Here is a 450,824-nt window from a genome sequence, read left to right as displayed (position 1 = left end):
GGAGCGGGACATTGTGAATTTGATCCTGACGCCGCGGGCGGCTCAGGATGAGCAGCCGCGGATTGAACGGAGAGCCGGCCATGGGAGCGAATGGCCGGGACGGACGGTTCAGGTCAGGGAGAGAGGCGGGCCGCGCGAATGAAAGGCAGCGGCGCGCGCGCGCGGGGTGTCTTTCAGTGCGAACGGCGCGAAGGCGACGGTCGCGAACGAGGCGGGAAGCGGCAGCACGGGCGCCGCCGCATGCAGACCGCTCGCCGCCATCGCGGTGGTGACGCAAATCGCGCAGATCGCGTCGGCGGCATCGTTATGGTCCGAGGTGCCGCCGGTGGATGAACTGCTGGCGACCTGCGTGCGGTCCGCCGACCAGGCGGCGACATGGGTATGGCCGAACGACAGCCCGATCTGCATCGCCAGCGCGAACAGCGCCAGCAACGACAGCCTTTTGGCTTTCGACCGGACCCAGGTCATGACAGACGGATTCCCCACGCCGGGGCTTCAGGCCACCGGATGTTACAATGTAACATTGGAAGCTCCGGGGATGTCAATCCACCCCGGAATACTGTCCTCAGAGCGTGGCGGAGTGTGGTTTTGCCGTCACCGTCCCTCGCGCAGCCAGGTGGCGGCGAAAGCGCCGAGCAACAGCAGGAGCCCGATCAGGCCCGCGAACACCGGGAAGGCGCCGATGCCGCGCACCACGCTGGCGTCCCGCATCTTCAGGCCGAGCCAGCCCGAACCTTCGAACACGGTCGAACCGTGGATCGGCAGGATGCGCGGCAGCTCGACGGTGCCGGACTCCGAAATTCGCCGCGTGTCGCCGCCGGTTGCTTTCGTCAGCGGCGCGAGCGCTTGCGTCGTCGATGTGACTTCGGAGAATTCCTTCGGGTTGGCGGGGCCGACGCTGATGAGCGCCTTCAGGTCGCCATCGGTCGCCTGCCACAGGCCGAGTTCGTCGGCGCCCAGAGCCGCACGCCACAGGCCGGGCTCGCTCTGCGCAAGCGTGACCTCGCGGGTCTTGCCCGAAGGCGAGGTGACGGTCACGGGCTTCACCGTGTCCGCCATGGTCTGGCGCGTGACGACGAGATCGCGGCCTTGCGTCTTCAGCCGCAGCGCCTCCTCGTCGAGTTCGGGTTGCTTCATCAGCCAGTGCGACAGCCGCCGCAGCAAATCGAGATGCGGGCCGCCGCCTTCATAGCCACGCGCCCACAGCCAGATCTGGTCCGAGAGCAGCAACGCGACCCGGCCTTCACCCTGTCGCGACAGCAGCAGGAGCGGTTCGCCGTTCGCGCCTTCCATCACCGGCGGCACGGTCGGATTGCGGGTATCGACGATGCGGAAGAACCGGCCCCAATGCGGCGGCTCGCTGTTTGAGCCTTCCAGTCCGCGCGTGACCGGATGGCGCTTGCCGGTGTCGGTCAGGCGCGCGTGAAACGCCTTCTCCGTGACATCGACAGGCTCGGCCGGCAGCACCGCATCGAGCGGGGTCCGCCAGATCGAGGTGGGGCTCGCATAGTCCGGCCCGGCGGCCACGAGAACCGCGCCGCCGTTCTTCACGTAACGCGTGATGTTATCGAAATATGCAGTCGGCAGAACACCTTGGCGGGCGTAGCGATCGAAAATGATGAGCTGAAACTCGTTAATCTTCTGCTGGAAGAGTTCGCGCGTGGGGAATGCGATCAGCGACAATTCGTTGATCGGGGTGCCGTCCTGTTTCTCCGGCGGCCGCAGAATGGTGAAGTGCACCAGATCGACGCTGGCGTCGGACTTCAGGAGATTGCGCCAGGTGCGCTCGCCCGCATGCGGTTCGCCCGAGACCAAAAGCACGCGGAGCTTGTCGCGCACGCCGTCGATCGACACCACGGCGCGGTTGTTGACCGGCGTCAGTTCGCCCTCGAGCGGGGAAGCCTCGATCTCGACGATGTTCTGTCCGGCGTGCGGAATCTCGAGCCGGATGCGGCCGGTCTCGCCGCTCGTCAGCATGCGGCGGCTCAGGACCTCGCCGTCGCGCCGGATGGTGACTTCGGCGCGCTGGTTGGCCACGCCCTGATCGTCGAGCTTGAATGTGATGGTCTGCGTCTGTCCGACGATGCCGAAGCGCGGGGCCGAGACGATGGCGATGCGGCGGTCGCGTTCGCCGGAGTGTCCGGTGATGAGCGCATGGACCGGCGCTTGAAACCCGAGCGTCGCGTTGCTGGCCGGGATGTCGTGCACGCGCCCGTCGGTAATGAAGAACGCTCCCGCAATGCGGTCGGTCGGAACGTCGGAGAGCGTGGCCGAGAGCGCGGAGAACAGTTTGGTGCCGTCGGTCTCGCCATCCGCCTGTCCGGCGTCAGCCACCCGGACGTCGAGGCCCTTGATGGCGCGCAGCCTCTCAAGCAGCGCGTCGCGCGCCTCGTCGGTCTGTTTCGCGCGGTCGCCAAAACTCTGGCTCGGGCTCTTGTCGATGATGACGGCGGCGACCGAGGGCAGCGGTTCGCGGGATTCACGGGTGAAAGAGGGGTTGGCGAGCGCCAGCAGGACCATGGCCAGGGCAGCCGCCCGCCACAACGCGCCGCGTGCGCGCCGCAACAGCGAGATGGCCGCGATCAGGAGCGTGGCCGCAAGCCCGAGCCATAGCACGAGCGAGGGGACCAGCGGCGCGAAGGCGATGCCGTATTGGGTCATGAGGCGTGCCCCTTCTTACACCTTTCCCCATGCGGCAAGGCGTCATCCTGAGGTGCGAGCCGCATTCGCGGCGAGCCTCGAAGGACGACGCCGATCATCGGGCCGTGCATCCTTCGAGGCGCGGCGTCGCCGCGCACCTCAGGATGACGGATCGTCTTTGGCGTCCTTCGCATCCTCATTGCCCGAGCCTTTCGATCAACGCCGGGGCATGGACCTGATCGGCCTTGTAGTTGCCGGTCAGCGTGTACATCACGATGTTGGCGCCGGCGCGGAAGGCGAATTCACGCTGGCGCGGCTCGCCCGGCGTCAGCGGCAGCATCGGCTGGCCGTCGGGCCGCAGCGCCCAGGCACCGGCGAGATCGTTCGAGGTGATGATGATGGGCGAGACGCCGTCGCCGCCCCGCGCCGGGCGCTCCACGCCATCCTCGTCGCCCTCGCGCGGCAGCGCCTCGACCCATGTCCGGCCCGAGGTGAAGCGGCCCGGGAAGTCGCGCAGCAGATAGAACGTCTTCGTCAGCACATGCTCGCGCGGCACCGGCTCCAGTTCGGGAATGTCGAGCGAGGACAGGATCTGCCGCAGCGCCAGCATGCCGGGGGTCTGCGATTCTCCGTTCGAGGTCGGCGGCGCGTCGATGGCGTCGCGGGTGTCGAACAGCACCGTGCCGCCATTCTTCATATAGGCGTCGATCTTGTTGATCGCCTCCTGCGAGGGCTTCGGCGCATCCGCGATCACCGGCCAGTAGATCAGCGGGAAGAAGGCGAGTTCGTCTTTCGCCGGATCGACTCCGATCGGATCGCCTGCCTCCAGCGCGGTGCGTTGCGCGAGAAACAGCGACAGTCCGCTGAGACCCGCTTTCACGACATTGTCCACTTCCGCGTTGCCGGTGACGACATAGGCAAGATGCGTCTGCGACACCGCCTTGATGGCGAAATCGTCTTTGGCGGCGTTTGCCGTGACTGCCGGTTTGGCGGTCCGGGTTTGCGCGTCCAGAGCGTGCGGGGCGAGCGCGCTCGATATGACAGCCAGCGCCAGCGCCGTGGCGACGGAGCGCCGCCGCAGCAACCCGGCCAACGCGCCGCCGAGAATGGCGATGATGATGGCGTCAACCACGAACAGCAGCAGCGCGAGCGAGAGCAGGGTGCCGCGCAGGTCGCGCGGCTCGGCGTTGGTGTAGCTCGCGCGGGTCGCGTTGAGCGACGAGGTGTCGAGCGCGGTCAGGCGATCGGTCGCGGCCAGCGTGTTGACGGCGACAGGGCCATCGACCGGACCGTAGAATCCCGGCGGATGATCGAGGCTGGCGGCACCGCGATAATCGGCCTTCACCGGCTTGGCGGTGGAAGGCGGCGCCGTGAAGGCGCCGAAGCCGTCGAGCACGCGGGTCGGCGCGACCGTCTCGATCTTGGTCTCGGGCGTCAGGTTGCTTCCGGCGGCATCGGCATAGCCCGCCATGTCGACGATCCGGCGCAGCATCTCGACGAACGTGCCGGACAGCGGCAAATCCGACCAGCGGGTGTCGCCGCTGACATGGAACAGCGCGAGCACGCCCTTGCCGCGCCGCTCTCCTGTGACGAGCGGCGTGCCGTCGGCGAGCGAGGCCCATGTTTTCGAGGCGAGCGCGGGATCTGGATCGGCGAGTACCTGCCGCGTCACGGTCACGTCGTCGGGCACCGGCAGACCGGCGAACGGGCTATCGGCGGCGAAGGCGGCGAGGTGCTGCGGCTTTTCCCATGTCAGCGTGCCGCCGAGGCTGCGGTTGCCGCGCCGCAGCTTCACCGGCACCAGATCGTCGTCGCCTGCCGCGAGGCGCGGCCCCGCGAAACGCACCAGCACGCCGCCCTGCGCGATCCAGTCGTCCAGCCGCTCGCGCAATTCCGGCGACAGTGTGCCGACATCGGCGAGGATCAGCATCGGCAATTTCTGGTCCAGCAGTTGCCTGATGGCATCGTCAGGCGCGCTGCGCTCGGCATTGCGCACGTCGGCGAACGGCGCGAGCGCCTTCGTCAGATAGAACGTGGTGGCGAGAAGCGGCTGCGAAATATCGGAGCTTGCGCCGGAGACGATGCCGATGGCGCGCCGCCGCCAGCGCTTGTCGAGCAACTGCACCGCGCCCGCGGAACGCTCGCCCGCGATCTCCAGCCGCGCGATGTCGTTGCGCAGTTCGACCGGCAGATCGAAAGCAGCTTCCGTCTCGCGCGCGGTGGCGTCGAACGCAAAGTGCGTCTCGCCGATTGGCGCGCCTTTCTGGTCGAGCGCGCGCACGATGCCGGACTCGATGCCGCCGGTGGCGCGCAGCACTTTCACGGTCATCTTCGCGGCGGCGTTCTCGGCGGCGGCGAGCGCATGCGCCGGCGGCGTGCCGCCTTCATAGACCGTCAGCGCGCGGTCGCCGATGGCGTCGTGCAGGCCGCTCACGAAGTCCGCGCCGCGCCCGCTATCAATTCCGTCATTAAGCCAGACGATGCTGGCGTCGCCGATCTCGCCGAGAAAGCGTTTGATCAGCGGCAGCGTGGCGCTGCGGTCGATGCCGTAAGGCTTCGGCGCAAATTGGCGAAGGGCCACGCGCGCCGTGCCGGGGGGCATCAGGCTGATGTCGCGCGCGGGCTCGGACAGAGGCACCAGCGCCACCGCGCGGCGCGCAGCATCGGCCTGCGAAATCAGTTCGTCGGCGGAGCGAATGCGCACGTCCCAGTTCGCTGCGGCGCTCCAGCCGTCATCGAGCAGGATCACCAGCGGCCCGGACGATGCGCTCGCGCCGCCTTTCGGATTCCACACCGGGCCCGCGGCGGCGAAGATCACGAGCGCGGCGGCGAGCAGTCGTAACAGTGTGAGCCACCACGGCGTGCGCGACGGCGTCTCCTCGCGCGGCTTGATGTCGAACAGCAGCCGCGTCGGCGGAAATTCCACCTTCACCGGGCGCGGCGGGATCACGCGCAGCAGCCACCACAGCGCGGGCAGAGCGATCAGCCCCGCGAGCAGCCACGGTTCGGTGAAGGAGAGCGGCAATCCGTTCATGCCGGCCATCCCGATCTGGCGCTGCCCTCGCGAGATGCGGCGAGCGCCTGATGCAGGTACAACAGCAGTTCGGCGGCGGAGCGGTCGGTCCGATGCGTGGAAAACAGCCAGCCGCGCCGCGTCGTTTCCGCGCGGATGCCGTCGCGGTGCTGTTTGAGCTTCGCGGTGTAATCGTCCTTCCAGTTCTGCGCGCGCCCGGCGACGATGGCGCCCGCGCCTTCGGGCTCGTTGAATTCAACGCGGCCGGAATAGGGGAAGGTTTCCTCGGCGGGATCGACGATTTGCAGCAGCACGCCGCGCGCGCCGGAGGCCGAGAGGCCAGCAATCATCGCCGCGATGTCACCGAGCGGCGACCAGAAATCGGACAGCACGACGACCTCGGCGAGCGAGGCAGGCACGAAACCCGGCGGCAGGCTGTCGCGCGTGGCGACGTCGTGCAGCAGCACCTGCGCCATCCGGTCGATGATGCCGCGGCTGGCGCTCGGGCGCATCAGGCCGGGGATGCCGACGCGCTCGCCCCCCGCGACTAACAGGTCGGCCAGCGCGAAGCTCAACACGATGGCGCGCTCCAGCTTGCTGTCGCGCGCATCTTTCGAGGCGAAGGCCATCGAGGCGGAGCGGTCCGGCCACAGCCATACGGTATGCGCGGCTTCCCACTCCTGTTCGCGGACGTACAGATGATCGTCGCGTGCCGAGCGCCGCCAGTCGACGCGCTGCGCGGCTTCGCCGGAAACGAAACGGCGGTACTGCCAGAAATTCTCGCCGGTGCCGGCGCGCCGCCGCCCATGCAGGCCGTGGATCACGGTCGCGGAGATGCGCCGCGCTTCCAGCACGAGGCGGGGCATCGACGCGGCGAGCGAGCGGCTTTCGCCATCGGCACGCCGTATCGCTTCGATTTCGGTGAGCGCGGGTTTGGGGACCGCGGCCATCAACCGACCCGCGCTTTCAGCCGCCCGATCACGCCTGTGACGGTTTCGCCTTCGGCGCGGGCGGAGAAGGTCAGCGCCATGCGATGCTTCAGCACCGGTTCGGCCAGTTCGAGCACGTCGTCGATGGAGGGCGCGAGGCGGCCGTCGAGCAGCGCGCGGGCGCGCACCGCGAGCATCAGCGCCTGGCTCGCGCGCGGGCCCGGTCCCCATGCGATGGATTTGGCATCGTCGCCGCCCTCGCCGGGGCGCGCGGAGCGTACCAGCGTGAGGATCGCTTCCACCACGGAATCGCCGACCGGCAAACGGCGCACCAGCCGCTGCGCGGTGATGAGCGTGTCGGCGGTCATCGCCGCCTTCGCCGTGGTCTGCTCCGCGCCGGTAGTGTCGAACAAAATTTTACGTTCGGCATCGCGGTCGGGATAGCCGACATCGATTTCCATCAGGAAACGGTCGAGCTGCGCCTCGGGCAGCGGATAGGTGCCTTCCTGCTCCAGCGGATTCTGCGTGGCGAGCACATGGAACGGCACCGGCAGATCGTGCCGTGCGCCCGCGACGGTGATGTGCTGCTCCTGCATCGCCTGCAACAGCGCGGACTGCGTGCGCGGCGAGGCGCGGTTGATCTCGTCGGCCATCAGCAGTTGTGCGAACACCGGACCGGCGATGAAACGGAACGAGCGCTTGCCCGCCGCGCTCTCATCGAGCACTTCCGCGCCGAGAATGTCGGACGGCATCAGGTCGGGCGTGAACTGCACGCGCTTGGCGTCGAGCCCGAGCGTGACGCCGAGCGTCTCGACGAGTCTGGTCTTGGCGAGGCCCGGCACGCCGATCAAGAGCGCATGACCGCCCGCCAGAATCGTCACCAGCGCGTTGTCCACCACGCGCTCCTGCCCGAAGATCACGGTGGACACGGCCTGACGCGCGGCGCGGATGCTGCCCGCGAGTTGCTCGGCGGAGCGGACGATCACGTCTTCCAGTTTTTCGACATCTGCGCTGTTCATTCCTGCTCCTTGCCGCGTCAGTGGCGGATTGGATGATGTTAGCCCGGACCTGCGGGAAATAGTCTGTCCGCACGGCGCGATCCCCCATTTTAACGGCCCAATGGGGCGACATCCATCACGTTGCGTCGATTGGGCGTGAACGCCGCTTGGATATGGAAAATCGTGCCTAAATCGTGCCAGACTGCTCACGGTCGAGGAAAACCATGGCGAAGCAAGGGCAGCCGATAGCAGCGGGGGACGTTGGCCAGCGCCTCGATGCGCTGGCCTCGGCGGCGCAGCGCGTCAATACGTCCGGCCTGCCGCCGGTCGAGCGGTGGAATCCGCCGTTTTGCGGCGATCTCGACATCCGTATCGCCTCCGACGGCACCTGGTTCTACCTCGGCAGCCCGATCGGGCGTCCCGAACTGGTGCGACTTTTTTCCAGCGTGCTGAAACGCGAGGGCGAGCGCTATTTTTTGGTCACGCCGGTGGAAAAAATCGGCATCGTCGTGGACGACGCGCCGTTTATCGCCGTCGAGATGAGGGCAAGGGAACAGGGCGGGGCGCGGCTTTTGTCGTTTCGCACCAATGTCGGTGAATGGATCGATTGCGACGCTGCCCACGGGCTGCGGTTCGAGGACGCGCCGAGGGGCGGCCTTGCGCCCTATCTGCATGTCCGCGCGGGGCTGTGGGCAAAGCTGTCGCGGCCGTTATATTATGAACTGGTCGATCTCGGCGAGATTCGCCAGATCGGCGGCGAGGAGATTTTTGGCGTGGCGTCGAATGGTGTGTTTTTCGCAATCGCCGATGCCGCGCAGTTGAAGGGCTCAGCTTGAACGACAGCTTTCTGAAAGACAAGGCGGGTGCCCACGCGCTTCCGGTTCCGCACCGCGCTTCGATCGACATGGGATCGGCGGAATTCTTCAAGCGCGCCCGCGCGCAATTGAATTTCGATGTGCCTCCCGCATTGTCCGATCCGAGCATCGTCGCCAGGACCGGCGACCGCGGCACCGACTGGATGCTGGAGATCGTCGCGCGCGAGAAACCGATCCGGCAGGCGGCGGTGCTGATCGGGATCGTCGAACACGAACAGCCGTCCGTCCTGCTCACCACGCGCGCGGGGCATCTCGCCGATCATCCCGGACAGATTTCGTTTCCCGGCGGCAAGATCGACCCGCAGGATGCCTCGCCGATGGACGCGGCGCTGCGCGAGGCGAAGGAGGAAGTCGGGCTGACGCGCGATTTCATCGAGCCGGTCGGCTATCTCGATGTCTACTCCACGAGCTTCGGCTTCCGCATCCTGCCGACGCTGGCGCGGATTCGCCCCGGCTTCGATCTCACCATCAACACCGAGGAAGTGGATGATGCGTTCGAGGTGCCGCTCGCATTCCTGATGGACCCCGCGAACCACAAGCAGGGCACCAAGGAATATCGCGGAAAGCTTCGGTATTTTTACGAGATGCCGTATGAGCAGCGCTATATCTGGGGCGCGACGGCCGGCATGCTGCGTGTGCTGTATGAGCGGATCTACACGTCATGATCCGACCGCTGCTGACCGAAATCGGGATTTTCCTGATTCCGTTCGCTGCCTATGCGCTGTTCGTATTCGCAAGCCGCCGCGAGGTGCTGAATCGTTCATCCTGGCCGGCGCGCATCGTTTTGGGATTGAGCATGGGCGCGTGCCTGCTGGTGATCCTGAGCCTCGTACTGCTGGCAAATTTCTCCGGCGCGTCGCCGGACACGACCTATACGCCGGCGCGCGTCGAGAACGGCAAGTTCATTCCGGGGTCCGATAAATGACCGGGCGCGCCACCCCGACCGCGACGATCATCGCAGCCTGGCTGACATCCGGCCCCGCGGCGCGGGCGCTCGCGCTTCTGAACGCCAATGGAGAAGAAGCACGCATCGTCGGCGGCGCGGTGCGCAACGCGCTCCTCAACCTGCCGGTCGGCGAGATCGATGTCGCGACCACGGCGTTGCCGGATGAAGTGGTGCGCCGCGCGCGCGCCGCGCGGATCAAATGCGTTCCGACCGGGATCGAGCACGGCACCGTGACGCTGGTGATCGAGGGCACGCCCATCGAAGTCACGACGCTGCGCGAGGACATCGAGACCTTCGGCCGTAAAGCGAAGGTCGCGTTCGGCCGCGACTGGGTGCGGGATGCGCAGCGCCGCGATTTCACCATCAACGGCCTGTCGCTGTCCGCCGACGGTGTGGTGCACGACCATGTCGGGGGTCTCGCCGACATCGAGGCGCGCCGCGTGCGCTTCATCGGCGATCCGGCGCGGCGCATCTCGGAAGACTTTCTGCGCATCCTGCGTTTCTTCCGCATCCACGCCGCTTACGGGCAGGGCGAGCCGGATCGCGCCGCTGTCGATGCCTGCATCGCCGCGCGCGAGGGGCTCGCCGCGCTGTCGGCGGAGCGGCTCCGGATGGAAATTCTCAAGCTTGTGGTGGCGAAGGGCGCTGCGGACGCGCTGATCGCAATGGAGGATGGCGGCCTGCTTGGCCGCATCACCGCGGGCGTCAGTTATCATGGTTCGTTCGCCAACATGGTCGAGGCGGAGCGGATGCTCGGCTTCGCCGCCGATGCGATCCGCCGCCTCGGCGCGCTGACGGTGGCGACGCCGGAGGATGCCAAGCGGTTGTCGGTGCGGCTGCGTCTGTCGAATGCGGAAACGAAGCGGCTGGACTCCATGGGGCATCGCTGGTGGCGGATGCGGCAGATGGACGATGAAGTGGCGCGCCGCCGCGTCTATCGCCTCGGTCCGGACCGTTACACCGAGCGCGTCATGCTGGCATGGGCGCGGGCGGGCCGGGATTTCGTGGCGCCGCGCTGGCGCGAACTCGCCACGCTGACGCGGCGCTGGAGCGCGCCAACTTTCCCGCTGAAAGCGGCGGATTTCATCGCGCGCGGGTTGAAGGAAGGCCCGGCGCTCGGCCACGTCCTGACGCTCGCGGAAGATGCGTGGCTGGCGGCGAATTTTCCGCTCGACGCCGCAAGCGTTGCCGCGATCGCCGAGCAGACGCTGGAACGCTTCCGGCACGATCACCGGCTTTGAGGGATTCCCCCGCGTGAAGCGGATTCGCGCTGGTCAGGCCGCATCGTCCTCATCTTCATCTTCATCTTCATCTTCATCCTCGTCGTCATCCGGCCGGTCGATTTCGACGATTTCGAGCGCGATGGCCGGAAGCGTTTCCCGGAACAGATCGCCTTCGGCACCCATCCAGAGACACTCGGCCTTTTCGCCCTCGACCGCGACCACCGTCAGAGGCTGTCCGCCCGATTTGAGAATGGCGATATCGCCCGCTTTCAGTGTCATGGCCTGTCTCCCGTTTGAGTACAGCCATGCCTAGCAGGATGGTGTGACGGCGCGACAAATCACGGGTGGCGGAATGATGGAATGCAAAACAAAAAAGCCCCGGAGCATCGCTCCGGGGCTTTTTGTTTCAGCTCGTGTGAGCCGGATCAGTACTTCGCGACGACCGGGCTACCCCAGTTGAAGCGATAGACCAGCGAGGTCGAGACCGTCTGCACGTAAGGCTTGAAGGCGACGCCACCGGTCGTCGCAACACCTGCGGCATCGAAGACCTGGCTGGTCTTGTGGTCGTATTCGGCCACGCGGTATTCGGTCTTCATGAACCAGCCCGGCGCATGGATGCCCAGAAGGTTGAGGTCGTTCTCGACGCCGCCGCCGATGAACCAGCCATCGCGATGCGACTTGCCGATAGACGTGCCATCGCTGAACGCGACGCTCTTGAAGTCGGCGTGGCTGTAGCCAACGTTGACGTAGGACAGGGCGTTCGGCGAGATCAGATAGCCGAGGCGCGCACCGGCGGCATAGTTGGTGTCGTTCTTCAGACGGCCGGTCACGCCAGCCGCCGCATCCGCCAGCGAGCCGCGGATATCGCCGAACTGGGCGTCGCCGAACACGCCGACCACCCAGGTCGGGTTGATCTGCCAGTCGTAACCGCCGCCGATCGTGCCGAAGTAACCACGGCCGCCCGCGCGGGTGTCGAGGCCGTTGGCGCCGGTCGTGAGATCGACGGTGTGCTGATCGGACGACATCTGGCCGTAGCCGCCGCCGCCAGCGAGATAGAAGCCGGTCCAGTTGTAGGCGGGGGAACGGGCCGCCTTGGTGTAGAACGGCGTACCGGCGCTGGCACCCGGCGTCACATGAGAGTTGAAGCGATAGACCAGCGAGGTCGATACCGTCTGCACGTAGGGCTTGAAGGAGATGCCGTTGCCGCTGCCGTCGTTATACAGGCTGTTCTTCCGGTCATATTCGGTGACGCGGTATTCGGTCTTCATGAACCAGCCCGGCGCCTTGATGCCGAAGAAGTTCAGGTCGTTCTCGACGCCGCCGCCGATGAACCAGCCGTCACGATGCGACTTGCCGATGGCGGTGACGCCGTCAGAGAAAGTTGAGCCCTTGAACTGGCCGTAGCTGTAACCGGCGTTGACGTAGGACAGCACGTTCGGCGCGACCAGATAGCCGAGGCGTGCGCCGGCGGCGTAGTTCGCGTCGTTCTTCAGGCGGCCCGAGATGGCGGGTGCAGCAATATCGACCAGGCTGCCGCGAATGTCGCCGAACTGCGCATCGCCGAACACGCCGACCACCCAGGCCGGGGTGAGCTGGTAGTCGTAGCCGAGACCGACGGTGCCGAAATAACCGCGTCCGCCCATGCGGCTGTCGAGCGAGGTGGCAACACCGGCTGTCGTGGAGTGCTGGTCGGATGACATCAGGCCGTAGCCGAAACCGCCGCTGACGTAGAAGCCGGTCCAGTTCGACACCGGCGCCACGACCGGCGCCTTGGTGTAGCGGGCCGCGAGATCGGCCGCGTTGGCGGCGCTGCCCAGAGCGATCAGGGCCACGGTGCCCAGCAGAAACTTTTTCATGAAAATCCCCAAACCCGATGACGGCATGAATTCGATCAAAAGCTACCGGATTCCGGGCGGGCCGGATGTAGCCTGCGGGCCACAGTGGACAGCAAAGCCCGCAGGAACCGTGGTTTACGGCCACTTAACCTCGGGCGGCATGGAAGACAGAATCGACTCCACATTGCCCCCGGTCTTCAGCCCGAAAATGGTGCCACGGTCGTAGAGCAGATTGAATTCGACGTAGCGCCCGCGCCGGATCAACTGCTCCTCGCGGTCGGCGGCCTGCCAGGAGGCCTCGAAGTTGCGCCGCACCAGTTCGGGATAGATCGCCGCAAAGGCGCGGCCGACATCCTGGGTGAAGGCGAAATCGGCATTCCAGTCGCCGGACTCCAGCCAGTCGTAGAAGATGCCGCCGATGCCGCGCGGCTCCTTGCGGTGGGCGAGAAAGAAATAGTCGTCGCACCACTTCTTGAACTTGTCGTAGGGCGCGACCGCCGTATGGGCATGGCAAGCCTTGCGGAAGGCTTCATGGAAGGAGACGGTATCGAGGTCTTCCTGAGTCCGCCGCCGGTCGAGCACCGGGGTCAGGTCCGCGCCGCCGCCGAACCAGCGCCTGGTGGTGACGACGAAGCGGGTGTTCATGTGCACGGCGGGCACGTTCGGATTCCATGGGTGTGCGATCAGCGAAATGCCCGAGGCCCAGAACCGTGGATCGTCTGAAGCGCCGGGAATCTGCGCGCGAAATTCGGGGGCGAATTCGCCGAACACGGTCGAGCAGTGCACGCCGACTTTCTCGAACAGCCGCCCGCGCATCATCGACATCACGCCGCCGCCGCCCGGCGCGCCGGTGTGGTCGGTGCGCTCCCACGGCTTGCGCGTGAAGCGTCCCGCCTGATCGCCATAGAGCGAGGCGGGGGCCTCGTCCTCCAACTGCTCGAACGAGACGCAGATGTCGTCGCGCAGCTTTTCGAACCATGCGCGGGCGGAGGTCTTGCGGCTGTCGAGCAGGGAAGCGTCCATGTTCAATCCGTCATTTTGATTGGGGCCCGAAATAGGTGCAGCTCTCGCCGCAACTGTCGCGATGGATGCTGACGCGCGTGACGTCGCCCGCGCCCTGCACATTGTCCCAGATGTAGCGCGACAGGTTCTCCAGCGTCGGCAGGCCGATCGCCTCGATCTTGTTGAGAAATTTGTGGTCGAGCGCCTTGCGCACGTCGGCGATCTTCCGCTCCAGCAGACCGAGGTCCATCACCATGCCGGTCGCGGGGTCGGGCACGCCGCGAATCGTCACCTCGGCGCGAAACGAATGGCCGTGAATCTCCTCGCTATTCTCGCCGAGCGTCGTGCCCTTGAGCGAGTGCGCGGCCTCGAAGTGAAAGGATTTGGTCAGTTCCCACATGGCTAACAATTACCTCAACTCGTTCGGCCTCGTCATCCTGAGGCGCGAGGCGCTTTTTGCGCCGAGCCTCGAAGGATGGCGCCGTCGCCCTTCGAGGCTCGCAAGAGCTCGCACCTCAGGGTGACGGTTTATCTTCTCGACCATCTCGCTAATTACCTGATCCCGAGGGTCTTGTGGGTCTGCACGCTGAGCCGCCATTGCGGATGGCGCAGACAATAGTCGATTGCGCGCGCGGTATTTTGTGCCAGATCAGGCCCGTCCATCGGTTGCAGCAGAAAATGCTGGAAGGCCAGCGCGGTGTAATCCTCCGGCGCGTTCTGTACCTGCGGATAGACCAGCTTCAACTCGTGGCCCTGCCGGATCGCAAGCTCGGTGTCGGCCTTCGGGCTGACGCAGATCCAGTCGAGGCCGGGCGGGGCGGGCAGGGTGCCGTTGGTCTCCACAGCGATCATGAAGCCGCGCGCATGAAGTGCTGCGATCAGCGCATCATCGATCTGGAGCATCGGCTCGCCGCCAGTCAGCACCACGAATCGATGACGGCTGTCAGCGCCCCATGTCGCGGCGATTCGCTCCGCGAGATCGCCGGCGGTGGCATAGCGTCCGCCGAGCGTGCCGTCGGTGCCGACGAAATCGGTATCGCAGAACTGGCACACGGCCTCCGCGCGGTCCTGCTCGCGGCCGCTCCACAGATTGCAGCCCGCGAAACGGCAGAACACGGCCGGGCGTCCGGCCTGCATGCCTTCGCCTTGCAAAGTCAGGAAAATTTCCTTCACCGCGTAACTCACGGCGCATTGTCTCCATTTGTGACAGCATGTCGCGTCTGCCGCAGCGCCTCGCCGAGCGCCATCGCGGCGGCGACGGCGACATTGAGCGAGCGCATGCCTTCCGCGATCGGGATCACCAGTCTCTGATCCGCGCTCGCGGCAACCTCGTCCGGCACGCCCGCGCTTTCCCGGCCCAGCAGAAGAATATCAGTATCTTCATAGCGATGCGCCAGATAGGAGGTGGCGCCCTTGGTGGTCAACAGCATCAGCCGCCCGCCATCCGCCTGCTGCCATGCACGAAACGCGGTCCACGACACATGACGCGATATGGCAACCTGATCGAGATAATCCATCCCGGCGCGGCGGAAATGGCGGTCGCTCACCGGGAAGCCTGCGGGCTCTATAATATGCGCCTCGACCGCAAGACACGCGCAGAGTCGCAGAATCGTCCCGGTATTCTGGGGAATGTCCGGTTGATACAGGGCGATCCGCATGGGGTGATCGGGCTCGGAAAAAAGGGGGTAAAAACCGCTGCGATGCGCCGAATTTGCGCATCGCACGAGCGGGAGCCGATACCGGGCTTGCGCTCAATCATCAAGGGTGCCAATAGATCGATTCTAGATCATCTGTTCTGCCCGGCTGAGCAGGACAAGTGGGTTCTGCCCCCGCGAGGGCCGCGGGCACCGACTGACGTTTCCGGCGCGTTCGTCCGCGCAATCCATGGGTTCGTCGGACGGTTGCAGTTCGGAAAGGGTTTGCAAACGTGACTGCTTCTTCTTCGGCACATCCGGCGACGCGCCGTGATTTCCTTTACGTCGCCACCGGTTCGGTCGCGGTCGTCGGCGCGGCCGCCGTGGCCTGGCCGCTGATCTCCCAGATGAATCCCGATGCCTCGACCATCGCGGCCGGCGCTCCGATCGAGGTCGATCTGTCGCCGATCGCCGAAGGGCAGGACATCAAGGTGTTCTGGCGCGGCAAGCCGATCTACATCATGAACCGCACCAAGAAGCAGATCGAGGAGGCGCGCTCGGTGAACGTGTCGAGCCTGCCCGATCCGCAGACCGACCAGTCCCGCGTCAAGGAAGGCCACGACAACTGGCTGGTCGTGATCGGCATCTGCACCCATCTCGGCTGCATCCCGATCGCGCATGAGGGCAATTACGACGGCTTCTTCTGCCCGTGCCACGGTTCGCAGTACGATTCCTCGGGCCGCATCCGTCAGGGGCCGGCGCCGCTCAATCTGTACGTCCCGCCGTACAATTTCGTTTCCGACACCAAGATCAAAATCGGCTGACGTCAGTCGCCTCCACCTTCCAGGATCGCAACTCATGAGCGGACCCTCTACCTATAACCCGCAAAATCCAGCCTTGAAGTGGATTGAGCAACGCCTGCCGATCGGCGGCCTCATTCATTCGTCGTTCATTGCCTATCCGACGCCGCGCAACCTGAACTACTGGTGGACGTTCGGCGCCATCCTTTCGATGATGCTCGCTGTGCAGATCATCACCGGCGTCATCCTCGCGATGCACTACACCCCGCATGTCGATTACGCCTTCAAGTCCGTCGAACTGATCGTCCGCGACGTCAATTACGGCTGGCTGTTGCGCTACATCCACTCCAACGGCGCGTCGATGTTCTTCATCGCCGTCTACATCCACATGTTCCGCGGCCTGTATTACGGGTCGTACAAGGCGCCGCGCGAAATCCTCTGGATTCTCGGCGTCATCATCTACCTGTTGATGATGGCCACGGGCTTCATGGGCTACGTGCTGCCGTGGGGCCAGATGAGCTTCTGGGGCGCCACCGTCATCACCAACCTGTTCTCGGCGATCCCTTACGTCGGCGACAGCATCGTGACGCTGCTGTGGGGCGGCTATTCGGTCGGCAATCCGACGCTGAACCGCTTCTTCTCGCTGCACTATTTGCTGCCGTTCGTGATCGCGGGCGTCGTCGTCCTGCACGTCTGGGCGCTGCATGTCGCTGGCCAGAACAATCCGGCCGGCGTCGAAGCCAAGACCGAAAAGGACACCGTGCCGTTCACGCCGTACGCGACCGTCAAGGACTCGTTCGGCATGGCGTGCTTCCTGCTGTTCTTCGCCTGGTTCATCTTCTACATCCCGAACTACCTCGGCGATCCCGACAACTACATTCAGGCCAACCCGGCCGTGACGCCCGCGCACATCGTGCCGGAATGGTACTACCTGCCGTTCTACGCGATCCTGCGTTCGATCCCGAGCAAGCTCGGCGGCGTCATCGCGATGTTCGGCGCGATCATCGTGCTGGCGTTCCTGCCGTGGCTCGATAGCTGCAAGGTGCGCTCGTCGAAGTATCGTCCGCTCGCCAAGCAGTTCTTCTGGATCTTCGTCGCGACCTGCATCGGCCTCGGCTATCTCGGCGCGCAGCCGCCGGAAGGCATCTATGTCATCGCCGGCCGCGTGCTGACGGTGATCTATTTCGCCTACTTCCTGATCGTGCTGCCGGTGCTGTCGCGGATCGAGACCACGCGGCCGTTGCCGAACTCGATCGCCGACGATGTGCTGGCCAAGTCCGGCAAGGTTGCCGCGGCGCTCGCGCTGGTGGTTGCCGGTTCGCTGACGATGGGCGGCCTCGACAGCGCCAGGGCCGCCGATCATGGCGCCACGCCGCATTCGGAGAGCTGGTCGTTCGCAGGTCCGTTCGGCAAGTTCGATCAGGCCCAGTTGCAGCGCGGCCTCAAGGTCTACAAGGAAGTCTGCTCGAACTGCCACTCGCTGAATCTCGTAGCGTTCCGCAACCTCGCCGATCCGGGTGGTCCGGGTTATTCGGCGGCGCAGGCGGCGGCTTTCGCCTCGGACTACAAGATCAAGGACGGCCCGAACGATGCGGGCGACATGTTCGAGCGTCCGGGCCGCCCGGCGGATTATTTCCCCGCGCCGTTCCCGAACGAGCAGGCGGCCCGCGCCTCCAACGGCGGCGCTGCTCCGCCGGACCTGTCGCTGATCGCGAAGGCCCGTGGCTACGAGCGCGGCTTTCCGCAGTTCGTGTTCGACGCCTTCACCCAGTTTCAGGAGAAGGGGCCGAACTACATCCACGCCATCCTGACCGGCTACAAGGAAAAGCCGGCGGACTTCGCGCTGCCCGAGGGCTCGTACTACAATACGTACTTCCCCGGTCACTCGATCAAGATGCCGCCGCCGCTGTCCGATGGCCAGATCACTTATGACGATGGCTCGCCGGCGACCGTCGAGCAGTACTCCAGGGACGTCGCGGCCTTCCTGATGTGGACGGCGGAGCCGCACCTCGAGGACCGCAAGCGCCTCGGCATGCAGGTGATGCTGTTCCTGATCGTGCTGTCGGGTCTCTTGTACTTCACCAAGCGCAAGATCTGGGCGGACGCGCACTGAGCGCGGGCCACCAGCGCCACAAATTAAAAAGGGCTCCCTCGGGAGCCCTTTTTCGTTGAGGCGTTGCTAGTGCTTGTACAGGCCCATGATGGTCGCCCTGGCGAGCGCCTTGAAGTGCAACTGGAAACCGATCACCGCCGCCGAGGTGTCGGCCGTGGCATCGAGCTTTTCGACGCCGACCGCGTGGACGGTGAAAATATAGCGATGCGGGTGATCGCCCTTGGGCGGGCAGGGGCCGCCATAGGCCGCCGTGCCATAGTCCGTGCGGGTCAGAAGCGCGCCGGAGGGCAGCTTGCCGCCTTTGGGATTTCCCGCATCGAGCGCAAGCTCGCCAACGGAAGGCGGAATGTTGACCATGACCCAGTGCCAGAAACCGCTGCCCGTGGGCGCGTCGGGATCGTAGCAGGTCACGGCGAAACTCTTGGTGCCCTCCGGCGCGCCGGACCAGCGCAAATGAGGGGAGCGGTTGCCGCCAGCGCATCCGAAATTGAAATCGGCTGACAGGACATGGTCCTGATGCAAATAATCGCCATCCTTGAAGCTGTCGCTGGTCACGGTAAACGTCATTTCGGCCTTCTCCTGGACTGGAAAGGGACTTTAGCCGGGAGGGCTGCCTTTCCGCGAGTCTTGACATTCGCCCGCCCGGGTGATGTTTTGCGGCTCATGATCGCAGCAACCCGCATGACCCGTATCTGGTGGCGCACCTTGTAAAAGGTGGCCGGTGCGATTTTGCTTGAAATCACGTTGAGGCCGCCACGCATGGGCGGTCTTTTTGTTTGTCCTGTGTGGCGTTCCTTATGGAAGTCTCTTAAGAGGAACCCATGAACAGGACGGTTTTTTCCCTTCCCGCCACGGCGGACTACACCACGGCGCGGGGCCTTGAAGTCTCGCGGCGGGTCACGTCGTTTTCCGGCGGACAGAAGCTCGATGCGCTGATCGACCTGCTGGATCGCCGCCGTGGCGTCGTGCTGTCGTCGGGCACAACGGTGCCGGGGCGCTATGAGAGCTTCGATCTCGGCTTCGCCAATCCGCCGCTGCGGCTGGAATCGGTGGGCGAAAAGTTCTTCATCGAAGCGCTGAACGCGCGCGGCAAGGTGCTGATCGCCTTTCTTGCGGCGACGCTGGGCAATCCCGCCGTCACCTTCACGTCGAAAAACGCCGATCGCATCGAGGGCCATATTTTGCGCGGCGATGCACCGGTCGAGGAGGAGCAGCGCACGCGGCGAGCCTCGATCATGTCGCTGGTGCGAGAGATCATCGCCGCGATGAGCTACGCGGGCGATCCGATGCTCGGCCTGTTCGGCGCGTTCGCCTACGATCTCGTGTTCCAGATCGAGGATTTGAAGCAGAAGCGCAAGCGCGACGCCGACCAGCGCGACATCGTTCTCTACATTCCGGACGAGTTACTCGCCTACGACCGCGCCACCGGGCGCGGCGTCGTGATCGATTACGAATTCAGCTATGGCGGCGCGAGCACGCGCGGGCAGGGTCGCGAGACGCCCGACAGCGTTTACGCGATGAGCAAGCGCGAGGGCTTCGCCGATCATGCACCCGGCGTCTATCAGGCGACGGTGGAGCGCGCCCGCGAGGCGTTCGCGCGCGGCGACCTGTTCGAGGCAGTGCCGGGGCAACTGTTCGCCGAGCCGTGCGTGCGCACGCCTGCGGACGTGTTCAAGCGGCTGTGCATCATCAACCCGTCGCCTTACGGCGCGCTGCTCAATCTCGGTGACGGCGAATTCCTCGTTTCGGCATCGCCCGAGATGTTCGTGCGCTCCGATGGCAAGCGCGTCGAGACCTGTCCGATCTCGGGCACCATCGCGCGCGGCGCGGACGCCATCGGCGACGCCAGGCAGATTCAGGAATTGCTGAACTCGCAGAAGGACGAGTTCGAACTCAACATGTGCACGGACGTTGATCGCAACGACAAGGCGCGCGTCTGCGTGCCGGGCTCGATCAAGGTTCTGGCGCGGCGGCAGATCGAGACCTACTCGAAGTTGTTTCATACCGTCGATCATGTCGAGGGCATGCTGCGCCCCGGTTTCGATGCCATCGACGGCTTTCTCACCCATTGCTGGGCGGTGACGGTGACCGGCGCGCCGAAGCTGTGGGCGATGCAATTCGTCGAGGACAACGAGCGATCCTCGCGCCGCTGGTATGCGGGCGCGCTGGGTTTCCTCGGCTTCGACGGCGGCATCAACACGGGCCTCACCATCCGCACCATCCGCATGAAGGATGGCCTCGCCGAAGTGCGCGTCGGCGCGACGCTGCTGTTCGATTCCGATCCCGTCGCGGAAGAGAAGGAATGCCAGACCAAGGCTGCGGCGCTGTTTCAGGCGCTGCGCGGCGACGCGCCGAAGGCGCTCTCGGCCTTCGCGCCGGATGCCACAGGCTCGGGCAAGCGCGTGCTGCTGGTCGATTGCGATGATTCCTTCGTCCACATGCTGGCGGATTACTTCCGTCAGGTCGGCGCCAATGTCAGCGTCACGCGGCACCTGCATGCGATGCAGCGGCTCAAGAACGAAAAGTTCGATCTGCTGGTGCTGTCGCCGGGACCGGGGCGGCCGGAGGATTTCGGCGTGTCGAAATTCATCGACGAGGCGCTGGCCAGGAAGATGCCGATCTTCGGCGTTTGTCTCGGCGTGCAGGCGATCGGTGAATATTTCGGCGGCACGCTCGGGCAACTCCAGCAGCCCGCGCACGGGCGGCCCTCGCGGATTCAAAACCGTGGCGGCACGTTGATGCGCAACCTGCCGAACGAGTTGACCATCGGTCGCTATCATTCGCTGTTCGTCGATCCCGACACCATGCCCGATGTGCTCGTCGTCACCGCGAGCACCGAGGACGGCATTCCGATGGCGATCGAACACAAGGATCTGCCGGTAGGCGGCGTGCAATTCCATCCTGAATCGCTGATGTCGCTGGAAGGCGATGTCGGGCTGAAGATCGTGGAAAACGCCTTCCGGCTGGGGCAGAAGTGAAATGGCGGAAGCATCCATGAGCATTGCTGACGATTTGAAAGCCTCGGTTCGCGCGATCCCGGATTACCCGAAGCCCGGCATCATCTTCCGCGACATCACCACGCTGCTCGGCAATGCGTGGGCGTTCCGCCGCGCGGTGGACGAACTGGTGCAGCCATGGGCGGGCTCGAAGATCGACAAGGTCGCGGGCATGGAGGCGCGCGGCTTCATTCTCGGCGGCGCGGTGGCGCATCAGGTCTCGGCGGGATTCGTGCCGATCCGCAAGAAGGGCAAGCTGCCGCACACTACCGTGCGCATCGCTTACTCGCTCGAATACGGCATCGACGAGATGGAGATGCATATTGACGCCGTGAAGCCCGGCGAGCGCGTCATCCTGATCGACGATCTGATCGCCACCGGCGGCACGGCGGAAGGCGCGGTGAAGCTGTTGCGCCAGATCGGCGCCGAGGTGGTGGCGGCCTGTTTCGTGGTCGATCTTCCGGAGTTGGGCGGTGCCGCGAAGCTGCGCGCGATGAACGTGCCGGTGCGCACGCTGATGGAGTTCGACGGGCATTGAGAATCGGGCGGTCAGGCGTGCAGTTTCAGCCGCTTTTCCAGATTCCTGAACTTGGTGTAGTTCGCGCGCGTCCATTGATGCAGTTCGGACGATGAATCCTGCGCCGTGCGTAAGTAGTGCGTGAACGAGAAGTTCGGCCGCTGCACGATGGAGCGCAGGAAAGGGGGCAGCGCCGCGATGTGAAGCGGCTTCACGCCCTCGAAATTCTTCGGCGTCTCGCCGTGCAGCACATGCTCGTTGTCGATCGCGATCAGGTTGATGCCGGGGAAGGTCTTGCGCAGCATCGCCCAGGCGTTCGCGGAGGCGCGGGTGGCGTCCGGAATGAACAGCACCACCGGTTCGACGCCGCGCCGGATCGCTTCCTTCATGAAACCGATCTCGTCGGCCAGCCTGAAGAAATCGTCGAACGCGTGCAGTCCGAGGTCGATCACCTTGGCGATGCCGTCATTGACGATGAGGCGGTCCATCAGCGCCATTTGCGCGTGGGTGTCGCTGATGGAGGCGGTCTCGGTGCTGCGCGGCAGGAAGTCCAGTAGCGAGGGCTCGCGCAAATTGATGTCGAAGGCGAGCACGCCGTCGTTTTGCAGGATCAGGAATTCGCTCAGCACGCGCGAGAGCAGCGTCTTGCCGACATCGGGACGCGGCGAGCAGACGATGTAGACGGGCGTGCGCGGCATTGTTGAAACCAGCCGAAAGCCGTGGGTCTGGCGCGGCTGTCGTTCTTACTCGTCGGCGGAGGGGCGGGTAAAGCCCTTGTCCTTGCTGCCGACGATATCGGTGAGCTTGATGCGGTCGAACTCGCCCCAGACGTTGCCGAGCCAGTGCCGCACATAGCCGCGCAGCACGAAGGAATAGTTCGCGGTTTCATCGCCGGGGCCCTTGTTGGCCACGAATTTCAGGAACGGCACCGAGGAGACTTCGACCTGCTCATAAGCCATTTCATTGAGCTTCGGAATCGTGATCTCGGTCGCGTTCTTGATGCGCTTGAAGTAGGAGTTGTAGGTAGCCTGATCCCACTCGAAGAAGCTCGTGTTGTTGATGAAGTTCTTCACGAGGAAGTACTTCGCGCCGTCCATGAAGCTCGCGGTTTCCGCGATCTCGTCCAGCGAGGCGATCGACGGGCCGAGGATGTGGAACACGGCGAAGGTGATCTGGCCGGAACGGGCGGCGTCGAGGAAGCCGATATCGCGCAAGGCGGCGAGGGTGGGCGACATCAGACCTGCGCGAACGTCGATCACGGTGACGTTCGCGGTCGCCGTGTTCAGCGTATCGAAGATCTTCATCTGGTCGGCGGTCGTCGTGACGTCGACGATCTCGGTGACCTCGGGGTGAAAACGCTTCAGCGTGCCGCGCGGCGATTCGGTGTCGAACGCCCGCGTCGGAATGTTGTTGGCGGTGAAATAGTCCAGAACGGTGCGCGATACCGTGGTCTTGCCGACCCCGCCCTTGTCCGCGCCCACCACGATAACTGCCGGCTTCGCCATCACGTCCCTTTACCGCGCAAGGTACACCGCCGATGTGACAGCTACCCAGCCATTTTTTGGACCATGGCAGAAAATGCGGAGAATTCAATTCTTTACAGGTGTTCTTAACCGTATTCACACGGTTTCCTTAATGGCCGGGCCGTTGCGGCGGCCCGTTGGCTGGCTGCCGCAACGCCTTCTGGCGCTTGATAAAAAAAGCTCCCACCCCCTGGGGAAGAGAGTGGGAGGCCGCGCTGTGCTCGCGGAGTAGAGGCTGAAATCGCTTTCGGCCTCGATCAGGGCTTGGCGACGTGCCAGGCGCCGTTGAGGAAGCCGTCGCCCTTCACGTCGCCGGCGGCCATGTCCTGCTTGAAGGTGTAGAGCGGGTTGCCTTTGTAGGCCCACATCTTGCTGCCGTCATCGCGGGTCACGACGGTCCAGTCGCCGGAGGACTTGGCGTCGGCGGAGGCGGCGAGGATCGGCCAGTTGGCGGCACAGGGGCCGTTGCAGGCGGATTTGCCGGGAGAATCCTTGGCGAAGGTATAGAGGGTCATGCCCTTGGCATCGACCAGGATCTTGCCCTTCGCGCTTTCGGCGGTCTTGGCCGGGGCGGGGGCCATGGCCTGCGCAAAGGCCAGCGAGCCGAAGGCGGTGGTCATGACAATGGCGGCGGCGAACTTGAGTGAGGTCTTCGACATACGTGTACTCCCTGTGAAATCTGAAACGCAGGCGCTTCACAGGGATGAACTCCGGCCCTTCAGGTTTATTCCGCCGGTTTATTCCGCCGCCTTGTCCGGCACCGCGTCGCCCCAGTCCCACCGCCGGGCGGCGGCATAGGCCGGTTTGTCGCGGCGCGGCACGGACATGAACGAAAGCCCCGTTTGAGTGCAGAGCTTGGCGTTGACCGCAACCTTGTTGAGGGTGGGCTGCGCCAGCACGCGCGCGGCGTTTACCCTGTGCGGTGAACGCGACAGCGCCACATAGATGAACCGCTCGTCCTCGAACGGCACCTCCGCACCCTTGAGCTGCTTGTGCGCGCGGGAGCGCGACAGCCGCTGCGAGAAGTGGCACCAGTCGGGTGAAGTGAGCGGACAGGCGCGGTCGTGCGGGCAGGGCGCGATGACATGCGCGCCTTGCGCGATGAGCCGCGCGCGCAGCGCGAGGATACGCTCATAGCCGGATGGCGTGCCGGGCTCGACCACCAGCAGCGTGTCGCGCGTCTTCTGCCACATCAGATCCGCGAGCGTGGCGCGGTCCGCCTCAGTGAGCTCATTGATGACGTAGCTCGCGATCACGAGGTCGGCGGGGTCCATCGCCGCGAGTCCGGTGAGGACATCGCTCTCGGCATAATGTAGCGAGGCAAGACGGCTGTTCTCCACGCTGTCGCAGGCCAGCGCGCGTAACGCGGCGTTGGCATCAATGGCGGCGAAGTTCGTGAGGGAATCGAAAGCCTGCGCCGCTGCCCAGCTTGCGGTCGCGGGACCCGCGCCGACATCGAGCAATGTCGCGGGTGTGAAGTCCGGATGCTGTTCGCGCAGCGCATGGATACTCGCGGAAATCGCGGCGTAGGTCGCGGGCATCCGCGCCAGCGCGTAGGCGAGTGCATCGCGCTCGGTGCGAATCGGCGCGGAAGTGCCGCCGCCGCGATAGGATTCCGAAATCGCGCTGGCGCGCTTGGCGGCATCATTGCGCGACAGGCCCTCGGATTTCGCGGCGAGAGCGGCTTTCAGGTCGGGAGGAAGATCGAAGGCGGGCATTGCATACTGGCTTCCCGCGCAGGCGCGCTACGCCACGTTCTGGTCGAGCACCTTCATCGCGCCGTCGAGATCGACGGAGACGAGCTGCGAGACGCCGCGCTCGGCCATGGTGACGCCGAACAGCCGGTTCATCCGCGCCATGGTGATCGGATTGTGCGTGATGATGATGAAGCGCGTTTCGGTCGAGCCGGTCATCTCGTGCAGCAGGTTGCAGAATCGCTCGACATTGTGGTCGTCGAGCGGCGCGTCGACTTCGTCCAGCACGCAGATCGGCGAGGGGTTCGTGAGGAACACCGCGAAGATCAGCGCCAGCGCCGTCAGCGCCTGCTCGCCGCCCGAGAGCAGCGACAGCGACTGCGGCTTCTTGCCGGGCGGCTTGGCGATGATCTCGAGGCCCGCTTCCAGCGGGTCGTCGCTCTCGATCAGTTGCAGTTGAGCCTCGCCACCGCCGAACAGTTCGGTGAACAGCCGCTTGAAGTGGTTGTTCACGGTCTCGAACGAGGTCAGCAGGCGCTCGCGCGCTTCCTTGTTGAGGCTCTGGATGCCGGTGCGCAGCTTCTTGATGGCTTCGACGAGATCGTCGCGCTCGGTGGTGAGGCCGGTGTGCTGCGTTTCGATCTCACGCAGTTCTTCCTCGGCGAGCAGGTTGACGTTGCCGAGCCGGTCGCGGTCGCGGCGCAGCTTTTCGACATCGGCCTCGGCGGACATAACGTCCGGCAGTTCGGTCTCGGGCGTCACTTCGGCCATCGCGGCGACGGCGTGCGGCTCGACCTCAAGAGTCTCGTGGATTTCGCGCTCGATGTCTTCAAGGCGGCGGCGGGTCGCCTCCATCCGCTCCTCGGCGCGGGCGGTGGCTTCGCGCGCGGCGGACAGGGCTTCGAGCGTTGCGCGCGCGGCCTTGTCGGTTTCCGCCATCAGGTTTTCGGCGGCGGCGAGCGCGTCGGCGGCCTCGCGGCGGGCAGCTTCCGCCGTCTCGATCTCGCTGATGATGCCGCGGCGCTTCTCGGCGAACTGCGCGGGCGCGTCCTCAAGCTGCGCGCGCTCGGTCTTTACCTCGGCCGTGCGTTCCTCGATGGTGGCGATCTGCGCGGTGGCGTTGGTCTTGCGGCTCTGCCACTCGTTGCGCTCGGAGGCGATGGCCTGCACGCGGCGGTCGGCCAGTTCGGCCTCGCGGGCGAGCGCCTGCGCCTCGGCGCGCACCTGCGCGGCGCTCTGGCGCTTCTCGTCCATCCCGGCGCGCGCGGTCGCCAACTGCGCCTCGGTCTCGTCGCTCGCTGGCAACTCGGCCACGGCCTGCGTCGCTGCGCCGTGGGCGCTGTCCGCCTCGGAGCGGTCGGCGGTCAAGCGTGTCTGTGCTTCCGCGAGCGCGGAGCGGCGCGCGGCATGGCGGTTGATCTCGCGCTCGGCGGCCGCGTGACGTTCGCGCGCGGCATCGGCGTCGCGTTGCGCGGCGCGGGCGGATTCGCGCGCGGCGGATTCGGCGGCGGCGGCGAATTTCAATTCGGACTCGGCGGCTTCCAGTGCCTGCCGCTTGGCGCTCGCGTCGGCGCGCGCCTGCTCCAGTTCGTGTTCGATGTCGGCGAGGCGTGCGCGTTCGGCGAGACGCCGCGCCGCGCCGGTCGGTGCATGCGCGCCCGCGACGAAACCGTCCCAGCGCCACAGGTCGCCTTCGGTGGACACAAGGCGCTGGCCGGTCTTGAGGCGGCTCACCAGTTCAGCGCCGCGCTCGCGGCTGACGACGCCGATCTGCGCAAGGCTGCGTGCCAGCTCCGGCGGCGCGTTGACGTGGCTGGCGAGCGCCTCGACGCCATCCGGCAATGCCGGATCGTCTGCCATCACGCCGAGGTTCGACCAGCGCAGCGGCGCGGAGGCATCGGTCGGCGCGTCGAGATCGTCACCGAGTGCGGCGCCCAGCGCTTTCTCGTAGCCCTTGGCGACACTGACGCCGTCGATGATCGGCGGCCACAGGTTCTTGGTCTCGCTGGTGACGAGCTTGGCGATGGTCTTGGCTTCGGTCTCAAGGCGCTGCACGCGCTTGTCGGCTTCCACCACCGGCGCGCGCGAGCCATCGAGCTTGGCGCGCGCCGCGACATGCGCGGCCTCGCTGGTCTGCACCGTGCCGGCGGATTGCGCGAGCGTCTCCTGCGCGGCGGTTGTCGCCTGCGCGAGCGTTTCGAGATCGGCAAGGCTGCCGGTCTCGGCGTCGAGCTTCTCGACGTCGCGGTTGACGCTGGCGATTTCCTGATCAATGCGCGCGAGGCGTTCCGCATGAGTGCGCACATTCGCCTCGAACTGGCGGCGGCGTGCGGTGAGATCGGCCAGCGCGGTGGTGAGTTCGGAGAAAGTGCGCTCGGCGGCGGCCAGCGCTTCATCGGCTTCCGACACCTTGGCGTCCGCGCCGCTGCGCTTCTCGACGCGCGACTTGATCTCGTCCTTGAGGATCGCTTCCTCGGAATCGAGCCGCTGCACGGCGACATCGGCATCGGAGAGCTGGCGCTGCTCGCGTTCGACGTCGGCGGCGAACTGCGTCAGACGGCGGTCGAGTTCGGCGGCGCGCTCCTTGGCGCGCTCCTCCTCGCGGTCGAGCATGTCGCGCGCGTTGGTGAGGCGTTGCAGGCCGGCGGCGGCGCGGGCTTCGTTCTCGCGCAGCGCGGGCAACTCAGAAGCGCGGATCGCCTGAATGCGCGCGGCTTCGGCCTGATGCTGGACGCGCTCGGCCTGCTCGCGCACGGCGAGATCGTGGGTGCGGCCGGATTCCGCGACATCCTCGTTGGCCTGCAACCAGCGCAGATGAAACAGCAGCGCCTCGGCCTTGCGGACCTTGGCCTGCACTTCGCGATAGCGGATCGCCTGCCGTGCCTGCCGCTTCAGGCCATCGATCTGGCTCGCAAGCTGGCCGATCACGTCCTCGACGCGGGTGAGGTTGGTTTCGGCGGCCTTCAGGCGCAACTCAGCTTCATGACGGCGGGCGTGAAGTCCGGCGACACCGGCGGCGTCTTCCAGCACGCGGCGGCGCTGGTCGGGGCGCGCCTGAATGATTTCACCGATCTTGCCCTGGTGGACGAGGGCGGGCGAACGCGCGCCCGTCGCGGCGTCAGCGAACAGGATTTGCACGTCGCGCGCGCGAACGTCCTTGCCGTTGATGCGATAGACCGAGCCTGCCTCGCGCTCGATGCGGCGCGACACTTCCAGCGTCTCGGAATCGTTCATCGAGGAAGGGGCGGAGCGATCGGTGTTGTCGATCGTCATCACCACTTCGGCGTGGTTGCGCGCGGGGCGATTGCCGGAGCCGGAGAAGATCACCGCGTCCATGTCGGCGGCGCGCAGCGACTTGTAGGACGTCTCGCCCATCGCCCAGCGTAGCGCTTCGACCAGATTGGATTTGCCGCAGCCGTTCGGGCCGACCACGCCGGTGAGGCCGGGTTCGATCAGGAAATCGGTCGCCTCGACGAACGATTTGAATCCATGCAGGCGAAGGCGCGTCAGTTTCATGCGAGACTTACTCTGTTGGCGGCCGCGCAAACGGTCCGCCGTACCAATCCATTGCGGATGTCATTCCCATCCGGCGACCGGGAGCAGGAGCGAATCGCCCAAACCCGCCGTTCACGCCGGACAATGGCCAGCGGGCGAGGGCAGGGCAACGCCCGCCCGCCCGTTTCCGGGGGATTCCGGCCGATTTTCCAACGGTTTTACGGCGCTTTTCCCTGTTCCATGAGAAGGAAAAGCGAACAAAAGGTCTCGATACCGCCCGTCCGGAGACGCCGGTTCCAAAGCCGGGTGGAGAGACCTCAGCTCTTGAGCAGCGGGTCGATGATTTTCTTGAAGCCGTCGAACGAGGTCTCGCCCTTCACCAGCGTGCCGTTGATGAAGAAGCTCGGGGTGGAGTCGATCTTCAGCGTCTTGTTGGCGTATTCACGGTCGGCGAGGATGCCCTTCTGCACCGTGAGGTCGTCCTGCACGCAGGACTTGATCATCGCCTCGCTGAAACCAGCCTGCTTGCCGACGCGGTTGATGGTCTGGAACGCCTGGGTCTGCAAATCCGCCTGCTGGTTGAACAGGATGCCGATGATGGCGAAGTACTTGTTCGAATCATCCTTGGCGACGCAGCGCGCCAGCGCGGAGGCCGCGAGCGCGACCTGATCGAGCGGAAATTCGCGGAAGATGAACTTCACCTTGCCGGAGTCGATGTAGGCCGACTTGATCTGCGGGAAGACTTCCTTCTCGAACGCCGCGCAATGCGGGCAGGTCATCGAGGCGTATTCGATGATCGTCACCGGCGCGTCCTTGGAGCCCAGCGTCATGTCGCCAAGCGTGCTCGGCTTGGCGATCTGGGCCGGCTCCTGCGCGACAGCCTGCGAAATCAGTTTCCATGGCGAGACGCCGATCGCGGCAACGGTGCCTGCGAAAGCCAGGGCGGTATTGAAGGTACGGCGCGTGATCATCGCAGGAAACTCCGGAATAGTGTGCGGATGTTGAGTTCGGACCACTAGCTTGAAACCGCAATTGTGGCAATGCCGGGGGCCAGGGTCCCGAATCCGAAGTTCGCCTTATCGTGCAGCAGCTTCCGTAGCGAACTTCGGATTCGAAAGGACACTGGCAAATCTATGATTCTAGTGTGGTTTAGGTTCAGAATTTCGCTTGAAGGACTCGCGGAGAAAATGAAGCGAACTTCTGAACCACCACACTAGGGGCCGCCTGGAAGGCGTCAATTTCGCTTGATCGACGCGCCCAGCCGCGCGATCGCGGTCCGCAGATTGTCGTCGTCCACGGCGTCCAGTTCGCGGGCCTCCTCGGCCACGGCGGCCTCGCTCGGGGGCTTTCTGGTCTTGCGCTTCTGCCGGTGCGCGAGCGGCGCCTGCCGCAGCGCGATCTTGCCGACCGCGTTCCAGCCGAAGAAGCGGTTGACCCGCTCCAGAATGACGGTCGAGGAATGCTGGATTTCCAGCGCGCGCGGCCCTTCCACGCGCAGGATCAGTGTGGCCGGGATTTCGGGCTGGCCTTCGACGGGCCGCTGCCACTGGATTTTCAGGGGCTCCGCATAGGCGGCGATGTCGCGGCCGACGATCTCGCTCCAGCGCGTCACCAGTTCGCGCGAGGCAAAGCCCTGCTTCTTGAAGGCGTCGTTGAATACGCCCGCGAGAAGCGCGGATAACGGCTTGGATGTGAGCGGGCCGGGCTTGCTCATCGGATTTCCGTCATTCCGGGGCGCGCTTTGCGAACCCGGAATCTCGCTGTGGTTTATCTCGACAGATTCCGGGTCCGGACCTTCGGTCCGTCCCGGAATGACGTTATGAGTAGGCTATGACCTTATCAGGCGCGACGGCACGGCGAAACAAAGTCACGGAGAAATCCGCGTCGCGCGCGGAACTGCTGCTCGCGTGGTACGACCGCCACCGCCGGGTGCTGCCATGGCGCGCGCTGCCGGGCGAGACAGCCGATCCCTACCGGGTCTGGCTCTCCGAGATCATGTTGCAGCAGACCACCGTGAAGGCGGTCGGGCCGTACTTCCTGAAATTCATCGCGCGCTGGCCGAATGTCACCGACATGGCGGCGGCGTCGCTCGACGATGTTTTGAGAATGTGGGCGGGGCTCGGCTACTATTCGCGCGCGCGCAATCTCTACGCCTGCGCGGTGACGGTGACGCGCGAACATGGCGGCGCGTTTCCCGAGACCGAGGAAGGACTGCGCGAACTGCCCGGCATCGGTCCCTATACGGCGGCGGCGATCGCCGCGATCGCGTTCGCCCGCCAGACCATGCCGGTCGATGGCAATATCGAGCGCGTGGTGTCGCGGCTGTTCGCGGTGGAAGACGAACTGCCGAAAGCCAAGCCTGAAATTCAGCGTCTCGCCGCGACTTTGCTCGGCCCCTCGCGCGCGGGCGATTCCGCGCAGGCGCTGATGGATCTCGGCGCGACGATCTGCACGCCGAAGAAGCCGGCTTGCGCGCTGTGCCCGCTAAACGACAATTGTCTCGCGCGCACTCGTGGCGAGCAGGAGACATTTCCGCGCAAGGCTCCGAAGAAAACCGGGGCGTTACGGCGCGGTGCCGCGTTCGTGGTGACGCGCGGCGACGAGTTGCTGGTGCGCGCCCGGCCCGAGAAAGGATTGCTCGGCGGCATGACCGAGGTGCCGGGATCGGACTGGCTTGTCGCGCATGATGAGACGAAGGCGCGCGCGCAAGCCCCGGTTCTGAAAAACCTGTCGCGCTGGCGTCGCAAGACCGGGACCGTGACGCACGTGTTCACGCACTTTCCATTGGCGTTGTCCGTCTATGTCGGCAAAGTAGCGCCGCGAACCAAAGCGCCACACGGAATGCGCTGGGTGAAGATCGCGACGCTCACAGACGAGGCGTTGCCGAACGTGATGCGCAAGGTCATCGCGCACGGATTGGGAGAGAAATGAAGATGCTTAAACTTTACTACGGGGTCGGGACGTGCGCGCTGGCGTCGCATATCGCGCTGGAGGAAGCCGGTGCGGATTATAAGGCCGAGCGTATCGACATGAAGGCGAACCAGCAAAATTCTCCGGACTTTCTCTCGATCAACCCCAAGGGCCGGGTGCCCGCGCTGGCGACGGATCAGGGCGTGCTGACCGAGACGCCCGCCATTCTCGCCTTCATCGCGCAGAGCTTCCCCAAGGCGAACCTCGCTCCTTTAAGCGATGCGTTCGCCTTCGCGCAGGTACAGGCCTTCAACAGCTATCTCTGCTCAGGTGTGCACATTTCCCATTCGCACAAGATGCGCGGCGCGCGCTGGGCGAGCGAGGAGACGTCGTTCGAGGACATGAGGCGCAAGGTGCCGGAAAACATGCGCGCGGGCATGGCCATGATCGAGGACAAGATGCTGCGCGGGCCGTGGGTGATGGGCGAGGCGTACACTGTCTGCGATCCTTACCTGTTCACGGTCTCGAACTGGGCCAAGAGCGACGGCGTCGATCTCGCGGAGTTTCCGAAGGTTGCGGCGCATCGCGAGCGGATGAAACAGCGTCCGGCGGTGCAGAAGGCGCTGGATGAGGAGAAGGCCTGAGACCGGCAGCCCGTCGCCTGCCAAATTGTCGCAGTCATCTTTCGACCGGAAAACTTGCTTCCCGGCATCGGCGCATGCTTAGGACGCGCTTTGTTGTTCAGGGCTGGGGAGCCATTTTCATGCGTACGATATTATTGGTTGGGATGGGATTGCTGGTCGCGGGCTGCAACCAGACGACACAGGGGCCGGGTCCGGTGGCATCCGCCTCCGGGACCGCCGCGACCGGATCGGAAGCGTTGCCGCCGATCTACGAACCGCTGGTCGATATGCACCGCGTCAATCCGGAGAAGTATCGCCGCGATCTCGCCGAATGCCGCCAGCAGGCCGCGCCGCAGGAAGCCGCCGCCCGGAAGGCGCGCGATCAGCAGACGGCGGGCACCGCGCTGGCGGTGGCGGGCGCCGCCGCGTCCTTCATCCCGGTCTCGACATTCCGTCAGGCGCACACGCTCGCGAACGCAACCAGCGCGGCCCAGTCGGCCGGCGGCACCATCGCCGAAGGCGGGGCGATCACAGCCGAGCAGGCCACCGCGGACTACGCGCTGGTGGTCAACACCTGCCTCACGCACAAGCGATACCGCCTGCTGCGCGGCTAAATTCGCGAAAGCTAAATAAAAACGGACGCCGCGAGGCGTCCGTTTTTATTTTCAGGAATGTCTTGCGTTTCAGCCCGCCGCCATCTCGCGGCGGATTTCGGCGCGCAGCTCGTCGATCAGCTTGAGGCCTTTCTTGGTCTCGACGTGCCAGAACGACCAGCCGTTGCAGGCTTCCGAACCCTGCGCCACCGCGCCCATGCGATGGATCGAGCCGACCTTGTCGCCGAGCATAATGGCGCCGTCGGCGCGCACCAGAGCGGCATGCTTCTTCTTCGAATCCACGAGTTTCGCGCCGGGCGAGATCATGCCGCGCTCGATCAGTTCGGAGAAGGCCACGCGCGGGGCATCGCGCGCGGTCAGGAACGGAGCAAGCGTCGCTTCCGGGAGCGGCTCGACGGCGGCGATGCGCTTTTCGGCGGCGGCGGCGTAGGTCTTGTCGCGCTCGAAGCCGATGTAGCTGCGGCCAAGGCGTTTCGCGACCGCGCCGGTGGTGCCGGTGCCGTTGAACGGATCGATCACGAGATCGCCGGGCTTCGATGACGACAGCAGCACGCGCGCCAGCAAGCCTTCCGGCTTCTGCGTTGGATGGACTTTCTTGCCGTCCTTGCCCTTGAGGCGTTCATCGCCGGTGCACAGCGGGATCAGCCAGTCGGAACGCGCCTGCACGTCCTCGTTGGCGGCCTTCAGCGCATCGTAGTTGAAGGTGTATTTGGTCGATTCATCGCGCGCGGCCCAGATCATGGTTTCGTGCGCGTTGGTGAAGCGGCGGCCGCGGAAGTTCGGCATCGGATTGGTCTTGCGCCACACGATGTCGTTGAGCACCCAGAATCCGAGATCCTGCATGATCGCGCCGACGCGGAAGATGTTGTGATAGGAGCCGATCACCCAGATCGTCGCGGTCGGCTTCATGATGCGGCGGCAGGCCAGCAGCCATGCGCGCGTGAAATCGTCATAGGCGGCGAACGACGAGAACTTGTCCCAGTCGTTATTCACCGCATCGACATGCGACTCGTCCGGGCGCTTCAATTCGCCCTTGAGCTGCAAATTGTACGGGGGGTCGGCGAACACCAGATCGACGGAGTTCGCGGGCAGTTTCGTCATCTCCGCGACGCAATCGCCGATGACGATGCGCGAGGATGGCGAGGTTTCAAAATTAGTGCGGGGCGCCTTTGCAGACGCCCCGCGACGCGACACAACCATGACTCAAAACCTGACTCAGGCGACGCAGTCGGCGACGCGGGACCAACAAATCCGACTTGTCATCACCATGAATGTCCAAGGTAAAAATCGACTTAACCGCGATGCTTTTTCGGTGCATCGAAAATTTATTCGATCGTCGCGCGATCGGAATCGATTCCATCGTGTGCCGCGCGCGGAGCAGAATGAATGACGCGCGGCGTCGCGGATGGCCATGGCTGAACGCCGCATGCCGGTCGGTCAGTGCACGACAGGGTGCTTTCGATCGACTAGGCAAAAATTGCCGGGGGCGCTAAAATCCCCACCCGAGCGCGGTTGTTGTTGCATCATGCATCAAACGATTCCCGCCATCGGCCGTTATGAGATGCGTGGCCTTAAGGAGAGATGCGATGCGTTATGACGACTTCCGCCGCAGCGACGACATTGACGACCGGCGCGACGACAGTGGCGGCGGTTTCGGCGGCGGAGGCGGGGGCTTCGGCTTTCCGATGGGCGGCGGCGGCCGCCTCGGCATCGGCACGGTGGTGGTGCTCGGCCTGATCGGCTGGGCCGTCGGCATCGACCCGCGCATCCTGATCGGCGGCGCGGAAATCCTCACTGGCGGCGGCGGGCAGGCCCCGAGCTATCAGAGCGACCGGCCGTCCTCGCAGGCCAAGCGTGGTGCACCGACCGACGAGATGGGCAGCATGATTGCCGGCGTGCTCGGCGAGATCGACGACCGCTGGGACGAGATCTTCTCGGCCAGTGGCCGAACCTACAAGGGTCCGCGCATCGTCCTGTTCCGCAACGCCACAAATGGCGGCCGCTGCGGCATGGCGCAATCGGCGATGGGGCCGTTCTATTGCCCGCCCGACCGGCAGATTTTCCTCGACACCGGCTTCTTCCGCGAGATCGAGACCAAGTTCGGCGGGTGTCAGGGCAGCGCCTGCAAGTTCACCGCCGCCTACATCATCGCGCACGAGGCGGGCCATCACATCCAGAACCTGCTCGGCATTCTCGACAAGGCCCACGCGATGCAACAGCAGGCGGGCAGCAAGGCGGAGGCCAACGCGATCCAGGTCAAGGTCGAGTTGCAGGCGGACTGCCTCTCCGGCGTCTGGGTCAATCGCGAGGAGAAGAAGCGGCCGGGCTTCATCGAGTCGGGCGACATCGACGGCGCGCTGCGCACGGCGGCGGCGATCGGCGACGATACGCTGCAACGGAAGATGCAGGGCCGCGTGGTGCCGGATTCGTTCACGCATGGCTCGGCCGAACAGCGCAAGCGCTGGTTCATGACCGGCTACCAGCAGGGCAGCGTGGCGGCGTGCAACACCTTCGGCGCGGGGAACTTGTAAGTGTCATTCCGGAGCGCGAGCATTCGCGAGCGAATCCGGAATCTCACGCCTCATATCGGGATTCCGGATCGGTCCGCGTCGCGAACCGTCCGGAATGACGGATAAAACATCATGACCTCCCTCGATTCATCCAAACCCTTCATCGCGCTGAACATCGCGGTGCTGACGATCTCGGATTCGCGTTCGCTCGCCGACGACAAGTCGGGCGCGACTCTGGCCGACCGCATCACGGCGGCGGGGCATCGTCTCGCCGCGCGCGAGATCGTCACCGATGACGTCGAAAAGATTCAGGCACAGTTGAAGCGCTGGATCGCCGACGATGGCGTCGATGTGGTGGTGACGACGGGCGGCACCGGCTTCACCGGGCGCGACGTGACGCCGGAAGCGGTCGAGCCGCTGTTGGACAAGCGGATGGATGGATTCTCCATCGCCTTCCACATGCTCAGCCATGCCAAGATCGGCACGTCCACGATCCAGAGCCGTGCGACCGCCGGGGTGGCGGGTACGACATTTATCTTCTCGCTGCCGGGATCGCCGGGCGCCTGCCGCGACGGCTGGGACGGCATCCTCGCGCATCAGCTCGATTATCGCACGCAGCCGTGCAACTTTGTGGAGATCATGCCGCGTCTCGACGAGCACTTAAAACGCGGCAAGGCGCAGGCGAAGTAACTCAAGCCGGCACGAATATCCGCGTGCGCAGGATCGCGCGGCCGGAGCGGCCGAGTTTCGACAGCAACTTCGATTCCGCGTGGCGCGCGCCATGCGCGTAACCGCCGAGCCGGTCGTAATGATCGCGCGCGATCAAAAGTCCCTGATTGGAGGACGGCCCCGCGACCGCGCGGGCGATCTGCCGCAGGCCATGTGTGACACCGCCTTCGGCATAGGGCGAACGCGCGTAGCGGAAGACAGCGGCGCGGCGGTGGCCGCTGACGCCGACGCTTTCGATGAACTGCGCGGTCTCGTCGATCCAGCCGGATTCGAGCACCGCGCCGGCATGCAGGAACATCAGCCAGGAGCCTCGCGCGAGCTTGACGCCCGCCGCGATGGCGTCGGCGCGCGAGCCCTCGAACTTCAGAAAGCGGCAGCCCGCGACATCGGCGACGCGCGCGATGTCGCCAGCGCCTCCGCGATCGACCAGCACGACGTCGCGCACCATGCCCGCCGCCGAGCCCGGCACCAGCGCCGAGAGCGTGGCGACCGTCTCGGATTCATTGCCCTGTGTCGGAATCACGATGCTGATCATCGGGGCGCGGCTCCACCGTCAAAAGGAACGGCGATGCCTTAGCACTCCATGCGCGGACAAAGAACCCTGCATCATGCAGGGCACATACGCCATGACGCATGAAAACGGGACGAAGCGATATATCGCTCCGTCCCGTCCGAAAGAGGTGCCTAAAAACTCACCAGCGATAGCCGGGCCCGCCATAGCCGCGATGATAGATCGGGCCGTCATAGCGATTATAGGCCGAACCGAATTCGACCGATGGGCCTTCGATGTAACCATACTCGCCGTCATCGCCGCGCGGGTTGCGCACGCACGAACCGCCCACGCCTTGCGACGACGCCCGGCAGGCGCGGAAACTGTAATACTCGCAGGAACGATAGGTGTTGGGGCTGTCGTTGTCGGTCAGGCAGACCGTGCCGGCCTTCGCGGGCGTCACGCTTGTCGAGGTGAAACCCGCCGCCAGACCGATTGCCGCCGCCGCCAGAAGATATGCCTTCATCGAATCCTCCTCATGAAATGTTCCGCCGGACCGTCAACGCCGGGCAGCGGTGCGAGGTCCGCTGGGGATGTCATAAAAATGTTCTTGTTTTGTTCTGAAGGACGATTATCCTTGAAGCATGAGCAGGGCCATTCAATCCGCGCAGACATCGCCGCCTTCCGCCGCTCCGGCGGCGGGTCTCTCCGATTTCGACCAGATCGGCGTCGCCATCGACGCCGCGCGCCGCCGCGGCCGGGGCGCTCAGACCAACGCCAGCGGACGATATGAGCGCGAAGCCCGCGCCGCCTTCGACGATGGCTGGCAGAGCCTCGACGAACTGCCGCCATTCAAGACCAGCGTCGGGATCGACACCGCCCGCAAGGTGATCTCGCGTAACGACTCCCCCGACATCGGCTTCGATCGTTCGATCAATCCCTATCGCGGCTGCGAGCACGGCTGCGTGTATTGCTTCGCGCGGCCGACCCACGCCTATCTCGGCCTGTCACCGGGGCTCGATTTCGAGAGCAAACTGTTCATGAAGCCGGATGCCCCGGCACTTCTCGAAAAGGAACTGACGGTCTCGGGCTATGAGCCGCGCACCATGGCGATCGGCACCAACACTGATCCGTATCAGCCGATCGAGCGCGAGCACAAGATCATGCGCGGGATTCTCGAGGTGCTGGAGAAGACCGGCCATCCGGTCGGCATCGTCACCAAATCGGCGCTGGTCGTGCGCGATATAGATATCCTTTCGCGGATGGCGGAAAGGAATCTCGCCAAGGTAGCGATCTCGGTGACCTCGCTCGATCCGAAACTCGCGCGCAGCATGGAGCCACGCGCCTCGACGCCGCCCAAACGGCTGGAGGCGCTGCGGCAACTCTCGGCGGCGGGCATTCCGACCGTGGTGATGACCGCGCCGCTCATTCCGGCACTCAACGATTCGGAGATGGAGCGCATTCTCGATGCCGCCGCCCATGCCGGCGTGAAGGAGGCGAACTACACGCTGCTGCGGCTGCCGCTCGAGGTGCGCGACCTGTTCCGCGAATGGCTGATCGCGAATTACCCGGACCGTTACCGCCACGTCTTCACGCTGATCCGCGACATGCGCGGCGGCAAGGATTACGACTCGCAATGGGGCACGCGGATGAAGGGCACCGGCCCGATGGCGTGGATGATCGGCCGCCGCTTCGAGATCGCGTGCGAACGGCTGGGGCTGAACCGCAAGCGGGTGAAGCTCTCCACCTCGCATTTCGTGCAGCCGGAAAAAAGCGGTGAACAGTTGGATTTGTTTTGAATTGAAGGCCCGTGCTGAATAGCGGGCACATCTGCCAGGTTCCGGCTTGCCGTACCCGGCGGTTCGTTTCAGTGTCCGGTCATGAGTCGGATCAAATCCTCCGCAACCACGAAAGTCCCCGCGAAACCTGCGAAGGCCAAGACCAAGGCTAACGCCGCGATGCGTCCGAGTTTCGAGCGCGAACATGCGCTGATGAAGCAGGGCGTCTGGCCGGTGGCGGGATGCGACGAAGTGGGGCGCGGGCCGCTCGCGGGGCCGGTGGTCGCCGCCGCCGTGATTCTCGATCCCGATCGAATCCCCAAAGGCATCGACGATTCCAAGCGCCTCACCATGGAGGCGCGCGAGGCGCTGTTCGATGAAATCTGCGCCACTGCATTGGTGTCGGTCGCCGCCGCGCCGCCGTGGCGGATCGACCGTGACAACATCCTGCGCGCCTCGCTGTGGGCGCTGGCGCGCGCGGTGCGGGGTTTGCCGCAAGCGCCGCGCCATGTGTTCGTGGACGGCCGCGACAGGATCGATGTGCCATGCGGCTGCGAGCCTGTGATCGGCGGCGACGGTCTGCTGCTGTCGATCGGCGCGGCCTCGATCGTGGCGAAGGTGACGCGCGACCGCCTGATGTGCAGGTTGGCGCAAGCGCATCCCGAATACGGTTTCGATTCGCATATGGGCTACGGCGTGCCCCGGCATCTCGAAGCCTTGCGGCAGCATGGCCCGACGCCGCACCACCGGCGGCATTTCGCGCCCGTGGCTGCGGCCCATGCCAGGCTGAACGGCGTGGCAGTTCCGGCCGATCTGTCCCTGCCTGAAGTGACGGAAACCGTGATCGCGGCGGAGGAGGCGGCCGTTCAGGTTGCCTGATCCGGCGCGGGCCTTTATCAAGAGCTGAACGGTCTTTTTGCCCTCCCGCCCCGGTTCGTCCGCGCGATGCGCTTCACCTCCCTGATCGTCGAACTCGTCCGCGCCAAGCCGCGCTGGATTCTCTGGAGCGCCGTGCTCGCGCTGGCGCTGCTGTGGCTGTTGGTGCCGGCGGCGCTCTATCTCAGCCCGCCCGGCGACGCGCCGACCGTGCTGGCGTTCGGCCGCGAGTATCAGGTCGGCACCGCGCTCGGGCCGCCGCTGTCGTTCTGGCTCGCCGACATCGCGTTCCGTGCCGTCGGCGGTTACGCCTTCGGCGTGTATCTGCTGGCGCAGATCTGCTTCGCGGTGATGATGGGCGCGGTGTTCATGCTCGCGCGCGCGCTGGTCGGCGCGCAGCAGGGCGTGCTTGCGGCGCTGCTGACGCTGGCCATCGCGGCCTTCAGTTTTCCGGGACTGGAATTCGGCCCCGACGTGCTGGCGCGGCCGCTCTGGGCGCTGACGCTTCTGCATGCATGGCGGGTGATCGGCGAGCGGCAGCGCGGCGCGTGGTTCGCGCTGTCGATCGAGATCGGGCTGTTGTTCCTCACCACAGCGATGGCGCCGGTGCTGCTGGCTCTGCTCGCGATCTTCGCGCTGGCGACCTCGCGCGGGCGCGCGGCGTTGCGCTCGATCGATCCGTTATATGGCGCGCTGGTGATCGCGGTCATCGCGTTGCCCTATATGATCTGGCTGGCGCGCAACGGCGCGGCATTGCCTCGCCCCGCGCTCCTTTCGCTCGAGGCCTATGCGTGGCAGTCGGGCGGGCTGTTCGGCGCGCTCATGTTGTCGGCGCTCGGCGTCGTGGCGCTCGTTGCGGCGAACGCGCGCATCTTCGATCGCAAAAGCGAGGACGCACCCGCGATCTTCCGCCCGCCGGTCGATCCGCTGGCGCGGCTATTCGTGGTGTTCTTCGGAGCCTTGCCGCCGTTGTTGTTCACGCTGGCGTCGCCAGTCTTCGGGTTCGATCATGTCGCCGGGGGCGAGGGCGTCGCGCTGATGCTGATCGGCCTTCTCGCCGTCATCCTGGGAGGTGACCTGATTTACCTGCGCCGCCAGCAGGTGCTGCGCACGATCTGGCTGCTGGCGCTGGCCGCGCCCGTGATCGTGGTCCTGACGACGGTGTTCGTGCAGCCATGGACCGACGCCACGGAGGCGCAGACCTCGCTGCCCGCGCGCGCGATGGGAAAATTCTTCGCCGACAATTACAGGCTGCGGACCAACCGTCCGCTGCCAGCCGTCGCCGGCGATCCGCAGATCGCATCGCTGATCGGTCTCGGCGCGCCGACGCGGCCGCAGGTGCTGTTCTCGAATCTTGGCAAGACGCCGTGGGTGGACGCAGCCACCATCAACACCGGCGGCGGTCTTGTCGTCTGGCGCGCGCACGATACGGTCGGCGCGCCGCCGGAGGCGATTGCGAAAATGTTTCCCGGTCTTGCCGCCGAAGTGCCGCGCACCTTCGATCGCCTGATCGAGGGGCGGCTGGAGCCGTTGCGGATCGGCTGGGGCGTGGTGCGTCCGGTCGCTCCGAAATAGAACTTTTTCATTCGCGGGCGAAGCAACCCGGATGGGGTAGGTCCAGCCGGATTGCTTCGCCGCACGCATCCGCAACAGTGCAGCCGCGCGCTGCGCCGTTGCGGATGAACTTCAGAAGCCCGCGACGCCGCCGTTGCTGCGCGGATCGCTGCCGCCTTCGAGCACGCCGTTGGCGAAGCGCGCGATGCCGCCGGCATGGCCGACGATCTCGTCGAAGTCCTCGACCATCTCGACCTCGTGTCCCAGCGCCTCGAGCTTGCGGCGGGTTTCTGCCGGAAAGCGTCCCTCCAGCTTCAGGCTGTCGGTGTCGTCGCCCCATGTGCGCCCCAAGAGCCAGCGCGGCGCGGTGATCGCGGCCTGCATGGTCTGATTGTAGACGGCGTAGCGCGTGAACACGGCGGCCTGCGTCTGCGGCTGGCCGTCGCCGCCCATCGTGCCGTAGACCATGACGCGCCCGTCGTTCAGCCGCGCGAGCGCGGGATTGAGCGTGTGGAACGGTTTCTTGTTCGGCGCCAGCGCGTTGATGTGTTTGGAGTCGAGCGAGAACGAGCAGCCGCGATTCTGCCAGTTGAGGCCGGTCTCCGACAGCACGAGGCCGCTGCCGTATTCGTGATAGATGCTCTGGATGAAGGAGACCGCGCGGCCTTCGCCGTCGATCACGCCCATCCACACGGTGTCGGCGGGGCCCTTGCCCTGACCCCACGGCAGCGCCTTCTCCATGCTGATGGCGGCGCGCAGCTTGTCCAGATGTTCGGGCGCGAGGAACGATTGCGGATCGTCGCGCATGAAAGCGGGATCGGTGATGTGGCTGTCGCGGATCAGGAAGGCCTGCTTGGTCGCCTCCACCACGCAGTGGATGTATTCCGCGCTGTCCGGGCCGAAGCGGTTGATGTCGAGGCGATCGAGCAGGCCGAGGATGATGAGCGAGACGAGGCCCTGCGTCGGCGGCGTCATGTTGTAGATCTTGCCGAGGCTGTGCGCGAGTTCGAGCGGCTTGCAAACCGTCGCGCGATATCTCGCGAGGTCGTCGGCCGACACCGGACTGCCGAGCGCTTTCAGCTCCTTTGCGATGCTGGCGGCAAGGCGGCCGCGATAGAAACTGTCGAGGCCGTCATCGGCCAGCGCCTTCAGCGTTTTGCCAAGCTGCGGGAGCCGCAGCCGCTCGCCGGGCTGGGGCACCTCGCCGCCCACGAGGAAAGTTTCCGCGAAGCCGGGCAGCGATTTCAGTTCGCCGAGCTTCTTGGCGGTGGTGACGGTCTGCGAGCGCGTCACTGGAATGCCGTCGTGAGCATAAAAAATCGCGTTTTCCAGCAACCGTCCGAGCGGCAGGCGGCCGCCCCATTCCCTGCTGATGTCGAGCGCGGCCTGCCAGCCGCCGATGGTGCCCGCGACCGTGTTGGCGGCGTCCGGTCCACGCGATGGAATCTTCGCGCAGCCTTTCGCGGTGTAATAGTCGATGGAAATGCCGCCTGCCGCCGCGCCGCAGGCCTCGATGGCGACCACGGGCTGGCCGGGGCACGAAATCGTCCAGAAGCCGTCGCCGCCGATGCTGTTCATGTGAGGATAGACCACCGCGATGGTGGAGGCTGCCGCGACCATGGCTTCGATGGCGTTGCCGCCCGAGCGCAGAATATCGACCGCGGCCTGCGCGGCCAGTGCGTGAGGAGCCACGGCCATGCCGCGGGTGGAGCGAACAGTCTGGAGCATCTTTCAACCTGATCCTTTTAGCGTGAAGAGGCCGGGGCAGGTGAGCGCCCCGGCCGATTGTCGTCAAGCAGTGGCGAGCGCGGCCGCCTGCGCATTACGTGCAAGATGGGTGGCCCGCATCCGTTTCAGCACGAAGATCGCAAGCAGGGCCGTCGTGATATCCATCGTGATCGCGACGCCGAACACAACATGCCACGAAAGCGTCGCCTGATAGAGCAGGGCCGCGATCGGGCCGCCGAGCACGGAGCCCACGCCCTGCGCCATGTAAAGGAAGCCGTAATTGGTGGTGGCATCCCTGGTACCGAAGGTATCCGTCAGCGTCGACGGGAACAGCGAGAAGATCTCGCCCCAGCCGAAGAACACCACGCCCGAGAGCAAAACGAAAGCCAGCGGGTTGTGCGCATAGGCGAGCCAGATGGTCATCGCGATACCTTCAAGACCGAAGGCGATCGCCATGGTGTTTTCGCGGCCGATCCGGTCCGACACCCAGCCGAAGAAGGGGCGGGTGACGCCGTTGGTGATGCGATCGACGGTGAGCGCAAGCGGCAACGCGGCGAGGCCGAAGACGAGGGCATCCTTGACGCCGAAATCCTTGGCGAACGCGCCCATCTGCGAAATCACCATCAGGCCCGAGGTGGACATCATGGTCATCATCACGAACAGAAGCCAGAAGATCGGATTGCGCAGCATTTCCCGCGGGGCGTAGTTGCGGGTGCTCTGCATCAGTCCGCGTTCCTCGGCGTCCGGTGCGGTGAAGGCAATGGATTTCTCGGGGCGGCGCATGAAGATCGCCGCGAGAATGCCCACGATGCCGAAGACGATGCCGAAGGTCACAAGCGTGCTCGACAGACCGTTGCTCTTGAGGCTCGTGGAGATCGGCAAGGTGGTCAGGATCGCGCCGAAGCCGTAGCCCGCCGCGACAAGGCCGGTGGCGAGACCACGCTTGTCAGGAAACCACTGCACCATCATGCCGACGACGCCGATATAGATGATGCCGGTGCCGAGGCCGCCGAACAGACCATAGGTCATATAGAGACCCGTCAGCGTCGTGACATTCGCGGCCAGCACCCAGCTCAGGCCGGTGAGAATTGCGCCGACCGACAGCAGCAGACGGGGACCGAAGCGGTCGATGAGGTATCCCTGCGCCGGCGAGAAAAAGGTCTGTAGAACGATCAACAGTGAGAAAGTGACCTGGATTTCAGCGAGCGAAACCCGCAGCTTTTCCGTCAACGGTCCGGTGAACAGCGCCCAGACATATTGCGGGCTGGAGATCGCCATCATCGCGATCATGCCGAGTAGCAATTGAAACCATCTCGAAGGGGATGGCGCCGATGAGGCCTGCGTATTCGTCGTCGTCATTTTTACCGCTCCCTTTGTTGTGAATAGGTCGTTTCCGCCGGTGCCTTGCTTGTTGTTATGTTTCTGGTATGTCAGAGACATACGATTATGGCAGAAAGGAAACAACAAACAAGAGCCCCTTTGGCTGGGCACTGGATCGCCCGCCCGGCGTCCACAGGGCTTCAAGCAGGAAGCAGGCCAGCGTGGGCGTGGGGCGTATTGAACGTTGGTCGGAGAAGCCCTAAGCGTGCATTCCGGCAGGTGGCTGAAAGCGCCGGCTGCGATTCCCGCGGGGGCGGGATATGATTCGTCCGGCGGGATTTGCGGCCGCAATGTCCCGGCGATCTTTTCTTCAGCCGCAATGAGCGCGCGCACTTATGATGCAGCCCATGAATCGCCCCAGCAGTCTTCCCGACGTTTCCGACAACGACGACGAGCCGCAGTCGCGTATCGCCTATCGCCTGATCGAGGCGATGATCGTCACGCACGAACTGCCGCCCGGTTCACGCATTTCCGAGGCGTCGCTGAGCGCCAAGCTCGGCATCGGCCGCACGCCGATCCGCGAGGCGCTCCAGCGTCTGTCGTTCGAGGGCACGGTGAAGATCGTGCCGCGCTCCGGGGCGTTCGTGTCGGAGATCGATCTCGTCGATCAGCTCGCGATGATCGAGGTCCGCAAGGGTATCGAGAACGTGCTGGCGGGCCGCGCGGCGCGGTTCGCGGGCGAGGTCGAGCGCAAGCGGTTTCGCGAACTGGCCTTGATGTTCGAGAAGTCCGCCGCAAGGAATGACGGTCATATTTTTGTCGAGGCCGACCGCGAATTCAATTCGCTGATCGTGGCGACCGCGCGCAATAAATATGCAGCCCAGGCGATCACCCCGATCGAGGCGCAGACGCGGCGGTTCTGGTACGTGCATTTCAAGCAGTTCGGCGATTTGCAGCGCGTCTGCACGCTGCATGCCTTCGTGGCGCGCCGGATCGCGGAGAATGATGAAGCGCGCGCGCGCGAAGGCTCCGACAAGATCGTGGACTACGCCGAGGAGTACACCCGCAAGACCTTGATGTTCTTCGGGATGGGGTAGACGGCCCCCGGTCCCGTTGCAGCCGCGACATGCGCGGGGCAAGGGAAAAGTGAGTTTTCCGATTGTGGCGGGAACCAAACCGGATAAGGTTCGGGCGGATTTTGATTGCGCCCGAAATCAAATCCGCCACCCGATCCACGCTTGCCCCAAATCGATCATGCTTCTGGCCCTCGGCCAGGGGTCGATTGATCCGGAAATCGTCCAACAATGATCATGCGGAAAATTTGGCGGGAGGTATTTCGGCCCGTCAGGAGGATGCTTGCGGCGGAGGCCGACCTCGCGGTGTCGCGGGCTGTCGGGACATCCAACACGCAGGCACTGCGCGATTTGCAGGCAGATGAGCGATTCAATCGTCAGGCGCTGCACGATATTGCGTCGATCCTGTTCGGGGGCCCGGGGGTATCGGAGCATGCGGGGCAGGACGCCGTGGGATTGGTCATTCCCACTTGCGACCGGCCGCAAAGTCTCAGGCGGGCGCTGGCCTCGGTGGCGGCGCAGAGCCGCCGGCCGGACAAAGTGATTGTGGTCAATGACGGTCAGGAGCGGATCGAGAATATCGTCCTTGAATTTTCCGGACGTCTTGCGATTTCCGTTCTCCACACCGGACATCCCTACAGCGGTCCGTCCGCCGCCCGGAATCTCGCGCTCGATATGCTCGATACGCCGCTGGTGGCGTTTCTGGACGACGACAATCTGATGTGGCCGCGATGGGTAGAACGGGCGGCTGCATTTCTGGAATCCGATCCGAAGATCGACATTATCTACGGTGTGCAGCTTCGCGACGCTGAATTCTCGAGGACCACGAAGAACTGGTTTCTCGTACCCTTCGATTTCGAGGAATTGAAGAAGGGCAATTACATCGATCTCAATCAGCTCATGCACCGTAAGAGCGTCACCCGATTCGATCCGCTTTTGAAGCGCCTGGTCGATTGGGACTATGTCCTGCGGCTTATTGATTCCCGGCCGGACAGGATCGTTCCGGTCGATGCCATTTCGTCTCTCTATCTGGCTTCGGGTTTCGACCGGATCTCCGTCGCTCTCTGGCCGCCGGATAATGGCCGCAGCATCGCTGAGCGGGAAGGCGCGGCTGGCGCTGCGCTTCCGGCCGGTGCTCGCGTTTGCAGTTGTTGCAATTTCACCGGAAATTTTCTCCCCGGTCCCGACGGCCGTCCGAACGCGGGCTGTCCGCAATGCGGGTCGCTCGAAAGGCATCGCTTCCTTCAACTCATGGGACCCTTGCTGCGCAGCAGATGGGTTCCTGAAACGCGGCCGTTCGAACGCGCCGCTTTGGTCGAGGTGGCCCCGTCCTCTGCAACCCTTCCGTTTCGCCGCCTGTTCGGAAACTCAAAAACGGTCGATGCCGATCCGCAGGCGGATGGCCGCGTGGTCGATATCGTCGCGTCGCTGACCGAGCTGCCTTTTCCCGGCGAATACGCGGATGTTCTGCTTGCGCTGCATGTGCTCGAACACATTCCGGACGACAGGAAGGCGATGGCCGAGATCGCGCGGGTTCTGGCGCCGACGGGAGTCGCGGTTTTGCAGGTCCCCTTGTCGGATCGCGATGCGACCGATGAAGCTGTTCTGGATACGCCCGAGGAGCGGGTCGCCCGTTACGGGCAGGCGGATCACGTGCGTCTCTATGGAAAGGATTTCCTTGCGAGGCTGAACGAAGCCGGTCTGACCTGTGCCGCTGTAAGCCCCCGCGATTCCATGTCTTCCGTAAGCATAGAGAGTTACGGTCTTCTTCCGGATCAGGCGCTTGTCTTCGCGGTGCGCCTCGATGCCCCGCGCGCCAGGGAATGCCTCGAGTATTTCGTCTCCTCGCTCACGCGGCAGACATGGACCGGCCAGCCGGGCAAGGCATGAGGCTATCGGTTCTGGCGGCTCGCCCCGGAGCCTAAAGCGAAGGCGCGCGGCGGCGCATGACGTGGGCAACGCCGAGGCAGATCAGCGCCACCGCGACCGGCGGAAACACCACGGCATTGACGATGGTCCAGCCGAAATCGGCCAGCAATTGCCCCGAGGCGAACGAGCCGATCGCCATCATCCCGAACACCAGAAAGTCGTTGAACGCCTGCACCTTGTTGCGTTCCTCGGGCCGGTGAGTCTGCACCACCAGCGCGGATGCGCCGATGAAGCCGAAATTCCACCCCATCCCGAGCACGATCAGCATCACCCAGAAATGCATCGGCGTGATGCCCGACATGCCGATGGCGGCCGCTGTCGCTTCAAGCGCGAGTCCGATCGCCACGATCACCGGCGCGCCAAACCGCGCGATCAGGGAGCCTGTGAAGAAGCTCGGCCCGTACATCGCCACGATGTGCCACTGAATGCCGAAATTGGAATCGCTGATCGGCAATCCGCACAAGCGCATCGCCAGCGGGGCGGAGGTCATCACCAGATTCATCATGGTATAGGCCACGGTGCCGCACAAAGCAGCGGCGATGAAATCGCGCTGGCCGATGATCGCGGTGAGCGGACGGCCGCGATGAAGATCGGTTTTGGCGGGGCGCGGCGCATGCACGGTGGACAAAACCGCCATCGCCACCAGTGCGACGGCAGCCTGGATGACGAAACTCGCCGCGAACAGATGCGGCGCCCAGAAGTCCATCGTCCATTGCACGAGCTGCGGGCCGAGCACGCCCGCGAAGATGCCGCCCGCGAGCACCCATGAGATCGCCTTCGGGCGGAAGGCTTCGCTCGCCCCGTCGGCGGCCGCGAAGCGATAGGAAAGCGCCACGGAGGCGTAAAGACCGCCGCAGAAAGTGGCGATGCAGAACAGCGGAAATGATTTCAGAATGATGGCGATCGCCGCCAGCGCGCCGCAGATCGCACCGAAACCCGCCCCGATCAGGAAGGCGATGCGGCGGCCATAGGTGCGCGACACCCATCCGGTCGGCAGCGTGCCCACCGCCATGCCGACCACGTAGATCGACAGCGGCAATGTCGCCAGCGACATGTTGGGCGCGATCGCGGCCCCGACGATCGAGCCGGTGGCGAAGATCACGGCGGTGTTCGCGCCGGTCAGTGCCTGGGCGACCGCCAGACGGGCCACATTTGAATGGACCTTGTGGTCGTCACGAACTTCGCTGGTGATCGCTGTCATGGCTGTTCCGGCGGCATGGAGAATGATTTTCTCGCATGTTCGGCCGGAACAGAACAGACGTGTCGCCGCGAAGACCCCCTATGCATTTTCGCAGGGCGTTCGCGGTTTGCGATCAGACGAAGATACCGCCCGAGACTTCGATACGCTGGCCATTGATCCAGCGATTGTCCTCGGACAGCAGCGAGGCGATCATCGGCCCGATGTCGTCGGGCACGCCGACGCGGCCGAGCGCGGTGAGGTTCGCCACCTCGCGGTTGATGCCGGCATTGTCGCGGATGTAACCGCCGCCGAAATCGGTCTCGATGGCGCCGGGCGCAACCGTGTTGACCGCGATTTGCCGTGGCCCGAGTTCCTTGGCGAGAAAGTGCGTCAGCACTTCGATCGCGCCCTTGGTCGCGCCATAGGCGGAGTAACCCGGCATGCTGAAGCGGGCGAGGCCGCTCGACAGGTTGACGATGCGTCCGCCGTCCGCGATCAGCGGCAGCAGCGTCTGCGTCAGGAAGTACACGCCCTTCAGGTTGATGTTCATCATGAGGTCGAAATCGGCCTCCGTGGTTTCCGCGAACGGTTTGCTGATGCCGATGCCCGCATTGTTGACGAGATAATCGAACCGCGATGCGCCCCGATTGTCCTTGAGGGCGGCTTTCAGGCGTGCGGCGAAGTCGGGGAAGGTCTTGATCGCGCCGGTGTCGAGTTGCAACGCGGCGGCGTTGCGGCCCAGCTTTCCGATGGCCGCGACGGTGGTATCCGCCTCTGCCTGATTCGCGTGATAGGTGATGATGACATCCACGCCCTTCCGGGCAAGGCTCAACGCGGTGTTGTGGCCGAGCCCACGGCTGCCACCAGTGATGAGGGCGATCTTAGTATTTGTATTATCGATGTTTTCTTTAGTCATCGGTCTCTCCTGACGAAGCATTGGATGGCCGCCATCTAGCCGCCCATGCCTCACCGGCGAAATATCCGGGCCTCCGGGTTTATTGCCTGATCCTCCAAATCCACTTTGCGCGGCAATCAAGGCCGCCTATCTTGCGCGGCATACAGGGAAGGCATTCATGACCCCGCTCCAGCAGAGCATCGCCCGCCACATCGATGCGGTCAGTCACGAGGACGGTTTCTTCGAGACCGCCATCAATGAACTGATCCTCACACGGTCCACCACGGAAACGCTGCCGCATCCGGTTCTCTACAAACCGGCTTTGTGCGTCGTCGCGCAGGGGGCCAAGCGGACGCTGCTCGACGGAGACGCCATCGCTTATCAGGACATGCAGGCGCTGGTGGTGACGGCGGAGATGCCGATCCGCAGCGGCATCACCCGCGCGAGCAAGGCCGTGCCTTATCTCGGACTGATCCTCGAATTCGATCTGCGGCTGCTCGGCGAGGTGCTTGAGGAATTCAACGATCCGCCGAAGCCTGCGAGGCGTGGTCCGGCATTGCTGGTGCATGATATTCAAGGTGCGCTGGCCGACAGCGTGCTGCGGCTCGTCAATCTGCTCGATATGCCTGGAGCGATTCCGGTGCTGGCGAAATCCGCGATGCGCGAGATTTATTTCTGGCTGCTGAGCGGGCCTCATGGAGCGAGCATCAGCCGTCTTGCGACGCCCGACAGTCACACGGAACGGTTGAGCAGGGCGATCCATCTGTTACGCGAGAATCTCGCGCGTTCGATCTCTGTCGACGAACTGGCCGCCGCCGCGAAGATGAGTCCGTCCTCGTTCCACCAGCACTTCAAGGTGCTGACCTTGCTGACGCCGCTGCAATACCAGAAGCAATTGCGGTTGCTGGAAGCGCGGCGGCTGATGCTCGCCGATGCGGTGACCGCGACGACAGCGGCCTATCGCGTCGGTTATGAAAGTCCCTCGCAGTTCAGCCGCGAATATGCCCGCATGTTCGGCGCGCCGCCGCGCCGCGACGTGGCGGTGATGCGGACGATCGCCTGAGGCGGGGTTTAAGTTTTCGTGGCTGCCGCCAGCGCGGCCTGGATCGTGCGCAGGTCCTGCCACGTCATCCGCTTGTAGATCGGCTGGCGCAGCAGATAGGCCGGATGGAAAGTCGCCATCGCGCGGATGGTGCGGGAGCCTGTGTCGTAGTCGAACCAGCGGCCGCGCGTCCTCATGATGCCGTCCTTGAGGTCGAGCACCGCCTGCGACGACGGCTTGCCGAGACACACCACGATGTCCGGATCGACCAGTTCGATCTGCCGCTTGATGAAGGGCAGGCACATCTGCGTCTCGTGCGGGGAGGGATCGCGGTTGCCCGGTGGCCGCCATGGAATGACGTTGGCGATATAGGCTTTGGTGCGGTCGAGCCCGATGGCCGCCAGCATCAGATCGAGCAGCTTGCCAGAACGGCCGATGAAGGGAATGCCTTGCAAGTCTTCGTCACGGCCGGGCGCTTCGCCGACGAACATGATGCGGGCCTGCGGATTGCCGTCGCCGAATACCAGTTTCGTCGCGGTGGCCTTCAGCGCGCAGCCGTCGAACTGTTCGAGCAGGCCGCGCAGTTCGTCCAGCGTCTTCGCCTTCGGGGCAAGCTCGCGGGCTGATTCGATGGCGGCATCGGGCGCGGGCGCGAGGTCCGGCTGCGGCGTTGCGGGAAAGGCGGCGGGCACCGTCGTCAAGGGTGCGATACGTTGTGGCGCGGGTACAAATTCCGCCTCGACCTCGGACAGGCGGTCGGATGGCTCCTCGGCCAGCGCGCAATCGACCCCGGCTTCCAGATAGAAAGCCAGCAATTCATGCGGGGTCGGGGGGCGCTCTGAGATCATGGGGCCAGTGTAAAACGTCTGTCGCGGGAAGAAGAGTCCCTATTTGCCGTTTCACCTGGCGGTCCATGACGTGCGCACAGGTCCCATGATTTTCAGCGGGGTTGTCCTGTTTGCGAAAATCGTCCAAGGCTTTTTAGACCTATTCCATCCCAGCTTGCCCGCAGGATCAGCCGAGCCCCACATGAACGATGAGCCGCAGCCCCGCGACTCCATGGAGTTTGATGTCGTCATCGTCGGCGCGGGCCCCGCAGGGCTCAGCGCCGCGATCCGTCTCAAGCAGATCGAGCCCGCGCTCAGCGTGGTGGTGATTGAAAAAGGCTCCGAGGTCGGCGCGCACATCCTGTCCGGCGCGGTGATCGATCCGGCGGGACTCGACGACCTCATTCCCGAATGGCGCGACGAAGACGACTGCCCGCTGAAAACCCGCGTCAGCGAAGACCGCTTCGCCTGGATGACGGCCGGTGGCGAAATCAGGCTGCCGAATATCCTGATGCCGCCGCTGATGAACAATCATCATTGTTACATCGGCTCGCTCGGCGATTTGTGCCGCTGGCTCGGCACGCGCGCCGAAGCGCTCGGCGTGGAAATCTATCCGGGGTTTGCCGCGACCGAGATCGTCTATGGCGAGCATAACGAAGTGCGCGGCGTCGCCACCGGCGACATGGGCGTGGCGCGCGACGGCTCGCACAAGGCTTCATTCACGCGCGGCATGGAATTGCTCGGCAAGTACACCCTGTTCGCGGAAGGCGCGCGCGGCAGCCTGACCAGGCAACTGATCGCCCGCTACGCGCTGGACAGCAGCAGCGAGCCGCCGAAATTCGGCATCGGGCTCAAGGAAGTCTGGCAGATCGACAAGGCGAAGCATCGCCCCGGCCTTGTGCGCCATTCGTTCGGCTGGCCGCTCGGCAACAAGACCGGCGGCGGATCGTTTCTCTATCACTATGGCGAGAATCTCGCCGCCATCGGCTTCGTCGTTCATCTCAATTACGACGATCCGTATCTGTCGCCGTTCGAGGAATTCCAGCGCTTCAAGACCCATCCGTCGATCCGTCCCACGCTCGAAGGCGGCAAGCGGCTGTCTTACGGCGCGCGCGCGATCACCGAGGGCGGGTTTCAGTCCGTGCCGCGGCTGACCTTCGCCGGTGGCGCGCTGATCGGCTGCGCCGCGGGATTCGTCAACGTGCCGCGCATCAAGGGCGTCCATAACGCGATGCGCAGCGGCATGATTGCCGCGGAGCATGTCACGGACGCGCTGGCGGAAGGCCGGGCGAACGACGAGCTTGTGCAATATGAGAGCGGCTGGCGGCTGTCATCGGTCGGGCGCGATCTCAACCGCGTGCGCAACGTCAAGCCGCTGTGGTCGAAATTCGGCACCGTGCTCGGCGTCATGCTGGGCGGCCTCGATATGTGGATGCAGACGCTGCTCGGCCTTTCGCTGTTCGGCACGCTGAGCCACGGCAAGACCGATGCCGCGAGCCTGCATCCGGCAGGCGACTACAAGCCGCGCGCGGCATGCAAGCCCGACGGGCAGGTGACGTTCGACAGGTTGTCCTCGGTGTTTCTGTCCAACACCAATCACGAGGAGGATCAGCCGGTCCATCTCAAGGTGCTGAACATGGCGTTGCAGAAATCGTCCGAGCACGATGTGTTCGCCGGGCCCTCGAATCGCTATTGCCCCGCGGGCGTCTACGAATGGCTCGATGAGACGGACGGCCCGCGCTTTCAGATCAACGCGCAGAACTGCGTCCACTGCAAGACCTGCGACATCAAGGATCCGAACGCCAATATCGTCTGGGTGCCGCCGGAAGGCGGCGGCGGACCGAACTACCAAGGCATGTGAACGGCTGGCGATTGTACAGGGCGGTATGAGCTGAAATGCACGATTTGGTTTCCTTCGGGCTCACCGCCTTCATCCTGTTCGGCGCCTATACGCTGTTCGGCATCACCGGATTCGGCCAGAGCATGATCGCGATGCCGTTCCTGGCCATGGTCGCCTCGCTGAAATTCTTCGTTCCCCTGGTGGCGCTGCTCGATACCGTGTTCGTGGTCTGGAACATGACCAAGTTTCGCAAACAGGCGAACTACAAGGAACTGATCGCGCTGTTGCCGACCACGATCATCGGCATGATCGGCGGCGCGACCATGCTGGTGCTGCTTCCCGAGCGAATTCTGCTGCTCACGCTTGGCGTGCTCATCACCGCTTACGGCCTTTATCGCTTGGCGACGAAGCAGCACGCAGGGAAGCTGAACAAGTTTGTCGCCGTGCCGCTCGGCCTGCTCGCGGGCGCGCTGTCCGCAACCTTCGGAACCGGCGGCCCGATCTATGTCGCCTATCTCTCGGGCCGCATCTTCGACAAGAGCGAGTTGCGTGCGACAATTCTGGGATTGATTCTGCTCACCGCGATTTTCCGAATTGGCGCTTTCGGAATCGGTGGCCTCTATGACAACACCCATATCTGGCTATGGTGGTTGATGGCGTTGCCGTTCTGCTTCGCGGGGGTGAAACTCGGCCATTATCTTCACGACAGATTGAAGAGCGAGAGTCTGCTGACCCTTGTCTACCTGACCCTGGTGATTTCCGGGGTGACGCTCCTGATCAAGAACTTCTGACGGCGGGCGATCCTGCTTATTCGCAGGCAAGGCAGGGGTTCGTCATTTGGCCACGATGCGGCCATGTTTGCCGGAACGCTTGAAAGAAACGGTCGGAATCCTTGCGGATGGGAGGCAAACGGGCCATTGTGCGCTGCCCTGAGCCGCCCGGGCGGTCTGGCGTTTTCAATCCATCTGATGGAGACGGTGCGCGTGAATTTCCCAACTCGTTCTTCTCGCGTGGCGCTTGCTGCCGCGATGGCGGCTGCGATGATCGTCGCGCCGGTTGCATCCGCCTTTGCCGAAACCACACCCACGATCGATAACGGATTGTCCGCTTATCCGACCGCGCGCGATTTGCAGGGATTGAGTCCGGCGGGCAGCTATCTCGCCGCCCGCCATGCCAGCGCGGATCGCGACGCGGGCGTCGCCGCGTCATTCTACCGTGCGGCGCTTCGTTCCGATCCGAAGAATGCCGACCTGCTGGATCGCGCCTTCATCTCCTCCGTCGCCGATGGCGAGATGGATGAGGCCGTCAAGCTCGCAGGCAAGATTCTCGCGGCCGACAAGACCAATCGCGTGGCGCGGCTGGTTGAGGGCGTTCACGCCCTCAAGCTGAAACGGTACTCGGCGGCGCAGCAGAATTTCAATCAGTCGGTGCGCGGTCCGATCACCGATCTCGTCGCGACGCTGCTGTCGAGCTATGCGATGCAGGGCGCAGGCAACACCTCCGCCGCGCTTGCCAATATCGACAAGCTCACCGGGCCGGAATGGTATCCGATCTTCAAGAATCTCCACGCCGGTCTGATCGACGAGCTCGCCAACCGGCAAAAGGATGCGGGCGCCCGTTTCGAGGCGGCCTACAAGCTTGATGACACCGCGTTGCGGATCGTCGATGCCTATGGCCGCTGGATGTCGCGCAACAAGAAGGAAGCCGAGGCGGCGCAATTGTTCGAGACCTTCGACAAGAAGGTGCCGCGCCATCCCCTGATTGTCGATGCGCTGAAGGAGCTGAAGGCCGGCAAGAAGCTGCCCGCGCAGATCGACACGCCGCAGTCCGGCGCGGCCGAGGCGCTGTACGGCATCGGCTCGTCGCTGACGCGACGCGGCGGCGAAGACCTCGCGCTGGTGTATTTGCAGCTTGCGCTGTACCTGCACCCGAACCATCCGCTCGCGCTGCTGTCGCTCGCCGATCTTTATGAATCGGTGAAGAAGCCGCAACTCGCGATCAGGATCTACGAGCGCATGCCCGAGAATTCGCCGCTGAAGCGCAATGCGCAGATTCAGATGGCGACGGACCTCGATTCCGTGGATCGCACCGATGAGGCGCTGAAAATCCTCAAGTCGGTCACCGCCGAGGATTCGAAGGACACCGAGGCATTGATGGCGCTCGGCAACATCGAGCGCGCGCGCAAGAAGTTTGCCGATTGCAGCGGCACCTATACCAAGGCGATCGATGCGTCGGATGCGGCCAAGCCCAACTGGGTGCTGTATTATTTCCGTGGCATCTGCGAGGAGCGCTCCAAACAGTGGCCGAAGGCGGAAGCCGATCTGAAGAAGGCGCTGGAATTGCAGCCCGAGCAGGCGCACGTGCTGAACTATCTCGGCTATTCCTGGATCGATCAGGGCATCAACCTGCCTGAGGGCATGGCGATGATCCGTCATGCCGTCGATCAGCGTCCCGACGATGGTTACATCGTGGACTCGCTCGGCTGGGCGTATTTCCGCATCGGCGACTACGCCAATGCCGTGAAGACGCTGGAGCGCGCCATCGATCTGAAGCCGGAAGATCCCACCATCAATGATCATCTCGGTGATGCGTACTGGCGCGTCGGCCGGACGCTGGAGGCGAAGTATCAGTGGGCGCATGCGCGTGACCTCAAGCCCGAGGCCGAGGAACTGCCGAAGATCGAGGCCAAGATCGAAAACGGCCTTCCGGATTTGCCGGCGGGACCTGCGGCGGCCTCTAACGCCAACGACTCTGAGAAGAAGAAAGACGACAAGGGCGGCTAGTATTTGGCCGGATCAGTTTTGAACTGTCAGTGGCCGGGGTTGTCCCGGCCATTGTCGTCTTGGTATGGGTTTTACGTATAAAGCCTGCGGCGGGCGCGGGCGTAACCAGAGGCGGGCATGGCTGTACTCACCGAAATCGCGCGCGCCAAGGTCAACCTGACGCTGCGTGTTCTGGGCCGCCGCCCGGACGGCTACCATGATCTCGACAGCATCGCCGCGTTCGCGGATTGCGCCGACAGCCTGACGCTGGAGCCGGGCGATCTCGGCCTCACCATCACCGGGCCGGGAAGTGCCGCGTGCGGCGACGCCAGCGACAATCTGGTGATCCGCGCGGCGCGACTGCTCGCCGAGCGCGTGGAGGGATTGCAGCTTGGCCATTTCACCCTCGACAAGCATTTGCCCGTGGCGGCCGGAATCGGCGGCGGTTCGGCGGATGCGGCGGCGGCGCTGCGGCTGCTGGCGAAAGCGAACGGAATCGCCCTCGACGATGCGCGCCTGTTCGAGGCGGCGCGTCTCGCGGGGGCGGACGTGCCGGTTTGCATCGCCTCGCATGCCTGCGTCATGGGCGGCGTCGGTGAAAACCTGACCATGCTCGATCTGCCGCCGCTGTCCTGCGTGATGGTCAACCCGCGCGTCGCGGTCGCGACCAAGGATGTCTTCACCGCGCTCGGCCTGCGCGCGGGCCAGTTGCGCGTCGGCGTCGGTGAGATTCTCGAAGCGGTGACGCTGCCGAGGCCGGGCGCCTCGGCGGCGGACTGGATCATTCAGCTCTCGGGCGGCGTCAACGATCTCGAAGCGCCCGCGCTGCGGGTTCAACCGGTGATCGGCGACGTGCTGGAGGCGTTGCGCGAGACCGAAGGCGTGCAACTGGCGCGAATGTCCGGGTCGGGCGCGACCTGTTTTGCGCTGTACGGCGATGCGGCTGCCGCCGACAGGGCCGCGCAAACGATCGCGCAGGCCCATCCGCAATGGTGGGTCCACGCGGGAACGCTCAGCTGATCGGCTAAATCAGTTCGAGCGCGCGAGGCAGAACGCCACGACCTGTTCGAGCGCGCTCTTCATCGGGGATGACGGAAACAGCGCCAGCGCATCGACGGCCATCGCGCCGTAGTGCTGCGCGCGCTGCATGGTGTCGTCCAGCGCGCGATGCTTGGTCATCAGGCCGATGGCATGATCGAGATCGGAATCGGCGACCTCGCCGCGCTCCAGAGTCCTGATCCAGAAATCGCGTTCGACATCGTTGCCGCGCCGGAACGCCAGCACCACGGGCAGGGTGATCTTGCCTTCGCGGAAATCGTCGCCGACATTCTTGCCGAGTTTCGCGGCCTTGCCGCCGTAGTCGAGCACATCGTCGATCAACTGAAACGCGATGCCGAGATTCATGCCGAACGAACGCGACGCGGTCTGCTCCGCTTTCGGCCGGTTGGCGATCACGGGTCCGACTTCGCTCGCCGCCGCAAACAGTTCGGCGGTCTTGCCACGGATCACGGCGAGATATTCGTCCTCGGTGGTGGCGGTGTTCTTGGCGGCCGCAAGCTGCATCACCTCGCCCTCGGCGATGGTGGCGGCGGCGGACGACAGGATGTCGAGCGCGCGGAGCGAGCCGACCTCGACCATCATGCGGAACGCCTGGCCGAGCAGGAAGTCGCCGACCAGAACGCTGGCCTCGTTGCCCCACAGCATCCGCGCGGACAGTTTGCCGCGCCGCAGTTCGCTCTCGTCCACGACGTCGTCGTGCAGGAGCGTCGCGGTGTGCATGAATTCGACGGCGGCCGCGAGCTTGATGTGACCGTCGCCGGTGTAGCCGGCGAGCTGCGCCATGGCGAGCGTCAGCATCGGGCGCAGCCGCTTGCCGCCCGAGGAGATCAGGTGGTTGGCGACCTCCGGGATCATCGTGACTTCGGAGCCGGTTCGCGACAGAATGGTGGTGTTGACCCCCGCCATGTCGTCGGCCACAAGCGCGACAAGGCGATCGATCGACGGGGTGGAATGGCCCTCAAAAGGTACGATAACTGCCACGCAGGGTCTCCAGGTTCTGGCTGGCCGGACAATAGAAACTGCCGCGTCCCACGGCAAGAGCATCCCCGGCCGGCGACAAGGAGGAAGCAGGATTGCGCGAGCTGATGAGAACGAACGATATGGTCATGGTGTCGGCGGTAGGGGCGTTGCTCGACGGGGCTAACATCAGGCACCTCCTGCTGGATGCCAATATGAGCGTGCTGGAAGGCTCGGCGGGCGCCATTCCCCGCCGCATTCTGGTACATGAAAGCGACGATGCCGCAGCGCGCCTGCTGTTGACCGAAGCGGGATTGGGACGCGAATTGCGCGATGGGAACTGACCCGGCTCATTCTGACGACCTGACAGAAGATGCCTTCCTCGCGGGGAGGCTCACGCTGCGCCAGTTCCGGCGGGGTCATCGCGCGGGCCACGATGCGATCCTGCTGGCCGCAGCCGTCCCGGCGCACGCGGGCGAACGAATCGTGGAGTTCGGTTCGGGTGTAGGCGCGGCGGGTCTCGCGCTGGCGCGGCGGGTCGAAGGCATGGATCTCACTCTGGTGGAAATCGATTCCACGCTCGTTGATCTCGCGCAAACCAATGCGGCGGCGAACGATATCGTGGCGCGAGCCATCGTGCTCGACATTGGCGCAAGCGCCGCCGCGTTCGCGGATGCCGGGTTGCCGCCGGACCATGCCGATCATGTGATGATGAATCCGCCGTTTCACGCGGCGGATCGCCATCGCGCATCGCCCGATGAAGGCAGGCGCACGGCACATCTCGATATGGGCGAGACGCTCGATGTCTGGAGCAAGGCCGCGCGCCGTATCCTCAAGCCGGGCGGCTGTCTGACATTGATCTGGCGGGCGGATGAACTGGATCGTGTGCTGGGCGCGCTGGAGCGTGGCTTCGGTGCGGTCGAGGTGATCGCTGTCCATCCGAAGCCGGATGCGGCGGCGATCCGCGTTCTGGTGCGGGCGATCAAAGGCAGCCACGCTCCATTGCGGATTTTGCCGGGGCTTGTGCTGAATGACCGGCAGGGGCGCCCGACGCCGGCTGCGGAGCATGTGCTGCATGGAAACGCGCTGGGTTCCACGCCTTGCGGCAAAACGGCAAGCGGCTTGCCAGAAAAATAGGCGATCCTGCTTACTGCGGAAGCGAGTTCGGACGCTTATCTTGCACGGAGGTGAAACGGATAGCCGTGAAAAGTGCGCTTATCATCAATATCATCAGATAGATTTTCATCGAAGCACCTTTCGGCTGGCCTTGCCGGAAGCTCGGGCAGAGGCGCGATCGCGGTATGCAATGCAAGAGGCGTACCGGACGGCGTCTAAGTGCCATTTGACGGATAATAAGGCGTTAATGCGAAGGACGTTGCATGACGAATGAGGATCGCGATCACAATGCGCTGAATGATGGCTGGATGTGGTTCCTGCCGGAGCGTTTCCGTGCGGCCGTCGTTCCCGTGGTCCGTCTGAGCGGCACTATCGGGGCGGTCACGCCGCTGAGGCCGGGGCTGACGCTGTCCGGCGTCAGCAGGCTGCTCGAGAAAGCATTCGAGACGAAGCGGGCGAGGGCGGTCGCGCTGGTGATCAATTCGCCGGGCGGATCGCCGGTCCAGTCGCATCAGATTTATGAGCGCATCCGTCAGCTTGCGGAGACGAAGAAAATTCCGGTGCTGGTGTTCGTCGAGGATGTCGCGGCATCCGGCGGCTATATGATCGCCTGCGCGGGCGACGAGATTTTCTGCGATCCGTCCTCGATCCTCGGATCGATCGGTGTGATCGGCGGCACCTTCGGCTTTCAGGACCTCATCAAGAAGGTCGGCATCGAGCGCAGAATCTACACTTCGGGCGAGCACAAGAGCAGCCTCGATCCGTTCCTGCCGGAAAACCCGGAGGATGTCGCGCGGCTGAAAGCGATTCAGCGCGAGATCCACGACAGCTTCATCGCTCTGGTGAAGCGCAGCCGTGGCGCGCGACTCCAGGGCGAGGCGGGCTATCTGTTCTCGGGTGAGTACTGGGCGGGCGAGCGTTCGGTGAAGCTCGGGCTCGCGGATGGCATCGGCGACGTGCGCAGCGTGCTTCGCGCGCGTTATGGCGCGCGTGTCCGCATGCCGGTGATTGCGCCCAAGAGCGGATTGCTCTCGACTCTCGCGGGCAGGAAGCCGGGAACGGGCGCGATGATCGGCGCGGGCTTCGCGGACGACCTGATTTCCGCCCTGGAAACGCGCGCATTATGGGCGCGCTACGGATTGTGAGTGTGAGGGACATATGCCGCCGCTGGTTCTGATTGCCTTGGGTGTATTGGGCGGGGCCGCCCTGCTGCGGCTCGCGACGAAGGAAGGCCGCCGGGTCAATCGCGAACTCGACGAGATTCGCGAGCGGGAGGCCTCCGATCCCGAAGGCGCGGTCCGGCTGCGGCGCGACCCGCAGACGGGCACATATCGCCCGCATCAGGGGTAATGGGCTCAAGCGGCCTGCGATGGCGTGATAAGGGCCGTTTTCGGCGGCCTCTCCTTGATTCCTGACCCTCGCGCCGATACGGTCCGCCGCGCCAGCCCGGCTTTGCCGCCCTTGAACTGATTGCAGAATATCCGATGGACACGCTTCCGCCGCACATGCGCCCCGAAAAATCGTTTCAGGGCCTGATCCTGACATTGCAGCGCTATTGGGCCGACCATGGCTGCGTGATCCTGCAACCCTACGACATGGAAGTGGGTGCGGGCACGTTCCATCCGGCGACCACGCTGCGCGCGCTCGGGCCGAAGACCTGGAACGCCGCCTACGTGCAGCCCTCGCGCCGCCCGAAGGACGGCCGCTATGGCGAGAACCCGAACCGCTTGCAGCATTACTACCAGTTTCAGGTGATCCTGAAGCCGTCGCCGTCCGACATTCAGGATTTGTACCTGAAGTCGCTCAAGGCCATCGGCGTCGATGCCGCGCTTCACGACATCCGCTTCGTCGAGGACGACTGGGAAAGCCCGACGCTCGGCGCGTGGGGCCTCGGCTGGGAGTGCTGGTGCGACGGCATGGAAGTGTCGCAGTTCACGTATTTCCAGCAGGTCGCGGGCGTCGAATGCGCACCGGTCGCGGGCGAACTGACTTACGGTCTTGAGCGCCTTGCGATGTACGTGCAGGGCGTCGATCGCGTCTACGATCTCAACTTCAACGGCCGCGATGGCGCCGAGAAGGTGACCTACGGCGATGTGTTCTTGCAAGCCGAGCAGGAATATTCGCGGCATAACTTCGAACACTCCGACACCGCGATGCTGTTCGAGCAATTCAAGATGGCCGAGGGCGCGTGCAGGAAATATCTCGAAGCCGGATGGGCGGACAGCAAGAAGGAGCGCCATCTTATGGCGCTGCCGGCCTATGACCAGTGCATCAAGGCCAGCCACGTGTTCAACCTGCTCGACGCGCGCGGCGTGATTTCCGTCACCGAGCGGCAGAGCTACATCCTGCGTGTGCGCGAACTGGCGAAAGCCTGCGGCGAGGCATGGATCGCCACCGAAGCGGGTGGGGCGGGGTAGGTCCGAACATCCGGATCAGGAAAGCGATTTTGACGTGCATGTTTCGATGAGCGAAGAATTGCTCCCCTCCCCCCGCCTTCGGCGGGGAGGGGTCGGGGGTGGGGGGACGATGTCGCGTCGTGCTATCGACCATCGCGTTCCGCGTGCGCGCCGGCTGCGTCGCGACATGACCGATGCTGAGCGGAAGTTGTGGCTCTATCTCCGGCAATCGCCCTTGAGTGATTTCCACTTTCGACGGCAAGCGACGATCGGGCCATACTTTGCCGACTTCGCCTGTCATGCATTGCGCATCGTGATCGAGGTGGACGGCGGCCAGCATTGCGAAGCTGGTTCCGATGCTGTCCGAACAGCCTATCTGGAAGCGCGCGGCTATCGCGTTCTTCGATTCTGGAATAATGACGTTCTCAATAACGCGGAAGGTATTGCTGAGGTTATTTCCTCGGTTATAGCCGAACGTATTCCCCCCACCCCCGACCCCTCCCCGCCGCAGGCGGGGGGAGGGGAGTAGGTTTTATGCCCGATCTTCTCTTTGAATTGTTCTCCGAAGAAATTCCCGCGCGCATGCAGGCAAAGGCGGCGGACGATCTGCGTCGCATGGTGACGGACAAGCTCGTCGCCGAAGGTCTCGTCTATGAAGGCGCGAAGGCGTTCGCGACGCCGCGTCGCCTCGCGCTCACCGTGCACGGTCTGCCCGCGCGACAGCCTGATCTCAAGGAAGAGCGCAAGGGGCCGAAGGTCGGCGCGCCGGATGCCGCCGTACAGGGCTTCCTCAAGGCGACGGGCCTGAAGTCGCTCGACGAAGCAAAAATCCAGAAGGACCCGAAGAAGGGCGACTTCTACATCGCGCTGATCGAAAAGACGGGCCGTCCCGCCATCGAGGTGATCGCGGAAATTTTGCCCGTCATCGTGCGCACTTTCCCGTGGCCGAAGCAGATGCGCTGGGGCGCGGGCTCGGCCACGCGCGGCGCGCTGACATGGGTACGGCCGCTGCATTCGATCGTCGCGACGTTCGGTCTCGAGACCGAGGACCCGGATGTGGTGCAATTCGATGTCGGCGGCATCAAAGCGGGGCAGGTGACGCGCGGCCACAGATTCATGGCGCCCGCCGAATTTTCGGTACGCCGCTTCGAGGATTACGTCGCGAAGCTGGAAGCGGCCAAGGTTGTGCTCGATCCGCAGCGCCGCAAGGACATCATTCTGGCCGACGCCAAGCAACTGGCGTTCGCGCAAGGTCTTGAGCTTGTCGAGGACGAGGCGCTGCTGGACGAAGTGGCGGGTCTGGTCGAGTGGCCGGTCGCGCTGATGGGCTCGTTCGATCAGGAATTCCTGTCGATCCCCGGCGAGGTGATCCGCGCCACCATTCGCAACAATCAAAAGTGCTTCGTGGTGCGCGATCCGAAAACCGGCAAGCTCGCGCCGAAATTCATTCTCGTGTCCAACATCGAGGCCACCGACGGCGGCAAGGCCATCGTCGCGGGCAACGAGCGCGTGATCCGCGCGCGGTTGTCTGACGCGAAGTTCTTCTACGAGACCGATCTCAAGACCAAACTCGAAGCGCGGTTGCCGAAGTTCGACAATATCGTGTTCCACGAAAAGCTCGGCACGCAGGCGGAGCGCATCGCGCGCATCGAGAGTTTGGCTGCGGAGCTTGCCCCTTTGGTTGGCGCCGATGTCGAGAAGACCAAGCGCGCTGCAAAGCTCGCCAAGGCGGATTTGCTCACCGAAGTTGTCGGCGAATTCCCCGAGGTGCAGGGCCTGATGGGCAAGTACTATGCGCTGGCGCAGGGCGAGGATGCCTCTGTCGCGGCCGCTATCGAGGATCACTACAAGCCGCAGGGTCCGAACGACCGCGTGCCCACCGATCCGGTCGCGATTGCGGTGGCGCTTGCCGACAAGATCGACATCCTCACCGGCTTTTGGGCGATCGATGAGAAGCCGACGGGTTCGAAGGACCCATTCGCGCTGCGTCGTGCGGCGTTGGGTGTGATTCGGTTGATAGTAGAAAATATGGTCCGCATGAAAATTGGACCCTCTATTGGTCGAGCGTGCAGAATTCAAGCAGAGCAACTGCTTGATAGCGGTCGCGCTTATTATCTTTTTGAGGATGAGATAGAAGGGGAGTTAGTAAAAGGGTACGTCAGTTATAAAAATGAGCTGGATGATCGAAATGATGAACGGAAGACTTTCTTGGCGATCATATCTGATGAAGGGTGTGATTTAAGTATCGATGGAATCAAATTTTCTAATCGGCAGGGTCTAGATACATTTGGTCTTGACCTCCTCTCCTTCTTCGCCGACCGCCTCAAAGTGCAGTTGCGCGAGCAGGGTGCGCGGCATGATCTGGTTGACGCCGTGTTCGCGCTTGAGGGTCAGGACGATCTCCTGATGGTCGTGCGACGCGTCGAGGCGCTCGGCAAATTCCTTGACACCGATGACGGCAAGAACCTGCTCGCAGGCACGAAGCGCGCGTCGAATATCCTTGCCATCGAAGAGAAGAAGGACAAGCGCAGCTTCACCGGCGCGCCGGAGGCTTCGCTCTACAGGCTTGATGAAGAAAAGAATCTCGCACGCGCCATTGAACAGGTGAAGGCCGAGGCGAGTGCCGCCGTGGCGAAGGAGGATTTCGCGGCCGCGATGGGCGCGCTCGCAAAACTGCGACCCGTCGTCGATGCGTTCTTTGATAAAGTGAAGGTCAACGACGACGACAAGGCGGTGCGCGAGAATCGTCTCAAGCTGCTGGCCGAAATTCGCGAGGCGACGCGCGCGGTCGCGGACTTCTCGAAGATTCAGGATTGAGACTTTCGTCATTGCGAGCGAAGCGAAGCAATCCAGCATCTGAACGAAAACTGGATTGCTTCGTCGCTACGCTCCTCGCAATGACGGTTGAACGACTCCAGGGGCCGCTCAACCATTCCCGTTACTCGATCACCTGAATGACCCGGCGAGTCTGCGGATCGACAAGCACATAGTTGTCGTTGACGCGGCTGTAGCGGTAACGATGCGCGCCGTACCGCTGCGGCACGTCGTAATAGGTCACGCCCATCTCCGGCAGCGTCACGCCGACCATCACCTGACCCGGCACCGTGTAGTTCGGCACATTCTCCTGCACGACATATTCGCGGAAGCGCGGTTGCAGATCGGGGGCGATACCACCGTCATCCACGACCATGCCGGTGGTCGCGCCGTCACGCACGATGATGCCCTGTGCCTGCGCGGCGGCCGGTACCGCGATGGCGGCGGCCAGAGCCGCAAGAACGAGTGCTGACTTTCGCATGATCCGTCTCCTGTCAAAACGAAGGCCGCACGAAGCGGCCGATGCCAGACAATCCCCGGCGGAGACGGGTGTTCCTGCACCAGTCGTGGTTTCATTGGGGCCTTTTTGTGCGGGCAGGGAACCGATCCGCTTTCAGAATCGTCTTTGATCGTCTATCGCGCTCATGCAGTGCGGTTCGTGACGATTCCCGCTCACTCTCAGGAGACGATGCAATGACGATTTCAGGAATTGCCCACCTTCAGCCGATTGTCGCGCTTATCGCCGGCATTCTGATTCTCATCATGCCGCGCCTTTTGAATTTCATCGTGGCGATCTACCTGATTTTCGTCGGGATCGTGGGGCTGGGCATCATTCACTGAGTTCGCGGTTCGGGTTCTAAAGTCCGCTTGAAGGGCTCGCGGGGCATCCGAACCGTCCCTAGCCGAAAGTCGGTATTCCGGCACCCAGCTATGCGTCAGGCGCGCCTTGCATCACGCCTTGAAACCGTGGTGTAACGCGCCTGCTTTCCAATTCCATCCAGCGACTGGCGGTCATGGCAAAAGCTCTCTCTAGGGTCAAAAAATCATCTGCAAAAGCAAAGTCCTCAGTAAAGCGCGCGACATCCTCTCCGGCGCGTAAGAAAGTCGGAAAGGCGCCGCCGCGACCGGCCCCCAAAAAGGCGGCTGCCAAAGCCAAGGCCGCGAAGGGCTCGGCCAAGACTCTGAAGACCCTGAAATCCTCTTCTGCCAAGCGTCCGGCGGCCACAACGGCAAGAGCCGGAAAATGGGTCTACCTGTTCGGCGACGGCAAGGCCGAGGGCAAGGCCGGGATGCGCGACCTGCTCGGCGGCAAGGGCGCGAACCTCGCCGAGATGTCCAATCTCGGTCTCCCGGTACCTCCGGGCTTCACCATCCCGACCGCGGTCTGCACCTACTTCTACGCCAACAACAAGAGCTATCCGAAGGAGCTGAAGGCGCAGGTCGAAAAGGCGCTGGAAACCGTCGGCAAGATCGTCGGGAAGAAGTTCGGCGACGCCAGGAACCCGCTTCTGGTCTCGGTGCGCTCGGGCGCGCGGGCCTCGATGCCGGGCATGATGGACACCGTCCTCAACCTCGGCCTCAACGACACCACGGTCGAGGCGCTGGCGAAGAACTCGAACGATCGCCGCTTTGCCTATGACAGCTATCGCCGCTTCATCACCATGTACTCGAACGTGGTGCTCGGCTTCGAGCATCATCATTTCGAGGACGTGCTCGACAGCTACAAGGACGGCAAGGGTTATTCCCTCGACACCGACCTGAATGCCGACGACTGGCAGGTCATCGTCGGGCGCTACAAGGAGACCATCGCGCGCGAGACCGGGAAGGACTTCCCGCAGGATCCGCACGAGCAGCTCTGGGGCGCGATCGGCGCGGTGTTCGGCTCGTGGATGACGGCGCGCGCTGTCACCTATCGCCGCCTGCACGACATTCCGGAATCGTGGGGCACCGCCGTCAACGTGCAGTCGATGGTGTTCGGCAACATGGGCGACACCTCGGCGACGGGCGTGGCGTTCACGCGCAATCCCTCGACCGGCGAGCGCAAGCTCTACGGCGAATTCCTCATCAACGCGCAGGGCGAGGACGTCGTCGCGGGCATCCGCACGCCGCAGGAAATCACCGAGTCCGCACGCAAGGAATCGGGCTCCGACAAGCCGTCGATGGAGTCCGAAATGCCGGATGCCTTCGCGGAGCTGACGCGCATCTACCAGAAGCTCGAGAAGCACTACCGCGACATGCAGGACATGGAGTTCACGGTTGAGCAGGGCAAGCTGTGGATGTTGCAGACTCGCAACGGCAAGCGCACCACCAAGGCGGCGCTGCGCATCGCGGTCGAACTCGCCAATGAAGGCCTGATCTCGAAGAAGGACGCGGTGGCCCGTATCGAGCCTGCCTCGCTCGACCAATTGCTGCATCCGACCATCGATCCCGCCGCCAAGCGCGATGTGGTGGCGACCGGCCTTCCGGCGTCGCCCGGTGCCGCGTCCGGCGAGATCGTGTTCTCCTCGGACGAGGCCGCCAAGCTGCACGCCGACGGCCGCAAGGTCGTGCTGGTGCGCGTCGAGACCTCGCCGGAGGACATTCACGGCATGCACGCCTCCGAGGGCATCCTCACCACGCGCGGCGGCATGACGTCGCACGCCGCCGTTGTCGCGCGCGGCATGGGCAAGCCCTGCGTCTCCGGCGCGGGCAGCATTCGCGTCGATTACGGCCGCGGCACGATGTCGATCGGCGACCGCACCTTCAAGGCGGGCGACATCATCACCATCGATGGTTCGCTCGGTCAGGTGCTCGCCGGCCGGATGCCGATGATCGAGCCGGAACTGTCCGGCGAGTTCGGCACGCTGATGGGCTGGGCCGATCAGTTCCGCAAGCTCAAGATCCGCGCCAACGCCGACACCCCGGCGGACGCGCGCACCGCGCTCAAGTTCGGCACCGAAGGCATCGGCCTGTGCCGCACCGAGCACATGTTCTTCGAGGAAACGCGCATCCGCGCGGTTCGCGAGATGATCGTGGCCGAGGACGAGCAGGCCCGCCGCGCGGCGCTTGCCAAACTTCTGCCGATGCAGCGCGCCGACTTCGTCGAACTGTTCGAGATCATGAAGGGCCTGCCCGTCACGATCCGGCTGCTCGATCCGCCGCTGCACGAATTCCTGCCGCACACGCAGGCCGAGATCGAGGAAGTGGCGCGCGTTCTCAACACCGATCCGCGCAAGATCGCGGATCGCGTGCGGGAGCTTGCCGAATTCAACCCGATGCTCGGCTTCCGTGGCTGCCGTTTGGCGATCGCCTATCCGGAGATCGCTGAGATGCAGGCCCGCGCCATCTTCGAAGCTGCGGTCGAGGCCGCCAAGCGCACCGGCAAGCCGCCGGTGATCGAGGTGATGGTGCCGCTGATCGCGACCCGCGCGGAATTCGACATCGTGCGTGAGCGCATCGACGCGATGGCGGAAGCGGTGAAGAAGGAAACAGGCGGCAAGCTGACCTATCAGGTCGGCACCATGATCGAACTGCCGCGCGCCTGTCTCAAGGCGGACGACATCGCCAAAACGGCGGAGTTCTTCTCCTTCGGCACCAATGACCTCACGCAGACGAGCTTCGGCATCAGCCGCGACGACGCCGCCTCGTTCCTCGGGCCGTATGTCGCCAAGGGCATCCTTGAGACCGACCCCTTCATCTCGCTCGACAGCGATGGCGTCGGCGAACTGGTGCGGATCGGCGCGCAGCGCGGCCGCAAGGTGCGCGCGAACCTGAAGATGGGCATTTGCGGCGAGCATGGCGGCGATCCGGCATCGGTCGCGTTCTGCCATGAGGTCGGGCTGGATTACGTGTCCTGCTCGCCTTACCGCGTGCCGATTGCGCGGCTGGCGGCGGCGCAGGCCGCCCTCGGCAAGACCGCAGCGGGACAGGCCTGATCGCAGATCTGGCCTGAGTGAGCCGTTCCACGATTTTCAGGCCGTGCCTTCGTCATGAAGGTGCGGCCTGAAGTTTTTCGTGCGTTGACTGATTTTTTACCACACTGTGAAAACCGCCATTTACCAAGCATTGCGGCGTGATCGCTGAAATCGCGCGATATTATTGCGTGTGGCGCGCCTGCACGGCGATTAACCCAGCGGCAACTTTAATTCGATAACACCAAAAACGATCAAATTGCACTGAATGTGCGAGGAGATCGCGTGTGTGTAGTGTTGTTGCGTGAGCGTAATGATGGTTATGTTGCGTGACAGGCTGAAGGGCGCAAATTTTGCGCCCTTCAGTTTTGTTCTCTGCCTTCTTGCGATGACGCCGACCGAAATCGGCTATCAGGACATCGCCTCGCAGCTCGCTCATCAGGCGGGCGTCGCGCAGCGTTGGCAGCAGCATCTGTTCGCGACCCCGCGCAATGCGCTCCGCATCGCTTCCTTCAATTTCGTCCGCCCGATCGGCACCGATGTGCCCGATGCAGCGTCGGTGACGCTGGTGAGCCTTGGCGGACGCAATTCGGATATCACCGGCTCGCTCGGTGGCGGCAATCCGTTCGCTCCGGCGGTTCGCCCGTTGCAGGCTTCCGATTATCCGGTGGTGATGCGTGCCGCGAAGGGCGATCGCCTGCCGATGGCGGTGCCGCCCGCGCATTCCGTCTCGCCCGCGTCGCAGAATGTTCCGGCTGAAGATGCGAAAGCCGCTGTCGGGAACACGGCCGCAAGCGAGCCGCTCGATCAGGAATTGCAGGAAGCGCTGAATTCGCCGCGCCTGCCGCAATACGATGCGCCCAAAACCGATGACGGCGTGCTTGACGACAGCGCGTTGGCCGCGCTCCACGCGACGTCCAGCCATGCGGTCGCGCCGCGCGATCCCTTCACGGTCAAGACCGCGAGCCTGTTTTTCGGCAGCACCGCTCTCGGCGACACTGGCGAAACGCTGGAGCGCTGGCAGCCCGGCGAGGAGCCTGTCGTGATCCTGCCGAGCGGCGATCCGGACCTGAAGCAGCATGTTTCGCTGTCGCCGAATGCCGATCCGTCGGCGGGCGGCGAATCGATCGCGCCCAAGGGCGAGGTCAACACGGAATCTCCCGCGCAGCGCCTTCATCTCGATGCGCATGCGCGCGCCAAGGGCGAGAAGTGCCTTGCGGAAGCGGTGTATTTCGAGGCGCGGGGCGAAGCCGTGCGCGGCCAGATCGCGGTGGCGCAGGTGGTGATGAACCGCGTGTTCTCAGGCTTCTATCCGACAACGATCTGCGGCGTGGTCTATCAGAACAAGGGGCGGCATCTGGCCTGCCAGTTCACCTTCGCCTGCGACAATGTCCGCGATGTCATCAACGAGCCGGACATGTGGGAGCGGGCGAAGCGGATCGCCAAGGCGACGCTGGACGGCAAGCTGTGGCTGCCGGAAGTGGGCAAGTCCACGCATTATCACGCCTACTGGGTGCGCCCGTCATGGGTGCATGAGATGAAGAAGATGTATCGCTTCGGCGTCCATACCTTCTACAGGCCGAAGGCGTGGGGCGACGGCAAGGATGCGCCGAGCTGGGGCAATGCCGCGCAGACCGCGGAGATTTCCAAGGAACTGGTCGCGGAAGCAAAAAGCTCGGCTGAACTGGAAGCGAAGCGATAAGACGCCGCGCTTACACTTCAATATCCAGCGCGACGTCGAAATTCGGAGCCGAGTGGGTCAGCGCGCCGGATGAGACGTAGTCCACACCCGTTTTTGCGATCTCCGCGATGCGGTCCACGGTGACGCCGCCCGAGACTTCCAGCACCACGCGGCCGGATGCGATCTTGACCGCCTCGCGCAGCGTCGGGATGTCCATGTTGTCGAGCAACACGACATCGGCCAATCCGGTGTCGAGCACTTCGCGCAACTGATCGAGCGTGTCGACCTCGATCTCCACCTTGACGAGATGTCCCGCGACTGTCCGCGCCCGTTTCAGAACAGCCGCAACACCGCCCGCCACCGCGATGTGGTTGTCCTTGATGAGGATGGCATCGTCCAGCCCGAAGCGGTGGTTGAAGCCGCCGCCGCAGCGCACGGCGTATTTCTCCAGCGCGCGCAGGCCCGGCGTGGTCTTGCGGGTGCAGCAGATGCGCAGTTTGGTGCCTGCGGTCTGTTTCACATAGCTCGCCGTCAGCGTGGCGATGCCGGACAGACGCCCGGCGAAATTGAGCGCGACGCGCTCCGCCGCGAGCACGGCGCGGGCAGGGCCGGTGATCGTCAGCAGCGATTTGCCCTTCGCGACGGTCTCGCCGTCGCGGGCGTGGGCTTCGATCCTGATCTCCGGCGCAAGCTGCCGGAATGCCTCGATCGCGAGCGGCAGGCCCGCGATCACGCCGGGCTGCCGCGCGACCATGACCGCGCGGGCAGGGGTTGCTTCCGGAATGGTGGCGATGGAGGTGATGTCGCCGGCGCGGCCGAGGTCTTCCGCGAGCGCGTGCCGCACGGCGTCCGCGATGGTCGGCAGCGCCAGAAAGCCATCCGGGTAAAGCAGCGAGGCGGGGGACGTTGTTGCCGTCATGCCAGGCTCCCGATCACCTCGGCGAGCAAAGGCGCGCGCACCAAATCTGCCGCGACGTGCCGCGCGGCGGAGAGAGTCGTCATGGTGCGGCGGGCAAAATCGGAATTGGCCTTCGGAAAATCGGAGCGGAAATGCGCGCCACGGCTTTCCTCGCGGACATAGGCGCTGGTCGCGACGAGGAATGCCGTCGTCGCCATGTTGCGCAGCGCAATGCTTTCCGAGGCAGCTTTGATTTCGTCAAAGATGCGGATGGCCTTCGCGAGGCCATCGGCGTCGCGGATGACGCCGACATGGGCGCTCATGGTCTCGCGCAGTCTGGCCTCAAGGCTTTTTTCCGGCGCGGCCGAGTGTTCATTCGCGGCGGATGCGATGGGGTCCGGCGCCTGCCAGTGCAGGCGGCGGATATCGTCGGCGATGCGCGCGGCATAGACCACGGCTTCGAGCAGCGAGTTGGAGGCGAGGCGATTGGCGCCGTGCGCGCCGGTGGACGACACTTCGCCCGCGGCCCACAGGCCGACGATGGAGGAACGTCCGCGCCCGTCCACCGCGATGCCGCCCATGTGGTAATGCGCGGCGGGCGCGATCGGGATCGGCTGAGTGGCCGGATCGATGCCGCCCGCGAGGCAGCTTTCATAGACAGTCGGGAATTTTTGCGCGAACGCCGCGCCGACAGCCTTGGTGGCGTCGAGGAACGCTCCGCGCCCGGCGGCGATCTCCGCGAACACGCCGCGCGCGACGATGTCGCGCGGCGCAAGCTCGGCGAGAGGATCGATCTTGAGCATGAAACGCTCGCCGTCGCCGTTGATGAGCGTGGCGCCTTCGCCGCGCAGCGCTTCGGTCGCGAGAGGGGCGGGATCCTTGCCGATCATCACGGCGGTTGGATGAAACTGCACGAACTCCGGATCGGCGATCACGGCTCCCGCGCGGGCGGCGATGGCAAGGCCGCCGCCATAGGATTCGGCGGGGTTGGTGGTGACGGCATAGAGATGGCCGATGCCGCCGGTCGCGAGCACCACGGCGCGCGCGGGCAGCGCGAGCGTCTCTCCATTGGCGGTGCTGCGCAGCCGCAGTCCCGTCACCGCGCCACTCGCGACCAGCAGTTCCTCAGCGCTGTAGCCTTCGATCACCTTGATCGAGGGTGTCTTGCGCACGGCGTCGATCAACGCGGTGACGATGGCCTTGCCTGCGCGGTCGCCCTGAACGTGGACGATGCGGCGCGCGGAGTGCGCGGCCTCGCGGCCGACCGCGAGCCTGCCTTCAAGATCGCGGTCGAACGGCACGCCGTAGCGCAGAAGATCGTCGATGCGTTCGGCTGCTTCACCGGCGAGCCGATACGCCACGGTTTCATCGACGATGCCGCCGCCCACCGCGATGGTGTCGCGCGCGTGCGCTTCAGGCGTGTCGCCTTCGCCCACGGCCGCGGCGATGCCGCCCTGCGCCCAGACGCTGGACGCGCCTTCGCCGAGCGAGGCTGCGGAGATGACGGTGACGGGGCGCGGCGCGAGTTTCAGTGCGCAGAACAGGCCCGCAAGCCCCGCGCCGACGATGACGACATGGTCGGGCGACTGCACCCGAGCGGCTTCCTTGTGGCTCATGCCGTTTGCCTTTGATGCGCCGGCCGGCGGTCCATAAGGCCGCCGGCTGTCCGGCTTTTGGTCAGTTCTTCAGATTCACCATCCGCTCCACCGAGCGGCGGGCCTTGTCCGCGATCATCGGGTCGATCACGATTTCCTCGCGCATGTACAACAGGCTGTCGAGGATCTTCGGCAGCGTGATGCGCTTCATGTGCGGGCACAGATTGCACGGCTTGACGAAGTTGATCTCCGGCAATTCGGCCTGCACGTTGTCGGCCATCGAGCATTCGGTGACCATGACGACGCGCTTGGGCTTGTTGTTGCGAACCCAGTCGATCATGTGCGCGGTCGAGCCGGTGAAGTCCGCTTCATTGATGACGTCAGGCGGGCACTCCGGATGCGCGATGATCTGCACGTCCGGGTCGGCCGCGCGATAGCTGCGCAGTTCGTCGCCGGTGAAGCGCTCGTGCACCTCGCACGCGCCCTTCCAGGCGATGATCTTCACCTTGGTCTTGGTGGCGACGTACTTCGCCAGATACTGGTCCGGAAGCATGATGACGGTGTCGCTGCCGAGGCTCTCGACAACCTGAACGGCGTTCGAGGAGGTGCAGCAGATATCGACCTCCGCCTTCACATCGGCGGAGGTGTTGACGTAGGCGACCACCGGCACGCCGGGGAAGCGTTCGCGCAACAGCCGCACGTCCTCGCCGGTGATCGAGGAGGCAAGCGAGCAGCCCGCGCGCGAATCCGGGATCAGTACGGTCTTCGACGGATTCAGGATCTTCGAGGTCTCGGCCATGAAGTGCACGCCGCACTGGACGATGACATCGGCTTTCACCTTGGTCGCCTCGATGGCGAGCTTGAGCGAATCGCCGCCGACGTCGCCGACGCAATGGAAGATTTCCGGCGTCTGGTAGTTGTGCGCGAGGATCACGGCATTGCGCTCGCGCTTGAGGTCGTTGATCGCCTTGATGTAGGGCGCCATGAACGGCCACTCGACCGGCGGGATGACTTCCTTGACGCGCTCATAGAGATGCGCGGTCGCGCGCTCGATCTCGGGCGTCCATTCCAGCGAAGGGGACGGCAGCGAGGAAAACCTTTCGCGCGACGGGCAGCGAGCCGCCACGGGGGTGTGGGGGGCGGCGGGAGCGCCGAAATCTTCGGGGCCGAACAGTCCAGTCAGCGGCATTTTTCCCTCCAATATGCTCTATGTGAGCATATATGGTGTCTGAGAAAACCGGCGACAGCCGGTGCGTTGCTCCACCTGAACTTTCGCCGGTATGGCGATCAGTTATTCTCAACTGGAGCAAAACAAATATAACAGGTCTTTGACGCTCTCGCCAGAGCTTCCATTAAATTTATTGGGAGCGGAATAGGAGGGCTGCTGCATAACACCATCGTCGATTTGACGGCTTCTCCCTCGCCACTACTGTTCGCCTGCACGAACAAGGGAGTGAGTTGTGGGAACGTTCAAAGCCATCCGCATCGACAAGGCCGAAAAGGGCACCGTCGCGGCGCTGACGCAGTTCGACGAAAGCGAGTGGATGGAGGGCGATGTCGTCGTCGCCGTCGAATGGTCGACCCTCAATTACAAGGACGGCCTTGCGCTCACCGGCAAGGGACCGGTGGTGCGGCGCTTTCCGATGATCGCAGGCATCGACTTCGCGGGCACCGTGATCTCGTCGGAGCATCCGAAGTGGAAGGCGGGCGACAAGGTGATCGGCACCGGCTGGGGCATGGGCGAAACCCACCTCGGGGCCTATGCCGAGAAAACCCGCGTCAAGGGCGACTGGCTGGTGCGTTTGCCCGAGGGCATGAGCGCGCGCGAGGCGATGGCCATCGGCACGGCTGGCTTCACCGCCATGCTGTCGGTGCTGGCGCTGGAAAAGCACGGCATCACCCCGAAGGACGGCGCGGCGATCGTCACCGGCGCTGTCGGCGGCGTCGGCTCGGTCGCGGTGAGCCTGCTGGCGAAGGCCGGCTATCACGTCATCGCCTCCACCGGCCGCGCCAGCGAAAGCGGCTACCTCAAGGATCTCGGTGCGGCCGAGATTATCGGCCGCGACGAACTCTCCGGACCCGCCAAGCCGCTCGCCAAGGAGCGCTGGGCGGCGGGCGTGGACAGCGTCGGCTCGACGACTCTCGCCAACGTGCTGTCGATGACCAGGGCCCATGGCGCCATCGCCGCCTGCGGGCTCGCGGCGGGCATGGACCTGCCTGCCACGGTTGCGCCCTTCATTTTGCGCGGGGTGTGCCTTTTGGGTATCGACTCGGTGATGTGCCCGCTGCCGCTGCGGGAGACTGCCTGGGCGCGGCTGGCGAAGGATCTGGATAAGGCAAAACTTGCTGAAATAACTCGCGAAATTACGCTCGACGAGGTGATTGCCGCCGGTTCCGACATCCTCGCGGGCAAGGTTCGCGGCCGGGTGGTGGTGAAAATAGCCTGAGGATGTTCAGGCTTTGCAAACCATAGTGCTCCATTGTTGCCATGGTTGATATGGTAATCAGGGACTTAAGATCGGCGTCTGTCGCGGTCTCATCCCGAATGTCACGAGTTGGAGTGGTTCGCATGTTCGCGCGATTGGCTTTTGGTGTTGCGCTTGCCGGGTGCGCCGTCGCGCCGGCTTTCGCCGAGCAGATGGACGCCAGTCAGGCGCGCAAGTTCGTCGCCAACAAGCTGTTCTCCTTCACCTGCTTCGACGGCACCAAGGGCGCCGGGCGGATCTATGAAGACGGCTCCGCGGCGGGATCGGTCCAGTTCGGCGGTTCGGGTCCGCTGCGCCATATGCGGTTGCCGAGCAACACGCTTCAGGTTCGCTCAAATGCGGTCTGCGCCTCGATCAAGGGCATGCCGTTCGAGCCGTGCTTCAACCTGAATAAGTACGACGAAGTCAGCTTCCGTGGTTCGGTGTCCGGACTCGGATTCGCTTATTGCGATTTCCATCGTCAGGGCAACGTCCGTACCTTCCTGACGCGGATGATCCGCAAGCCGCGCGCGCTGCATCCGCCGCACAAGACGGAAGCAAGCGCCGAGGTGCGTTCCGAGCCGGTGGCGGAATTGCGCCGGACCAAGGCCGACTAGGTTTCAGCATCTGAATCGAACCGGGACTTCTTATCCCGTCCCTCCCGCGCAGGCGGGAATCCCCGCTTGCGCGGGGACGCATAGGGTCGTCATCCCTCAATCGTGCGAGATGTGGTGCTTGCGAATGCGCCGTACGATCGCCCAGATGGTCAGTGCCGCGACCGGGATGAAGCCTGCGATCATGTAGGCCGGCTCGATGTGGATGTAGCCGGTTTCGTGGGCCGCTTTGGCGACGTAACCGAACAGACTGACCACATAATAGGTAATCGCCGCGACCGACAGTCCTTCGACCGTGGTCTGCAACCGAAGCTGCATCCGCGTGCGCTCGTTCATCGATTTCAGCAGTTCCTGATTCTGCTTTTCCAGTTCGACATTGACGCGGGTGCGCAACAGGTCGGCGGCGCGTGACAGCTTCAGCGACAGTTCGCTCTGCCGCGCCTCGGTGGTGATGCAGGTGCGGATCGCGGGGGCCATTCGCCGCGCGAGGAACGAGGTCCATGTCGGCAGGCCGCCCATCTTGCGCTCGCCGATGGTTTCCAGCCGCTGATGGACGATCTCGTCATAGGCGCGGGTCGCGCCGAAACGGAACACGCTGGCGGCGGCGCCGGCCTCGAGGTCGGCGGCGAGGGCAGCGAGTTCGTCGAGGAGCTGGCGGTTGCTGCCGAGGTCGTTGGCCTCGCGCATCTTCTGCGTCACTTCGGCGAGCTTGTGTTCGATCCGGCTGATCGAGGGCGACAGCCGCTGGGCTTCGGGCAGGCCGAGCAGCGCCAGAGTCCGGTAGGTCTCGATCTCAAGCACGCGCTGTACGAGGGCACCGGCCCGGTCGCTCGCAAGGCCGTTGTCGGTGATGAGGATGCGGACGAAGCCCGAAGGATCGAGCCGGAAGTCGGTCGCATAGGACGCGCTGCCGTCGGAATTCTCGGCGCTCGCAAGGCTCGCGCGATCGAAAATCTCCTCAATGGACAGATGGTTCGGGTCCTTCCGCAGGATGTGCAGATCAATCGCGACCAGCAGCGGGCCGGGCTGGGGAATGGCGCGGGTCTGCGGTTCCAGCACCGCGACGCCCGGCGTGAACGGCGCGTCGCTCGCTGCGGCGGGCATTTCCCAGGTGTAGGTGGTGAATTCGGAATGCTGCTCCCAGCGCAGTACCGTTGAGCCGAGAGCGACACGGTAATGCTTTTCCGAAGGCAGGGGCCCGGCGATGCCGCGCGTGGTGCAGAACGCGAAAAGGTTGACCCGGTCGGTCTGCGCCGCGGCTTCGTTGGTGTGGAAGGCGAAGTGCAGAATGCGCCGGGGTACCGCGAGGGCGGTGAAGGGGCGCGCGTGCAGCTCGTTAAGGATCGCCGCGCGCAGCCGGTGCGGCATCAGTGGGGGAAGCGTGGCCGGTTCGTTTGACGGTTCGGCAGTCGTATCATTGTGATTCAAAGGCTTAAATCCTGAAAATCCATCCGGGACGGCAATACCTGAAACGGGTGGCTTTTTCAGGCGGCTTTGGCGCTGTGTAAAGTCTTTTCGTGAAACTGGTTAGCGCCGGGCGGATGCGAGAATAAAATTATCTCCGCGCGCGCACCCGCAGGCCCGGAGCGGGGCGCTCCTGCAAGACCTCGCGGCGAAAACGAAACAGGGCGGCGGGCCGTCCGCCCGTCCGCGTGGACATTTCCCCCGTCGGCTCGGTCAGCGCGCCCGCTTCGACGAGGCGCCGGAAATTCTGTTTGTGCAGATGGCGGCCGGAGATCGCTTCCACGGTGTGCTGCAATTCCGTCAGGGTGAATTCCGGCGGCAGCAGCTCGAACACCACGGGGCGGTATTTCAGCTTGGAGCGCAGCCGCGCGATGGCGGTCGCCAGAATGCGGCGGTGGTCGAAGCGCATCGCGACGCCGAGCGCGGGCAGCGACTTGCGCGCGAGTGCCGCCGAACGCCCATCGCGTTTGGCTTCCTCGACGAGACCCGCCTCATAGAGAAGTTCGTAGCGGTCGAGGACATGCTCCTCGTCCCAATGGGTGCCTTCGGCGCCAAAGTAAAGCCGCACGCGATCGGCGCGGCCAAGCGCCCGGCTGGCGTTACGCGCATTCGATGCTTCCGCCCACGCTTGCAGGGCGGGAAGAATGTCCCGGTCGATCATCGCGGGCTTGGCCACGCGCCAGTCTTCCCAGGGGAAGTAGCGGTACCACGGCTCGAATGCCGCGCCCTCGACCTTGGGAGAGGATTCCCCATCGGCGCTGCGCGTCAGCGCAAGATAGCCGATGGAGGCGACGTGAACGCCGGTGTGGTCGAGTGTTGCGTGGCGGCCCCGGTCGCCGAAGGTGTAGAGCTGCTCGACATAGCCGAGTTGCAGGCCGGTCTGTTCGGCGACCCATGCACGCAGGCCGATTTCAAAAGTGCGATGGCTCACCGCGTCGAACGGGCCGAACGGCAGTCCTGCGAGTTCATCCTGCCCGCTGCCCGGTGCGGTGAGGATCAGTGGCTCGTTGTCGTTGATCGACACGATGGCGGCGGTGAGGCCGATCTCGATAGGGGTCAGCGACTTCTCTGCCATCGCCTCACTCGAGATGGATCTGGAACGGACGGCCTTCGAGCACGGCGGCCCCCGGACCCATGTGTTCGACCGCACGGATCATGCGGCCGTCGCGGCCGAGTGCGCGATCGGCCAGTTGTACGATCAGCCTGTTCGGGCTGGCGCTCGGAGAGGCCGCGCGCATGGCGCTCGCGATGTCGTTTTCGTCGCGATCGGGATTGAGCGCGCAGACCGCCATGAACGCCGTCGCCGTGGAGCGGCTGATTCCGGCGAAGCAATGGACCACGAGCGGCGCGCGGCGGTCCCAGCGCCGGATGAAATCGAGCGTGGTGTCGATATGCGCGGCGGCGGGAGCCGTGAAGCCGTTGGCGATTTCGGTGATGTCGTCCATCGAGACGCGCAGATGGTTGGCATCGAGAACGGAAGCAGGTGTTTGCGCCTTCTCCACCTTGCCCATCACCGTGATGATGTGGCTCGCGCCGATGGCGGCGACGGTCGGATGAAGTTCGGCAAGCGAGCAGACGTGGATCATCATGGCCTCTGACTATGCCCTCTATACGTCAGGGCGCAGCGCCGTGAAAGCGCGTAAAAACTGGAATAGTCACGCTATCAGCGACTGGCAGCGGGCGAGGAACTGCCGTTCTGCCTTGGTGGCGGACCACGGTGTGAGATAAGTCTCGACGGTCGCCGGATTGAGCTTGGGATCGCGGCCGAACAGGCGCCTCGCCTCCGCCTGGCTGAAACCGGCAAGATGTGTCGCCTCCAGGTAAGCCGCGCCCATGTCGGCGGCCTTGATCAGGGCTTCGATATCGGCGGGCAGCGCGGCGGGCAGGCCGAAATGCAGATGGATCGCCGCGAGCAGCCGTTTCTCCACCGCCTTGTAGGACCCGCCGATCACCGCCTTGAACGGCGAGATCATGTCGCCGATCACGTATTCGGGCGCGTCGTGCAACATTGCCGCGAGCCGCACGCGGCGGTCGATGCGCGGCGCGCGCGTGCGCAGCACTTCCTCGACCAGCAGCGTGTGCTGCGCGACGGAGAAAATATGTGCGCCGTGGGTCTGCCCGTTCCAGCGCGCGACGCGGGCAAGCCCGTGCGCGATGTCGGCGACTTCGACATCCAGGGGCGACGGATCGAGCAGGTCGAGCCGCCGTCCCGACAGCATGCGCTGCCACGCGCGGGCGGCCTTCTTCGGAGGCGTGTGTTTCGCGGTCATCTGGTCTTGCGCGCGCGTTTGGGTTTGCCGCAGGTGGCGTGGCAATGGCAGGTGACCATGTGATCGTTGACCATGCCGGTTGCCTGCATGAAGGCATAGACGATGGTGGGGCCGACGAACTTGAAGCCGCGCTTCACAAGCTCCTTCGACATCGCGATCGATTCCGGCGTCGATACCGGCACCTGACTCTTGCTGCGGAAGCGGTTCACCTTCGGCGCGCCGCCGACAAAGCTCCACAACAGTTTCGAAAAGCCGGGGCCTTCCTTCATGATGACGAGGTAGGCCTGCGCGCTTTTCACCGCGCCCTCGATCTTGGCACGGTTGCGCACGATACCGGCATCGCTCATCAGCGCGGCGATTTTTTTCGCGTCATAGCGCGCGATCTTCGCCGGGTCGAAATCGTCGAAGGCTTTGCGGAAATTGTCGCGCTTGCGCAGGATGGTGATCCACGACAGCCCCGCCTGAAAGCCATCGAGGATCAGTTTCTCGAACAGCGCGCGGTCGTCATATTCCGGCACGCCCCATTCCTCGTCGTGATAGGCGACGTAGAGCGGGTCCTCGCCCGGCCACGCGCAACGCAAAACCTTTGCTGCCTTTGCTGGCGCGGCGCTCATGCGGATGCCTTCTTCGGCGGCACGATGTCCTGCGGAACGATGAAGGACAATGCGTGCCCGTCCGCGACAACCGGCGTGCCTGCCTCCACGGCATCCGCGACGCGGTCGATCCGCAACAAGGCCAGTCCGCGATCGCCCGCCGACGAGCCGAGCGTGCCGAGCGTCTTGTCGCCCGCCGTCACCGGCGTTCCCGCCGCGATGGCATCGCCAAGGCCGATGCGAACGATGCGGGTGCGCGCGGTGCCGCGATGCTGCATGCGGGAGACGACTTCCTGGCCGATGTAGCAGCCCTTGTCGAAATCGACGCCGTGCAGTCGGTCCATGTTGGTATCGTGCGGGAAGGCGTCGTTGTAGCTGAAGTCGATGCCGCCGCGCGGCGCGCCGCAGCGGATGCGATGCGCGTCGTAGTCGCTTTCATCGACCATTTCCGCGCCGATGGCGGCGGCGGCTTTGTTCGCCAGTTCAGCAGGCACCAGCACGCGCCAGCCGAGAGACTCATCGCGCGGATCGGCGAAAGCGAGATCGGGCGTCATCTGCGGCGTTCCGTCCCAGACGGCGAGCACGCCGAAAGCGTCCGAGAGATTTTCGATCGCGACCTTGGCGCGCAGCTTGTAGATCGACAGGCGCGCGGTGAGCGGTTGCGCCAGCGATTTCGGGCAATCGAGCAGGAAGCCGCCGCCATGGCCTGCCGGTATTTCGGTGACGAGAAAATCGGCGATGATCTTGCCCTGCGGCGTCAGCAGCGCGCCGAAGCGTCCGAGACCGGGCCGGACCAGATCGATATTGGTGGTGACGAGGCCGTTGAGAAAGTGGCGGGCGTCCTCGCCGCCGACTTTGACCACGCCCCGATCGGTGAGAAATGCGGATTTCATGGGATTCTTGAGTGGCGGATTCGTGATCGAGAGGTTGACCGGCAGAAGTTTTGCGAAGAATCGCGCAACGCCGATATCGCTATGAAACGTAAGGCTGTAAGGTGCGCGCAACAAGCCCCGCGCAGGTTCGCGCGGACCAAATTATGGCACCTCGCAAACCTCATTCGGCATTCAGAATAATGGCTCAGACCTTCGATCTCATCCTCAAATCCGGAACCGTGGTCAATCAGGACGGGGAGGGCGTGCGCAATATCGGCGTCACCGCGGGCAGGATCGCCGCGCTCGACGTGCCGGATAACGCCAGCGCGGGCGAGGTGATCGATTGCAAGGGCCTGCACATCCTGCCCGGCGTGATGGACACGCAGGTGCATTTCCGCGAACCGGGCCTCACGCACAAGGAAGATCTGGAAACCGGCTCGCGCAGCGCGGTGCTGGGCGGCGTCACGGCGGTGTTCGAGATGCCGAACACTAATCCGCTGACCATTACGGAAGAAACCTTCACCGCCAAGATCAAGGCCGCGCATCACCGCATGCATTGCGACTTCGCCTTCTTCATCGGCGGCACGCGCGAGAACTATCGCGAATTGCCCGAACTGGAGCGCGCGCCGGGCTGCTCGGGCGTCAAGGTGTTCATCGGATCATCGACTGGCAGCCTGCTGGTGGAGGATGACGACGGCCTGCGGAAAATTCTCGGCGTGATCCGCCGCCGCGCCGCGTTTCATGCCGAGGACGAGTATCGGCTGAACGAGCGCAAGAATCTGCGCATCGAAGGCGACCCGCGCTCGCATCCGGTGTGGCGCGACGAAACGGCGGCGCTGATCGCGACGCAACGCCTTGTCGGCATCGCGCGCGAATACGGCAAGCGGATTCACGTCCTGCATATTTCGACCAAACAGGAGATCGACTATCTGCGCGACCACAAGGATGTCGCGACCTGCGAGGCGACGCCGCATCACCTCACGCTGGCGGCCCCGGAATGCTACGAGCGGTTAGGGACCCGCGTGCAGATGAATCCGCCGGTGCGCGATGCCAGCCATCGCGAGGCGATCTGGCGCGGCATCTCGCAGGGCATCGTCGATGTGCTCGGCTCCGATCACGCGCCGCATACGCTGGAGGAGAAGTCGAAGACCTATCCGGCGTCGCCCTCGGGCATGACCGGCGTGCAGACGCTGGTGCCGATCATGCTCGATCATGTGAATGCAGGGCGGCTGTCGCTGGCGCGGTTCGTCGATCTGTCGAGCGCGGGACCCGCGCGCATCTTCAACATGGCCTGCAAGGGCCGCATCGCCGCCGGGTACGATGCCGACTTCACTGTGGTCGACATGAAGCGCAGCGAGACGATCCGCAACGCGGACAACGCCTCGCGCGCGGGCTGGACGCCTTATGACGGCGTGAAGGTGAAGGGCTGGCCGGTCGGCACCATCGTGCGCGGGCAGCGGGTGATGTGGCAGGGCGAGGTGGCGACGCCGTCGCAGGGCGAGCCGGTGCGCTTTGTGGAAACGCTGAAGCCGTAGTTATCGTTGTTCCCGCGCAGGCGGAAAACCAGAGCATGATGAGACGAGGTTTGTCCGACGGCGTCATCCTGAGGTGCGAGGGCGTCAGCCCGAGCCTCGAAGGATAAGGCCGTCGCCCTTCGAGGCCATTGCTTCGCAATAGCACCTCAGGGTGACGGTGCTACTGCTTGAACATCACCACCGAGAACTCGCCGCTGCGAATGCGCGCGGGCAGGCCCTCGACGAATTTCGCGACCGCATCTTCGCCATAGGTATTCACGAGTTCGGCGAAGGCCGCGAACAGGCTCGCTTGCGCGAGGCAGTCGCCGTCGATGCCGTCGTGAAGCGCTTCGGCCCACGCCTCGTTCAGATACGTCAGCGCGGCCTGCTTCTGCTCTTGGTCGGGGAGCGGAGCGCGGGAAGGGGCAAGAGGCGAATACGACATGAACGAAGACAATCCGGAATCGGGCGCGAAAGCGCCGTGGCAATGTCCCCGAGCTTTAACATGCAGCGCGGGCCATCCCAGCCAGTTCTTGCGAAAAGGTTAATTTAAAGGGGACGGCTGTCGATAACTTCAGTTCGCGTAGCGCGAGGTCAGGTTCCGGGAAATGTCGGCCCCCTCGATCAGGTACCGGCGGACCACCAGATGGGCGGCCGGGGTGCAGGTCCGGTAGGTCTGCTGGAAACCGTTATAGCCGCGGTTGAAACTCGCGATCATCCGGGTGCGGCGGTCGCCGGATGGCGTCTCGGCTTCGAGCAAGGCCTGCATTTCGGTTCGCCATTTCTGGCCGTCACTGGTTCCGCAGATGCCGCGCAGGTAATGCAGCGCGCCCATGATTTCAGCCAGACGCTGAAGGTCGGCGTCGAACGGCGCGGCCTCGTCCTCCGCGCGGACGGTGGCCGGCAGCAGGATCGAGCAGGTCAGGAGCACGGCGAGGAAATGGCGCAGCATGGCGGCGGTCTTAGCCTTCCCGGCCCAAAGAACGCAACAAGGGAAGCAGGCTGGTTCAGGAAGGAGAGCCTGTGATGGCCTAGACGCCCACGATCCGGCAGGCGTCGGCGATCACCTCGTGCAGCCCCTCCGTGACCGTGAGGCCGCCGGTCTCGCCGGGGTCGAACCAGCGGGCTTCCGCAAGCTCGTCGTTGAGCGCGACCTCGCCGGACACCCAGCGCGCCGCGAACGGCAGGATGATGAAATGCCCGTGCCCGGACTGGGCGTGCAGCATTTCGCGGACCCCGGCCGATCCGGCGATCTCGATCGTCAGCCCGGTTTCCTCGAGGATTTCACGCTTGAGCGCCTCGGCCATGGTTTCGCCGGACTCGATGCGGCCGCCGGGAAAGGTCCAGCGCACGCCCTTGGGGTCGTTGGCCCGGCGTGTCAGGAGGATCTTGCTGTCGCGGAAAATGCCTGCGCTGACCGCGACCTGCGGCCGTGCGGTGATGGGGTCGGTCACGTCTTCAGGATTCCATGATGCTGTCGATGTCGGTTCCGTCCGAGACACCGTGGATCAAAGCGCCGGCCATCGCAAGCAAAGGCTGTATCCAGCCGATGGCCTCGGTTGCGAGTCTGGCGCGGGTCGCATCCTGCGTGGTGCTGCGCATGCCCTGGCTCACGGCCACCAGAATATCCCGCATCGAGCCGATCACCCGGTCGAACTCGGCTTTCAGCGCGACCTCGGACCGTTCGTAGGCCTGGATCGTGAGTTCCCTGGCCTTGAGGTTGGAGCCCTCGAAATGCTCGCGATAGGTCAGGGGCCGCCAGTTCAGGAAATCCTCGGCGCATTCCGGCATGTCCGGGATCATTTCCAGAAGCATGATCGCTTCGTTGAAATGGTTCAGATAGTCGGTCGCGAGTCCTGTGCGCGGATTGATGTTGTTATCCTTCAACAACTGTCGGCGTGCCGCCTGGGCGGCCGCATCCGGCAGGTTCGTCGAGGCTGTGGCTTGGGATAACGCCATCGGGTGCTTTGAGGGGTCACAGGAACGGCTTAGACATTACAGGACGGCAATTAATGATCGGTATCCGGTTATAGGGGCGCGGGATGTGCGGACGATTTACGCTGACCTCGGCTCCGGCGATCCTGTTGCATGCATTCGGCTATGCCGAGCAGCCGAATTTTCCGCCCCGCTACAATATCGCGCCGACGCAGCCGGTGGCGGTGGTGGCCGGTGAGGCGAGCGGCCGGCATTTCCGGCTGATGCGCTGGGGCTTCATCCCGGCATGGGTCAAGGACCCGAAAACATTCTCGCTGGTCATCAATGCCCGTTCCGAAACCGTGCTGGAGAAGCCTGCCTTCCGCAACGCGATCCGGCGGCGGCGCTGCCTGATCCCGGCTGACGGCTATTACGAGTGGCAGGTCAGGGGCAAGCACAAGCAGCCTTTCTTCATTCATCCGCGCGACGGTGCGCCGATGGGACTGGCGGCGGTCGCGGAAACATGGGCCGGTCCCAACGGGGAGGAACTCGACACCGTGGCGATCGTCACGGCAGCGGCGCGGGAGGAGATGGCGCATCTGCATGCGCGGGTGCCGGTGGTGATCGCGCCGCGCGACTATGCCTGCTGGCTGGAGGGCGGTGAGATTGCGACGGCAGAGGCCGTTACTCTTTTGCAGCCGCCGCCTTCGGGCAGCCTCGCGTGGCATCCGGTATCGACTGACGTCAATCGTGTCGCCAACGATCACGCGGGATTGCTATCGCGCATCGAACTCTTTGGTGAGGTCGTGAAGCCGGAGGCATCGCTGCGTCCCTCTCGTCGCGTGTTGGACGAGAGACAGGGCTCGTTGTTCTAGCAGTCCTCACACCACCTTGCCCGGATTGAGGATGTCGAGCGGATCGAGCGTGCGCTTGAGCGCGCGCATCAGGTCGAGCGCCACCGGGTCCTTCACGCGCGGCAGTTCTTCCCGTTTCATCAGGCCGATGCCGTGTTCGGCGGAAATCGAGCCGCCGTGCTGGCGCACGATGGCGTGGACCACATCGTTGACTTCATGCCAGCGCGCGACGAACGCGGCCTTGTCCGCGCCGACCGGCTGGCTGATGTTGTAATGGATGTTGCCGTCGCCGAGATGGCCGAACGCCACCGGCCGCGTGCCGGGAATTAGTTTCGTGACGGCCGCGTCCGCATCGATGAGAAACTGCGGCACGGCGGCCACAGGCACCGAGACATCGTGCTTGATCGAGCCGCCTTCCGGCTTCTGCGCGTGGGAGATCACTTCGCGCAAGGTCCAGAACGCCTGCCGCTGATCGAGATTCGCGGCGATCACGGCGTCATCGACGAGGCCCGCTTCCATCGCGGCTTCGAGCGCGCCTTCGATCAGCGTGCGTCCATCGTCGCGCGGCGACGAGATTTCCATCAGCACGTACCACGGATGCGGTTCCGACAGCGGCGCGCGCAGTCCCGGGCCGTGCTTGAGCGCGAACTGTACCGCGATGTCGGCGATCAGTTCGAAACTGGTAAGCGCGCTGCCCGCATGCGATTGCGACAGCGCCAGAAGTTCGAGCGCGGCCTCGGGCGATGCGAGGCCGACGAACGCGGTTTCAATCGTGCGGGGTTTCGGCATCAGTTTCAGCACGGCGGCGGTGATGATGCCGAGCGTGCCTTCCGCGCCGATGAACAGATTGCGCAGGTCGTAGCCGGTGTTGTCCTTCTTCAGCTTCGACAGGCCGTTGAGAACGCGCCCGTCAGCCAGCACGACTTCAAGCCCGAGCACGAGATCGCGCGCCACCCCATAGGACAGTGCGGCGATGCCGCCCGCGTTGGTGGAGAGATTGCCGCCGATGGTGCAGCTTCCCTCCGAGCCGAGCCACAGCGGGAAGATGCGGTCCGCTTTCTCCGCCGCGACATGCGCGTTGGCGAGGATGACGCCGGATTCGCAGATCATGGTGTTGGAGGACGTGTCGATCTCGCGCACCTTGTCCATCCGGCGTAGCGAAAGAAGAATTTCGCCGTGATGGGGGATCTGCCCGCCCACGAGGCCGGTGTTGCCGCCCTGCGGCACCAGCGGGGTTTTCGTCTCCGTCGCCAGCTTGCAGATCGCGGCGACTTCGTCCGTGGAGCCCGGGCGCAGGATCAGCGGAGAGTGGCCCTGATAAAGACCTCGCTCCTCGACGAGATAGGGCGTTTTCTCGTCGCCATCCATGATGGCGTGCTTGTCGCCGACGATGGCGCGGAAACGCGCCAGCAAATCTGCCGGAAGAGGGGAGGTGCTTGTCATCATGAGGGCCGGTCGGCTGCGGCGCGGCGCAGGCGATCGTTGATCGCTTCACCGAGGCCGTGGGAGGGAATGGGCATGACCGCGATGGTCCGTGTGGCTGTATCGTCCAGCGTTCGCAGATGGCCGAACAGATTGGCCGCCGCCTCGATCAGGTCGCCGCGCGGCGAGAGATTGAGCGTGCGCTCAGGCCGTGCGCCGGGCAGCGCCTCGCCGAAGGCGAGCAGCGCCTCGTCGTTTTTCACGTCCGTCGCGTTCAGCCGGACGGCGGCCTTGGGCGCGTAATGGGATTCCAGCATGCCGGGCGCGAGCGGATTGTCATGCCCCGGCGCGGTTTCGATTCGTCCAAGCGAGATACCCAGCACACCCTCGATCTCATCGCGAGGGGTGCCGCCCGGCCGCAGCAGCACGGGCGCGCCGGTGCATCCGATGATGGTGGATTCCACGCCGACATTGACCGGCCCGCCATCGACGATCAGGTCGATGCGGCCGTCGAGGTCATGGAGCACATGCGCGGCGGTGGTGGGCGAGACGTGGCCCGAACGATTGGCGGACGGAGCAACGATCGGCCGGCCGAGCGCTTTCAGAATGGCGAGAGCCACCGGATGGGCCGGAATCCGCACCGCGACGGTATCGAGGCCCGCCGTGGCGAGTTCGCTCACAGGGCATCCGGGCGCCTTGGGCAGCACCAGCGTCAGCGGTCCCGGCCAGAAGGCTTGGGCGAGTTTCAGGGCGGTTTCGCTAAAGACGGCGACGCGCTGTGCGGCTTCCAGCGTCGGCAGATGAGCGATAAGCGGGTTGAAGGAGGGGCGCCCCTTGGCCGCGTAAAGCCGGGCCACAGCCTCGCCGTTGGTCCCGTCCGCGCCGAGGCCGTAGACGGTCTCGGTGGGGAAGGCGACCAAACCGCCAGCCGCAAGGCATTCGGCGGCGGGGCGCGCCGCGTCGGCTCCGGGAACGGTTTTTGTGGTCAAAATCAGGCTCATGGCCCCTTTTATGGGCGCTGGAAAGGGCGGCGTCAAAGTGCTTCTCACGCGCCTTGCAGGGCGAGGGGTGCACGGTTATAAGACCGGCCTCACGTCGGAGTATAGCGCAGCCCGGTAGCGCACCTGCTTCGGGAGCAGGGGGTCGCAGGTTCGAATCCTGCTACTCCGACCATTCCGCCCGTCCCGGCCTCACCACACTCTATATTTACAGCCGCGTCCGCACACGATCGCCGGGCGTGCCGCCGATTCCGGGCGGATATCCGGAATGACGTGCCATCGTCCCGTTTGTAATTTTTTTCCGAGATTCTTTCAGGATGGCGCGATGAGGAGCGGTGGTGCCTTTTCAGGCTCGCCTGCTGATGCCCATGGGGCGATATCGCGGCACGGCAATTCGCAGCACATATTTTGATGGACGGTGTTCGACACCGTCGCTTGAAGAATATTCCCCGTCCGTGAAAATTCTTGTGGCCGGAATCTGCCCGCGGGCCCTGACTCAATTATATCGGGTGTTCATGGTCGGTTTTTTGCACTGCGTTCTTCTTATCGCAGTGCGATATGAAAAAGAAAAAGACATCGGGACAATTCAACCGGAGTGAGACGAAAGTTTTCCATCACGTTCTCGACAAGAGGCGATATCTGGATTTTAATTTTGCATTCTTTGAGCCAGCATTGGCATCACAAAAAAATTCAAAATCAAAAATGGCCGCGGCCTGAAGCAAAAACAAATCACATCTGGGAGGACGTTTATGAGTTCGAAATTTGAATTACCGAAATTGAGCCGCCGTTCGTTGTTGAAAGCGACCGCGCTTGCAGGTGTTTCGCAGGTTGCGTCTCCCTTTATCGTCCCGTCCTGGGCCGCCGACACCGTCAAGATCGGCATGGACAACTGTCTGACGGGCACCTACGCCGCGACCGGCAAGAATGAAATCATTGGCGCTCAGCTCGCCGTGGATCAAATGAACGCCAAGGGCGGAATTCTTGGCCGCAAAGTTGAGATGCTGGTGGAAGATTCGACCAGTGGCGATGCCGGCACCGCCGTGCAGAAGGCACGCAAGCTGATCGACCGCGATCAGGTCAATTTTATCCTCGGCAATGTGAACTCGGCGCTGGCGCAGGCGATCGCAAACGTCGCCTATGAAAAGAAGATTCTTCACATCGTTCCGGGCGGCCATACCGACACGATCACCGGCACGAATTGCCACTGGAACGTCTTCCGCGTCTGCAACACCACGCGGATGCAGACCAACTCGATCTCGAAGGTGCTGTTCGAGAAGTACGGCAAGAAGTGGTACTTCATCACGCCGGACTATGCCTTCGGCCATACGCTGCAACAGGGCTTCGAGGCCAGCCTGAAGGAGTTCGGTGGAACGAAGGTGGGCGGCGATCTCGTGCCGCTACAGACCACCGACTTCTCGTCCTATCTGATCAAGGCGCAGGCGGCCAATCCCGAGGTCATCATCGTGCTGACGTCGGGCGAGGACATGGTGAACACGCTGAAGCAGGCCGTGCAGTTCGGCCTCGACAAGCGCTTCCATATCGCCGGTGCCCAGCAGGAGCTCGAAGCGCTGAATGGTCTGCCGCCGGAAGCGCGGATCGGAAGCTGGGTGTTCGAATGGTACTGGAAGCAGCCGAACGTGCCGCACGTCGCGGAATTCGTGTCCGAGATTCGCAAGCGGACCGGCGGCCATGTGCCGACCGCGCGCACGTGGTTCGGCTTCGCGTCGGCCTGGACCTGCGCTCTGGCTGCCCAAAACGCCAAGTCGCTCGACTCGGTGAAGATGGCCAGGGCGTTGCAGGGCTTCAAGCTGCCGCCGGAAATCGCGCTGATGCCGAAGGACACGGTCTATCGCGAAGGCGACAACCAGCTCATGCCGACACTTTACGTCGGACACGCGCAGGCGAAGGGCAAGGACGACCCCGAGGATCTGTTCGTCGTCGATATGGAAGTGGATGGCAGCAAAGCTGCTCCGTCAGTCGCCGACACCGGCTGCAAGCTGACATGGCCTGCCTGATGCGGCCTGCCTGATCGGAAATGGTCCCGGGCCGCGCGTTCGCGGTCCGGGTCATTCCAATGGCGTGTGGATAATCGAACTCACGGGTTTGCATGCTGCCGCTTTGACGAGCGGAGTGGCGAACGGGCCAACGGCATTTTCCAGACATGACGCAACTTATTCTCTTCAACATCTTCAACGGGCTGATCGTCGGCGCGTTCTACGCACTGATGGCGCTCGGTCTGTCATTGATCCTCAACCTCTCGGGGACGATCAATTTCGCGCATGGCGGGTTTCTCGCGCTTGGCGGTTACATCGCCTATGCGCTGATCCCTTATATCGGGTTCTGGGGCGGCCTCGTGGTTGCGCCCATCCTCACCGCGTTGCTGGGATTGATCGTCGAGCGGGTTCTGATCCGCAGGGTCTATGGGCGCGATCCGCTCTACAGCCTGCTGCTGACCTTCGGCCTTGCCTTCATCCTGGAGGACGGTGCGCGCTTCGTCTGGGGCGCGCAGAGCTTGCCATTTCAGGTGCCGGGCTGGCTCGTCACGCCACTCAGCCAGGATTATTTCTTCCTGACCGGCTATCGGCTGTTCATGGTGCTGATCGTCGCGGTCGCGGTCGCCGGACTCTTCCTGATCCTGCGCTACACGCGGCTCGGCATCCGCATCCGCGCCGGCACGCATGACCTCGAAACGGTCTCGGTTCTCGGCGTCAATGTGCGCATCCTGCGCAACCTCAATTTCGGTCTCGGCATTTATCTCGCGGGCCTCGCGGGTGTGCTGGCGGTCGGTCAGCTCGGCTTGCAGCCGACCATCGGCAGTTCGCTCATCATGCCGAGTTTCGTGGCCATCATCATCGGCGGCTTGGGCAGCCTGCCGGGAACGCTGCTCGGCGGCCTGCTGATCGGCGTCGCATCCGGTCTCGCCACGGTTTTCTTTCCTTCTGCAACGGAAGCAATCATGTACGTGATGATGGCAGCGGTGCTGCTGGTCCGGCCTCGCGGCCTTCTCGGTGAAGAGGGACGTTTCTGATGGACGCCCTCGACCGTAACAAGCTGCTGGCGAACATCATTGTCTGGGTTGCGCTGGCGGCGATGCCGTACTGGCTTCCGGCCATCGGCGGCTACACCGAACTCGGAACGCGCGTCGTCATCCTCGGCCTCGCCGCGATGTCGCTGAATTTCCTGCTCGGCTACACCGGTGTGCTGTCGTTCGGTCACGCGGCGTATTTCGGCCTCGGTGCGTATGGCGCGGGCCTGATGCTGCGCTATCTCTATCCGAGCACCGGGCTTGCGATCATCTTCGGCGTTCTGATCGGCACGTTCGCGGCCGCGATCATCGGCCCGATGATCATCCGGCTGCGCGGTGTCTATTTCGCGATGGTGACCATCGCGTTCGGCCAGGTGTTCTACTTCATCGCGTTCCGCTGGCATTCGGTGACGGGCGGTGACGATGGCCTGACCGGATGGGGACGCCTCCCGATCGATCTCGGCTTCACCACGCTCGACATTCAGGGCAATTCGCGGCTGTTCTATTTCTTCGTGCTGGCGATCTTCGCCGTCGCGGTCGCGGTGATGGCATGGGTGCTGCGTTCGCCCTTCGGACATACGCTGATCGCCATTCGCGAGAACGAGCGGCGCGCGCGCTTTCTCGGCATTCCGATCGACCGGCATATCTGGATATCGTGGACGATTTCCTGCGCCTTCGTCAGCCTTGCGGGCGCGCTGTATGCGCTCCTGAACAATTTCGTCGATCCGCGCGCGCTGTACTGGACGCAATCCGGCGACTTCGTGATCATGGCGGTGCTGGGCGGCATGCGTTCGTTCTGGGGGCCGCTGATCGGCGCCGCGATCTTCGTCGTGCTGCAAGATTATCTGTCAAGCCAGACCGAGAACTGGATGTCGTTCGTCGGCCTGTTCTTCGTGCTGATCGTGCTGTTCTTCCCGCGCGGTGTGCTGGGCGCGCTGAAACGGAAGGCCACGTCATGAGCATCCTGCGGATCGAAAACGTCACCAAGCGGTTCGGCAGCCTTGTCGCCGTGGACAGCGTCTCGCTGACCGTGCAGCCGGGCGAGTTGCGGGCGGTGATCGGCCCAAACGGCGCCGGCAAGACCACGTTCTTCAACATGATCAGCGGCTTTCTGAGCCCGAGCGCCGGCAAGATCACATTCAACGAGACCGATGTGACGGACATGCCGCCGGTCGAGCGGGTCTGGAGCGGCATGGCGCGCACGTTCCAGATCACGGAGATATTTCCCGAACTGTCGGTCTACGAGAATATCCGGGTCGCGGTCGAGGTTGCGGAAGGCCATCGCCTCAGCTTCCGGATGTCGCCCGAGGCGGCCGGGAAGGTCGCGGCGCGGGTTGCCGACCTGATCAGGATGGGCGGACTGACGGACAAGGCCGATCGTATCGCGGGCGAGCTGTCGCATGGCGACCAGCGCGCGACCGAGATCATGATGGCGATCGCGCTCAACCCGAAATTGCTGCTGCTCGACGAGCCGACCGCTGGCATGGGCGATCAGGAAACCTATGACGTGACGCAACTGATCCGGAAACTGCATCGCGACGAGAAGCTCACCATCGTGCTGATCGAGCACGACATGCGCGTCGTCTTTCATCTGGCCGACCGCATCACGGTGCTGGCCGAAGGCAAGATGCTGGCGGAAGGCACGCCGCCGGAGATCGCCGCCAATGAGATCGTGCAGGCGGCCTATCTCGGAAAGGGTGCGGCATGACAAGCGTGGTGCTCGAGGCCGAGGGCCTTCACACTTATTACGGCAAGAGCCACATCCTGCGCGGCGTCGGTCTTGAGGTCCGGGAAGGGGAGATCGTCTCGCTGCTCGGCCGCAACGGGGCGGGGAAAAGCACGACCATGCGCAGCCTGATGGGACTGACCAAGGCGCGCGAGGGAACGGTGCGGATTTTCGGCCAGACCACGACGCAGCTCAATCCCTATCGCATTGCCGCGCTCGGCGTCGGCTTCGTGCCGGAGGGACGGAAGATATTCCCGAACCTGACGGTGGAGGAAAACCTGAAAGTGCCGGCCGAGCGGCCGGGACCGTGGTCGATCGAACGGGTGTACGAACTGTTTCCGCGGCTGGCGGAACGCAAGGCCAACAAGGGCGGACAGTTGTCCGGCGGCGAACAGGAAATGCTGGCGATCGCGCGCGCGCTGTTGCTCAATCCGAAACTGATCCTGCTCGATGAGCCGTCGCAGGGTCTTGCGCCGCTGATCGTGCAGGAGGTCTTTCGGGTAATCCAGCGCGCGCGGGAGCAGGGCATCTCGGTGCTGCTGGTCGAGCAGAACGTGCGCGCGGCGGTCGAGATTTCGGATCGCGCCTACGTGCTCGACGATGGCCATGTGGTGTATTCCGGTATTGCCTCGGAATTCGCCCGCGACGAGGAGCGGGTCAGGGCACTGGCCGGTGCGAGCGCCGAAAGCTGGGACCCGCAACCCGGCACGTAATCGCGCCCCGGCTTCGCGCGCGGAGCCGGCTTAATTGCCGACCTTGCTCCACGTCTCGCCGCCGCACAGCGCGCCGACGCAGCCTTCCACGCGCAGCCGCGCCGGTCCCTGAAGCATGACCTTACTGGCGTAGAACTGGCCGTCATCCGCATTGTAGATACGGCCCGCCCAACTCGTGGGACCGGTCGCGCGCATGTCGTTGAACAGATTGAGCCCGACGACGGGGCGCTGGGCGAGCGCCGGATTCGGATTCTTGTTGTCGGTCGCGGGCTTTCCGGTGTCCGGGTCGATCGGCTCGCGCAGGCCGATCACCTTGCCGCAAATCCCTGCGCCGCAGGTCGTGATGCGAATCCTGGCGTCGCCTTTTTCCGTCAGCCAGATGCCGGTCACGGCGTTCGTGGTCTGAGCGTTGCCGGGAAGCGGGATGGTGGCGGCCATGACGATGCCCGCAAGACCGGCGATCAGGATTCGGGTGACGAAAGGGGTCATGAAAATCGTGCAACTGGCCGATGATGTGAAGGATGGGCGACGGCGGGAGCGGCCGGCGAATTCCGTTCTGGATATGGGCGATTGGGCACCTATGTTCAATGCGTCAAATGGTGGGCTGTGAAAAGAGTCTATGAAAACCTTACGGAATTCCGATTGTGCCATTTGCCCCGGATAGGTAAGGAATTGTCAGCACGCAGGCCGTTGCACGAGGCCGCGCGGAGCGTCATACGATCCATAGAGTTGCGTCAGAGAACCGAAAAATGCCGAATTCCATTGCCGACGTTCTGAAGGCTTTTGCCGCGGGCGAGATTGTCGTCGTGACCGATGACGATGACCGCGAGGGCGAGGGCGATCTGATCGTCGCCGCCAGCCTGTGCACTTCGGAGAAGATGGCTTTCATCATCCGTCACACCTCCGGCATCGTCTGCGCGCCGTTGACGGTGGAGGATGCGCGGCGTCTGCGTCTCGATCCGATGGTCGCTCACAACGATTCCAACCACACCACCGCGTTCACGGTGTCGATCGACTACAAGCCCGGCATGACCACCGGCATTTCCGCCGATGAGCGGGTCGCGTGTTGCCGCGCGCTGGCCAATCCGAATGCGGGTGCGGCGGACTTCGCGCGGCCGGGACATATCTTTCCGCTGATCGCGCGCGAGGGCGGCGTGCTGCTGCGTGCGGGCCATACCGAAGCGGCGGTCGATCTGTGCAAGCTCGCCAAGCTGCCGCCTGTCGGCGTCATCAGCGAACTGATGAATGACGATGGCACGGTGATGAAGGGCCAGCAGGTCGCGGATTTCGCCCAGAAGCATAACCTGAAGCACGTCACCATCGCGGACATGATCGCTTACCGGCAGGCGCGGGAAAAGCTGATCGAGCGTGTCTCGACATTCACGACGGATTCCCCGATCGGACCGTTGCAGGGCTACGCCTATCGTTCCCCGTTCGACCCGGTCTATCATGCGGCTTTCGTCTATAAGGGGCTCGGCGACGGCAAGGGCGTGCTGACCCGCATTCACAAACCGAACGTCATCAAGGATATTTTCTTCAGCTCGCATCGCCTCGAGAAGGTGCTGGAGCGGTTCAAGGCCAATGGCAGCGGCGTTCTCGTCTATCTGCGCGACGGCGTTGTCGGCGTCCCGGTGGCGCCTCTGGAACAGCATCACTCCTCGGAGGAAGACCGGCATCGCCAGTGGCGCGAAGTCGGCATCGGCGCGCAGATCCTGCGCGATCTCGGCGTGACGTCGATCCGGCACCTGACGTCCGCGGTTCACGACTACAAGGGCCTCTCGGGCTACGGCATCGAGATCGTCGGCAACGAACCCTTCGAAAGCTGACGACATATCGTAACGGCCACCCGGTATACGGCCCGCGCGACGGCGTGCTAGGCTTTCCCCTGACAACATAGCGATGAGAGATTGCCATGAGCGCGCGTATCCCGGCGAAGGACAAGCCCGCATTCAAGTGGGACGACCCGTTTCTGCTTGACGATCAACTGACCGAAGACGAGCGGATGATCCGCGATACCGCGCATGCCTATGCGCAGGAGAAGCTGCTGCCGCGCGTGCGCGAGGCGTATGACGACGAGACGGCGGATCGCGATATTTTTCGCGAGATGGGCGAGCTTGGCCTGATCGGCATCACGCTGCCGGAAGAATATGGCTGCGCCAATGCCAGCTACGTCGCCTACGGGCTTGTCGCCCGCGAGGTCGAGCGGGTGGATTCCGGCTATCGCTCGATGAACAGCGTGCAGTCCTCGCTGGTGATGTATCCGATCTACGCCTATGGCGACGAGGCGCAGCGCAGGAAGTATCTGCCGAAACTCGCGAGCGGCGAATGGGTCGGCTGTTTCGGCCTGACCGAGCCGGACGCGGGCTCCGATGTCGACAGCATGAAGACGCGCGCCGAGAAAGTATCGGACGGCTACCGGCTCACCGGCTCGAAGATGTGGATTTCCAACGCGCCGATCGCGGACGTGTTCGTGATCTGGGCGAAATCGCAGGCGCATGACAACAAGATTCGCGGTTTCATCCTCGAAAAGGGAATGAAGGGTCTGTCGGCGCCGAAGATCGCGGGCAAGCTGTCGTTGCGCGCCTCGATTACCGGCGAGGTGGTGATGGATGGCGTGGTGGTGCCGGAGAGCGCGCTGCTGCCCAACGTATCGGGTCTGTCCGGTCCGTTCGGTTGCCTCAACCGCGCGCGCTACGGCATCTCGTGGGGCGTGATGGGGGCTGCGGAGGATTGCTTCCAGCGCGCGCGGCAATATGTGCTCGACCGCAAGCAGTTCGGCCGGCCGCTCGCGGCCACCCAGTTGATGCAGAAGAAGCTCGCGGACATGGAGACCGAGATCGCGCTCGGCCTGCAAGGCTCGTTGCGGGTCGGCCGCCTGATGGATGAAGGCAAGTTCGCGCCCGAAATGATTTCGCTAATGAAGCGCAACAATTGCGGCAAGGCGCTCGATATCGCCCGCGTCGCGCGCGACATGCATGGCGGCAACGGCATCTCCAGCGAATTCCATGTCATGCGCCATGCCCAGAATCTGGAAAGCGTGAACACCTATGAAGGCACGCATGACGTGCACGCGCTGATCATCGGCCGTGCCATCACCGGCATTCAGGCCTTTATGTAAGACGGGTGGCGATCCGCACGCATGTCCGTCAATGATGACATTCCGTTCAATCGCGATTTTCCGCTGAAGCCGGGAGTTGTCGATCGCCCCGTGCCGGGGGTGCGGCGCGTCGTGTGCGACAATCCCGGTCCCTTCACCTTCACCGGCACGGTGAGCTACATCGTGGGCGAGGGCCGTGTCGCCATCGTCGATCCGGGGCCGGACGACGCGACGCACATCGCCGCGTTGCTCGATGCGGTGCGCGGGGAGACCGTGACGCATATTTTCGTCACGCATACCCATCGCGATCATTCGCCTGCGGTGCCGCTGATCAAAAAGGCGACCGGCGCGACCGTCTATGCCGAAGGGCCGCACCGTCCCGCGCGGCCGATGCATGCGGATGAGCCGCCGCGCCACGAATCCAACGATCTGGATTTCCGTCCCGATGTTCGACTGACGGATGGCGAGGTCGTTGAGGGCGAGGGATGGGCGTTGCAGGCCGTCGCCACGCCGGGCCATACCGCCAACCACATGGCGTTTTCATGGGTAGAGCGCTCGCTCACCTTCGTCGGCGATCATGTCATGGGTTGGTCCACCACCATCGTGGTGCCGCCGGACGGTGCGATGATCGACTACATGGCCTCGCTCGAGAAGCTCGCCGCGCGCCCCGAGCAGCTTTATTTTCCCGGCCACGGGCCGGAAATTCCGGAAGGCCCGCGCTTCACCCAGTTCATGATCCGGCACCGCAGGGCGCGCGAGGCTTCGATCCTGCATCGCCTGGCGAAGGGCGAGGCGGACATTCCGAGCATCGTGCGCGCGAGCTATATCGGGATCGATCCACGGCTGATGAACGCGGCGGGCTATTCGGTGCTGGCGCATCTGGAGGACATGGTCGAGCGCGGCATCGTCGCGACCGACGGTGCGCCGACCATCGACAAGACCTACCGCCTCCTGGCGCCCTTGGGCTGAGGCTCCTTGGCCGGGGCGAGAATCTTCTTTTCGGGCTTGGCGTTGTCGGCGGCGTCGTTGAGGTCGCTCGCGAACGCGCTGATGCGCGCGGCGTTGCTGCCGAAATCATGCTCGAAATAGCGCGAGGACGAGCGCATATCGACGCGCGATCCGTCCTCGTCGGGCACGATGCGGATCGAGACATCCTCGCGCAGGCCCATCACGAGCGTGCGCGCCACGGCCTCGATCCGTCCGACCCGTTGCGGCGGCAGGGGCGGGCGTTCGTCGACGATCAGCCATTTGCGGTGCGCGACGAGCCGCAGCACCATCTCGTAGGCCCGCTGCGGCGACAGATCGAGCAGGATCGGCTCGATCTTGGGATAAGCCTTGCGCTGCAACTCGGCGGAATAGAGGCCGGCATAGGCGGCGGTGTTAGCGCCGTCGGCGGCGCGCAGGCGGGCCAGCGCATCGAAGCGGGGCGGATCGATCGGATCGGTGGAGATGTCGTACAGGCGCGGCAGGCGCTGATACTGGATGGCCAGATAGGCCGGGTAGGCGAGGATCAGCGCGTTGACGATCAGCGCGAACAGGATGCGGGTCATGCCGCGCGATCCGTTCTGCCAGATCGCGGCGAAGGCGGCGAAACACAGAAGGATGGAAATGCCGGAAAGCGCCAGCGCGCCGAAGAAGGTCGCGAGCGCGGGACGGAAATCGAGAAAGCCGAAGCGTACCACCAGCACCGACGCAAGGGTGGCGACCAGTGCGAACAGGGCCATCCGCCGTGCCCATGAGGCGAGGGCGGAGATCGGCTCCTTCTGATAGGCGGCGGAAAAGCGGCGGGCCATTCGACGATCCACTGGCGCGGGAGGATGCGCCGACGGGTTCACGTAGCCCATTTCCGTGCGCGGAGGGAAGCCGCAGAACGGCGAATTCACGCCGCGACTACCGCATTCCAGACCATGGTCAGGCCGGAGATCAGCATCAGGCCGTCCATGACATGGCGGAAGGTGTCTGGCGAGAGCCGCAGCACGAACGGTTTTGCGATGAAGGTGCCCGCCATGATGGAAAAGCCGGTGATGAAGCCCTTCAGCACGAGATCCCATGGCAGCGCGCCGCTGGTCTGGAAGGTCAGCACCTTGACCACATAGATCACCAGCGAGGATGCGGCCTCCGTCGCGAGGAAAGCGCCCTTCACCAGCCCGTAGCCGAGGAACACCGGAACGGAAATCGGCCCCGTGGACACCACGATGCCGGTCAGGAATCCGATGATCGCGCCTGCCAGAGCCATGTGCCACAGCTTCAGGCGGATCATCCGGCTGCCAAGCCAGTGCCGGATCGGAATCATCGAGATCAGAAACAGCCCGATGGTGAGATCGACCGCGCGGTTTGGCAGGATCAGGAGCGTCTGCGCGCCAAGGAACGCCGCCGGACCGCCGGTGATGCTGTAAGCCGCGAAGGCGCGCCAGTCGACCGTGCGCCACCATGCGAGGATGCGCGAGAAGTTCGCCATCACGGCGGCGACGGCCATGATCGGAACGGCCGCTTTCGGGCCGTAGATCGTTGCCAGCACCGGCACGAGCATGATGGACGAGCCGGTTCCAACGATCCCGCTGAAAATACCGGCCACGAGCCCCACAATGAGAATAAGAATCAGCCCCATGGTTCCGTTCTATCGTATCGATCCAGCCGCCGGAATTGGCAGTGGCTGCATCGCACTTTATGCTGGCGCCAGACGCGTGCGAACGCACCGGCTTCTTTTCATCCCTCCTGTAGAAATCCGAATCCCGGAATGCCTTGCCCGCCGATGCTCTTTCACCGAAATCATCGCGCGGAGATGCTCCGGAGCGCAGGCGTAGCCCTCGTGCTCGGCCTTTCGCTCACGATGCCGTCCGTGGCGGAGACTGCCGTGCCCTTGCCGCAGCCTCGGCCTGCGGAAGCTCCAGCGGCAGCGGCAGCAGGCGGCGACACGGCTCCGAAATCGGAGGAGGGCAACGCAGCGGCTCCCGCTCCACCGGCCGCCCCCGAGCCTTCGGCTTGCCGCCGTGCGCTAACCGGGGATATCGCCATCGCGCCGTCGATCGCGCCGATCCACGAGGCCAATGGATGCGGGGGTGACGATCTGGTGAAACTCGAAGCTGTTGTGCTGCGCGGCGGTCAGCGTGTCGATCTGAAACCGGCGGCGACGCTGCGCTGTGAGATGGCGCGCGCGGTGGCGGATTGGATTCGCGACGATGCCGAACCGCTCGCGGAAAGCCTCGGTTCCGTTCTCAGGGGTCTCGATAATTTCGATTCCTACGAGTGTCGCGGCCGTAACCGGGTGAAGGGCGCCAAGCTGTCGGAACACGGCAAGGCGAATGCGCTCGATGTCCGCAGCCTCGATCTCGCCAACGGCACGAAACTCTCGCTGACGGATCGCGGTCTATCGCGCGAGATTCGCGAAAAGGTGCTGTGGTCGGTGTGCGGGCGTTTCACCACGGTGCTCGGGCCGGGCTCGGACTGGTATCACGAAGACCACATCCATCTCGACATCGCGCAGCGCCGCAACAATTACAAACTGTGCCAGTGGAACGTGTACGATCCGCTGCCGGAAACGCCGCCGCTGTTGCCCGCCGAACGGCCCTCGGATGCGCCGCCGCGTGCCGCGGCGGTGGAGCAGGGTACGGCGGCTTCCGGCGAGGCCGCGGACAGGCAGGACGAGCCTGCACGCGAGAAATGACCAGCGCCCAATAAAAAACGCCGCCCATTGGGCGGCGTTTGTCGTCAGATGAATTGCAGAGGCTTACTGGTAAGCCGTGCCGCCTTGCAGCGCCATCTTTGAATTGTAGGGCGAGTCGCCCTGCTTGGGATCGAGCACGACGACGATCGCGCCCATCTTGACCTTGTTGTACAGGTCGATGACGTCCTCGTTGGTCATGCGGATGCAGCCCGAGGAAATCGAGGCGCCGATATATTCCGGCTGGTTGGTACCGTGGATGCGGAACAGCGTGTCCTTGCCGCCCGAATACAGGTAGATCGCGCGCGATCCCATCGGGTTGTCCGGGCCGCCCTTGACGAAGGTCGGAACGCCAAGACGCTTGATCTCGCCCGGGGTGGGGTGCCAGTCCGGCCACTCGGTCATGGCGCCGACCTTGGCGATGCCGGACCAGGCCATGGCTTCCTCGCCGACGGTGATGCCGTAGCGGATCGCCTTGCCGCCATCGAGGACGTAATAAAGGTAGTGGTTGTCGGAATCGACCACGATGGAACCGGGCGCTTCCTTGCGGTGATATTCGACGATGGCGCGACGGAACGGCTCGGCGACCGGCGTTTTGACGTAGGACACCTTGGCCAGGTAATCCTTGTCACGCGGCTTGAGCAGGCTTTCGTTCATGGCCTCGTAATGGGTTGTCTGCATGCAACCCGCCAGCATCAGGCCGGCGACGAGAACGGCAAACTTGGAAGCAATCGACGGCATCGATGTAAATCCCGGTGGCGGCGAAAGATCGAAAATGGCTCTTAAGGAGCGACGCGCCGCCGCAGTATCGCTACAGTTTATAAACATCAGGTTTTCACCCAATTCCAGAGATTCGGCGCAGGTTTTGCTACGCAACATCGGACCTGTGGCATTGCTGCCGCACTCCTGTGCGACAAATACCCCTTGAGGATACCCCTCATCACGGAATTGGCATTTCCCGGGCTTTTCACCCCTCCCGGCTTGCCGAATCGAACGAATTTGTGTTTTGGCGAGGCGACACCACGCCGCATGCCGGAGGCTTTCATGCTGTCAGTATTCGCACCTTCGGCAGGCTCGCTGAAAAAGCTGGAAACCGTGGATCTCGCCGCGCTGCCGGAGGACGCCGTCTGGCTGGACCTCAAATCGCCGATTCCCGGCGAGGACAAGGCGGTGGAAAAGCTCGTGGGCATCGAAATTCCGACCCGCGAAGACATGCAGGAGATCGAAATCTCCTCGCGTCTCTATGTCGAGAACGGCGCGCGCTACATGACGGCGACCCTGATGTGCGGCACCGATGGCGCCAACCCGCGCACCGCGCCGGTGTCGTTCATCCTGACCGCGCATCGCCTCGTCACGGTGCGCTACGACGAGCCGAAACCCTTCATGCTGATTGCCGCCAAGCTCGGCCGGGCGTGCCCCTCGGGAATTACGGGCGACACCGTGCTGCTCGATCTGCTCGATGCAATCATCGACCGTTCCGCCGATATTCTCGAGCGTGTCGGGTCCGATGTCGATAACGTGAGCAACGAGATTTTCGAGCCGTCCGCCGACCGTGGCCACGCGCGCAAATATTCCCAGATCCTTCTCACCATCGGCCGCAAGGGCGACCTGACATCGAAGGTGCGTGAAAGTCTGGTGTCGATCGGGCGTGTCATTTCCTTCGTCACCGTCGAGACCGACCAGAACGGGCGCTGGAGCAAGGAGCAGAAGGCGCAGTTCAAGACCCTGCAACGCGACGTGCAGTCGCTGACCGATCACGCCTCTTATCTGTCGAACAAGATCACCTTCGTGCTCGACGCCATGCTCGGCGTCGTCAACCTCGAACAGAACAACATCATCAAGCTGTTCTCGGTGATGGCGGTGGTCTTGATGCCGCCGACCCTGATCGCCTCGATCTACGGCATGAACTTCAAGATGATGCCGGAGCTGGAATGGCCGCACGGCTATCCGCTGGCGCTGATTGCGATGCTGATGGCGGCGGTGCTGCCGTATGTGTTCTTCAAGTGGAAGAAGTGGCTGTAGTTTCCTTGGAAGCGGGTTGCGATGGCCGGTGACGCCTGCATCGTGATGACGACCGTGATGAGCGCGGAACAGGCGAGGGAGCTCGCGCGCGCCGTCATCGAGGTTCGTCTCGCCGCCTGTGCGCAGACTCTGCCGATTTCGAGTTGCTATCGCTGGGACGGCAAGATTGTCGAGGACGGCGAACAGATGATCCTGTTCAAGACATTGGCCGATCAATATTCCGCGCTCGAGGCATTTCTCCTCGAACGGCATCCCTACGAGGTGCCGGAGATCGTCCGGTTGCCGGTCGATGGTGTCAGCGGAAAATACCGGGATTGGCTCGCAGGCGAAGTCGGCTGAATTATAGTCCGGTCTTTTTGATTGCGCTCTTGAGCGAGCGCGCGGCGCGGGCATAGTCCGTCCATGCCTTCGATGTCCTCACCAATCCGGGCACGGTGCGCAGCGTGAAGGTTAGCGGATCGAGACCGGGGCGCACCTGAGCCCATGTCAGCGGCATCGACACCGGCGCGAACTTGCGTCCCCGTGGCGAGAACGGCGCCACCGCCGTCGACATCCGGTCGTTGCGCAGGTAGTCGAGGAAGATCTTTCCCTCGCGTTTCTTCTTCGACATGTTGAGCAGATAGCGCTCCGGTTCGTCCGCCGCCATCGCCTGACACACGGCCTGCGCAAATGCCTTCGCCGTTTTCCAATCGATGCGATCCTTCTTCGCATCCTTCAAAGGCGTGACGACATGCAATCCCTTGCCGCCGGTGGTCTTGCAGAAATTTTCCAGCCCAAGGGATGAAAGGCGCTCATGCATGTCGCGCGCGGCCTTGATGACTTCGGTGAAGGCAACATCCGGCGCGGGGTCGAGATCGAACACCAGACGGCCCGGCACGTCTGGCTCGCCTTCGGCGCAATTCCATGGATGAAATTCGATGCCGCCGATCTGCGCCGCCGCGACAAGTCCTTCGATGCGGTCGATCTGGATATAAGGCTTGCGGTCGCCGGAGACGCGCACCTCGCCGATCAGGTTCGACATGCCGGCCATGGCGTGGCGCTGGAAGAATGTCTCGCCATCGATGCCGTCCGGCGCGCGGATGATGGAGCAGGGCCGCCCTTTGATATGCGGCAGCAGATGCGTGCCGATATCTTCCATATAGCGGGCAAGATCGAGCTTGGTGATCGGCTCGCCCTTGCCGTCGTCCGGCCAGAGCGGCTTGTCCGGTTTGGAGACGGTCAGGCCCATCACCACGGCGTTGCCTTTGGACGGCGCGCCTGCGGATTTCGCCGCGCGTGTTTTGCGCGGCACAGGCTTGGCGACGGTGGTGACGGCGGGCTCGTCTACCCGCACTTCGTCGGCGGACTTGTCCTTGCGCAGTCCCTTGAACGCGGCCTGCCGCACCATGTTGTCGCCGGTCCAGCCCGCGAATTCGATTTCGGCGACAAGCTCTGGTTTGACCCAGTGCACATCGGGGGTTTTCTTCGGCGCGTTGTTGCCGCCGAACGGATTCGTTGTTGAGCCGGCCTTCTTCAATTCCGGCATGATCCGCTTGACGACATCCTTGCCGTATCCGGTGCCGACGATGCCGACATAGGCGAGATGATCCTCGTGCGGCACGCCAACCATCAGCGAGCGGAATTTGCCGTCAGTGGTTTTCCAGCCGCCGATCACGACCTCGTGGCCGGCGCGGCATTTGGCTTTCCGCCAGCTTTCTGTGCGGCCCGAATGATAGAGCGCATCGGCACGCTTCGAGATGATGCCTTCCAGCGACAGGCGGCAGGCCGATTTCAGGATCGCGTCGCCGCCGCTCTCGAAGTGCTCGACATAACGGATCACGCCGCTGCCGGTGCCGTTCTTCAGGATTGCTTTCAGGTATGCCTTGCGTTCGCTCAGGGGTAGTCGCCGCAGGTCGGCGTCCTTGCTGAAAAGAAGGTCGAACGCGAAGAAGACCAGTTCATCAGTGTTGCTGTCGGAGAGTGCCGTTTGCAGCGAGGCGAAACTGGGATGCCCGTTGTGGTCGAGGGCGACGATCTCGCCGTCGATGATGCCGTCCGGAAGCCGCGCGGCGGCTTTCGCGATGGCCGGAAATTTCGCGGTCCAGTCGAGGCCCTTGCGCGTTCGCAAGGTGGCCTTCTTGCTCTCGACGCGCAGCTGCATCCGGTAGCCGTCGAATTTGATCTCGTGAATCCATTCGCCACCGTTGGGCGGGCGCGAGACGGATTTGCACAATTGCGGTGCAATGAAGTCGGGGAGTCGCTCTGCCTTGCGCGCGATCTTCGCCGGTGCTCTCCCTTTGGAGGGAGCGAGGGTCTTCGTCGCGGATTTCGCCCGCAGATTCGCGGCCATGCCCTGATTGGATTGCCAGACCCGGTCGGCCTTTGTGCGGCCTCCTTTTAAGCTGCCTTTGGCCGTCATGAACGGCGTCGGTCCGCGCCCCTTGCCTTGCGCGATCTGCGCCATCGTACGGCCGGAGGCAACGGAGCGCTCCTCGTCGAGAATGTCGTTCTTCTTGCCTTCGCGCGCGTATTCATCGCGATGCTTGATGAGAAGCCAGTTGGTGCGTTTGCCCCCGTTGCGGTCATGGCGCATCCGCACCAGCACCCATTCGCCGTGCAACTTTTCGCCTTCGAGCGCGAATTTCAGATCGCCTTTCTTGAAACCTGCTTCCGGATTGTCGCTGTACCAATAGCCGCGATCCCACAGCATCACCGTGCCGCCGCCGTACTGGCCCTTCGGGATCGTACCTTCGAAGTCGCCGTAATCGAGCGGGTGATCCTCGACCTCGACCGCGAGGCGCTTGTCCTTCGGGTCGAGCGATGGGCCGCGCGTCACCGCCCATGATTTGAAGACGCCGTCGAACTCGAGCCGCAGGTCGTAGTGCAGCCGGGTGGCGTCATGCTTCTGGATGACGAAGCGCGGCAGTTTTCCGCGCGTCACTTTCGCGGCACCGCTCGGCTCAGCGGTTTTCGTGAAGTCGCGTTTGGTGCGATAGACCGAGAGTTTTTTGCGTGCCACGGAGGAGCGCCTTGCGAGGAATGAGGACAAACCCGCAAGGCTGCGTTCAGGTTCCGCCTCGCTTAAACGTGCTGGCCGCCGTTGATGTGGATTTCCGCGCCGTTCACATAGGATGAGGTTTCGGTGCACAGCACATAGATGATCTTCGCCACTTCGTCGGGCGTGCCGAGGCGCTGCATTGGAATCTGCTGCTCGACGATCTTTTCGGTGCCGGGCGAAAGGATCGAGGTGTCGATCTCGCCGGGTGCGATGGCGTTGACGCGCACGCCGACCTTGCCGAAATCGTAGGCCATCTCGCGCGTCAATGCGGCGAGCGCCGCCTTCGACGTCGCATAGGCCGCGCCCGCGAACGGATGCACGCGCGAGCCCGCGATCGAGGTCACGTTCACCACCGATCCCTTGGTGGCTTTCAATTCCTCGATCAGGCCGCGCGCGAGAAACACCGGCGCGAGAAAATTGACGCGAAAGACTTTCGCCCAGGTGTCGTTGTCGGTCCTGATGGTGCCGAGCCGCCCGCCGCCCTCGGCCTTGGGCGAGATCGCGGCGTTGTTCACCAGCGCATGGAGCTGGCCGCCTTCGAGGCGTCCGCGGATTTCCTGAATCGCGCGCTCAGTGTCGGCGACATCGGACAGGTCAACCTGAATGTGATCCTCGGGGCCTGCGTCCCACGGGCACTGTTCGGGAAACGGATGACGCGAACAGGTGATGACCCGCCAGCCCGCGCTGGAGAAACGGATCACGGTCGCATGGCCGATGCCGCGGCTCGCGCCGGTGAGCAGCAGCGTGCGGCGTGGCTGATTGGAGGTTGATGCCGTCATGTCAGGATTGTTCACTTACAAGAGGTGAGACGCCAGTGGAATAGTTCAAGGATAGAGGCGTGTCCTGGTCCAGCCGTCGCTTTCGCGCTGGAACACGATGCGGTCGTGCAGGCGGAATGGGCGGTCGTGCCAGAATTCGATCGATTGCGGGACGATGCGCCATCCGCTCCAGCCCGGCGGGCGAGGGACTTCACCGATCGCATATTTCGCCGCGTTGAGCGCTATCGCCTTCTCGAAGGCGAGGCGGCTCTCCAGCGGCTGACTTTGCTTGCTCGCCCATGCGCCGATCTGCGACTGTTTCGGGCGGGTCGCGAAATAGGCGTCGGCTTCGGCATCGCTGACGGGGCTGACAGGTCCGCGGACGCGCACCTGACGGCGCAGCGACTTCCAGTGAAACAGCAGGGCGGCTTTCGGGTTCGCGGCCAGTTCACGCCCCTTGGCGCTATTGATGTGGCTGTAGAACACGAAACCCTCGGGACCGAGGCCGTTCATCAACACCATGCGGACGTCCGGCATACCGTCCGCGTCCGCGGTGGCCAGCGCCATGGCATTCGGGTCATTGAGCTCCGACGCTCTGGCCTCATTGAACCATGCCGTAAAAAGCTCAAATGGTTCAGTGCTTTCCGTAAAATCACCGGATGTTAACGGAGTCTGGTGTTGGATGGTGTCTGGACTAGTCATGTCTGGAGTACCGCGTTGCGTCCGACCGCGCCTTTCGATTGCGCGTCTCACCCCCCTTATACGGCATGCCGTCGCGCGGGGATATCGCCGATCCGCCGGATCGCGATGGTGATGGTGCTGGCCGGATTCAGCGCTTGCGCGGGCGGTTGCAGCTATCGGCTCGGCGATATGTTCGGAGGCGACAAGGCGAAGGAAACGCCTGCGGCTGCCGCCGAGGACATCACGGGATCGATCGTCCCGCTTCGACTGACCGACGATACCAGTCTGTCCGACAGCGATCTTGCGCTGGCGCGCAATGCGGCGTCCGATGTACTCACTCGTGGCACCAAGGATGCGAGCCAGCCCTGGGAGAATCCACAGACCGGCGCGCGCGGCTCGGTCACGCCATTGGCTTCGGCCTATACCGGCGAGGGCGGCCGGACCTGCCGGGACTTCCTCGCAAGCTACGTGCGCGGCACCAGCGAGGGCTGGCTGCAAGGCGAAGCCTGTAAATCGACCACGGGAGCCTGGGAAATTCGCAACATGAAGCCCTGGAAGCGGTCATAAAACGGTTGTAACGGAGCCGGAGCGTTCCCATTTAATGAGCGGGCCGTCCGGCCTAATCTTGTTGCCCAAAGGAGAGACCACGAATGCGCGACCCCTATGAGGTTCTGGGGGTGCAGCGAAGCGCAAGCGCTGCCGAGATCAAAAGCGCATTTCGCAAGCTCGCCAAGAAACACCATCCCGACGCCAACAAGAACGACGCGAAAGCGGCGGCGCGGTTTGCCGAAATCAATTCGGCGAACGAGATTTTAGGCGACGAGGCCAAGCGCAAGCAATTTGATCGCGGCGAGATCGACGCCGAAGGCAAGCCGCGCTTTCAGGGCTTTGAGGGCGCAGGCTCGCCGTTCGGCGCGCGCGGTGCTCAGGGCCGCGCGGGACCCGGCGGTTTTGAATATTCCTTCACGGGCGGCGGCCCGGGCGCGGGTGCCGCTGGCGCGAACAGTTTCGAGGACATTCTCTCCAGCATGTTCGGCGGCCGTGCGGGCGCGGGACCGCGCGGCGGGCGTGGCGGTTTTGAATTCGACACCGGCATCGGCGTCGATCTCGATGTCGCGGCGACGATGAGCGTGTCGCTGGAAGAAGCCGTGAATGGCGCCAGCAAGCGCATCCGCCTGCCGAACGGCAAGGAGCTCAATGTCAGGATTCCGGCGGGCGTGACCTCCGGACAGCAGATCCGCCTGAAGGGGCAGGGCGACACCGCGCCCGGCCATCCGCCCGGCGATGTGTTGCTGACGATCAACATCGCAGCCCATCCGTTCTTCAAGATCGAGGGCAATGATCTGCGCGTGGAGTTGCCCGTCACGCTGTACGAGGCCGTGCTCGGCGGCAAGGTGCGGGTGCCGACGCTGAAGGGCGCGGTCGAATTGACGATCCCGAAGAACACCTCCAGCGGCCGCACCTTCAGGCTGAAAGGCAAGGGCGTGCCTGCGAAAGGCGCGGGCGGCGACCTCTATGTCACCATTCGTATCGTATTGCCGGACGGCAACGATGCGGAGCTGGAAGCGCTGATGGAGAAATGGCGCACCAGCCATACCTACAATCCTCGCAGCGGGCTCGGTTAGGGCCGGGCCAAAAGATGGCAAAAATGAGTCTTTTGCGGCGCCCTCTGCGGGTGGAAACCGGCGCATTTATCCCTATATTCCAGGGATGAGCAAAACAGCCAAATCCCAAACTCCCGAACAGATCGCTCGCGCGGAGAAGCAGCGTGTCGCCCGTATCGAGGGTGACAAGGCGCTCGCCGATTTCGAACGCGAGGCGGTTGCTGTCCGTCAGAATATGGCAAGGCTGCGTGCCTTGCGCTTGGCGAAGGAAGCCGAGGAAGCGGAGAAATCTCCTCCGGCTGTGAAAAAGACAAAGGCGAAAGCCGTGAAGGACACGCGCACCAAGGCGCAGAAGCTGTCCGATTTTCTCGCGGCCCAGCGCGAGGCGGGACGCAGTACGTAAAGGTCTTAGCCTGTCATCATTCGTTGCTGCATCATGGCCTGAGCGACGCTCAGGCCATGATGCGTTTTGTCGCCTTCGCAGCGTTGGAACCCCGCCACCGGTGCATGCATTGACTCCCTGCCAAAAGGAGTCCGCCATGCCGACGAACCTCAATCGCTCGACATCCAGTCTGATCGGAAGCGATCGTGTGCAAGGCACATCGGTGTTCGATGCCAATGCCGAGAAGATCGGCGCGATCGAGCGCGTCATGATCGAGAAAGTCAGCGGCCGCGTCTCGTTCGCGGTGCTGAGCTTCGGCGGCTTTCTCGGCATCGGCGACGAGCATTATCCGCTGCCGTGGCCCGCGCTGAAATACAACGTCGAACTCGGCGGCTACCAGATCATGATTCCGGTCGAGAAGCTGAAGGCCGGCCCGAAATACGAGGCTGGCACCGAGTGGGATTGGGCCGCGGGCACGAAATCCGTCGGCGACTATTACGGGGCGTGAAGTCACCCGTCATTCCCGCGAAAGCGGGAATCCAGTTTGACGACTGGGTCCCCGCCTTCGCGGGGACGACGGCCAGTTAAATCGCAATGAATCGACCCTACAGCTTCTGCCCGGCCTGATCGGTCTGGTCGAACACCAGCCGCGCGACCTGCGTCAGCTTCTGCTTGTCGACCGGTCCCGCCACCACATAGCCGACGCCGTTGTCGGCCCAGTACATCGCGCCATCCTTGTCACGGGTGGCGTAGCGCATGTTGCTGGTCTCGTTGTTCGCGCGCGAGGCATAGATCGTGAATCGCTCTCCCGCCGCATTCTCGTACATGAAGAACGAGGCCGGACCGGTCGGGCCGGGCAGCAGCCTGCCGCCGACGAGCCTCAGGCCCTGCGCGTCGAGTTCGGGCGCGCGCACCTGCCATCCGCAGCGGTTGGACAGCCATTGCTGAAGATGAGCGCGTTCGCTCGCGGCGATTTCGACGGGATGACGCACATCCACCACGTAAAGCCGGTGCGCCTCCAGCGCGTCCCCGGTGAAACTTGCCATGGTGGATGACTGTGCGGTTGCGCCGCGCAGCGCATAGCCGGTACCGCCGCCGATGACGAAGGCGGCGAGCGTCGCGGCGACGGCCATGTAGGCCCACTGTCGCGGACGCTGATCGAGCCGGTCGAGCCTGAGGCGTGCCGGAATCGGCTCATCGGCCACGTCGTCATATTTCGCATGCAGCATATCGCTCATCGCGCGCCACTGGTGAACCCGCGCGGTATCGTCGGGATGCGTGGCGAGCCATGCCTCCACGGCCTCGCGGCGTTCCGGCGGCAGTTCGCCGTCCACATAGGCGTGGAGTTCGTCTTCGGTGATGGGGGTATCGTGAATCATCGCGGGGGTCTTTTCCAGAAGCACGGGGTTCACTTGACGCAGCGAAGCGCGGGGCGCTCGCCTTCGAGGACGGATCGGATTTGGGCGCGGGCGCGGGCGAGGCGCGACATCACGGTGCCCATCGGCACGCCCTGGATTTCGGCCACGTCGCGATAGCTCAGGCCTTCCAGCGCCACCAGCAGCAGCACCGCGCGCTGTTCTTCCGGCAGCGTGGCGAGCGCGCGGGTGATGTCGCGGCCCTCGGCCTCGGTGCCGGAAGGTTCGGGCGTGTCGCGAAGTTCTGTCAGCACCGGCTGCCGCGCCAGCGAACGGCGGCGGTTGCGGTTGAGGTTGGTCAGGATCGTGTAAAGCCAGGCGCGCAGATCGCCACCCAGAAACAGCTTCTCCGAGCGCAACGCCCGCACCAGCGTATCCTGCACGAGGTCATCGGCAAGATCCGCATCGCGGGTCAATGCCCTCGCATAGCGGCGCAGCGCGGGGATCATGGTCTCGACACTGTCGCGGAAGTCGGTCATGGACCTGTCTTGAGCCTGCAAAGGGGCCGCCTGGCCCGCGTATAAAGTTGGTTGTCAGCTATAACACCGTGAAAACACGTCTATTCCCGCCCTCACCGGCCTTGGGAGGAGGAGCGGTTACCGGCAGCCTTGGGTTCATCAAGTCTGGCTGATTCCCGCCTTGCCCGGCCAGACCGCCTATGCCAAGACGGGCCTCCATTTTCAGCCAAAACGGACAGCTTTCATGGCGGACATCACCGGCCTGATGCGCGGCAAGCGGGGCATTATCCTTGGCGTCGCCAACAATCGCTCGATTGCCTATGGCATCGCCAAATCCTGCCGGGACCAGGGCGCGGAGCTTGCGCTGACCTGGCAGGGCGATGCCCTGAAGAAGCGCGTCGAGCCGCTCGCCAGGGAGCTTGGTGCGATCACGCTCGGCCATTGCGACGTGACCGATGGCGCCAGCATCGATGCGGTGTTCGCCGAAGCGAAAAAACAGTGGGGCAAGATCGATTTCGTCGTCCATGCCATCGCGTTCGCCGACAAGGATGAACTCGACGGCCGCTATCTCGACACCAGCGAAGCGAATTTCTCCAAATCGATGCTGATCTCCTGCTACTCGCTGACCGCGATCGCCCAGCGCGCTGAGCACCTGATGACCGAGGGCGGCTCTATTCTCACGCTGTCCTATTACGGCGCCGAGAAATGGATGCCGCATTACAACGTCATGGGTGTCGCGAAGGCAGCACTTGAGGCGAGCGTGCGCTATCTCGCCGCCGATCTCGGCGAGAAGAACATCCGCGTCAACGCCATCTCGGCCGGGCCGATCAAGACGCTCGCGGCATCCGGCATCGGCGATTTCCGTTACATCCTGAAGTGGAACGAGTACAATTCGCCGCTGCGCCGGACCGTGACGCAGGAAGAAGTCGGCGACAGCGCGATGTATCTGTTGTCCGACCTGTCGCGCGGCGTCACCGGCGAAATTCATCATGTCGATTCCGGCTATAACGTCGTCGGCATGAAGCGGCCCGACGCGCCGGACATTTCGCTCGGCGGCAAGGACTAACAACGCTGTCATTGCGAGCCAACGGGCAGGCACGAATGCGCCGCCCGATGACAGGCTCCGCAAAGCAATCCGGAAAGCTGAGAAGACGAAGCTGGATTGCTTCGTCGCAAACGCTCCTCGCAATGACGACTCGCATTTAGAGAGACTGATGCCCAATCCCACCATCTACTTCATCCGCCACGGCCAGACCGAATGGAACGCCATCGGCCGCTTTCAGGGCACGAAGGACATTCCGCTGAACGAGCGCGGCAGGGAGCAGGCGGTTCGCGCGGGCGAACTGCTGGCCGATATCCTCAAGGCCGACGCGCACGATCCATTGAGAATGCCGTTCGTATCGTCGCCGCTCGGCCGCGCCCGGCAGACCATGGAGCTGGTGCGCGGCGAGGTCGGCGTGGCGCCGGATGATTACGGTCTCGACGACCGTCTGCGCGAGGTCGGGTATGGCCATTGGGAAGGTTCGACCCTGATCGAGATGGAGAAGTCCCATCCCGAACTGTTCGCCCGCAGGCAGGCCGACAAATGGAGCGTGCCGCCGCCGGGCGGCGAGAGCTATGCCTCGGCCGGGCTGCGCATGCGCGACTGGTACGATTCGCTGTTGCAGGACACGGTGGCCGTCTCGCATGGCGGCTCCTGCCGCGCGCTGATGGCCTCGCTTGAGATCGAAACGCCGATCAAGGCCGCCGAGATCTACATCGAGCAGGGTGTGGTCTACGTTTTCAAGGACGGCAAGGTCACGAAGCATAGTTGAGGGCGTTAGCCGCCTGCCTGCACCGTCTTTATCGTCATGCCCGGCCTTGTGCCGGGCATCTACGTCTTTCATCTCTTCGACATGGTTAAGATTTGGATGGCCGGGACGAAAGGACGTTTACGCCCGTCTTCGACAGCCTATGCCCGGCCATGACGACTGTTGCGATCATCGCAACATCCGGCTACGAAATGTAGCGATTTTCACGACATTTCGTAGCTTGTGCGGCCCGGATTAGCTCCATGTCCTTCAACACCTTCGGTCACATGTTCCGCGTCACCACCTTTGGCGAGAGCCACGGGGTTGCGCTTGGCTGCGTGGTGGATGGCTGCCCGCCGCGCGTCCCGCTGACCGTCCAGGAAATCCAGTTGGACCTCGACCGCCGCAAGCCCGGCCAGTCGCGCTTCACCACCCAGCGGCAGGAGGCCGATCAGGTCAAGATCCTGTCCGGTGTGATGGAGACAGAACGCGGGCAGGTGACCACCGGCGCGCCGATCGCGCTGATGATCGAGAACACCGACCAGCGCTCGAAGGACTATTCCGACATCAAGGACAAGTATCGTCCGGGCCACGCCGACTACACCTACGAGGCCAAATACGGCATCCGCGATTATCGCGGCGGCGGCCGCTCGTCGGCGCGCGAGACCGCCGCGCGCGTCGCGGCTGGCGCGATCGCACGCAAGATCATCCCGGACGTGAAGGTGCGCGCCGCGCTCGTTCAGATGGGGCCGCACAAGATCGACCGCGCCAACTGGAACTGGGATGAGGTGGCGCGCAATCCGTTCTTCTGCCCCGACCCGGTGAAGGCGCAATTCTTCGAGGAGTATCTCGACGACATTCGCAAAAGCGGCTCGTCGATCGGCGCGGTGATCGAGGTCGTCGCGGAGAATGTTCCGGCCGGATGGGGCGCGCCGATCTACGGCAAGCTCGACGGCGACATCGCGGCGGCGATGATGAGCATCAATGCGGTGAAGGGCGTGGAAATCGGCGCGGGCTTCGGCGCGGCCGAACTGCGCGGCGAGGACAACGCCGACGAGATGCGCCACGGCAACAACGGCCCGGTGTTCATGTCGAACCATGCGGGCGGCATTCTCGGCGGCATCTCGACCGGGCAGGCGGTGGTTGCACGTTTTGCCGTGAAGCCGACCTCATCCATCCTCACGCCGCGCCGGACGGTGGATCGTTCCGGCGCCGAGACGGATATCGTCACGAAGGGCCGCCACGACCCTTGCGTCGGTATCCGCGCCGTACCGGTTGGCGAGGCGATGATGGCGTGCGTGCTCGCCGATCACTTTTTGCGGCATCGCGGCCAGAACGGCGCGTGACACGCCGGTTCCCCGTTCACAACTAGCTGACCGGGGAAGGAAATAGAGCCTCGCACATTATCTCCACGGATATGGATGTGGAGGTTTAGCGATGTTCAGGAAAATCATGATGGGTGCGGCGCTGGTCGCCGCCGTGGCGGCGTTCGATCCCGGCGCGGCGCTAGCGCAGGGGCATGGACGCGGCGGTGGCGGCGGCCATATGGGCGGCGGCGCTCACTTCGGTGGAGGTGGCGGCGCACATTTCGGCGGCGGCGGTTTTGCCCGCGGTGGCGGAGGATTTAACAGCTTCGCGTCGCGCGGCGGCATGCGCAACAGCTTCGCGGCCACCAATCCGGGCGTGATGCGCAACGCGATGGTCAACCGCTCGTTCAGCAGCAATGCCATGGTGCCTCGCTCATTCAACAACGCGCGCGTGTCGCAGAACATGCAATATCACCGCTGGAACAATAGCGGTGGATCTCGCCACCACCATGGCGGCTGGTGGCGTCATCGCGGCTGGGGCTATGGCGCAGGCGGTCTGGCGCTGGGCTACGGCTACTATAATGGCTATTACGACGATTACCCGTACGACAGCGCTTATTACGACGGCGACTATTACGGTGACGATTACGCCTACAACGACGATTATACCGATCAGTGCTACCGCAACCAGCGCTATCACACCCGCACCGGCTGGCACGTGCGGACTGTGAATGTCTGTCAGTAAAGGCGGCGCAATAGCTGCAAATAAAAACGGCGGCCCGTGGGCCGCCGTTTTGTTTGCGATAGCTGTGCCGTTTATGCGGCGCGGATCTTGCTGATGAAGCCTTGCACCTCGACCTCGAGCCGGGTGCTTTCCTGCGCCAGCGACTGCGCGGCGGAGAACACCTGCGAGGAAGCGGCGCCGGTCTCGCTGTTGCCGCGGCTGACGTCGTCGATGTTGACGGCGACCTGCGAGCAAAGCTCGGCGGCCTGACGCACGTTGCGGGCGATCTCCTGCGTGGCGGCGCCCTGTTCCTCGACGGCGGCGGCAATGGCCGAGGAGATTTCCGAGATCTGGTCGATCGTCGCGCTGATCTCCTTGATCGTCACCACCGAGTCGTCGGTCGCGGCCTGCATGCCGGCGATCTGCGCGCCGATCTCGTCGGTCGCCTTCGCGGTCTGCGAGGCGAGCGCCTTGACCTCGGATGCCACGACCGCGAAGCCGCGCCCGGCTTCGCCGGCGCGCGCCGCCTCGATGGTGGCGTTGAGCGCCAGCAGGTTGGTCTGCTCGGCGATCGCGGTGATCAGCTTGACGACGTCGCCGATGCGGGCGGCGGCGGCGGAGAGTTCGCTGATGCTGGCGTTGGTCTTTTCGGCCTGCTGCACGGCGCGCTGGGCGACTCGGCTCGATTCCATGACCTGACGGCCGATCTCGCCGACGGAGGAGGTGATCTCCTCGGTCGCGGCGGCGGTCGACTGGATGCTTTCCGACACGGTGCGTGAGCCGTTGGCGGCGGAGGTCGACAATTGCTGGGTGACGTCGGCGGCCTTGGTCAACGTGCCGGCGGACGATTCCATCTCGGTGGAAGCGGACGAGAACGAGGCCACCAGTTCACCGATCATGCTCTCGAACTTGCGGGTGATGCCGTCCACTGCTTCGGCGCGCTGCATCTTGGCCGTCGCTTCCTCTGCGGCGGCGGCATCGGCCGCCTTCTTGGCGATCAGCGCTTCCTTGAAAACTTGCAGCGTGGCTGCGATCTTGCCGATCTCGGTTTTTGCGCCCTGATGCGGAATCTCCGGAGACAGATCGCCCTGGGCCAGCAATTGCATCGGGTGGACGACCGAGGCGATGCCTTTGGTGACGTCGCGCACGATCAGGAAGGCGGCGCCTGCGCCGAGCAGGATCAGGATGGCGAGTCCGCCGAGCGTGACCATGAATGCTCTTTCATAGCCGCTGGTTGCCGTGTCGCCGGCATGATCGGCGCCCTTGTCGTTGAAGACCACGATCTTGGCGAGAGCGGCATCCATGCCGCGGCCGACCTTCACGACCTTGGTGGCGTTCAGCTTGCGAGCTTCCGCGAAGTCGTATTTGCGGGCCGCTGCGATCACTTCATCGGCGCCCGCCCGGAAGGCTTTCCACTCGGTGCCGAGCTCATCGTACATCGCTTTTTCTTCGGCCGACGTAATGAGCTTGCCGTAGCCTTCGAAGGCTTTCACGAAATCGCGGGACCGCGCATCGATATTCTTCTGGATATCGACCATCTCCGTTTCATCTGGCCCGGGCAGGTAATCGCGCAAAACAGCCCGGAAGCGGGCTGCCTGGGTCCGCATCTCGCCGAGCAGGCGAATGCTGGGAAGCCAGTTGCCCCGGATTTCCTGGGTGGAGGCGTTGATCGTCCGCACCTCGATGAGGGAGTAGGTGCCCAGCGCGATGAGCGAGAGCAGCAGGACGGAAACGAGGGCGATGAGTTTGGCGCTGATCGAGAGCCTGGAGAGCATGGTCGAAGTCCTTGGGGCGGGTGAGCCTTGAAAAACGCGAAGCCGCATTGCCCGAAATGGGCCGGGCGGCGAGGAAATGGGTGGCGAGTTCCAGTCGGGCCGGGCGCCTCGCGAGAGGCGGGTCCGCGTGTCAAAGGTATAAAGTTAGTGTGAAATGTTGGTAAATTTATCTTCGTTCCGCCGCCGCGAGTGACATTTTTATGTCGATTTTCAGCAGCTTGGAGATTTATCGGCTGAAGCGCGCCACCAGTTCCACATGGGCGGTGTGGCGGAACTGATCCACCGGTGTCACCTCCCCAAGTTTGAAGCCGCCGCCGAGCAGGATGTTGGCGTCACGGGCGAAGGTAGCGGGGTTGCAGGAGACGGCGATGAGGTGCGTCAGCCGGCTGGCGGCGAGCTGGCGGCTTTGCGCCTCGGCACCCTGACGGGGCGGATCGAACACGGCGCAATCGAACTCCCGCAATTCCTGTGGCACGAGCGGGCGTCGGAACAGGTCGCGAGCCTCTGCCGTAAGCGGCTTCAATCCCTGCGTGGCGCGGACGGCGTCGTTCAGTGCTGCGATCGCGCGAGCGTCGCTGTCGAACGCGGCGACACGGAATTTCTCAGCGAGCCGCAGCGCGAACGGGCCGAAGCCGCAGAACAGGTCGGCGATCCGCTTCGCGCCCTTGCATCGTTCCATTACCAAAGCGGCGAGCGTGTCCTCGCCCGCCTGCGTCGGCTGCATGAAAGAGGCCGCGGGCAGCGTAACGCCCGCGCGGCCGACGCGCACGATCGGCGGCGCCTGAAGCAGCACGAGTTCGCCATGGCGCGTCAGCCGGGCGAGACGGTGCTGTTTCGCCAGCGCGGAGAGTTTCGCGAGCAGCGCGGTGTCGAGCGGGCCGGAGCCGCGCACGTCCACGTCGAGACCGTTTTCCGTGGCGCTGATCTGGATGTCGAGCGGTTTGCCGGCGGGCCTCAAGAGTTCGGCGATGGCATTGGCCGCCGGGATGGCGCCATCCATCGCCGGATCGAGAACGGGGCAATGCGTGATCGGCACGATCTCGTGCCGTCCTGCGGCGGCGAAGCCGACGCGCAACCCGCCGGACCCTTGATTCGATCCCTGCCGCGCATGGAAGGTGGCGCGGCGGCGGCCGCTGCCGTGCGCATCGACCAGAGCGCCGACCTCGCAGCCGATGCCCGCCTGCTTCAGCGTATCCACCACAAGCTGGCGTTTCCAGTTGCGATAGGCGTCCGTCTGCCAGTGCTGGATCGCGCAGCCGCCGCAGACGCCGAAATAGTCGCAGAACGGTGCGATCCGCTCCGGGCTTGGGGTGATGACTTCAACCAGATCGCGCCGGTCGGCGGGTCTGCCGGGCGACGCTTTGGTATCGACGATCTCGCCACCGAGCGTATAGGGGACGTAGATGTTCCGCCCGCCGTCGAGGGCGACGCCGTCGCCCTGCTGGCCGACATGATCGATGGTGAGGCGCTCCACCTGCATCAGCCGTGCTTTGCGCCGAGGAAGAATTCGCGATTGCCGTCGCCGCCCTCGATGGCCGAGGGAAACACCTCGATGTCCGTGCAGCCTTGCGCCGCGACGAAGGCCGCGATGTCGTCGCAGATGGTGCGATGCACGGCCTCGTCGCGGACGATGCCTTTCTTCACCTGCGCGCGCCCGGCCTCGAATTGCGGCTTGATCAGCGCCAGCATCTGCAACGGAGCGGCGGTGAAGGAGAACACCGCGGGCAAGATGAGCTTCAGCGAAATGAAGCTCGCGTCGATCACCGCGACATCGGGACGCTTTTCGAGGCGGCGGCCTTCGAGCGAGCGGATGTCGGTGTTCTCCATCGAGATGACGCGGGGATTGCCGCGCAGGCTGGGATGCAGTTGCGCAGTGCCGACATCGATGGCGAACACGAGGCTTGCGCCGTTGGCGAGCAGGACTTCGGTGAAGCCGCCGGTCGAGGCCCCGACATCGACGCAGACATGATCCTCGATATCGAGCGGATAGCGTTCAAGTGCGGCCGCGAGCTTGACGCCGCCACGCGACACCCACGGATGCGCGGGCTCGGCTCTGATGTCCGCGTCGGTTGCAATCGTTTCCGAAGCCTTGGCGACGACCTTGCCGTTGGCCGTCACCGATCCGGCTTCGATGGCGGCCTGCGCACGGGCGCGGCTTTCGAACAGGCCGCGTTCGACCAGAAGCACGTCAGCGCGTTTGCGTTCGGTCATTTGCTTAATCATCGGTCTTTCTCGTCATTGCGAGGAGGCGAAGCCGACGAAGCAATCCAGTTCAGCACTGCCTGCTTCTCGCAGCACTGGATTGCTTCGCTCCGCTCGCAATGACGCGATGTTACGCCAATTTGCTGGACGGCGCACTCTTGCCTAGCGCCTCGAACACCTTGGCGACGATGGCTTTCGCATCCAGCCCGGCCTGTTCGTACATCTTCGCAGGAGAATCCTGATCGATGAAGATGTCGGGCAGCACCATCGAGCGGACCTTCACGCCCTTGTCGAGCGCGCCGTGATCGGCCAGCGTCTGGATGACATGAGTGCCGAAGCCGCCGATCGAGCCTTCCTCGACCGTGATCAGCACCTCGTGCGAGCGCGCGAGTTTCAGCGCGAGATCAACATCGAGCGGCTTGAGGAAGCGTGCGTCGGCGACGGTGGTGGACAGGCCCTGGGCTTCGAGTTCGTCGGCGGCCTTCAGGCATTCGCCAAGACGGGTGCCGAACGAGAACAGCGCGATCTTGTTGCCTTCGCGCAGGATACGGCCCTTGCCGATCTCGAGCGGTACGCCGACATCGGGCAATTCGAGACCGAGGCCTTCGCCGCGCGGATAGCGCAGCGCGCTCGGCGCGTTGTCGATGGCGACCTGCGTTGCGACCATGTGTACGAGGTCGGCCTCGTCACCGGCGGCCATGATGATGAGGTTCGGCAGGCAGCCCAGATAGGTGTTGTCGAACGCACCCGCATGGGTCGGGCCGTCGGCGCCGACAAGGCCCGCGCGGTCGATGGCGAAGCGAACGGGGAGATTCTGGATCGCGACGTCGTGCACCACCTGATCGTAGCCGCGTTGCAGGAAGGTGGAGTACAGCGCGCAGAACGGCTTGTAGCCCTCGGTGGCAAGGCCCGCCGCGAAGGTCACCGCATGCTGCTCGGCGATGCCGACATCGAAGGTGCGCTCCGGAAACGATTTCGCGAAAATATCGACGCCGGTGCCGCCCGGCATCGCGCCGGTGATGGCGACGATCCTGTCGTCCTTTTGCGCTTCCCTGGTGAGGCTGTTGCCGAACACCGAGGTGTAGGAGGGGGCGTTCGACTTCGCCTTGAACTGCTTGCCGGTGGCGACATCGAACTTCACCACGCCATGATATTTGTCGTCGGATTCCTCCGCAGGCGCATAGCCCTTGCCCTTCTTGGTGACGACATGGATCAGCACCGGGCCGGTGCCATTATCACGCACGTTGGTCAGCACGGGCAGCAGATGGTCGAGGTTGTGGCCGTCGATCGGCCCGACATAGAACAGGCCAAGTTCCTCGAACAGCATGCCGCCCGCAACCATGCCGCGCGCGTATTCCTCCGCGCGCAACGCGCGGTCCTGAAAGAATTTCGGCATCCGGTGGGCGATGTTTTTCAGAATCTCGCGCGCGGTGCCGTAGGTCTGGCTCGAGATCAGCCGTGCCAGATAGGCGGACATCGCGCCCACGGGCGGGGCGATCGACATATCGTTGTCGTTGAGGATGACGATGAGGCGCGAGTTCAGCGCGCCCGCATTGTTCATCGCCTCATAGGCCATGCCCGCCGACATCGAGCCATCGCCGATCACGGCGATGACGTTGTTGTTGCCCTGCTGCAAATCGCGCGCGACCGCCATGCCGAGACCGGCGGAAATCGATGTCGAGGAATGCGCGGTGCCGAATGCATCGTATTCGCTCTCGGCGCGCTTGGGAAAACCGGACAGGCCGCCGCCCTGACGCAGCGTGCGGATGCGGTCGCGGCGTCCGGTGAGGATCTTGTGCGGGTAGGCCTGATGGCCGACGTCCCAGATGATGCGGTCGTCGGGTGTGTTGAACACGTAGTGCAGCGCGACCGTCAGTTCGACCACGCCGAGGCCAGCGCCGAGATGGCCGCCGGTGACGGAGACAGCATCGACCATTTCGCGGCGCAATTCGTCCGCGACCTGCGGCAACTGCTCGGGCGAGAGGGCACGCAGTTTGTCGGGGGTTGGGATGGTATCGAGCAACGGGGTCGTGCTGGTCTGAGACACGGGCGGGCCTTGCGGAAATGATGGGGAACGGTCGTCTGGCCTGTGGCCGCGCCGTGTATCGGCAGGCTTTATACCAATTCCAAAGTCATGCCAATGCGCCGGAACCCCGGAAAATAGGAGGTGCCTCTCCCTCTCGCTGTGGGGGAGAGGGGCTAGTTCAGGTGACGAAAGCCAGCCCTGCGCGGGGGCGACATCGCTATTGTCCTGCCTTAGTGACGATCACCGCACGTCGAGCGGTTCGGTGCCCACTGCCGCGCCGGAGGCGTCCGTGGTGATCTTGTCGACCCGCGCCTCGGCGAGCCGCAGCAGTTCCTCGCAGCGCCGCTTCAGCGTTTCGCCGCGCTCGTAGATCGCGACCGATTCTTCCAGCGGCACCTTGCCGTCTTCCAGTCGCTTGACGATGGATTCAAGTTCCTCGATCGCGCGTTCGAAAGTCATTGTCTTGACGTCGGCGTGGCTGTTACTGGCCATAGAGTGTTCCCCGGTCGATTCTGTGGCGCTTCTCAAAGCGTAGGTCTGATTTGCGGACGCAATGTGGCGCGGTTTGGTGTGGCGTGGTTCAGTGTCCCATCAGGGCACTGACATGCTCGACGATCGAATCGTGCAGGCCCTGCAAATCGTAGCCGCCTTCCAGCACCGAGACGATACGTCCGCCCGCGCTCTTGTCGGCGACATCCATCAGCTTCTTCGTCACCCATCCGAAATCCTTCTCGTCGAGCTGGATGTTGGCGAGCGGATCGCGCCAGTGCGCGTCGAAGCCCGCCGAAATGATGACGAGCTCGGGCGAGAACTTCTCGAGTTGCGGCAGGATCACGCCCTCGAACGCCTCACGGAATTTCGGGCCGCCTTCGCCCGGCCGCATCGGTGCGTTGACGATGGTGTCATGCTCGCCGCGCTCCTGCGTGGCGCCGGTGCCGGGAAAGAGCGGCATCTGATGCGTGGAGCAATACATCACGGTGGGATCGGCCCAGAAAATATCCTGCGAGCCGTTGCCGTGATGCACGTCGAAATCGACCACGGCGACGCGGCCGATGCCGTGCTTCTTCTGCGCGTAGCGCGCGGCGATTGCGGCCTGATCGAAGATGCAGAAGCCCATCGCGCGGTTGCGCTCGGCGTGGTGGCCGCAGGGACGGGTGCCGACGAACACGTTCTGCGCCTTGCCTGACACGACCGCATCGATGCCCGCGTTGGCGCCGCCGACGCCGCGCATCGCGGCTTCCCATGTGCCGGGCGACATCATGGTGTCGCCGTCGATGTAGACGATGCCTTCTTTCGGCGCCATCTCGCGGATTTCATCGACGTAGCTTTCGTCGTGGCATAGCGTGACGGTCTCGATATCGCCCATCGGCGCTTCCTCACGCACCAGCGGCTTGAAGATGTCCTGGCTCAGCGCCTTCTCCATCGCGCGGATGCGGTCGGGACGCTCCGGATGGCCTTCGCTCACCTTGTGATTGAGCGAGGAAGCGGTATGCGTCAGCAGAAGAGTGGACATGGACAATCCTTGCAGATGGAACGGATACAAACTTAACGAGTGCGAGCCAAAGGGTTATTTACGCGCAAAAAATGCTGCGAATGCGGCAACCGCCTCGGGCGAGGAAAGCCGCTCGCCGAACAGATGACTCTCCTGATCGATCCGGCGCAAGAGTTCTTCCGGCGGCGGCCGCAATAATTTTCGCGAGGTGGCGAGCGCCTCGGCAGGCAGCGCACAGATTTCGCGTGCAACCTTGAGCGCCTCGACCTCGGCATGGCCGGGCGCAACCACGTCGTTGACGAAACCTGCCCGTTCGGCTTCCTCGGCGCTGACGGGATTGCCCATCAGCAGCATCGAGAACGCGCGCTGATGCCCCATCGTCATCGGCGCGAGCAAACTCGACGCGCCTTCGGGCACGAGACCGAGATGGATGAAGGGCGTCGAAAACGACGCGGCGGTGCTGGCGACGACATAGTCGCAATGGAACATCATCGTGGTGCCGATGCCGATCGCGATGCCATCGACGGCGGCGATCAGCGGCTTGGTGTTCTGCACCAGCGAGTACATGAACTTGACGGCGCTGATCGGCCGGGGCTCGCCGGCACCGGCCCTCTGGAAGTCCTCGAGATCGTTGCCGGCGGTGAACACGCCGAGGCCGCCGGTGATCATCAGGCAGCGGATCGCCGGATTGTTCTGGGCGGTGTCGATGGCATTGCGCATCGCATCGTACATGCCTTGCGTGAGCGCGTTCTTTTTTTCCGGGCGACGCAGCTTGATGATGCGGGTTGATTCTTCATCCGTGACGATGACGTGATCGGGCATGCGGGTCCTTGGCCTTGCGGCGGGTCAATCGGACTCATCTTACATGATCCGAAGGGCTGCCCATATGGGCAAGCGCCGGTTTTACCGAATGATCTGGGGAGGCCGATGCCCTGACCGGGGCAATAAACGGGTGCGAAATTGCAGAATCCGCCTAATCCGCGAGCGTCATGTCGGCGTCATCGATCGCGCCGCCGCCCCGGATGATGGATTGTTCCAGCGCCGGGGCCTGCACCACCATGTTTTCGGCGAGGAAACGCGCCAGCGGCGCGCGGCGCCGGGCATGGTCGCGCAGCGCGTCGTCGGTGCGCCCATCGAGAGCCTGCCGCGCCAGCATGCAGCCGCCGGTGGCGAGCGAGAGCAGGCGGAGATAAGGTGTCGCGGCCGCCAGCGCCTCGTTTGGATTGCTGCCGATTTTGTCCAGCAGCCATTCGCTGGCGCGCGCGGCCGAGCCAAGCGCATCGCGCAGAATCGCACCTGTCGCGCCGAACGCGGGATCGTTCGACGCATTGAGGCGCGCAACGATCTGTTCGAGTTCGTCGAGCAGGTCGCGTAGCGCTGCGCCCTTGTCGGCGCCGAGCTTGCGCATCACGAGGTCGTTGGCCTGAATGCCGTTGGTGCCTTCATAGATCGTGAGGATGCGCGCATCGCGCACATATTGCGCGGCACCGGTTTCCTCGATGAAGCCCGCGCCGCCATGCACCTGCACGCCGAGGGCCGCGACTTCGTTGGCGATGTCGGTCGAGAAGGCTTTCGCCATCGGCGTCAGCAGTCCCGCGCGGGCGTTCGCCTTCTCGCGCGCGGCTTCGTCCTGTGCCTGATGCGAGGCGTCGATCGCGACCGCCGTGGCGTAGCAGATCGTGCGCGCGGCGGCCGTGAGGGCGCGCATGGTCATGAGATTGCGTTTCACATCGGGATGCACGGCGATGGGATCGGGCTCGCCGCTTTTGTAGCCGAGCGCGCGGCCCTGCCTGCGCTCATGGGCATAGGCGAGCGCCTGCTGCGTCGCGCGCTCGGCGATGCCGACGCCCTCGAGCCCGACGCCGAGGCGGGCCTGGTTCATCATCGTGAACATGCAGGCCATGCCGTTGTTTTCTTCGCCGACGAGATATCCGACCGCGCCGCCATTGTCGCCCATCGTCATGGTGCAGGTCGGCGAGCCGTGAATGCCGAGCTTGTGTTCGAGCCCGGTGGCGTAGACATCGTTGCGCGCGCCCAGCGAGCCGTCGGCATTGACGAGAAACTTCGGCACCACGAACAGCGAGATTCCCTTGGTGCCTTCCGGCGCGCCGGGCAGGCGCGCGAGCACGAGATGCACGATGTTGGCGGTCATGTCGTGGTCGCCGTAGGTGATGAAGATTTTCGTGCCCGTGAGCCGATAGCTGCCGTCGCTTTGTTTCTCCGCGCGGGTGCGTAGCGCGCCGACATCGGAGCCTGCCTGCGGCTCGGTGAGTTGCATGGTGCCGGTCCATTCGCCGGACACGAGTTTGGCGAGATAAGTCTGTTTGAGATCGTCAGCGCCGTGGACGGTGAGAGCCTCGATGGCGCCCGCCGTGAGCAGCGGGCATAGCCCGAACGCCATGTTCGCCGCGCTCCAGATTTCGCTGCAAGCGGCGTGCAGCACGATGGGCAGTCCTTGCCCGCCAAATTCCTCCGCGCCGGTGAGGGAATTCCAGCCCGCCTCGACCCAGCCTTGGTATGCGTCGCGCCATCCGGGCGACGTGGTGACCTTATTGTCTTTCAGCGTCGCGCCGTGTTCGTCGCCGACACGGTTGAGCGGCGCGAGCACTTCGCTTGCGAATTTCCCCGCCTCCGCGATGACGGCGCTTGCGGTGTCGGCATCGTAATTGCGGTAATGCCCGGCGCGGATCGCCTCATTCAGCGCGGCGCCGTAGTTGAGTGCGAGCAGGATATCCTCGACGGGCGCGCGATAGGTCATGGTGTGATGTTTCCGAAACGATTCTGCGCTGACTGCGGCTGATATTATCCGAGTTTTACCCGGCCATGAAATGACGCCGCTCGGCGCGGACGCGTTCGGCGATGTAGCGGTGCACCTCGCGTACGCGCCGCGTGCCGTGCGTGTCGGGGTGCGACACCAGCCAGTAGGTCCGTACGAAACGGATTTCCGGCAGCAGCCGCCGCAGTTCGGGATAACGCCGGGTGGCGTAGTCGTGCAGGATGCCGATGCCGTGGCCCGCGCGCACGGCTTCGACCTGGCCGACGACGCTTCCGCATTCGTAACGGCGCGACATCAGGGTGTCGAAATAGGACGAATAGTCGAGCGCGCGGCTATAGACGAAATCGCTGACCTGCGTGATGAACAGATGGCCGGCGAGGTCGGCCTCGCTGCGGATCGGCGGAAAGTGGTCGAGGTATTGTTTCGACGCATACAGGCTGAGTGAATAATCTGTCAGCTTGGTGGTGATGAGCCGCCCGTCCTTCGGCCGTTCCACCACGATCACGATATCTGCTTCGCGCTTCGAGAGCGAAAAGGTGCGCGGCAGCGGCACCAGTTGCACGATCAGTTCCGGATGCATGGCGGCGAGTGCGCCAAGTTGCTCGGCGAGGAGGTAGTTTCCGATTCCGTCCGGCGCGCCCACGCGCACGGTCCCGGTCACCCGGTCGGATGTCGATGCCAGTTGCGAACCGACCCGCAGGAATTCGGATTCGACCTTCTCGGCGGTCGCCATCAGGGCCTCGCCCGATCGCGTCAGCGTGCAGCCGGTGGTGTCGCGCTTGACGAGGCGGGTCTTCATCTCGCGCTCAAGCGCGCTGAGTTGCCGTGCCACGGTAGCGTGATTGAGGCCCAGCTTTTTCGAGGCGCCGAGGATCTGGCCGGTCCTGGCTACCTCAAGGAAAATCCGAACGCGATCCCAATCCATCCCGGTGCCCGTTTCTGGGGTGAATGCAGTTTTTTGCTCACCCCGACGTCAGGTACTTTAATTTCTGCACAACGGCGAAACAATAGTGCGGCTTGGCCCGAGGGGGTGTGAAGCGCAAAATCGGCCTCGAATAACAGCCTCGGGAGAACAATCATGGCTTCAGACATCTCACATTATATCAATGGCCAGCGGGTGGCCGGGAAAAGCGGGCGCACCGCGCCCGTCTTCAATCCGGCGATCGGTCAGCAGACTGCCAGCGTGGCGCTCGCGAGCACCGCGGAAGTCGATCAGGCGGTCGCGGCCGCGCGCCGGGCGTTTCCGGCCTGGGCGGCGGTGACGCCGCTGCGCCGCTCCCGCATCATCGCCAAGTTTCAGCGCATCGTCGAAGAACGCAGCGAGGAATTGGCCAAGGCCGTCTCGCAGGAGCACGGCAAGCTGTTGACCGACGCGCGCGGCGAAGTGCAGCGCGGCCTCGAAGTGGTGGAGTTCGCCACCGGCGCGCCGCACCTGTTGAAGGGCGATTACAGCGAGGACGTCGGCACCCGTGTCGATAGCTACGCTATCCGCCAGCCGCTCGGCGTCGTCGCTGGCATTACCCCGTTCAATTTCCCGATCATGGTGCCGATGTGGATGTTTCCGGTGGCGCTGGTCTGCGGCAACACCTTCATCCTGAAGCCGTCGGAACGCGATCCGTCCGCGGCGCTGCTGATCGCCGACTGGCTCAAGGAAGCGGGCGTGCCGGATGGCGTCTTCAATGTCGTGCAGGGCGACAAGGAGGCGGTGGACGCCTTGCTGAAGCATCCGGATGTATCCGCTATCAGCTTCGTCGGCTCGACGCCGATCGCGCGCTACATCTATCAGACCGCGACGCATGAAGGAAAACGCTGCCAGGCGCTCGGCGGCGCGAAGAACCACATGGTGATCATGCCCGACGCGGACATGGATCAGGCTGTCGATGCGCTGATGGGCGCGGCCTATGGCGCGGCTGGCGAGCGTTGCATGGCGATTTCGGTCGTGGTGCCGGTCGGCAAGAAGACGGCCGATACGCTGATCGAGAAACTGACGCCGCGCGTGAGGGGATTGAAGATCGGACCGGGCCCGGATCTCGAAGCCGAGATGGGACCGCTCGTCACCAAGGCGCATCGCGACCGCGTCCACGGTTATATCGATACCGGCGTATCGGAAGGCGCCAAGCTCGTGGTCGACGGACGCGGCTTCAAGATGCAGGGCTACGAGAACGGTTACTTCCTCGGCGGCTCGCTGTTCGACAACGTCACCACCGACATGAAAATCTACAAGGACGAGATTTTCGGCCCGGTGCTGTCGGTGGTGCGCGCGGCGGACTACGACACCGCGGCGAAGATGATTAACGAAAACGAGTACGGCAACGGCACTGCGATCTTCACCCGCGACGGGGATTCAGCGCGTGAGTTCGCGCACCGCATTCAGGTCGGCATGGTCGGCATCAATGTGCCGATCCCGATCCCGATGGCCTATCATTCGTTCGGTGGCTGGAAGGCCTCGTTCTTCGGCGATCACGATATGCATGGGCCGGAAGGCATCCGCTTCTACACCAAGCTCAAGACCATCACGAGCCGGTGGCCGGTTGGCATCGCATCCGGTGCGGAGTTCGCCATTCCGAATATGTAGGAGCCATCGGACGTCTCGTTCGTTCCGGGTTTTGGCATTACGAAAATTTCAGACATCGAAAACAGCCGGTTTCACCGGCTGTTTTTTTATGCCGGTGCGCGAAGTCTGGCATGCCAGATGCGACATGTCCTGCATGACGGGACAGGAACCAACAAAGTTTGGGTTTAGGTCTTATATTAGACATATGACATCTTTACAGAGCCGCCGGACAATGGCACGTTAGCCAGAACAAGAGGGCGGATAGCCCCGGTTGAGCGGGAGAGACGCAACGGCATGAGACGGCACGTAGCCTGCGAAATGGTCCGGCGAAATCGCGAAGCCTCACGGCTTGGCGCCACTGGGCTATTTGTTTTCAGGAGCGGTTGTTTCTGGAGACAATCGTTGCCTCCCGCGCTCCATGATTGGAGAGACCATCTCTTTCAATTTCGACAGGGCAAGGGCACGTAGATGCTTGCTCGCGTTGGCCGGGAGGAACGATTGAACACTGCACCGCTTTTGGAGGTGAAAGGCGTCACACTCCAGTACAAGACGCCTAATCATCTCGTAACCGCGACTTATCGCATCGACTTCGACGTCTTTCAGGGCGATCGTTTTATTTTGCTCGGCCCCTCGGGCTGCGGCAAATCGACCCTTTTGAAAGCCGTCGGCGGCTATATGACGCCGACCGAAGGCGAGATGAAGCTGAAGAGCAAGCTGATCCGTCATCCCGGTCCCGACCGGATGATGGTGTTTCAGGAGTTCGATCAGCTCCTGCCGTGGAAGACGGTGAAGGAAAATGTCGTGTTTCCTTTGCTGTGCACCAGCAAGCTCGGCGCGCGCGAGGCCGAAGAGAAGGCCATGCACTATATCCGCAAGGTCAATCTGGAAAAGTTCGCCGAAAGCTATCCGCACATGCTCTCTGGCGGCATGAAGCAGCGCGTCGCGATCGCGCGCGGTATGGCGATGGAGCCGGACATTCTCCTGATGGATGAGCCGTTCGCCGCACTCGATGCGCTGACGCGCCGCAAGATGCAGGACGAGTTGTTGATGCTGTGGGACGAGACGCGCTTCACGGTGCTGTTCGTCACGCATTCGATTCCCGAAGCGATCAAGATCGGCAACCGCATCCTGTTGCTGTCGCCGCATCCGGGTCAGGTGAAGGCCGAGCTGAATGGTGGCGTGCACGGCGAGGAAGCCGCCGAGCTTGAGCATCGCATCCAGACCATGCTGTTCGCTGACACCATTGAGGAGGCGGAAAATGTCTGACGTGACCTTGTCCGCTCAGAAGATCGTGGCGCCTCAGCGCGCCGAATTTGTACGCGACGCATCCGAGACGTCGCAGGTGCCGCTGGTGGTGGAGAAGCCGCTGCCACTGATCGGCCGGCTCTACAACCAGACCTGGCTGCGCAAGATCGTCATTCTGATCTTTCTTGCGCTGGCGTGGGAAATCTACGGTCGCTACCTGAACAACAATCTGTTGTTCCCGACGTTCGGCGAAACCATGAGCGCGTTCTTCACCAATATCGGCAACGGCGTTCTGCCGGCGCGCGCCTGGTCGTCCATCAAGGTGCTGTTGATGGGTTATGCGGTCGGTGTCACGCTTGCGGCGTTGCTGACGGCGCTGGCGATCACGACGCGGATCGGCACGGACTTCCTCGAAACTCTGACGTCGATGTTCAACCCGCTGCCCGCCATCGCGCTGTTGCCGCTGGCGCTGATCTGGTTCGGCCTCGGCAACGGTTCGCTGGTGTTCGTGCTGGTACATTCGGTGACGTGGGCGATCGCGCTCAATACGCACTCCGGCTTCCTGTCGGTGAGCCGTACGCTCAAGATGGTCGGGCGCAATTACGGTCTCGGCGGATTCCGCTACATCAGCAAGATCCTGATCCCGGCGGCGTTCCCGAGCATCCTCACCGGCCTGAAGATCGGCTGGGCGTTCGCCTGGCGCACCCTGATCGCGGCCGAACTGGTGTTCGGCGTGTCGTCCGGCTCGGGCGGTTTGGGCTGGTTTATTTTCGAAAACAAGAACAGTCTCGACATCCCGACGGTGTTCGCCGGTCTGTTGACCGTCATCATCATCGGTCTTGTGGTCGAGAACGTGATCTTCCGGGCGATCGAGGCCAACACCATCGATCGTTGGGGCATGCAATCTTAAGAAGGGCAGTCGCCGGGACAACAACAACAAATACCCGGCTTTTTGTGAGGAGAAGGACAGGATGTTGAAATCAGTTGTAAAGACGATGGCGGCGATCGGTCTTGTCGCAGGACTCGCGGGCGGTGCTCATGCCGAAGTGAACACCGTTCGCATCGCCAAGCAGTATGGCCTCGGCTATCTGCCGTTGACGATGATGGAAGAGCAGCAGCTCTTTGAAAAACACGCCAAGGCCGAAGGGATCGACCTGAAGGTCGAGTGGCTGCGCTTTAGCTCGGGCAGCGGCATGAATGAAGCGCTGCTGTCGGGCAATCTCGACTTCGCCGGTGGCGGCGTTGGTCCGCTGCTGACGATCTGGGGCAAGACCCAGAGCAACTACAAGGTGCGGGGTGTCGCCACGCTGAACGCGATGCCGCTTTATCTCGTCACCACCAACCCCAACGTGAAGACCATCAAGGACTTCACCGAGAAGGACAAGATCGGCCTTCCGGCGGTGAAGGTCTCGATCCAGGCGATCACGCTCCAGATGGCGGCGGAGAAACTGTTCGGGCCGGAGCAGAGCCACAAGCTCGATCCGTTCACCGTGTCGATGAGCCATCCGGATGCCATGGCGGCCATGCTTGGCGGCCATTCCGAGGTTGATGCTCATTTCGGCTCGGCCCCGTTTCAGGATCTTGAACTGAGGGACCCGAAGGCTCATCGCGTTCTCAACAGCTATGACGTGCTGGGCGGGCCGCACACCTTCAACTCGGTCTGGGCGACGACCAAGTTCGTCGAGGCCAATCCGAAGGTCATGAAGGCTTTCCTCGGCGCGCTTGAAGAGGCGATGGCCAACATCAAGGCCGATCCGGCAAAGGCTGCCGCGATCTGGGTGAAGGCGGAAAACTCGAAGCTCCCGGTTGCCGATGCTGAAAAGATCATCCGCGATCCGGTGAACGAGTGGACCACCACGCCGAAGAAAGTGACCACCTATCTGGATTACATGAATCGTGCCGGTCTCGTTACTGCCAAGGCCAAGTCCTGGAAGGACATCTACTTCCCGGGAATTCACGGCGCGAACGGAAGCTGACAATCAACAATAACTACGGAGGCTCCTGACCTGCGTCATGAGTGTTCAAGAAAAAAGCAAGAACGACACCTCGCCAGTCCCTGTATTGACAGTGCAGGTCTGGCGGGGTGATGAAGACGGCGCCTTTCAGACTTTTGAAGTCCCGGCGCGTGCCAATCAAACCGTGCTGGATGTCGTCACCGAGATCCAGCGCACCCAGGACGAAACGCTGTCCTATCGTTTCGCCTGCCGCGTCGGGATGTGCGGTTCCTGTGCCATGGTCGTCAACGAACGGCCGCGCTGGACCTGCCGCACCCGCGTCGACGAACTCGAAAGCGGGCCGCTCAAGCTGGAGCCGTTGCGCAACCTGCCCATCGTCAAGGATCTGACGGTGGACATGGAGCCTTTCTTCAACAAATGGCGCGATGCGCACGGCTATTTCGAGCCGGGCGAGAACCCGCCCGCGGATTTCGCTGTCGTCGAGCCGTCCTCGCCGGAACGGCAGGCCGCCGATGAAGGCATCGAATGCATCAATTGCGGCGTGTGCTACTCGGCCTGCGATGTGGTGTCGTGGAACGAGGATTATCTCGGGCCGGCGGCGCTGAACCGGGCATGGACGCTGGTCAACGACGTGCGTGATCGCGGGCAGGATGCGCGCCTCACCGCCGTGACCGGGGATGCCGGTTGTCATTCCTGCCACAGCCATATGAGTTGCACGGAATTCTGCCCCAAGCATCTGTCTCCGACGTTCTCGATCGCCGGTTTGAAGCGGGCGACCTCGAACAAACTCTGGAGGCGGCGATGAATCCGGTTCTCTATCTCGCCCAGCGCGGCACCGCGTTCATTCTTGCCATCGCGGTGACGGTTCACCTCATCACCATCATCTATGCCGTGCGCGGCGGATTGACGGCGGGCGAGATTCTGGCGCGCACCCACGGCAACCGCGCGTTTCTGGCGTTCTATCTGACCTTCGTGCTGGCGGCGTCGATCCATGCGCCGATCGGCCTGCGTTCGGTGCTGCGCGAGTGGCTGCACTGGCGTGGCCGTACGCTCGACGTGGTGCTGGCACTATTCTCGGTTTCGCTCGTTATCCTTGGCGTGAGGGCCGCGTTTGCGGTGTATGGCGCATGAGCGTGATACGGAACTCACATCTGAAGCCGGGCTTCATCGCCGCGATGCTGCACCGCCTGTCCGGCGTGGCGCTGGCGATCTTTCTGCCGATGCATTTTCTCGCCCTCGGCACCGCGCTCAATGGCGCAAGTGCGCTGGATAGTTTTCTCGCATTGACCCACTCGCGGATCGCCCTGATCGCCGAGTGGGGGCTTGTCTCCGCGCTCGCGGTGCACATGGCGCTCGGCCTGCGGGTGCTCGCGATCGAATGGTTTGCGATGCGCGACCGCAGCGCGGTGCTGGTTTCAAGTTGCGTCGCCGCATCGGCGGCAATTGGCGTGTTGTTTCTATTGAACGGGATGTAGTGCCATGCAGATTGATATGAAAGAAGTCGAGGAGGTCTGCAAAACGCTCTACGTGCAGGCCCTCAAAATGTTGCCGGACGATATCAAGGCCGGTTTCAGAACGCTGGTGCGCAACGAGACCAGCACCATCGGCAAGACAGTGCTTGGCACCATGGTGGAGAACATCGCGGTCGCCGAGCGCACCAACAACATCCTGTGTCAGGACACGGGCATCCCCATTTATAACGTCACCATCGGCCGCAACGTGCAGTTCGACGGCGCGGAGCTGAAGGCGGCGATCCGCAGGGGCTGCGAGCGCGCCACCACCGAATGCTCGCTGCGCTCCTCCGTGGTGCATCCGATCACCCGCAAGAACAACCAGACGTCGAGCGGCATCCGCGTGCCGATCATCCATGTCGATTTCGACGAGCGGGTCGAGACGGCGTCGATCGAGATGATTCCGAAGGGTTCGGGCTCGGAGAACGGCTCGTTCCTGAAGATGCTGCTGCCGTCCGATGGCATCAAGGCGGTGAAGGCATTCGTGATCGATCGCGTGATCGAACTCGGCGGCCGCGTCTGCCCGCCGACCATCGTCGGCGTCGGCATGGGCGGCACTTCCGACCTCTGCATGCATCTGGCCAAGATCGCGGCGACGCGCCCGCTCGGCTCGAAATGCAGCGACGAGGAAGGCGCCAAGATCGAAGCCGAGTTGTCGAAAGCGGTGAACGAACTTGGCATCGGCCCGCAGGGGCTCGGCGGCCGTTCGACCAGCTTCGCCGTGCATGTGGAGGTCGCCGCCACCCACATCACGCAAAATCCGGTTGCGGTGAACATCCAGTGCCATTCGGCGCGGCGCGCGCGGGCGACGATCACGCCCGGCGGCATCGCGTTCACGGCGTGAGGGCAGGGCCATGGCGCATCACATTCTTCAAATGCCGATCGACGAGGAAAAGGCGCGTAGCCTGAAGATCGGCGACACCGTGACCCTCGAACAGACACTGTTCGGGATTCGCGACGCGACGCTGATCCACATGTTCGACAAAGGCCGCAAGGTCAAATTCGATCTTCACGGCCACGCAGTCATCCATACCGCCCCGAACGTGCACCGTGTGCCGGTCTCGAACGAGGCCCCGGTCGGCTACAAGCCATTCTGCATCGGCACAACGACGTCGATGCGCATGGAACGATTCACCCACGACCTGATGGACCGCGAAGGCGTGCGCCTTATCGTCGGCAAGGGCGGCATGGGTCCGGATACGCTTGCGGCGTTCGCGGAATTCGGCGGCGCGTATCTCGCCATCGTCGGCGGCGCGGCTGCGCTGGAAACGACCTGGATCGAACAGATCGTCGATATCGATCTGGACGATCTGCATCCCGAGAGCCTGTGGAAATTCCAGATCAGGAATTTCGGTCCATTGCTGGTCGGTATGGATTCGCATGGCGGTTCGCTTTACGCGGATTTGCAGAAGGACGTGGCCAGCCGCCGCGATGCGGTTCTCAAAAGCATCGGAGCGGTGTGAACCATGACGTTGCGCACGGTCGATACCGACATTCTGATTCTCGGCTCCGGCGGAGCCGGCCTTTTCGCGGCGCTTCACGCCAAGAAAGCCGCGCCGCATCTCGATGTGACGGTGGCGGTGAAGGGGCTGCTCGGCAAATGCGGTTGCACCCGCATGGTGCAGGGCGGCTACAACGTCGCGCTCGCGCCGGGCGATTCCGTCGAGCGCCATTTCATGGACACGATCGAAGGCGGCAAATGGCTCAACAATCAGGATCTGGCGTGGAAGCTGGTCGTCGAGGCCCAAATCCGCATCCGTGAGCTTGAGAACGAACTCGGCTGTTTCTTCGATCGCAATCCCGACGGCAGCGTTCACCAGAAGGCGTTCGCGGGCCAGACTTTCGACCGCACCGTGCACAAGGGCGATCTCACCGGCATCGAGATCATCAATCGGCTTTCAGAACAGATCTGGCGGCGCGACGTGAAGCGCATGGAAGACCATCGCGCGCTCGATCTCATTCCGGCGGCGGATGGCTCCGGCCTCGCGGGCGTCTTGATGCTCGACATGCGCAGCGGCGAGCCGTTGCTGGTCCGCGCGAAAGCGACGCTGCTCGCGACCGGCGGCGGACCGACGATGTACAAGTATCACACGCCGTCCGGCGACAAGACCTGCGACGGTCTGGCGATGGCGATGCGCGCGGGGCTGTCGCTGCGCGATCTCGAAATGGTGCAATTCCATCCGACCGGCCTCCTGGCGGGCGCGGGCACTCGCATGACCGGCACGGTGCTGGAGGAGGGCCTGCGCGGCGCGGGCGGGCAGTTGCTGGATTCGCGCGGCGAGCGCTTCATGTTCGATTACGACGAGCGCGGCGAGCGCGCCACGCGCGACATCGTCAGCCGCTCGATCATGTACCAGATCCGCAAGGGTTATCCCACGCAGCACGGCGGCGTTCACATCAAGATGAGCCATCTCGGCCCGGATCATGTGCGCCGCACCTTCAAGGGTATGGTCGAGCGCTGCGCCGATTGCGGTTTCGATCTCGCGGGCGGTCTCGTCGAGGTAATCCCGACCGCGCATTACATGATGGGCGGCGTGGTGTTCGACCTCGATTGCAGCACCGCGATGCCGCGTTTGTTCGCGGCCGGCGAGGACACCGGCGGCGTGCATGGCGCCAACCGCCTCGGCGGCAACGGCGTCGCCAACTCCACGGTGTTCGGCGGCGTGGCCGGCGATGCGATGGCGCGCGCGGTTGCGAAGGAAGGCACCCTTGCCGATCCGGATCAGTCGGTGATCGACGCATCGCTCGATCGCGCGTTCTCGCCGCTCGGCAAGCCGTCGGGCGATCTGGCCGAGATGCGCGAGGCGCTGATGGACATCATGTGGAACGATGTCGGCATCCTGCGCACCGGCGAAGGGTTGGCACGCGGCGCGGCCGCACTCGAAGATCTCGCGGGGCAGGTGGCGCGTTCCGGTGTCGCCGATGGCGACCGCCGCTACAACCTCACATGGATGGACCGGCTCAATCTGGAGAATCTCGTGCAGGTCAGCCGCGGAATTTGCGCGGCGGCGACCGCGCGCACCGACAGCCGCGGTGCACATTTCCGTGAAGATTATCCGTCCACGTCCGACCTCGCGACCTCGCACTACACCGTGGTGCGGATGAAGGGCGGCGAGATCGACATTTCCACCGCGCCGGTGGCGTTTACCCGCGTAAAACCGGGCGAAACTCTGCTTTCGGAGGCGGCGGAATAGAGCGGTTCTGCTTGACCGATATGTTTGTTATCTTATATAAGACTTGGGACCTGAAACCCATTCAGACGAGCAGGGAGAAAGAAGAATGAGTGCTCCGGGAGCGGCGTCAGCCGCCAAAGACAAGCCGAACATGCCCCACGTGCTGGCCCACAGCCCGAAGGACAATGTCGCGGTCGTTGTCGTCGAGGACCTGAAGGCCGGCACCAAGGCATTCGGCGTCATCACCGAGAACGACACGACGTTCACCATCGACGTGAAGGACGATATCCCGATCGGTCACAAGGTGGCGCTGGTCGACCTCAAGAAGGGCGACACCGTCATCAAGTACGGCCAGGACGTCGGCAGGATGGTCGGCGACGGGCCGCAGGGCCGTCACGTTCATATCCACAATCACAAGACCAAGCGTTGGTGAGGGCGAAAACATGTCACTCGGTAATATCGTTGAAATGCAGTCGCCTTTTCCGGGTAGCGCAACGGATCAGTTGACGACGAAGAATCTTCCTAGCAAGCGCGCTTCGAAGGATTTCAAGAACGCGAAGTTCTGGGGCTGGCGGCGTGAAAACGGCCGTGTCGGCGTCCGCAATCACGTTCTCATCCTGCCGCTCGACGATCTGTCGAACGCAGCTTGCGAGGCCGTTGCCAATAACATCAAGGGAACGATGGCCATTCCGCATGCGTATGGCCGTTTGCAGTTCGGAGAGGATCTTGAGGTCCATTTCCGCACCCTGATCGGCATCGGATCAAATCCGAACGTCGCCGCGGTCGTCGTCATCGGCATCGAGGAAGGCTGGACCAGCCGCGTCGTCGAAGGCATCGCCAAGACCGGCAAGCCGGTCGTCGGTTTCGGCATCGAAACCCATGGCGACATCAACACCATCTCGCGCGCCAGCTATCAGGCCAAGCGTTTTGTTCAGTGGGCAACCGAACTCGAGCGCGAACTGTGTCCGATTTCGGATCTGTGGGTTTCGACCAAGTGCGGTGAATCCGACACCACCACGGGTCTGTCGTCATGCCCGACCGTCGGCAATATGTACGACAAGCTGATCCCGCAGGGCATCTACGGCGTGTTCGGTGAAACGTCGGAAATCACCGGCGCCGAGCATCTCTGCAAGGAGCGTGCGGCGACGCCGGAAGTTGCGGAAAAATGGTACAAGATGTGGAAGGCGTACCAGGACGACGTGATCGAGGCGCACAAGACGGACGATCTGTCCGACTCGCAGCCCACCAAGGGCAATATCGCGGGCGGCCTGTCGAGCATCGAGGAAAAGGCGCTCGGCAATCTTGAGAAGATCGGTCACAAGTCGAAGTACATTGACGCGCTGCAACCCGCTGAAGCGCCGGCAAAGGGCCCCGGCCTCTATTATATGGACACGTCCTCGGCGGCTGCCGAATGCGTGACGTTGATGGCTGCGGCGGGTTATGTCGTCCATACCTTCCCGACCGGTCAGGGCAATGTCATCGGCAATCCGGTTGTGCCCGTGATCAAGATCAGCGGCAATCCGAAGACCGTGCGCACCATGGGCGAGCACATCGACGTCGACGTGACCGGCGTTCTGCGCCGCGACATGACGCTCGATCAGGCCGGTGATGCGTTGATCGATATGATCGTGCGCACCGCGAACGGCCGTTTGACTGCGGCTGAGTCGCTTGGTCATCGCGAGTTCTCGCTGACCAAGCTGTATCGCAGCGCCTAAACGACACAAACGGGCGGCGTCATGACGCCGCCCGTATTTTCTTCTCAAGGTGGAGGCCGCGTGTCTGACATCGTTATTTGCGAATTCATGGACGAGGCGGCCATTACCGAAGGGTTGCGTGGATTCGATTATGTCTACGATCCCAATCTCGTCGATCATCCGAACGAACTGAATGCCCGCCTCAGGGATGCGCGCGCGATCATCGTGCGCAACCGCACGCAGGTGCGTGGCGCGCTGCTGGATGCCGCGCCGAATCTAAAGGCTGTCGGCCGGCTTGGCGTCGGGCTCGACAATATCGATCTGGAAGCCTGCAAGAAGCGCCACATCGCCGTGCTGCCGGCGTCTGGCGCGAACGATCTTTCGGTCGCCGAATATGTCATCACCAGCGCGATGATGCTGTTGCGTGGAGCGTACATGGCGACGGGAAGCGTCGTCGCCGGCAAATGGCCGCGCAATACGCTGATCGGCCGTGAAATCTCCGGCAAGGTAATGGGGCTTGTCGGGTTCGGCTCCATCGCGCGCCTCACCGCGAAACTCGCGGCGGCGATGGGGATGAAGGTCGTCGCATTCGATCCGCTGGTGGACGATGCGGCGTTTGCCGAAGCTGGCGTGCAGCGCCAGACGCTTGAAAACCTGCTGGCACTGGCCGATGTCGTCAGCCTGCATGTGCCGCTCAACGACAAGACCCGCAACATGATCGATACGTCCGCGCTCTCGCGGATGCGTTCGGACGCCATCCTCATCAATGCCGCCCGTGGCGGCGTTGTAGATGAAACGGCGGTGGCGGCGGCGCTGAAGGCAAAGAAGCTCGGCGGCGCCGCGCTCGACGTGTTCGTGGAAGAACCGCTGAAAGCGAGCAATGCGTTCGCGGATGTGCCGAATCTGATCCTGACGCCGCACATCGCTGGCGTCACCGTGGAATCGAACACGCGGGTGTCATGGGTCACTGTCGAGAACGTCAAGAAGGCATTGAGCGCATGAGCACGCAGTCCCTCGCCGATCTTTCCAAACGCGTCGCGGGCACGTTTGTTGCCCATGGTTGCAGCGACGAGGCGGCGGCATCCGTGGCGCGTGCGCTGGTGACCGCGGAGGCCGACGGCCTCAAGGGCCATGGCCTGTCGCGCGTGCCCACATATCTCGCCATGGTGAAAAGCGGCAAGATCGACGGCAAGGCGAAACCGAAATCCTCGAATCCGCGCCCGGGCGTTCTGGCGATCGATGCGGCGAAGGGATTTGCCTATCCGGCCATCGATCTTGCCCTCGCTGAACTGCCCGCGCTTGCGCAGAAGCAGGGCATCGCGGTCGCGGCCATCGGTAATTCCAATCATTGCGGTGCCGCCGGCCTGCCGTGCGAGGCGCTGGCGAAAAAGGGACTGGTCGCGCTCCTGTTCGCGAACACGCCGAGCGCCATGGCGCCCTGGGGCGGTCGCGAGCCGGTGTTCGGCACCAACCCGATCGCCTTCGCGGCACCCATCGAGGGCCGCGAACCGGCCGTGGTGGACCTCGCTCTGTCGAAGGTTGCGCGCGGGCCGATCGTCGCCGCCAAGCAAAAGGGCGAGAGCATTCCCTCGGGCTGGGCGCTGGATGCGGATGGGCAGGACACCACCGATCCTGCCAAGGCGCTACAGGGCACCATGATTCCGCTCGGCGACGCCAAGGGTGCGGCGCTGGCCTTCATGGTCGAGGTTCTGGCGGCCTGTATCCCCGGCGCGCATCTGGCGTTCGAGGCATCCTCTTTCCTCGACGACAAGGGCGGCCCGCCGCTGACCGGGCAGTTGTTGCTCGCGATCGATCCGGCAGGATTCGGGCATGGGCGCTTTGGCGAGCGGATGGCGACGCTGGTCGCGGCCATCGAGCGTCAGCAGGGCGCGCGCATCTCGGGCGCGCGGCGGCTTGCGAATCGGGCCAAGGCTGCCCGCGACGGGCTTGCGGTTTCGCCGGAAATCGAATCGGTTTTGAAGGAGACGGCATCCGTCAAGGCTTGATGGGTTTTTTGGTTGTGCGTAGCCGCTCTGGCGGGCGGGAAGGGCTTCGGTCCGGAGGCGGCTTCTGTTACTTATCGTCTTGAATCGTTTGCAGCGGCGAAGGATCTGGTGAGCAACGAAACGACAGTGTCAGGTGGTCATACCGAATACCTTCCCCTGTACGCGCAGGTGAAGACGCTGCTCGTCAAGCGTATCGGTGCAGGGAGCTGGAAGCCGGGACAGATGCTTCCGAGCGAGTATGAACTCGCCGCCGAGTACAATGTCAGCCAGGGCACCGTCCGCAAGGCGCTGAACGCGCTGGAAGCCGACCGCATGATCGTGCGGCGGCAGGGTGTCGGCACTTTCGTCGCGCGCCATTCCCGTGACCGGGCGCTGTATCAATTCTTCCGCATGGTCGAGCCGGACGGCAGCCGGATCATTCCCGCGAGCGTGGTGCTGTCGCAACGCATCCAGCGCGCGACGCGCGATCAGGCCAGCGATCTGGGCGTCGATTCCTCGGCCATGCTTCACGCGATTACCCGCGTGCGCAGCCTCAACGGCAAGCCCGCGATTTTCGAGCGGATCTACGTCCCGGTGGATGTGATGCCCGATCTCTCCGTCGAGGCGCACAGCCCGATGGATGAGGAAATGTACGTCATCTATCAGGAGAAGTTCGGCATCAGCATCGTGCGCGTCATCGAGCGGCTGGCGGCTGTCGCCGCGACTGCGGAGGAGGCAAAGAGGCTGGGCCTGAAGGCAGGGATGCCGTTGCTGGAAGTCCATCGCGTCGCGACCGATGTCGGTGGCCAGCCGGTGGAGTTGCGCATCAGCCGTTGCGATACCCGCCGCTGCCGTTACGCCGCGGAAGTGCTGTAACCAGCCTGTAAGCCTGGATTCCACTTTTAATTTCTGCTGGACGGGAAATTTTAACCGTCTTCGTAATGTCTGTTTTTGACTGCGGTTTAACGGCTCGCTAACCGCTCCTGCTAACGTGATCTCTACTCCGCCCCGGTATGCATTCACCCCCGAAAGAGGGATGATGGCAGAACGCGGTTCATATCATGATGGCAGCTTTGATGCGCCCGAGATTGCTGATGCGATCGAGCGCGCCGTCAAGCCACAGCAGCGTAGTCCGATTTTCTGGCTGATCGTCAGCGGAGTCGTGCTCGTCGCATCGATCGTGCTTGGCACGGCTTTGACCATCAATAATTTTCGCGATCGCACGCTGGCGAACAGCAAGCGCGATCTGGAAAATACGTTGCAGCTTCTGACGCGCCATTTCGATCAGCAATTGCAGGACTGGCAGGTGATCCAAGAGGATGCCGTTGCTCAGGCCCGCTTGCTCGAAACCAAGTCTCCCAAGGAATTTCTACAGGAAATCTCCAGCGAGGATTTCCACCAGAGGCTCGCTACCAAGATTCGTTCGATGCCGTATGTCGGCCCGGTGAATTTCTTTGGCCCGGATGGCCAGTTGATCAACTCCTCCGAAACCTGGCCTGTTCCCGACCTCAGCGTTGGCGACCGAAAGCACTTCAAGGAATTGAAGTTCGGGCCGCACTCGCTCAAGCTGGTTGTAAATCCCGTCAATAGCCGTGTGACCGGCACATGGACCACGATCTTCGCGCGCAAGCTGGTCGGCCCAAACGGTGAATTCCTCGGTATCGTCAGCCGCGGCGTCGAGCCCGCGCGGTTCGAGGCGTTCTTCGCCTCGCTGTCGCTCGGCCCGGATGCGGCGATTTCCATGTTCCATGAAAATGGCGTGATGATCGCGCGCTATCCGCACATCGATTCCATGATCGGCCGAAACTTCAGCAACGGCCCGCTGTTCCAGGGCATCCTCAAGCAAGCCAATCACGGTTCGCTGATGATGACGAGCCCGGTGACGGGCCAGCAGCAGATCGGCTCGATCCGCAAGCTCGACGATTTTCCGATCGTCATTATCGCCACCCGGACGGTGGAATCCGCGCTGGCTGACTGGCACGAGCAGACTCGCGTCCTGATCCTGATCGCCCTCGCTGCGTCCATCGCTGTGGCGTTGATCGTCCTGTTCATCGTCCGGCGGTTTATCTCCCAGCACAACGCATCCCAGCAACGACTGATGCTGGAGAAGAAGCGTCTCGATACGGCGGTCAATAATCTCAAGCAGGGCTTGTTGTTGTTCGATGCCAATCACCGGCTGGTGATTTTCAATCGCCGGTATACGGAAATGTTCGGTCTGCCGAATGATTCCATCAAGCCGGGCTATAGCCTGCGCGAGATCATGGCGCTTCGGAAGAAGCATGGAATGTTCGGCGGCGATGTCGATGCGTATTGCGTCGAGATATTCAAGATGGTGTCGATCAACGGCGCGATCACGACCGATATCCCGGATGGCCGCGTGATACATACCGCGCTTCAGTCGATTTCGGGTGGCGGCTGGGTTTCGACTCTGGAAGACATCACGGAGCGGCAGCGTGCGGAAGATCGCATTGCCCATATGGCGCGTTACGACGCGCTGACCGATCTGCCGAACCGAACGATGTTCCGCGACTATCTCGACACGATGCTGCGCAAGGCGGAAAACCTTGCCGTCCTGTCCATCGACATCGATGAATTCAAGCAGGTCAACGACACGCTGGGTCATTTTGTCGGCGACGAACTGCTTGTGGCGATTGCCGGCCGCCTCAGCGGCTGCATCGAGCCGGGCGATCTTATCGCGCGTCTTGGCGGAGACGAATTTGCCATCGTCCGGAACGGCGTTCAGGAGCGATCCGAACTTATTCCCCTGATCGAGCGCGTTCATGCCGCGATCCGTGTGCCTTACGATTGCGCCGGACACCATCTCAATGCGGATGCCAGTATCGGCATTGCGATATCGCCGTGCGATGGCTCCGAGCTTGAGGGCCTGCTCCGCAATGCCGATCTTGCGCTTTATGCCGCGAAGGGCAGCGGGCGGCGGACCTATCGTTTCTTCGAGCCGGAAATGAAAATCCGGGCGCAGAAGCGGCACGATATGGAAATCGAAATCCGCAACGCGCTTTTCCATCAGCAGTTCGAGGTTCACTATCAGCCGTTCATCGACGTCAAGACCGGGAAGATTCTCGGTTGCGAGGCTCTGGTGCGCTGGCGTCACCCGCGCCATGGCCTGGTGTCACCGGCTGAATTTATTCCGATCGCGGAGGAAACCGGCCTGATCGATCAGCTCGGCTCATGGGTGCTGAAGACGGCGTGCCATGCGGCGGCGCAGTGGCCAGACGATATCCGCCTCGCGGTGAACGTCTCGCCGGTGCAGTTCAAGGGCCATACGCTGGCGCTCAACGTCGCGAGTGCGCTCGGCTCGTCGGGATTGCCCGCGAACCGGCTCGAGCTTGAGATCACCGAAGCCGTGCTGATACGCGACGATGAAGAGGCGCTGGCGATTCTCCATGAGTTGCGCGGACTCGGCGTGCGCATCGCGCTCGACGATTTCGGCACGGGCTATTCGTCGCTTCGCTATCTGCAACTGTTCCCGTTCAACAAGATCAAGATCGACCGCTGCTTCATCAAGAACATCACCGAACCCGATGGCGCTTCGCATATCGTGAAGGCGGTCGTGGATATCGCCGCCGCGCGCGACATGACGACGACCGCGGAAGGCGTGGAGACGGCGGAGCAGTTGAGCGTGCTGAAAGCGCTCGGCTGCGATCAGATGCAGGGCTATTTCTTCAGTGCGGCATTGACCGAGGAAAAGCTCGCCCAGCTTGTAGCGTCCGGTCAACTGGCCGAAGCGAATTGAGGCAGGACGCGCGTCACGGGCGGCCGGGGCCGACCGTCGCCATCAGGTTGCGGTGGAGCCGAAGCGCCGAGGCATGAAAGCCGGGCAGGCGAGGCGATACGTCGGAGGCCAAACTGGCGGCCTTCTCTTCTCCGAGCGCCTTGATGAGGCTGGCCCTGTAAGCCGGAATCTGGCCCCAGTCATCGACCGTCGAAGATTCGATCTCGCAGTGATACTGAAAGTCGTAGGCGTGCTGTCCCCAGCGCATCGCCTGCACCGCGCACAGAGCGCTCGATGCAAGAACCGTGGTGCCCGCGGGCGGCTCGGCAACCTCCGCGCCGTGCCAGTGGAAAGCCTCGATGGTTTGCGGAAAACCCTTGAGAACAGGGTCTGACATTCCATCCTGCGTCAGCGTTACGGGTGCGAGCCCGACCTCCGGGCCATGCATCTTGCCGACCTTGCCGCCAAGCGCCGACGCCAGCAACTGATGGCCGAGGCAGATGCCGAGATAGGGCTTTCCCATTTCGACAACCCAGCGGCGGATCGCGGCCTTTTCCTGCACCAGCCAGGGAAAGCGATCCTCCTGCCACACGTCCTGCGGGCCGCCCATCACCACCAGAAGGTCGAAATTATCGAATGCCGGAATCGGTTCGCCTTCATCGATTTCGATGGTGACCGGGCGATAGCCATCCTCCCGCCAGAACTGGCGGAAGATGCCCGGATGTTCGATGGCGAGGTGCTGGAAAACAAGAATGCGCATGACGGGATCGGTGCGGAAGGGCTTGTCGGCGTGAGGTGCCGGAATCTATCCGATTGCACCCTGCGAGTCATCCGCGGGAGCCGTCCGATCATCCGATTGCACTTTATTTGCGCAGGGCCGGAGCCGGTGTAACCTGTCATGGGTGCTTGCGGGATCTTCGGTGGTGTCAGGTGCGTGACCTTGAGCAACAACAGCAGCGCGCGCTGCTCGACAACATTCCCGATCCGGCGTGGTTGAAGGATCGCGATTCCCGTTATCTCGCCGTCAATTCCGCCTATCTTGCGATCATCGGACTGCGGGAAGGCGAGGTGATCGGCAAGACGCCATACGATATTTGGCCGTCCGATCTCGCCGACATTTACATGCAGACCGACCGGGCCGTGGTGAAAAGCGGGCGGCGGCGGCGCTATGAAGAAACCCGCTCCGACCCCGGCGGCCGGATGTTGTGGTTCGAGACCATCAAATCGCCAATCCGCGACAATAACGGGCACATCATCGGCACGGTCGGGATTTCGCGCGACATTTCCGAGCGCAAGGCTGCCGCCGATGAGCTGATCCGCTCGCGCGCGCAGTTACGCGAATTGTCGTCATTCCTGCAATCGGTGCGGGAGGAGGAGCAAGCCAGAATTTCGCGCGAGTTGCACGACGAGCTGGGGCAAACCCTGACCGCGATGAAGCTCGAATTGATCTGGCTTCGCGAGCGGCTTGCATCGCAGGATGTGCTACAGGCGCGCGTTGACCGGCTGGTGTCGATCGTGGATCGCTCGGTGACCGACCTGCGCCGCATCGCGGTCAATCTGCGGCCGATGATTCTGGACGAACTGGGGCTGGTCGCGGCGATGAAATGGCTCACGCAGAACTCGGCCGAACTCGGCGGCCTCGATATCTCGCTGTCGTTCGACAGGGAGAATGTCGGCTATGACAGCGCGGTTTCGACCGCCGCGTTCCGTATCGTGCAGGAGGCGCTGACCAACGTGATGCGCCATGGTGAAGCCAGGCGCGCGAGCGTCGCGGTTTCCCATCAAGGGAAAGAATTACATATCGAGATCACCGACAATGGACGCGGGATCGATCAAGGTGCTCCTCAACTCAACAAGCTCGGACTTGTCGGTATGCGCGAGCGGGCCCGCGCGCTCGGCGGGGCCGTCGCCATCGGCGACAATCCGCAGGGCGGCACCATCGTCTCTGTCCGTTTGCCATTGAACGATCCGGCCTTGCGGGACAAACTGCCGTCATGATCCGACTTGTACTCGCCGACGACCATGCGATCTTTCGCGAGGGCCTGAAGCAGATTCTGGCCGAGCACGACGATCTTGAGATCGTGGGCGAGGCGACCAACGGGCAGGAGCTTCTTGCTCTGTTGTCGTCGCCCTGCGACGTCGTCCTGCTCGATCTGTCGATGCCGGGGCGCAGCGGCATTGCGCTCCTGAGCGATGTGGTCGCGAGGATCGGCAGCGGCCGGGTGATCGTGCTCAGCATGCATGACGAGCATCAATATGTGATCGAGTCCCTCAAGGCGGGTGCCGCCGGTTATGTCACCAAGAACAGCGCCAGCCAGCAATTGATTCAGGCGATCCGCAAGGTCGCCAACGACGAGATGTTCGTCAGCGCCACGGCGGCGCAGGCGGCGGCCCTGAAAGTGCAGCCCGAGGATGAGCCGCACCGCCGCCTGACGCCGCGCGAGCGGGAGATTTTCGACCTGCTGGTCGATGGCCGCAAGATTTCCGACATCGCGCGCAAGCTCGACCTCAGCGTCAAGACGGTGAGCACGCATAAGGCCAACATCCTGCTCAAATTCGATGCCGCGACGGTGGTGGACCTCGTCCACTACGCCATGCGCCACGGTTTGGGGCCGGGCCGGGTCTAGGAAAATTCCTAGAACGGCTTAGGACACCGCCGATTACCGCCGGGGCGGCGGGCCGCTAACGTCATGGTTAGCAAGATGCCAACGAATCCGCGGATCGCATAAGGCACGGCAAAAGGCCGGAAAACCGGCACTTCACAGGGAGCGCGACCAACATGGATATGATTATCCGCAGGGTCCGGATCGAGGACGACAAGCCGCTCGTCGATATCGGAATCAAGGACGGCCGTATCGCGGCCATCGAGGAGCAGCTCGACCGGAGCGGGACCGAGGAAATCGACGCGGAAGGCCGCGTCGCGTTGCCCGGCTTCATCGAGGCTCACCTGCACCTCGAAAAAGCGTTTCTCCACCGCCGCATGCCCGCGCGCCTCGGCACGCTGGACGAGGCGATCCGCGTCACCGGTATCCTGAAATCCAAGCAGGAACGCAAGGATGTTCTGGAGCGTTCGCGCAAGGTGCTGGACATGGCGATCACCAGCGGAACGACGCTGATCCGCGCGCATCCCGATGTCGATCCGATCCAGAATCTGATCGGGGTTGAGACGGCGGTCGAACTGCGCGAGGAATATCGCGACCTGATCGATTTGCAGATCGTCGCGTTTCCGCAGGAGGGTATCCTCAAGACGCCGGGCGTCGTCGATCTGATGGAGAAAGCGATCGAGCTTGGCGCCGATGTGGTCGGTGGCTGTCCCTACAACGAAGTGTCTTGGGACGACACCAAAAAACACATCGACACCGTATTCGCGATGGCGATCAAGCATGATCTGCCGGTCGATATGCACGCCGACTTTTCGGACGATGCGAGCGACCAGCGATTCATGTCCGCCGAATACATCGCCCGCAAGACCATCGAGACCGGTTATCAGGGCCGTGTCGCGCTGGGCCATGTGACGAGCCCCGGTTCGCTCGAGCCGGAGAAGCTGAAGCCGCTGATCGACCTGTTGCGCGAAGCCGATATCGCCATCATCACCTTGCCGGCGACCGACGTCTATCTCGGCGGCCGCAAGGATGTGGTGAACCAGCGCCGGGGTCTCACGCCGGTGCGGGCCTTGCGGGCAGGCGGCGTCAACGTCGCCTATGCGTCGAACAATGTGCGCAACGCTTTCACGCCGTTCGGCAAGGCCGACCCGCTGGTGATCGGCAATTTGCTCGCGCACCTGATCCAGTTCGGCACGCCGGACCATCAGGCGGAAATTCTGAAGATGAGCACCACCGACGCCGCCCGCGCGGTCGGCATCGGCAAGGATTACGGCCTCGCCGTCGGCAAGCCCGCCGATCTGATGATCCTCGACACGGAAGTCGTTGCCGACGCGCTTCTCGACATCCCGGCGCGTTCCTGGGTGTTCAAGCGCGGTCGAGTCGCCGCGATGACAAAACTCGATACCAAGATCTGCCGAACGTGCGGTCATGCCCATGCGGAGACGCACGCTCACGCCAAAACCAAGAAGACGGCTTCAGCAACACACTGATCAGGAGGAAACAACCATGCAAAAGCTACCAGCGGAAATTGTCGCGTCGCTGCTCGCAGTAACCACCATCTTCATCGCCATGACCTCGTTCCACTTCCCGCCATGGGCGATCTTCATCACCTGGGCCGCGACGTTCGCGGCCGGCGGCCCGACGCCCGCGGTGATGAAGAAGTTCTATCCGACCATGGCGATCGGTGGCTTCTTCGCCTGCGCCATCGTGGTGTGCTTCAAGATCGCTTCGCAGTACTTCACCGGCAACGCCTATATTGCGGCGGAATGCGTGATCCTGTTCACGCTGAACGCGACGATGATGTCGCTGGGACGTATTTCGACGTTCAGCTTCATCCCCGGCATGTTCTTCGGCTTCGCGTCGTTCTTCGCCACCTATTTCGGCAAGTTCGGCCCGATCCCGGGCGATCCGTACGCGGCGCTGTTTGCCTCGCTGGCGATGAACGCGCTTGGCCCGATCTATGCGTGGCTCACCGCGACCTTCGGCGCCCACCATCATCATGCCGCGGAGGAGCATTCTTCCTCTCAGGTCAAGGAAGCCGTGTCGTAAGCGGCGGCCCGGCAACTGAAAGGATAAGGCAATGACAGGGCTTTCCGGACAAGCGTTGAAAGCGGACAGCGCTCGGCGCGTGCCGGGAAGCCCATTGCCGTCGTCCCCGGCGTCCAACGATCCCCGTCTGGCGCAATCGCGGACCGGCATGGTGACGAGCCCGCACACGCTTGCGAGCGAAGCGGGTGCGAAGGTTCTTCGCGAGGGCGGCAACGCGATCGAGGCCGCGATTGCGATGGGCGCGGTGATTGCCGTCACCTATCCGCACTTCTGCGGCATCGGCGGCGATGCGATCTGGATGATCGCGGACGCACAGGGCCGCAACACGGTGTTGCTCGGGCTGGGGCAGGCCGCCGGGAAACTTCCCGATTATAAAGAGCCGATTGCGGCGCGCGGCCCGCAATCGACGGTCGTCAGCGCGGGCGCGGTGGATTCATGGCGTCAGGCCTATGACTACGCGCGGGCGCATTGGGCAGGCGATAAAAGCGAGACGAAAAGTTTTGCCGCGCTGCTGGAGCCTGCGATCCTCTATGCTGAGCGCGGCTTCCCGGTCACGGGCTCGCAACTGTTCTGGACATCGTTCCGCGAAAAAGAACTGGCTGGCTGGCCGGGATTTTCCAAACTGTTCCTGCCGGACGGCAAGGCGCCGAAGCCCGGTGATCTGTTCGTGCAGAAAGATCTGGCGCAGAGCCTGAAGCGGATCGCGCAACATGGCGCCCGCGAGTTCTACGAAGGCGAGCTGGCCGCGCGCATCGGCAAAGGGCTTGAGGCGGTCGGCTCTCCGCTGACGGCTGCCGATCTTGCAAAGACGTTCAGCCGTCAGGAGCAGGCGGTGTCGATGGATTATCGGGGCGTAACGCTGCTCGCGCCGCCGCCGCCGACGCAGGGCGTCACCACGCTGGAGATCATGGGCATCCTGAACCGGCTCGGCTTCGCCGGGGTCGAGGAGGGGAGTGCCGAATATTATCATCGCTGCGTCGAGGCGGTGAAACAGGCTTTCCTCGACCGCGGCGGCATCGCCGATCCGGATTTCGCCGCTGCCGACATCGCCCGGAGGCTCACGCCGTCACGGCTCGATAGCAAGGCGGCCGCGATCAAGGCGCGGGCGCTGCCCTGGCCGCATCTGTTCCGCACCGGCGACACCGTGTACTTTGCCGCGACCGACGCGCAGGGGCGTAGCGTCAGCATTCTGCAAAGCACCTATTTCGATTGGGGCAGCGGCGTCGTCGCGGGCGACACCGGCGTGCTCTGGCAGAACCGTGGCGCCGCGTTCAGCATCGATCCGGATAGCCCGAACGCGATTGCCCCCGGCAAGCGGCCGTTCTACACGCTCAATCCCGGCCTCGCGATGAAGAACGGCAAGCCGCATGTGCTGTACGGCACGCAAGGCGCGGATGGTCAGCCGCAGACCCTGACGGTGCTGCTGACGCGGCTGCTGGATTACGGCCTCGATCCGCTGACGGCGCTCAGCCAACCGCGCTTCCTGCTCGGCAAGACGTTTTCCGATAGTCGGGACACGCTGAAGCTGGAGGAAAGCGTCGGCACGGCAACCGCGCAGGACTTGTCGGCGCGCGGCCACGAAACCAGCATGATTTCGGCGAACAGTCCCTTGGGAGGGCAGGCCGGAGCCATCGTCATTCATGACGATGGCTTGATAGAGGGTGCCCACGATCCGCGCAGCGACGGATTGGCGATCGGCCTCTAACGTCCGACAAAATTTCTTTTGCACATGTCTCTTGCTGTAGATCGGCTTCAGAGTGATATAGAAGCGTTCTAAGCGGCTGCTCTCAACGCGGCTGCACACACAGCCAAGAGCAAGCCAAGGAGAAGAAGATGCGTTGGATCGTTGCTGCTGCCACTCTTGTCGCCTTTGCAGGCGCCGCTCACGCCGAACCCGGTGATCCGGCCAAGGGCGAGCAGGCTTTCAAGGTCTGCATGGCCTGTCATGCGATTGGCCCCGGAGCCAAGACCAAGGTCGGCCCCGAGTTGAACGGCATCGTCGGCCGCAAGTGGGCTTCGGTCGAGGGCTACAGCTATTCGGCGGACCTCAAGACCGGCAATGGTGCGAACAAGGTCTGGGACGAGGCGACGCTCGACGACTACCTGACCAATCCGAAGCACCTCGCGCCGCACGGCAAGATGGCGTTCCCCGGCATTTCGCAGGCCGGCAAGCGCGCGGACGTGATCGCGTACCTCAAGCAGTTCGACGCCAGCGGCAACAAGAAATAAGCCTCTGTTTTCTTAAAAGTGGCTGGCAGACACGGGTTTCTTGCATCCGTGCTGTCAGCCATTTTTATTTATGGGCTCGGGTATGGGCGTCATGCCGGACAGGGCGCCGAAGGCGGACTGATCCGGAGTCTCGATGCGGTGAGCGGGATTTAGGGTTCGCTCGCGCGCCGGAATGACGAGGCGAGCATCTGTTCCAATCCGAATAGATTACAATCTAGTCGGTCTTGATCTGCGTCTTCGCGCTGTCGGCCGCGCGCTTGTTGTCGATCCATTTTGCCGTGATGGTGTCGCCGACCTTTCCTCCCTTGAAGGAGAATTTGACGTAGGGCTGCCGTGCGACCGTCGGTCCCCAATCGGCGGAGAAAACGGGCTTGCCATTATGCTCGAAACTGAGGGTTTCGATGTAATGCGCGGGAATGAGTTTGCCGTCGGGATCTTTGCCGAATCCGGAATCCATCGGGTGCTTGATCAAGGTCTGAACCTCGGTCAAATCGCCAATCAGACGGGCCTGTATCCGGATGGTGGACGACATCAATATCCTCTGGCTCGGAGTCTACGAAGGCGCTTGTCCTATTTCTTGAATTGCGACCCTTCAAGCTCCAGGAAAATACGATAGGCATTGCCGCGGTTGTTGCTTTCGAAAGCAGGGTAGCCCTTGTATTTGGACCAGTCCGTCGCATCGTAGGCGGTATCGAAATCGACCCAGTTCGCAACCGCGTCGCTCATCGCCTTGCGCACATACAGGATGTAGTCGCGCGTGAAAGCGATGGCCTCTTGCGCTGCGGAGGACGGCTTGCCGTGCCCCGGAATGATATATTTGGGATTGAGCGTGCGGACATCGTCGAGCGCCTTGAGCCAATGCACCGTGCTGACGTCGTCGCTGTTCATGAAGGGAATGCGGCCGTTCTGAACGATGTCGCCGGCAAACAAAACGCCGTCTGGCTCGACCATCATCATGATGTCACTTTTGGAGTGAGCAGGTCCTGCGAAAATCAGCGAGAAATGCTTGCCCCCCAGCGAGATCGTGAGCCGGTCGTCGAAAATGATATCGGGCGGGACGATCCGTGTGTGCTCATCGACCCACGGCGCGAGGGCGCCGCGTCGCTGATCGAGCCGCTCGTCCGCGCGCTCGTCGGAGGTTTCCCTGTTCTCGGTGTAGTCAGCCGAGTTGTCCTGGGCGATGATGACCGCGCGGCTGTGATCGCGAAACGCCTGAAGGCCGTAGATGTGGTCGGCATGATAGTGGCTAACCACCATGTAGCGGATGTCCTTGTCAGTGCGCTTGCGGATGTCCTGCAAAAGCGCCCAGCCGAGCGAGGGCGTGCCGAGCGCATCGAACACGACGACGCCGTCGGGCGTCACGACATAACCGGCGTTGGAAGTGTTGCCTTCATTGGCCTTGCCCGGAATGCCGGGGCTGCCGATGCTGTAGAAAATATCCTTGCCGGGGACCTGATCCACCGTAATCGGACGGTCGAGCGGAGCGTAATCCTGCGCCTTGTCTTGAGCGAGGAGGGCGGCGGGGAGCATCGCCCACGCCAGTGTCGCCAGAGTGGTTACGCGCAGCAAATTCTTCATATCGCGTCGTCGCAGTACAGTTTCTTGAGGACCTTGACGAGCTTGGTCACGCGCTCGTCGGCGATCTTGTAGTGGAGCGTTTGCGACTCGCGCCGGAATTCGACGAGTCCTTCCTCGCGCAGCTTGGTCAGGTGCTGCGAGAGCGCGGACTGACTGAGATGCAATGCATCGACCAGTTCGCCGACCTTCATTTCGTTTCGCATCATGAGGTAGCAAACGATCAGCAGGCGGTTTTCGTTCGCAAGAACGCTCAGGAGGCGGGACACTTCTCGCGCCTGCTGTTCCAGCAATTGATCCGGGCGTAACTTGTTCGCGCGCGTCTTCGTCGCGAGAGCCGTAGTCATCGAAATCGGTCCTGAAATTTTTTCTGTGAGTCCATCCTACCAATTTTACGGGCAAAACGCCAATTTCTTAGTTTAGCGTTGACTAAATTAGTTCCCGATGATATTTGATCTGGAACAATAAGTAAAACAAATGGTCCCATCGAAATGGTTGACCACTCAGGGAGGAGACCGAGTGCCGTTCTCTTTATTGGAGGATGCCCGTAAGGCGTCCTTGGCTGCCGGGTCGGAGCGTGTCCAGATCCCCAGGCGGCATTTGCTGAAAATGGCTGGCGCCGCCGCAGGCGCGGCCTTGCTGAATGGTTCGTCGGCGCGCGCCGACGATGCCACGCCGCCTGCCGAAAATGAATGGTCGCAATCCATCGGCGCCGGTGTCGTCGATCAGCCTTACGGCAAGCCTTCGCCCGAGCAGGCCGGCGTCATCCGCCGCAACGTGCCATGGCTCACGGCGGGCACCGAATCCTCGATCAGTTTCTCGCCGCTACAGAGCCTGCACGGCATCATCACGCCCAACAGCCTGTTCTTCGAGCGTTATCACGCGGGCCGCCCGGACGTCGAAGCCGACAAGCATCGGCTGATGATCCATGGGCTGGTCGATCGTCCAATCATCCTGACGATGAAGGACATCATGCGGTTTCCCTCGACGTCCCGCATCCATTTCATCGAGTGTCCGGCCAATGGCGGCATGGAGTGGCGCGGTGCGCAGCTCAATTCGCTACAGTTCACCCATGGCATGGTGAGCTGCGCGGAGTGGACCGGCGTGAAGCTCTCGACGCTGCTCGAGGAAGTCGGCCTGAAGAAGGACGCGAAGTGGATTCTGGTCGAGGGTGCGGATGGCGCTCACATGGCGCGAAGCCTGCCGCTCGACAAATGTCTCGACGATTGCCTCGTGGTCTACGCGCAGAACGGCGAAGCGCTGCGGCCGGAGCAGGGCTATCCGCTGCGGCTGGTCGTTCCCGGCTGGGAAGGCAATGTCAGCGTGAAGTGGCTGCGGCGCATCAAGGTCGGCGACAAGCCCTGGTACACCCGCGAGGAGACCTCGAAGTACACCGACCTGATGCCGGACGGAAAATCGCGCGGCTTCACCTGGCTGATCGACGCCAAGTCGGTGATTACGTTCCCGTGCCCGGAAGTGCCGCTCAGCGGACCCGGTCTTTATGAAATCCGTGGTCTTGCATGGACCGGCAACGGCAAGATCAAGGAGGTTCACGTCTCCACCGATGGCGGCGCGAACTGGCGGCAGGCCGAACTGAAGGAGCCTGTGCTGTCGAAGGCGCTCACACGCTTTGCGATTCCGTGGCGCTGGGACGGCAAGCCCGCATTCCTGGAATCGCGCGCGGTGGATGAGACCGGCTTCGTGCAGCCGACGCTCGCTGCGCTGCGGAAGATTCGTGGCACCAACTCCGTCTACCACAACAACTCGATTCAGACCTGGCAGGTGAAGCCCGATGGGAGCATTTACGATGTCCAGCTTGGCTAGCCTGCGGCCCATGATGTTCGCCGCCGCCCTGCTGGCGGTGAGTGCCGTGCCTGCTTCCGTCATGGCGGCAGGGACGCATCAGCGCTTCGGTTACGGCACGCCCGCAACGCCCGAGCAGATCAAGGGCTGGGATATCGACGCCCGCGGCGAGGACGGCAAGGGATTGCCCCCCGGCAAGGGCGACGTGAACCATGGCGCCGAGGTTTTCGCCGATCAGTGCGCATCCTGTCACGGCACCTTCGGCGAGGGCGAGGGGCGTTATCCCAAGCTCGCGGGCGGCAACGGTTCGCTCACCGCGGATCGTCCCGAACCGACGGTCGGCAGCTACTGGCCGTTCGCCGTAACACTTTGGGACTACATTAATCGCGCGATGCCGTTCCCGACGCCGCGCACGCTGTCGGCGGACGACGTTTATGCGTTGACGGCCTACGTTCTGAATCTGAATAATATTGTCCCGGCGGACTTTGTCGCTGACAAAGAATCCTTGCCAAAAGTAAAAATGCCTAACCATGATAGTTTTTCGTGGCAGGATCCTCGTCCGGACACCGCAATGAAGCCTTGCATGACGAAGTGTGTTGATCCATCAACATTGAAGATTGTCTCGACGGCTGAAGGGAAGGACCTGACGCCAAGGACCTCCGGTCCGCTCGATACTATGCAACCGAAGTAAACTGGAGCGCGCAGGATGCATTTTAATCGTCTCCATCTCGCAATTGCAGCAACCCTGGTTGCCCTGACGATGCCTGTTGCAGCCTACGCCCAGCCGACGGAGCCGTTGGACGGGAAGGCGCTGGCGCTCAATCGCAGCAAGGGCAATTGCATCACCTGCCACGAATTCAAGGGCGGCGATTTTCCGGGCTCCATCGGACCGGCACTCAACGACATGAAGGCGCGCTTTCCGGACCGCAAGGAATTGACCGCGATTATCGAGGACGAGACCAAGCGCAACCCGGAGACGGTGATGCCGCCTTTCGGCCGCAACCTTATCCTGACCGATAAAGAAATCTCGGCGATCGTCGACTTTCTCTATCAGCTCTAAGAAAACCCCGGAGGAAATCGAATGTTTATCGCAAAACTGCCCGACCTGCGCACCTCGCGCAGAAGTCTGTTGAAGGGAGCCGCGCTTGCGACCGTGCTGGGCGCGAGCGCCAACCTGCTGCGCTCGGTTGCGGCTTTCGCGGCCGATGCCGCGGGCTGGCCGGCCGAAGCCTTCAAGCTGAAGAGCCAGGACGACACCCTCAAGGCATTGTACGGCAAGACCGCCGAAGCCTCGGACAAGGTCAAGCTCGACGCACCGGAGATCGCCGAGAATGGCGCGGTGGTGCCGATCAGCGTCAGCACCACGCTGCCGAAGGTAACGTCGATCTCGTTGATGGTCGCTGAAAACCCCAACGCGCTCGCGGCTTCCTACAAGATTCCTGAAGGCACGATTCCGGCTGTGTCCAATCGCCTGAAGATGGCCAAGACCAGCAAGGTCATCGCCGTCGTCGAGTCGGATGGCAAGCTCTACAGCGCCAGCAAGGAAGTTAAAGTCACTGTCGGCGGCTGCGGCGGCTGAGGAGGAAACAGATCATGGCATCTATTCGCGTACGCGCCATCGCTGGCGCCGACACCACCGAGGTTCAGGCGCTCGTCCAGCACCCGATGGACTCAGGCTTCGTCAAGGATTCCAAGGGACAGCTCATTCCGCCTCATCATATCGAGACGGTGCAGTTCGAGACCGGCGGCAAGGTCGTTTTCACCGCGCTGTGGGGCCCGGCTGTCTCTAAAGATCCCTTCGTGAAGTTCTCCTTCAAGGGGGGGAAGAAGGGCGACGATCTCAAGATCACCTGGATCGACAACAAGGGTGAGACGGACACCACGACGGCCAAGATTGCTTGATCGTTGAACGGGAAGGATCGAACGATGCGTCATCTTGTGGTTCTTGCGACAGTCATGACCTGTGCTTTCGCACCGCCGCTTTTGGCAGAGACGACGGCGTCGTCGCCTGAACAGGATTTCAAGGCATTCCGCAAATACTTCACGGACAAGTTTCCGAAGGTCGAACTCAACGATTTCGTCAACGGTCCTTATTCGATGAATGAAGGATTGCGGAAGCAGTGGATCGAGAAGGAAGTCTTCCCGCCCTACGATTTCGCTCTGGATAAGGGCAAGGAGCTTTTCGAGAAGCCCTTCAAGAACGGCAAGACGTTCGCCGATTGCTTCGACAACAAGGGCATCGGCGTCCGTCAGAACTATCCTTACTTCGACGAGAAGACGAACGAGGTCGTCACGCTCGAAGTCGCCGTCAACCAGTGTCTCGAGAAGAATGGCGAGAAGCCCTACAACTACATGAAGGACGATATGGCGGCGGTGACGGCCTATATGGCTTTCACGTCGCGCGGCAAGCCGTTCGACATCAAGATTCCGAAGAACAATCCGAAGGCGCTGGAAGCCTATGAAAAGGGCAAACAGTATTTCTATCAGCGGCGCGGGCAGTTCAATTTTTCCTGTGCGAGCTGCCACGTTCAGGCTCCGGGCGAGCACATCCGGGCTGAAGTCCTCGCGCCTGCGCTGGGCATCCTGAACGCGATGCCGATCTATCGCTCCGAATGGGGCGGGATGGGCACGATCAGCCGCCGCTTCACCTCCTGCAACAGCCAGGTGCGTGGCGTGCCGCTGAAGCCGCAGGACCCCGAATATCGCAACGTCGAATATTATCTGTCGTACATGGCCAACGGACTGCCGATTTCGGGTCCGGGCGCGCGGCCGTAGGAGATGACCATGCGTATCATGACATCGATCGTAGCGGGCGCGGCTGTTCTGATGGCTCTGGCTTCCGCGCATGCGGCGGAAACCGCCGACACATTCAAGACTGCCTATGAAAAAGCCGAGGCGGCGAACAAGAAGGCTGGCGAACTGCGCAATCAGTGGACCACAACCGTCGCCGCTTTGAAGGACGCCAAGAAGGCCGCGGACGAAGGCAACTTCGATGCCGCGACCGGCCTTGCGAAGAAGGCCGAAGCACTGGCGAACGCCTCCATCGCGCAAACCGAACGCGAAGATAAACTCTGGCCCGACGCCGTCATTCGCTAATTATCGAGAGTTCAAATGCCGATCCACCGACGAGAACTGCTAAAATTAGCGGTAGCGATGCCGGCTGTCCTGTCGCTGCCACGTAGCGGCCGCGCCTCCGGCACGTCGCTCTACGATTTCAAGCCGTCAGGCAACGCGCGCCTCCTTCACATGACGGATACGCATGCGCAGTTGAGCCCGGTGTTCTTCCGTGAGCCGAGCGTTAATGTCGGTGTCGGCTCGATGAAGGGGCATCCGCCGCATCTGGTCGGTGAGTACTTCCTCAAGAAATTCGGCGTGAAGCCGGGGACGGCGGAGGCTTATGCCTTCACGTTTCTCGACTTCGAGAGTGCGGCCCACCGCTACGGCAAGATGGGCGGATTCGCGCATCTGCGGACGCTGGTGAAGATGCTGCGCAGCGCCGTGCCCGACGGTCACTCCATTTTGCTCGATGGCGGCGATCTGTGGCAGGGCAGCGGTATCGCCAATCTCAACCGTGGTGCGGATATGGTGCAGGCCGCGAACCTGCTCGGTATCGATGCGATGACCGGCCATTGGGAATTCACCTATGGCGAGGAGACGCTTCGCAAGAATCTCGCCGACTTCAAGGGTGAGTTCATCGCGCAGAATGTGTTCTTGACGGAAGAAGCAGCCTTCAACGACGCCAAGGCGTTCGACCGCGACAGTGGCCGCGTGTTTCAGCCCTACACCATCAGGAAGATGGGCGATTACCGGATCGGCATCATCGGTCAGGCGTTCCCTTACGTGCCGATTGCGCACCCGAAGCGTTTCACGCCGGACTGGACGTTCGGCGTCCGCGACGACGAGATGCAGAAGGTCGTCAACCGTCTGCGTACCGCCGAGAAGGTCGATGCGGTGGTGGTGTTGTCGCACAACGGCATGGACGTCGATCTCAAGATGGCGAGCCGTGTCACCGGCATCGACGTCATTCTCGGCGGCCATACGCATGACGCCGTGCCGCAGCCCGTCAGCATCGCCAACGCGGGCGGCAAGACGCTGGTGACGAATGCCGGCTCCAACGGCAAATATCTCGGCGTGCTCGATCTCGAACTCGGCAAGGGCGCCGTCAAGAATGTGAACTACCGGCTGCTGCCGGTGTTCACGAATGAGCTGAAGGCCGACGCGGAAATGGCGGCGCTGGTTGAGAAGCTGCGCGCGCCCCATGCCGGGATGCTGGACGAGAAGGTCGCCGGCGCCGACCGGCTCTTGTTCCGCCGCGGCAATTTCAACGGCACGATGGACGAGATGATCTGTGACGCGCTCCGCCACCAGCTCGATGCCGAGATCGCGCTGTCGCCCGGTTTCCGCTGGGGCACGACGGTGCTGAGCGGCCAGCCGATCACGATGGACGATATCCTGTCGCAGACCGCGATGACCTATCCGGAAGTCTATGTGCAGCCGATGAGCGGCGAGCAGATCAAGACCGTGCTGGAAGACATCTGCGACAACCTGTTCAATCTCGACCCGTATTACCAGCAGGGCGGGGACATGGTGCGGATCGGCGGCATGTCCTACACCTGCGCGCCGAACGAGGCGACGGGTAAACGCATCTCGGACATGAAGCTCGGCGGTGTGGCGCTCGATCCCGCCAAGTCCTACAAGGTTGCGGGCTGGGCATCGGTCAACGAGCAGAAGGGTGCACCGGTCTGGGAGACCGTCGCCAGCTATCTGCGCGAAGGAAAATCCATGCCGAAGGCCGGTTCTCAGGTTAAGATCGTGGGCGTGGACGACAATCCGGGGTTTGCAGGCCAGACATGATGAAGCGAAGCGGACTTGCTCTGATCGCGGTCGCCCTTATCTGGGGCGTGTCGGTCGTGGTCGGGGCAGGCGCCGTTCATGCTCAGGATGCCATGGCGACTGAATCGGCCACCGGGAAGGCGGTCGAGCGGCCTTTTGTCGAACACCGCATCGCCTTGCAGATTTCGGACAGCGATCCGGTGAAGCAGGGGCTGATCGTCAGCATCTCCTACAAGCTGCTCGAAGTGTACGGGCCGGATTCGATCGATGTTCAGGTGGTGGCATTCGGCCCCGGCATAGACCTGCTGAATGCCGACAACCCACGACGGCAGCAGATCGACAGCCTTATTGCGCAAGGCGTGACCTTCAACATCTGCGGTTACACGCTGGAAACGATCGAGCGTAAAACAGGAAAGCGCCCCGAGATGAATCCCAAGGCCAGGCTGGTTCCGGCAGGCGTGCCGTTCCTGCTGTCCCTTGCCGAAAAGAATTACACCATCGTCCGTCCTTAAAGGAGACTCCGACATGCGGATTTTCTGGAAACTGGTTGCGGCCTTCGCGGTCGTCTTTTCAATCTCTTCGGCGGCGTTCGCGGCCGACGCCAAGCCGCATCGCATTGCGGTGCAGGTCGATCAGGACGATCCGGCCACGATGAACCTGGCGCTCAACAATGTCACCAACATCATGAAGCACTATGGCGACAAGGGCGAGACCGTCGAGGTCGAGGTGGTGGCCTACGGGCCGGGCCTGAACATGTACCGTGACGACAAATCGCCGGTGAAGGACCGCCTCAAGCAGATCTCCGAGATGGCGTTCCCCTCCAAGGTGAAGTTTTCCGCCTGCAACAACACCAAGCAGGGCATGGAAAAGAAGGAAGGGCACCCCATCACGATCGTGCCGGAGGCGAGCCTCGTTCCGTCGGGCGTGGTGCGGTTGAGCGAGTTGCAGGAACAGGGCTGGACCTACATCAAGCCGTAACATTCCTTAAAAAGGGTGGTCGAAATGCGTGTCGCGCTGCGATGTCTGGTATGTGTGCTTTCCTGTGCCGTCACGTTCTCCGTCGCAAAGGCGGAGGAGACGACCGTGACATACAAATCGCTGACGCCCGAAATGGCGCTGGAGGCTGCCCAGGCGGCGCTAAAGCAATGCCGCGCGGACGGCTATCAGGTTTCGGTTGCTGTCGTTGACCGCGCCGGCGAGACGCAAGTGTTGCTGCGGGATCGCTTTGCCGGACTTCCAGCCAATCAGACTGCAGTCGATAAAGCCTGGACGTCTGTCGGATTTCGGGCCGACACCTCGCAACTGGCTTCTTCGATCAAGGACGGCACGCTCGATCCGCGTCTCGCAACCCGTCCGCGTATCGCGATGCTGGGCGGCGCGTTGATGATCGAAGCGGGTGGCACGCTGCTGGGCGCGATCGGTGTGTCAGGTGCGCCGGGCGGTGACAAGGACGAGAAATGCGCACGCGCCGGGCTCGACGCGATACGCGACAAGCTCGATTTCTAGCATTGTGAAGGCGGCGAGCGGCTGAGGCCGTTCGCGTTCAGCGGAACGCGAACGCGAGCAGCCGTGTCTTGCTGTGGATTGCGAATGCGGCGCCGGAGAGGATGCCGGCAAGCGCGATGAACGAGGGCATCGCCAGCGTCGAGACGCCGGTGAGACCCTGACCGATCGAGCAGCCATAGGCCATCGCGCCGCCGATGCCCATGAAGACCGCGCCCGCGATCGAGCGGCCGGTGTGGGTGACCGACGTATAACCTTCAAACTCGAAGCGGCCGGTCAGCGTCGCGGTTGTGAGGCTTCCGGCCAGAACGCCGGCCACAAGCGCGATGCCGAAATTCAGCGTTAGTCCCGTGGACAACATCACATACTGCACCGAGTCCGCCAGCGGCGACACGAATGTCAGCGATGACACCGGCACCGGGTTGAAATCATCCGCCGCGAACCAGCCCGTCGCGGCCCAGCCGGCGACCACAAGGAGGCCGATGATAAGGCCCGCGGCCACCTGACCGTAGGAGCGGCGGAAAGTCTTGTCCGAGAAGGCGTAGATCAACAGTGCGCCGCTTGCGATCAGCGTGGCGATCAGCCGCGCCGAAATATCGTCGAGGCCCATCGTGGTCAGGAGGGCGGGAGCGGAGACGGCGGTGGGCGCGGTCTTGGTCCAGTCGAGGAACGCGATGCGCGCCGGTGCGATCAGGCCCTTCAGCGTCATCTGCGCGGTGATGCCGATCACCGTGATGACGACGAGCGAGCGCAGGTTGCCTTTGCCGAGCAGCACCAGGGCGCGCGAGGCGCAGCCATTGGCGAGAACCATGCCAAGGCCGAACAGCAGGCCGCCGAAGAAGATCAGCGGCGCCGAGAACGAAGGCTGCAAATAGATCGACGCGCCGAGATTGACGAGCCCCGCACCGGCGAGAATCTGCGTGCCGAGGATCGCAACGGCCAGCGCGGTCGCATAGCTGCGGATCTTGCGGGTGTCGTTCTTGGTCCAGAGGTCGCGCAGACTGCTCATCAGGCAGAAGCCGCTGAGCAGGCCGACAACACCAAACACCGATCCGATCACAAAGCCGGAAACCACCGAGAGGTCGATCATGACGATCCACGAGCCCATTATTACTATGAGGAGAATATCTTTTTATGCATGCAATACTGTTAGGTCTATAAGTCCATGAAATTAAAAATGAAATTGTATGACGCCCTTGGAAAATAGGAAAATCACCTATTATTCCGATGGCCTGTGAAAGATCGTCCTACGACGCCTTTACCCGCAAAATCCTGCCTTTTGTTGAGAAGAATAAAATGCCTGTCCGGCGCGTGCGAGCCTGGACAGTAATCGCAGGTGCGGTGACTTTTTTTCTTCAATCCGGAACGTGCGCGAATTCCTCCGCTTGTTTCCCCGCATGAGGGCACTCATGCCGCAAGTCCGGGACAGGGTTGCGGGAAGCTAAATCATTTTAACTCGGGCGATGCGGGGCGGAGCTTTGTCTTCGTCATCGCTGACGTCTGCGTGCGGCCTGTTTTTCACGGCTGCCAACACATGGAGTCACGAATCATGAAAACGAAATTGCTGATGTCGGCGGCCGCCATTGCAGTGTTGATGGCTGGCGGAGGGGCGAGTGCGCAGAATCCGAATGCGGGTAGCAGCGGCGGTGCCGCAGGCGCTTCATCAGGCGCAAGCGGTGGCGCATCTGGCGGTGCCTCCATGGAAAGAGGCGGCGCGGCTGTGCGCGGCGGTGCGGATGCTGGCGGCTCCGGGGGCATTGAATCTCACGGAGCGAAGGGCGGCATGAGAGCGCAGGAGGAAAGCACGCCGAAGGGCCACCCGAAATCCGCGCAGGAGAACAAGGCTGGCAAATCTCCGAACGCACATACGGCAACCGACGGCAAGGGTGCGGCCAGGAACGACAACACCGCGAACAGCGAGCGTGAGCGGATGAACAGAAACTCTGCTTCGGAATCGAAGTCCGGCGCGGAGGGCAAGACCACCGGCAACGCAGCCACGGCCGCAAAGGCTGCGCCGCCTGTCGAGAAGCGCACCCAGATCACCTCCGCCATCAAGCAGGAGAAGGTGACGGCGGTGACCAACGTGAACTTCAACGTCTCCGTCGGAGCGCGTGTCCCGGCATCGGTGCACTTCTATCCCGTCCCGGCGAGCGTGATTGCGATCTATCCGGAATGGCAAGGCTACGAGTTCATTCTGGTGGGCGGCCGTTACGTGATCGTGGCGCCTGAAACCCATGAGATCATCTACATTCTGGCCTGACATGCATAAAGAGGGCCCGGTTCGTCCGGGCCCTCCCGCATGCGCGAAATGATCCCTTCACGGATCGCCGCCGAATGAAAGCGGCGTCGTGCATTTCGATTTTTGATAAAATGCGGGCCGTCGCGGGTGAGAGCCTACCCGTTGGCGGCCCTGAATCGTGGGCAGCACAAAAACTTGTACGTTGCGTCATAGCCATGAGTTTAGAACTCATGTAGGTTTCATCCGACTACTTCCTGGATATGCCGTGGGGTAGAGACTGATGACGCTACGTCGTGTTCTTCTGACAGCGGTGGCTGTCGGAATTCTGGCTGTTCTGGGCGGCTACGCACTGATGTGGCGTCCCGCCATCGCGCCGGCGGCTACCAGTGCAAAAGCCCAAATAGATCGGAAGGCGATCGATCACGGCGCAGAGCTTGCGTCGATCGGCAATTGCGCCGATTGCCATACATCCGCAAACGGTGCCGCCTATGCGGGCGGCCGGCCCATTCCCACTCCTTTCGGCACGATCTACGCCAGCAACCTGACGCCAGATGGCGAGACCGGCATCGGTTCGTGGCCGGAGGAGGCGTTCAGGCGCGCCATGCGCGACGGCGTGGATCGTGAAGGGCGGCAGCTCTATCCGGCATTTCCCTACGATCATTTCACGCATGCGACGGATGCGGACATCCACGCGATTTATGCGTTCTTGATGAGCAAGCCCGCGGTGCGCAACGCCGTGCCGGCCAACGAACTCGCTTTCCCGTTCAGCTTCCGTCCCATCGTCGCGGGTTGGAAACTTCTATTCCTGCGCCGCGATGGGCTGGAGCCTGATGCCGGCAAGAGCGCCGAATGGAATCGCGGACGCTATCTGGTTGAGGGTCTTGGCCATTGCGGCTCCTGCCACACGCCGCGCAACGCGCTCGGTGGCGAGAAGCGCGGCAGCGCCTATGCCGGTGGCGCGGCGGAAGGGTGGAATGCGCCGCCCTTGAACGCCTCGCTCGTCACGGCACACAAATGGACCGTCGATCAGTTGGCCGAATATCTCTCCACCGGCTGGCATAGGCTGCATGGCGCGGCCGCCGGACCGATGGCCGATGTCGCGAAAAACCTCGGCCGCGCGTCGCAGGGTGATGTCCACGCGATTGCGACCTACATCGCCAGCCTTTCACCGGGTGCGGAAGGCGCCAAGCCTGCAATCCCGGCTGGCGGCAAGATTCTGACGGACCAGCCGGCCGAGGTGGTGGCGATCTACAACGGTGCCTGCGCCAAGTGCCACAATGACCGGCTCGATGTCGGGCCATCGCAGGCGATCTCGCTCGCCTACAGCACAGCCGTTCAGCAGCCGCAATCGGCCAATGCCGTTCGCGTGGTCATGCACGGTATCGAGGCCTATCGCACGGGCGGCGGGCCTTACATGCCGGCGTTCGAAGGCATTCTGACAGACAAACAGATTGCGTCGGTCGTTCAATATGTCCGCGCGCGCTACACCGACCGGCCGCAATGGACCGATGTGAACTCACAGATCGCCAAAGCCCGGCAGGAAGGAGCCCAGCCATGAAGGTTTCGCTGCACGTCAATGGCAAGCCGCAGGAGATCGATGTTGCCGATCCCTCGACGCCGCTGCTTTATGTTTTGCGCGATAATCTCGGGCTGCATGGCCCGCGCTTCGGTTGCGGCCTCGGGCAGTGCGGCGCCTGCATGGTTCACATCGACGGGCACGCGACGTTCTCCTGCGTGATGCCGGTCACGGCCGTCGGGGATCGCAAGGTCACCACGCTTGAGGGTCTGATGGAAGGCGGCAAGCCGAACAAGCTTCAGCAGGCATTTATTGATGAGGAGGCGGCGCAGTGCGGCTACTGCATCTCCGGCATGGTGATGCAGGCGCAGGCGCTCCTCAACAAGACGCCAAGTCCGACGGATGAGGACATCAAGCGCCACATGGAGCCGAACCTCTGCCGCTGCGGCACTCATGCCGCCATCATGCGCGCGATCAAGCGCGCGGCCGTTGCTTGAGGAGGCTGTCATGAATCTGCATCTCAAGCCGTCCCGCCGCGATGTTCTGAAGGGGACCGGTGCGCTGGTCGTGGCCTTCTCGCTGACGCCTCCCTCCGAAGCCATGGCGTTTGTGGGCGAAGCCGCCATCGGCAAGCCGGTGACGCTGGATCAGGTCGATACGTTTCTCGCCATCGACGACAAGGGCATGGTGACGGTTTACTCGGGCAAGGTCGATCTCGGCACCGGCATCCGGATCGGTATCCAGCAGATCGTCGCCGAAGAACTCGATGTGCCTCTGGCGAACGTCACGACCATCGAAGGCGACACGGCGCTGACGCCGGACCAGGGTCCGACCTATGGCAGCCTGTCGATTCAGGGGGGCGGCATGCAGATCAGGCAGGCTGCCGCGACGGCGCGAAGCGCGCTGCTGGATCAGGCCGCGCAACGGCTCGGCGTCGCCAAGGACGATCTCACCGTTGCCGATGGCGTGATCACAGCGAAATCCGGGGGTGGAAAGGTTGCCTACGCCGAACTGATCGGCGGCAAGACCTTCATGTTGAAGGTCGATCCGGCGGCGCCCGCGAAGAATCCCGCCGACTACAAGATCGTCGGCAAGCCGATCGCGCGTCGCGATATTCCGGAGAAGCTCACCGGCAAGTTCACCTACATGCAGGATTTCCGGGTGCCGGGAATGTTGCATGGAAGCGTGGTGCGTCCGCCGAGCATCGGCGCGACGCTGCAAAGCGTCGATGAAAGTTCGGTCAAGGATATTCCGGGTATCGTCAAAGTCATTCGCGACGGGAATTTCCTCGCCGTGGTGACGGAAACGGAATGGGCGGCGGTGCGCGCCGCGCGCGAGATCAAGGCGTCATGGTCGACATCGGAGACTCTGCCGGATCAGGCAAAACTCTGGGAGCATGTCCGTTCGACCAGGATCGTGAAGGATGACGTCACCAGCAATATCGGCGACAGCGCCGCCGCGATGGCTGCCGGTGGCAAGATCGTCAAGGCGTCCTATGACTTCGCCATCCACACCCATGGCTCGATCGGGCCGTCCTGTGCGATTGCCGAATTCAGGGACGGCAAGCTGACTTGCTGGTCCGCTTCACAGGCGACTCACAATCTGCGCAAGCAGTTGGCCATGATGATGAAGATGCCGGACGAGGACGTACGCTGCATCTATGTCGATGGTGCGGGTTGCTACGGCCGGAACGGGCATGAAGACGCTGCGGCCGATGCCACATTGCTCGCGAAGATCATGGACAAGCCCGTCCGTGTGCAGTGGTCGCGTGCCGACGAACATGGCTGGGACCCGAAGGGGCCGCCGACCCTGATCGATCTGCGGGCGAATATCGATGCGTCCGGCAACGTCACCGCCTGGGAAAGCGAGTTCTTCATCCCGCAGGGCGCGGCCGGTATGGTCGATCTCGTCGCCGCGACGTTGAGCGATCGTCCAGTCGTGGGCAAGCTGGCGCCGGGTGGAATCGTCAACGACTCCGCGATCGGCTACAAGTTTCCGAACATCAAGACCGTCTGCCATCGCCTCGAGACGACGCCGTTCCGCCCGTCATGGATCCGGACGCCGGGGCGGATGCAGAACACCTTCGCCAATGAGAGCTTCTTCGACGAGGTCGCCGCTGCGCTCAATGCGGACCCGCTGGAGCTTCGCATCAAGTACACCGATCCCGCCGACAAGCGCGGCCTCGAAGTGCTCGACAGGCTGGCGCAAGTTGCAAAGTGGGAGAACCGCCCATCGCCACGCAAGGATATCAAGGGCGACGTGGTGCAGGGGCGTGGCGTGAGTTACGTCAAATACGAACTGGTGCGGACCTATGTCGGTCTGGTGGCCGATGTCGAAGTGGATCGCACTTCCGGCGATGTCCGCGTCAAGAAGGTCTATGTGGTTCACGACTGCGGCCAGATCATCAATCCGAACGGCGTTCGCGCGCAGATCGAAGGCAATGTCATCCAGACCGTCAGCCGCACGCTGAAGGAAGAAATCATGTTCGACCGCGGCATGATCACGAGCCTCGACTGGGCGAGCTACCCGATCCTGCGGTTCTCCGAACTGCCGGAACTGGTGATCGAACTGATCGACAGGCCGGCGGAAAAACCGTGGGGCGCGGGCGAGCCGACGGCCGCTCTGGTTTCGTCGGCGATCTCCAACGCGATTTTCGACGCGACCGGCGCGCGCGTGCGCTCGGTGCCGTTCAAGCCCGAAAAGGTCAAGGCCGCGCTGCGCTCGGCCTGATAGCGCGGATCGGTAAAGCTGTTCGCTGTAGGCTTATTTGTAAATGAGCGCGATCGCGAAGCGCGAGCCCATGATGAAGAGATAAACGCCGAATGCGATCTCCAGCGCGCGTTTGGACATTGCATGCGCGGCTTTCGCGCCGAAAGGCGCGGTCAGAAGGCTCGTGGGCATCACCATGATGGCACCGAGCAGCGAGATGTATCCGATCGCGAGCGGAAATTGCAGGATGGTGCTGTCCGGGAATTTCGCGGCCGCGGGCCAGCCCGCATAGATGTATCCGATCGTGCCGGGAATCGAGATCAGGACGGCGATGCCCGATGAGGTCGCGACCGATTGGTGGATCGTTTTTCCATACATGGTCATCAGCAAATTCGAAAACAGGCCGCCGCCGATGCCCATCAAGGTGGAGAGGAGGCCGATGCCGAGCCCGTAAATTTTCATGAACGGTCCGGTGGGGAACGTATCGCCAAGTTTCCAGTTTTCTTTGCCGAGGATCAGGCGCGCCGAGGCAGACCATGCCACGGCGACGAAGACATATTTGAAGACCTGCTCGGGCGCGTAGCGGGCGATGAACGATCCGGCGATCACGCCCGCCAAAATCGGCACCGTCCATCTGCGCAGGATATCCATATCCACACTGCTATGCTTGCGATGCGTCATATAGGAGCGGACGGCTGTCGGGATCATGATCGCCAGCGAGGTGCCTACGCAAAGCGGCATCCGGGTTTCAAGCGGCACGTCCATGATTCGGAACAGCTCGTAGAGCACCGGCACGAGGATGGCGCCGCCGCCGACGCCGAACAATCCCGCCAGAAATCCAGCCAGCGCGCCCACCGCCATCAAAGCAATGGCGAGTTCGATGATTTCAGCGACGGGAAGCTGGGGCATGTCGTCTCCTGATGAGGTGCCGGGCAAGTATATGTGCTTGTGCGAACCGCCCACGATTGTGCATTTCGCAATGCATCAGAATCGAGCGTCACCGTCTATCACGGTGTGGATAGCGAGTGACGTCCTTTGGACGGAGACCGGCGTGGACATTGAGTGCCGTGCCGGATGTTGGCCCGATGTTGCCTCAAGAGGCGCTGAATCGTTCCGCCGGGCTAGTGTCGCGGGAACGATTAACCCGCTCATTTCCCTGATATTTCAATACAATTTCGGGCGCAAAACCCGCTTTGCCGGTTGAAACCGCGGCGCACTGCCTATAGACAGCGCTCTGCCGGGTCTGTTGGGGCGTAGCCAAGCGGTAAGGCAGGGGATTTTGATTCCCCCATTCGGAGGTTCGATCCCTCCCGCCCCAGCCATTTGGTTTATTTCAGCTTATTGGCCGATTTTGACATCGGCATTCTGAACGCTTTCACCCGCTTCATTCTGAACACCTGCTATCACCGACAATCTAGCGCCGAAGCTTCGACCATCTGAACATCGGTGTTTTCTCATACGTAGCAAGCTTGGAAAGCGCTGGCCGCGCATCGTTCTTCAGGGCTTTTTCTTTGAGCGCGGGGACTCTGTCTTTCGAGGCGAAGACCTCGCCTGCACGTTCACGCTCAGCTTGTAGACCTCCGGGAGCAGGAAGTGGATGGTTCGCTCAATAGCGGCGCCCTTCGCATCGTAGGAGATACGTTCAAGAGAGAGCAGGGGCGTTGTCGGTGAAACGCCGAGCCGCCCGGCGAGAATGTGGTCCGGCAAGGCACTGCTGATGTTGAACGAAGCTCGAAATGGCTCGACGTTCAGACGTTCTCGCAGGATCTGATAAACGCCGAGGCATTTCGTATCGCTTTTGCTGATACGTTCGCCGAGATGCGCTGGAATAGCGATTTGAAGAAAGCCGTGCGGACTGCCACCCGTCTCATAAAGACGCTCATAAAGAAGCACGCTTTCAGCCGGCGCGAAGCAGTCCGGCACTTGCTTCCCGGTGCCCCAATAAAAGTCCACAAGATGCGCTGTGACCTGCTCGCCCGATGAGGCGAACGCATCCATGAATGGGCCGAGCCGGTCGATCTCGTAGGTGATGTGGGGGCGGGGCGCGGCGATGAATGTCCCCTTGCCCTGGCGGCGAATGAGCAGGCCCTGATCGACGAGGGTTTGAATGGCCCGCCTCACTGTGACGCGGCTGAGATTATAGGTCTGACAGATCGTTTCTTCAGTCGGAAGCTGCTGGCCAGGCGGATAGATCGCAATGAATTCAGTGCGCAATCTGGCGCTGAGCTGCTCGTGCAATGCGCGCGGATCGCCCCGGCGCAAATTCGAACTTTCACTGGTGGCGGAGCTTGACTTGGATTTCATATTTGTCTCATATTGTATCTAAGATGTAGTATAACATCTTCAGGACCATAAAGCTGCAAAGGCGTGTCCTGAGGCCTGCTTGGGAGGAATGCCGATGTGCCGATTCGTTCTACGCCATCTTTCCGACGTTGTGAGCCGCCGTCCGGGTAACTTTCCCGGCAGCCTTTTGTCGCTGCAATCGCTCGGTAAGGGAATTGGAATTGCAATAACCTTAGCGGTTCTGGGTACACCTGCTCACGCGGACGAAACACATACGCTTCGTCTGTCGAGTTGGGGTGCTCCTACAGCGCCACAAGTTTCCGAGTTCACGGCGGCTTTCAAAACCGAGGTCGAAAAAGCCAGCGGCGGCCGTATTTCCGTGCAGACATTCCCGGCGGGCTCACTCGTCAATGAGCGCGCCGTACCGTCTGCCGTTCAATCCGGTGTCGTCGATATTTCTCTGACCACGATGGGGAGTTGGGCATCCATCGTCCCCACAGCCGGAGCATTAAACACGGTCTTCTTCCGTCCGACCGAGAAAAATTTCGACAAGGTCATCGGACCTGGCACGCCTTTGTTCAAGGCGCTGGACGACGATATGGCCCAGCACGGAACGCGGTTGCTCGCGGCTCTTTATAATGGCCCGGTCGTTGTCGTCTCGAAGATGCCGCTGAAGGTGCCGGCTGATTTCAAGGGCAAGACGGTTCGCGTGTTCGACCGTCTAACGGCGGAAATCGTGCAGTCGTTGAAGGGGGCGCCGTCGACAATTGAAGTGGCGGATGTCTATCCCGCACTTCAACGCGGTGCGGTTCAGGCTGCAATCGGTGGCCTTGAAGGAGCCATCGGCCTCAAGGAATACGAGGTCGGTAAATATCTGTTGGCGACCAATGGCCAGTTCGGTCTGTTGATGACCGGCTATGTCATGAACAAGAAGTCACTGGATGCGCTGCCGCCCGATCTTCAGAAGATCGTGCTGGAAAGCGGTTACAAGGCCAGCCGTGAAACAACGATCGCGATGATCGCGGCCTACGAAAAAGAGCTTCACCAGATGGAAGAGCACGGCATGACCGTGACGACGCTCCAGCCGGGAACGCCTGAATACCAGGGGTTCACGGATGCGCTGGCATCACTTGCAAAGACGCAGGAAGCCCGCTTCCCCGCCGAGCTTGTCCGTCAGGTGCTCGATGCTCAACACTGATACCCAATATGAAAGCAGGCCAGGGATCCACTCGCCCCTGACAGCGATAGCTCGCTGGATCTGCTATGCGGGGGTGGCGCTCATTCTTCTGCTCCCCCTGCCTGTACTCTACGAAGTTGTTGCAGACCAGCTTGAACAACCTCCGATCTGGGTGTTCGAGACGACGGGCTACGTGATCATTCTGATTGCGTTCCTGGCATCCGGTTACGGTCTCAGCACGGGACACCATTTCAAGGTTGAACTTCTTGCGCAGCGGTTTCCGGCAATGGCAACGCAGCTTGCGGTGCTATCCGGCATACTTGAGGCGGTGTTCGGCCTGATCCTGCTCTCCGCAGGTGCGATGCAGGCTTATGCCGCCTTCGAGCAGGATATGCGGTCGGACACGTTGCTGGCCGTGCCGTTGTTTTGGCCTATGCTGGCCTTCCCGATGGGCGGATTTGCCATCCTGGTTCAGGGTATCGGCAATATTCTGAAAGCGGTGCGCGGGGGTAGGTCATCATGACATTACTCTCAGGTGTGTCCTTTGCTCTCATCACGCTGGTGATGTTCACGTTGATGGCACTCGGCATCCCGATCTTTGTTTCGATCGGGCTGGCTGCGTTCGCCGGGCTCGCGATCATTTTCGGGCCGGCTCATGCGATGGTGGATTTCACATCGTTTCTCTGGCAGAGCCTTAACAACTTTGAACTCGTCACCATCCCGCTCTTCGTACTCACCGCCATGCTGGTCGAGGAATCGAAGATAGGCGACGAATTGTTTGCCTGTGCCAAAGCCTGGATTGGTGGCGTGCCGAATGGCCTCGGCGTCGCCGTCATCTTGACCTGCGCGGTGTTCGCGAGCATCACCGGATCGAGTCCTGTCACCGCGGTGACAGTCGGGTTGATCGCGTTGCCGGCCCTTGCCCGTGAAGGGTATCCCGACAGTTTGCGTGGCGCGCTGATCGCGGGCGGTGGGACGCTCGGCATTCTGCTGCCACCCAGTCTGCCGCTCATCATCTACGGCGTGCTCACCCAGACGTCGATTGGCAGTCTGTTTATGGCGACGGTCATCCCCGGCCTGTTGCTGATGACGATGTTCGCTATTTACGTGATGCTATTCCACCGGCCAGCGGTGCGCGGCGCGTATCATTCCATGGAAGAAAGATGGAGCGCCTTGTGGAAGGCGCTGCCGATTATCGTTTTGCCGATCTTTATTATTCTATCGATCTATCTGGGGCTGGTCACTCCCACGGAAACCGGCGCTGTCGCGGTGGCTTACGTGCTGATCCTTGGATTTGCGCGCAAACGCCTCAACTTGGCGCAAGTACTTAGAGCAGGGCGGTCGGCGGCTCTTACATCGTCGATGTTGCTTATGATCTTTGGCGTGGGATCGGTGTTTGCGCGATACAGCGCGATGCTGCAACTGCCGCAGCATATCGCCGCATCTGTCGGTTCGATGCCCGGTGGAGCGCTTGCTGTCTTCACCGCGATGGTTGTGACGGACCTTATTCTCGGCACCTTTCTCGAGTCCGGCGCGTTGACGATCCTGACGATTCCAATCTTCTTTCCGATCTCGCAGGCGATAGGTCTCGATCCGGTGCAATTCGGCGTGATGATTGCCGTCAATCAGGAGATCGCGCAGATTCATCCGCCGACAGGGCTAAATCTCGTGACGGTGTCATCAATCTCAGGAATCCCACTGACGCGGATGATGGTCAGCATCCTGCCGTTCATCGCGATTGAGCTTGTGATGATCTACCTCCTGTATTTCATCCCGCAACTGACCCTGTTCCTCCCCGCGCATATGAACATGCATTGAAGACAATTCCGGAAAACCGGAACTGATGGAGTAAACGATGAAACTGAATGAAGAAGAAAAGGCAATGCTGGCGGGCGAGTTTGGTCCGCTTAGGCAATGGGCCATCGATCATCAGATAAAAGTGGGACGATACCTCAAGGCACCGGATTTCGTTCCGGTGTTGCAGGCGCATGTCATGGCCGATACCGAATCCCTTGGTAAAGCAGGCGTCGAGTGGCTCGAAGGCTGGGCGAAATTGCCTGCGAAGGAGCGGCTCGTTCGGATTCCAACGATCACGGACCCGCGTGGCACCGATTTCGCCGCAGCAAACCGTCTGAAGCAGCAATCGTGGATGGTCGATCTGGAGCGCCGCGCGATCGGCGCGTTTGAATCGCTCGGCGTGTTGATGACGGATACCTGCATCAACTATCAGACGATCATGCCGCCGGTTCGCGGCGAGCACGTCGCCTATGGCGACACCGGCGTTGTCATCTATTCCAACAGCGTTTGTGGCGCGCGCTCGAATTTTGAAGGCGGCCCGTCAGCCTTGAGCGCGGGGTTGACCGGACGGACGCCGCGTTATGGCTTCCATCTTGATGAACATCGGCAGGCCACGCTTGTCGTCAACGTCAATTGGACGCCCCGCGAACTCAACGAATGGGGCGCCCTTGGTGCCTATATTGGCAGGCTTTCAGGAGACTATTGGCAGGTGCCAGTCGTTGTCGGAATCGACCATTCTCCTACCTCCGACGAGATGAAGCATTTTGGTGCGGCGATGGCGAGCTTCGGTTCGGTTGCGCTGTTTCACATCGTTGGTGTGACGCCGGAAGCACCGACACTTAAGGATGTCGCACCGAACGCTGCGTCGCTACGTACTTATAATGTCACCGAAGCAGACGTCCGTGGTTTGCAGGCGTCGTATGGCGGGGCGATCGATAAGGTCGACATCGTTGTTTTCTCTGCGCCGCAGTTGAGCCTTGTGGAATTGCAGCAGATTTCAATCCTGCTGGAGGGACGCAAGACTCAAATCCCAACGCTCGCGATCACAAGCCCACAAGTGAAGCCGGATGCGGACCGTATGGGCATTACGGCAAAGATCGAAGCTGCTGGCGCCAGCGTGCTCTCCGGCATGTGCTTCTATCAAAGCTATGCGCGGGAAATGGCGGAATCCAACGGTTGGAAAAGGCTGGCGACGAATTCGGCCAAACTCACGAATATCCTCGGCGGCTACGGCTACACGCCGGCGCTGCTCTCGATGGAAAAATGCATTGATGTCGCGTGCGACGGTGGAAGGTTGAGCAAATGAGCGATCAGGTATTTTACGCAAAGTCAGGAATGGGTCAGAAGACTGTCGGGCAGGCCTTGGTCGCAAAGGACGGATTTTCCGCGCGTTATGACCTCGATCGCATCAAAGGTGTGTTTTCGAGGCCTGAGCACAAGCTCTTGGGCGAGAATTACAATGGCCGTATTCTCATTCTCGATGCTGCGAAGGGCGGCGTGGCTACCGCGTGGATGTTGTACGAGATGGCGGCGAGGAAAATCGTCCCGGCGGCACTCGTTCTCAACGCCGTCAATCCGATCATGGTGCAGGGTGCAGCCCTCGCTGGAATGACGCTGCTTTCCGGGTTCGACGCTGACATTACGAAGTCCATCACCAATGGTGCAAAAGTGGAAATCGAGCCGAACGGGGATAGCCCGTTCATTCGGGTTATTTAAATGAAAGCATCCTATCGCGGTCTCTGACCGTGTATCTTTGCCGGACAAAGGTAGGAACGGCGAAATCTTTTACAGCCTGATCGATAAATGTGGGACGCTGCATCAGCTTTCGAGAAAAGTTGGCATGGCTCATTTTCTCACGCCATGCGGACCAAAAGCGACCACAAACGGCGCAAAGCCAGAACCGCGAGTGATGAAATACTCTCGCGAGCGCCCCGGCGTATCGGCGGCCATGTATTTCTGTTCATCGGGAGTGGTCGCGCTTTGATTCACCTCATTGACGGAGAGGATGCTTTCCCACTAGGGGCATGACATACGGACGAATATTACGCTTCCCGCTGATGGGTTGAACGGCGGTATCGTGCGAAGCGCGAGTATGGAAAGTTGTCATGGATTTTGTCGAACTGATCGCGGAAGTCAGTGAGCCATCGCCTCCCAAAGAAGCTGCCTTGGAGCTTTTGCAGCGTTCGCGCGAACCGGCACTGGCACTTCAGCTATTCGCTGCGGCCTCCCGGATACGGGATGAGAGCATCGGGAAGACTTTGTGGTGGTCGGCGGGCATCTCTTCGATGATGCCGTGTCATGTCGAGCCCCTCTGCACCTACTGTACCTATTTCACCGCTAAATCGTTTCCTCTGGATGAGCTGGTTGCCTCGGTGAAGGCAATCGACGAGTTGGGAATACGGCACCTGCATCTATCCGGCGGTACTGACTTTGCCGGTTACGACAACGAGATGTCGGATGCGGTCCATGCCATTCGTGAGGTGTCGAAGATCGATATCGAGATCAATCTCGGTCCGTCTTTCACCCGTAACGGCGTGCGCCGTCTCAAGCAGCTTGGTGTCAGCAGTATCACCAGTTCGCTTGAGACTTTCAATCCGCAGGTGTTCGCCAAGGCCAAGCCAGGCGACAGTCTGGAAAAGCGCAAGGCTTTGATCGAGACCTGTCAGGACGAGGGCATGCCTGTGCGCAGTATGATTTTGGTCGGTCTAGGGGAGAGCGAGGCGGATCGGATCGATCATCTTTATTGGTTGATGCAGTTTCCGCATCTGTATCATCTGCGCTTCTCGCGTTTCATGCCTTACGCCGGCACCGACTGGGAGAATCATCCGCGCTGCTCGCCCTGGGAGGTTGCTCGTCTGGTTGCGGTTGCACGGCTCTTGATGCCCCATGTCGATCTTGGGCTAGCGGCGGGTAACAGCGCTGACGATATTCCTCTGTGGTATGCGGCCGGTGGCGGCAACCAGTTGCTCGGAGCCTCGGTTTCGATGCGGCAAGGCAAATCCCGCAAAACGCAGCCGGGGGAGACTCTGATCCCTGTCACAGATCGCGTGGCGCTGGTCAGTCGCATGGAACACATCGAACAATTCGTTCGAGGGCTTGGCAGGCAGATTGCCGCTGCGGTACCACATTCTTACTAGGCCATCAGGCCCGGAAGGCGCTGTATCTTGCGGCTGGAGACTCTTCGCGCTCCGCAGTGATCGCCGCCGGCCGGAGAATAATTCGGGGATCGCCGCTATTTACCTGATGTGATAACGCTGGATGATCTTTTAAGGCTCGCAAGCCGCTTCCAGCAAGGGCAAGCATTTTGATATGGCGCGTCTGATCCCTTTAGCTGTCTTGCTGGTTGCGGCAATCCTGTTGGCTCTCACCGTTGGCCGCTATCCGTTGACGGTTGGCGATATCGTCGCGTTCTTTCAGGCCATGGTCGGTTTCAAGCCGATGGCGCCGGAACGCTATCAGTTGCTATACAACGTTATTGTGGAAATTCGTTTGCCGCGCATTCTCGGCGCAGCATTGGTGGGATCGGCGCTGGCGTCTTCGGGCGCTGCGTTTCAAGCGGTGTTTCGCAATCCGCTCGTCTCTCCGGGCATTCTCGGTGTTCTCGGTGGCGCGGGCTTCGGCGCAGCGCTCGGGATTCTCCTGTTCGGCAATTGGGCGCTGATCCAGCTTTCCGCTTTCGGCATGGGACTTGCGGCAGTTGGTGTTGGCCTGCTGATCGCCAATCTGTTTGGTCAGGCCTCCATGATCATGCTGGTGTTGGGCGGAATGATTTCCGCCGCGTTGTTCACCTCGGCGCTGTCAATCGTCAAATATACGGCCGATCCCTACGAGCAGTTGCCGGCGATTGTGTACTGGCTGATGGGTAGCCTTGGCGGCATCGACATGACGCAGATTCGGTGGGCGATGATTCCGATTCTCGGCGGCCTCGTCGTGCTGGTGCTGTTCGGCCGGGCGCTTGATGCGTTGTCGATGGGCGACGACGAGGCGCGGGCGCTTGGCGTTCCCGCGCAGCAGGTACGCTATGGCGTGATCGGCGCCGCGACGCTGGTATCCGCATTATCGGTGTCGCTTGCCGGGATGATTGGATGGATCGGACTCGTGGTCCCGCATGTGATGCGGCTTGCACTCGGTCCCGGTAATGCCCGGCTGTTGCCCGCCAGCGCATTTGCCGGAGCGATCTTCCTGATCGCCGCCGATTGTCTGTCGCGCAGCATCACGCGTTCGGAAGTTCCGATCGGTATCCTCACTGAATTGCTCGGCATTCCGGTCTTCATTATCGTGTTGCGCCGGGCGCGGCAAAGCTGGACATGATGACCACCGTGCAATTCGCTGAATGCCTTGAGGCGCACGCCGTGCATTTCCTGCGCGGAACCCGCATCATTCTCGACGACATTACCATCAGCTTGCGCTCGGGCGAGATCGTTGCGTTACTTGGTGCCAACGGCGCGGGCAAGAGCACGCTGTTTCGTATCCTGCTTGGCTTTCTGGCGCCAGCGCAAGGCGAGGTAAGACTCGATAACAGGCCGCTCGGTGAATTTTCACGCCGGGCACTGGCGCAGCGTATCGCCTATGTTCCGCAGGCCCATGTCGCTCCGTTTCCCTACAGCGTACGCGACGTGGTGATGCTCGGGCGTCTCGCCGAAACCGGAATCTTCCGTGCGCCCAAGGTGTCCGACCGTCATGTGGTGAATGAGGTTCTCGACCGTCTTGCGATTATGTCGCTTGCCGAACGCCCCTATACCGAGATCTCCGGCGGCGAACGGCAACTGACGCTGATCGCGCGTGCGCTTGCGCAGGGTGCAAGTATTCTCGTTATGGATGAGCCGATGACCGGACTCGACTATGGCTATCAGGTTCGCCTGTTGCAGCACCTTATCGATCTGGCGGAAAGAGGCCACACGATTTTTTTCAGCACGCATAATCCTGAACACGCTGTGCAAGCAGCAAGCCGAATTGCGGTGCTGCGGGATGGCGTTATCATGGCGGACGGTACGCCAAAAGAGATCATCACCCCACAGTTGATCCGTACGCTTTACGGTGTTGCAGTATCTACCCTGACTAATGCGGAAGGCCAGATGGCGATCGTACCGGCGATGGGGCGGCTACCACCAGCGTACGGCTGAGTAAGGTTGTCGCAGACGATGAGCGCGCCGGAGAGTATGTCCATGTTCTTTTTCAAGGTCGGTTGCCTAACATCTCCTCAATCTGTGGTTTTGTGAGAGAGGTCTTGAAAAAGGTGGTGTAGAACGCGGCGACTTCGTCGCGGATGTCCCAATCCCTGAACAGGTCAGGATGAATAAGCTGTGCCGCCCACAGCACCGTCAGCGGCTGTTCTACCGTGCGGTTGCCCCATAGATGTACGCCGGTGGGTATTGCTGCGACGCGATGGTTGCGGATCGCGGAGACGGTGGCGAGACGTGGATCGGCATAGGCCTCGACGACTTCAGCCGCACTACTCACAATCATCACCTGAGGATCCCAGGCAAGAACTTGCTCGCGGGAAAAAGTCAGCGCTTCGGAAGGGCGTTCGCCCTCGGTTACACTGCGGCCACCCGCCTTGGTGATCCACCATTCGGCGATCAGATGCGGTTGGGTCATGTTCTTGAGGCTGACGTAAAGTACGCGTGGCCTCTGTGCCGGTTGTTGCGCCAGCCGGGTTGCGATTTTATCAAGCGTTGTATCGAAGTAGTTGCAATAGGCCTCGGCGGCGTCAGGCTTTCCATAAATCTGGCCAAGCAGTCGCATTACGGCCTTCACATCCTCCGGCTGTCGCCATGCCAGGAATATCCCCGGCACATGAGCGAGTGCGACGCGCTCTGCGGTCTGACGATCCATGGTGAAAACAACATCGGGCTTTGTCTCGACCAGTTCCTCCAGCAAGGGCGCGCCGCCGCCACCCTGAAGTACGGGGCGTTGCGCCAAATCCGGATCGACAAGATATTGCATGCGCCAGCGTGGACCGGACAGGTTCGGCGGCAGGCCGTTGACCAGCGACTTAGCCTCGCCAAGTGCAAAGACGAAACTGTTGATCACCGGAACAGGACCGATGGTGGCAACGCGCGATACATGATCGGCGATGGTCACATCGCGTCCAGACATATCGGTGATGATGCGTTCAGCGAACGAATATGTCGTCCACATCATGGCTGCCGCGGCACACGTTAAACGTGTAACGGATACGGACAGGCGGAATCGTTTGCGCTGGATCAAATCGGTCCTCTCAATCACGAACGGTGAGCTTTTTTCACGAATTAACGGCGTGATATTGCACGCGATGCTTGACGTCACGAAATCCTTTCTATTATGAGCGTTATGTCATTACGACACATAACGGCTTGCAGTATCCGCGTCACGGGCTCAAGCCGTTCCGCTTTATCGATCGGGGTCATGCGCTGAGGCGCAGGGAATGATCGAAGGCGATCTCTGTGGGATGGGGCCACATGGATCGTACTGGCGGCAGATGACTGTACCGGGGGGTACAGCGATTTTCACAAACATTGCGAACGAGGCGGTGCGCTCACGCGCGTCGTCGCGGGGATAATTGGGGGCTAATATCGTGAAGGGAACTCTGTTCGCGGCTGCCTTGCTTGGCGGCGTGTCATGTTACACGCTGACATTGGCACAGGCGCAGGATGCGCAAAAACTTCCGCAGGTGACCATCACCGCCGAGGGGCAACCGAAAAATGCGCAGCAACGTGCAACGCAAAACGCGCGGCGTACCGCGCGTCGCAAACGTCAGGTTGCGCGGCAAAATCAGCCGCCGGCTCCGCCACAACAGCCGCAGCCCATTGTTGGCGTCTTGGCGCCGCAAAATCAGATTCTCTCTACCTCACCGCAACCCGCCGGTGTCGGCAGCGTAACAGGGCAGGGCATTGCCATCCTCGGCGGCCCGGGACAAACCAGCTTCTATCAGGCTCTAACCATGATGCCTTCGGTGCTGGTCGAAAGCCCAGATCCGTATGGCCTTAGCCCGACGCGCAATATCAGCATTCGCGGCAAGGGCGACTTCCATCTCTCGAAGAACATCGAGGGATTGCCGATCATGGGTATCGTCGGTGGTACTGATCTCTACGATCTGGAAAATATCAGAAGGATTGATGTCTATCGCGGCGCAGTACCATCCGATCAGGGGCTTGGTCTGTCCAACGCATCGGGCGTGGTCAACCAACTGATACTTGGTCCGCAGGACAAGGCCGGCGTGCTAGGGCGCCAAGCATTTGGATCGGATAGCTTCTACAAGACTTTCGTGCGCGTCGATACCGGTCTGTTGCAGGAGACAGGAACGAAAGCGTTCATCTCCGGATCGAACATCGATACCGACAAGTGGAAGGGCGCAGGCGGCATCCAGCGTCAGAATGTCACCCTGGGTGTCAATCAAGCGGTTGGCGAACAGATCACCGTCGATCTCAATGCCGTTTACAACAAGTATGACGGCAACACCTATCGCGCGCTAACCTATGCCCAGGCGCAGGATATCCGCCGCAATTACATGATAGACTATAACACTGCTCTGACCGGCAATGCGGCGACCGACGTAAACTACTATAAATACAACCGCGTCATGGCTGAGGATGTCGCAGTCTTCGGCAAGGTCGATTACAATTTTGCGCCGGGCCAGCATCTGGTGATCAAGCCATATTTCTGGAACAATAATGGCGTCAACTATTCGGCATCTGGTACATCGGTCCAGATATGGCGTCAGCAGAACCAGAACGTCGGCAACGTTGCCGAATATCAGGGTAAGTTCGCGACCGGTACCGATGTGGTCGCCGGTTACTGGTGGCAGGCGATGCAGCCGCCGCCGCCACCCACCGATCAGCGTCTTTTTACCGTCAATAGCAGTGGTGGTCTTACATTCTCGAAATGGTCGAGCCTTGCGCGCATCGACGATTTCATGGTCAACAGCCCGTATGTTCAGATCTCCCAGAAATTCGGCGCGACCTTCCTGACTGCCGGCGTGCGCTATATGAATCTCGGAGCGCCGCGGATGCAATATTACAACACGGCAGGCATTCCCGACGGCACTTATGATCAGGCGCTGGCGACCAATCCGGCACTTAATCCAAACGCAACGGTTCAGGCTCGTGATTATAACGAGTGGCTGCCGAATATCGCAGTCCGACACGACATCAACGCGGCGCTCAGCGCCAACCTGTCTTATGGCCGCCGGTTTGGTCGCCCGGACTGGGGCCCGCAGGCGAACAACTTCATCAACAACCAATCGGCATTTACCAGCAAGGGTTACACGCTACAGATGCTGGTGGACAGGGTGCGGCCTGAAATCGCCGATCAGGTTGACGCTTCGCTACGTTACAACAACAACGGCCTGACCATCGTGCCGACCGTATTTTATGCCAAGCACCAGAACAGACAGGTCAAGATTATCGATCCATCGATCGGGTCCAACATCGCTTACTATCAAGGCACCGGTTCCAGCACCGAATATGGCGCTGAGCTCGAGGTTTCCTACGCCTTGACCGAGCGTCTCGCGGTGTTCGGCACCGGCACCTGGGCCTCCGAGACATTCGATCAGGACACGCCTACCTTGAGTAATGGTGCGATGCTTGCGACCAAGGGAAAACAACTTCCCAACACCCCGCAGGTCATGGTCAAGGGCGGCGCCATGTATCAATGGGCTGGCCTCTCGGTTACGCCTGTTGTCCGCTATATTGGTCCACGCTTTGGCAATGCGGCGGATACCGAGCGAGTGCCGGGATATACGGTGGCGGACTTCACCGCGTCCTACGATATTGGCCGGCACGTCGGCATCGATTCGTTCAAGGCGAGCATCTCGGTGCTCAATGTCTTCAATCGCCGCTATATTTCGCAGATCACGCCGAACGATACGGACCTCAGCGCCGGCGCCAACTATTATGCCGGCGCCCCGCGCACGGTAGTGGGCTCTCTGACGATGAAGTTCTGATTAAAAGAACCGGCGTTCCTTGCGGTGCGCCGGTTCAGCTTCTTCAGATTTAGGCTGTTGCCAGTGCTTTTTCGAGGCGCGGCCGCAGTACATTCCCCATCAGATCGAGCGAGCGCTCGAGCAGGGGCAGTGGAAGAAAGCCGAAGAAGGCCGACAGCGCGTTAAGATAGGTCACGCCAAGTTCGTTGTGCAGCGCCATGAATTTCTCCGCGCAGGTTTCCGGCGAGCCCACGATGACCATGTCGCGGTAGAAATTTTCGGGTTCGAGGCGCGCTTCGTCGATCACGCCTTCGCGCTTGAATAGACCGAAGCCCTTCAGCCGCGTCGTCAGCTTCTCGATAGTCGGCCACAATTCCTTGCGTGCCGAGGCATCGGTTTCACTGACATAGACAAAGCGGCCAAAGGGTACGTGAGCGGGATCGCCACCCGCATCGACGTAAGCCTGCATCAGACGGCGCTGGTTCGGCATGCTGATGATGCCGTGACAGATGATCCTGTGGCCAGCTTGCGTTGACCAGGCAGCGGTCTCGTTGGTGTTGGTGCCGATATAAATCGGCGGGTGCGGTTTCTGGACCGGCTTGGGTTCGATGGAGTAGCTTTCGTTGCCGAATGGAAGATTACCGGCCGCCCAGGCGCGAGGCAGGAATGTCAGCATTTCCTTGAAATAATCGGAAGTGCCTTCGGGACTGACACCGTAGGCGTTGAGATAACGAGGGTTGTTGCCGCGGGAGATGCCAAGATCAACTCGGCCATCCGACAGGACATCGAGTGTAGCGATTTCCTCGGCGAGGCGAACGGGATTATGCAGCGCTGCCAGAAGTACCGAAAAACCGACCCGAAGACGTTTTGTCCGCGCGAGGATAGCTGAGGCCAGAATCAGTGGGGAATGACATCGTCGTCCCTCGACTTCGACGATGCTCCCCTGGAAATGCTCCTCGTTTAGCCATATCCCGGTGAACCCCAGTGCCTCGACCTTCTGGGCAAGGTCGAGAATTTGGGAAGAGGAAATAGATTCCAGCCCACCGCCACAGCCTGACAGGCCGATCTTGAAGCTGCGGGAACTTCGGGGCGTAGCTATCAGCCTCTGAGTGCTGTGGGAGGTTATGGACGGTGCATCCAGGCCATCGGTCATCGGGAACTTCCTAAAGCTTCAGTGTATCTATTCATATACGGTGAAGAGGTACAGATGGAAATTTTGCGGCAAATTTTGCCAGTGACCCCGCGGGATTAGTTTTGGCGGCGGCCCTCTTGGTTGGGGTCATATTTTATCTTCCGGCAGGGACCGGAGATGGCCTGCGCGAATCTGCACGATAATGCCGCAAAGCCATGAGCTTTAAATTTTTCGCAAGCTCTCACACCGGAGAACGGTTCGATCAGTCCTCCCGCCCCAGCCAGCATCATAAAAAAAGCTGCCATGACGGCAGCTTTTTCTTTTCCGGGATCAAAACTCACATCGGCGCGGGACTTCACTCCCAGCTTAGCGCACCGCCGTTCTGATATTCGATCACGCGGGTCTCGAAGAAGTTCTTCTCCTTCTTCAGGTCCATCGCTTCCGACATCCACGGGAACGGGTTCTCCGTTTCCGGGAACACGGGCGTGAGGCCGATCTGCGCGCAACGGCGGTTGGCGATGAAGTGCATGTACTGTTCGCACAGCGCCGCGTTCAGCCCGAGGAAGCCGCGCGGCATCGTATCGCGTCCATAGGCGGCCTCGAGTTCGGCGGCCTCGCGGATCATGCCGCGCACTTCTTCCTGAAACGCCTTGGTCCAGAGGTGCGGGTTTTCCAGCTTGATCTGGTTGATCACGTCGATGCCGAAATTCAGATGAATCGACTCGTCGCGCAGGATGTACTGATACTGCTCGGCGATGCCGACCATCTTGTTGCGGCGGCCGAGCGAGAGGATCTGCGCGAAGCCCGTGTAGAACCACATGCCCTCGAACACGACATAGAAGGCGACGAGATCGCGCAGGAACGATTGATCGGCTTCCACCGTACCCGTTTTGAAATCGGGGTTGTCGAGGTTCTGGGTATGCTTGAGCGCCCACGCCGCCTTGTCGGTGATCGATGGCACCTCGCGGTACATGTTGAACAGCTCACCCTCATCGAGGCCGAGGCTTTCCACGATGTACTGGAAGGTGTGGGTGTGCACGGCTTCCTCGAACGCCTGACGCAACAGATATTGCCGGCATTCGGGATTGGTGAGATGGCGGTAGATCGCCAGCACGATGTTGTTGGCGACAAGGCTCTCGGAGGCCGCGAAGAATCCGAGATTGCGCTTGATGGCGCGGCGCTCGTCGTCGGTCAGTCCGTCACGCGACTTCCACAACGCGATGTCCGCCTGCATCGAGACTTCGGTCGGCATCCAGTGATTGTTGCAGCCTGAGAGATACTTCTCCCAAGCCCACTTGTATTTGAGCGGCAGCAATTGATTGACGTCGGCGCGGCAATTGATCATCCGCTTCTCGTCAACCGAGACGCGGCCGCCGGCGCGGTCGATCTCGCCGAGGCCGGTCTGCTCCGTTGGTTGTTCGGTGTTGAACACGACGGCGGGTGATGGCTTGGATGTGTTTGAATCGGACCAGTCGAGCATGGTGGTTTCCTTTCTTGTTCTTATTGGCAGGCTTCGCAGTCGGGATTGTCGATCGAGCAGGCCTTGACGCCATCGAGATCGGGCGCGGTGCCGTTCGGAACGACAATGGGCGCATGGGCCAGCATTCCCGATGCGGAGACTGCGTTGAGCTTGCCGTCTGTGCCCTTCAGCGTCGATTTCTCGACATGCGTGGCGCTACGCGAACGCAGGTAGTAGGTGGTCTTGAGACCAAGCTGCCACGCAAGGCGATAGAGTTGATCGAGCTTCTTGCCCGACGGATTGGCAATGTAGAGGTTGAGCGACTGCGCCTGGTCGATCCATTTTTGCCGCCGCGCGGCGGCCTGGACGAGCCAGGTGGTGTCGATCTCGAACACGGTCGCGTAAAGTGCCTTGAGATCGTCCGGCACGCGATCGATCTGGCCGACGCTGCCATCGAAATATTTCAGGTCGGACACCATCACCTCATCCCACAGTCCGCGCGACTTCAGGTCGCGGACCAGGAATTCGTTCACGACGGTGAAGTCGCCAGACATATTCGATTTGACGTAAAGGTTCTGGTAGGCGGGCTCGATCGACTGTGTGACGCCGCAGATGTTGGAGATCGTGGCGGTCGGCGCGATCGCCATTACATTGGAGTTGCGCATGCCGTCCTTGCGGACACGCTCGCGCAGACTTCCCCAGTCCAGCGTCGTGGAGTCGTTGAGCGGTGCGCCGTCGCGCGCCTTTGAGAGAATGGCGATGGAGTCGATCGGCAGAATGCCTTGCGACCACAGCGAGCCGTCGAAAGAGGGATAGCGGCCACGCTCGCAGGCGAGATCGACCGAAGCCGAGATCGCATGATAGCTGATGATCTCCATGCTCTCGTCGGCAAAGGCGACGGCGGCTTCCGAGACAATCGGAATTCGTTGCACATGCAGCGCATCCTGAAAGCCCATCAGGCCGAGACCGACCGGGCGGTGCTTCAGATTGGAACGCCGCGCCTCCGGAATGGTGTAGAAATTGATGTCGATGACGTTATCGAGCATCCGCACAGCGGTCGTGATCGTGCGCTTCAACTTGTCCTGATCGAGCCCCTTGGGCGTTGCGTGGTTCAGCAGGTTGATCGAGCCGAGATTGCACACCGCGACTTCGTCCGCCGAGGTATTGAGCGTGATCTCGGTGCACAGGTTCGAGGAATGCACCACGCCGGCATGCTGCTGCGGCGAGCGCAGGTTGCAGGGGTCCTTGAACGTGATCCACGGATGTCCGGTCTCGAACAGCATGGTCAGCATCCGCCGCCACAGATCGGTGGCGCGCACCTGCTTAAACACGCGCATCTCGCCGCGCGCGGCTTTCGCTTCATAGGCTTCATAGGCGGCTTTAAAGGCCGGGCCGTAGAGATCGTGCAGGTCCGGCGTTTCGTCGGGCGAGAACAGCGTCCATTCGCCGTCGGCCTCGACGCGCTGCATGAACAGGTCGGGCACCCAGTTGGCGGTGTTCATGTCGTGGGTGCGGCGGCGGTCGTCGCCGGTGTTCTTGCGCAGGTCGAGGAATTCCTCGATGTCGATGTGCCAGGTCTCGAGATAGGCGCACACCGCGCCCTTGCGCTTGCCGCCCTGATTGACGGCGATGGCGGTATCGTTGGCGACTTTCAGGAACGGTACCACGCCCTGGCTTTCGCCGTTGGTGCCCTTGATGTGTGCCCCCAAGCCGCGCACCGGGGTCCAGTCGTTGCCGAGCCCGCCGGAATATTTCGCCAAGAGCGCGTTGTCCTTCACCGCCTTGAAGATGCCATCGAGGTCGTCGGCGACGGTGGTGAGGAAGCACGAGGAGAGCTGCGGGCGCAGCGTGCCGGAATTGAACAGTGTCGGCGTCGAGGCCATGAAGTCGAATGACGACAGCAGATTGTAGAATTCGATCGCGCGCGCCTCGCGGTCGATCTCGCGCACGGCGAGGCCCATCGCCACGCGCATGAAGAACGCTTGCGGCAGTTCGATGCGCGCGCCGTGAACATGCAGGAAATAGCGGTCATAGAGCGTCTGCAAGCCGAGGAACTGGAACAGCATGTCGCGTTCCGGCTTCAGCGCGCGAGCAAGCCGGGTGAGATCGAAGCGGCCCAATTCAGGATCGAGCAGTTCGGATTCGATGCCGGTCTTGACGTAGGCCGGGAAATATTCGGCATAGCGCGTCGCCATGTCGGATTGCGCGGCGCTGGTGGGCGTGCCGTGCACGAAGCTCAGAACCTCGCTGCGCAGCTTGTCGAGCAGCAGCCGCGCGCTGACATAGGCGTAGTTCGGCTCCTGTTCGACCAGCGTGCGCGCGGCCATGATCGAGGCGAGCGCGAGTTCGTCCTGGCTGATGCCGTCATAAAGGTTGCGGCGGGCTTCCGTCAGCACCGGCGCGGGATCGACGGCGTCCAGACCTTCGCAGGCTTCGCGGATGATGAGTTCGAACCGCTTGAGGTCGAGTGGCACGCGGGTGCCGTTCGCCAGCGTCATATGCAGAGCAGGTTCGCTCGAAGCGGGCGCGGCGGTCTTCTCGGCCGCGCGTTCGCGGGCGCGTTCCTCGCGGTAGAGCACGTAGGCGCGCGCCACCTTGTGGTGCTCGCTGCGCATCAATGCGAGTTCGACCTGATCCTGCACATCCTCGATGTGGAAGGTGCGGCCTTCGCCGAGACGGCGGGTGAGAGTGGCGACGACCTCGCGGGTGAGTTGCTCGACCGCCTCATGCACGCGTCGCGATGCGGCCGCCGTGTGCCCCTCGACCGCGAGGAACGCCTTGGTCATCGCGATGGAAATCTTCGACGGGTCGAAGCGCGAGACGGTGCCGTTGCGCCGGATGATCTGCATCGCCGGTTCGCTCGGCGAGGGCGCCAGTGAATCGAGACTCAGCTGGATGAGCGGTGCTTTTTCAGTTTTGGCGGTTTGCAGGTTCAGCGACATCGACAGGCCCCGTGATGCGGATTTCAGAAGGCGGGGAGTCGAGGCGCTTGAGCGCTCGGCGAGATGCCGATTGCTGGCGGCCTTCGGACACCCCGTCCGTGGACGTTTGTTTCGGTGTCGCGGCAGGTCTCCTGGCTTGCAGGTCGGTGCGGCTTCTTTGTCTTCCCGGCCAAGGCCAGTGACGTAATGGCGAAGCAGCTCGCTGCTGACAGTTGCGGGGGCAGCGCCGGATTTCCGCATCGGAACGCGGTTCACCGGCTTCCCTCTTAGCCACTAGATTTTGAGACCTAGTGGAACCGTGACACCTATATGTGGTGATCTTTAGCTGAAAGAGTCAAGAAAGGATTAAAATGGTCCCCGCTATCCCCGGAGCCAGACTGCGGCCGGGTGAAAACCTCAAGCCTTTCAGCGCCGATGAGAGTGCTGCGATTCTGGGGCTGTGGCCAAGGACATTCGGTGAGGGTGCCTGGTTCCATCCGGATCGTCCGAATCGGGCGCGCTTTACGGATACGGAGGCTCTCATTAGATAGAGGCTTCACAGACAGAGCCTTCGACAGGCGAGCCACGCAATGACCGATTTCGTTCGACCGATTCTCAATCCGCCGGGTGGGCAGAAGAAGGTTCTCCTGCATTCGTGCTGCGCGCCGTGCTCGGGCGAGATCATGGAGGCGATGCTCGCCTCCGGCGTCGATTACACGATCTTTTTCTACAACCCGAACATTCATCCCGAGCGTGAATATCTGTTGCGCAAGGATGAGAACGTACGCTTCGCCGAGAAGCATGGCGTCGGTTTCATCGATGCCGATTATGACAAGGATAACTGGTTTGCGCGCGCCAAGGGTATGGAGTGGGAGCCGGAGCGTGGTGCGCGTTGCACCATGTGCTTCGACATGCGGTTCGAGCGCACCGCGCTGTATGCCCACGAACACGGTTTTCCGGTCATCACCAGTTCGCTCGGCATCTCGCGCTGGAAGAACATGGCGCAGATCAACGATTGCGGAAAGCGCGCGGCCGCCAAGTACGACGGCATCGAGTATTGGGATTACAACTGGCGCAAGGGCGGCGGCTCGGCGCGCATGATCGAGATCAGCAAGCGCGAGGAATTCTACCAGCAGGAATATTGCGGCTGCGTCTATTCGCTGCGCGATACCAATGCCCACCGCCGGGCCTGCGGGCGGGAACCGATCGAGCTGGGCGTGCAGTATTACGGACGTGCGCCGGCGGAGAAGGATTAGGTTATTGTTTTAATACGATATATTTTCTTGAAGCGCTCCGGGTGCGACACAAGGCGCACATTTGAGGCGGCTCAAAGAGCGGCGCGCAGTGTCTGGTAGGCATACGGGATCGACCATAAGGAGCATCCCATGCTGACTGGCCAGATCATGACACAGAACGTCATCACCGTTTCGCCTGAAACGACAGTGGCTGCCGCCGCCGAGACCATGCTTGATCATCACATCAGCGGCCTGCCTGTCATTGAAAATGGCAAGCTGATAGGCATCGTCACCGAAGGCGATTTCCTGCGCCGCGCCGAGATTGGCACCGGGCATGGCAAGCGTCCGAGCTGGCTGCAATTCCTTCTCGGCAGCGGCCGCGCAGCGGCGGATTACGTTCAGGCGCATGGGCGCAAGGTGAGGGACGTGATGACGCGCGATCCCTGGACGGTGAGCGAAAGCACTCCGTTACAGGACCTCGTGACGACAATGGAAGCCCACCGCGTCAAACGTCTTCCGGTGATGCGGGACGGGAAGCTGGTCGGCATCGTCGCGCGAGCCAACCTGCTGCGGGCCATCTCGACGGTGGCGCGTGATGTCACCGGCCCTGCGGCGAGCGACGAAGACGTCCGGGCACGGCTGATTGTCAAGTTGATGGAAGCGGATTGGCGGCCGGATGGTTTGCAGGTCGCGGTGCGCGACGGTGTCGCACATCTGCATGGCATCATCACCGACGATCGGGCACGTCAGGCGGTCATTGTCGCCGCCGAAACCACGCCCGGCGTCACGGCGGTGCGCGATCATCTGATTCTTCTTCGCAGTTGGGCCGGCGTCTACGCATTGTCACCGGAAGATCAGGCCGCGCGAGACCGCGCTGGATAATGAACGTGGCGCGTGACCGGCGTTCGCGCTGCCGGTAGAGCCAATGTAACGGCCGTTGTGACCGCCGGCCGGCGTGTCGCGGCGGGCCGCTGGCTGCGCGGTATCAATGCCCACCGCCAGGCCTGCGGGCGAGAGCCGATCGAGCTTGGGGTCATGTTCTATGGGCAGGATTCCACCGGGGGCGGGTGACAATCCCACCCTCCGCGCGTTGACTGATTTTTGCGTTGCGCCATATTCCCGACCGTCGTGGTCTTCGCCTTCTCCGTGAGGCGAAGCTAAGAGGGAAGCCGGTGCGGCGTTGCAACGCCTAGTCCGGCGCTGCCCCCGCAACTGTCAGCGGCGAGCCTGCATCCATTCGTGTCACTGAAGCATTCGCTTTGGGAAGACGGGTGTGGGCCGCGACCCGCAAGCCAGGAGACCTGCCGCGACGAGATGTTTCCACGGGCGGGGTGTCCGGTGGGCGCAGTCCTTGGGGTGCCTTGTGCGCCTTGGCTGGTGTGCGCGCATTTCATCCCCGCTGTTTCTCGCACCTACGGGGTCGAAGCCATGTCGAATTCGTCAACCTCTGCCACTCTTGCCGTCGCCACGCTCGGTACGCCGCGCATCGGTCCGCGCCGCGAACTGAAAACCGCACTGGAAAATTTCTGGGCGGGCAAGATCGATGAGAAAAGCCTGCTCGCAACCGCCGCCGAACTGCGTGCCGCGAACTGGGCACGCCAGAAGGCGCGCGGCGTCACCGTGATTCCGTCGAACGACTTCTCGTTCTACGATCAGGTGCTCGACACCAGCGTGATGGTCGGCGCCATTCCCGCGATCTACGGCTGGAAGGGCGGCAACGTGCCGCTTGCAACCTACTTTGCGATGGCGCGCGGCGCGGAAGGCGGCTCCGAAACCTGTGCGCACGGCCATGCCCACCATACCGGCCACGGCGTTCCCGCGCAGGAGATGACCAAGTGGTTCGATACCAACTACCACTACATGGTGCCGGAATTCGAAAAGGGACAGACATTCTCACTGTCCTTGACCAAGCCGGTCGATGAATACAAGGAGGCGAAGGCGCTCGGTTATCAGACGCGCCCGGTGCTGGTCGGTCCCGTCACTTTCCTCAAGCTCGGCAAGAGCAAGGATGCATCCCTCAATCCGCTGTCGCTGATCGATGCCCTGCTGCCGGTGTATGTCGATGTGCTGAAGAAGCTCGCGGCCGAAGGCGCGACATGGGTGCAGCTCGACGAGCCGTGCCTCGTGCTCGATCTCGACAAGACGGCGCGCGACGCGCTGGCGAAAGCCTATGCGACGATCGCCCGCGAGGTGCCCGGCATCAAGGTGATGCTCAACACTTATTTCGGCGCGCTCGGCGACAATTTCGATGCCGCGCTGGCGCTGCCGGTGGCGGGCCTTCATCTCGACCTGATCCGCGCGCCGGAACAGCTTGAGGCAGTGCTCGCGAAAGCGAAGCCGGATCTCGTGCTTTCGCTCGGCGTGATCGATGGCCGCAACGTCTGGCGCGCCAATCTGCCGGCCATTCTCGACCGGATCGAACCGGTCGTTGCCAAACGAGTCAGCGACAAGATCGAGATTTCGCCGTCGTGCTCGCTGTTGCATGTGCCGATCGATCTCGATGCCGAGACCGCGCTCGATGCCGACGTGCGGAGCTGGCTTGCGTTCTCGCTGCAAAAGATGAGCGAGCTGTCCGAGTTGGGCAGGGCGCTGGCCTCCGGCCGCGCCAGCGTCGCCGCCGAACTCGATGCATCCGCCGCCGCGGCCGCCGCGCGCAAGACCTCGCCGAAGGTCAACAACAAGGCTGTCGCCGAACGCCTCAAGGCGGTGACGCCGGAGATGGCAAAGCGCAAGAGCGCGTTCGCGGCGCGCGCGAAAGCACAGCGTGCGAAATTCGGCCTGCCGGCTTTCCCGACCACGACGATCGGCTCGTTCCCGCAAACCAGCGAAGTGCGCAAGGCGCGCGCGGCCCACGCCAAGGGCGCGCTGTCGGATGCCGACTACAACAAGTTCCTGCGCGAGGAGACGGAGCGCACCGTCCGCTGGCAGGAAGAAGTCGGCCTCGACGTGCTGGTGCACGGCGAGTTCGAGCGCAACGACATGGTGCAGTATTTCGGCGAGCAGCTTTCGGGCTTCGTGTTTACGAAGAACGGCTGGGTGCAGAGCTACGGTTCGCGCTGCGTGCGCCCGCCGATCCTGTTCGGCGATGTTTCGCGCCCCAGGCCGATGACGGTGGAGTGGTGGTCCTACGCGCAGTCGCTGACCAAACGGCCGATGAAGGGCATGCTGACCGGGCCGGTCACCATCCTGAACTGGTCGTTCGTGCGTGACGACATTCCGCGCAGCGAATCCTGCCGCCAGATCGCGCTGGCGATCCGCGACGAGGTGGTGGACCTTGAGAAGGCCGGCGCGAAGATGATCCAGATCGATGAGGCCGCGCTGCGCGAGGGTCTGCCATTGCGCCGTTCGGAGTGGAAAACCTATCTCGACTGGGCGGTGGGCAGCTTCCGCCTCTGCGCCTCGGGCGTGGCCGACGAGACGCAGATCCACACCCACATGTGCTACTCGGAGTTCAACGACATCATCGATGCCATCGGCGCGATGGACGCCGATGTGATTTCGATCGAGACGTCGCGCTCGAAGATGGAACTGCTCGACGCCTTCAAGAGCTACAAATATCCCAACGAGATCGGGCCGGGGGTCTACGATATCCACTCACCGCGCGTGCCCGAGATCAACGAGATGACCGAGCTTCTCAAGCTCGCGCGCAATCGTCTTGCGGATGAGCAGCTCTGGATCAATCCGGACTGCGGCCTGAAGACCCGCAAGTGGGATGAAGTGAAACCCGCGCTGGTGAATATGGTTGCAGCCGCGCGGGAGCTGCGCGCGCACGCTTGATGTGAAACAGAGAGTAACAACAAGACCGGCGTCATCATCGATGGCGCCGGTTTTCGTTTTTAATGTCAGTGCAGCGAAGCGGAGGTCCGGGCCTGCGGCGCGGAATCGGCTGCTTCGGATTTGTTGGGATCGGGAATGAGAAGCCGCGCCACCAGCAATCCGGCAATCAGCGTCCAGAAGGCGAGGGTGCCAAGGCGCACCACCGGCGAATAGCGGCGAGTCGCGACCGCGCCATGGTCGCCCCACGCATATTGTTTGGCTGGATCGGCAGACGGATGATGCGCCATTGAGAAGGCCCCTGTGCAGGGGCGATCTTCTCTCGCGACGTTGCTGCTTTCAAGAAAACAAAACCGGCATTTTTCAATGGCGCAAAGGAACAAACCTACTTCTTCGGCGGTGCGAAAAGCATAGTCTTTCGCAACCGCGAATTTCGCCGGTGCAATCCCGATTCGACGTGCCGTTATTCCGCCGGGCGCATGGGATTGAGCGCGGCAGCAGGCATGGTCTCTGCACTTCCGCCGACGGCAACGGCCGAAGCAGGAGAGGACGTGTCGAACAGGAGCGTCTGTTCGAGCGCCTTGGCGGCTCTCTTCAAGGCGGGCACCAATGCGAGCGCCCGCGCGAGCGGCAGTCGCGTAACGGGCCCATGCACCGCGACGGTCGCGCAAATCCGCCCGCGTGAATCGCGGATCGGAACGGCGGTCGCGGCCATGCCTTCCATGAATTCCTCATTGTCGGTGCCGACGCCGGTCTGGCGGATGCGCGTCAGCTCCGCCTCTAGCTGCTCCGTGCTGGTCAGGGTGCGCGCGGTGTAGCGCTGGAAAGGCTGCGTGCGGAACAGCGCCTTGCGCAAGGGGGGCGGAGAAAGGCTGAGGAACAGCTTGCCGCTGGCGGTGCAATGCAAGGGCACATGCGAGCCAACGCTGAGGCGGAATTGAAGCGGCCAATCGGATTCGACGCGGTCGAGATAAACCAGCCGCTCACCATCGAGCATGGTGATGTTGCAGGTCTCGCCGATCTCCTTCACGAGCGCGGCCAGGATCACGCGGCGGGGCGCGAGATCGAACGAGCGCCGCATGCCTTCGAGCGACAGGGCAAGAAGGCGCTGGCCGATTTCATAGTGGCGTCCGTCTGCGGCGCGCTGAACGAATCCCAATCGCTCGAGCAAAGCCACGAAGCGATGCGTCGTCGCTTTCGGCAATCCGATCGAAGCCATCAGTTCGTTGAGCGTCGGCGGCTCTTCCGCTTTGGCGATGGTTTCGAGAAGGAGCAGCGCGCGTTCTGAAACCGAGGTCGTCGTCTGTGTGGACATTTTTCAACCTCATTCCATTCAGTGAGCCACAAAGCACTCAACTACGTTGACAACATTTCACGCAAAGTTCAATCTTCAAGATAAATCGTCTCAATAGATGGAATAATAAGAAAATGGCGGGAGCGTCCGATCAATTCGACTACATCGTTGTGGGAGCAGGCTCGGCGGGGTGCGTGCTGGCAAACCGGCTGAGTGCCGATGGGCGCCATAAGGTTTTGCTGTTGGAGGCGGGGCCAAAGGACAACTACCTGTGGATTCACATTCCCATCGGTTACGGGAAAACGATGTTCCACAAGGCCTACAATTGGGGCTTCTACACCGATCCCGAACCCAACATGAAAGGCCGCCGCATCTACTGGCCGCGCGGTCGCGGCCTCGGCGGTTCGAGTTCGATCAACGGACTGATCTTCGTTCGCGGCCAGCGGCAGGATTACGATCACTGGGCGCAGCTCGGGAATGCGGGCTGGGACTGGAAGAGCGTTCTTCCTTATTTCATGAAGTCCGAGCACAACAGCCGCGGCGCGAGCGCGACGCATAGCGACAAGGGACCGTTGTGGTCGTCCGACATCGGCGGCAAGCACGAGTTGATGGAAGCGATTATTCGCGGCGCCAATGAAATGGGCGTGCCGCGCAACGACGACTTCAACAGCGGTGATCAGGAAGGCGTCGGCTACTATCAGTTGTTCACGCATAATGGCTGGCGGATTTCTTCGGCGGTCGCCTATCTGAAGCCCGCGCGGGATCGCGCCAATCTGCGCATCGAGACGGATGCGCATACGACCGGCGTCATTCTCGAAGGCCGCCGCGCGGTCGGCGTGCGTTACGTTCAGAACGGCGTCGTGCGGGAAGCGCGCGCGGCGCGCGAGGTCATCCTGTCGGCGGGTTCGCTGCAATCGCCGCAGATTTTGCAACTCTCGGGTATCGGCCCTGCATCGCTGTTGCAGCGGCACGGCATCGGCGTGGTGCACGATCTGCCGGGCGTCGGCCAGAATTTGCAGGATCACCTGCAATTGCGGCTGATGTATAAGGTCTCGAAGCCGATCACCACCAACGACGATCTGCGCACGCTGTTCAGTCAGGCGAAGATCGGATTGCAGTGGCTGCTGACGCGCACGGGTCCTCTCGGCATCGGCATCAACCAGGGCGGCCTGTTCACGAAAATCCTGCCGGGCTCGGAAACGCCGGACATCCAGTTTCATTTCGGCACGCTGTCGGCGGACATGGCGGGCGGCAAGCCGCATCCATGGTCGGGCTGCACGTTCTCGGTCTGCCAGTTGCGGCCGGAATCGCGCGGCAGCGTCGAGATCAAGTCGGCCGACCCGATGGAGCCGCCGTCGATGCGGCCGAACTATCTCGATGCGGAAACCGATCGCATCTGCGCGGTGGAATCGATCAAATATGCCCGCCGTCTTGCCTCGACGAGCGCGCTGAAGCCTTATCTTGTCGAGGAATACAAGCCCGGCGCGGATGTGCGCACCGATGGCGAGATCCTTGATTTTGCCCGCGAATACGGCGCGACGATTTTCCATCCGACCGGCACCTGCAAGATGGGCTCCGATCCGATGGCGGTGACGGATGCCCGGCTTCGCGTGCATGGCATCGGCGGCTTGCGCGTGGTTGACTGCTCGATCATGCCGACCCTCGTTTCCGGCAATACGCATGCGCCGGCCGTGATGATCGCGGAAAAGGCATCCGATATGATTTTAGCGGACTCAAAAGAAAGTTCGATCGCGGCTTAGGAATGGTCCTGTTTAAACTGGGGAGAGCCAACATGGCAGACAAGGCGCTTTTAAAACGTGTCGTCTTCGCATCTCTGATCGGAGCGACCGTGGAGTGGTATGACTTCTTTCTTTACGGTGTCGTCGCCGGCATCGTGTTCAATCAACTTTATTTCCCGTCGGGCGATCCGGTGATCTCGACGATGCTCGCCTACACGACGTTCGCGGTGGGCTTCGTGACCCGTCCGCTCGGCGGCGTGATCTTCGGGCATTTCGGCGACCGCATCGGCCGCAAGAGCATGCTCATTCTCACGCTGATGATTATGGGCGTCGCGACATTCCTGATCGGTCTGGTGCCGACTTATGCCCAGATCGGCATCTGGGCGCCGATCCTGCTGCTGGTGCTTCGCGTGCTTCAAGGCATCGGCCTCGGCGGCGAGTGGGGCGGCGCAGTGCTGATGACGTACGAATACGCTTCGCCTGAAAAGCGCGGTCTCTATGCGAGTTTCCCGCAGATCGGTCTGTCGATCGGCCTGTGTCTCGCTTCCGGCGTGGTGGCATTGTTGTCCTACACGCTCACCAACGAGCAGTTCCTGGCCTGGGGCTGGCGCGTCGCCTTCATTCTGAGCTTCGTGCTGGTCATGGTGGGCCTCTACATCCGTCTCAACATCATGGAGACGCCGGAGTTCGCCAAGCTCAAGGAAAGCCGCAAGGAAGTGCAGATTCCTTTCGCCACCATGATCAAGGAGTATCCGAAGGAAATCGTCGCGGGCATGGGTGCGCGCTATATTGATGGCGTGTTCTTCAACATCTTCGGCGTGTATTCGATCGCCTTCCTGACCTCGCAACTGAAGATTCCGCGCACCGAAGCCCTGCTGGGCGTCTGCGCCGCGGCCCTCATCATGTGCCTGTTCATTCCGTATTTCGGCGGAGTATCCGATCGCGTCGGCCGCACCAAGACCTACGCCTGGGGCTCGCTGATTACCGGCCTGTCGGCACTGCCCGCGTTCTACATCTGGATGACGCACCCGGATCAGGTCGTCTTCGTGTGGGCGGCGCTGATTATTCCGTTCGGAATTCTCTACGCCTCAATCTACGGTCCTGAAGCCGCGCTGTTCTGCGATCTGTTCGGGCCGCAGGTACGCTACACCGGCATCTCGTTCGTCTACCAGTTCTCCGGAATCTTCGCGAGCGGCCTTACGCCGATCATCGCGACCTATCTGGTGCAACGCTACGCCGGAAACGCCGGCTGGGCGATTGCCTGGTACTGCGTCTTTGCCGGTGTGGTCAGCGCGCTATCGGCGGTGTGGATTTCCCGTCTGGCGCGCAAGCGCATCGAGGCGGGCGGCACGGCACCAGCGGCACTCGTCGCGTAAACGAGACAATGTTACAAACTGAAACGGCCCGGTTCATACCGGGCCGTTTTTGTTTTGAAGATCGTTTTGAATCAGGAGCCTTAGGACAGACTCAATCGCGCCAGCGCGCAGGATGCGATGCGCGCGCGTCGCGAGTCCGCCCGGCTTGTGAGAATCACCGGCACCTTCGCGCCGAGCACGACGCCCGCGCATTCGCCGCCGCCCATATAGATGAACGACTTGTAGAGAATGTTGCCGACATCGAGGTTCGGCACCACCAGAAGGTCGGGATCGCCCGCGACTGCGGAGGCGATCTTCTTGGTCCTGGCGGACTGCGCCGAAATCGCATTGTCGAAAGCGAGCGGGCCGTCAACGATCGCGCCGGCGATCTGGCCGCGGTCGGCCATCTTGGTCAGTGCTGCTGCATCCATGCTGGATTGCAGGTCGGGATTGACGGTTTCGACCGACGACAGGATCGCGACCTTCGGCGCCTCAAAGCCGATGCGGTGCGCGAAATCGACCGCATTGGCGAGGATATCGACCTTCTCTTTCAGCCCCGGCTGGATGTTGACCACCGCGTCGGTGATCATCAGCGGTTTGTGATAGGCGGGACAGTCGAACCAGAACACATGACTCATGCGGCGCGAGGTGCGCAGGTTGGCTTCGCGTGAAACCACGGCTCCGAGGAGTTCGTCGGTGTGCTGCGAGCCTTTCATCAGGGATTTGGCTTCGCCCGCGCTGACCAGCGCCACGGCCGCCCGCGAGGACAGCACAGGATCGTCATCGGCATCGACAAGACGCAGGCCGTCGAGGCTCGCTTTCAACTCCGCCGCGCAGGCTTCGATGCGACGGCGCGGACCGACAAGGATCGGCTCGATGATGCCTTCCTGGTAGGCCGCCAACGCGGCGGCGAGTGCGTCGGTCGAGCAGGGGTAGGCGACGGCGACGCTCAGGCGGCCCTTGCCGCGCGCGGCTTGCTCAAGAGCATCGAGTTTCGGGTGCGAGGAAGTGGACGGCATCAGGCGGCTCCGACGTCGGCGCTGATCGTTGCGCTCATGGCCTTGGCGGCATTTTGCAGAATTGGGATTTTCTTGATCATTTCGGCTTGCGACATGCGTGTCACCGGGGCCTGGATCGCCAGCGCCGCGGCGCAGACACGATTGCGGCCCTTCTGATGGATGATAGGCACGGCGAGACAGACGAGGCCCGCGAGGAATTCTTCGCGGTCGAGTGCGTAGCCGTCACGACGAATGTCTGACAGTTCATTGAGCAAAGCGGGTTTTTCAACGACGGTATGCTCCGTCATGCGCTCGAAATTCATCTCGGAAATAACGAGGTCGCGTTTCGCCGGCTGCATCAGCGCGAGAAACAGTTTGCCGCTCGCGGAGCAATAAGCGGGGACCTTCGAGCCCTGCTGGAACGTGATGCGCAACGGCCATTTGGATTCAACGCGGTCGAGATAGGTGACCTGCGTGCCGTCGAGCACGGTGAGATTGCAGGATTCGCCGACCTCCTGCACCACGCGGCGCAGGATCTCGTGCCGCAGAGCGCCGCCGGGGCGGTTCGACAGGATCGAAAACGCAAGCTGGGTCGCGCGCATCGCGAGTTCATAGCGCCGCCCGTCCGGCGTGCGCTGAATGAGACCCGCATGTTCGAGCGAACCAAGCCAGCGATGCATCGTTGGTTTCGGTACGCCGACATTCACGGCGAGTTCGGCGAGGCTTGCCGGATGTTGCAGCCCGGCGATGGCTTCCAGCAGGGCCAGCGGTTTGAGGGCGCCGAAAAGCTCGTTCATACCCATCTTCTACACCATTATTCCGATAAATGAAACGTCTTAAAATTGAAATTGAGATATTCGTTGCGCCTCGTCAAGCTGCATGGCACATACGGCGGGAAATCCTGGGTCTCAGGTCATCCACGCCAGTCCAACACAGTGAAGAAAAGAGAGGGTTCGCCCATGAAAATGACGACGGAAGAAGCCTTTGTGAAAGTTTTGCAGATGCATGGCATCGAGCATGCGTTCGGCATCATCGGTTCGGCCTTCATGCCGATCTCCGATCTGTTTCCGAAGGCGGGCATCACCTTCTGGGACGTCGCCCATGAGACCAATGGCGGCTTGATCTGCGACGGCTACACCCGCTCCACCGGCAAGATGGCGATGGCGATCGCGCAGAACGGTCCCGGCATCACCGGCTTCGTTACCCCGATCAAGACCGCGTACTGGAATCACACCCCGATGCTGCTGGTGACGCCGCAGGCGGCGAACAAGACCATCGGGCAGGGCGGCTTCCAGGAAGTCGAGCAGATGGCGATGTTCCGCGACATGGTTTGCTATCAGGAAGAAGTGCGCGATGCCTCGCGCGTCGCCGAGACGCTGAACCGCGTCATCATGAAGGCGAAGCGCCTCTCCGCGCCCGCGCAGCTCAACATCCCGCGCGACTTCTGGACGCAGGTGATCGACGTCAACCTGCCTGCGATCGTGGATTTCGAGCGTCCGGCGGGCGGCGAAGGCGCGATTGCCGAAGCAGCAAAACTTCTGTCGAACGCCAAATTCCCCGTCATTCTCTCCGGCGCGGGCGTGGTGATCGGTGGCGCGATCCCGGATTGCGTGGCACTGGCCGAGAAGCTCGACGCTCCGGTGTGCAACAACTACCAGCACAACGACTCCTTCCCCGGCAGCCATCGCCTTGCTGTCGGCCCGCTCGGCTATAACGGCTCGAAGGCCGCGATGGAATTGGTCGCGAAGGCCGATGTCGTGCTCGCGCTCGGCACCCGCCTTAATCCGTTCTCGACGCTGCCGGGTTACGGCATCGACTACTGGCCGAAGGATGCGAAGATCATCCAGGTCGATATCAATCCCGATCGCATCGGCCTGACCAAGCCGGTCAGCGTCGGCATCTGCGGCGACGCCAAGCAGGTGGCACGCGGCATCCTCGCTCAGCTTTCGCCGAGCGCCGGAAATGCCGGACGTGAGGAGCGCAAGGCGCTGATCCACACCACCAAGTCGAAGTGGCTACAGACGCTCTCCAGCATGGATCACGAGGATGACGATCCGGGCACCTCGTGGAACAAGGACGCCCGCGTGCGCGACAAGGATCTGATGTCGCCGCGTCAGGCATGGCGCGCGATTCAGGCCGGCCTGCCGCGTGACGCCATCATCTCCAGCGATATCGGCAACAACTGCGCCATCGGCAACGCCTATCCGATGTTCGACGAGGGCCGGAAGTATCTCGCGCCGGGCCTGTTCGGTCCGTGCGGCTACGGCTTCCCGGCGATCATCGGCGCCAAAATCGGCAACCCCGATACGCCGTGCGTCGGTTTCGCGGGCGACGGCGCGTTCGGCATCTCCATGAACGAAATGAGTTCGGTCGGCCGCGAGGAATGGCCGGGCATCACCATGGTGATCTTCCGCAACTACCAGTGGGGCGCGGAGAAGCGCAACACGACGCTGTGGTACGACAACAACTTCGTCGGCACCGAGCTTGATCGTCACCTGAGCTACGCCAAGGTCGCGACCGCGTGCGGGCTGAAGGGCGTTCAGGTCAAGACCCAGGAAGAGCTGACCAACGCGCTGCGCCAGTCCTGCGAGGACCAGAAGAAGGGCATCACCACGTTCATCGAGGTGTTGCTCAATCAGGAACTCGGAGAGCCGTTCCGCCGCGACGCGATGAAGAAGCCCGTCGTCGTGGCAGGCATCAAGCGCGAGGACATGCGGCCGCAGCAGGTTGCGTAAGCTCCAGCGTCATTCGCTCTGAAATAAAAACCCGGCCTTCGCGGCCGGGTTTTTTGTTGGGCGTGCCCGCGCTTTATCCTTCGCCGGATGAGGGAAGATTGCCGAGCTCACGCGCGATGTAGCGCGCCAGTTGCTCGGCGGCTTCCGAAATGCCTTGCTCCTTGCGATGCAGGACCATTTCGATGGACGGCAGTTCCGGCAAGCCATCGCCTTTGCTCAGAATGCGGATGTTGGGCGTGATGGTGCAGCGTGGAAACGCCGACACCGCGATCCCCGAGAGCACGGCAGCTTGCAGCCCGGCGAAGCTGTCGCAGATCGAACGCAGCGTCCACGGCAGGTCGGCGGTGTTGAGCGCGTCGATGGCGATCTGCCGATAGACGCTGCCTTGCGGCAGCAGCGCGAGCGGCAGGGGACGCCGCAATTCCTGTGTTCCGCTTGGACTTGCCGCCCACACCACGGGCTCGTGGCGAATCAATTCGCCGCGCCGGAATCCCGGCTGATTGGTCATCAGCGCGATGTCGATTTCCTCGCGTTCCAGCGCGGCGCTGAGATAGACGCTGCGGGTGCAGCGCAGGTGGATTTCCACATTCGGATGCGCGCGCGAAAAATTGTCGAGAACCTCGGGCAGCAGATAGGCCGCATACAGGTCCGGCGTACCGAGCGTGACGTGGCCGGCGATTCCCGGCATCGAGAATCGCCCGCGCGCTTCGTCATTGAGGCGCAACATCGAGCGTGCAAATTCGAGCAGCACTTCTCCGTCGGGCGTCAGCACGAGTTGCCGCCGGTTTTCACCGAACAGCGTCCGGCCGACCAAACCTTCGAGGCGTTTGATCTGGTGCGTGATCGCAGGCTGCGTGCGGCCAACCTTCTTTCCTGCGGATGTCAGGCCGCCGGTATCGACGATGGCAACGAACGTTCGCAATAGCGAAATGTCGAGGTCTTGATTCACTGATAAATTCCGCGAATGATGCTCATGCAGCTAATCAATTTTGTCACGAGTGCTGCCTCGTGCACCATACGAAAAAGTGACTTCATGTGAAGTGGGTAACCTAACCCACCAAGAAGGTCGATAAAACCGTCGCTGGGAGGTGACTATGGAGGCGATACGTTATCCAGCCCGCTGGGCTGCGAAGGCTTTTGCTGTTTTGTCCGCCGCTTTTCTTTGCAGCATGCCATTGAGTGGCGGCGCTGCGGCGGCAGGCTATCCTGAACGTCCAGTTGAATTGATTGTCCCCTGGGGGCCCGGTGGCGGTGCGGACCAGCTTGCGCGTCTCGTCAGCAAGCTCATGGAACCGATGCTCGGGCAGGGCATTCCGGTGGTGAACGTGCCGGGTGGCACCGGCGCAACCGGCATGACGAAATTGCTCGCATCGCCCGCCGACGGCTATGCGATGGCGATCTATATCGCCGACAGCCACGCGCTTCTTGCAGGCAAGACGCCGCGCTGGACCATGAAGGACATCACGCCGGTGGCGGTGATGATCAAGGGGCCGTCCTTCATCTTCGTGAAGCAGGACAGTCACTTCAAGACCTGGCAGGATTTCGAGAAGGAAGCCAAGGCCAACCCGGGCAAGCTGAAGGTTGCAACCCTCGGCTTCGGCAGCGTCGATGACTTCTCCCTGAGCGTTCTCGACAAGGGGGGCGTCAAGGTCGTGCAGGTGCCGTTCTCCAAGCCGTCCGAGCGGTACGTTTCGATTCTCGGCGACCATGCTGACGCACTGTACGAGCAGGCGGGCGATGTTGCCTCCTTCATCAATGGCAAGCAGATGCGCCCGATTCTGCTGTTCGGCGAAAAGCGGCTCGACGCGTTCAAGGACGTGCCGTCGTCCTTTGAGCTCGGCTACAAGGTCGCGCTGCCTCAATTCCGCGCCATCGTCGTCAAGTCGGGAACGCCTCCCGAGATCGTGAAGAAATTGTCGGATGCGCTCGCCAAGGTCTATCAGTCCGACGAATACCAGAAGTTCCTGAAGGATCAGTACGGCGATCCGAACAGCTTCGAGGATTCGTCTCATGCTTCCACGTTCGTTAGCGAACAGTTGGAAGACATGAAAAAGATCGCTCCGAAGTAATGGCGGCAGCAGATGGACAAGGTGATGGTTCGTTCGATAGCGCCGTATCTCATCGGCCTGCTCATTTCGGTTGGTCTCTGGATTTATTCAGGCACTATCGATTACACCGCCCGGCCCGGCGAATTGGGGCCGGCGGTATGGCCGCGCCTTGCCATCTTGCTGATGGGGGCTTCCTGTCTCTTTGAAATTTCCCGGCGGCTCCTCGTGAAGAACGAGGATGCCACCGGCTTTCTCGAAGCCTTCGAGAAGGAAGAGGAGAAGGAGGAGCCCGAGCCGATGCATCTGCGCATGCTGATCGGCGGCATCGTCCTGATGGGGATCTACGCGGTCGCGCTCCCTTATCTCGGATTCATTTTCGGCACCTTCCTGTTCCTGGCCGCCTTTATGTATGTCGGCGGCTATCGTTCGCATGCCGTCATCTGGGGCATGAGCGTCTTCGTCACGCTGGCTTGCGGCGTTCTGTTCCTGCGCGTCGCCTATGTCTCGTTGCCGAGAGGCATCGAGCCCTTCGCTTATGCCAACGACATTTTCTTCATGATCCCGCGGATGTGGTGACAGCATGGATATTCTTTCGCAACTCGCGACCGGTTTCGTTCACTGTCTCACGCCCATCAACATGATCATGCTGGTCGTGGGTATTTCCCTCGGCCTGCTGATCGGCGTGTTGCCGGGCCTCACGCTGGTGATGGGCGTCGCTTTGGCGCTGCCGTTCACCTATAAAATGGATGTCACCGCCTCGATCGTGCTGCTGACGGCGATGTATGTGTCCGGCACATATGGCGGCGCCTTTACGGCGATTCTGTTCCGAATACCCGGTGAGCCCATAGACGTCCCGATGCTTTGGGACGGTTACACGATGGGCCGCAACGGCCAGCCGGCCAAGGCGCTCGGCTGGACGCTGGTCTCGGCGCTCGGCGGCGGTCTTCTCTCCGCTGTCGTGATGGTCGCGTTGACCGAGCCGCTGGCGAAGTTCGCGCTGCGCTTCTCCTCGCCTGAATATTTCGTGATCGTGATGTTCGGTCTGTTGAGCGTGGTCGCGATTGGCAAGGGCTCGCTTGCCAACGCTTTCATCAGCATGGCGGTGGGCATTCTGATTGCGACGGTCGGCACCGATCCGGTTTATGGCGCTTATCGATTCACGTTCGGCTCCCCGATCCTGGCCGACGGCATCGAATTCCTTGTCGTCATGGTCGGTGCCTATGGCGTGGGCGAGGTTCTCACCCGGCTCGAGACGGGTTTCTCGACCAAGCCGATCGAGAAAATCTCCAATGCCCGCACCGAACTTCCGACCTGGAAGGAATTCAAGGAGGTGAAGGGCTCGTTCTTCCGCTCCGCCGTTATCGGCGATCTGACCGGCCTGTTGCCGGGAGCGGGTGCCACGATCGCGTCCTTCATCAGCTACGGAATCGAGGCGAAGTTCGGACGGCGCGCGAAGGACATGGGCACCGGCATCGCGGAAGGCATCATCGCGCCGCAGGCCGCCGCGACGGCATCGGTCGGCGGTGCGCTCGTGCATCTTCTGGCGCTCGGCATTCCCGGCTCTGGTGCGACCGCGGTTATTCTCGGTGCATTCATGCTGCACGGAATTCAGCCGGGGCCTCAGGTGCTCGTGACCTCGGCCGGAATGGTCTACACCATCTTCGCGTCGCTGTTCCTCGGCCTCGCCATCATGTGTCTCATCGGATATTTCGCGATCCGGCCGCTGGTGAAGATTCTCGACTTCCCCGAAGCGGTGGTGTCGGCCTACGTGCTGATCCTGTGCTTCATCGGCGCACTCTCGATCCGCAACAACGTCACCGACCTGTGGCTGATCATTGCCTTCGGTGTCATCGGTTACGGTTTCGAGCGTATGAAATTCCCGCTCGCGCCCCTTGTGCTGGGCGTCATCCTGGGGCCGATAGCTGAAGACTCGTTTATGAACACGATGATCTCGTTCAGCAACGATTGGACCGTGTTCTTCACGCGGCCGATCTCAGGAACCATCGTGGCGTTCACGGCGGTCGTGATCGCGCTGCCGTTCATCCAGCACGCGCTGGCGCGGCGGAAGGCGGTTCCTGTAGTGGCGGAGTAATAATCGCCATTCGATGAATAAGAAGGCCGGCGCTGGTGAACTTGCGCCGGCCTTCTGCTGATAAATCCGGCGAATGGTTGCGATGCAGATTATCAATTTCCTTATGAGATTTGGTCTCCTGTAGCATGTCCCGATAAAGCCGCGTCACTTCGAAGCTGGGCATCGAACCCGGCAGACAGCGGAAAAGAAAAAATACCGGGAGGTCTTAATGGCTATGCGTAATAAGGCGAGCCGCTTCGTTCTGCTCATCACTTGCCTGATGTATCTCATCTTCTACGTCGACCGCGTGAATATCTCGACCGCGGCGCCATTCATGCAGAAAGATCTTGGATTGACCGCGACCCAGCTCGGGCTCGCATTCTCCGCCTTCGCATATCCCTACGCATTCTTTCAAATCGCGGGCGGCTGGCTGGGCGACCGGCTCGGGCCGCGCGTGACGCTCGCGCTGTGTGCGGCTCTGGTCGGCCTCGCGACGATCTGGACCGGCTTTGTCGGCGGGCTGGCCGCGCTGTTCCTGTCGCGTCTCGCGCTCGGCATGGGCGAGGGGCCTGCGTTCCCGACCGCCACGCGTGCGCTGGCGAACTGGATGCGGCCCGATCAGCGCGCCTTCGCGCAGGGCATCACCCATGCTTTCTCGCGCGCGGGAAACGCGCTGACGCCGCCGCTGATCGCGTTGATCGTCGTGTCGTTCTCATGGCGCGATTCATTTATCTTCCTCGGCGTCGCGGCGCTGATCTGGGCAGTTGTGTGGTTCATCTACTTCCGCGACGATCCGCGCACGCATTCGCAGATCACGCCTGAGGAATTGACGGGCCTGCCGCCCGCCACCGTGGTGGCCACGCGGAAGTCGGTGCCGTGGGGACCGCTCCTCAAACGCATCATGCCGGTGACGCTGACCGACTTCTGCTATGGCTGGATTTTGTGGCTGTACCTGAACTGGCTGCCATCCTTTTTCCTTCACGAGTTCAATCTCAACATCAAGAAGTCGGCGCTGTTCGCGGCGGGTGTGTTCCTGGCCGGTGTGGTTGGTGACACGGTCGGCGGTCTCCTCAGCGACCGTATCCTGAAGAAGACCGGCGATGTGAACAAGGCGCGCGTCAGCGTCATCGTTCTCGGCTTCCTTGGATCGTTCTGCTTCATGCTGCCGATCGTGTTCGTTCACGACCTCACGACCGTGGCGACCTGCCTCAGTTTCGCATTCTTCTTCGCGGAGTTGATCGTTGCCCCGATCTGGGCGATCCCGATGGATATCGCGCCGGAATTTTCCGGCTCGGCGTCCGGTTTTATGAACTTTGGTTTCGGCATGGCCGGGATTATATCTCCGGTGGTGTTCGGATATGCGATTGATCTGACGGGGCGCTGGGACGTCCCGTTCATCGGATCGCTCGCGTTTCTTCTGATTGGTGCGATGCTGGCGTTCACATGCAAGCCGGGTGAACGCTTCGTCGATGTCCGCAGCGACCCTACGGCGCCGCGCCCCACGCCGGCCTGAACAACCGGAACGGTCGTGCCTCGTCTGTTGGAGGATGCGGCCCCTCGAATTTTGATGAATGGAGAAAATCATGAGTGTCGTCGTTGAAATGCAGAACCGGAATTCGGATGCGCAGCAGATTGCGGCCGATCTGATGAAGAAGGCCCGCGCGGCGCAGGAGATCTTCGCGGAAGCCGATCAGGCGCGGACCGATGAAGCAGTGCGCGCGGTGGCGTGGTCGCTTTACAAGCCGGAACACGCCAAGGCGCTGGCCGAGATGGCCGTGAAGGACACGGGCCTCGGAAACGTCCCGGATAAGATCATCAAGAAGCAGCGCAAGACGTTTGGCACCCTGCGCGACATGCTGCGCGCGAAGACGGTCGGCGAGATCGAGCGCGACGTGAAGCGTGGCATCGTGAAGTTCGCCAAGCCGATCGGCGTCGTCGGCGCGATCACGCCATCGACCAACCCCGGCGCCACGCCGGTCAACAAGGCGCTGATGGCGATCAAGGGCCGCAACGCCATCATCATCGCGCCATCGCCGCTCGGTCTTCGCACCACGGAAATGGTCGTCGAATTCATGCGCGACGCGCTGGCTCAGATCGGCCTGCCGAAGGATCTGGTGCAGATCCTGCCGTCGCCGATCACCAAGGAAACGACTCAGGCGCTGATGGAGGCGGTCGATCTCGTCGTTATCACCGGCTCGCAGGACAATGTGCGCCGCGGTTATTCGAGCGGCACGCCGGCGATCGGTGTCGGTGTCGGCAATGTGCCGGTCATCATCGACGAGACCGCGGATTTCGATTCCGCCGCGCAGAAAATCTGCGCATCCAAGACCTTCGACAACTCCACCTCGTGTTCCTCGGAAAACTCGGTGGTGATTGTCGATGCCTGTTACGATCAGGCGATTGCCGCACTGAAGCGGGCAGGCGCCTTCCTTGTCGATCCATCGTCCAAGAACAAGGTCGTCAGCGAACTGTGGAAGAACGGCAAGCTCAACCGCCATCTGATCGCGCGTGACATGTCGATTCTCGCGGAAGCCTTCGGTCTTCCGGCTGAAGCGGCGAAGTCGAAATTCCTTCTCGTCGAGGAAACCGGTATCGGCCGCGACCATCCGCTCTCCGGCGAAAAGCTGTCGCTGGTGCTGACGGTCTATCGTGCCAGGGATTTTGCCGACGCGAAGGAAACCGTCCGCAAACTTCTCAACCATCAGGGCAAGGGCCATTCGATGGGCCTTCACACCACCAAGCTGGAGCGCGCGCGCGATCTCGCAGAAGACCTTCCGGTGGTACGCGTTCTCGTCAACTTCGCCCACACTTTCGGAAATGGCGGCGGTTTCGACAGCGGCCTTGAGTTCACGCTGACCATGGGCTGCGGCTCCTGGCAGAAGAACAGCATCTCCGAGAACCTGAACTACAAGCACTTCATCAACATCACGCATCTTGTCACGCCGATCCCGGAGGACAAGCCGACCGAGGAAGAGATGTTCGGGCCGCACTGGGCGCGCTACGGCAAGTAAGGGGCAGGACATGAATCTCGAGGAGTATGCAGCGAAGCACCACGTGCTCGTGCCGGCCGGCATTCCCACGCCGGAAGGCCGCGTGTGCAAGACGCCGGAGGAAGCCGCGGCGGCGGTCACCGCCATCGGCCCATCCGTCATCAAGGCGCAGGTGCCGACCGGAAAGCGCGGCAAGTCGGGCGGCATCAAGATCGCCAAAACGGCCGATGAAGCGGCAAGCGCCGCGCGGGACATCCTGTCGATGAGCATCGGCGGTCATCGTGTCTCGCAGGTGCTGGTCGAGCAGCTATGCCCGATCGAGCGCGAGCTTTACGCCGCCGTTCTGATCGACGTCGCGAGCCGCGCGCCTTTGGTGCTGTTTTCGACCGAAGGCGGCATGGACATCGAGGAGGTGGCCGAAACCCATCCGGATGCTATTCGCAAGCATGTCGTCGATATCCACAAGGGCTTCAGCGCCGCCGATGCGGCGGCGATGCTGAAGGGGCTTCCGCTGGGTTCGGCCACCGACGCGGTCGGCGAAGTTCTGGCGAAGCTCTATGCGATCTTCGATGCCAAGGACGCCGAACTGGTTGAGATCAATCCGCTCGCGCTCCTCAAGGACGGCCGGGTGGTGGCGCTCGACTGCAAGTTTGTGCTCGACGACTCGTCAGGATTGCGTCAGCCCGATCTCGCCAAGGTGGCTTCGCCGCCGAAGATGACGGCGCTGGAAGAACGCGGTGCCGAGAACGGCCTGAAATTCATCCAGCTCGACGGCAATGTCGGCGTGCTGGCGAACGGCGCGGGCCTCACCATGACCACCATGGACGTCATCGATCACTTCGGCGGCAGGCCCGCCAACTTCCTGGAGATCGGCGGCGAGGCTTACACCAAGTCGGAGATCGCGCTCGATCTGGTGCTGTCCAATCCGGGTGTCAAAAGCCTCGTCATCAATTTCTGCGGCGCGTTCGCGCGCACGGACGTGATGGCGGAAGGTGTCGTGAAAGCATGGGAGACGCTGAAGCCGAAGGTGCCGGTGTTCTTCTCGATCCATGGCACCGGCGAGGACGAAGCGGTCAAGCTCGTGCGTGAGCGGCTTGGCATTGAACCCTATGACTTCATGGAAGACGCCGTGAAAGCGGCGGTCGAGGCAGCGCAATGATTTATCGTCGCGGACAAAAAGTTCTGGTTCAGGGCATGACTGGAAAGCAGGGTGCTTTCTGGTCGGAGCGGATGCGGGAGATGGGCACCGATGTCGCCGCCGGCGTCAATCCCAAGCGTGCGGGCGAGATGTTCCTCGATACGCCGATCTACGGATCGGCGGTCGAGGCCACCAAACATACGCCATGCGATATCTCCGTCATCTTCATTCCGCCGTCGATGGCGAAGGCTGCCATCATCGACGCGATTGATGCGGGCGTCAAAACCATCGTGACGCTCACCGAGCATATTCCGGCGCACGACGTCCTCGAGATCTTCGCGCGCCAGCGCGTCTCGAAAAGCCGGATCATCGGTCCCAACACGGCGGGCATCGTGACGCCGGGCGAGGGCTTCGTCGGCATCATGCCGGGGCATAACCCCAACATCTTCAAGCCCGGCCGCGTCGGCGTGATCTCGCGCAGCGGCAGCCTCGGTACGCTGATGTGCCTGAACCTGACGCGCGCCGATCTCGGCCAGTCGGCGTTCATCGGCATCGGCGGCGATCCGATCATCGGCACCACGACGCGCGATGCGCTGATGGAGCTGGATCGCGATGCCAAGACCGATGCCGTCGTGCTGGTCGGCGAAATCGGCGGCGCGATGGAAGAAGAAGCGGCGGAATACGCCCGCACCATGAAGAAGCCGATCGTTTCCTTCATCGCGGGCCGCTCTTCGCCGCCGGACAAGAAGATGGGCCATGCCGGCGCCATCGTTACCGGTGGGCGTGGCGGGTATGCCTCAAAGCGTGCCGCGCTGGAGAAGGCGGGAATTCAGGTGGCGGATACGCCGGCCCAGGTCGTCGCGCTTCTCAAGCAAATGAAGGTCGCGAAAATGTCGGCGGCGGGCTGAGAAGCCCGCCTCTCAAAACCGATCGGGATTCAGGAAAGCGGCGCGGGCGTTGTCGTATCGACAGCGTGACGCGCCGTTTTCGGTGAAACGAAACGGATGCCATGACGCTGCGCCATGCTGCGCACACCGGATACGGTGCGATTGAGCGCCGCGGCTGTCCGATAATGCGATGCGCCTGCATCGGCATAATCTTTCAGTTTCTTCAGATCGTGCTCGGACCAGGTCTTCGAGCTTTGTCGAGTCATGCAGCAGATTCCCTTGTGGAGTTGACGATTCGGACGCGGACTCGAATCCGTGCGTCATCGTAAAAAGCCAACAACGATTGTCATTCACTTGAGTTGCATCGCCGGCGCGAATATCGCGCGATGTTTTTCATCTTGAGTGGAACGATTTCGTTTCGCCGCGATTTGGAGCACATTGGAATCGCGGGCTCAGATGGCCGGTTTTTCATTGCACGGATGAGAAGAGCCACTGGTGAACGGCGTGGCTGCCTCCCGGCCTGCCTGCCATGTCATCGGGGAATCCGTGTCGCTAGCGCCGGATAAGGCCTGAAAGCAGGGAGGAATCTTTTTCCCACAACATGCACAACCATTAACATGGGTTATGGAACTGGACGGGAAGGAACTGGCATGCCGTGGAACCGTTGGCCTTGGGGTCAAATTTGGTTCTCACCGCAGAGGCAGGCATGGAAGCCGGACGTCCTTACACCAGATTGTTGCGTCGGCTGGACAGCGTGGTCAAATTATCGGAGAGCGACCGGCTCGGAATTGCCAAGCTGCCCATGACGGTCAAGAATTTCGCGAACGGGCAGGATCTCATCCGTGATGGCGACATCAGCACGCAATGCATTCTCGTGATCGACGGTTACCTGTTCCGTCACAAGCTCGCCAACGGCTCGCAGCGCCAGATCATGTCGTTTCATGTGCCGGGCGATGTCCCCGATTTGCAGACGCTCCATCTGCCCAAGCTCGATCACACGGTGACGGCGCTAGGGGCAGCCGTGGTGGCGTTCATCCCGCACGCCGCGTTCAAGGAATTGCTTCAGGCATCCCCGTCGCTGACGCATGTGTTCTGGCGTGAGTCGTTGGTCGATGCAGCCATCTTCCGCGAGTGGGTCATTACCCTTGGCCAGCGCGACGCCATCGGCCGCGTCGCCCATCTGATTTGCGAACTTGTCCTGCGCTTGCAGGCGGTCGGCCTTGCAAAAGACATGGCGTTCACGATTCCCTGGACGCAGTCGGACGTGGCCGATGCTTCGGGTATCTCGACGGTGCACGCCAATCGCGTGATCCAGGAATTGCGCCGGCTTGAATTGCTGGAATGGGATTCCCGGCTCATCCAAATTCGCAACTGGGACGGTTTGGCGAGTCTTGGCGATTTCTCTGCCGATTATCTGCATTTTCGCAAAAGCGAGCTTGCTGGCGTGGCGGGCTGAACGGAATTGTTCTGTGCGATGGCGAAATGCCTGGCCTTGTGAGCAAGTTTGCCGCAGGCGGCTATGCGAAGAGATTCCGCTGAAAATTCCAGAAGCATTTCAGGGATGAGCGTTATCGCAGAACGCTGAATGCCGGCCATTTACGGTGTGTTTACCAACAACCGCATTGGCGCGAGGTGTTAAGCAGCAACATACCTCAGGTTGCTACGGTTTTTGTCCCGGGACCAGCACAACCGCAGAAATGCTGAGAATTATAACCTGCCTGCAAACCCAACATGACTGGAGGCTAGTTCTTCTGGCTGCGGGCGTTTGCCTGCTGACCAGCATTTCTGCCATCAACATGTATCAGCGCGCGATCGCCGACGACAAAGCGACGTCCCGCCTGTTCTGGGCGCTCACGGCCGGTCTTGTAGGCGGTTGTGGTGTTTGGGCGACGCACTTTATCGGAATGCTCGCTTACACGCCGGGGATCTCGATCTCTTTCGATTTCCTGATGACGGTTGCATCGCTGGGCGTCGCGATTGTCATGATGATCGTTGGGTTTATCACCGCGACCTATGGCGACCGGACATGGGCGCCATTGATCGGTGGCGGAATCCTCGGCGCCGCCATTTCCCTGATGCATTATCTCGGAATTGCCTCGCTGCGGATGCCTGCCGATATTGTATGGATGCCGGACCTGCTGTCGGTTTCGATCGTATGCGGCGTGGGCTTCGGCGCGCTTTCCCTTTCTGCCGTGCGGCGCGGCGAGAGGGTATGGTTTGGCGTAATCGGCGCGGGATTGCTGATGATGGCGATCCTGTCCGATCATTTCGTCGCCATGAGCGCGATGGGATTGATCCCGGACATCACGGCATCCTCCGAAAATGTCGGCCTGTCGCCGATCGCACTTTCGGTGGGCGTGGCTTCGGTGATGGCCGCTTTCGTTGTCGCCTGCCTGATCAGCGCGATCTCAGATCGCCGCAGCCGCCGCGACATCAACGAGCGCAACATTCAGCTCAACGCGGCTATCGACAATATGCAGCAGGGCCTGTGCATGTTCGGGCCCGACAACTGTCTGCAATTGTGGAACGAAAAATACGTCGGGATGTACAAGATCGCGCCGGATGACATTCGTGTCGGCATGACGGTGGATGATATGTTCGCGGCGAGAAAGAAAGCCGGGACGATCGTCAAGGATCTGGATTCCTATTCGTCGCGTCTGTGGAATTCGGTGGAGAATCGCGAGTTCAGCCGATGGATTCTCGAACTGGTGGATGGCCGCACCATCAGCGTGTCGTACCAGTCGATGGAAAACGGTGGCTGGGTCGGAACGCATGAGGACATTACCGAGCAACGCAAGAGCGAGGCTCAGATCCAGTATCTCGCCCAGCACGATTCCTTGACCGGGTTGTTCAACCGGGCCGCCTTCAACGAGCATGTTCACAAGGTCTGGGAAGAGGCGATGCGGGAGCAGCGCTCCTTCACCATTCTCAGCCTCGATATCGATCGCTTCAGCGAGATCAATGATACTTACGGTCACAGTGCGGGCGACGCCTTCCTGGATGAAGCCGCGCGCCGCTTGCAGGCCGCGTGCGGCAGCGCGTTCATCGCGCGTCTGGGTGGCGACGAATTCATGATCGTCTCGTCGGAAGGCGAGCAGCCGGCTCGCGCGGGGGATATCTGCACGCGCGTGCTGACGGCCTTCGAGTTGACGTTCCATATCGACGGCCATGCCATTCACAGCGGCTGTACTGTCGGCGTTTCCATCTTCCCGCAGGATGGAGCGGATGTGGAAACACTCATCACTAACGCCGACGTTGCGCTCTATCGCGCCAAGAAGGAGGAGCGGGGGTCTGTCCGTTTCTTCGAGCCGGCGATGGACAAACAGCTTCGCGAGAAACGCGCGTTGTTGCACGATCTCGGTGTTGCCATCGAAAGCCGTCAGCTTGAACTGCATTATCAGCCTCAGGGCGGCCCGGATGGGAATCCGTTTGGCTTCGAGGCGCTGGTGCGCTGGCGCCATCCGGTCAGGGGATTGATCGGCCCGGCTACGTTCATCCCTCTCGCGGAAGAAACCGGTTCGATTGTCGCCATCGATGCGTGGATCCTGCGCGAAGCCTGCCGCGAGGCGGCAAGCTGGCCGAACCCGCTGCAGATCGCGATCAACGTGTCGCCGATGAGCTTCCAGCAGAACGACCTGCCGGGACTTATTCATGAGATCCTGCTGGAAACGGGCCTCAGTCCCAAGCGGCTTGAGATCGAGATCACCGAAGGCGTGCTGATGCAGGATTTCTCGCGCGCCTGTTCGGTCCTGCGGCGCATCAAGAATCTTGGTGTCCGCATCGCGATGGACGATTTCGGCACCGGCTATTCGTCGTTGTCGTATCTGCAATCGTTTCCGTTCGACAAGATCAAGATCGACCAGACCTTCGTCGCCCAGATCCATAAGAACGTGCAGTCGTCGGCGATCATCCGCGCGATTATCAGCCTCGGAGAGGCGCTCAATCTCGGCGTCATCGCCGAAGGCGTGGAGACGGAGGCGCAGCGCGACTTCCTGGCCGATGCCGGATGCACCGAGATGCAGGGCTATCTGCTTGGCCGCCCGCAGCCGATCTCTGCTTATGATCAGATCACCGGCCGGCCGTCATTGGCGCCGGGCAAGGCCCTCGCCAGCTAGCAGGTGCGCGCTTACGCGGACGTTACGTGATCGTCGGTGACAAGCAATGAAGCGGCGATGCGCCCGGCGATTTTTTTCGCATAGGCCGAGAGATCCGATGTGGCCATCAATTCGCCGAACGTGCCGCGCGCCAGCGGGCCCGCGACAAATAAATGCGGATTCGGCTCGTTCCCATGACTGATGGCGTGGCCCGCGCGGTCGACCGCTATGCCAAGGCCAAGCGGATCGCCCTGAAGCAATCCATCGGCATTCATGGAAGACAGCAGCGGGTCGGCTGCGACCGCATGTGCCGGGCCGGTCGCCAGCATGACCGCGTCGAATGTTTCCGATTTCCATTTCATGTCATGACGCGCGCGCAAATCCACGCTGATGGTGTGCGGCGTGGTGGAATTCGCCCGCACGGATGCAGCGCTGATGTCGAGTGCGCCATGGCTCGCCCTCACGGATGCGGCGCGGATATCGAGCATGCCGTATGCGATGAGTTTGTCGATCGTCTCGTGCAACTGCGGCGCGATACGAAAGCGGTGTGTGTCCCAATAGGGACGAAGGTGACGCAGGAACTGGCGGCGGCTTGATGCGGAAAGGTTTTGCCAGATCGGCTGGCCTTGCTCGTGCACGCGGTTGAGCACGATCTGCCAGGGCAGTCCTTCCCGCGCCGCGTCAATGACGGCTCTGCGGACATAGCGGGACAAGGCGGTTGCTTGCGTGAGGGGAGGCGTCGTGAAATCGCCCTCGAAGACCGACTGGTTGTCCGTATGCGACTGTGGCCGTAGTCCGCGCCGGGAGACGGCGACGATTTCGCAACGATGACCGGCGCGCTCCAGCGAGGCGACGATATCGGCCATCGTCAGGCCCGTGCCGACGATCAGCACGCGATCACGCGGCGCAAGCGATGCCAGCGCGTTCCCGCTCCACGGGTCGGAGAAGAACCGGGGATGCGATTGCAGCGATCTGAGCGAGGAGGGAATTGCGGGAGGCGCGTGGCAGGTCGCGAGCGCCACGCTGGCGGCATCGATCGTCTCGCCATTATCGCAAGCGATGCGGAATCTGCCTTTCGTGGCGCTGACGCTCAAGGCCTTCGCGCGCAGATGCATCACCGCGGGCTTCAGGCTGCGCATCTGTTCGGCCATGTAGAAGCCGAAGATTGCGCGAGTCGGAAACAGCCGGCCATCGGACATGGCGGCTTGCGGATCGGTCGCGAGATAGCCGGTGTCGATCAGCCAGCGGTGGAAATGCTCGGCGTCGTCCGCATCGAGGATCATCCGCGTCGCGGGCACGTTGATCCGGTGCGCGGGGTCGGGCGTCGCATATGCAAGGCCGCACCCGAGATCCGCGCGGGGCTCGATCACGATGATATTGGCGGTGACGTTCATCCTGCGCAGATGCCATGCCAGTGCCGCGCCGGAAAAGCCGCCGCCGACGATGGCGATTGGTTTTGTGGCTTTTGATTTTCTGGAATCGACCGGATGGCTGCGCATTTCACGAACTCAGTTCATTGACCAAAATCTCAATGGAATATATGACTCAACTATCTCATCAACAATTGAAGTGAAATTCAATGGCGCAGCGGCAACGTAAAAGTGCTCCGACCCTGAAGCAGTTGGAATTGCTGCTGGCGCTTGAAAAGGCGGATGGCATTTCGAGCGCCGGCCGCACCTTGGGCATGACGGCCTCGGCAACCAGCCACGCGCTCCGGTCTCTTGAATCGAATCTTGGCGTCCAGCTCATTGATCGCAACGCGCCGGCCGTCGAGCTGACCTTCACGGGCAGGCAGGTGCTTCCCCATGTCCGCGATGTGTTCAGCGCGCTGCATCTGGTTCAAGCGGCTGCCCGAAGCGGAGCGAGGCTTGAAACCGGCACCTTGCGGCTTGGTTCGTTTGGCCTCACGGCATCGCTGAAACTGTTGCCTCCGATATTGGATACGTTTCGCAAGCGCTATCCCGGGATCGAAGTTCAGGTCATCGAGCGAACCGATCTCGAGATCGAGCAGGCGCTCCTCGACCGCAAAATCGAGATTGGAATCATCACGCTGCCGAATGACAGGTTCGATACGCAATTGCTGGCCACGGATCAGCTTGTTGCCGTGTTGCCTGCCGGGCACGATCTCGCGGCCTGTGAAACCGTGGGCTTGCGCGATCTGGTGCGCTATCCATTCATCCTGACCTACGCGGGTTCCGGCGGGTTGGTGTCGCGCACTTTCGCGAAAGCGGGATTACAGCCGAAAGTCACTCACGAATTGTCGCAGTTGACGTCGATCTTCGAATTTGTCGCCAGAGGGCAGGGTGTTTCGCTGGTCGCATCGCTCGCGATTCCGGGCCGGTATGAGGGAATCGTCTTCCGTGGTCTCAAGCCAGCCGTCACCCGGCGCATTGGGCTGGCCTGTCTGAACGATGCCCGGTTGTCTCCCGCGGCCGAAGCGCTGTGGAGGCAGATTCAGCAAAAGCCACCGAGGCGGGCGAAGATGCCGCGCTGATGGATTTTCGCGGGCTTACCGTTCGCCGCGCCGCCTTGCGCCGTTTGTTGTTCGTCTGCCTGTTTGACGTGAAAGGCTATTGATAACCCGCGATGCGGTGCGGCACGTAAGGTGCTTCCAGCGCCTTGATCTCATCTTCGGTCAGGTGCAGCGACAGCGCGGCAACCGCATCCGTCAGATGCTGCGGTTTTGACGCGCCGATGATCGGCGCGGTCACGCCGCGTTTCTGCGCAACCCATGCCAGCGCGACCTGCGCGCGGGGCACGCCGCGCGCCTTGGCGATGCGCGCGACTTCCTCCACGATTTTCCTGTCGGCATCGACAGCCTGCGTGTACAGCGTGCTGCCGAAGGCGTCGGTCTTCGAGCGTTCACTGATATCGTCCCAGTCGCGGGTCAGGCGGCCGCGCGCGAGCGGGCTCCACGGCACCACCGCTATGCCCTGATCCATGCACAGCGGCAGCATCTCGCGTTCTTCCTCCCGGTGCAGGAGATTGATGTGGTCCTGCATGCTGACGAACTCGCTCCAGCCATGCAGGCGCGAGGTGTAGATCGCCTTGGTGAATTGCCATGCGTGCATCGAGGACGCCCCGATGTAGCGAACCTTGCCCATGCGGACGAGATCGTTCAGCGCTTCCAGCGTTTCCTCGATCGGCGTGTCGTAGTCCCAGCGGTGGATCTGGTAGATGTCGACATAATCGGTGCCGAGCCGGCGCAGGCTGTTGTCGATTTCCGTAAAGACGGCCTTGCGGGAAAGGCCCGCGCCGTTCGGCTCGTCGCGCATATGCAGACAGACCTTGGTGGCGATCACCACCTCGTCGCGTCTCGCGAAATCCTTGACCGCGCAGCCGACGATTTCCTCGGACGTGCCGTCCGAATAGGAATTGGCGGTGTCGAGCACATTGATGCCGAGTTCGAGCGCCTGCCTGATGAGCGGACGGCTGGCGTCCTCCGGCATGGTCCATGGATGCTTGCCGCGATCCGGCGTGCCGTAGGTCATGCAGCCGAGCCACAGGCGCGATACCTTCAGACCGGTTTTGCCGAACTTGACGTATTCCATGGATAGCCTCGCGTATCGTCGTTCCGAAAAATGAAAAAGGCGGCCGAAGCCGCAACGTCATTAAAGCATATCGGCCGAGAGAAAATGCGCAAAATCTTCTGTGACGATTGTCGTTATGCGAGGCTTCTCGTGATTGTGAAGCGGATTGCGCATTCTGAAAAAATCAAAATCGCGCCTACCCGTTGAATTTTCCGCAAGCCGTTCCGATTTATGGATCGCATGAATTCTGTGCGGCGGCTTTGCCGCCGTCATTGAAGGAAAAACAATGTCGATCTGGTTCATTACGGGCGTGAGCAGCGGTTTCGGCCGGGCTCTGGCGGAAGTTCTTTTGCAAAACGATCACACCGTCGCGGGATCGGTGCGAAACGAAAATGACAAGGCTGCCTTCGAAAAACTCTCACCGGGGCGCGCCGTTGCGGTGCTGATGGATGTCACCGACGAGAACGCCGTGCGGCGGGGTATCGCCGAGGTCGAGAGCAAGGTTGGGCCGATCGCGGTTCTGGTCAACAATGCAGGCTACGGTTTCGAGGGCGCGATCGAGGAGGCGCCGCTTGATGAAGTGCGGCGGCAATTCGAGGTCAACGTGTTCGGACCGGTTGCGGTGATGAAGGCGGCATTGCCGTTCATGCGCAAGCGCCGGGCAGGGCATATCGTCAACATCACCTCGATGGGCGGGCTGGCGGCGTTTCCGGGTGTCGGAATTTACAACGGAAGCAAGTATGCCCTCGAAGGCATATCGGAGTCGCTGGCCAAGGAGGTCAAACATCTCGGCATCAAGATCACGATCGTCGAGCCCGGCTCTTTCCGCACCGACTGGGCCGGCCGCTCGATGGCCCACGCGCCGGAGCAGATCGCCGACTACGCGGAATCGGCCGGAGCTTTCCGCACCTCTCTGGCCCAGAGGAATGGCCGTCAGGCGGGCGATCCGCGCAAGGCGGCGCAGGCCATCATCATGGCGGTGGAAGCGGAGGAGCCGCCGCTGCATTTGCTGTTGGGGCACGATGCGCTCAACTTTGTCGGCGCCAAGCTCGGCGCGCTTCAGGCCGAGATCATGAAATGGGCGCCGGTCTCGAGCGGCACGAATTTCGATTCCTGACGCGAGCGGGCCGCCGCGGTTTTCAGTGCGGCGGTCTGTCCTCGTTCAATGGCCGATAGTAAAGAAATCCAGTAATTACAGGCGTATTTTGATTCAGGCGGGGCGTTAAGATGGTAACATTTTAACGTCCCGTTCTTCATTTTGTGTCATTTCTGTCTTTGCGAATTTTGCTGGCCGCTTGCCAGCATGGGGATGCGCGAAATCCGGGGGCAAGAGCATCAATAGCAGCGCTGTGCGAGGGGCACCTGCAAGCAACTGGCTCTATGTCCGATAATTTTGATGACTCGTGTTTGAGGGAGCTGACATGCTCGGCGGGATCAAGAAGTTGAACCTTTTCGGCTGGACCAGGAAGCTTTTCGGTTGGACCAAGTATTTCGGTTGGGTATCGAGAGTTGCCTCGAGATTTAACGTCTTCTCCTTCGTCAGGCACATCGGTTTGTCCTGGAAGGTTCAGATCGCGCCGCTCTTTCTGGTCATCTCTCTTGTCGCGCTGGGGATGTATTCGCTGAAGACGCTCCAACACAACCAGTCGTCAGAGGAAGGGCTGATGTCCGGCCCGGTTCGTCAGGCCGAACTGATGAGCGATTTCACCTCCACGATCTGGTCGGCTCATGCCAATCTGTATCGCCTCACGACGACGGCGGCGACCGAGACGGATGCCAAGGCCATCTCGGACTACGTATTTGACACCACGACTTCGCTCGGGCGTGTCGATGATGCGTTGTCGGCTCTTGAGGTCAGTCTGTATGAGCCAAGCTCGGTTTTGTCGCGGGAAGACTACACAAAGCTGAAAGATGCCGTCGCTGTCTATGCAGCCAAAGCTAAAATCGTCATCGACAAGACGGGCGCTTCCGGCGCTGATACGAGGTTCATCAAGGACGCGGAAAAGCAGTTTACTGTGGTGTCGCAGCTTGTCTCGGACATGATGAGCGCGAGCAGCACACGCAAAAGCATGGAGGTCGGCCTTTCCCAGGTGCGCCTCGAAGAGCAGCAGTTCACTCTCAAGATCGTGCTGGGCGTCATCTCCGCGTTCGGTCTGCTATTCTCGGTTCTGATCGGGCGCGGAATCTCGAAGCCTGTGGTGGTGATGACCGAGGCGATGCATGAGCTTGCCGCCGGAGATCTATCGGTGCAGTTGCCCGGTCTCGACCGTGGTGACGAGGTCGGCCAGATGGCTCGCGCCGTGGAGGAGTTCAAGGTTCAGGCGGTGGCCAAGGCCGAGCAGGACGCCGTCGAGCGCGAAACGAAGAACCGCGAATTGGCGACGACCCGCAAGGCGGAGCTGCATGCGCTCGCGGAAAGTTTCGAGAGCGCTGTCGGCAAGATCATCGAGCATGTCAGTTCGGCCTCGAGCGATCTTGAATCGTCGGCGATGGTGCTGACCAAGAGCAGCGTGGCGACGCAGGAACTGAGCGCCGTCGTCGCCAGCGCCTCGGAAGAAACGTCCAGCAACGTCCAGTCGGTTGCGTCCGCGACCGAGGAGATGGCGGCGTCCGTCTCCGAGATCGGCCGTCAGGTATCGGATTCCAACCAGATCGCGGCGGAGGCCGTCGAGCAGGCCAGGCGCACCGATACGCGGATCAGCGAATTGTCGGAGGCGGCGAACCGCATCGGCGACGTCACCATGCTGATTACGACGATCGCGAGCCAAACCAACCTGCTGGCGCTCAATGCCACCATCGAGGCTGCGCGCGCGGGCGAAGCGGGCAAGGGTTTCGCGGTGGTCGCGCAGGAAGTGAAGGCGCTGGCGGCGCAAACGACCAAGGCCACGCACGAGATCAGCACCCAGATCGCGGCCATGCAGTCGGCCACGGAAGAGTCGGTGGTTGCGATCAAGGAGATCGGCGGCACGATCAGCCGCCTGTCGGAAATCGCGTCCATCATCGCGGCGTCCATCGAGGAGCAGGGCGCGGCGACGCAGGAAATCGCGCTGAACGTCCAGCAGGCGGCGGCTGGTACCTCGCGTGTCGCCACCAGCATCGCCGACGTCCATCGCGGCGCGGGCGATACCGGATCGGCCTCTTCTCAGGTGCTCTCGGCGGCGCAGTTGCTGTCGAACGAGAACCGGCGGCTGAAGGCCGAGGTCGTCAAGTTCCTGGAAACGGTACGGGCTGCCTGAAGGCGGTCCGGGCCGGACGATCACGGCTGGATGGTTGCGGCATCCATGATCGCGCCATAAATCCGCTCGATATCCTGTGACGTCACGCAATAAGGCGGCATCACGTAGATGGTGTTGCCGAGCGGGCGCAGCAGGATGTCGCGCGCGTTGAAGTGCGCCAGCAGCTTCGGTCCGATGCCCGCGAGATAACCGGCATCCCGCACTTTCAGATCCATCGCGGTGATGGTGCCGCAGCGGCGGACGTTCTCGAAACGGGAATCGTTACGGAACGGCGCGAGCGCGCGCTCCTGCATGGCGCTAAGCGACGCGACGCGCTCGCGGGTTTGCGGATCGTCCCACAGTTTCAGATTGGCGAGCGCGGCCGCGCAGGCGATCGGGTTCGCGGTGTAGGAACTGGAGTGGAAGAAAGTTTTCGCCCGGTCCGTGGAATAATGCGCCTCGAAAATCTCGGGTGTACACAATGTCGCCGCGAGCGGTAGCGCTCCGCCGGTGATGCCCTTAGAATAGCAGACGATGTCGGGTGACACGTCCGCCTGTTCGCAGGCGAACAGCGTGCCGGTGCGGCCCCAGCCGGTCATCACCTCGTCGGCGATGAACAGGACATCGTTTTCCATGCAGATGCGCCGCATCTCTTTCAGGATTTGCGGCGAATACATCAGCATGCCGCCCGCGCCGAGGATCAGCGGCTCGACGATGAAGGCGGCGGGCTTGTCGCGGCAGGCGCGCTCCAGTGCGTCGAGTGTGTTCTGCTCGTTGGCTGCTGCCGGAAACGGGATGCAGTCGACGGCGAACAGCAGCGGTTCATAGGGGGCGTTGAACACGCCGCGCGCGCCGACCGACATCGTGCCGACAGTGTCGCCGTGATAGGAGTGTTCCATCACCACGATGCGTTCGCGCGGCGCGCCGATGTTGCGCCAGTAGCCGAGCGCCATCTTCAGCGCGACCTCGACGCTGGTCGAGCCGCTGTCGGAATAAAAGACGTGCGACAGCCCTTTGGGGGCGAGCTTGATCAGCCGCTCCGCAACCTGTTCGGCAGGCGGATGGGTTTGCCCCGCAAAGATGATCTGGTTGAGCCGGGCTGCTTCGGTCTGGATCGCGTGCACGATATCCGGATGACAGTGGCCGTGCGTCACCACCCACCATGAGGCGATCGCATCCAGAATGCGACGGCCATCGTCGGTGTGCAGATGTGCGCCCTCGGCCCGCACGATGGTCGGGAAATCCTCGTACAGCGCGTGCTGCGTGAACGGATGCCAGACCGGAGATGTCGTCGGCGATGTCATGCGGCGAAGTCAGCGAGGTTGAAGGAGGTGGCGAATGCGCGGCGCAGGCTGTCATGCGTGAGCGGCGTGAGATAAGGCAGGCGGCCCAGACGGCGGACGCCGCCGAGTTTGCAGATGATGCGCTCGCTCTCGGCCTGTTCGTCGCCGATGAAGGCGATGCCGATCAGCGGAATGTCGCGGCGCTTTACGGCCTCTATGGACAGCAGCGAGTGATTGATGGTGCCGAGCGCGGTGCGCGCACACAACACCAGCGGCAGCCGCCAGCGCGCGAAGATATCGATAAAGAGTGTATCGTCGTTGACCGGGACCATCAGGCCGCCCGCGCCTTCGATCACCAGCGGCCGCGCGCTCGGCGGCGGTGGAAGCAGCGCGCGTTCGTCAATCGTCAGACCATCGATCCGTGCCGCGTGATGCGGTGAGGCAGGGGTGTTGAGAACATGCCTCTCGGGCAGGATGCGGTCGGGAGTAAGGCCGCCAAGTTCGGCCACGCGGCGCGCGTCGGTGCCATCCTCGTGGCCTGCCTGGATCGGCTTCCAGTAATCGGCGCCGAGCGCATCCGCGAGGGCCGCAGAAAAAACAGTTTTGCCGACATCGGTATCGGTGCCGCTGACGATCAGGCGCGTGGTCATGCCTTGAGTGTCTGCGCTTCTTCTTGGAGCGCCGCAAGCATGGATTCGACATCGGCGCCGGTCACGTTCAGCGTGAGCGAGATACGCAGCCGCGCGGTGCCCGCGGGCACGGTCGGCGGACGGATGCCGCGAATGTCGAAGCCGCGCCGCTGCAAGGCCGCCGCGAGCGTCATGGTGCGCTCATTATGCCCGACGATGTAGGGAATGATCTGCGAACCGGAGGGCGTCCAACCTTGCGCGCGGATCTTATCTCCGGCGAAAGCGATGAGATCGTGCAGCCGTTGTCTCCGCTCGGGCTCCTCGCGCAAGATTTTCAATGCCTCTCCGACCGCGACCGCCATCAGCGGCGAGGGCGCGGTGGCGAAGATGAAGGGCCGGCTGCGATTGACGAGAAAATCGCGCAGCAGCTTCGTCGTCAACACCAGCGCGCCGGATGCGCCGAGCGCCTTGCCGCAGGTGTGGACCGCGACCACGTTGGCGCGGCCTTCATAGGCGGCGGACAGACCGCGCCCATCAGGCCCGAACACGCCGGTCGCATGCGCTTCGTCGATATAGAGGAAGCCATCGTTGCGGTCGGCGATCTGCATCAGTTCTGCGAGTGGTGCGGTGTCGCCGTCCATCGAGTAGATGCTTTCCACCGCGATCCATGGACGTCCCTTGCCGCCTTTGGTTCGCCATGCGCGGATCGCATCCGCCACGGCATTGCTGTCGTTGTGGGGTGTCTCAACATTCTCCGCGCGGCTGGCGTTGATACCCTCGCGCATGCTCGCGTGAGAGAGCGCATCCATCACGATCAGGTCGCCGCGCTGGGGCAGGGTGCTGAGTGCGGCGAAGTTCGCGCTGTAGCCTGCGCCGAAATACAGCGCGCTCTCGGTTTTGAAGAAAACCGCGGCATCGGCTTCAAGCTGTTCGTGTTCGGCGCAATTGCCGCGCAGGAGCCGCGAGCCGCCCGCGCCGATCGGCGTGCCGGCTTCGATCGCCGCAATCACGGCGTTGCGCAGGCGAGGAGATTCCGCGAGCGCCAGATAGTCGTTGGAGACGAAGTCGATGCCCTGACGCGGATGCAGGCTGCGCAGCCGCCCATCGCGCGCCAACGCGGCGAGTGCGCCCGCATAGCGATCGTCAGCAGGTTCTGTATTCAGGGACAGGTGCGCGGCCAAAAATCACCGGACATTGGAGCAATTCCAGGCGAATTTAACATGCCGGATGAAGAGCGTCACCGGTGCAGATTCCACGCGACATCACTTTCGGTTTTGTCTAGATCACGCCTGTTTTCAGCAAGCGATGGAGTGTCCCATGGAAGAGCTTAATGGCCGGATGATCGGGTGTCAGATTCTGATTACGGGACTGATCGCGCGCGTCGCTAACGAGCAACGCGATCCGCTGCGTTTTCTCACAGACTTCCGTGACGAAATTCGTGCCGTCGTGCGCGGCATCAATATCGCGGGCACGCCGAACGCGGACTCGGTGCGGCTGGTCGCGCAGCAGATGATCGATGAGATGTTTTCCCTGATGAAGCCGCCGAGTCCGGAAAACGCGGATGATCAGTGAGGCATCTGCCTGAAATTCATAGTTTAGAATAATTATAATATGTACGCCGCGTGCATATTTGAGCGATTCAAAAGTGGACCGGCGGATAAAGTTTGATTGTGCAGTTCCATCCTTTTATCAGCACCCCAAGGACGATTTGTCGCATATGGCAAAGCGTCGCTACTTTAAGCATAACTGGGGACTGGGGAAATGCAGGGATTGAAGGCGCCGCGTTCGCTGCGGACATGGGCTGTTTCACACACCGATCAGGATAAAAACGGGGGCGTTTCCGCCCGAAAAGTTACCTCGATCGCGGGCCTGATTGCGGTCGCGTCGGTTTCGGGCGCGGAGGCCCAGCAGGCTGCTCCCGAGTTGCCGCCGGTGACGGTCTATGCTCCTGCCCACCACCGCGCTACCACCAAGCCATCCCGCGATCAGAAGCGCGCCACTGCCGCCTTGCGTCGGGCAGCCAAGCGCCAGCAAGCGGCCAAGCCCGTGCCTTATCCCAACGCAGGCCAACTGACCCCGCCGGATGCCGATCCTTACGCGAACGCGGCGGCGCCTTATCAGGCGACGCGGCTGCAATCGAACAAATTCAGCGAGCCGATCGCCAATCAGCCGAAGACGATCACGGTTCTCACCAAGGATGTGCTTGAGGACAAGAACGCGACCTCGCTGCGCGAGATCGGCCGCAGCACCGCCGGCGTGACGCTGGGGTCCGGCGAGGGCGGCAACGCGTTCGGCGACCGTTTCTTCATCCGCGGCTTCGATGCGCGTAACGACATCTTCCTCGACGGCATCCGCGATCCGGCCGTCAGCATTCGCGAAAACTTCTTCACCGAGCAGGTCGAGATCCTGCGTGGGCCGGCCTCGAGCTATGCCGGCCGTGGCACCGCCGGCGGCGCGATCAACATCGTCACCAAACAGGCGGGCGACAAGAATTTCTACAATGCAAGCAGCGAGTTCGGCACCGACCGCACCAAGCGTTTCACGCTCGACGTCAATCAGGTCATAAGCCCGACGCTGTCGATCCGTGCGGGTGGCGTGGCGCAGGATGCCGGCATCGCGGGCCGTAATTTCGCGACCGACGAGCGTTACGGCGGCTTTGCTGCGGTGAAGTGGACCCCGACCGACAGTGTCAAAGTTCTCGCCAACTACATTCATACCGACCTGCGCGGCACTCCCGATTTCGGCGTGCCGTGGGATCGTGTCAACAACCGTCCGGTCACCGAGAGCGGCGTGCCGCGCGATACGTGGTACGGCGAAGTCAACCGCGATTTCCAGAAGGTCCGTCAGGATATCGGCACGGCGCAGCTCGAAGTGAAATTGACGCCAGATGTCACCTTCAACAGCAAGTTCCGCGCGGAACGCTCGCTGCTGAATTACATCGGTACGATTGCGGAAGCGCCCAGGAGTTTCACGTCAAACGTAACGCCGTTCTGTCAGATTGTGAGCAATCAGCCTTACTGCACCCAGCTCAACGCGCAGAGCCGTTACCAGGTCGCGGATGTGCTGGCCAATCAGAGCGATTTGACTGCGAAGTTCGATACAGGCGTATTCAAGCACACGCTGGTCGCGGGCACCGAGTTCTCTCGCGAGAAGGTCTCCATCGACAAGTATAGCGGCCTCTATTCGGAGGCGAACGGCAGCGGCATGCCCAGCGCCAGCGCGCCAATCGTGTCGTATTTGGATCCCTCCAGCGTAACCTATCTTCCGTTCGGAGGTGCATCGCTGCTCGGGACGCCGTTGGTTGCGACCGTCGATACCAAGAGCGTGTATGCCATCGATACCGCGAACTATAATGATTTCCTCATTCTCAACGGCGGCATCCGATACGACAATTACGATTACTCCGCCACCAACTACGCGAACCTGTCGCACAGCGCGCTCGACAGCGGCCTCGTCAACTGGAACGCGGGCGCGGTCATCAAGCCGCTGCCATATGTCAGCCTCTATGCGGCCTATGCGACATCATCCAACCCGATTGGCGCGGAACTGGATGCAAGCAGTGCATCCTACGGCGGCCCGGATTTTACCAACCTTGGCGCCGCTTTCGGTCCCGAGCGCAACAAGGCTGCCGAAGTGGGCACCAAGTGGGAGCTGTTTGAGCGCCGCCTGCTGCTGACCGCCGCATTGTTCCAGACCGAAAAAGACAATGCGCGTGAAGTAGGTACGGTTGGCGGTGTTCCGAACACGATTGTTGCTGGTGCGGCTTATCGCATCCAGGGTATCGATCTTGAGGCTGCTGGCAAGATCACGGACAAGTGGAGCATTTTCGGCGGTCTTGTTTTAATGGACTCCAAGATCACGAAATCCAATGTCGCGCCTCCCACGACGGTTGGCTATACGAGCAACGTCGGCCTGAAACTCGCCAACGTCGCGCATCAGTCGTTCAACGTGCTGACCAAGTACAAGTTCATGCCGGATTGGGAAGTCGGCGGGCAGGCGACGTACCGCTCGAAGATCTATGGCGGCACGTTGCTCGCCGCGAACCAGGGCACGTCGCTGCCGAGCTATTGGCGCTTCGATGCGTTCCTCGAGCACAAGGTCACCAAGAACCTGACGATGAAGGTTGCCGTGAACAACATCTTCAACAAGCTGTATTACGACACGCTTTATCAAAGCGCGGCGCCGTTCGTAGCGGTGGCGCCGGGCCGGGCTGCGTACATTACCGCGCAGGCAAAGTTCTAGACCTATTCTATACTTACGGGCCCCTAAAACAGGCCACCGGGCATGACTTCTACCGGGTCCTGGGTGTACAGGACCCGGTACAACACGAGTCCGGCATGTTAATCTGCATTCCCGATATTCTGAGCAAAGCCGAGGTCGCCGACTTCCGTCGCATCATGGATGCGGCGGAGTGGGAAGACGGCCGCTCGACAGCGGGAGCGCAGTCCGCGATGGTGAAGCGCAACGAGCAATTGCCGCCCGACAGCGAAACCGCCCGTGTGCTCGGGCAGCGCATTCTCAGCGCGCTGACCAAAAACCCGCTGTTCATTTCCGCCGCCATTCCGCAGCATATCTTTCCGCCGCTGTTCAACCGCTATGCGGCCTCGGACGGCCACCATTTCGGGGTCCATGTCGATAACGCCGTGCGCGGCGATCGCCTGACCGGCCTGCGCATCCGCACCGACCTCTCGGTGACGCTGTTTCTCTCCGAGCCGGAGGACTATGAGGGCGGCGTCCTCACGGTCGAGGATTATTACGGTTCCCATGAGGTCAAGCTGCCTGCGGGGCATCTGGTACTTTATCCTGCGTCTAGTTTGCATCTGGTCACGCCCGTGACCCGAGGAGCCAGAGTGGCGTCTTTCTTCTGGTTGCAGAGCATGGTACGCGACGCCCATGCGCGCAGTATGATTTTCGACCTCGATACGGCTGTTCAGGCGCTGGTCGAACGGCTGGGTCGGGACGACCCTGAAACGGTCAAATTGACCGGCATTTATCACAACCTCATTCGCTACTGGGCCGACGTATGAAAACCATTCGCTTGATGACGTGCCTTTCCATTGTCGCCTGTCTGGCGGGCGCTGTACCCGTGCTGGCACAGGAAGCTGCTCCTGCGCGGCCAGCCACCCCCGCGGTCACTTCTCCCGCGCCTGCCACGCCTTCAGCGGTTACGCCGGCCACCGCGGTGCCTGCGGCTGCCGCACCGGCTCCGACTGCCTTGCCCGCCGCCGAGGCTGCGAAGGCGTCGGTTGTGCCGCATGACCTTTCGCCGTGGTCGATGTTCATGTCGGCCGATATCGTCGTGAAGCTGGTGATGATCGGCCTCGCTTTCGCCTCGCTGATGACGTGGACGATCTGCTTTGCGAAAATGCGCGAGCAATTCGTGGCGCAGCAGCGGCTCAAGGCGGCGCTCCGCACGGTGTCGAATTCGCGCACGCTGGCCGAAGCCCGCATGGCGCTCGGCACCGGCAAGACGGTGCTGTCATCTTTCCTCGCGATGGCCGTTCATGAAGTGCGGTTGTCATCGGGGATCGTCGGCGATGCGGGCATCAAGGAGCGGGCGGCCTCGCTGTTCGCCGAACTGACCCGCAGCGAGGCGCGCCGGATGCGCCTCGGCATGGGCATGCTCGCGACCATCGGCGCGACCGCGCCGTTCGTCGGCCTGTTCGGTACCGTCTGGGGCATCATGAATTCCTTCATCGGCATTTCGAAGATGCAGACCACCAATCTCGCCGTGGTCGCGCCGGGCATCGCGGAAGCCTTGCTCGCGACCGCCATGGGTCTCGTCGCGGCGATCCCGGCCGTCATCATCTACAATCACTTCTCGCGCGTGACGAAACGCTATCTGGAGCTTGTCAGCCAGGCGTCCGGCACGGCGGGCCGCCTCTTGTCGCGCGATCTCGATCGCGGCCATGGCGCGATTTCGCACGCGGCCGAATAACGGAGACGGCTCGTGGGGGTTACGTTCAACGATGTCGATGACGGGGACGATCTCAGCGAAACGCATGAGATCAACGTCACGCCGTTTATCGACGTCATTCTGGTTCTTCTGATCATCTTCATGGTGGCGGCGCCGCTCTCCACCGTCGATCTGCCGGTGGATCTGCCGTCCTCGACGGCGACGCCGACCAAGAAGCCGGACAAGCCGACTTACGTGACCATCAAATCCGATCTGGCCGTCGCTGTCGGCGAGACTCCCGTGAAACGGGTCGATCTCGTCAACGTGCTCGATGCGGCAGGAGAGGGCAACAAGGACCGCCGTATCTTCCTGCGCGCCGACCGCGCGGTGTCTTACGGCAACATGATGGACGTTCTCGAAATTCTGCGCGCCGGCGGATATCTGAAAGTAGCGCTGGTGGCGCTCGAAGGGGTGCCAGACAGCACAGGCACCGCCATCCCGTCGGCGGCCAAGCCACAGTAACCGGAAGTGCAATGTTCCTGAACCGGCTCTGGACCGACCCGTCGAGGCGCGTATGGATGTTCGCCGCTATCGCAGCCTTGATCCTGCACGGCGCGGTTGCGGCCATCGCGGTGACGAGTCTGACGGATACGGCCGAGGACGATGAGCTGGGCGCGGCAGGCATCGAGGTGGGCCTCGAATTCCTTGCGCCGCGCGGCGAGCCGACCGATCTGCCGCCGGGGCCCGACACGGAAGCGTCCGCGGCTTCGCCGCAGGTGGTCGAGCAGAAGGCGGAGGTGAAGAAGACCGACCTGCCGCAGGACAAGCCGATCGAGTCCGAGAACCCTGACCGCGTCGTGTCTCCCGACAAGTCCACCGACCCGAAGGAGGACGATCCCAACGTCGCGGCACGGCAGCAGGCGCCATCGCAGGAATCCGTGGCATCGGAAGCGACCGCGATGCCGACCTCGGAATCGGCCCAGCAGTCCGACCGCTCGGTGACGCTTGCCCAGGGCACCGGTGCCAGCAAGCAGCGCATCAAGACGACGTGGCAGAAGGAACTGGTGGCTCATCTCGACCATCACAAGCGCTATCCGCCGGACCGCTCCGATGTCAGCGTCAAGATCATGGTCAGCTTCGAGATTGACCGGACCGGCCACATCATTTCGAGCAAGATCGTTCAGGGCTCGGGTAATCCCGAATTCGATCAGGCGGCGCTTGCCATGCTCAAGCGTTCCGACCCGGTGCCCGCGCCGCCGCCGCTGGTTGCGGACGAAGGTCTGACCTTCACGCTGCCGGTCGTCTTCCGCGCCCATGGACAGAAGAAGTAAGGTTTTTTCGCCTTCAATCCTTTTCAGCCGGCCTTGCGCGCCCGCGCCTTTGAGCGGGTCTGCTTTTTGGTCGCGCGGGGAGCCGCACGGGCGGCCCGGCGCTCGGACTTGGCATTGCCTTTCAGGCTCTTGCGCAACGCATCCATCAGGTTGATGACGTTGCCGCTCTCGCGCGGCGTGCTCGGTGCCTTGATCGTTTCTCCGGCGCGTTTGCGGCTGATGAGATCGGCCAGCGCGCTCTCGTAGTGATCCTCGAAACGATCGGGGTCGAATTCGCCGGTCTTGCCCTCGACGATGTGTCTGGCAAGATCGAGCATTTCCTTGGTGACTTTGACATCCTTGATGTCGCCGAAATAGTCGGCCTCGTCGCGGACCTCGTAGGGGAAGCGCAGCAGCGTGCCCACCAATCCCTTTTCCAGCGGCTCCAGCGCGATGACGTGCTCGCGATTGGTCAACACGATGCGGCCCAGTGCCATCATGTTCATGGAGCGGATCGTCTCGCGGATCACGGTGTACGCATCGTGGCCGACCTTGCCGTCTGGCACGATGTAGTAGGGGCGGATCAGGAAACGGTTATCGATTTCATCCCGGGGCACGAATTCGTCGATGTCGATGGTGTGGGCCGATTCCAGGGCGATGTTGTCGAGTTCGTCGTCACTGACCTGCACATAGGTGTCGGCATCGACCTTGTAGCCCTTGACGATGTCCTCGCGCTCGACCTCCTCGCCGGTCTCGGCATCGATCTTGGCGTATTTGATCCGGTGGCCGGTGTTCTTGTTGATCTGGTTGAATCGAATCTTGTCCGACTCGGATGTCGCGGGAAACAGCGCGACAGGGCAGGTGACGAGGGACAAACGCAGGAAGCCCTTCCAGTTCGCGCGGGACGCCATCGATCAACTCCGGTTTACTCGGACCAGCCGACTCAATGGGGCGTAGAAGAATTCGTTCCTCGATCCTTCGCCCGAAGGAGGAAAACAGACCACCGGAGCGGCCAAGAGGTTCTAAAATACCGATTATTCCTGATTTGTTCTATCCCGGCCCGGGTGTGGATTCGCCACGTTATTGCCTTGTTTACGCTACGGTTTTTGAAAGTTCACTGTGGTGTTTTCGCTACAGCATTTTGCGACGCATCGTGATCAATAACGCTCATTCGACTTCTACGGACGTTTGGGAGACTACCACTATGAAGAAGCTTCTTCTTGCAGTCACCGTCGCGGCTCTGAGCTCGACCTCGGTGTTCGCTGCTGACCTCGCGGCCCGCCCCTATACGAAGGCGCCGGCTTACGTCGCTCCGATCTACAACTGGACCGGTTTCTACATCGGTGCGCACATTGGCGGCGCGTTCGGTGGCAGCAACAGCGTGACCGACTTCACCGGCACCGGCATTGCCAGCAACAACAAGAGCGCGTTCCTGGGTGGCGCGCAGATCGGTTACAACTACCAGTTCTCTCCGAACTGGGTGTTCGGCATTGAAGGTGACTTCAGCGGCCTGTCGAGCAACAACCGCACCTTCGTGACGGCCACGGATGTGTACACCGCCAAGAGCGACTGGCTGGCTTCGGTCACCGGCCGTCTCGGCTACACCTGGGGTCCTGGCATGATCTACGCCAAGGGCGGTGCGGCGTTCCGCGATAACAGCATGGCTGGAACCACTCCGTTCGTGACCACCCGCGACGACACCGGCTACACCGTCGGCGCCGGCCTTGAATACATGTTCGCTCCGGCCTGGTCGGCGAAGATCGAGTACCAGTACTACAACTTCGGCCACACCTCGGTGGCTGACGCCGTTGGTCCGGTCCTGCGCTACAGCGACGACCTTCACACTGTGAAGGCTGGTATCAACTACCACTTCAACTGGGGTGGCCCGGTTGTCGCCAAGTACTGAGATCTGAAGTACTGAGATCATCTGATCGCATCGCGATCCGACGAAAAGGCCGGCGAAAGCCGGCCTTTTTTGTTGTCCGAGGGTGTGGCGTGGCTCTGCGGGAAGAGCGGCCGGACTTCAGAGGGGTGGTCAACCGCCGTCGAGCGCCGCGAGGCGCGTTGCCTCTTCGAGATCACCGGACTGATTGGCGTTGAAAAACGGATCGAGCGGCGCGGTCGGCCATGAGGCCTGCGCCGGCCGAAAGCGCCGCACGAAGGCATGGGCCTTGCGGAAATCCTCGACCGTCAGGGCGTGCCGGATGGCATGGCGGAGATCGACATGCCAGATCGCGATGATCGGGTGTAGCTGGCCGCCGGATTCGGCGACCGCAATCTCTGCGTCATTGTCACGCCGGGCCTGATGCAGGCGAGACACAAGGTCGCGCGGCAGGAAGGGGCAGTCGGCGGCCGCAGTAAGGACATATTGGGCGTCAGGGCGGTTCGCGGCGGCCCATTCCAGGCCCGCCAGCACGCCTGCGAGCGGTCCCGGGAAGTCCGCGACATCGTCGGGCACGACCGTCAGACCGAATGCGGCGAAACGAGCCGGATCACCGTTGGCATTGAGCACAAGGCCATCGCATTGCGGGGCGAGACGGCTGATCACACGCTCCAGAATAGGCCGTCCGGCAATCAGCCGCATCGGCTTGTCGCCCCCACCCATGCGGCGGGCGAGCCCCCCGGCCAGCAGCACGCCGGGCGTGGGCGGATAGTTATCTTCTATCGTGCGATCCGTTGCCATGATTTCTCAAACCCGCATCGATTCGGCACTTTGCGGCCTTGTGCCGAGCGACAGTCCCGCTATAGCACGCTGAGGATAGAGTGGAGAACGTGATGCGGGTCATCGGGCTGGCCGGGTGGAGCGGGGCGGGAAAGACCACGCTGCTGTCGCGCCTCGTGCCGCATCTGATCGGCGAGGGTGCGCGTGTCTCCGTCATCAAGCATGCCCATCATGAGTTCGATCTGGATAAGCCGGGCAAGGACTCCTGGGTCCACCGCCAGGCCGGGGCGACACAGGTGATGATCTCCTCGACGAAACGGTGGGCGTTGCTGAACGAACTGCGCGGCGATCCCGAACCCTCGCTTTTCGAGCTGCTGGCGAAAATGGCGTCCGTGGATTACGTCATCATCGAGGGGTTCAAGGCGCAGGGGCACCGCAAGATCGAGATTTATCGCGCGGAAAACGCCAAGCCGCTGATGTTTCCAAACGATCCGAACATCATCGCTGTCGCGGCGGACACCCGGGTGGAAAGCGGGCTGCCGATGTTCGACCTTGACGACATTCCTGCGATTGCAGATTTCGTGAAAGCACACGCCGAGAATCGTAACGAACTTTTCGCGCGCGTGACGGGTTGAAAGATGGCGCAACTCTCGGACGACTGCTTTGCATTCGGTGGCCCGGTGATGAGGGTGGATGAGGCGTTGTCCATTATCAGGTCGCGCCTGACACCGATCGAGGACATCGAGAATGTAAAGTTGTCCAAGGCGGATGGACGAATCCTCGCCGCCGATGTGATCGCGCCGATCAATATTCCGTCCTTCATGAATTCGGCCGTGGATGGCTATGCGGTGCGTGGCGAGGACGTTCCCGGCGGCGAAGCACGCGTGTTCAAGGTGCAGGACCGCGTGGCGGCGGGCGCCAGCGCGCGCGGCGAGATCCTGCCCGGTCACGCGATCCGGATTTTCACGGGAGCGCCGATGCCTGCCGGCGCCGACACGGTTTACATGCAGGAAGATGTCAAGCTGGCGGAAGACGGCGCCGTTCTACTGCCGCCAGGCCTTGCGCGTGGGGCGAACGTGCGTCTGGCAGGTGAGGATATTTCGCAGGGCTCCGGCGCGTTGCCGAAAGGGCGGTTGCTGCGCCCGCAGGACGTCGCGCTGGCCGCGGCGCTTGGGGTGACCGAACTCGCGGTGCGCCGGCGTCCGCGCGTGGCGGTTTTCTCGACCGGCGACGAGGTGGTGGCGCCGGGGGAAGAGCGAACGGCGTCGCAACTGTTCGATTCCAACCGCACCATGCTGGGCGCGATGCTGCGCCGTCTGGGCTGCGAGGTGATCGATCTCGGCATTCTTCGCGACGATCGGGTGGCGCTTGCCGCGGCGTTGAAGCAGGCCGCGCGGGATTGCGACCTGATCCTGACCACCGGCGGAGTTTCGACAGGCGAGGAAGATCACGTCAAGGCGGCGATCGAGACGATCGGATCTCTGGTGCTTTGGCGCATGGCGATCAAGCCGGGACGCGCGGTCACGATGGGAGTGATTGACGGCACGCCGTTCATCGGCCTGCCAGGCAATCCGGTGGCGGGGTTTGTCACTTTCATCTACGTGGCGCGGCCCGCGATTCTCACCCTTGCCGGGACAACACTGCCCAAGCTCGTCCCCTTGCGTGTTCGCGCGCAGTTCGACTATCGCAAGAAGACCGGCCGCCGCGAATATATCCGTGTGACGTTGGAGCAGGGCCCAGACGGTGTTTTCGAGGCATTGAAGTTTTCACGCGACGGCGCGGCGCTTTTATCGTCACTGGTCACGACCGACGGCCTTGCCGAACTGGAAGAGAATGTCACCACTGTCGAGCCGGGCGATATGCTGAGTTTTCTACCGTACTCGAGTTTGCTGTAGCGGCAATGCCTTCCCTCAAACTCGATCTGAGCGGATTGAAATGTCCTCTGCCGGTGTTGCGGACCCGCAAGGCGCTGAAATCCCTGCAACCTGGCGACAGGCTCGAGGTCGTCTGCACCGATCCGCTCGCGGCGATCGATCTTCCTCATCTGATTTCAGAGACCGGTGATCGCATCGAGATCGTCAGGCACGATACGGATGGGATCGTCTTCCTGATCGAGAAACTCGGCCGCGCATAGTCTCCGCCGGAAATTCCATCGTCAGCCGATAATATGAAGCCGAATTCCATTCGCAGTGGCAGCATTAGCTTGAACACTCTGCTGCTGTTCTACCTTTGGATGATCGACATTCGTCGCGCCTTCTGTCCAAATCCGATAGATACCATCTATCTTTTAGATGGATAGGGAATATCAGGAGTCTGTCGGGTTTAGATCATTTGAATACCGCGCGTCGTGATCCTCGCGGACTCGTCGATGTCTTGGGCAACGTCCCCTTGTTCGCTTGCAAGCGAAGGCATGGAGAAAACTGGATCGCACATGGGATTGCAGACCACCCTCCAGAAGTGGCTGTAAGGGGAGAAAACAAATGGCTTCATTTTTAGACCGTGAGAACACGGTCGCGAAACCCGGCTTCAGCCGGTGGATGGTTCCGCCAGCGGCGCTGTGCGTTCATCTCTGTATCGGTCAGGCTTACGCCTACAGCGTGTTCAACCTGCCGATGACCAAGCTGATCGGCATCACGCAATCGGCGCCGGGCGATTGGAAACTCACCGAGCTCGGCTGGATTTTCTCGCTCGCGATTTTCTTCCTTGGCGTTTCCTCGGCGGTGTTCGGCCGCTGGGTCGAGGAAGGCGGCCCGCGCAAGGCGATGTTCACGGCGGCCTGCTGCTGGGCCGGTGGCTTCTTCCTGTCGGCGATCGGTGTGTATCTCCATGCCCTGTGGCTGATCTATCTCGGCTACGGCGTGCTCGGCGGCATCGCGCTCGGCATCGGCTACATTTCGCCGGTCTCGACGCTGATCAAGTGGTTCCCGGATCGTCCCGGCATGGCCACGGGTATGGCCATCATGGGATTCGGTGGCGGCGCTTTCATTGCCTCGCCGCTCTCGGTCTGGCTGATGAGCAAGTTCAATACGCCGACGCACATCGGTGTCATGGAAACCTTCGTCATTTTGGGCGCGGTGTATTTCTGCTTCATGATCGTCGGCTCGATCATCGTGCGCGTCCCGCCGGCGGGCTGGATGCCAGAGGGTTACGTGCCACCGGCGACCACGAACAAGATGATTACCCGCAATGACGTGTTCGTTTACGACGCTGTCAAGACCCCTCAGTTCTGGCTGATCTGGTGGGTGTTGTGCTTGAACGTGACCGCCGGCATCGGCGTGCTCGGTCAGGCTTCGGCGATGAGCCAGGAAATGTTCCCGGGTCACATCACGCCGGTTGCCGCTGCGGGCTTTGTCGGTCTGATGAGCTTGTTCAACATGGGTGGCCGGTTCTGCTGGGCATCGCTGTCGGACTACATCGGCCGGCGGAACACCTACTTCGTGTTCATGGTGCTCGGCTTCATCCTGTACTGCACCGTGCCTTACGCCGGTCTGTCCGGAAACGTCGTGCTGTTCGTCTGCTGCTTCCTCGTCATCATCTCGATGTACGGCGGTGGCTTCTCGACGGTGCCGGCCTATCTCAAGGACATGTTCGGCGTCCGGTATGTCGGCGCTATCCACGGCCTGTTGCTGACTGCCTGGTCGATGGCCGGCATCTTCGGTCCGGTGATCGTCAACTATCTCCGCGAGTACAACATCACTCATGGCGTTCCGAAAGCGCAGGCCTACAACAACACCATGTACATCATGGCAGGTCTGCTGGTGATCGGCTTCATCTGCAACCTTTTGGTCAAGGCGGTGCATTCCCGCTACCACATGGTGGGAGACAAGCCGGGTACCGCTGTCAACACGCTGGCTAGCGCCAAGGCATAAGGAGAGATTGTCATGCAGACCACGCAAGAAGGCGGAACGTCTCCGCTGCAACTCATTATCGCTTGGGGCTTCGTCGGCATTCCGCTGATTGCCGGCGTGACCCAGACGCTGATCAATGCGATGAAGTTGTTCCAGTAACTTCACCGTTGCCATCCGAAAGCCGTATCTGACGGCTTTCCTAAGCCAGGACAGCGCGAGCTGCCCTGGCTTTTTTATTGGCGTACCAGTCCGAGGGATGATGACGACACGGCGCACTTTTCTGATCGGAACGGTTATCTCGCTTGGGGCGAGGGGTTCATCGCGCGCAGCCTTTGCGCAATCGCCACTGGATATGAAGGAGAAGATCGCCAGCATCGAAGGCAACGTGAAAGGCAGACTCGGCGTCGCCGTACTCGATACCGGATCGGATCGCCGTTTCGGCTATCGGGGGGACGAACGCTTCCCGATGTGCAGCACGTTCAAGCTGATGGCGGCCGCCGCGATCCTCAAGCGGGTCGAGCAGGGGCGGGAGACGCTCGACCGTCGCGTGCGTTTCTCAAAGAGCGATCTCGTCACTTATTCTCCCGCCACTTCGAAACATATAGAGAGCGGCATGACCGTCGCCGAACTGTGCGAGGCGGCGATCACGCTCAGCGACAACACGGCCGGTAATCTCATGCTCGGTATGATAGGCGGCCCATCCGGCGTCACGGCGTTCGCGCGCGGATTGGGCGATCCCATAACCCGGCTCGACCGCACTGAAACGGCATTGAACGAGGCCACGCCGGGCGATCCGCGCGACACCACGGCGCCTGCCGCTATGGCGGAGAATTTGCGCAAGCTGATGTTCCGAGGAGCGTTGGAAAAGGCATCGTCGGAGCAGTTGAGGGCATGGCTTCTCGCGAACAAGACAGGCGATACGCGTTTGCGCGCCCGGCTCCCTGCGAGTTGGCGGGTCGGAGACAAGACCGGAAGCGGGGAACGCGGCTCCACCAACGATGTCGGCATTCTGTGGCGGCCCGATGCAACGCCGATCATCGTCGCGGTGTATCTGACGCAAACCGCCGCATCGGCGGATGAACGCAACGATGCGGTGGCGGCGGTCGGCGAGGCGGTGGCGGCGGCTTTCAAGTCATAAGACCGGAATGGCGGCTGCTGGCGAGTTGCAAAACGGGAACTTTTCCACCTTCGAAGGGTTGGTATGCCAAACGCTTTCCAACAGCGAGGCTTGCCATGGATGATGTGATCGACCGTGTGATGACGACCTTCGCCATGATGCGCAGCGTGGATCAAGCTGAGCTTGAAGCCTCGCGCATCAAGCTGACCGATTATCTCGATAAACTGACCGCGGAAGGCCAGCACGACGGCCAGCGTCTGGCCGTGCAGGGGCTGGCCTATATGCGCGAGTTGCACGAGGCTTCCGGGGAGCACCGGGCCTAGCGCAATTGCCGACCTAGTGCAGCTTAACTGGCGGCAAAGTGGTGCGCCGCAGCCTGTCGGCCACGAATAGCGCCGCAGCCCGCAGCCAGCCGTGCAGGGCGACGCGGTGCATGTGATAGAGCGAGACATACAGCACCTTGGCGAGGCTTCCGTTGGCCGGAAAGATCGACTGGCTGTACCTGAACGTCGGGAATTCACCCGCCGCACCGCCTTCTCCGAGTGATACCAGCGTGCCGCGCGGCCGGTATTTGAACGGGCCGATGCTGTGGCCGGACAGGCGGCGCTCAATGAGCCTTGCGAGATAGGCAGCCTCCTGATGCGCCACCTGCGCGGTCGGGGGCACGAGGGAATTGCCGCCATGGGCTGGCGCGGCAGCGCAGTCTCCTATCGCGAAGACATCGGTCATGCCTTTGCAGGCGAGGTGGTCATCGACCTCGATCCGGTTGCCCGGCGTCAGCGACAGGCCCTTCAATCCTGCGACGGTATCGTGTCCCGATACGCCGGATGCCCAGACCTTGATCTCGCAGGGTACGGTGGCTCCGCTCTTGAGGTGCAGGGCGTCGGCCGTGACCCGCTCGACGCTTTCCCCGAGCAGAATGCGGACCCCGAGCTTGTCCAGCACCTTGGTGGCGTGGCGGGAGGTCTTGGGGTCGATGGCGGGCAGGATGCGCGAGGCCATGTCGACCAGCGTGATGTCGAGCTTGCCGCTGGCGCCGAGGCCGCCCCAGCGCTCCATCGCATGAACCGCATGGTAAAGCTCGGCGGCGAGTTCGACGCCGGTGGCGCCCGCGCCGACGATGCCGACGCGGACCCTGTCGAGCCGGCCCGCGCCGACCTGGATCGCCGATTCCAGGAACGCGCGTTGCAACTTCAGCGCTTGCGCCGGGCTATCGAGCATGTGGCAGTATTCGAGAACACCGGGAATGCCGAAATCGTTCACCCGGCTGCCGAGTGCCAGCACCAGCGTGTCGTAGGGGAACGTGCGCTCGCCCAGCACCTCGGTGTCGTCCGCCGCGCTCAGCACGCGGTCTAGCGTCACGGTCCTGTTTGCCGGATCGATCGACAGCAGGCTGCCGAGGGCGAAATCGAACCCGTGCACGCAGCCATGGGCGAGATAGTTGGTTTCGTCGTCGCCGCTTCCGATCAGGCCGGCCGCGACCTCGTGCAGGCGGGGTTTCCACAGATGGGAGGGATTGCGGTCCGCCAGCAGGATATGGGCGCGTTTTCGCCCGAGGCTGTGGCCGAGACGGGTGGCGAGTTCGAGGCCGCCCGCGCCGCCGCCGATGATGACAATACGGGGTAAGCTAATCGAGGTCTGGGGCATTGGGCTTCTCTTGCGTCTGATGGCCGGAAAGCCTGATAGGTTTAACCCGGAACCCTCCGCCGCATGAGGCCGCAATTGGTTGGAGGCGAAGGCCGAATCGCGGAAAACCCGGTTTGGCGGGATGCTGCGGGCTTCGGCAGGCGGCACGAGGGTGCCATATTTGAATGGTTACCCGGCGACCTCGGACATGGAGTGAATGGTGCGGGCCTGGGCCCCCTACATCGCGATAGCTGGCCTGGTCGGCGCTGCGGCGGCGGTTGCCACGATCGTCGTGATCGATGGTTTCGGCGGCTCCGAGGCGGCGCTTGAACCCGCTGCCGTGGCGGAGCGCAAAGCCGATTCCGGGCCGAATCCCGAGCCGGGACCCGAACCTTGGCCGGTGCGCTCAACCGCCGAGATCAAGGCGGACCGTCTTGCCGCACCCCCGCCGCCGCCGAAGCCAAGCGTCAGCATGTTTCTCGATACCGCACGGCAGTTCATGGTGGCTTCGGTGGTCGCACCCGCGCCGCCGCCGGCCCGGCCGACGACGGCGCTTCTCGACGACCAGCAAATCGCGGCGATCAAGGCACGCCTGAAGCTGACCGCCACGCAGGAGAAATACTGGCCGCCGGTGGAAAGCGCGTTGCGCGACGTGATCTCGGCGATGCATGTGACCCGTCGCCAGCCCTCATCAATGGATGCCGATAATGAATCGGTGAAACGGCTGATGGCGGCGGCCGGGCCGTTCCTCGCGCAATTGCGGGCGGACCAGAAAAGCCAGATCCAGTCATTGATGCGGCTCGCGGGGCTCGGCACGCAATTGCCGAGCGCGAACTAACCCTTATTCTCTCCGGCGATGCCCGCGAGCTTCAGCACGGTGTGAAGCAGCACGTTCGCGCCCGCCGCGCAGTCGGCCTGTGTGGCGTCCTCAAGCTCGTTGTGGCTGATGCCGTCCTTGCAGGGGACGAAGATCATCGCCGCTGGCATCACCGTGCTGAGATTGCAGGCGTCGTGAATCGCGCCCGATGTGATGCGGCGGCTGGTATAGCCAAGCTCGTTGCTCGCTTGCGCGATGGCTTGAACGAAGCCTGCGTCGAAGACCGTCGGCTCCTTGCGCCAGACCGGAATGAGTTCGATCCCGACGCCGCGCTGCGCGGCGATCTGCGTCACCGCTTGCCTGAACGCATCGTACATTCTGTCGAGAATATCCGTAGCACCGCTGCGTGCATCGATGGTGAAATAAATGTTGCCCGGCACGACATTGCGGGAAGCGTTCTCGATTCCGGCTTCGCCGATGGTCGCCACCGCATTCGGGCAGTGCGCGAGGGCGGCCTGCTCGACGGCAAGCGCCAGTTCTGCGAGCGCGAGAAGCGCGTCGCGCCGCAACGGCATCGGCGTGGTGCCGGCGTGACTTGCAAAGCCGGTGATCGATCCGTCGAACCAGGCGATGCCCTGGCCGCGTTCGACCACGCCGATGGTTTTGTTCTCGGCTTCGAGGAGGGGGCCTTGCTCGATGTGCAGTTCGACGAAGCCCGCGAATTTGCGCGCGCCGACTGCCTCATTGCCGCGATAGCCGATGCGATCGAGCGCATCCGCCACGCTAACGCCATCCGCGTCGCGGCGGCCCAGAATGTTTTCGGTTTCGTATTCGCCAGCATAGGCGGCGGACGCCATCGTCGCGGGCGCGAAGCGCGATCCTTCCTCGTTGGTCCAGTTGACGATGCACAGCGGCGCGTCGGTCTCGATCCCGGCATCGTTGAGGGTGCGGATGACTTCGAGCGCGGCGAGGGTGCCGAGCACGCCGTCGAACTTGCCGCCGGTCGGCTGGGTGTCGAGATGCGAGCCGAAGCCGACAGGGAGTTTCGTATTGTCGCGGCCGGGCCGCATCGCGAACATGGTGCCGAGCGCATCGACATGCACCTCGCAGCCCGCCGCCTCACAAGCGTCGCGAAACCAGTCGCGCACCTGTTTGTCTTCTTCGCTCAACGTGAGGCGCTTGACGCCGCCCTTGGCCGTGCCGCCGAATTTGGCGGTGTCGTGGATATCGCGCCACAACCGCGATGAATCGATCTGAAGATTGCTCGGCTTCATCGCGCGATCCGATCCTCGCTACCAGCCGCGCGCCACCGGCCACACGGCTTCGACCTTGTCGCCGCGACAGGCGACGAGCCAGTCATGCAGGTTGACGGTGGGATCGCAATGGCCGGGGATCAGCTTGAGCCTGTCGCCCGGTTTGACGGAGGCCTGCGGCGACACTTGCAGCGTGCCGTGCTCGTCAGTGGCTTTGATATAGGTGACGCCGGGCGCGTCGAAGGCAACGGGCAGGCCGCTTTCGGCGGTAAGGGATTTCAGACCCGCGTCACATACCGCATGGCTAGGAGTTGCCGCGCTGATGACGCTCGCCAGAACGAACAGCGCGTTGCGGAACGGGTAGGCGGTGTCGTTGCGGCCGTAATCGGCGTCCATGAACACATAGGAGCCGCATTGCAGCTCGGTATAGACGTCGCTGATCATTTCGTTTTCGTACGATCCGGTGCCAGCGCCCGCGATGACGTCGCAGGAAAAGCCTGCTTCGCGCAACGCATCGGCTGTCTCGCGTGCGAAGGCGGCCGCCTTGGCGATGGCCGCGACGCGCTCCTCGGGATGGCGCAGATGCTGCGCGGTGCCGTGATAGGCCTGCAAGCCCGAGAAATGCAGGTTCTTGTGCTTGGCGACTTCCTTTGCCAGCGTCACGGCATCGTCCGCCGAAGTGACGCCGCAGCGCCCCATGCCCACATCGATCTCGATCAGAACATCGAAGGTCACGCCGGCTTCGCGCGCGGCGTCGGCCAGTATCTGCACCTGATCGGCATGATCGACGCAAACGCCGATCTTCGCGGTGCGCGCCACCTGCGCGAGGCGCTTCGCTTTCTCCGCGCCGATGATTTCGTTGGAGAGCAGGAGGCTGCCGATTCCGCCTGCCGCCATCGCTTCGATTTCGGCGACGTTCTGGCAGCACATGCGGCTGGCGCCCGCCGCCATCTGGCGCTTCGCGATCTCGACGCTCTTGTGCGCCTTGGCATGCGGCGTGACGCGCACGGAGGGATAGGCTGCGACACGCGCCGCCAGCGCCTTGATGTTGGCCTCCATCGCGTCAAGATCGACGATCAGCGCGGGCGTTTGGATCTGCGCGATGGTCATGCCCGGCTCGGCGGGACGGCGGGTTGTCATGCTGGCACCCTCACTTGCCGGTGAAGACCGGCTTGCGTTTTTCCATGAAGGCCTTGCGGCCTTCCTCGTAATCGTGGCTTGCGAAACATGCATCCACCATGGCGTCGCACCTGGCCATGTCACGCGCGCTTTCGTCCTTGGCGATCTCGCCGACGATGAACTTGATCGAATCGATGGTCAGCGGCGCGTTGCCCGCGATGGTCGTGGCGTAGCCCATGACGTAGGTCTCAAGCTGATCGTTCGGCACCACGCGGTTGGCGAATCCCATGATGCGCGCTTCCTCGGCGTCGAACTGCCGCGCGGTGTAGAAGATTTCCTTGGTGAAGGAGGGGCCGACGATGTCGAGCAGCCGCTTCACGCCGGGATAGCCGTAGCCGACGCTGAGCTTCGCGGCGGGAACGGCGAAGCGCGCATTCTCCGTGCAGATGCGGATGTCGCAGCAGCTCGCAAGGCCCATGCCTCCGCCGACGCAATACCCACGGATCATGGCGATGGTCGGCTTCGGACAATTGTAGACCGATGCATAACCCGCCTCGACAGCTTCGTTGTAGGTGTCTGCGCCATTGTTGGAGGCACGCTCTTCTGCGAATTTGGAGATATCCGCGCCGGAGACGAATGCCTTCTCGCCCGCGCCGGTGATGACGATCACGCGAATGGCCGGATCGGCGGAGAAATCGTTCATGATCCCGGCGCAGGCCTGCCACATCTCCAGCGACACCGCGTTATGCCGCGCCGGATTGTTGAAGGTCAGGGTGCCGATCGCGCCATCCTTGCGGGCGATCATCTTGTCGGTCGTTATCATGGCGTGCCTCGCTGTCAGACGGCTTTGCTGTGTTTCAGCGTTGAGATTTCAGCATCGCTGAACCCGAATTCGCGCAGAAGCTCGTCGGTATGCTCACCGACCTCGGGAGGCGGCGCGACGAAGCGGCTCGGGGTTCGCGACAGCGAGAATGGCTGTTTTACCAGATTGACGTCGCGCTTGCCGGTGCCGGGCACTTTCTCGACGATGTCGAGATGTTTGACCTGTGCGTCCTCGAACACCTTGTCGATGGTGTAGATCGGCCCGCATGGCACGCCGGCCTTGTTCAGCTTCTCGATCCATTCGGTGGTGGTGCCCGTGGCCGTGACCTTCTCGATCTCGGCGTTCAGGGCGTCGCGGTTCTCCGAGCGCAGTTTCGGATTGCGATATTCTGCCTGTTCGATCAGATCGGCGCGGCCGAGCGCGTTGGCGAGGCGCTCCCAGATCACCTGTCCGGTGGCGGCGATGTTCATGTATCCGTCCGAGGTCTTGAACACGCCGGTCGGAATCATGGTCGGATGGTTGTTGCCGGCCTGCTGCGGCACATCGTGCTGCATCAGCCAGCGGGCGGCCTGGAAATCCAGCATGAAGATCTGCGAATGCAACAGCGAGGTCTGCACCGCCTGGCCTTCGCCGGAGAATTCACGCTCCAGAAGCGCGGTGAGAATGCCCATGGCGCAGAACAGGCCGGAAGTCAGGTCCGCGATGGGAATGCCGACGCGCATCGGGCCTTCGCCGGGCGCGCCGGTGATCGACATCAGCCCGCCCATGCCTTGCGCGATCTGGTCGAAGCCCGGACGCTTCGCATAAGGGCCATCCTGCCCGAAGCCTGAGATGCTGGCATAGACGATGCGCGGGTTGATCTTGCGCAGCGCCGCGTAATCGATGCCGAGCCGCTCCTTCACGTCGGGGCGGAAATTCTCCACCACCACGTCAGCCTTCTCGACCATGCGGTAGAAGGCTTGCTTGCCGGCCTCGTTCTTCAGGTCGATGGTCATCGCGCGCTTGTTGCGATGCAGGTTCTGGAAGTCGGGGCCATGCCGCGCGCCGCCGAGCTGCTCGTCGTCCGGAATGTCGGTCGGCGCTTCCAGCTTGACGACATTCGCACCCCAGTCCGCGAGCTGCCGTACGGCGGTCGGGCCTGCGCGAACGCGGGTGAGATCGAGGACCGTGAAGCGGGCGAGGGCGTCGGACGCTTTGGGGACAGGCATGGGCGTTTCCGTTTCTTGTGATTTTCAGGATCGAGAAACGAGGGCCGGTAAGACCCTCGTCAGGCCTGTCGCGGAATCCTAGCCTGCGTCGGCTTTCAATCCTGCCGCCTCGATGCCTGCGATGCAGCAGGTCTCGTCGTTGTCGGAGGTGTCGCCGCTGATGCCGATGGCGCCGAGAACGTCGCCGCTCGCATCCTTGATCAGCACGCCGCCGGGCACCGGGATCAGCGCGCCGCCCGCCATCGCGTTGGCGGCGCCGATGAAGTAGGGCTGCTCGTTGGCGCGCTTGAACAGCGCGCGCGAGCCGACGCCCATCGCCAGCGCGCCATAGGCCTTGCCGTGAGCAACCTCATGGCGCATCAGGCTGGTGCCGTCCTGAAGCACGGAAGCCTTGATACAGCCGCGCGCGTCGAGCACGACGACCGCCATCGGCTTGGTCTTCAATTCGGCGATCTTGGCCAAAGCGGCGTCGAGAATCTTGCGGGCGGTGTCGAGCTTGAGCGTCATATTCGTTTCCTCGTGATGGCCGTGGGATACGGCTTTTCAGCATGTTGCGTTTCGCCGATCAAGCATCCGGGTCGGAATGGCTGCTAGGACGATGACCGAGGCTCATCGCCAGCACGCGCGCGACATGCAGCGCGCCGCGCCCGGTGCCATCCTTGATCTGATGGCGGCACGAAGTGCCGTCGGCAACGATGATGGCTTCCCCCGGAGCCTTGCGCACGGCAGGCAGCAGGCTGCGCTCGGCCATGGCGATGGATTCGTCGTAGGTGTCCGCGCCGTAGCCGAATGCCCCGGCCATGCCGCAGCAACTGGATTCGATGACTTCCACGTCGAGATCGGGCACCAGCCGCAGCACCTTCTGCACCGGCGTGAAGGCATCGAACGATTTCTGGTGACAGTGACCGTGGACCATCGCCTTCGGGGCGACCGGCTTCAGGGGCAATTGCAATTTGCCCGCGGCTGCTTCGCGCAAGAGAAATTCCTCGAACAGCATGGCCTGAGCCGACACCGTCTTCGCGGCATCGTCCTTGCGCAGCGACAGCAGTTCGTCGCGCAGCGTCAGCAGGCAGCTCGGCTCAAGCCCGACAATGGGCACGCCGCGCTCCGCGAACGGTGCAAAGGCGGTGACAAGGCGATCCAGTTCCTCGTGAGCCTTGCCGACAAGGCCCGCCGACAGGAAAGTGCGACCGCAGCATAGCGGCCGCGTGCCTGTCATGGGTTTTGGCACATGCACGCGATAGCCGCCCGCGATCAGCACGCTGAGGGCGTCGTCGAGGTTTTCGCGCTCGTAGGCGCGATTGAAAGTATCCGCGAACAGCACGACCTCAGGGCCGCCTTCCGGCCCGAACACCGTGCCATTCGGTGCGAAGGTGTCGCGCCGCCATTCCGGCAGATCGCGCTTCGCGCTGAAGCCCGCGATCTTCTCCAGCGCCCAGCGCATCAGGCGGCTTTTGTTGCGCAGGTTTACGAGCGGCGCGAAAGTGGAAGCAAAACCGGCGTAATAGGGCAGGTAGCCGACGAGGCGGTTGCGGAGCGTGAGGCCGTGGGTCTTCACGCGCGCCGCCAGCACCTCGATCTTCATCTTCGCCATATCGACGCCTGTCGGGCATTCGCGACGGCACGCCTTGCAGGAGACGCAGAACTTCATTGTCTCCATCATCGCGTCGGATGACAGTGCATCGGGGCCGAGCTGACCGGAGATCGCGAGCCGCAGCGTGTTGGCGCGGCCGCGCGTCACATCCTTCTCGTTGCGCGTGGCGCGATAGGACGGACACATCACGCCGCCTTCAAGCTTGCGGCACGCACCGTTGTTGTTGCACATCTCGACCGCGCCCTGAAAGCCGCCGGCAGCACCGGGATACGCGGACCAGTCGAGTTCGGTCGTAAAATCCTCGACCTTGTAGCCGGGCTTGAAGCGGAACAGCGAGCGGTCGTCCATCTTCGGCGGATGCACGATCTTGCCGGGGTTGAGCGTGCCCTGCGGATCGAAACGCTGCTTCACCTCCTCGAAGTCGCGTACGATGCGCGGGCCGAACATCTGCTCGTGGAATTCGGAGCGCACGAGGCCGTCGCCATGCTCGCCGGAATGTGAGCCCTTGAACTCGCGCACCATGGCGAAGGCTTCCTCGGCGATGGCGCGCATCGCCTTGACGTCCTTCTCGAGCCGCAGGTTCAGCACGGGCCGCACATGCAGGCAGCCTTCGGAGGCGTGGGCATACATTGTCGGGCTTGTGCCGTGCTTGGCGAACACCTTGTTGAGGCGGTCGGTGTATTCGGCCAGATGCGGCAGCGGCACCGCGCAATCCTCGACGAAAGACACCGGCTTTCCAGCCGTCTTCATCGACATCATGATGTTCAGGCCGGAGGTGCGGAAATCGGTGATCGCCGCCTGAATCGCGGGCTCGATGATATCGGCCACGCCGCCCCATTTGCGTGGCGGATTATTCCAGGAAAAACCGAGGTCGCCCATCAGTTCGTTGAGCTGTTTGAGCTTGGCGAGATTGGCCTCCTGACTCTCTTCGGCGAATTCGACGATCAGCAATGCTTCTGGCTCGCCGCGCACCACCGCCTCGATGGTCGGCTTGAACATCGCGATGTCGCGGCCGAGCGAGATCATGGTCTTGTCGACAAGCTCGACCGCGATGGGCTTGAGCTTCACCAGATGCTGTGCCGCGTCCATCGCCTCGTAGAAGCTGCCGAAATGGCAGACGCCGAACACTTTCGTGCCGAGCAGCGGCCAGAGTTTCAACTCGACCTGCGTGGTGAAGGCGAGGGTGCCTTCGGAGCCGACCAGAATGTGGGCGAGATTATTGGTAGGCCCGTTGGGCGTCAGTGCGTCGAGATTGTAGCCGCCGACGCGGCGCTGCACGGATGGAAAGCGATCGGTGATCTCACCGGCTTCGCGGCTGCCCAGCGCGAGCAGGTCGCGAAACAGGTCGCGCCCCGGTGCTTCCACGTTCGGCCACGCGGCGTCGCGCTCGACGGGGCCGAAATGCAGCTCGGTGCCGTCGGCGAGTGCCGCATTCATCGACAGCGTATTGTCGCGCATGGTGCCGTAGCGCAGGGAGCGGCCGCCGCAGGAGTTGTTGCCGGCCATGCCGCCGATCGTGGCGCGCGAGGCGGTCGAGACATCGACCGGAAACCACAGCCCGTGCTTTTTCAGTCGCCGGTTGAGGTCGTCGAGAACGATGCCGGGCTCGACCACGCAGGTGCGCTTTTCGACATCCAGCGAGACGATCTTGTTGAGATATTTGGAAACGTCGACGACGAGACCGTTGTTGATGGTCTGGCCGCATTGCGAGGTGCCGCCGCCGCGCGGCGTGACGACGCAGCCTTCGTCGCGGGCGATCTGCATCGCGGCCAGCGCCTCGGCCTTGGTGCGGGGCGCGACCACGCCGAATGGCATGATCTGAAAGAAGGAGGCATCGGTGGCGTAGCGGCCGCGCGAGAAGCTGTCGAACATCACGTCGCCGGTGATCTCGGCATGCAATCGCTGTTCGAGTTTCGATTTCGACCCGCTCGCCATGCTCATTCCTTGACCGATGTCGCGGCTGCCTGTGGCGGTCGCGGCCTCACCATCTCGTATCCGGAGAAGGCCCAGTCCGCCGGAGATCAACCCGAGAGGGTGATAGGGCGTGGTCCTTGTCGCTGCCGCACTTTCCGAGCGCTTTCATAGGGTAAACAGCCCCAAGGCGCTCCGGATCAAGCTCAACGTGTCTGAATTGGTAGGGGGCGAGAATATAAAATGCAAAAGAAATCGCCGGCATACAGATTTTTGTATGCATAAATTGCAATAACTTAGCGCAGAGTCGAGGGTGCGGTATCTGATTGCTGCTGCGCCGGTTCCAGGGCGGCGCGGCGCTTGTTTCTCAAATGATGGAACAGGATCTCGGAAAGCTCGGCACCGGCGCGGCGGCGGAGTGCGTCGAGGATCATCTCGTGTTCGCGCATCGCTTCGCCCCAGCGCTCTTTTTCGCGCGCGAAGTTGGCCGAGTAACGCACGCGGCGAATGCGGCCGGCGAGAGTGGCGTAGGTCGATTGAAGGATGTGATTGCGCGAGGCCGCCAGGATCTTCTGATGGATCGTCTGGTTGGCGCGGAAGTAGTTGTGCATGTCCTTGCGCAGATAGAAACCGTACATCTCATGATGGAGTTGCTCGATCTCGGCTACTTCCGCGTCAGTGATGTTTTCGCAGGCAAGCCTGCCGGACAGGGCTTCCAGCCCTCCCATCAGGTCGAACAATTCGTGCAGATCGCGCTCGCTCAGCGCGCGGACGCGCGCGCCGCGATTCGGCAAAAGCTCGACGATGCCCTCCGATGCGAGCACCTTGAGCGCCTCGCGCAACGGGGTGCGGGAAATGCCGAGCAGTTCGCACAGTTCGCGTTCGAGAATCCGCCCGCCGTCGGGGATGTTGCCCTCGACGATGTGATCCCGCAGCCGCGACAGCGTTTCGTCGTGGAGGGACGTCTCTTCCTTGGTGTCCGCGGGCTCGTGGGAGTGCAGGGTCGCAACTGAAGCGGTCATGATGGAATCGCCGATTTTTCTGACACGACTTTAATCTGGCAGGGAATAATTGGCGAGTTATTTTTTGAATTCAAAATTTATGTTGCATTCAAAAAAATCAGATGCAATTCTTTCGACTGTAGACGGAGAGGGTCGGGCGAAAGGTCGTGACCCCTAAAGGGCTATGGCGCGAAAGCTGTGCCACCAGACCAGAGGGTGAGAGTCGTGACCCGTTTTCAAGGACACCATTTTCTTCAAACCCCGGCACCCTGTCCTGTGCCGGACCGCGTACTGCGGGCGATCGACACGCCGGTCATCGACTATCGCATCGCCGCACTCGCCGAGCTTGGCAAGGCGGCGTTGAGCGGCTCCCGGAAAATTTCACGGACCTTGGGCTTCGTGGCGCTCTCTCGCCATCGGACGGAGGTCGCTAACATCGCTTGCGCGGGAACGCTGATGCGGTTCTCGGTGCGGCAACCCGACATCGCGACGCATGTGGACAGGTCGCCGGAGACGAATCCGTAGAAGAGGACGGACTGAAATAGGAGTGGAATTTCATCGTACTAAAGATTGATCCGGACAACGAAACAGGACGATTTTATGGTTGCGCGGGGGGCTTTTACGGATACATTCCCGACGGCAAATCGACCTTATAATAAGGTCATTTGCGCCATAAAAATCGAGGATTTAGAGATGGTTGGTCATACAGGAAGGCATTTCCTCCAGATTCCGGGCCCGAGCAACGTGCCGGACCGGGTCTTGCGTGCAATGGATATGCCGACCATCGACCATCGTGGTCCGGAGTTCGCCGAGATGGCGCTCGGCATCATGGAAAGCTGCAAGCGGGTTTTCCGTACCAAGAATCCGGTGCTGATTTTCCCCTCGTCCGGCACGGGCGCATGGGAAGCCGCCATGGTCAACACGCTGTCGCCGGGCGACAAGGTGCTGATGGCGGAGACCGGACAGTTCTCGGTGCTGTGGCGCAATCTCGCCGAGCGTTTCCAGGTCGATGTCGAGACGATACCGAGCGACTGGCGTCGCGGCGCGAAAGCCTCCGATATCGAAGCGCGTCTTAACGCCGACAAGCAGCATTCCATCAAGGCGGTGATGATCGTCCACAACGAGACCTCGACCGGCGTCACCAGCCGTGTCGATGAGGTCCGCAAGGCGATGGATCGCGCGCGGCACCCCGCGTTGCTGTTCGTCGATACGATTTCCTCGATGGGCTCGATCCGCTACGAGCACGATGCCTGGGGCGTCGATGTCACGGTCTGCGGTTCGCAGAAGGGTCTGATGATGCCGCCGGGCCTGAGCTTCAACGCGGTGTCCGACAAGGCGATTGCCGCTTCCAAGACCAACACGCTGCCGCGCTCCTACTGGGACTGGAACGAGGTGCTCAAGGCCAATCAGGCCGGCTCATGGCCTTACACTCCCGCGACCAATCTTCTTTACGGCCTGCGCGAATCCATCGCGATGCTGGAGGAGGAAGGGCTGGAGAACGTCTACGCCCGTCACCAGAAACATGGCGAAGCGACGCGCGCGGCCGTGCGGGCCTGGGGTCTTGAAACCGTTTGCGCCGATGCAGGCGAGTATTCCCCGGTCACGACGGCTGTATTCGTGCCGGAAGGCCATGATGCGGATCGCTTCCGCAAGGTCGTGCTCGAGAATTTCGACATGTCTCTCGGCGCGGGCCTCGGCCGCTTGCAGGGCCGCGCATTTCGCATCGGTCATCTCGGTCACTTCAACGACCTGATGCTGATGGGCACGCTTTCGGGCGTCGAGATGGGTCTCGATCTCGCGGGCATTCCGCACAAGCAGGGCGGGGTGCTGGCGGCGATGGATGTTCTGAAATCGAAAGATGAAGGCGTTGTAGCGGTTCCACGAGTTGCCGTCGCATGACGGGCAAGAGCGTATAAGCTCGCAAAAAAAGAGCAGCGCAGTTTCAAAAGGGCAAACCAGGGAGAGGATACGATGCGGAAGGCGATGAATACGGCGGCGATTGTTGCACTGACGTTGGCTGCGGGTATCACCGGCGCCAGTGCGTGGGAGCCGACCAAGACTGTCGAAATCGTGGTCGCGGCGGGCGCGGGCGGTGCATCGGACCAGATGGCCCGCATGCTGCAATCGGCCATCCAGAAGCACAAGCTGATGAACGTGCCGGTCGTCGTGTCGCTGAAGGGCGGAGCCTCCGGCGCCGAAGCGCTGATGTACATGAAGGGCAGCCCCAGCGAGGCCGACAAGGTTCTGATCGCCTATTCGCTGATCTATCAGCTTCCGCTGTCGGCGAAGATTCCGTTCAACTGGCGCGACCTGACGCCGGTCAACATCATGGCGTTCGACGAGTTCATCCTGTGGGATAATTCCGAGACGCCGTACAAGACGGTGAAGGAATTCATCGACGCGGCGAAGAAGTCCCCGACGCCGTTCAAGTTCGGCGGCACCGGCTCCAAGCGCGAAGACCAGATCCTGATGGTCGGCCTCGAGAAGCAGACCGGCGCGAAGTTCTCCTATCTGCCCTACAAGTCGGGCGGCGAGGCGGCGACCCAGCTCGTCGGCAAGCACATCGACGCCAACGTCAACAACCCCTCGGAAAATCTTGAAGTCTGGCGTGCGGGCCAGGTTCGTGCGCTCTGCGTGTTCGACGACGAGCGCATCGCCTACACCTCGAAGGTGACGGACAAGCAGTCCTGGCACGACGTCCCGACCTGCAAGGAAGAGGGCGTCGACGTGCAGTACAAGATGCTGCGCGCGATGTTCCTGCCGGGCAAGGTGACGCCTGACCAGGTGAAGTTCTACGAGGACATGTTCCGCAAGGTCAGCCAGACTCCCGAATACAAGGAGTACATGGAAAAGCAGGCACTCAAGCCGGTCTATATGACGGGCAAGGAGATGATGGATTTCCTTGAAAAGGACGACAAGGCCAATGCCGACCTGATGAAGGCGGCCGGCTTCGTCAAACAGTAACGGACGTCTGACGTAACTTCTAAGTAGTCTTCCAGGACTGATAAGGCGCGCGTTGTCGCCACGATGACGCGCGCCTCGAAACAGGACCATCTGCGAGCGCAATCATGGCAAATAACGAGATCGAAATCGAAGTGTCCGACCCGACCGCTCCGGCGGAGAATTCCCCGTCGCTCGCCCGGACGCTGACGGTCGATATCTGGACGATGGTTGTATTGGGCGGCTTCGCGGCGGTGATGGCCTGGGACAATTACAAAACCGGTATGGGATGGACCGAGGACGGACCGGAGCCGGGATATTTCCCGTTCTATCTGTCGGTCATTCTGGTGCTTGCGAGTGTCTATGGCATCGTGAAATCGCTTTCCGAGCGGCGCACCGCCGGCGGCGATGCGGAGGTCTTCGTCACCCGCGATCAGTTTAAGCGCGTGCTGCTGGTGTTCGTGCCGACGGTGGCGTTCTGCGTGGCGATGCAGTGGCTCGGCCTTTATGTCGCGAGCTTCCTGCTGACGGCGGGATTTATGATTTTCGTCGGCAAGCTGTCGGTCTGGAAGTCGCTGCTCACGGCGGCGATCTTCTCGATCGCCATGTTCTACATCTTTGAAGTCAAGTTTGACGTCATCATGCCGAAGGGGCCGCTCGAAGCCCTGTTCGGCTACTGAGGAGATAGTCCGATGGAGGCTTTTTCGCTCCTGCTCCATGGCTTCTCGGTGTTGCTCACCTGGAAGATTCTCGGCCTGATGTTCGTCGGCCTGATCCTTGGCGTATTCGTTGGCGTGCTGCCGGGCCTCGGTGGCCCCAACGGCGTCGCCATTCTGCTGCCGATCACGTTCTCGATGGACCCGACATCGGCCATCGTGATGCTGTCCTGCATCTATTGGGGTGCGCTGTTCGGCGGCGCGATCACCTCGATCCTGTTCAACATTCCGGGCGAGGCGTGGTCGGTCGCCACAACATTCGACGGCTATCCGATGGCCCAGCAGGGCAAGGCCGCCGAGGCGCTGACGGCTGCGTTCACCTCGTCGTTCATCGGTTCGTTCGTCGCGGTGTTGCTGATCACATTCGTTGCGCCCGGCATCGCGTCGTTCGCGCTGCGGTTTGGCCCGGCGGAGTTCTTCTCGGTCTATCTGCTGACGTTCTGCTCCTTCGTCGGCCTCGGCCGAGAGGACAAGCACAAGACCATCATCTCGATGGCGCTCGGGCTTCTGCTCACCGGCATCGGCATGGACACCGTGTCGGGCACGCTGCGCATGACGTTCGGCTCGACCGACCTGCTGCGCGGCGTCAACTTCCTGGTCGCGGTGATCGGTCTGTTCGGCATCAGCGAAATCCTGCTCACCATGGAGGAGCAACTCGCGCTCAAGGGCCATGCCGCGGCGATCAGCCCGCGCACCGTGCTCAAGGTGTGGATGGAGATGCCGCGCTACTGGGTGACGCTGGTGCGCTCCTCCGCGATCGGCTGCTGGCTCGGCATCACGCCGGGCGGTGCGATCGCGGCGTCATTCATGGGCTACAATCTGGCCAAGCGCTTCTCCAAGGACCCGGAAGGTTTCGGCAAAGGCAAGATCGAGGGTGTGTTCGCGCCCGAGACGGCGGCGCATGCCTCCGGCACGTCCGCGCTGCTGCCGATGCTCGCGCTCGGCATTCCGGGATCGGGCACCGCGGCGATCCTGCTCGGCGGCCTGATGGTGTGGGGCCTCAACCCCGGTCCGCTGCTGTTCGTCGAGCATAAGGATTTCGTCTGGGGCCTGATCGCCTCGATGTATCTCGGCAACGTCGTCGGCCTCGTCATCGTGCTTGCGACCGTGCCGCTGTTCGCCTCGGTGCTGCGGGTGCCGTTCGCGGCGATCGCGCCGATGATCGTGGTATCCTGCGCGATCGGCGCCTTCGCGATCCAGAACGCGATGTTCGACATCTGGCTGATGCTGCTGTTCGGCGTGATCGGCTACGTTTTCAAGAAAATCGGGATACCGCTCGCACCGCTGACGCTGGCGCTGGTGCTGGGCAGCAGGGCAGAGGATGCCTTCCGGCTGGCGATGATCTCGGGCTCCGGCTCGTTCGGCATCTTCTGGTCGAACTGGCTGGTCGGCTCGATCACTACGCTGTCCTTTGTCCTTCTGTTCCTGACCCAGATCGAGAAGGGCATTTCCCGGATCGGCCGCGTCCTGCGGCCAGCCCAAGCCTGAGCCTCCAGGCGGGGCTGATCCTCTCGAGGGGCGCGAAATTGTCGCGCCCCTTTTTCCTCGGCGGCGGCCTTCAATTCGCCGAAAGACGGTCGTTTTGTGCCATAGAAATCAATTGACCATATCCAAGTAAGTGCTTACTTCGTCTCATGGCATTTAAGCGCATGAGTGGCGATTCGCGCCGGCGGCAGATTCTGGATGCGGCGAAGCAATGCTTCGCGCAATACGGATTCGCCGGCACCACGACGAGAAAGGTGGCGACCGCCGCCTGCATCTCGGAAGGGCTGCTGTTTCGTCATTTCGCGACCAAAGCCGCGCTGCACGCCGAAATCCTCTCGGAGGCCTGCGAGGCCGATCCCGACCTCCGGCGGCTGCTTGAACTTGAGCCTTGCAGCGAAACCCTCGCCATTCTGATGCAGGAGATGGTTGCCCATTTCCTTGAGATCCGCAGCCTTCAGACTCGCGAGGATGAGGAGCGGCTGCGCCTGAGCTTTTCCAGTCATCTCGACGATGGGGAATTCGCGCGTCTCCTGTTTGAAAAAGTCGCGAGCCTGATCTCGCCGCTGTTCATCGCCTCGCTTGAGAGCGCCATCGCCACGGGCGACGCCGTGCGTGTCCAGGGAAGGCCGATCGACCTGTTCTGGTTCGTGCATCACATTCTCTATTCGCTCGCGCTGACGCGGCTGCCAGAAACGCCTTCGCTCGACTATCCGGCGGACGATGCTCTCGCGAACGAACTGAACGGTTTCATCCTGCGTGCGCTCGGAGTGAAGGCGGATTTCATCGCCGCCCATCTCAAGAACGCCGCGTCATTCCCGATATCGCAGCATCTTATTCCTGAAAGTGCCTGACATGACCGTTCCTGCCGAAGACGATCCGCATTCGCAGCGGCCTGCCGGTGAAACCGAAACCTCTGCGCATGCGCACAAGCCTGTTCGCATGCGCAAATGGATCATCATTATTGGCGGCGCGCTTGCTCTGCTGGTGTTCCTGTTCGTGGGTTTCAACGCTTTTCGCGAGCACATGATCGCGCAGTTCTTCGCCAACATGAAGCCGCCGCCGGTCAGCGTGGCCGTGGTGGATGCCAAGAGCGAAGTCCTGCCGAACCTGATTACCACGATCGGCGATCTCGCCGCCGTGCATCAGGTGGATGTCTCCGCCGATGTCAGCGGCCGCGTCACCGACATTCTGTTTACGGCGGGCGCGACGGTGAAGAAGGGCGATCCGCTGGTGCAACTGTTCGATGCGCCGGATCAGGCTGACCTTGTCAGCTACAAAGCGCAGACGCTGAACGCGCAGCTCGCGCTCGACCGCGCCAAGGCGCTGCTTGCCAGATCGTTCGGCCCGCAGGCGACCGTCGATCAGGCGCAGGCCGCGTTTGATCAGGCAAGCGCAAGCGTCGCCAAGACCGAAGCCGTGATCTCGCAGAAACTCGTTCGCGCTCCGTTTGACGGACAGCTCGGCGTGCGCCGCGTGGAAGTCGGCCAGTACCTGAGCGCAGGTACGCTGATCGTGACGCTGACGGATTTGTCGAAGGTCTATGCCAACATCACCGTGACGGAAAAGGATCGCGCCATCATCGCGGTCGGGCAGGATGTCCAGATTCTGGTCGATGCCTATCCGGGCCGCACGTTCAAGGGCAAGATCACCACCATCGAGCCGCAGATTTCCTCCGATACGCGCAACGTGCGCGTGCAGGCGACCCTCGACAATCCCGAGCATCTCTTGAAGCCGGGCATGTTCGCGACTGTCTCGATCGTGCTGCCGGCGGAGCCCGCGCAGGTGACGTTGCCGGAAACGGCGGTCGATTACACGCTGTATGGCGACTCCGTTTTCCTGGTGAAGGAAAACAAGGACAAGGACGGCAAGTCGTCGTTGACCGCGGAGCGCGTGCCGGTCACCACCGGCATTCGCATTCACGGGCAGGTGGCGATCAAGAAGGGCGTCAATTCCGGCGACCGGGTCGTCGCGGTAGGCCAGCTCAAGCTTCAGTCCGGCGCGGCCATCGAAATCTCGTCCGATCAGCCGCCGCCGATTCCGGCGCAGCCGCCGCGTTACTGATCAGCCGGAGCCAGATTTCATGGTCTTTACCGACATTTTCATCAAGCGGCCGATCCTGTCGCTGGTCGTGAGCCTGCTGATCCTGCTGATCGGCTTCAAGGCGGCAACCAGCCTGCCGATCCGGCAATATCCGAAATTGTCGAACACGGTGGTCACCGTGACGACGAGCTATCCCGGTGCATCGCCCGAATTGATGCAGGGCTTCATCACGACTCCGATCGAGCAGGCGGTCGCATCGGCCGAAGGCGTGGATTACATCACGTCGACCTCGGTACAAGGCGTCAGCACCATTCAGGTGTATGTGCGCCTCAACTTCGATCCAAACCAGGCGCTGACCGAAGTTCTCGCCAAGGTGAACTCGGTCAAATATCTCATCCCCAAGGAGTCGAACGACCCGGTCATCACCAAGTCCACCGGCCAGACCACGGCGGTGATGTATATCGGCTTCGCCAGCGACGAACTGGGCGGCTCCGCCATCTCCGACTATCTGACGCGCGTGATCCAGCCGATCCTGTCCACGGTGGATGGCGTGGCGTCCGCCGATATTCTCGGTGGCCAGACCTTCGCGATGCGCCTGTGGCTTGATCCGGCACGCATGGCGGGGCGCGGCGTCACCGCGGCGGATGTCTCCTCGGCGATTCAGTCCAACAACTATCAGGCGGCCGCCGGCCAGACCAAGGGCTACTTCATCGTCTCCAACGTCACCACCAACTCCGACTTGAGCGACGTGCAGGCGTTCAAGCGCATGGTCGTGAAGTCGAAGAATGGCGGCCTGGTGCGCATGGAGGATATCGCGACCGTCGAGTTGGCGGCGCAGAGCAACGATTCCAGCGTGGCCATGAACGGCCAGCACGCGATCTTCATCGGCGTTCAATCGACGCCGCAGGGCAACCCGCTGACCATCGTCAAGGGAGTGCGCGCGCTGTTTCCGGAAATGGAGCGCAATCTGCCGCCGACGCTGAAAATGAAGGTTGCCTACGATTCGACCAAGTTCATCCAGTCATCGATCGACGAGGTGGAAAAGACGCTCGGGGAAGCCGTCGTCATCGTCATCGTGGTGATCTTCCTGTTCCTGGCCTCGTTGCGTTCGGTCATCATTCCGGTCGTCACGATTCCGCTGTCGCTGATCGGCGTCTGCTCGCTAATGCTGCTCGCGGGATTCAGTATCAATCTGCTGACGCTATTGGCGATGGTGCTCGCCATCGGTCTTGTGGTCGACGACGCCATCGTTGTGGTGGAGAATATTCATCGCCATCTGGAGGAAGGGAAGTCTCCCGTTCAGGCGTCGCTGATCGGCGCGCGTGAGATCGTCGGTCCCGTCATCTCGATGACGATCACGCTTGCCGCCGTGTACGCCCCGATCGGATTCCTCGGCGGCGTCACCGGCGCGTTGTTCCGGGAGTTCGCGTTTACGCTCGCCGGCTCGGTGATCGTGTCCGGCATCATCGCGCTGACGCTGTCGCCGATGATGTGTTCGATTTTGCTCACGCATGTCGAGCAGGGCTGGTTCGCCCGCAAGGTGGATGCGATCTTCCGTTCCGTGACTGACTGGTACGGAAACCATCTTGACCGCTCGCTCGACTACCGGCCCATCACGGCGCTGTTCGCGGCAGTGATCCTTTTCCTCGTGGGATTTCTCTATACCCACTCCAAGGCGGAGCTTGCGCCAGAGGAAGATCAGGGCATCCTGTTCTCGCTGACCAAGGCGCCTAAATACGCAAACATCGATTACGTCAATTTTTACGGCGATCAGCTCGGCAATGTGTTCGGCAGCTTTCCCGAAACCGACCTGACCTTCGTGCTCAACGGCACGCCCGTGGCCAACCAGGGCATCGCGGGCATGATCCTGAAGCCGTGGGATGAGCGCAAGCGCTCCTCGACCGCGATGAAGCAGGAAGTGCAGAACGCGGTCAGCAAGATCACCGGCACGCAGGCATTCGTGTTCAACCTGCCGGCGCTGCCGGGCGGGCCGGGCGGCCTGCCTGTGCAGATGGTGATCAATTCCACCAGCGACTTCCGGCAGGTCTATCAGGAGATGGAGAAGCTCAAGGCTGCCGCGCGCAAGAGCGGTCTGTTCATTGTCTCGGACAGCGATCTTGCCTTCGACCAGCCGGTGGTGCGGGTGAACATCGACCGCAACAAGGCGAACGAGCTTGGCGTGACGATGTCGAACATCGGCACCACGCTGGCGGTCGCCCTCGGCGGCAATTACATCAACCGCTTCAACCTGCAAGGGCGTTCCTATCAGGTGATCCCGCAGGTGCCGCGCACGCTTCGCCTGTCGCCGGACGCTCTCAACGGATATTATGTGGCGGCCGCCAATGGCGACCAGATTCCACTCTCGACTCTGGTGGACATCAAGACCGGCACAGATCCCAACGCGCTCACGCATTTCAACCAGCTCAATTCGGCGACCTTCCAGGCCGTGCCGATGCCGGGCGTGACCGTGGGTACCGCGGTGGATTTCCTGGAGAAGCAGGCGCAGCAACTGCCGTCCGGTTTCGGACACGACTATCTGGCGGATGCGCGTCAGTACAAACAGGAAGGCAACCAGCTTGCGGTGGCGTTCGGCTTCGCGCTGATCATCATCTTCCTGGTGCTGTCCGCGCAGTTTGAAAGTATTCGCGATCCGCTGGTGATCCTGATCTCGGTGCCGATGGCGATCAGCGGTGCGCTCATCCCGCTGTTTTTCGGTGTTGCCACGATCAACATCTACACTCAGGTCGGGCTGCTGACGCTGATCGGCCTCATCAGCAAGCACGGCATCCTGATGGTGGAGTTCGCCAACGAATTGCAGTTGAAGGAAGGGCTCGACCGTCGTGCGGCGATCGAGAAGGCAGCGCGCGTCCGTCTCCGCCCGATTCTGATGACGACGGCGGCGATGGTGACCGGCCTCGTCCCGCTCCTGACCGCGAGCGGCGCGGGCGCGGCGAGCCGCTTCTCCATCGGCCTCGTGGTCGTCGCGGGCATGACTATCGGCACGATGTTCACGCTGTTCGTGCTGCCCGCGGTATACACCGCGATCGCGACCGACCATTCGGCGCATGCGATCTCGAAGCGCACCAAGGACATCGAGGCATTCGAGGCGAGCGTCGCCTCCTGACCGGGTTGACGCGGGCCCCCCACCGCTTGCGGCGGCGGGGGCCCGCGGCCACAATGGGAGAATGAAGTCTCCCCTTCCGCCTTCCTTGCGCGATGAAGTCCGGTTTTTCTGGGTTGGGCCTCCGCTCAGCGCTTACGAAATCCTGTCGCTGAAGAGTTTTCTCGGCGCCGGGGCGCGCGTGATTTTGTACGCATACGACAAAAACCTCGCGGTGCCGGATGGCGTCGAGTTGCGTGACGCCGCAGAGGTTCTGCCGCTCGATATTCTCAATCGCTACAATTCCGGAAATGCGAAGGCATGGGCGCGCCATTCCGATCTGTTCCGCTATGCGATGCTCGAGAAATTCGGCGGCTGGTATGCCGATCTCGATGTCGTCTGCCTCGCGGATCGCCTGCCACAAAGCGAGATGTATTTCGGCCGCGCCAGCGAGGCCCGTATTTATGCGGGGCTGCTGAAATTCCCGAAGGGTGCGGCGGTTCTGAAAGACCTCATCGGGGAGGCAAACCGGCTGCTCCCGCGGGCGGGCACGATGGCGGAGGACGAAGCTCGCGCCATGATCGGCACGCCGCTGCTTAGCCGGATGTTGCAATCGCATGGGCTGGACCGGTTTGCGGCTCCGACGCGGGATGCCTATGCGATTCCGTTCAACGAGGCGCTGGCGTTTTTCGATCCCGAACAATGCGAGTCGCTGCACGCGCGGCTTGAAGGCTGCACCTTCACCCATCTGTGGAATGGCGCGTGGGCCGCGCTGCGGATTCCAAGGGATTACGGTCCGCCGCGCGGCAGCCTTCTCGACGTGCTGTTCGCGCGCTTCGGCATCGACGTGCCGGAGCAGGGCAGGCTCAATTACGAATCCATCGCGTCATGGGCGATGGAGGATTGCATTCTGGAGGAATACAAGCGGCGTGAGGGCGGCGCGGCGTTCTCCGCGAGTGCGGTGGGCGACTTCCTGCAGGCGCTGCGGCGCGAGGGTTGGCAGCCGCGCGACCGGCTCTATCGTCCGCGACAGCCGCAGAATCTTCCGGACGAGACGCAAAGCGCGCATCCGCAGACGGTGCGCACGTTCTGGCACGGCAATGCGATGCCGCCGTATCAGCAGGCGTGTCTTGCGAGTTTTGCCCGGCGTGGCCATCGCGTCGAGGTGTTCACCTATCAGGAAGATGCGTGTTTCGCATCGGGCCTGCACGTTTGCGATGCGCGCGAGATCTTGCCGGAGCAGCAGGTGCTGCGTCCGCTTGCGGGCGGCAAGTTGGGGATTCATGCAAACCTGTTTCGCTACGCGCTGCTGGAACGGCTTGGCGGCTGGTGGATCGACCCCGATGTGATGCTGATGCAGCCGGATTTACCGGACGGAGACGTTTATATCGCGCCGCCCGACGTGTTTCGCTGCACGCCGGTCGCGGTGTTGAAATTTCCGGCCGGTCATCCGTTGATGGTCGAGGCACGCGCGAAGGTGGTTGCGCTCGATGACAATCCGGAGGCATGGGATCGCGCGGGTGCGGCGCTGCTGAGTGAGCTGGTGCGAAGTTGCGATATTCTGTCGCAGGCTGAAGATGGGCTCGGTCCGATTTCCTGGCTCAACGTCCCCGACCTGTTCGATCCGGGAAAGCGTGATGAATTAAATCTCACGGGCCACGCTGCGCGGTTTCTGCATCTACAGGACGAGGTCTGGCGGCGGGCGGGGATTCCGTCCCGGCTAGGGCCGCCGGAGGGATCGTATCTTGCTGAATTGCTTGAGCGTTATGGTTCAGTTGCGGATTTTCCGGCGCGGATGACGTTCGACCAGGTCAATCGCTGGGTGCGGCATATGTATCGCGCTGCGGGGCTGGAGCGCTAACAGCGCCGGATACGATATAATCTGAGGCTTTTCGGTGACTCCGGTGTGGAATCCAGTTTCCCATCCGGCGACCCCCGTTTGATTCCGGAAATTTTTGTGGTTGTTGAACCTGTCGTTGGGCTGAGGGGACCAACAGGTATGGTTTTTTGGGCTGATCTCGGATTCCGGGCCAAGACGAATGCCGCATCCCGCGCGGGCGGGCTGCTTGCCATGGCTGTCATCGTGGGGCTGGGAAGTGCCGCCCCCGCCGCCGCGCAGGATGTTGCCGAACAAAATCGCCTTTACCAGCAAATGGTTCGCAATCCGACGAACCATGACATCACCTTTGAATATGCCCGCGTGGCCACCGCCAATACCGATTACGAGGCGGCAATCGGCGCGCTGGAGCGGCTCCTGTTCTACAACCCCAGGTTGACGCGGGTGAAGTATGAGCTGGGCGCACTGTATTTCCGGCTCGGCTCCTATGAGATGGCGAAACGCTATTTCAAGGAAGCGCTGGCAAGCCCCGATCTCGATCCGGTGACGCGCGGACGCATCGAGGCCTATCTGCCGGACGCCAACAAGCAGTTGCAGCCGAGCCGCTTCTCCGGCTTCTTCCAGACCGGCATCCGTTCCCAGTCGAATGCGAACTACGCGCCCGCCAGCGGCTCGTTGCTGTCGGGCGGCACGTTGTTCGCGCTGCCCACGTCGTCGCAGAAGAAAAGCGATGTGAACTGGTTCGGCCTCGCGGGCCTTGCCCACGACTACGATCTCAATTCGCGCGGCGACGTGCTGGAAACGCGCTTCGCCGGTTATCTTACGGCGCAGGACCGTTTTTCCGATCTCAATGTCGGCCTGTTCGACATTTCGGTCGGCCCGCGAATCGCGCTGGCTCCTGAACTGCTGCCGGGCGCCACGATCAAGCCTTACATCGTCGGCGGAAACACCTGGGTCGGTGGTTCGTCCTATATGTCGACCGGCGGCGCGGGCGTCGCGCTGAACTTCCCGAGCGGCACGCGCTTCGCTTGGGGGCCGAGCTTCGAATGGCGTCATGCCGATTTCACCAGCAGCCCGTTGCAGACGTTCTCCGGCTACGGCTCCGGCAACTGGTACACAGGCGCGGTCGGCGGCTCATGGCAGATCAGCCAGACCGTGCGGCTGGAGGGGCGGGGGCTGTATCGCCGTGGCGATTCCGATCTGATCTATCAGTCGTTCGACGGATGGGGCTTGGAAGCTGCGCTGACATGGGAGTTCGCACCGCCCTTCGTCAGCATTCCGCGCAACTGGAGCATTTCGCCGTACTTCAAATACGCCAGCACGCGATTTGATGCCGCCAACCCGAACATCGATCCGGCCACCGTGCGCCATGACGACCGGTGGAGCGCGGGCGCGATCTTCAACACGCCGATCACAAAAGCGATCGGTTTCACCACCACGCTGCAATACGACCGCAACAATTCGAACTTGCCGAACTACCGGCTGAACAATTTCTCGGTCATTGCCGGGCCGACATTCCGGTTCTGAGGGTGTTTGCGATGGACACGCGCGTACGATCCTGCCTTGCTCCGCTTCTCACGGTGCTTTTGTCCGGCGTCTCGACGCTCGTTGCCGTCACTCCCGGCGAAGCGCAAAATGTCGGCCGTGTCGGTGCGGTCAATCAGGATGCGACGGGTACCCCGCCGGGCAACGCCTCGCGCATGCTGGCGATCGGCACCAATGTCGTTCACAAGGAGCGCATCCAGACCACGGCCTCCGGTTCGACGCAGATCCTGTTTCCCGACACCTCGACGCTCAATGTCGGCCGCAACAGCAACATCGTGATCGATGAATATGTTTACGATCCGAATGCGGGCACCGGCAAAATGGTGGCCTCGGTCGGCAAGGGCGTGCTGCGTTTCGTCGGCGGCCAGATCAGCCACACCGCAGGCGTCACCATCAAGACGCCGGTCGCGACGCTCGGTATTCGTGGCGGCGTCGCCACCATCGTCTATCCGATCACCGCGAATTATGCGGCGGCCGATCCCAATGTCGCCAACTGCAAGGGCGAACTCATTGTCGGCCACGTCGGTTCCTCGACCGTCAGGAACGCGACCGGCTCGGCCACGGTGCGGCCCGGCTTCGCGACCTGCGTGACCGGCCCGAACGACCCGATCCCGGAGCCGTTCCGGGTGTCCGATGCGCTGCTCGCGCAGATCATGACCAACCTGACCAGCAAGCCCGGACAGAGCGGCGGCGCGATCGACCTGCCGACCGACCAGATGGCGAGCCGTCAGGGGCTGGGCGCGAGCACGCTGCCCGACCCGACCCATCCGCCAGGGACCGATCCGCTCGGCTATGTCTCGATTTTCGATGGCGGCAACGATCTCGCCAAGAACAAGGCCCAGACCGGCCAGACCCAGCAGGCACCGAGCACCAACTCGAATAATTATCCGCCGTGCTACCCCTGTAGTTGCTGATCCGCCGGCTGGATTGATTTAAAACTCGGCTCCGAATCCCTGTATCCTTGGCGCGCGATCTGACGCTTGCGGCGGGTCGCGGTTATCCCTGCGCAGGGGCGGCTTTGGACCAGATCTACGACATCGCGATCATCGGCGGCGGCGTCAACGGCTGCGGCATCGCGCGCGATGCGGCGGGGCGTGGCTATTCCGTCTATCTGTGCGAGATGAACGATCTTGCCAGCGGCACCTCGTCATGGTCGAGCAAGCTCATTCATGGCGGCCTGCGATATCTCGAATTCTACGAATTCCGTCTGGTGCGCGAGGCGTTGATCGAGCGCGAGGTGCTGTGGGGCATTGCGCCTCACATCATCGCGCCGGAGCGTTTCGTGTTGCCGCATCATGATGGGTTGCGGCCGGCGTGGTTGCTGCGGCTCGGGCTTTTCATCTACGATCATCTCGGTGGCCGGCGCCGGCTGCCGGCGACGCGAACGCTGAATCTGCGCCGCGACGTCACGGGAAGACCCCTCAAGCCAATTTTCAAAACCGGGTTCGAGTATTCTGACTGCACGGTGGACGATGCCCGTCTCGTCGTCCTCAACGCGCTGGATGCCGTCGAGCGCGGCGCGATGGTGGCTACGCGAACGCAAGCCGTGAAGGCGAAGCGCGGAGAGGATGGCGTCTGGGAGCTTGTGGTGGAGGGCACGGCCACAAAAACGCGCAGCACTATCAGGGCGCGAATTCTTGTGAACGCGGGTGGGCCATGGGTGCAGGAAATCCTGACCCAGCGAGCGGGTGTCGAGGCGAAGGCGCATGTCCGCCTCGTGCAGGGTTCCCACATCGTCGTGCCGCGGCTTTATGCGCATGACCGCGCCTATACGTTCCAGCACGGCGATGGCCGGGTGATCTTCGTTATCCCCTATCAGGACGATTTCACCCTGATCGGGACGACGGATCGTGACTACGATGGCGACCCGTCCATGGTGCGCGCGACGCAGGAGGAGATCGACTATCTGTGCGCCTCGGCGAGCGAATATCTCGCAACGCCGGTGCAGCCGTCCGATGTGGTGTGGAGCTATTCGGGGGTGCGGCCGCTCTATGACGATCACGCCAGCGAAGCGCGCACCGCGACGCGCGATTATGTGTTCGAACTCGACGCGCCGGACGGCTTGCCGGTTCTGTCGGTGTTTGGCGGCAAGATCACGACCTACCGCAAACTCGCCGAGCATGCGCTGGAGAAACTGTCGCCATATCTGCGCAGCGGCGGCGCGCCGTGGACCGCGGGTACGCCGCTGCCCGGTGGCGATTTTGCGGGCGAGAGCATGGATGCGAAGGTGCAGCGGCTATTACGCGATTATCCGTTCCTGTCGAAGCGTCACGGGAAGCGGCTGGTCCGTGCCTATGGCAGTCATGCGCGCCGGCTTTTAGGGCGCGCGGCGGATATGACGGACCTTGGCCGCGATTTCGGCCAGACGCTGACCGAGCGCGAGGTGCGTTATTTGATGGCGCATGAGTTCGCGCAGACGGCTGAGGACGTGGTCTGGCGGCGTTCGAAGCTCGGGCTGTGGCTCACGCAACAGGAAGTCGCTACGCTCGATGCGTGGATGGCGACGCAGCGGAAGCCTGTCGCGCCCGATCCGTATTGAGCGTCGCGCGCTTCTATCTTTTGCAACGGGACGAGATGCGCTAAGCGGTACCGGAACAAGCCGGGAGCCGATGATGAGCAATTCAATGCAGAAGAAGGCGTGGGGGACCACCGGAACGCAGGTTTCGGTGATCGGGCAGGGCACCTGGTACATCGACCGCGGCAATCATGCGGCGGCAGTAGCGGCCTTGCAGAAGGGCCTCGACCTCGGCATGACCCATATCGACACAGCCGAGATGTATGACGATGCCGAGCTTGTGGTGGCCGATGCCATCAAGGGCCGCCGCGACGAAGTGTTTCTGGTCTCAAAGGTGCTGCCGAGCAACGCTTCGCGCGCGGGCACCATCAAGGCCGCCGAACGCTCGCTGGCGCGGATGCGGACCGACCGGATGGATTGCTATCTGCTGCACTGGCGCGGCGGCTACGATCTCGAAGACACGGTGAGCGCCTTTGAACAGTTGAAGAAGGACGGCAAGATCCTGTCATGGGGCGTCAGCAATTTCGACGCCGACGATTTGCAGGAAATATATGAGGTGGCAGGCAAGGGCAGCATCGCCTGCAATCAGGTGCTCTATCACCTGAAGGAGCGCGCCATCGAGCATTCGGTAATCCCGTGGTGCGAGGCGCATGGCGTCACGGTGACGGCCTATTCGCCGTTCGGGCATAGTGATTTTCCGGCGCCGAAATCCGAAGGCGGGCAAGTGCTGCAACAGATCGCGGCGGCGCATGGCGCGACGCCGCGTCAGGTGGCGCTGGCGTTTCTCACACGCGCGCCTGCCGTGGTGACCATCCCGAAAGCGTCGTCGGCCACGCATGCGGCTGATAACGCGGGGGCGGGCGGGTTGACGCTCAGCGCCGCCGAGATCGCGCAGATCGACAAGGCTTTCCCGCGCGGGCGCGAGCCGGGCCATTTGCCGATGTTGTGAGGTGAGGAACCTTCAGTAGTGAGGTGGTGGCGGCTCGTTACCCGTTGATGCGGGAATGCTTTGCTCGGCGGCACTGACGCGATCGGTCAGCCGCGTCATCTCTCGCGTCAGCGTATCGATCTGCTTCCATTGTGCGGTGAGGGCCTGATTGAGCGTCTCGACGGTCGCCTCCTGATGAGCGATCTGGATTTCCAGCGCCTCGATACGGCTCGACAGTTCTTTATTCATCGTCGTCCTCTTGCGATTGGGCGCGTTCGGCAAGGCCGTGGCCGAGCGCGACGCGCTGATCGAACACGAAGCAGTCGCCCTTCCAGCGGCTTTCATCTTCGGGAATGGTTTCGAGATATTTCAGGATGCCGCCCTTGAGGTGGAAGACATTCCTGAAGCCGCGCGACAACAGATAGGAACTGGCCTTCTCGCAACGGATGCCGCCGGTGCAGAACATCGCGATCTCTGTGTCGCGCGTGGGATCAAGCGTGCGGTCGGCGAATTCCTTGAATTCGCTGAAGCTCTTGATGTGGGGATCGACCGCGCCCGCGAAGGTGCCCATCTCCACCTCGAAATCGTTGCGGGTGTCGAGGAGTACCATGCCGGGGCGGGCGATCAAGGCGTTCCAGTCCCGCGCATCGATATAGGTGCCGACCTGCCGCGTGGGATCGGTGCCGTCATCCTTGAGCGTGACGATCTCCTTCTTCAGCCGGACCTTCATCCGGTTGAACGGCATGTCCGTTGCCGTCGAGAATTTTAGTTCGAGATTATTGGTGCGCCCGCCAAACAGCGCGCCTTGTTGAATCTGCTTCATCAGCGCGTCGATGGCCACAGAGTTGCCCGCGACCGTTCCGTTGATCCCTTCGGCGGCCAGCAGGATGATGCCCTTGATGTCGAGCGCCACGCACATGTTGCGCAACGGCTCGCGCAGGCTCTCGAAATCCGGCAACGGGGTGAACTGATAGAACGCGGCGACTTTGTAGGGCATCGCGGTCTTATAATGGCAAGGCGGGCAGGGGAAAAGACACGGCTGGCCGGGAAACCGTCAGGCGGGTCAGGCGACGCCGACAGTCTCTTTCGCCGCGACCCGGTGCGGGTGGGTGAAAATCTCGAACCCGTCGGACCGCGCGATGGCGCACAGCGTGATCCCGGCGCGTTCGGCCATGCGGATGGCGAGCGCGGTCGGCGCCGACACCGAGACGATCAGCGTCGCGCCGATGGTGGCGGTTTTCTGCACCATTTCCACGGAGACGCGGCTCGTCAGCAGCACCGCGCCCTTGCCGGCATCGATCCTGTTGCGGGCGAGCGCGCCGCCGAGCTTGTCGAGTGCGTTGTGGCGACCGACATCCTCGCGGATTTCAAGGATGCCGCGCTCCGGCTCCCAGAACGCGGCGGCGTGGACGGCGCGGGTCAGCGTGTTGAGCGTCTGCAACGGATGGAGCGCCTGCATCGCGGCCATGATCTGCGCGGGCGTTACGGTGATGCCTTTGCCGACAATGGCCACGGGCTTCATCGCCTCGACGATGGAATCGATGCCGCACAGGCCGCAGCCGGTCGGGCCCGCGATATGGCGGCGGCGTTCGCCCAGCCGTTCGGCGCTTTCCTTCTTCAGCCACATCCGCAGTTCGATGCCTTCGTCCTGCGGCACGATTTCCAGCGACTCGATGCCGTCGGGAGAGGTGATGATGCCTTCCGTCAGGCTGAAGCCGATCGCGAAGTCCTCGAGATCCTGCGGCGTGCCCATCATCACCGCGTGGGTGCCAGCGTTGTAGGACATCGCCAGTGCCGTTTCCTCCGGCACGGTGCGCGCGCCCTCGGTGAGGCCGCTTTCGCGCCAGATCTGGCGATGGGCTGAAACTGTCGGCTCGGTCATGCGTTGTATCCTGTCCCGGCAAAGGTGCGGGGGATCGTCTGAATATAGGAAATCATGCACGTCAGGGTAAGCGGCTTGAGGCTTCCCGCAAGGGCAAAAAAGACGCGGCGGCGTGCGGGCACGCACCGCCGCATTGTCACCGAAAAGCTATGGCGGGCTTGTAGGGTGAATCGGGGAGGCGAGCGGCACGGATGAAAAAGCTGACCGGACTTGCGCCGCGCCGCATTCTTTGTGTTTTTCCGAAATACTCGCCGTCGTTCGGCACGTTCGAATATGCCTATCCGCTGACGGACGGCGTCAAGGCGTTCATGCCGCCGCAGGGCCTGCTGCTGATCGCGGCCGCGCTGCCGGAATCATGGAGCGTGCGCTTCATCGACGAGAACATCCGCGCCGCCACGGATGAGGACTTCGAATGGGCCGAAGCGGTGTTCGTCTCCGGCATGCACATTCAGCGCAAGCAGATCAACGACATCTGCCGCCGCGCGCATGAGCATGATTTGCCGACCGCATTGGGCGGCCCTTCCGTCAGCGCGTGCCCCGATTATTATCCCGAGTTCGACTATCTGCACATCGGCGAGATGGGCGATGCGACCGATGATCTGTTCGCGCGCCTCAGTGCCGATACCACGCGCCCGAAGCGGCAGGTGATGCTGGAGACGCACGAGCGCTTAGCGATGGCGGAATTTCCGCTACCCGCCTATGAACTCATTCCGCTGCGCAAATATTTTCTCGGCAGCATTCAGTTTTCCAGCGGCTGCCCGTATCAATGCGAGTTCTGCGACATTCCGGGATTGTACGGCCGTAATCCGCGCCTGAAATCGCCGCAGCAGGTCATCGCCGAACTCGACAAGATGGTCGAGAACGGGCTGTCGGGAGCGGTTTATTTCGTCGACGACAATTTCATCGGCAACCGCCGCGCGGTGCTGGAGCTGTTGCCGCATCTGGTCGAATGGCAGAAGCGCAACGGCTATGCGGTTCAGTTCGCCTGCGAGGCGACGCTGAACATCGCCAAGCGGCCGGAAATCCTGCAACTGATGCACGACGCCTTCTTCCTCACCGTGTTTTGCGGCATCGAGACGCCGGACCCGAACGCGTTGAAGGCGATGTCGAAGCAGCACAACATGATGGTGCCGATCCTGGAGGGCGTGGAGACGCTCAACAGCTACGGTCTGGAGGTGGTGTCCGGAATCATTCTCGGCCTCGATACGGATACGGATGAGTCAGGCGAGGGGATTCTCGAATTCATCGAACAGTCGCAGATTCCGCTCCTGACCATCAATCTGTTGCAGGCGTTGCCGAAGACGCCGCTGTGGGATCGCCTGCAACGCGCAGGGCGGCTGATCGAGAACACCGAGCGCGACTCCAATGTCGATTTTCTGCTGCCCTACGACCGGGTGGTGGCGATGTGGCGCGAATGCATGGGCCGCGCCTACACGCCGGAAAAGATGTTTGCGCGCTTCCAGCACCAGATCGAACATACCTATCCGAACCGTATTCAGCCGCCGCCGACGAAACAGCGCCTCACGGCGGCGAACATCAAGCGCGGCCTCACCATGGTGGCGAAGATCATCTGGCACGCGGGTTTGCGCGGCGACTATCGCCGCGAATTCTGGAGGTTCGCATGGCCTCGCCTGAAAGCGGGCGACGTCGAGCGTTTCATCAGTTGCAGCCTCGTCGCGCATCATCTGATTACGTTCGCGCGCGGTGCATCCAGTGGCCGCCAGACCGCTTCCTATTATTCCGACAAGCCCGGTGAGGCCTTGCCGCAGGCGGCGGAATAGGCCGCATTTTCAGTCTCTTAGGCCCTCTCGCATTCCCCGCGTGGGTAGGGTAATATGGCCTCTCTCAGCGGCTATGCCGCTTTTTCTTTAATGAAAACAGTGATTTAGGTTGCCGTGACGAACTCGTTCGCCCAGTCCTTGTCCATTTCTGCAAGCCGCGCGGCGAGGCCGCGAAAAGGGCGCCCGTCATGACGGCGGCCGGCGAATTGCGCTCGGGCAAGGGACACAAGGACGAAAACTTTCCCGTCGCCTCGAAGCTGATCCATCCGCGTCATCGCGCACTGATTTTCGCGTTCTACAATTTCGTGCGCACGGCCGACGATATCGCCGACCACATCAGCCTGCCTCCGCAGGAGAAACTCGCGCAGCTCGACCGGCTAGAGGCGGAATTGCTCGGCAACGGCGAGACACAGGCCGAGGCGGTGGCGCTGCGTCGTGCATTCGCCGAACGCGGGATGCCGCCGCGCCACGCGCAGGATCTGCTGACCGCGTTTCGCATGGACGTCACCAAGCTGCGCTACGACAATTGGGACGACCTCATCCATTATTGCAGCTATTCGGCGATGCCGGTCGGCCGCTTCATGCTCGATGTCCATGGCGAGGATCGCGCGACATGGGCCGCGAACGATGTGCTGTGCGCCGCCTTGCAGATCAACAATCACTTGCAGGATTGCGGCAAGGATTTTCGCGACCTCAATCGCGTCTATGTGCCGCTCGACGCATTGAGCGCGGCGGGCGCTTCGGTGGAAGAACTGGGGCAGGCGAAGGCTTCGCCTGCGTTGCGGTCCTGCCTGAAGTCGCTGGCCGAGCGCAACGAGGCGCTTCTGATGCAGAGCGCGTCGTTCTCCTCGCAGGTGAAGGACGCGCGGCTCGGCATGGAGATCGCGGTGATCGACACGTTCGCGCGGAAGATTGTGAACCTTTTGAAGACGCGCGATCCGCTCAGCGAGAACGTGCATTTGTCGAAGCTGTCGATGCTGATGCTGGCTGCGATGGCATCGGGGTTCGAAATCGGGCGCCGTGCGGCCGGCGTGAAGTCAATGCCGCGGCTATCCACGGGCGCATGATCCTGCCATGACCGACGTCGATACTTCACCGGCCCAGACGGCTTCCGGCAGTTCGTTCTACGCGGCGATGCGCATCCTGCCGCGCGAGCAGCGCGAGGCGATGTTCCATATCTACAGCTTCTGCCGCAAGGTGGACGATATCGCGGATTCCGATGGCCCGCGCGCCGAGCGCCTTGAGGCGCTGGCGCAATGGCGGCGCGATATCGACGCGCTCTATGCGGGCAACCCACCGCCGCGCGTGGCACCCTATCAATCGGCTGTGAAACAGTTTGGCCTGAGGCGCGAGGACTTCATCGCCATCATCGACGGCATGGAGATGGACGTGCCCGCCGAAATTCGTGCGCCGGACGAGGCGACGCTCGATCTTTACTGCGACCGTGTCGCGAGCGCGGTGGGCCGCCTGTCAGTGCGCGTGTTCGGCCTCTCGGAGGATGACGGCATCGCATTGTCGCACAATCTCGGCCGCGCGCTGCAACTGACCAATATTCTGCGCGACATCGATGAGGACGCGGGCATCGGCCGCCTCTATCTGCCGCGCGAGCTGCTTGATGCCGCGGGCATCGCGTCGAGCGATCCGCAAGTGGTCGCGCGCGATCCGAACGTGCCGAAAGCCTGCGCGCCGATCGTCGCGCGGGTGAAAGTCTATTTCGCCAAGGCGGACGAGATCATGGCGCGCTATCCGCGCAGCAGCGTGCGCGCGCCGCGCATCATGTCGAAATATTATCAGGAAATCCTCAAGCGGCTTCTTGCGCGCGGCTTCGCGCCGCCGCGGCAGCCCGTGAAACTGAGTAAAGCTGCGAAAATGTCGATCCTCTTGCGCTATGCGGTGTTCTGATGACGAAGGCCGCTCATATCATCGGCGCCGGGCTTTCGGGCCTGAGCGCGGGCGTGCGTCTGGCGAAGGAGGGATTCGAAGTCCACGTTCATGAAGCCACGCAATACACCGGCGGCCGCTGCCGCTCGTATTACGACGGCGCCACCGACATGGTGATCGACAACGGCAATCATCTGATGCTGTCGGGCAATCATCATGTGAGACTTTACGCCAAGACGCTGAATACCTACGACAAGCTCGTCGGTCCGGTGCGTGCGCAATTCCCCTTCATGGATGTTGCGAGCGGCAAGCGCTGGCTGCTCGATCTCGGCGCGGGACGATTTCCGGGCTGGCTGTTCGATGCCAAACGCCGCGTACCGGATACGTATGTCCGTGATTACATGGCGCTGCTGCCGCTGGTGTGGGCGAAACCCGAGGCGCTGGTCGAGGACACCATTCCCTGCGAGGGCGTGTTGTATCAGCGTCTCGTCGAGCCGCTTTTGATCGCAGCCCTCAATGTCGAGCCGCCGCAGGGCTCGGCGGGTCTCGCCGGGGCGATTGTCCGCGAAACCTTGCTTGCGGGCGGCGCGGCCTGCCGCCCGCTGATCGCACGCGACGGCCTTTCGCCGGTGCTGATCGATCCCGCGATCGATCTCATCAGGAAGAAAGGCGGATCGCTGACGCTGGGGCACGAGCTGCGCAAGATCGAGCGTTCTCCGCTGCGTGCCACGGGTCTCAATTTCGGTACCGAGACGATCCCGCTCGGTCCGGGCGATGTCGTGGTGCTGGCGGTGCCCGCACGCGCGGCCTCCGGTCTGATGCCCGGCATCAACGCGCCGACGAAATTCCGCGCCATTCTCAACGCGCATTTCCGGTTCGTGCCGCCTGCCGATGTTCCGGCACTGATGGGCGTGGTCGGCGGGCTGATCGAATGGCTGTTCGCGTTCCCGGACCGGCTCTCGATCACCATCAGCGCCGCCGAGCGGCTTCTCAATCTGCCGCGCGAGGATCTTGCGCGCGACATCTGGCGGGATATCTGCAAGGTGGCCGGTCTTGCGGCCGATATCGCCGAAGGACCGCTGCCGCCGTGGCAGATCGTACGCGAGCGGCGGGCGACGTTCGAGGCGACGCCGGAGCAGAATGCGCTGCGCCCCGGTGCGGCGACGGAATTGAAAAACCTATTTTTGGCCGGCGACTGGACGAATACCGGTCTGCCTTCGACAATCGAAGGTTCGATCCGCTCGGGCGATCACGCCGCCGACCTGATCCTGCAAATGCAAGAGTGACGAAACGACCATGACCGACATCGCGACTATTGTTGCGCCCGACAGGCAGCACCTTGATGCCAGTATTGCGTCAGCAGGTCGTGCGCTGCTCGATGTTCAGAAGCCGGATCATCATTGGGTGTTCGAACTCGAGGCCGACGTCACCATTCCGTCCGAATATATCCTGATGCGGCACTATTTCGCCGAGCCGGTGGACGCGGTGCTGGAAGGCAAGATCGCGAAATATCTGCGCCGGATGCAGAAGGAGAATGGCGGCTGGTCGCTGTTCTACGGCCACGAGTTCGACATGAGCGCCAGCGTGAAGGCGTATTACGCGCTGAAGATGGCCGGGGATTCGCCGGATGCCCCGCATATGAAGAAGGCGCGCGAGGCGATGCTGGCGCGGGGCGGGGCGGTGAAGGCCAACGTGTTCACCCGCATCATGCTGGCGCTGTTCGGCCAGCTCGAATGGAAGGCCGTGCCGGTGATGCCGGTGGAAATCATGCTGCTACCGCGCTGGTTTCCGTTTCATCTTACCAGGATTTCCTACTGGGCGCGCACCGTGATCGTGCCGCTTCTGGTGCTGATGACGCTGAAGCCGCGCGCGAAGAATCCGCTTGGGATCGGCGTGCGGGAATTGTTCATCGAGGACCCGAAGACCATCGGCCCGACGCCGAAGGCCGCGCACCAGAGCCAGTTATGGTTCACGAGCTTCGACATCATCGACCGCGTGCTGCGGCTGGCCGATCCGTTGTTTCCCAAGGCGACGCGCAAGCGCGCCATCAGGAAGGCGGAGGAGTTCGTCACCGAGCGTCTCAACGGGGTCGATGGTTTGGGCGCGATCTTCCCGGCGATGGTCAACAGCATCATGATGTATGAGGTGCTGGGCTATCCGGAGAGCTATCCGAACCGCAGGCTCGCGCGTGAATCGGTCGAGCGGCTTCTGGTCATCAAGGACGACGAGGCGTATTGCCAGCCCTGCGTCTCGCCGGTGTGGGACACCGCGCTCGCCGCGCATGCGATGATCGAAAGCGGTCGGGATACCGATATCGAAGCCGCGAAGGCCGCGCTCGACTGGTTGCTGCCGCGTCAGGTTCTCGACGTGAAGGGCGACTGGGCCGACAAGCGGCCGGACGTGCGGCCCGGCGGCTGGGCGTTCCAGTACAACAACGCGCATTATCCCGATCTCGACGACACCGCCGTCGTGGTGATGGCGATGGATCGTGTGCGCCGGATGGACGGCACCACGAAATACGACGAGGCGATCGCGCGGGCGAAGGAATGGATTCTTGGACTACAGAGCGTGGACGGCGGCTGGGCCGCGTTCGATGCCGATAATCTCGAATACTATCTCAACAACATTCCGTTCGCCGACCATGGCGCGTTACTCGATCCGCCGACCGATGACGTCACCGCGCGCTGCATCTCGATGCTGGCGCAGCTCGGTGATACGCCTCAGACCAGTGAGCCGATGCGCCGCGGCATCGACTATCTGCGCAAGACCCAACTGGCCGATGGCTCCTGGTTCGGGCGCTGGGGCATCAATTACATCTATGGCACCTGGTCGGTTCTGTGCGCCCTGAACGCCGCAGGCGTGCCGCACGACGACCCGATGATTGCGAAGGCCGCCGACTGGCTGGAGGCGATCCAGAACGAGGATGGAGGCTGGGGCGAGGACGGCAACAGCTACAAGCTCGATTACAAAGGCTATGAGCCGGCTGCAACCACGGCGTCACAGACAGCCTGGGCCACGCTGGCCCTGATGGCGGCGGGTCGGGTGGATAGTTCTGCTACCCATAAGGGTATGAAAAATCTTGTTCAATCACAGGGTGCGGATGGTTTCTGGCAGGAACCGGACTACACCGGGGGCGGGTTCCCGCGTGTGTTCTATTTGCGATACCACGGATATTCTAAGTTCTTCCCCTTGTGGGCGGTGGCCAGATATAGGAATTTGCGTAGCAGCAACAGCCGGTTCGTCGCGGCTGGAATGTGAGCGAGATGACCGCCGAAGACGCTCCGCAACAGATCGAGAAACCGGTTCTCATCGTCACCGGATTGAAGCAGGAGGCTCGCATCGCCGCGGGCCCCGGCCTGACGGTGATCTGTAGCTCCAGCAATCCGGTCCAGCTTCGCGAGATGATGATGTCGTTCGACCCCGCCAGCATCAGCGGGATCGTCTCCTTCGGTGTGGCCGGCGGGTTGAGCCCGAAGTTGCGTTCCGGTGACATCGTCATTGCGTCCGAGATTGTCGCGGCCAAGGGCCGCTGGATCGCCGCCGAGGGTTTGAGCCAGGCTTTGTACGGTCTGCCGGAGGGCGAGCATCGTATAGTGCGCGGCGTTCTCGCCGGCGTGGAGGAGGTCGTGCTCGGCAGCAAGGCCAAGGCCGTGCTGCGTGCGACGACCGGCGCCGATGCCGTCGACATGGAAAGCCATATCGCGGCCCGCTATGCCGAACAGCACACCCTGCCGTTCGCGGCCTTGCGCGTCATCAGCGATCCCGCTCACCGCGCTCTGCCCGAGATCGCGGCGGCCGCGCTGAAGGCCAATGGCGATGTCGATGTCTGGAAGGTGATGCGCGGCATCGCGCGGCGGCCTTCGCAGATTCGCGCGCTGGTGCATTCGGGACGCGACTTCAACCGCGCGCTGCGTGGCCTGCGCAGCTATCGCAGCCGGCTCGATGGCGCGTCCAGTTTCCGCATTGTCGAGGCGGCGGAGTAGGCGAGTCCCGAGGCGCATCCGCGCTGCTAATCTTCCCGTTATCGCGTCGTGACCGCATCTATCGTGCGGCGATATTGTTCTTTCGAACGCGCCTGAATCCCGCTAGACGTTGCTCGTCATGATCACGAGCACTTTCAATTATTACTTTTCACATATCGATGATGTCGATGGATGGCTTGATAAAACCACAGCCATCATTTCCAACCGATTGATGCAGCATCAGAGCGCTGTCGGGCTGACGGGCCCGGTCTGTGGAATCGGTGTCCATCACGGCAAGTATTTCGTCGCGCTCGCCTGCGGATTGCGCCCGAATGAAAAGGGCATTGCGATCGACCTGTTCGAGAATCGGCAAGAAAACATCGGCCATTCCGGGCTTGGCGATCGTGGCATGTTCGATCGGAATGTCGCGCGCTTCCTATATCCGCCATCCATCACCGTCATTTCGGCCGACTCCACAGGGCTGTCGGCTGGCGACATTTCCAGGCACGGCGCCGTTCGCTTTTTCTCCGTAAATGGAAGACATACCGAAGCGGTCACCTTGAGCAATCTTCGTTTGGCGGAACGGTCGATCGCGACAGGCGGTATCGTCGCCCTTGACGGCATCCTGCATCAGGGCTGGACCGGCGTGATCAGCGGGTATGTCCGCTACCGGCAGGCGGGTGGCCGGCTGCGCGCTTTCGCGTTGGTACCCAATAAACTGCTGCTGACGGACGAGGGCTCGGCTGCGTCCTACAGGAATTTCATGCGAAGGCAGTTCGCCCGCATTGCTGGTCAGCGGGACATGGAATTCATTGGCGACATTGTCGATCTCTATGCACCGGCGGCACCATCGTCGCGGTTCGGGTTCGGACCGCTATCGTGGATGAGAGCGAAGCTCGGCAGAAAATCGGGTAATCGTTCCGCGATTGACGGCATGTCAGGCTTTCGTTCCGCATGAGGCTGCGGAGCAGGTGATCGCCGTCAACCGGCAAGATAATAAAAAGCCCCGGATCGCTCCGGGGCTTTTTATATTCGTTTGTCCCTGAATCAGGCGGCGGTCGAAGCGTCCGCGGCGGGAGCGGCCTTGGCGGCGGCGAGCTTGGCGGCCTTGGCCTCGGCCTCCTTGGCCTCGTCGGCGCGAATCTCGGACAGGCGCTTCTGCACTTCCGAGGAGAACACATACTGCGCCGGGCGCTGCTTGGAGAGATCGATTTCCGGCGCCATCGGTCCTGCGGTCTTGATGCCGCGCAACGAGACCCACAGGGCTTTCAGCGGATTGCTGATCGCGGCATTGGCCGCGGTCGGCTCGTAGCCGCAATGCGCCATGCAGTTCGCGCACTTCTCATACTTGCCGGTGCCGTAGGAATCCCAATCGGTGGTTTCCATCAGCTCCTTGAAGGTCGCGGTGTAGCCTTCTCCGAGCAGGTAGCAGGGCTTCTGCCAGCCGAAGATATTGCGCGCGGGCATGCCCCACGGCTCACAATGGAAGTTCTGGTTGCCCGCGAGGAAGTCGAGGAAGAGCGAGGAGTGCATGAAATTCCACTTCTTGCCCTTGCCGCGCGCGAACACGCCGCGGAACAATTCCTTGGTCTTCTTGCGGTTGAGGAAGTGTTCCTGATCCGGGGCGCGCTCATAGGCGTAGCCCGGCGAGATCGAGACGCCGACGCCAAGCTCGGTGGTGAAATCGAGAAACTTCGCGATTTCCTCGGCCGGATAGTTGTCGAAGATCGTCGCGTTGACGTTCACGGTAAAGCCGCGTGCCTTCGCCGCCTTGATCGCGGAGACGGCGCGGTCGAACACGCCCTGCTGGCACACCGATTGATCGTGATGATCCTTCAGGCCGTCGAGGTGGACGGAGAAGAACAGGTACGGCGAGGGCTCGAACAGATCGAGCTTCTTCTCAAGCAGCAGCGCGTTGGTGCAGAGCGAGACGAACTTCTTGCGCGCGACGAGGCCACGCACGATCTCGCCGATCTCCTTGTGGATGAGCGGCTCGCCGCCCGGAATGGCGACCATCGGCGCGCCGCACTCCTCGGCCGCGTCCCAGCATTCCTGTGCGCTCATGCGGCGGTTCAGGATCGCATCGGGATAATCGATCTTGCCACAGCCCGCGCAGGCGAGGTTGCAGCGGAACAGCGGCTCAAGCATCAGCACGAGCGGATAGCGTTTCCGGCCGAGAAGCTTCTGCTTCATCAGGTAGGAACCGATCTTGATTTCCTTGAAGAATGGTATGGCCATGAAACAGCGTCTTTCCGATTAGATCTGTGCCCCGGCCCTGACCGATGTCAGCTCCGGCGGCAGCTTGAACTCGATGTTTTCCTCGCGTCCCGGCACCACATCCACCGACACGGGGGCGATGCGGCGAAGGGCGTCGATCACGTCATCGACAAGGACTTCCGGAGCGGATGCCCCGGCGGTGATTCCGACCGTTTTGACGCCGCGCAGCCACTCCGGATTGAGCTGGCTGCCGTCGGCGATCAGATAGCTCGGGACACCGACTTCGGTGCCGATTTCGCGCAAACGGTTGGAGTTGGAACTGTTGGTCGCGCCGACAACAAGGATCAGATCGACGAGCTTGCTGAGGTCGCGGACCGAGGACTGACGATTCTGCGTAGCATAGCAGATATCGCGGGTGTCGGGTCCCTCAAGATCGGGAAACCGCTCTGCGAGAGCCGCAATGATGTCCCTGGTGTCATCGACGCTAAGCGTGGTCTGGGTGATGTAAGCCACGGGGGCGTCGGTCGGGATGTCGAGCCGCGCCACGTCCTCCACGCTCTGCACCAGCGTCACCGGGCCGGGGACCTGGCCCATGGTGCCGACCACTTCCGGGTGGCCCTCATGGCCGATCAGTACGAGGCGGCGGCCCTTGCCGACGTAACGCTTGCCCTGATTGTGGACTTTCGAGACGAGCGGGCAGGTGGCGTCCAGCACCGGCAGGTTGCGCGAAGCGGCTTCCGCCTCGACGCTCTTGGCGACGCCGTGCGCGCTGAACACGGTGATGGCGTTGTCCGGCACCTCGTGGACGTCCTCCACGAACACCGCGCCCTTCGCCTTGAGGCTCTCGACCACGTACTTGTTGTGGACGATCTCATGGCGGACATAGACCGGCGGTCCGTACTTCTCGATCGCGCGCTCGACGATCTCGATCGCACGCACCACGCCCGCGCAGAAGCCGCGCGGCTGCGCCAGCAGAACCTGGATGGTTTCGGTTTGGGTCGGGGTCTTGTTAAGCAAGCTGCACCGCGCTGATTTCGTTTTCACGGCCGAGCGCCTCGAACACGCGCTTGACGATGCCCTTGGCATCGAGACCGGCCTTTGCGTACATCGCGGCGGGGCTGTCCTGATCGATGAAGACGTCCGGCAGGACCATCGAACGGACCTTGAGGCCCTTGTCGAGCGCGCCGTGCTCGGCCAGCGTGTGCAGCACCTGCGCGCCGAAGCCGCCGATTGCGCCTTCCTCGATGGTGATGAGAACCTCGTGGTCGCGCGCAAGCTGAAGCACCAGATCGGTATCGATCGGCTTGGCGAAGCGCGCATCTGCGACGGTCGTGGTCAGCCCGTGCGATTTGAGAATGTCGGCGGCCTTGAGCGATTCGTTGAGGCGCGTGCCGAGCGACAGGATCGCCACCGACGAACCTTCGCGCACGATGCGGCCCTTGCCGATTTCGAGCGGTACGCCTTCAGCGGGAAGATCGACGCCGACACCGTCGCCGCGCGGGAAGCGGAAGGCAGACGGGCGGTCGTTGATGCCGGCGGCGGTCGCGACCATGTGCACGAGTTCGGCTTCGTCCGACGCAGCCATGATGACCATGTCGGGCAGGCAGCCGAGATAGGCGAGGTCGAACGAGCCCGCATGGGTCGGGCCGTCAGCGCCGACGAGGCCGGCGCGGTCGATCACGAAGCGGACCGGCAGTTTCTGGATCGCGACGTCGTGCACCACCTGATCGTAGGCGCGTTGCAGGAAGGTCGAGTAGATCGCGACGAATGGCTTCATGCCCTCGGTCGCAAGGCCCGCCGCGAACGTCACCGCATGCTGCTCGGCGATGCCGACATCGAACGTGCGCTCGGGATAGACCTTCTGGAAGATATCGATGCCGGTACCTGACGGCATCGCGGCAGTGATGCCGATGATCTTGTCGTCCTTCTCGGCGAGCTTGACCAGTGAATTGCCGAACACGCTAGTGTAGGATGGCGCGTTGGCCTTGGCCTTGTTCTGCTTGCCGGTGGCAACGTCGAATTTGACGACGCCGTGATACTTGTCCTTGGCCGTCTCGGCGTGGCTGTAGCCCTTGCCCTTTTCGGTGACGACATGGATCAGCGTCGGGCCGACCTTGGAGTCGCGGACGTTCTTCAGCACAGGGAGCAGGTGGTCGAGATTGTGGCCGTCGATCGGGCCGACATAGTAGAAGCCAAGCTCCTCGAACAGCGTGCCGCCCGACAGCATGCCGCGGGCATATTCCTCGGCGCGCTGCGCGCCCTTTTCGACGAATTTCGGCAGCCGCTTGGCGACCTGCTTGCCGATCTCGCGCAGCGAACGATAGGTGTTGCTGGAGGTCAGCCGCGACAGATAGGACGACATCGCGCCGACGGGCGGGGCGATCGACATCTCGTTGTCGTTGAGGATGACGATGAGCCGCGAATCCATCGCGCCTGCGTTGTTCATGGCCTCATAGGCCATGCCGGCGGACATCGCGCCGTCGCCGATCACGGCGATCACGTTGTTGTTGCCGCCTGACAGGTCGCGCGCCACCGCCATGCCGAGACCGGCGGAGATCGAGGTCGAGGAATGCGCGGTGCCGAAGCAATCATATTCGCTCTCGGCGCGCTTGGTGAATCCGGACAAGCCGCCACCTTGCCGAAGCGTGCGAATCCGGTCACGTCGGCTGGTGAGAATCTTGTGAGGGTAAGCCTGATGGCCGACATCCCAGATGATGCGGTCGTCTGGCGTATTAAAGACATGATGTAACGCGACAGTGAGTTCCACCACGCCAAGGCCCGAGCCGAGATGGCCGCCTGTTACCGCAACCGTATTGATGGTTTCCGCGCGCAGCTCCTGCGCCACCTGCGGCAGCTCGCTTTCTTTGAGCTTGCGCAAATCGGAGGGACAGTTGATCTGGTCGAGCAACGGGGTGGATGAAGTCATGTGAGGAGATCCGAACTGTACAAGAACAAGACGTGAACGGCACGCGAGTGTATCATTAAGGCAGCTATGACGCAGTAGTTCCCGGCAATTTTCCGCCTTATGCCATGATTATGTGTCCAATGGGCACCTATCCCGCAGGTCAGAGTTAACCCGCTGGCCTATCTCAAACGCGCAATCCCTCAACTTGATCGTTTCAAATAGAAAGAAAACCTGTGCTGACAAGGATAATTGTCTCTTTGGTCAAGACCTGTACGCGCCATGCATGGCTTACCGTACTTCTTGGCGTTATTTTGGCGGTCATAGCCGGTATATATGCATCGCACAATTTTGCGATTTCGACCGACGTCAACAAGCTGATTTCTGAGAATCTGCCCTGGCGGCAGCGCGAACTGGCCTATGAGAAGGCATTTCCGGGCCGAAACGAGCTGATTATCGCGGTTGTTGAGGCTGCGACCCCGGAATTGGCCTCCCAGGCGAGTGCTGCGCTGGAGCAAAAGCTCGCGCCGCAGACCGATAAATTCACCTCGGTGGTCCGCCCGGCGGATACACCCTTTTTCCAGAATAACGGACTTTTGTTCTTGCCCACGGCCGAGGTCGGCAAGATCACCGGCCAGTATGCGGCGGCCCAGCCGTTTTTCGACATCCTGCATGACGATCCGAGCATCCGGGGCCTGACCGGCGTACTCCAGACCGCGCTGCAAGGCGTGGAGCGCGGCAAGCTGCCGCGCGAGGGGCTGGCGCGGCCGCTCAACCTCGTGTCCGAGAGTCTCGAACAGATCCTCACGACCGGGAGCGGCACCTTTTCCTGGCGGCAACTCACCAGCAGCGAGCCGCTGACGCCCTCCGACCTGCGTTCGCTCATCCTGATTCAGCCGATTCTCGATTATCAGGCGCTGGAGCCCGGCAAGGTCGCGACCGACGCGATCCGGCAAGCGGCGAGCGATCTGTCCTTCGACAAGAATTTCCACGCCCGCGTGCGCCTGACAGGCCCGGTGCCGATCGCCAACGAGGAATTCGGCACGGTGCAGGACGGCGCGCTGGAAAACGGCATCGCGACGGTGCTGATCGTGATCTTCATCCTGTGGCTTGCGCTGCATTCGCCACGGATCATTCTCGCGGTGCTGGTTACGCTCGCGATCGGTCTGTCGGTGACGACGGCGGTGGCGCTGATGATCGCGGGATCGTTCAACCTGATTTCGATCGCGTTTTTCGTGCTGTTCGTCGGCCTCGGCGTCGATTTCGGAATCCAGTACAGCGTCCGCTATCGGTCGGACCGTTACGACATTCCGGATTTGCAGGAGGCGCTGGAGGCGGCGGCCAGGCATGCCGCCGTGCCGCTGACGCTGGCCGCCGTGGCGACCGCCGCAGGCTTCCTGTCATTCCTGCCGACGCATTACAAAGGCGTGTCCGAACTCGGCAAGATCGCCGGCGCGGGCATGCTGATCGCGTTCTTCATGGCGGTGACGGTGCTGCCCGCGCTGCTGAAGCTGCTCAACCCGCCGGGCGAGAAGGAGCCTGTCGGCTATGCCTTCCTCGCGCCAGTCGACAAGTTTCTGGAAGATCACCGCATCGGTATCGTCGCGACCACGCTCGGCGTGGCGACGCTCGGCCTGCCGCTGTTGTATTTCCTGCACTTCGATTTCAACCCGATGAACCTGCGCAGCCCGAAGGTGGAATCGGTGGCGACTTATCTCGATCTGCGCCGCGATCCCAACACCGCGACCAGCGCCGTCGATGTGCTGGCGCCGTCGCTTGCGGCGGCGAAGGAGGCCGAGCAGCGGCTGGCGAAACTGCCGGAAGTGTCCCGCACCACGACGCTGGACAGCTTCGTGCCGGAAGATCAGCAGGCCAAGATCGGCCTGATCCGCCGCGCCGCGGGCGCGCTCGATCCGATCTTCAAGTCGCAACCCGGCGCCGCGGCCGAGGATTTCGACAACGTCGCGGCGCTGACGGATGCGGCGGCGGCCCTCAAGCGCACCGCCGGAAAGTCGTCGCCCGAAGTCGCGGCCGCAGCCAACCGGCTTGCGGGCGATCTGACGAAGCTCGCGCAATCCGACAAATCGGTGCGCGACAAGGTGACGGAGATATTCCTGTCGCCGTATCACACGCTGGTGGAGCAGGTTCGCAATTCGCTGAAGGCCCAGCCGATCACGCTGAAAAACCTGCCGCCCGAACTCGTCGCGGACTGGATGACGCCGGATGGCCGGGCGCGCGTCGAGGCGCAGCCGAAGGGTGATCCGAACGACAACGAGACGTTGCGCAAGTTCGCGGCCGCCGTTCAGAAGGTCGAGCCGACCGCGGTGGGCGGGCCGATCTCGATTCTGGAATCGGGCCACACCATCGTCATGGCGTTCATTCAGGCGGGCTGCTGGGCGCTGCTGTCGATCGGCATTCTTTTGTACATCGTGCTGCGGCGGTTCACCGACGTGCTGCTGACGCTGGTGCCTCTCATCCTCGCGGGCGTGGTGACGCTGGAGATCTGCGTGCTGATCGGCATGCCGCTCAACTTCGCCAATATCATCGCGCTGCCGCTACTGCTCGGTGTCGGCGTTGCGTTCAAGATCTATTACGTGACGGCGTGGCGGGCAGGGCACGTCAAGCTGCTGCAATCGAGCCTGACGCGCGCGATCTTCTTCAGTGCGATGACGACCGCGACGGCGTTCGGCAGCCTGTGGCTGTCGAGCCATCCCGGCACGTCGAGCATGGGCAAGCTGATGGCGCTATCGCTGGTGACGACGCTCGCGGCGGCGGTGCTGTTTCAGCCGGCCCTAATGGGCCGCCCCCGCGATGTCGGGGAGGAGACAGATGTCGGAGGTTGAACCGGGAGCCGGGGGCGTCGTTGCTGCCGCTCCCGGCACCGCCGGCCCTTTTTGACCGATCGTGCGGGGCACAGAGCCGGCCGCTTTCGTGCCGGTATGCGGTGTTCCAGTGTGCGGTGTCGGCGGATTGGCAGCCATCGGGGGGGTGGCAGGCTCGGGCACGCGCGTCCACGTCTCGCCGCCGCACAGGAAGCCGAGTACGCAGCCCTCGACCTTCAGCTGGTTTGGTGACGACAACTTGATCGAGGATTCGTAGGTTTTGCCGTCCTTGGCATTATAGATGTTGCCGTCCCATTTGCCCTTCTCGTCCTCGTCCGGCTTCATGTTGAGCAGGATCGGCATGCCGAGGGTGGGACGGCCGCGTTTGGCCTTGTCCGGGTTCTTGGCATCGATGCCACCCGGAGTCTTTTCCGTGGCGACGACGCCCCAGAGGCGGCCGTTGCAATTGGCGATGCGGATGGTGGCCACGCCTTCCTTGACCAGCCATTCGCCGGGGATCTCGGCGGCATGAGCGGCACCTATGGCCCCGAGTAAGACGATCGCCGAACAAGCTAATTTCCGCATGAATCCTCGCGCAGGCTGCAAACGAAAGTAAACCGTAATTTCACGGGATGTTCCATCCGGCCAACCGTGGGCCGCGACGCTTTTTTCGGTTGACGAGCGACCCATCAAACGACGTATGTACTGCATGGTGAAAGCAAATCTAGACATTTCCGAGATAGTCGCCGATCGCCAGTTTCAGCGTGGCGCGCTCCATACGAGGTATCTGAACGAGCAACTCGTCCGGGTTCTCAAAACCATTGGCTACGATGTCGGGTTCCAGCGCGGGCAGGGGCAATACCTCTTCGATCGTGACAATGCGCGGTACCTCGATCTCCTGAGCGGTTTCGGGGTGTTCGCACTCGGCCGTAACCATCCCGTGATTCGCGATGCCCTGAAAAGCGTGCTCGACAGCGAATTCGCCAATCTCGTCCAACTCGACATTTCCACGCTCGCCGGTGTTCTGGCCGAGCGCCTGATCGCGCATGTGCCTTATCTTGATAAGGTGTTTTTCGCAAATTCAGGGACGGAATGTGTCGAAGCCGCGATCAAATTCGCGCGCGGCGCGACCGGCCGGACCGGCATCGTCTATTGCGACCACGGCTATCACGGCCTGACCTACGGCTCGCTGTCGCTGACGGACGATGCGAATTTCCGCGGCGGCTTCGGCCCGCTGCTGCCCGATTGTTCGGTGATTCCGTTCAACGATCTCGCCGCGCTGGAAAAGGCGCTGGCGTCGCGGCAGGTCGCGGCCTTCATCGTCGAGCCGGTGCAGGGCAAGGGCGTCAACATCCCCGACGACGATTACCTGCCGGGCGTAGCCGCGCTGTGCAAGAAATACGGCACCATCTTCGTCGCCGATGAAATCCAGACCGGGCTTGGCCGGACCGGCCGCTTCCTCGCGGTCGAGCACTGGAATGTCGAGCCGGATATGGTGCTGCTGTCGAAGTCGCTCTCCGGCGGCCATGTGCCGGTCGGCGCGGTGCTGATGCGCAAGGCGATCTTCGACAAGATCTTCGACCGCATGGATCGCGCCGTCGTCCATGGCTCGACCTTCGCCAAGAACGATCTGGCGATGGCGGCCGGCATCGCCACGCTCGAAGTGCTGAAATCCGAGAAGCTGATCGAGAATGCCGAGCATTGCGGCAATCGCATCGTCGGCACGCTGAACGCGATGATCCCGCGCTACGAGCTTCTCAAGAATGTGCGCGGCAAGGGGCTGATGATCGGCGTTGAATTCGGCCCGCCGAAGTCCTTGGCGCTCAGGGCGTCGTGGAATCTGTTGGAATCGGCGAGCAAGGGGCTGTTCTGCCAGCTCATCACCATTCCGCTGTTCAAGGATCACAAGGTCCTCACCCAGGTCGCGGGCCATGCAAGCCATACGGTGAAGATGCTGCCGCCGCTCACCATTACGGACGCGGATTGCACATGGATCGAGAAATCGTTCGACGAGGTGATCGCCGCGAGCCATCGGGTCCCCGGCGCGGTGTGGTCGCTCGGCAAGACCCTGATGGACAACGCAGTGCGCAAGTCGGCCTAGATCGTTTCCCGGTTCGACCGTCATTCCGAAGCTGCTCGCGCCCCGGAATGACGTAGCACCCACAGCAAAAAGCCGCCGCATCGAGGATGCGGCGGCTTTTGTTTGTCGGGATAACTTTCAGGCGATCTTACTGGCCGTGGCTGACCAGAACGGCGTCGCACGCTTTGCTGATCTTGGGGCGGTGCTGCTGCAAGCACGAAAGAACCACGAGGTCCGACTGGTCCATCACGGAGCGGCAATAGCGCGAAACGTCCTTTGCGCAAGCCTTCTGCTCCTCGGGCGTGCCGCTACGGCCCTGTCCCTGTGCCATGACCGCAGCCGTCGAGGACGCAAGCAACGCGGCAACGAGAAGTGTTCTGATCATTTTCGTCCTTTGTCTGATGGCGGTGCGATTCGCACTATAGGGGCCGCGGGGATGAATACCAAACGTAACCGACAAAGACAGTCTTCGCGCGTCGGTCTTACGCGCGTTGTGCAGACCAAATGTGGCAGCAATCGTAGTGCTGTATTCGACGATTTGCCTAGCGGTTGTCCGCGAGAATGAAGGAGGAACCCTTCTCGGCGATCATGGCGGTGGGCGTGTTGGTGTTCCCCGAGGTGATGGTCGGCATCACCGAGGCATCGATCACGCGCAGGCGCTCTATTCCGAGGAATCGCAGACGTTCGTCGACCACCGCGAGCGGATCGCTCGGCAGCCCCATTTTCGCTGTTCCTACCGGATGGAAGATGGTGGTGCCGATATCGCCGGCGGCCTTCGCGAGCGAGGCATCGTCGTCGCCGACTGAAGGGCCGGGGAGGTATTCCTCAGGGTTGTAGGCCGCCATCGCGGGTTGTTTCATCATCTTGCGCGTCACGCGAATGGCGTCGGCGGCCACCTTGCGGTCGGCGTCGGTCGATAGATAGTGCGGTGCGATGATCGGTTTATCTTCCGGTGCAGAGGAGCGCAGCCTGATTTCGCCGCGCGAGGTGGGACGCAGGTTGCATGCGCTGAGCGTGATAGCGGGGAAGTCGTGCAGCGGATCGCCGAATTTGTCGAGCGACAGCGGCTGCGCGTGGAACTGGATATTGGCGCGTTCGTGCTCGGGGCTTGACCGCGTGAAAATGCCAAGCTGAGAGGGGGCCATCGTCAGCGGCCCGCGCCGCCGCAGCGCGTAGTCGATCCCCATCCAGGCACGCTGCACCAGCGAGGCATAGACCTCGTTGAGCGTCTTGATGCCCTGGACCTTGTAGATCGCGCGCTGTTGCAGATGGTCTTGCAGATTGCGGCCGACGCCCTGGCGGTCGAGGATGGTGTCGATGCCGAGCGGCTCCAGCCATTCGCGCGGCCCGATGCCGGAGCGATGCAGGATCTGCACCGATCCGATCGACCCCGATGTCAGGATGACCTCACCCTTGGCGCGGGCCTCGACCATCTTGCCGTCGCGGCTGTAGCGCACGCCGACCGCGCGCCCGTTCTCGATGATGAGCTTGTCGACCAGCACGTTGGTCTCCAGCCGCAGGTTAGGGCGATTAAGGGCGGGTTTGAGGAAGCCTCGTGCCGACGACCAGCGCCGCCCGCGCTTCTGGTTGACCTGAAAGTAGCTGGAGCCTTCGTTGTCGCCGGTGTTGAAATCGGGAATCTTGCGGATGCCCATCTGCTCGGCTGCGCTGGCGATGGCGTCGAGCACGTCCCATGAAATGCGCGGCGGCTCGATCCGCCATCCGCCGCCCGCTCCGTGATGCTCGGTCGCCCCGAGGTAATGATCCTCGAGCGACTTGAACGATTTCAGCACGTCGTCCCAGCCCCAGCCGTTGAGCCCGAGCTGGCGCCAGTGGTCATAGTCCGCGGCCTGGCCGCGCATCGACACCATCGCATTGATCGCGGAGCAGCCGCCGATCACCTTGCCGCGCGGGTAATGCAGCGAGCGGCCGTTGAGACCGGGCTCGGCTTCGGTGCGGAACATCCAGTCGGAACGCGGATTGCCGATGGCGAACAAATAGCCGACCGGAATGTGAAACCAGATCCAGTTGTCGCGTCCCCCGGCCTCCAGTGTCAGCACCCGGTTCTTGGGATCGGCGGACAATCGGTTGGAGACAATGCAGCCGGCAGTGCCGGCGCCTACGACAATATAGTCATAGTCACCTTCGAGAAGATCGGTCATGGGGGAGCCTTCGGTATTTTCAAACGTCATGGGGTCTTAACGCGCAGATTCGCGACACGCCATTGCACTTTGAGCCAGAGGCACGGGCATGTTACCTTTGTGCGTCGCACTCTTTTCAGGCTCGCCGAATGCCGATCGTCAATCGCATCTCCGAATTCCAGCCCGAGATCACCGCGTGGCGGCGCGAACTGCACGCGCATCCCGAGCTGATGTACGAGGTGCACCGGACGGCGGAGTTCGTGGCCGCGAAACTGCGCGAATTCGGCTGCGACGAGGTGGCGACCGGGATCGGGCGCACAGGCGTGGTCGGGCGCATCAGGGGCCGCAAGCCCGCGCAAGGCGACGGCATCAAGGTTGTGGCCTTGCGCGCCGACATGGATGCCTTGCCGATCGAGGAGGAGACCGGCGCTCCATATCGCTCGACCGAGCCGGGCCGGATGCATGCCTGCGGCCATGACGGTCACACCGCGATGCTGCTCGGTGCTGCGCGTTATCTTACAGAGACGCGCAATTTCGCGGGCGAGGCGGTGGTCGTGTTTCAGCCCGCCGAGGAAGGCGGTGCCGGGGCCGCCGCGATGCTCGACGACGGTCTGGTGGAGAAATATGGCATCGACGAAATCTATGGGATGCACAATTCTCCCGGCATGGCGGTCGGCACATTTGCGCTGCGCGCGGGTCCGGCCATGGCCTCGACCGATCATGTCGATATCGAGATCGAGGGTACCGGCGGTCATGCTGCTGCGCCGCACAAGGCGATCGATCCGGTGCTCGCGGGCTCACAACTGATCGTTGCGCTGCAATCTATCGTCTCGCGGGCCGCCGATCCTCTCGAGGCGGCGGTGATCTCGATCTGCCAGTTCAAGGCGGGCGATGCGCGTAACGTCATCCCGCAGACCGCGACGCTGATCGGAACGGTGCGCACGCTGACGCCACAGATGCGCGACATGGTCGAGAAGCGGGTGCGGGAGATTGCGGCCGGCATTGCGACGCAGAGCGGAGCGAAGATCGCCGTGGATTATCGGCGCGGCTACCCGGTCCTGGTGAACCACGCCGGACAGACCGACATCGCGGCGCAGGTGGCGGGCGAGGTCGCCGGGCAGGGGCGCGTCAGCCTCGGCATTCCGCCGTTGATGGCAGCGGAGGATTTCGCCTACATGTTGCAGGCGCGTCCGGGGGCATTCATCTTTCTCGGCAACGGCGACAGCGCCGGCTGGCACCACCCGGCCTTCGATTTCAACGACGACGCCATCGTTTTCGGCACGTCCTACTGGGTCCGGCTGGTGGAGACCCGGCTGCCCGCCTGAATCGGCCGGATCTGGCTTTCAGGGCATTTGTTCATCTTCCATGCAGCGAAATTAACACATAATCCAAGAAGTGATCGGGATTCCGCCCGTCCACGCTGTTTTGGATTGTCGAAAAGCCAAAACCGGCCCTATAGACGGCCGGGTTGACGGGATACCGTCACACTTGGGTTGCGACCGTCGGGCCATAATCCATAAGACAACAGCCTTTCTTCTTTCACGGGATCGTTCGCGTGCTGGACCACCGCCCTTCCTTGAAGGATATCATTGCCCGGATCGGGCCCAGGCGGGCCGTTTTCGGTCTTTGCGCCGTGCTGGGCGCGGGCGCGGTGATTTACGGTGGCATCCATCTTTTGTCTCCGGCTCCGCAACTGTCCGACATTTCCAGCAAGGCGGCACGCGATCCGACTCGTTACAAGCCGACGGAAATGGAATGGGCGAGCCTGACGGTGACCCCTGCCACGCAAAAGGTGTTCCGCGCCGAGCACATCACTGAAGGCAAGATTTCCATCGATGAGGACCGCTCCACCCAGGTGTTCTCGCCCTATACCGGGCGCGTGACGAAGCTTTTGGTGCGTGCGGGCGATCATGTCGATCAGGGGCAGCCTCTGTTCGTGCTCGAGGCCACCGACACCGTGCAGGCCCAGAACGAGTTCATCGCGGCCCTGACCGCGACCAACAAGGCGCGGTCCGCGCTTGATCTTGCGCAGACGCAAGGGCGGCGCGCCAAGGAGTTGTTCGACGGCAAGGCCATTCCGCTGAAGGACTACCAGTCCGCGCAGGCGACTGAGGTGCAGGCGGAAAACGACATGCGTTCGGCGCAGACGGCGCTCGAGGCGTCGCGCAATCGCCTGAAGATTCTCGGTCTGAGCGATGCCGCCATCGCCTCCTTTCAGGACAAGGGCCGCATCAATCCGGAACTGATCGTCGTTTCGCCGATCGCGGGCACCGTGGTCCAGCGCAAGGTCGGGCCGGGGCAATATATCAATGCAGGTGCGACCGATCCTGTCTTCGTGATCGGCGATCTGTCGACCGTGTGGCTGACCGGCTATGTCCGTGAGGCGGACGCCGACGATGTCGCGGTGGGACAGGATGTCTCCTTCACCGTTTTGTCGTCGCCGACGCGCACGCGCACCGCGCGGATCAATTATGTCGCGACCGCCATCGATCCGGTGACACGGCGGCTGACCATCCGCGCCACCATCGACAATTCCGACGCGAGCTTGAAGCCGGAGATGTTCGCCAACGTCACGATCTTCTCGCCGGGCGACCATCCCGCGGTGGCTGTGCCGAAGCAGGCCCTGATCTACGAGGCCGAGAACGTCCGGCTCTGGGTCGCGCATGATAACAAGACCATCGAATTGCGTCCGGTGAAGGTCGGCCTGTCGAGCGGCAATCTTGTCGAGGTGACGGAGAATCTCCGCCCCGGCGAGCAGGTCGTCGTCAAGGGCGGGCTGTTCATCGATCGTGCCGCGTCTGGCAGCTGATGATGGCTCAATCCATCCGCCGATGCCGCAGCGCGCGGCCAAACCAGAGCGTCCGCGGCGGGCATGAAGCTACCGGCGCAGACGGCCTGCGACAGGCGTCCTATCGAGGGGCGCTGGCTTGATCGACCGTCTCGTCTCTATCGCCGTTCAGCGCCGCTTCCTCATTCTCGGCATTTTCGCCGCGGTGGTCATCGGCGGCCTGATCGCATTCCAGCAGCTCAACATCGAGGCCTATCCGGACCCGACCGCGCCGATGGTCGATGTCGTCACGCAAAGCGCCGGCATGTCGGCCGAGGAGATCGAGCGCTACATCACGATCCCGATCGAAACGCAGGTAGCGGGCATCAAGAACCTGCGCGTCATCCGCACGATCTCGCTCTACGGATTGTCCGACGTCAAATTGCAGTTCTCGTTCGATTACACCTATGACGAGGCGTTGCAGCAGGTGCTGAACCGGCTTTCGCAATTGCCGCAGCTCCCGGGAAATGCCCAGCCGCAGATCTCGCCGCTGAGTGCTGTCGGTGAAATCTTCCGCTATCGTCTCGTCGGACCGCCGAATTACAGCGTGCTCGACCTCAAGACCTTGCAGGACTGGGTGTTGCAGCGGCGCTTCCGCTCGATACCGGGTGTGATCGACGTCACCGGCTGGGGCGGCAAGACCAAGACCTACGAATTGCAGGTCGATTTCAACAAGCTCGCGGCGGCGGGCCTGTCGCTGCCGCAGCTCTTGCAGGCGGTCGGCAACGCCAACATCAATGTCGGCGGCAACACGATTAACATCGGCGCGCAGTCCGCCGTGGTGCGCGGCGTCGGCCTGATCCGTTCGGTCGACGATCTGGCCAACACCATGATCTCGCAAAGCGGCGGCAACCCGATCCTGGTCAAGGACGTCGCCAAGGTCGAGGTCGGCTTCAAGCCGCGCCTCGGTATCGCTGGAATGAACGATGCCGACGATATCGTGCAGGGCATCGTGCTGATGCGGCGCGGCGAGAAAAGCTCGCCGACAATTGCGCGGGTCGTGGACGCTGTCGAAAAAATCAACAATTCGAACATTCTGCCGCCGGGCGTGCGCATTGAGCGCATTTACGATCGCCAGGACCTGATCGACATCACCACGTCCACGGTACTGCATAACATGATTGTCGGCATCATCCTGATCGTGCTGCTGCAATGGCTATTCCTCGGCGATCTGCGCAGCGCGCTGATTGTCGGCGCCACGATTCCGTTCGCGCTGTTCTTCGCCGTCATCATTCTCGTGCTGCGGGGCGAATCCGCGAACCTGCTGTCTGTCGGCGCCATCGATTTCGGCCTGATCGTGGACGGCACCGTCATCATGGTGGAGGCGATCTTCCGGCGGCTGTCGCACGGCACCGAACTGTCCACGACCGAGGAGGATGCGATTTCTCCCGAGACGATGATGGGGATGAAGAGCCACGGGATTTTCAGCGCGGCCGCGGACGTGTCGCGTTCGATCTTCTTTGCCGCCGCGATCATCATCGCCGCGTTCCTGCCGCTATTCACGCTGAGCGGCGTCGAAGGCAACATCTTCGGCCCGATGGCGCGAACCTATGCCTACGCGCTGGTCGGCGGACTGCTCGCAACCTTCACCGTGACGCCGGCGCTCAGCGCGATCATCCTGCCCGCGCATGTTCACGAGGTCGAAACGCGGGTGGTGCGCTGGCTGCATGCGCGTTACGCGCCGCTGCTGAATTGGGCGGTGGCGCATACCAGATACGTGATCGCAGCCGCCGGCATGCTGCTGGTTATCACTTTCATCGCGATCCGGATGCTCGGGCTGGAATTCCTGCCTAAACTCGAGGAAGGCAATCTGTGGATACGCGCCACGCTGCCGTCCACCATCTCCCTCGAAGCAGGCAACACCTACGTCAACGAGATGCGTCGCCTGATCGCCAAGCGGCCGGAAGTGCAGTCGGTGGTGTCGCAGCACGGCCGCCCGGATGACGGCACCGATGCGGCCGGTTTCTTCAACGCGGAATTCTTCGCGCCGCTGAAACCCGTCAGCCAGTGGCCCGGAACGCACGACAAGGATCAGGTGACGTCGGAACTGCTCGCCCAGCTTCAGGCGAAGTTCCCCGGCGTCGAATTCAACTTCTCGCAATACCTTCAGGACAACGTCGCCGAAGCGGTGTCGGGCGTGAAGGGCGAGAATTCGATCAAGCTGTTCGGCAACGATCTTGTCGAACTCACGGAGACCGCCAACAAGATCAAGTCGGTGTTGGCGACGGTGCGGGGCATCGCCGACCTGTCGGTGTTCACCTCGCTCGGCCAGCCGACCATCCAGATCGATGTCGATCGCGTGCGCGCGGCGCGCTACGGCCTGTCTCCGGGCGACATCAACGCCACCATCCGCGTCGCCATCGGTGGCGATAGTGCGGGCGACCTGTATGAGCCGGGCAGCGACCGTCATTTCCCGATCGTCGTCCGCCTCGCGCCGGAATATCGCAAGAGTGCCGAGAGCATCCGGAATCTGCGGATCGCGGCGCAGGGACCGAATGGCATCACGCAGATTCCGCTGAGCGAAGTCGCGACTATCAAACTCGTTTCCGGCGCGGCCTACATCTACCGCGAACAGCAGGAACGCTACCTGCCGATCAAGTTCTCGGTGCGCGAGCGCGACCTCGGCAGCACCATCCAGGAAGCGCAGGAGAAGGTCGAGGCCGAGGTGAAGCTGCCTCCGGGCACGCATCTTGAGTGGGTCGGCGAGTTCAGCAATCTACAGGATGCGATCAAGCGGCTGTCGATCGTGGTGCCGATCAGCCTCGCGCTGATTGGCGTTCTCCTGTGGTTCAATTTCGGCTCGATGGTCGATACCATGCTCGCGATGAGCGTGATCCCGATGGCGGTGCTCGGCGGCGTGCTCGGCCTCTTGTTCAGCGGTGTGCCGTTCAGCGTGTCGGCGGCGATCGGCTTCATCGCGCTGTTCGGCATCGCTGTGATGGACGGCATCATCATGCTGTCGCAGTACAACCAGCTCATCGACGAGGGCGTGGACCGCGTCAAGGCGGTGATCCGCACCGGCGAATTGCAGATGCGACCCGTGTTGATGACCTGCGCCGTCGCGGGCATCGGCTTGCTGCCTGCGGCGTTGTCGACGGGCATCGGTTCGCAGGTGCAGAAGCCGCTGGCGCTGGTGGTGGTGTCGGGCATGGCGATTGCGCCGATCGTGATCCTGATCACGCTGCCTGTGCTGATCCTGCTGTTCTCACGGCACGGGCGCGAGAAGGCTTAAGCCAACGGAAACCCTCATTCGTCATGCGCGGACTTGATCCGCGCATCCATCTTCCTGAAAAGATGATGGATTGCCTATTGCCCTGATGGCGTGCGCAGGCCGTGCCAGGCGTCGCGCACCTGATGGTAGTGCACCTCGGGCAGGTAATCCGGCGTGTTGAGGCCGAGTGTGCGGACATCGAGCTTGCCGATGGCGCTCAAGAGCGTGTAGGAGGCGATGACCCGGTCGCGCTGGCTGAGAATCTGGCGGCTGCGCGCGGCGGTCAGGTCAGCCTGGGAGTTCAGCACATCGAGCGTCGTGCGCTGGCCGGCCTGAGCTTCGCGCCGGACACCCGCGAGCGCGACCGTCGCGGCTTTCACTTCGCTTTCGGCGGCGGAGAGGGCGACCTTGGCGCCTTCGTTGGTGATGAACGCACTGAGCGCGGCCGTCCGCGCCTGATTGCGGACCTGTTCCAGCACCTGACGGCTCTGCATCGCCAGTTCCTTGGATTGTCGTGTTTGCGAGGCGGCGAGGCCGCCGTCGTAGATAGGCATGGTGATCTGGCCGAGCACGGTGGCCTGATCGGACCGTTTCACACTGAGATACGAATCGCCGTCCGATTGGCGCAGAACATTGCCCTGCACGGTGACCTGCGGCATCAGGCTGGATTCCGCGACGCTGATCGTCGTGGTCGCGACATCGACATCGTAGCTGGCCGCGATCACCGCCGGATTTTGCTTGATGGCCAGATCGATCGATGCCTGCTGGGTATGAGGGATGAAGCGATCGACCGTCGGGGCAGCGGCCAGATGGCCGGGCCGGTCGCCGATCACCTGCGCATAAGTCGCCTCGCTGACCTGAAGCGCGACCTGCGCCGCGTTCAGGTCGGCCAGCCCGCGGCTGAGCCTCGCCTCGGCCTGCGCGGTATCGGTGGGTGTGACATCGCCCGCCGCGAGCCGGGTGCGGGCGACACCGAGCGTCTCGCGCAGGAACTGCACGTTGAGCTTCTGGGTCTCGACCAGCGCCTGATTGGCGATCACGTTCATGTAAGCCGTGACGGCGTCGAGCAGCACGCCCTGGCCGGTATTCCGCAGCGCCTCGCGCCCCGACAGCACCTGGAATTCCGCGACCCGCACGCTGGAGGAGGTCTTGAAGCCGTTGAACAGCGTCTGCGTGACGGTGACGCCGATCTGCCAGGGCTTCTGCCCTTGGGTCTGGATCGAGTTGTCGGGCAGGGTGTTGCGCACGGTCTGTAGGCCGGCGGACAGGCTCGCGATGATCTGCGGCCGGTAGCCCGAAAGCGCCTGCGGCACGTTTTCGTCGGTGGCGCGCTGCTGGGCGCGGGAGGCGTTCAACTGCGGGCTGGACTGGTAGGCCTTCACCAGCGCGTCTTGCAGCGTTTCGGCGAACGCGGGAGACGCGCCCGATGCCGCACCCAGCAACAACAGGGTCGTTACCGCTCCGTAACGCTGCCGTGAATGCCAACGAATCATGACGCCCCAAAGTCTCCGCGACTGCGGATACCGCAACTTCCGGGGCAGTCATACTGGCCGGGCGGGGCTTCGGCAAACCTTGGGCAAACTGTCCCGTGAAAATGTTGGCAGCTGTGGCAATCCGACCGCGATAAGCGAGGAAAATGCCTTATTTACTTGACCTTGCGCTCCGGCTCATGACAGTCGGCGCGGGCGTGGCGATACTGAATGGTGGGGCGAGAGCATGTCCAAAATCTATGCCGATGCCCATGTTCTCGCGGACGTGATCCTGCGCGATTGCGGCTCGAAGCTGGTGGTCGGCCTGCCGCTCGGGCTCGGCAAGGCCAATCACATCGCCAATGCCTTGTGCGAACGTGTGGCGGCGGATCCCGCAATCAGCCTGACGATCTTCACGGCGCTGACGCTGGAAAAGCCCGCGCCGAAATCCGATCTGGAGCGGCGCTTCATCGGCCCGGTGATCGAACGGCTGTTCGGCGGCTATCCCGATCTCGATTACGCCAAATGGCTGCACGCGGGTATCCTGCCGGATAACATCGAGGTCGCGGAATTCTTCTTCCTCGCGGGCAAGTGGCTGCACAACGGTTACGCCCAGCAGCACTATATCGCGGCGAACTACACCCATGCCGTCGCGGGGATGCTGACGCGGGGCCTCAATGTCGTGCTGCAACTGGTCGCGAAGCGCGTCGTGAACGGCGAGGTGCGTTACAGCCTGAGCTGCAACACCGACACCACCCTCGACCTTCTGAAGGCGCGCGCGGAAGGCAAAATCGATTTCAAGTTGATCGGGCAGGTGAATTCCGAGCTGCCGTTCATGCCGGGGCCGGGCGATCTGGCGGCCTCTGAATTCCACGCCATCCTCGACAGCGAGGAGACGGATTTCCCGCTGTTCGCGCCGCCGTCAGAGCCGGTTGGCGATGCGAAATATGCCATCGGCCTGCATACAGCGACGCTGATCGAGGACGGCGGCACATTGCAGATCGGCATCGGGCAGGTGGGCGACGCGCTGGCGCAGGGCCTGATCGTGCGCGATCGCAACAATGCGGATTTTCGCGACGCGATCAGCCGCCTGTCGCCGGGCCAGCCCTCGCGCGCTCTGGCTCCGTTTGCGGAAGGGCTGAACGGTCTCAGCGAAATGTTCTTCGAGGCGTTCCTCGGCTTGATCGAGGCGGGCATCGTGCGTCGCGAGGTCGATGGCGCGTGGCTGCACGCGGCGTTTTTCCTCGGGCCGAAATCGTTCTATCGCGCATTGCGCGAGATGCCGCAGGACAGGCTTGAGCGCATCCAGATGATGCCGGTGTCCTTCACCAACGAGCTTTATGGCGACGAGGACGCAAAGCGCATCGGGCGGCCGAAGGCGCGCTTCGTCAACAATGCGATGATGGTGACGCTGCTCGGTGATGCGATCTCCGATGGTCTCAGCAATGGCCAGATGGTGAGCGGTGTCGGCGGGCAATATAACTTTGTTGCGCAGGCTTTTGCGCTGGAAGGCGCGCGTTCGATCCTGACGCTCGAGGCCACGCGCCATAACGGCAAGCGGCTGGAATCGAACATCCGTTGGTCATACGACCACACCACCATTCCGCGCCACCTGCGCGACATCGTGGTGACGGAGTACGGCATCGCCGATCTGCGCGGAAAGTCCGACGCCGAAGTGATCGCGGCGATGCTGTGCGTTTCGGATTCCCGCTTTCAGGATGACCTGATGCGTCAGGCTAAGGCGGCGGGCAAGCTGCCGCAGGCTTACGAGATTCCGCCCGCCCACCGTGCCAACATACCCGAACGCATTGCGCGCGCGCTGGCACCGTTGCGCGACAAGGGGCTGTTGCCGCAGTTTCCGTTCGGAACGGATTTCACCGAAACAGAGCAGCGGCTGATTCCGGCGTTGCAGAGATTGCAACAGGCCGCCTCAAGCCCCGTCGCGCTGTTGTTGCTTCTGTGGCGCGGCCTGTCGGCGGGCAACGCGGAGGATGTGGATTGCCTTGTGCGGATGGGGCTCGATGCGCCCGCGACGATGCGCGGGCGCCTCTATCGCTGGCTGTTACGTGGCGCGTTGAGGCCATAGCATCCGCGCGGCGGAGGCGAGCGTCAGCATCACGCCGAAGGCGATGAAGATTTTCCCGATCAGCGAAGCGCTGCGCCATGCGGATTCATCACCTGTCGAAGCGATGGCGGGCTGGGCAATCTGCGCCAGCGCCACGGTGGTCGGTTCCGGTGGAGTGGCGGGGGCTGCCGCTGCATCGCGGTCCATGTCGTTCAACTGATCGGATGTGGTGATCTGAACGCCGTTCGGCGCAGGCTCCGCCGTGGCGGCCTTATCGGTCTCCGTCAGGGTGGAGGAATCGGGCAGCAGGTTCTGTGCGACCATCGGCTGCTCCGGAGGAGGGCTGGTCAGCTCGGCATGGGCATTGGCGACGGAGGGCGGTAAGGGAGCATCCGCTTCGCCCCTGGCTGCGATTTTGGTGTCGTCATCCTTGTCCGTCTTTGACGAAATCCTGGATGAATCCTTGGTGCTGGCGCTGGCGTGATGCTTCTTTGAAGAACGGTGGCGGCGGATGTGCTTCTTGCGGTGCTTGGAGAATTTGCCGAGCGCGAGCGGTTTTGTGCTGGAGGCTGTGGCCTCGGCTTGCGGCGCTGCCTGCGAGGGGCCAGTGTGACCGGCGGTCCAGGCGAAGGCCATGGCGGCCATGATCAGCGCATAACGGATTCTCCGTCGCATGATCCCGTCTCCGTTGTTTTCTCTATTTTGCCCAGCGTCCACGCCCAGAATGGCCTGCCGGAGGTGGCCACATCGCGGCAAAAGCTGGGAATCTTTGGTCCAAAGCGGCTGGCGGGGGCAGGACCGGCTTGGCCCTCCCGGAACCGGCGGATTTGCCATAGGGCGCCGTAACATCCTAGAAAACAGCCCGTAGCATCTAGAGGAAGCGCGGTGCGCGGCCAGGAACATGAATGGACCGACCTGATGCGGTCGGCCAATGCGGGCGATGGCGCCGCTTACCATCGGCTCCTGTCGGCCATCACGCCGGTTTTGCGGGCGGCGGCGCGGCGCGGCCTGTTGCGTGCCGGGCAATCGCCCGATCAGTCCGAGGATATCGTGCAGGATACTTTGCTCGCCGTGCATCTGAAACGGCATACCTGGGACCCGGACGCGGCGTTCGCGCCGTGGCTGTTCACCATCGCGCGCAACAAGCTGATCGACGCGCTGCGCCGCCGCGGCCGCCGCGTGTTCGTGGACATCGATGATTTCACCGATGTGCTGCCCGGCGAGGAAGCGCCGGAGGTGACGAACGGCGTGGACATCGAGGCGCATCTGAAGACGCTGCCGCAGCGCCAGCGCGACGTGCTGCAATCGATCTCGGTCGACGGCCTGTCGATCACGGAGACGGCGAAGAAGTTCGGCATGAAGGAGGGCGCGGTGCGGGTGGCCTTGCACCGGGGACTGTCCACACTGGCGGCCCGCGCGCGGAAAGACCTGACATGAAGACCGACGATCTGATCGCAAGCCTTGTCGCCGATCATCCCTCGCGGACCCGGCCGGTCTGGCTGTGGCTGCTGGCGGGCATTTGCGCGGCGCTGCCGCTGTCGGGTGCGCTGTTCATGATGAGCCTCGGCATGCGGCCGGATATCGCGACGGCGATCTACAATCCGTTCTTCGACCTCAAATTCCTGGTCACGCTGGCGCTGGCGTCAGCGGCTGCGGCATTGAGCCTGCATCTGTCGCGCCCGAACGCCACGTTGCACGGCTGGATGTGGCTGCTCGCGCTGCCCGTGGGCCTGCTCGGCATCGGCATCGTCGCGGATTTCACCGTGCCTCAGCGCGTGAACTGGACAGGCCGGCTGGTCGGATCGAGTTCGATGGCCTGCATGTCGTCCATTCCGTTGTTTTCGGCGCCGTTCCTGATTGCCACGCTGTTGATGCTGCGCAAGGGGGCGACCTCGCACCCGATGCTGCTGGGCGCGCTGGCGGGGTTGATGTCCGCGGGGCTGGGCGCTGCGATCTATGCCGCCCATTGCATGGACGACTCGCCCTTGTTCGTGGCGACGTGGTACACGCTGGCGGCGGCTTTCGTGATGCTCGTTGGAGCGATGATCGGCCGCCGGGTCTTTCGGTTCTAGGAAGCCGTCGCAGGAATGCTGCCGGCCTCGCGCATCCGGTAGAAGCGCAGCACCTGCTGGGCGGTGGCGGGCCGCAGCAGGTTGAAGTGATCCTGATATTCGGCAAGGCTTGTTGAGACTCCGACATCGCCGACCGCGTGCCGCGCCATCAGGATCTTTTCGACGGTCGTCCAGCCGAGGCCCGCGACCTTCGCCAGCACCAGCAGCCCTTCCGCGCGCGGCTCGATCATCATGTTCTCGACGGTGAGGATCGGCACATCGGTCATCAGCGCGATGGCGGTCGAGACCTCCTCGACGCGGCCGTGCTCGGCGAACGCCGCCACCTGCGCTTCGTTGAGGCGGCCGTCGCTGTGAAGCAGCCTGACGAGCGTTTGAGCGCGTTCGGTGGCTTCGCTTTTCGCGGCGCTGGCCTGAATCGCGATATCCTTCATCACCGAGACGACATCGGCGGAAAATTGCGGGTTGGCGCGGTTGAGCTTGTCCCGCACCGTATGCGACGCCTTGGCGATCAGTTGCAGATAGACATGCCGGGGAATGGGTCGCAAGCCGAGGCAGGTCGCGATGCCGTCGTGCCCCTCGGCGCGCATGATCAGGCGCGAGTATCCATTGTCGGAGAATTCCGCGCCGGGATTGTTGAGCGTGCTCTCGACCACATCGTCATTGCCGCGCTCGACCAGCACCTCGGTGACGGCGTGGCTCAGGACCTTGCGCCTTGAGATCGCGAGCAGATGACCCTGGCTCTTTTCCCGCGCGTTCTGGACCAGCGCCGCCTCGTTGAGCTTTTCGGAATGCAACAGAACCGGAGCCGCAATCTCGATCATGTCGTCGAATGCGAGAGTCCGGATCACACCGGCCGGGGCTTCCACCACATGGGCGAGACGTTCGGACAGCAGTTGCTTCGCCGACTGCTCCATCTTGAGCAGGAGGCACTGAAAGACATCGTCGAACAGCGCGATCTGCTCGTCGGAATAGGCGGCCGGTGCGTAAAGGAACAGATCGGTGACGCGACGGAGTGCTTCGACGCGGCGCGCCACCGTCCCATGGGTCAGTGCGGCCTGAAGATCTGCCAACAAACTGGCGGCGTTGGCGGTATTTACACCCATGACTTCTGTCCCAAACGGCCTGCCGCAGTTCTGCGGCAGGTAACGACCCCTAAGCGTGTTCGATTCTGTTTCGTCCACGGTCCTTGGCGCGATACAGCGCCACATCGGCCCGCAGCAGAAGGTTTTCAGGCGTCTCGCCGTGGCGCAGCGTGGCCACGCCCGCCGACATCGTCACGGCGATACCGGGCGAGATCGAATTCCAGTCGATGCCCGCTATGATCATGCGCAGGCGATCTCCCACTTTCCCGGCGGTGTCCTCGTCCGTTTCCGGCATGATCAGCAGAAATTCCTCGCCGCCATAGCGGCCGAATTTATCGATGGCCCGCACGTTGGCGAACATGGTGATGGCGAAAGTGCGCAGCACTTCGTCGCCCACGGGATGGCCGTAAAAATCGTTGATCCTCTTGAACCAGTCGAGGTCGATCAGCGCGATGGAGCAGGCGCTTTTGGCGCGGATCGCGCGTTCGCTCTCCTCGGCCAGCGTATGCATGATGCTGCGGCGGTTATGCGCGCCGGTCAGTTCGTCGAATTCGGCGAGTTCCTCGATGCGCCGATAGGCTTCCTTCAGGGCGAGGCCCTGCGTGTAGAAGAATTCCCGCAGCGCGCTGGAGAACATGCCGACCAGCATGCAGCGGCCGATAGTGACGGCGAACAGGAACAGGGTGGCGAAACGCTCGCCGAAATTGCCGTCAGGGATGCCGATCGGCACTTTCGTGAACAGAAACAGCACCGCGAGCCCGGCGGTGAGCATCGCCCAGGCGATGCCGATCTGAACCATGGTCGAGCGCAGCGAGCCGAGCGCCACGATCACGAACAGCGAGCAGAGAAACACGCATCCGACTTCCGGCACGATGTAGATGAACGACAGCATTAGCAGCAGGCTGACGGTCATCTGCTGGAGGACGAGGTAGTGATCCTTGAAGCGGTCGTTGAAATGGGCGTCGGACAGAAGGACAAAGCAGGTGACGCTGAGCAGCGCACAGGCGAGGAAAACCGGCGGGGTGGTGAGGCTGGTGGTGCCGGCGAGGGCGTAGAGCGTCAGCGCCGCGGTGTCCGTGAGGTAGCTGAGCGCCATAATGGTCTGGATCTGGCGGCGCTGGATAGCGCGGCGCGGCAGCACGTCCGATGCGGGGGCATCGGCTGAACTCAGTTGATCCATCAGTTTGAGTGGAAAGACCGCTCCCCACATGTCGTAAAACCCCGCAGCTCTTGACTAAATTAGTCTGCAAAGCGTTTAGGTTTGGTATCATTTGGCAGTATCGGCGGGTCTTTGTGAGGAATGCCGGTGCCGCCTAAAATCTAAAAATATATATATTTATCAATATCTTGGTTTTGAATTTTGTGTTTTCGGTCCGGGTTGCGGCCGTAAAATGCGGGAGGGAGCGGCGCGGCTTGCCCAACTCCGCCTTCGAGGGCATTTTCGCTGCCTTCCGGGCAGCAATGCCACGGACGTTTTTATCGAACCCGATCACGTCCCCATGCGACCAACCTTGCGAGACAGCCATTGAGTGCAACACAGGCCGCTTCGGACGAATCCCTGATCGGCCGCATTGCCCAGGGCGACCGTCTCGCCATGCAGGTGCTCTACGGACGCCACCATGTCCGGGTCTATCGGTTCGCGTTGCGTCTGGTGCGGAAGGAACAGGTCGCCGAGGATCTCATCAGCGAGGTGTTCCTGGATGTGTGGCGTCAGGCCGGGAAGTTCGAGGGGCGCTCCGCCGTCTCGACCTGGCTCTTGGCGATCACGAGGTTCAAGGCGTTGTCGGCGCTGCGCAAGAAGAAGGACGCGGAGCTCGACGACGAGATGGCGGCGGCGATCGAGGACACGTCCGACAATCCGGAGGTCGCGGTCGCCAAGAAGGATACCGGAAATGCGCTGCGCAACTGTCTGGCGAAGCTGTCGCAGGACCATCGGGAGATCGTCGATCTCGTCTATTACCACGAGAAGTCCGTGGAGGAGGTCGCCGAGATCGTCGGCATCCCGGAGAACACGGTGAAGACGCGCCTGTTCTACGCGCGCAAGAAACTGGCCGAGCTTTTAAAAGAAGCAGGCATAGAGCGAGGCTGGCCATGACGACGAACGACAAGGAATTGGCCGGGCCCGGCGACATCGAGGCGCTGCTGCCCTGGCGGGCGGCGGGCACGCTGAACGCCGAGGAGACGCGGCTGGTCGATGCCGCGCTCGCGAAAGATCCCGCGCTCGCGAAGCAATACGAGATCATCAAGGACGAGCTGGCCGAAACCGTGCTTCTGAACGAAGACCTCGGCGCGCCGTCCACCCGTGCGCTGGAAAAACTGTTCGCGGCGATCGACGCGGAGCCCGCGCGTGGCGCATCACCGGCATCGGGATTGATGGCGCGGCTGGGGAGCTTCTTCGGCGGATGGTCGCCGCGCACGCTCGGCTGGGCCGCCGCCGCGGCGATGCTCGCGCTGGTGTTGCAGGCGGGCATCATCACCTCGGCGGTGGTGAAGCAAGGCGGCGGGTACCAGACGGCGTCGTCAGAGGCATCGACGGCGGGCACGCGCCTCTTGGTCGGCTTCAGGTCCGACGCCACGCTCGATCAGATCACCGCCTTTCTCGTGGCCTATCACGCCTCCATCGTGGCGGGGCCGCAGGCGGGCATGTTCACGGTGAAATTCGGCGACGCGACTCTCGGCGCAGCGGATGCGGCGAAGCTCATCGCCAAGGTCAAGGCGGACAAGACCGTGGCGTTTGCCGCTGCGACACAGTGATTTCTCGCATTTCCTTCATACGGCACGGGGTGAAGGCATGACGAAGCGACACGATCCATTCAACGGCCCGAAGGTCTGGCTGCTGGCGGCGGCGGTGGCACTGTCCTCGTTCGCCGCACCGGCGCAGGCGCAGATGCGCAATTTCAGCGTCGGCGGGCCCAACATTCATGTCGGCCCCCGGATTCCGATCAATCCGGGCGTGCGCTATTCGCCGAACCTGCATTACGGCCCGGTGATCGAGGATCGTATCTATAACGGGCCGCCGCCCTCGCGCAGGCCGCCGCCGGAACGCGCGGCGAAGAAGCCTCCGCGCGCCGCCGCCGATCCCACCTACGTGCCGAATGAAGTGCTGATCGAGATAGCGGGCCAGCCGACCGACGCTCAGGTGCAGGCCATCGCGAAGAAGCACCGGCTGCGGCCGATGCAGTCGCAGCACATCGCGCTGCTCGACACCACGTTCTATCGCTGGCGGATTCCGGACGGGCGTCCGGTCGATACAGTGGTGAAGCAGTTGAGCGCGGATCGCGGCATCAGGTCGGCGCAGCGCAATTCGATCTTCCGCTTGCAGGACGAGCAGGGCGGCAAGGTGCCGTTCCAGTACGCGCTGGCGAAACTGCGGCTGCCGGAGGCGCAGGCGATCTCGACCGGCGAGAAAATCAGAGTCGCGGTGATCGATTCCGGTATTGATGCCGGCCATCCCGAACTTGCGGGTTCGATTGAAGCCACCTTCGACGCGCTCGACAGCAAGGAGGCCGCGCACGCGCACGGCACCAGCATCGCGGGCGTCATCGCCGCGCACGGCACGCTCAAGGGCGCGGCTCCGGCCGCGAAGCTGCTGGCGATCCGCGCGTTCGGCGAAGCCAAATCGGGCGCGTCGAGCACCACCTTCGTCGTGCTGAAGGGCCTCGATTATGCCGCCGCGAACGGCGCGCAGATCATCAACATGAGTTTCGCCGGTCCTCGCGACAGGCTGGTCGAGCGCGGCCTCGCGGCGGCGGCGGCGAGGAACATCGTGCTGGTGGCGGCGGTCGGCAATGCCGGGCCGAAATCGGCGCCGCTGTTTCCGGGGGCGGACAGCCACGTCATCGGCGTGACCGCGACCGATGCCGCCGACCAGATTTTCGCGAAAGCCAATCAGGGCGCGTATGTCGCCGTGGCCGCGCCCGGCGTCGATATCCTCGCGCCGCTCCCCGGCGGCAAATACGGCGTCTCCTCCGGCACCTCGCTGTCGGCCGCCTATGTCAGCGGGCTTGCGGCGCTGATGCTGTCGCGCAATCCCGCGCTCACCGCCGACGAGGTGCGACAGGCGCTGGTGCAATCCGCCCGCGATCTCGGTCCGGCCGGACGCGACGACCGGTTCGGGGCGGGGGAGGCCGACGCCTTCGCCGCCGTCTCAATGGTGGCAGCGCCTGTCGCGACCGCCTCCGAGCCGCCCAAGCCGATGCCGCGTTGAAAAAGCCCGGCCCGCGTTAACTGTGCCCGCGAGATTGGAAGTCTTCTGTACGCAAATACCTTGACCTGAACTCGCGCCATGAGGACGATAGGTCATTCCAGCGGCGATTCTATTGCTTCGCCGCACCGGGCCGATGGCCCGCCGCGCGTTTTTGCGTCCTGCTTCGCGTCCCTCAAGTTGCTTTGTGTCACCGTCGTTTCGTACCGGCCCGTTATGGCTGGCGTCATTCTGTAACGTGTTGTCATGGAAACTGGCGATGTCTGAGGCTTTTCCGAAACCGGGTGCTGCCGCCGGCCGCGGCGTGGTCGCGCGCTGGCGCATTTTGGCGCAGCAGCGGCTCGATCATCTCACCGAGCTTTATGAAAGCGGGCGCTGGAAGCTCTATCACACCGAGAGCGATTTTCTTGCGATGGTGCACGAGGCGCGGACGGCGCTGAAGGTCTGGCAGGATCTGGCGCCACCCGATCCGGCCTTCGACAAGCCGATCGAGGTCGCGATCGCGCAGACCGAGGAGGGCGTTCCGGGCAGCTTGCCGAAGCCGGGCCTACTGAACCGTGTTCAGGCCCAGTACGATTTTCGGAAATCCTGACGCGCCGACCACCGCGAGATCGCCGGTGACCGGCTTGTCGTGGTCGTAGCCGACGATCGCGCCGCGCGGCGCGTTCGTAATCAGGTTGCCGCTGACGAGCGTCTTGCCGGTGCCGTCCACCGCCGAGATGCCGATGCCGACGAAGGCATCGCGGATGATGTTGTTGGCGATGTTGACGTCGCGCAGATATTTGCCCCAGCCCGCGCTGATGCCGCACACCGGCGCGTTCTCGATCACGTTGCCGGTGACGTTGCTGTCGGCCTCGATATAAATCCCGACGCCGCCGTGATCGGTATTCGATCCCGGATAGCGGCGCGTTCTGGTGTTGCGGATGATGTTGCCCTGCACGACGGCGAGGCGGCCGCCCTCGTTGAAATTGGCGACCGACACGCCGGTGGAGCAGCCGTCCACGATATTGTTGGCGATGACTGCGCCCTCAAAGGCGAATTCCGAATAGAGCGCGACCTCGCGCGCGTCGGTGACGGTGTTGCCGACGATCTGGATATTGGAGGCGGAGTTGCCGCGCACGCCGGAATAGTCGCAATCGCGGATGCGGTTGCCGCGCACGATCACGTTGTTGGCGCGAAAGGCGTTGATGGCGTTGCCGTACTGCCCCGTGCCGCCGGGGCCCGCCTTGATGGTCTCGATGCGGTTGTCGATCACGATGGTGCCGTCGTCGCCCGCGGCCGTACGCACGATCTCGATGCCGTTCTCGGAGGCGTCCTGAATGACGTTCTGCGCGATCAGGAGGCCGAGCGCATCGACGCTGACGATCGCGGTGGCGGCGGTCTGGCGGATGGTGGTGTTGCGGATGTCGCCGGAGCAGGTCTCGATCCGGATGGCGTTGCGGCCGCTGCCGGCAATATCGCAATCGCCGATGTGGAAGTCGCGACAGGCTTGCAGGCTGACGAGGCCGCGCCGCTCGGGCAGGGCGCTGCCGCCGCCGTCGAGCACGAGACCTTTCAGGTTGAGGCCGTCCGCGCCTTTCGCGGTGAAGAGCGAGGTGCCGCTGCCGGTGAATTCCAGCCGCGTCGCGCCGCGTGTGCCGGCGATCTGCGCGCCGCTCGGCAGTTCGAGTTCGCCGGTACGATAGAGTCCCGGCCGCAGCACCAGCGGCGTTCGCGCGGCGGCGGTGGCGTTGATCGCGTGCTGCAAGGCCATGGTCTGATCGCCGCCACCGGGTTTGACGCCGGGTTGCCCCGCGTCACGTCCGGACGGCGGCGCTGCGCGGCTCGCGACGCTTTCGAGCATCAGCGCGGCGGCCGACACGCTGAACAGACCCATGAGACGGCGGCGGGTGAAATCCATGATGCGCTCCTGTCGCCGGTTTATGGCACGAAGGAGAGGGTAGCGGCGATCTTATGATCCGCCATTGGTTAAATTTGAGCGTGAGCGCGCCGCCCGCGCGCGCTGAATGAGTGTGGCCAGCATCGCTTCCCCGGCATCGACAAGTTGCTCGAAGGTGATCTCCCCGGGCTTTCCCGAACGAGCGTCGCGCGGCACTTTCGGCACGTGGATGAACGCCGCAAGCGGCCGCGCCTTGGGATGTTGGTCGACAGCTTCGATCGCGCGCCAGCTCAGATAGTTGCAAAGATAAGCTCCGGCGTTGATCGAAGGACGAACATCGATGCCGGTGGTCTTCGCGGCGTGCAGCAGATGCTGCGTATGGCCGCCGAACCGGCGCGTCGCGGGCGCGGCGGGATCGATGCTGCGGCTCAACACCGTCGCATGATCCGCATCCGGCCAGAGCTGGGTGACGGTGTTGCGCGCGCGTGTTTCGATGCGGACATAGGGCGTGCGTGTGGCAAGCCCGAACATCAGAAGCAAATCGGGTTCGTGCCGCGCGAACAAGGCGGGCAACTGCGCATCGACCGAACGGTAGCTGACCGGAAAGACGTGGCCGATCCGCTCGACATTGGCGAAGGCGGGGCGGGGCAGGCGCACCAGCCGCTCCACGAGTTTCGCGGTTGGATTATAGGGCGCGCCGGGAAAGGGGCCGAAGCCGGTGATGAGGGCGCGGATCCTGCCTGCCGTCATGGCCGGTTGGTGCTGTCTTCTTGCGGCTGGCCGCCGAAGATCGCGGCACCTTCCGCCGAAAGGTATGGCTTCAGTTCCCGCCACGGCACCACCACGTCGAAACGGCCTTCCGCGTAGGGGCCAACGGCGTAAGGCTCATAGTGGAAAGCGAGTCCCGCGCTTTTGCCCGGCTCGGTCGAAGGCGCGAGCGTCACCGGGCCGATCTTGAGCAGGCTCGTTCCGATATCCTTGTACCAGTCGACAGGGGAATCGTCGTCCGTAATGCCGCGTGCCTTCTTCTCGGCTTTCAGCGCCGCGAGGACGGCATTGCGCATCGCCGTCAGCGTCGGGCCGCCATCGGCGGTTTCCGTGAAGAATGGCCGGATGCTGATGCGCTTCTTTCCGGCGTCGTCCCACAGGATCGTATCGACATAGCTGTTGGGATGCGCGCCATGGGTGTCGGCGTAATCCTCACGCAGAACGCTGATGTAGCGGCCGCCGACAACCGATGCGGTGACGTACTCGCGTTCGAACGTGTATCCGTCCTTCGGGAAGTATTGCGGATCGCTGCGTTTGCTGTCCGTGGCTTCCTTGCGCTGCTTCCCGGCATAGCGTTTGCCTTCCGCAAGACAATCGGCTGCTAGGGCGGGGTAGGACTTGATCGTGTCATCGAGCGTGACGCTGACATCGACGGCATCGGTCTTGATGGCGATGTCCGGTTTCGGCTCGGCTGCGAAGCAGGGGCCGATGAAAAAGATACCGGCAACGGCGGCAAGAGCGATGGTGCGGATCGATGCGAAGGTCATTTGCCTTCTATACAGCAATTATCGGCGGGGGCCGAGAAGCAGCATTCAAGCGAGGTCGTCCAACCGCTCGATACCTTCGCTCGGCACATCCGCCAGTGCCTGACGCGGCGTGCGGCCGCCGATGTCGCGGTCTGGCGCGATTTCCGCCAGCGGCACCAGCACGAAGGCGCGTTCGAACAGGCGCGGATGCGGCAGCGTCAGTTCCGGCGTGTGGATCGTGCCGTTGTCGTAGGCAAGGATGTCGAGGTCGAGCGTGCGCGGGCCCCATCTTTTCTCGCTGGCGCGGTCGCGGCCGAACTTCTTTTCGATCCGGTGCAGCGTGAACAATAATGCCATCGGGTCGAGCGAGGTCTCGATCTCGATGCAGGCGTTGATGAAGGGCGGCTGGTCTTCCTCGCCCCATGGCGAAGTACGGTAATCGGACGAACGCGCGACGAGTATCGCCTGCGTCGCGCCGCAGATATGGGAAATGGCGGATTTGAAGGTCGCGCGGACGTCGCCGACATTACCCCCGAGCGCGATCAGCACGCTGGCCATGGGTTACGCGCGCTTGCGCAGGATGACGACGCCGACATCGTCGAAGATCGCCGCAATCGGCGCATGCGGCTTGTGGATCGTCACCTTCACGGCCTCGATCCTGGCGAAATCGCGCAGCACCGCGTCCGCCACCGCGCCCGCCGCGCGCTCCAGCAGATAGTAATTCTGGCCCTTGAACGCCTGGCTCGCGCTGGTCACGACATCGGAATAGGACACGGTGTCGGCGAGCTTGTCGGTGCGCGAGGAATCCGCGAGGTCGATGGATAATTCCAGATCGATGACGAAGCGTTGGCCGACTTCGGCCTCATGCTCCATGACGCCGTGGCGGGCGTGCATCAGCAGGCCCTTGATGAAGATGGTATCGCTCACCGTTTGTCCCCGATTGCGGCCGTCACGCGCAGCGCCTGAACGGTCTCGAAAACGTCGTGCGCGCGGACGATCCGTGCGCCATTTTGAACCGCCAGCAGATGCGCCGCAAGTGAACCGCCAATGCGCTGGCGCGGCTCGGAGGGCGAGACGCTGGCGATGAAGCGTTTGCGCGAGGCGCCGACCAGAACGGGACGCCCGAATTGGGACAGTTCGCCCAGCCGCGCCAGCGCGATCATGCTCTGCTCGGGCGTCTTGCCGAAGCCGATGCCGGGATCGAGCACGATGTTGTCGCGGGGCAGGCCGGCCTCGCCCGCGATGGCGAGCGAACGCTCGAAGAACGCGGCGATATCCTTCATGATGTCGATGGCGGGGTCGGCCTCGTCGCGATTGTGCATCACGACGATGGGCGTGCCGCGAGCGGCCGCGAGTTTCGCCATCGCGGGATCGCGATGCAGGCCCCAGACATCGTTGAGAACGGCCGCGCCCCGGTCGAGCGCCCATGCGGCGACGCCCGCCTTCATGGTGTCGATGGAAATGGGCACGCCGAACCGGGCGACGGCGGGCAGGATCGGTGTCAGCCGCGCGATTTCCTCGTCTGCCGAGATGGGCGTCGCGCCATAGGGCCGGGTGGATTCCGCGCCGATGTCGAGAATGTCGGCGCCATCGGCAACCAGCCGTTCGGCCTGCGCCAGCGCGCGGGCGGGATCGAGATATTCGCCGCCGTCGGAGAAGGAATCCGGGGTGATGTTGAGCACGCCCATCACCAGCACATGCGGCCTGGCCAGCAGCGCGGGCAGGATATCGTGCCGTGCGTCTTGCGATGTGCCGGGTGTCGGGGAACGGGCGTTCATGGCGCGGCTTTGCGCGGTCCCGAAACATGAGTCAAGCGGCTAGCGGGTGGGAAGATGCCCTAAACTCGCGGGGTTAGTAGCTGATCTTGAGCGGCAGCTTCTTGGCCCGCTCGATCAACTGGCCGACCGACTGCTCGGAGGGGAGCACGCGCACCAGCTTGCGCCTGGAGTTGGCCTCGGCCATCGCCTGCGCGAGCCGTCCGGGGTTGCGCAGCGCGAATTCGCGCACCGTGCTGACGCCGGCGGCGCGGATCAACTCGGCCTTGGCCCTGCCCATGCCCTTGATGCGCATGCAGTCGGCGATGTTGGCCCAGCCGAGGATCTGCTTCTCGCAAAGGCCGGTCGCTTCCGCCAATTCCTTGCGGCCCTTGTAGGTGCCAGCCTTCTCCAGCAGCGCCGCGGTCGTGCGAATGCCCTGGGCTTTCAGCTTCGCGGCAGCCAGAGGACCCAATCCATCGATTTGTGTCAGAGGGTATGTCATTGCAAATGGAAGAACTTACGCGATCTGGAAAATCGAGGGTGCCGGTTGCAGCGAACCATCGCGGTGACAGGCGTGGCGCACGAAAAATCCTGAGGTGCAGACGGAATTGCGGATGTTTGAATGATTGAGAAGGCCGGAATGCTTCGAGCTTTTGTGTGTTCTGATGTCGATGCGTCCCGACATGGCCCCACGCAATGCAATCCGGCAGTCCATAGTTTCTTGTCCTTCCGGTTTATTCCGGCTCTTAACGCTTATGTTTTTATCTTGATCGGATGAGACGCGAAATACAAGAGACGAACGTCCTTGCAATTCAGATTCTCTCTTAAAGCGCGTCCGGTGTTGCTGTGATGCAAGAGTGAGCGTCTCCATTTTGGTGACGCGAGGCGAAAATCGCGTGTCGCACTGGCCATGCGCGACGAATTACCTCCTTCTTCTATTGTCGGGATTTGATTTGTTTCGTCTCTATCTATGGCCGGATGGTTCCATTGCCATTGAAGAAGCAGGAAAGATGCTTCAATAAATATAGCCGGATAGCGGTACGGCATTGGAAGCGAGGAACGGCGATGGCGAAGGCGACGAAACAGGCATCTGCGTCGGCGGGGACGGGAACAGCGAGCGCGCCGAAGCCGGCAGCGGCGGATACCGACACCGCGCTGTTTATCGGCAAGGGCGATCAACCGGCTTTTCTGACCTTGTCGCTCGCCAACCGCCACGGCCTCGTGACCGGCGCGACGGGAACGGGAAAGACCGTGACGTTGCAGGTGATGGCGGAGGGTTTTGCCCGCGCGGGCGTTCCGGTTTTCGCCGCCGACATCAAGGGCGACCTCTCGGGCATCTCCGAAGTAGGCAAACCGAACGATTTTATCCTGAACCGCGCCAAGGGCATGGGACTTTCGTTCCAGCCGGATCAGTTCTCGACGGTGTTCTGGGACGTTTTCGGCGAGCAGGGCCATCCGGTGCGCGCCACCGTGCTGGAAATGGGACCGCTGCTCTTGTCGCGGATGCTCGATCTCAACGATGTGCAGGAAGGCGTGCTCAACGTCGCGTTCCGTCTCGCCGACGAGAACCATCTGCCGCTGATGGACATGAAGGATCTGCGCGCGCTGCTGGACGCGATGATCCCGATTCCGGCCAAGGCGGGCGAGGACGATCCGCTTGCTGCGCTGCGCACCGCCGCGCAGTCGTTCGGCAACGTCACCAAGGCGACCGTGGGCACCATCCAGCGCCAGTTGCTGGTGCTGGAGAACCAGGGCGGCGCGAAATTCTTCGGCGAGCCCGCGCTGGAACTGAAGGATTTCATGCGCACCGATTCCGATGGGCGCGGCATGGTCAATATCCTCGTCGCCGACAAGCTGATGCAGAGCCCGAAGCTCTACGCGACCTTCCTGCTGTGGATGCTGTCCGAACTGTTCGAGGAACTGCCGGAGGTCGGCGACCTGCCGAAGCCGAAACTGGTGTTCTTCTTCGACGAGGCGCATTTGCTGTTCAACGACGCGCCGAAATCGCTGATGGACAAGATCGAGCAGGTGGTGCGCCTCATCCGCTCGAAGGGCGTCGGCGTCTATTTCGTCACGCAGAACCCGATCGACGTGCCGGACAAGGTTCTGGCCCAGCTCGGCAATCGCGTGCAGCACGCGCTGCGCGCCTTCACCCCGCGCGACCAGAAGGCGGTTGCGGCCGCGGCGCAGACCTTCCGGCCCAACCCCGCGCTCAATACCGCGCAGGTCATCACCGAACTCGGCAAGGGCGAGGCGCTGGTCTCGTTTCTGGAAGGCAACGGCACGCCGGCGATGGTGGAGCGCATTCTGGTGCGGCCGCCGAGCGCGCGGATCGGCCCGATCACGCCGGAGGAACGCAAGGCGATCATCGATGCGAGCCCGGTGAAGGGCAAATACGACACCACGGTGGATTCAGAGTCCGCTTACGAGATTTTGCAGAAGCGCCTCACGGACAACGCGGCGACCGGCGAACCCGGCAGCGGCGGCGGGCTGCTCGATCACATCGGCTCCATCGTCGGCTCGGTGTTCGGTACCTCGAATTCGCGCGGACGTCTGACCACGGGGCAACTGATCGCGCGCAACGTCACGCGCTCGGTGACCAACAAGGTGGTCGGCGGCGTGGTGTCCGATCTCGGCAAGTCGGTCGGCGGCTCGATCGGCGGCTCCATCGGCCGTTCGATCGTGCGCGGCGCGCTCGGTGGCCTGCTGCGGCGGTAATAGTTCGATTTTGTTCTTCCCTCTCCCGCAAGGGGAGAGGGGAAAAGACCAGCTTGGGATTTACGATGACTGACACCTCGCAGCTTTCCGCCGTTCTCGACCGCGTCGATGCCGATTTCGACCGCAGCTTGCAGCGCCTGTTCGCGCTGCTGCGGATCAAGTCGGTCTCCGCCGATCCGGCCTTCAACGCCGATTGCGCGGAGGCGGCAAAGCATCTGGCGGCGGACGTCGAGAGCATCGGCTTTTCGGCGCAGGTGCGGCCGACCGCGGGGCATCCGGCGGTGGTCGCGCGTTATGACGGCCCGGCTGCGAACGGACCGCATGTGCTGTTCTACGGACATTACGACGTGCAGCCGGTCGATCCGTTGAACCTGTGGGACCGCCCGCCGTTCGAGCCGGTGGTCACTAAACATGCGGATGGCCGCGAGATCATCGTCGCGCGCGGCGCGGAGGACGACAAGGGCCAGTTGATGACCTTCGTCGAGGCCTGCCGGGCGTGGAAGAATGTCACCGGCAGCCTGCCGCTCGGCGTCACGCTGCTGATCGAGGGCGAGGAGGAGGTCGGCTCGAAGAATTTCGGCCCCTTCCTCGAAAAGAACAAGGGCGACCTGAAAGCCGATTTCGCGCTGGTCTGCGACACCAACATGTGGGACCGCAACACGCCCGCGATCACCACGTCGCTGCGCGGCCTCGTATACGAGGAGGTCATCGTCAAGGCCGCCAACCGCGACCTGCATTCCGGCCTGTTCGGCGGAGCCGCGCAAAATCCGATCCGGGTGCTGACGCGCATCCTGGGCTCCATCCATGACGACAATGGCCGTGTCACCATTCCCGGTTTCTACGATGGCGTGAAGGATCTGCCGCCCGCCATTCTCGAACAATGGAAGAAGCTGAACCTCACGCCCGATCTGTTCCTCAAGCCGATCGGGTTGTCGCTGCCGGCAGGCGAAAAGGACCGCCTGCTGATCGAGCAGATTTCCTCGCGCCCGACGGCAGACATCAACGGCATTGTCGGCGGCTACACTGGCGAGGGCTCGAAGACGGTGATCGCCGCGCAGGCGTCAGCGAAGATTTCATTCCGTCTGGTCGAGGGGCAGGACCCCGCGAAGATCCGCGAGGCGTTCCGCGCCTATGTGAAGGCCCGCATGCCGGCCGATTGCAGCGTCGAATTCCTCGATCATGCGGGCGCGCCCGCCATCGCGCTCGATTGGGGCATGAAGCCGCTCGCCGCCGCCCGGCGCGCGCTGACGGACGAGTGGGGCACCGAAGCGCTCATGATCGGATCCGGCGGCTCGATTCCGATCGTCGCGGATTTCAGGAAGACGCTCGGCCTCGACACGGTGCTGATCGGCTTCGGACTGGACGACGACAACATCCATTCGCCGAACGAGAAGTACGACCTCCAGAGCTTCCACAAGGGCATCCGCTCGTGGGTGCGGATTCTGGCGGGCTTCGCGCAGGCGGGGCATTAGGGCGGCTTGGTCACGATCTGGCGGAAGTCGCCTCGAGCTTTGCCGCGCGGGCCTGCTTCATCCAGTCCAGAATGTCCGATGAGCGGCCCTGAAGGAGCTTGATGCTCTTGCTCGTGCGCGGCTGCTGCGATGTTTGCGGAAACCGCCATGACTCGGTGATGATGACGGCGTGCCAGGGCTTGCGGCCCTGTCCGTATTTGAGATGCACGACATCGAAGGTGAACGCATGATCGACACCGGCATACTGGTGGCGGTGGCGTTCGCAATGCACGCCGTGCGCGACCCATGACGCGCTGCCCGTGACGGAAGCGGGCGCATCGAGCACATACTCGATGTCGGCGATGCGCAGCGCGTTGCTCAGGCGTTTCATCGCCGGACCATAGAGCGGCGGGTCGCTGTTCAAAAGAGCAAATGTGCCACGCCGGATGTCCGGTGGACCGCACGTAAAAACGCCGCCCGGAATTGGACGGCGTTTGTATCTAAACGTGTAGAGGGTGATGGCTGAATCTACCCCGCCGTGCGGCGTGGTCAAGACTTTCTACGGCGGCGGAATCGTCAGCAGGCTGGCGATGCTCTCGCCCCGGATGTCGTAGACGCGGGCGTAGACCACGCCGTCACGCTTGATTTCGGCGTAGATCGGGGCGGGCAGGCCCTTGCAATAGAATTCGCCGAGGCTCATCGCGAAATCGGCGGAGTGGCTGTCCCAGCCGATGGAGAAGTCGGGGCCGAGCGCCACCTGCGCGGGGCGCTGCGGGCCGCACACCGCCACCTTCCATTTGCGGTTGGCGGGCGGAATTTCCTGCCGCGCGACGATCTGCTCGCGCAGGGTGTTGGACGCCTGCTTCAGCGCGAGGCCCCAATAGTCCAGCATGAAGCGGCGGTCGGCGGTGCGCACCGTTCCGGAGACATCGTTGAAATACGTGTACTGGTAGGGATGCAGCCGCACCATCTCCACCAGCGGCATTGCCAGGCCCGCGGCGAACAGCGCATAGGTCGCCAGTTGCCAGTTGCGGCGGCGCTCGTTGCGGCCCAGCCATTCGATCAGGCGACCGAAGGCGAGGCCGCCGAGGATCGCCATCGGCGGCACCACGAAGATGAAATGGCGGATGCCGTTATAGAGCGCGGGCCGTTTCACCACGGCGATGGCCAGCGGAAGAAAGGCCGCCAGCGCGATCATCAGATAGATCGTGGTGCGGCGGGGGTCCTCGCGCCGCGTGGCGGCGGCAATCGTCATGGCGAGGCCGCCGAGGCAGAGCGCGATAAAGATCTCCGGCATCTGCAACGCGAACAGCGTCGGCAGATACGACCACGGCATGTCCGGCACCGACACCATCGCGCCGTCGAACAATTCCTTCCATGGTTTCTCGAAGAAGGCGGAGAAGTAGGTCACCGCGCGCAGCGGGTTGGCCGGTTCGATGATCGACCATGGCCAGATCAGGCCCATCACGAGATAGCCGAACAAAAGCCCCGGCAGCAGCAGCCAGCAGGCATGGACGAAGCGGCGCAGCGTCTCGCGCCATCCCTGCGTCGCGATTTCCTCGCGCCAGATCGGAATGAAGGCGAGCAGGGCATAGACGAGGCCGAAGCCGCCAAGCACGCGGCAGCCGAGCGACAATCCGGCGCCGAGGCCGAGGATCAGCACCGTATGCGGCGACGGCGACGGATAGTCCTGCGCGAGCCGCACCAGCCCGAGCAGCATCACGACCATCGCGACCGCGAAGGGCGGGTCCTTCGGGTTCATGAACATGTGGCCGTAGAAGGTCGGGCACAGCGCGAGCAGGAGAAGTGCTGCCAGCCCCGCGAGCGGACCGCCGACGCGGCGCGTCAGACGCCATGTCAGCGCAAGACCGATCAGGCCGACGATCGCGCCGACGAGGCGGCGGGTGTCGAACAGCCCGAGCGGGACGATCTTGTGCAGGAGCGCGGCCGCCATGTCGAAGCCGCCACCATACATATAGAGGTTTGCGAACGAGAGCGCGCTCTGGTCCCTGAAACCGGAGCCGAACATCTTCAGCAAGAGGTCGGCATATTCGGCGTGGGTGTAGTCGTCCCAGCCGAGCCCGTAGTCGCGGAAGGTGAGGGCCGCGACGCACGCGATCACTGCGAGGGCGGCGCAGGCGAGCATGTCGCAGGTCTGATCGAATGGCCGCCGGAGGGGGACCTCAAATCCGGATGCCGTGATCGATGTCATGATGCGGATACGTTCGTTGGGACCGGGGCGGGATTTGGGGCGGCCATGTCCGCCGTTCAGCCAGGGGCATAGTCGGCGATTATGGCTTAATTTTCCTAAAACGCTGCAACGATAAGGGGTTGCCGGGAGTTGAAACAGCCCGCGACGGGATCTGCCGGAGGCCCCGAGGTCGCGGAAAGTGTTGGTATGTTTGTACTTTTTGGAATGGAATAAAGAAATATTACACTTTGGTCGGGCAGTTAATGGAACAACGGTATGCGGTCGAGGCTGCGGGCCGTGAAGACCGTGGCGTGGAGTTTGAGTGATGATTGCGTTGTTGCTGGCGGGAGCCTTGGTATTTTGCGCGGGCGTGCTGGGCATCGCGTTCGGGATTCCGATCAAGGAATTCTCCTTCGGCAATACGATGATCCTGTGTGGCACGGTTGCCGCCGCGACCGGACTCATTCTGATCGGTCTCGGCATTCTTGCGCGCGAGGTGAAGCAACTCTCCCGCCGTCTCGGCACCGCGCCGGTGCGGGAGGAGGCGGAGGTCGAGGAAATCGTCGTGGCCGAAGTGCCGCCGCCCGCGCCAGCGATGGTGGACGAGCCGCGCCCGGCGCCGCGCGCGCCCGGAAACAGCGATTTTCTGTTCTCGCGCGACGAGCAGGCGGCTCGCGCATCCGAGACCGAGTTCGACTTTCCGCCGCCGACCCGCGCGCCGTTTCCGCCGCTTCCCGAACGTCCCGAACCCGCGGCGGCACCGGAGCGCCCGAAGCGCGACTTCCTGTTTTCCTCCCGCCGCCGCAAGAATTCCGCGTCCGAGGCGGCCCCCGAGGCCGAGCCGCAGGCGGATGCTTCGCCGCCGGCGGAAGACAATCTGTTCGAGCCGCCATGGTCGCAGTCCGAGCGCCCATTGCCGGAAAACGATTTCGCGGCCGAGCCGCGCCATCCGTTGCGGCCGCAGCGCCGTTTCACGCAGCCTTCGCGCCGCGATGAACCGCCGCGCCGCGCGTCGCAGCCGGACGTCAGCGTGGTGAAATCCGGCGTGGTCGATGCGATGGCCTATTCGCTGTATTCGGACGGTTCGATCGAAGCGCAACTGCCGGAAGGCACGGTGCGGTTTGAATCGATCGACGAATTGCGCGCGCATCTCGACCGGCGCTGAGACGCCCGCTGATATATTCAGGGCACGGCATTCGATCGATCTTGCGGACTCCGGACCGGCTCGCCTAATCTTTGCGAGACCATGAGGGGCCGCAACGATGCACGCCCCCTTCCTTCGAACATCGCGAGCGCTGCATGAGTGAGCCGCCGGCCAAAAATTTCGTTGAAATGGCGGCAGGCATCGTCTCGTCCTATGTCAGCAACAACACGGTCGCTCCGTCCGACATTCCCGCGCTGATCGCGCAGGTGCATGCCGCGCTGCTGAGCGTGGCGGCGGGCGGGGATGCGCCCGTCGAGGCGGCGCGGCCCGCGGTCTCGGTGAAAAAATCGATGACGTCGGAATATCTGGTCTGTCTCGAGGACGGCAAACGCTTCAAGTCGCTGAAGCGGCATCTGCGCAGCCAGTACAACATGAGTCCGGAGCAGTACCGCAAGAAGTGGGGCCTGCCGCCGGATTATCCGATGGTGGCTCCGAACTATGCCGTGACGCGTTCGCAGCTCGCCAGGAAGATGGGGCTCGGCCAGCAACGCCGCCGGGCCAAGCGTTAGGCAGATTTAGTCTGGACGGAATCGCCAACCGCCATGCCCGGCTTCATGCCGGCATCCATGTCTTGGAAATTTAGTTTCAGTCAGGAAAGGCGTTGATGGCCGGGACACAGGCGAGCGGAAGCGACGCCATTCTTCGAACGGCTATGCCCGGCCAGGACGGGAGTTTGGATTGATGGGGAAAGATATCCCCGGTTGCAAAAATTGGGCTAGGGTGTAGGTATAAAATCCTAACGAGGTCGCCCAATGCTGCCCACCCCCGTCTCCGTTTCTCCCTCGCGTCTCGCCGCACCTTCTCCCGACCCCGAAACCATCCATTCCCGCGTCGCCGCATATGTGATCGCCGATTTCGGCATCACCGCGGACGAACTGGCGTTCGGCACGCGCGGCTCGCCGCGCGCATCACTGGCGCGTCAGGTCGCGATGTATCTTTGCCATGTCGGCTTCGCGCTGAGTTTCGAAGGCATCGGCCGGCTGTTTCACCGCGACCGCACCACGGTGGCCTATGCCTGCCGCATGATCGAGGAACGGCGCGAGGACGTCGGGTTCGATCGCCGGATCGCGGCGCTGGAACGTGTGGTGGCGGGGACGGAGTGTGGCCGATGAAGTTACATCGCCCCTCCAAGACACGGACGGCCGAGGCCGCGCATGGCATCGAGGCCCGGCGCGCCGAACACCTCACGCTTGCCTCGCGCGAGGTCATGACCGAGAGCGGCATCGTCCGCGTGACCGTCAATGACAGCGAAAGCCCGCTTGCGTGGCTCGCGCGCCGCAAGGGCCGCGACGGGCGCACCATGATCGGCCATGACCAGTTCATCGCGGGCGAGAAGCTGCGCGCCGATTTCACCCGTGGCCACCTCGCGCCGCGCGTGACATCGAGCTGGTCGGGGATCGCGCGCGGAAAAAATTGCGGCGGCGGCGATGCGGGCGCGATGACGGATGCGGTGATCGCCGCGCGGCAGCGTGTGCGGCTGGCGCTGGATGCGTGCGGGCCGGAACTGTCCGGCGTGTTGCTCGATGTATGCTGTTTCCTGCGCGGGCTGGAGGATGTGGAACGCGAACGCGGCTGGCCCGCGCGTTCGGCGAAGGTCGTTCTGCAACTCGCGCTGGACCGTCTCGCGCGGCATTACGGGCTTCGCGATAATGCCTGTGACAGCGCGCATATCCGCACCTGGCTCGCGGAGGATGCATCGTTCACGGCGTGAGCCGTTGTTCGCTGGAACCGGACGGGAACATGCGCTCCCGGCCACGGTTGATCCCGCGTCACAGGAGGACGGAGCATGGAAGAGATTCAGATCACGCAGGTCGAGTTTCCACAGGCGAAGGACAAGCCGGAGGCCGTGCGGAAGCCGAAACCCGGACGGTCACAGCAGCAGAGCGCCAGCATTCCCGAAAAGGGGCGCGGGAAACCCGATGGCGGAATGAGGTAGAGAATCCCGAAAGTCAGACCTTGGCTTCGACGGCCCTGCGCGCATCGGACTTGATTCGATCGACCATGGCGCGCAGGCCGTTCGAGCGCTGCGGCGTCAGATGCTCGCGGAAGCCGAACTCGTCGAAGATCGCCAGCGCGTCGGTGGTGAGAATGTCCTTTGCCTTTTTGCCGGAAAACAGCGTGAGGATGATCGCGACCAGCCCGCGCACGATGTGGGCGTCGCTATCGCCGAGATAGCGCAGCACCGGTTCGCCGGAGGCATCGCGGTCGTCCTTGCGCGACAGCCAGACCTGGCTGGTGCAGCCCTGCACCTTGTTTTCGGCGTTGTGTTCGGCCTCCGGCATCGGCTCCAGCGTGCGGCCGAGCTCGATCACGTAGCGATAGCGATCGTCCCAGTCATCAAGCAGGGAAAAGTTCTCGCGGATGTCGTCGATCGTGGTCATGCCGAACTTGCCGTATGTGGAGAAGCCTGCGCGTTCCTGCGCCGGCTACGGCTTATATGAGAACGCGGACCGCGGAAAGCGAGAGTTTGAACGGAATTTCCCGCAAAACAAGCACTCGGGCCGCCATCGCCTCAGGGCTGCGGGCCGTCCCATACGGGCTGCGGGCCGTCCAGCGCAATCGCGAGATCGGCCTGTGTCAGCGTGTCGGGGAACGGATTGGCGTCGCCCAAAGGCTCGATGGAGCCGGTGTGATCCGGGCTCTTGCGCTCGTTGGCGCCATGCTTGCCCTTCTTCGGCTTGTCCTGAATCTTCTCCTGGGCCTTCTCCGGAATCTTCTCCTGGACAGCCTGCGGCTTCTCCGCGCTGTCGGGCTTCTCGGCCTTGTCGTTCTTTTCATTCCGCTCGGTGAGGAAGTCGTAGACCTTCTTCGCGCCTGCCTGCGCGCGTTCGCCGACCACGGTCGCGGCCTGTCCGCCCACCGCGCATGCCGCTGGCTGGCGCGTGCAGAACTGCGACATGTCGGAAACGGCGGCGGTCGCGGCAAGCACGGCTTCGCTCGCGCTGACCTGCGGTCCCTTGTCGGTATCGGGTGCCTTGTCGCGCGGAAGCAGCACGAGCACCAGACCGAGCCAGAAGGCCATTCGCAACAAGAAGAACATCACGCATCCCCGTCGAACCGCGTTCTCCTGACGCGGCCTTGTTGGCTTGCGTTAAACCACCGGCGGATAAATCTTGAGTGTTTCGGGACGGCTAAATTTGCGTAAAATTTGAATCGTTTCGGATGGCGTAAATTTTCGATTGACGGGAACGCGCGTTATTTCGACGGAAAGAGCGTCGTCCACCATTTCGAAACCATAAGCCGGCGCGCGCTGAAACGATGCATTCACCATCACCGGCAAATGCAATCGCGAAATGCCCGCAAAACGCCGTCACGGCAGCGCGTGCGCGCGTTGAAGCGGTTGCCTTAGTGTTCGCTTAATTTCGCTCTGACACGATCCCGCGAACAACAAGAGGGGGCTTGCCGGCCCGCCATTGGCGCTCCGGCGGTGTGAGAGTTCAAGTGACGCTTTTCAAGATCCTGCGCGAGCATCTGGATTCGCTGCTGCATCCGTCCGTCAGGGGCGATGCGATGGCGAGCGCGCGTCATCGCGCCTTCATCGCGCTGCGCATGGGCGGTGGCCTCGCGGTTCTCAGCGGTGTGCCGGTCTACCTTGCCGTTCGCGGCGCTCCCTCGATGATCGAGGTGATGATCCTCGCCTGGTTCATCTCGCCGATCCTGATTTCTTACTTCCTGTCGCGCACCGGCCGGTTCGAGATGGCGCACATCCTGTCGTCCGCCTCTCTTGCCGCACTGGTGTTCGCGGTGTCGGTGCAGACCGGCGGCATGTCATCGTTCGCGGCGATCTGGCTGATCGCGGTGCCGCTCGAGGCGGCGATGTCGGCCTCGCGGCGCGTGGTGACGGCGGCGGTCGCGGTCGCGCTCGGTTGCGCCGCCATGCTTGCCGTTCTGGAATCGATGAACGCGCTGCCGCCCTCGCATCTGTCCAGCGACGTTGCATCGCTGTTCACCGGTCTCTGTATCGCGCTGGCGACGATCTATGCCGCAGGACTTGCGTTCGGCGCGGAATCGCTCGCCCGCACCAGCAAGCATCTTCTGGCGGTGGAAGAGCGGCGCTACCGGCTGCTCGCCCGCAACATTTCCGATGTGATCGCGCGCCATCGCGCCAACGGCGATCTCAATTTCATTTCCCCGGCGGCCGAGGTGCTGCTGGGCGTGCCTGGCCCGACGCTGTTGCTGCACGGATTGTTCGATCGCGTGCATGTAGCGGACCGTCCGCGCTATCTCACCGCGCTGTCCGATGCCGCGCGCGGCGGCGAGGCCAGCAGCGTGGAATTCCGTGTTCGCCGCGAAAGTCCGCACGGGCCTGAATTCGCCTGGGTGGAAATGCGCTGCCGCCCGCTGGAGCCGACGCAGGATCAGGCCAGCGGCGCGTTCGAGGTCGTGTCGGTGATGCGTGACGTCACCGAGCGCAAGATGCAGGAGCAGGCGCTGGAATCCGCGCGGCAGGAGGCCGAGGAGGCGGGGGCGTCGAAGTCCCGTTTCCTCGCCACCATGAGCCACGAGCTGCGCACGCCGCTCAACGCCATCATCGGTTTCTCCGAGATGATCGCGCGGGAAGACGAGATGAAGCTCGATGCCGCGCGCCGTCGCGAATATGCCGGGCTTATCAACGAATCCGGCCTGCATCTATTGTCCGTCGTCAACGGCATTCTCGATATGTCGAAGATGGAAAGCGGCAAGTTCGAGCTGGTATCGGAGCCGTTCGCGCCGCGCGAGGCGCTCTCAAGCTGCTGCAACCTGATGGTGCTCAAGGCGCGCGACAGCGGCATCGATCTTTCCACCCGCATGCCGTCCGACCTGCCTCAGATGACCGGCGACGCACGTGCCTTCAAACAGATTTTGCTGAACCTGCTGTCGAACGCGATCAAGTTCACGGGCGAAGGCGGCTCGGTCACCGTCTCCGCGCAGGTCGAAGGCCGCGAGTTGCTGCTGCGTGTGGCCGACACCGGCATCGGCATCGGCAAGGACGATCTTGCGCGCCTCGGCAATCCGTTCTTCCAGGCGGGCGCGAGCTATCAGGGCCGCCGTGAAGGCACCGGCCTTGGACTCTCCATCGTCAAGAATCTCGTGTCGCTGCATGGCGGCGAGATGAAGGTCGAGAGCGAACTGGATCGCGGCACCACCGTTTCGGTGCGGCTGCCGATGATTTTCGCGCCGGCCATGAAGCCGAGCAATATTACAACCCTGGCTCCGGCGCCGCGCGCCGATGCCAAAGTCACGCTGGTGAAGAAAATTGCGTAAGAGTGCTCCGATGGATGATGACAAGCCACGTCGCAAGCGCCGCGCCAAGGCGGTCGCGATCGAGATCGAGCAGGAGCCCAACCTGCTGATGCGGGTGCTGTTGCACAGCCCGAAGGACACCATGGCGTGTACCGTTGCGCTCGCGGCGATGACGGCCATCGTCGTCAACGCGATGTTCCTGCAAGCGGGCCATCATCCCTCGCCGATGTTCGGCGCGATGCCTGTTGAGATGACCATTGCAACGCCCGCGCAGCCGCAACCGTTGCCGCGCCCGCGTCCGGCCGAGACGGACGCGCAGCCGGCCAATGTCATCGATCCGCAGCCGATGGTGGCGATCCCGGCCGCGAAGCCTGCGGCGCCGGCCGCCGTGCGTCCTCCGGCGCCTGTGCCGGCGCACAAGGACCCGCTCGGCGATCTCATCAACGCCAATCACCGCGTCATCTCGGTGCAGCGCGTGCTGACGAATTACGGCTATGGCCAGTTGAAGGCCAACGGCACGCTCGGGCCGGACACCCGCGCTGCCATCCGCCAGTTCGAGAAAGACCGCCACCATCCGCAGACCGGTCAGATTTCCGACTGGCTGCTCGCCGAAATGGCGAAGCTCACCGGCAAGACGATCAACTGATCGTCTGACGTGGTTGCGACATCGCGCTGGCGTGAGCGCGGTGGATCGCCTATCACCATCGCATGCGACTGAAATCCGCGATCTGGGTGTCGGCCTATCTGCGCCGCCTGCAAGGCGAGGGCATCTTCGCCGCCGTGCGCCGTCGCGGCGCGGAGGAGGCGGGTGCGGTGTTCGTCAAGCTCGCGCTGCTCGACGGCACGGCGACATTGTTTTCGCCCGCCCCGCAGACGTCCTATGACGAGGCGCGGCCCTCCGACCGGGTATTCGTGGCCGCGACCGCGCAGCCGGTGGAGGAGCACGCCGTGGAGACGCGGCTGAAACGCGAGATCGATTTCGATCCCGACGCCTGGATCGTCGAGATCGAGGATCGCAAGGGGCGACACTTCCTCGATCTCGCCAGGACGTGACGCTCCCCGCGGCTCAGGGCTTGCCGAAGCCGTAATGCGCGAAAATACCCTGCGCCTCCGGGCTGACAAGGAAGGCGAGCCACTGTCTGGCTTCCTCCGGATGCGCGGCATCCTTCACGACCGCGCCGGAATAGATGCCGGTGACGTTCTGTTCGGGCGGAATGTCCACGCTTTCGGTCGCAAGGCCACGTTCTTTCTGGAAGATCGTCTCGGAACGCCATGTCACCCCGGCCTCGGCACGGCCGTTCATCAGCCAGACCGGAGTCTGGCGGTGATGCATGCGGGTGAGCGTGGTGGTGCCGTCCTTGACCTTGGCGTCATAGACCGTATCGACAAGCGCCTTGCCGCCCGCTTTCTCGAACGCCGCCTTGATCTGCCGCGCCACGCCCTCGAACTCGGGATTTGAAAGCGCGAGATGGATATCCGGGCGGCCGAGGTCGTTCAGGGTCCTGACGTGAGCCGGGTTGCCCTTCGGCACCATGATGGCGAGTTGATTGGTGGCGTAGATGGTCGGCGGCCCGGCGAGAAGGCCGTTATCGATCAGGCGCTGCACGGCGATCTTGCCGGCGAAATAGGCGTCCGGCTTGGCGGTCCATGTCATGTTGCCGACGGTGATGCGGCCGCCGGCCTTCATCTGCCGCACCAGCAGTCCCGGCGGAATGGTTTCGTAGTAGACCTTGCCTTTCAACTCGGGGTGCATGGTCTCGAAAGCCTTGACGAGCGGGGCCATCGCGAAAAAATAGTTGCCGCCGACGTAAAGAATGAGCCGCGCATTGGCGATGTCGCCATGGAAGTCGGCGAGATTGTCGGCTTCGTGGACTGTGAATTCGAAGCCCTGATCCTGGGATGGATTGTTCGCGCCTTTCTGCCAGGGCGGATAGAAGTCCGTGCTTGCAGTCGGCTGCGCTGCGTGAGCGGATACCGCCCCGCCGCAAAGCGCAAGCCACAGAGCTGCCGCATGGCGGCTCATTCGTTTTGCCATCATTGTTTCATCTCCCGGTACGGAAATAAGGATTCCGCTTTTTTACTGGTCTTGCCGCCACGGCATGGCGGTTCGAGTACTTTAGAATAATCTAAAGTACTGTAAAGGTGCTCAGGCAGACCGGCAGGGAGGTTATTTCAGCGGCAACCGGTGCGGCTGATGCTCTTCGGAAAAGGGCGAAACGGTGGAGGTGGACGGCGTGGTGCGCGCGCGCTGGCGCTCGCCGTCATACAGCTGAGGCTTGTACTTGGCGCGGGCCGCCACGACCGATGAACCGCGCCACGCCGCCAGCATGATGAGCGCGACACGCTCGCTCAGAACGTCATACATCCGCGCCAGACGGTAGACGTCGATCACCGACGCGCCGATGGCGGGATTGAGGAACAACAGCACGCGCTGGAAAGCGTCCGCATCCATGCCGAGCGCCTTCATCGCGCAGGCGATCGGCTCGCCGAGCGGGTCGGCGACGATTTCCTTCGTCACCGAGGCGGGCAGGGTCAGTGCGTCGGCAAGCTCAACCGTGAACGCCTGCGCGTCGGCGACCATCGCCGCGCCTTCCAGCGTGGCGAGGGCGCGGGCGGCGCGCCTGGGATCGACCTTGGCGGAGGGCTTCAGCGGCGCGTCGAGCAGGTTCTCGAGGATCTTCGCGCGTTCCTTCGAGGACGCGGCGGTGAACATCTCAATGAGGGAAGAGGCGTCCTGCGGTTTCATCGACAGCACCGGCAGCGGCTGCTGCGGGACAAGCGGCGGCGCGGTCACGGTGGCCGGTTCAACCTCGCTTTGGGCGGGCTGCAACGAAGGCGCTGCGTGACGCGGATAAATCGGCGGCGGCGGAATCATCAGCTTGCGGCGGATGTCGCGCGGGGTGTTCGGATAGATCGCGAGCTTCGCGCGCACCACCGCGCGCGTGGCATCGTCCACCTCGTCGAGCAGGCGCGTGGTGAGCTCGGTGAACTGGCGTTCCTCGTCGGGCGTGTGGTCGGGCGTCTGCACATAGAGGTCGGTCAGCACGCGCAAAAGCGTCGGGCGGATGTCCACGCCCTCGCGCTGGGACAGGGACATCAGGCCATCGAAGCCTTGAAAGAGAGGAGGCGTACTCATGCAAACCGGCAAGCGTTGAAAGGCGATCTGTTAAATCTAGAGCGGCTTTTTTAACGCGCGGTTAAGATTACTGAACGGTTAACCGCGCAACCACTGGCGGCCAAGAAATCAAAATGAAAACCAAAACACCCGGGCCGTGGCCTTAAGACACCATTAACCATGCGTGATTCTAATGCTCCTTGTCACGAGCCAGTGATGTCGTGACGAGGAGAAAGTATCGATGGGCACCATTCTTGAATTTCCGGCGGATGCGGCTTCGCGGCGCACGGAGACAATCATGGGATCGGCCCCGCGTGAGGCGACAGCGACCGTGCTGATCCTTCCCGTCGTCCGGATCGAGCGGCACGTTGAAGAAACCAGCGGCGACCGTGGACCGGAAGAGGGGACGGCGCCGGGCCGCCGCCGCCGCCGGCGGGCACGGTCCTGATTTTGTTTGCGCCGGATATTCCGGCGCTTGTCTGCAACCTGAGCGGCCGTTCGGATGTGCAATCCTATCTTTGTCTTGCCGCTGGTGTTCGGGATCGGCTGTGTCGGCGATGATTTCGGCCGCACCCGCCAGATGTTCTACCATCAGGACATGCACCAATGGGTCGGCGCGGAAGCGACCGAAGCGCTCGGCGGCCGCGCATCCGCATTTCTCCTGACCGACGACGAGCGCGCGCTGCGCGACATGGCCTATTACTTCATCGAGCCGCCGCATTCGCGCCCGGCATGGAAAGGCGTGTTCGGCGACTACGAAGGCATTCCCGCGCCCTGGCACAAGAAGGTGGTGTTCGACCGCACCTCTTACGGCCGCAAGATGATCGACGAACCGCACCGCTCGCAGGCCTCCTCCTATCAGGGATTGATGGAGGACGTGCGTAACGACCTCACCATGCTCGACCAGTTCATTCCGCTCGCGGTGAAGCTCAACGATCTCGACATCAAGCGCAACAAGGCCCTCGGCTACATCGGCGACCTGTCGCCGCGCGAGCGCGCCGACGCGCAGGCGCGGATGCGCGAGAACGTGCTGGTGGTGCAGTGGGCGCAGCAATGCGTCGAGCAGCGCGTCTCCTCCTATCGCTGGGCGCTGGAACGGCTCGTCATCATGGCGCCGGACCGGATGGCGGCGCAGGCCGATGCGCTGATTACCGAGCTTGCGCGCCGCGCGGCATCGGCATGGACCACCGCGACGCCTGTCGTCGGGCAGGTGCTGCGCGTCGGCGGCTGATTTTCATGTCAGGTTCCAGCGACACTTCGCTGCATTCACACGAAACCATTCATCACGCGCGCGTGAGACGAGCCGCGTCCGGATGACACGCGGCGGATGACCGCGTTGTGCAGCCATACGATATATTATTGGATGGCGTATCGGGATCGGTGTGATCCCTGTTCGGGAGGCGTCCTGCTTCTCTTGTCGGGCGGGACGCGGCATCGCGCAGCCCGAAAGAAAAGAGGACGATATGATTGCGTCCATCGAACGCCGTGACGAGTGGAAACGCAGGCTTGCCGAACTGAGGCGACCCGTCGCGACCCTGACGACACTCGCTGTCGCATTGACCGTTCTGGCCCTGCTGATCGTACGCATGATCGGTTCGGAACTGACGATGATGGCGCTGAGCCTGATGTTCTTCGTCAGCGCCATGCTGGTGGCGACCATCGCCTGGTTCGCAAGAAGCAGGCACAATTCGCGCAACCTGTCGCTGTGGGATGTGGCCGGAGCGTTCGCCATCATCGGCATCTCGGCGTCGGTGCTGGCCGATCCCGAACACGCCGTGGAACTGTTCGAACATCTGTTCGGCGGCCGTTTCGGGTTGCATTAGGAGGAGAGACAGACTAGTTTTCAGAGACCAGACCGGGCCCCTCTGGCAGCCATAGGCTGCGATGTCGGACTGGACATAGTGGGAGTGGCCCTGTCTCTGTCCTGATCATTTCAGATGCGTGATCCGTGATCGTCCTCAGGCGGTCATGATTTGTGTTTGATGATCGAGACTCTGTCGATCCTCGCATCCGCGGTTATTCGGCCGCGTGCGGGCGATGGATGTGCAATGGCGCCGCTCCTTCGCAAAAGCCAAGGAGCCCGGCTCATGTTCGACTTCATTACTCCCGACGTTCTCACCGCTCTTTTTCAGGTCATCCTGATCGACCTCGTGCTAGCCGGCGACAATGCCATCGTCATCGGCCTTGCCGCCGCCGGCCTGCCAAAAGAGCAGCGCGCCAAGGCGATCCTGATCGGCATCGGCGCGGCCACGCTATTGCGCATGGTGTTCGCAGGCCTGACCACGCAGCTCTTGCAGATCGTGGGCCTCTTGCTCGCGGGCGGCATCCTTCTGCTCTGGGTGTGCTGGAAGATGTGGCGCGAACTGCGCGCTCCGCATCACGCAATGGAGGATATCGAGGCGCTGACAGATGGCGCGCCGCGCAAGACACTGGCGCAGGCGACATGGCAGATCATCATCGCCGACGTGTCGATGTCGCTCGACAACGTGCTCGCGGTCGCGGGGGCGGCGCGCGAGCATCCGTGGGTGCTGGTGTTCGGCCTCCTGCTGTCGATCGCGATGATGGGCGCGGCGGCTTCCTTCATCGCCAAACTTTTGCAGAAGCACCGTTGGATCGCCTATGTCGGCCTTGCGGTGATCCTCTATGTCGCGGGCGACATGATCTATCGCGGCATTCTGGAAGTGTATCCGCAGGTGTCGTCATGGATCGGCAGCGCCATCCTGTCGTAAGGCGGGCTTGCGGGGCGGAACCGTGGGGGTTCCGCCCCAATCACATCTCTTTCACCGGGGAAACCAAACAACGCAACGCCGGTTTGATAAGCGTCGGTTTGGAATGCCCTGTGAAAGGACGTGTCATGAGAAAAGCAGCACTGATGGCCGTTGCGGTCGCATCAATCGGGACGGTGGCGATGATGAGCCCGGCGGAAGCGCGTGGCTGGCATCATGGAGGCTATGGCTGGGGACCGGGCATCGGGTTTGGTCTGGCCGCCGGCGCCCTGGCGGCCGGAGCCTATGGGCCTTACGGATACGGATATGGCCCGGCTTATTATGGATACGGGCCGGGGTATTACGGGGGACCTTATGCCTACTATCCGGGACCGCGATATTACCGCCGGCACTATTATTATCGCCGCTGGTAGTGCGCGCGCTTCATCGGGCCATTGAAGAACGAGACGCTATTCCCGCTCAGGCGGGAGTAGCTCTCTTTGTTTTATCGCTGCCTTGCGTCAATACCGGTAGCCGTGGCCGAAGACGAGCGGGCTGAGATCGAGACCGTCGCGCGGACGGTAGCGGCGGCCTTCCGCCTCGGCAAAGGCGAATTCCGGATTGACGCCGCAATAGGCTTGCTGGCCGGAGGCGCTTGCCCGGCATTGCGCGTAAGTATCGTAGGCGCAGTCGCCGGGGTAGGGATAGCCGCCGCCGATCAGGCAGATCCGCCGGTCGTAGGCTTCGGCGGGCGTCGCCGTCAGCACCGCGCCGAGTGCGGCTGCCGTCAAAAAGGTTGCTGTCAAGATTCGCATCGGAAACTCCATCGCTGGAGTCACCATAAAGACCGGATCGCGCTTGCGCCAGACGCGCTGCGCAAGGCGCGTGCGTCAAAGCCGCGTGATGTGTCATGATTCGTTCTTGTGGCGTTATGGGCGCAGCGTCAAGAATTGACGGCTGAAGTCCCCGATGCATCATGGACCGCAATATCATGCGGTGCTGAATGTTGTCGTATCTGAAACGGCGTTATCCGGATTTGCGTCTGGTGCGAATGAGCGATGGTCGCTGGTCGGTTATTCGCGACCTCGGGCTCGTCAAGGGCGGCAAGGGCCTGCGTTGCCACGAATGCGTTTTCTCGTTCCGGCTCGATGTGAAGCGGCTGTTGCGGCCGCGTGAGAAAGCCCGCCCCGCAATGCTTTCCGCATCCAGCGAGGCCGTTGTCCAGGTTCAGGGCTGACGAAGTTACCGCCGTCCCGGCTGCGAGACTTCCGCCTGCACCTTGCAGCTTGCGGCGGCGAGCGAGGCCTTGGCCTGTGCCATCAGTCCCGGCTCGGCGGCGAGCGCGCGCATCACGATCAGCCCGGTCGGCGTCGGCGATTCGATGATGAGCCGGTCGGCCGCGGTGATGTCCTCATCCTCCGGCAGCGCCGCCTTCTGCTGCGGCGTCATCAGGTCGAGTTCGATCACCTTGCGGCCCGCCGAGCGGTCGTTGATGGCGTAATAGGCGATGTCCTCGTTGGTGTAGAACGACACCGATGTGTAAGCCTGACTGACCGGCACCTTCAGCTTGATCGAACCGGTTGAGAGGTCGTACTTGCAGGCGGCGGAAGCGAAGGCGGGGTCCATCAGCGGCATCGGCGCGGTGTCGGGCGTGGCGTCCGGCAGCGCCGTGACGGCGTTCACTTTCAGCGTCGGGGCAAGCCGCGCGTAAGCGTCCTGCGATGCGATGCGGGGCAGCGCCAGCACGCTCACCAGATGCACGACGCCGCCGAGCAGGATGCCACCCAGAATTGCGAACAGCCAACGGATCATGAGCACCCCGCCATGGTGATGGAGGGCAGCGGCGCGTCCTTCTGCGAGCGCGTCGCGACGCCGACGGGCGTATCGTAGAGCCGCAACAGGATCTGATAGCGGCTGACGCCGCCGGTCGGCAGCCAGTTGCCTGACCGCGCGCGCGGCGCGATCCGCACGATGAACGAGCCGTCCGAGGCGCGCACCACTTCCTGACTGGTGAAGCCGTAGCGTTGCAGCGCGTTGGCGACGAGCTTGCCCTTGGTGTCGTAGATCGTCAGCGTCCAGAACCGGGCAGGGGGCGTCACGCCGGACACGACCACATCGCAGCGCCCGTCCAGTTTCTTGCCCGCATTGTCGGCGGTGGCGCGGAAGGTGATGCCGTCGCCCGCGCCGATCGGCAGCTCGCCGCTGCGGGCGACCGTGGCGCGCGCATAGGGATCGATGTCGCTGGTGCCGATGCGCGGACGCGCCGTCCATGGGCCGATGGTCAGCGTGCCGATCTCGACGCCGCGCGTGGCCGTGTTCCATGTCAGCCCGAGGCCGACGACGGTGGCGATCGCCATCGCGAGGATCAGCACGAAAATCAGCCGCACGGCAGCATCGCCTTCATGATTGCCGGGCCCATCGTCATTTCTTCTTTGGCGGCATGGATGCCGTCGCGTCGTTCGCGGAGGCAAAACTGTCCGGGAACGGCAGCGCGGCGTGCGGCGCAGGCGGCGCGCCATCGTTCACCGAGGTCTTGCCCACCGGCACGGTCTTGGCGGCCTCGTCCATCTCCTTCTCGATGCGGACAAGGGTGTTCACGCCGCGCCGCGTCAGCGTCGGCGGCGGTCCTGCTGCGACATCGAGAATCTTCGGCGGGGCATTGGTTGCGGCGATGCTGCCTTTCGGCAGTTTCTGACCCGCACCGACGCCCGTCAGTTCCTTGATCTCGATGCCCTGATGCGCGGCTTCCATGATGTCGTGCCAGGTCTTGGCGGGCAGCGAGCCGCCCGTCATGCGGTTGGTCGAGGAATAATCGTCGTTGCCGTACCAGACGCCGCCGACGAAGTTGCCGGTGTAGCCGACGAACCATGCGTCGCGATAGGCATTGGTGGTGCCGGTCTTGCCGGCGGCCGGAATGCCGTCGAGCTGCGCGCGCCGCGCGGTGCCTTCCGAAACGACGTGACTCATCATCATCGCCATGTCGGAGGCGACGGACGGCGGAATGATCTGGCGCGGCTGCGGCCCGTCGCGGTCGTAGCGCCAGACCAGATCGCCCGCGCCGGTGCGTACTTCCAGAATCGCATGCGGCGTCACCGCCTTGCCGCGATTGGGGAACGTCGCATAGGCGACGGTGTGTTCGAGCACGTTGACTTCATCGGCGCCGATCGGCAGCGAAGGGGTGTCGGGCAGCGGCGTGACGATGCCGAACTTGCGCGCGGTCTCCACGATCTTGGCGCGCCCGGCCTTCGGCCCGGCCTTGCCGCCGAGCGCGATCGACAGCTTTACCGGAATGACGTTGATCGAATGGGTCAGCGCCTGCGTCAGCGTGATCGAGCCAGAGTAGGAGCGGCCATAGTTTTGCGGGCACCAGTTGCCGATGCAGACCGGGCCGTCCACCACCACGGAGGTCGGCTTGAAACCGTTCAGCAGCGCCGTGGTGTAGACGTAGGGCTTGAACGAGGAGCCGGGCTGGCGCATCGCGTCGGTGGCGCGGTTGAACTGGCTCGCGCCATAGTCGCGTCCGCCGACCATCGCGCGCACGCCGCCATCGAGATCGGCGATCACGGCGGCGGCCTGCGTCGCGTGATAGTCGCGGCCGAACTGGCGCAACTGATCTTCGACCGTGTCCTCGGCCGCCTTCTGTACCTTCATGTCGATGGTGGTGCGCACCACGAACACGCGCTCGGTATAGGATTTGGGGAAGGTGGCGACGATCTTCTTCACCTCGTCGAAGGCGTAGTCGAGGAAGTAGTTCGGCGAGTTCTCGTCGCGGCGGTCGACGACCGAGGCGGGGTTGCGGCGGGCGCCGAACACCTGGCCCTCGGTCATGAAACCCGCATCCACGAGGTTGTCGAGCACGACGTTGGCGCGCGCGCGCGCGGCAGGCAGGTTGATATGCGGCGCGTATTTGGTCGGCGCCTTGAACAGGCCCGCGAGCATCGCGGATTCGGCGAGGTTCACGTCGCGCGCCGACTTGTTGAAGTAGAAATGCGCCGCCCCATCGACGCCGAAGGTGCCGCCGCCCATGTAGGCGCGGTCGAGATAGAGCTTGAGGATCTCGTTCTTGGTCAGGCGCGTCTCCAGCCAGATCGCGAGGAACGCCTCGTTGATCTTGCGCTCGATGGTGCGCTCGTTCGACAGGAACAGGTTCTTGGCGAGCTGCTGGGTGATCGAGGAGCCGCCCTGGCGCACGCCGCCCGCCTGCGCGTTGGTGACGAGCGCGCGCAGCGTGCCCGCGACGTCGATGCCGAAATGATCGTAAAAGCGGCGGTCCTCGGTGGCGAGCGTCGCCTTGATGAGATGATCGGGGAAGTCTTCCAGCGGAATCGAGTCGTTGTGCTTGATGCCGCGGCTGCCGATCGGGTTGTTGTAGCGATCGAGGAAGGTCACCGCGAGGTCCGACTTCTTCAGCCAGTCCTCGTCGGAGGTTTCGCGGAAGGCGGGGATCGCGAGCGCCAGCATCAGGATGCCGCCGGCCAGGCCGATCGTCGCCATCTCCGACAACGGTTCGATGAACACCCAGCGCTTCCAGCGCCCGACATAGAAGCGGTCCATGAACGCGGAGTAGCGCTCATAGAGTTCGCGCAGGCCGCGCCCCGAGGAGAACAGCGTGGAATCGAAACGCGAATCGAGATCCAGAAAGAAATTCCGGATCCGTTGCATCCACTCGCTGGGTACGATCTTGCGCACCAAAATTTCCTAAATCGTCGGTCGCGTCCGTGGTCCGCCCGGACACTGGCGGCGGCGATGGCGCGGACGAACATGTGCGTTCGTTTGCGGCATCCCCGTGGCGATGGTGAAGGCAATCATCGGAGGGAAGGGCTGTCCGCCCGTTCCGCGCGCCGACGCTTGCGCCGGAGAGGAGGTCACGCGAACGGCGGTCAGGTTCCCGTACCCTCTCCATGCCCGGGAATCCGCTTCCTTCTAGCCGAGGTAAGGGGATAAACCAATGCCAAGAGGCGGTTAGCCTTGGTGTTTTTCGCGCCAGCGATTAATTCAGGACTCGTCCTTGTCATGGCCGGGATAAAGCCGGGCATGACGATTGAGAAAGCCGTAAATCGAACCGATGACCAAGCCGCCTGAAAAGCCGTCCGACCAGGCCAATTCCTTCTGGAAAACCAAAACCTTGGAGCAGCTTTCCAGCGCCGAGTGGGAGAGCCTGTGCGACGGCTGCGCGCGCTGCTGCCTGGAAAAGCTGGAGGACGAGGACACCGGCAAGATCTACTTCACCCACGTTTCCTGCCGGTTGCTGGATGCGAATCTGTGCACCTGCCACGACTATGCCAACCGCTCCGCCAAGGTCACGGACTGCGTGCGGCTGACGCCCCGGAATGTGCGGACGCTGAACTGGCTGCCGCCGTCCTGCGCCTACAAGCTCGTCGCCGAGGGGCGCGACCTGTACTGGTGGCATCCGCTGATTTCCGGCGATCCCAATACCGTCCATGAGGCGGGCGTCTCGGTTCGGGGGCGGGTGTTCGGCAGCGAGGACGACGTGGCCGATGCCGACCTCGAGGATCATATCGTGCGCTGGCCGGGGCTTTTGCCGAAACGCGCGCGGATGAAACGCCGCGCCTGAGTCTCCTCATCACATCGCGTTGATCGATGCGCGGTTTCGGAAACCACCCCATGCGCGCGGCCCGCTAACGGCGCCAGCCGATGTACGCTAGGTTGTTCATGTTTTTCCGACACATTTAATCTAATCGCCAATTCGCGCAGTCGCGCACAGGCCGCATGAGCAAAATCCAACGACCGGAACCCGAGATGGAAGGCGAACCGCTGGCGCCGGACGATCTGGCCGCCATCACGGGCGAGGCCATCCGGATCGAGGATTCCGAACCGGCCATCCGCGCGTCGCTGCCGCACAGCGAAGCGCTGCCGATCGTGCTGAGCCTGCTGTGCAACCTGTTCCTGACCGCGCTCGACCAGACCATCGTCGCGACCGCGCTGCCGACCATAGGCGTGCAATTCCACGATGTCTCGAACCTGTCGTGGGTCATCACCGCCTATCTGTTGTCCTCGACGGCGGTGGCGCCGGTCTATGGCGCGCTTGCCGACATCTACGGCCGCCGGGCGATGATCATCACCGCCAACGTGCTGTTCCTGATCGGCTCGGTGCTGTGCGCGCTGGCGCCGAACCTGCTGTTTCTCATCCTGGCGCGCGGCCTGCAAGGAATCGGCGGCGGCGGCATCCTGCCGCTGGTGCAGACATTGATCGCCGACGTGATAACGCCGCGCGATCGCGGCCGCTATCAGGGCTACATCAGCATGGTGTGGGTGACGGCGGGCATCGGGGGCCCGATACTCGGCGGCGTGTTCGCGCAGCACCTGCACTGGTCGATGATCTTCTGGATCAACCTGCCGATCGGCGTCGGTTCGCTGATGCTGTTGCTGCCGCGGTTGCGCAAGATTCCCGACTACCACCGCCACCGCAAGCTCGACTGGACGGGCGGCCTGTTGCTGATGGCCTCGGCTGTGGTCTTCCTGCTGGCGCTGACATGGGGCGGCCACAAATTCGCGTGGCTGTCGCCGACGATTCTCGCGATGATGGGCGCGGCTGTCGTGCTGATGGCGGCGTTCGTGGTTCACGCGCGCACGCATGATGAGCCGTTCCTGCCGCTGCCGCTGATCAGCGGTTCGGTGGTGCCGTATTCGATGATCGCGGGCGGCTGCGCGATGGGCGCGATGATCGGGATGATCGTCCACCTGCCGATTTACTACGAGAGCGTCTATCGGCTGAGCGCCAGCGAGGCGGGCATCGCGCTGATTCCGCTGGTCGCGGTATCGGTGCTGGGCGCGTGGAGCGCCGGGCAGTTCATGGCGGTGACGGGACGCTACAAATGGGCGGCGGTCGGCGGTGCATCCGTCGCCGCGAGTTGCCTGATGCTGATGGCGTATCTCGCCGCGCCGCCGCTCTGGGTGCTGCTGTCGCTGCTCGCCGTTCTCGCGCTGGGAATCGGAACATGCTTCCCGATCAGCGTGGTGTCGATCCAGAACGCCGTGCCGCGCTCGCAGGTCGGCACCGCGACCGGCGCGATGAATTTCTTCCGTGCGTTGATGTCGTCCTTCGCGGTGGCGATGTTCACCGCGATCCTGCTCGCCGCGATCGGGCAGGAAATTCCGATCGGCGAGGGCGCCGCCGGCAGTCGCAATATCGCATCCGGCGACATGATCACCGGCTTCCGCTTCGTATTTCTGGCGGCTGCGTTCCTGATGGCGATGGCGGCGGCGCTGTTTGCGTTGATGGAAGAACGCCCGCTGGCCGGCGGCAAGCCGTCACCCGCCGCGACGATGGCGGAGTAGGGCTTCGATTTTCTGATTGCCGGATTTAGGAAAATAGTCCTTGACAGCGTGACGCTGCCGCAGTAGGGTTGCGCCATGCTCGAGAATTGGGTTTGAGAGGAACCTGGCCTTTGCTTCTCGCGTTGGATTGATGAGCACGCATCGCTTGCTGGCGATGATGGATCATTCAATCAATGCAACTGTGAAGTTTGAGGCGAATATGGTGACAAAAGAGCACGGCCGGATCGTTGAGACGCCGAACGAGGCACGTTCCGCCGAACCGGGACCGTCGATGGCGGCATTGCTTGCCATCAGCACGATCGCCGCGATCTTCACTCTGGCGATCATCTGGTTCGTGTTCTTCCGCATTTGAGGCGGCGATGTTGATTGCATATCGCCGTTGACATGGAACTCCTTCCCATCCCACAGTGAGTCAACTTTTTTGGGGGGGCTTGAGAGCGATAAAAGTGCAGGTTGGTCAACCTCGCATATAACAACAAAACGTCGCTTGTGAAGCCGCTGCTGCAAGGTAGCAAAAGAATGACTACGGAAGTCGCGGTTCTGAATAAATTCGGCGTGGCATTAGCCGCTGACAGTGCTGTTACAGTGGAAACTTATGTAAACGCGAAATCACAGCGCAAAGTCCACAATACTGCGAATAAGCTCTTCACATTGTCCAAATTCGAGCCGGTAGGCATTATGCTTTACAACTCGGTGACCCTCGGAGGGATCCCCTGGGAGACGTTGATCAAGGTTCATCGAAAGCAACTCTTTAAAACGAAATATCCGGCGCTTGAGGATTACGCAAAACAGTTTTTTATTTGGTTGAACGGCGGTAGCGTGTTTGACGATGAGCAAACACGTTGGATCGTGTTCACGAATTTGTTTCAAGCATTTGCGAGCCTCAAGTCTTCAAAAAATTCAAAAGCTGCCTTTGTAGCAGCGTTAAACAAGGAAATTTCAGAACTTAAAAAACTTGCTGATGTGGAAGGTTTTGATGCCGCATTTCGAACCACGGTCGCCAACACTTACCGTGCGACCATTGACGATTGCGCCAAATTGGTTTTCAAGGCCAAGGCATCTTACCTGAATGGGCAAAAGAGAAAGATCGTCGATTTTGCAGTTCTTCTGCTTACAAAACAGCGGCGACTCGACAATTACTCTGGTATTGTAATCGCGGGATTCGGCGAAAACGAGATGATGCCGAGTCTGCGAGAATATGTCGTGGACATTGTTGTTTGTGGCAGAGTTCGCTTTTGGCTAAAGGATACAAAGACAATCGGGCCTATGAACGCTAGCGAGGTGGTTCCGCTAGCCGACGATGAGGTGATACGAACTCTGATAACGGGGATCAGTCCAAGTTTTGAAGATCATGTCTTGGGCAACGCAATCAATCTAATGATCTCGCTACCAGAAACAATTTTGGCTCCAGTGTCTCAACTAACTGCCGTGCAAAAACAAAAATACACAGCAGATGCTCGAAAATCATTACCGCAACATTTTCGAGATTTTTACGGCAAGATGACTGAACATCGAGATAAAAACTATACCAATCCGATCAAGCAAGCGATTGCTAGCCTATCTCTAAGTGATCTAAGCGCAGTTGCTGAGACGTTCTTGAGCGCTTCCCAAATTCAAAAGCGTGTTAACCCGGATTTGGAGACAGTTGGCGGCCCAGTTGATGTTGCCGTTATATCTAAAGGTGATGGTTTTGTATGGGTGAAGCGGAAACATTACTTCGAAGAGCGCATTAATCCTTCGTTCCGATTGAGGTACCTTGAACAATGACGTCCACCATGACCGCGAGAGGCCACGCCATGGTTTCTAAAAGCACAGCATTGAGCAAGGAAGAATTGGAGCGATTCGAAGAGCGCGCTCGGGCGGCCCGAAAGGCTGATGATGGGTTGGTGAAGGAATTCCTCTCCAAATTCGCGAAGGACTATCGGGCCAATATTGAGGAACGGAAAAAAGGAACCTCAAAGTAGGTTCACCTCAGGGCTGTTGAATCAAACGTCACATTTTTGTTGGTGACGAAGGTAATCTGTTTATGCCAACAAGAAAGACCACCGTGCCGGTCAGGCGACCGGCGGCGGCGAAACGCGTTGCCGTCAGGAAAGCGGGTGCTGCAAAGAAAACGCCAAACAAGGCTCCGGCGAAGAAAGTAACTACGAAAAAAGCGCCAGCGGAAAAGAAGGCGCCTGAGAGATCCGGTACCGGGCCAAAGCGTAACCGGGCCAGCGGTGTGCGCAGCGCAGTCGATCGGCTCAACGATCCGCCTCCCGCGCCGTTGCCGGCTCTGCTGAAACGCGTGAGCAACGCCATCGAGCGCGAACTGACGCAGATTGAAGTCATCGTTTGCGGATCGCACGTCGCAGAACGCCATCGCACCGAGGCCGAACGCCGCGCGCGGACGCTGGCGTCACTGGCGCGCACGCTGCGCGAGGTGATGCAATTGCGCGACAAGGAGGAGAAGAACCGCGAGGATGACGATGCCGTGCCCCGCGATCTCGGCGAGCTTCGACGCAAGCTCGCGCAGCGACTGGATGAGCTTGTCGCCGACGCAAAGGCTGCACATCCTGGCGGGGCTGGATAGCGACGAACTCGATCTCATTGCGTCGGACTGGAAACTGTTCGCGCATCCGCATCAATGGCCGCCGGAGTTTGCCGCGGGCGGCAGGGCGTGGACGACATGGCTGATGATCGGTGGCCGGGGTGCGGGCAAGACGCGCGCGGGTGCGGAATGGATACGCGCGCAGGCGCTCGGCCTGCCGCCGCTGGCGGGGGAGCCCGCGCGGCACATCGCGCTGGTCGGCGAGACCGAACACGATGTGCGCGAGGTGATGATCGAGGGCGTGTCCGGTCTGCTCGCGGTGCATCGCCGCGACGAGCGGCCGGTGTGGCTGCCATCGCGAAAAAGACTGGAATGGAACAACGGCGCGGTGGCCTATGCGTTTTCGGCGGAAGATCCCGAAAGTCTGCGCGGGCCGCAATTCTCCTGCGCATGGTCGGATGAACTGGCGAAATGGCGCTATGCGGATGCGGCATTCGACATGCTGCAATTCGGCCTGCGTCTCGGCACGCAACCGCGCCAGTTGATTACCACGACGCCGCGTCCGACCGCGCTCATCAAGCGTCTCCTGCAAGACGAGACCTGTGTGACGACGCGCGCGGCGACGAAAGCCAACGCGCTGCATCTTGCACCGACGTTTCTCAAGAACGTGATGGGGCGCTATGCGGGCACGCGATTGGGACGGCAAGAGCTTGACGGCGAACTGATCGAGGACCGCACGGATGCACTGTGGTCCAGATCGGTGATCGAGCAATGCCGCGTGGGGGAAGCGCCGCCGCTGCAACGGATCGTGGTGGCGGTCGATCCGCCGGCGACGTCCGGCAAGCGCGCGGATTCCTGCGGCATCGTTGCGGCGGGAATGACGGGCGAGGGCATGCTTTACGTTCTCGCCGACGACACGCTGGCGCAGGCCGCGCCTCAAATCTGGGCTGCGAAGGCGATTGCGTTGTGGCGCAGGCTGGAGGCCGACACGCTGGTGGTGGAAGTCAACCAGGGCGGCGAGATGGTGCGCGAGGTGATCGCGCAGGCCGATCCCGATGTGCCGGTCATTCCTGTGCGCGCGCATCGCGGCAAGTGGCTGCGCGCCGAACCCGTCGCCACGCTTTACGAGCAGGGCCGGGTGAAACACGCGGGCGTGTTCGCCGCTCTTGAAGATGAAATGTGCGACTTCGCGCCGACGGGATTGTCGTCGGGCCGCTCGCCCGACCGGCTCGACGCTTTGGTGTGGGCGCTGACGTCGCTCACGCACGGCGCGAGAGGGCAACCGAGGGTGCGCAGCTTTTGACATTGGAGAGACGATGTTCGATCGGTTGAAGACATTTCTGGGTGCCCCCGAATCCAAATCCTCGCGCACCGCGCAGGTGCTGGCCTTCGCATCGGGCGGCCGCGCGCGGTGGACGCCGCGCGATTATGCGGCGCTGGCGCGCGAGGGCTATCTCGCCAACGCGGTGGTGCATCGCGCGGTGCGGATGATCGCGGAGAACGCGGCGTCGTGCGCCTATCTTTTGTACGAAGGCGCGCGCGAGCTGGAAGCCCATCCATTGGCGCAACTGCTGACGCGGCCCAATCCGAAGCAAGACGGCGCGAGCCTGTTCGAGACGCTCTATGCGCACATGTTGCTGTCCGGCAACGCCTATGTCGAGGGCGTGACGCTCGGCGAGGATGTGCGCGAACTCTACGTGCTGCGGCCCGACCGCATCAAATTGGTGCCGGGGGCGGACGGCTGGGCGGAGGCTTATGAGTACAGCGTTGGAGGCCGCAGCGTGCGGTTCGATCAATCCGCGTCGCGCGTGCCGCCGATCCTGCACCTGACGTTCTTTCATCCGCTCGACGATCACTATGGTCTCGCGCCGCTGGAGGCCGCCGCCGTCGCGGTCGATACCCACAATGCGGCGGCAAAATGGAACAAGGCTTTGCTCGACAACGCGGCGCGGCCCTCCGGCGCGCTGGTCTATGCCGGGCCGGAAGGCACGGTGCTGTCCGATTCCCAATTCGATCGCCTCAAGCGCGAATTGACCGACACCTATCAGGGCGCCGCCAATGCCGGGCGGCCGTTGCTGCTCGAAGGCGGGCTCGACTGGAAGGCGATGTCGCTCACGCCGAAAGACATGGATTTTCTCGAAGCCAAGAACGCCGCCGCGCGCGAGATCGCACTCGCCTTCGGCGTGCCGCCGATGCTGCTCGGCATTCCCGGCGACAACACCTACGCGAATTTTCAGGAAGCCAATCGCGCGCTCTGGCGGCAGACGATTTTGCCGCTGGCCTCGCGCGTCGGCCAGTCGCTCGCGCAATGGCTCGGCCCGCAATTCGGCAGCGAGTTGCGGCTTGTGGTCGACACCGACCGGATCGAGGCGCTGGCTGCCGACCGCAATGCGTTGTGGGAGCGGATCGAGCGCGCGCAATTCCTGACGCTCAATGAAAAACGCGAAGCCGCGGGTTATGCGCCGGTGGAGGGTGGGGACAGGCTGGGGTGAATTTCAACAGGCATCATCCTGAGGTGCGAACACTTGCGAGCCTCGAAGGATGAAAGGCTGCACCTTCGAGGCCGCGCCAGAGGCGCGGCGCCTCGGGTGACGGAAAGAAGAATAAACCCATGACCGACCTGATCCGCACATTCACCGAGCGCGGCGATCTCGCGCATCTGGCGCTGTTCTTGTGGGCGGCTGCCGCGAGCACCGCCTTTCTTTTTACCTTGCGCGAACTCGCGGCCGCCTCGCGCCGGTTCGACGATTTCGTGCGCGAACTGTCTCTGTTCAACCGGCGGGCGCGCCGCCGCAAACCAATGGATTGACGATGGACGAATTGCACACGGTGATTCAATCGATCAGCGGCGAGACGAAAGCGAAACCCGCGCATCTCACGGTGTTCCGCGAATTTCTCGCGCACCTCGAAAAGATCCAGCACAAGGCGCCGCGCGCGCGTGCGCGGGTCGTCGCCAAACCGGCGAAGCGCAAGACGCGCCGCGTCAAGTAAACGCATCCCCGCATCCCTGTCGTTTGTTGCTTCAACTTGCATCCTGCGAGAATGCCCATGCACGCGCCGTTGCCATCCACGTCTCGCGTCTCAGTCACCGGTGACGGCGTGGTCGAGGGATACGCCAGCCTGTTCGGCGAAGTCGATCAGGCGCGCGACATGGTGATGCCGGGCGCGTTCACGCAGACGTTGCAGCATCGCGGGCTGCGGCGCATCCCGATGCTGTTTCAGCACGACCCGTCCGAGCCCGTCGGCATCTGGCTTGAGTTGCGCGAGGACTGGCGCGGGCTGTGGGCGAGGGGACGTCTCATTCCCGAGGTCGCGCGCGGGCGCGAATTGCTGGCGCTGGTGCGCGAGGGCGCGATCGACGGCCTTTCCATCGGCTATCGCACCGTGCGCGGCCGCATCGATCCGAAAACCCGCATCCGCAAACTTTACCAGGTCGATCTCTGGGAAGTGTCCATCGTCACGTTCCCGTTGCTCACCGGCGCGCGCGTGCATGCGGTGAAGGGCCGCGCGCGGCCGAAATGCTTTTCAACCGCTTCATGAAGGAGAACCATATGGACTACGAGATTCAGGACCACGCGCCGGAGCATAAATCCGGCATCGCTCCCGCCGCGCGCGGCGAGCACGAAGCCATCATGACCATGTTCGAGGAATTCAAGGCGGCGAACGACGAACGCATGGCTTCGCTCGGCCGCCGCGCCGACGTGCTGCTGGAGGAGAAGGTCGACCGCATCAACGGCGCGCTCGACGCACAGATGAAACGCATCGACGAGCTGGCGCTGAAATCCGCGCGTCCCTCACTCGACGGCAACCGTGCCCGCCATGGCGACACCACCGCGCGCGAGCACAAGAGCGCGTTCGATGCCTATGTGCGTTCCGGTGAAGCCTCGGCGCTGCGCCAGATCGAGACCAAGGCGATGTCGGCCGGCAGCAACGCCGATGGCGGCTATCTGGTGCCGAGCGAACTCGAACGCGACATCGGCGAGCGGCTGGCTGCGATCTCGCCGATCCGCGCCATCGCCTCGGTGCGCGAGATTTCCGGCGGCGTCTACAAGAAGCCGTTCATGACGGCGGGCCCCGCGACCGGCTGGGTGGGCGAGACGGATTCGCGCACACAGACCACGTCGCCGACGCTTGATGCGCTGAGCTTCCCGGCGATGGAGCTTTACGCCATGCCGGCGGCGACCGCGACGCTGCTCGACGACTCTGCGGTGAACATCGACGAATGGATCGCCTCCGAGGTCGAACTCACCTTCGCCGTGCAGGAGGGCGCCGCCTTCGTGAACGGCGACGGCAGCAGCAAGCCGAAGGGCTTTCTCAACTACACCGCCGTTGCCAATGCGTCGTGGGCCTGGGGCAATCTCGGCTATGTCGCGAGCGGCAATGCGGGCGCGTTTCCGGCCAGCAATCCGTCCGACGTGCTGGTGGACACCATCTACGCGCTGAAGGCGGGTTACCGGCAGAACGGCACGTTTGTGATGAACCGAAAGACGCAGGCCGCGATCCGCAAGTTCAAGGACACCGGCGGCGCTTACCTGTGGCAGCCGCCGGCGCAGGCGGGCGGCCGCGCCTCGCTGATGACCTTCCCGCTGGTGGAAGCCGAGGACATGCCGGACATCGCCGCGAATTCGCTGTCGATCGCGTTCGGCGATTTCAGGCGCGGTTACCTGATCGTGGACCGGCTCGGCGTGCGGGTGCTGCGCGATCCGTATTCCGCCAAGCCCTATGTGCTGTTCTACACCACCAAGCGCGTCGGCGGCGGGGTGCAGGATTTCGACGCCATCAAGCTGGTGAAATTCGCGGCGAGCTGAGATCGCTCGTTCAGTGGCCGACCTGCCTGCATGCCGCAGGCGGGTCGATCCGCGCTTAACCGGCCGTTCACCCATGGCGTCATAATGTTACCGATCATGACGGTTTGGGCCGTGGATGCTGGCTGCCAATTTTGAGGTGGGGCGTGGTTCAGAACAGACGCTTTGCGCGTGTCAAACCCTCGGGGCGGATTTCAAGCTCCGGCAAGATCGCGGTCGATGCCAAATCACCGCTGATCGATTGCTTCATCATCGATTACGGCGCGGGCGGCGTGTGCCTTCAGGTCAACCCCGGCGTGGTGCTGCCGAAGCGTTTCGAGTTGATCCACGGCGCCATCAAGAAGAAATGCCGCGTCGCCTGGGTCAACGGCCGGAAGATCGGCGTGGCGTTTCAGTAGGCAGTTTGGCGGTTGATCCCGCCAATGCCGGTATCGTGCGTTTCCCGCATGTGAATGATGTGATGATCTGATGCCATCCGGCCTCGATCATGGGAGACGTGTAGTGAAGACGGCGATGAGCGTAACGGCTGCGATCCTGGGCGCGTCGGCCATTCTGCTGGATAGCGGTTTGGCTCACGCACGCGGGGGCGCGCCGAACTTGATGGACTCCCCCGGCTATCAGCGCAGGCTTCAGGAATCGCGGCAGCAATTGCAGGCGCAGCCTGCGCCCGCGCAGCCCGTCGTCCATCACAAGAAGAGACACAAGCGCCAGCACTGAGATGCTGCGCTAGAACCGCCCGCCGGCCTCGACACCGACATAACCGCCGATCTTGACGCATGTATCGCTGCCCGGTGCGCGGACGAAACCCGCGCCATATTGCGCGCATGGATTATGCGCAGGCGCGCGTGGCGTGAATGTCGTCGTCGCCTCATGCGCGGGATGTTTTCGCGGCCTGTGCTTTTGCTGCTGCTGTTGCGCCGATGCGCAGGCGGTTGATGAGAGCGCCAAAAGCGTAGCGAGCGAAACGGCCAGGAAAGGTTTGCGTGGCATCGGTGTCCTCCGCCCCGGTGATGTGCGCGGGCTCCTCAAAGCGCGGCGCCCCAGCTTCGCGCGGTCTGCACGACCCAGTCTTTATATAGTGTCAAAGGCGTCACGCCGGTCATGCCGCCGCAGCCATTGGTGAAGTTCGGCCCGGTGGACCAGCTCACCACGCCTGTAACGACGCTGCGGCCGTTTTGATCCTCGAGCATCGGTGCGCCGGAATCGCCGGTGCAGCCGCCCATGCCGGGGCGTGTGTTCTGTGCCTGCGGATCGGTGAGGCGAATCTGTAACGTGCCGGGCTTGCCCGTCACGGTGAGAGACGCCGCGCGTGCCGTGCCGACATCGTTGCCGCCGGGCGAACTGGAACCAATGCCCGCGATGGTGAACGTCGCGCCCGGCACCACGGGCAGGCGCGGCGTGCCGAGCGCGACAGGTGATTTGCCCGGCATCGGCGCGGGTAACTGCACCAGCGCGATATCGGCGGTGGCGCGATGCGCGGCCATTGCCTGCGCGCTGTAGCGTGGGTGGGTGAGAGCCTTGCGTGGTGTGATCAGGCTTGGCGGTTTCGAGGTGTAGTCCACCACGCGCAGCGAATTGCTGGATGTCACGCAATGCGCGGCGGTGAGCACCACCGTTGGCGCGATCACGGCGCCTGTGCACACAACACCATTCGGCCCGATCACGGTGACGAGCGAATGCGCGACCGCGCCGCTCGGCGCGGAGCGGCTGCCGGTGATGGCGTGCGCGGGCAGGGTGAGCGCAAACGACAGGATGAAAGCGCAAGCGAGGCGAAGCGGCGTCATGCACGCAGCTTGAGCCTGCGCGCGAGGGTTTTGTCAACTGAAAGAGAAGTGAGCCGATGGCCGCCATTCTTCTGACACCACCGGAGGCCGAGCCGCTCTCGGTTGCCGACGCCAAGGTATATCTGCGCGTGGAAACCGATGACGACGATGTGCTGATAGCGAGCCTGATCGCGGCGGCGCGCAGTCATGTCGAGGCAATGGGCCGCTGCGCGCTGCTGAGGCAGGGCTGGCGGCTGGTGCTGGACGGCTGGCCGCCGGATGGTCGCATCAAACCAAAATTGAGTCCGCTGTCGGCGATCACCGCCGCGCGCGTTTATGACGATGCAGGCACGGCACACGCGGTTGATCCGGAGAATTTCGTGCTCGATGTGGCGCAAAACGTGATTGCGGTGCGCCCCTGTGTAATGCCGCAGCCGGGGCGCGCCGCGGCGGGCATCGAGATCGATGTTGTCGCCGGGTTCGGCGATGCGGGCGGCGACGTGCCCCAGGCTTTGATGCAGGCGCTGCGGATGCTGGTCGCGCACTGGTACGACAATCGCGGGCTGATCGCCATCGGTGCGACCATCGCGGTGATGCCGCCGAGCGTGAATGCGCTGATCGCTTCCCATCGGGTGTTGTCGCTATGATCGATCCGGGACAATTGCGGACGCGGCTGGTGTTGCAGCAGCCAATCGAGACGCCGGATGATCAGGGCGGGGTGACGCGCGTCTGGTCGTCTTACGGCAATGGCTGGGCAAAAGTCGTGCCGCTGGCCGCGCGACCGGGCGTGGAGGCCGATGCGAACGGTGCCACGCAAAACTATCGCATCACCATGCGCGCGAATTTCAGCCTCACGATGCAACACCGGCTGGTGGAAGGCGCGAGGGTCTACCAGATCGCCGCGATCCGGGACTCCGACGATCGCCGTTACATCGAGATCGATGCGCAATTGCGCGTTCAGTGAGGCCTCCGACATGATCTCCTCCAGCGTGGCGCTGCGTGCGGCCATTCACGCGGCCTTGCGCAGCGATAGCGGGCTTGCCTCGGCTCTCGGCGGCAGCCGTATCTATGACGAGCCGCCGCGCAATGCGGCGTTTCCTTACGTGACGCTCGGCGAGGCGCGGCTGATGGATTTCTCCGGCGACGGCGGCGAGACGCAGGAGCATCAATTGACGCTGCATGCCTGGTCGCGGCAGGGCGGGCATCGCGAGGCGCACATGATCGCGGGCGCGTTGTTGCAGGCGCTCGACGACGCGCCGTTGTCCCTGGAAGACAGCCGGCTCGTCAATCTGCGCTTTTCTCTCGCCGACATCCGCCGCGAGAACGACGGCAAGACCTATCACGCGCTGGTGCGCTTCCGTGCGGTGACGGAACCCGCCGCCTGATCGCGGACCAACACATCGAACATCGAGGAGACGCCATGGGTGCGCAAAAGGGCAAGGACTTGCTCCTGAAAATGAATGACGGCAGCAGTTACGTCACGGTCGCGGGCCTGCGAAGCCGCAAGATCGCGTTCAACGCCGAGACGGTGGATGTGACGCACGCGGAGTCGGTGGATCGCTGGCGTGAGTTGCTGGAAGGCGCGGGCGTCAAGCGCGCTTCGATTTCCGGGCGCGGGCTGTTCAAGGATGCGGCCTCCGACGCGCTGGTGCGGCAAGCGTTCTTTGATGGTGCGATCAATGCGTGTCAGGTGGTGGTGCCTGATTTCGGCACGATCGAGGGGTCGTTCCAGATATCCAGCCTGGAATTTTCCGGCGAGCATAATGGCGAAGTGACGTTCGACCTCGGGCTCGAATCCGCGGGCGCGCTCACGTTCACCGCGCTCTAGGAGATGCCGATGGCGAATTCCCATCGCGGTGAGATCGCGGCCGAGCTTGGCGGCAAGCAACGCACGCTGGTGCTGACGCTCGGCGCGCTCGCTGAACTGGAAAGCGCATTCGGCGCCGCCGACCTGATGGCACTGGCGGAACGCTTCGGCACCGGTCGGCTATCGGCGCGCGATCTGGTCCGCATCATCGCAGCGGGGCTTCGCGGCGCGGGCGAGACGATTTCCGATGACGAGGTGGCGGCCTTGCGGGTCGAGAACGGAGTGAGCGGTTATGTTCGCATCGCCGCCGATCTGATCGCCGCGACGTTCGATGGCGCCTGAGCGATGCAGCCGTTTCCCTGGGATGAGGCCATTGGCTTAGGGCTTGGCGTGTTGCGGCTGTCGCCTGCCCAATTCTGGGCGATGACGCCACGCGAACTGGCGTTCGCGATCCGCGCGGCGCGCGGGGTTGTGCCGGAGCCGATTGATCGCACGTCGCTCGATAATCTGATTCAGAAATTTCCGGATCGCGCGGAGGCCCCGTTATGAGCGATACATTCACAAACCTCGATGAGACGTCGCAGGTTGCCGACAGCCTGACGCTGCGGGTGCGCGATCTCGAACTCAGCGCGAATTCCTTTTCGCGCGCGATGACCAATGCGTTCGCGATTTCCGTGACCGGCGGCAAGCAGTTCGACGATGTGCTGAAGTCGCTGGCGTTACGGCTGTCCAGCCTGTCGCTCAATCTTGCGCTGAAGCCGGTGCAGAATTCGATTGCCGGCGGTATTGAGAATCTTTTTTCGGGACTGACCGGAACGGGCGCGTCTGCGAGTACGGCGGTCGCGGCCGCGAGCGGGGCGGTGAAGCCGTTTGCGTCCGGTGGGGTGATCGGCACGCCGACCTACTTTCCGCTGATGCAGGGCGGGGTCGGTCTCGCGGGCGAAGCGGGGCCGGAAGCGATCATGCCTTTGCGTCGTGGACCTGATGGACGCCTCGGCGTCGCGGGCGCGGGCGGGGGCGTGAATAACGTCACCATCCAGATCGCGACGCCTGACCCCGGCAGCTTCCGCCGTTCGGAAAGCTACATCACCGGCCAGATCGCGCGTGCGGTCGCGCGCGGCCAGCGCAGTTTGTAGGCGCGAGGAGTTCGATGACATCCTTTCACGAAATCCTGTTTCCGCTCGACATCGCGTTGAAAAGCGCGGGCGGGCCGGAGCGGCGCACCGAGATCGTCGCGTTCGGCTCCGGGCGCGAGCAGCGCAATGCGCGGTGGGCGCACTCGCGCAGGCGCTACGATGCGGGCTATGGCGTGAAGACGCTCACGGCCTTGCAACAGGTGGTGGCGTTCTTCGAGGAGCGGCGCGGACAGCTTTATGGATTCCGCTGGCGCGACCGGCTCGATCATTCGTCCGCGACCGATGCTGCGACACCGGCGCCGCTCGACCAGATGCTGGGCGCGGGCGACGGCGCGCAGGCGCAGTTTCAACTCACAAAGATTTACGGCTCCAGCTACGCGCCTTATGCGCGGCCGATCGAGAAGCCGGTGCCGGGAAGCGTGCGCGTCGCCGTGGCGGGTGTGGAAGCGGTAACGGAAACGGACTTCACCTGCGATGCCACAACCGGGATCGTCACGTTTCTGCCGGGACACATCCCGGCGTCCGGCGCGGCGGTGACGGCGGGCTTTTTGTTCGACGTGCCGGTGCGGTTCGACACCGATTATCTCGAGGTCGATCTGTCGGCGTTCGCCGCTGGCGCCATTCCGAAAATTCCGCTCGTGGAGATCAAGCCATGAGAGCAATTCCCCCCGCCTTGCAGGCGAAGATCGATAGCGGCGTCACTACGCTGGCGCGATGCTGGGTCGTGACACGCCGCGACGGCGTGGTGTCAGGATTCACCGACCATGATGGCGATCTGGTCGTTGAAGGTGTGACATGCCGCGCCGGGACCGGGTTCAACGCATCGGAGGCGACGAACCGCTTCGATCTGTCGATCGACGGCGCGGAAATTTCCGGCGCGCTGGCAGCGGATTCTCTGACGGAGGCCGATCTCGCCGCCGGACGTTTTGATGCCGCGCAGGTCGATACCTGGCTGGTGGACTGGAGCGATGTGAGCTTAAGGGTGCTGTTGTCACGCGCCACGCTCGGCGAGGTGAAACGCGAGGGCGAGGCGTTCAGCGCCGAACTGCGTGGACTCGCCGACAAGCTCTCACAGGAAAGCGGGCGGCTCTATACCGCGCGTTGCACCGCCGACCTTGGCGATGCGCGCTGCAAGATCGCGCTCGCGGCGGCGGGGCTGAACGGCGCGGGCAACGTGTCGCGCCTTCTGGGCGTGTCGGCCATGGTGGTGGAAGGGCTCGGCGATTTTGCCGAAGGGGTTTTCACCGCCGGATGCCTCACATGGATGAGCGGCGCGAACAGCGGTCTCGCGGTCGAGATCAAGGAACATCGGATTGTTGGCGGCGAGGTGCAGCTCACGCTGTGGCAGGCGATGAGCGAGGTCATCGCGATTGGCGATGCCTTCACCATCACCGCCGGTTGCGACAAGCGGTTCGAGACGTGCCGCGACCGCTTCGCCAACAGCATCAACTTTCGCGGCTTCCCGCATATTCCCGGCAATGACTTCATCATCGCCGGAGCTGATGCATCCGCCAACAATGATGGCGGCTCGCTCATTTCCTGATGGATCAGGCCATGACATCTCGTTTGACCCGCGCCGCCATCGTCACGGAGGCGCGGAGCTGGATCGGCACGCGCTATCGGCATCAGGGCTCGCTGAAGGGCGTCGGCTGCGATTGTCTCGGCCTCGTGCGCGGTGTGTGGCGCAACTGCATCGGCGCGGAGCCGGAGTCGCCGCCGCCTTACGCGCCGGACTGGGCCGAGGCACATGGCGAGGAGACGCTGGCGCAGGCGGCGCTGCGGCATCTCGTCAGGGTTGATCCCGGCGGCATCGGTGCGGGCGACGTTCTGCTGTTTCGCTGGAAGGAGGGATATGTGGCCAAGCATGTCGCCATCGCCAGCGGCGAGAGCACCATGATCCATGCGCATGATGGTGCTGCGGTGTGCGAGGTCGCGTTCACGCCCTGGTGGCGGCGGCATCTCGCGCATGCATTTCGTTTTCCCGGAGTGATCGAATAATGGCGGCGCTGGTTCTTTCCGTTGCGGGTGGTGCCGCCGGTGCGGTGTTCGGCCCGGCCGGCGCCATCGCCGGGCGTATCGTCGGTGCGCTCGCGGGCAACATGATCGATCAGGCGCTGTTCGGCTCGACCGCGCGCAGCGTGACCGGGCCACGGCTCGCCGATCTCGACGTGATGGCCTCGACCGAGGGTGCGCCGATCCCGCGCCTCTACGGGCGCGCGCGGCTGTCGGGGCAGGTGATCTGGGCGACGCGGCTGGAGGAGGTGGTGTCCACCAGCAGCCAGACCAGCGGCGGCAAGGGCGGTCTTGGCGGCGCGACCGCCACCACGACCACGACGACCTATTCCTACTTCGCCAATTTCGCCGTTGGCCTGTGCGAGGGCGAGATCGGCAGCGTCAATCGCATCTGGGCCGATGGCGACCTGCTCGATACCTCGACACTGACGCTGCGCGTGCATCGCGGCGGCGAGGATCAGTTGCCGGACGATCTGATCGTGGCGAAGGAGGGCGCGGAGAACACGCCGTCCTATCGCGGTCTTGCTTATGTGGTGTTCGAGCGGCTGCCGCTGGCGGATTTCGGCAACCGCATTCCGCAACTGTCGTTCGAAATCGTGCGCCCGGTCGGCGCGCTGGAGCGCATGGCGCGCGCGGTGACGCTCATTCCGGGCTCGACGGAATTCGGCTACGAGACCGCCGCCGTGGTGCGCGTGCTCGGCCCCGGCCAGTCCGCGCCGGAAAACCGTCATATCACCACGGCGGCGTCCGATGTGATGGCCTCGCTCGACGATTTGCAGGCGACGTGCCCCAATCTCGAGCGTGTGGCTATCGTGGTGGCGTGGTTCGGCAGCGATCTTCGCGCGGGCGAATGCAAGGTGCGGCCCGGAGTCGACAATGCGATCAAGGTGACGTCCGGCGGAACCTGGTCGGTCGCGGGCGTGACGCGGCCGGATGCGTATCTCGTCTCCAGCATCGACGGTGTGCCGTCCTATGGCGGCACGCCATCCGACGACGGCATTGTTCATCTCATTGCGGAGCTGAAGGTGCGCGGCCTCAAGGTGACGCTGTATCCGTTCCTGATGATGGACATTCCGCCCGGCAACGCGCTGCCCGATCCCTGGAGTAGCGCATCATCGCAGCCAGCCTATCCGTGGCGCGGGCGCATCACCTGCGATCCCGCGCCGGGGGTGAGCGGCTCGCCGCAGGGCACAGCGGATGCGGCCGCGCAGGTGGCGGCGTTCTTTTCCGGCGGCGGTGCCAGCGGGTGGAATTATCGCCGCATGATCCTGCATTACGCCTCGCTCGCGGCCTCCTGCGGTGGCGTGGATGCGTTTCTGATCGGATCGGAATTGAAGGCGCTCACGCGGGTGCGGTCCGGCGCGGGCGTCTATCCCGCCGTGACAGCGCTCGCGACATTGGCTGCCGACGTGCGGGCGATCGTCGGTTCATCGACGCTCATGACTTACGGCGCGGACTGGACCGAGTACGGATCGGATGTCGTGACGCCCGATGCCTCCGAGGTACGGTTTCCGCTCGATGCGCTGTGGGCGTCGTCTGCCATTGATGCGGTCGGGATTGACTACTACGCGCCGCTGTCCGACTGGCGCGACGAAGCCGGGCATCTGGATGCGTCGGAGTCGTCCTCGATCTACGAGCGCGATTATCTGAAAAGCCGCCTGCAAAGCGGCGAGGCCTACGACTGGTACTACGCCGGCGATGCCGCGCGAGCCGCGCAGACGCGCAGCGCGATCACCGATGGTCTCGGCAAGCCGTGGGTGTTTCGCGCCAAGGACATCTGGAACTGGTGGAGCAGCGCGCATCATGAGCGGTTGAGTGGCGCGGAGCTTGGCACCGCGACGGCATGGGTGCCCGCAAGCAAGCCGATCTGGCTCACTGAAATTGGCTGCCCGGCGGTGGACAAGGGCGCGAACCAGCCAAGCGTATTTCCCGATGCGAAATCGTCCGATGGCAATGTGCCGTATTTCTCGAACGGCCAGCGCGACGATCTGATTCAGCGACGGATGCTGGAATCCGTACTGGGTGCATTCGATCCCGCCTTCGGCGGCGATGAGACGCACAACCCGGTCTCGCCGGTTTACGGCGGGCCGATGATCGACGTTTCCGGAATCCATTTGTGGACCTGGGACGCGCGGCCTTATCCGGTGTTTCCTCTCGCGAGCGATGTCTGGAGCGATGCGCCGAACTGGCAGACCGGGCACTGGCTGACCGGCCGGCTCGGCGGCGCGCCGCTCGATGCGACGGTTGCTGCGCTGCTGAGCGATGCGTCGGTCGATAACGTCGATCCCTCATCATTGCGCGATGCCTGCGATGGTTACGTGGTGGACCGGCCGATGACGCCGCGTGCGATGATCGAGCCGCTCGCCACGGCCTATGCCTTCGATGCGGCGGCGGTCGGCGACAATCTCATGTTCGTGCCGCGCGGCGGCGCGCCGGTGATGGAGATTTCGGAAGACCAGCTAGTCGATCCGGAGAAGGATACGCCGGCGAAACTGACGCGGGCGCAGGAAACCGAACTGCCGCGCGAAGTCAGCTTCGGCTACACCGACGCCTCGGTGGATTATCGCCGCGCCGCCGTCACCTCGCGGCGTCTGGTCGGCGGCGCCACCCGCGCATTGCATTCCGACCTCGCCGTCGTCACCAACGATGCCGCCGCGACGCGGCGCGCCGACATCTGGCTACAGGATCTGTGGGCAGGGCGCGAGAGTATTTCGTTCGCGCTCGGCATGGAGCATCTGATGTTGACGCCGGGGGATGTCGTCGGCGTTACCATCAGGGGCCGGCGGCGGCTTTATGAAGTCGGCGAACTGGTCGACACCGAACAGCGGCAGGTTAGCGCTCGCAGCATTGATCCGGATATTTTCAACGTGCCCCTGCCGCAGCCGCGCCAGAGCGTGCCGGCGATTCCGCCCGCGCTCGGCCCGGTGCAGGCGCTCGCGCTCGATCTGCCGATGCTGGATTCGTCCGATCCGCCGGTGCTGACACGGCTCGCGGTGTTCGCAAATCCGTGGCCCGGTTCGGTCACGATCTGGCAGTCATCGGACGGCCTGAGTTTCGAGCGCGCGGCGACGGTATTCGTTCCATCCGTGATGGGTGAAACGCTCGATGCGCTGCCAACTGGTCCGGCCGCCTGCTGGGATCGTGGCAGCGAAGTGCGTGTGCGGCTTTACGGCGGCGCGCTGGCGTCGCTCGCGGATCCCAACGTGCTCAATGGTGCCAATGCGGCGGCAGTCATGAACGCCGATGGCGCGTGGGAGGTGATCCAGTTCGCGCGCGCCGAGCTTGTCGATGACAGGACGTATCGGTTGAGCCGATTATTGCGCGGGCAAGCGGGCAGCGAATATGCCATCGCCGCGTCCTTGCCGGCGGGCGCGCCGTTCGTGCTGCTCGACGAACATCTCATCGAGATCGCGCGCGGCATCGGTGCGCTGGACCGGGCGACCGATCTGCGGATCGTCGCGACCGGGCGCAGCCATGACGATCCGTCGGCGCTGGCGATGACGCTTGTGCCGCAAGCAACCGTCTTGATGCCGCTGTCGCCGGTGCACTTGCATGCCGCGCGCAAGGGTAACGGAGATATCGCGATCTCGTGGATCAGGCGGACCCGCAAGGACGGCGATGCCTGGGGTGTTGAAGTGCCGCTTGGCGAGGATGCCGAGGCTTACGAGATCGACATTCTGTCGGGCGGCAGCGTGAAGCGTACGCTTTCGGTGAGCTTGCCCGCGGCGACATATTTTTCGGCGGATGAGGTGGCCGATTTCGGCGGGCCACAGACGAGCCTGACTCTCCGGGCCTTTCAATTGTCCAGCACGGTCGGGCGCGGCCATCCCGCGCAATCCACCTTCGCACTTTGAGGTCACATGACAGAGACCGCCAATCTTGGTCTGCCGTTCATCGACGGCAGCCAGGCACAGAAACACGTCACGCATAACGAAGCGCTCCGGATTCTGGATGACGCGATCCAGATCGCGGTGCTCGATACCACGCTCACCGTGCCGCCATCATCCCCGGTGGACGGCGAACGCCATATCGTTGCGAACGGCGCGACCGGCGCATGGGCAGGGCAGGGCGATTCAGTCGCGACATGGGAAACCAATGCATGGCGTTTTCTTGCACCGAAGGCCGGATGGTGCGTGTGGTCGGTTGCCGACGATGCGCTCTTGGTGTTCGGCGGCAGCGCATGGATACCGGTCACTACGGGAGGCGGAACGCCTTTCTCGCCCGACAATCTGCCGCATCTCGGGATCAACGCGGCTGTCGCCGGAGCGAATCTTCTCACCGTGCACTCCAATGATGCGTTGCTCGATGCGATCAGCACGGCGGATGGCGGCACTGGCGATGTCCGCCTGCAATTGTCGAAGGCGGCGGCGTCGAACACCTCATCGGTGGTGTTCTCTGATGCGTTCTCGGGCCGGGCAGAATTCGGATTGACAGGGGATGACGATTTTCATCTCAAGGTCAGCGCGGACGGCGCGACGTGGCGTGACGCACTCAAGTTCGATCGCACCACGGGGCGGGTGTCATTCCCCGCAGGCGGCGCACGGGAAATTCTCACCGCCAATCGCACCTATTATGTCCGCACCGATGGTAGCGACAGCAATAACGGACTGAGCAACACCTCTGGCGGCGCGTTCCTGACCATTCAAAAGGCGATCAACACAACCGCATCGCTCGACATTTCGATCTACAACGTCACGATCCAGGTTGCATCCGGGACATATACAGGGGCTGTTCTGGTCAATGGCCCGTTTGTCGGCTCAGGAAATGTTTCCATCCTGGGCGATATATCAACGCCGTCCAATGTTCTGATCTCCACGACTTCCGCCACTTGCATCACGGTGCAAAATGGAGGTGCGCTTTCAGTCGGAGGATTTAAATTCAGGACCACGACCTCCGGCGACGGGATCGACGTTATATCCAACGGCACGGTCACTATCGTCGGGGCGGTTGAATTCGGATCGCTGGCCTCCGGAAGCCTCCACATCAGCGCCTCGAATGGAGGCAAACTTCTGAACTTCGGCGGCGGAAACATCATCGTTTCGGGTGGCGCATACGCTCATGTCTATGCCCAGCAACTGGGCGGTGTCGTCTATGCCGGAGTGACCGTTACGCTGTCCGGAGCCCCGGCCTTTTCATCGTTCTTCGCAGGGGCAAACAATATGGGGTTTTTCAGGTCGGCGAGCGTGACTTACTCCGGTTCGGCAACCGGACCGCGGTATTTCGCGGCGGCCAATTCAGTCATTCAAACGGATGGCGCAGGAACGTCGGCTCTTCCCGGCAATTCTGCCGGCACTACGTCCTCCGGCGGACAATATCTCTAGGGCTGAAGCCAAAATCGGCTCTTAAACGGGAAGTACCGCCATCATCAGGAGCAGCCAATGCTGACGTCCGCCATCGCACCGGCGGCCGAACCCTTGCGCATGGGTCCGGCCGGGCTCGAACTCGTGCGTGCCTTCGAGTCCTGCATGAAGGCCGTGCCGGACCGGAAAGGGTTTTTCACCACCTACACGGATTCGGCGGGTGTACTCACCATCGGCTGGGGGCATACCAATCATCATCTGCCGCGCTTCGTATCCGGCGCGATTTGGTCGCGCGCGGAATGCGATGCGGCGCTGGCGGGCGACATGATGACGTTCGAGCGCCACGTCCGTGATCTCTGCCACGCTCATCTCGCGCAGCATGAATTCGATGCGCTGGTGTCGTGGGCGTTCAACACCGGCGGCCCGGCGCGCGCGACATTGTGGAGAAAACTCAACGCGGGCGGCAAGGCCGCGGTGCCATCTGAACTTGCGAAGTGGAACAGGGCGGGCGGCCGTGTTCTGGCGGGCCTGACGCGCCGCCGCAAGGCGGAAGGTCTGATGTTCGCCGGCGATGTGAGAGGCGCGCTCGCTCTCGCGCACGCCTGAGCCGGATATTACCAGTGGCCGCCGAGTTGAAGACCGGCGACGAAGAAGACGGCGAACGTCAGCGCCATCGCGCTGCCGGCGAGAAGCTGCTCGCGCAGCGATAAATCAAACCATGACATGCCGGCACTCGGTTCCATCGGGACGGTGCGGCGTCTGTGTGGCCGCGCTGCCGCTCCAATATCGCGCCCGGCGCATCCGGGCAACCATCAACAAGGGGAACCATCATGACGTCAGACACGATCTGGCAGCTCATTCGCTATGCGCTGCTTCTCGCTTTCGGCCCTCTCATCACCAAGGGCTACTTGTCGTCCGACGAAGTCACGACCGTGACCGGCGCCATCGGCGTGATCTTCACCGCCGCCTGGGGCGTGTGGGTGAAGTACGGCACCCGGACCACCACGGCCAGTCACGCGGCCAGGATCAACACGCCCGTCGTCGATCCTGCGACCGGCAAGATCTCCAACAACTGAAAGGACTGTCCATGCGAAACCTTCAGGTTGTCGCGGCGCTGGCTGTGTCGCTCGCGCTCGCGAACTGCACCACTGTCCTGCCGTCGGTGAACATCTCCAATGCCATCGCCTTGAACACGGTCTACGGCGTCGCGAATGCGTACGGCATCGCCGTCAACGCGGCGAACGCTTACAAGGCGTTGCCGCTCTGCGCGACGGGCACCAGACCCAGCGCCACCAACATCTGCGCCAAGCGCTCGGTGATCGTGAATCTGCAAGGCGCGATGAGCCGCGCGCGGCTTGCGGTGAACAACGCGGTCGCGTTTCAGAAAGCCTATCCCACTCTCGACGTGACGAATGTCGTCGCTGCCGCACAGGCGGCGCTGAGCGACGTTCAGGCCGTCCTTGCATCAGGAGCGAACTGACATGGTCACCGCAGCAGACATCGAAGCCGGTGTGGCGATCGCGGAAGCGATCGTGAGCGCCATCGTGAAGGCCGCGCCCGCGATCCAGCAGGGCGTTGTATCGTCTCTGCCGTATGTGCAGGCGATCGCCGGACTCATTCAGGGCACCAACGCGACGCAGGAGCATATTGACGCCACGCTGGCGCAGATCAATGCGGCGAGCGACGAGTTTCTGAAGCCGTTGCCGCCCGACGATGGCGCCACCACGACCTGAGTCGTTTTATATCGCGGTATCAAGGCACCATGAATTCATGCGATATATGTGCCAATTGTGCGGCACATACCGCCTGGTGAGACGAATGGCCGGTCAGAAACGCACCATTTAAGCGATTTTTCAATTTAACATTTTATGGATTGGCCAATGTGATCCAAACAAACCGGTACTGGGGATGGAGCAGAAACAAAGGCGCAAGGCCGAACGGATTCAATTCGGCAAGGGCTTCGCCATGAGGATCATCGCGATCGATGGTTCATGGTTTCGGGCCTGCAACATCCTCGACGTGTCGGAGGAGGGGGCGCTGCTCCAGTTCGAGAAATCATTGAGCGGTCTCAATCTCGATGAGTTCTTTCTGGCGCTGTCCTCGACCGGCGTCGCCTTTCGCCGCTGCAAGATGGCGTGGGTCAACGGCGACCAGATGGGGGTCCATTTCATCAGGTCCAACGAGCGTCCCCCCGCGAAAAGCGGTGGTCGCCCGGGCTGAGGCTCGGCCGGCCCCGAGCTTTCAAGCCGCCTCCGTCCTGCTCGAGCCTGACTTTCTGCTCCTGACAAAAATGTAAGTCTCCCCCGCGAGGGCATTCATTTGCCATTCACGCTCGTGCGGTTCATCTTGAGTTGTTCAGTTCAGGATGCCGGAGAGCCTCGCCTTGCGCCTTCTCGTTGTCGAAGATGATCCCGATCTCAACCGCCAATTGACCGCAGCCTTGAGCGATGCGGGATATGTGGTGGACCGTGCCTTCGACGGAGAGGAGGGGCATTTTCTCGGCGACAACGAGCCTTACGACGCCGTCGTGCTCGATATCGGCCTGCCGAAAATGGACGGCATTTCGGTGCTGGAATCCTGGCGGCGCAACAAGCGGGTGATGCCGGTCCTCATTCTCACGGCGCGCGACCGCTGGAGCGACAAGGTGCAGGGGTTCGATGCCGGCGCCGACGATTATGTCGCCAAGCCTTTCCATCTCGAGGAAGTACTGGCGCGGATTCGCGCGCTGCTGCGCCGTTCCACCGGCCATGCCCAGAGCGAATTGACCTGCGGGCCCGTGGTGCTCGACACCCGCACCGGAAGAGTGTCGGTGGATGGCAATCCCATCAAGATGACGTCCCACGAATACCGGCTGCTGGCCTATCTGATGCATCATGCCGGGCGCGTGGTATCGCGCACCGAGCTTGTCGAGCATCTCTACGATCAGGACTTCGATCGCGATTCGAACACCATCGAAGTGTTCGTCGGCCGCATCCGCAAAAAGCTCGACGTCGACATCATCCAGACTGTCCGCGGCCTCGGCTATCTGCTGGCGCCTCCGACCGCGACCAATGCGCGCTAATTCCCTCGCCATCCGGCTGTTCCTGTCGGCGGCGGTCTGGGTTGCGCTGATTCTCACCGTCACCGGTTTCGCGCTCTCCTCGTTGTACAATCATTCGGTGGAGCGCGCCTTCGATCGCCGCCTCAACCTTTATCTGCGCACGCTGATCGCCGAGGTCGGCACGCCGGACGATCCCAAAAATCCCGAAAAGAGCATTCCCGCGCTCGGCGAGCCGTTGTTTGAACTGCCGCTGTCGGGCTGGTACTGGCAGATCGAAAGCATCGATTCCGTCAAACAGGAAGCGCGCGCCTCCCGTTCGCTCTGGGACGCAACATTGCCGCGCCTCGACGAGAAAAGCATTCCTCTCACGGCGTCGGGAGTCCGGCTCGGCTACGTCAAGGGGCCTGAAGACCAACCGCTGCGCATGGTGGAGCGGCCGATCGATCTCGGCACCGACGGCAAATATCTGGTGACTGTCGCGGGTGACGCCAACGAGATTTTCGACGAGACGCGGTTGTTCGACTGGTATCTCGGCGGCACGTTCGCGGCACTCGCCGCGGTTCTTCTGCTCACCACGATCTTCCAGGTCCGTTTCGGCCTTGCGCCTCTTAAGCGCATTTCCAACGCGCTCGCCGATATCCGCTCCGGCAAGGCCGAGCGGCTGGAGGGGCGTTTCCCGGTCGAGATCGCGCCGCTGGCGCGCGAGACAAACGCCTTGCTCGACGCCAACCGCGCCATCGTCGAGCGCGCGCGCACACATGTCGGCAATCTCGCCCATGCAATCAAGACGCCGCTGTCGGTGATCATCAATGAAGCCAATACGCATGGCTCCGACCCGTTCGCGGCCAAGATCCTGGAGCAGGGCGATGTCATGCGCAGCCAGGTCGCCCATCATCTGGAGCGCGCCCGCATCGCCGCGCGGCTGACGGTGGTGGCGACCATCACCGAGATCGAACCCGTGATCGAAGGGCTGGTGCGGACGATGGAGAAAATCCACCGCGACCGCGGCATCGTGATCGACTGGGCGGTGGCGGAGGGCGCGAAATTTCGTGGCGAGCGACAGGATCTCGAGGAGATGGTCGGCAACCTGATCGACAATGCGTGCAAATGGGCGGCGCGCCGGGTGCGGATCGGGGTTTCGGTGGTGCCCCCACAGGGCGACGAACTGGACCCGTCGCTCCACATCGCCGTGGACGACGATGGCAAGGGTCTGTCGGTCGCCGAGCGGGGACAGATCGTCCAGCGCGGGCAGCGGCTGGACGAGTCGAAGCCCGGCTCGGGACTGGGGCTGGCCATTGTTGTCGATCTGGCAGGGCTTTACGGCGGGAACCTGAAGTTCGACAGCGCCCCCATGGGCGGATTGCGGGCCGAACTGGCGCTGCCGGGGGTAGTCTAAGGGCGGTATCACGGTCCGCTAATGCCTTGACCGGACCTGAATAACGGATTTGGCCGGTGCTGGGCGGCGATCATTCCTAACGCCAAATTAACGACGTGCGAGGTAAGCCTGAGAGAAGTGTCGCCTGTTCCGGCGGCTGGCAGCGTTTATGTATCCATGGGCCCCAAGTCACTCGAACGCCTGAAAGAATTTCTCGCGCAGCTTCCGCCGAAATCGCAGGCGTTGCTGATGCGGGAGTTCGAGCGCGCCATCGAGCGCGGTGGCGATGACGCGGTTGTGGCCAACATCGTGCTGGCCGAGTTGCGCAAGATCGTGCGCGCGCCCGACGAAAACACCACGCCGCGCACCGACGATCCCGCGCGCCTGCTGTTCATGCCGGTCGAACCGTTTTTGATCGAGGGGACGGGGGCGGTCAGGCCGGGACAGATCAGGCGCACTTCGCTGACGCCGGTCTGGATGTGGCTGTCGCGCGAAGGCGCTCCGGCCGAGACTCAGACATACGAGGCAGTGCTGAAAAATCCGCAGGCGACAGCAACCGAGATCGATCGCGCGGTTCGTCAGATGCAGTTTGCGTCAGCGCAAGCGATCGAGGCGGCGGCCAGCGGCACCGACCGCCGCGGCTTTGGCCGCATCGGCACGCCTTCTGCGGTGGAGGATATTCCCGCGATTGGCGCCGTTCTCAAAATTCGCGAGTCGCTCGAGATTTTCGGCGCGCGCCTGCCGGGGCAGATCCGCGCTTTGAACGAAGCACAAGTTGCTTCCGTCACCACCGCGATGAATCTGCCCTCGCTGCAAACCCCGCAGGCGCTGCCTTTCGCCTTGTCGGTCGTGATGCAGAGGCTGATGTCGCCCTGGCAGGTGATCCGGCTGAGTATTTCGGTCGCGGCTTCCGACGACGAGGTTCGCGTGGCCGGCACGCCCTATGGCGTGGCCGTCACCATGGCGATCCACGACCTGTCCCGTCTTGTGGGCGAACTGCGCAACGACGTCCGTCGGGGAAAGTTCGACGACACCGCCAATATTCTGAAAGTCCTTCACGACGGCCTGCGCGGATTGCGCACCGAACTGGACATTCGTTCGGATTCGGCTTGGGGCAAGCAACTCTCGTCGATGCGGGCTGAAATCTCCAATGCACTGGATTCGGAAATCGGCTCCGTGCCTGGCCGCGTTCGCCGTTTGCTGCGCCAGAGGCCCGACAAGGACATCACGGCCAACAGCCGCATAGACGAGATGGAAGTCGATGAAACCGCGGCGTTCATCGATTTCGTCGCGACTTGCCGCAACTACGCTGGCGAACTCGCTATCAACGAGGTGACGCGGCGCACCTACAGCGATCTGCAACAATATATCGAGAAGGCCACCGAATCGCTGGTCGAGACGCTTCGGGCGAGCGACACCAGAACCCGGCCGTTTCGCTACGCCCAGGCGCAGGCTGCGATCCGCTTCTGCGAGGTGATGTTTGGGCCCGATTACGCCTCGTTGATGAAGAAGGCGGTCGAGGTCGCCAAATCCGAGCGGAAAGCCTCCCGCAAAGCCTGATTTTTTTGTTCCAGCTCAATTGAAATAGCCGTTTGCAAAGGTTGACTGCACGTGGTGTAACCCCGCCGCGCCCCTAAGTTCTGCCGGGCGCTGGCCCGTTCTGCTCGGAAACCGGAATGTCGCTTTGGTTTATGCTCGCGTTGATGACGGCTGTGGCGGTCTTCGCGGTGCTATGGCCGCTCGGGCGGCAGGTCAAACGGGGCCCGACCGCCAGCGAAACCGTCGTCTATCAGGACCAGCTGGCCGAAGTAACGCGCGACGTTGATGCCGGGTTGATTGGCCCGGTGGAAGCGGAGGCCGCGCGGATCGAGATCAGCCGCCGGCTGCTGGCCGCAGCCACAGGCGAGGAGGGCGATACGCTTGGCGTCAGCAGGAGCTGGCGCCGCGCGGTCTCGATTGTCGCGCTGGCCGGGCTGCCTTTGCTGGCCGCAGGTCTCTACCTCCAGATCGGCTCGCCCTGGCTGCCGGATTTTCCATTCGCCGCGCGCCAGCAGGTGAAGCCGCAGGACGCCTCGATCGAGCGCCTGATCGCGCGGGTGCAGGAAATCCTCGAGAAGAATCCCAAGGACGGACGCGGCTGGAGCGTGCTGGCGCCGGTGCTGCTCAAGCTTGGCCGCGTCGATGAGGCCGTTCCGGCCTTCCGCAACGCGCTCGCCTATAATCCAGAGACGGCAGGCCACCATGCCGATCTCGGGGAAGCGCTCACTGTGGCGGCGAACGGCGTGGTGACGGCGGAGGCCAAGGCCGAATTTGATCGTGCTCTGGCGCTCGACCCGAACGAGAGCAAGGCTCGCTATTTCACCGGCGTTGCGCTGGAACAAGACGGCCAGCCGGCCAGGGCGGCCGACATCTGGCGCGGGATGCTGGAGAAGGCACCTGCCGACGCGCCTTGGCGGTCGCTGGTTCAGGAGGCCCTGGCGCGGGTGTCCGGCAACCGTCCTCCGGCGCTGTCGGCGGACCAGATGGCAATGGCCAAGGGGATGGATGCCGCGGGCCGCAGCGCCATGATCGAGGGCATGGTCGAACGTCTGGCGGACCGTCTCAAAACGAACAAGGATGACGTCGAAGGATGGCTGCGGCTGGTGCGGGCCTATATGGTTCTCGGCGAAAAGGACAAGGCCAACGCCGCGCGGGATAATGCAAGGCAGGCCGTGAGCGGGAATTCGGAACATTTGCGCCAGCTCAATGATGGCCTCAAGGGACTTGGAATAGACGGATAGACATGATGCCGGAAACCGTGGATGGATCATCGGGCCGCGTCATGCGCGAAGGGCTACAATGACGCGCAAACAACGGCGATTGACGATGATTGCGGGCGCGCTGGCGGTGCTGGCGGTGGCCGCGGCGCTGGTGCTGAACGCCATGCGCAGCTCGATCATGTTCTTCACCACGCCTGGCAAGATCGCCGAACAACATATTGCGCCCGGTACCAAATTCCGGCTCGGCGGACTGGTTGAAAAAGGCTCGCTGGTGCGCGGCGATCAGTTGAAGGTCAATTTCGAGGTGACCGACGGCAGCGCCAAGGTGCCGGTGGCTTTTCAGGGCATCCTGCCGGATCTGTTCCGCGAGGGGCAGGGCGTGATCTCGGAAGGCTCGCTCGATTCGAGCGGCGTCTTCCATGCCGATACCGTGCTTGCCAAGCATGACGAGACCTACATGCCCAAGGCCGTGGCCGACGAACTGAAGAAGGAAGGCCACTGGAAGGACGATTACGGCAACGCCGCGAAGGGCGGTTATGGCAAGACCTCAGCCGCCGATGCGCCGGGGGCCGTGAGATGATCGCCGAGGGCGGGCATTACGCACTGGTGCTGGCGCTCGGGCTGGCGTTGATCCAGTCGTTCGTGCCGTTGATCGGCGCGCGGGTGAAAGATCCCGCGCTGATGAACGTGTCGCGCTCCACCGCGATCGTGCAGTTCGCCTTCGTCCTGTTGTCGTTCCTCGCGCTGATCTCGCTGCACGTGATGTCGGATTTCTCCGTTGTCAACGTCTACGAGAATTCGCATTCGCTGAAGCCGCTGATCTACAAGATCACCGGCGTCTGGGGAAACCATGAAGGCTCGATGCTGTTGTGGGTGTTCATCCTGTCGCTGTTCGGCGCGCTTGTCGCGATCTTCGGCGCCAATCTGCCGCTGTCGCTGCGCGCGCATGTGCTGGCGGTGCAGGCGTGGATCGCAACCGCGTTCTATCTGTTCATCCTGCTGACCTCCAATCCGTTCCTGCGCATCGCGAATCCTCCGCTCGAAGGGCGCGACCTCAATCCGATCCTGCAAGACCCCGGTCTCGCCGTGCATCCGCCGATGCTCTATCTCGGCTATGTCGGCTTCTCGATCTCGTTCTCGTTCGCCATCGCGGCGTTGATCGAAGGCCGTATCGACGCGGCCTGGGCGCGCTGGGTGCGGCCGTGGACGCTGATGGCATGGATATTCCTCACGCTCGGCATCGCGATGGGCTCGTACTGGGCCTATTACGAGCTCGGCTGGGGCGGCTGGTGGTTCTGGGACCCGGTCGAGAACGCCTCGCTGATGCCCTGGCTCGCGGGCACGGCGCTCCTTCATTCGGCGGTGGTGATGGAGAAGCGCGAGGCGCTGAAGATCTGGACCGTGCTGCTGGCGATCCTCACCTTCTCGCTGTCGCTGCTCGGCACGTTCCTCGTGCGTTCGGGCGTGCTCACCTCGGTCCATGCGTTCGCGACCGATCCCCGGCGCGGCGTCTTCATCCTGATGATCCTGTGCGTGTTCATCGGCGGCAGCCTGTCGTTCTATGCGTGGCGCGCGGCTTCATTGAAGCAGGGCGGGCTGTTCGCGCCGATCTCGCGCGAGGGCGCGCTGGTGCTCAACAACCTGCTGCTGACCACCGCCTGCGCCACTGTTTTCGTTGGTACGCTTTATCCGCTGGCGCTGGAAGTCGTGACCGGCGAGAAGATTTCCGTCGGCGCGCCGTTCTTCAATCTCACCTTCGCGCCGCTGTTCCTGCCGCTGTTGCTGGCGGTGCCGTTCGGCCCATTGCTCGCATGGAAGCGTGGCGATCTCGTCGGCGCCGCGCAGCGCCTGATGATGGCGGGTATCGTCGCTCTGGTGGCGATTGCCATTGTCTGGGCATGGCAGCGGGGCGGCAGCGCCTTTGCGCCGCTCGCCATCGGGCTTGCGGTGTTCGTCATTCTCGGCTCTGCGGTCGATATCGCCGAGCGCGTGAAGCTGTTCCGCGCACCGATCGCAACCTCATGGTCCCGCGCCACGGGCTTGCCGCGCTCGGCATGGGGGACCGCGTTCGCCCATGCGGGGCTCGGCATCGCGCTGATCGGCATCGTCTGTGAATCGACGTGGAATATCGAGCACATCGCCACCATGCGGCTGAACGATACCGCGCAGCTCGGCAGCTACAGCGCGACCTTCGACGGCATGACGTCGCGGCAGGGGCCGAACTATCGCGAGGACATCGCGACCTTCACCATCCGGCAGGGTGGCGTGGAGGTCGGCACGATGACGCCGTCGAAGCGCAGCTTCACGACGCGCGGCATGTCCACCACGGAGGCGGCGCTGATGACGCGCGGCGTGAGCCAGCTCTACATCTCGCTCGGCGCGGCGGAGCCCAACGGTTCGATCACCGCGCGCATCTACTACAAGCCGATGGTGCTTCTGATCTGGTTCGGCCCGGTGCTGATGGCGTTCGGCGGCATGCTGTCGCTGTCCGACCGCCGCCTGCGGGTCGGAGCGCCGAAGCCCGCGCGACCGAAACTCAGCGGCCTTGCGCAACCGGCGGAGTAGGGCGATGCGGCGTCTTGCAGCCATTATTGCGTTCGTGCTGATGACGGGTCTGCCGTCTGCGGTCTTCGCCGTGCAGCCCGACGAGGTCATGCACGACCCGGCGCAGGAGGCGCGGGCGCGGGCATTGTCGCGCGAACTGCGGTGCATGGTCTGCCAGAACCAGTCGATCGACGATTCGGAGGCGCCGCTGGCACGCGATCTGCGCCTGCTGGTGCGCGAGCGGATCGCGGCGGGCGACAGCGACAGGCAGGTGCTGGATTTTCTGGTCGCGCGTTACGGCGAATTCGTCCTGTTGAAGCCGCCGCTCAAGGAACACACGCTGATCCTGTGGTTGCTTACGCCTGCCGTTCTGATCGGCGGCGGGGCGGGGTTGTGGTTGTACAACCGCAAGCGCTGGGCCTCGCGCAGCGATGATATTACCGCGCTGACGCCCGAGGAGGAGATGCGGCTGGAGAAGCTGATCGCCAATCAGGACTCCGTGGAAAAATCCGCTTGAACGATTAGACTGGGCGAAACATTCCCGTTCGTCCCGGAGGCCGCATGGCTGGCGACCGCATCACTTCATCCGAAGATCTGACCGATGCCTATCCGAATCCGGCCTCTCCGGCTTCGCTGTTCAAGGAGATCGACCATGTGGATGAAAACTACGCAACCCTGATCGCGGCCTCCCCGTTTGTCGTGCTGGCGACGGCCGGCCCCGAGGGGCTGGATTGTTCTCCGCGTGGGGACGCGCCCGGTTTTGTCACGGTGCGGGATTCGAAAACCCTGCTGTTGCCGGATCGCAGAGGCAACAACCGGCTCGATTCTTTCAGAAACATTTTGTCCGACAACCGCATTGGAATGCTTTTCCTGATTCCGGGTTACGGGCAGACCTTGCGTGTGAATGGGTGCGCCGAACTATCCTGCGATCCGGGTCTGTGCGCGCAGTTCGAGGCGGCCGGCAAGCGGCCTGCGAGCGTCATGATTATTCATGTGGAGAAGGTCTTCTTTCAGTGCTCCCGCGCGGTCGTGCGCGCCGAGCTCTGGAATCCCGAGCGGCAAGCCGACAAGACCAGCCTGCCGTCGGCCGGTACGATCCTGCGCGATATTACGGCGCGCAACGAGGAGATCGCGACCTTCGACGGTCAGGCTTACGACGCGGCATTGCCGGGGCGGATCAAGGCAACGTTGTACTGAAGACGATACTGCCGGGATGCCTGCGGCATCAGCTCGCAGGCGGTATCCCCTTAATTACCAAAACTTAATTCCCCCGACAGAGCGCCGTAAGGGCGCATCCCCCATGTTTGACTCCGAAGACGCAGCCCCGCGTCACGAATTTCGATTCATCGGAGTGACCCCATGACCAACCCCGCCGACCTCCCGAAAATCCCGCCCCAGAAAAAACCGCGCGGTCTTCTCTCCATGCGCAAATTTGCCTTGATGGCATCCGTCGTCGCGGGCCTCGGCGCGGCCGCTTATGGCCTCAGCACGCCGTATGCGACAGACGCTTTCGTTAGCCCCGCGCATGCTCAGGTCAACAAGGACGTGCGGCAGGTTCAGCAGCCGATCGGCTTTGCCGATATCGTCGAGCGCGTGAAGCCGTCTGTGATCTCGGTGCGCGTCCGGATCGAGGAGAAGCAGACGGCGGACAACAATGACGACCTGCCGTTCCCGCCCGGCTCGCCGATGGAGCGGTTCTTCCGCCGCTTCGGCGGCCCTGATGGCTTTCCGGGTGGTCCCGGCGGTCGCCGTGGCCGTGGCAATCTCGTGACCGGGCAGGGCTCGGGCTTCTTCATCTCGGCGGACGGCTATGCCGTCACCAACAACCATGTCGTCGATGGCGCCGACAAGGTCGAGGTCACGACCGATGACGGCAAGACCTACAAGGCCAAGGTGATCGGCACAGACAAACGCACCGACCTCGCGCTTATCAAGGTCGAGGGCGGCAGCAACTTCCCGTTCGCGAAGCTGTCCGATGGCGAGCCGCGCATCGGTGACTGGGTGCTGGCGGTCGGCAATCCGTTCGGCCTCGGCGGCACGGTCACGGCGGGCATCGTGTCCGCGCGCGGCCGCGACATCGGCAACGGCCCGTATGATGATTTCATCCAGATCGACGCGCCGGTGAACAAGGGCAATTCCGGCGGTCCGGCCTTCGATACCGCAGGCGAAGTGATCGGCGTCAACACCGCGATCTATTCGCCGTCCGGCGGCAGCGTCGGCATCGCGTTCTCGATTCCGTCCGCGACGGTGAAGAACGTGGTTGCCCAGCTCAAGGACAAGGGCACCGTCAGCCGCGGATGGATCGGCGTGCAGATCCAGCCCGTCACGCAGGAGATCGCCGACAGCCTCGGGCTGAAGAAGGCCGAGGGCGCACTGGTGGCGGAGCCGCAGACCAATGGCCCCGCCGCGAAGGCAGGCATTGAATCGGGCGACGTCATCAACAAGGTGAACGACCAGCCGGTGAAGGATGCCCGCGAACTCGCCCGCACCATCGGCGGCATGGCGCCCGGCGCGTCGATCAAGCTCGGTGTGCTTCACAAGGGCTCCGAGAAGACGCTGACGCTGACGCTCGGCGAGCTGCCGAACGCCAAGTCGATCAAGACCGGCTTCAACGATAACGATAACGGCCCCGGCCGGAACGGCAATGGTTCGGACGTGCCGAATCTCGGCCTCACCGTGGCCCCGGCGAAGTCCGTCGCGGGCGCCGGTAAGGAAGGGGTGGTGATCACCAATGTCAATCCGGACGGCGCGTCCGCCGAACGCGGCCTGAAGGAAGGTGATGTGATCCTCGAGGTCGCGGGCAAATCGGTCGCCACGGCGGACGATATCCGCAACGAATTGAACATCGCCCGCGCCGACAAGAAGAACAGCGTCCTGATCCGTGTCCGGAGCGGCGATTCATCACGTTTCGTCGCATTGCCGGTCGGCAAGGGTTAACTACATGTGAAGTTCCTTTCGATGGAATACGCCCCCCTCCGTCGGAAGGGTAATGGGTGGGCGGTGAGGTTTCCCCAGCTTCGCCGCCCATCTTCTTTTCAGTTTCCAATCCCTTGAAAGAAAACGGTCGTCGCGCCATGGTGATAGCCAATAGTCCCGAACCGACTCCATCGCAGATGCGCCTGCTCATTATCGAAGACGATCGCGAATCTGCGGAATATCTTGCGAAGGCGTTTCGCGAGGTTGGCCATGTCGCGGAATTGGCCGGCGATGGCGAGGAAGGGTTGGCTCTGGCCCAGTCCGGCGATTACGATGTGCTGGTGGTCGACCGCATGTTGCCAAAGCGGGACGGCCTGTCGGTGATCGGCACGTTGCGCGAGAAGGGCGACACCACACCCGCGCTGATCCTGTCCGCGCTCGGCCAGGTCGATGACCGCATCAAGGGCCTGCGCGCCGGCGGCGACGATTATCTGCCGAAGCCCTATTCATTCGCCGAACTGCTGGCGCGGGTCGAGGTACTGTCGCGCCGCCGCGGCGGGCCTTCGGAGGAAACGAGCTATCGCGTCGGCGACCTCGAACTCGACCGGCTGTCGCATCAGGTCAGGCGCGGCGCGACCGAGATCACGCTTCAGCCGCGCGAATTTCGCCTGCTCGAATATCTGATGAAGCATGCGGGGCAGGTGGTGACGCGCACCATGCTGCTGGAGAACGTGTGGGACTATCACTTCGATCCGCAGACCAACGTCATCGACGTGCATATCTCGCGGTTGCGCTCGAAGATCGACAAGGGGCAGGAGCGGCCGCTGCTCCACACCATTCGCGGCGCCGGATATATGATACGTGACGGCCTTCGGTAAACTGATCCGCACCACGGCGTTTCGCCTGACGCTGGTGTATCTTTTTCTGTTCGCGCTGTTCGCGGCTTCGCTGCTCGGCTACTTCGCCTGGAACACGCGGCGGATGATCACCGAGCAGATCACCGAGACCGTCAACGGCGAACTGAGCGAACTCGATCAGCAATATTCGCGCGGGGGCATTCGCGGGCTGGTGTTCGCGATCGAGAACCGGGCGATGCGCCCCGGCGCCAATCTCTATCTGCTGACGACGCCGCAGGGGCAGGCGGTCGCGGGCAATATCGGCTCGCTCCAGCCCGGCGTGATGAACACCACCGGCTGGGCCAATACCGTCTATCATCGTCTCGACGAAAGCGATTCCAAGAACCATTTCGCGCTGGTGCGTGTCACGCAATTGTCCGGCGGCTTTCGCCTTCTGATCGGGCGCGATCTGGAGGAGCGGCAGCGGCTGTTCGGCATCGTCGCCAAGGCGGCGCAATGGTCGGTGGCGATCGTACTGCTGCTCGGGCTTTGCGGCGGCATCTTCGTCGCGCGCCGTGTGCTCCACCGCATCGACGCGATGACGGGAACGGCGCAGCGGATTATGGGCGGCGACCTGAGCGAGCGGCTTCCGGTCGGGCGCAGCGGCGACGAACTCGACCGGCTCGCGGAAAATCTCAACGCGATGCTGGAGCGGATCGAGGCGCTGATGGCGGGGCTCAAGGAGGTCTCCGACAACATCGCCCACGATCTGAAGACGCCGCTGACGCGGCTGCGCAACCGCGCCGAGGAGGCGCTGGCCGACGCCGGCAACGAGGCGGAATACCGCGCCGCGCTGGAGCGCACCATCGAGGAATCCGACGGCCTGATCCGCACCTTCAATGCGCTGCTGATGATCGCGCGAGCGGAATCGGGGCAGGCGCGCGATAACATGGTCGATTTCGACACCGCCATCGTCGCCCGCGATATCCAGGAATTGTACGAGCCACTGGCGGAAGACAGCGGCCTCGCGCTTGAGGTTCAAACCGAGCCGGCGTTCATTCACGGCAACCGCGAACTCATCAGCCAGGCGCTCGCCAATCTCGTCGAGAACGCCCTCAAATACGGCAAGCCAGCCGAACTTGCGCCAGATGTGAAGCCTTCGGTGCTGATCGAGGCGCGCCACGACGACGAAGGCGTCAAGCTCAGCGTCACCGATCACGGCGCCGGTATTCCAGAGTCAGACCGTCAGCGGGCAATGGAGCGCTTCGTGCGCCTCGAAGCCAGCCGGACCCTGCCGGGTTCGGGATTGGGCTTAAGTCTAGCTTCGGCGGTCGCCGTTCTGCATGGAGGCGAACTGCGGCTGGGCGATGCGAAGCCCGGCGTGCGCGCGACCCTTGCCATGCCGGGGCGAGACGTGGAACAAGCGGGGGTATGACGTCAACGAGTGCAGGCGCCACGGATTCCCGACCGCTGGCTGCCCGTTTTGTAACAAATCCGACATCCTTCGCGCCCGACGAGGCGCAGCAACGGGTCGCGGGCTGGCTTGCCGACCTGCCGGCGCAGGATGCCGGGGCGTGGCAGGCTGTCATCGACGGGCATTCCCATGCCCATGCGATCCTTCACGGCATCGCTGAATTCTCTCCTTATTTGTTCGACCTGATCCGGCTTGATCCCGCGCGCGGCCTGCGGGTGTTCACCTGCCGGCCTGAAGATCATATGACGGCGCTGATCGCGCAAGCCCGGAACGAAGCGGCGGCGGCCGCCAGCGAGTCTGCCGTGATGGTGGCCCTGCGGCGGCTGAAAGCCGAGGCGGCGTTGCTGATCGCGCTGTGCGACATCGGCGGCGTGTGGCCGGTCGGGCAGGTGACATCGGCGCTGACCGATGTGGCCGTCACGTCCGTGCAGTGCGCGGTGCATTTCCTTTTATCGCAGGAGGTGGAGCGCGGGCGGCTTCTCGCCCAAAATCCCCAGCACCCGGAGGAGGGCAGCGGGCTGATCGTCCTCGCGATGGGCAAGATGGGTGCGGGCGAATTGAATTTCTCCAGCGACATCGACCTGATCGTGTTCTACGACCCCGACAAGGGCCAGTTGTCCGACAGCGTCGAGGCCTCGCCGTTCTTCGCGCGTCTGGCGCAGGGCATTGCGCGCCTGCTGCAACAGCGCACCGGCGACGGCTATGTGTTCCGCGTCGATCTGCGGCTGCGGCCCGATCCCGCCTCGACGCCCGCCGCGGTGTCGGTGGAGGCCGCGCTCCATTACTACGAGCGCGAGGGCCGCACCTGGGAGCGCGCGGCGATGATCAAGGCGCGGCCCTGCGCGGGCGACCTTGCATCCGGCGATGCATTGCTCTCGGAAATTTCCCCATTCGTCTGGCGCAAGCATCTCGACTTCGCGGCACTGACCGATGTCCACGATATGAAGCGGCAGATGCAGAGCTTCCGTGGCCAGAGCGAGATTTCGGTCGAGGGCCATAACGTCAAGGTCGGGCGCGGCGGCATTCGCGAGATCGAGTTCTTCGCGCAGACCCAGCAATTGATCGCGGGGGGGCGGCACCCTGAATTGCGGGTGAGGCCGACGCTGGTGGCGCTCGACATTCTCGCCGCCAACAACTGGATCGCGCAGAGCGTACGCGAGGAGCTGGCGAGCGCCTATGAATTCCTGCGCCGCGTCGAGCATCGCATCCAGATGATCGCCGACGAGCAGACCCACACGCTGCCGGCCGACAGCGAGGGCATCGAGCGTTTCGCGCGATTCTTCGGCTATGCCGACCGTGCGTCGTTCGCCGCCGACCTGCTGCGCCACCTCAATTGCGTGCAGGGTCATTACGAGCGCCTGTTCGAGGGCGATCCGTCCGAGCCGGAGAAGGCCCCCGATGTCGATTACGGCGCGGGGCCGGATGACGCGCGGCTGCTCGATCAATTGCGCCGCCTCGGTTTCAAGACGCCGCGGACGGTGGCGGAAACCGTGCAGCACTGGATGGCGGGCGAATATCGCGCATTGAAAGTGGAGAGTACGCGCGAGGCGTTCCGCGAATTCGTGCCGAACCTGTTGCGTGGCCTGTCGCGCGCCGAACATCCCGATGCCGCCATCAACGAATTCGACCGCTTCCTGCAAGCGCTGACCCGTGGCGGCCGGCTGATCTCGCTGCTGGCGCAAAACAAGGACGTGGTCGCGCTGGTGGCGCTGATCCTCGGCGCGGCGCCCCGGCTCGGCGACATGCTGGCGCGCCATCCGCAGATCATGGACGGGTTGATCGATCCGCGCTTCTTCGGCGCGATGCCGGATCGCGACGAACTGTCGGCGCGCCTCACCGCGACACTGGCGGACGCGGACTCCTACGAGGAGTTTCTCGACCGTCTGCGGATGTTCGGTCAGGAAAGCCTGTTCCTGACCGGCACGCGCATCCTGTCCGGTACCGTGTCGGCGCGGCAGGCGAGCACGGCGTTCGGCGATGTCGCGGAAGGCATCGTGCATACCGTGCACGATCTCACCGCGCGCCAGTTCGCCGAACAGCATGGTCTCATCAAGGGCCAGCAGACCGCCATCCTCGCGATGGGCAAGCTAGGCGGCCGGGAGATGACCGCGTCCTCCGACCTCGATCTGATCCTGATCTACGATTTCGACCATGATCATCCGGATTCGGACGGATCACGCTCGCTGCACGGCGCGCAATATTTCGCCCGCTACACCCAGCGCCTCATCAGCGCGTTCACGACGCGGACTAATTACGGCGTGCTCTACGACATAGATATGCGGCTGCGCCCTTCAGGGCGCGCCGGTCCGGTCGCTACGCGGCTCGATGCCTTCGCGGACTATCAGGACAACGAGGCCTGGACGTGGGAGCACATGGCGCTGACCCGCGCCCGTGTGATCTCAGGGCCGCCGGATTTCCAGAAACAGATTGAGGACTTGATCGCCCGCGTGCTGATGCGCCCGCGCGACATCGACATCATCGCCAACGACGTGCTGGAAATGCGCAAGGCGGTGGCCGATGAGAAGGGCGAGAACGACATCTGGGACTTGAAATATGCCGCGGGCGGCATCGTCGATATCGAATTCCTGGCGCAGTACCTGCAACTTATTCACGCCGCGCAGAAGCCCGGCATCCTCAACGTTAACACCATGCAGGTCTACGACAACGCGGTGAAGCTCGGCGTGCTGGCCTCATCCGATGCGGAAATCCTGCGGCCCGCCGCGCGGCTCTATCAAAACCTGACGCAGGTGCTGCGGTTGTGCGTGTCGGAGAAATTCAAACCAGATACGGCTGGGGAAGATCTTTTGCGCGTGATGACTCGGGCTGCCGACGCGCCCGACTTTTCCGCGGTCGAGGCTCGCCTTCGGGAGACGCAAGCCGAGGTGCGCGAGATTTTCCTGAAGCTGATGCAGGCGAGACCTTAACCGGTTCCACCACGGCGCACGGCAGGTCGATCCTAACCACGGTGCCGACGCCGAGTTGCGAACGCAGTTTCATCGAACCGTTATGCAACTGGACCAGCGATTTGGAGATCGCGAGGCCGAGGCCGGAGCCGTGATAGCTCTTGGTCAACTGGCTTTCGACCTGCTCGAAGGGGCAGCCGAGGCGGGCGAGGGCTTCCTTCGGAATGCCGATGCCGGTGTCGGCGATCGTCACCATCACTCGGTCGCCGATCATGCGGCTACGCACCACGATGCGTCCGCCATCGGGCGTGAACTTCACCGCATTCGACAAGAGATTGACGAGGATCTGTTTCATCGCCCGGCGGTCGGCGACGATCGGAATGGCGCTGTCGATCCGGCTGTCGAGCGTCAAATGCTTGCCGTCGGCCCAGCTCGAGGCGACGCGCGTGGATTCCGACACGGTTTCGGCGAGGTCGAGCTTCTCGGGGGCGAGCTTCATGCGCCCGGCCTCGATCTTCGACATATCGAGGACATCGTTGATGACGTCGAGAAGGTAATTCGCGCTCGTCAGGATGTCCTGGCAGTACTCCTGATAGCGTCCGGAGCCGAGCGGGCCGAACATGCCGCGGCCCATCACTTCGGAAAAGCCGATGATGGCGTTGAGCGGCGTGCGCAGTTCGTGGCTCATGTTGGCGAGGAATTTCGACTTGGTCTGGTTGGCTTCCTCGGCGCGGCGCTTCTCTTCGGCATATTTCTGCGCGAGGTCGGCCAGCTCCCGGGCTTGTTGTTCGAGTGCCACTTGCGATCGCTTGAGATCGACGACATAGGCGGTCAACCGCAGGTCGTTGTCTACCAGCCGCTGCTCGTGGCGCTTGATCTGGGTGATGTCGGTGCCGACCGACACGAAGCCGCCGTCCTTGGTGCGGCGCTCGCTGATGTTCAGCCAGCTTCCGTCATTGAGCTGCGCCTCGAAGGTCCGCGAACCCGGCGCGGAAATCTCGGTGTCGGCGACGCGGGCGCGAATTTCCGGCATGTGCCCGACCTCGATCACCGTCTCGTAGGGCGTGCCCGCGGTGACGGCCGAATCCGGCAGCTTGTGCAGCCGCTGGAAGTGCGAGTTGCAGAGCACCAGCCGGTTTTCCGAATCCCACAGGACGAATGCTTCCGGGATCGTCTCGATGGCGTCCCGCAGGCGCAGATCCGCCTCGACCGAGCGAGCCGCGAGGCTCTTCTGTTCGGTGATGTCGAGCGCGATGCCGATCAGATGGCTGCCGCCGTTGCTGCCGGCTTCGGTCAGTTCGCAACGCACGCAAAGCCAGATCCAGTGGCCGTCGGCGTGGCGCATCCGGAAGGTCTGGTCGATATGGCTGATTTGTCCCGACAGCAATTGGTCGGCAATCGCCATCAGGTCGATGTCTTCGGAGTGGACTAGCGCGTTGACTTCGCCGAACGCGAGGAGGTCGTTGCGGCTTTCCAGCCCCAGCATCGTGAACATCGATTGCGACCAGAAGACACGCCCGCGCGAGAGGTCCCAGTCCCATAATCCGCAGCGGCCGCGATTGAGCGCGGTGTCGATGCGGCCACGGACGGCGTCGTTGATGAGGTCGCTTTCGCGTGCGCGGGTGGATTGCCAGTGGAAGGCGAAGCCCAGGATCAGCACCACGAAACCGGTGGTGGCCGACAGTGTGATTTGCAGCGCCGTGTCGGAACGCCATGAGGTTGCGTTCTGCGCCTGCATGACGATGACGCTGCCGGACGCTGCGTCCAGCGTGCGCTGGGCGGCCAGCGCCATACGTCCGTCAGGCAATGGCAGTTCGACCACGGCCTCGCCGGTGTCGTTGAGGGCCTGAGCCTGTGCGGGCGTGACGGCATCGAAGGCTGCGTCGTTGCTGCCATCGAGCGCAAGCTGCACGCCCTCCTGCCGGTCGAGGCCGGTAACGAGGATGTGCCGTCCGGAGGCGCTGGCCCATGACGGCACGAGACCGGGCAGGGTGGACTGGAGTCTGGTCGCCGACAGCGCGCGATCAGGCCGCCGTGCCGCCAGATGGTCGATGCGTTCCTTCATCAGGTCAGCGAGGGAAGCGATCTCGCGTGTCGTGGCGGCATGCTTCTGACGGTTCTGGTCCAGCACCTGCACGAAGGCGCCGATCAGGATCGTGACGAGGAAAGCAATGATGAGGATGGGAACGGCGCGACGAAGAAGGGGTTCGGCGATGAGGAGGCGGTTATAAGCTGGTTGAGCTATCGACTGTGCCAATCCCTTGATCGAATCGGATTGGACACACGAACTCGTCGCGTGAACGCGCGCCATTAACAGCCCCCGGATTTGCCGTTGTCCCCTCCGAAAGCTGACGCGCAACTTGCTCTCGAATCGCAAGCTGATTTGAATCCAGTTTTCCCACGCTGTCGAGAGTCAACGAATCCTTAATCGAAAATAATTTTATCCAACGCTTCTTTTGGTGTCGCGAGCACAGGTTTTTTGAGTCCGAACCGGGAACGATCGATGTCCTGCTGCGCGGATCATGCGATTCATCAGCTTGCGGAGCGCGATTGTCCGCGATTGTTTTGCGGCGAGACGGAGCAGGGGCCGCCACACGATTTTGGCTGTCGCGGGTCCTTCGGTTTGCCTGTTTTGCATGCGCCCGGTCCGCCCTTGCCGCAGGCCAGCCCTCGCAGCCTCGCGCGTTGCGGACATGCTGCGAGTTTGATATTCCGGTGGCGACAAGTCGTTCGGTGCGAAGTTGGCCTGAAGGCCCTTTATTGTTGAATCGAGGGGCGAACCTACGCAGCATCGGCCGAAGCCACCGGCTGGAGATGCACGCGTGAATCTGCACGAGTTTCAGGCAAAACAAATCCTGGCGGGCTATGGCCTGCCTTCCCCGGGCGGCAAGGTCGCCATCACGCCGGATCAGGCCGTCGCGATCTATAACGAACTGGGCGGCGGTGCCATCGCCGTCAAGGCGCAGGTCCACGCCGGTGGCCGCGCTCAGGCCGGCGGCGTCAAGATCGTCCATTCGGAGAAAGAGGCGAAGTCGGTCGCGGCCTCGCTCCTCGGCAAGAAACTCGTGACCGCCCAGACCGGCCCGGCCGGGCGCGTGGTCCGCCGTATCTATATCGAGAAGGCTGTCGAGCCGGTGCGCGAACTGCATGTCGCGCTGCTGATCGACGGTTCCTCCGGTCATCTCACATTGTTCGGCAGCGCCCATGGCGGCGGCGACATCGAGGAGCGGGCCGCACGCGGAGAACTGCGGCTCGAACGTCTCGGCCTTGGCGATGGCTCGAAGCGCCACGCCGATGAAGTGGCCGCCTTCGCAAGCAAGATACGTATCGACGGCGCGTCCGTCCCGGCCTTCGGCGCCATCGTCGATGGTTTGCGCCGCGCCTTCGTCGAGCTCGACGCCAGCCTGATCGAGATCAACCCGCTGGCGGTGCTGCGCGACGGCAGCTTCCAGGCGCTCGACGTCAAGATGGTGCTGGAAGACAACGCGTTGTTCCGGCACCCCGACCTTACCGCCTTGCGCGACGAGGACGAGATCGACCAGCGCGAGGTCGAGGCGCAGCGCCATCAGCTCAATTTCGTCAGCATGGACGGCAATATCGGCATCGTCGCCAATGGCGCGGGCCTCGGGCTTGCGAGCGTCGATCTGGTTTACGCGGCGAAGGGCAAGCCCGCCAACTTCATGGATATCCGCACCACGGCGACGAGCCTCGACGTGGCCTACGGCTTTGGTCTTTTGCTCGACAATCCCGCGACGCGCGCGATCTTCCTCAACGTCCATGGCGGCGGCATGCAGCCCTGCGACACCATCGCGGAAGGGCTCGGCATCGCCATGCGCCGCACCGGCCGCTCGCTGCCGGTGGTGGCGCGGCTGGCGGGCAACAACGCCGAATTCGCGCGCTCGCGCTTCGTCAATTTCGGTTGTCCGGTCACCGATTGTCCGGACATGTGGACCGCTGCGACCAAGGTCGTCGCCATTGCACAGAAGGGAGGATGAGGTGGCCATCCTCGTCGACAAGGATACAAAAGTTCTGTGTCAGGGCATGACCGGGTGGGCGGGCACGCATCACACCGCGCGCATGATGGAGTACGGCACCACGGTGGTCGCGGGCGTGACGCCGGGCAAGGGCGGGCGTTCGCATCTCAACCTGCCGGTGTACGACAACGTTGCCAAGGCGAAGGCCGAGACGCAAGCCAACGCCAGCATGATCTTCGTGCCGCCCGCCAATGCGGCGCATGCGATGATCGAAGCCATCGAGGCTGAAATTCCTCTGATCGTGGCGGTCACCGAGCGCGTTCCCGCGCTCGACATGGTGCGTGTGCGTCAGGCACTCGATGGCTCGAAGACCCGGCTGATCGGGCCCAATTCGCAGGGCATTCTCGCACCCGGGATCTGCATGATCGGCGTGATGGCGACCGGCAGCGAGCGGCCCGGCAATGTCGGCATCGTCTCGCGCTCTGCCTCGCTGACGAGCGAAGTGGTGGCGCAGATTTCAGCCGAGGGACTTGGCCAATCGACCACGGTGGGCGTCGGGGGCGATCCGATCCATGGCATGAGCATGGTCCAGTGCGTCGAGTTGTTCCTTGAAGACCCCGAAACCAAGGGCATCGTGCTGATCGGCGAGATCGGCGGCACCGAGGAGCAGGAAGTCGCCGACTATTTGCAGGGCCGCAAGGCGGCGAAGCCGGTGGTCGCGCTGATCGCCGGGCAATACGCGCCGCCCGAGCGCCGCATGGGTCATTCCGGCACGCTGACGATGTACGGGCGCGGCGACGCCAACAGCAAGATCGCGGCGCTGGAGCGGGCGGGTGTGCAGGTCGCGCCGAGTTCGCATCTGGTCGGCGCGACGATCCGTCAGGCGCTGCGGCAGATGAACTGAGCGTAGCGTTCAGTAGCTGCGCCCATCGACCTTCTGCACGGGCAGGGCGTCGATATCGACGTCATCCAGACAACGCACGTTGATCGCCGCCATCTTCCGGCCGTCCGGCGCCGTTCCGCGCGCGAAGGACTGGATGCCGCATGTCGCGCAGAACAGATGATGGATGGCGTGCTTGTTGAAGGTGTATTCGGTCGTGGCATCCGCTCCCTTCAGGAGGGTGAACGCTTCTTCCGGTGCAAAGGCCAGCAGCGAGCCGAGCCGGACGCAGCGCGAGCAATTGCAGGCAATGACGCCGGCAAGATCGAGCTGCACTTCATATCGCACGTTGCCGCACTGGCATCCGCCGCTGTAGGTCTTGGCCATGTAACCTTCCGGATGTTCGCGTGAACCCGGGACTGGTTAGCGCGGGAAGGTTTCCCGCTCAAGCGTCGCGGTGCGGTGTCGCTCCACCGATCGACGATGTGATCTGATCCGCCGCCCGCATGATGAGAGGGCCGAACTCGCCGAGCCGCTGCGATGTCAGCCGCACCGTCGGTCCGGAGATCGACACCGCGGCAATGGTTTCCCCCAACTCGTTATAGATAGGTGCCGCGATGCAGCGCATGCCGGGCGTGCGCTCCTCGTCGTCGATTGCCCATCCACGCTCGCGGCTTTCGGCAAGCTCGGCGAACAATTCGGCCGGATCGACGCGGGTTTTCTCCGTGAAGCGCTGCAATCCCTTCGCATAGAGGATCTGCTTCACGCGTGCTTCCGGCAATCCAGCGAGCAGGGCCTTGCCGACGCCGGAGGCGTGCATCAGGCTGCGGGAGCCAGCGCGGAAGAAAGCGCGCAGCGTGTTGTGGCTCTCGATCTGCGAGATGAAGACCACCTCGCCATTGTCCTCGATGCCGAGATTGATGGTCTCGCCGGTCTGTTCCATCAACTGGCGCATCACCTCGCGGCCCATGCCGGCGAGGCGGCGGTTGCGCAGGAATGTCATGCCGGTCTTGAAGGCATCGACGCCGATCAGCCAAAGCCCGCGCTCTTCATCGTGCATCACAAAGCGATGCGTCTCGAGCGTGAACAAGAGGCGGTGCACGGTGGAGGGGGCGAGGCCCGAGCGTTGTGCGAGATCGGTCAGCGTCAGTCCGTCGGCCTCCGAGATCAGCCGCAGCAACGCAAGCCCTCGGTCCAGCGCCTGGATCGATCCGGCCTTTGCAGGATTGAAGTTACGCGGCCGCCCTCGCTTGCGGTGGTCTACCGTGCTCATCCGATCTGAACTCCAGGCTGCCTCTTGTTTCACATATTACGGAAACATTTTTTATAATGAAATCAGATTGCTCGATTTATAAATTCAACTAATTGATATTATAAGAAAAAATATACATAGACAAAACTGGAAAAATATTCTGAAATGAGTTGACGACGGAAGCCATTTGGCATTCTGTATGCCAGATTGAAGAAATATTCAGGGAGATGCCGCTATGGCCCGTATGAGAGCAGTAGACGCCGCTGTTGCCGTTCTGGAGAAGGAAGGCATCGTTCAGGCGTTCGGTGTTCCGGGAGCGGCTATCAACCCGCTGTACTCGGCGATGAAAAAGAGCGGCGGCATCAAGCATGTGCTGGCGCGCCACGTCGAAGGCGCCTCTCACATGGCCGAGGGCTACACCCGCACCAGGCCCGGCAATATCGGCATCTGCCTCGGTACCTCCGGCCCCGCTGGCACCGACATGATTACCGGCCTGTATTCCGCCAGCGCGGATTCGATTCCGATCCTCTGCGTCACCGGGCAGGCGCCGCGCGCGCGCCTCTACAAGGAAGACTTCCAGGCCGTCGATATCGAATCGATCGCCAAGCCGGTCACCAAATGGGCGGTGACGGTGCGCGAACCGGCTCTGGTGCCGCGCGTGTTCCAGCAGGCCTTCCACATCATGCGTTCGGGCCGCCCGGGTCCGGTGCTGATCGACCTGCCGTTCGACGTGCAGGTGGCCGAGATCGAGTTCGACATCGACACCTACGAGCCGTTGCCGGTCTACAAGCCGTCGGCGACCCGCAAGCAGATCGAGAAGGCGCTTGAGATGCTCAACACCGCCGAGAAGCCGCTGATCGTCGCCGGTGGCGGCGTCATCGGCGCGGGTGCTTCCGATCTTCTGGTGCAGTTCGCCGAGACGCTGAACGTGCCGGTGATCCCGACCCTGATGGGGTGGGGGTCGATTCCCGACGATCACGTGCTGATGGCTGGCATGGTCGGTCTTCAGACCAGCCACCGCTACGGCAACAAGACCATGCTGGAGTCCGATTTCGTGCTCGGTATCGGCAACCGCTGGGCCAACCGCCACACCGGCTCGGTCGAGACCTACACCAAGGGCCGCAAGTTCGTTCACGTCGATATCGAGCCGACGCAGATCGGGCGCGTGTTCAATCCCGATTTCGGCATTGTGTCCGACGCCAAGGCGGCGCTGGAACTGTTCGTTGCCGTTGCGAAGGAATGGAAGAAGACCGGTAAGCTCAAGGAGCGCCAGGCGTGGCCGGCCGCGTGTCAGGATCGCAAGCGCACCATGCTGCGCAAGAGCCACTACGACAACGTGCCGATCAAGCCGCAGCGCGTCTATGAGGAGATGAGCAAGGCGTTCGGTCGCGACACCTGCTACGTCAGCGTCATCGGCCTGTCGCAGATCGCGGGCGGTCAGTTCCTCGGCGTCTACAAGCCGAACCACTGGATCAACGCCGGTCAGGCCGGCCCGCTCGGCTGGACGCTGCCCGCCGCTCTGGGCGTGCGCGCGGCTGATCCCGATCGCGAGATCGTGGCGCTGTCGGGCGACTACGACTTCCAGTTCCTGATCGAGGAGCTTGCGGTGGGCGCGCAGTTCAAGCTGCCCTACATCCATGTCCTCGTGAACAATTCCTATCTCGGCCTGATCCGCCAGTCGCAGCGCGGCTTCGACATGGATTATCAGGTGCAGCTCTCGTTCGATAACATCAACACGCCCGAGATCGGCGAATACGGCGTCGATCACATCAAGGTCGCGGAAGGCCTCGGCTGCAAGGCTATCCGCGTCACCGATCCGAAGGATGCGCAGGCCGCGTTCGCGCAGGCCCGCAAGTGGATGAAGGAGTTCAGCGTGCCGGTGGTGGTCGAGTTTATTCTCGAGCGCGTGACCAACATCTCCATGGGCACCGAGATCGACAACGTCGTCGAGTTCGAGGAGGTCCTCGACCTTCCGCTTGACGAAGTGCCGGCAGGTCAGGGTAATCCTCGCAAGCTACAGCCCGTCTAGGCTGTAGCGGCGATCCCGCTATCTGTCACAAACCGGAAATGAAGGAGGGCGCTTTGCCGCGCTTTGCAGCCAATCTCACGATGTTGTTCAACGAAGTCCCGTTCATGGAGCGCTTCGCCGCCGCGACGAAGGCCGGCTTCAAGGGCGTTGAATATCTGTTTCCCTACGATTTCCCGGCCGAGGAGCTCGCCAAGCAGCTTTCGACGCACGGTCTGACGCAAGTTCTTCACAATCTGCCCGCGGGCGATTGGGGCAAGGGCGAGCGCGGCATCGCGATCTTCCCGGACCGCGTTGACGAGTTCAAGGCGGGTGTGACCAAGGCGATCACCTACGCCAAGGCGCTGAAGTGCGGCCAGCTTAACTGCCTCGTCGGCGTGATGCCGCAGGGCGCGGACAAGAAGAAGCATCACGATACGCTGGTGTCGAACCTGAAGTTCGCGGCTTCCGCGCTGAAGAACGAAGGTATCAAGCTCCTGATCGAGCCGATCAACACCCGCGACATTCCGGGCTTCTTCCTGACCCACACCAGGCAGGCGATCGACATCATCGCCGAGGTTGGTTCGGACAACCTGTACGACCAGTACGATATTTATCACATGCAGATCATGGAGGGCGATCTGGCCCGCACGATCGAGGCCAATCTGGCCAAGATCGCGCACATCCAGCTTGCCGACAATCCGAACCGCAACGAGCCGGGCACGGGCGAGATCAACTATCCCTTCCTGTACGAGTTCATCGACAAGATCGGCTACAAGGGCTGGATCGGTGCCGAGTACAAGCCTAAGACCGACACGGTCGCAGGTCTCGGCTGGTTGCCGAAATAACAAAAGCTGTTGCCATCCTCATAGAGACTTAGGGAGTTTTCTGATGTCTAAGAAACTGGGCTTTATCGGATTGGGCACGATGGGCGCGCCGATGGCGGGCCATCTGATTGCCGCCGGTCACGAGGTTCACCTCTACACCATCGAAGGCGTGCCTGCCGATCTTGCCAAGAAGGGCAAAGCCGCCAAGAGCGCGGCCGAAGTGGCGAAGAACGCCGACATCATCATCATCATGGTGCCGGATACGCCGCACGTCGAATCCGTGCTGTTCGGAGAGAATGGCATTGCCGGAAACCTCGGCAAAGGGAAGATCGTGGTCGACATGAGCTCGATCTCGCCGATCGAGACCAAGAAGTTCGCCGAGAAGGTCGAGAAGCTCGGTGCGCGTTATCTCGATGCGCCGGTCTCCGGCGGTGAAGTCGGCGCCAAGGCCGCCTCGCTCACCATCATGGTCGGCGGCCATGACGAAGACTTCGCGACCGTGAAGCCGTACTTCGAACTCATGGGCAAGAACATCACCCATGTCGGCGGCAACGGCGACGGCCAGACCACCAAGGTCGCGAACCAGATCATCGTCGCGCTGAACATCGAGGCGGTTGCCGAGGCTCTGATCTTCGCATCGAAGGCGGGCGCCGATCCGGCCAAGGTGCGCAAGGCGCTGATGGGCGGCTTTGCATCGTCGCGCATCCTCGAAGTGCACGGTGAGCGCATGATCAACCGCACCTTCGATCCGGGCTTCCGCATCGAACTGCACCAGAAGGATCTCAACCTCGCGCTGCAAGGCGCCAAGGCGCTCGGCGTGGCGCTGCCGAACACCGCGACCGCGCAGGAGCTGTTCAACACCTGTGCCGCCAATGGCGGCAAGGCGTGGGATCACTCTGGCATGGTGAAGGCGCTGGAGCTGATGGCCAACCATCCGGTCGCCGGCAAGAAGTAATCCAACATCGGACATCCGGGGCTCGACCCCGGATGTCCGCAGAACAATAATTCAGGAGGGGTCCATGAAAGTTTGTATTTTCGGTGCTGGCGCGATCGGCGGCTATATGGCCGTGATGATGAAACGTGGCGGCGTCGATGTCTCTCTCGTCGCGCGCGGACCCCACCTTGCCGCCATCAAGGCCAATGGCCTGAAGGTCGTGTTCAAGGACAAGGAATTGTCGGCGGCCATGCCGGCGACCAACGATCCTCGGGAATTGGGCCCTCAGGATTACGTCATCATCGCGCTGAAAGCGCATCAGGCGTGGGAATCCGTCGATCAGCTTAAGCCGCTGCTCGGCCCGAACACGGTGGTCGTCACCGCGCAGAACGGCGTGCCGTGGTGGTATTTCTACGGCCTCGACGAAAAGTTCGCCGATTTGCGGCTCAAGAGTGTCGATCCCGGCAACCGCCAGTGGAATGCGATCGGCCCGCAGCGCGTGATCGGTGCGACCGTCTATCCGGCGACCGAGATCACCGAGCCGGGCGTCATCAAGCACATCTATGGCGACCAGTTCGGTCTTGGCGAGCCGAACCGCCAGCCGAGCGCGCGCCTGACCGAATTCGCCGATGCGCTCACCGCGGGCGGGCTGAAGCCGCGCCTGTATGACGACATCCGCGACGACATCTGGATCAAGCTGTGGGGCAACCTGTGCTTCAATCCGCTGTCCGCGCTCACACATGCCACGCTCGACATCGTCGCGACCGATCCCGGCACGCGCGCGGTGGCGAAGGCCATGATGCTCGAAGCCCAGCAGATCGGCCAGCACTTCGGCGCGCATTTCCGCGTCGATGTGGAGCGCCGCATCAATGGTGCCGCCGGTGTCGGCGCGCACCGCACCTCGATGCTGCAAGATCTCGACAAGAAGCGGCCGCTGGAAATCGACGCGCTGCTGACCTCGGTGCAGGAGATGGGGCATCTGGCCAACGTGAAGACGCCGTACATCGATACGGTATTGGCGCTGGTGCAGCAGATGGGCCGCTCCAACGGCGTCTATCCGACTTTCCCGGAAGAAGTCCGCACCCCCGAAGCGGTCACGGCCTGATTTGATATTCCGTATGCCGGATACTCACCCGGCATACGGTGCCTCTCCCTGCGATCGTCCGTTTTCGCGCACGTGTCGTGCAGGATATATTTATTTGCAGCCTGAATCGGATTATCTGAAACCATGATTGTCCTGGTTGCTCACGGAAGGATTTGATGATGAGCCGTAATCGGCGCGCGAAGATTGTTGCGACGCTAGGCCCGGCGAGTTCCTCGCCCGAGATGATCCGCAAACTCTATGATGCGGGCGTCGATATGTTCCGGCTCAATTTCAGCCACGGCAGCCATGACGATCATCGCGCGCGCTATGAAGCGATCCGCGCGGTCGAGCGCGATGTCGGTACCCCGATCGCGATCTTGCAGGATTTGCAGGGCCCGAAAATCCGCCTTGGGCCGCTGGAAGGCGGCAAGCGCGAACTGACCAATGGCAGCACCGTGCGTTTCGTCTGTAACGCGGCCGCGAAGGGCAATGAGTTGCCGCTGCCGCACAAGGAAGTGTTCGACGCCATCGTGCCGGGCAATCAGCTTCTGATCGACGACGGCAAGGTGCGCCTGTCGGCGACCGGGGTAGGCGATGGCTATATCGAGGCCAAGGTGATTTCCGGCGGCATCGTCAGCGATCGCAAGGGCGTCAATCTGCCGGATACGATCCTGGCGCTGTCGCCGATTACCGACAAGGATCGCGCCGATCTCGCCTTCGGTCTTGAGCTTGGCGTGGACTGGGTCGCGTTCTCGTTCGTGCAGCGTGCCTCCGATCTGATCGAGGCGCACACGCTGGTCGGCGGCCGTGCAGGGGTGATGTCGAAAATCGAGAAGCCGGCGGCAATGTCGGTGATCGAGGATATCGTGGCGCTGTCGGATTCCATCATGGTGGCGCGCGGCGACCTCGGCGTGGAAATCCCGCCGGAGGACGTGCCGGGCGCGCAGAAGGATCTGGTGCGGCTGTGCCGCCTCGCGGGCAAGCCGGTCATCATCGCGACCCAGATGCTGGAGTCGATGATCCACACGCCGACGCCCACGCGCGCGGAATCCTCCGACGTCGCGACCGCGATCTATGACGGCTCCGACGCGGTGATGCTGTCGGCGGAGTCCGCTTCCGGGCAGTTTCCGGTTCAGGCGGTCCAGACGATGGATCGCATCATCCGCCGCACCGAGCAGCACAAGGCCTATCGCAATATCGTCGAGGCTTTGCACCCGCAGGTTGAGCCGCTGCCGCAGCACGCGATCGCGGCCGCAGCCGCGGAAGTCGCCGATTCCATCGGCGCAGCCTGCATCGTGGCTTTCACCTCGAGCGGCGCCACCGCCTATCGGATCGCGCGTCAGCGCTCTCCGACGCCGATCCTGAGCGTGACGCCGAATGAATCCACCGCCCGCCAGTTGTCCTGGCTGTGGGGCTCGACGAGCATGCGTTCGGACGATATCTCATCGTATGACGAAATGGTGAGCCATGCGGTCCACCATGCCAAGGACAGCGGGCTTGCGAAGGACGGCGACTGCATCGTCGTTGTCGCGGGCGTGCCGTTCGGCAAGTCTGGCTCGACCAACAATCTGCGCGTCGTGACCGTCTGACCGGTCGCGATCGCCATAAAGCGTAAGAGTAGAGGAAACGATGACACAGTGGATTCGATATCGCGTGAACGGCAAGGCGGGCTTCGGCACGCTGAGCGGGGATACCATCGCCGAGCACAGCGGCGACATGTTCGCCTCGCCCAAGGCCACCGGACAGACGCTCAAGCTCGCGAGCGTCGAAGTGCTACCGCCGTCCGAGCCCACCAAGGTGATCGCGCTGTGGAATAACTTCCGCGAACTCGCCGCCAAGCTGAAGCAGTCGATTCCGCCGGAGCCGCTTTATCTGATGAAGGCGAATTCCAGCATCTCCTCGCCGAACACCACCATCAAGCGGCCGAAGTCCTATTCCGGCAAGGTCGTGTACGAGGGCGAACTCGGTATCGTCATCGGCAAGACCTGCACCAATGCCTCGGAAGACGAGGCCGCGAAGGCGATCTTCGGCTACACCTGCGTCAACGACATCACGGCGGCGGAAATCATCTCGAAGGATGAAAGCTTCGCCCAGTGGGTGCGCGCCAAGAGCTTCGACGGGTTCGGCCCGTTCGGCCCTGTGGTCGCGACCGGCATCGACCCCACCAAGGAATCGGTTCGCCTCGTCCTGAACGGCGCGGAGCGGCAGAACTACAAGCTCTCCGACATGATCTTCCCGCCGCACAAGCTCGTCAGCCTGCTGTCGCACGATATGACGCTGAACCCCGGCGACCTGATCTGTTGCGGCACCTCCATCGGCGTCGGCACCATGAAGGAGCCGACCAACACCATGGACGTGACTATCGAGGGCATCGGCACGTTGCATAACGTGTACGAGAACTAAAAAGACGCTGCCTTCATCGTCATTGCGAGCGAAGCGAAGCAATCCAGACCGATATCGGTCGCAACAAAGAACTGGATTGCTTCGTCGCTAACGCTCCTCGCAATGACAAGGGCAGAGTATTTTCGGATGATCCGGAATTAAAAAAAGCCGCCTGCGATCGGAGGCGGCTTTTTTCGATTCAGAGGAGGGACGGGCTTATTCGAAAATGCCGTCGCTGTGGGCGGCCACGTAGTCGGCGAGGCCGAGTGTATGGTCGCGGGACAGGACCACGGCGCGCTCGGTGTCGCGCTTCTCGATCGCGTCGATGATGCCCAGATGATCCACGATCGAACGCGAGGCGCGATCGTCGCGGCCGATGGTGATCTGGCGCAGGCCGCGCACATGCAGCAGAATCTGCTCGGTCATGTCGACCAGCACCTGCGAGCCGGACAGTTTCACGATGGTCTGGTGAAACAGGATGTTGGCCGAGGAGTATTCGCTGAGATGATCGGAAGGCTTGTGGCCGTCGTCGAATCCACGGAACAGGCGGCGCAGGCCGGCAATGGCTTCGTCGCTGGCGTGCAAAGTGGCGAGGCGGGCGGCCATGCTTTCCAGCGCGGCCCATGCCTGGATCATATCGACGACTTCGCGCTTGGTCTTCTTCAAGACCATCACGCCCTTGCGCGGGACCGATTTGACGAGACCTTCATGCTCGAGCATCACGATGGCTTCGCGCACAGGCGTGCGGCTGACACCAAGCTGTTCCGAGAGCTGCCGTTCGTCGATCCACGCGGGCTCGGAGGAGGCGTAGATATCCATATCGAGGATAGCTTGCTTCAAGGCTTCGTAGGCGCGGGTCTTGAAAGTCTGTTCGGGAGCGAACCGGCCGACGACGAGTTCAGGGGCTGGTTTCAAGTGTGCCCGCTGGGCGATAGGTTTCACGCGCTCTATCCCGGTATGATCTGGCATATATCCCGCCGTATGCCAGTAACTGGCTGTTCAGTGGTGTGCTTAGGGTCCGATTCCTATTCTAGAGGGTCTTGGCCTATAAAACCAAGGCCCCAGAAGGGGCCTTGGTTAGTCTTTTTTAAGCAGTTCTTTTTGCTGGCTTATTCCCTTTCAGGAGGTCAACCAGCGTGCTTCCGAGCCGGGCCGGGGAGGCCGAGACCGCGATCCCGGCCGATTCCATAGCTGCGATCTTGGATTCAGCGTCGCCCTTGCCGCCCGCCACGATGGCGCCTGCATGGCCCATGCGGCGTCCCGGAGGGGCGGTACGGCCGGCGATGAAGCCGACCATCGGCTTCTTGCGGCCGCGCTTGGCCTCGTCCTTGAGGAACTGGGCAGCGTCTTCCTCGGCGGAACCGCCGATTTCACCGATCATGATGATCGATTCCGTCTTGTCGTCGGCAAGGAACATCTCCAGCACGTCGATGAACTCGGTGCCCTTGACCGGGTCGCCGCCGATACCGACCGCCGTGGTCTGGCCGAACCCGACCTGAGTGGTCTGGAACACGGCTTCGTAGGTCAGCGTGCCCGAACGGGACACGATGCCGACATTGCCCGGCTTGAAGATGTTGGTCGGCATGATGCCGATCTTGCACTCACCCGCGGTCACGACGCCGGGGCAGTTCGGCCCGAGGAGGCGCGACTTCGAGCCGGAGAGGGCGCGCTTCACCCGCACCATGTCGAGCACCGGAATGCCCTCGGTGATGCAGACGATCAGCGGAATCTCCGCGTCGATGGCCTCGCAGATCGCATCCGCGGCGCCCGGCGGTGGCACGTAGACGACGGAGGCGTCCGCGCCGGTCTTGGCGCGGGCCTCGGCGACGCTGTCGAACACCGGCAGGCCGAGGTGGGTCTGGCCGCCTTTGCCCGGCGAGGTACCGCCGACCATTTTGGTGCCGTAGGCGATGGCCGCTTCGGAGTGGAAGGTGCCGTTCTTGCCGGTGAAGCCCTGGCAAATGACCTTCGTGTTCTTGTCGATCATGACTGACATTGGCTTACTTTCCCTTCACGGCCTTGACGATCTTCTGAGCAGCGTCGTCCAGATCGTCGGCTGGCAGAACGTTGAGGCCGCTCTCGCGGATGATCTTCTTGCCTTCCTCGACGTTGGTGCCTTCGAGGCGGACAACCAGCGGCACCTTCAGGCCGACGGCCTTCACCGCGGCGACAACGCCGGCGGCGATGACGTCGCACTTCATGATGCCGCCGAAGATGTTGACGAGGATGCCCTTCACGTTCGGATCGGCGGTGATGATCTTGAACGCAGCCGTGACCTTCTCCTCGGAAGCGCCGCCACCGACGTCCAGGAAGTTGGCCGGGCTTTCGCCGTACAGCTTGATGATGTCGAGGGTTGCCATCGCAAGACCCGCGCCGTTCACCATGCAGCCGATGGTGCCATCGAGCGCGATGTAGGCGAGGTCGTACTTCGACGCCTCGATTTCCTTGGCGTCTTCCTCGGTCTCGTCACGCAGCGCCAGCACGTCGGGATGACGGTAGATGGCGTTGGAGTCGAACGACACCTTGGCGTCGAGGCAGCGCAGCTCGCCCTGCTTGGAGAGGATCAGCGGATTGATCTCCAGCATCGACATGTCCTTGGCGACGAACGCAGCGTAGAGCTTGCTGACGAGGCTCTCGGCCTGCTTGGCCTGGTCGCCCTTCAGCTTCAGCGCCTGCGCGATCTTGCGTCCGTGGTGGGGCATGATGCCGGTCGCCGGATCGACCGAGAAGGTCACGATCTTCTCGGGGGTATCGTGGGCGACCTTTTCGATGTCCATGCCGCCTTCGGTGGAAACCACGAAGGCGATACGGGAGGTCTCGCGGTCAACGAGCGCCGACAGGTAGAATTCCTTGTCGATGTCCGCGCCTTCCTCGAGATAGAGGCGATTGACCTGCTTGCCCACGGGGCCGGTCTGCACCGTCACCAGGGTGGCGCCCAGCATCTGCTGGACGAAGGTTTTCACCTCGTCGACCGACTTCGCAAGACGGACGCCGCCTTTGTCACCGGCAGAGGCTTCCTTGAACTTGCCCTTGCCGCGGCCGCCAGCGTGGATCTGGCTCTTCACCACCCACACCGGGCCGCCAAGTTCCTTGGCGGCTGCTTCGGCATCGGAAGCCTTCAGGATCGGAATGCCCCTGGAAACGGGCACCCCGAACTCCTTCAGCACGGCTTTCGCTTGATACTCGTGAATATTCATTCTGTAGGACCCTTACTTGATGAGGCCGGCGCCGCGCGCCCACTTGTACTTCGCACCGAGCACTTCCACCGGAAGCTCCGTCGAATACGCGTAGGCCGGAATGCCGTTCTGATAAAGGTATTCGGATGCTTCCTCAACCTCTACGTCGCCAGCGAGGGAAGCAACCATAGGCTTCTCGAAGCCCTGGGCCTTCATCTCGTTCTTGATTTGCACCATGTTCTTCGCAAACACCATCGGGGGCGTCACGATTGTGTGCCAGTAGCCGAGGATCAGAGAATGAATGCGATCGTCGGTGAGGCCGAGCTTCACGGTGTTGACGTAGGTGATCGGCGGCTCGCCGCCGGTGATGTCCACCGGGTTGCCGGAAGCGCCGAACGGCGGGATGAACTTGCGGAACGCTGCATCGAGGTCGGCAGGCATGGTCATCAGCGACAGGCCGTTATCGACCACCGCGTCCGACAGCAGCACGCCCGAACCGCCCGCACCGGTGATGATGAGGACGTTCTCGCCCTTCGGGGTCGGCAGCAGCGGAACGCCGCGGGCGAACTCGAGAAGCTGGCGCAGTGAGCGGGCACGGATCACGCCGGACTGCTTGAAGACATCCTCGTAGATCTTGTCGTTACCGGCGAGCGCACCGGTGTGCGACGCGGCTGCCTTGGCGCCCGCTGACGTGCGGCCACCCTTGAGCACGATCACCGGCTTCTTCTTGGAGACGCGGCGAGCGGCGTTCGCGAAGGCGCGGCCGTCCTTGAGGTCTTCGCAGTGCATCGCGATGACGTTGGTGTTCTTGTCCTGCTCGAAGAAGGCGAGCAGATCGTCCTCGTCGATGTCCGACTTGTTGCCGAGACCGACGATCGCGGACACGCCCATCTTGGCCGAACGCGAGAAGCCGATGATCGCCATGCCGATGCCGCCGGACTGCGACGACAGCGCCGCCGAACCCTTGACGTCGAACGCGGTACAGAAGGTCGCGCAGAGGTTGGCCGGGGTGTAGTAGAAGCCGTAGATGTTCGGCCCCATCAGGCGGATGTCGTACTTCTTGCCGATCTTGACGATCTCTTCCTGAAGCTCAGGCTCGTTGGCTTCGGCGAAGCCCGACGGAATGAGAACGGCGCCGGGAATCTTCTTCTCGCCGCACTCGGTCAGCGCGCCGGCGACGAACTTCGCCGGAATCGCGAACACCGCGACGTCGACGTCGCCGGGGATGTCCTTGACGCTCTTGTAGGCCTTGTGGCCGAGGATGTCGGCGGCCTTCGGATGGACGGGGTAGATGTTACCCTTGTAGCCGCCGTTGATGAGGTTCTTCATCACGGAGTTGCCGATCTTGCCGTCTTCGGCGGAAGCGCCGATGACCGCGACCGACTTCGGCATCATGATGCGGTTCATCGCCGTGACGATTTCCGAATCCGGACGCGGAGCAGCCTTCGGCTTGTAGTTGAAGTCGACGACGATGCGGACGTCGGCCGCGATCGCATCCTTCTTGGTGGCGAACACCGGGTTGAGGTCGAGTTCGACGATTTCAGGGAAGTCGGTCACGAGCTGCGAAACGCCGACGATGATGTTGGCGAGCGCGTCGCGGTTCACCGCATCGCCGCCGCGAACGCCGTGCAGCATTTCCTTGGCCTGGATGCCATCGAGCATCGACAGTGCATCTTCCTTGGTCGCGGGCGCCATGCGGAAGGTGATGTCCTTGAGCACTTCGACGAGCACGCCGCCGAGGCCGAAGGCAACGAGCTTGCCGAATGAATCGTCGGTGATCGAACCGACGATGACTTCGGTGCCGCCTTGCAGCATCTGCTGAACCTGGATGCCCTCGATCTTGGCGTCGGCCTTGTACTTCTTCGCGTTCGCCAGAATCTGGTCGTAGGCAGCCTTCGCCGCTCCGTCGTCCTTGACGCCGACCACGACACCGCCGGCTTCAGTCTTGTGCAGAATGTCGGGGGAGACGATCTTCATCACGACCGGATAGCCCATCTTGCTGGCGAGCTTGGTCGCTTCGTCAGCGGACTTCGCCAGGCCTTCGCCGGGGACGGCGATTCCATAGGCGTCACAAACCAGTTTGCCTTCCGGCGCAGTCAAGCTGTTGCGGCCGTCGGCCTTGACCTTGTCAAGAACCTTGCGGACGGATGCTTTGTCGATTGCCATAAGTGAACTCCGATGTTTTCAACGTTGATCGTCGCGTCTGCCGGTGGCTACCGGCGTTGCTTCTTGTATCGAACGGGACGTTGCCGTCCGTTCAGATTGGTTTCCGAGCTTGATCCGATGGCCGCTACGGCCATGTCAGAGCAATCGGCCTGTAATCCTGTCGCCGCCGCTTTTGCCGGGTGGCGTAGCTGTTTTCAAATGCTTTTGCCCCTTTGGCATTCCAAATATCAGGCGTGGCATACCAGATATTAGACATGCTTGATGTTGGATTTGTCAAAGGCGGAAGCCCGCCGGAATCCCGGCGGGCTCGATTTTGATAGGGTTTTAAGCGGCTAACTGACCTGCGGCGTTTGGAAGCTGGCTGTTCATAACAACAGACTTCCGCCAGGGCTTCAACACGAAGACAGCGAGCAGGGCCGCAAGGATGTTCGCACCCGCAGCAAGCAGGAAGACACCGTCCCAGCTACCCGTGGACTGCTGCATGTAATTGCCGAACGGGACCAGAAGCGCGGCAAAGCCTTTCGCGGTGTAAAGCATGCCTGCGTTGGTGGTCGCGAACTTCGAGCCGAACGTGTCGGTGCAAGCCGCCGGGAACAGGCTGTAGATCTCGCCCCAGGCAAAGAACACCGAGCCGGTGAGGATCACGAACCACAGCGGATCGTGGCCCCACAAATAGAGCGCCGCGATGCCGATGCCTTCCAGACCGAATGCGATGAACATGGTGCTCTCGCGGCCGATCTTGTCGGAGATCCAGCCGAAGAAGGGACGGGTGAGGCCGTTCAGGACACGGTCGATGGTCGCGGCGAAGGTCACCGCAGTCATCGTAAGACCCGCGATCGTGACCGGAGAGTTGGCGATATTCCAGTCGGCCGCGATGGGCTTCAGGTTGGCGGTGACGAGCAGGCCGCCTGCGCCGACGATGACGAACATGAAATACATCAGCCAGAACACGCCGGTCTTGGCGACTTCGCTCGGACCATAGTCGCGGCGGGTCTGCTGGATGTTGGTGTTCACCACAGGCTGCGGCGTCTGGCCGGGTTTCGGCGCGATGATGAAGATCGCCAGGATCATGCAGATCACGCCCTGGCCGATGCCGAAGTTGAAGAAGGCGGCCTGGAAGCCGGAATCCCTGATCATGGCCTGGATCGGAGCAACGGTGAATGCGGAGCCTGCACCGAAGCCCGCAGCGGTGATGCCCGCGCAAAGGCCGCGCTTGTCCGGAAACCACTTCAGCGCGTTACCGACGCAGGTGCCGTACACGGCGCCGGCGCCAACGCCAGCGATGATCTGTCCGACGTAGAAGCCGGTCAGCGATGTTGCGTAAGCATTGATAACCCAGCCGATGGCGCAGAAGGCGCCGCCCATCATGATGACGAGGCGCGGGCCGTATTTATCGACGATCCAGCCTTCAACCGGCACGAGCCAGGTTTCGAAAAGGACGAAAAGGGTGAAAGCCCACTGGATCGATGCGCGATCCCAGCCGAACTGCTTTTGGATGTCGGGGACGAAGAACGTCCATCCGTATTGAAGATTTGCGATCATCACCATGCAGCCGACGCCGATCGCTAGCTGAGTCCAGCGATAGCCGTCACTGACACGGGTGGCGTCATTTCCTGCCGATACCGTCATAACATTCCTCCCAAAGCACCTTCTTTAGTCGAAGTGCGTGGGGTGATTTTGGTATATGATATGCCAATAGGCAAGAGGGTCGTGTTCAAAACTGCCTGGTTGTTCGCCCTTTTCGCAGATGCGAACTCAAGATTTGGACAAGGACGTCTGCGTTACACGCTATAATTAAAGAAGAAATTTTTCCGATCCTTTCTGAGGCTTGGTGACACGGCTTTGGCGGATTCCGCATCACGGAATGGCCTGCATGTCTTAGAGTGTCGGAAGGCGTGTTTGCCGCGCGACATTTGGCCTGTCGCGAGGGAAGGGTGCGGTGGCGCTTCCTCGTTGACAGTTGGTATTTAGTATGCCAATGAATTTTCCCAGCAACGATGGCGCATTTCATATGCGGTCTGTCGGATGCAATCTGGTTGTGGCGATCAGTGGAGTCCGCCTGCCTCGGCCAATATCTTCACCGCTTCGGCAGTGACGATTGGTTGCGGTCCATGGCAGCCGACCACACGTTCACGGGCTGGATAGGTCTACAGCGGATGTAAAACCTCATCTTTGAGCCATGATTTTACGTACGACGATCCATCAACACGCAAACGGCTCGGTCCTCGCGAGCTAGTCACCTCGATCAAAAACCGCGTGAAGCGGAATAAACCCTGGGAGGGTACTGATGTCAGTAGCAGCAGTAGCAAACATTGATGCCAACGCGGCGGAGCAGGAATTGACGGATGGTTTCCATCTCGTCATCGACGCGCTCAAGCTGAACGATATCAACACGATTTATGCAGTGCCGGGGATTCCGATTTCGGACCTCTGCCGCATGGCGCAGGGCGAAGGCATCCGTGTCATCTCGTTCCGCCACGAGCAGAACGCCGGCAACGCCGCCGCGATCGCCGGATATCTGACCAAGAAGCCCGGCATCTGCCTCACCGTTTCGGCTCCCGGCTTCCTCAACGGTCTGACCGCGCTGGCCAACGCCACCACCAACTGCTTCCCGATGATCCTGATCTCCGGCTCGTCCGAGCGCGAGATCGTCGATTTGCAGCAGGGCGACTACGAGGAAATGGATCAGCTCGCGATCGCCAAGCCGCTCTGCAAGGCGGCCTTCCGCGTGCTTCACGCGCAGGATGTCGGCATCGGCATCGCCCGCGCGATCCGCGCCGCATGCTCTGGCCGTCCCGGCGGCGTCTATCTCGACCTGCCGGCGAAGTTCTTCTCGCAGGTCATGACCGCGGAAGAGGGCAACAAGTCGCTCGTCAAGGTGATCGACGCCGCGCCGGAGCAGATTCCCGCGCCGTCCGCCGTCAAGCGCGCGCTCGATGTTCTCAAGAGCGCCAAGCGTCCTCTTATTATTCTGGGCAAGGGTGCTTCCTACGCCCAGGTTGACGACAAGATCCGTGAGCTGATCGAGAAGACCGGCATTCCGTTCCTGCCGATGTCGATGGCGAAGGGCATTCTGCCGGATACGCATCCGCAGTCGGCGGGCGCTGCGCGCTCGACCGTGCTCAAGGACTCAGACGTCGTCATGCTGATCGGCGCGCGGCTCAACTGGCTGCTGTCGCACGGCAAGGGCAAGAGCTGGGGCTCCGAGCCGAAGAAGTTCATCCAGATCGACATCGAGCCGAAGGAAATGGACTCGAACGTCGAGATCGTTGCGCCGCTCGTCGGCGACATCGGCTCCTGCGTGTCCGCGCTGCTCGGCGGTATGGACAGCAAGTGGGCAAAAGCACCGTCCGACTGGACCGGCGCCGTCAACGCCAAGAAGGAAGCCAACATCGCCAAGATGGCTCCGAAGCTGATGAACAACGCTTCGCCGATGAACTACCACAGCGCGCTCGGCGCGTTGCGCGATATCATCAAGGCGCGGCCGGATGCGATCCTGGTCAACGAAGGCGCCAACACGCTCGACCTCGCGCGCGGCATCATCGACATGTATCAGCCGCGCAAGCGTCTCGATGTCGGTACCTGGGGTGTCATGGGCATCGGCATGGGCTTCGCCGTGGCGGCCGCGGTCGAGACCGGCAAGCCGGTTCTGGCTGTCGAGGGCGACAGCGCCTTCGGTTTCTCCGGCATGGAGGTGGAGACGATCTGCCGTTACAACCTGCCGGTCTGCGTCGTGATCTTCAACAACAACGGCATCTATCGCGGCACCGACGTCAATCCGACGGGCGGGGCGGATGTCGCGCCGATGGTGTTCGTGAAGGACGCCCGCTACGACAAGATGATGGAAGCGTTCGGCGGTGTCGGCGTTCACGTCACGACGCCGGATGAACTCAAGCGCGCTGTTTCCGCCGCGATGGACTCCGGCAAGCCGACCCTCATCAACGCGGTGATCGATCCGGCGGCGGGTACCGAGAGCGGCAACATCGGCAGCCTCAACCCGCAGAGCGTGGTTGTGAAGAAGAAATGAGTAACAACCCCGGCGCTCCTTTCTTCGGAAAGGAACGCCGGGGAGAGCCAATAAAAGAATCAACTGGAGGAAGGCTATGACGAAGGCGCTCAACGGAGTTCGTGTTCTCGATTTTACCCACGTTCAATCAGGACCGACTTGCACTCAGCTTCTCGCGTGGTTCGGCGCGGACGTTATCAAGGTTGAGCGTCCCGGCACCGGCGACATTACCCGCGGTCAGCTTCAGGATGTTCCGAACGCGGACAGCCTGTACTTCACGATGCTGAACCACAACAAGCGTTCCATCACCCTCGATGCCAAGAACCCGAAGGGCAAGGACGTCCTGACGGCTCTCATGAAGAGCTGCGACGTGATGGTCGAGAACTTCGCGCCCGGCGTGCTCGATCGCATGGGCTTCTCCTGGGAGAACATCCAGAAGATCAATCCGAAGCTGATCGTCGCTTCGATCAAGGGCTTCGGTCCCGGCCCGTTCGAGGATTGCAAGGTTTACGAAAACGTCGCGCAGTGCACCGGCGGTTCGGCTTCGACCACGGGCTTCCGCGATGGCCTTCCGCTCGTGACCGGCGCCCAGATCGGCGACAGCGGCACCGGCTTGCATCTCGCGCTCGGCATTGTCACCGCTCTGTTCCATCGTACCCACTCGGGCAAGGGCCAGCGCGTCACCGTCGCGATGCAGGACAGCGTGCTCAACCTTTGCCGCGTCAAGCTGCGTGACCAGCAGCGCCTCGCTCACGGTCCGCTCAAGGAATACAGCCAGTTCGGCGAAGGCATTCCGTTCGGCGAAGCCACCCCGCGCGCTGGTAACGATTCCGGTGGCGGCCAGCCCGGCCGCATCCTGAAGTGCAAGGGCTGGGAAACCGACCCGAACGCTTACCTCTACTTCATCACTCAGGCCCCGGTCTGGGAGAAGATCTGCGACGTGATCGGCGAGCCCACCTGGAAGACCGATCCGAACTACGCCAAGCCGGCCGCCCGTCTGCCGCGCCTGAACGAGATCTTCGGCCGCATCGAACAGTGGACCATGACCAAGACCAAGTTCGAGTGCATGGACATCCTCAACAAGGTCGATATTCCGTGCGGCCCGATCCTGTCGATGAAGGAAATTTCCGAGGACAAGTCGCTGTATGCGACCGGCACTCTCGTCGAGGTCGATCATCCGGTGCGTGGCAAGTACATCTCGGTCGGCAATCCGATCAAGCTGTCCGACAGCCCGGCGGATGTTGTCCGCTCGCCGCTGCTGGGTGAACACACCGACGAAATCCTGCGTGATGTTCTGAAGTTCTCCGAAAACCAGATCGGCGATATCCGTTCGTCCGGCGCGCTCGGCGAAGTTCCGCTCGCCGCTGAGTAATTCAAGCCTCTCCCCCGAGGATGACCTGGCCGGGACTAAGTCCCGGCCTTTTTTTATTTCTATCGCTCTGCGATGAAGGATTGTGCGGCTTTCCGCACGAGCGATTCCGTGCCGCAGCAAATCCACGGCACCTTTAAACGATAGTGGCAAGCCTCGACGGTTGCGTTTTTCTGTCGCAGCCTTATCAAACGATATCGCATTTTCGTGAGAGAGCGGGTGATGGCCATGTCGAACGGATTGATCTCCAAAAAGACCTTGATTGCGGCGGCTTCTGCTGCCGTGCTGGCGCTTGCCGCCAATCCGGCGGTTGCAAAGGATATTGTTTTCGGTGCGTCTGTGCAGTTGACCGGTCCGGTCGCCAACACGGGCCGCTACTATCGCGATGCCTATGAGCTTGCGATCGAGAAGATCAATGCAGCCGGCGGCGTGAAGGTCGGCAACGAGAAGCGCAAGGTCGTCCTCAAGATTTATGACAACCAGTCCGATGTGAATTTGAGCGTGCGGCAGTACACCCAGCTCGTTTCGCAGGACAAGGTTGATTTCCTGCTCGGGCCGTTCGCCAGCAACTTCGCGCTGGCAGACTCCGCCGTGTCGGAAAAGTACAAGATTCCGATGGTGCAGGGCGGCGGCGCTTCGGACCAGATCTTCGCCCGCAAGTTCAAGTACATCTTCGGCACGCTGGCGCCCGCCAGCAACTATTTCGGCTCCACCATCGAGATGATGAAGGGTCTGAAGCCTGCGCCGAAGTCGGTGGCGCTGTTGTACGCCGACGACTCCTTCGACGTGTCGGTGGGTGACGGCACCCGGCCGAAGCTGAAGGCGGCGGGCTTCGATATCGTGATGGACGAGCGCTACAGCACCAACGCGACCGACTTCAACTCGCTGCTGTCGCAGATCCGCAGCAAGAACGTCGATGCGGTGCTGGTCGCGGGTCACGAGACCGAGATTCTCAACTTCGTCCGCCAGGCCAAGAGCCTGACGGTTGCGCCGAAGATGTATTCGTTCACCGTCGGCGTGCCGAGCGAGGATTTCCGCAAGGCGCTCGGCAAGGATGCCGACTATGCTTTCGGCATGACGGCCTGGCTGCCTTCGGCCGATCTGAAGGACCGCTGGTTCGGCGACGCGTCGAAGTTCGAGGCCGAATACAAGGCCAAGTTCAACTATGAGCCGGACTATCACGCCGCTTCCGGCGCCGCCGATGTCGAGGCGCTGGCTCAGGCGATCGAGGATGCCGGTTCGACCGATCCCGCCAAGGTTCGCGATGCGCTCGCCAAGGTGAAGTTCGAGAGCATCTACGGCCCGATCGCGTTCGCGGAGAACGGCCAGATCGATCTGCCGCAGACCGTGATCCAGGTGCAGGGCGACAAGCTCGTCGCGATCCATGGCACCAAGGGCGCGATCAACCCGGCGAAGTACCCGATGCCGGCCTGGAATGCGCGCTAAGCCCTTGGCTTAGCGTCGCTGTTCCAAGCTGAAGGGGAGGGGTACCTTGCATCTGCTGATACAAATTCTGGTCAACGGCGTACTGCTCGGAGGGCTGTACGCCGTTATGGCCTTGGGCCTTGCATTGGTCTGGGGTGTGCTCAACATCGTCAATCTGGCGCACGGAGCATTCATCATGCTCGGCGCCTATTTGTCGTGGCACCTCTATACGTATCTTGGCATCGATCCCTTCCTCGGACTGCCGATTACGGCGGTGGCGATGTTCATGGTCGGCTATGTCATGCAACGGGGGCTTTTGAACCTCGTCGTCAAGGCGCCGATGTTCAACACGCTGCTCATCACCTTCGGGCTGGAAGTCGTGCTGACCTATCTTGCGCAGCTCGCATTCTCCGCCGACTTCCGCACCATCAATCCGTCCTACGCGGGTGACAGCATCCAGGTCGGCACCGTCGTGCTGCCGCTGGCGCGGCTTCTCGCTTTCGGCATAGCGATCGTCCTGACGCTCGCGATGTGGCTGTTTCTTCTTCATACCCGGCTTGGCCGCGCCATTCGCGCAACGGCGCAGAATCTCGTCGCCGCGCGCCTCTATGGTGTCGAGCCCCGCCATCTTTATGCGATGACCTTCGGCATCGGCATCGGCCTCGCCGGTGCGGCGGGCGGTCTGTACGGCACGGTGTCGCAGATCAATCCCTATATCGGCGCGACGCTGACGGCCAAATCGTTCGCGATCGCCATCATCGGCGGTCTCGACAATCCGCTCGGCGTGATCGTCGGCGGCCTGTTCCTCGGCATCATCGAATCGCTCGCGGTGCTCTACATCGGCGCGACCTTCGCCGACGTGGCGAGCTTCGGCGTGCTGGTGCTGGTGCTGATCGTGCGCCCCAGCGGCCTGCTTGGAAAAACAGCATGAAAGCGCTTCGCATCATCCTCATCCTGATCGCGCTGGCTGTTCTGATCGCGGTGCCGTGGTTCGGCTCCGACGTGCTGGTGCAGTTCGGCATCAACGCGCTGCTGCTGGCCGTGCTGGCGCAGGGCTGGAACATCATCGGCGGTTACACCGGTTATGCTTCCTTCGGCAATTCGGCGTTCTACGGTCTGGGAAGCTACGGCGTCGGCATCGCCATGGTTCAGTGGGATCTGCCATTCGGCGTCGGCCTCGCCTTCGGCGTGTTGCTGTCTGTCGCGTTCGCTATTCTGCTTGGCCTTCCGGTGCTGCGGTTGAGGGGCCATTATTTCGCGATCGCGACGCTGGCGCTGGCGCAGGTGATGGCCGCCATCGTCTCCAACGTGAAGCTGGCGGGCCAGAACATCGGCCTCGTGTTGCCGCCGTTGAACAACGACATGCTGTTCTATGAATCCGCGCTTGCGTTGCTTGTCGCGGCCACGCTGACGATCTGGTGGCTGTCGCGCAGCAAGTTCGGTTTCGGCCTGATCGCGATCCGCGAGAACGAGGAGGGCGCCGCGGTGATGGGCGTCAACACGACGCTCTACAAGGTGATGGCATTCGCGCTGTCGGGCGTGTTCAGCGCGCTCGCGGGCGGCATCCACGCCTACTGGGTGACCTTCATCGATCCGGAAAGCGCGTTCGACATCAGCCTCAACGTCAAGATGATCATCATGGCGGTGTTCGGCGGTCCCGGCACCGTTCTCGGCCCGATCGTCGGCGCGTTGTCGCTGTCCGCCATCTCCGAAGTCCTGTCCAGCGAAGTCACCAGCATCGCGGGCCTGTTCTTCGGCGTCGTGGTGGTCGCGGCGGTGGTGCTGATGCCGCGTGGTCTCGCAGACATCATCCGTCAGTTCCGCAAGACGGGCTGGCGCTATTTCTCCGAAAACATCAAGGCGACCCGGCTGTGAGCGCTATTCTCGATGTTCAGAACGTCACGCGGCGCTTTGCCGGCCTGATCGCCGTCAACAACGTCAGCTTCTCGTTGCAGCCGAAGGAGATCCTCGGGATCATCGGCCCGAACGGCGCGGGCAAGACGACGCTGATCAGTCTGATCAGCGGCACGGTCGCGCCGACCTCCGGCGACATCCTGTTCGAAGGCAAGTCGATCAACGCGTTGCAGACGTACCAGCGCGCGCGGATCGGCATCGGCCGCACCTTCCAGATCATGCGGCCGTTTCCCGGCCTGTCGGTACTCGACAACGTGGCGGTCGGGGCGCTGTTCGGCCATGGCGGTGGTGAATCGCAATTGTCGCGGGCGCGCGAGATGGCGCGCGCGCAGCTTGATTTCGTCGGTCTCGGCGCATTCGTCGATCAGCGCGCCGATGAGTTGGGCGGGCCGGGCCGCAAGCGGCTGGAGCTGGCAAAGGCGCTGGCGATGCAGCCGAAGGTGCTGTTGTGCGACGAGGTGATGGCCGGCCTCAACCACGTCGAGATCGACGAGGTGATCGACGTCATCCGCAAGGTGCGCGACGAGGGCATCAGCGTTCTCGTCATCGAGCATGTCATCAAGGCGATCAAGAGCCTGTCCGACCGGCTCATGGTGCTGCATCACGGCGAGAAGATCGCCGACGGCGATCCGGACACCGTTCTTTCCAATCAGGCTGTTGTCGAAGCCTATCTCGGCAAGAGGCGCGCATGACGATGGCGGCGGTTGCGAACAAGACAGATGCGATGTTGAGCTTGCGCGGCGTCAGCGGCGGCTATGGCGGCATGCCGGTGCTCAACGATGTGTCGCTCGACGTCTATCCGGCGGAGATCGTGGCGCTGGTCGGCAGCAACGGCGCGGGCAAGACGACATTGCTGCGCGCGCTGTCGCGCGTTCTGGCCTGCACGGGTGAGATCATTCTCGACGGCAAGAACCTCGTGCCGATGACCTCGGACCAGGCATTCGGTGTCGGCCTCGTGCAGGTGCCGGAAGGGCGGCAGTTGTTCGACCGCATGACGGTGCAGGACAACCTCCTGATGGGCGCGTTCCAGCGCAAGGACAAGGCGGGTGTCACGCGCGACCTCGACAAGATGTACACGCTGTTTCCGAAATTGTCGGAGCGTCGCCGTCAACTCGCCGGCAGCATGTCCGGCGGCGAGCAGCAGATGTGCGCGATGGCGCGCGGCCTGATGGCGGCGCCGAAACTGCTGATGATCGACGAGATGAGCCTCGGCCTCGCGCCGGTGATCGCCGAGCAGTTGATGGACGTGCTGGCCTCGATCCGCAATGACGGTGTGACCGTGCTGCTTGTCGAGCAGGACATCCATCTGGCTCTGTCGGGCGCGGATCGCGGCTACGTCATGGAGACGGGGCGCATCGTCCATAGTGGCACGGCCAAGGACCTGATCGACGATCCGCAGGTGCGCAAGGCGTATCTCGGGCTCTAGCTCGCGGCCCCGTCCATGATCGCACAAAGCCTGCCGCCATATTCATGGCGGCAGTTTTGTTTGTGGGCTGCGTCAGGCGACCTTGCGAAACGCCACCGCCGGGAAATCCAGCGGCACGTCGAAGGCGACGTTGACGTAATTAGTGAACAGATTGAGCGCGACGTGGGCGAGGATTTCGACGATCTCCTCGTCGCCGAAGCTGGCCGCGCGCAACGCCTGAACGTCTTCATCACTGATATGGGCGCGGTGTTCGACCACCTTGAGAGCGAAGGTGAGTGCCGCCGCGGTCCTGGGATCGGACGAACGCCCGGCCTGCGCATTCGCCATCTGCTCCGCTGTTGCGCCGGCCTTCTGGCCAAGCACGGTATGAGCCGACAGGCAATATTGGCAGGCATTACGGTTGGCGATGGCGACAGCGATCTGCTCGCCCAGCTTGGCCCCGATCTTTCCGCTGCCGAGGGCTCCGAACGATCCCCACATGCTCTTGAGAGCGGCGGGGGAGTTCGCGACGGCGCGAAACATGTTGGGCGTGACGCCGAAGGCGCCGGTGATGTCCTTGAGAAGGGGGGCCGCGGCCCCACTTGCGGACGCGGGATCGACGAGATTTACTCGGGTCATGAAGACTCTCCTTGCTTTGCGGTAGGGTGGTTTTCATACGCGGCCGCCGATGCCAGTCGGCGGTCGCACTTCTTCAACCGGCAGATGATTTGTGGTCGATCTGCCGGGGAAGCTCACGGAAAGCTCATATCGCTCCTTCGATGCCGGACGCCGGTGCATTGCCGCTCCATGCACCCCAGTTCGAGCGGGCTGCGTTCGGTGCGGCGGCTTCGTATTCATTGCAATCGAGGCGCAAATGCCGGTCGCCGAACGGCGCATCGACGAACGCGCAATGATGCGGCCGCACTGGATCGGCGTGCGAATGCGGGTTGAAGTAGCGGCAACCGATGCACATGCGCTGGATGGGAATATCGCCAGCGTCCTGCAACCCGCGGATGATCTTCATCAGCGAGCGTAGAAAGGCGGTCTGCTCGGCCGCGTCGAGCGTGTCGAGGGCGCGCAGCAGGAAGTCCGGCCAGTTGGCGACACGATCCGCGAGTTCTTCGCCACGCGCCGTCAGCGTCACGGATACGGCCCGGCCATCGTCCTTGCAGCTTCGTCGCGCCGCGAATTTCTTCTGCACCAGCGATTTGACCGCCTCGCTCGCGGTCGGGGCGGTGACGCCGAGCGCCGCGGCGATTTCGTCAAGACGTAAACCGCGCCGTGCGTTTTTGAGGATGACAACCGTCTGGCCTTGCGTCGGCGTGAGGCGCTCAGGGCTTCCATCGCGCCATGCGTGATGTTTGAGGGCAATGCCGATCTTGGCGAGCCCGGCGCCCGCGCGGGTTGCGACCGGCTGGCTGGCGGCTTCGAAATCGAAGGGCGGCTGTTTGCTCACGGCCAATGCTCCAGGATGGCCGGACAATAATTAGGACTCCTAATTGAGTCAATGTGGAATCCTGAAATGTCCGGCGAAGCGGATTCCGGCTCCCCGGCCGCTCGCCTTGGTGTTGGTGGAAAGGAAATCGGCCGGAAAATGGATGCTATCATCCAAAGGCGAAAGCGGCGGCCGTGCCCGGTCGCTTTAAGCCCCGAGCTCAATCACGCCGACGGCCTGCTGAAAACGTACGCGAGGCCTGAAAGCATGATGATCCCGACGCCCGCCATCAGCAGCGGGCCGGGGTGGCTGCCCATCCAGAACGCGATAAAGCCGACGCTCATGCCAGCGAGCGCCATGAGCTTCGCCTTGCGTGGAATTGCACCGCGTTCGCGCCATGCGCGCAGCATCGGCCCGAAGAGCGGATGCGAGAGCAGCCAGTTTTCCAGCCGTGGCGATGAACGCGCAAAGCAGGCTGCGGCGAGGATGAGGAATGGTGTCGTCGGAAGCACGGGCAGGAATGCGCCGATGAATCCAAGGGCAACGCACGCCAGACCGAGAATAAGATAGATAACGCGCATTGGAGATGGCTGTGCCGACTGCCTTGGTGTGATCCGAACCGGCAGAATGGCACAGGGCGGTGGCTTTCTCAAAAGCAATAGGCTGGAGGGTCTCTAAACGCGTGGATGGCAATTCTGGGAATGCGCGTCTTGTCCGGCATCGATACGCCCTATAAGATATATGTAGAATACATTTTAAAAAGCGTCATTGGTCTGTTCCATGCGGAGAAAGAGAAACATGCGGAAAATGCTCAAAGCCGTGTCCGTATCATTCGGGATTGCTGCGTTGCTTGCGATGACGGGTGTCGCGGGCGCTGAAAATTTGCTCACCTTCGATGCGGCGGCGCTCAATGCGCTACCGGGCAAGACGACGCCCGGTAAATCAATCGTTCGGCCGTTCCTGCAACAGGGCGGCGATGTCGTTTCCGCCCGCGTCTCGTTGCCGGCCAACAGCGATATCGCCCCGCATCCGCATCCGGCCGGGAAGGTCGCCATCGTTGTGGTCCTGTCCGGCGATTTCCAGGTCGGCCTTGGCGACAAATTCGATGAAGCCGGCCTGAAAACGGTTGCGCCGGGCGGCGTCATCGTCCTGCGCGATACCGACCCCAAGCACTTCGCCCGCACCGGAAACGGCCCGGTCGAACTGATGCTGGTGGCGGCACCCAAGGCATCTGTCGCGCCGGTGTGGTTCGGAGGCAAATAGCGCGGCTTGTATCGCCGGGCACGGAACCTGAGGACGCGGGCGGCGCAAGGGCGGTCTGCCCGGGTCGATCGCCCTTTACCCGGAGCGGCAGATTGGACAAAAGAGGGGCATGAATCGTCTCTCGCCCACGACTTTTTCTGTGGCCCCAATGATGGACTGGACCGACCGGCATTGCCGCGTCTTCCATCGTGCGCTGACGCGCAGGGCGCTGGTGTATACCGAGATGCTGACGACGGGCGCGGTGATCCGCGGCGACCGCGAGCGGCTGCTGGGTTTTGATGCCTGCGAGCATCCGGTGGCGCTGCAACTGGGCGGGTCCAATCCGCGCGATCTCGCGGAGAGTGCGAAGATCGGCGAAAGTTTTGGTTACGACGAGATCAATCTCAATGTCGGCTGTCCCTCGGACCGCGTGCAGGATGGCCGCTTCGGCGCCTGCCTGATGATGGTGCCGCAACTGGTCGGCGATTGCGTGGCGGCGATGAAGGCTGCGGTCCGCGTGCCGGTCACGGTGAAGTGCCGCATCGGCGTCGACAATCAGGACCCGGAACAGGCGCTCGACGTGCTTGCGCGAAGCGTGGTGGCGGCAGGCGCCGATGTCTTGATCGTGCACGCCCGCAAGGCGTGGCTCGATGGATTGTCGCCGAAGCAGAACAGGGACATTCCGCCGCTCGATTATGGTCGGGTCTATCGGCTGAAGGCGGCGATGCCGGACGTGACGATCTCGATCAACGGCGGCATCGCATCGATCGCGCAGGCGAAGGATCATCTCAGGCACGTCGATGGGGTCATGCTCGGCCGCGCCGCCTATCATGAACCGTGGCGGTTGCTCGCTGTCGATCCCGACCTGTTTGGTGCGTCAGCGCCCCACGCCTCGATGCATGAAGCCATCGAGTCGATGTATCCCTATATCGAGCGGGAGCGCACGCGCGGCACGCGGTTGCACGCGATTACCCGCCACATGGTCGGCGCGTTTCATGGCGTGGCCGGTGCGCGGGCATTCCGCCGCGCGCTGGCGGAAAATTGCGTGAAGGCCGATGCAGGCGTTGAGCAGTTGCGCAACGCTTTGAAACTGATTGCACCCGCCGAGACTGAAGGCGCCGCTGCCTGATTAGGGATAGCCGCGCAGCAGCAGCCTGTCGGGGCGGACTTCCCAGCTTTCAAGCCTGTTGAGGAAGCTCATGCCGAGCAGGTTGGTTTTCAGCCGGCCGCGCGGCACCACGAGCGCAGGCACCGACAGTTCGACAAGTTTTCCGACCGCCAGCCGGTCGAGCGTGACGCGCGCCGCGCGGACGTGACCACCCGCGGTCTCGACCTCGACATCATAGGTCGCGAGATCGAGCGGCAGGCCCGCGGCTTTCGCGGTCTCGTAAGTGAGCACGACCGATGTCGCACCGGTGTCGATCACCATCGGCGTCTTGACACCATTGATCCTGGCGCGGAGCGCGAATTCACCGCTATGGGTGCGGGAAATTTCCACCGCGCGGGTATTGCCGCGGGTGTAATGGCTGACTGCGTTCAGCGCGGTGCGCTTGGCGCTCTCGAAGCCGCTCGGATTCTGCACGGCGTAGATCGAGCCGGCGGTGCCGAGCAGGACGATGATGACCGTTAGAAGCCGGATCATGATGCGCCCGCCATGATGCCGTCTGCCTTGGCGCTGTTGGAGATCAGCAACTGACCTCGAGCCAGCGCACCAGCGCGGGCGGCACGTTCATGCCGGCATCGGCCATGCGCCGTACCAATGTGACCATGATCGCGGCTCGCTCCTCGGGCGTGAGAGCGGCCCAGTCTGAAATCTCCGATATCGTCCGGCCGCAGCCCAGACATAGCCCGGTCTCGGGGCTCATCACGCAGACGGAGATGCACGGCGACTCGTAGCTCATGCCTCCTATAAAGGCCCCCCAATGTCTCGGCGCAAGCCGTGCGTGTCGCCGCCATGGCTCAGAGTCCCGTTCCCGCATTCATGATGGGGCGTCCGCGCGGCCGGTGCCGTTCGTCGGTCATGTCGGACTGGTCCGGTTGCAGCGGCGGGCCCTCCGGCATCGGGGCCAGCGCCGCCATCACCCGCTCGGGCGGGAAGGTGATAATGACCTCGGTGCCGATGCGCAGCTTCGATTTCAGCGTGAAGGTGCCGCCGTGCATGTCGATCAGGTTCTTGGCGATCGGCAGGCCGAGGCCCGCGCCTTGCTCGGCCGACTTGATCGAGTTCGAGCCTTGCCCGAAGGATGCCAGCACGATCGGGATTTCATCCTCGGGAATGCCGGAGCCGGTGTCCTTGACGCTGAGGTACTGCCCGCCGGATGCGGTCCAGCCTGATTTCAGCCAGATCTCGCCGCCCTGCGGGGTGAACTTGATGGCGTTGGACAAAAGATTCAGCACGATCTGGCGCGTGGCGCGCTCGTCGCCCCACAGCTTGGGCATTTCATCCTCGAAGACTTCGTGGATGGTGATGCCCCGGCTCGATGCGCGCAGCTTCAGAAGGTGGTGACAATCGGCGACGACATGGACGAGCGAGAACGGCTCCTCGTTCAGCTCGTAGCGGCCGGCCTCGATGCGCGACAGATCGAGGATCTCGTTGATGAGATTGAGAAGGTGCACGCCTGAATTATGGATGTCGGCGGAATAGTCCTTGTAGACGGCGACTTCATGCGGGCCGAAAATCTCGCTCTTCATTACCTCGGAAAAGCCGAGAATGGCGTTGAGCGGCGTGCGCAGTTCGTGACTCATCTGCGCGAGAAAACGCGACTTCGAGACGTTGGCGGCCTCGGCACGGTGCCGCGCTTCATCCGAGATGGCCTTGGCCTGTTCAAGCTCGCCGATCAGCGCGTCCTTTTCGGCGCGCGCTTCCAGCGTGGCCAGCGTGGTCGAGTGCAGGCGGTGGGCGAGCAGGGCGAAATAGCATTCTGCCGCGACCGCAAGCGCCGCGAGAATGTAGGCGTCGAGCGTTCCGCGAAGCACGAAATTCAGCGCGATCGCCGCCGTCACCGGAATGGTCGAGGCGAAGGCCGCGATCGGCAGGCTTGCCGCGAGCATGCTCGACACCGCGACGACGAGCAGCATCAGGAACAGCATCAACGTGTTCGACACCGCGTCGATGCCGGAGGGATGAACCAGGATCAGCGTCCAGCCGAGACCGTAGAGCAGGTCGAGCGCCACGAAACGGAGCCGCCATTTGCGCGTGGTCGCGGGCGACGGCGGCAGGTTCAGGAATATCGAGCAGAGGCGGATGACGACGGCATGAATCGCCAGAATCCCGCAGGTCCAGATGCCCGCATACAGCGCCGGCAACCAGAGGCTGGTGAGCGCTCCCGTCGCGACGACGAGCAGGATCACCACGAGCGAGGCGGACATGCGCGTCTGGGCATATTGACGCAGCAGTTCGTGATCGAATGCGGGCCGGGTGCCGCTCGACGAGGTCAGGCGGTCGCGCGCTTCCCTCACACGCTGGGCGGCCACGCGCCGCGTCCTGGCAGGCGCAGCGGCCACGCTATCGGCCGGAGAGGGCACGAGATCACTCATTTACAAACAAATTCCCGGTACGCGCAGGGCACGGATTTTCCCGCCTCCATTTCTGGCGGGAAATTCTTAAGAGGGGCCTTAAAGACAGATTTAATCAGGTTAATGAAAAGTAAATTTGCGGCGTGCCGCCGCCATGCGGCCGTGCCTTTTCGGTATGAGCCGAACGGGATCAGGTGGCGGACGAGTTGTCGGCAGCCGAGCGGCTGATGAGGTCGACCCGGCGGATCGCCGGAACCTCGTTCAACCTGTTTTTGAAATCCGCGATATCCTGCGAGGAGACCTTGTTCAAAAGGACGAGGATTTCGTCGTTACCCTCGTCTCCGCTGCGATTTTCCACCACGAAGCGTTTGATCTGGCTGACCCGCAGCGACAGTGTCTGACGCAATTCCTCCGGGGTCAGCGCGCCGCGCTCCGCCGAGATCTTGAAATGGACGGTCTGGTTGCGGGCCCGATAGGCCTCCTCCAGCGGCTTCACACCGGCCAGAATGATCAGGATCAGGATGGTGGAGGCGGTGCCGGCGAAGTAAAGGCCGCCGCCGATGGCGAGTCCGATCGCCGCGACGGTCCAGATGCTGGCCGCCGTGGTCAGCCCCTTGATGATCTCGCCGCGCGCGAGGATCGAACCCGCGCCGAGAAAGCCGATGCCGGAGACCACCTGGGCTGCGATGCGGGAAGGGTCCAGCACGGTGTGCTGCTGGTCGAGTACGCCCGCGAATCCATAGGCCGACACGATCATGATCAGACAGGAGCCGACGCACACCAGCATGTGGGTGCGGATGCCGGCGGCCCAGAGCAGGCGTTCGCGTTCGAAGCCGACCATGCTGCCCAGAGCGGCGGCGGCGGCCAGCCGAAGAAGGATTTCGACGTTGCTGATGTTGCTGATCATCGGCGCTCCATCTCGCGGGGGAGCTAATGAAAGATCGGAACGAGCCAATACACAAGAGCCGCGACGGTGGCGGCGGCGGGAATGGTGATGATCCACGCCACCACGATGGAGCTTGCGATGTTCCAGCGGACGGCGGAGAGCCGTCGCGCCGAGCCGACGCCGACAATGGCGCCGGTGATGGTGTGGGTGGTCGAAACCGGAACGCCGAGCGCGGTCGCCGCAAACAGCGTCAGCGCGCCGCCTGTTTCGGCGCAGAAGCCCTGCATCGGATTGAGGTGGGTGATGCGGCTGCCCATGGTGCGCACGATCCGCCAGCCGCCCATCAGGGTGCCGAGCGCCATCGCCGTCTGGCAGGCCAGAACGACCCAGAGCGGGACATGAAAATGGTCGCCGCCATAGCCCTGCGAGAACAGCAGGATCGCGATGATGCCCATGGTCTTTTGCGCATCGTTGCCGCCATGGCCGAGCGAATAGAGCGATGCGGAGCCGAATTGCAGGATGCGGAAGGCGCTGTCCACCATGAAAGGCGTGGAGCGCGCGGAGCACCACGCCACGACCACCATCAGGATGAGCGCGAGCACGAATCCAACCATCGGAGACAGGAAGATCGCAACAATGGCTTTGGTGAGTCCCGACCATTCCATGGCGGCGATGCCGGCCTTGGCGAATCCCGCGCCGACCAGCCCGCCGATCAACGCATGGGAGCTGGAGGAGGGAATACCCGCCCACCAGGTGATGAGATTCCAGCTGATCGCGCCCATCAGGGCTGCGAAGATCACATGCGGATCGACGATGCCGGGATCGATGATGCCGGTCCCCAGCGTCTCGGCGACGTGGAGGCCGAAAAACAGGAACGCGATGAAATTGAAGAAGGCCGCCCACAGCACCGCATATTGCGGCTTGAGAACGCGCGTGGAAACGATGGTTGCGATCGAATTCGCTGCATCGTGCAGGCCGTTGAGAAAGTCGAACAGCAGCGCGACCGCGATCAGGCCGATCAGGAACTGGGGCGTGAGTGAAGCGGTCACGAGATTGTCCGGTCAGACCTGTTCAATCACGATGCTGTTGATCTCGTTGGCGACGTCGTCGAAACGGTCCGCGACTTTCTCGAGATGATCGTAGATTTCGGAGCCGACGATGTAGTCCATGGCGTTGCCGCTGCGGTGCTTGAGGAAAAGTTTCTTCAGGCCAAGATCGTGCAGGTCGTCCACCTTGCCTTCGAGCCGTGTCAACTCCTCGGTGATGGAGGAGAGCGTGCCGACGTTGGCGCCGATCGATTGCAGGAGCGGGATGGCGCGCACCACGAGTTCGGCGCAATGCTGGATAATGGCGCCCATCTCCTGCATCGGCTGGTCGAATTCCTTGACCTCGAACAGCCGCACCGTTTTCGCGGTCTGCTGCATCTGGTCGATGGCGTCGTCCATCGCGGCGATGAGGTTCTTGATGTCGCCGCGGTCGAAGGGCGTGATGAAGGAGCGCCGGATCGCCATCATCACCTCGCGGGTGATGTTGTCGGCTTCGTTCTCATACTGGCTGATCTTGTCGCAGTAGAATTCGATTTCGGCCCCGCCCCGGAGCATGCCCTGGAGGGATTCCGCTCCCTCGACGAGCGTCCGGGAGTGTCTGGCAAATAGCTCAAAGAACGAATGTTCCTTTGGCATCAATGCCTTGAACCACCGCATGAATGTATCCCCGCTACCGCTTCGTGTGAACCTTTTATGTCATTTTTGTTGCGTGTCGCAGAATTTTCCGCGTCAAAAATCTTCATCCACCGCTTTAAGGAGGATCAATTCTGGGCCGGTTGGACTGAAAAAATGCCGCCGGGGCAGCGGTGGTACCGCCGGTGTCGTGGTGGTATGACGATTCCGATCGCGAAGACGGGGAGGCCCGCCATGGGGGAAAAGACCCCGCGATCCGGCTGGCAGGAGACCCCGACGTGAGCGTGACCAAAGACGACGTTTTGAGCAGTTTAGCCAGGATTCAGACCCCCCAGGGGGTGCCGCTCCCGGCCGCGAAGGTCTTGTCCGAGATCACGGCAATCGACGGCAAGGTGTTTTTCTCCCTGACGGTGGATGCGGCGGAAGCCCGCGCCTGGGAAGCGATCAGGGCCCAGGCGGAGGCGGCGGTACGCGCCCTTCCGGGGATCAAGACGGTGATGGTCGCGCTGACGGCCGAGCGGCGCCCGGGCTCCGGGCCGGCAGGTGGCGTAAAGCCGGCGGCCTCGCATCATCACGGCGCGGGCGGGGATTCGCCGATGGGCAGGCAGAAGGCCATTCCCGGCATCAAGACCATCATCGCGGTGGCTTCAGGCAAGGGCGGGGTCGGCAAATCGACAACGGCCCTCAATCTCGCGCTCGGCCTGCGTGACCTCGGGCTGAAAACCGGGCTGCTCGACGCCGATATCTACGGACCGTCGGTGCCGAGGCTGACGGGCCTCAAGGAGATGCCGAAGCTCACCGACGACAAGAAGATGATCCCGTTGCAGCGCTTCGGCCTGACGCTGATGTCGATCGGATTCCTGGTGGCGGAAGAAACCGCGATGATTTGGCGCGGGCCGATGATCCAGTCGGCGGTCAAGCAGATGTTGCAGGATGTCGCCTGGGGAGAACTCGACGTGCTGGTGGTCGATATGCCGCCGGGGACTGGCGACGTCCAGCTTTCGCTCGCCCAGCATGTGCCGCTGGCGGGCGCGGTCATCGTCTCGACGCCGCAGGATCTTGCCCTGATCGACGCGCGGCGCGGAATCACGATGTTCAAGAAGGTCGACGTTCCGACCCTCGGCATTATCGAGAACATGAGCTATTTCCTGTGCCCGCACTGCAATACGAGGTCCGATATCTTCGGGCATGGCGGGGCGCGGCATGAAGCGGAGCGGCTCGGCGTTCCGTTCCTGGGCGAAATACCCCTCGATATCGCCATTCGCGAGGGCTCGGATGAGGGCCGCCCGGTACTGGAGAGCGATCCGTCCGGCAAGTATGCGGAAATCTATCGTGCCATCGCCGAAAAGATCAAAAACGGATTGCGGTTGCAAACGGCCGCTGCCTGAGCGGCAGAATTTCGAGGCCCGCTCTTATGCGACCTTGTGTTTAGCATCGCTGCACGACTTGTCGCGTTTTGAACTTGAAAGTTCCGTGCTAGACGGCAAGTTTAGCGGACTCGAAGGTCTGCCATAGGGAGGTAGGAGTATATGAAGCGTCGCGATTTTCTCAAAGTCACGGCTGCGGGCGCAGCAACGGCGGCCGTCGCCTCGCCGGCGATTGCTCAATCGTCGCCTGAGGTCAAATGGCGGCTGACGTCCAGCTTCCCCAAGTCGCTGGATACGATTTATGGCGCGGCCGAGCTGATGGCGAAGCAGGTCGCCGAAATGACCGATAACAAGTTTCAGATCCAGGTCTTCGCCGCTGGCGAAGTCGTGCCGGGTCTGCAAGCGCTCGATGCCACCTCGAACGGCACCGTCGAAATGTGCCATACGGCAACCTATTATTATGTCGGCAAGGACCCGACCTTCGCGATCTATGCGGCTGTCCCGTTCGGCCTCAATGCGCGCATGCAGAACTCCTGGTGGTATCAGGGCGGCGGCGAACAGCTCGCCAACGATTTCTTCAAGAAGCATGGCGTGATCGCACATCCCTGCGGCAACACCGGCACCCAGATGGGCGGCTGGTTCCGCAAGGAGATCAAGACCGTTGCCGATCTCTCTGGCCTGAAGATGCGCATCGGCGGCATTGCCGGGCAGGTGCTGGCGAAGCTCGGCGTCGTGCCGCAGCAGCTTGCGGGCGGCGACATCTACCCCTCGCTGGAAAAGGGCACCATCGACGCGGCCGAGTGGATCGGTCCGTATGACGACGAGAAGCTCGGCTTCAACAAGGTCGCGCCGTACTACTACTATCCCGGCTTCTGGGAAGGCGGCCTGATGGTCCACTCGCTCACCAATCTTGAGAAGTGGAATGCGCTGCCGAAGCACTATCAGGCCATTCTGGCCAACGCGAACGCCAACGCCAATACGCTCATGGCCGCGCGTTACGATCTGCAAAACCCCGGCGCGCTGAAGCGTCTGGTCGCGGGCGGCACGCAGCTTCGCCCGTTCAGCAATGAAGTGCTGGAGGCGGCCCTGAAGGCCACCAACACCCTGTGGGCTGAAATCTCGGCGAAGAATGCGGATTTCAAGAAGTCGATCGATGCGATGCAGGCGTATCGCGGCGACGAATATCTGTGGTGGCAGGTCGCCGAATACACCTTCGACAGCTTCCAGATCCGCTCGCGCACCCGCGGCTGATCGGTCCACGGCAAAGCCAATCGAAGCCCGGCCTTTCAGGCCGGGCTTTTTGCTGCGCGGAATATTCTGTTGCGTTGCACAGGGACACTCCCGTGCGGGAGCCCGGCGATAATCCTTTTTTGGCGCGCGTAATTCCGATAGACCCGGTTCCAGCATAGTCCGGGGGATATTCATGAAGCGTCGCGATTTTCTGAAAGTGTCGGCAGCGGGTGCCGCAGGCGCATCCATTGCATCCCCGGCCATCGCGCAGTCGATGCCCGTCATCAAGTGGCGGATGACGTCGAGCTTCCCGAAATCGCTCGATACGCTTTTCGGCGCGGGCGTGATGATGGCGAAGCAGGTCGCCGAAATGACCGACAACAAATTCCAGATCGAGGTGTTCGCCGCGGGCGAACTCGTTCCCGGTTTGCAGGCACTCGACGCGGCCGCGAACGGCACCGTCGAGATGAGCCACAGCGTGGCTTACTACTATGTCGGCAAGGACCCGACCTTCGCGATCTATTCCTGCGTGCCGTTCGGGCTGAACGCGCGGATGCAGAATTCATGGTGGTACCAGGGCGGCGGCGAACAGCTCGGCAACGCCTTCTTCCAGAAGTATGGCGTGATCGCGCATCCGTGCGGCAACACCAACACCCAGATGGGTGGCTGGTTTCGCAAGGAGATCAAGACGCTCGCCGATCTGCGCGGCCTGAAGATGCGCATCGGCGGCATCGCCGGGCAGGTGATGGCGAAGCTCGGCGTCGTGCCGCAGCAACTCGCGGGCAGCGACATCTATCCGGCGCTGGAAAAGGGCACCATCGACGCGGCCGAATGGGTTGGGCCTTACGACGACGAAAAGCTCGGATTCCAGAAGGTCGCGCCGTTCTATTATTATCCCGGCTTCTGGGAAGGCGGCCCGATGATCCATGTCTTCACCAATCTGGCGAAGTGGAATTCGCTGCCGAAAAACTATCAGGCGATCGTCGCCAATGCGATGGCGAACGCCAACATCTATATGGCGGCGCGTTATGACGAGCAGAATCCGGCGGCCTTGAAGCGCCTTGTCGCGAGCGGCACGATGCTGCGTCCCTTTAACAAGGACATTCTGGAAGAGGCGCTCAAGGCGACGAACGAATTGTGGGCGGACCTGTCCGCCAAGAATCCGAGCTTCAAGCAGTCGATCGATGCGATGCAGGCCTATCGCAACGATGAGTATCTGTGGTGGCAGGTCGCCGAACTGACGTTCGATAGTTTCCAGATACGCTCTCGAAGCCGCGGCTGATGCGGGAAACGTCTGACGGCGTGTAAAAGCCCGGCCTGTGAGGCCGGGCTTTCGCATTTTCAAATCAATTTTCCAGAATAGCCGGCTACTTGAAGTTGGGTATTCCGAGATCGAGTTTCGGCATTTCGATTTGCGGAATCTCGATCTTGACGTTGGTGGTATCGACCTTGCTGGTGTCGATCCAGTAGGTCACCGCGCCTGGCCAGTAGATCACGACGATCACCAGGATGACCTGCATGAACACCCATGGCATCGCGCCCCAATAGATGTCGGAGCTCTTCACTTCCGGCGGTGCGATGCCGCGCAGGTAGAACAGCGCGAACCCGAACGGCGGGTGCATGAACGAGGTCTGCATGTTCACGCAGAGCAGCACGCCGAACCAGACAAGGTCGATGCCGAGCTTGCTCGCGACGGGCGCGAGCAGGGGGATGATGATGAAGGCGATCTCGAAGAAGTCGAGGAAGAACGCCAGGAAGAAGACGAAGATGTTGACGAAGATCAGGAAGCCGACCACGCCGCCCGGCAGCCCCGTCAGCATGTGCTCGATCCAGCGCGCGCCGTCCATGCCCTGGAAGACGAGGCTGAAGCAGGTCGAGCCGATCAGGATGAACACCACCATCGCGGTGAGGCGCATCGTCGAGGTCATCGCCTGTTCGACCAGAGGCCAGGTGAGGCGGCGATGCATGGCGGCGAGCAGGATCGCGCCGACAGCGCCCATCGCTCCGGCTTCGGTCGGCGTCGCAAGGCCGAGGCCGATGGTGCCGAGCACGAGGAAGATCAGGACGATGGAGGGGATCATGCCCCACAGCACGCGGCTGACGAGCCGCCAGTTCATCGGCTCGCGCGCCGATTCCGGAATCGGCGGCATCGCGTTGGGCCGCATGATCGACAGCAGCACGATGTAGCCGAGGAAGATCAGGACTTGCAGGATCGAAGGGCCGATCGCGCCGAGATACATGTCGCCGACCGAACGGCCGAGCTGGTCGGCGAGCACGATCAGAACCAGCGAGGGAGGAATGAGCTGGGTGATGGTGCCGGACGCGGCGATCACGCCGGTGGCGAGCTTCATGTCGTAGCCGTAGCGCATCATGATCGGCAGCGAGATCACGCCCATCGCGATGACGGATGCCGCGACGGTGCCGGTGATGGCGCCGAGGATCGCGCCCACGATAATGACGGCATAGGCAAGACCGCCCGGAACCTTGCCGAACAACTGGCCGGTTCCTTCGAGCAGATCTTCGGCGAGGCCGCAGCGCTCGAGAATGGCGCCCATGAAGGTGAAGAACGGAATCGACAGCAGCAGGTCGTTGGAGATGATGCCGTAGAAGCGGAACGGCAGGGCTTGCAGGAAGGCCGGATCGAAATGGCCGGTCTCGATGCCGATAATGCCGAAGAACAGGCCGACCGCGCTCAGCGAGAACGCAACGGGGAAGCCGAGCACCATGAAGCAGATCATGGTGCCGAACATCAGAGGAGGCATGATGCCGTGGGAAAACATCGTCGTCTCTCGCGGCTATTGAAGCGGAGCTTCGTAATGGGTGTCGATTTTGATCGCACCCTTCAGGGCGGCGATGCGCTTGGCGAGTTCGGCGAGGCCTTGCAGGAACAGCAGCGCGAAGCCGGTCGGCAGCAATATCTTGGCGGGCCACAGGATCAGGCCGCCGGCGTTCATCGAGACTTCACCGGAGCGGAATGAATTGAGGAAGAACGGCCACGTCAGATAGACCAGATAGGCCATGACCGGCAGCAGGAACACGACGAAACCGAAGACGTCGATCCACAGCCGGGCCCGGTCGGATACGTTGGAGTAGAGCAGGTCGATGCGGACATGCTCGTTCAGCCGCAGCGTCTGCGCCGCGCCGAGCAGGACGATGCCGCCGAACATGTACCACTGGATTTCGAGCCAGCCGTTGGAACTGTAGCTGAACAGATAACGGATGACGGCGTTGCCGGCGCTGACGAGGCAGGCGAGCAGCACCAGCCACTTCGCGATATAGCCAGCGACATCGCTGACGCGATCCACCGCGCGCGTGAGTTTAAGAATATCCACTCTGTTAATTCCCCAGATGCTCTCGGCCGGTTGCTTCTTATGCTCCAATAGGAGCAGGCAACCTTGCGGGCACTACAATAGTGGGGCACACAATCAGCGCCTCAGGCTGGCGTCAATTGGAAGTTTGGAGATGTCCGGGGTATCGGGGTGGTATATCAACCACCAGTTACGCTCATGTGGCGGCTGACGCTCGGGCCATTGTGGCGGCGGTCGATCACGAAATCATGGCCCTTGGGTTTCAAGCCTATCGCACGATCTATCGTGGCGCTCAGCAGGGTATCGTCGGGCGACGCACGCAGCGGCTTGCGCAGGTCGGAAGCATCCTCCTGACCGAGGCAGGTGTGCAATGTTCCCGTGCAGGTGATGCGGACGCGGTTGCAGGATTCGCAGAAATTATGCGTCAGCGGGGTGATGAAGCCGAGCTTGCCCCCGGTCTCGCCGACATGGACGTAGCGGGCGGGGCCGCCGGAACTCTCGGAGAGGTCGGCCAACGTGAACTGGGTCGCAAGACGTGAGCGCACCATCGACAGCGGCACATACTGGTCGAGACGGCCGCCGCTGATGTCGCCCATCGGCATGACCTCGATCAGCGTCATGTCCATGCCTTCGCCGTGCGCCCAGCGCATCAGGGACGGGATCTCGTCCTCGTTCATGTTCTTGAGCGCGACGGCGTTGATCTTCACCCGCAGACCGGCGCGCTGCGCGGCCTTGATCCCGGCAAGCACCTTGTCGATGTCGCCCCAGCGGGTAATGGCGCGGAACTTGTCGCGGTCGAGCGTGTCGAGCGACACGTTGATCCGGCGTACGCCGCAATCGGCGAGTTCGGCTGCATATTTCTCAAGTTGAGAGCCGTTGCTGGTGAGCGTCAGTTCTTTCAGAGCACCGCTCTGCAAATGGCGCGAGAGCGAGCGGAACAGCGACATCACGTTGCGGCGGACCAGCGGTTCGCCGCCGGTGAGGCGCAGCTTGCGCACGCCCCTGGCGATGAAGGCGGAACACAGCCGGTCGAGTTCTTCCAGCGTGAGCAGATCGCTGCGGGGCAGGAAGGTCATGTCCTCGGACATGCAGTAGAAGCAGCGCAGGTCGCAGCGGTCGGTCACCGAGACGCGCAGATAGCTGATCGTCCGCCCGAACGGATCGATCATCGGAGTGGTTTTGCCCGTTGTATCCAGAGGAGCGTCCATCATGTTCCGCCAGCATAGGCCGCCCGTCCTCACGGCCGGGCAACCTGCTTTATTTAGGCGCTGCAAGGGCCTGGCACAATCGGCGATCCGACGCAGGGGGGCTTTTTAGACCGAACGGTTCAGCGGACCGGAGGGAACGGCGACAGGCCGGCGGGCGGCGGTGAAGCGGTCGCGGCAGGTGCGGGCTGGGCCGCGGGAGCCGCCGCCTTCGGTTTCGGATGCGGCTTGCGTTTCGGCTTCTTGGGCGGGGTGGCGGGCTGAAGCTCGGCGACCACCGGGTTCGGGTCGAGGATCGGATCGGCGCCGGACTGCTTGACGACCGTGACCTCCATGGTCGCGGGCTGATATTTCGCCAGCGCGTAGGTCACGGTGAAATTCTCTCCCGCCGGGACCTGTACGGAACAGGGTGTTTTACATCCCGGCCCGACGGATGTCGTCGCATCGGCCCCTGGAGGCGTGGAATCCAGTTGCAGGGTCACCTGCGGCGGCGTGGATTTGAACAAATCCGTGGAGGAGCAGCCTGCAAGGCTGAGCCCTGCCGCAACGATGAGAACAACACGCATGGATACATCCGTTTTTGATGTGGCTGGCACACGATCCCCACGGCCAAGCACACAATCCCCGCCAACAAGCATAGGGGTCGCGGCATATGAGCGCAACCGGACGGCGCGGCATCTTAACAGACGCGGTTAATGCGACTTCTGAAGGTGCGACCTAAAATTGATCTATATCAATTACTTGCGGCAACAAGCAGGTCCGTCACCGTAGCCGGAAGATCGCGCATGTGGGAGATCAGCCGGTCGGGGTCGAGATCCTTCACCGCGATCGGCGTGTAGCCGAAATCGACGGCGATGACGGGAACGCCGGCGCGTTTGGCGACGCCGATGTCGGCCCCGGAATCGCCGACCATGATCGCGGCCGCCGGAGTGCCGCCCGCGCGGGCGATGGTCTGGCGCAGGATGGCGGGGTCGGGTTTCTGGACACCGAAAGTATCCGCGCCGCAGATCGCAGCGAAGCGCGCGCTCATGTTCAGGTTGTTGAGCAGCCGGTTGGACAGCCACTCGAGCTTGTTCGTGCAGACGGCGAGCCGGTGCCCCCGGTGTGCGAGTTCGTCGAGCGCGGCTTCGGTGCCTTCAAACGGGCGCGTATTGTCGGAGATGTGATCGGCGTAGAACGCGATGAAATCGTCGGTCATTTTCGAAACGTAATCGGGTGTGCAGACGCGGCCCTCGGCTTCCAGCGCCCGATCGATCATGGCGCGCGCGCCGGCGCCGATCATTTTCCGTGCCGGTGCGAGCGGAACGGGGGACAGCCCCTCGCGCTCCAGCACGAAGTTCAGGGCATTCACGAGGTCCGGCGCGCTATCCACCAGCGTGCCGTCGAGATCGAAAACAATGAGGGGGAGATTGCTCATAATTGTTCGCTACCGCGCAGCCGCCGCCAGCGCAAGGGGCAGGAAAAATCAGCGGATTTCAGGGGGCGCAACCCTGTTCCTCGGGACAAATCGAGAGTAGAAAGCCGCGCCGTCCGGGTGATGGGGGTGCTGGCGCAATGTCGAAGGAAGAACTGAAACGGGCCGCGGCCGCGCAGGCGCTGGCGTATGTCGAAAACGGCATGCAACTCGGCCTTGGCACCGGCTCGACGGCGAAGCATTTCGTGGAATTGCTGGGCGAGCGCGTGCGTGACGGCCTGCGCGTGATCGGGGTGCCGACTTCCGAGGTGACGCGGGCCGATGCCGAACGCTGCGGCGTGCCGCTGACGACGCTCGACGAGATCGACCATCTTGATCTGACCGTCGATGGCGCCGACGAAATCGACCCCTCGCTCAATCTCATCAAGGGCGGCGGCGGCGCGCTTTTGCGCGAGAAGATCGTCGCGGCGGCCTCGGCGCGGATGGTGGTGATTTCCGATGACAGCAAATGGGTGGACACGCTCGGACGGTTTCCGTTGCCGGTGGAAGTCATCCCGTTCGGCCTCGGGGCGACCCGCCATGCGCTGGCGGCGGCATTCGCACAGGCCGGGGTCGGGGGCGAAATAAGCCTCCGGCAGGGCAAGGATGGCCATGCTTTTGTCACCGATGGCGGCCACTGGATCGTGGACGCTCATCTGGGACGCATCCCGGACCCGCCGCGCCTTGCATCGCTGCTCAGCGCCATTCCCGGTGTGGTGGAGCATGGATTGTTCATCGGCCTTGCGAAGACGGTTATTCTGGCCGGATCGCAGGGGCTTCGTATCGTTGATCGGCCGGCAGGCCGGGTTTGAGGAGCTTTGAAATGAAGAAGACGATTTACGCCCTTCTGGCGGCTGGCTTTGTCGGCGTGATGGCAGGCCCGGCTCTCGCGCAGTCGAATCCCAACCCGTCGCCGGCGGCGATTGCGACCGCCAGGCAGATCCTTGCCGACAAGCATATCGAGGAACTCTACAAGGAGGCCGTGCCGAGCCTTGTCGAGCGCGCCAAGGGGACGCTCGTATCGAGCAACCTCAACTATCAGAAGGATCTCAACGAACTCGCGCCCAAGGTGGCGAAGGATCTCGTCGGTGGCGAGAAGGAGATCGGCGACGAGATCGCAAAAATCTATGCCTCCCGCTTCTCCGAACAGGAGTTGAAGGATATCGCCGCCTGGTACAAGTCGCCACTCGGCAAGAAAGTGATCGAGCAGGAGCCGCAGATCTTCGCAGCCTCGCGCAATTTCATGGATCAGTGGGCGCAGACTTTCTCCCAGAAGATCATCGACAAGTTCCGCGCCGAGATGAAGGCGCGCGGCAAGGCCATCTGACGCCAATATACCGGTCATCGCGGCATGCCCGCGAATGACCGGCTTCGGGCGCGCGGGCAGGACATGACAAACTTCGACGTCGATCTGTTTGTGATCGGGGGCGGCTCCGGCGGCGTCCGCGCGGCCCGCATCGCCGCCGGTTATGGCGCGCGTGTCATGATCGCCGAGGAATATCGCTTCGGCGGCACCTGCGTGATCCGCGGCTGCGTGCCGAAGAAGCTGATGATGCTGGCCTCGCTGGTCTCGACCGAGGTGAAGGACGCCGCCGGGTTTGGCTGGACCATTCCCGAAGCGAATTTTGACTGGACCACCCTGATCGCCAACAAGGATAAGGAAATCGCGCGCCTCGAAGGCATCTATGCGACCAATCTGGAAAAGGCCGGGGCGCGGACGGTGAAGGCGCGCGCGGTGTTCGAGGACCCGCACACGCTGCGGCTCTCGACCGGCGAAAAGGTCACAGCCGAACACGTCCTGATCGCGACCGGCGGCATGCCCAATCATGGCGCGGCGATTCCCGGCATCGAGCATGTGATTTCCTCGAACGAGGTTTTCCATCTGGAGAAATTCCCCGAACGCATCGTCATCCAGGGCGGCGGCTATATCGCGCTCGAGTTCGCCTCGATCTTCAACGGCCTCGGCGTGGACGTGACGCTGATCTATCGCGGCGACAACATCCTGCGCGGCTTCGACGAAGATGTGCGCAGGCATGTCCGTGGCGAGATGGAGAAGGCGGGCGTCACGCTTCTGACCTCCTGCACGGTCGATCGCGTGGAACGCCACGGCGACACTTTCACCGCGCATCTGTCGAACGGTTCCAGCGTCGCCGCCGATCAGGTGATGTTCGCCATCGGCCGTCATCCTTGCGTCAACGGGCTGGGGCTGGAAAAGGCCGGCGTTTCGCTCAACCCCGCCAACGGCGGCATCGCTGTCGATGAGCATTCGCGCACCAATGTTGCGCACATCTATGCGGTGGGAGACGTCACCCATCGCATCAACCTGACGCCGGTGGCGATCAGGGAAGGGCACGCCTTCGCCGACACGGTGTTCGGCCACAAGCCGGTCGTGGTCGATCACGACAGCATTCCGACCGCGGTGTTCTCGCAGCCGCAGGTCGGCACGGTGGGGCTCACCGAAGAGGCGGCACGGGCGCGGTATGACCGCGTCGATATCTACAAGGTCGATTTCCGCCCGATCAAGGCGACGATGTCCGGCAGCGAAAGCCGCGTGCTGATGAAGCTTATTGTCGATGGCTCCACGGATCGCGTTCTCGGCTGCCATATCGTCGGCCCCGAAGCTGCCGAATTGACGCAGGTGGTGGCCATCGCCATCAGGATGAAGGCGACCAAGGCCGACTTCGACGCCACCATGGCCTTGCATCCGACGAGCGCCGAAGAACTCGTCACCATGCGCACGCCCACGGCGCGGCATGTGCGGCAAGCGGCGGAATAACTCCCGACCAACTTCGTAGTGGACGAATTTACCCGCGACGGTGTTAGCTGCATTGTCAGGCCGGGGCTGCCCGGGTACCGGCTTGCTCAAAAAACACCGGGGGGAGAGAACATCCATGGTTCATCGAGTACCGCAGACCTGCGCCCTCGTCGTGGCGCTTGCGTTGCTGACGCCGGTGGCGGCGACGGCCCAGATCGCCGTGTCCGCCAATGACGGCAAATCGGCGCTGAATGACGGCAAGCCCGAGATGCGCAATCCGCTCGTGGCGGATTCCGTGTCCATCATCGATCTCAACCAGACGCCGCCGAAGATCATCGGCGAGGTGGCCGCGCCCGCCAGCGCGGTGGGACCGCCGACCAGCGTCGCCATCGCCAGGGATGAATCGATCGCGCTTGTCACCGGCGCGATGAAGGTCGATGCCGAGAGCAAGAAGGTCGTGCCCGATAACAGGCTCTCGGTGATCGACCTCAAGGCGAAGCCGCCGGTCGTGACCGCGACGCTGGAAGCAGGTCCGGGTGCTGCGGGCGTCACCATCAATCCCGCGGGAAATCTGGCGCTCGTCGCCAATCGCAATGATGGCACCGTCTCGATCTTCAAGATCAGCGGCAAGACGCTGACGCCCGCCGGCAAGGTCGATTTCGGCGCGCCGAAATCCGGTCCCTGCGCGGTGGCGTTCACCCCGGACGGCAAGCTCGCTTTCGTCACCCGCGACGGCGACAACAAGGTGTCGGTGCTGAAGATCGACGGCGACAAGGTCGAATACACCAAACGCGATGTCGGCGCGGGTCTGCGGCCCTACGGCATCAACATGTCGCCGAAGGGCGACGTGGCGGTGGTGGCCGATCTCGGCCTCAACAACGGCAACGGCGATGACGACACGGTGAGCATCATCGACGTGAAGGCCAATCCGCCGCGCACCATCGATGCGGTTACCGTCGGCCCGACGCCCGAGGGGATGACGCTTTCGCGCGACGGGCAGTATCTTGCGCTTGCGGTCATGAACGGCTCGAACAAGTCCAGGTCCGCGCCGATCTATAATGACCACGGCTTCCTGAAGATCTATCGCCTCAAGGACAAGAAGCTGTCCTTCGTGACGCAGACGAATGTCGGCCACTGGTGCCAGGGCGTGACCTTCAACAAGGATGCCAGGAAGGTGCTGGTCCAGTGCATGATCGAGAACGAGATCATGGTGTTCGACTTCGACGGCAAGAAGCTGAAAAAGAGCGCCTCGCTGAAGGTGAACGGTCCGGCGGGCATCCGCATCGCCGACTGACGACGAGTCATTCCGGGGCGCGAGCAAAGCGAGCGATCCCGGAATCCGGACGTTCTGGATTCCGGGTCTGCGGCTTTGCCGCCTCCCGGAATGACAGGTGATCGCAAGGCCGCCGCCGGTCCCTAACTGGCGGCGGCCTTTTCGCGCCAGGATTCCGCTCAAGACCGGGCAGGGCGCGGACCCCCGCTTAACTGGTTGACCAGACAGGACGAATTGCGGGTGGAAAGCGGACCATGGGCTGTGTATATAAGCCCCGGCCGATCATGGGACGATCAGGCAGGAGTTTTCGATTATGGCTGAGCGGTGGACGCCCGATAGCTGGCGCAAGAAACCGGTGTTGCAGGTGCCGGAATATCCGGACGCGAAGGCGTTGGCGGATGTCGAGGGGCAGCTTGCGACCTTTCCGCCTCTGGTTTTTGCGGGCGAGGCGCGCAACCTGAAGAAGTCGCTGGCCCGCGTGGCCGCCGGCGAAGCCTTCCTGTTGCAGGGCGGCGATTGCGCCGAGAGCTTCGCCGAGCATGGCGCCAACAACATCCGCGACTTCTTCCGCGTCTTCCTGCAAATGGCGGTGGTGCTGACCTATGCCGGTGCGCTGCCGGTGGTGAAGGTCGGCCGTATCGCCGGTCAGTTCGCCAAGCCGCGTTCCTCGCCGACCGAGAAGATCAACGGCGTTGAGCTGCCGAGCTATCGCGGCGACATCGTCAACGACATCGCCTTCACGGCGGAAGCGCGGGTGCCCGATCCGCGCCGTCAGCTTGCGGCCTACCGGCAGTCGGCGGCGACGCTCAACCTGCTGCGCGCGTTCGCGACCGGCGGCTTCGCCAATCTTGGCAGCGTGCATCAGTGGATGCTCGGCTTCGTGAAAGATTCGCAGCAGTCGCGCCGCTACAAGGAATTGGCGGACCGCATTTCCGACGCGCTGAACTTCATGCGCGCCTGCGGCCTCAATCTCGAGAGCCATCCGGAATTGCGCGCGACCGAGTTCTACACCAGCCACGAGGCGCTGCTGCTCGGCTACGAGCAGGCGTTGACGCGCGTCGATTCCACCACCGGCGACTGGTACGCGACCTCCGGGCACATGCTCTGGGTCGGCGACCGCACACGCCAGCTCGACCACGGGCATGTCGAGTATTTCCGTGGCATCAAGAATCCGATCGGCCTGAAGTGCGGCCCGTCGCTGAAGCCGGACGAACTCCTGAAGCTGATCGACATCCTCAACCCGGATAACGAGCCGGGCCGCCTGACGCTCATCAACCGCTCGGGCGCGGACAAGGTCGGCGACACGCTGCCGCACTTCATCCGCGCGGTGCAGCGCGAAGGCAAGGCGGTGGTATGGTCGTGCGATCCGATGCACGGCAACACCATCACCTCGACCAGTGGCTACAAGACGCGGCCGTTCGACCGCATCCTGTCCGAACTGAAGTCGTTCTTCGAGGTTCACGCGGCGGAAGGCACCCATGCCGGCGGCGTGCATCTGGAGATGACCGGTCAGGACGTCACCGAGTGCATCGGCGGCGCGCGCGCCATCACCGACGAGGATCTCAACGACCGTTACCACACGGTCTGCGATCCGCGCCTGAATGCCGAACAGTCCATCGACATGGCATTCCTGATCGCGGAATTCCTCAAGCAGGGCCGGGAGCGCAAGGCGCAACCGCTGCCTGCGGTGGCTGGCCTCTGACGTGCTGCGCGTCTGGCGCGCGACCATCAACAGCCTTAACGGGCTTCTCTTCGCGTTTCGCTCCGAACAGGCGATCCGCGAGGAGGTTGTCGCGCTGGTCGCATCGTTTCCCTTGTCGTGGCTGGTCGGGGTCACGTCCGCGCGCAAGGTGGAATTGGTGGTTGTCGTCCTCCTCGTGCTTGTGGTGGAGCTCCTCAACACCGCGATCGAGAAGCTGGCCGATCGTCTGACGCTGGATCACGACCCGCAGATCGGCCGGGTCAAGGACATGGGATCGGCCGCGGTCGGCGTCATGCTCGCCATCGCCGGTTTGACGTGGCTGTTCGCCATCGCCGAGCGGATCGGGGTCATCTGATTGACATGCGCCGCAAAGCCCGCAATTGCGGAAGCCGCGCGGTGCGGGCTACAACAGGCCCATGACTGAATCCGCAAAATTCGTAGTAACGCTGGCGCAGCTCAATCCGACGGTGGGAGACATCGCCGGAAACGCCGCCAGGGCGCGGGACGCGCGTGCGAAGGCGGCGGCGGATGGCGCCGCCCTCGTGGTGCTGTCCGAGCTTTTCCTGTGCGGCTATCCGCCGGAAGACATCGTCCTCAAGCCCTCGTTTCAGGCGCGATGCCGCGCCGAGATCGAGACGCTCGCGCGCGAGACTTCCGATGGCGGTCCGGCGGTGCTGATCGGCACGCCGTGGGTCGAGGAGGGCAAGCTCTACAACGCGGTTGCGCTTTTGGATGGCGGGCGCATCGCCGGTCTGCGCTTCAAGGCCAACCTGCCGAACTACGGCGTGTTCGACGAGAAGCGCATCTTCGCGCGGGGGCCTGCGGCGGGGCCGCTCACCATTCGCGGCGTGCGCGTCGGCGTGCCGATCTGCGAAGACACGTGGATGGAGGAGTCGGCGGAGTACGAGAACGTCGTCGAATGCCTCGCCGAGACCGGCGCCGAAATCCTGATCGTGCCGAACGGCTCGCCTTACGCGCGCGGCAAGAACGACATCCGCCTGTCGATGGCGGTGGCGCGCATCACCGAAAGCGGCCTGCCGTTCGTCTATCTCAATCAGGTCGGCGGTCAGGACGAACTGGTGTTCGACGGCGCGTCGTTCGCGCTCAATGCCGACCGTTCGCTCGCGGCGCAGCTGCCCTGTTTCGAGGAAGCCATCACGACGCTGACGTGGGCGAAGGGCGAGAAGGGATGGGTCTGCAAGGGGCCGGCCGCGCCGCCGATCGAGGGCGACCGCGCCGACTACGCCGCCTGCGTTCTGGGATTGCGCGACTATGTCGGCAAGAACGGTTTTCCCGGCGTGCTGCTCGGCGTTTCCGGCGGCATCGATTCAGCGCTGTGCCTTGCCATCGCGGTCGATGCCATCGGCGTCGAGCGCGTACGCGGCGTGATGCTGCCGTTCCGCTTCACCGCGCAGGAGTCGATCGACGATGCGGCGCGGATCGCGCGCGGTCTCGGCATCCGTTATGACGTGCTGCCGATCGCCGCCGCCGTGAATGGCTTCGAGGGCATCCTGAAGGATGTTTTCAAGGGCAAACCGCGCGACGTGACCGAGGAGAATTTGCAGGCGCGCACCCGCGGCGTGCTGCTGATGGCGATCTCCAACAAGTTCGGCGACATGCTGGTGACGACCGGCAACAAATCCGAAATGTCGGTCGGCTACGCGACGCTGTACGGCGACATGAACGGCGGCTTCAACCCGATCAAGGATATCTACAAGACCGAAGTGTTTCGCCTGTCCTCGCTGCGCAATTCGTGGAAGCCGGAAGGCGCGCTCGGCCCGTCCGGCAAGGTCATTCCGGTCAGCATCATCGCGCGCCCGCCGACGGCGGAGTTGCGCGAGAACCAGACCGATCAGGACTCGCTGCCGCCTTACGACATTCTCGACGGCATTCTGGAGCGGCTCGTCGAACGCGACATGTCGGTCGCCGAGATCGTGGGGGAGGGCTTCGAGCGCGACACCGTGCTGCGCATCGACCGGCTGCTCAACCTCGCGGAATACAAGCGCAGGCAGGCCGCGCCGGGTGTGAAAGTGACGCGCAAGAACTTCGGCCGCGACCGCCGCTACCCGATCACCAACCGCTTTCGCGACAATGGCGACCGCGATCCCGAGCCCGACCACGCGCTGGTGACCCGCTCGCGCCGGGACTCGACCGAGGTTTTCGACGGCTGAGCGACGCTCGCCTCAGCGATTGTTCGGAATGAAGGTCGGTCCGACCGAGCGGATCTTGCCCGGATCGGTGTTCGCCTCCGGTGCGGCGGGTGCCGCCGTCTGCGGCGCTCCGGTTTGCCTGACCGGCGCGGTGCGCGGCGGCTGCGACATCCGCCTGGCGCGGTCCTCGGTCACGGTGATGTCGCCTTGCTCCGCTCCGCTCGACGTATCGACATTTTTCAGCGCATCGGCCCAGCTCTGGCCCGGCGCGCGGCAACTGCATGTCTTGTCGTATTGGGTGCGGAAGTGGAAGGCGTTCGGCGATTGCGAGTAGGGCTGGCCGTTGATCGAGACGGCCTGCGCGATGTCCTCGCCCGGATTGTGATAGGTGTAGAGCGTGACCTGCGCATTCGGGCACAGGCTCTTGCAGGTGCGCTCGTCGTCCGCGAAGCGGCTCGGCACGGTCGCGAATGAAATCGGGAAGTAAGAGCCGTCGCAGCTTTTGACGCAGACGGTCCGGTAGGTGCCCGATTGCGGCGCGTTCGGATCGACCGCGCCATTGTTGTCGGAGGGGCCGCCGCCGAACAAATTGCTCAGGAAGTTTCCGGAGCGCGCCATGTTGGCGTATTGCGGGCCGCAATTGTTCTGCGCCAGCGCGAGGATCACCGAACGGCGCTGCGGGTCGTCGGCGCCGTTGGCAGAACCCGCGCGCAGCCGCTCCAGATTGGAGGTGATCTGGTCGAGGTTCTGGCGCATCTGCTGGATCTGATTGTTGATCGGTCCGCATTGCGCCGAGCGGCCGTTGAACAGCGAGAAGAACCCGGAGCTGTCGCAGCCCTGATCGCGGGCGCGGGCCTGAACGCGCTCCAGTTCAGCCTGCTGGCGGTTCGCCGCATCTTCGTAGCGCCGGATCTGGTCAGCCTTGCCGGCATCGCCCCCGCCCTGGCTGCGGTCGATGGCGGCCAACTGGCCTTCGAGGCGCTGGCACATCGGGCTGCCCTGGCCGCCGCCCGGGGCGAAATTCTGCGCAAAAGCGGGGGCCGACAGTCCCGCGACAGCGAGGACAGCCAGCATCGGCAGGGATCGGGGGAGCATCGCCAAGTACTTATCCGGGAAAGCAGCCGCAGGGGCGGCCAATGCGGGTTTGCATAGCCGTTTCAGGGGGCAAGGTCACGCCGATTTCTGGGCGCTCTCAAGGCAGCGCCGGGCGTTCCGGTGAATAACGCAGGCCGGCGAGGCCGCGATTTACCGCTGGCAGGTGATGGCGACGTAAGTGTCGGCGCGCGAAGCTGGGCGGGTGGAGGCCGGGATGGCGCCGGTGATGTCGTCGGTATCGACGCGGTGATAGGAACTCGCCCGCGCGAATTGATGGGATTCGCAATACATCCGCGCCGCGGAAGCGCCGCAACTCGCGCCATTGGCAAGGCATTCGTCGATGCCATAGCCGTCCGGCTGGTTGGCCACGATGAAAACCCGGCTGTCGGCAAAAACAGGGGAGGTCGTCAGGAGAACGGCGCATAACGCAGCCGCGGAACTCAATCGCATGGAAGCACCAGCCGGGAATCACGAGACCGACACGGATAAGGCCAAAATGTTAAAAATCATTAACTCGGCCGTTTTGGCGGAATTGCGCCGCCATTGACCAAGGCTCCGGGCTGCCTCTTGACGGGGCGACCTCCGCTGGCCATTGTGCCGGCCATGAACGGTTCTTCCTCGTTTTTCGGCATTTGCCGCGAGATTATTAGCTAGCGATTCGCTGGCTGGAGCCGTCTTTTCTCACATCGAGAGTAGTGGACGCCCCCGGCCCAACCGGACGGTTTGTCTATGGACTTGAAACTCTACGATACGCTGTCGAAGGAAAAGCGTGCCTTCGTGCCGCTCGATCCGCGCAACGTGCGGATGTATGTGTGCGGGCCGACGGTCTATGACTTCGCCCATATCGGCAACGCGCGCCCGGTCATCGTGTTCGACGTGCTGTTCCGCCTGCTGCGGCACATCTATGGCGAGAACCACGTCACCTACGTGCGCAACATCACCGACGTCGATGACAAGATCAACGACCGCGCGCTGCGCGACTATCCCGGCCTGCCGCTGAACGAGGCGATCCGCAAGGTCACGGAAAAGACCGCGACACAGTTTCACGCCGATGTCGATGCGCTCGGCTGTTTGCCGCCGACCGTCGAGCCGCGCGCGACCGATTTCGTGCTGCCGCGCACTGATGGCAAGGCCGATATGGTGTCGCTCATCAAGACGCTGATCGATCGCGGCCACGCCTACCCGGCGAATGGCGAGGTGCTGTTCGACACCGCGTCGATGCCGGATTACGGCAAGCTCTCAGGCCGCAAACTTGAAGACCAGCAGGCCGGCGCGCGCATCGCGGTGGACGCGCACAAGAAGAACCCGGCCGACTTCGTGCTGTGGAAGCAATCCTCAGCAGACGAGCCAGGCTGGGACAGCCCGTGGGGCTGGGGACGCCCCGGCTGGCACATCGAATGCTCGGCGATGAGTGCCGCCTATCTCGGCGACGTGTTCGACATTCACGGCGGCGGCCTCGACCTGATCTTCCCGCACCACGAGAACGAGATCGCGCAATCGCGCTGCGCCCACGGCACCCATGCGATGGCGAATTACTGGCTGCACAACGGCTTCCTGCAAGTCGAAGGCGAGAAGATGTCGAAGTCGCTCGGCAACTTCGTCACGATCAACGATCTGCTGAAGGATTGGCCGGGCGAGGTCGTGCGTCTCAACATGCTCAAGACCCATTATCGTTCGCCGATCGACTGGACGGTGAAGGGGCTGGAGGAGAGCGCGAAGGTTCTGGACGACTGGTACGCGACGGCGGGCGATGTCGCTGGAAGTAAACCTGCGGGAGCCGTGCTCGATACGCTCGCGGACGATCTCAACACCGCGCAGACCGTCGCGGCGCTGCATGGCTTGCGCCATCAGGCGGAGAAGGGCGGCGAAGCGCCGCGCGCCGAGTTCGTGGCCTCGCTGCGGCTGCTGGGATTCCTCGCGCAGACGCAGGCAGACTGGGATGCGCGCAAGCAGCAAGCGAGCGGAGTCGATGCCGCGCAGGTCACCGCGCTCATCGCGGACCGCACCGCCGCCCGCGCGCGCAAGGACTGGAAGGAATCCGACCGCATCCGTGACGAACTCGCGGCCATGGGCGTCGCTATCAAGGATTCCAAGGAAGGCACCACCTGGGAGATCGCGCGATGAAACCGCCGGAAACGCCTTTTCCGCGTCGCTGGAAATATTACATCGTATTGAAATGGTGCGTGATCGCAGGCGCGGCCGCGCTCGCACTCAAGTATTTCGGATATTGGTGATGGCACAGGCGCTTCGGAAAGTGGGATTGCGGCCGTTCCTGCCGGCCGACACCTCGATTCTCGCCGCGATCTTCATCGCCAGCATCGAGGAGTTGACCGAGGATAGCTATTCCGAGGCGCAGCGCGAGGCATGGGCCTCGCGCGCCGAGGATGAGGCGGCGTTCGGCAAGAAACTCGGCGCGCAACTGACACTGGTCGCGACGGTGCAGGGATCGCCGGTCGGCTTTGCCTCGCTGAGGGGCGCCGACCATCTCGACATGCTGTTCGTGCATCCGGGCGCGGTGCGGCAGGGTGTGGCAAGCACGCTGTGCGATGCGATCGAGAAACTCGCGGCGGCGCGAGGTGCCGCGCGCATCAGTGTCGATGCCAGCGATTCCGCGCAGGAGTTTTTCGCGGGTCGCGGCTATCTCGGCCAGCGGCGCAATTCGATTTCCATCGGCGACGAATGGCTCGCCAACACCACCATGACCAAGGCACTCGGCGATACGCCGTCCAATGATAATCCAGGGTTGGCATCATGAGCCGCGAACGACTTTATCTTTTCGACACGACGCTGCGCGACGGCGCGCAGACCAGCGGCGTGGACTTCACGCTGCACGACAAGCGTGTGATTGCGCAGATGCTCGACGATCTCGGTCTGGATTATGTCGAGGGCGGCTATCCGGGTGCGAACCCGGCTGACAGCGAGTTCTTCAGCACGCACCCGAAATTCGCCCGCGCGAAGTTCACCGCGTTCGGCATGGTGCGCCGTGCTGGCCGTTCGGCGTCGAACGATCCCGGTTTCGTCGGCGTGCTGGAAGCCAAGGCCGATGCCTTCTGCCTCGTCGCGAAATCCTCCGCCTATCAGGTGCGCGTCGCGCTGGAGACGACGAAGGAAGAGAACATCGCGGCGATCCGCGACAGCATCGGCGCGGCGGCGAAAAAAGGCGGCGAAGCGATGCTCGATTGCGAGCATTTCTTCGACGGGTACAAGGAAGATCCGGAATTCGCGCTGGCCTGCGCGAAGGCTGCGTATGAGTCCGGTGCGCGCTGGGTGGTGCTGTGCGACACCAATGGCGGCACCATGCCAGAGGAAATCACCAAGATCATCGGTGAGGTGACAAAGCACATCCCCGGCACGCATCTCGGCATCCATGCGCATGACGACACCGGGCAGGCGGTGGCGAACTCGCTGGCGGCGGTGCGCGCGGGCGTGCGGCAAATTCAGGGCACGCTGAACGGTCTCGGCGAGCGATGCGGCAACGCCAATCTGTGTTCGCTGATCCCGACGCTGAAACTGAAACAGCCGTTCGCGGATCAGTTCGAGATCGGCGTGTCGGATGCGAAGCTCGCGACGCTGACGCATGTGTCGCGCGCGCTCGACGACATCCTGAACCGCGTACCTGACAGGCACGCGCCGTATGTGGGCGAAAACGCATTCGTCACCAAGACCGGCATCCATGCCTCGGCGCTGATGAAGGACCCGCACACCTACGAGCACATCGCGCCGGAAGCCGTCGGCAACCGCCGTCAGGTGCTGGTGTCCGATCAGGCCGGGCGCTCGAACGTGCTCGCGGCGCTGGAACGCGCGGGCATCGCGTTTGACAAGAACGATCCGAAGGTCACGCGCCTTGTCGAGGAGATGAAGGAGCGGGAAGCGGGCGGCTATGCCTACGAGTCCGCCGATGCGTCGTTCGAATTGCTGGCGCGTCGCACGCTCGGCCATGTGCCGGATTATTTCCGCGTCGTGCAGTTCGACGTCAATGTCGAGCAGCGCACCAACGGGAAGGGTCCACAGACCGTCGCTCTGGCGGTGGTGAAGGTCGAGGTCGCGGGCGAGGTGCTGATCTCGGCGGCGGAAGGCAACGGTCCCGTCAACGCACTCGACGTCGCGCTGCGCAAGGATCTCGGCAAGTACCAGAAATACATCGACGGCCTGAAGCTCACCGACTACCGCGTGCGTATCCTCAACGGCGGCACCGAGGCGGTGACGCGCGTGCTGATCGAGAGCGAGGACGAGAACGGCGCGCGCTGGACCACCATCGGCGTGTCGTCCAACGTCATCGACGCCTCGTTCCAGGCGCTGATGGATTCGCTCACCTACAAGCTGGTGAAGTCCGGCGCGCCCGCCTGACGCTCGGCTGCACTCGTAGCGGGGCCGCGCCACAATAGCGCGGTCGAAAGGCCGTAGACGAACAGCCAGCCGATGTTGAATCCCGCGCCCTCAAACCATGTGTGGAGCGGCTGCGGCAGCAAATGCGGCACACCGATGCCGATGGCGAGGAATGTCACGGGGTTGAACAGCAGGGCGATCCAGCGCGGATAGAGTGTACCGCCGCGCGCGATGGCAATCGCGAGCAGGAGCAACGCCAGCCCAAGCGTGACGACCGGCAGGAGCCACGCAATCATCAGCACGCGATGGAAATGCTCGCCGAGCGCGAGCAGCGCGCCATGCGCGGCTTCCGGCACCTCAAGCACGGTCTTGTAGACCATGCCGACGTAATAGAAGGCGGCATGGCCGAGCGGCGACCATGCGTTGCCGCACATCAGCAGAATAAAAGTGGCCCACGCCAGTTTCGGCCCCGCCGGCCGCAGCGCGCGAAACAGGTGCCAGCTCCCTGCGAGATAAAACACGATGCCGACATTCGCGACCAGCGCACCGGCGGCAAGCCGCGCCTCGGAGGAGGGCAGCATCATGTCCAGCGCGCCGAAGCCGATACGGCCTGCGTAGGTTTGCAGCAGCAGCGGATAGTCGGAGAGTTGCGCTTTCGCGCCGATGATCATCGCGTCACCCGCGATCCAGAACAGCGCGCCGATAATGCCCGCGATCCCGGCGAGCCGGAACCAGCAGTGCAAGGAGTCGCGCGGCGGGGATTGCGAATTCACATCTGCGCCGTAACGGCTTCCGCCGGTTGGAGGACAGCCGGGCCGTCCGGTGCCGCCGCCCGCAGCTTCGGCACGATGTCCTCGACACGGTTGGCGGTAAGGAAATTCACCGCCAGTCCCTGACGGATGAATTCCGTCTGGCGCATGTGCGCAAGCAGCGACAGCAGCGGCTCCCAGAAGTTGCCGATGTTGGCCAGCAGCACCGGCTTGGCGTGGCGGCCGAGCTGCGCCCATGTCATCTGCTCGACCAGTTCCTCCAGCGTGCCGATGCCGCCGGGCAGGGCGACGAAGGCATCCGAGTACTCGAACATGAGCTGCTTGCGCTCATGCATGTTCTTGGTGACGATCAGTTCCTGCGCGCGGTCCAGCGCATTCTCGCGCGCGGTGAGAAAATCCGGGATGATGCCGGTGACCTTGCCGCCATGGTCGAGAACGCCATTGGCGACCGCGCCCATCAGGCCGATGGAGCCGCCGCCATAGACAAGGCCGATGCCTTCCTCGGCAAAGGCTTTGCCGAGGGCGCTCGCGGCTTGCATGAACTGGGGGTCTGTACCTGGGCCGGAACCGCAATAAACGCAGACAGTCTTGATAGTATTGGTCTTGGTCATCGACTCGATGTGGCATTGCCTCATGACGCCGTCAAGACGAGCCGGGGCTTCACGAAAGGCTATCCTGCAACTGTCCGGAAGGCAGAAAATCGCCTTGGCCGGATGCGGAACCGGCTGTGCCATCCTATATGACAGGTCTATGTTGCCGAATCGAAGCCCGGCGCGGGGCGTTTTGTCCCGAGGCCGCAGGATTGTGAATGACCGTCTCTGATACGCCCGATCAAAATCGTCCCGCCCGCGCGGTGGGGAATGCCTCGCTGACCGCGACGCTGGTGCAGCTCTGGCCGTATATCTGGCCGGGAGAGCGGGCCGACCTGAAAATGCGGGTGGTCTGGTCGATGGTGCTGCTGGTGATCGCCAAGGCGCTCACCATGATCGTGCCGTTCACCTTCAAATGGGCGATCGATGCGCTGAACGGGCAGGGGAGCGCGCCGGTCGCGCCGTCGGACTGGATGATGTGGCTGCTCGCCTCGCCGATCATCCTGACAGTGAGTTACGGCGCCACCCGCATTCTGATGGCGGTGTTCACGCAATGGCGCGACGGCATCTTCGCCAGGGTGGCGATGCATGCGGTGCGCAAGCTCGCGTATCTCACCTTCGTGCACATGCACGAACTGTCGCTGCGCTTTCATCTCCAGCGCAAGACCGGCGGCCTGACGCGCGTTCTGGAGCGCGGCCGCACCGGCATCGAGACCATCGTGCGGCTTGCCGTGCAGCAACTGGCGCCGACCGTCGTCGAGTTGACGATGATGATGGTCGTGCTGCTGTATCAGTTCGACTGGCGCTACGTGCTGGTCACGGTGGGCACCGTGTTGGCCTATATGTGGTTCACCTATGTTGCGACCGAGTGGCGGATCGATATTCGCCGCCGCATGAACGAGTCCGACACCGAGGCCAACACCAAGGCCATCGATTCGCTGCTCAACTACGAGACGGTGAAGTATTTCGGCGCGGAGACGCGCGAGGCGAAACGCTACGACGTTTCGATGGAGCGTTACGAGCGCGCCAGCGTCAACACTTATACGTCGCTCGCGTGGCTCAACACCGGGCAGGCGGTGATTTTCTCGTTCGGCATTACCGCGACGATGGTGATGTGCGCCATCGGCATCCGCAACGGTACCCAGAGCGTCGGCGATTTCGTCATGATCAACGCCATGATGATCCAGCTTTACCAGCCGCTGAATTTCATGGGGTTCGTCTATCGCGAGATCAAGCAGGCGATCATCGACATCGAGATGATGTTCGGCGTTCTCAGCCGCAACCCGGAAGTGAAGGACAGGCCCGGCGCGAAGCCGCTACAGGTCACATCCGGCACGGTGCGTTTCGAGGACGTGCATTTCCATTACGATCCCGACCGCGAGATTCTCAAGGGCATTTCGTTCGAGGTGCCGGCGGGGAAGACCGTCGCCATCGTCGGGCCTTCGGGCGCTGGCAAGTCGACGATCTCGCGGCTGCTGTTTCGCCTCTACGATCTGAGCAGCGGACGCATCACCATCGACGGTCAGGATATTCGCGATGTGCAGCAGACATCGCTGCGCGCGGCCATCGGCATGGTGCCGCAGGACACCGTGCTGTTCAACGACACCATCCGCTACAACATCCGCTATGGCCGCTGGGATGCGAGCGATGCCGATGTCGAGGCTGCGGCGCAGATGGCGCAGATCGACGGTTTCATCCGCATGTCGCCGCAGGGTTACGAGACCGAAGTCGGCGAACGCGGGCTGAAACTCTCGGGTGGCGAGAAGCAGCGCGTCGCCATCGCTCGCACCATTCTCAAGGGGCCGCCGATCCTCGTGCTGGACGAGGCGACATCCGCGCTCGACAGCCATACCGAGCGGGAAATCCAGGACGAACTGGAAAAGGTCTCGCGCAATCGTACCTCGCTGGTGATCGCGCACCGCCTGTCCACCATCGTCAGTGCCGACGAGATCATCGTGCTGGAACGCGGGCGTATCGCGGAGCGCGGCACGCATATGCAGCTTCTGGCGATGAACGGCCTCTACGCCAGCATGTGGAACAGGCAGCGCGAGGCCGACGAGGCACGCGAGAAGCTCGCCCAGTTCGGCGACGACGAACTGGCCGGGAAGGACGGACAGGCCGGGGATGTTTCGCCTGCGCGCGATGCCGCGGAGTAAGAGATATCGGGCTCTGACGGCAGGCGCTTTTCCGAGACTTTTTGCGGCGTGCGCCCTAGAATAGGCAAAGATTCCCGTTCTCTCGCCGAAACGGGAAAACGGCAGTTGCCGGACCACTCATTTCCATCGCTGTAAAGCAGATATCTTTCGGAGTCCCATGTCGATCGCCAATTCCATTCGTGCGCAGATCCCGCCGATCCATCAGGAGGGATATCCTTTCATCGGCGGCTTCGCGCTGGCGAGCCTGATCCTGTTCTGGCTGTGGACGCCGCTCGGCTGGATCGGCGTCGTGCTGACGGTCTGGTGCGCGCTGTTCTTCCGCGATCCCGTCCGCACCACGCCGGTGCGGGAAGGGCTTGTCGTGGCGCCCGCCGACGGCCGGGTGTCGATGGTGCAGCCGGTGGTGCCGCCTGCCGAGCTTGGCCTCGGCGACAAGCCGCTGATGCGGATTTCCATCTTCATGAGCGTGTTCAATTGCCATGTGAACCGCAGCCCCGTGGCGGGCCGGATCGAGCGCATCGCCTACCGCCCCGGCAAGTTCATCAACGCCGAACTCGACAAGGCGAGCGAGGACAACGAGCGCAATTCGCTGGTGATCGCGACGCCTGCGGGGCGCATCGGCGTCATCCAGATCGCGGGGCTTGTCGCGCGCCGCATCGTCTCCTTCGTGCGCGAAGGCGAGAGCCTCGCGGCGGGACAACGCTTCGGCCTGATCCGGTTCGGCTCGCGCCTCGATGTTTTCCTCCCCGATGGAGCCAAGCCGCTGGTGGCGGTGGGGCAGACGGCGGTGGCGGGAGAGACCGTGCTGGCCGATTTCCAGATCGGCGATGGCGGCCGCGTTTACCGGACGGATTAACCTTGTCGCCATGCGATTGCGGGAGAGCCGCAGCCTCACGCATGGCTTCAAGTTATGTTGGCGGGGTGGGGTATTCCCCATATAAAGGGCCATGAGCATGTTTCCCCATTCCGACCAGCCCGATATGCAACGCCGCCGGTTCGGCTCCATTCCGGTGCGGGTGCTGGTGCCAAACGTCATCACGCTTCTGGCGCTGTGCGCGGGCCTGTCCGCCATTCGCATGTCGATCGAGGGACGCAACGAGCTGGCGCTCGGCGCGATCGTGTTCGCGGCCATTCTCGACGGCATCGACGGCCGCGTGGCGCGGATGATCAAGGGGCAGTCGCGCTTCGGAGCCGAACTCGACAGTCTCGCCGATTTCGTGAATTTCGGCGTCACCCCGGCGCTGATCTTGTATTTCTGGCAGTTGCACGACTTCAACAATGTCGGCTGGATCGCCGCGATCATCTTCGCGATCAGTAGCTGCCTGCGGCTCGCACGCTTCAACACGCAGATCGACCAGCCGAGCGATCTGCCGTTCGCGGCGAATTATTTCACCGGCGTGCCGGCGCCCCTTGGCGCGCTCTGTGTCCTTTTGCCGATGTATCTGGTGCTGATCGGGCTGCCGCAACTGCCGACGACGATCATCCTGATCTTCACGCTGACCATGGCGTTCCTGATGGTGTCGCGGCTGCCGGTCTATTCCGGCAAGAAGCTCGGCGCGCGGGTGTCGCCGGAAGGGGCCGTGCCGCTGGTGATCTTCGCGGTGTTGTTTATCGCCGTGCTCATCAGCTACCCGTGGTACGTGCTGAGTGTCGGATCGCTGATCTACCTCGCCGCGCTGCCGATCAGCTGGGCTGCTTTCCGCAAGCAGGAACGGGCCTTCCGCGCGCAGCAGGGCGCGGGGCAGGGCGTTGCTTCCGCCACTGGGCCGGAGCCGGCGTTCGCGCCGCCATCGGATTCGGAAACCTCCGACCGGCCGACGCGGCTGAACTGATTTCGCCAGATGACTGTCAGGCGGTGATATTCACACCGCCCGCCGGGGCTGCGCCGCCGCCTTGCGACGAGGTGGCGGTCTGTTGGGAAGCCTGCTGGGCTTCGTCGACGGCCTTCTGATCGGCCTTGATCGTGGCTTCATCGGCCTTGGCGGCCTGGTCCGCGGCAAGCTTGGCCTGGGCCTGAGCCAGGGTGGCCTGCGAGGAAATGGAATTGCTGATCGCAGTCATTTCAGTTCTCGGCGGTTGATCCTTCAAAGATTACACCGGCGATCTTTTCAAATTATTAACCACGATGGCGCGAGCCGCCGCGTATGGCGGCCTCTCGCGCGGAGCGTGAGGTCTTTTGCTCCCGATGTTTCGTAAGTTTTACGCGAATTTAATCGCGCCGACGCTACGGTTTGCAAACGCGGCTCAGAATGGCCGTTGTGCGCGTCGGAGTACTTCATGGATATTACCACCAGCATCGGCCTCGTCGCCGGCAGCATTGTCATTGTCGCGCTGATATTGACTGGCGGCGATCTGCACATGTTCATCAGCGAACATGCCATGATCATCATTTTCGGTGGTTCGATTTCCGCGACGCTGATCCGCTTTCCGCTGGTCTCCATTCTGCACGGTCTGCCGCTCGGCGCGAAATACGCTTTCACCATGAGCCGCACCACCGCGCGCGGTCTGGTCGATGAACTCGCCGGCGTTGCCGAGATCGCACGCAAGCAGGGTCCGGTCGGCCTCGAGAAGGTGGAGACGCCGGACGCGTTCCTGGCCAAGGGCATTCGCTACGTGGCCGACGGTTACGACATGGATTTCATTCGCGACAACCTCGAGCGGGATCGCGACAATTTCCTGATGCATCTCGACGAGGGCAGCAAGATCTATCGCGCAGTGGGCGATTGCGCGCCCGCGTTCGGCATGGTCGGCACGCTGATCGGCATGGTGCAGATGTTCGCCAACATGACCGATCCTTCCAAACTCGGGCCCTACATGGCGACCGCGTTGCTCGCGACGCTGTACGGCGCGGTGATCGCTAACCTGTTCTGCTTGCCGATCGCCGACAAGTTGCACGGCAAGCTGCTGGATGAGGAAACCAACCGCACCATCATCATCGACGGCATCCTGATGATCCGCGACGCCAAGAGCCCGACTCTGGTGCGCGAAATGCTGCTCGCTTACCTGCCGGAAAAGCATCGGCACGAAGCCGGCGAGCCGGTGCCCGCGTAAGCGGCGCCCGCACGGGGCAGGGGCAGCACCATGGCCAAGAAAAAACGCGGCGAGGCCCATGGGGGAGGACACGGCTGGTTCGTGACCTTCGCCGACCTGATGGGCCTGATGATGAGCTTCTTCGTCATGCTGGTCGCGTTTTCCAATCAGGACCAGACCAAGCTGAAGATCGTCGCGGGCTCGATGCGCGAGGCTTTCGGCGTGGCCAACGCGCGCTATTCGGGGGTGATCGAAACCGACGGCCTGCCGACGCGGCCCAAGCTGAAGAATATCGATCACATTCCGCCGGAGGAGGCGTCCAATACGCCGTCGCCGGATGAGAAGGAACAGGCCAAGCTTTACGGCGTCCGCATCAAGACCGACCGCGAGTTCGCGCTGGCGTCGGCCTCGTTGCGGCAGGCCTTGCAGGACATGCCGGAGATGACGGAGCTGTCCAAGCACATCATGTTCGAGGAGACCAAGCAGGGCCTCAACCTCGAAATCGTCGATCAGGATGGCCGCTCGATGTTCGCGGAAGGCTCGCGCGAGCCGTATGAACGCACGCGCATGCTGATCCGCAAGCTGGCGGCGCCGCTGCGGCAGTCGCCGCTGCGGGTGGCGATCGTCGGCCACACCTCGTCGGATTTCACCTCGCCGCGCCCCGGCTATGATGCCTTCGATCTCTCCGCCGACCGCGCCAATGCGGTGCGCCAGATTCTGGAGCGGGCGGGGCTGCCAGGCACCCATATCTTCTCGGTCTCCGGCAAGGCGGACAGTGAGCCGCTGTTTCCGGACGATCCCTCGCTGGCCGCCAACCGCCGCGTAACCATCACCCTGATGCGGGAAGATCCGCCTCTGCCGCCGGATTTGAAGCCCTGACGGCTGATGCAACTAAAGTTTAATTAGCTACCATATTACCTTGGTGTGAGTTCCCTGCTTCATGCCTTGGGCAGGGAGGCAGAGCGGTGTTATACGGTCGCCGCTGATCGCCCATCCAGGCCGCCCGCGGCGAATGATCATCAAGGCGTTTTTCTCACTTCATGACTTCTATCGAACCGCCCACCGACCTCCCTCACGAGGCCGCTCCCCCTGACGGCTCCTGGCGCTTGACCCTCGGCAGCATCGGGGTGGTGTTCGGCGACATCGGCACCTCGCCGCTCTATGCGTTTCGCGAAGCCGCGCATAATGCGGCCGGCGCAGGGATGATTACCCGGCCGATCGTGCTGGGCGTGCTGTCGCTGGTTCTCTGGGCGCTGTTCATCGTGGTGACGGCGAAGTACGTGCTGCTGCTGCTGCGCGCCGACAACAACGGCGAGGGCGGCACACTGTCGCTGATGGCGCTCGGGCAGCGCGCGCTCGGCCGCCAGACCTGGGTGCTGCTCGCGCTGGGCGTGGTCGGAGCCGCGATGTTCCTCGGCGATTCGATGATCACGCCGGCGATCTCGGTGCTGTCGGCTGTCGAAGGTCTGAAACTCGCCGCGCCCGAATTCGAGCATTACGTGGTGCCGCTGACGGTGCTGATCCTCGTGGTCCTGTTTGCGGTGCAGAGCAGCGGCACGCAGCGGATCGCGGCGGCGTTCGGCCCGGTGATGATGGTGTGGTTTGCCTCGCTGGCGCTGCTCGGCGCGTACCACATCGCCGACGATCTGACGGTGCTCGCCGCGATCAATCCTTATTACGCGGTGTCGTTCATGCTCACGCATGGCGAGATCAGCCTCGTGACGCTTGGCGCCGTGTTCCTCTGCGTCACGGGCGGCGAAGCGCTGTATGCCGACCTCGGCCATTTCGGGCGCAAGTCGATTCAGTCGGCATGGCTGTTCTTCGTGCTGCCCGCGCTGCTGATCAATTATTTCGGGCAGGGCGCGATGCTGCTCGCGCATCCCGAGACCATCGACAACACCTTCTACCGCATGGTGCCGCCGTTCTTGCTGGTGCCCGTGATTATCCTGGCGACCGCGGCGACCGTGATCGCCAGCCAGGCCGTCATCACCGGCGCGTTCTCGCTGACCCGGCAGGCGATCCAGCTCGGCCTGCTGCCGCGCTTCGAGGTTCGCTATACGTCGGAGACGCATGCCGGGCAGATCTATCTGCCGCGCGTCAACACGCTGCTGCTGATCGGCGTGCTGTTGCTGGTCGGCCTGTTCCGCACGTCGAGCGGGTTGGCCTCGGCCTACGGCATCGCCGTGTCCACCACCATGGTCGCGGACGGCATCATGGGCTTCATCGTGGTGTGGAAGCTGTGGAACTGGCGCGCGGCAATGGCGGCGGCGCTGATCGCTCCGCTCGTGTTCGTGGACACCAGCTTTTTCATCGCCAATCTGTTGAAGCTGTTTGAAGGCGCGTGGGTGCCGCTTTTGTTCGGCCTCTGCCTTGTCGCGATGATCTGGACCTGGCGGCGCGGCACCGCAATCCTGTTGAACAAGACCCGCCGCACCGAAGTGCCGTTACGCGATCTCATCAAGAGTCTCGAGAAGCGCCCGCCGTATATCGTGAAAGGAACGGCCGTATTCCTCACCAGCGATCCGGAGTTCGTGCCGACGGCGCTTCTGCATAATCTGAAGCACAACAAGGTGCTGCACGAACACAACGTCATCCTCACCATCCGCACCGCCACGACCCCGCGCGTCGATCCGATCGACCGCGTCGAGTACGAGGGCATCAGCGAAAAATTCTCCATCGTGCGGCTGAATTTCGGTTTCATGGAAACGCCGAACGTGCCGAAGGCGCTGGCGATCGCCCGCAAGCTCGGCTGGCAGTTCGACATCATGGCGACATCGTTCTTCGTGTCGCGCCGCTCGCTGAAACCAGCCGCGCAATCCAGCATGCCGCTGTGGCAGGATCACCTGTTCATCGCGATGAGCAAGTCGGCCAACGACGCGACCGACTATTTCCAGATTCCGACCGGCCGCGTGGTCGAGGTCGGAACGCAAGTCACGATCTAGGGCCGAAGTCACGATATAATATTATTGCGTTTGCCGCTTTTTTTGCCATCGGGACGACTTGCTATCCCCATGGCCGAGGCGTATAGCGCTGGCCGTTTTCGCTGCTGCTCGGCGTTGAGGCACCCCTTTCATGACAAGTGACATATCGGTCTCCGCCGCGGAAACGCCGGCGGTGGAAGGCTATGGGCAGGCGCACTCCACGGCGTCATACAAGGCGCTGATGCTGGGTTCCATCGGCGTCGTCTACGGCGACATCGGCACCTCGCCGCTGTACGCCTTCCGCGAGGCGATCAATGCCGCCGCCGGGACCGGCTCCATCCAGCCCGGTATCGTGCTGGGCGTTCTGTCGCTGATCCTCTGGACGCTGATCGTGGTGGTGACGCTGAAATACGTCGTTATCCTGCTGCGCGCCGACAACAACGGGGAGGGCGGCACGCTCGCGCTGATGGCGTTGGCGCAACGCGCGCTCGGCACGGCGGGCGGGGGGCTGATCCTGCTCGGCATTATCAGCGGCGCGCTGTTCTATGGCGATGCCGTCATCACGCCCGCGCTGTCGGTCCTTTCCGCCATCGAAGGCATGAAGCTCGCGACCGAAGCACTCGACCCCTATATCGTGCCGCTCACCGTCATCATTCTCGCAGCACTATTCGCGGTGCAGTCGCGCGGCACCGCGCGGGTCGCCGCATTTTTCGGCCCCCTGATGTGCCTGTGGTTCGCGGTGATCGGCATTGCCGCGATCCCGCCGATTGCGAAAGCGCCGCAGGTGTTTCTGGCGCTCAATCCGCTGCTCGCGCTCGAATTCCTGCTGGAGCATGGCGTCATCGGCCTTGTCACGCTCGGCGCGGTGTTTCTCGCCGTGACGGGCGCGGAAGCGCTTTACGCGGATCTCGGCCATTTCGGCAAATCGCCGATCCGGATCACATGGCTTGCGATCGTGCTGCCGTCGCTGGCGCTGAACTATCTCGGGCAGGCGGCGATGGTGATGAGCAATCCGGCCGCCGTGCAGAATCCGTTCTTCCTGATGTTTCCGGACTGGGCGCTGGTGCCGATGGTGGTGCTGGCGACGGTGGCGACGGTGATCGCGAGCCAGGCCGTGATTACCGGCGCGTATTCGCTGACCCAGCAGGCGGTGCAACTCGGGCTGCTGCCGCGGTTCGAGATTCGCCATACCTCGGCGAGCCATGCCGGGCAGATTTATATCCCGCGCCTCAATCGCCTGTTGTTCATCGCCGTGCTGCTGCTGGTGATGCTGTTCCGCTCGTCGAGCGCCCTGGCGTCCGCCTACGGCATCGCGGTGACGGGCACCATGGTCGTGACCGGCATGATGGGCTTCATCGTGATCTGGCGGGTGTGGAAATGGAGCCCGTTCGCGGCCGCTCTTTTGATGGCGCCTTTCCTGCTGTTCGACCTCACCTTCCTCGCCGCGAACATGCTCAAGGTGTTCGAGGGCGGCTGGGTGCCGCTGGCGATCGGTGGCGTCGTGATGCTGCTGATGTATACGTGGCGCAGGGGCAGCAAGATCCTGTTCGAGAAATCCCACAAGCAGGAAATCCCGCTGGAAGACCTCGTGGGGATGCTGGAGAAAAAGCCGCCGCAGCGCGTTCCCGGCACGGCGGTGTTTCTGACCAGCAATGCGGCGCTGGCACCAACCGCGCTGATGCATAGCCTCAAGCACTACAAGGTGCTGCACGAGAAGAACGTCATTCTGACGGTCGAGGTGGCGCGTATGCCGCGTGTTCACCCCGACGAGCGCGTGCGGATAGACAAGGTGGGAGAAACCTTCGCCCGCGTCACGTTGCGTTTCGGGTTCATGGAATCGCCGAATATTCCGAAGGCGCTTGGGATCGCGCGCAAGCTCGGCTGGCAGTTCGACATCATGGCGACCTCGTTCTTCCTGTCGCGGCGCCTGCTGAAACCGGCCGCGCAATCCAGCATGCCGCTGTGGCAGGACCGGCTGTTCATCGCGATGAGCCGTTCGGCCAACGACGCCACCGACCATTTCCAGATCCCGACCGGTCGCGTGGTCGAGATCGGAACGCAGGTCGCCATCTGAGCCGGGGTAAACTCCGGCTGGACGGTCTTGATTTTGAGGCTGCAAAAGAGGAGTTTGCGCGGGCTTGTTTCGCAGCGGAGGCCTCCTTGCCCAATACCAGCACAGTGCACGACTTGCCCCCCGAAGAGGTGGCCAGGGGCCTTATCGAGGGGCGCTATCTGCTGATCGACGTGCGCGAGCCGAACGAGACCGCGGCGGAAGCCTATCCCGAGGGCGCGACGATGCCGCTGTCGTGCTTCGATCCCTCCGCGCTGCCCGATCCCGCAGGCAAGACCATTGTGTTCGCCTGCCGGTCCGGGAAACGCTCGGTGGCGGCTTCTCTGGCCGCGCAGGCGGCCGGCAAGCCTTATAATATGCACCTCATGGGCGGAATGATCGGCTGGAAAGCGGCGGGCCTCCCCACCAAAACTGGCGGTTAGCGGCGCGCTTGCGCGTGAGGCCATCGTTCTCTTTTTGCGGGCGATATGAGCACGATTTTCTCTGATTTGCCGGTGACGATTTTCGAGGTGATGTCGCAGCTCGCCCGCGATCACGACGCCATCAATCTCGGGCAGGGCTTTCCCGAAGCGGCGGGCCCGGAGGACATCCGCCGCAAGGCCGCCGATGCAGTATTGCATGGCTACAACCAGTATCCCTCCATGATGGGCCTGCCGGAGCTGCGGGCCGCGATCTCCGCGCACTACGCGCATTGGCACGGCGTCGCCTTCGACCCCATGACCGAGGTGATGGTGACCTCCGGCGCGACCGAGGCGCTGGCGGGCGCGATCCTCGGCCTCATTGGTGAGGGCGACGAGGTCGTGGTGTTCCAGCCGTTCTACGACGCCTATGTGCCGCTGATCCGGCGCGCGGGCGGCATTCCGCGCTTCGTGCGGCTGGAGCCGCCGCACTGGCGATTGACGGAGGAGGCGCTGCGTGCCGCCTTCACGCCGAAGACGAAATTCGTGATCTTCAACAACCCGCTCAACCCCGCCGCCGTGGTGTATCCGCGCGAGGACCTCGAATTGCTGGCGCGCTTTTGTCAGGAATTCGATGCGGCCGCGATCTGCGACGAGGTCTGGGAGCACGTCGTGTTCGACGGCCGCGCGCACATTCCGCTGATCGCGATCCCCGGCATGCGCGAGCGCACGGTGAAGATCGGCTCGGCGGGCAAGATCTTCGCGCTGACCGGCTGGAAGGTCGGGTTTGTCTGCGCCGCGCCGGATTTGCTGCGCGTGTTGGCCAAGGCGCACCAGTTTCTCGCCTTCACCACCGCGCCGAACTTGCAGGTGGCGGTCGCTTACGGTTTGTCCAAGCCGGACGCCTTCTTCGACGAGATGCGGCGCGATCTGCAACGCAGCCGCGACCGTCTGACGGATGGCCTGAAGTCCATCGGTTTCCCGGTACTGGAGTCGCAGGGAACGTATTTCCTCAACATCGATCTCGCGCCGCTCAAGCTCAACGAGGTCGACGAGGATTTCTGCAAGCGCATTGTGGTGGAGCACAAGGTCGCGTCGATTCCGGTGTCGCCGTTCTATGAGGACAATCCGGTACGCTCGGTGGTGCGGCTTTGCTTCGCCAAATCGGATGCGACCATCGACACCGCACTTGAGCGGCTGTCACGCGTGCTGCGGGGTTAGGGCATGAAGATTCCAAAATCCTTCCTGATGCTTGCGACAGTACTGGTCGTGTCGTCCGCGCAGGCGGCCGAGCGCGTGGTGAATTTCTACAACTGGTCGAGCTACATGGCGCCCGGCGTGCTGGAGGATTTCACGAAAGAGACCGGCATCAAGGTGGTCTACGACACGTTCGACGCCAACGAGACGCTGGAGACGCGGCTGCTCGCGGGGAAATCCGGCTACGATCTCGTGGTGCCGACGGCGTATTTCCTGCAACGCCAGATCGTCGCCGGCGTGTTCCAGAAGCTCGACAAGGCGAAGTTGCCGAATCTCGTCAATGCCTGGCCCGAGGTGACGAACCATCTCGCGCAATACGACCCCGGCAATCTGTACGCCGCCAATTACATGTGGGGTACGACAGGCATCGGTTACAATGTGGGCGCGGTGCGTAAAATCCTCGGTCCAGGTGCGGTGATCGACAGTTGGGACACGATCTTCAATCCCGACAAGATCGCGAAGTTCAAGGATTGCGGCATCCACATGCTGGATTCCGCCGACGACATTCTCCCGGCGGCGCTGAACTGGCTCGGCCTCGATCCGAATTCGACGCGGCGCGAGGATCTGGAAAAGGCGGCGGAGGCGGTCGCGAAAATCCGTCCCTATGTCCGCAAATTCCATTCGTCCGAATATCTCAGCGCGCTCGCCACCGGTGAAATCTGCCTCGCGGTCGGCTGGTCCGGCGACATCAAGCAGGCGCAGAAGCGGGCGGCGGAATCGAACAACGGTGTCGAGATCGCCTATGCGATCCCGAAGGAGGGCGCGCAGATGTTCTTCGACAATCTCGCCATTCCATCCGATGCGAAGAATGTCGACGAAGCCTACGCGCTGATCGATTACCTGTACCGCCCGGAGGTCGCGGCGAAGAATTCGAGCTTTCTCGGCTATGCCAGCGGCAATCTCGCCGCGCAGAAACTCGTCGATCCGAAAGTGTTGAACGATCGCGGCGTGTACCCGGACGAGGCGACATTGAGGCGGCTGTTCATCATCACCGCGCGCGCGCCCGCGATGCAGCGCGCCATCAACCGGCTATGGACGAAGGTGAAGACCGGGCGGTGATCGTTACCGCCAGCGGCGGTGCAGCCACAGCCATTGTTCGGGATATTCGCGGACCCAGCCCTCGACCACCGAGGTCACGCGCTGCATGGTGCCCTGAATATCGACTTCGCCTGAAGCGTCGCGCGCGGGCTCGATTTGCTCGGTGAGATCGACGCGGAAGCGCCGGTCCGGCAGCCGCACCACGCGCACGCCGTGGATCGGACAATCGACCCTGCGGACGAGGCGGGCGAGCAGGGGATTGGCTTTCACTTTCCGTCCGAAGAACATGACATCGACGCCGCGTCCGAAATGCTGGTCCACCAGCATGCCGATGTGAATGCCGCGTTCGAGCATCCCGGCAATGCGAACCGGCGCGTCGTGCGTGTTCGCGATCATCTCGCCCATGTTGACGGCGCGGATCGACTGGATCGCGCGGTCGGCGGCGGCGATGTTGGGGCGGCGGAACAGCACGGCGGAATCGAGGCCGTGGGTCGCGGCGGCAAGTGCCGGAAGCTCCCAGTTGCCGAGGTGGCTTGCGAAGATCAGCGCGCCCTTGCCGTCGTTCTTCAGTTCGGCGAAGCGTTCCTGCGTGCCGGGGCCGAACTCGACAGTGTTCTTGTCGGGCGTGGCGTCATCGTATTTCCAGATGTGATCGAGATGGGCGAATTCCGCGCCGATGCGGCCGAGATTGTCCCACACGCCGGCGAGGATCGCGTCGATCTCCTTCGGCGACTTTTCCGGAAACGCCGCGACGAGATTGGCGTGCGCGACACGATGCTCCGGCCACCACGGACCGATGGTGCGCGTGATTTTCGCGAAAACGTCGCCGGTCTTCACGGCATCGAAATGCCTTGTGGCGCGCAGCAGGCCCACCGCCGCCGCGCCGACGGCGGCATTTTTCGCCGCGACGAATTTGTTGCGGAGAATGATCTTCGAGCGGAGGACGAGGTGCGCCATTTACAGCGTAACGATGATCTTGCCGAACACCTGGCGGCTTTCCATCCGCTCCAGTGCTTTCTCGACGTTCTCGACGGGGACTTCGGTGTCGATCACGGGCTTGATGCCGCCCGCCATCTTGTCGAGGCTTTCGGCGATGTTGCGCATGCTCGCGCCGAACGAGCCGATGATGCGGTACTGCTGCTGGAACAGTTGCATCAGGTTGATCGTGGTGGTGGGACCGGAAGTCGAGCCGCAGGTGACGAGGCGGCCGCCGCGCTTGAGGCAGAGCAGCGAGCCGTTGAAGGTGTCCGCGCCGACATGCTCGAACACGACATCGACGCCTTTCTTCTTGGTGATCTTGCGCGTCTCGCCCTCGAAGCGGTCCTTGCGATAGTTGATGACGTAATCCGCACCGAGCGCCTTCACGCCCTCGATCTTGGCGTCGCTGCCGACCGTGGTGATGACGGTGCAGCCGATGGCTTTCGCCATCATGATCGCGACCGTGCCGATGCCCGATCCGCCCGCATGAACGAGGACGGTCTCGCCCGGTTGCAGTTTGGCGTTGTCGAACAGCATGTGCTGCACGGTGGAGAAGGCGATGGGCGCGCAGGCCGCGTCGCGCAGGCTGACGTTGTCCGGCACCGGAATGACGAGGCGCTCGTCGAGATTCATCAGTTCGCGCGCGAAGCCATCGACATGGAAGCCCATGATGCCCGCGACGTTTTCGCAGAGATTGTCGCGGCCCTCCTGACAGGCCTTGCAGGTGCCGCAGGTCAGCGCGCCATACATCACGACTTTCTGGCCGGGCTTGAAACGCGTGGCGTTCGCACCGGTCGCGACGATCTCGCCGGAGGCTTCCGCGCCGACCACGAGCGGCATCTTGCGCTTGGCGAAGGCCATGCCGCGATAACCCCAGACGTCGATGTGATTGAGCGCGACCGCGCGGACGCGAATCTGCACTTCGTTCTCCGCCGGGGGCGGCGGCGGAGGCAGTTCGGCCACCGTCAACTGGCGGTCGGCAACGAGGGTAAGCGCGCGCATGGGAGGCGTCCTGGAAGAAATCGGCCGGAGCAATAAGCCTTGGGAATGAACGAGGTATCGCCGCTTGGCGCGGTCGCGTCAACCGGTCAGAAAGACTTTATACGCCAGAGACTTAAACCGGCTCGCGGGTAAGGATCAGCACCGCGTTCTGGCCGCCGAAGCCGAATGAATTCGACATCACCGCCGTGACCCTGGCGTCGCGGGCCGTGTTCGGCACCACGTCGAAGGGGATCGCGGGGTCGGGGATGTCGTAATTGATCGTCGGCGGAATGCGCTGGTGTTCGAGCGTGAGCAGCGAGAACACCGCCTCGACCGCGCCAGCCGCGGATAGCGTATGCCCGACCATCGACTTGTTGGAGGAGACCGGCACCTGCGTGGCGCGTTCGCCGAACACGGTGGAGATGCCGAGATATTCCATCTTGTCGTTTTCCGGCGTGCCGGTGCCGTGGGCGTTGATGTAGTCGATCTGTTCGACACCCATGCCCGCATCGTCGAGCGCCTTGCGCACGCAGCCGATGATCGGCTTGCCGTCCGGGCTCGAGCGGGTGCGGTGGAAGGAATCGGCAAGTTCGCCGCAGCCTGCCAGCACGCCGAGAATGGTCGCGCCGCGCGCGGTCGCGGCCTCGTAGCTTTCCAGCACCAGCGCGCCTGCGCCTTCCGCCATCACGAAGCCGTCGCGGTTCTTGGCGAAGGGGCGCACGGCCGCCTGCGGCGAATCGTTGTTGGTGGACAGCGCCGAGAGCAGCGAGAAGCGGATCAGGGCTTCGGGATTGACCGAGCCATCGGTCGCAACGCACAGCGCGGCATCGGCCTCGCCGCGGCGGATCGCCTCGACGCCGAGCTGGATTGCGGTCGCGCCCGATGCGCAGGCGGTGGAGAGCGAGATCGGCGAACCCTTGGTGCCGAAGCGATCGACCAGATGATCGGCGACGGAGCCGAACAGGAATCGCTGATGGAATTTCGCGAACTTGCCGCCGCCGCTCACCTTGAGCATGGCGTCGTAATCGATACCGGAGGTGGCGCCGGTGGCGCGCGCGGCTTGCTCGCGTGCAAGCCATTCGACCTCGACGGGAGCGACGGCGAGAAACAGCGGACCGGGGAAGTCGCCCTTGCTGCCGATAGCGGCCTGCGTCACCGCTTCCTCGGCGGCGAGATCGGCGAGCTTGTCGGACAGCGTGGTGGAGATGAAGGGTTCGACCGGAATGAAATCGACGGTGCCGGCCATGGTGGTGCGCAACCCGTCGGTCGGAAAGCGCGTGATGGTGCGGATGCCGGATTCGCCCGCCGTGAGTTTCTTCCAGTTCTCCGCCTTGCCCGCGCCGAGCGAGGTGACGACGCCCATGCCAGTGACGACGACGGTGGGGCGGCCGAACTTGTCTTTCGCGGCGGTCATGCGGGTTCTCCGATCTCAGGCCGGAACAGATTCGACCAGCGCCATGCCTTCGCCCCGCCAATGTCCGGTGTTGACCACGACAATCTGGGAAGGTGAAGCAGACGTTTCAACCTCAAGGCCGGCCGTATCGTTGGCGGCGAACAGTTTCCCTTTGGAAATCGACAATGCCGCCAGCGCGAGCCCGAGCGGAAACTGGGCTTCGATGAGATGGCCGAACGACGTGCCGAGCGCGCGCACCGGCGCGCTCGCATGTTTCTTCAAAAACGCACGCTCCTCGTCTGTCGCCGGAGCCGCGCCTGTCGCGGCGGTGAGGATCGGCGCATCGGCGTTTGCGTCAAGTTTGGCCCACAGGCCGTCGAGCACGGCGGTGATGTCGCCAGGCGTTGCGCGGCGGGCATGATCCGCGACGACGCTCGTGAGCCGCGCGAACGGTTTCGCGCCGCGCGCCTGCGCATGCTCCCTGGATTCGATGACGAGAAAAACGCCGCCCGAACCGAGCGCGAAGCCGGAGTGGTCCGCACCGCGCGCCCAGACCGGCGCGAACTTGTTTTTCAGCGCGAAGTCGCCGAACTCGTAAAGCATCAACAGGTCCTTGCGCTCGCCATTATGCGCGGCGCCGACCAGTGCGATGTCGCTTTGCCCCGAGACGATGCGCGCGAGCGCGATCCTGAAAGCGTCGGTGCCCGCCGCTTCCTCGCCCATGAAGGTGCGGGAGGAGCCGGTGACACCGTGCACGATCGAGATGTTGCCCGCGAGCAGGTTGGACAATTGTGCCAGAAACAGCGTCGGGCGCAGATCGCTCATCAGCCGCTCGTTCAGCGAGCCGGGCGCGGCGTTGCCCTGCGCCTGATCGTTGAGCACCGAGGCATCGACCGCGAGGTCGCGTTCGCCGCCGCCCGCGGCGACGATCATATCCGTGCGCGAGAGAATGTCGGTGTTGCCCTTGAGGCCAGCGCTGTCGAGCGCGAGACCGGCGGCGTAAGTGCCGATCCGCTGCCAGGCTTCCATCTGACGCTGGTCGCCTTTTTTCGGAATCTGCGCGTCGTATGTCAGCTTGACGATCGGATGCACCGGGTAGGGCGCGAAAGTCGTCTCATCGACATTGACCTTGCGCGCCTGCAACGCGTCCCAATGCTGGTCGAGACCTTCGCCCAATGATGTGGCGAGACCGATGCCGGTAATCCAGACCTCGCGGGTCGGAGAGGTATTGCTCATGACATCGCCTGCGCGGGAAAGCCGATCTGTTGCGCCATCTGTTGCATATGGCCGCGCAGATCCGCGTTGGGAAACGGAGTGTGGCGGAAGGTGAGGGTCGCGTTGCACTTCAACTTGCCATCGACGCTGATCCTGGCATCGGTGACGGCGAAACCCGAGCCATCATGGACGACATGTGCGTCCACGGTGAGCGGTTCGCCCGGCTTGATGAAATCGCGCATCTTGGCTTCCTTGACGGAGGCGAGGAACGGCATGCGTTCGAACTTCAACAGCGCGATCAAGAGCCAGCCCGACGTCTGCGCCATGGTCTCGATCAGCAGCACGCCCGGCATCAGCGGATAGCCGGGGAAGTGGCCTTCGAAGATCGAGCTTTGCTGCGGCACCTGCGCGGAGACGGTAATGCGGCGCTCGCCGACATCGAGATCGGCGATGCGATCGACCATCTGGAAATATTCGAGACGCATGGGCGTGCGCGTCAGGTGCCCTTGGCGGCGACCAACTCGTCGATGCGCGCGCTGAGGTTTTTCAGGACGAAATACTGTTCCGTCGTCGCCTTGCCGTCGTTGACTTCCTGCGTCCACTTCTCCAGCGGCAGCTTGATGCCGAACGCCTTGTCGATGGCGAAGGCGATATCGAGGAAGTCGAGGCTGTCGATGCCGAGATCATCGATCGCGTGGCTTTCCGGCGTGATGGTGTCGCGCGGGATATCGCAGGTTTCAGCAATGATCGTGGCGACCTGATCGAACGTTGAGGACATTCATTAAGCCTTTGATTATTCTCGGTAAACGCCGATCGGCGCAAAGGGAAGACGGCTCGGTGACCGCGCCCCGACCGGCACGCCCGAAGCAGTTGTCCGTATAACGGAGCGGGGCGGCGAGTTCAATGGCGGCGAGACGGTCCTCCCGGGCGGTTCCGGAAGGGATTGTGCGGCTAGCTATGGGGCGATGTGTCGATTTCCCCGCAATTGCGCAGGCCCATCATGATGCAGTCCTGGGTCTGGCGCATGTGATTGAGGCTGGTGACGAGCCACACGCCGACCGCGACCAGCACGACGGCAAACACGGTCGCGGCGAGATTCGCCCACATCCGCTGGCGATAATCCACCGGTTCCGGTGCAGGGGATCGCTGGGCGGAGGAAGGCGCGGGCTTGGCCGGTCGCGGGCTGAATTTCACCACGCGGCCGTCGCTCTCGGGAATGTCAGGCGGGCGCGCCATGTCTTTAAATTCTCGGCTTGCGGCTCGGTTGCGTCTCCCATTCAGGATAGGTCTGCATCACCATCGGGACAAGACACCGTGGCGGCCCATTCGGAGGATGCATGCAATTGTCCGGTGCCGCACAAGTGATCCGCCGGTCGCTCCTCACAAAGTGGATGAACTGGCAACATTGCGATCCATCGCCCGCGACGGACGAGCCGAAGGAGAATCAGGATGGTCATCAAGCGCGAACCGGTGCTTCAGCCGGTGCCGATCATGTCGTTACGCCCGACCCAGATGACGGTCGGGATGCGGGAGGTAAAGGAAAAGCGGAAGCGCTGGCGCGAACATGACGACAAGAAGCGCGCGAAACTGCTCGGCAGGCATCAGATCCCTGTCGTGGTCGGGCCCGACAAACTGAATTATGTGATTGATCACCATCACCTGGCGCGGGCGCTTCATGAAGAAGGCGAGCGGGATGTGCTGGTCAGCGTGATCGCGGACCTGACCATGGTGGACCCGAAGGCGTTCTGGGTCGTGCTCGACAATCACCGCTGGGTCTATCCCTACGACGAGGATGGAGAGCGGCACCCTTACAAGGATTTGCCGAAGAATGTCGGCAAGCTGAAGGACGATCCGTTCCGCAGCCTTGCCGGCGAGCTTCGGCGCGCGGGAGGTTTCGCCAAGGACACGACGCCGTTCAGCGAATTCCTGTGGGCGGATTTTTTGCGGCGGCGATTGCAGCGCAAGACCGTCGATAGCGATTTCGAGAAGGCGATGGAAAAGGCGCTTGCGCTCGCCAAAAGCAAGGACGCGATCTACCTGCCGGGATGGTGCGGACCGGCGGTCGACGATTGAGGGGACTCAGTCCTGCTTGTCGCCCGTGAGCAGCCGATGCAGGGTCCGCTCCAGCGGGCCGCCCACGATCAGGAGAACGAACGCTACGGCGAGCGCGACGGCGACGAGCCGCCATTCGCCCGCGCCGCAGATCACGCCGATGCAGGCGGTGAACCAGACGCAGGCGGCGCTCGTCAGGCCGTGGACCTTGTGCTGCCCCGCGACTTCGGCATGGACGATGACACCGGCGCCGAGAAAGCCGATGCCGGTGAGGATGCCCTGGATCACGCGGCTCGTTGCATCTGAAATCCGGGCTTCGCCGGATGTCGGCATGGCGAAGATGACGACGGCGGCACAGGCGAGGCCGACGAGGCCGAGCGTGCGCATGCCGATCGGTTTGCCGTGCAGGTCGCGGTTGAGACCGATCGCGGCGCTCGCGAGCGTCGCAACCAGAAGCCGCAGCAGGATATCGTCCCAGGCGATCATGGTTGGCTACCGCAGCGGCTTCTTCAACAGCGAGTAGCGGTCCGGCTCCAGGCCGAGCGGCGAGGTCGGTTGCAGCATCGGCGAATCGACGAGCCGTTGCAGCGGACGGTCGCCCATGCGCTCGGCAAACCGGTCCGAGACGAGCGGATCGCTCGGCGCGTCGCGATGCGTGGTGGAGCCGCGCCAGCGATCGACCACCGAGTTGACGAAATTGATGTCGTGCCCGTTGTCCGAGACCGGCGTGGTCGCGATGGTCGCTTCGCTGCGGGGCAATTGATGGGGCGGTACTTCCTTGAAGCGCAGTCGCGTCGGCAGCGCCACGCCTTCACCGAAGGCGAGCACCTCGCGGGTGCCGAGCGACGGCACGAAGGACAAAAGGTTGGCGGCGGCGTCCGAGACGGCGGAGCGCAGCAGCCCCTGGTCGCGTTCGTTGGCGAGCCGCATGGCGAACAGCGTGTTGCACTGGGACAGGATGGTGGCGTCGAGTTCGGCCGGGCGCTGGGTGATGAGGCCGAGATAGACGCCGTATTTGCGGCCTTCCTTGGCGATGCGCGACACCGCCTTGCGGGTCGGACCGAAACCGAGAGTGCGGTCGGCGGAGGCGTAGCGATGCGCTTCCTCGCAGACGAACAGCAGCGGCGAGGCGCCGTCGCTCCACAGGCCGAAATCGAACGCCATGCGGCACAACACCGAGACGACGGAATCCACCACGTCGGCGGGAAAGCCCGCGAGTTGCATCACCGTCATCGGTTTGCCGTTGGCGGGCAGGCGGAACAGGTGGCTGATGACTTCGGCCATGCTGTCGCCGCCGACATTGGCGTTCTCGAACATGAAGCTGTAGCGCGCGTCGTTGCGCACGACCTCGATGCGCTGGATCAGCTTGTGATAGGTAATGCGCGAGGAGCGGTTTTCCAGCCTGCCCATGCGCTCGTCGATCAGCGAGATCAGGTCGACCAGACGATAGGGCACCGGGGTGTCGGGCGTGAAGCCGGAGGCGCGCGGTTCGGCGCGCTTCAGGCCGTGCCGGTCGGAGTTGCCGTATTGCAGATAGGTCGCCTTGGCGATCGGGATCACTTCGGAGAGGACTTCCATTTCATCGGGCGCGCCGGGACGGCCGCCGAACAGAACATCGACGAACTCCTCGAAGTTGAACAGCCAGAACGGCAGTTTGAGATTGCGCGGGTTCAAGACCTGCGCGCGCGCACCGAAGCAGCGGCCGTATTCGTTGTGCACGTCGAGCAGAAAGACGCGCAGGCTCGGCCGCGCCAGCAGGATCTCGTTGAGCAAGAGCGAGACGCTGGTCGATTTGCCGACGCCGGTGGAGCCGAGCACGGCAAAATGCTTGCTCAGCATTTC

At 62.8% G+C, this 450,824-nt stretch carries 434 protein-coding genes, 2 tRNA genes, 3 pseudogenes and 2 riboswitches (2 of these 441 only partly in view); of the genes and pseudogenes, 273 read left to right on the top strand and 166 right to left on the bottom strand.

Annotation, left to right across the window (positions count from 1 at the left end; translation table 11 throughout):
* The 6 genes from AFIC_RS12060 to AFIC_RS12035 form a co-directional block, all read right to left on the bottom strand.
* Window positions 1–12, bottom strand: partial view of a TonB-dependent receptor gene (locus AFIC_RS12060; RefSeq protein ID WP_275246478.1) — the start only. The gene continues 2,379 nt to the left of window position 1, outside the view; only the first 12 of its 2,391 coding nucleotides appear in the window; the start codon lies at window positions 10–12; its stop codon lies off the left edge, out of view.
* A 96-nt stretch (window positions 13–108) separates the two neighbouring features.
* The gene (locus AFIC_RS12055; protein ID WP_275246477.1) at window positions 109–468 is read right to left on the bottom strand and encodes a hypothetical protein; all 360 of its coding nucleotides are present in this window, start codon (window positions 466–468) and stop codon (window positions 109–111) included.
* A gap of 126 nt (window positions 469–594) precedes the next feature.
* Window positions 595–2,661: a hypothetical protein gene (locus AFIC_RS12050; RefSeq protein WP_275246476.1), complete on the bottom strand. Its 2,067-nt coding sequence runs from the start codon at window positions 2,659–2,661 to the stop codon at window positions 595–597.
* A 175-nt stretch (window positions 2,662–2,836) separates the two neighbouring features.
* Window positions 2,837–5,674, bottom strand: a complete 2,838-nt coding sequence (locus AFIC_RS12045; protein ID WP_275246475.1) for a DUF4159 domain-containing protein — start codon at window positions 5,672–5,674, stop codon at window positions 2,837–2,839.
* Complete coding sequence (locus AFIC_RS12040) at window positions 5,671–6,603, bottom strand: DUF58 domain-containing protein (RefSeq protein WP_275246474.1); 933 nt, start codon at window positions 6,601–6,603, stop codon at window positions 5,671–5,673. The genes AFIC_RS12045 and AFIC_RS12040 overlap by 4 nt, the downstream gene beginning before the upstream one ends.
* Window positions 6,603–7,601, bottom strand: coding sequence for an AAA family ATPase (locus tag AFIC_RS12035; protein WP_275246473.1), 999 nt, complete (start codon window positions 7,599–7,601; stop codon window positions 6,603–6,605). The genes AFIC_RS12040 and AFIC_RS12035 overlap by 1 nt, the downstream gene beginning before the upstream one ends.
* Before the next feature lie 203 nt (window positions 7,602–7,804).
* Between AFIC_RS12035 and AFIC_RS12030 the strand changes: the two genes are divergently transcribed.
* The 4 genes from AFIC_RS12030 to AFIC_RS12015 are packed head-to-tail and all read left to right on the top strand — an operon-like array spanning window position 7,805 to window position 10,642.
* The gene (locus tag AFIC_RS12030) at window positions 7,805–8,416 is read left to right on the top strand and encodes a DUF1285 domain-containing protein (protein WP_275246472.1); all 612 of its coding nucleotides are present in this window, start codon (window positions 7,805–7,807) and stop codon (window positions 8,414–8,416) included.
* Window positions 8,413–9,120: a CoA pyrophosphatase gene (locus AFIC_RS12025; RefSeq protein ID WP_275246471.1), complete on the top strand. Its 708-nt coding sequence runs from the start codon at window positions 8,413–8,415 to the stop codon at window positions 9,118–9,120. Before AFIC_RS12030 ends, AFIC_RS12025 begins: the two co-directional genes overlap by 4 nt.
* Window positions 9,117–9,380: a DUF6111 family protein gene (locus AFIC_RS12020; RefSeq protein WP_275246470.1), complete on the top strand. Its 264-nt coding sequence runs from the start codon at window positions 9,117–9,119 to the stop codon at window positions 9,378–9,380. Before AFIC_RS12025 ends, AFIC_RS12020 begins: the two co-directional genes overlap by 4 nt.
* Window positions 9,377–10,642: a CCA tRNA nucleotidyltransferase gene (locus AFIC_RS12015; protein WP_275246469.1), complete on the top strand. Its 1,266-nt coding sequence runs from the start codon at window positions 9,377–9,379 to the stop codon at window positions 10,640–10,642. The genes AFIC_RS12020 and AFIC_RS12015 overlap by 4 nt, the downstream gene beginning before the upstream one ends.
* 33 nt (window positions 10,643–10,675) lie before the next feature.
* Here AFIC_RS12015 and AFIC_RS12010 read toward each other — a convergent pair whose 3' ends face one another.
* The 6 genes from AFIC_RS12010 to AFIC_RS11985 form a co-directional block, all read right to left on the bottom strand.
* Window positions 10,676–10,903 carry a YodC family protein gene (locus AFIC_RS12010; protein WP_275246468.1) on the bottom strand — a complete coding sequence of 76 codons (228 nt, stop codon included), beginning with the start codon at window positions 10,901–10,903 and terminating at the stop codon, window positions 10,676–10,678.
* 146 nt (window positions 10,904–11,049) lie between these two features.
* Window positions 11,050–12,480 carry an outer membrane protein gene (locus AFIC_RS12005; protein WP_275246467.1) on the bottom strand — a complete coding sequence of 477 codons (1,431 nt, stop codon included), beginning with the start codon at window positions 12,478–12,480 and terminating at the stop codon, window positions 11,050–11,052.
* A gap of 114 nt (window positions 12,481–12,594) precedes the next feature.
* On the bottom strand, window positions 12,595–13,482 hold the full coding sequence (gene hemF / locus AFIC_RS12000) for an oxygen-dependent coproporphyrinogen oxidase (protein WP_275246466.1): 888 nt from the start codon (window positions 13,480–13,482) through the stop codon (window positions 12,595–12,597).
* Between the two features lie 10 nt (window positions 13,483–13,492).
* Window positions 13,493–13,861: a 6-pyruvoyl trahydropterin synthase family protein gene (locus AFIC_RS11995; protein WP_275246465.1), complete on the bottom strand. Its 369-nt coding sequence runs from the start codon at window positions 13,859–13,861 to the stop codon at window positions 13,493–13,495.
* A gap of 152 nt (window positions 13,862–14,013) precedes the next feature.
* The gene (gene queE, locus AFIC_RS11990; protein WP_275246464.1) at window positions 14,014–14,646 is read right to left on the bottom strand and encodes a 7-carboxy-7-deazaguanine synthase; all 633 of its coding nucleotides are present in this window, start codon (window positions 14,644–14,646) and stop codon (window positions 14,014–14,016) included.
* Entirely contained in the window at window positions 14,643–15,119 is a 477-nt protein-coding gene (locus AFIC_RS11985) for a tRNA (cytidine(34)-2'-O)-methyltransferase (protein WP_275246463.1), read from the bottom strand. The genes queE and AFIC_RS11985 overlap by 4 nt, the downstream gene beginning before the upstream one ends.
* Before the next feature lie 269 nt (window positions 15,120–15,388).
* Between AFIC_RS11985 and petA the strand changes: the two genes are divergently transcribed.
* On the top strand, window positions 15,389–15,919 hold the full coding sequence (petA, locus tag AFIC_RS11980; RefSeq protein WP_009340337.1) for a ubiquinol-cytochrome c reductase iron-sulfur subunit: 531 nt from the start codon (window positions 15,389–15,391) through the stop codon (window positions 15,917–15,919).
* Window positions 15,920–15,953: 34 nt separating this feature from the next.
* On the top strand, window positions 15,954–18,008 hold the full coding sequence (locus tag AFIC_RS11975; protein ID WP_275246462.1) for a cytochrome c1: 2,055 nt from the start codon (window positions 15,954–15,956) through the stop codon (window positions 18,006–18,008).
* Window positions 18,009–18,074: 66 nt separating this feature from the next.
* On the opposite strand, the gene AFIC_RS11970 is transcribed toward AFIC_RS11975, so the two are convergent.
* Window positions 18,075–18,575, bottom strand: coding sequence for a YbhB/YbcL family Raf kinase inhibitor-like protein (locus AFIC_RS11970; protein WP_275246461.1), 501 nt, complete (start codon window positions 18,573–18,575; stop codon window positions 18,075–18,077).
* A 254-nt stretch (window positions 18,576–18,829) separates the two neighbouring features.
* Here AFIC_RS11970 and AFIC_RS11965 point away from each other — a divergent pair, with 254 nt between their 5' ends.
* On the top strand, window positions 18,830–20,986 hold the full coding sequence (locus AFIC_RS11965; protein ID WP_275246460.1) for an anthranilate synthase component I: 2,157 nt from the start codon (window positions 18,830–18,832) through the stop codon (window positions 20,984–20,986).
* A gap of 16 nt (window positions 20,987–21,002) precedes the next feature.
* Complete coding sequence (locus AFIC_RS11960; protein WP_275246459.1) at window positions 21,003–21,542, top strand: adenine phosphoribosyltransferase; 540 nt, start codon at window positions 21,003–21,005, stop codon at window positions 21,540–21,542.
* Between the two features lie 11 nt (window positions 21,543–21,553).
* Here AFIC_RS11960 and AFIC_RS11955 read toward each other — a convergent pair whose 3' ends face one another.
* From AFIC_RS11955 to AFIC_RS11925, 7 genes are all read right to left on the bottom strand, one after another.
* A complete protein-coding gene (locus AFIC_RS11955; RefSeq protein WP_275246458.1) occupies window positions 21,554–22,219 on the bottom strand; it encodes a hypothetical protein in 666 nt (221 codons plus the stop codon).
* 45 nt (window positions 22,220–22,264) lie between these two features.
* Window positions 22,265–23,026, bottom strand: coding sequence for a P-loop NTPase family protein (locus AFIC_RS11950; RefSeq protein WP_275246457.1), 762 nt, complete (start codon window positions 23,024–23,026; stop codon window positions 22,265–22,267).
* A 275-nt stretch (window positions 23,027–23,301) separates the two neighbouring features.
* The gene (locus AFIC_RS11945; RefSeq protein ID WP_275246456.1) at window positions 23,302–23,703 is read right to left on the bottom strand and encodes a COG4315 family predicted lipoprotein; all 402 of its coding nucleotides are present in this window, start codon (window positions 23,701–23,703) and stop codon (window positions 23,302–23,304) included.
* 78 nt (window positions 23,704–23,781) lie between these two features.
* Window positions 23,782–24,762 (bottom strand): small ribosomal subunit Rsm22 family protein, encoded by a 981-nt coding sequence (locus AFIC_RS11940; RefSeq protein ID WP_275246455.1) that lies wholly within the window; start codon window positions 24,760–24,762, stop codon window positions 23,782–23,784.
* Between the two features lie 27 nt (window positions 24,763–24,789).
* Window positions 24,790–28,254 (bottom strand): chromosome segregation protein SMC, encoded by a 3,465-nt coding sequence (gene smc / locus AFIC_RS11935; RefSeq protein ID WP_275246454.1) that lies wholly within the window; start codon window positions 28,252–28,254, stop codon window positions 24,790–24,792.
* Between the two features lie 296 nt (window positions 28,255–28,550).
* Complete coding sequence (locus AFIC_RS11930; protein WP_275246453.1) at window positions 28,551–29,204, bottom strand: DsbA family protein; 654 nt, start codon at window positions 29,202–29,204, stop codon at window positions 28,551–28,553.
* A gap of 263 nt (window positions 29,205–29,467) precedes the next feature.
* A complete protein-coding gene (locus AFIC_RS11925) occupies window positions 29,468–29,947 on the bottom strand; it encodes a DUF721 domain-containing protein (protein ID WP_275246452.1) in 480 nt (159 codons plus the stop codon).
* Window positions 29,948–30,063: 116 nt separating this feature from the next.
* Between AFIC_RS11925 and mutY the strand changes: the two genes are divergently transcribed.
* The 3 genes from mutY (at window position 30,064) to AFIC_RS11910 (ending at window position 32,380) form a co-directional block, all read left to right on the top strand.
* Window positions 30,064–31,164, top strand: a complete 1,101-nt coding sequence (mutY, locus tag AFIC_RS11920; protein WP_275246451.1) for an A/G-specific adenine glycosylase — start codon at window positions 30,064–30,066, stop codon at window positions 31,162–31,164.
* Between the two features lie 2 nt (window positions 31,165–31,166).
* Window positions 31,167–31,787, top strand: a complete 621-nt coding sequence (locus tag AFIC_RS11915; RefSeq protein WP_275248716.1) for a glutathione S-transferase family protein — start codon at window positions 31,167–31,169, stop codon at window positions 31,785–31,787.
* 119 nt (window positions 31,788–31,906) lie between these two features.
* Window positions 31,907–32,380 carry a hypothetical protein gene (locus tag AFIC_RS11910; RefSeq protein ID WP_275246450.1) on the top strand — a complete coding sequence of 158 codons (474 nt, stop codon included), beginning with the start codon at window positions 31,907–31,909 and terminating at the stop codon, window positions 32,378–32,380.
* 69 nt (window positions 32,381–32,449) lie between these two features.
* Here AFIC_RS11910 and AFIC_RS11905 read toward each other — a convergent pair whose 3' ends face one another.
* Window positions 32,450–33,580 (bottom strand): site-specific DNA-methyltransferase, encoded by a 1,131-nt coding sequence (locus tag AFIC_RS11905; protein ID WP_275246449.1) that lies wholly within the window; start codon window positions 33,578–33,580, stop codon window positions 32,450–32,452.
* A 386-nt stretch (window positions 33,581–33,966) separates the two neighbouring features.
* Here AFIC_RS11905 and ypfJ point away from each other — a divergent pair, with 386 nt between their 5' ends.
* Together ypfJ and moaB are read left to right on the top strand one after the other, a co-directional pair.
* Window positions 33,967–34,911 carry a KPN_02809 family neutral zinc metallopeptidase gene (gene ypfJ, locus AFIC_RS11900; protein ID WP_275246448.1) on the top strand — a complete coding sequence of 315 codons (945 nt, stop codon included), beginning with the start codon at window positions 33,967–33,969 and terminating at the stop codon, window positions 34,909–34,911.
* Window positions 34,912–35,022: 111 nt separating this feature from the next.
* Entirely contained in the window at window positions 35,023–35,580 is a 558-nt protein-coding gene (moaB, locus tag AFIC_RS11895) for a molybdenum cofactor biosynthesis protein B (protein ID WP_275246447.1), read from the top strand.
* Between the two features lies 1 nt (window position 35,581).
* Here moaB and AFIC_RS11890 read toward each other — a convergent pair whose 3' ends face one another.
* Window positions 35,582–36,154 carry a glycosyltransferase family protein gene (locus AFIC_RS11890; protein WP_275246446.1) on the bottom strand — a complete coding sequence of 191 codons (573 nt, stop codon included), beginning with the start codon at window positions 36,152–36,154 and terminating at the stop codon, window positions 35,582–35,584.
* Between the two features lie 157 nt (window positions 36,155–36,311).
* Complete coding sequence (locus AFIC_RS11885) at window positions 36,312–36,635, bottom strand: DUF3551 domain-containing protein (RefSeq protein ID WP_275246445.1); 324 nt, start codon at window positions 36,633–36,635, stop codon at window positions 36,312–36,314.
* Between the two features lie 118 nt (window positions 36,636–36,753).
* Between AFIC_RS11885 and AFIC_RS11880 the strand changes: the two genes are divergently transcribed.
* The 3 genes from AFIC_RS11880 to AFIC_RS11870 all read left to right on the top strand — a co-directional run bounded on the left by AFIC_RS11880 (window position 36,754) and on the right by AFIC_RS11870 (window position 40,338).
* Window positions 36,754–37,908: a PA0069 family radical SAM protein gene (locus tag AFIC_RS11880; RefSeq protein WP_275246444.1), complete on the top strand. Its 1,155-nt coding sequence runs from the start codon at window positions 36,754–36,756 to the stop codon at window positions 37,906–37,908.
* An 81-nt stretch (window positions 37,909–37,989) separates the two neighbouring features.
* Window positions 37,990–38,766: a ribonuclease HII gene (locus AFIC_RS11875; RefSeq protein WP_275246443.1), complete on the top strand. Its 777-nt coding sequence runs from the start codon at window positions 37,990–37,992 to the stop codon at window positions 38,764–38,766.
* Window positions 38,767–38,832: 66 nt separating this feature from the next.
* Complete coding sequence (locus AFIC_RS11870; RefSeq protein WP_275246442.1) at window positions 38,833–40,338, top strand: glycosyltransferase family 39 protein; 1,506 nt, start codon at window positions 38,833–38,835, stop codon at window positions 40,336–40,338.
* Window positions 40,339–40,449: 111 nt separating this feature from the next.
* Here the strand turns inward: AFIC_RS11870 and AFIC_RS11865 are convergent, their stop codons facing one another.
* Window positions 40,450–42,045: a gamma-glutamyltransferase family protein gene (locus AFIC_RS11865; protein WP_275246441.1), complete on the bottom strand. Its 1,596-nt coding sequence runs from the start codon at window positions 42,043–42,045 to the stop codon at window positions 40,450–40,452.
* A 63-nt stretch (window positions 42,046–42,108) separates the two neighbouring features.
* Window positions 42,109–43,404 carry an oxalate/formate MFS antiporter gene (gene oxlT / locus AFIC_RS11860; protein ID WP_275246440.1) on the bottom strand — a complete coding sequence of 432 codons (1,296 nt, stop codon included), beginning with the start codon at window positions 43,402–43,404 and terminating at the stop codon, window positions 42,109–42,111.
* Between the two features lie 368 nt (window positions 43,405–43,772).
* Between oxlT (AFIC_RS11860) and AFIC_RS11855 the strand changes: the two genes are divergently transcribed.
* Entirely contained in the window at window positions 43,773–44,462 is a 690-nt protein-coding gene (locus tag AFIC_RS11855) for a GntR family transcriptional regulator (protein ID WP_275246439.1), read from the top strand.
* Window positions 44,463–44,717: 255 nt separating this feature from the next.
* The gene (locus AFIC_RS11850) at window positions 44,718–46,328 is read left to right on the top strand and encodes a glycosyltransferase (protein WP_275246438.1); all 1,611 of its coding nucleotides are present in this window, start codon (window positions 44,718–44,720) and stop codon (window positions 46,326–46,328) included.
* A 31-nt stretch (window positions 46,329–46,359) separates the two neighbouring features.
* Here AFIC_RS11850 and AFIC_RS11845 read toward each other — a convergent pair whose 3' ends face one another.
* On the bottom strand, window positions 46,360–47,568 hold the full coding sequence (locus tag AFIC_RS11845; RefSeq protein WP_275246437.1) for an MFS transporter: 1,209 nt from the start codon (window positions 47,566–47,568) through the stop codon (window positions 46,360–46,362).
* Between the two features lie 112 nt (window positions 47,569–47,680).
* Entirely contained in the window at window positions 47,681–48,463 is a 783-nt protein-coding gene (locus tag AFIC_RS11840) for an SDR family NAD(P)-dependent oxidoreductase (protein WP_275246436.1), read from the bottom strand.
* Window positions 48,464–48,620: 157 nt separating this feature from the next.
* Between AFIC_RS11840 and AFIC_RS11835 the strand changes: the two genes are divergently transcribed.
* Window positions 48,621–49,505: an AraC family transcriptional regulator gene (locus tag AFIC_RS11835; RefSeq protein WP_275246435.1), complete on the top strand. Its 885-nt coding sequence runs from the start codon at window positions 48,621–48,623 to the stop codon at window positions 49,503–49,505.
* A gap of 8 nt (window positions 49,506–49,513) precedes the next feature.
* Here the strand turns inward: AFIC_RS11835 and AFIC_RS11830 are convergent, their stop codons facing one another.
* Window positions 49,514–50,332 (bottom strand): uracil-DNA glycosylase, encoded by an 819-nt coding sequence (locus tag AFIC_RS11830; RefSeq protein WP_275246434.1) that lies wholly within the window; start codon window positions 50,330–50,332, stop codon window positions 49,514–49,516.
* 181 nt (window positions 50,333–50,513) lie between these two features.
* Between AFIC_RS11830 and AFIC_RS11825 the strand changes: the two genes are divergently transcribed.
* The 4 genes from AFIC_RS11825 to AFIC_RS11810 all read left to right on the top strand — a co-directional run bounded on the left by AFIC_RS11825 (window position 50,514) and on the right by AFIC_RS11810 (window position 55,933).
* Window positions 50,514–52,172 (top strand): electron transfer flavoprotein-ubiquinone oxidoreductase, encoded by a 1,659-nt coding sequence (locus AFIC_RS11825; protein WP_275246433.1) that lies wholly within the window; start codon window positions 50,514–50,516, stop codon window positions 52,170–52,172.
* A 35-nt stretch (window positions 52,173–52,207) separates the two neighbouring features.
* Window positions 52,208–52,942 (top strand): sulfite exporter TauE/SafE family protein, encoded by a 735-nt coding sequence (locus AFIC_RS11820; protein ID WP_275246432.1) that lies wholly within the window; start codon window positions 52,208–52,210, stop codon window positions 52,940–52,942.
* Window positions 52,943–53,179: 237 nt separating this feature from the next.
* Window positions 53,180–54,934, top strand: coding sequence for a tetratricopeptide repeat protein (locus AFIC_RS11815; RefSeq protein ID WP_275248715.1), 1,755 nt, complete (start codon window positions 53,180–53,182; stop codon window positions 54,932–54,934).
* Between the two features lie 117 nt (window positions 54,935–55,051).
* Window positions 55,052–55,933, top strand: coding sequence for a 4-(cytidine 5'-diphospho)-2-C-methyl-D-erythritol kinase (locus tag AFIC_RS11810; protein WP_275246431.1), 882 nt, complete (start codon window positions 55,052–55,054; stop codon window positions 55,931–55,933).
* A gap of 9 nt (window positions 55,934–55,942) precedes the next feature.
* On the opposite strand, the gene AFIC_RS11805 is transcribed toward AFIC_RS11810, so the two are convergent.
* Window positions 55,943–56,953, bottom strand: coding sequence for a polyprenyl synthetase family protein (locus AFIC_RS11805; RefSeq protein ID WP_275246430.1), 1,011 nt, complete (start codon window positions 56,951–56,953; stop codon window positions 55,943–55,945).
* Window positions 56,954–57,045: 92 nt separating this feature from the next.
* On the opposite strand from AFIC_RS11805, the gene AFIC_RS11800 reads away from it, so the two are divergent.
* The 7 genes from AFIC_RS11800 to glyS all read left to right on the top strand — a co-directional run bounded on the left by AFIC_RS11800 (window position 57,046) and on the right by glyS (window position 63,258).
* Window positions 57,046–57,273: a putative signal transducing protein gene (locus AFIC_RS11800; RefSeq protein WP_275246429.1), complete on the top strand. Its 228-nt coding sequence runs from the start codon at window positions 57,046–57,048 to the stop codon at window positions 57,271–57,273.
* Window positions 57,263–58,066 carry a tRNA1(Val) (adenine(37)-N6)-methyltransferase gene (locus AFIC_RS11795; protein WP_275246428.1) on the top strand — a complete coding sequence of 268 codons (804 nt, stop codon included), beginning with the start codon at window positions 57,263–57,265 and terminating at the stop codon, window positions 58,064–58,066. The genes AFIC_RS11800 and AFIC_RS11795 overlap by 11 nt, the downstream gene beginning before the upstream one ends.
* A 242-nt stretch (window positions 58,067–58,308) precedes the next feature.
* A complete protein-coding gene (locus AFIC_RS11790; RefSeq protein WP_275246427.1) occupies window positions 58,309–59,190 on the top strand; it encodes a S49 family peptidase in 882 nt (293 codons plus the stop codon).
* Window positions 59,191–59,203: 13 nt separating this feature from the next.
* Window positions 59,204–59,395: a hypothetical protein gene (locus AFIC_RS11785; protein WP_275246426.1), complete on the top strand. Its 192-nt coding sequence runs from the start codon at window positions 59,204–59,206 to the stop codon at window positions 59,393–59,395.
* Window positions 59,396–59,550: 155 nt separating this feature from the next.
* Window positions 59,551–60,462 carry a glycine--tRNA ligase subunit alpha gene (locus AFIC_RS11780; RefSeq protein WP_275248714.1) on the top strand — a complete coding sequence of 304 codons (912 nt, stop codon included), beginning with the start codon at window positions 59,551–59,553 and terminating at the stop codon, window positions 60,460–60,462.
* 109 nt (window positions 60,463–60,571) lie between these two features.
* Window positions 60,572–60,970, top strand: a complete 399-nt coding sequence (locus AFIC_RS11775) for an endonuclease domain-containing protein (RefSeq protein WP_275246425.1) — start codon at window positions 60,572–60,574, stop codon at window positions 60,968–60,970.
* A gap of 5 nt (window positions 60,971–60,975) precedes the next feature.
* Entirely contained in the window at window positions 60,976–63,258 is a 2,283-nt protein-coding gene (gene glyS / locus AFIC_RS11770) for a glycine--tRNA ligase subunit beta (RefSeq protein WP_275246424.1), read from the top strand.
* Between the two features lie 121 nt (window positions 63,259–63,379).
* On the opposite strand, the gene AFIC_RS11765 is transcribed toward glyS, so the two are convergent.
* Entirely contained in the window at window positions 63,380–63,736 is a 357-nt protein-coding gene (locus AFIC_RS11765; protein WP_275246423.1) for a DUF1236 domain-containing protein, read from the bottom strand.
* Between the two features lie 212 nt (window positions 63,737–63,948).
* On the opposite strand from AFIC_RS11765, the gene AFIC_RS11760 reads away from it, so the two are divergent.
* The 3 genes from AFIC_RS11760 to AFIC_RS11750 all read left to right on the top strand — a co-directional run bounded on the left by AFIC_RS11760 (window position 63,949) and on the right by AFIC_RS11750 (window position 68,847).
* Window positions 63,949–64,095, top strand: a complete 147-nt coding sequence (locus tag AFIC_RS11760) for a DUF3096 domain-containing protein (RefSeq protein ID WP_275246422.1) — start codon at window positions 63,949–63,951, stop codon at window positions 64,093–64,095.
* A 173-nt stretch (window positions 64,096–64,268) separates the two neighbouring features.
* Window positions 64,269–67,169 (top strand): pyruvate, phosphate dikinase, encoded by a 2,901-nt coding sequence (gene ppdK, locus AFIC_RS11755; protein WP_275246421.1) that lies wholly within the window; start codon window positions 64,269–64,271, stop codon window positions 67,167–67,169.
* 292 nt (window positions 67,170–67,461) lie between these two features.
* A complete protein-coding gene (locus AFIC_RS11750; RefSeq protein ID WP_275248713.1) occupies window positions 67,462–68,847 on the top strand; it encodes a cell wall hydrolase in 1,386 nt (461 codons plus the stop codon).
* A 10-nt stretch (window positions 68,848–68,857) separates the two neighbouring features.
* On the opposite strand, the gene nadC is transcribed toward AFIC_RS11750, so the two are convergent.
* The 3 genes from nadC to nadA form a co-directional block, all read right to left on the bottom strand.
* Entirely contained in the window at window positions 68,858–69,745 is an 888-nt protein-coding gene (gene nadC / locus AFIC_RS11745; protein WP_275246420.1) for a carboxylating nicotinate-nucleotide diphosphorylase, read from the bottom strand.
* A complete protein-coding gene (locus tag AFIC_RS11740; RefSeq protein WP_275246419.1) occupies window positions 69,742–71,340 on the bottom strand; it encodes an L-aspartate oxidase in 1,599 nt (532 codons plus the stop codon). The genes nadC and AFIC_RS11740 overlap by 4 nt, the downstream gene beginning before the upstream one ends.
* Before the next feature lie 61 nt (window positions 71,341–71,401).
* A complete protein-coding gene (gene nadA, locus AFIC_RS11735; protein ID WP_275246418.1) occupies window positions 71,402–72,508 on the bottom strand; it encodes a quinolinate synthase NadA in 1,107 nt (368 codons plus the stop codon).
* 271 nt (window positions 72,509–72,779) lie between these two features.
* Here nadA and acuI point away from each other — a divergent pair, with 271 nt between their 5' ends.
* Together acuI and AFIC_RS11725 are read left to right on the top strand one after the other, a co-directional pair.
* Window positions 72,780–73,766, top strand: a complete 987-nt coding sequence (gene acuI / locus AFIC_RS11730) for an acrylyl-CoA reductase (NADPH) (RefSeq protein WP_275246417.1) — start codon at window positions 72,780–72,782, stop codon at window positions 73,764–73,766.
* A 122-nt stretch (window positions 73,767–73,888) separates the two neighbouring features.
* Window positions 73,889–74,401 carry a hypothetical protein gene (locus tag AFIC_RS11725; protein WP_275246416.1) on the top strand — a complete coding sequence of 171 codons (513 nt, stop codon included), beginning with the start codon at window positions 73,889–73,891 and terminating at the stop codon, window positions 74,399–74,401.
* Window positions 74,402–74,497: 96 nt separating this feature from the next.
* Here AFIC_RS11725 and AFIC_RS11720 read toward each other — a convergent pair whose 3' ends face one another.
* The 6 genes from AFIC_RS11720 to ygfZ form a co-directional block, all read right to left on the bottom strand.
* Window positions 74,498–75,766, bottom strand: a complete 1,269-nt coding sequence (locus AFIC_RS11720; RefSeq protein ID WP_275248712.1) for a DUF3422 family protein — start codon at window positions 75,764–75,766, stop codon at window positions 74,498–74,500.
* 187 nt (window positions 75,767–75,953) lie between these two features.
* Window positions 75,954–76,937 carry an NUDIX hydrolase gene (locus tag AFIC_RS11715; protein ID WP_275246415.1) on the bottom strand — a complete coding sequence of 328 codons (984 nt, stop codon included), beginning with the start codon at window positions 76,935–76,937 and terminating at the stop codon, window positions 75,954–75,956.
* A 4-nt stretch (window positions 76,938–76,941) separates the two neighbouring features.
* Complete coding sequence (locus AFIC_RS11710) at window positions 76,942–77,448, bottom strand: tyrosine phosphatase family protein (RefSeq protein ID WP_275248711.1); 507 nt, start codon at window positions 77,446–77,448, stop codon at window positions 76,942–76,944.
* 69 nt (window positions 77,449–77,517) lie between these two features.
* Window positions 77,518–78,132, bottom strand: a complete 615-nt coding sequence (locus AFIC_RS11705) for an HD family hydrolase (protein ID WP_275246414.1) — start codon at window positions 78,130–78,132, stop codon at window positions 77,518–77,520.
* Window positions 78,129–78,746 carry a DNA-3-methyladenine glycosylase I gene (locus AFIC_RS11700; protein WP_275246413.1) on the bottom strand — a complete coding sequence of 206 codons (618 nt, stop codon included), beginning with the start codon at window positions 78,744–78,746 and terminating at the stop codon, window positions 78,129–78,131. Before AFIC_RS11700 ends, AFIC_RS11705 begins: the two co-directional genes overlap by 4 nt.
* Entirely contained in the window at window positions 78,743–79,618 is an 876-nt protein-coding gene (gene ygfZ / locus AFIC_RS11695) for a CAF17-like 4Fe-4S cluster assembly/insertion protein YgfZ (protein ID WP_275246412.1), read from the bottom strand. The genes AFIC_RS11700 and ygfZ overlap by 4 nt, the downstream gene beginning before the upstream one ends.
* Window positions 79,619–79,797: 179 nt before the next feature.
* On the opposite strand from ygfZ, the gene AFIC_RS11690 reads away from it, so the two are divergent.
* Entirely contained in the window at window positions 79,798–81,132 is a 1,335-nt protein-coding gene (locus tag AFIC_RS11690; RefSeq protein ID WP_275246411.1) for a dihydroorotase, read from the top strand.
* A 160-nt stretch (window positions 81,133–81,292) separates the two neighbouring features.
* Here the strand turns inward: AFIC_RS11690 and AFIC_RS11685 are convergent, their stop codons facing one another.
* The 4 genes from AFIC_RS11685 to AFIC_RS11670 all read right to left on the bottom strand — a co-directional run bounded on the left by AFIC_RS11685 (window position 81,293) and on the right by AFIC_RS11670 (window position 83,070).
* The gene (locus tag AFIC_RS11685) at window positions 81,293–81,556 is read right to left on the bottom strand and encodes a hypothetical protein (protein WP_009340408.1); all 264 of its coding nucleotides are present in this window, start codon (window positions 81,554–81,556) and stop codon (window positions 81,293–81,295) included.
* A gap of 129 nt (window positions 81,557–81,685) precedes the next feature.
* Window positions 81,686–82,063, bottom strand: a complete 378-nt coding sequence (locus AFIC_RS11680) for a TIGR02301 family protein (RefSeq protein WP_275246410.1) — start codon at window positions 82,061–82,063, stop codon at window positions 81,686–81,688.
* Window positions 82,064–82,142: 79 nt separating this feature from the next.
* Entirely contained in the window at window positions 82,143–82,565 is a 423-nt protein-coding gene (locus tag AFIC_RS11675) for an NUDIX hydrolase (protein WP_275246409.1), read from the bottom strand.
* A gap of 4 nt (window positions 82,566–82,569) precedes the next feature.
* Window positions 82,570–83,070: a hypothetical protein gene (locus tag AFIC_RS11670; protein WP_275246408.1), complete on the bottom strand. Its 501-nt coding sequence runs from the start codon at window positions 83,068–83,070 to the stop codon at window positions 82,570–82,572.
* 83 nt (window positions 83,071–83,153) lie between these two features.
* On the opposite strand from AFIC_RS11670, the gene AFIC_RS11665 reads away from it, so the two are divergent.
* Complete coding sequence (locus AFIC_RS11665; protein WP_275246407.1) at window positions 83,154–83,900, top strand: SOS response-associated peptidase; 747 nt, start codon at window positions 83,154–83,156, stop codon at window positions 83,898–83,900.
* A gap of 6 nt (window positions 83,901–83,906) precedes the next feature.
* Here the strand turns inward: AFIC_RS11665 and AFIC_RS11660 are convergent, their stop codons facing one another.
* The gene (locus AFIC_RS11660) at window positions 83,907–85,325 is read right to left on the bottom strand and encodes an FAD-binding oxidoreductase (RefSeq protein WP_275246406.1); all 1,419 of its coding nucleotides are present in this window, start codon (window positions 85,323–85,325) and stop codon (window positions 83,907–83,909) included.
* Window positions 85,322–86,302 carry an L-threonylcarbamoyladenylate synthase gene (locus AFIC_RS11655; RefSeq protein ID WP_275246405.1) on the bottom strand — a complete coding sequence of 327 codons (981 nt, stop codon included), beginning with the start codon at window positions 86,300–86,302 and terminating at the stop codon, window positions 85,322–85,324. Before AFIC_RS11655 ends, AFIC_RS11660 begins: the two co-directional genes overlap by 4 nt.
* Window positions 86,303–86,397: 95 nt before the next feature.
* On the opposite strand from AFIC_RS11655, the gene AFIC_RS11650 reads away from it, so the two are divergent.
* The 7 genes from AFIC_RS11650 (at window position 86,398) to AFIC_RS11620 (ending at window position 91,763) form a co-directional block, all read left to right on the top strand.
* Window positions 86,398–86,474, top strand: a tRNA-Pro gene (locus AFIC_RS11650).
* Window positions 86,475–86,637: 163 nt separating this feature from the next.
* The gene (locus AFIC_RS11645; RefSeq protein WP_275246404.1) at window positions 86,638–86,898 is read left to right on the top strand and encodes a hypothetical protein; all 261 of its coding nucleotides are present in this window, start codon (window positions 86,638–86,640) and stop codon (window positions 86,896–86,898) included.
* 150 nt (window positions 86,899–87,048) lie between these two features.
* Window positions 87,049–88,314 carry an ABC transporter substrate-binding protein gene (locus tag AFIC_RS11640; RefSeq protein ID WP_275246403.1) on the top strand — a complete coding sequence of 422 codons (1,266 nt, stop codon included), beginning with the start codon at window positions 87,049–87,051 and terminating at the stop codon, window positions 88,312–88,314.
* A gap of 146 nt (window positions 88,315–88,460) precedes the next feature.
* A complete protein-coding gene (locus tag AFIC_RS11635; RefSeq protein WP_275246402.1) occupies window positions 88,461–89,327 on the top strand; it encodes a branched-chain amino acid ABC transporter permease in 867 nt (288 codons plus the stop codon).
* Entirely contained in the window at window positions 89,327–90,283 is a 957-nt protein-coding gene (locus AFIC_RS11630) for a branched-chain amino acid ABC transporter permease (RefSeq protein ID WP_275246401.1), read from the top strand. Before AFIC_RS11635 ends, AFIC_RS11630 begins: the two co-directional genes overlap by 1 nt.
* A complete protein-coding gene (locus tag AFIC_RS11625) occupies window positions 90,280–91,032 on the top strand; it encodes an ABC transporter ATP-binding protein (protein ID WP_275246400.1) in 753 nt (250 codons plus the stop codon). The genes AFIC_RS11630 and AFIC_RS11625 overlap by 4 nt, the downstream gene beginning before the upstream one ends.
* Entirely contained in the window at window positions 91,029–91,763 is a 735-nt protein-coding gene (locus tag AFIC_RS11620) for an ABC transporter ATP-binding protein (RefSeq protein WP_275246399.1), read from the top strand. Before AFIC_RS11625 ends, AFIC_RS11620 begins: the two co-directional genes overlap by 4 nt.
* 30 nt (window positions 91,764–91,793) lie before the next feature.
* On the opposite strand, the gene AFIC_RS11615 is transcribed toward AFIC_RS11620, so the two are convergent.
* Complete coding sequence (locus AFIC_RS11615; RefSeq protein ID WP_275246398.1) at window positions 91,794–92,252, bottom strand: DUF2147 domain-containing protein; 459 nt, start codon at window positions 92,250–92,252, stop codon at window positions 91,794–91,796.
* Here AFIC_RS11615 and AFIC_RS11610 point away from each other — a divergent pair.
* From AFIC_RS11610 to AFIC_RS11595, 4 genes are all read left to right on the top strand, one after another.
* Entirely contained in the window at window positions 92,251–92,373 is a 123-nt protein-coding gene (locus AFIC_RS11610) for a hypothetical protein (protein ID WP_275246397.1), read from the top strand. The genes AFIC_RS11615 and AFIC_RS11610 overlap by 2 nt on opposite strands.
* 139 nt (window positions 92,374–92,512) lie before the next feature.
* Window positions 92,513–93,589 carry a 3,4-dihydroxy-2-butanone-4-phosphate synthase gene (gene ribB, locus AFIC_RS11605; protein ID WP_275246395.1) on the top strand — a complete coding sequence of 359 codons (1,077 nt, stop codon included), beginning with the start codon at window positions 92,513–92,515 and terminating at the stop codon, window positions 93,587–93,589.
* Window positions 93,590–93,675: 86 nt separating this feature from the next.
* Window positions 93,676–94,881, top strand: a complete 1,206-nt coding sequence (locus tag AFIC_RS11600) for an acyl-CoA dehydrogenase (protein WP_275246394.1) — start codon at window positions 93,676–93,678, stop codon at window positions 94,879–94,881.
* 21 nt (window positions 94,882–94,902) lie between these two features.
* Complete coding sequence (locus AFIC_RS11595) at window positions 94,903–95,829, top strand: MBL fold metallo-hydrolase (RefSeq protein WP_275246393.1); 927 nt, start codon at window positions 94,903–94,905, stop codon at window positions 95,827–95,829.
* Here AFIC_RS11595 and AFIC_RS11590 read toward each other — a convergent pair.
* Window positions 95,802–96,653 (bottom strand): DUF1499 domain-containing protein, encoded by an 852-nt coding sequence (locus AFIC_RS11590; protein WP_275246391.1) that lies wholly within the window; start codon window positions 96,651–96,653, stop codon window positions 95,802–95,804. The two genes, AFIC_RS11595 and AFIC_RS11590, sit on opposite strands and share 28 nt — an antisense overlap.
* 86 nt (window positions 96,654–96,739) lie before the next feature.
* The gene (locus tag AFIC_RS11585; RefSeq protein WP_275246390.1) at window positions 96,740–97,468 is read right to left on the bottom strand and encodes a sulfite exporter TauE/SafE family protein; all 729 of its coding nucleotides are present in this window, start codon (window positions 97,466–97,468) and stop codon (window positions 96,740–96,742) included.
* A gap of 144 nt (window positions 97,469–97,612) precedes the next feature.
* On the opposite strand from AFIC_RS11585, the gene AFIC_RS11580 reads away from it, so the two are divergent.
* Entirely contained in the window at window positions 97,613–98,524 is a 912-nt protein-coding gene (locus AFIC_RS11580; RefSeq protein ID WP_275246388.1) for an extensin family protein, read from the top strand.
* A gap of 63 nt (window positions 98,525–98,587) precedes the next feature.
* Here the strand turns inward: AFIC_RS11580 and AFIC_RS11575 are convergent, their stop codons facing one another.
* On the bottom strand, window positions 98,588–99,262 hold the full coding sequence (locus AFIC_RS11575) for a L,D-transpeptidase (protein ID WP_275246386.1): 675 nt from the start codon (window positions 99,260–99,262) through the stop codon (window positions 98,588–98,590).
* Window positions 99,263–99,565: 303 nt separating this feature from the next.
* On the opposite strand from AFIC_RS11575, the gene AFIC_RS11570 reads away from it, so the two are divergent.
* Both AFIC_RS11570 and cutA read left to right on the top strand, forming a co-directional pair.
* Window positions 99,566–100,543 (top strand): magnesium transporter CorA family protein, encoded by a 978-nt coding sequence (locus AFIC_RS11570; RefSeq protein ID WP_275246384.1) that lies wholly within the window; start codon window positions 99,566–99,568, stop codon window positions 100,541–100,543.
* A 21-nt stretch (window positions 100,544–100,564) separates the two neighbouring features.
* Entirely contained in the window at window positions 100,565–100,882 is a 318-nt protein-coding gene (gene cutA / locus AFIC_RS11565) for a divalent-cation tolerance protein CutA (RefSeq protein WP_275246383.1), read from the top strand.
* A 1-nt stretch (window position 100,883) separates the two neighbouring features.
* On the opposite strand, the gene ligD is transcribed toward cutA, so the two are convergent.
* From ligD to pdxH, 3 genes are all read right to left on the bottom strand, one after another.
* Window positions 100,884–103,541, bottom strand: a complete 2,658-nt coding sequence (gene ligD / locus AFIC_RS11560; protein ID WP_275246382.1) for a DNA ligase D — start codon at window positions 103,539–103,541, stop codon at window positions 100,884–100,886.
* A gap of 62 nt (window positions 103,542–103,603) precedes the next feature.
* Entirely contained in the window at window positions 103,604–104,359 is a 756-nt protein-coding gene (locus AFIC_RS11555; RefSeq protein ID WP_275246381.1) for an SDR family NAD(P)-dependent oxidoreductase, read from the bottom strand.
* A 45-nt stretch (window positions 104,360–104,404) separates the two neighbouring features.
* Window positions 104,405–105,040 (bottom strand): pyridoxamine 5'-phosphate oxidase, encoded by a 636-nt coding sequence (gene pdxH, locus AFIC_RS11550; RefSeq protein ID WP_275246380.1) that lies wholly within the window; start codon window positions 105,038–105,040, stop codon window positions 104,405–104,407.
* Between the two features lie 15 nt (window positions 105,041–105,055).
* On the opposite strand from pdxH, the gene AFIC_RS11545 reads away from it, so the two are divergent.
* From AFIC_RS11545 to AFIC_RS11530, 4 genes are all read left to right on the top strand, one after another.
* Complete coding sequence (locus AFIC_RS11545) at window positions 105,056–105,586, top strand: RT0821/Lpp0805 family surface protein (protein WP_420833333.1); 531 nt, start codon at window positions 105,056–105,058, stop codon at window positions 105,584–105,586.
* A gap of 83 nt (window positions 105,587–105,669) precedes the next feature.
* The gene (locus AFIC_RS11540) at window positions 105,670–106,644 is read left to right on the top strand and encodes a J domain-containing protein (RefSeq protein WP_275246378.1); all 975 of its coding nucleotides are present in this window, start codon (window positions 105,670–105,672) and stop codon (window positions 106,642–106,644) included.
* 85 nt (window positions 106,645–106,729) lie between these two features.
* Window positions 106,730–107,026, top strand: coding sequence for a hypothetical protein (locus AFIC_RS11535; RefSeq protein WP_275246377.1), 297 nt, complete (start codon window positions 106,730–106,732; stop codon window positions 107,024–107,026).
* Window positions 107,027–107,162: 136 nt separating this feature from the next.
* Window positions 107,163–107,513: a PRC-barrel domain-containing protein gene (locus tag AFIC_RS11530; RefSeq protein ID WP_275246376.1), complete on the top strand. Its 351-nt coding sequence runs from the start codon at window positions 107,163–107,165 to the stop codon at window positions 107,511–107,513.
* Between the two features lie 97 nt (window positions 107,514–107,610).
* Here the strand turns inward: AFIC_RS11530 and AFIC_RS11525 are convergent, their stop codons facing one another.
* Together AFIC_RS11525 and AFIC_RS11520 are read right to left on the bottom strand one after the other, a co-directional pair.
* Complete coding sequence (locus AFIC_RS11525) at window positions 107,611–108,384, bottom strand: anti-sigma factor family protein (RefSeq protein WP_275246375.1); 774 nt, start codon at window positions 108,382–108,384, stop codon at window positions 107,611–107,613.
* A 29-nt stretch (window positions 108,385–108,413) separates the two neighbouring features.
* Window positions 108,414–108,899: a sigma-70 family RNA polymerase sigma factor gene (locus tag AFIC_RS11520; RefSeq protein ID WP_275246374.1), complete on the bottom strand. Its 486-nt coding sequence runs from the start codon at window positions 108,897–108,899 to the stop codon at window positions 108,414–108,416.
* A gap of 223 nt (window positions 108,900–109,122) precedes the next feature.
* Here AFIC_RS11520 and fabI point away from each other — a divergent pair, with 223 nt between their 5' ends.
* The 4 genes from fabI to AFIC_RS11500 all read left to right on the top strand — a co-directional run bounded on the left by fabI (window position 109,123) and on the right by AFIC_RS11500 (window position 112,720).
* The gene (fabI, locus tag AFIC_RS11515) at window positions 109,123–109,944 is read left to right on the top strand and encodes an enoyl-ACP reductase FabI (RefSeq protein WP_275246373.1); all 822 of its coding nucleotides are present in this window, start codon (window positions 109,123–109,125) and stop codon (window positions 109,942–109,944) included.
* A 148-nt stretch (window positions 109,945–110,092) separates the two neighbouring features.
* Window positions 110,093–110,692: a histidine phosphatase family protein gene (locus AFIC_RS11510; RefSeq protein WP_275246372.1), complete on the top strand. Its 600-nt coding sequence runs from the start codon at window positions 110,093–110,095 to the stop codon at window positions 110,690–110,692.
* Window positions 110,693–110,931: 239 nt separating this feature from the next.
* Entirely contained in the window at window positions 110,932–112,014 is a 1,083-nt protein-coding gene (gene aroC, locus AFIC_RS11505; RefSeq protein WP_275246371.1) for a chorismate synthase, read from the top strand.
* A gap of 91 nt (window positions 112,015–112,105) precedes the next feature.
* On the top strand, window positions 112,106–112,720 hold the full coding sequence (locus AFIC_RS11500; protein ID WP_275246370.1) for a hypothetical protein: 615 nt from the start codon (window positions 112,106–112,108) through the stop codon (window positions 112,718–112,720).
* A gap of 71 nt (window positions 112,721–112,791) precedes the next feature.
* Here the strand turns inward: AFIC_RS11500 and AFIC_RS11495 are convergent, their stop codons facing one another.
* From AFIC_RS11495 to AFIC_RS11455, 9 genes are all read right to left on the bottom strand, one after another.
* Window positions 112,792–114,474, bottom strand: a complete 1,683-nt coding sequence (locus AFIC_RS11495; RefSeq protein WP_275246369.1) for a methyl-accepting chemotaxis protein — start codon at window positions 114,472–114,474, stop codon at window positions 112,792–112,794.
* Between the two features lie 226 nt (window positions 114,475–114,700).
* Complete coding sequence (locus AFIC_RS11490) at window positions 114,701–115,954, bottom strand: class I SAM-dependent RNA methyltransferase (RefSeq protein ID WP_275246368.1); 1,254 nt, start codon at window positions 115,952–115,954, stop codon at window positions 114,701–114,703.
* The gene (locus AFIC_RS11485) at window positions 115,954–116,685 is read right to left on the bottom strand and encodes a TlyA family RNA methyltransferase (protein ID WP_275246367.1); all 732 of its coding nucleotides are present in this window, start codon (window positions 116,683–116,685) and stop codon (window positions 115,954–115,956) included. The genes AFIC_RS11490 and AFIC_RS11485 overlap by 1 nt, the downstream gene beginning before the upstream one ends.
* 121 nt (window positions 116,686–116,806) lie before the next feature.
* On the bottom strand, window positions 116,807–118,723 hold the full coding sequence (dxs, locus tag AFIC_RS11480; protein WP_275246366.1) for a 1-deoxy-D-xylulose-5-phosphate synthase: 1,917 nt from the start codon (window positions 118,721–118,723) through the stop codon (window positions 116,807–116,809).
* A gap of 219 nt (window positions 118,724–118,942) precedes the next feature.
* A complete protein-coding gene (locus AFIC_RS11475; protein WP_275246365.1) occupies window positions 118,943–119,194 on the bottom strand; it encodes an exodeoxyribonuclease VII small subunit in 252 nt (83 codons plus the stop codon).
* 88 nt (window positions 119,195–119,282) lie between these two features.
* A complete protein-coding gene (locus tag AFIC_RS11470) occupies window positions 119,283–120,215 on the bottom strand; it encodes a histone deacetylase family protein (protein WP_275246364.1) in 933 nt (310 codons plus the stop codon).
* A 54-nt stretch (window positions 120,216–120,269) separates the two neighbouring features.
* A complete protein-coding gene (locus tag AFIC_RS11465) occupies window positions 120,270–121,016 on the bottom strand; it encodes an enoyl-CoA hydratase-related protein (protein WP_275246363.1) in 747 nt (248 codons plus the stop codon).
* A 151-nt stretch (window positions 121,017–121,167) separates the two neighbouring features.
* Complete coding sequence (locus tag AFIC_RS11460; protein WP_275246362.1) at window positions 121,168–122,952, bottom strand: acyl-CoA dehydrogenase family protein; 1,785 nt, start codon at window positions 122,950–122,952, stop codon at window positions 121,168–121,170.
* A 55-nt stretch (window positions 122,953–123,007) separates the two neighbouring features.
* Complete coding sequence (locus AFIC_RS11455; protein WP_275246361.1) at window positions 123,008–123,895, bottom strand: LysR family transcriptional regulator; 888 nt, start codon at window positions 123,893–123,895, stop codon at window positions 123,008–123,010.
* Window positions 123,896–124,048: 153 nt separating this feature from the next.
* Between AFIC_RS11455 and AFIC_RS11450 the strand changes: the two genes are divergently transcribed.
* The 16 genes from AFIC_RS11450 (at window position 124,049) to AFIC_RS11375 (ending at window position 140,841) form a co-directional block, all read left to right on the top strand.
* Entirely contained in the window at window positions 124,049–125,545 is a 1,497-nt protein-coding gene (locus AFIC_RS11450) for a CoA-acylating methylmalonate-semialdehyde dehydrogenase (protein WP_275246360.1), read from the top strand.
* 447 nt (window positions 125,546–125,992) lie between these two features.
* Window positions 125,993–126,790, top strand: a complete 798-nt coding sequence (locus AFIC_RS11445; RefSeq protein ID WP_275246359.1) for an ABC transporter ATP-binding protein — start codon at window positions 125,993–125,995, stop codon at window positions 126,788–126,790.
* Complete coding sequence (locus AFIC_RS11440; RefSeq protein ID WP_275246358.1) at window positions 126,783–127,679, top strand: ABC transporter permease; 897 nt, start codon at window positions 126,783–126,785, stop codon at window positions 127,677–127,679. The genes AFIC_RS11445 and AFIC_RS11440 overlap by 8 nt, the downstream gene beginning before the upstream one ends.
* 61 nt (window positions 127,680–127,740) lie before the next feature.
* The gene (locus AFIC_RS11435) at window positions 127,741–128,745 is read left to right on the top strand and encodes an ABC transporter substrate-binding protein (protein ID WP_275246357.1); all 1,005 of its coding nucleotides are present in this window, start codon (window positions 127,741–127,743) and stop codon (window positions 128,743–128,745) included.
* A gap of 37 nt (window positions 128,746–128,782) precedes the next feature.
* Window positions 128,783–129,529, top strand: a complete 747-nt coding sequence (locus AFIC_RS11430; protein ID WP_275246356.1) for a succinate dehydrogenase/fumarate reductase iron-sulfur subunit — start codon at window positions 128,783–128,785, stop codon at window positions 129,527–129,529.
* Entirely contained in the window at window positions 129,526–129,855 is a 330-nt protein-coding gene (locus AFIC_RS11425) for a succinate dehydrogenase (RefSeq protein ID WP_275246355.1), read from the top strand. Before AFIC_RS11430 ends, AFIC_RS11425 begins: the two co-directional genes overlap by 4 nt.
* Complete coding sequence (locus tag AFIC_RS11420; RefSeq protein ID WP_275246354.1) at window positions 129,852–130,199, top strand: succinate dehydrogenase, cytochrome b556 subunit; 348 nt, start codon at window positions 129,852–129,854, stop codon at window positions 130,197–130,199. The genes AFIC_RS11425 and AFIC_RS11420 overlap by 4 nt, the downstream gene beginning before the upstream one ends.
* A gap of 4 nt (window positions 130,200–130,203) precedes the next feature.
* Complete coding sequence (locus tag AFIC_RS11415) at window positions 130,204–131,079, top strand: fumarate hydratase (RefSeq protein WP_275246353.1); 876 nt, start codon at window positions 130,204–130,206, stop codon at window positions 131,077–131,079.
* A gap of 10 nt (window positions 131,080–131,089) precedes the next feature.
* Entirely contained in the window at window positions 131,090–131,698 is a 609-nt protein-coding gene (locus AFIC_RS11410) for a fumarate hydratase C-terminal domain-containing protein (protein ID WP_275246352.1), read from the top strand.
* Window positions 131,699–131,701: 3 nt separating this feature from the next.
* A complete protein-coding gene (locus AFIC_RS11405) occupies window positions 131,702–133,429 on the top strand; it encodes an L-aspartate oxidase (RefSeq protein ID WP_275246351.1) in 1,728 nt (575 codons plus the stop codon).
* Window positions 133,430–133,514: 85 nt separating this feature from the next.
* Window positions 133,515–133,841, top strand: coding sequence for a UxaA family hydrolase (locus tag AFIC_RS11400; protein ID WP_275246350.1), 327 nt, complete (start codon window positions 133,515–133,517; stop codon window positions 133,839–133,841).
* 10 nt (window positions 133,842–133,851) lie between these two features.
* On the top strand, window positions 133,852–135,123 hold the full coding sequence (locus tag AFIC_RS11395; RefSeq protein WP_275246349.1) for a UxaA family hydrolase: 1,272 nt from the start codon (window positions 133,852–133,854) through the stop codon (window positions 135,121–135,123).
* A gap of 60 nt (window positions 135,124–135,183) precedes the next feature.
* Entirely contained in the window at window positions 135,184–136,104 is a 921-nt protein-coding gene (locus AFIC_RS11390) for a hydroxyacid dehydrogenase (RefSeq protein WP_275246348.1), read from the top strand.
* The gene (locus AFIC_RS11385) at window positions 136,101–137,108 is read left to right on the top strand and encodes an Ldh family oxidoreductase (protein ID WP_275246347.1); all 1,008 of its coding nucleotides are present in this window, start codon (window positions 136,101–136,103) and stop codon (window positions 137,106–137,108) included. Before AFIC_RS11390 ends, AFIC_RS11385 begins: the two co-directional genes overlap by 4 nt.
* A gap of 108 nt (window positions 137,109–137,216) precedes the next feature.
* Entirely contained in the window at window positions 137,217–137,963 is a 747-nt protein-coding gene (locus tag AFIC_RS11380) for a GntR family transcriptional regulator (protein WP_275246346.1), read from the top strand.
* 160 nt (window positions 137,964–138,123) lie between these two features.
* Window positions 138,124–140,841, top strand: a complete 2,718-nt coding sequence (locus tag AFIC_RS11375; protein ID WP_420833332.1) for a bifunctional diguanylate cyclase/phosphodiesterase — start codon at window positions 138,124–138,126, stop codon at window positions 140,839–140,841.
* Between the two features lie 13 nt (window positions 140,842–140,854).
* Here the strand turns inward: AFIC_RS11375 and AFIC_RS11370 are convergent, their stop codons facing one another.
* Entirely contained in the window at window positions 140,855–141,580 is a 726-nt protein-coding gene (locus AFIC_RS11370) for a type 1 glutamine amidotransferase (RefSeq protein ID WP_275246345.1), read from the bottom strand.
* Between the two features lie 170 nt (window positions 141,581–141,750).
* Between AFIC_RS11370 and AFIC_RS11365 the strand changes: the two genes are divergently transcribed.
* The 6 genes from AFIC_RS11365 to AFIC_RS11340 all read left to right on the top strand — a co-directional run bounded on the left by AFIC_RS11365 (window position 141,751) and on the right by AFIC_RS11340 (window position 147,701).
* A complete protein-coding gene (locus AFIC_RS11365) occupies window positions 141,751–142,818 on the top strand; it encodes a PAS domain-containing sensor histidine kinase (protein ID WP_275246344.1) in 1,068 nt (355 codons plus the stop codon).
* Window positions 142,815–143,447, top strand: coding sequence for a response regulator transcription factor (locus AFIC_RS11360; RefSeq protein ID WP_275246343.1), 633 nt, complete (start codon window positions 142,815–142,817; stop codon window positions 143,445–143,447). The genes AFIC_RS11365 and AFIC_RS11360 overlap by 4 nt, the downstream gene beginning before the upstream one ends.
* Before the next feature lie 152 nt (window positions 143,448–143,599).
* Window positions 143,600–144,913, top strand: a complete 1,314-nt coding sequence (locus AFIC_RS11355; RefSeq protein WP_275246342.1) for an amidohydrolase family protein — start codon at window positions 143,600–143,602, stop codon at window positions 144,911–144,913.
* A 16-nt stretch (window positions 144,914–144,929) separates the two neighbouring features.
* Entirely contained in the window at window positions 144,930–145,472 is a 543-nt protein-coding gene (locus AFIC_RS11350; RefSeq protein ID WP_275246341.1) for a DUF1097 domain-containing protein, read from the top strand.
* A gap of 148 nt (window positions 145,473–145,620) precedes the next feature.
* Complete coding sequence (locus AFIC_RS11345; protein ID WP_275248709.1) at window positions 145,621–147,177, top strand: gamma-glutamyltransferase family protein; 1,557 nt, start codon at window positions 145,621–145,623, stop codon at window positions 147,175–147,177.
* 128 nt (window positions 147,178–147,305) lie between these two features.
* Complete coding sequence (locus tag AFIC_RS11340; RefSeq protein WP_275246340.1) at window positions 147,306–147,701, top strand: c-type cytochrome; 396 nt, start codon at window positions 147,306–147,308, stop codon at window positions 147,699–147,701.
* A gap of 214 nt (window positions 147,702–147,915) precedes the next feature.
* On the opposite strand, the gene soxZ (AFIC_RS11335) is transcribed toward AFIC_RS11340, so the two are convergent.
* Genes soxZ (AFIC_RS11335) through AFIC_RS11325 form a run of 3 tightly spaced genes read right to left on the bottom strand, consistent with a single transcriptional unit; the run spans window position 147,916 to window position 149,623 of the window.
* Window positions 147,916–148,233: a thiosulfate oxidation carrier complex protein SoxZ gene (soxZ, locus tag AFIC_RS11335; RefSeq protein ID WP_275246339.1), complete on the bottom strand. Its 318-nt coding sequence runs from the start codon at window positions 148,231–148,233 to the stop codon at window positions 147,916–147,918.
* A gap of 38 nt (window positions 148,234–148,271) precedes the next feature.
* On the bottom strand, window positions 148,272–149,279 hold the full coding sequence (locus AFIC_RS11330; protein WP_275246338.1) for an MBL fold metallo-hydrolase: 1,008 nt from the start codon (window positions 149,277–149,279) through the stop codon (window positions 148,272–148,274).
* Window positions 149,276–149,623, bottom strand: coding sequence for an ArsR/SmtB family transcription factor (locus AFIC_RS11325; RefSeq protein WP_275246337.1), 348 nt, complete (start codon window positions 149,621–149,623; stop codon window positions 149,276–149,278). Before AFIC_RS11325 ends, AFIC_RS11330 begins: the two co-directional genes overlap by 4 nt.
* Before the next feature lie 172 nt (window positions 149,624–149,795).
* Between AFIC_RS11325 and soxC the strand changes: the two genes are divergently transcribed.
* The 11 genes from soxC to AFIC_RS11270 are packed head-to-tail and all read left to right on the top strand — an operon-like array spanning window position 149,796 to window position 157,418.
* Window positions 149,796–151,100, top strand: coding sequence for a sulfite dehydrogenase (gene soxC, locus AFIC_RS11320; protein ID WP_275246336.1), 1,305 nt, complete (start codon window positions 149,796–149,798; stop codon window positions 151,098–151,100).
* Window positions 151,084–151,770 carry a c-type cytochrome gene (locus tag AFIC_RS11315; protein ID WP_275248708.1) on the top strand — a complete coding sequence of 229 codons (687 nt, stop codon included), beginning with the start codon at window positions 151,084–151,086 and terminating at the stop codon, window positions 151,768–151,770. The genes soxC and AFIC_RS11315 overlap by 17 nt, the downstream gene beginning before the upstream one ends.
* Before the next feature lie 15 nt (window positions 151,771–151,785).
* Window positions 151,786–152,139: a sulfur oxidation c-type cytochrome SoxX gene (gene soxX, locus AFIC_RS11310; RefSeq protein ID WP_420833331.1), complete on the top strand. Its 354-nt coding sequence runs from the start codon at window positions 151,786–151,788 to the stop codon at window positions 152,137–152,139.
* Window positions 152,140–152,160: 21 nt separating this feature from the next.
* Entirely contained in the window at window positions 152,161–152,658 is a 498-nt protein-coding gene (soxY, locus tag AFIC_RS11305; RefSeq protein WP_275246335.1) for a thiosulfate oxidation carrier protein SoxY, read from the top strand.
* 11 nt (window positions 152,659–152,669) lie between these two features.
* Complete coding sequence (gene soxZ / locus AFIC_RS11300) at window positions 152,670–152,981, top strand: thiosulfate oxidation carrier complex protein SoxZ (protein ID WP_275248706.1); 312 nt, start codon at window positions 152,670–152,672, stop codon at window positions 152,979–152,981.
* A gap of 54 nt (window positions 152,982–153,035) precedes the next feature.
* The gene (soxA, locus tag AFIC_RS11295) at window positions 153,036–153,854 is read left to right on the top strand and encodes a sulfur oxidation c-type cytochrome SoxA (protein WP_275248705.1); all 819 of its coding nucleotides are present in this window, start codon (window positions 153,036–153,038) and stop codon (window positions 153,852–153,854) included.
* A 9-nt stretch (window positions 153,855–153,863) separates the two neighbouring features.
* A complete protein-coding gene (locus AFIC_RS11290) occupies window positions 153,864–154,175 on the top strand; it encodes a hypothetical protein (RefSeq protein WP_275246334.1) in 312 nt (103 codons plus the stop codon).
* 15 nt (window positions 154,176–154,190) lie between these two features.
* Window positions 154,191–155,933 (top strand): thiosulfohydrolase SoxB, encoded by a 1,743-nt coding sequence (gene soxB, locus AFIC_RS11285; RefSeq protein WP_275246333.1) that lies wholly within the window; start codon window positions 154,191–154,193, stop codon window positions 155,931–155,933.
* Window positions 155,930–156,424 carry a DsrE family protein gene (locus tag AFIC_RS11280; RefSeq protein ID WP_275246332.1) on the top strand — a complete coding sequence of 165 codons (495 nt, stop codon included), beginning with the start codon at window positions 155,930–155,932 and terminating at the stop codon, window positions 156,422–156,424. The genes soxB and AFIC_RS11280 overlap by 4 nt, the downstream gene beginning before the upstream one ends.
* Window positions 156,425–156,437: 13 nt before the next feature.
* The gene (locus AFIC_RS11275) at window positions 156,438–156,890 is read left to right on the top strand and encodes a DsrE family protein (RefSeq protein ID WP_275246331.1); all 453 of its coding nucleotides are present in this window, start codon (window positions 156,438–156,440) and stop codon (window positions 156,888–156,890) included.
* A gap of 24 nt (window positions 156,891–156,914) precedes the next feature.
* The gene (locus tag AFIC_RS11270; RefSeq protein ID WP_275246330.1) at window positions 156,915–157,418 is read left to right on the top strand and encodes a GlcG/HbpS family heme-binding protein; all 504 of its coding nucleotides are present in this window, start codon (window positions 156,915–156,917) and stop codon (window positions 157,416–157,418) included.
* 37 nt (window positions 157,419–157,455) lie between these two features.
* Here AFIC_RS11270 and AFIC_RS11265 read toward each other — a convergent pair whose 3' ends face one another.
* Window positions 157,456–158,505, bottom strand: coding sequence for a YeeE/YedE family protein (locus AFIC_RS11265; protein WP_275246329.1), 1,050 nt, complete (start codon window positions 158,503–158,505; stop codon window positions 157,456–157,458).
* 523 nt (window positions 158,506–159,028) lie between these two features.
* Between AFIC_RS11265 and AFIC_RS11260 the strand changes: the two genes are divergently transcribed.
* From AFIC_RS11260 to AFIC_RS11240, 5 genes are all read left to right on the top strand, one after another.
* The gene (locus AFIC_RS11260; RefSeq protein ID WP_275246328.1) at window positions 159,029–159,202 is read left to right on the top strand and encodes a hypothetical protein; all 174 of its coding nucleotides are present in this window, start codon (window positions 159,029–159,031) and stop codon (window positions 159,200–159,202) included.
* Complete coding sequence (locus AFIC_RS11255) at window positions 159,199–159,675, top strand: DUF1236 domain-containing protein (RefSeq protein ID WP_275246327.1); 477 nt, start codon at window positions 159,199–159,201, stop codon at window positions 159,673–159,675. The genes AFIC_RS11260 and AFIC_RS11255 overlap by 4 nt, the downstream gene beginning before the upstream one ends.
* A 259-nt stretch (window positions 159,676–159,934) precedes the next feature.
* Window positions 159,935–161,212 (top strand): c-type cytochrome, encoded by a 1,278-nt coding sequence (locus AFIC_RS11250; protein WP_275246326.1) that lies wholly within the window; start codon window positions 159,935–159,937, stop codon window positions 161,210–161,212.
* Window positions 161,209–161,667: a (2Fe-2S)-binding protein gene (locus tag AFIC_RS11245; RefSeq protein WP_275246325.1), complete on the top strand. Its 459-nt coding sequence runs from the start codon at window positions 161,209–161,211 to the stop codon at window positions 161,665–161,667. Before AFIC_RS11250 ends, AFIC_RS11245 begins: the two co-directional genes overlap by 4 nt.
* A 10-nt stretch (window positions 161,668–161,677) precedes the next feature.
* A complete protein-coding gene (locus tag AFIC_RS11240; protein WP_275246324.1) occupies window positions 161,678–163,900 on the top strand; it encodes a xanthine dehydrogenase family protein molybdopterin-binding subunit in 2,223 nt (740 codons plus the stop codon).
* A gap of 33 nt (window positions 163,901–163,933) precedes the next feature.
* Here AFIC_RS11240 and AFIC_RS11235 read toward each other — a convergent pair whose 3' ends face one another.
* The gene (locus AFIC_RS11235) at window positions 163,934–164,788 is read right to left on the bottom strand and encodes a sulfite exporter TauE/SafE family protein (RefSeq protein WP_275246323.1); all 855 of its coding nucleotides are present in this window, start codon (window positions 164,786–164,788) and stop codon (window positions 163,934–163,936) included.
* 338 nt (window positions 164,789–165,126) lie between these two features.
* Here AFIC_RS11235 and AFIC_RS11230 point away from each other — a divergent pair.
* A tRNA-Gln gene (locus AFIC_RS11230) sits at window positions 165,127–165,201 on the top strand.
* 175 nt (window positions 165,202–165,376) lie between these two features.
* On the opposite strand, the gene AFIC_RS11225 is transcribed toward AFIC_RS11230, so the two are convergent.
* A complete protein-coding gene (locus AFIC_RS11225; protein WP_275246322.1) occupies window positions 165,377–166,183 on the bottom strand; it encodes a GntR family transcriptional regulator in 807 nt (268 codons plus the stop codon).
* Window positions 166,184–166,277: 94 nt separating this feature from the next.
* Here AFIC_RS11225 and AFIC_RS11220 point away from each other — a divergent pair, with 94 nt between their 5' ends.
* The 8 genes from AFIC_RS11220 (at window position 166,278) to AFIC_RS11185 (ending at window position 174,259) form a co-directional block, all read left to right on the top strand.
* Entirely contained in the window at window positions 166,278–167,360 is a 1,083-nt protein-coding gene (locus tag AFIC_RS11220) for a TRAP transporter substrate-binding protein (protein WP_275246321.1), read from the top strand.
* Window positions 167,347–167,862 carry a TRAP transporter small permease gene (locus tag AFIC_RS11215; RefSeq protein ID WP_275246320.1) on the top strand — a complete coding sequence of 172 codons (516 nt, stop codon included), beginning with the start codon at window positions 167,347–167,349 and terminating at the stop codon, window positions 167,860–167,862. Before AFIC_RS11220 ends, AFIC_RS11215 begins: the two co-directional genes overlap by 14 nt.
* Window positions 167,859–169,157 carry a TRAP transporter large permease gene (locus tag AFIC_RS11210; protein WP_275246319.1) on the top strand — a complete coding sequence of 433 codons (1,299 nt, stop codon included), beginning with the start codon at window positions 167,859–167,861 and terminating at the stop codon, window positions 169,155–169,157. The genes AFIC_RS11215 and AFIC_RS11210 overlap by 4 nt, the downstream gene beginning before the upstream one ends.
* 37 nt (window positions 169,158–169,194) lie before the next feature.
* Entirely contained in the window at window positions 169,195–170,442 is a 1,248-nt protein-coding gene (locus AFIC_RS11205; protein ID WP_275246318.1) for an aconitase X catalytic domain-containing protein, read from the top strand.
* A complete protein-coding gene (locus AFIC_RS11200) occupies window positions 170,439–170,852 on the top strand; it encodes an aconitase X swivel domain-containing protein (protein ID WP_275246317.1) in 414 nt (137 codons plus the stop codon). The genes AFIC_RS11205 and AFIC_RS11200 overlap by 4 nt, the downstream gene beginning before the upstream one ends.
* A 389-nt stretch (window positions 170,853–171,241) precedes the next feature.
* Window positions 171,242–172,273 (top strand): radical SAM protein, encoded by a 1,032-nt coding sequence (locus AFIC_RS11195; protein ID WP_275246316.1) that lies wholly within the window; start codon window positions 171,242–171,244, stop codon window positions 172,271–172,273.
* 172 nt (window positions 172,274–172,445) lie between these two features.
* Window positions 172,446–173,447 carry a FecCD family ABC transporter permease gene (locus tag AFIC_RS11190; RefSeq protein WP_275246315.1) on the top strand — a complete coding sequence of 334 codons (1,002 nt, stop codon included), beginning with the start codon at window positions 172,446–172,448 and terminating at the stop codon, window positions 173,445–173,447.
* The gene (locus AFIC_RS11185; RefSeq protein ID WP_275246314.1) at window positions 173,444–174,259 is read left to right on the top strand and encodes an ABC transporter ATP-binding protein; all 816 of its coding nucleotides are present in this window, start codon (window positions 173,444–173,446) and stop codon (window positions 174,257–174,259) included. Before AFIC_RS11190 ends, AFIC_RS11185 begins: the two co-directional genes overlap by 4 nt.
* Window positions 174,260–174,311: 52 nt before the next feature.
* Here AFIC_RS11185 and AFIC_RS11180 read toward each other — a convergent pair whose 3' ends face one another.
* A complete protein-coding gene (locus tag AFIC_RS11180) occupies window positions 174,312–175,424 on the bottom strand; it encodes an ABC transporter substrate-binding protein (RefSeq protein ID WP_275246313.1) in 1,113 nt (370 codons plus the stop codon).
* A gap of 268 nt (window positions 175,425–175,692) precedes the next feature.
* Here AFIC_RS11180 and AFIC_RS11175 point away from each other — a divergent pair, with 268 nt between their 5' ends.
* Window positions 175,693–178,059 carry a TonB-dependent receptor gene (locus AFIC_RS11175; protein ID WP_275246312.1) on the top strand — a complete coding sequence of 789 codons (2,367 nt, stop codon included), beginning with the start codon at window positions 175,693–175,695 and terminating at the stop codon, window positions 178,057–178,059.
* 49 nt (window positions 178,060–178,108) lie between these two features.
* Here the strand turns inward: AFIC_RS11175 and AFIC_RS11170 are convergent, their stop codons facing one another.
* The 4 genes from AFIC_RS11170 to AFIC_RS11155 form a co-directional block, all read right to left on the bottom strand.
* Window positions 178,109–179,191 (bottom strand): LLM class flavin-dependent oxidoreductase, encoded by a 1,083-nt coding sequence (locus AFIC_RS11170; protein ID WP_275246311.1) that lies wholly within the window; start codon window positions 179,189–179,191, stop codon window positions 178,109–178,111.
* Between the two features lie 95 nt (window positions 179,192–179,286).
* On the bottom strand, window positions 179,287–179,529 hold the full coding sequence (locus AFIC_RS11165) for a hypothetical protein (protein ID WP_275246310.1): 243 nt from the start codon (window positions 179,527–179,529) through the stop codon (window positions 179,287–179,289).
* Complete coding sequence (locus AFIC_RS11160) at window positions 179,526–180,650, bottom strand: ribonucleotide-diphosphate reductase subunit beta (protein ID WP_275246309.1); 1,125 nt, start codon at window positions 180,648–180,650, stop codon at window positions 179,526–179,528. Before AFIC_RS11160 ends, AFIC_RS11165 begins: the two co-directional genes overlap by 4 nt.
* Window positions 180,651–180,670: 20 nt before the next feature.
* Window positions 180,671–183,571 carry a ribonucleoside-diphosphate reductase subunit alpha gene (locus AFIC_RS11155; protein ID WP_275246308.1) on the bottom strand — a complete coding sequence of 967 codons (2,901 nt, stop codon included), beginning with the start codon at window positions 183,569–183,571 and terminating at the stop codon, window positions 180,671–180,673.
* A gap of 104 nt (window positions 183,572–183,675) precedes the next feature.
* Window positions 183,676–183,887: riboswitch (cobalamin riboswitch) on the bottom strand.
* Between the two features lie 253 nt (window positions 183,888–184,140).
* Between AFIC_RS11155 and AFIC_RS11150 the strand changes: the two genes are divergently transcribed.
* The 3 genes from AFIC_RS11150 (at window position 184,141) to metE (ending at window position 188,562) form a co-directional block, all read left to right on the top strand.
* Window positions 184,141–184,806 carry an epoxyqueuosine reductase QueH gene (locus tag AFIC_RS11150; protein WP_275246307.1) on the top strand — a complete coding sequence of 222 codons (666 nt, stop codon included), beginning with the start codon at window positions 184,141–184,143 and terminating at the stop codon, window positions 184,804–184,806.
* A 129-nt stretch (window positions 184,807–184,935) separates the two neighbouring features.
* Window positions 184,936–185,667 (top strand): CBS domain-containing protein, encoded by a 732-nt coding sequence (locus AFIC_RS11145; protein ID WP_275246306.1) that lies wholly within the window; start codon window positions 184,936–184,938, stop codon window positions 185,665–185,667.
* Between the two features lie 230 nt (window positions 185,668–185,897).
* Window positions 185,898–186,108: riboswitch (cobalamin riboswitch) on the top strand.
* A gap of 105 nt (window positions 186,109–186,213) precedes the next feature.
* Window positions 186,214–188,562 (top strand): 5-methyltetrahydropteroyltriglutamate--homocysteine S-methyltransferase, encoded by a 2,349-nt coding sequence (gene metE / locus AFIC_RS11140; RefSeq protein WP_275246305.1) that lies wholly within the window; start codon window positions 186,214–186,216, stop codon window positions 188,560–188,562.
* A 65-nt stretch (window positions 188,563–188,627) separates the two neighbouring features.
* On the opposite strand, the gene AFIC_RS11135 is transcribed toward metE, so the two are convergent.
* Both AFIC_RS11135 and AFIC_RS11130 read right to left on the bottom strand, forming a co-directional pair.
* A complete protein-coding gene (locus AFIC_RS11135; protein WP_275246304.1) occupies window positions 188,628–188,849 on the bottom strand; it encodes a hypothetical protein in 222 nt (73 codons plus the stop codon).
* Window positions 188,850–189,022: 173 nt separating this feature from the next.
* Window positions 189,023–189,874, bottom strand: coding sequence for an IclR family transcriptional regulator (locus AFIC_RS11130; protein ID WP_275246303.1), 852 nt, complete (start codon window positions 189,872–189,874; stop codon window positions 189,023–189,025).
* 113 nt (window positions 189,875–189,987) lie between these two features.
* On the opposite strand from AFIC_RS11130, the gene AFIC_RS11125 reads away from it, so the two are divergent.
* Both AFIC_RS11125 and AFIC_RS11120 read left to right on the top strand, forming a co-directional pair.
* Window positions 189,988–191,613: a GMC family oxidoreductase gene (locus tag AFIC_RS11125; protein WP_275246302.1), complete on the top strand. Its 1,626-nt coding sequence runs from the start codon at window positions 189,988–189,990 to the stop codon at window positions 191,611–191,613.
* Window positions 191,614–191,645: 32 nt separating this feature from the next.
* Complete coding sequence (locus AFIC_RS11120) at window positions 191,646–192,968, top strand: MFS transporter (RefSeq protein ID WP_275246301.1); 1,323 nt, start codon at window positions 191,646–191,648, stop codon at window positions 192,966–192,968.
* A gap of 80 nt (window positions 192,969–193,048) precedes the next feature.
* Here the strand turns inward: AFIC_RS11120 and AFIC_RS11115 are convergent, their stop codons facing one another.
* Window positions 193,049–193,966: a bifunctional enoyl-CoA hydratase/phosphate acetyltransferase gene (locus AFIC_RS11115; RefSeq protein ID WP_275246300.1), complete on the bottom strand. Its 918-nt coding sequence runs from the start codon at window positions 193,964–193,966 to the stop codon at window positions 193,049–193,051.
* Window positions 193,966–194,742 carry an IclR family transcriptional regulator gene (locus AFIC_RS11110; protein ID WP_275246299.1) on the bottom strand — a complete coding sequence of 259 codons (777 nt, stop codon included), beginning with the start codon at window positions 194,740–194,742 and terminating at the stop codon, window positions 193,966–193,968. Before AFIC_RS11110 ends, AFIC_RS11115 begins: the two co-directional genes overlap by 1 nt.
* Window positions 194,743–194,904: 162 nt before the next feature.
* Here AFIC_RS11110 and xsc point away from each other — a divergent pair, with 162 nt between their 5' ends.
* A complete protein-coding gene (xsc, locus tag AFIC_RS11105) occupies window positions 194,905–196,680 on the top strand; it encodes a sulfoacetaldehyde acetyltransferase (RefSeq protein ID WP_275246298.1) in 1,776 nt (591 codons plus the stop codon).
* A 73-nt stretch (window positions 196,681–196,753) separates the two neighbouring features.
* Here xsc and AFIC_RS11100 read toward each other — a convergent pair whose 3' ends face one another.
* On the bottom strand, window positions 196,754–197,629 hold the full coding sequence (locus tag AFIC_RS11100; protein ID WP_275246297.1) for a LysR substrate-binding domain-containing protein: 876 nt from the start codon (window positions 197,627–197,629) through the stop codon (window positions 196,754–196,756).
* A 337-nt stretch (window positions 197,630–197,966) separates the two neighbouring features.
* On the opposite strand from AFIC_RS11100, the gene AFIC_RS11095 reads away from it, so the two are divergent.
* The 7 genes from AFIC_RS11095 (at window position 197,967) to sucD (AFIC_RS11065) (ending at window position 205,835) form a co-directional block, all read left to right on the top strand.
* Window positions 197,967–198,749, top strand: a complete 783-nt coding sequence (locus AFIC_RS11095; protein WP_420833330.1) for a tripartite tricarboxylate transporter substrate binding protein — start codon at window positions 197,967–197,969, stop codon at window positions 198,747–198,749.
* Between the two features lie 24 nt (window positions 198,750–198,773).
* A complete protein-coding gene (locus tag AFIC_RS11090; RefSeq protein WP_275246295.1) occupies window positions 198,774–199,304 on the top strand; it encodes a tripartite tricarboxylate transporter TctB family protein in 531 nt (176 codons plus the stop codon).
* 4 nt (window positions 199,305–199,308) lie between these two features.
* Window positions 199,309–200,820 carry a tripartite tricarboxylate transporter permease gene (locus AFIC_RS11085; RefSeq protein ID WP_275246293.1) on the top strand — a complete coding sequence of 504 codons (1,512 nt, stop codon included), beginning with the start codon at window positions 199,309–199,311 and terminating at the stop codon, window positions 200,818–200,820.
* 208 nt (window positions 200,821–201,028) lie between these two features.
* Window positions 201,029–202,312 carry an MFS transporter gene (locus tag AFIC_RS11080; RefSeq protein ID WP_275246292.1) on the top strand — a complete coding sequence of 428 codons (1,284 nt, stop codon included), beginning with the start codon at window positions 201,029–201,031 and terminating at the stop codon, window positions 202,310–202,312.
* 70 nt (window positions 202,313–202,382) lie between these two features.
* Window positions 202,383–203,810, top strand: a complete 1,428-nt coding sequence (gene sauS, locus AFIC_RS11075) for an acylating sulfoacetaldehyde dehydrogenase (RefSeq protein ID WP_275246291.1) — start codon at window positions 202,383–202,385, stop codon at window positions 203,808–203,810.
* Between the two features lie 10 nt (window positions 203,811–203,820).
* A complete protein-coding gene (locus AFIC_RS11070; protein ID WP_275246290.1) occupies window positions 203,821–204,948 on the top strand; it encodes a succinate--CoA ligase subunit beta in 1,128 nt (375 codons plus the stop codon).
* Window positions 204,945–205,835, top strand: coding sequence for a succinate--CoA ligase subunit alpha (gene sucD / locus AFIC_RS11065; RefSeq protein ID WP_275246289.1), 891 nt, complete (start codon window positions 204,945–204,947; stop codon window positions 205,833–205,835). The genes AFIC_RS11070 and sucD (AFIC_RS11065) overlap by 4 nt, the downstream gene beginning before the upstream one ends.
* 29 nt (window positions 205,836–205,864) lie before the next feature.
* Here the strand turns inward: sucD (AFIC_RS11065) and AFIC_RS11060 are convergent, their stop codons facing one another.
* Entirely contained in the window at window positions 205,865–206,080 is a 216-nt protein-coding gene (locus AFIC_RS11060) for a hypothetical protein (RefSeq protein WP_275246288.1), read from the bottom strand.
* 440 nt (window positions 206,081–206,520) lie between these two features.
* Between AFIC_RS11060 and AFIC_RS11055 the strand changes: the two genes are divergently transcribed.
* The gene (locus AFIC_RS11055) at window positions 206,521–207,270 is read left to right on the top strand and encodes a Crp/Fnr family transcriptional regulator (RefSeq protein WP_275246287.1); all 750 of its coding nucleotides are present in this window, start codon (window positions 206,521–206,523) and stop codon (window positions 207,268–207,270) included.
* Window positions 207,271–207,511: 241 nt separating this feature from the next.
* Window positions 207,512–209,929, top strand: a complete 2,418-nt coding sequence (locus AFIC_RS11050; protein WP_275246286.1) for a bifunctional diguanylate cyclase/phosphodiesterase — start codon at window positions 207,512–207,514, stop codon at window positions 209,927–209,929.
* Between the two features lie 11 nt (window positions 209,930–209,940).
* On the opposite strand, the gene AFIC_RS11045 is transcribed toward AFIC_RS11050, so the two are convergent.
* Window positions 209,941–211,407 (bottom strand): FAD/NAD(P)-binding protein, encoded by a 1,467-nt coding sequence (locus AFIC_RS11045; RefSeq protein ID WP_275246285.1) that lies wholly within the window; start codon window positions 211,405–211,407, stop codon window positions 209,941–209,943.
* An 80-nt stretch (window positions 211,408–211,487) separates the two neighbouring features.
* On the opposite strand from AFIC_RS11045, the gene AFIC_RS11040 reads away from it, so the two are divergent.
* Window positions 211,488–212,402, top strand: coding sequence for a LysR family transcriptional regulator (locus AFIC_RS11040; RefSeq protein ID WP_275246284.1), 915 nt, complete (start codon window positions 211,488–211,490; stop codon window positions 212,400–212,402).
* A 76-nt stretch (window positions 212,403–212,478) separates the two neighbouring features.
* Here AFIC_RS11040 and AFIC_RS11035 read toward each other — a convergent pair whose 3' ends face one another.
* Window positions 212,479–213,459 carry an aldo/keto reductase gene (locus AFIC_RS11035; protein WP_275246283.1) on the bottom strand — a complete coding sequence of 327 codons (981 nt, stop codon included), beginning with the start codon at window positions 213,457–213,459 and terminating at the stop codon, window positions 212,479–212,481.
* Window positions 213,460–213,724: 265 nt separating this feature from the next.
* On the opposite strand from AFIC_RS11035, the gene AFIC_RS11030 reads away from it, so the two are divergent.
* Both AFIC_RS11030 and AFIC_RS11025 read left to right on the top strand, forming a co-directional pair.
* Window positions 213,725–214,555, top strand: a complete 831-nt coding sequence (locus AFIC_RS11030; protein WP_275246282.1) for an oxidoreductase — start codon at window positions 213,725–213,727, stop codon at window positions 214,553–214,555.
* A gap of 304 nt (window positions 214,556–214,859) precedes the next feature.
* Window positions 214,860–216,674 carry a methyl-accepting chemotaxis protein gene (locus AFIC_RS11025; protein WP_275246281.1) on the top strand — a complete coding sequence of 605 codons (1,815 nt, stop codon included), beginning with the start codon at window positions 214,860–214,862 and terminating at the stop codon, window positions 216,672–216,674.
* Between the two features lie 20 nt (window positions 216,675–216,694).
* On the opposite strand, the gene AFIC_RS11020 is transcribed toward AFIC_RS11025, so the two are convergent.
* Window positions 216,695–217,957: an adenosylmethionine--8-amino-7-oxononanoate transaminase gene (locus AFIC_RS11020; RefSeq protein WP_275246280.1), complete on the bottom strand. Its 1,263-nt coding sequence runs from the start codon at window positions 217,955–217,957 to the stop codon at window positions 216,695–216,697.
* Between AFIC_RS11020 and AFIC_RS15840 the strand changes: the two are divergent.
* Window positions 217,939–218,061 (top strand): annotated as a pseudogene (locus AFIC_RS15840) (hypothetical protein); the annotation flags it as partial. The gene AFIC_RS11020 and the pseudogene AFIC_RS15840 overlap by 19 nt on opposite strands.
* A gap of 9 nt (window positions 218,062–218,070) precedes the next feature.
* Here AFIC_RS15840 and bioD read toward each other — a convergent pair.
* A pseudogene (gene bioD, locus AFIC_RS11015) lies at window positions 218,071–218,586 on the bottom strand (dethiobiotin synthase); the annotation flags it as partial.
* On the bottom strand, window positions 218,583–219,746 hold the full coding sequence (locus tag AFIC_RS11010) for an 8-amino-7-oxononanoate synthase (protein ID WP_420833329.1): 1,164 nt from the start codon (window positions 219,744–219,746) through the stop codon (window positions 218,583–218,585). The pseudogene bioD and the gene AFIC_RS11010, both read right to left, overlap by 4 nt.
* A 136-nt stretch (window positions 219,747–219,882) precedes the next feature.
* Between AFIC_RS11010 and AFIC_RS11005 the strand changes: the two genes are divergently transcribed.
* The 6 genes from AFIC_RS11005 (at window position 219,883) to AFIC_RS10980 (ending at window position 225,792) form a co-directional block, all read left to right on the top strand.
* Window positions 219,883–220,137, top strand: coding sequence for a hypothetical protein (locus tag AFIC_RS11005; protein WP_275246278.1), 255 nt, complete (start codon window positions 219,883–219,885; stop codon window positions 220,135–220,137).
* Between the two features lie 189 nt (window positions 220,138–220,326).
* Window positions 220,327–222,807 carry a TonB-dependent receptor gene (locus tag AFIC_RS11000; RefSeq protein ID WP_275246277.1) on the top strand — a complete coding sequence of 827 codons (2,481 nt, stop codon included), beginning with the start codon at window positions 220,327–220,329 and terminating at the stop codon, window positions 222,805–222,807.
* Between the two features lie 95 nt (window positions 222,808–222,902).
* The gene (locus tag AFIC_RS10995) at window positions 222,903–223,592 is read left to right on the top strand and encodes a Fe2+-dependent dioxygenase (protein WP_275246276.1); all 690 of its coding nucleotides are present in this window, start codon (window positions 222,903–222,905) and stop codon (window positions 223,590–223,592) included.
* Window positions 223,589–224,503 carry a tonB-system energizer ExbB gene (exbB, locus tag AFIC_RS10990; protein ID WP_275246275.1) on the top strand — a complete coding sequence of 305 codons (915 nt, stop codon included), beginning with the start codon at window positions 223,589–223,591 and terminating at the stop codon, window positions 224,501–224,503. The genes AFIC_RS10995 and exbB overlap by 4 nt, the downstream gene beginning before the upstream one ends.
* 12 nt (window positions 224,504–224,515) lie before the next feature.
* Window positions 224,516–224,983 (top strand): TonB system transport protein ExbD, encoded by a 468-nt coding sequence (exbD, locus tag AFIC_RS10985; protein ID WP_275246274.1) that lies wholly within the window; start codon window positions 224,516–224,518, stop codon window positions 224,981–224,983.
* 11 nt (window positions 224,984–224,994) lie between these two features.
* Window positions 224,995–225,792 carry a TonB family protein gene (locus AFIC_RS10980; protein WP_275246273.1) on the top strand — a complete coding sequence of 266 codons (798 nt, stop codon included), beginning with the start codon at window positions 224,995–224,997 and terminating at the stop codon, window positions 225,790–225,792.
* Window positions 225,793–225,815: 23 nt separating this feature from the next.
* Here the strand turns inward: AFIC_RS10980 and ku are convergent, their stop codons facing one another.
* Complete coding sequence (ku, locus tag AFIC_RS10975) at window positions 225,816–226,682, bottom strand: non-homologous end joining protein Ku (protein ID WP_275246272.1); 867 nt, start codon at window positions 226,680–226,682, stop codon at window positions 225,816–225,818.
* Window positions 226,683–226,975: 293 nt separating this feature from the next.
* Between ku and AFIC_RS10970 the strand changes: the two genes are divergently transcribed.
* Window positions 226,976–227,677, top strand: coding sequence for an outer membrane protein (locus tag AFIC_RS10970; protein ID WP_275246271.1), 702 nt, complete (start codon window positions 226,976–226,978; stop codon window positions 227,675–227,677).
* A 129-nt stretch (window positions 227,678–227,806) separates the two neighbouring features.
* Here the strand turns inward: AFIC_RS10970 and mobA are convergent, their stop codons facing one another.
* On the bottom strand, window positions 227,807–228,454 hold the full coding sequence (gene mobA, locus AFIC_RS10965) for a molybdenum cofactor guanylyltransferase MobA (protein WP_275246270.1): 648 nt from the start codon (window positions 228,452–228,454) through the stop codon (window positions 227,807–227,809).
* Between the two features lie 92 nt (window positions 228,455–228,546).
* On the opposite strand from mobA, the gene mobB reads away from it, so the two are divergent.
* The 7 genes from mobB (at window position 228,547) to AFIC_RS10930 (ending at window position 233,721) form a co-directional block, all read left to right on the top strand.
* Window positions 228,547–229,068, top strand: a complete 522-nt coding sequence (mobB, locus tag AFIC_RS10960; RefSeq protein ID WP_275248703.1) for a molybdopterin-guanine dinucleotide biosynthesis protein B — start codon at window positions 228,547–228,549, stop codon at window positions 229,066–229,068.
* 3 nt (window positions 229,069–229,071) lie between these two features.
* A complete protein-coding gene (locus AFIC_RS10955) occupies window positions 229,072–230,328 on the top strand; it encodes a molybdopterin molybdotransferase MoeA (protein ID WP_275246269.1) in 1,257 nt (418 codons plus the stop codon).
* 5 nt (window positions 230,329–230,333) lie between these two features.
* Window positions 230,334–230,567 (top strand): sulfurtransferase TusA family protein, encoded by a 234-nt coding sequence (locus AFIC_RS10950; protein ID WP_275246268.1) that lies wholly within the window; start codon window positions 230,334–230,336, stop codon window positions 230,565–230,567.
* A gap of 346 nt (window positions 230,568–230,913) precedes the next feature.
* Window positions 230,914–232,302, top strand: coding sequence for an L-lactate MFS transporter (locus tag AFIC_RS10945; protein ID WP_275246267.1), 1,389 nt, complete (start codon window positions 230,914–230,916; stop codon window positions 232,300–232,302).
* Window positions 232,303–232,314: 12 nt separating this feature from the next.
* Window positions 232,315–232,440, top strand: a complete 126-nt coding sequence (locus tag AFIC_RS10940) for an MFS transporter small subunit (protein ID WP_275246266.1) — start codon at window positions 232,315–232,317, stop codon at window positions 232,438–232,440.
* A gap of 100 nt (window positions 232,441–232,540) precedes the next feature.
* Entirely contained in the window at window positions 232,541–233,419 is an 879-nt protein-coding gene (gene bla, locus AFIC_RS10935) for a class A beta-lactamase (RefSeq protein WP_275248702.1), read from the top strand.
* Between the two features lie 95 nt (window positions 233,420–233,514).
* Complete coding sequence (locus tag AFIC_RS10930) at window positions 233,515–233,721, top strand: hypothetical protein (protein ID WP_275246265.1); 207 nt, start codon at window positions 233,515–233,517, stop codon at window positions 233,719–233,721.
* A 13-nt stretch (window positions 233,722–233,734) separates the two neighbouring features.
* Here AFIC_RS10930 and AFIC_RS10925 read toward each other — a convergent pair whose 3' ends face one another.
* On the bottom strand, window positions 233,735–235,045 hold the full coding sequence (locus AFIC_RS10925) for an NAD(P)/FAD-dependent oxidoreductase (protein ID WP_275246264.1): 1,311 nt from the start codon (window positions 235,043–235,045) through the stop codon (window positions 233,735–233,737).
* A gap of 196 nt (window positions 235,046–235,241) precedes the next feature.
* Here AFIC_RS10925 and AFIC_RS10920 point away from each other — a divergent pair, with 196 nt between their 5' ends.
* Window positions 235,242–235,862 carry a hypothetical protein gene (locus AFIC_RS10920; protein WP_275246263.1) on the top strand — a complete coding sequence of 207 codons (621 nt, stop codon included), beginning with the start codon at window positions 235,242–235,244 and terminating at the stop codon, window positions 235,860–235,862.
* Here the strand turns inward: AFIC_RS10920 and AFIC_RS10915 are convergent.
* The 7 genes from AFIC_RS10915 to AFIC_RS10885 all read right to left on the bottom strand — a co-directional run bounded on the left by AFIC_RS10915 (window position 235,859) and on the right by AFIC_RS10885 (window position 244,771).
* Entirely contained in the window at window positions 235,859–237,115 is a 1,257-nt protein-coding gene (locus tag AFIC_RS10915; protein WP_275246262.1) for a Zn-dependent hydrolase, read from the bottom strand. The genes AFIC_RS10920 and AFIC_RS10915 overlap by 4 nt on opposite strands.
* Window positions 237,116–237,133: 18 nt before the next feature.
* A complete protein-coding gene (locus tag AFIC_RS10910) occupies window positions 237,134–238,234 on the bottom strand; it encodes a DSD1 family PLP-dependent enzyme (RefSeq protein WP_275246261.1) in 1,101 nt (366 codons plus the stop codon).
* A 10-nt stretch (window positions 238,235–238,244) separates the two neighbouring features.
* The gene (locus AFIC_RS10905; protein ID WP_275246260.1) at window positions 238,245–239,036 is read right to left on the bottom strand and encodes an enoyl-CoA hydratase; all 792 of its coding nucleotides are present in this window, start codon (window positions 239,034–239,036) and stop codon (window positions 238,245–238,247) included.
* Window positions 239,037–239,050: 14 nt separating this feature from the next.
* The gene (locus tag AFIC_RS10900) at window positions 239,051–240,244 is read right to left on the bottom strand and encodes a CaiB/BaiF CoA transferase family protein (RefSeq protein WP_275246259.1); all 1,194 of its coding nucleotides are present in this window, start codon (window positions 240,242–240,244) and stop codon (window positions 239,051–239,053) included.
* A gap of 78 nt (window positions 240,245–240,322) precedes the next feature.
* Complete coding sequence (locus tag AFIC_RS10895) at window positions 240,323–240,751, bottom strand: GlcG/HbpS family heme-binding protein (protein ID WP_275246258.1); 429 nt, start codon at window positions 240,749–240,751, stop codon at window positions 240,323–240,325.
* A 58-nt stretch (window positions 240,752–240,809) separates the two neighbouring features.
* The gene (locus AFIC_RS10890; protein WP_275246257.1) at window positions 240,810–243,773 is read right to left on the bottom strand and encodes an FAD-binding and (Fe-S)-binding domain-containing protein; all 2,964 of its coding nucleotides are present in this window, start codon (window positions 243,771–243,773) and stop codon (window positions 240,810–240,812) included.
* Between the two features lie 272 nt (window positions 243,774–244,045).
* Window positions 244,046–244,771 carry a GntR family transcriptional regulator gene (locus tag AFIC_RS10885; protein ID WP_275246256.1) on the bottom strand — a complete coding sequence of 242 codons (726 nt, stop codon included), beginning with the start codon at window positions 244,769–244,771 and terminating at the stop codon, window positions 244,046–244,048.
* 204 nt (window positions 244,772–244,975) lie between these two features.
* On the opposite strand from AFIC_RS10885, the gene AFIC_RS15835 reads away from it, so the two are divergent.
* From AFIC_RS15835 to AFIC_RS10820, 13 genes are all read left to right on the top strand, one after another.
* A complete protein-coding gene (locus tag AFIC_RS15835; protein ID WP_420833328.1) occupies window positions 244,976–245,275 on the top strand; it encodes a hypothetical protein in 300 nt (99 codons plus the stop codon).
* A gap of 168 nt (window positions 245,276–245,443) precedes the next feature.
* Complete coding sequence (locus tag AFIC_RS10875; RefSeq protein ID WP_275246255.1) at window positions 245,444–246,649, top strand: pyridoxal-phosphate-dependent aminotransferase family protein; 1,206 nt, start codon at window positions 245,444–245,446, stop codon at window positions 246,647–246,649.
* 72 nt (window positions 246,650–246,721) lie between these two features.
* A complete protein-coding gene (locus AFIC_RS10870; RefSeq protein WP_275246254.1) occupies window positions 246,722–247,714 on the top strand; it encodes a Bug family tripartite tricarboxylate transporter substrate binding protein in 993 nt (330 codons plus the stop codon).
* A gap of 104 nt (window positions 247,715–247,818) precedes the next feature.
* Window positions 247,819–248,370 (top strand): tripartite tricarboxylate transporter TctB family protein, encoded by a 552-nt coding sequence (locus tag AFIC_RS10865; protein WP_275246253.1) that lies wholly within the window; start codon window positions 247,819–247,821, stop codon window positions 248,368–248,370.
* Window positions 248,371–248,382: 12 nt separating this feature from the next.
* On the top strand, window positions 248,383–249,894 hold the full coding sequence (locus AFIC_RS10860; RefSeq protein ID WP_275246252.1) for a tripartite tricarboxylate transporter permease: 1,512 nt from the start codon (window positions 248,383–248,385) through the stop codon (window positions 249,892–249,894).
* 146 nt (window positions 249,895–250,040) lie between these two features.
* Window positions 250,041–250,742, top strand: coding sequence for a TetR/AcrR family transcriptional regulator (locus AFIC_RS10855; RefSeq protein ID WP_275246251.1), 702 nt, complete (start codon window positions 250,041–250,043; stop codon window positions 250,740–250,742).
* A 1-nt stretch (window position 250,743) separates the two neighbouring features.
* On the top strand, window positions 250,744–251,952 hold the full coding sequence (locus AFIC_RS10850) for an efflux RND transporter periplasmic adaptor subunit (protein WP_275246250.1): 1,209 nt from the start codon (window positions 250,744–250,746) through the stop codon (window positions 251,950–251,952).
* Window positions 251,953–251,971: 19 nt separating this feature from the next.
* Complete coding sequence (locus AFIC_RS10845; protein WP_275246249.1) at window positions 251,972–255,055, top strand: MexW/MexI family multidrug efflux RND transporter permease subunit; 3,084 nt, start codon at window positions 251,972–251,974, stop codon at window positions 255,053–255,055.
* Window positions 255,056–255,116: 61 nt separating this feature from the next.
* Window positions 255,117–256,892 carry a glycosyltransferase gene (locus AFIC_RS10840; protein WP_275246248.1) on the top strand — a complete coding sequence of 592 codons (1,776 nt, stop codon included), beginning with the start codon at window positions 255,117–255,119 and terminating at the stop codon, window positions 256,890–256,892.
* A 138-nt stretch (window positions 256,893–257,030) separates the two neighbouring features.
* Window positions 257,031–258,395 carry a tetratricopeptide repeat protein gene (locus AFIC_RS10835; protein WP_275246247.1) on the top strand — a complete coding sequence of 455 codons (1,365 nt, stop codon included), beginning with the start codon at window positions 257,031–257,033 and terminating at the stop codon, window positions 258,393–258,395.
* Window positions 258,396–258,406: 11 nt separating this feature from the next.
* Window positions 258,407–259,327 (top strand): FecR family protein, encoded by a 921-nt coding sequence (locus AFIC_RS10830; RefSeq protein WP_275246246.1) that lies wholly within the window; start codon window positions 258,407–258,409, stop codon window positions 259,325–259,327.
* A 104-nt stretch (window positions 259,328–259,431) separates the two neighbouring features.
* Window positions 259,432–260,952, top strand: a complete 1,521-nt coding sequence (glpD, locus tag AFIC_RS10825) for a glycerol-3-phosphate dehydrogenase (RefSeq protein WP_275248701.1) — start codon at window positions 259,432–259,434, stop codon at window positions 260,950–260,952.
* A 70-nt stretch (window positions 260,953–261,022) separates the two neighbouring features.
* On the top strand, window positions 261,023–261,877 hold the full coding sequence (locus AFIC_RS10820) for an aldo/keto reductase (RefSeq protein ID WP_420833327.1): 855 nt from the start codon (window positions 261,023–261,025) through the stop codon (window positions 261,875–261,877).
* A gap of 12 nt (window positions 261,878–261,889) precedes the next feature.
* Here the strand turns inward: AFIC_RS10820 and AFIC_RS10815 are convergent, their stop codons facing one another.
* The 3 genes from AFIC_RS10815 to fdhD form a co-directional block, all read right to left on the bottom strand.
* Entirely contained in the window at window positions 261,890–262,105 is a 216-nt protein-coding gene (locus tag AFIC_RS10815) for a SlyX family protein (protein WP_275246245.1), read from the bottom strand.
* Window positions 262,098–262,853 (bottom strand): oxygen-dependent tRNA uridine(34) hydroxylase TrhO, encoded by a 756-nt coding sequence (gene trhO, locus AFIC_RS10810; RefSeq protein ID WP_275246244.1) that lies wholly within the window; start codon window positions 262,851–262,853, stop codon window positions 262,098–262,100. Before trhO ends, AFIC_RS10815 begins: the two co-directional genes overlap by 8 nt.
* A gap of 66 nt (window positions 262,854–262,919) precedes the next feature.
* Window positions 262,920–263,738 (bottom strand): formate dehydrogenase accessory sulfurtransferase FdhD, encoded by an 819-nt coding sequence (gene fdhD / locus AFIC_RS10805; RefSeq protein WP_275246243.1) that lies wholly within the window; start codon window positions 263,736–263,738, stop codon window positions 262,920–262,922.
* Between the two features lie 191 nt (window positions 263,739–263,929).
* Here fdhD and AFIC_RS10800 point away from each other — a divergent pair, with 191 nt between their 5' ends.
* The 7 genes from AFIC_RS10800 to AFIC_RS10770 all read left to right on the top strand — a co-directional run bounded on the left by AFIC_RS10800 (window position 263,930) and on the right by AFIC_RS10770 (window position 272,320).
* Entirely contained in the window at window positions 263,930–265,519 is a 1,590-nt protein-coding gene (locus AFIC_RS10800; RefSeq protein WP_275246242.1) for a B12-binding domain-containing radical SAM protein, read from the top strand.
* 188 nt (window positions 265,520–265,707) lie between these two features.
* Window positions 265,708–266,586: a squalene synthase HpnC gene (hpnC, locus tag AFIC_RS10795; RefSeq protein ID WP_275246241.1), complete on the top strand. Its 879-nt coding sequence runs from the start codon at window positions 265,708–265,710 to the stop codon at window positions 266,584–266,586.
* A 7-nt stretch (window positions 266,587–266,593) separates the two neighbouring features.
* Window positions 266,594–267,421 (top strand): presqualene diphosphate synthase HpnD, encoded by an 828-nt coding sequence (gene hpnD, locus AFIC_RS10790; protein WP_275246240.1) that lies wholly within the window; start codon window positions 266,594–266,596, stop codon window positions 267,419–267,421.
* The gene (gene hpnE / locus AFIC_RS10785; RefSeq protein WP_275246239.1) at window positions 267,421–268,686 is read left to right on the top strand and encodes a hydroxysqualene dehydroxylase HpnE; all 1,266 of its coding nucleotides are present in this window, start codon (window positions 267,421–267,423) and stop codon (window positions 268,684–268,686) included. The genes hpnD and hpnE overlap by 1 nt, the downstream gene beginning before the upstream one ends.
* Before the next feature lie 10 nt (window positions 268,687–268,696).
* Window positions 268,697–270,658, top strand: coding sequence for a squalene--hopene cyclase (gene shc / locus AFIC_RS10780; protein ID WP_275246238.1), 1,962 nt, complete (start codon window positions 268,697–268,699; stop codon window positions 270,656–270,658).
* 5 nt (window positions 270,659–270,663) lie between these two features.
* Entirely contained in the window at window positions 270,664–271,383 is a 720-nt protein-coding gene (locus AFIC_RS10775) for a phosphorylase (RefSeq protein WP_275246237.1), read from the top strand.
* A gap of 118 nt (window positions 271,384–271,501) precedes the next feature.
* Window positions 271,502–272,320: a class I SAM-dependent methyltransferase gene (locus AFIC_RS10770; RefSeq protein ID WP_275246236.1), complete on the top strand. Its 819-nt coding sequence runs from the start codon at window positions 271,502–271,504 to the stop codon at window positions 272,318–272,320.
* A gap of 89 nt (window positions 272,321–272,409) precedes the next feature.
* Here the strand turns inward: AFIC_RS10770 and hpnH are convergent, their stop codons facing one another.
* From hpnH to dxs (AFIC_RS10755), 3 genes are read right to left on the bottom strand one after another with little or no spacing between them, the layout of a single operon-like run.
* A complete protein-coding gene (gene hpnH, locus AFIC_RS10765) occupies window positions 272,410–273,600 on the bottom strand; it encodes an adenosyl-hopene transferase HpnH (protein ID WP_275246235.1) in 1,191 nt (396 codons plus the stop codon).
* An 18-nt stretch (window positions 273,601–273,618) separates the two neighbouring features.
* Window positions 273,619–274,596 carry a 4-hydroxy-3-methylbut-2-enyl diphosphate reductase gene (gene ispH, locus AFIC_RS10760; RefSeq protein ID WP_275246234.1) on the bottom strand — a complete coding sequence of 326 codons (978 nt, stop codon included), beginning with the start codon at window positions 274,594–274,596 and terminating at the stop codon, window positions 273,619–273,621.
* Window positions 274,589–276,505: a 1-deoxy-D-xylulose-5-phosphate synthase gene (gene dxs, locus AFIC_RS10755; RefSeq protein WP_275246233.1), complete on the bottom strand. Its 1,917-nt coding sequence runs from the start codon at window positions 276,503–276,505 to the stop codon at window positions 274,589–274,591. Before dxs (AFIC_RS10755) ends, ispH begins: the two co-directional genes overlap by 8 nt.
* A 212-nt stretch (window positions 276,506–276,717) precedes the next feature.
* On the opposite strand from dxs (AFIC_RS10755), the gene hpnN reads away from it, so the two are divergent.
* Window positions 276,718–279,324, top strand: coding sequence for a hopanoid transporter HpnN (hpnN, locus tag AFIC_RS10750; protein WP_275246232.1), 2,607 nt, complete (start codon window positions 276,718–276,720; stop codon window positions 279,322–279,324).
* On the opposite strand, the gene AFIC_RS10745 is transcribed toward hpnN, so the two are convergent.
* Window positions 279,274–279,888, bottom strand: coding sequence for a DUF2147 domain-containing protein (locus AFIC_RS10745; protein ID WP_275246231.1), 615 nt, complete (start codon window positions 279,886–279,888; stop codon window positions 279,274–279,276). The genes hpnN and AFIC_RS10745 overlap by 51 nt on opposite strands.
* A gap of 124 nt (window positions 279,889–280,012) precedes the next feature.
* On the opposite strand from AFIC_RS10745, the gene AFIC_RS10740 reads away from it, so the two are divergent.
* Window positions 280,013–281,404, top strand: a complete 1,392-nt coding sequence (locus tag AFIC_RS10740; protein WP_275246229.1) for an aspartate aminotransferase family protein — start codon at window positions 280,013–280,015, stop codon at window positions 281,402–281,404.
* 127 nt (window positions 281,405–281,531) lie between these two features.
* On the opposite strand, the gene AFIC_RS10735 is transcribed toward AFIC_RS10740, so the two are convergent.
* Entirely contained in the window at window positions 281,532–281,768 is a 237-nt protein-coding gene (locus tag AFIC_RS10735; RefSeq protein WP_275246228.1) for a hypothetical protein, read from the bottom strand.
* A gap of 157 nt (window positions 281,769–281,925) precedes the next feature.
* Window positions 281,926–283,545 carry a GMC family oxidoreductase gene (locus AFIC_RS10730; protein ID WP_275246227.1) on the bottom strand — a complete coding sequence of 540 codons (1,620 nt, stop codon included), beginning with the start codon at window positions 283,543–283,545 and terminating at the stop codon, window positions 281,926–281,928.
* 128 nt (window positions 283,546–283,673) lie between these two features.
* Here AFIC_RS10730 and AFIC_RS10725 point away from each other — a divergent pair, with 128 nt between their 5' ends.
* The 3 genes from AFIC_RS10725 to AFIC_RS10715 all read left to right on the top strand — a co-directional run bounded on the left by AFIC_RS10725 (window position 283,674) and on the right by AFIC_RS10715 (window position 289,583).
* Window positions 283,674–284,849 carry a M20 aminoacylase family protein gene (locus tag AFIC_RS10725; protein ID WP_275246226.1) on the top strand — a complete coding sequence of 392 codons (1,176 nt, stop codon included), beginning with the start codon at window positions 283,674–283,676 and terminating at the stop codon, window positions 284,847–284,849.
* A 263-nt stretch (window positions 284,850–285,112) separates the two neighbouring features.
* A complete protein-coding gene (locus AFIC_RS10720) occupies window positions 285,113–286,333 on the top strand; it encodes an efflux RND transporter periplasmic adaptor subunit (protein WP_420833392.1) in 1,221 nt (406 codons plus the stop codon).
* Between the two features lie 121 nt (window positions 286,334–286,454).
* The gene (locus AFIC_RS10715) at window positions 286,455–289,583 is read left to right on the top strand and encodes an efflux RND transporter permease subunit (protein WP_275248698.1); all 3,129 of its coding nucleotides are present in this window, start codon (window positions 286,455–286,457) and stop codon (window positions 289,581–289,583) included.
* A 74-nt stretch (window positions 289,584–289,657) separates the two neighbouring features.
* Here the strand turns inward: AFIC_RS10715 and AFIC_RS10710 are convergent, their stop codons facing one another.
* Complete coding sequence (locus AFIC_RS10710) at window positions 289,658–291,055, bottom strand: TolC family outer membrane protein (protein WP_275246225.1); 1,398 nt, start codon at window positions 291,053–291,055, stop codon at window positions 289,658–289,660.
* 223 nt (window positions 291,056–291,278) lie between these two features.
* On the opposite strand from AFIC_RS10710, the gene AFIC_RS10705 reads away from it, so the two are divergent.
* A complete protein-coding gene (locus tag AFIC_RS10705; protein ID WP_275246224.1) occupies window positions 291,279–293,117 on the top strand; it encodes an acetyl-CoA hydrolase/transferase C-terminal domain-containing protein in 1,839 nt (612 codons plus the stop codon).
* Here AFIC_RS10705 and AFIC_RS10700 read toward each other — a convergent pair.
* The gene (locus tag AFIC_RS10700; protein WP_275246223.1) at window positions 293,094–293,771 is read right to left on the bottom strand and encodes a hypothetical protein; all 678 of its coding nucleotides are present in this window, start codon (window positions 293,769–293,771) and stop codon (window positions 293,094–293,096) included. The two genes, AFIC_RS10705 and AFIC_RS10700, sit on opposite strands and share 24 nt — an antisense overlap.
* Before the next feature lie 210 nt (window positions 293,772–293,981).
* Between AFIC_RS10700 and AFIC_RS10695 the strand changes: the two genes are divergently transcribed.
* Entirely contained in the window at window positions 293,982–294,533 is a 552-nt protein-coding gene (locus tag AFIC_RS10695; RefSeq protein ID WP_275246222.1) for a sigma-70 family RNA polymerase sigma factor, read from the top strand.
* Window positions 294,530–295,168: a DUF1109 domain-containing protein gene (locus AFIC_RS10690; protein WP_275246221.1), complete on the top strand. Its 639-nt coding sequence runs from the start codon at window positions 294,530–294,532 to the stop codon at window positions 295,166–295,168. Before AFIC_RS10695 ends, AFIC_RS10690 begins: the two co-directional genes overlap by 4 nt.
* Here the strand turns inward: AFIC_RS10690 and AFIC_RS10685 are convergent.
* Both AFIC_RS10685 and AFIC_RS10680 read right to left on the bottom strand, forming a co-directional pair.
* Complete coding sequence (locus AFIC_RS10685; RefSeq protein WP_275246220.1) at window positions 295,165–296,271, bottom strand: DUF2336 domain-containing protein; 1,107 nt, start codon at window positions 296,269–296,271, stop codon at window positions 295,165–295,167. The genes AFIC_RS10690 and AFIC_RS10685 overlap by 4 nt on opposite strands.
* A gap of 49 nt (window positions 296,272–296,320) precedes the next feature.
* A complete protein-coding gene (locus AFIC_RS10680) occupies window positions 296,321–297,460 on the bottom strand; it encodes a GGDEF domain-containing protein (protein WP_420833326.1) in 1,140 nt (379 codons plus the stop codon).
* A gap of 315 nt (window positions 297,461–297,775) precedes the next feature.
* On the opposite strand from AFIC_RS10680, the gene AFIC_RS10675 reads away from it, so the two are divergent.
* From AFIC_RS10675 to AFIC_RS10660, 4 genes are all read left to right on the top strand, one after another.
* Entirely contained in the window at window positions 297,776–298,345 is a 570-nt protein-coding gene (locus tag AFIC_RS10675; protein ID WP_275246218.1) for a sigma-70 family RNA polymerase sigma factor, read from the top strand.
* Window positions 298,342–299,004: a hypothetical protein gene (locus AFIC_RS10670; protein ID WP_275246217.1), complete on the top strand. Its 663-nt coding sequence runs from the start codon at window positions 298,342–298,344 to the stop codon at window positions 299,002–299,004. Before AFIC_RS10675 ends, AFIC_RS10670 begins: the two co-directional genes overlap by 4 nt.
* Window positions 299,005–299,041: 37 nt before the next feature.
* Window positions 299,042–300,457 (top strand): S8 family serine peptidase, encoded by a 1,416-nt coding sequence (locus AFIC_RS10665; protein WP_275246216.1) that lies wholly within the window; start codon window positions 299,042–299,044, stop codon window positions 300,455–300,457.
* Window positions 300,458–300,713: 256 nt separating this feature from the next.
* Window positions 300,714–301,046 (top strand): TIGR03809 family protein, encoded by a 333-nt coding sequence (locus tag AFIC_RS10660; protein ID WP_275246215.1) that lies wholly within the window; start codon window positions 300,714–300,716, stop codon window positions 301,044–301,046.
* Here AFIC_RS10660 and AFIC_RS10655 read toward each other — a convergent pair.
* From AFIC_RS10655 to AFIC_RS10620, 8 genes are all read right to left on the bottom strand, one after another.
* Window positions 301,002–302,354 (bottom strand): TIGR03808 family TAT-translocated repetitive protein, encoded by a 1,353-nt coding sequence (locus AFIC_RS10655; protein ID WP_275246214.1) that lies wholly within the window; start codon window positions 302,352–302,354, stop codon window positions 301,002–301,004. The genes AFIC_RS10660 and AFIC_RS10655 overlap by 45 nt on opposite strands.
* Window positions 302,355–302,405: 51 nt before the next feature.
* A complete protein-coding gene (locus AFIC_RS10650) occupies window positions 302,406–303,083 on the bottom strand; it encodes a pyroglutamyl-peptidase I (RefSeq protein WP_275246213.1) in 678 nt (225 codons plus the stop codon).
* Window positions 303,080–303,868 carry an RsiV family protein gene (locus AFIC_RS10645; protein WP_275246212.1) on the bottom strand — a complete coding sequence of 263 codons (789 nt, stop codon included), beginning with the start codon at window positions 303,866–303,868 and terminating at the stop codon, window positions 303,080–303,082. Before AFIC_RS10645 ends, AFIC_RS10650 begins: the two co-directional genes overlap by 4 nt.
* A gap of 45 nt (window positions 303,869–303,913) precedes the next feature.
* Complete coding sequence (folK, locus tag AFIC_RS10640) at window positions 303,914–304,405, bottom strand: 2-amino-4-hydroxy-6-hydroxymethyldihydropteridine diphosphokinase (RefSeq protein WP_275246211.1); 492 nt, start codon at window positions 304,403–304,405, stop codon at window positions 303,914–303,916.
* 3 nt (window positions 304,406–304,408) lie between these two features.
* On the bottom strand, window positions 304,409–304,774 hold the full coding sequence (folB, locus tag AFIC_RS10635; RefSeq protein ID WP_275246210.1) for a dihydroneopterin aldolase: 366 nt from the start codon (window positions 304,772–304,774) through the stop codon (window positions 304,409–304,411).
* Window positions 304,771–305,625: a dihydropteroate synthase gene (gene folP, locus AFIC_RS10630; protein ID WP_275246209.1), complete on the bottom strand. Its 855-nt coding sequence runs from the start codon at window positions 305,623–305,625 to the stop codon at window positions 304,771–304,773. Before folP ends, folB begins: the two co-directional genes overlap by 4 nt.
* Before the next feature lie 73 nt (window positions 305,626–305,698).
* Window positions 305,699–306,106 (bottom strand): DUF4332 domain-containing protein, encoded by a 408-nt coding sequence (locus tag AFIC_RS10625; protein ID WP_275246208.1) that lies wholly within the window; start codon window positions 306,104–306,106, stop codon window positions 305,699–305,701.
* 15 nt (window positions 306,107–306,121) lie between these two features.
* On the bottom strand, window positions 306,122–306,475 hold the full coding sequence (locus tag AFIC_RS10620; RefSeq protein WP_275246207.1) for a hypothetical protein: 354 nt from the start codon (window positions 306,473–306,475) through the stop codon (window positions 306,122–306,124).
* 194 nt (window positions 306,476–306,669) lie between these two features.
* Here AFIC_RS10620 and AFIC_RS10615 point away from each other — a divergent pair, with 194 nt between their 5' ends.
* Entirely contained in the window at window positions 306,670–308,322 is a 1,653-nt protein-coding gene (locus AFIC_RS10615; protein WP_275246206.1) for a helicase HerA-like domain-containing protein, read from the top strand.
* A gap of 65 nt (window positions 308,323–308,387) precedes the next feature.
* Window positions 308,388–309,794 (top strand): M20/M25/M40 family metallo-hydrolase, encoded by a 1,407-nt coding sequence (locus AFIC_RS10610; protein WP_275246205.1) that lies wholly within the window; start codon window positions 308,388–308,390, stop codon window positions 309,792–309,794.
* A 10-nt stretch (window positions 309,795–309,804) separates the two neighbouring features.
* On the opposite strand, the gene AFIC_RS10605 is transcribed toward AFIC_RS10610, so the two are convergent.
* Window positions 309,805–310,164, bottom strand: a complete 360-nt coding sequence (locus AFIC_RS10605; RefSeq protein ID WP_275246204.1) for a hypothetical protein — start codon at window positions 310,162–310,164, stop codon at window positions 309,805–309,807.
* A gap of 168 nt (window positions 310,165–310,332) precedes the next feature.
* On the bottom strand, window positions 310,333–311,985 hold the full coding sequence (locus AFIC_RS10600) for a glycosyltransferase family 39 protein (protein WP_275246203.1): 1,653 nt from the start codon (window positions 311,983–311,985) through the stop codon (window positions 310,333–310,335).
* Window positions 311,986–312,289: 304 nt separating this feature from the next.
* Between AFIC_RS10600 and AFIC_RS10595 the strand changes: the two genes are divergently transcribed.
* The 5 genes from AFIC_RS10595 to AFIC_RS10575 all read left to right on the top strand — a co-directional run bounded on the left by AFIC_RS10595 (window position 312,290) and on the right by AFIC_RS10575 (window position 315,104).
* Window positions 312,290–313,129, top strand: coding sequence for a hypothetical protein (locus AFIC_RS10595; RefSeq protein ID WP_275246202.1), 840 nt, complete (start codon window positions 312,290–312,292; stop codon window positions 313,127–313,129).
* A gap of 134 nt (window positions 313,130–313,263) precedes the next feature.
* Window positions 313,264–313,677, top strand: a complete 414-nt coding sequence (locus AFIC_RS10590) for a Ros/MucR family transcriptional regulator (protein ID WP_275246201.1) — start codon at window positions 313,264–313,266, stop codon at window positions 313,675–313,677.
* A gap of 243 nt (window positions 313,678–313,920) precedes the next feature.
* Window positions 313,921–314,280 (top strand): helix-turn-helix domain-containing protein, encoded by a 360-nt coding sequence (locus AFIC_RS10585; RefSeq protein WP_275246200.1) that lies wholly within the window; start codon window positions 313,921–313,923, stop codon window positions 314,278–314,280.
* Window positions 314,277–314,879, top strand: coding sequence for a DUF6456 domain-containing protein (locus AFIC_RS10580; RefSeq protein WP_275246199.1), 603 nt, complete (start codon window positions 314,277–314,279; stop codon window positions 314,877–314,879). The genes AFIC_RS10585 and AFIC_RS10580 overlap by 4 nt, the downstream gene beginning before the upstream one ends.
* Window positions 314,880–314,954: 75 nt before the next feature.
* Window positions 314,955–315,104, top strand: coding sequence for a hypothetical protein (locus AFIC_RS10575; RefSeq protein WP_275246198.1), 150 nt, complete (start codon window positions 314,955–314,957; stop codon window positions 315,102–315,104).
* 13 nt (window positions 315,105–315,117) lie between these two features.
* Here the strand turns inward: AFIC_RS10575 and AFIC_RS10570 are convergent, their stop codons facing one another.
* Together AFIC_RS10570 and AFIC_RS10565 are read right to left on the bottom strand one after the other, a co-directional pair.
* Complete coding sequence (locus AFIC_RS10570) at window positions 315,118–315,549, bottom strand: SufE family protein (protein WP_275246197.1); 432 nt, start codon at window positions 315,547–315,549, stop codon at window positions 315,118–315,120.
* A gap of 131 nt (window positions 315,550–315,680) precedes the next feature.
* The gene (locus AFIC_RS10565) at window positions 315,681–316,208 is read right to left on the bottom strand and encodes a DUF5330 domain-containing protein (RefSeq protein WP_275246196.1); all 528 of its coding nucleotides are present in this window, start codon (window positions 316,206–316,208) and stop codon (window positions 315,681–315,683) included.
* Window positions 316,209–316,609: 401 nt separating this feature from the next.
* Between AFIC_RS10565 and AFIC_RS10560 the strand changes: the two genes are divergently transcribed.
* The 3 genes from AFIC_RS10560 (at window position 316,610) to AFIC_RS10550 (ending at window position 319,444) form a co-directional block, all read left to right on the top strand.
* The gene (locus tag AFIC_RS10560) at window positions 316,610–318,412 is read left to right on the top strand and encodes a PAS domain-containing sensor histidine kinase (protein WP_275246195.1); all 1,803 of its coding nucleotides are present in this window, start codon (window positions 316,610–316,612) and stop codon (window positions 318,410–318,412) included.
* A 10-nt stretch (window positions 318,413–318,422) separates the two neighbouring features.
* Window positions 318,423–319,037 carry a peptidoglycan-binding domain-containing protein gene (locus AFIC_RS10555; RefSeq protein ID WP_275246194.1) on the top strand — a complete coding sequence of 205 codons (615 nt, stop codon included), beginning with the start codon at window positions 318,423–318,425 and terminating at the stop codon, window positions 319,035–319,037.
* 62 nt (window positions 319,038–319,099) lie between these two features.
* Complete coding sequence (locus AFIC_RS10550; protein ID WP_275246192.1) at window positions 319,100–319,444, top strand: DUF1491 family protein; 345 nt, start codon at window positions 319,100–319,102, stop codon at window positions 319,442–319,444.
* 13 nt (window positions 319,445–319,457) lie between these two features.
* Here AFIC_RS10550 and AFIC_RS10545 read toward each other — a convergent pair whose 3' ends face one another.
* Together AFIC_RS10545 and AFIC_RS10540 are read right to left on the bottom strand one after the other, a co-directional pair.
* The gene (locus AFIC_RS10545; protein ID WP_275246191.1) at window positions 319,458–320,429 is read right to left on the bottom strand and encodes a molybdate ABC transporter substrate-binding protein; all 972 of its coding nucleotides are present in this window, start codon (window positions 320,427–320,429) and stop codon (window positions 319,458–319,460) included.
* A 129-nt stretch (window positions 320,430–320,558) separates the two neighbouring features.
* Complete coding sequence (locus AFIC_RS10540) at window positions 320,559–321,527, bottom strand: DUF2336 domain-containing protein (protein ID WP_275246189.1); 969 nt, start codon at window positions 321,525–321,527, stop codon at window positions 320,559–320,561.
* A 220-nt stretch (window positions 321,528–321,747) separates the two neighbouring features.
* On the opposite strand from AFIC_RS10540, the gene AFIC_RS10535 reads away from it, so the two are divergent.
* The 5 genes from AFIC_RS10535 to AFIC_RS10515 all read left to right on the top strand — a co-directional run bounded on the left by AFIC_RS10535 (window position 321,748) and on the right by AFIC_RS10515 (window position 324,645).
* Window positions 321,748–321,954 carry a hypothetical protein gene (locus AFIC_RS10535; protein ID WP_275246188.1) on the top strand — a complete coding sequence of 69 codons (207 nt, stop codon included), beginning with the start codon at window positions 321,748–321,750 and terminating at the stop codon, window positions 321,952–321,954.
* Between the two features lie 54 nt (window positions 321,955–322,008).
* Window positions 322,009–322,737, top strand: coding sequence for a hypothetical protein (locus tag AFIC_RS10530; protein ID WP_275246187.1), 729 nt, complete (start codon window positions 322,009–322,011; stop codon window positions 322,735–322,737).
* 232 nt (window positions 322,738–322,969) lie between these two features.
* Complete coding sequence (locus AFIC_RS10525; protein WP_275246186.1) at window positions 322,970–323,329, top strand: hypothetical protein; 360 nt, start codon at window positions 322,970–322,972, stop codon at window positions 323,327–323,329.
* Window positions 323,330–323,593: 264 nt separating this feature from the next.
* Window positions 323,594–324,235 carry a TerC family protein gene (locus tag AFIC_RS10520; RefSeq protein WP_275246185.1) on the top strand — a complete coding sequence of 214 codons (642 nt, stop codon included), beginning with the start codon at window positions 323,594–323,596 and terminating at the stop codon, window positions 324,233–324,235.
* Between the two features lie 125 nt (window positions 324,236–324,360).
* Window positions 324,361–324,645: a hypothetical protein gene (locus AFIC_RS10515; protein WP_275246184.1), complete on the top strand. Its 285-nt coding sequence runs from the start codon at window positions 324,361–324,363 to the stop codon at window positions 324,643–324,645.
* 87 nt (window positions 324,646–324,732) lie between these two features.
* On the opposite strand, the gene AFIC_RS10510 is transcribed toward AFIC_RS10515, so the two are convergent.
* Window positions 324,733–325,026 (bottom strand): DUF3551 domain-containing protein, encoded by a 294-nt coding sequence (locus AFIC_RS10510; RefSeq protein ID WP_275246183.1) that lies wholly within the window; start codon window positions 325,024–325,026, stop codon window positions 324,733–324,735.
* A gap of 188 nt (window positions 325,027–325,214) precedes the next feature.
* Between AFIC_RS10510 and AFIC_RS10505 the strand changes: the two genes are divergently transcribed.
* The gene (locus tag AFIC_RS10505) at window positions 325,215–325,448 is read left to right on the top strand and encodes a hypothetical protein (protein ID WP_275246182.1); all 234 of its coding nucleotides are present in this window, start codon (window positions 325,215–325,217) and stop codon (window positions 325,446–325,448) included.
* A 5-nt stretch (window positions 325,449–325,453) separates the two neighbouring features.
* On the opposite strand, the gene AFIC_RS10500 is transcribed toward AFIC_RS10505, so the two are convergent.
* From AFIC_RS10500 to AFIC_RS10490, 3 genes are read right to left on the bottom strand one after another with little or no spacing between them, the layout of a single operon-like run.
* On the bottom strand, window positions 325,454–326,023 hold the full coding sequence (locus AFIC_RS10500) for a DUF1254 domain-containing protein (protein WP_275246181.1): 570 nt from the start codon (window positions 326,021–326,023) through the stop codon (window positions 325,454–325,456).
* Window positions 326,020–326,598 (bottom strand): DUF1214 domain-containing protein, encoded by a 579-nt coding sequence (locus AFIC_RS10495; RefSeq protein WP_275246180.1) that lies wholly within the window; start codon window positions 326,596–326,598, stop codon window positions 326,020–326,022. Before AFIC_RS10495 ends, AFIC_RS10500 begins: the two co-directional genes overlap by 4 nt.
* Window positions 326,599–326,632: 34 nt before the next feature.
* The gene (locus AFIC_RS10490; protein ID WP_275246179.1) at window positions 326,633–328,900 is read right to left on the bottom strand and encodes a transglycosylase domain-containing protein; all 2,268 of its coding nucleotides are present in this window, start codon (window positions 328,898–328,900) and stop codon (window positions 326,633–326,635) included.
* 376 nt (window positions 328,901–329,276) lie between these two features.
* Between AFIC_RS10490 and AFIC_RS10485 the strand changes: the two genes are divergently transcribed.
* The 5 genes from AFIC_RS10485 (at window position 329,277) to AFIC_RS10465 (ending at window position 333,474) form a co-directional block, all read left to right on the top strand.
* Window positions 329,277–329,786, top strand: a complete 510-nt coding sequence (locus AFIC_RS10485; protein ID WP_275246177.1) for a YcgN family cysteine cluster protein — start codon at window positions 329,277–329,279, stop codon at window positions 329,784–329,786.
* 155 nt (window positions 329,787–329,941) lie between these two features.
* Window positions 329,942–331,510, top strand: a complete 1,569-nt coding sequence (locus tag AFIC_RS10480) for an MDR family MFS transporter (protein WP_275246176.1) — start codon at window positions 329,942–329,944, stop codon at window positions 331,508–331,510.
* A 145-nt stretch (window positions 331,511–331,655) separates the two neighbouring features.
* Complete coding sequence (locus AFIC_RS10475; RefSeq protein ID WP_275248772.1) at window positions 331,656–331,862, top strand: hypothetical protein; 207 nt, start codon at window positions 331,656–331,658, stop codon at window positions 331,860–331,862.
* 167 nt (window positions 331,863–332,029) lie between these two features.
* Entirely contained in the window at window positions 332,030–333,277 is a 1,248-nt protein-coding gene (locus AFIC_RS10470; protein WP_275246175.1) for a hypothetical protein, read from the top strand.
* Window positions 333,274–333,474 carry a hypothetical protein gene (locus AFIC_RS10465; RefSeq protein WP_275246174.1) on the top strand — a complete coding sequence of 67 codons (201 nt, stop codon included), beginning with the start codon at window positions 333,274–333,276 and terminating at the stop codon, window positions 333,472–333,474. Before AFIC_RS10470 ends, AFIC_RS10465 begins: the two co-directional genes overlap by 4 nt.
* A 28-nt stretch (window positions 333,475–333,502) precedes the next feature.
* Here AFIC_RS10465 and AFIC_RS15815 read toward each other — a convergent pair whose 3' ends face one another.
* Window positions 333,503–333,757, bottom strand: coding sequence for a hypothetical protein (locus AFIC_RS15815; protein ID WP_338063137.1), 255 nt, complete (start codon window positions 333,755–333,757; stop codon window positions 333,503–333,505).
* 40 nt (window positions 333,758–333,797) lie between these two features.
* Between AFIC_RS15815 and AFIC_RS15810 the strand changes: the two genes are divergently transcribed.
* The 9 genes from AFIC_RS15810 (at window position 333,798) to AFIC_RS10420 (ending at window position 339,562) form a co-directional block, all read left to right on the top strand.
* Entirely contained in the window at window positions 333,798–334,082 is a 285-nt protein-coding gene (locus AFIC_RS15810; RefSeq protein ID WP_338063136.1) for a hypothetical protein, read from the top strand.
* Window positions 334,033–335,343, top strand: a complete 1,311-nt coding sequence (locus AFIC_RS10455; protein WP_275248697.1) for a DNA-packaging protein — start codon at window positions 334,033–334,035, stop codon at window positions 335,341–335,343. Before AFIC_RS15810 ends, AFIC_RS10455 begins: the two co-directional genes overlap by 50 nt.
* 13 nt (window positions 335,344–335,356) lie before the next feature.
* On the top strand, window positions 335,357–336,532 hold the full coding sequence (locus tag AFIC_RS10450) for a phage portal protein (protein WP_275246172.1): 1,176 nt from the start codon (window positions 335,357–335,359) through the stop codon (window positions 336,530–336,532).
* A gap of 119 nt (window positions 336,533–336,651) precedes the next feature.
* On the top strand, window positions 336,652–336,849 hold the full coding sequence (locus AFIC_RS10445; RefSeq protein ID WP_275246171.1) for a hypothetical protein: 198 nt from the start codon (window positions 336,652–336,654) through the stop codon (window positions 336,847–336,849).
* Between the two features lie 2 nt (window positions 336,850–336,851).
* Window positions 336,852–337,031 (top strand): hypothetical protein, encoded by a 180-nt coding sequence (locus tag AFIC_RS10440; RefSeq protein WP_275246170.1) that lies wholly within the window; start codon window positions 336,852–336,854, stop codon window positions 337,029–337,031.
* Window positions 337,032–337,088: 57 nt separating this feature from the next.
* Window positions 337,089–337,580, top strand: coding sequence for an HK97 family phage prohead protease (locus AFIC_RS10435; RefSeq protein WP_275246169.1), 492 nt, complete (start codon window positions 337,089–337,091; stop codon window positions 337,578–337,580).
* Window positions 337,581–337,591: 11 nt separating this feature from the next.
* Window positions 337,592–338,848, top strand: coding sequence for a phage major capsid protein (locus tag AFIC_RS10430; RefSeq protein ID WP_275246168.1), 1,257 nt, complete (start codon window positions 337,592–337,594; stop codon window positions 338,846–338,848).
* 143 nt (window positions 338,849–338,991) lie between these two features.
* The gene (locus AFIC_RS10425) at window positions 338,992–339,243 is read left to right on the top strand and encodes a PilZ domain-containing protein (RefSeq protein WP_275246167.1); all 252 of its coding nucleotides are present in this window, start codon (window positions 338,992–338,994) and stop codon (window positions 339,241–339,243) included.
* 115 nt (window positions 339,244–339,358) lie between these two features.
* Window positions 339,359–339,562, top strand: coding sequence for a hypothetical protein (locus AFIC_RS10420; RefSeq protein WP_275246166.1), 204 nt, complete (start codon window positions 339,359–339,361; stop codon window positions 339,560–339,562).
* Window positions 339,563–339,571: 9 nt separating this feature from the next.
* Here AFIC_RS10420 and AFIC_RS10415 read toward each other — a convergent pair whose 3' ends face one another.
* Both AFIC_RS10415 and AFIC_RS10410 read right to left on the bottom strand, forming a co-directional pair.
* A complete protein-coding gene (locus AFIC_RS10415) occupies window positions 339,572–339,835 on the bottom strand; it encodes a porin (protein WP_275246165.1) in 264 nt (87 codons plus the stop codon).
* 35 nt (window positions 339,836–339,870) lie between these two features.
* Entirely contained in the window at window positions 339,871–340,629 is a 759-nt protein-coding gene (locus tag AFIC_RS10410; RefSeq protein ID WP_275246164.1) for a S1 family peptidase, read from the bottom strand.
* Between the two features lie 56 nt (window positions 340,630–340,685).
* Here AFIC_RS10410 and AFIC_RS10405 point away from each other — a divergent pair, with 56 nt between their 5' ends.
* The 29 genes from AFIC_RS10405 (at window position 340,686) to AFIC_RS10265 (ending at window position 368,732) form a co-directional block, all read left to right on the top strand.
* Window positions 340,686–341,255 carry a head-tail connector protein gene (locus tag AFIC_RS10405; protein ID WP_275246163.1) on the top strand — a complete coding sequence of 190 codons (570 nt, stop codon included), beginning with the start codon at window positions 340,686–340,688 and terminating at the stop codon, window positions 341,253–341,255.
* Window positions 341,252–341,572, top strand: coding sequence for a phage head closure protein (locus AFIC_RS10400; protein ID WP_275246162.1), 321 nt, complete (start codon window positions 341,252–341,254; stop codon window positions 341,570–341,572). Before AFIC_RS10405 ends, AFIC_RS10400 begins: the two co-directional genes overlap by 4 nt.
* Window positions 341,573–341,582: 10 nt before the next feature.
* Window positions 341,583–341,993 (top strand): DUF3168 domain-containing protein, encoded by a 411-nt coding sequence (locus AFIC_RS10395; RefSeq protein ID WP_275246161.1) that lies wholly within the window; start codon window positions 341,583–341,585, stop codon window positions 341,991–341,993.
* A 35-nt stretch (window positions 341,994–342,028) separates the two neighbouring features.
* The gene (locus AFIC_RS10390; protein WP_275246160.1) at window positions 342,029–342,436 is read left to right on the top strand and encodes a phage major tail protein, TP901-1 family; all 408 of its coding nucleotides are present in this window, start codon (window positions 342,029–342,031) and stop codon (window positions 342,434–342,436) included.
* A 9-nt stretch (window positions 342,437–342,445) separates the two neighbouring features.
* Window positions 342,446–342,757, top strand: a complete 312-nt coding sequence (locus AFIC_RS10385; protein ID WP_275246159.1) for a gene transfer agent family protein — start codon at window positions 342,446–342,448, stop codon at window positions 342,755–342,757.
* A 3-nt stretch (window positions 342,758–342,760) separates the two neighbouring features.
* Window positions 342,761–342,964: a rcc01693 family protein gene (locus AFIC_RS10380; RefSeq protein ID WP_275246158.1), complete on the top strand. Its 204-nt coding sequence runs from the start codon at window positions 342,761–342,763 to the stop codon at window positions 342,962–342,964.
* Window positions 342,961–343,551: a phage tail tape measure protein gene (locus AFIC_RS10375; protein WP_275246157.1), complete on the top strand. Its 591-nt coding sequence runs from the start codon at window positions 342,961–342,963 to the stop codon at window positions 343,549–343,551. The genes AFIC_RS10380 and AFIC_RS10375 overlap by 4 nt, the downstream gene beginning before the upstream one ends.
* Window positions 343,552–343,565: 14 nt before the next feature.
* Window positions 343,566–344,207 (top strand): DUF2460 domain-containing protein, encoded by a 642-nt coding sequence (locus AFIC_RS10370; RefSeq protein WP_275246156.1) that lies wholly within the window; start codon window positions 343,566–343,568, stop codon window positions 344,205–344,207.
* Window positions 344,204–345,094, top strand: coding sequence for a DUF2163 domain-containing protein (locus tag AFIC_RS10365; protein WP_275246155.1), 891 nt, complete (start codon window positions 344,204–344,206; stop codon window positions 345,092–345,094). Before AFIC_RS10370 ends, AFIC_RS10365 begins: the two co-directional genes overlap by 4 nt.
* A gap of 11 nt (window positions 345,095–345,105) precedes the next feature.
* On the top strand, window positions 345,106–345,549 hold the full coding sequence (locus AFIC_RS10360; RefSeq protein ID WP_275246154.1) for an NlpC/P60 family protein: 444 nt from the start codon (window positions 345,106–345,108) through the stop codon (window positions 345,547–345,549).
* Window positions 345,549–349,418 (top strand): baseplate multidomain protein megatron, encoded by a 3,870-nt coding sequence (locus AFIC_RS10355; protein ID WP_275246153.1) that lies wholly within the window; start codon window positions 345,549–345,551, stop codon window positions 349,416–349,418. Before AFIC_RS10360 ends, AFIC_RS10355 begins: the two co-directional genes overlap by 1 nt.
* Before the next feature lie 6 nt (window positions 349,419–349,424).
* The gene (locus AFIC_RS10350; RefSeq protein WP_275246152.1) at window positions 349,425–350,885 is read left to right on the top strand and encodes a DUF2793 domain-containing protein; all 1,461 of its coding nucleotides are present in this window, start codon (window positions 349,425–349,427) and stop codon (window positions 350,883–350,885) included.
* 57 nt (window positions 350,886–350,942) lie between these two features.
* Window positions 350,943–351,470, top strand: coding sequence for a lysozyme (locus tag AFIC_RS10345; protein ID WP_275246151.1), 528 nt, complete (start codon window positions 350,943–350,945; stop codon window positions 351,468–351,470).
* Window positions 351,471–351,694: 224 nt separating this feature from the next.
* On the top strand, window positions 351,695–351,940 hold the full coding sequence (locus AFIC_RS10340) for a Pam3-gp28 family putative phage holin (protein WP_275246150.1): 246 nt from the start codon (window positions 351,695–351,697) through the stop codon (window positions 351,938–351,940).
* Window positions 351,941–351,951: 11 nt separating this feature from the next.
* Complete coding sequence (locus AFIC_RS10335) at window positions 351,952–352,344, top strand: hypothetical protein (protein ID WP_275246149.1); 393 nt, start codon at window positions 351,952–351,954, stop codon at window positions 352,342–352,344.
* A 1-nt stretch (window position 352,345) separates the two neighbouring features.
* On the top strand, window positions 352,346–352,597 hold the full coding sequence (locus AFIC_RS10330; RefSeq protein WP_275246148.1) for a hypothetical protein: 252 nt from the start codon (window positions 352,346–352,348) through the stop codon (window positions 352,595–352,597).
* A 175-nt stretch (window positions 352,598–352,772) separates the two neighbouring features.
* Window positions 352,773–353,084: a PilZ domain-containing protein gene (locus tag AFIC_RS10325; RefSeq protein ID WP_275246147.1), complete on the top strand. Its 312-nt coding sequence runs from the start codon at window positions 352,773–352,775 to the stop codon at window positions 353,082–353,084.
* A gap of 163 nt (window positions 353,085–353,247) precedes the next feature.
* Entirely contained in the window at window positions 353,248–353,925 is a 678-nt protein-coding gene (locus tag AFIC_RS10320) for a response regulator transcription factor (protein WP_275246146.1), read from the top strand.
* The gene (locus tag AFIC_RS10315; RefSeq protein WP_275246145.1) at window positions 353,915–355,300 is read left to right on the top strand and encodes a sensor histidine kinase; all 1,386 of its coding nucleotides are present in this window, start codon (window positions 353,915–353,917) and stop codon (window positions 355,298–355,300) included. Before AFIC_RS10320 ends, AFIC_RS10315 begins: the two co-directional genes overlap by 11 nt.
* Before the next feature lie 156 nt (window positions 355,301–355,456).
* The gene (locus tag AFIC_RS10310) at window positions 355,457–356,839 is read left to right on the top strand and encodes a hypothetical protein (protein ID WP_275246144.1); all 1,383 of its coding nucleotides are present in this window, start codon (window positions 355,457–355,459) and stop codon (window positions 356,837–356,839) included.
* 116 nt (window positions 356,840–356,955) lie between these two features.
* Entirely contained in the window at window positions 356,956–358,059 is a 1,104-nt protein-coding gene (ccmI, locus tag AFIC_RS10305) for a c-type cytochrome biogenesis protein CcmI (protein ID WP_275246143.1), read from the top strand.
* A gap of 58 nt (window positions 358,060–358,117) precedes the next feature.
* A complete protein-coding gene (gene ccmE, locus AFIC_RS10300; RefSeq protein WP_275246142.1) occupies window positions 358,118–358,618 on the top strand; it encodes a cytochrome c maturation protein CcmE in 501 nt (166 codons plus the stop codon).
* Complete coding sequence (locus AFIC_RS10295) at window positions 358,615–360,603, top strand: heme lyase CcmF/NrfE family subunit (protein WP_275246141.1); 1,989 nt, start codon at window positions 358,615–358,617, stop codon at window positions 360,601–360,603. Before ccmE ends, AFIC_RS10295 begins: the two co-directional genes overlap by 4 nt.
* Before the next feature lie 4 nt (window positions 360,604–360,607).
* Window positions 360,608–361,099, top strand: coding sequence for a cytochrome c-type biogenesis protein (locus AFIC_RS10290; RefSeq protein ID WP_275246140.1), 492 nt, complete (start codon window positions 360,608–360,610; stop codon window positions 361,097–361,099).
* Window positions 361,100–361,143: 44 nt separating this feature from the next.
* Window positions 361,144–361,779 carry a pyridoxamine 5'-phosphate oxidase family protein gene (locus AFIC_RS10285; RefSeq protein ID WP_275246139.1) on the top strand — a complete coding sequence of 212 codons (636 nt, stop codon included), beginning with the start codon at window positions 361,144–361,146 and terminating at the stop codon, window positions 361,777–361,779.
* Between the two features lie 162 nt (window positions 361,780–361,941).
* Window positions 361,942–363,519: a Do family serine endopeptidase gene (locus AFIC_RS10280; RefSeq protein ID WP_275246138.1), complete on the top strand. Its 1,578-nt coding sequence runs from the start codon at window positions 361,942–361,944 to the stop codon at window positions 363,517–363,519.
* A gap of 137 nt (window positions 363,520–363,656) precedes the next feature.
* Window positions 363,657–364,376, top strand: coding sequence for a response regulator transcription factor (locus tag AFIC_RS10275; RefSeq protein WP_275246137.1), 720 nt, complete (start codon window positions 363,657–363,659; stop codon window positions 364,374–364,376).
* A complete protein-coding gene (locus tag AFIC_RS10270) occupies window positions 364,360–365,769 on the top strand; it encodes a sensor histidine kinase (protein ID WP_275246136.1) in 1,410 nt (469 codons plus the stop codon). The genes AFIC_RS10275 and AFIC_RS10270 overlap by 17 nt, the downstream gene beginning before the upstream one ends.
* Window positions 365,766–368,732, top strand: coding sequence for a bifunctional [glutamine synthetase] adenylyltransferase/[glutamine synthetase]-adenylyl-L-tyrosine phosphorylase (locus AFIC_RS10265; RefSeq protein WP_275246135.1), 2,967 nt, complete (start codon window positions 365,766–365,768; stop codon window positions 368,730–368,732). The genes AFIC_RS10270 and AFIC_RS10265 overlap by 4 nt, the downstream gene beginning before the upstream one ends.
* A 76-nt stretch (window positions 368,733–368,808) precedes the next feature.
* On the opposite strand, the pseudogene AFIC_RS10260 reads toward AFIC_RS10265, so the two are convergent.
* Window positions 368,809–370,197 (bottom strand): annotated as a pseudogene (locus tag AFIC_RS10260) (PAS domain-containing sensor histidine kinase); the annotation flags it as partial.
* 1,336 nt (window positions 370,198–371,533) lie between these two features.
* On the opposite strand from AFIC_RS10260, the gene sucC (AFIC_RS10255) reads away from it, so the two are divergent.
* Both sucC (AFIC_RS10255) and sucD (AFIC_RS10250) read left to right on the top strand, forming a co-directional pair.
* Complete coding sequence (sucC, locus tag AFIC_RS10255) at window positions 371,534–372,706, top strand: ADP-forming succinate--CoA ligase subunit beta (protein ID WP_275246134.1); 1,173 nt, start codon at window positions 371,534–371,536, stop codon at window positions 372,704–372,706.
* Between the two features lies 1 nt (window position 372,707).
* Entirely contained in the window at window positions 372,708–373,589 is an 882-nt protein-coding gene (sucD, locus tag AFIC_RS10250; protein ID WP_275246133.1) for a succinate--CoA ligase subunit alpha, read from the top strand.
* A 9-nt stretch (window positions 373,590–373,598) separates the two neighbouring features.
* Here the strand turns inward: sucD (AFIC_RS10250) and AFIC_RS10245 are convergent, their stop codons facing one another.
* Window positions 373,599–373,952: a GFA family protein gene (locus tag AFIC_RS10245; RefSeq protein ID WP_275246132.1), complete on the bottom strand. Its 354-nt coding sequence runs from the start codon at window positions 373,950–373,952 to the stop codon at window positions 373,599–373,601.
* Between the two features lie 58 nt (window positions 373,953–374,010).
* On the bottom strand, window positions 374,011–374,838 hold the full coding sequence (bhcR, locus tag AFIC_RS10240) for an HTH-type transcriptional regulator BhcR (RefSeq protein ID WP_275246131.1): 828 nt from the start codon (window positions 374,836–374,838) through the stop codon (window positions 374,011–374,013).
* Window positions 374,839–375,052: 214 nt separating this feature from the next.
* Between bhcR and gcl the strand changes: the two genes are divergently transcribed.
* From gcl to AFIC_RS10210, 6 genes are all read left to right on the top strand, one after another.
* Window positions 375,053–376,846: a glyoxylate carboligase gene (gene gcl / locus AFIC_RS10235; protein WP_275246130.1), complete on the top strand. Its 1,794-nt coding sequence runs from the start codon at window positions 375,053–375,055 to the stop codon at window positions 376,844–376,846.
* A gap of 53 nt (window positions 376,847–376,899) precedes the next feature.
* Window positions 376,900–377,670: a hydroxypyruvate isomerase gene (hyi, locus tag AFIC_RS10230; RefSeq protein ID WP_275246129.1), complete on the top strand. Its 771-nt coding sequence runs from the start codon at window positions 376,900–376,902 to the stop codon at window positions 377,668–377,670.
* 43 nt (window positions 377,671–377,713) lie between these two features.
* Window positions 377,714–378,604 carry a 2-hydroxy-3-oxopropionate reductase gene (gene glxR, locus AFIC_RS10225; protein WP_420833325.1) on the top strand — a complete coding sequence of 297 codons (891 nt, stop codon included), beginning with the start codon at window positions 377,714–377,716 and terminating at the stop codon, window positions 378,602–378,604.
* 64 nt (window positions 378,605–378,668) lie between these two features.
* Entirely contained in the window at window positions 378,669–379,688 is a 1,020-nt protein-coding gene (locus tag AFIC_RS10220) for a 2-dehydropantoate 2-reductase (RefSeq protein WP_275246127.1), read from the top strand.
* Between the two features lie 158 nt (window positions 379,689–379,846).
* Entirely contained in the window at window positions 379,847–381,256 is a 1,410-nt protein-coding gene (gene pyk / locus AFIC_RS10215; protein ID WP_275248696.1) for a pyruvate kinase, read from the top strand.
* Window positions 381,257–381,296: 40 nt separating this feature from the next.
* Window positions 381,297–382,070 (top strand): fumarylacetoacetate hydrolase family protein, encoded by a 774-nt coding sequence (locus tag AFIC_RS10210; protein WP_275246126.1) that lies wholly within the window; start codon window positions 381,297–381,299, stop codon window positions 382,068–382,070.
* A gap of 195 nt (window positions 382,071–382,265) precedes the next feature.
* Here the strand turns inward: AFIC_RS10210 and AFIC_RS10205 are convergent, their stop codons facing one another.
* From AFIC_RS10205 to oxlT (AFIC_RS10185), 5 genes are all read right to left on the bottom strand, one after another.
* Complete coding sequence (locus tag AFIC_RS10205; protein ID WP_275246125.1) at window positions 382,266–383,018, bottom strand: GntR family transcriptional regulator; 753 nt, start codon at window positions 383,016–383,018, stop codon at window positions 382,266–382,268.
* 118 nt (window positions 383,019–383,136) lie between these two features.
* Window positions 383,137–384,045 carry a succinate--CoA ligase subunit alpha gene (gene sucD, locus AFIC_RS10200; RefSeq protein ID WP_275246124.1) on the bottom strand — a complete coding sequence of 303 codons (909 nt, stop codon included), beginning with the start codon at window positions 384,043–384,045 and terminating at the stop codon, window positions 383,137–383,139.
* A gap of 4 nt (window positions 384,046–384,049) precedes the next feature.
* Complete coding sequence (gene sucC, locus AFIC_RS10195) at window positions 384,050–385,246, bottom strand: ADP-forming succinate--CoA ligase subunit beta (RefSeq protein WP_275246123.1); 1,197 nt, start codon at window positions 385,244–385,246, stop codon at window positions 384,050–384,052.
* 12 nt (window positions 385,247–385,258) lie between these two features.
* Entirely contained in the window at window positions 385,259–387,391 is a 2,133-nt protein-coding gene (locus tag AFIC_RS10190) for an acetate--CoA ligase family protein (protein ID WP_275246122.1), read from the bottom strand.
* A gap of 324 nt (window positions 387,392–387,715) precedes the next feature.
* Window positions 387,716–389,020: an oxalate/formate MFS antiporter gene (gene oxlT, locus AFIC_RS10185; RefSeq protein ID WP_275246121.1), complete on the bottom strand. Its 1,305-nt coding sequence runs from the start codon at window positions 389,018–389,020 to the stop codon at window positions 387,716–387,718.
* 658 nt (window positions 389,021–389,678) lie between these two features.
* On the opposite strand from oxlT (AFIC_RS10185), the gene oxc reads away from it, so the two are divergent.
* The 7 genes from oxc to AFIC_RS10150 all read left to right on the top strand — a co-directional run bounded on the left by oxc (window position 389,679) and on the right by AFIC_RS10150 (window position 397,531).
* Window positions 389,679–391,418 carry an oxalyl-CoA decarboxylase gene (gene oxc / locus AFIC_RS10180; RefSeq protein ID WP_275246120.1) on the top strand — a complete coding sequence of 580 codons (1,740 nt, stop codon included), beginning with the start codon at window positions 389,679–389,681 and terminating at the stop codon, window positions 391,416–391,418.
* Window positions 391,419–391,494: 76 nt separating this feature from the next.
* Window positions 391,495–392,769 carry a formyl-CoA transferase gene (gene frc / locus AFIC_RS10175; RefSeq protein WP_275246119.1) on the top strand — a complete coding sequence of 425 codons (1,275 nt, stop codon included), beginning with the start codon at window positions 391,495–391,497 and terminating at the stop codon, window positions 392,767–392,769.
* Between the two features lie 225 nt (window positions 392,770–392,994).
* The gene (locus tag AFIC_RS10170; protein WP_275246118.1) at window positions 392,995–394,212 is read left to right on the top strand and encodes an amino acid ABC transporter substrate-binding protein; all 1,218 of its coding nucleotides are present in this window, start codon (window positions 392,995–392,997) and stop codon (window positions 394,210–394,212) included.
* 46 nt (window positions 394,213–394,258) lie between these two features.
* Entirely contained in the window at window positions 394,259–395,122 is an 864-nt protein-coding gene (locus AFIC_RS10165) for a branched-chain amino acid ABC transporter permease (RefSeq protein ID WP_275246117.1), read from the top strand.
* Window positions 395,119–396,066 (top strand): branched-chain amino acid ABC transporter permease, encoded by a 948-nt coding sequence (locus tag AFIC_RS10160; RefSeq protein ID WP_275246116.1) that lies wholly within the window; start codon window positions 395,119–395,121, stop codon window positions 396,064–396,066. Before AFIC_RS10165 ends, AFIC_RS10160 begins: the two co-directional genes overlap by 4 nt.
* Window positions 396,063–396,797, top strand: a complete 735-nt coding sequence (locus AFIC_RS10155; protein WP_275246115.1) for an ABC transporter ATP-binding protein — start codon at window positions 396,063–396,065, stop codon at window positions 396,795–396,797. Before AFIC_RS10160 ends, AFIC_RS10155 begins: the two co-directional genes overlap by 4 nt.
* Window positions 396,794–397,531: an ABC transporter ATP-binding protein gene (locus tag AFIC_RS10150; protein WP_275246114.1), complete on the top strand. Its 738-nt coding sequence runs from the start codon at window positions 396,794–396,796 to the stop codon at window positions 397,529–397,531. The genes AFIC_RS10155 and AFIC_RS10150 overlap by 4 nt, the downstream gene beginning before the upstream one ends.
* 72 nt (window positions 397,532–397,603) lie before the next feature.
* Here AFIC_RS10150 and AFIC_RS10145 read toward each other — a convergent pair whose 3' ends face one another.
* The 3 genes from AFIC_RS10145 to AFIC_RS10135 all read right to left on the bottom strand — a co-directional run bounded on the left by AFIC_RS10145 (window position 397,604) and on the right by AFIC_RS10135 (window position 399,526).
* Window positions 397,604–398,149 carry a carboxymuconolactone decarboxylase family protein gene (locus AFIC_RS10145; protein ID WP_275246113.1) on the bottom strand — a complete coding sequence of 182 codons (546 nt, stop codon included), beginning with the start codon at window positions 398,147–398,149 and terminating at the stop codon, window positions 397,604–397,606.
* Window positions 398,150–398,273: 124 nt separating this feature from the next.
* On the bottom strand, window positions 398,274–398,966 hold the full coding sequence (locus AFIC_RS10140) for a MarR family winged helix-turn-helix transcriptional regulator (protein WP_275246112.1): 693 nt from the start codon (window positions 398,964–398,966) through the stop codon (window positions 398,274–398,276).
* 203 nt (window positions 398,967–399,169) lie between these two features.
* Window positions 399,170–399,526: a YbaN family protein gene (locus AFIC_RS10135; RefSeq protein WP_275246111.1), complete on the bottom strand. Its 357-nt coding sequence runs from the start codon at window positions 399,524–399,526 to the stop codon at window positions 399,170–399,172.
* 217 nt (window positions 399,527–399,743) lie between these two features.
* Between AFIC_RS10135 and AFIC_RS10130 the strand changes: the two genes are divergently transcribed.
* Together AFIC_RS10130 and dusA are read left to right on the top strand one after the other, a co-directional pair.
* Window positions 399,744–400,208, top strand: coding sequence for a cupin domain-containing protein (locus AFIC_RS10130; protein WP_275246110.1), 465 nt, complete (start codon window positions 399,744–399,746; stop codon window positions 400,206–400,208).
* Between the two features lie 148 nt (window positions 400,209–400,356).
* On the top strand, window positions 400,357–401,316 hold the full coding sequence (gene dusA, locus AFIC_RS10125) for a tRNA dihydrouridine(20/20a) synthase DusA (protein WP_420833324.1): 960 nt from the start codon (window positions 400,357–400,359) through the stop codon (window positions 401,314–401,316).
* Here the strand turns inward: dusA and AFIC_RS10120 are convergent, their stop codons facing one another.
* The 6 genes from AFIC_RS10120 to AFIC_RS10095 form a co-directional block, all read right to left on the bottom strand.
* The gene (locus tag AFIC_RS10120) at window positions 401,317–401,829 is read right to left on the bottom strand and encodes a TIGR02281 family clan AA aspartic protease (RefSeq protein ID WP_275246108.1); all 513 of its coding nucleotides are present in this window, start codon (window positions 401,827–401,829) and stop codon (window positions 401,317–401,319) included. It abuts the gene before it with no gap.
* A gap of 43 nt (window positions 401,830–401,872) precedes the next feature.
* Entirely contained in the window at window positions 401,873–402,088 is a 216-nt protein-coding gene (locus tag AFIC_RS10115; protein WP_275246107.1) for a DUF1289 domain-containing protein, read from the bottom strand.
* A 58-nt stretch (window positions 402,089–402,146) separates the two neighbouring features.
* Window positions 402,147–403,724, bottom strand: a complete 1,578-nt coding sequence (locus tag AFIC_RS10110) for a sensor histidine kinase (RefSeq protein ID WP_275246106.1) — start codon at window positions 403,722–403,724, stop codon at window positions 402,147–402,149.
* Window positions 403,725–403,893: 169 nt separating this feature from the next.
* Window positions 403,894–404,610, bottom strand: a complete 717-nt coding sequence (locus AFIC_RS10105) for an MgtC/SapB family protein (protein WP_275246105.1) — start codon at window positions 404,608–404,610, stop codon at window positions 403,894–403,896.
* 23 nt (window positions 404,611–404,633) lie between these two features.
* The gene (locus AFIC_RS10100; RefSeq protein ID WP_275246104.1) at window positions 404,634–405,638 is read right to left on the bottom strand and encodes an inorganic phosphate transporter; all 1,005 of its coding nucleotides are present in this window, start codon (window positions 405,636–405,638) and stop codon (window positions 404,634–404,636) included.
* Between the two features lie 12 nt (window positions 405,639–405,650).
* Window positions 405,651–406,292 carry a DUF47 domain-containing protein gene (locus AFIC_RS10095; protein WP_275246103.1) on the bottom strand — a complete coding sequence of 214 codons (642 nt, stop codon included), beginning with the start codon at window positions 406,290–406,292 and terminating at the stop codon, window positions 405,651–405,653.
* A gap of 254 nt (window positions 406,293–406,546) precedes the next feature.
* Here AFIC_RS10095 and AFIC_RS10090 point away from each other — a divergent pair, with 254 nt between their 5' ends.
* The 3 genes from AFIC_RS10090 to AFIC_RS10080 all read left to right on the top strand — a co-directional run bounded on the left by AFIC_RS10090 (window position 406,547) and on the right by AFIC_RS10080 (window position 410,147).
* On the top strand, window positions 406,547–407,656 hold the full coding sequence (locus AFIC_RS10090; RefSeq protein ID WP_275246102.1) for an Mrp/NBP35 family ATP-binding protein: 1,110 nt from the start codon (window positions 406,547–406,549) through the stop codon (window positions 407,654–407,656).
* Between the two features lie 141 nt (window positions 407,657–407,797).
* Window positions 407,798–408,886 (top strand): TRAP transporter substrate-binding protein, encoded by a 1,089-nt coding sequence (locus AFIC_RS10085; RefSeq protein WP_275246101.1) that lies wholly within the window; start codon window positions 407,798–407,800, stop codon window positions 408,884–408,886.
* A gap of 172 nt (window positions 408,887–409,058) precedes the next feature.
* On the top strand, window positions 409,059–410,147 hold the full coding sequence (locus AFIC_RS10080; protein WP_275246100.1) for a TRAP transporter substrate-binding protein: 1,089 nt from the start codon (window positions 409,059–409,061) through the stop codon (window positions 410,145–410,147).
* An 85-nt stretch (window positions 410,148–410,232) separates the two neighbouring features.
* Here AFIC_RS10080 and AFIC_RS10075 read toward each other — a convergent pair whose 3' ends face one another.
* The 5 genes from AFIC_RS10075 to AFIC_RS10055 form a co-directional block, all read right to left on the bottom strand.
* Window positions 410,233–411,645: a TRAP transporter large permease gene (locus AFIC_RS10075; RefSeq protein ID WP_275246099.1), complete on the bottom strand. Its 1,413-nt coding sequence runs from the start codon at window positions 411,643–411,645 to the stop codon at window positions 410,233–410,235.
* A gap of 15 nt (window positions 411,646–411,660) precedes the next feature.
* A complete protein-coding gene (locus AFIC_RS10070) occupies window positions 411,661–412,170 on the bottom strand; it encodes a TRAP transporter small permease subunit (RefSeq protein ID WP_420833391.1) in 510 nt (169 codons plus the stop codon).
* Between the two features lie 182 nt (window positions 412,171–412,352).
* Window positions 412,353–413,384: a GTP 3',8-cyclase MoaA gene (gene moaA, locus AFIC_RS10065; RefSeq protein ID WP_275246097.1), complete on the bottom strand. Its 1,032-nt coding sequence runs from the start codon at window positions 413,382–413,384 to the stop codon at window positions 412,353–412,355.
* Between the two features lie 116 nt (window positions 413,385–413,500).
* A complete protein-coding gene (locus tag AFIC_RS10060) occupies window positions 413,501–413,944 on the bottom strand; it encodes a PEGA domain-containing protein (RefSeq protein ID WP_275246096.1) in 444 nt (147 codons plus the stop codon).
* 167 nt (window positions 413,945–414,111) lie between these two features.
* Window positions 414,112–414,795, bottom strand: a complete 684-nt coding sequence (locus AFIC_RS10055) for an HAD-IA family hydrolase (RefSeq protein WP_275246095.1) — start codon at window positions 414,793–414,795, stop codon at window positions 414,112–414,114.
* 137 nt (window positions 414,796–414,932) lie between these two features.
* Between AFIC_RS10055 and rpiA the strand changes: the two genes are divergently transcribed.
* From rpiA to AFIC_RS10020, 7 genes are all read left to right on the top strand, one after another.
* Window positions 414,933–415,643, top strand: coding sequence for a ribose-5-phosphate isomerase RpiA (gene rpiA, locus AFIC_RS10050; protein ID WP_275246093.1), 711 nt, complete (start codon window positions 414,933–414,935; stop codon window positions 415,641–415,643).
* Window positions 415,644–415,654: 11 nt separating this feature from the next.
* The gene (locus tag AFIC_RS10045) at window positions 415,655–416,158 is read left to right on the top strand and encodes a DUF2059 domain-containing protein (RefSeq protein WP_275246092.1); all 504 of its coding nucleotides are present in this window, start codon (window positions 415,655–415,657) and stop codon (window positions 416,156–416,158) included.
* Window positions 416,159–416,221: 63 nt separating this feature from the next.
* On the top strand, window positions 416,222–417,607 hold the full coding sequence (gene gor / locus AFIC_RS10040) for a glutathione-disulfide reductase (RefSeq protein WP_275246091.1): 1,386 nt from the start codon (window positions 416,222–416,224) through the stop codon (window positions 417,605–417,607).
* 115 nt (window positions 417,608–417,722) lie between these two features.
* A complete protein-coding gene (locus AFIC_RS10035; RefSeq protein WP_275246090.1) occupies window positions 417,723–418,880 on the top strand; it encodes a YncE family protein in 1,158 nt (385 codons plus the stop codon).
* Window positions 418,881–419,172: 292 nt separating this feature from the next.
* Window positions 419,173–420,561 (top strand): class II 3-deoxy-7-phosphoheptulonate synthase, encoded by a 1,389-nt coding sequence (locus tag AFIC_RS10030; protein WP_275246089.1) that lies wholly within the window; start codon window positions 419,173–419,175, stop codon window positions 420,559–420,561.
* 1 nt (window position 420,562) lies between these two features.
* The gene (locus tag AFIC_RS10025) at window positions 420,563–420,916 is read left to right on the top strand and encodes a diacylglycerol kinase (RefSeq protein WP_275246088.1); all 354 of its coding nucleotides are present in this window, start codon (window positions 420,563–420,565) and stop codon (window positions 420,914–420,916) included.
* Between the two features lie 61 nt (window positions 420,917–420,977).
* On the top strand, window positions 420,978–422,732 hold the full coding sequence (locus tag AFIC_RS10020; protein WP_275246087.1) for an NAD+ synthase: 1,755 nt from the start codon (window positions 420,978–420,980) through the stop codon (window positions 422,730–422,732).
* Window positions 422,733–422,744: 12 nt separating this feature from the next.
* On the opposite strand, the gene AFIC_RS10015 is transcribed toward AFIC_RS10020, so the two are convergent.
* Window positions 422,745–423,806, bottom strand: coding sequence for a DUF2865 domain-containing protein (locus tag AFIC_RS10015; protein ID WP_275248695.1), 1,062 nt, complete (start codon window positions 423,804–423,806; stop codon window positions 422,745–422,747).
* A 150-nt stretch (window positions 423,807–423,956) separates the two neighbouring features.
* Window positions 423,957–424,256, bottom strand: coding sequence for a hypothetical protein (locus AFIC_RS10010; protein WP_275246086.1), 300 nt, complete (start codon window positions 424,254–424,256; stop codon window positions 423,957–423,959).
* Between the two features lie 279 nt (window positions 424,257–424,535).
* On the opposite strand from AFIC_RS10010, the gene cysS reads away from it, so the two are divergent.
* The 3 genes from cysS (at window position 424,536) to cimA (ending at window position 428,153) form a co-directional block, all read left to right on the top strand.
* Entirely contained in the window at window positions 424,536–425,930 is a 1,395-nt protein-coding gene (gene cysS, locus AFIC_RS10005) for a cysteine--tRNA ligase (RefSeq protein WP_275246085.1), read from the top strand.
* A gap of 109 nt (window positions 425,931–426,039) precedes the next feature.
* Window positions 426,040–426,561: a GNAT family N-acetyltransferase gene (locus tag AFIC_RS10000; RefSeq protein WP_275246084.1), complete on the top strand. Its 522-nt coding sequence runs from the start codon at window positions 426,040–426,042 to the stop codon at window positions 426,559–426,561.
* Window positions 426,558–428,153: a citramalate synthase gene (cimA, locus tag AFIC_RS09995; protein ID WP_275246083.1), complete on the top strand. Its 1,596-nt coding sequence runs from the start codon at window positions 426,558–426,560 to the stop codon at window positions 428,151–428,153. Before AFIC_RS10000 ends, cimA begins: the two co-directional genes overlap by 4 nt.
* Here cimA and AFIC_RS09990 read toward each other — a convergent pair.
* The gene (locus AFIC_RS09990) at window positions 428,120–428,905 is read right to left on the bottom strand and encodes a DUF6796 family protein (protein WP_275246082.1); all 786 of its coding nucleotides are present in this window, start codon (window positions 428,903–428,905) and stop codon (window positions 428,120–428,122) included. The genes cimA and AFIC_RS09990 overlap by 34 nt on opposite strands.
* The gene (locus tag AFIC_RS09985) at window positions 428,902–429,513 is read right to left on the bottom strand and encodes an LOG family protein (RefSeq protein WP_275246081.1); all 612 of its coding nucleotides are present in this window, start codon (window positions 429,511–429,513) and stop codon (window positions 428,902–428,904) included. The genes AFIC_RS09990 and AFIC_RS09985 overlap by 4 nt, the downstream gene beginning before the upstream one ends.
* A 197-nt stretch (window positions 429,514–429,710) precedes the next feature.
* On the opposite strand from AFIC_RS09985, the gene AFIC_RS09980 reads away from it, so the two are divergent.
* The 3 genes from AFIC_RS09980 to AFIC_RS09970 all read left to right on the top strand — a co-directional run bounded on the left by AFIC_RS09980 (window position 429,711) and on the right by AFIC_RS09970 (window position 433,480).
* The gene (locus AFIC_RS09980) at window positions 429,711–431,648 is read left to right on the top strand and encodes an ABCB family ABC transporter ATP-binding protein/permease (protein WP_275246080.1); all 1,938 of its coding nucleotides are present in this window, start codon (window positions 429,711–429,713) and stop codon (window positions 431,646–431,648) included.
* A gap of 157 nt (window positions 431,649–431,805) precedes the next feature.
* Window positions 431,806–432,504 carry a phosphatidylserine decarboxylase gene (locus AFIC_RS09975; RefSeq protein ID WP_420833323.1) on the top strand — a complete coding sequence of 233 codons (699 nt, stop codon included), beginning with the start codon at window positions 431,806–431,808 and terminating at the stop codon, window positions 432,502–432,504.
* A 91-nt stretch (window positions 432,505–432,595) separates the two neighbouring features.
* Window positions 432,596–433,480, top strand: coding sequence for a CDP-alcohol phosphatidyltransferase family protein (locus AFIC_RS09970; protein WP_275246079.1), 885 nt, complete (start codon window positions 432,596–432,598; stop codon window positions 433,478–433,480).
* A gap of 16 nt (window positions 433,481–433,496) precedes the next feature.
* On the opposite strand, the gene AFIC_RS09965 is transcribed toward AFIC_RS09970, so the two are convergent.
* Complete coding sequence (locus tag AFIC_RS09965) at window positions 433,497–433,709, bottom strand: hypothetical protein (protein WP_275246078.1); 213 nt, start codon at window positions 433,707–433,709, stop codon at window positions 433,497–433,499.
* Between the two features lie 216 nt (window positions 433,710–433,925).
* Between AFIC_RS09965 and AFIC_RS09960 the strand changes: the two genes are divergently transcribed.
* The 7 genes from AFIC_RS09960 to AFIC_RS09930 all read left to right on the top strand — a co-directional run bounded on the left by AFIC_RS09960 (window position 433,926) and on the right by AFIC_RS09930 (window position 442,384).
* Window positions 433,926–434,699: a motility protein A gene (locus AFIC_RS09960; protein ID WP_275246077.1), complete on the top strand. Its 774-nt coding sequence runs from the start codon at window positions 433,926–433,928 to the stop codon at window positions 434,697–434,699.
* A 30-nt stretch (window positions 434,700–434,729) separates the two neighbouring features.
* A complete protein-coding gene (locus AFIC_RS09955; protein ID WP_275246076.1) occupies window positions 434,730–435,557 on the top strand; it encodes an OmpA/MotB family protein in 828 nt (275 codons plus the stop codon).
* 161 nt (window positions 435,558–435,718) lie between these two features.
* Window positions 435,719–437,620 carry a potassium transporter Kup gene (locus tag AFIC_RS09950; protein WP_275246075.1) on the top strand — a complete coding sequence of 634 codons (1,902 nt, stop codon included), beginning with the start codon at window positions 435,719–435,721 and terminating at the stop codon, window positions 437,618–437,620.
* A gap of 130 nt (window positions 437,621–437,750) precedes the next feature.
* The gene (locus AFIC_RS09945) at window positions 437,751–439,673 is read left to right on the top strand and encodes a potassium transporter Kup (RefSeq protein ID WP_275246074.1); all 1,923 of its coding nucleotides are present in this window, start codon (window positions 437,751–437,753) and stop codon (window positions 439,671–439,673) included.
* An 86-nt stretch (window positions 439,674–439,759) separates the two neighbouring features.
* Window positions 439,760–440,092: a rhodanese-like domain-containing protein gene (locus tag AFIC_RS09940; RefSeq protein ID WP_275246073.1), complete on the top strand. Its 333-nt coding sequence runs from the start codon at window positions 439,760–439,762 to the stop codon at window positions 440,090–440,092.
* 45 nt (window positions 440,093–440,137) lie between these two features.
* Window positions 440,138–441,289: an aminotransferase gene (locus AFIC_RS09935; protein WP_275246072.1), complete on the top strand. Its 1,152-nt coding sequence runs from the start codon at window positions 440,138–440,140 to the stop codon at window positions 441,287–441,289.
* Between the two features lie 3 nt (window positions 441,290–441,292).
* Window positions 441,293–442,384, top strand: a complete 1,092-nt coding sequence (locus tag AFIC_RS09930) for a polyamine ABC transporter substrate-binding protein (protein WP_420833322.1) — start codon at window positions 441,293–441,295, stop codon at window positions 442,382–442,384.
* Between the two features lie 3 nt (window positions 442,385–442,387).
* On the opposite strand, the gene AFIC_RS09925 is transcribed toward AFIC_RS09930, so the two are convergent.
* The 7 genes from AFIC_RS09925 to AFIC_RS09895 form a co-directional block, all read right to left on the bottom strand.
* The gene (locus AFIC_RS09925) at window positions 442,388–443,320 is read right to left on the bottom strand and encodes a lipid A biosynthesis lauroyl acyltransferase (protein ID WP_275246071.1); all 933 of its coding nucleotides are present in this window, start codon (window positions 443,318–443,320) and stop codon (window positions 442,388–442,390) included.
* Window positions 443,321–444,343 carry a zinc-binding dehydrogenase gene (locus AFIC_RS09920; protein WP_275246070.1) on the bottom strand — a complete coding sequence of 341 codons (1,023 nt, stop codon included), beginning with the start codon at window positions 444,341–444,343 and terminating at the stop codon, window positions 443,321–443,323.
* A gap of 112 nt (window positions 444,344–444,455) precedes the next feature.
* Entirely contained in the window at window positions 444,456–445,736 is a 1,281-nt protein-coding gene (locus tag AFIC_RS09915; protein ID WP_275246069.1) for a beta-ketoacyl-ACP synthase, read from the bottom strand.
* Window positions 445,737–445,751: 15 nt separating this feature from the next.
* Window positions 445,752–446,951 (bottom strand): beta-ketoacyl-ACP synthase, encoded by a 1,200-nt coding sequence (locus tag AFIC_RS09910; protein ID WP_275246068.1) that lies wholly within the window; start codon window positions 446,949–446,951, stop codon window positions 445,752–445,754.
* A complete protein-coding gene (locus AFIC_RS09905; RefSeq protein WP_275246067.1) occupies window positions 446,948–447,415 on the bottom strand; it encodes a 3-hydroxyacyl-ACP dehydratase FabZ family protein in 468 nt (155 codons plus the stop codon). The genes AFIC_RS09910 and AFIC_RS09905 overlap by 4 nt, the downstream gene beginning before the upstream one ends.
* An 11-nt stretch (window positions 447,416–447,426) precedes the next feature.
* On the bottom strand, window positions 447,427–447,708 hold the full coding sequence (locus AFIC_RS09900; protein WP_275246066.1) for an acyl carrier protein: 282 nt from the start codon (window positions 447,706–447,708) through the stop codon (window positions 447,427–447,429).
* A 173-nt stretch (window positions 447,709–447,881) separates the two neighbouring features.
* On the bottom strand, window positions 447,882–448,166 hold the full coding sequence (locus tag AFIC_RS09895; protein WP_275246065.1) for a hypothetical protein: 285 nt from the start codon (window positions 448,164–448,166) through the stop codon (window positions 447,882–447,884).
* Window positions 448,167–448,379: 213 nt separating this feature from the next.
* On the opposite strand from AFIC_RS09895, the gene AFIC_RS09890 reads away from it, so the two are divergent.
* Window positions 448,380–449,003, top strand: a complete 624-nt coding sequence (locus AFIC_RS09890; protein WP_275246064.1) for a ParB-like protein — start codon at window positions 448,380–448,382, stop codon at window positions 449,001–449,003.
* A 6-nt stretch (window positions 449,004–449,009) separates the two neighbouring features.
* On the opposite strand, the gene AFIC_RS09885 is transcribed toward AFIC_RS09890, so the two are convergent.
* The gene (locus AFIC_RS09885) at window positions 449,010–449,468 is read right to left on the bottom strand and encodes an MgtC/SapB family protein (RefSeq protein WP_275246063.1); all 459 of its coding nucleotides are present in this window, start codon (window positions 449,466–449,468) and stop codon (window positions 449,010–449,012) included.
* A gap of 6 nt (window positions 449,469–449,474) precedes the next feature.
* A protein-coding gene (locus AFIC_RS09880) for an ATP-binding protein (RefSeq protein WP_275246062.1) crosses the window boundary here: on the bottom strand, window positions 449,475–450,824 show its 3' portion. Its footprint extends 429 nt past the window's final position; only the last 1,350 of its 1,779 coding nucleotides appear in the window; its start codon lies beyond the right edge, outside the window; its stop codon occupies window positions 449,475–449,477.

The organism is [Pseudomonas] carboxydohydrogena (assembly GCF_029030725.1).
Taxonomy (GTDB): Bacteria; Pseudomonadota; Alphaproteobacteria; order Rhizobiales; family Xanthobacteraceae; genus Afipia; species Afipia carboxydohydrogena.
Note: the sequence above shows the minus strand (reverse complement) of the source record. Positions and strands in the feature narration are given on the sequence as shown.

Bases quoted from the DNA above. Each gene is read 5' to 3' on its own strand.
- AFIC_RS11570 (WP_275246384.1), top strand. From the start codon at position 99,566: ATGCTGTCAGTATTCGCACCTTCGGCAGGCTCGCTGAAAAAGCTGGAA.
- AFIC_RS10080 (WP_275246100.1), top strand. From the start codon at position 409,059: ATGAAGCGTCGCGATTTTCTGAAAGTGTCGGCAGCGGGTGCCGCAGGC.
- AFIC_RS11035 (WP_275246283.1), bottom strand. From the start codon at position 213,459: ATGGAATACGTCAAGTTCGGCAAAACCGGTCTGAAGGTATCGCGCCTG.
- AFIC_RS11660 (WP_275246406.1), bottom strand. From the start codon at position 85,325: ATGATGACAAGCACCTCCCCTCTTCCGGCAGATTTGCTGGCGCGTTTC.
- AFIC_RS11790 (WP_275246427.1), top strand. From the start codon at position 58,309: ATGACGAATGAGGATCGCGATCACAATGCGCTGAATGATGGCTGGATG.
- AFIC_RS10210 (WP_275246126.1), top strand. From the start codon at position 381,297: ATGACACAGTGGATTCGATATCGCGTGAACGGCAAGGCGGGCTTCGGC.
- AFIC_RS10840 (WP_275246248.1), top strand. From the start codon at position 255,117: ATGAAGTCTCCCCTTCCGCCTTCCTTGCGCGATGAAGTCCGGTTTTTC.
- AFIC_RS10625 (WP_275246208.1), bottom strand. From the start codon at position 306,106: ATGACATACCCTCTGACACAAATCGATGGATTGGGTCCTCTGGCTGCC.
- AFIC_RS10485 (WP_275246177.1), top strand. From the start codon at position 329,277: ATGACCAAGCCGCCTGAAAAGCCGTCCGACCAGGCCAATTCCTTCTGG.
- AFIC_RS09960 (WP_275246077.1), top strand. From the start codon at position 433,926: ATGGATATTACCACCAGCATCGGCCTCGTCGCCGGCAGCATTGTCATT.
- sucC (WP_275246123.1), bottom strand. From the start codon at position 385,246: ATGAATATTCACGAGTATCAAGCGAAAGCCGTGCTGAAGGAGTTCGGG.
- AFIC_RS10435 (WP_275246169.1), top strand. From the start codon at position 337,089: ATGCACGCGCCGTTGCCATCCACGTCTCGCGTCTCAGTCACCGGTGAC.
- AFIC_RS09915 (WP_275246069.1), bottom strand. From the start codon at position 445,736: ATGACCGCCGCGAAAGACAAGTTCGGCCGCCCCACCGTCGTCGTCACT.
- AFIC_RS11265 (WP_275246329.1), bottom strand. From the start codon at position 158,505: ATGATCGACCTCTCGGTGGTTTCCGGCTTTGTGATCGGATCGGTGTTT.
- AFIC_RS11610 (WP_275246397.1), top strand. From the start codon at position 92,251: ATGAAAATCGTGCAACTGGCCGATGATGTGAAGGATGGGCGACGGCGG.
- AFIC_RS10875 (WP_275246255.1), top strand. From the start codon at position 245,444: ATGGTTGGTCATACAGGAAGGCATTTCCTCCAGATTCCGGGCCCGAGC.
- AFIC_RS10265 (WP_275246135.1), top strand. From the start codon at position 365,766: ATGACGTCAACGAGTGCAGGCGCCACGGATTCCCGACCGCTGGCTGCC.
- AFIC_RS10410 (WP_275246164.1), bottom strand. From the start codon at position 340,629: ATGACGCCGCTTCGCCTCGCTTGCGCTTTCATCCTGTCGTTTGCGCTC.
- AFIC_RS11875 (WP_275246443.1), top strand. From the start codon at position 37,990: ATGAGTCGGATCAAATCCTCCGCAACCACGAAAGTCCCCGCGAAACCT.
- AFIC_RS11200 (WP_275246317.1), top strand. From the start codon at position 170,439: ATGAGCGATCAGGTATTTTACGCAAAGTCAGGAATGGGTCAGAAGACT.
- AFIC_RS10920 (WP_275246263.1), top strand. From the start codon at position 235,242: ATGGTGCGGGCCTGGGCCCCCTACATCGCGATAGCTGGCCTGGTCGGC.
- AFIC_RS10700 (WP_275246223.1), bottom strand. From the start codon at position 293,771: ATGCGACGGAGAATCCGTTATGCGCTGATCATGGCCGCCATGGCCTTC.
- AFIC_RS11680 (WP_275246410.1), bottom strand. From the start codon at position 82,063: ATGCTGCGCCATTTCCTCGCCGTGCTCCTGACCTGCTCGATCCTGCTG.
- soxA (WP_275248705.1), top strand. From the start codon at position 153,036: ATGACCTGTGCTTTCGCACCGCCGCTTTTGGCAGAGACGACGGCGTCG.
- AFIC_RS10680 (WP_420833326.1), bottom strand. From the start codon at position 297,460: ATGTGGGGAGCGGTCTTTCCACTCAAACTGATGGATCAACTGAGTTCA.
- AFIC_RS10450 (WP_275246172.1), top strand. From the start codon at position 335,357: ATGTTCGATCGGTTGAAGACATTTCTGGGTGCCCCCGAATCCAAATCC.
- AFIC_RS11540 (WP_275246378.1), top strand. From the start codon at position 105,670: ATGCGCGACCCCTATGAGGTTCTGGGGGTGCAGCGAAGCGCAAGCGCT.
- AFIC_RS09905 (WP_275246067.1), bottom strand. From the start codon at position 447,415: ATGCGTCTCGAATATTTCCAGATGGTCGATCGCATCGCCGATCTCGAT.
- fabI (WP_275246373.1), top strand. From the start codon at position 109,123: ATGGCGGACATCACCGGCCTGATGCGCGGCAAGCGGGGCATTATCCTT.
- AFIC_RS11775 (WP_275246425.1), top strand. From the start codon at position 60,572: ATGTCGCGTCGTGCTATCGACCATCGCGTTCCGCGTGCGCGCCGGCTG.
- AFIC_RS11410 (WP_275246352.1), top strand. From the start codon at position 131,090: ATGGCGCATCACATTCTTCAAATGCCGATCGACGAGGAAAAGGCGCGT.
- oxc (WP_275246120.1), top strand. From the start codon at position 389,679: ATGTCAGTAGCAGCAGTAGCAAACATTGATGCCAACGCGGCGGAGCAG.
- AFIC_RS10535 (WP_275246188.1), top strand. From the start codon at position 321,748: ATGGGCACCATTCTTGAATTTCCGGCGGATGCGGCTTCGCGGCGCACG.
- AFIC_RS10940 (WP_275246266.1), top strand. From the start codon at position 232,315: ATGCAGACCACGCAAGAAGGCGGAACGTCTCCGCTGCAACTCATTATC.
- AFIC_RS10045 (WP_275246092.1), top strand. From the start codon at position 415,655: ATGAAGAAGACGATTTACGCCCTTCTGGCGGCTGGCTTTGTCGGCGTG.
- AFIC_RS10770 (WP_275246236.1), top strand. From the start codon at position 271,502: ATGATCACGAGCACTTTCAATTATTACTTTTCACATATCGATGATGTC.
- AFIC_RS11815 (WP_275248715.1), top strand. From the start codon at position 53,180: ATGGCGGCTGCGATGATCGTCGCGCCGGTTGCATCCGCCTTTGCCGAA.
- AFIC_RS11590 (WP_275246391.1), bottom strand. From the start codon at position 96,653: ATGGCCCGCCGCTTTTCCGCCGCCTATCAGAAGGAGCCGATCTCCGCC.
- AFIC_RS11880 (WP_275246444.1), top strand. From the start codon at position 36,754: ATGAGCAGGGCCATTCAATCCGCGCAGACATCGCCGCCTTCCGCCGCT.
- AFIC_RS11070 (WP_275246290.1), top strand. From the start codon at position 203,821: ATGAATCTCGAGGAGTATGCAGCGAAGCACCACGTGCTCGTGCCGGCC.
- trhO (WP_275246244.1), bottom strand. From the start codon at position 262,853: ATGCCCTACAAAGTCGCCGCGTTCTATCAGTTCACCCCGTTGCCGGAT.
- AFIC_RS11085 (WP_275246293.1), top strand. From the start codon at position 199,309: ATGGATATTCTTTCGCAACTCGCGACCGGTTTCGTTCACTGTCTCACG.
- AFIC_RS11930 (WP_275246453.1), bottom strand. From the start codon at position 29,204: ATGATCACGCGCCGTACCTTCAATACCGCCCTGGCTTTCGCAGGCACC.
- AFIC_RS10245 (WP_275246132.1), bottom strand. From the start codon at position 373,952: ATGGCCAAGACCTACAGCGGCGGATGCCAGTGCGGCAACGTGCGATAT.
- AFIC_RS11405 (WP_275246351.1), top strand. From the start codon at position 131,702: ATGACGTTGCGCACGGTCGATACCGACATTCTGATTCTCGGCTCCGGC.
- AFIC_RS10280 (WP_275246138.1), top strand. From the start codon at position 361,942: ATGACCAACCCCGCCGACCTCCCGAAAATCCCGCCCCAGAAAAAACCG.
- AFIC_RS11640 (WP_275246403.1), top strand. From the start codon at position 87,049: ATGAGTTCGAAATTTGAATTACCGAAATTGAGCCGCCGTTCGTTGTTG.
- AFIC_RS11120 (WP_275246301.1), top strand. From the start codon at position 191,646: ATGGCAGACAAGGCGCTTTTAAAACGTGTCGTCTTCGCATCTCTGATC.
- bla (WP_275248702.1), top strand. From the start codon at position 232,541: ATGACGACACGGCGCACTTTTCTGATCGGAACGGTTATCTCGCTTGGG.
- AFIC_RS11510 (WP_275246372.1), top strand. From the start codon at position 110,093: ATGCCCAATCCCACCATCTACTTCATCCGCCACGGCCAGACCGAATGG.
- AFIC_RS11250 (WP_275246326.1), top strand. From the start codon at position 159,935: ATGACGCTACGTCGTGTTCTTCTGACAGCGGTGGCTGTCGGAATTCTG.
- gor (WP_275246091.1), top strand. From the start codon at position 416,222: ATGACAAACTTCGACGTCGATCTGTTTGTGATCGGGGGCGGCTCCGGC.
- mobA (WP_275246270.1), bottom strand. From the start codon at position 228,454: ATGGCAACGGATCGCACGATAGAAGATAACTATCCGCCCACGCCCGGC.
- metE (WP_275246305.1), top strand. From the start codon at position 186,214: ATGTCGAATTCGTCAACCTCTGCCACTCTTGCCGTCGCCACGCTCGGT.
- AFIC_RS09970 (WP_275246079.1), top strand. From the start codon at position 432,596: ATGAGCATGTTTCCCCATTCCGACCAGCCCGATATGCAACGCCGCCGG.
- AFIC_RS09890 (WP_275246064.1), top strand. From the start codon at position 448,380: ATGGTCATCAAGCGCGAACCGGTGCTTCAGCCGGTGCCGATCATGTCG.
- soxX (WP_420833331.1), top strand. From the start codon at position 151,786: ATGCATTTTAATCGTCTCCATCTCGCAATTGCAGCAACCCTGGTTGCC.
- AFIC_RS10885 (WP_275246256.1), bottom strand. From the start codon at position 244,771: ATGACCGCTTCAGTTGCGACCCTGCACTCCCACGAGCCCGCGGACACC.
- AFIC_RS11760 (WP_275246422.1), top strand. From the start codon at position 63,949: ATGACGATTTCAGGAATTGCCCACCTTCAGCCGATTGTCGCGCTTATC.
- ribB (WP_275246395.1), top strand. From the start codon at position 92,513: ATGCCGAATTCCATTGCCGACGTTCTGAAGGCTTTTGCCGCGGGCGAG.
- AFIC_RS11820 (WP_275246432.1), top strand. From the start codon at position 52,208: ATGCACGATTTGGTTTCCTTCGGGCTCACCGCCTTCATCCTGTTCGGC.
- AFIC_RS12015 (WP_275246469.1), top strand. From the start codon at position 9,377: ATGACCGGGCGCGCCACCCCGACCGCGACGATCATCGCAGCCTGGCTG.
- AFIC_RS11865 (WP_275246441.1), bottom strand. From the start codon at position 42,045: ATGCTCCAGACTGTTCGCTCCACCCGCGGCATGGCCGTGGCTCCTCAC.
- AFIC_RS11420 (WP_275246354.1), top strand. From the start codon at position 129,852: ATGAGCGTGATACGGAACTCACATCTGAAGCCGGGCTTCATCGCCGCG.
- AFIC_RS12050 (WP_275246476.1), bottom strand. From the start codon at position 2,661: ATGACCCAATACGGCATCGCCTTCGCGCCGCTGGTCCCCTCGCTCGTG.
- AFIC_RS10310 (WP_275246144.1), top strand. From the start codon at position 355,457: ATGGGCCCCAAGTCACTCGAACGCCTGAAAGAATTTCTCGCGCAGCTT.
- AFIC_RS11705 (WP_275246414.1), bottom strand. From the start codon at position 78,132: ATGACCGCGAAACACACGCCTCCGAAGAAGGCCGCCCGCGCGTGGCAG.
- AFIC_RS11555 (WP_275246381.1), bottom strand. From the start codon at position 104,359: ATGACGGCATCAACCTCCAATCAGCCACGCCGCACGCTGCTGCTCACC.
- AFIC_RS11475 (WP_275246365.1), bottom strand. From the start codon at position 119,194: ATGGCCAGTAACAGCCACGCCGACGTCAAGACAATGACTTTCGAACGC.
- AFIC_RS11435 (WP_275246357.1), top strand. From the start codon at position 127,741: ATGTTGAAATCAGTTGTAAAGACGATGGCGGCGATCGGTCTTGTCGCA.
- AFIC_RS11485 (WP_275246367.1), bottom strand. From the start codon at position 116,685: ATGACCGAACGCAAACGCGCTGACGTGCTTCTGGTCGAACGCGGCCTG.
- AFIC_RS10555 (WP_275246194.1), top strand. From the start codon at position 318,423: ATGGATGATGACAAGCCACGTCGCAAGCGCCGCGCCAAGGCGGTCGCG.
- ypfJ (WP_275246448.1), top strand. From the start codon at position 33,967: ATGCGTTATGACGACTTCCGCCGCAGCGACGACATTGACGACCGGCGC.
- AFIC_RS10315 (WP_275246145.1), top strand. From the start codon at position 353,915: ATGCGCGCTAATTCCCTCGCCATCCGGCTGTTCCTGTCGGCGGCGGTC.
- AFIC_RS11810 (WP_275246431.1), top strand. From the start codon at position 55,052: ATGGCTGTACTCACCGAAATCGCGCGCGCCAAGGTCAACCTGACGCTG.
- AFIC_RS11460 (WP_275246362.1), bottom strand. From the start codon at position 122,952: ATGACCTATCGCGCGCCCGTCGAGGATATCCTGCTCGCACTCAACTAC.
- AFIC_RS11130 (WP_275246303.1), bottom strand. From the start codon at position 189,874: ATGTCCACACAGACGACGACCTCGGTTTCAGAACGCGCGCTGCTCCTT.
- smc (WP_275246454.1), bottom strand. From the start codon at position 28,254: ATGAAACTGACGCGCCTTCGCCTGCATGGATTCAAATCGTTCGTCGAG.
- AFIC_RS10705 (WP_275246224.1), top strand. From the start codon at position 291,279: ATGTCCAAAATCTATGCCGATGCCCATGTTCTCGCGGACGTGATCCTG.
- AFIC_RS11595 (WP_275246393.1), top strand. From the start codon at position 94,903: ATGTCCGTCAATGATGACATTCCGTTCAATCGCGATTTTCCGCTGAAG.
- aroC (WP_275246371.1), top strand. From the start codon at position 110,932: ATGTCCTTCAACACCTTCGGTCACATGTTCCGCGTCACCACCTTTGGC.
- AFIC_RS11685 (WP_009340408.1), bottom strand. From the start codon at position 81,556: ATGTCGTATTCGCCTCTTGCCCCTTCCCGCGCTCCGCTCCCCGACCAA.
- hpnD (WP_275246240.1), top strand. From the start codon at position 266,594: ATGACCGACGTCGATACTTCACCGGCCCAGACGGCTTCCGGCAGTTCG.
- AFIC_RS11235 (WP_275246323.1), bottom strand. From the start codon at position 164,788: ATGCCCCAGCTTCCCGTCGCTGAAATCATCGAACTCGCCATTGCTTTG.
- AFIC_RS10575 (WP_275246198.1), top strand. From the start codon at position 314,955: ATGGAAGAGATTCAGATCACGCAGGTCGAGTTTCCACAGGCGAAGGAC.
- AFIC_RS10830 (WP_275246246.1), top strand. From the start codon at position 258,407: ATGGACACGCGCGTACGATCCTGCCTTGCTCCGCTTCTCACGGTGCTT.
- AFIC_RS11905 (WP_275246449.1), bottom strand. From the start codon at position 33,580: ATGGTTGTGTCGCGTCGCGGGGCGTCTGCAAAGGCGCCCCGCACTAAT.
- AFIC_RS10360 (WP_275246154.1), top strand. From the start codon at position 345,106: ATGACATCTCGTTTGACCCGCGCCGCCATCGTCACGGAGGCGCGGAGC.
- AFIC_RS10480 (WP_275246176.1), top strand. From the start codon at position 329,942: ATGAGCAAAATCCAACGACCGGAACCCGAGATGGAAGGCGAACCGCTG.
- AFIC_RS12055 (WP_275246477.1), bottom strand. From the start codon at position 468: ATGACCTGGGTCCGGTCGAAAGCCAAAAGGCTGTCGTTGCTGGCGCTG.
- AFIC_RS10725 (WP_275246226.1), top strand. From the start codon at position 283,674: ATGCCGATCGTCAATCGCATCTCCGAATTCCAGCCCGAGATCACCGCG.
- AFIC_RS11275 (WP_275246331.1), top strand. From the start codon at position 156,438: ATGCGGATTTTCTGGAAACTGGTTGCGGCCTTCGCGGTCGTCTTTTCA.
- AFIC_RS11455 (WP_275246361.1), bottom strand. From the start codon at position 123,895: ATGGATTGGGATCGCGTTCGGATTTTCCTTGAGGTAGCCAGGACCGGC.
- AFIC_RS11710 (WP_275248711.1), bottom strand. From the start codon at position 77,448: ATGATCCACGTCTGCTCGCTTGCCGAACTTCATCCGACCGTCGCCGCC.
- AFIC_RS10095 (WP_275246103.1), bottom strand. From the start codon at position 406,292: ATGCGGTGGTTCAAGGCATTGATGCCAAAGGAACATTCGTTCTTTGAG.
- AFIC_RS11255 (WP_275246327.1), top strand. From the start codon at position 159,199: ATGAGAGCGCAGGAGGAAAGCACGCCGAAGGGCCACCCGAAATCCGCG.
- sauS (WP_275246291.1), top strand. From the start codon at position 202,383: ATGAGTGTCGTCGTTGAAATGCAGAACCGGAATTCGGATGCGCAGCAG.
- AFIC_RS10660 (WP_275246215.1), top strand. From the start codon at position 300,714: ATGTCTGAGGCTTTTCCGAAACCGGGTGCTGCCGCCGGCCGCGGCGTG.
- cimA (WP_275246083.1), top strand. From the start codon at position 426,558: ATGAGCCGCGAACGACTTTATCTTTTCGACACGACGCTGCGCGACGGC.
- AFIC_RS10645 (WP_275246212.1), bottom strand. From the start codon at position 303,868: ATGACCTTCGCATCGATCCGCACCATCGCTCTTGCCGCCGTTGCCGGT.
- ccmI (WP_275246143.1), top strand. From the start codon at position 356,956: ATGTCGCTTTGGTTTATGCTCGCGTTGATGACGGCTGTGGCGGTCTTC.
- AFIC_RS11030 (WP_275246282.1), top strand. From the start codon at position 213,725: ATGTCGATCTGGTTCATTACGGGCGTGAGCAGCGGTTTCGGCCGGGCT.
- AFIC_RS10510 (WP_275246183.1), bottom strand. From the start codon at position 325,026: ATGCGAATCTTGACAGCAACCTTTTTGACGGCAGCCGCACTCGGCGCG.
- AFIC_RS10925 (WP_275246264.1), bottom strand. From the start codon at position 235,045: ATGCCCCAGACCTCGATTAGCTTACCCCGTATTGTCATCATCGGCGGC.
- AFIC_RS09900 (WP_275246066.1), bottom strand. From the start codon at position 447,708: ATGTCCTCAACGTTCGATCAGGTCGCCACGATCATTGCTGAAACCTGC.
- AFIC_RS11960 (WP_275246459.1), top strand. From the start codon at position 21,003: ATGAGCATTGCTGACGATTTGAAAGCCTCGGTTCGCGCGATCCCGGAT.
- AFIC_RS10340 (WP_275246150.1), top strand. From the start codon at position 351,695: ATGACGTCAGACACGATCTGGCAGCTCATTCGCTATGCGCTGCTTCTC.
- AFIC_RS11795 (WP_275246428.1), top strand. From the start codon at position 57,263: ATGGGAACTGACCCGGCTCATTCTGACGACCTGACAGAAGATGCCTTC.
- ppdK (WP_275246421.1), top strand. From the start codon at position 64,269: ATGGCAAAAGCTCTCTCTAGGGTCAAAAAATCATCTGCAAAAGCAAAG.
- AFIC_RS10170 (WP_275246118.1), top strand. From the start codon at position 392,995: ATGTCGAACGGATTGATCTCCAAAAAGACCTTGATTGCGGCGGCTTCT.
- AFIC_RS11525 (WP_275246375.1), bottom strand. From the start codon at position 108,384: ATGATTCACGATACCCCCATCACCGAAGACGAACTCCACGCCTATGTG.
- AFIC_RS10890 (WP_275246257.1), bottom strand. From the start codon at position 243,773: ATGGCGAGCGGGTCGAAATCGAAACTCGAACAGCGATTGCATGCCGAG.
- AFIC_RS11160 (WP_275246309.1), bottom strand. From the start codon at position 180,650: ATGCTCGACTGGTCCGATTCAAACACATCCAAGCCATCACCCGCCGTC.
- nadA (WP_275246418.1), bottom strand. From the start codon at position 72,508: ATGCCGCTGACTGGACTGTTCGGCCCCGAAGATTTCGGCGCTCCCGCC.
- AFIC_RS11375 (WP_420833332.1), top strand. From the start codon at position 138,124: ATGATGGCAGAACGCGGTTCATATCATGATGGCAGCTTTGATGCGCCC.
- AFIC_RS10930 (WP_275246265.1), top strand. From the start codon at position 233,515: ATGGATGATGTGATCGACCGTGTGATGACGACCTTCGCCATGATGCGC.
- AFIC_RS11185 (WP_275246314.1), top strand. From the start codon at position 173,444: ATGATGACCACCGTGCAATTCGCTGAATGCCTTGAGGCGCACGCCGTG.
- AFIC_RS10740 (WP_275246229.1), top strand. From the start codon at position 280,013: ATGGTGAAAGCAAATCTAGACATTTCCGAGATAGTCGCCGATCGCCAG.
- AFIC_RS10290 (WP_275246140.1), top strand. From the start codon at position 360,608: ATGCGGCGTCTTGCAGCCATTATTGCGTTCGTGCTGATGACGGGTCTG.
- AFIC_RS09920 (WP_275246070.1), bottom strand. From the start codon at position 444,343: ATGCGCGCGCTTACCCTCGTTGCCGACCGCCAGTTGACGGTGGCCGAA.
- AFIC_RS11450 (WP_275246360.1), top strand. From the start codon at position 124,049: ATGGCTTCAGACATCTCACATTATATCAATGGCCAGCGGGTGGCCGGG.
- AFIC_RS11915 (WP_275248716.1), top strand. From the start codon at position 31,167: ATGCTTAAACTTTACTACGGGGTCGGGACGTGCGCGCTGGCGTCGCAT.
- AFIC_RS10685 (WP_275246220.1), bottom strand. From the start codon at position 296,271: ATGGGTGTAAATACCGCCAACGCCGCCAGTTTGTTGGCAGATCTTCAG.
- AFIC_RS10035 (WP_275246090.1), top strand. From the start codon at position 417,723: ATGGTTCATCGAGTACCGCAGACCTGCGCCCTCGTCGTGGCGCTTGCG.
- moaB (WP_275246447.1), top strand. From the start codon at position 35,023: ATGACCTCCCTCGATTCATCCAAACCCTTCATCGCGCTGAACATCGCG.
- AFIC_RS10655 (WP_275246214.1), bottom strand. From the start codon at position 302,354: ATGGATTTCACCCGCCGCCGTCTCATGGGTCTGTTCAGCGTGTCGGCC.
- AFIC_RS11855 (WP_275246439.1), top strand. From the start codon at position 43,773: ATGAATCGCCCCAGCAGTCTTCCCGACGTTTCCGACAACGACGACGAG.
- AFIC_RS11535 (WP_275246377.1), top strand. From the start codon at position 106,730: ATGAGCAAAACAGCCAAATCCCAAACTCCCGAACAGATCGCTCGCGCG.
- AFIC_RS11600 (WP_275246394.1), top strand. From the start codon at position 93,676: ATGAGCGCGCGTATCCCGGCGAAGGACAAGCCCGCATTCAAGTGGGAC.
- AFIC_RS10075 (WP_275246099.1), bottom strand. From the start codon at position 411,645: ATGTTTTCCCACGGCATCATGCCTCCTCTGATGTTCGGCACCATGATC.
- AFIC_RS10135 (WP_275246111.1), bottom strand. From the start codon at position 399,526: ATGCGCGTTATCTATCTTATTCTCGGTCTGGCGTGCGTTGCCCTTGGA.
- fdhD (WP_275246243.1), bottom strand. From the start codon at position 263,738: ATGACCGAGCCGACAGTTTCAGCCCATCGCCAGATCTGGCGCGAAAGC.
- AFIC_RS11125 (WP_275246302.1), top strand. From the start codon at position 189,988: ATGGCGGGAGCGTCCGATCAATTCGACTACATCGTTGTGGGAGCAGGC.
- AFIC_RS11655 (WP_275246405.1), bottom strand. From the start codon at position 86,302: ATGAGCCTGATTTTGACCACAAAAACCGTTCCCGGAGCCGACGCGGCG.
- AFIC_RS10905 (WP_275246260.1), bottom strand. From the start codon at position 239,036: ATGATAACGACCGACAAGATGATCGCCCGCAAGGATGGCGCGATCGGC.
- AFIC_RS10595 (WP_275246202.1), top strand. From the start codon at position 312,290: ATGATTGCGTTGTTGCTGGCGGGAGCCTTGGTATTTTGCGCGGGCGTG.
- AFIC_RS10440 (WP_275246170.1), top strand. From the start codon at position 336,852: ATGGACGAATTGCACACGGTGATTCAATCGATCAGCGGCGAGACGAAA.
- AFIC_RS11835 (WP_275246435.1), top strand. From the start codon at position 48,621: ATGACCCCGCTCCAGCAGAGCATCGCCCGCCACATCGATGCGGTCAGT.
- AFIC_RS09895 (WP_275246065.1), bottom strand. From the start codon at position 448,166: ATGGCGCGCCCGCCTGACATTCCCGAGAGCGACGGCCGCGTGGTGAAA.
- AFIC_RS10470 (WP_275246175.1), top strand. From the start codon at position 332,030: ATGACTACGGAAGTCGCGGTTCTGAATAAATTCGGCGTGGCATTAGCC.
- AFIC_RS10865 (WP_275246253.1), top strand. From the start codon at position 247,819: ATGGCAAATAACGAGATCGAAATCGAAGTGTCCGACCCGACCGCTCCG.
- AFIC_RS11345 (WP_275248709.1), top strand. From the start codon at position 145,621: ATGGTGACGAGCCCGCACACGCTTGCGAGCGAAGCGGGTGCGAAGGTT.
- AFIC_RS10775 (WP_275246237.1), top strand. From the start codon at position 270,664: ATGACCGCCGAAGACGCTCCGCAACAGATCGAGAAACCGGTTCTCATC.
- AFIC_RS11240 (WP_275246324.1), top strand. From the start codon at position 161,678: ATGAATCTGCATCTCAAGCCGTCCCGCCGCGATGTTCTGAAGGGGACC.
- AFIC_RS11470 (WP_275246364.1), bottom strand. From the start codon at position 120,215: ATGTCCACTCTTCTGCTGACGCATACCGCTTCCTCGCTCAATCACAAG.
- AFIC_RS10995 (WP_275246276.1), top strand. From the start codon at position 222,903: ATGTTAATCTGCATTCCCGATATTCTGAGCAAAGCCGAGGTCGCCGAC.
- AFIC_RS10015 (WP_275248695.1), bottom strand. From the start codon at position 423,806: ATGCTCCCCCGATCCCTGCCGATGCTGGCTGTCCTCGCTGTCGCGGGA.
- AFIC_RS11395 (WP_275246349.1), top strand. From the start codon at position 133,852: ATGTCACTCGGTAATATCGTTGAAATGCAGTCGCCTTTTCCGGGTAGC.
- AFIC_RS10105 (WP_275246105.1), bottom strand. From the start codon at position 404,610: ATGATCAGCAACATCAGCAACGTCGAAATCCTTCTTCGGCTGGCCGCC.
- AFIC_RS10355 (WP_275246153.1), top strand. From the start codon at position 345,549: ATGGCGGCGCTGGTTCTTTCCGTTGCGGGTGGTGCCGCCGGTGCGGTG.
- AFIC_RS10895 (WP_275246258.1), bottom strand. From the start codon at position 240,751: ATGACGCTCAAGCTCGACACCGCCCGCAAGATTCTCGACGCCGCTTTG.
- AFIC_RS11330 (WP_275246338.1), bottom strand. From the start codon at position 149,279: ATGAAGAATTTGCTGCGCGTAACCACTCTGGCGACACTGGCGTGGGCG.
- AFIC_RS12030 (WP_275246472.1), top strand. From the start codon at position 7,805: ATGGCGAAGCAAGGGCAGCCGATAGCAGCGGGGGACGTTGGCCAGCGC.
- AFIC_RS10055 (WP_275246095.1), bottom strand. From the start codon at position 414,795: ATGAGCAATCTCCCCCTCATTGTTTTCGATCTCGACGGCACGCTGGTG.
- AFIC_RS09950 (WP_275246075.1), top strand. From the start codon at position 435,719: ATGACTTCTATCGAACCGCCCACCGACCTCCCTCACGAGGCCGCTCCC.
- AFIC_RS10580 (WP_275246199.1), top strand. From the start codon at position 314,277: ATGAAGTTACATCGCCCCTCCAAGACACGGACGGCCGAGGCCGCGCAT.
- AFIC_RS11050 (WP_275246286.1), top strand. From the start codon at position 207,512: ATGCTGAGAATTATAACCTGCCTGCAAACCCAACATGACTGGAGGCTA.
- AFIC_RS11315 (WP_275248708.1), top strand. From the start codon at position 151,084: ATGTCCAGCTTGGCTAGCCTGCGGCCCATGATGTTCGCCGCCGCCCTG.
- AFIC_RS11495 (WP_275246369.1), bottom strand. From the start codon at position 114,474: ATGCTCTCCAGGCTCTCGATCAGCGCCAAACTCATCGCCCTCGTTTCC.
- AFIC_RS11095 (WP_420833330.1), top strand. From the start codon at position 197,967: ATGGAACCGATGCTCGGGCAGGGCATTCCGGTGGTGAACGTGCCGGGT.
- AFIC_RS10110 (WP_275246106.1), bottom strand. From the start codon at position 403,724: ATGAGTGATCTCGTGCCCTCTCCGGCCGATAGCGTGGCCGCTGCGCCT.
- AFIC_RS11220 (WP_275246321.1), top strand. From the start codon at position 166,278: ATGTGCCGATTCGTTCTACGCCATCTTTCCGACGTTGTGAGCCGCCGT.
- AFIC_RS09910 (WP_275246068.1), bottom strand. From the start codon at position 446,951: ATGAGCAATACCTCTCCGACCCGCGAGGTCTGGATTACCGGCATCGGT.
- AFIC_RS10570 (WP_275246197.1), bottom strand. From the start codon at position 315,549: ATGACCACGATCGACGACATCCGCGAGAACTTTTCCCTGCTTGATGAC.
- AFIC_RS09925 (WP_275246071.1), bottom strand. From the start codon at position 443,320: ATGGCGCACCTCGTCCTCCGCTCGAAGATCATTCTCCGCAACAAATTC.
- AFIC_RS11530 (WP_275246376.1), top strand. From the start codon at position 107,163: ATGCCGACGAACCTCAATCGCTCGACATCCAGTCTGATCGGAAGCGAT.
- AFIC_RS11970 (WP_275246461.1), bottom strand. From the start codon at position 18,575: ATGACGTTTACCGTGACCAGCGACAGCTTCAAGGATGGCGATTATTTG.
- AFIC_RS10405 (WP_275246163.1), top strand. From the start codon at position 340,686: ATGGCCGCCATTCTTCTGACACCACCGGAGGCCGAGCCGCTCTCGGTT.
- AFIC_RS11080 (WP_275246292.1), top strand. From the start codon at position 201,029: ATGGCTATGCGTAATAAGGCGAGCCGCTTCGTTCTGCTCATCACTTGC.
- AFIC_RS10665 (WP_275246216.1), top strand. From the start codon at position 299,042: ATGACGAAGCGACACGATCCATTCAACGGCCCGAAGGTCTGGCTGCTG.
- AFIC_RS10515 (WP_275246184.1), top strand. From the start codon at position 324,361: ATGAGAAAAGCAGCACTGATGGCCGTTGCGGTCGCATCAATCGGGACG.
- AFIC_RS10365 (WP_275246155.1), top strand. From the start codon at position 344,204: ATGAGAGCAATTCCCCCCGCCTTGCAGGCGAAGATCGATAGCGGCGTC.
- AFIC_RS12035 (WP_275246473.1), bottom strand. From the start codon at position 7,601: ATGAACAGCGCAGATGTCGAAAAACTGGAAGACGTGATCGTCCGCTCC.
- AFIC_RS10525 (WP_275246186.1), top strand. From the start codon at position 322,970: ATGATTGCGTCCATCGAACGCCGTGACGAGTGGAAACGCAGGCTTGCC.
- hpnC (WP_275246241.1), top strand. From the start codon at position 265,708: ATGACGGCGGCCGGCGAATTGCGCTCGGGCAAGGGACACAAGGACGAA.
- AFIC_RS11115 (WP_275246300.1), bottom strand. From the start codon at position 193,966: ATGCCGTCCACTTCCTCGCACCCGAAACTCGATGCTCTTGAGCAAGCC.
- AFIC_RS10130 (WP_275246110.1), top strand. From the start codon at position 399,744: ATGCGGAAAATGCTCAAAGCCGTGTCCGTATCATTCGGGATTGCTGCG.
- AFIC_RS11870 (WP_275246442.1), top strand. From the start codon at position 38,833: ATGCGCTTCACCTCCCTGATCGTCGAACTCGTCCGCGCCAAGCCGCGC.
- AFIC_RS11040 (WP_275246284.1), top strand. From the start codon at position 211,488: ATGGCGCAGCGGCAACGTAAAAGTGCTCCGACCCTGAAGCAGTTGGAA.
- AFIC_RS11280 (WP_275246332.1), top strand. From the start codon at position 155,930: ATGATGAAGCGAAGCGGACTTGCTCTGATCGCGGTCGCCCTTATCTGG.
- folK (WP_275246211.1), bottom strand. From the start codon at position 304,405: ATGGCCAGCGTGCTGATCGCGCTCGGGGGTAATGTCGGCGACGTCCGC.
- AFIC_RS11740 (WP_275246419.1), bottom strand. From the start codon at position 71,340: ATGAGCCACAAGGAAGCCGCTCGGGTGCAGTCGCCCGACCATGTCGTC.
- AFIC_RS10115 (WP_275246107.1), bottom strand. From the start codon at position 402,088: ATGAGCTACGAGTCGCCGTGCATCTCCGTCTGCGTGATGAGCCCCGAG.
- AFIC_RS11635 (WP_275246402.1), top strand. From the start codon at position 88,461: ATGACGCAACTTATTCTCTTCAACATCTTCAACGGGCTGATCGTCGGC.
- AFIC_RS10415 (WP_275246165.1), bottom strand. From the start codon at position 339,835: ATGCCACGCAAACCTTTCCTGGCCGTTTCGCTCGCTACGCTTTTGGCG.
- AFIC_RS10915 (WP_275246262.1), bottom strand. From the start codon at position 237,115: ATGAAGCCGAGCAATCTTCAGATCGATTCATCGCGGTTGTGGCGCGAT.
- AFIC_RS11630 (WP_275246401.1), top strand. From the start codon at position 89,327: ATGGACGCCCTCGACCGTAACAAGCTGCTGGCGAACATCATTGTCTGG.
- AFIC_RS10945 (WP_275246267.1), top strand. From the start codon at position 230,914: ATGGCTTCATTTTTAGACCGTGAGAACACGGTCGCGAAACCCGGCTTC.
- AFIC_RS09980 (WP_275246080.1), top strand. From the start codon at position 429,711: ATGACCGTCTCTGATACGCCCGATCAAAATCGTCCCGCCCGCGCGGTG.
- AFIC_RS10955 (WP_275246269.1), top strand. From the start codon at position 229,072: ATGGCGCAACTCTCGGACGACTGCTTTGCATTCGGTGGCCCGGTGATG.
- AFIC_RS10530 (WP_275246187.1), top strand. From the start codon at position 322,009: ATGTGCAATCCTATCTTTGTCTTGCCGCTGGTGTTCGGGATCGGCTGT.
- AFIC_RS11090 (WP_275246295.1), top strand. From the start codon at position 198,774: ATGGTTCGTTCGATAGCGCCGTATCTCATCGGCCTGCTCATTTCGGTT.
- AFIC_RS10900 (WP_275246259.1), bottom strand. From the start codon at position 240,244: ATGCCTGTCCCCAAAGCGTCCGACGCCCTCGCCCGCTTCACGGTCCTC.
- AFIC_RS11005 (WP_275246278.1), top strand. From the start codon at position 219,883: ATGGAAGAGCTTAATGGCCGGATGATCGGGTGTCAGATTCTGATTACG.
- dusA (WP_420833324.1), top strand. From the start codon at position 400,357: ATGATGGACTGGACCGACCGGCATTGCCGCGTCTTCCATCGTGCGCTG.
- AFIC_RS10500 (WP_275246181.1), bottom strand. From the start codon at position 326,023: ATGATCCGTTGGCTGTTCGCAATTCTGGGTGGCATCCTGCTCGGCGGC.
- soxY (WP_275246335.1), top strand. From the start codon at position 152,161: ATGTTTATCGCAAAACTGCCCGACCTGCGCACCTCGCGCAGAAGTCTG.
- AFIC_RS10670 (WP_275246217.1), top strand. From the start codon at position 298,342: ATGACGACGAACGACAAGGAATTGGCCGGGCCCGGCGACATCGAGGCG.
- AFIC_RS11190 (WP_275246315.1), top strand. From the start codon at position 172,446: ATGGCGCGTCTGATCCCTTTAGCTGTCTTGCTGGTTGCGGCAATCCTG.
- AFIC_RS10325 (WP_275246147.1), top strand. From the start codon at position 352,773: ATGGAGCAGAAACAAAGGCGCAAGGCCGAACGGATTCAATTCGGCAAG.
- AFIC_RS11415 (WP_275246353.1), top strand. From the start codon at position 130,204: ATGCAGATTGATATGAAAGAAGTCGAGGAGGTCTGCAAAACGCTCTAC.
- cysS (WP_275246085.1), top strand. From the start codon at position 424,536: ATGGACTTGAAACTCTACGATACGCTGTCGAAGGAAAAGCGTGCCTTC.
- AFIC_RS11150 (WP_275246307.1), top strand. From the start codon at position 184,141: ATGACCGATTTCGTTCGACCGATTCTCAATCCGCCGGGTGGGCAGAAG.
- AFIC_RS11715 (WP_275246415.1), bottom strand. From the start codon at position 76,937: ATGGCAGAGAAGTCGCTGACCCCTATCGAGATCGGCCTCACCGCCGCC.
- AFIC_RS11370 (WP_275246345.1), bottom strand. From the start codon at position 141,580: ATGCGCATTCTTGTTTTCCAGCACCTCGCCATCGAACATCCGGGCATC.
- AFIC_RS11325 (WP_275246337.1), bottom strand. From the start codon at position 149,623: ATGACTACGGCTCTCGCGACGAAGACGCGCGCGAACAAGTTACGCCCG.
- AFIC_RS11845 (WP_275246437.1), bottom strand. From the start codon at position 47,568: ATGACAGCGATCACCAGCGAAGTTCGTGACGACCACAAGGTCCATTCA.
- AFIC_RS11925 (WP_275246452.1), bottom strand. From the start codon at position 29,947: ATGAGCAAGCCCGGCCCGCTCACATCCAAGCCGTTATCCGCGCTTCTC.
- mobB (WP_275248703.1), top strand. From the start codon at position 228,547: ATGCGGGTCATCGGGCTGGCCGGGTGGAGCGGGGCGGGAAAGACCACG.
- AFIC_RS10345 (WP_275246151.1), top strand. From the start codon at position 350,943: ATGCTGACGTCCGCCATCGCACCGGCGGCCGAACCCTTGCGCATGGGT.
- AFIC_RS10730 (WP_275246227.1), bottom strand. From the start codon at position 283,545: ATGACCGATCTTCTCGAAGGTGACTATGACTATATTGTCGTAGGCGCC.
- AFIC_RS11955 (WP_275246458.1), bottom strand. From the start codon at position 22,219: ATGCCGCGCACGCCCGTCTACATCGTCTGCTCGCCGCGTCCCGATGTC.
- AFIC_RS11500 (WP_275246370.1), top strand. From the start codon at position 112,106: ATGTTCAGGAAAATCATGATGGGTGCGGCGCTGGTCGCCGCCGTGGCG.
- AFIC_RS10910 (WP_275246261.1), bottom strand. From the start codon at position 238,234: ATGACAACCCGCCGTCCCGCCGAGCCGGGCATGACCATCGCGCAGATC.
- bhcR (WP_275246131.1), bottom strand. From the start codon at position 374,838: ATGAGCACGGTAGACCACCGCAAGCGAGGGCGGCCGCGTAACTTCAAT.
- AFIC_RS09930 (WP_420833322.1), top strand. From the start codon at position 441,293: ATGAAGATTCCAAAATCCTTCCTGATGCTTGCGACAGTACTGGTCGTG.
- AFIC_RS11400 (WP_275246350.1), top strand. From the start codon at position 133,515: ATGAGTGCTCCGGGAGCGGCGTCAGCCGCCAAAGACAAGCCGAACATG.
- AFIC_RS11225 (WP_275246322.1), bottom strand. From the start codon at position 166,183: ATGAAATCCAAGTCAAGCTCCGCCACCAGTGAAAGTTCGAATTTGCGC.
- AFIC_RS10835 (WP_275246247.1), top strand. From the start codon at position 257,031: ATGGTTTTTTGGGCTGATCTCGGATTCCGGGCCAAGACGAATGCCGCA.
- AFIC_RS11290 (WP_275246334.1), top strand. From the start codon at position 153,864: ATGCGTATCATGACATCGATCGTAGCGGGCGCGGCTGTTCTGATGGCT.
- AFIC_RS12045 (WP_275246475.1), bottom strand. From the start codon at position 5,674: ATGAACGGATTGCCGCTCTCCTTCACCGAACCGTGGCTGCTCGCGGGG.
- AFIC_RS11575 (WP_275246386.1), bottom strand. From the start codon at position 99,262: ATGCCGTCGATTGCTTCCAAGTTTGCCGTTCTCGTCGCCGGCCTGATG.
- AFIC_RS09885 (WP_275246063.1), bottom strand. From the start codon at position 449,468: ATGATCGCCTGGGACGATATCCTGCTGCGGCTTCTGGTTGCGACGCTC.
- AFIC_RS11270 (WP_275246330.1), top strand. From the start codon at position 156,915: ATGCGTGTCGCGCTGCGATGTCTGGTATGTGTGCTTTCCTGTGCCGTC.
- AFIC_RS10585 (WP_275246200.1), top strand. From the start codon at position 313,921: ATGCTGCCCACCCCCGTCTCCGTTTCTCCCTCGCGTCTCGCCGCACCT.
- pyk (WP_275248696.1), top strand. From the start codon at position 379,847: ATGAGCCGTAATCGGCGCGCGAAGATTGTTGCGACGCTAGGCCCGGCG.
- AFIC_RS11490 (WP_275246368.1), bottom strand. From the start codon at position 115,954: ATGCAGGTGGAGCGCCTCACCATCGATCATGTCGGCCAGCAGGGCGAC.
- hpnE (WP_275246239.1), top strand. From the start codon at position 267,421: ATGACGAAGGCCGCTCATATCATCGGCGCCGGGCTTTCGGGCCTGAGC.
- AFIC_RS10735 (WP_275246228.1), bottom strand. From the start codon at position 281,768: ATGATCAGAACACTTCTCGTTGCCGCGTTGCTTGCGTCCTCGACGGCT.
- AFIC_RS10330 (WP_275246148.1), top strand. From the start codon at position 352,346: ATGGTCACCGCAGCAGACATCGAAGCCGGTGTGGCGATCGCGGAAGCG.
- AFIC_RS10120 (WP_275246108.1), bottom strand. From the start codon at position 401,829: ATGATCCGGCTTCTAACGGTCATCATCGTCCTGCTCGGCACCGCCGGC.
- AFIC_RS11910 (WP_275246450.1), top strand. From the start codon at position 31,907: ATGCGTACGATATTATTGGTTGGGATGGGATTGCTGGTCGCGGGCTGC.
- cutA (WP_275246383.1), top strand. From the start codon at position 100,565: ATGGCCGGTGACGCCTGCATCGTGATGACGACCGTGATGAGCGCGGAA.
- AFIC_RS11950 (WP_275246457.1), bottom strand. From the start codon at position 23,026: ATGGCGAAGCCGGCAGTTATCGTGGTGGGCGCGGACAAGGGCGGGGTC.
- AFIC_RS11850 (WP_275246438.1), top strand. From the start codon at position 44,718: ATGCTTGCGGCGGAGGCCGACCTCGCGGTGTCGCGGGCTGTCGGGACA.
- AFIC_RS10855 (WP_275246251.1), top strand. From the start codon at position 250,041: ATGGCATTTAAGCGCATGAGTGGCGATTCGCGCCGGCGGCAGATTCTG.
- exbB (WP_275246275.1), top strand. From the start codon at position 223,589: ATGAAAACCATTCGCTTGATGACGTGCCTTTCCATTGTCGCCTGTCTG.
- AFIC_RS10380 (WP_275246158.1), top strand. From the start codon at position 342,761: ATGCAGCCGTTTCCCTGGGATGAGGCCATTGGCTTAGGGCTTGGCGTG.
- AFIC_RS11025 (WP_275246281.1), top strand. From the start codon at position 214,860: ATGCTCGGCGGGATCAAGAAGTTGAACCTTTTCGGCTGGACCAGGAAG.
- AFIC_RS11750 (WP_275248713.1), top strand. From the start codon at position 67,462: ATGGTTATGTTGCGTGACAGGCTGAAGGGCGCAAATTTTGCGCCCTTC.
- AFIC_RS10160 (WP_275246116.1), top strand. From the start codon at position 395,119: ATGAAAGCGCTTCGCATCATCCTCATCCTGATCGCGCTGGCTGTTCTG.
- AFIC_RS11830 (WP_275246434.1), bottom strand. From the start codon at position 50,332: ATGATCTCAGAGCGCCCCCCGACCCCGCATGAATTGCTGGCTTTCTAT.
- AFIC_RS10590 (WP_275246201.1), top strand. From the start codon at position 313,264: ATGAGTGAGCCGCCGGCCAAAAATTTCGTTGAAATGGCGGCAGGCATC.
- AFIC_RS10690 (WP_275246221.1), top strand. From the start codon at position 294,530: ATGAAGACCGACGATCTGATCGCAAGCCTTGTCGCCGATCATCCCTCG.
- AFIC_RS10815 (WP_275246245.1), bottom strand. From the start codon at position 262,105: ATGAATAAAGAACTGTCGAGCCGTATCGAGGCGCTGGAAATCCAGATC.
- AFIC_RS11445 (WP_275246359.1), top strand. From the start codon at position 125,993: ATGCTTGCTCGCGTTGGCCGGGAGGAACGATTGAACACTGCACCGCTT.
- AFIC_RS11045 (WP_275246285.1), bottom strand. From the start codon at position 211,407: ATGCGCAGCCATCCGGTCGATTCCAGAAAATCAAAAGCCACAAAACCA.
- AFIC_RS11155 (WP_275246308.1), bottom strand. From the start codon at position 183,571: ATGTCGCTGAACCTGCAAACCGCCAAAACTGAAAAAGCACCGCTCATC.
- AFIC_RS11355 (WP_275246342.1), top strand. From the start codon at position 143,600: ATGGATATGATTATCCGCAGGGTCCGGATCGAGGACGACAAGCCGCTC.
- AFIC_RS09975 (WP_420833323.1), top strand. From the start codon at position 431,806: ATGTCGATCGCCAATTCCATTCGTGCGCAGATCCCGCCGATCCATCAG.
- AFIC_RS09985 (WP_275246081.1), bottom strand. From the start codon at position 429,513: ATGACCAAGACCAATACTATCAAGACTGTCTGCGTTTATTGCGGTTCC.
- AFIC_RS10295 (WP_275246141.1), top strand. From the start codon at position 358,615: ATGATCGCCGAGGGCGGGCATTACGCACTGGTGCTGGCGCTCGGGCTG.
- AFIC_RS11965 (WP_275246460.1), top strand. From the start codon at position 18,830: ATGAACAGGACGGTTTTTTCCCTTCCCGCCACGGCGGACTACACCACG.
- AFIC_RS11360 (WP_275246343.1), top strand. From the start codon at position 142,815: ATGATCCGACTTGTACTCGCCGACGACCATGCGATCTTTCGCGAGGGC.
- AFIC_RS10860 (WP_275246252.1), top strand. From the start codon at position 248,383: ATGGAGGCTTTTTCGCTCCTGCTCCATGGCTTCTCGGTGTTGCTCACC.
- AFIC_RS11700 (WP_275246413.1), bottom strand. From the start codon at position 78,746: ATGAGCGCCGCGCCAGCAAAGGCAGCAAAGGTTTTGCGTTGCGCGTGG.
- AFIC_RS11620 (WP_275246399.1), top strand. From the start codon at position 91,029: ATGACAAGCGTGGTGCTCGAGGCCGAGGGCCTTCACACTTATTACGGC.
- AFIC_RS10650 (WP_275246213.1), bottom strand. From the start codon at position 303,083: ATGACGGCAGGCAGGATCCGCGCCCTCATCACCGGCTTCGGCCCCTTT.
- AFIC_RS11520 (WP_275246374.1), bottom strand. From the start codon at position 108,899: ATGACCGACTTCCGCGACAGTGTCGAGACCATGATCCCCGCGCTGCGC.
- AFIC_RS11340 (WP_275246340.1), top strand. From the start codon at position 147,306: ATGCGTTGGATCGTTGCTGCTGCCACTCTTGTCGCCTTTGCAGGCGCC.
- AFIC_RS10745 (WP_275246231.1), bottom strand. From the start codon at position 279,888: ATGCGGAAATTAGCTTGTTCGGCGATCGTCTTACTCGGGGCCATAGGT.
- AFIC_RS09955 (WP_275246076.1), top strand. From the start codon at position 434,730: ATGGCCAAGAAAAAACGCGGCGAGGCCCATGGGGGAGGACACGGCTGG.
- AFIC_RS11940 (WP_275246455.1), bottom strand. From the start codon at position 24,762: ATGCCCGCCTTCGATCTTCCTCCCGACCTGAAAGCCGCTCTCGCCGCG.
- glxR (WP_420833325.1), top strand. From the start codon at position 377,714: ATGTCTAAGAAACTGGGCTTTATCGGATTGGGCACGATGGGCGCGCCG.
- AFIC_RS11785 (WP_275246426.1), top strand. From the start codon at position 59,204: ATGCCGCCGCTGGTTCTGATTGCCTTGGGTGTATTGGGCGGGGCCGCC.
- AFIC_RS09965 (WP_275246078.1), bottom strand. From the start codon at position 433,709: ATGACTGCGATCAGCAATTCCATTTCCTCGCAGGCCACCCTGGCTCAG.
- AFIC_RS11585 (WP_275246390.1), bottom strand. From the start codon at position 97,468: ATGGGGCTGATTCTTATTCTCATTGTGGGGCTCGTGGCCGGTATTTTC.
- AFIC_RS11580 (WP_275246388.1), top strand. From the start codon at position 97,613: ATGCTCTTTCACCGAAATCATCGCGCGGAGATGCTCCGGAGCGCAGGC.
- AFIC_RS10030 (WP_275246089.1), top strand. From the start codon at position 419,173: ATGGCTGAGCGGTGGACGCCCGATAGCTGGCGCAAGAAACCGGTGTTG.
- AFIC_RS10145 (WP_275246113.1), bottom strand. From the start codon at position 398,149: ATGACCCGAGTAAATCTCGTCGATCCCGCGTCCGCAAGTGGGGCCGCG.
- AFIC_RS11945 (WP_275246456.1), bottom strand. From the start codon at position 23,703: ATGTCGAAGACCTCACTCAAGTTCGCCGCCGCCATTGTCATGACCACC.
- AFIC_RS11205 (WP_275246318.1), top strand. From the start codon at position 169,195: ATGAAACTGAATGAAGAAGAAAAGGCAATGCTGGCGGGCGAGTTTGGT.
- AFIC_RS11780 (WP_275248714.1), top strand. From the start codon at position 59,551: ATGCGCCCCGAAAAATCGTTTCAGGGCCTGATCCTGACATTGCAGCGC.
- AFIC_RS10010 (WP_275246086.1), bottom strand. From the start codon at position 424,256: ATGCGATTGAGTTCCGCGGCTGCGTTATGCGCCGTTCTCCTGACGACC.
- hemF (WP_275246466.1), bottom strand. From the start codon at position 13,482: ATGGACGCTTCCCTGCTCGACAGCCGCAAGACCTCCGCCCGCGCATGG.
- soxB (WP_275246333.1), top strand. From the start codon at position 154,191: ATGCCGATCCACCGACGAGAACTGCTAAAATTAGCGGTAGCGATGCCG.
- AFIC_RS10845 (WP_275246249.1), top strand. From the start codon at position 251,972: ATGGTCTTTACCGACATTTTCATCAAGCGGCCGATCCTGTCGCTGGTC.
- AFIC_RS10430 (WP_275246168.1), top strand. From the start codon at position 337,592: ATGGACTACGAGATTCAGGACCACGCGCCGGAGCATAAATCCGGCATC.
- AFIC_RS09945 (WP_275246074.1), top strand. From the start codon at position 437,751: ATGACAAGTGACATATCGGTCTCCGCCGCGGAAACGCCGGCGGTGGAA.
- shc (WP_275246238.1), top strand. From the start codon at position 268,697: ATGACCGACATCGCGACTATTGTTGCGCCCGACAGGCAGCACCTTGAT.
- AFIC_RS11145 (WP_275246306.1), top strand. From the start codon at position 184,936: ATGCTGACTGGCCAGATCATGACACAGAACGTCATCACCGTTTCGCCT.
- AFIC_RS10615 (WP_275246206.1), top strand. From the start codon at position 306,670: ATGGCGAAGGCGACGAAACAGGCATCTGCGTCGGCGGGGACGGGAACA.
- AFIC_RS10020 (WP_275246087.1), top strand. From the start codon at position 420,978: ATGACTGAATCCGCAAAATTCGTAGTAACGCTGGCGCAGCTCAATCCG.
- AFIC_RS11890 (WP_275246446.1), bottom strand. From the start codon at position 36,154: ATGATCAGCATCGTGATTCCGACACAGGGCAATGAATCCGAGACGGTC.
- AFIC_RS10000 (WP_275246084.1), top strand. From the start codon at position 426,040: ATGGCACAGGCGCTTCGGAAAGTGGGATTGCGGCCGTTCCTGCCGGCC.
- ccmE (WP_275246142.1), top strand. From the start codon at position 358,118: ATGACGCGCAAACAACGGCGATTGACGATGATTGCGGGCGCGCTGGCG.
- AFIC_RS11975 (WP_275246462.1), top strand. From the start codon at position 15,954: ATGAGCGGACCCTCTACCTATAACCCGCAAAATCCAGCCTTGAAGTGG.
- AFIC_RS10565 (WP_275246196.1), bottom strand. From the start codon at position 316,208: ATGTTCTTCTTGTTGCGAATGGCCTTCTGGCTCGGTCTGGTGCTCGTG.
- AFIC_RS10605 (WP_275246204.1), bottom strand. From the start codon at position 310,164: ATGAAACGCCTGAGCAACGCGCTGCGCATCGCCGACATCGAGTATGTG.
- sucD (WP_275246289.1), top strand. From the start codon at position 204,945: ATGATTTATCGTCGCGGACAAAAAGTTCTGGTTCAGGGCATGACTGGA.
- frc (WP_275246119.1), top strand. From the start codon at position 391,495: ATGACGAAGGCGCTCAACGGAGTTCGTGTTCTCGATTTTACCCACGTT.
- AFIC_RS10085 (WP_275246101.1), top strand. From the start codon at position 407,798: ATGAAGCGTCGCGATTTTCTCAAAGTCACGGCTGCGGGCGCAGCAACG.
- rpiA (WP_275246093.1), top strand. From the start codon at position 414,933: ATGTCGAAGGAAGAACTGAAACGGGCCGCGGCCGCGCAGGCGCTGGCG.
- AFIC_RS11625 (WP_275246400.1), top strand. From the start codon at position 90,280: ATGAGCATCCTGCGGATCGAAAACGTCACCAAGCGGTTCGGCAGCCTT.
- AFIC_RS11985 (WP_275246463.1), bottom strand. From the start codon at position 15,119: ATGCGGATCGCCCTGTATCAACCGGACATTCCCCAGAATACCGGGACG.
- moaA (WP_275246097.1), bottom strand. From the start codon at position 413,384: ATGATGGACGCTCCTCTGGATACAACGGGCAAAACCACTCCGATGATC.
- AFIC_RS11825 (WP_275246433.1), top strand. From the start codon at position 50,514: ATGAACGATGAGCCGCAGCCCCGCGACTCCATGGAGTTTGATGTCGTC.
- AFIC_RS10420 (WP_275246166.1), top strand. From the start codon at position 339,359: ATGAGCGTAACGGCTGCGATCCTGGGCGCGTCGGCCATTCTGCTGGAT.
- AFIC_RS10385 (WP_275246159.1), top strand. From the start codon at position 342,446: ATGGCGAATTCCCATCGCGGTGAGATCGCGGCCGAGCTTGGCGGCAAG.
- AFIC_RS11995 (WP_275246465.1), bottom strand. From the start codon at position 13,861: ATGTGGGAACTGACCAAATCCTTTCACTTCGAGGCCGCGCACTCGCTC.
- AFIC_RS11465 (WP_275246363.1), bottom strand. From the start codon at position 121,016: ATGCCCGATCACGTCATCGTCACGGATGAAGAATCAACCCGCATCATC.
- soxZ (WP_275246339.1), bottom strand. From the start codon at position 148,233: ATGTCGTCCACCATCCGGATACAGGCCCGTCTGATTGGCGATTTGACC.
- AFIC_RS11020 (WP_275246280.1), bottom strand. From the start codon at position 217,957: ATGACATCGCCGACGACATCTCCGGTCTGGCATCCGTTCACGCAGCAC.
- AFIC_RS10610 (WP_275246205.1), top strand. From the start codon at position 308,388: ATGACTGACACCTCGCAGCTTTCCGCCGTTCTCGACCGCGTCGATGCC.
- AFIC_RS11000 (WP_275246277.1), top strand. From the start codon at position 220,327: ATGCAGGGATTGAAGGCGCCGCGTTCGCTGCGGACATGGGCTGTTTCA.
- AFIC_RS11425 (WP_275246355.1), top strand. From the start codon at position 129,526: ATGAATCCGGTTCTCTATCTCGCCCAGCGCGGCACCGCGTTCATTCTT.
- AFIC_RS10970 (WP_275246271.1), top strand. From the start codon at position 226,976: ATGAAGAAGCTTCTTCTTGCAGTCACCGTCGCGGCTCTGAGCTCGACC.
- oxlT (WP_275246121.1), bottom strand. From the start codon at position 389,020: ATGACGGTATCGGCAGGAAATGACGCCACCCGTGTCAGTGACGGCTAT.
- AFIC_RS10600 (WP_275246203.1), bottom strand. From the start codon at position 311,985: ATGACATCGATCACGGCATCCGGATTTGAGGTCCCCCTCCGGCGGCCA.
- AFIC_RS10465 (WP_275246174.1), top strand. From the start codon at position 333,274: ATGACGTCCACCATGACCGCGAGAGGCCACGCCATGGTTTCTAAAAGC.
- AFIC_RS10550 (WP_275246192.1), top strand. From the start codon at position 319,100: ATGCGACTGAAATCCGCGATCTGGGTGTCGGCCTATCTGCGCCGCCTG.
- AFIC_RS11615 (WP_275246398.1), bottom strand. From the start codon at position 92,252: ATGACCCCTTTCGTCACCCGAATCCTGATCGCCGGTCTTGCGGGCATC.
- AFIC_RS10400 (WP_275246162.1), top strand. From the start codon at position 341,252: ATGATCGATCCGGGACAATTGCGGACGCGGCTGGTGTTGCAGCAGCCA.
- glyS (WP_275246424.1), top strand. From the start codon at position 60,976: ATGCCCGATCTTCTCTTTGAATTGTTCTCCGAAGAAATTCCCGCGCGC.
- dxs (WP_275246233.1), bottom strand. From the start codon at position 276,505: ATGACTTCATCCACCCCGTTGCTCGACCAGATCAACTGTCCCTCCGAT.
- AFIC_RS11110 (WP_275246299.1), bottom strand. From the start codon at position 194,742: ATGAACGAGCTTTTCGGCGCCCTCAAACCGCTGGCCCTGCTGGAAGCC.
- AFIC_RS11195 (WP_275246316.1), top strand. From the start codon at position 171,242: ATGGATTTTGTCGAACTGATCGCGGAAGTCAGTGAGCCATCGCCTCCC.
- AFIC_RS11430 (WP_275246356.1), top strand. From the start codon at position 128,783: ATGAGTGTTCAAGAAAAAAGCAAGAACGACACCTCGCCAGTCCCTGTA.
- AFIC_RS10820 (WP_420833327.1), top strand. From the start codon at position 261,023: ATGATGAGCAATTCAATGCAGAAGAAGGCGTGGGGGACCACCGGAACG.
- AFIC_RS10220 (WP_275246127.1), top strand. From the start codon at position 378,669: ATGAAAGTTTGTATTTTCGGTGCTGGCGCGATCGGCGGCTATATGGCC.
- AFIC_RS12005 (WP_275246467.1), bottom strand. From the start codon at position 12,480: ATGAAAAAGTTTCTGCTGGGCACCGTGGCCCTGATCGCTCTGGGCAGC.
- AFIC_RS10370 (WP_275246156.1), top strand. From the start codon at position 343,566: ATGACATCCTTTCACGAAATCCTGTTTCCGCTCGACATCGCGTTGAAA.
- AFIC_RS10980 (WP_275246273.1), top strand. From the start codon at position 224,995: ATGTTCCTGAACCGGCTCTGGACCGACCCGTCGAGGCGCGTATGGATG.
- AFIC_RS11440 (WP_275246358.1), top strand. From the start codon at position 126,783: ATGTCTGACGTGACCTTGTCCGCTCAGAAGATCGTGGCGCCTCAGCGC.
- AFIC_RS11385 (WP_275246347.1), top strand. From the start codon at position 136,101: ATGAGCACGCAGTCCCTCGCCGATCTTTCCAAACGCGTCGCGGGCACG.
- AFIC_RS10950 (WP_275246268.1), top strand. From the start codon at position 230,334: ATGCCTTCCCTCAAACTCGATCTGAGCGGATTGAAATGTCCTCTGCCG.
- AFIC_RS10395 (WP_275246161.1), top strand. From the start codon at position 341,583: ATGATCTCCTCCAGCGTGGCGCTGCGTGCGGCCATTCACGCGGCCTTG.
- AFIC_RS11210 (WP_275246319.1), top strand. From the start codon at position 167,859: ATGACATTACTCTCAGGTGTGTCCTTTGCTCTCATCACGCTGGTGATG.
- xsc (WP_275246298.1), top strand. From the start codon at position 194,905: ATGAAAATGACGACGGAAGAAGCCTTTGTGAAAGTTTTGCAGATGCAT.
- AFIC_RS10850 (WP_275246250.1), top strand. From the start codon at position 250,744: ATGACCGTTCCTGCCGAAGACGATCCGCATTCGCAGCGGCCTGCCGGT.
- AFIC_RS10350 (WP_275246152.1), top strand. From the start codon at position 349,425: ATGACAGAGACCGCCAATCTTGGTCTGCCGTTCATCGACGGCAGCCAG.
- oxlT (WP_275246440.1), bottom strand. From the start codon at position 43,404: ATGACGACGACGAATACGCAGGCCTCATCGGCGCCATCCCCTTCGAGA.
- AFIC_RS11665 (WP_275246407.1), top strand. From the start codon at position 83,154: ATGTGCGGACGATTTACGCTGACCTCGGCTCCGGCGATCCTGTTGCAT.
- AFIC_RS12010 (WP_275246468.1), bottom strand. From the start codon at position 10,903: ATGACACTGAAAGCGGGCGATATCGCCATTCTCAAATCGGGCGGACAG.
- AFIC_RS11215 (WP_275246320.1), top strand. From the start codon at position 167,347: ATGCTCAACACTGATACCCAATATGAAAGCAGGCCAGGGATCCACTCG.
- AFIC_RS10285 (WP_275246139.1), top strand. From the start codon at position 361,144: ATGGCTGGCGACCGCATCACTTCATCCGAAGATCTGACCGATGCCTAT.
- AFIC_RS11060 (WP_275246288.1), bottom strand. From the start codon at position 206,080: ATGACTCGACAAAGCTCGAAGACCTGGTCCGAGCACGATCTGAAGAAA.
- AFIC_RS11840 (WP_275246436.1), bottom strand. From the start codon at position 48,463: ATGACTAAAGAAAACATCGATAATACAAATACTAAGATCGCCCTCATC.
- AFIC_RS10505 (WP_275246182.1), top strand. From the start codon at position 325,215: ATGTTGTCGTATCTGAAACGGCGTTATCCGGATTTGCGTCTGGTGCGA.
- AFIC_RS10870 (WP_275246254.1), top strand. From the start codon at position 246,722: ATGCGGAAGGCGATGAATACGGCGGCGATTGTTGCACTGACGTTGGCT.
- AFIC_RS10540 (WP_275246189.1), bottom strand. From the start codon at position 321,527: ATGAGTACGCCTCCTCTCTTTCAAGGCTTCGATGGCCTGATGTCCCTG.
- AFIC_RS10545 (WP_275246191.1), bottom strand. From the start codon at position 320,429: ATGATGGCAAAACGAATGAGCCGCCATGCGGCAGCTCTGTGGCTTGCG.
- AFIC_RS12020 (WP_275246470.1), top strand. From the start codon at position 9,117: ATGATCCGACCGCTGCTGACCGAAATCGGGATTTTCCTGATTCCGTTC.
- AFIC_RS11135 (WP_275246304.1), bottom strand. From the start codon at position 188,849: ATGGCGCATCATCCGTCTGCCGATCCAGCCAAACAATATGCGTGGGGC.
- AFIC_RS10150 (WP_275246114.1), top strand. From the start codon at position 396,794: ATGACGATGGCGGCGGTTGCGAACAAGACAGATGCGATGTTGAGCTTG.
- AFIC_RS11690 (WP_275246411.1), top strand. From the start codon at position 79,798: ATGGCTCAGACCTTCGATCTCATCCTCAAATCCGGAACCGTGGTCAAT.
- AFIC_RS11725 (WP_275246416.1), top strand. From the start codon at position 73,889: ATGTTCGCGCGATTGGCTTTTGGTGTTGCGCTTGCCGGGTGCGCCGTC.
- AFIC_RS10060 (WP_275246096.1), bottom strand. From the start codon at position 413,944: ATGCGTGTTGTTCTCATCGTTGCGGCAGGGCTCAGCCTTGCAGGCTGC.
- AFIC_RS11670 (WP_275246408.1), bottom strand. From the start codon at position 83,070: ATGGCGTTATCCCAAGCCACAGCCTCGACGAACCTGCCGGATGCGGCC.
- AFIC_RS10275 (WP_275246137.1), top strand. From the start codon at position 363,657: ATGGTGATAGCCAATAGTCCCGAACCGACTCCATCGCAGATGCGCCTG.
- AFIC_RS10375 (WP_275246157.1), top strand. From the start codon at position 342,961: ATGAGCGATACATTCACAAACCTCGATGAGACGTCGCAGGTTGCCGAC.
- folP (WP_275246209.1), bottom strand. From the start codon at position 305,625: ATGAACGCCCGTTCCCCGACACCCGGCACATCGCAAGACGCACGGCAC.
- AFIC_RS10520 (WP_275246185.1), top strand. From the start codon at position 323,594: ATGTTCGACTTCATTACTCCCGACGTTCTCACCGCTCTTTTTCAGGTC.
- AFIC_RS10190 (WP_275246122.1), bottom strand. From the start codon at position 387,391: ATGGCAATCGACAAAGCATCCGTCCGCAAGGTTCTTGACAAGGTCAAG.
- AFIC_RS11055 (WP_275246287.1), top strand. From the start codon at position 206,521: ATGGAAGCCGGACGTCCTTACACCAGATTGTTGCGTCGGCTGGACAGC.
- ku (WP_275246272.1), bottom strand. From the start codon at position 226,682: ATGGCGTCCCGCGCGAACTGGAAGGGCTTCCTGCGTTTGTCCCTCGTC.
- AFIC_RS12040 (WP_275246474.1), bottom strand. From the start codon at position 6,603: ATGGCCGCGGTCCCCAAACCCGCGCTCACCGAAATCGAAGCGATACGG.
- hpnH (WP_275246235.1), bottom strand. From the start codon at position 273,600: ATGGCCATACCATTCTTCAAGGAAATCAAGATCGGTTCCTACCTGATG.
- AFIC_RS09935 (WP_275246072.1), top strand. From the start codon at position 440,138: ATGAGCACGATTTTCTCTGATTTGCCGGTGACGATTTTCGAGGTGATG.
- AFIC_RS10710 (WP_275246225.1), bottom strand. From the start codon at position 291,055: ATGATTCGTTGGCATTCACGGCAGCGTTACGGAGCGGTAACGACCCTG.
- ygfZ (WP_275246412.1), bottom strand. From the start codon at position 79,618: ATGAAATCCGCATTTCTCACCGATCGGGGCGTGGTCAAAGTCGGCGGC.
- pdxH (WP_275246380.1), bottom strand. From the start codon at position 105,040: ATGACTAGTCCAGACACCATCCAACACCAGACTCCGTTAACATCCGGT.
- AFIC_RS11170 (WP_275246311.1), bottom strand. From the start codon at position 179,191: ATGACCGATGGCCTGGATGCACCGTCCATAACCTCCCACAGCACTCAG.
- AFIC_RS11765 (WP_275246423.1), bottom strand. From the start codon at position 63,736: ATGCGAAAGTCAGCACTCGTTCTTGCGGCTCTGGCCGCCGCCATCGCG.
- AFIC_RS10455 (WP_275248697.1), top strand. From the start codon at position 334,033: ATGAGCTTGTCGCCGACGCAAAGGCTGCACATCCTGGCGGGGCTGGAT.
- AFIC_RS10390 (WP_275246160.1), top strand. From the start codon at position 342,029: ATGGGTGCGCAAAAGGGCAAGGACTTGCTCCTGAAAATGAATGACGGC.
- nadC (WP_275246420.1), bottom strand. From the start codon at position 69,745: ATGACGGCAACAACGTCCCCCGCCTCGCTGCTTTACCCGGATGGCTTT.
- mutY (WP_275246451.1), top strand. From the start codon at position 30,064: ATGACCTTATCAGGCGCGACGGCACGGCGAAACAAAGTCACGGAGAAA.
- AFIC_RS11720 (WP_275248712.1), bottom strand. From the start codon at position 75,766: ATGCCGCACCGGCTGCGCGCGGCGATCCTTAACGAGCTGCACGCGCGC.
- sucD (WP_275246124.1), bottom strand. From the start codon at position 384,045: ATGTCAGTCATGATCGACAAGAACACGAAGGTCATTTGCCAGGGCTTC.
- gcl (WP_275246130.1), top strand. From the start codon at position 375,053: ATGGCCCGTATGAGAGCAGTAGACGCCGCTGTTGCCGTTCTGGAGAAG.
- AFIC_RS10800 (WP_275246242.1), top strand. From the start codon at position 263,930: ATGAAAAAGCTGACCGGACTTGCGCCGCGCCGCATTCTTTGTGTTTTT.
- AFIC_RS10205 (WP_275246125.1), bottom strand. From the start codon at position 383,018: ATGCCAGATCATACCGGGATAGAGCGCGTGAAACCTATCGCCCAGCGG.
- AFIC_RS11245 (WP_275246325.1), top strand. From the start codon at position 161,209: ATGAAGGTTTCGCTGCACGTCAATGGCAAGCCGCAGGAGATCGATGTT.
- AFIC_RS10620 (WP_275246207.1), bottom strand. From the start codon at position 306,475: ATGGAGACGCTCACTCTTGCATCACAGCAACACCGGACGCGCTTTAAG.
- AFIC_RS11885 (WP_275246445.1), bottom strand. From the start codon at position 36,635: ATGAAGGCATATCTTCTGGCGGCGGCGGCAATCGGTCTGGCGGCGGGT.
- AFIC_RS10335 (WP_275246149.1), top strand. From the start codon at position 351,952: ATGCGAAACCTTCAGGTTGTCGCGGCGCTGGCTGTGTCGCTCGCGCTC.
- AFIC_RS10445 (WP_275246171.1), top strand. From the start codon at position 336,652: ATGACCGACCTGATCCGCACATTCACCGAGCGCGGCGATCTCGCGCAT.
- AFIC_RS11350 (WP_275246341.1), top strand. From the start codon at position 144,930: ATGCAAAAGCTACCAGCGGAAATTGTCGCGTCGCTGCTCGCAGTAACC.